We start from the raw sequence: 461,373 nt of genomic DNA, 5'->3' as shown, positions 1-461,373 counted from the left end.
GGTCGCATCCCAGATAGCCATATCCAGCGTGCCGACGGCCACAGAACGCTCACCATGGCCACCAGGCTTTTCATTCATCATCATCGCCTGCCAGACCCGTTGGGGATCGAAGTTATCGCCCTGCTCATTGAGCAAACTCTCTGGTTCTGCCTGCAGGATACGGTCGCGGAAGCGCTCACGGATCAGCCCGCCCTGCCCGTAACGCCCATTGGAGTTGAAGCCATAACCCACCACTCGGCGGCCATCCACCACCACATCGGTCACCACCGCCACCAGGCTGGTGGTCATTTTACTGAAATCGATATAGGCATTTCTGATCGGTGAGGCTATCGGCTTGGTAATTTCAACCACGTCTGTGATACGCATTTTCTCTCCAGAGATGTCAGTTGCCAGGATAAATCTGTCGTTTTAACCCATTTGGCATTTATGCCAGTTTTGCATGGCCTTACCGCTAAGAGGCTTGTGATAGCGATGTTATGCGCTTAAAATCCGGGCATCCAATGCGTAATAAGGATGTCTGTAATGCATAATCGGCATCACCTGGAGCTTTCCTGGCTTGAGGACTGCGTTGCCCTGGCTGAGACACTTAATTTTTCCAGGGCAGCGGCAGCACGCTACGTCACTCAACCCGCCTTTAGCCGCCGGATCCAGTCGCTCGAACAATGGGTAGGTACCGCGCTGTTTGAACGAAACAGAAGAGGCGTTCATCTGACCAAGGCCGGTGAGGTTTTCTGCAAACAGGCTCCTGAGCTTATCAGGGCGCTCTACGCCATCAGGGGGAAACTCTGGATGCTGGCGGGCAATACCAGCCTGACGTAGTGTTTGCCGCGACCCACGCCTTATCGTTCTCTTTCTTTCCGGCACTGTTGAGGAGTAATAAAAATATTACCCGGCTGGGCTCTTTTCGCCTGCTCTCCGATACGCTGAGAGCCTGCGAAAGGATGTTAATCCAGGGAGAGGCCCAATTTCTGCTGTGCCATTACCACCCGCATATGCAGATGGCTCTCGACCCAGAAAAATTCCTCAGCGTGCGTTTAGGGGAAGATAGGTTGGTTCCCTACAGCAAGGTGCAGCCAGATTCATCGGCACCGATGTGGCAAGTGGGGCAGAAACAGGCGTTCCCTTACCTGTCATTCAGCAATGACTCCGGTCTGGGCAGGATCCTTTCAAACAATGTGGCCATTAACCGCGCCAAAAAGGGTATGGCGTTAGCGTTCACCTCCGATCTGGCCGCCACGTTACTGGCGATGGTCAAAGCCGGTGATGGCGTCGCCTGGTTGCCACAAACGCTGGCTGAACCCGACGTTGAAAGCGGGAAAATCGCTGCTGCGGCCGGCAGCCACGACGACCTTTGCTTACCGATAGAAATACGGCTCTACCGGCCAGTGACCCAGATGGCGAAATCCGTTGAGGCGTTATGGCAGCTATTTGCCGAGGAGTGATCGCCATAAGGCGCTGGGGCAAACGGCTCAGACGTCGGTGATGAGGGCCGGCACCGGCTTAGGCTTTTAGCCGATAACGGCTGCTGCGTTTTCGTAACCGGCCAGCAAGATAAAGTTTTTCCAACGCTAAACGGGCTTGCTCCAACGGGTAATCAAGCTGGGCTGCCACTTCCCCTGCCGTCACCCCCGCGGTGCACCTTGGATCATCACCAGCAGTTGCCCAGGCTCAGGGCGGCTTAGACTACGGCCTTGCAGATGCATCACCAACCATTCCGTATCCTTATCCGGGCGGCCTATTATTTGGTGGCTAATCACCTTGCCAGTGCGGCTGGCCGCTGCCGCTCCGGCATCCAACGCGGCACGGCAAGCGGCCAGGTCCCCTTCAACCACCAGTGTGACCATGCCCGGCGTCATAATCTGATGATTCAATAGCCTGACCGACGCAGATTTCAACATGGCATCAACGGCATCAATCCCGGCCACCAACCCGGTAACTTCGAGCAATCCCAACGCATTGATCATGATATTTTCCCGTTACGCGTACTGGATCGGGCAGCATGCGATATTCAACACTGCCGCACGGAAAGCCTGGCAGGCCTCCTGACAAGCCGCCTGGCTGCCAGACATCAACGCCGAGGAGTAGTTGGTTTCCGAAGGTGGCGGCACATAGCTCATCAATTGGACACCCGCAGCTTTCAATGCAGCGTCAATGCCACAGGTGGCTTCCAAAGGCGGAGCGACCAGATAAGCCAGCGGCTCTCCCAATGCAACACCGGCCAAACCAGAGAGATAGGAGCCCGTTCGCGGCACCAGGTAGGCCAGAAAAGCCGTATCCTCACCGTCGTTGGCCCATTGGAAAGCAGGCCCCTGCTCGATGGTATTGCGCATGGCATCCAACCCGGCTCTCACCTGTGCCGGGTTAGGCCCGCCGAGCATAATCAGCACTTCACCCGCGCTGGGCGAGGGGCTATGAGCCACGCCAGCATACAGTGAGCGCCCATACACCACTTCAACCTGCGCCTGCTTGGTCGCTTCATCGGCGGCAATGTAAGCCACATCATCAGCGTCGGCGGTCAGCAACCCCAGGCTGCGGATAGACGCGGGCAGTTGAAGCTCACGGCGAAAATTCGCATGCAGTGAAGCAATTACCCGCATGGCTTTCACGCTGGGTTTAATCGGATCCAGTGCTGGCACTGTAACCTCCGTTTAACGGTTAAGGTGAATACCCGAGGCCTGCTGTTCCAGCATGCGCTGTACCAGATCGACAATCACCGCAGCCGCCTCTACCGGTGGCGTTCCCCCGCGATGGATATTGGAAATACAGGTGCGATCCGCCTCCACCGTGGTGGCAACCTTTGGAGAATACACCGCATAACATGACAGGCTCTCCGACTGCCCCAAGCCAGGCCGCTCCCCGATCAATAACACCACCACTTTGGCACCCAGCAGTTCACCGATCTGATCTTCAATCTTGACCCGGCCATAGCGTACAAAGAACGGCGTACCGACTTTCATGCCCGCCAGTTCCAGCCCCTGCAGCAAGATGGGCAAGATCTCTTCGTAGTTGGCCGTAATGGCATCGGTCGACAGCCCATCAGAGAGCACCACCTGAACGTCCGGGTTTAGCGTGCACTGCGCTTTCAATATATCCACCGCACCCGGGCTTAGGCAGCGGCCCAGATCCGGGCGGGTCAGATAAAGGCTTTTGTCCTCGATCTCCGACTGCACTTCCAGCAACCCTTGCTGTTGCACCCACTGCGCAGGCACGTCCTTGAGCACCGTATCCTTGGCGCGGGAATGGTCGGCCAGAAAACGCAGTAAAGCCAAGGTTCTTGGCCGTGGCCCGCTGCGCCCAATACAGACACGGGCCGCCGTGTTATTTCGCAGTTCCTGCAAGACTTCCGGGTGCTGGGGTTGCTCAACCCCGATCCATTGCCTGGCTTCGGCGGAACCGAGATCCAGAGAACAACCTGCCGTTTCCGGAATGTTGATAGCCGGGGCTGCGGTGGCAATCTCAACCGGCGGAGCCATCTGCAGCATGACGCTACGCACAATCTCTTCAATCTGTTCGTGATCCATGGGGCTTACCTCAGAAGAACAATGATGGATCGCCAGCACGGGCGGTCAGGCGGCCATTGGCCATCACGCCACGCACCTCAAGCCAGCGTTCAAACTCTGGCGCTGGCCGCAGGTTCAGCAATTGGCGTACGGTGGCGGTGTCGTGGAACGCGGTAGTCTGGTAATTGAGCATGATGTCGTCCCCCATCGCCATGCCGATAATAAAATTGCAGCCCGCCGTCGCCAGCAGCACCATCAGGTTTTCATTCTGGTTCTGATCGGCATCCGCATGATTGGTGTAGCAGCAATCGCAACCCATCGAGATACCGCTCAATTTCCCCATAAAGTGGTCTTCCAACCCGGCACGGATAATCTGGCGATCGTTATAGAGATATTCTGGCCCGATAAAGCCCACCACGGTGTTCACCATAAAGGGATCATAATGCCGCGCCAGGCCGTAGTTACGCGCCTCCATGGTGACCTGATCGGCACCAAAATGCGCGCCGGCAGACAGGGCCGCACCCTGCCCGGTTTCGAAGTAAAGGCAGTTATCACCGGCAATGCGATTAAACTCCGCTCCCACGGCTCGCGCCTCATCCAGCATCGCCAACTCGACCCCGAACTCCTTCAGGCCTTTCTCGCTGCCGCAGATGCTTTGGAAGATCAGGCCACCAGGCGCTCCGCGACGGATCGCTTCAATCTGTGTAGTGACATGGGACAACACACACCCCTGGGTCGGGATGGCAAACTTGTCGATCACGCTGTAAATGGTATCCAGCACCCGGCTCAGGTTATCCACGTCGTCGGTAACCGGGTTGACCCCGATCACCGCATCCCCCACGCCGTAGGAAAGCCCTTCGTAAATTTGCGCTTCGATGCTCTGCACGCCGTCGCGAGTATCGTTGGGTTGCAAACGGGCGCTGAATGTCCCCGGCAGGCCAATAGTGGTATTGGCCTTCTTGATCACCGGGATTTTTTTCCGCCGTAGATCAAATCGGCGTTGGAACAGATTTTGGCGACGGCGGCCACCACTTCGGCGCTGAGCCCCTTGCGCAACCAGGCAATATCATCAATGCTGCTCTCATCACGCAGGATATATTCCCGCAGTTCACCAATGGTCCAGTTTCTGACCTTGGCGTAGGCGGTCTCGTTGATATCATCCTGGATAATGCGCGTTACGCAGTCCTCTTCATAAGGGATCACCGGATTCATGCGGATATCCGCCACGCTCATCTCCGACAAAACCTGCTTGGCCGCCACACGCTCTTGCGCACTTTCTGCGGCAATCCCGGCCAGCAAATCTCCCGAACGCAGTTCGTTGGCTTTCGCCAATACCTGCTTAACATCCTTAAACTGATACGACTTACCAAACAGCTGGGTTTTCAGCTTCATAACCAGGTTCCCTCAGGAAGGAAATGCGAGTGATTTGATGGTGACCGGCACCACGGCGCCATTGAACAAGGGCAGGCCGATATCCAGGTAATCGCCGGTGCGGGTGCGCACTTCGTCGATCACCGCCAGCTTGCGTGGTGCCACAGTTGGCCGCAATAACATGCCGAGCGCCTTGCCAAAATCCTGGCTGGCGACCACCAATAGCGGGTGTGGGTTGGGATAACGCAGCGAAAAACCGTGCAATGCGCTTATGCAGAGCTGAACCGCTGCGGCATTCACCGGCAAGGACGCGGGTAACGCCAGGGCATAGAGATCTTCTCCCGCATCAAGATCCCGTTGCAGCAGCGCCTGTTGCCAGCAGGCCAGCAGCGGTAAATCGTGATTCTCCGACGGATGAACCACCGGGATATTGCGGATCGGCAACGCCACCTCATCCAGCCAGATAGTGCTGCCGGATAACGACAGCGTATGTGCCCCGGCACCGATCACCGTGGCACGCACCGTCTGACTGGGGGTTGCATCGGCAAGGCGGTAAACCCAACGTGGCGACGGATCGCCTGAGCCAACAGGGGCCCGATATCACCAAAGCGGAACAAATCATCATTTTGGCCGCTCCGCAGGCACTCACCCACGCCGCCAGATATTGTTAGCGCAAACAGATTGCCGCAGTCGGGCAAGGCCTCGGTCATCAGCAACCGCCTGGCCAGCTCAGAGGGCTGGCCCACCACGATTTCCCACAGCAACTGAGCCATGCAATCGGCCATCTGCCCCAACTGACCGAGGGTCAAACCTTGCAGGTGGGTCGCGTCGCCAAACAGCGCATCGGCAATCCACTGGCCCGGCGGATGTGCCCTTATTACGTGCCCCTGAAGGTCAGTTTCCAGTAAACGCCCCCCACGTTGAGGCAGGCAGAGGCGCGCACGTGACCGGCGTCAAACAGCGCGTAGTTGGCCGTTCCGCCACCAATATCAATGTTCAGTACCCGCGCCAACTTGCGCTCTGACAAAGCCCGCCCCCCAGACCCCAAACCGGCCAGAACCGACTCCAGATGTGGCCCGGCGGTAGCCACCACAAAATCGCCAAGCCGCTGGGATAACGCCATCACCGCCGGGCGGGCATTGCGGGTTTTGGCGGTTTCCCCGGTAATGATAATGGCACCGGAATCCACGCTTTCGGGCGCAATGTCCGCCGCCTGATACTGGGCCAAGATCAGCGCCAGCAACTCCTCCAGCCGCAGATCACCCGCAAAGTCGACTGGCGTGAACAACACCGGGCTTTGCCAGGTGATTTCTCGCTTGACGAACTCATAGCACGGCACCTGAGAAACAGCGGCACGGTTGATCAAAGACAGGCGTGAGAAGATCACCTGAGTCGTTGTCGTGCCAATGTCGATGCCCACACTCAGCAGCTCGCGCGTCTTCACGGCCCATTCTCCCTGTTGGATAATACTCGTCAGTTTGATGCCCCTTTCAGAAAGGGAGCCAATCGGTAAACGCAGTTGACCCAAGCGCCAGCGCTCTATCACGAAGTCTGATACAGCATCACAATCTGTTCTGCGCTTACGCTGCGTGGGTTGGTGCGAATACAGGCATCCTGCATGGCGGCCTCGGCGAACCCGGCAAAATCCGCCTCCTTCCCCCCATAGATGCTAAATCGAGGTTGAGTTCCACCACATAGATCAACTGCTCCACCGCCTGGATAGCATCAAGATCGCTCCCCATCACCCCGGTCAAGGCATAACCGATTTCGGCATAGGTCTGCTTGCAGACCAGACGGTTAAAATTCATCACCGCTGGCAGCATAATGGCGTTCGCCATCCCATGTGGAATGCCGTAGGCCGCGCCGATCTGGTGCGCGCAGGCATGGCAGACTCCCAAGCCGGCATTGGAAAACGCCATGCCCGCCATGTAAGAGGCCGTCATCAGCGATTCACGGGCGGCCACATCCTGCCCTCGCCCAACCGCTTGCGGCAACGCTTCACCAATCAGGCCAATGGCACGGTAAGCCAGGCTGCGGGTCAACGGCGTGGCATTGCTGGCCACATAAGCCTCTATCGCATGGGTCAGCGCATCAATGCCCGTTGCCGCAGTGATCTGTGCGGGAACACCCAGCGTCAGGCTGGCATCAATGATCGCCAGATCGGGCAGCAGCGCCCTATGCAGCAAGACCTGTTTATGATGGGATAGCGCAGAGATGATCACAGCAACGTTGGTGGCCTCCGAACCGGTTCCCGCCGTTGTGGGTATAGCGATCAGGGGCAGGCGCGGTGCCAATCGTGTCTCTGGGCATAAATCCGCTAAGGCCAGCGTTGGGTTGGCGGCCAGCACGGCAACGGCCTTGGCGGCATCCAGTATCGATCCGCCGCCCAATGCCAGAATGCCGTCACAATTTGACTGCTGTAATTGCTGTACCGCCGCGAATACATCACTGTCGATGGGCTCACCAGCAGGACAAGACCAGATTTCATAGGCCACGCCCCCTTGTTGCAGGCTGCGCAGCACTCCCTGCGTCATACCGGCGAGATACAGGTTGCCGTCAACCAGAACAAACACCCGCTGAATGCCGCGCTCTGCCAACGCTTGCCCACAGCACACTGCGGCCCCCGGCCCCATCAAGGTCCTGGGAGGGACGGCAAACTCTCTGACCTGGCGGGCATTTACCCTATCCAGGGCATGGTAGATTGCCGCCTGCACCCTTTCGGCTGATGTATGATCGACTGACATGGCAACCCCCTTTTAGACAATACGGAATGCATCTACCAGCACACAGCGGCGCAGGCGCACAAAAGTCCGTGCCGATGTCACGCCTTCCCCGGTTGGGGTGGTAATGGTCATGGACGTCCAGCCTTCACCGCCAAAACCCAACCCGGCGATACAAGGCCCGTTTTTAACAAAAATGCTGGTGTTGATGGCATTGGCCATCCGATCAAGATGTTCAATGTTGCGTGAATGCATTGCCGCCGTATGATGGCAGCCGCCTTCCAGCTTCACCGCCAGGTCGATGGCCTGTTGCACGTTAGCCGCCCGCACCACCGGCAGCACCGGCATCATCATTTCAGTGACGGCAAATGGATGGCGCGCGTCCGTCTGCGCCAACAAAAGGCGCGTCTCGCGGCTGACATTCAGCCCGATTGCGGTCGCGATCTTGGCGGCATCACGGCCAACCCAATCACGGCTAACCTGCCCTTTGCCGTTTTCATCAACCGTCTTCAGCAGGATGGGCATCAGTTGCCGCACCTGCTCATCGGTGAGCAGCACCGCCTGTTGGCGCTGCATTTCGGTCAGCAACGCCTCGGCGACGCTGTCCACCACGATCACCACCTTTTCATCGGCGCAGATCAGATTGTTGTCAAAGGACGCCCCTTGCACGATGGCACGCGCAGCGCGGGGAATATCAGCACTTTCATCCACTACCACTGGCGGGTTGCCCGCACCTGCGGCAATCAGCCGCTTATCGGTATGTTTGCGCGCAGCCTCCACCACCGCCTCGCCCCCAGTGACCACCAGCAGGCCGATACCGGGATACCTGAACAGGCGCTGTGCCGTCTCGATATCCGGGTTCACGACCGTAACCAGCAGATCCGCCGGGCCACCTGCGGCGACAATCGCCTCGTTCAACAGGCTGATCGCCTTCTGGGACACCTTTCTGGCCGCCGGATGCGGCGCAAATACCACGCTGTTTCCTGCCGCTATCATACTGATGGCGTTGTTGATCACCGTGGCAGCCGGGTTGGTCGAAGGTGTCACCGACGCCACCACGCCCCAGGCGGCATTCTCGATCAGGGTCAGGCCGTTATCGCCGGTGAGTACTTGAGGTTGCAGGCACTCCACGCCGGGGGTTCCCCTCGCCTGAGCGACGTTCTTGGCATATTTATCAGCCACCCGCCCCATGCCGGTTTCTTCAACCGCCAACTCCGCCAACAGTTGCGCATGTTGCTCACCGGCCTGGCGGATAGCCGCTATCGCCAGTTGCCGCATGGCGATCTGGTGCAGTTTTTTTGCGCCAGGGTTGCCGCGCGCACCGCATCATCCAGCGAGGTAAAAACGCCGCTGCCGTTGCCCGCTGATGGCGTCGTGACTGGCAGCGTTGCCCCCATGCCAGCCAACACCGCTTTCACCACCTGCTCTATCTCTTTCTGGTCAATGCTCACCATTTGCCCCCATCACTGCACTATTTGTGGAAAATGACCTGACTTTCCATTACGGCCTCATCCACAATGCCGATAACGCTCAGATCGACCGGCGAAGAGCCATGATGATTCGCACAGCGTGCGGAGCTGCCACTGACCAGCAGCACCCACTCACCGTTGCCTGCCCCGATGCTGTCAGTCGCAACGGCACATTCACCGCTCGGCGCTCCCTGGCGATTAATCGTTTCCACCAGGAGCAATCTGTCATGTTCCAGACCGGCATGCCTTACGGTGCACACGATCTGCCCAATCACTACGGCCAGTTTCATGTTCACTTCCTTCCGCTTTGCGATAAAAAACCGAACTGCATAGCAGGTAGCCAGACGTGACATTCCCCCGTAATGTCACGCAGGCCAAGCCACCGCTAGCGGATTAGTCGATTGGGTTGTCGCCGGACATTCTGATTGGAAAAATTTCTTCCAGATCGCCATGTGGACGTGGGATCACATGCACTGAAACCAGTTCGCCAATGCGCGCCGCCGCTGCCGCACCGGCATCGGTTGCGGCCTTGCAGGCTGCAACATCGCCACGAACCATGGCGGTAACCAGGCCACCGCCAATTTGCTTCACCCCAACCAGCTTGACCCTGGCTGCCTTGACCATGGCATCTGACGCTTCAATCAACGCCACCAGCCCTTTGGTTTCGATCAATCCCAATGCTTCCATGATGTATTCCTCGTTGTGAGGTCCCCGTTTGGGACCGGTTTGTATAACCTGTTATGTGGTTGATGCCCGCAGCGTCTGAACCGCTGGCTGGCACTGGGTTTGTGCGACCAGCACCAGTTCGATAATGTCTCTGGCGCTGCAGCCCCGTGACAAATCATGCATCTGGGCATTCAATCCCTGGATCAGTGGCCCCAAGGCCCGGTATCCTCCCAGCCGCTGGGCGATTTTGTAACCAATGTTACCCGCCTCGAGTGAGGGAAAGACCATGACGTTTGCCCGGCCAGCCAATAGGCTACCCGGAGCCTTCTGGTTGGCGACCTCTGGGGAGAATGCCGCATCAAACTGCAGTTCCCCCTCCACGCAGAGATCGGGGTTCCGGGCGCGGACCCGTTCGGTCGCCTGCTGGACAGAGGCGACATCGGGGTGTTTGGCGCTGCCCCAGGTAGAGAATGACAGCATCGCTACCCGGGCCGGTTCACCCGTAATGGCCTGATAGGTGGCGGCACTGCTCAGCGCAATATCGGCGAGCTGTGCCGCCGTTGGCTGAGGCACCACGCTGCAATCGGCAAAGCCCAAAATGGCTCCAGGGCCTGGCGGCAACATCAGGAACAGTGAAGAGAGGGTTTTTACCCCTGGTTGCAGGCCGATAACCTTCAGCCCGGCGCGTAGCACTGCGGCAGTGGAGGATAAATTACCGGCAATACACAGATCGGCCTTGCCCGCGGCCAGCATAGCGGCCGCAAACCACAAGGGTTGCTGCAGTTTTTCTGCGCTGTTTTCCGGTGCTTTGGCCCCCAAACGCTGATGCAGGCGATGTTCAAACTCCGCACACCAATCGCTGGAGCTTGCCGGATCAATCACCTGGAGGCCATCGATGGTCATGCGTTGGTTATGGGCAAAATGGCGTAAGGCAAACGGATTGGCGAGCAGGACTGGCAACGCCAACCCCTGATGCAACAGATAGCTCGCCGCCTCCAATACCCGCACGTCCAGGGCATCAGGGAAAACTACCCGGCGCGGTTGGCGTTGTGCCAAGCGTTGGCAACGTTCAATCAACATGCTGCCCTCCCTGAATTCATATCAGCACTCCTGCCAGTCAGCTGGCCAGGCGACATACAGAAAGCGCACCTGGCTTGGGGTGCCAAATTCAATACTCGAGCCTTTAGGGATGAAAACCACATCGCCCGCCTTGCCAATCAGCGTTTCGCCCTGATGGCGAATATGCAGTTCCCCTTCAAGCACCATGTCGATTTCGTCGTAGTTCAGCGTCCAGGGAAAGAAGCCTTTTTCCCAACGCATAAACCCAGCAGCCATGCTGCTGCCATCTCGCGCGGTGATCAGATCGCTCAGGCCAACCCGGTGGTCGGCGGCACCCTCAAAGCGGCCAAAACTCACCGAAGCGCCATCCACCACCTTGATCCCGCCTTTGCCGGTCACCGAGCGAAAACTGGCCGGGACAGCATCTGCGGTGGTCTGCTGCACCAGCGCACGCTGTTCCTGCTCGACCTTGTCGATCAATTGGGATAACAGCGTTTCCGTTACGCTACCTTCGGGCAAGTGCGACAGAACATGTTCGCGGATCCGCTGGCGTTCCGGCGTATGGCGAGACGCAGGCTCTGGCAGTGATTCGGCAGGCTGCGGCTGTTCGCTGATACTGATACCCAGTTGCTCCGCGACCAGGTGAGCCTCTGGAGTGATAATGCAATCACGCAATACCACAACAATCTGTTGCAGCCCCTGCGCCGATGCATCGCGAATATCATTGGCGGTGATCAGTTTCTTCATCGATATATTCCCCTTGCCTGGTCAGAAAAGCCTTGAATACCGTCAGGCTGCCTGCGTCAAAGCTGTTAACTACAAATATCAGTGGCCGGAAGCCATGTTCTGCCAGCATCGCCTTGACCTTTTCCACTTCTGCATCGGCGACATCCGCTTTGGTTATTACCGCAACACGTTTCACATGAGGATAAATATCCAATAACCCGCTAGGTATCCGACATTGCAGATCGTTAGCCGCATGGACATAAATCAATAATTCGCAATCCACCAGGTTACTGATCAGCGCATGATATAACCGAGGGTGGCTGAAATATTCGCCCGGCGTGTCTATATCACCCCAGTCATTAAATTCCACCGCCTGCGTTTTACGTGCCAGGGAATAATCCCCTTGCAGACGATTAAACAGTGTGGTTTTACCGGCACCCACCGCGCCGACAAAAATAGCGCGCCGCATTATTTAACTCCGGGTAATCGCACAAATAGAGTAATTCAACAGTTGGCTCAGGCCATTCACCGTTTGCTGCAACGCTTCCTCCACCGCCCCCACCGAACCATAAATCACCAGCGCGCCGGTAAAACGATCCAGAAACCCGATATTCACGTTGGCAGCTTTGGTGGCCAGATCGCCCGCGATCATTGAGGTTTCCCCCGGTGTCAGAGTCATAATCCCTATCGCCTCTGCTCCGGGAACACCTATTTTTTCGCCAGATCTTCACCCGGATGTGCAATAAAGTGTGCCAGCGTGACCTGCTTACCCGGCACAAACTCCTGAATAATCCGTTCCTTTTCCATTGCACCCTTCTCTGTCATCAAGGGGCTGCTCCAGCCTTGGCTTCGGCAGCTTTATTAAGCGCCAGCTTTTCTGCATGCGTGGCTTTGTTCATCCGTTGCAACACCAGGGCGGCAACCAGGCCCACCACGGCACATCCGAGCATAAACATAAACACATCGTGATAGCCGGCTACCCCGGGTTTGTTATCAACCATATTGCCAACCATGGTGTAGCAATAAATTTCCGGGAAATACGTCAGTAATGAAATAAACCCTGCTGCGGTGCCCGTTACCTTGGTTGGGATATTGACTTCATCTATAATCGAGAAGAACACCGCATTGGCCGAGTAAATAAATACCCCAAGCGCAATCATATTCGCCAAAGCCATGCCAATGAATTTCGCATCGCCCGGCAAGAAGACGTAAACCAGAGTGAAAACGATCATCCCCATAAAGGCATAAATCATAAAGCGAGTACGGGACTGGCAACGGTCGGCCAACTGCCCTCCAATTAACCCCCCAAGGCAAACAGCACATAGGCCCGGATAACGCTGGCGACCGCCACTTCGGCACCGCTCATGTGAAATACCTGCGTCAGATACGGCGTCACCATGCCGAAACCAATATAGATAGACCACATGCAGAAGGTCACCGTCCCGGCCAGCCACATCGTGGGCATTTTCAACACGAAGGCCATATCCGCCAGGCGGAAGTTGGATTTATCCCCCGACTTGGCTTCGTCTTCAAATACAAACCAGGCCAAAACGCCGGTCAGTATGGTGACGACAGAATAGAAAATGATCGTGGCGCGTAGCCCTTCAACCCCTGCGCCAAACTTGGCAAACAGCGGCACTGACAGAAAGCCCAATACAATAGAAGTGAGCCCTTTGCCCAGGAACCAGTAGCCATACAGTCGCCCTTGTTCGGCACTTTCACCCAGGGTGCGGATAATGCGCACGCAGACGGCCCAGAAGGTGAATACTGTGGTGATGGCCCAAAGCGCATGCAAAAGCACAATCATCATGTAGGAAGGGAACGTGGCGTAATAGAAGCCTGAAATACCCGTTGAAACCAGGGAGAAGGTCATCAGCTTACGCGCGGAAAAACGGTCCGCAGCCCATCCGCCCGGCAAATACAGCAGGAAGTTGACCAGCCCATAAGCGGTCATCAAGAAACCCAGTTGGGCATTACTCGCACCGGTGGCTTGCTGCATGGCTTCATAATAAGTCTCACGCAGATAGGGAAGCTTGTAGATTGCACTCCCTGCCACGCCGCACAAAATCAGCGTGACCCACTTTTTCCAGTTATTCTGCATTGCAATCTCCCAGCTATTTTTAACAATAAACTGATAGGCAGCCGCCCGTTAGCCAGGCGACGGCCGTAATTGAATTTTCAGTGCTTATTAATTTGTATTTAGCGAGCGCTAACATTTATTACGCTATATAAACGCCCCTATTGACCTGTTCAATAATATCCCTCACCAGGCGCGACAACTAATAGCGGTTAATTAACCTGATTGAAAATATGATGCTGAGCTAAAAAACAGGTTTCTCTGTTACGAATAAACGGCATTAATTTGCAGCTAATCACAAATCCCTCTCCGCAGATAAAAATATGTTCCATTTTGAACCTCTGAGCTGATCATTCATTTCAGGTTGAAACAGGCTCAATAGTGACGGCTACGTTTGCTTGCATAATATTGAGCCCGTCAGCGCCACGGCGATAGCGCTGACGGTTTTATATCAGGAGCCCAGGTGATGGGCGGTAATAATGGCGGCCAGCACATCCTTGGCCTGCACCGGGAACGGCATATTGTGAATGGTTTCCCCTTCTGCACAGGCCGCTTCTGCCACGGCCTGCAGTTTGGTCATGTTCAATTCTTTCACGCCCATCATATGCAGGTTGGTTGGCAGGCCAACGGAGCGGCAGAAATCGAGCACGGTAATGATCTCACTCATCGCCGCATTTTCCAGCACCAGCTGCACTAAAGTACCAAACGCCACTTTCTCGCCGTGATACAGATGGTGGCACTCTTCAAGCCTGGTCAGCCCGTTGTGAATGGCATGCGCCCCCGCCAGCCCACTGCTCTCAAAACCAATGCCACTGAGATAGGTATTGGCCTCAATGATGTTTTCTACCGCTTTTGAACAGCAGCCGTTTTCTGCCGCCACTTTGGCTTTCAGGCCATCTTCCAGCAGTGTTTCATAGCACAGCTTCGCCAATGCCTGGGCGGCGCGGGTGGGGGCGCCACCGGCCATGGTTTTTTTACCCGAGTTCATATTGGCACGCGCTTCAAAATAGGTAGAGAGTGCGTCACCCATACCAGAAACCAGCAAACGCACTGGCGCACCGGCAATAATCTTGGTGTCCATCATTACCATATCGGGGTTTTTCGGGAAGATAAGGTATTCGCTGAACTCACCTTCCGGGGTGTAGATCACCGAAAGTGCACTGGTCGGCGCATCCGTAGAGGCAATAGTCGGCACCACCACTACCGGGATTTTGCGGTAATAGCCGACCGCTTTGGCCGTATCCAGCGTTTTCCCACCGCCAATACCGATAATCACGTCAGTTTTCTGCTTAACGCAACTATCAATAATACGCTCTATCTCCGGGCGTGAACACTCGCCGTGGAAAGTATCCATCACCAACGGCAAATCATGCTGTTTAAAACTTTGCTTTACCTTATCGCCGACCAGACGAGTGACAAAGTCATCGGCAATGACCAGCGGTTGGCCTCCCATCGTTTTAACGTAATGAGCAATATTACTGATTAAATCCTCGCCCTGAACATATTTGCTTGGGCTAATAATGATTTTATCCATGGATACCGTCCATATAGATACCCGTCGCCTTTCAAGCTACAGCGTCGTTACCTGCACTCGCGGCAACTTGAAACTCACAGGGTAGCGGTTTATGACACATTTAAGGTTTGCGCCTGGCCCTCAGCTTGTATCAATACGGGGTTGTCTGGCGTGGAAACAGCATAAGCCTGAGGCGATTATTCAACAGCATTGCGCCAAAACCGGCTTCATGAAGCATGATAAGAGCGACATAACCTTCATCTTCAGGACAGTGTTTTAGCCAGATTATGGGAGAGATCACATCCTGCTGCGTACAATCCGCAAAAAGTTCCATTATGAAACCTTTACGCTGCGGTACCGTTTCATTTCGAAGCACTCCCCCGTTGATTGCACCCATTGGCTGCCAAAAATACTATCGCTGTTATCAACTAACTCCCTGCGATTTATTCAAGGCAGCAAAATGAAAAAGATGATTAATGAAATTGAGGATCTGGTTAAAGAGCAAATGGAAGGGTTGGTTATGGCCCACCCTGAGTTGAAGATCAGCTATCAGCCTCGTTACATGTGGCACGAGCAGACTACCGGGCAGGTCGCGTTGATCTCTGGCGGTGGCAGCGGCCACGAACCGCTGCATGCGGGCTTTATCGGCCGTGGGATGTTAACCGGTGCCTGCCCCGGCGAAGTGTTTACTTCACCTACGCCCGATCAGATGTACGAATGCGGCCACAAGCTGAACAGTAACGAAGGCGTGCTGTTCTTTATCAAAAACTACACCGGTGACGTACTCAACTTTGAAACCGCCGTGGAACTGCTGCATGCCGATGGTATCGCGGTGGGGGCCGTGCTGATTGATGATGACGTTGCCGTAAAAGACAGCCTGTATACCGCTGGGCGACGTGGCGTGGCGGGCACGGTGCTGGTTGAAAAGATTGTCGGTGCCGCGGCAGACAAAGGTTACAACCTGACAGAATGCGAAACCCTGGCCCGGCGGATCAACAATGCCACCCGTTCCTTTGGTGCCGCCCTCTCTGCCTGCATCGTCCCTGCGGCAGGCAAGCCGTCTTTTATGCTGGAAGAGAATGAGGTGGAATTCGGCGTCGGCATTCATGGCGAACCGGGTATTGAACTGAGCAAGTTCACCACTGCCGATGCGCTGGTAGACAACATGTTCGCTCAGATAGTCGATAACACACCTTATACCCGCTACCACCACCATTGGGATCGGGCCACCGGCCAATGGAATGACGTCGAAGTCACCAATACGCCTTATGAAGCCCAGCAGGACTACATTGTATTGGTGAACGGTCTTGGTGCGACACCGGAGTCCGAGCTGTACGGCGTCTACCGCCGGGTGGCGCAAAACTGTGAGAAGGCGGGTTTTAGAATTGCCCGTCGTCTGGTCGGTAACTATTGCACGGCACTGAATATGGAAGGGGTCTCGATTACGTTGTTAAAAGCCGATCGGGAAATGTTGATGTTATGGGACGCGCCAGTCAATACGCCGGCATTACGTTGGGGTTGTTGAGGAGAAAATGATGCTGATTGAAAAGACCGACATCCTGGCATGGCTGGCGCAATGTGCCGCTACCTATGCAGAACAGATGGACTTTCTGACCGAGCTGGATCGCGATATCGGTGATGCCGACCACGGTTTAAACATGAATCGGGGTTTCAAACACGTAGCAGAAATACTGCCAACCATTGAACGCCATGACATAGGCACGATCTTCAAAAACACCGGGATGACGCTACTGTCCAGCGTGGGCGGAGCCAGCGGCCCGCTGTATGGCACCTTCTTTATCCGTGCCGCCTCCGCCGTGGGCGCCCGCACCGCATTGAGCCTGAAAGATTTGCTCGAAGCCATGAGCGTGGGCGTTGAAGGCGTGGTGGTCCGTGGCAAAGCCAACCTGGGGGACAAGACCATGTGTGACGTGTGGATCCCGGTATTGGAAAAAGCCAAACAGGCGCTGGCAAACGGCATGGAACCCGAGCAGGTTCTGGCGTTGATCGATACCACCGCCGATGAGTGTGTTGTCAACACCATTATGATGCAGGCGAAAAAAGGCCGGGCCAGCTACCTGGGTGAGCGCAGTATCGGCCATCAGGATCCAGGCGCCACCTCGACCATGTTTATGCTTAAAGCGCTGCAACAAGCAATTAAGAGGAAGTAATACGATGGTCGGAATCGTTATCGTATCTCATAGCCGGCGATTGGCTGAAGGTGTGGCCGAGCTGGCCACACAAATGACGCAGGGCAAAGCAGCGCTGGCCGTTGCTGCTGGTGTCAATGATCCGGAGAACCCTATCGGTACCGATGCTATCGCCATCATGACGGCAATTGAGGAGGTCTATCACGATGATGGCGTCGTGGTGTTGATGGACCTGGGCAGCGCCCTGCTCAGCACCGAAATGGCACTCGAACTGCTGGATGACGAAATGCGCAGCCGGGTATTTATGTCGGCAGCGCCGTTGGTGGAAGGCACGATGGCCGCCGTGGTGGCCGCCGCCGCAGGGCTAAACGCACAGCAGGTTTTGCAGGAAGCCGAATCGGCCCTTGAGGCCAAGCAGGATCACCTTGGCGTAACCGCTCCTGTGCTGCCAATGGCAAGTAGCACACCCACTTTAGAGGCACTGCGTAGCGAATGGCGAATCGCCAATCCTCATGGGTTGCACGCCCGCCCCGCCGCCGCCATTGTCGGTACCCTGGCCGGTCTGGATGCCGAGGTTTGGCTGGAACGCGCCGGGCAGCGCGTTAACGCCCGCAGCCTGAACAGCATCGCCAAATTGGCCGTCAAGTTAGGCGACAGGATTGACTTTATCACCTCAGGCCCGCAAGCCAATGAAGCAGTAGCCGCCTTTAATACGTTGGCGCAAAACCACTTCGGCGAAGCTCATCTGCTCAATGAAACGCTACACGAACCTGAAACAGAAACTCTGCCAGAACAAAAGGTGACTGGCGCCATCAGCGGCATTGCCGTCAATGGCGGGATCGCCCGTGGCCCTGCGGTGATTTTCACCGCGGTTATGCCTGCCATTCCTGAGCGCCCATATCAGGGGGTCGCTAGCGAATCTCAAAACTTGGACCAGGCGATAGCCCAGGTGCAACAGCACCTGCAACAGCAGGCTAAAGGACCACAGGGGGATATTTTCAATGCCCATAGCCTGATGCTGGCCGATCCGGAGTTGCTGGTTCGCCTGCGGGCCGCGATCGGCCAAGGGCAAATAGCCCCGGCGGCATGGATAAACACCCTGCAGCAATTGGCGCAGGAATATGCCCAAGCCGACAGCCAGTATATGCGTGAACGGGAAGCCGACGTTTGGGACATTACCCGCCAGGTGATGTGTCAATTGACCGGTAACGCCCCGCAACGCTTACAGTTAGCCGAGCCAAGCATTCTGTTGGCAAGGGATCTGATGCCTTCGGATGTGGCCAATCTGGATAAAGATCGGGTGGTGGCGCTTTGCCTGAGCGAAGGGGCGAAAACCTCCCACAGCGCCATACTGGCCCGCGCTATGGGGATCCCGGCGATAGTGAAAGCCCAGGGATGTCTGGAGCAGGTACACAATGGCCAGGAAGTGATCCTGGATGGTTTCAGCGGCCTGCTTTGGCTCGCACCCGATGAACCTACCGCACAAGCGCTTGAGACTCAGCGCGTCGGTTGGCTGGAACAGCGCCACAACCAGCGCCTGGCCGCCAATCAGCCAGCGGTCACGCAGGACGGCCAGGCCATACAGATCCTGGCCAATATCGGGGGACCGGAAGACGTGGCGGCAGCGCTGGCCGCCGGGGCCGAAGGGGTCGGCCTGTTCCGTACCGAGTTCCTGTTCCAGGCGCACGATACGCTGCCAGACGAGGAGTTGCAGTATCAGATTTACCGCGATATCGCCGCGTCGTTTGGCGATAAACCGCTGACCATTCGTAGCCTGGATGTCGGCGGTGACAAGCCGTTAGCCGCCTTCCCTATGGCGCAAGAGGAGAACCCGTTCCTTGGCCTGCGCGGTGTGCGACTCTGTCTGGCCCATCCTGAGTTATTGATGACCCAGTTGCGTGCCGTATTACGGGCACATGCTGAACAAACCAATATTCAGTTGATGATCCCGATGATTGCCACCGTGGAAGAGTTCAGGGCAGTCAAAACACGGGTTGAACAGGCACGCCGGGCGCTGGCGCTACCGCCAGAACCCAAGCTGGCGTTGGGCATTATGGTGGAAGTCCCAGCTGCGGTATTAAACGCCGATGTGTTGGCACAAGAAGTCGATTTCTTCTCGATCGGCACTAACGATTTAACCCAATATGTGATGGCGGCAGATCGGGGCAATAGCGCCGTAGCGGCGCTGGTTAATTATCATGAACCTGCGGTTCTCAAGGCGATAGAACTGACCTGTCAGGCCGGGCGTTGCGCCGGGATCCCGGTCAGCATGTGCGGAGAAATGGCAGGCGATGCGGCAGCAACGGCGTTATTGCTGCATTTGGGCCTGACCAAGTTAAGTGCCAGCGCCTCCATGCTGCCTGCGTTGAAAGCCCAGGTTCGGGTAAGTCGTTTTAATCAGGAGGGATAATTTGGTCAGAATATTTTAATTAACCTTATTCTTTCCTGACCAAGAAAATAGAAACGCATTGTATTAACGGTAATACCAGGGAACGACTTAGAACAATAAAAATATCATCCAACATGATAGGGGCAGCGCTACGCCCAAAAGCACGACGGGGTTTAAAACTTTCAGTAAAGAATAACGCAATACACTTTTTATAAATTCATTCGGTTATTCAACAACGGTTTTTTATATTCTATGGAGTGCATGACTATGAAATTTTACACTGAACCCGCGAAACAGCTGCCGGTCCTTATTGAAACGCAAGTGCTGGTTGTCGGTGGCGGCCCATCGGGCATCGCTGCGGCACTAAGCGCTGCTCGCGAGGGCAGCAAAACCGTATTGATGGAAAGATTCGGCTGCTTTGGCGGCATGATGACCACCGCTGGCGTGGAATCCATTGCTTGGTGGCGTCATGAAAATACCGTGGAATCTGGCGGTCTGGCAAAAGAAATTGAAGAGACCGCCAAAGCCATGGGGGCAACCAGCCCTGAGCCCCAATCCATCAGCCAGGCGATCAACGCCGAGAAGTTTAAAAGCGTTGCCGATCAGATGCTGGAAAACGCTGGCGTTGAACGCCTGTTGCATATCACTGCGGTTGGCGTCATCAAGGAAGATAACCGGCTCACCGGCATCATTACCGAGAGTAAATCAGGCCGCCAGGTCATTCTGGCCAAGGTGATCATCGATTGTACCGGCGATGCAGATATCGCTGCGCTGGCGGGCGCGCCTTTCGTGCAGCCGGATAAAGACAATGTGATGAGCGTCACCACCGTCTTTAGCTGCTCCAATGTCAATAAAGCCCGCTTTATGGCCGACATTGAGCTCACCCAGCCTAAATACGGCGACTGGGGGGCTGACGAAGAAAACAAGAACTGGTCATATGAGGTGCATGAATCCTGCAAGGAGATGTTCAGCCCTTATCTGGGCAAGGTGTTTGCCAAAGGTAAAAAAGCCGGTCTGGTCCCTAAAGACGTTACCCTCGGTGGCAGTTGGAGTACGGTGACGGAATTTGGTGATGCCAACTACATGAACGTGGTGAGCATTCCCAAAGTAGACTGTACTGACGTTTTCGATTTGACCAGAGCCGAGATCGAAGGCCGCAAGCAAGCACTTTACGCTATCGAAACGCTGCGCCAGTTCCAGCCTGGCTTTGAGAATGCCACGCTCAAGAACTTCGGTATGACCGTCGGTACGCGTGAATCCCGCCATATCGTTGGCCGCACGCGCCTGACCGAGAATGACATCTGCAACCAGGGCCGCCACGTCGACAGCATCGGTATTTTCCCAGAGTTTATCGATGGCAACGGTCAGTTGAAATTACCGCTGCAGCCCCGCTACTTCCAGATCCCTTATGGCTGCATGGTGCCGCAGGGCGTAGAGAACTTATTGGTCTGTGGCCGCGCCATTGATGCCGACAACTTTGCCTACGCCACCATCAGAAATATGGGGTGCTGCATTGTCACCGGTGAAGGTGCGGGCGTTGCCGCGGCTATCGCCATTAAAAATAACCTCCCGGTTTCCGGTGTAGATATTCAAACAGTCCAGGCAAGTCTTGAAGGGAATGGAGTGAAGGTTTTCTAAATAGATATGGAATGACGATAACATTTTCATTATAGGACATAAAAAATGAAAGAAGAACGTCGATATAAACACCCAACATTTACCGAGTCTCTGCTACCTATATTATTTATGGTCTTTGTTTTATCCGTGGGCATTGGCGTACTTAGTTGGCCAGCCAGCGTCTGCCTGTTATTGTCCGCTGCGTTTACCGGCGCAATAGCCGTAATCAGACTGGGATATAATTGGGATAGCATCCAGCAATTTATTGTCGATAAGATTGCCGCGGTTATGCCGCCGGTGCTGATCGTCATCTTTGTTGGCTTTATGATCGCCACCTGGAGTTATGCAGGTACTCTGCCGATGATGGTGTATTACGGCATGCAACTGCTTGACCCCTCTTATCTGTTTGCCATTGCCTTTGTGCTTAATGCCATCCTGTCTTATGTTTCTGGCGCATCCTGGGGTTCCGTGGCCTCGATTGGCGTGGCGCTGATCGGTATCGGTACCGGCCTGGGCGCCAACCTGCCGATCCTGGCTGCGGCCATCGTTACCGGTGCCTATTTCGGTGATAAACTCTCGCCATTATCGGATACCACCAACCTGACCTCAGCAGTAACGCAAACCAAACTGTACGATCTGATCAAATATCTGTTGTGGACCACGCTGCCAGCAACTTTCATCAGTATCGTATTCTTCCTGTTCCTGGGCTTTAACCAACCAAGTCAAGGCGCCATCTCTGCCGATAGCCTGCAATTGCTGGTGCAACTGCACAGCCTGTTCAAGTTTGGCATCCTGCCGCTGTTGCCAATGCTGATCATCCTGGCCTTCACCTTTATGCGTCTGCCCACGGTGCCAGCACTTCTGAGCAGCGCATTGGTGGCGGTGCTGGTTGGTTGGCTGTATCAAGGTTTCCCGCTGATCGAAGGTGTCAGATCCACCATGGGTGGCTTCAAGATGCATATGATCGGTGCCGAGCCTGCTCAGGTGCTGGCATCGGTTAAGGAACTGCTGGAACAGGGCGGGCTGAATAATCAGGGTGGCTTTATCGCCTTTATTATCTGTGCCATGGGTTTTGCTGGCATCCTGACAGGTACTGGCATGATGGATGTCGCACTGCGCGGCATCACCAGCAAGATCACCAATGGCTTCAGCGCGATTATGTCGAGCGGTATTGTCGCCATCATCATCAACATCCTTACCGGTTCCGATGGTCTGAACAAGATCATTGTCTCCGAACTGATGTCGAAGACCTTCCTGCAACTGAGAATGCACCCATTGGTGCTGGCTCGTACTCTGGAAGACTTCGGCACCATGAGCGCGCCAATTATCCCTTGGTCAGCCGCCGGGCTTTACATGGCGACCACCCTCGGCGTACCGACCTTTAGCTATATGCCTTACTGTATCTTCTTCTATAGCTCAATGGTGTTTGCCGCCTTTTATGCCTTCACCGGCTTCAAAATCAAGAAAATTGATGATGAAGAGGCGAACGAACTGGCCAACGAACGCGGGATTGTCCTGGCGCAATAACGCGATGGAAATCCGCAGCGCTCTCTGAAAACAACGCATCCAGTGGTTTGCCCGCTGGATGCTTTTTAGTCTCTGCCCCCTCGATACGCCTTACCCATAAAGCCATAATGCAAAACCCCGCAGGCTTATTGGCCTGCGGGGTTTTTAATACACACAACAACCAGGATCAGTGAATACGTGCGCCCTGCCGGACCAACGTTTCCTGCAGCGCCTTGATATCAATCTCGCGCAGCTTGACGCCCTGTTTGATGGATTCTGCCGCCGCCGTGCCAGCCCCTGGCCAGTAACCGAGCAGCACATCATATTACGCATCGAGGTATGGGCTATCACCCCGGCGGATATACAGCGCCCGGCTACCAGCAGATTATCAACCACTTTAGGCAACAGACAACCGTAAGGGATCTGGAAATAATGTCCGGTGGTTGGCAGGATCAGATAGCCGCTGCCGTCGATAAACTCAGGGAAAATACCGATACTGTCTTCACAACGGCCTTGCTGCAGCACGTATTCGTCGGTGACATGCACCTCGCCATCAATCAGCCGTGATTCACGCGTCCCCAGGGTCATGCCAAAGTTACGCAGCTTGGCATTTTCAAAACCAGGAACGTAATGGCGCAAGGCATCGATTGCCCACAAGGCCTGCTGGCGCCCCGCAATCTCGGCCTTGGTCAGATCCCAAACGTCGGTACAGTCGTAGCCAAAGGCATACACCATATTAAGCTGCAGCGCTTCTCCGGCCTCGGTAAATGTAGACCAGGTTCCGGCAATGGCCGAGGCGTCACCGGGGATAATCCCCTCCTCCTGGGCACGGGTGAAGATCTCTTCCATGTACGGGCTGAACATAGCGTCTTCTTTGCCCGCGGTCTGGATAGTCCAGTTTTTACCCCAGTCGGCATAGGTAGGTTTCAGCTCTTCGCGCACAAACTTCTGGAACCTTGGTACATCCACTCCCGCGCAGTGGAACATCACGGTAACGCCCATCAGTTGATCTTTAGGCCGCTGGTGATAAGGCGCACCGGCCAGCGCCGCCACGTCGGCATCACCGGTACAGTCGACAATACGTTTGGCAAGAATGGCTCCACGCCCGGATTTTGACTCGACAATCACCCCGACCAGGGTATCGCCCTCTTTCACCACATCGACCACCCACGAATGGTAGAGCGGCGTAACGCCGGCTTCGGTGATCATTTTGTCCGCCACCACTTTGAAACCTTCCGAGTCAATCACCTGGCTGATGGATTGTGGCTCCGGGCGGGTAAAGCCCAACGCCTGAGCCCTGACCTCGTACTCGCGGCCAATACCTTCACAGTCCACCGTGCCTTGATGGCGATACCAGGCGAAGCTTTCAACGCCTACCTGAGTCAATACGCCCCCCAAGCAGCCATAGCGCTCAACGATCAGGGTCTTGGCTCCTGCACGTGCAGCGGCAATCGCCGCCGTCATACCTGAAGGACCGCCGCCAACCACCAGGACTTCGGTTTCAGCGATAATCGGGATCTCTTTTGTTGGTTCAATCAATGTCTTCATTATTCAATTCTCTTAGGAAGTAAAAAACTTGACCCTGCCAAGGCAAGGTCAAAATATTGAGGGTCAAACGAGAGAGGAAGACTGAGCTTGTATGGCCTCAGTATCAGGTTGGTGTTTCTGGTCAGCGGCAATGGGCGGACTATAGTCCAGATAAATCTTGCCGTTATCGCTCGGCGCAGGAAAACCATAGGGGAAATCCTGGTTAATCTGTTTAATAAAGCTGTGTGCGACGATATAGATAACGAAGCACAGCGGGAACGCGGTCAGGATCGAGACCGTTTGCAGCGGTTTAAGGCTTTGTGGATTAATAAAATAGAGCGAGAGCGAAACGACGCCAGCCAGAATTAACCAGAATGCGATATTCCAGTGAGCCGGGGATTCATCCGGCGCCAATCTTTTTGCGTGGTGGCGGCCAGGGAATACCCTACCGCGCAGTGCCCGGTAATATAAGAGATCAGGGTAATCAGGCCGAAGGAGAAAATAAACACCGTACTCAACGGCAGTTGTTCCAGCATGGTATATACCACCGCCCCACGCCCTTTCTCCGCCATAATGGCGATCAGATCAACCCCGCCTTTCATCTGCATTTCAATGCCGAAACTCGACAGCACCATATAAAATACCATGCAGCCCATTGAACCGGCGACCAGGCCGCCTAATACCAACTCGCGCACGGTTCGGCCTTGGGATATTTTGGCAATAAACAGCCCGAATGGCAGGGAATACACCACCCACCATGAGAAATAGAAAATAGTCCAGCTCTGTGGGAAACCCCTTCTCTGATGGCGTCGGTTTGCAGGCTCATATAGATAAAGTTCTGTAACATCAATCCCAGCCCGTCAACGGACTGGTTAAGAATAAAAGCCAACGGGCCGCAGATCGCAATACCTGCCAGCATGATCACATCGGCTTTGACGTTCCAGTCACTTAATACCGCTACCCCACGTTTTAAACCGAAAATCAGGGCCACCAGCGGAATAAAAGTCCAGAGGAAAATAACAAAGGTATCGATATAGGCGTTATTACTTTCCCAGCCCATCACATAAACGATCGCATTGGAAATCAGCGGCGTGCCCAGGGCCAGCGACGTCATCACTCCCCCAGCAGACCAAACATAAACAGGAAATTGACCAGATGCCCGGCGACCCCATCCGCACGTTTGCCAAGCACAGGGCGGGTAAACTCGCTGATTTTAAGCGCAGACTGTTTGCGAACGTGCAGGAAGTAGCCGATAGGAACGGCGCTGGCGATATACCAGGCCCAGGCAGAAGGCCCCCAGTGGAACATGCCATAGGCCGAAGCCCAACGCGCGGCATCGATTGAGCCCGGGGCCAGACCAAAAGGAGGTGACTGGATAATGTAGATCCACTCGACGGCCCCCAGATACAGCACGCTGCCACCGGTACCTGAGGTAAAAATCATACCCAGCCAGATTGGCGTCGAGAACGCTGGCTTCTCGCCTTTTTCCCCCAGCACCAGATTACCGTACCGGGAACCGGCCAGATAAATGCAGAACACCACTACCGCAAAGGTACACAACAAGAAAAACCAGCCCAGTTGCCCGGTGGTAAAGGCATGTATTTTCTCCAATGCCTGCCCGCTGGTTTCTGGTGTATAAATAAAGACGGCGATCATCAACAAAGTTAACATTGTCGCAGGCCAGAATACCGCCTTATCAATTTCGCTTCTGCGTTCGGGGGTGAAAAATTCATTTTTCATAAGCCCTCTCTTAATAAAGTCATTTTGCCGTGGCAACAATACATTTCTTTTTCCATATTAATGGCGTTGCGGCGGGCCAGGCAGCAACCTGCCCTTCCAGATACTGGAAAGTTGATGGCTTACACAACTTGGAGTCGGGTTCTAGTTTAGCGAAAATGACTTTGTGAGATACCAGGCACTTTAATGCTTTTATCGACGATAACGTTCCCTATTGGAACGCCAGAAGAAAAGTTCGATTCATTTTGGAACGACATTCCTGATAGCAAGAATGCCGTTCCCGCCAGCCGCCGTTTTAGGAGACTACCGCCTGTAAACCATATTTATTGATTTTACGCCATAAGGTGGTCCGCCCTATTTTTAACGCCTTGGCCATCTCATTCATCTTGCCGCCATACAATTCCCAGGCATGCTCAATGGTTTGTCTTTCCACCTCGTCCAGAGATAATAATGGCGGTAGTGAACCCCCACTGCTGTGATGCAGGTTATTTTTTATTTCGTCGGGTAACTCTTCAAAATAAATAACGTGACCTTTGCGATGCAGCAGTATTTTCTCTATTTTATTTTTCAGCTCAGAGTTATTGCCTTTCCAACTGTAATTCATCAGCGCCTCCATCGCCTTATCATCAAGCGAGATAAAGGTGTTATTCGCCTTGCCGTGCTCGTTGATTAATGTCTCTATAATATGCCGCACGTCCTCTTTACGGCTTCTTAACGGCGGGATATCTATTTCGTGGATGGAAATTTCATAATAGAGCTGCCGGCTAAAACGATTCTGCGATACGTACAGACCAAGATCGGATTGTGCGCTGGCAATAAACTGGAAGTTTACCGGGATCAGGCGCTGACTATCGCTGCGCATGACCAGGCCCGTTTTAAGCATTTTGAGCAAGGCACTCTGCAACGTAGGGGGCAGATATTCGATATTCTCCAGGTAAAGCGTGCCACCGTGTGCAAGCTCAAATTTGGAGGATTGCCCCTTGTCTTCATCGTAACCCAGGACTTCTTTATCCATATGATCCGGGTGCAGCATACCGCAGTTCAGGGTAATAAACGGGCCGGTTTTAAACTCACTTTCGTTATGGATTGCCATCGCCAGACCCAGTTTGCCGACGCCCTCCTCACCATACAGCAGGATCGGCACTCTGGATTTCACCGCCCGCTTGGCGACAGTGATGACATGGCGCATTTTTTTCGACGCCGCAGGCAGGTTTTCAAAGGTAATGTTGGCGCTGCGGCCAATTTGCCGTTGGGCCAATTCGCGGATTTTATCCAGCGGATGGGAAAGTAACAGGAAACTGTTGTCACTCAATGGGCGCAGAGTCACCAAGGCTTCAATAAACTCGCCAAGCACCTCCACGGTGATTTGCTTACGTACCAGCTTCACCCGTTGCTCGATCCCGGCCATGATCACCGGTGAGAAGCGAATGACGTGATGTACGTTTTTGCCGATGATGTCATTTACCGGCAAATTGAACGCTTTGGCCGCCTGGGGGTTAATCATGGTGATGATCATGTTTTCATCCCAGGCCAGCAGGCCGTCATCCATGCATTCCAATACCGCGTTGCGTTGGCACAGCACATTGTTGGTGCTGAGTTGTTCACTGGTGATATGCAGCCGTAACTCAACCTCTCTTGCGCAAGCATTGGCAATCATCAGGCTTTCTTTACTGTGCAATTCCGAACGTTTCAGCAGCAGGATCGCGCCACACTTTTTACCGTTCAGATCGAAGAAGGGGCGGCGGCACAGGCGTAGGGGTGTAAGTGCTTGTTGTAATGTTCTGCGGTGAGGATTTCTACCGGCGCGTTCTGGTCCAGGCACAGACTGACCGCATTGGTGCCAATGATGCCTTCATTCCAGAAACAGCCCTTTTTAAGACCTAACAGATTGAGTTCATTGATCAGATTCGGATGCCCTACCAACGATAACATGCAGCCGTTGTCGTCAGTGACCGCCAGGATCATCTCCTCGGGTTCACCCAAGGCATAGGTATCCTCAATCACGATGCCGGCCACCAGAATGGTGGTGCGGTGACGATGCAATAGTGAATTCAGGGTATAGCCAGAAACTATGTGTGGTTTCATCCACTTATAAGGGCTGGATTGTTTACAACAACGCTCCCAGGATTTAAGTACTGGGGAAGACAAAAATTCTGGTGCAACCCAATGATGCTTTTGAAAAAAATCCCACCGTTTTTTAAGTTCTATTTGAGCTTCCATTATTACCCTCGGTCCTGGCTTATGAGTTAGAAATGCTTATATTAAAGTCCTTTTAATTTTTATATTTTTGTGGGGTTATTTTTAATACTACATGACTTCATTGTGCAAATATTGATATTTCGCATAAAAAAGCTTTCTTCATATAGTTGGTTTATGGTTCTCGGGTGGCCGAAGTCTCGCTGCAATTATCTTATAATTCTTTTTTATGATTAGCATCAGTGAGTTTCAATGAAAATGTTCGCATTACCCGTCGCACTATTAACCGCTATTAGTTGAAGAACAGAACCGGGTGTAATGCAAATTCGAGATCTGACTCACATTTTAGTGAGGGGAAATTATTCCATTACGTCCTGAAACAGCCTGAAAAAAACCGCTGATAAGTGGCTCGTTCCCTCATCAATAATATATTCAATATCCTGTCATCAATTTAAGAATTCACCCTAAAATCACTCTGAACAGTTAGCCGGATTATTTCTATTATTGCCATTGCTGGAAACATTCCAGGAAAGTTACCTCTCCTGGAACCGGATTATGCAAGCTTAATCACGAATGCAGAAATTACTCATATGCTCAAGGGCGCGGATCATCGCCGAGTGATCCCACTGGCTGCCCCCTAAAGCCGCACAGGTGCTGAAAAGCTGCTGCGCCATCGCGGTGTTAGGCAGGTTCAGCTGCAATTCGCGCGCCCCTTCCAACGCCAGATTCAAATCTTTCTGGTGCAGTGCGATACGGAAACCCGGATCAAAAGTGCCTTTAACCATACGTTCGCCGTGTACTTCCAGGATTTTCGATGAGGCAAATCCGCCCATCAGGGCCTGGCGAACCCGGGCAGGATCGGCACCGGCTTTGGCCGCAAACAGTAAAGCCTCAGAAACAGCTTCAATATTCAGCGCCACAATGATCTGGTTCGCCACTTTGCAGGTTTGGCCATCGCCATGCCCCCCACCAGAGTGATATTTTTGCCAAGGATCTGGAACAACGGGTTGATGCACTCAAAAACATCGGGATCACCGCCCACCATAATAGAAAGCGTACCGGCTTTGGCCCCCACTTCTCCCCCTGAAACGGGTGCATCCATATATCGAGCCCCGCGGGTTTCCACCCGTGCGGCAAATTTCTTGGTCGCCATGGGTGAGATAGAGCTCATATCCACCACGGTTTTACCCGCACTCAGCCCCAGTTCCAAACCGTACACCTCATTGAACAGGACATCGCTCACCTGCGGCGTGTCTGGCACCATGACAAAGATAACGTCACAAGCCTCGGCAACCGCCGCGGGTGTCGGGCAGGCAATGCCCTTTTCACCCAATAACTCAGGCGGTGCTGGCTCAAAATGTTCGGCAAAATGCAATGTATAACCGGCATCCTGCAGGTTTTTTGCCATAGGCTTGCCCATAATGCCCGTACCGATAAAACCAATGTTTTTCATGATAATTCCTTGTTGTAACCCATGTCTTGGAGATGCAACCAACGGCGCCGTACCGCCAAGTAATAAAGGTATATCTCTAATTATTTAACCAGCCTAGCCCAGCCTCGGTTCCATTGGCTGGTACATATTCACAACCAATCCATCCGTCATAACCCAGGGCATCGATATGTTTGAACAGGAACGGATAGTTGATCTCACCCGTGCCTGGCTCATGGCGACCAGGGTTATCCGCTAACTGTATATGGCCAATAATCGGTAAATAGCGCTCGATGGTTTTGGCTAAATCACCTTCCATGATCTGCATATGGTAAATATCATACTGATAGCGCAGGTTGGTTCTGCCCGCCTGCGCGATCAGATCCGCGGCCTGTTTACTGTTGTTAACCAAGAAACCTGGGATATCGCGGGTATTGATCGCTTCAATGACCAGCTCAATGCCATGTTCTGCCAAGCGGTTGGCAGCAAAAGTCAGATTATTGACCAGCGTGGTATTCGCCAGTTCTGTACTGAGCCCGTCGGGTTTCTTGCCTGCCAGGCAGTTCACCCTGCGGCAACCCAGAGCCTTGGCATAAACGATGGCGTTCTCCACGCCGCTACGAAATTCGTCGATACGTTCGGGCAGGCAGGCAATACCACGTTCCCCTTGCGCCCAATCGCCCGCGGGTAAATTAAACAGCACCTGGGTCAATTGATGCGTAGCCAACTCCTGGGCAATGTCCTGTACCGGAAAGTCGTAAGGGAACAGATATTCGACGCCATCGAAGCCCGCTTTTCTGGCGGCGGCAAAACGTGCCATAAACGGGTATTCGGTAAACATCATCGTCAAGTTTGCAGCAAATTTAGGCATGATCTTTTTCCTTTGGATAAACCGCGTTTAGAGATTGATGATGTCTTCAAACTCGGTAACCTTATCGATATCCGGCCCCATGGCGATGTTGGTCACCCTTTCGGTGATTACTTCCACCACCACCGGCACCCGATAGCGATCGCGCAACTGTTTAGCCTCTTCCAATGCAGGCCCAATCATCTCGGGATCAAAAACGCGCAGCGCTTTACAACCCAAGCCCTCAACCACCTTAAGATGATCAACTCCGTAACCGTTCACCTCTGGCGCATTGATGTTTTCAAACGCCAACTGCACGCAGTAGTCGATATCAAATGCCCGCTGTGCCTGGCGGATCAGCCCCAAATAAGCGTTGTTAATCAGCACATGGATATAAGGCAGGTTAAACTGCGCCCCCACGGCCAATTCCTCGACCAAAAACTGGAAGTCATAGTCACCGGAGATGGCAACAACCTGAGCTTGCGGATCGGCTTTAACTACCCCCAGCGCCGCCGGTAGCGTCCAGCCCAATGGGCCAGCCTGGCAAGCGTTGATCCAATGACGAGGTTTGTAGACATGCAGGAACTGGTTGGCGGCAATCTGTGCCAGGCCGATAGTGGAGATATAACGGGTATCTTTGCCAAATGCCTTGTTCATCTCGTGATAGATACGCTGCGGTTTGATTGGCGTGCAATCAAAGTCGTCGCGGCGCAGCATCGAACGCTTGCGAACCAGGCAACTCTCGGCCCAGGCACGGCGATCTTTTAGCGTGCCTGCCGCCTTCATTTCTTTGGCGACCGCGACAAAATGCGCCAGCGCCACCCTGGCGTCGGAAACAATCCCCAAATCCGGGCTGAATACGCGGCCAATCTGTGTGGGTTCGATATCGACATGGATAAATTTCCGACCTTTGGTGTAAGTCTCCAGCGCCCCGGTATTGCGGTTTGCCCAGCGATTACCGATGCCAAAGACAAAATCGGACTCGAGGAAGTTGGCATTACCGTAGCGGTGGTTCGCCTGGCAACCCATCCGGCCAGCCATTAATGGGTGATCGTCAGGGATTGCCCCCCAACCCCGTAAGGTCTGAATTACCGGTACGCCAGTGATCTCTGCCAGTTGCTGCAACAAATCAGCGGCCTCCGCATTGATAATGCCACCACCGGCGATCAGCACCGGTTTTTCGGCTTCATTCATCATTGCCAAAGCGCGGACAGCCTGCGCACGGTTAGCCTCTGGACGGTGTGGCACCATTGGTTGGTAGAGTTCGATGTCAAATTCGATCTCGGCCATCTGCACGTCGAACGGCAGATCGATCAGCACTGGCCCTGGGCGGCCAGAACGCATTTCGAAAAAGGCCTTCTGGAAGGTGCCTGGCAATTGACCCGCTTCCAGAATAGTGACCGCCATTTTGGTGACGGGCTTGGCAATGGCCTCAATATCCACAGATTGAAAGTCTTCTTTGTGCAGTTTGGCTACCGGGGCCTGGCCGGTAAGGCACAAAATTGGAATGGAGTCAGCCGAGGCGGCATACAGCCCGGTGATCATATCGGTGCCTGCGGGCCCGGAGGTGCCAATACACACGCCAATATTGTCCGGCGCGGCGCGCGTATAGCCTTCAGCCATATGCGAAGCCCCTTCAACGTGGCGCGCCAGAATATGGTCAATGCCCCCAGTTTTTTCAGTGCGGCATACAGCGGGTTGATTGCTGCCCCTGGCACGCCAAACGCGACGCTAATACCTTCTTTTTCAGGATCTCTACTGCTGCTTCTATTGCTCTCATTCTTGCCATTTTCTGTCTCCAGGTCGTATTACCCGCCATAGCCCTGAACCTGGCCAGGATCACGCGTGGCATTACTTTAATTAAGATTTCATTTAGCAGTGATTATTCGATAATTTTGGCTTTCGGCAACTCACGTGGCTGGCGTTCAAAATGAAACGCTGTTGAGGTTTTTGATGTTTCAAACTGGAACGCGATCGATTGAATTCCGAGGAAAGTTTGATCTTCAAAGGTTATTAACCCGCAACCCGCCCGGCGATGATTTAATTGTTTTACCAGTCACAAAATACGCCCATTAGCCAAGCAGATATTGGCATACCGAAAAGTTATCTGGTTTTTATTATTCAGCCCGAACTATTCGTGTAAATGGCGGTTTTCCAATTCGAAACTTCTTTTCTTGAAATAGAGTTCGAGAGCATAAAAAGCACAGAGAGTAAATAAACTGCCATAGGAAAGCAGATAGGCCCATCCCCATGCCTGTAACAGAGAAAGCATAAATAGCCCCATAAAAATGCCACTTAACCCGGTCAATATCCAATAATTCGCCCGCAGATGAATATACTCGTCCATCGCCTTATCCGTTTTCATAAGCCCTCTCCAATTCCCCTTGAGCCAGCCTGCTGAGTTAACCAGAATACCCGTTTATGGTGATCGGCCGCACCTATCTTCACCAGCGAATGAAAGACCCCTGCCGGTTGCCGACATAGCACATACTGGCGTTGGCTCCGCTGCAGGAAATGCCGCTTTACCGAGGCCTGCTGAAAACAATCGTCAAATAAAATGCCATCACTATCAATGTGATCGACCTCCAGAATGCAGTAATCCACGCTTCTGGGAAGCCTTTTAGCCATCGACATCTGGATGCTGGCATCATCACCTCCCGGTGATAATTCCCTGCCAAGAAAGAAGATACTGATAAAGGGATTCTTTTGCGCTACGGCAATCAACTCCATATGCTGCGTGACAAGATAGCAGACCTCTTCAGGTAGCAACCCGACCAGTATCTCACCCATTGACGGGCTATCAACATACAGGCAGCTCCCTGCGCTAACGTCTGCCACAATCGCTTTGGCAATCGCTATTACCTGCTCGGCAATACCGGCATTCCTTCTGTCATCCTCTTTACTCAGTTCCCCCGCGCCACCGTGACAACGCCGCAGACGATGCTGGCTTTCCAATATGTTCAGGTCCCGGCGGATGGTATGTACCGAAACATCCAGTTCGCTGGCCAAATCACCGGTGCTGATATAGCCGTAATCTTTCAACCGGGCCAAAATGGCATTATGTCTACAGGCGACCTGAATTGAAGTCTGCATGGTGTTATTATCCGCTACAACCTCGGTTATTAGAGAAAATAATGTTCCGTCATTGCGTAATAACAATGAGCCAGTAAATAGAATAAATTACGCCGTAATAATTAAAGGGGTTAAGCGCTTTCTCTGATTAATAGCGTCTCTTGGTGAATAATCTAACCCTGCTGAGTTAAGCGATGTTGCATTTTCGCCAGTATGGGGAAGGAATAATTTATAGTCAAACGGCTGGCTACAAGGGGGATATTTGTTTCATTTAGAAACGCCGTTAAATAACTGCCTGATTAATCAATGGCAATGAAAATCCCACGCCCGAAGATCGGTACGTGGGAAGGGTATGGCGTTTAAAGCATGTTTACCGCAGGTTCGGTGTGGTGCCACAGGCCGTTCGCTGCTGTTTTTCCCGCTGCATTGCCTGCAGATCCGCAGGCCGGATCAGCGTTAACGCCGCGGTCGGGCATACTTCTACACAGGCCGGGCCTGCGCTGCGCCCATGGCACAGGTCGCATTTACTGGCCTGGGCCCGTTGCTGGCGGGTGCCATCGCTAGCGAAGCTGACCACCACTTCCATCGCGCCATAAGGGCATGCGACCATGCAGGATTTACAGCCGATGCAACGTGACTGGACCACCTGCACGCTGCCATCCCGGTTATGGATGGCGTCATTCGGGCAGGCATTCAGACAAGGCGCATTTTCGCACTGACGGCACAGCATTGGCGCACTGACGTTAAAGGTTTTCATCACCTTTAGGCGGGGCGAAAAATTCTCTGCCGAAATTGAGGGTGAAGCCTCATCGCTATGCGCCATCACACAGGCAATCTCACAGGTACGGCAGCCAATGCACAGTTTCATATCGGCAATAACAAATTGATTCATAACCGCTCTCCTGCGCTATAACACATTGAGGTAATAACCAATGCTCTCTGCGGCTTTACGCCCCTCAGCGATAGCAGTAACAATCAGGTCGGCACCGCGTACGATATCACCCCCGGCGAAAATTTTGCGGTTGCTGGTCTGATAGGGGTAACCGGCAACGGTAGGTGCGACCACTCGCCCTTGCCTGTCCAGAACCACGTTATGCTCCGCCAACCAGTTCATCCGGTGCGGGCTGAACCCAAAGGCCAGGATCACCGCATCGGTCGGCACGATGTGTTCAGAACCCGCTACCGCCACCGCCTGCCGCCGACCTTGGCTGTCTGCGGCCCCCATCTCGGTACGACGCATCTGAATGCCACTGACGTTGCCTTGTTCATCCACCACAATGCTTAATGGCTGCAGATTGAACATAAACTCGGCGCCTTCTTCACGCGCATTTTTCACTTCTTTCTTCGAGCCCGGCATGCTCTTTTCATCGCGTCGATAGGCGCAGATCACTTGCTCCGCACCATGACGCAATGAGGTGCGCACACAGTCCATCGCCGTATCTCCGCCCCCCAGCACCACCACCCGTTTGCCCGCCATATTAATGTAAGGACTTTTCGGGTTATCTTCATAACCCATCAAATGCTGGGTATTGGCAATCAGGAATGGCAGGGCGTCATACACCCCTGGCGCATCCTCATTTTCCAGACCGGAGCGCATCGATTTATAAGTTCCGACACCGAGGAATAACGCGTCGAAATCATTCAGCAAGGTTTCCATGGAGATATCTTTGCCGATTTCGGTGTTCAGCCGGAATTCCACGCCCATATCGCTGAAGATCTCGCGCCTTCTGGCCATCACGTCTTTTCTTAGCTTGAAGGCCGGAATACCGAAGGTCAGCAGGCCGCCAATTTCCGGATAACGATCAAACACCACCGGCTTGATACCCTGACGAACCAGGATATCTGCACAGCCCAATCCCGCCGGGCCCGCGCCGATAATGGCCACGCGCTTGCCGCTGTCTTTCACCGCCGACATATCTGGCCGCCACCCCATCTCAAAGGCGGTTTCAGTAATGTATCGCTCAATATTGCCGATTGTGACCGCCCCGCCATGTTCGTTCAGCGTGCAGGATTGTTCACATAACCGATCCTGTGGGCATACCCGGCCACACACCTCCGGCAGGCTGCTGGTCTGGTGCGAAAGCTCAGCGGCTTCCCAAATCCGCCCCTGGCTGGCCAGCTTGATCCATTGCGGGATCTGATTATGCAGCGGACAAGTCCAGGAGCAGATACTCTGCTTGCCGCAGCTCAGACAGCGCTCGGCCTGCTGTTGGATCTGCTGCTCATTAAACGGCTGGTAGATTTCTGTAAAAGTGGTTTTACGCAATTCGAGGGGATTTTGCTGGCCTCCAGCCGGGGTGCGCGAGGCTGTTGCAGCACATTGAGGATTGGCTTGGGCCGGGCAGGCGCTTTATTCCCCCCGCTCTGGCTGGCTGCGCTGCCAAACAGCTGGCTGTGGTGATCGCGCGCCGCCGCCCGCAAACGCTTTTCCTTCTGCTGTTCGGCCAATATCTGGCTATCCACCAGGCTGAGTGCATTGGTCGGGCAAGCACGAATGCAGGCCGGATCGTGGTTCAGGTCACTGCAGAGGTCACATTTCTGCGCCTCAACCTTCTGATAGCTCTCGGCCAGCCGGTGGTTGGCGGGTTGCACCGTTTCGGTCACCACCGTCATCATGCCGAACGGGCAAGCAACAGCGCAGGCTTTGCAGCCAATGCATTTCTCCTGGCTGACCTGAATGCTGGCATCACTTTGCAAGATCGCCCCGGTGGGGCAAACATTGGCGCACGGCGCATCTTCACAATGATGGCAGAACACCGCGGTATTGGCACTGGCGCCCTGAATGACTTTCACCCGCGGTGTAAAATACTCTCGCTGGCTGGGATATGCCCCTTGATGGTGCGCGGTTACGCAAGCCACTTCACAGCTCCGGCAGCCAATGCAGGCTTCAGATTCTGCAACGATAAATTGGTTCATAGGTTTCCTTTCCAAACAATCTGATTAATAAACAACATCATATGCTGGCGTTATGACACTTATCATGGCTGGCGTAGGCAGGTATCAGTAAGGTTATAACCATGTAAATATAGTGGTTTTATTTGATAAATTTCCATGACATACCGCATGGAAATGGCGTACTGCAGCAATATTGTGGTTTTTGATCAACAACTCTGGGCGTTTGCACAGCAAAGGCTCTCTCAGCGGCTGGCGCGGATGATGGATTGCCAGGCCGTGGGCCCAGGCACAGATAAACGTAGACTATAATTAAACCACGAGAATCTGCTGCCAAGGCGGCCACCATGCCCGGTCAGATTAAAAAATTCAGAAACCGCTATCCTTTGCATATTCAGATTGCTGCGCTTTTCACTTTGCTGATTGTTTCTATCGGTAGCGTGATCATTATTTTCAGCCACAGCCAGCTCACCAAACTGACCGAATCCAGCACCAACCTTCAGTTTAAGAAAACCGGTGAAGCCATTGCCGCAGAATTAAACTCCGTGACCCGTAGCATGATGATGTCGGTGAATATGCTGGCGAACATGCAAATCATGCAGGCTACGACCCTGGAACAAAGAATGGGTTTTATCGCCCCCTTAATTGAAATACTGAAGCAGAATGACTACGCAAACGCGATCTATAGTGCCTACCCCAATGGCGATTTTTTCATTCTGCGCCGCCTCTCCGCGACTAACCGTTCTTTGTTCCAAGCCCCGCAAGCCGCCGAATGGCTGGTGCAAAGCAACCGGTTTTTAGACACCGTGCCAGAGACAAAGGCAATCTTTCTTGACGGTAAGCAGCAGATTATGGCGCTAAAAATGATGCCATATAACAACTTCGATCCCCGTAACCGCCGTTGGTATCAGTTGGCCGCCAAAAACCAGGGCCTGGTGACTTCGCCTCTCTATACCTTTAAAGCTACTGGTGAGACCGGTTTCACCTACAGCATGCAGGCAAAAAATACGCAGGCCATTATCGGCCTGGATGTGTCGCTGGCCTCGCTTTCACAATTTCTTAAACAGAATCTGCCACCGGGCAGCCAGGCGGCGATTATCAACTTTGCCAATGAAACCATTGCCAGCCTGCCGCCGTTGGAACAAAGTGCCACCAATGACAACAGCGGGCTTAATCGAATCGTGCAAATACCGGTTTTGCAGCAGCTGCTGGATGCCCGCGCCGGCAATGCAGACAGCGAAAGCCATAACCCCATGTTTATCCGTCATGGCCAGAGCTGGTACGGCGCCGTTATCAACCTCATTAATCAAGATAATCATTACCAGTTGTTGATTGCCACACCTGCAGCCTATCTGACCGCCGATGCCAACTCCATTCGCAACCGCTCGACCCTGATCGCCTTTGCGCTGCTACTGATCAGCCTGCCGTTGGTCTGGTATTTCTCTTTACGCATTTCGCGGCCGCTGGTGCGCTTGCGTAAGGATGCCGAAGCCATCAGCAATCTGCACTTTGATGAGCAGGAAGAGGAACACTCGATAATCGAGGAGGTGGATGATTTACACAAAGCCATGTCAAAAATGAAGCTGACGCTTAAGCAGTTTATCTCGATGGGGAGTTTGTTATCCGCCAAAGATAACTTCCCTCAACAGATGCAGGGCTTGCTCAACGAGACGACCGAAATCGCCGCCATGAAGGGGGGATTATTTTCCTGTCCGACAAAGAACCGGGGAGTTTTTCACCTATCGCCTTCAATTGGGCTGGGGAGGATACCAGCAACTCGCCGATGGCCTCGATACGGTTTGATAGCGAGCGTCCGACAGAGTTCTGGCAGATCCTGACCGGCAAAACCACCGTCGGGATATTTAATCAGCAAACCTTGCCAACCCCATTACACCCTTTCTTTAATAGCCATTTACCGTTGCACTATGTCGCAGTGCCGATGCAAACCCATGATCAACATCTGATGGGATTTTTACTGCTGTTCAGCCCTAATGAATTAAGCACCGAACGTGGGCATGCCAAAATACAACTGATCAATGCGCTGGTGGGGAGTTTATCGGTAGCGATCGAAACCCAGTATCTGCTGCAAGAGCAAAAAGATCTGATGGGGGCCTTTATCAAACTGATCGCCGGGGCAATTGATGCCAAAAGCGCCTACACCGGTGGCCACTGCCAGCGCGTACCCGTGATTACCAAGATGCTGGCCAAAGCGGCGGTCGATGCCCAGGAAGGCCCGTTTGCCGATTTTACGCTTTCAGCCAATGAGTGGGAGGAGTTGCACACCGCCTGTTGGCTGCACGACTGCGGCAAAATCACCACGCCGGAAGCCATTGTGGATAAAGCCACCAAGCTGGAGCTGATCTATGACCGTATCCACGAAGTACGTATGCGTTTTGAAGTACTGAAACGCGAAAAAGAAATTAGCTACCTGCGTAAACACGCCACGTCTCCCGCCACCGCGCAGGAACAACAGCAGCTAAGCGAGGAATTGCGCCAGCTAGACGAAGATTTCTATTTTATCGCCCAATGCAATATCGGCAGTGAGTTTCTGTCTGACAGTGCCCTCACCCGTATTCAGCAGATCGCAAAATATCAATGGACGCGTACCCTGGATGATACCGCCGGTATTGCCTGGGAAGCGTTGGATCGCAAAAAACGTCGCCCTGCTGCCGCTCTCCCGGTTCAGGAGCCGATATTGGCGGATAAAGAAGAACATATTATCTATCGGGATGATAAAAGCAGGTTGCCGGAAAGCTATCATTTCAAACTCAAGGAACCCACCTTGCTGTATAACCATGGGGAGATTTACAACCTGGGTATCAGGAAAGGCACCCTGACCGAAGAAGAGCGCTATAAGATTAATGAACACATCATGCAGACCATCATCATGCTGGAAAAACTCCCCTTCCCACGCACGATGGCAAATGTCGCGGTGATTGCCGGTGGCCATCATGAGCGTATGGATGGCAAGGGCTACCCTTACCAACTGACTTACCGACAAATGAGCCTTCCCGTGCGCATGATGGCGATTGCCGACGTCTTTGAAGCACTGACGGCGGCCGATCGGCCTTATAAACCGGGCAAACTGTTATCAGAATCGCTCAATATCATGACCAGCATGGTGAATGAAAATCATCTGGATCGTGAACTGTTCGTTCTTTTTCTGGAATCCGGGATCTGGCACGATTACGCACAGGCTTACCTGCCAGCCGAGAAGATAGACACCATCGATATTGCGGCACTCTTACGCAAACTCGGCCCGCAGAATCTCCCTCTGGACGAAACATCAGTTTGCCACCCGGCAAACTGATGCCATCAGAGAACCTTTTGCTGCATTATTTTTTCTGGCGTTGAGCCTCAAACCAGACGCCACATTGTGACAAGATCAGCGTATCAGGATCTTTCACCAGAACGTTATCGCCCGGGATCCCTTCGCTACCCTGATCGGTGATGCCAGGCACGCTCACTTCCTGATGTTGAATAATCACTCGCTGCACCGACGGGGTGCTGATGCCCAACACCGGGAAATCGACATAAGAGTTTTCGCCAGAGTTGTCTTCCACAAACTCTTGCGCCTCCACTGTGCTGCTCGTCACACCCAGATTACGCAGTGTCTGATTGTTCCAGGTAAAGCTGCCTGCCTTATAGCTAATGTTGTTGCCGATCAGTTGCTGCGCCTGCTTCTCATCCCAGCAGCCCACGGTTTGGGTAGGGATAATCTGGGTAATGCTCCAGTTGCCAAGCAACTCTGACGGGATCGGGGCTGGGGCTGGAGCAGCCCAGGCGACAGGTAACGACAGCGCCAATAGCACTGTCAACGGTACGATTCGTTTACTCAGGACGGGGAATGACATGGAACGGCTCCTTAAGTGCTACAAAGCTAGCAATGACGTTAACCACTTTTCCAAGACTTTACTCAAGCCACCGGCCTTTGGGCAAGCGGTGTTGAGGTTAACGTGAAATTAAAACCCGCCAGCGTTGTCCACCATCCTGTTGGGACGACTTTACCAGCAGATTATCCGTTGCTGGTAACGTCATCCGCACCCGGTTTTTTCTCTGGGTGATAGCCATTAAAGTAGAGGTTCAGCAGCACTGCGGCCACCGATGAGAGCAAGATCCCGCTATGCAACAACGGTTGCAGGCTCGCTGGCATCTGGGTAAAGAAATCGGCTGCGACTATCGGGATCATGCCAAGCCCCAGGCTGATGGCGACAATATAAGCGTTATACCGGTTGCTGTTGAAATTGACCTTGGCCAGGATCTTGATCCCGGTCGCCAGCACCATGCCAAACATTACAATGCCTGCACCACCCAGGACAAATTGTGGAATAGATGCCACCAGAATAGACATTTTCGGGATCAGGCCAAACAGCACCAGGATAGCCCCCGCCATGACGCACACCCAGCGGCTGGAGACCTGGGTAATACTGACCAAGCCAATATTTTGTGAGAAGGACGTATGCGGGAAAGTATTAAAAATGCCCCCGATAATGGTGCCCATGCCATCAACCCGCAGCCCACGCACCACATCCTGTTTGGTTGCCGGGCGGCCAACAATCTCGCCCAGCGCCATAAACATGCCCATCGATTCAATAAAGACGATCAGCATGACGATGGTCAGCGTAATGATTGAGGGCAGGTCAAAGGTTGGCCAACCAAAGGCAAATGGGCGCACGATGGCGAACCAGGCGGCATCATCCAGGCCAGAAAAACTGACTTCCCCCATACATAACGCCACCATAAAACCAAAGCCAATCCCCAGCAGCACGGAAATATTAGAGATAAAACCTTTGCTGAACCGCGTGATTAACAGAATAAAAATCAGTACCAACAGCGATACCCCAATATAAGCCGGACTACCATAATCGGCATTTCCACGGCCACCGGCGGCCCAATCAATGCCTACGCGCACGATACTCAGGCCGATAGAGGTGATCACAATTCCCGTGACCAGGGTTGGGAACAAGGGCATCAAACGGCCAATGAGCGGCACCAGCGCCGTAGTGATAATACCAGCGGCAATGGTGGCACCAAAAATGCCGGTCAGACCGATCTCGGGGTTGGCACCGATAGCCAGCATCGGCGTGACGGCTGCGAAGGTCACCGACATGATGACGGGTAAACGAATGCCGGCAAAACGGCCTATCCCGACACACTGCAACAGCGTAACAACGCCACAGCAAAACAGGTCGGAACTGATCAGATAAGCAATCTGTGGCTTATCCAAACCCAGGCTGCCGCCAATCATCAGCGGAACGGCAACGGCCCCTGCGTACATCACCAACACATGCTGAAGCCCCAAGGTAAAAAGGTGGGCAATGGGTAACACTTCTTCAACTTTATCTATCGGCTTTTCAGTTTTCTGCGCTTTTTCGTTTGGCAAAACACCGTTCATGTTGGTCATGAAACATCACTCCTTTACGGCCTTATTCAGGTTGCACCACTTTAAGGCTACGATTTGAGGGCGGCTTCAAATGCGCATGCATATTCTGTGCAAGGGTTGGTCGCGAGCGGGTGATATTGGGGGGTGTGATGTGTAAATGAGAAAAAGGTCACAAATGGCAGACGATAAGTTTAGCTGTGCTTAACATTCTGTTTTGCTAAAAATAACATTCCCCCCAGCAAGGGAACTGCAGCCTTAAGCCTGGCTGATAAAATTACCAATATGATTTCCGTTACTCTCAATTTGATACTGCACAACGTCATTCTGAACGCATCGGTGAAGCCAGCAATAGTTTTCTGCTACCCACCATGTTGCAACTTTGCTTATCAAAACTCTGCGGCGGGAGCTAATCCTTTGATCGCTATTCATTAGCGCTATCTCAGCGCCAACTAACACCCTTTCATCAAAAACAACGCTCTGATAACAGGCATGATTGAGGTCAATAATTAGCCAGGTAACGATTTATTTTTAACCGCAACCTGTATAAATTGTCGCCACTCACAAGGAATGAGTCAGGCACTGCGGCCACTCCATCGCACGGATAGACGTTCAATTTTTTCTTTCAGATGTTATTTATGTTCAAACTTTTTACTTCTCTTATTGCTGTTTTGTCACTTTGCATGACTTTTTCTGCTTCGGCTTATTCCGGTTTCGGTCTGTTTCGCTCATCGTCATTGCAACACCAGGTAACTCATTATGAGTCCAACCATAATAATACTCAGGCACTTAAAAAAATCCTGACTCATTATGATCAATGGGAAGGCGTTCGTTACAAGTTTGGAGGGAATTCACGCAAAGGCATTGATTGCTCTGCTTATATGCAGCGCGTGTTTAAAGATGAGTTTGCCGTCAGCTTACCGAGAAGTACCGGTGAGCAAATGAAATTGGGTTCCCGGATCCGCAAAAATGATTTACACACTGGTGATTTAGTCTTCTTCAAAACGTCCAGGCATACCCGCCATGTCGGGATTTATATTGGCAAAGGCCAATTCATTCACGCGTCCAGCAGTATGGGGGTCACCGTTTCAAGATTGGATAATACATACTGGGGCGCGCATTACGAACTGGCACGGCGCATTAATGGTCAAGGTGTTTAAATTGGCCCAACCGCCGGTAAATAATACCGACGGCCAACAAAGCTTCACCGTTTCTTGCGGTTACGGCGCATGTCGATAGCCACGGCCGCCACGATAATAATGCCTTTGATAATGTCCTGAATATAGGAATCAACACCGATAAAGGTGAAGCCGCTTTTGATCAGGCCGAGGATCACCGCACCAATCAAGGTGCCGGTAATGCGCCCCACGCCCCCCATCAGGCTGCTGCCACCGATTACCGCAGCGGCAATGGCGTCCAGCTCATAAGATACCCCCATGCTTGACTGCCCACTACTGACACGCGCTGCCAATACCACGCCAGCCAAACCCGCCAGGCCACCGGCGAGGGTGTAGACCGTCACCAGATAGTGATTAACGTTAATACCGGAAACCTTGGCCGAGGTCATATTACCGCCAATGGCGTACACGTATTTACCGTAGCGCGTATGCTTCAGGGCGATATGAAAAACCACGGCCACCACCAGGAAGATGATCACCGGCATCGCGCCCTGCCCGATAGCCGTGAAACCGTCTGACAGAAAACTGACTGGATTGCCTTTGGTGTAATACTGCGCCAGGCCGCGTGCGGACACCATCATCCCCAACGTGGCAATAAACGGAGGAATACCGGTGCGGGTGATCAAAAAACCGTTGATAAACCCACACAGAATACCTACGCCAATCCCCGCCCCAATAGGGATCGCGGCAGGCAGATCCAGCAGGCCTGGATACATTGGCGAAATACTGTCGGCCGTTTGCGCCAGGCTGGCCGCTACAACTGCCGTCAGGGCAATGAGCGAGCCGGAAGAAAGGTCGATCCCCGTGGTGATAATAACCTGGGTGACGCCCACCGCGATGATGCCGATAATCGACACCTGTAAAACGATCAGCAACAGGCGGTTCGGGTTGAGCAGGAACGATTGATCGCGAACGAACCATCCTAGCATTTCAAATATCAGCGCGATGCCAATCATGACGATAAAAATACCGGTATCTTTTGGCATCTTGCCGCTCAAGCCGGCAAACAACGCGATTTTCCTCGGCTGTGTTTCTAATTTTACGTTACTCATTAACATCCACCTTTGCGTTATTCCGAAGCCAGCGCCATGATTTTCTCCTGGCTTGCCTGTGCTTTATCCAGGATCCCGGTGATACGCCCAGCGTGCATCACCATTACGCGATCGCTCATACCGAGTATTTCCGGCAGTTCGGAAGAAACTAAAATAATGGCGACGCCGCGATGGGCCAATTCGCTAATCAACCGATAAATCTCCGCCTTCGCCCCCACATCGATACCGCGCGTTGGCTCATCAAGGATCAATATTTTCGGTTGAGCGAGCAGCCAGCGAGCAATTAATACCTTTTGCTGATTACCGCCGCTGAGGTTATTAATAATCTGATCCATGGTCGGGGTTTTGATATTGAGCTTTTTAATCTGCTCCATGCAGTCTTTGGCCATTTGCGTATGGCTGACAAAACCGTTCTTGCTGGTATATTCGGACAAATTAACGATGCTCATATTCTCCACCACCGACAGCACCAGAAACAGCCCGGACTTTTTACGATCCTCGGTCAGGAATGCCAGCCCCAGCTCAATGGCTTTTGCCGGTGAATTGACCTTCACCGGTAAACCTTCAATAAAAACTTCGCCGCTCTCTGCCGGGTGCATACCGAAAAGGCTTTCCATCACCTCACTGCGCCCTGCGCCCACCAACCCGGCCACCCCTAAAATTTCGCCGCGTTTCACGGCAAAGGAGATATCGTGAAACCAGCCTGCGCGGCGTAGCCCGGTTACGCGCAACACTTCCTCGCCAATATTGTTATTGAACTTGGGGAACATCTGGGTCAGTTCACGCCCGACCATCATGGTAATCAGCGACTGTTTGGTCAGATTCTCGGTTTTATCACTGGCGATGGCTGCCCCATCGCGAAATATGCTCACCTCATCGGTAATGGCAAAGATCTCATCCATCTTGTGGCTGATATAGATGATGCCTTTCCCCTGCTGGCGCAGTTCACGAATAATAGCGAACAGATGCACCACTTCCCCTTCGGTTAACGCTGAGGTGGGTTCATCCATAATCAATACGTCGGCGTTATAGGACACCGCTTTGGCAATTTCCACCATCTGCTGGCTGGCAATACTCAGATCGCCTAATAACGTTTCCGGTTTTAACTTGATGTTTAGGCGCGCCAGCAACTCACGCGTCTGGCGGTTTAATTCATCGTGATTAACAAAGCCCAACCTGGCGGGTTCGCGGCCCAGCCAGATATTTTCTGCCACCGTCATATGCGGCACCAGGTTAAGCTCCTGGTGGATCATCGAGATCCCTGAATGCAACGCCTCCAGCGTATCGTTGAACGTTACCGGCTGCCCTTTGATTTTAATCGTTCCGGCATCTGGGCGATAAATGCCGATTAAACATTTCATCAACGTCGATTTACCCGCGCCATTCTCACCCATTAACGCATGCACGCTGCCCGGTTTGATTTTGATCGAAACATGGTCCAATGCTTTTACACCCGGGAACTGTTTGCTGATACCTTCAGCCTCAAGCACATAGGGATACATAATGATCTCCTCCGCCGTGATCTGTTCGCCCCTTTCACAAGGAAAGGGGACGAGTTAACGTCAATTACTTTTTATTCTTGTCGGCGAAATCTTGATAGTTGGCTTTGGTGATCAACTGATAGGGGATCATGACGCTGCTTTCGACCTTTTCACCCTTCACTAATTGGATCGCGGTTTGCACCGCGCCTTCCCCTGGCCTTGCGCATCCTGGAACACGCTGAGGCTCAGATCCCCCTTCTTGATAAACTCCAGTGCATCTGGCGTGCCATCGACCCCCGCCACCAGCACACCGGTTTTTTCGCCTGCTTCAGCGCCAGAATGGCACCAATGGCCATCTCATCATTATTGGAGGCAATAGCGTCAATCTCCTGGCCAGAGAGGATCCAGTCGGTTGTCACATCCACCGCTTCTTTGCGGAAAAACTTGGCGGTTTGCTTATCGACAATATGGATACCGGGATATTGCGCGGCCACCTCCTCCACGCCGCGAGTACGGTCTCGCGTAGCTTCACTGGAAAGCTCCCCCAACAGGATCATTACGTTACCCTTGCCATTCATCAGCTTGGCCAAGGCTTCCATTTGCAGCTTCCCGGCCAGTTTAGAGTCTGAACCCACATAGGCCATTCCAGCAGGAAGTGCGATTTCTGGCCGCCGATTGACGAACACCAGCGGTATTCTGGCGTTTTGTGCCAGCTTGATCATCGGCTTCACCCCTGGGTATCAACGGGATTGAGAATAATGGCATCCACGCCTTGGCTAACGAAGTTCTCTACCTGCTGGATCTGCTGCGCGATATCGCCCTTGGCATCCTCAAACTGGCCGTTGACGTTGCCTTCCTGCTTCATTTTGTTCTGCATGGACTGACGCAGGATTGTCAGGAAGTTGTCATCGAAATAGGCCATCGACACGCCGATCTTGATATCTTTGGCTAACACCGTGGCTGGCAACAGGCACATCAGTAGCGAGGTGACGAACAGTTTCTTCAGCTTCATGTTCTTTACCCTTTAATAGTTAGAGTGAAGAGACCTGTTGATTTGATGGAATATGAAAAATATTTTTTACATCAAAACAACAGATCGCTTGTGATTATCGCCTTAACACCCTGGCCTACGCCGTATTCCACCGTCATAAAGGCCGTTTAAAATGGTTTGCTATAAAAATTAAATAGATTAAAAACAGTTAGTTGATAATTTATGGTTTGCTTCCCGTTAAGATGACAATCCATTCGTTAAACGTTTGTTTCAAAATTTACATTATTGAAATTTTTAAACTCAAACAAGCGAAACATGTGTTTTGGAATAGCCAAATAACAAAAATATGACAGGGATCTAACAAATGACGACAAAATCACCACTGGCATTGGCCTTTACTGCCTCCTGAATGCCTTGGTTTTACGTACCCAATATGTGGCTGCGGGCGCAATTTACACATCCTTCCTGTCGTTATCGCAGCCGCTCGGTAATACTGAACTGAACTACAGTGCTCGGAGGAATTGGCATGTCATTAGGCAGCAAAGTACGGATGAATCGTTTGTTTAATCAGGGTAAATGTCTTGACGTCGCCATCGATCACGGCATTGCCAATGAACCTGATTTCCTGATTGGCCTGGAAGATATTGCGCAGGTGATGCAGCACCTGGTGGCAGCACAACCCGATGCCATTCAGGTTAACTTTGGCCAGGCGGATTTGTTACAAGGCCTGCAGCAACGCCAGAAACCGGCGTTAGTGATGCGCACCGATGTGGGTAATGCCTATAATGCCGCGCGCCACCGTGAAATGTGGGCGGTGTTGCATAACCCGGAAGAACCGATATTGGCCGCGTTACAGATGGATGCCGCAGCGGTGGTGGTAAATCTGTATCTGATCCCCGACGAACCCGGTATTTTTCGCCAATGCGTGGAAAACATCGGCCGTCTGCGCCATGTCTGCGATCGTTACTCTATGCCCTTGATGGTCGAACCCTTGGTGATGGCCCCCGCCGGTCAGGGCGCGGCCTATGGTTCACTGGGTGATGTAGAAAAAATGGTACCACTGGTCAGATTGGCTCGGGAATTGGGGGCAGATATCATCAAAGCCGATCCCACCGAGCGGGTGGAAGACTTCCACCGCATTGTAGAAGCGGCCCGCTGCCCCACGCTGGTACGCGGCGGGGGCAAAGGCGAATTGTCGGCGGTGCTGGATAAGTCTGCGGCATTGATGGCGCAAGGGGCCAGCGGCATGGTGTATGGCCGTAACGTCTATCAGCACAGCAATCCATCACGGGTGGTTTGTGCCTTGATGGCCATTATTCATCAAGGGGCCTCGGGGCAACAGGCGCTAGAGATTTATCAGCAAGGCTAATGCGGCTGGAGTATTCTTCTTGATACAAAAAACCCCGGGTGATTACCGGGGTTTATTTAAATTAAATGAGAAACCGATTTTTAGCCATCAACTTCCCCGGTATGTCGAATAACCATATTGGCTCAATAAAAGAGGTATATGCAATTTCTGGTTTTTGGTTTCCACTTTAAAAATAACCGGCACTTCCGGGAAAAAGGTCTGTTGTCCAATACCGGTAAAATAATCCCCGGTCTTGAAGGTCACTTTATATACTCCCACATCCATATCTTTTCCTGCCGGATAAAGTGAGCTGATGCGGCCGCCCTCGTCCGTCACTGCCTCCGCCAGACGTTGCCAACGGTGACCTTCCTGCTTATCCAGCTCAACGGCAACGCCCTTTGATGGCAGCCCGGTTTGCTGATTGAGAATATGTACGCTTAGTGGATTGTTGGGCTCAGCCGCCACCACCGAAAAACTCAACGACGCGAAGAGAATGGGCATTAATATTTTCACAGGCACCTCCATTTTGTATACAAGCCATGACAATACCAGCTAAAACCGCCAAAAAATTTATATAACAAAAAGTTTAACTTTCGGCATTTATGCCCGATTAACGACGCAGGAATATAGCGGTAAAATTGGTGTCAATCTTGAATTATTGCCCTTGATTTAATTAACACCTCATCTGAAAAAACCGCCGCGATTTCATTGGCTGCGCTGCTGCGGCTTAATTTTTCAGTTGGCAGCCTTCACATCATTGCCGCCGTACTTCCTTGGCCGTGCAGATACGCCAAAAGTGAGGGGCAACGCTCAATCCAGCACATTTTTTGACTAAATTTCAATAAGTTTGAACACCATCACTCATGCTATTTGAAAATAGGAGATACACTGAAATTGGACATAAAACAGACAGGAGTTTGTATGTACCATACTATTTTAGTACCTATCGACATCTCAGATGCTGATTTAACACTGCAGGTTATTCCACACGTAGCAGCACAGGTCAAAATCAATGATGCTATGGTCTATTTCATGACGGTGATCCCTTCGGTGCCTTATTATACGGCTTTGGGGCTTGCCTATTCGGGAGAGGTACCAGACAAAGATCAGTTCAGAAATGAAGCTTTGGCACAACTTTCTGAAATTGTAAATAAATTCAATATTCCGGAAGACAGAGTGAAAAAACACATCACTACTGGCTCCCCTAAAGATCAGATATTGAAATTTGCCGACTCGATTAGCTCAGACTTGATTATCATTGCCTCACATCGCCCCAGCATTACTACTTATCTGCTGGGTTCAAATGCTGCAGCCATCGTCCGCCATGCTCAATGTCCCGTACTTGTAGTGCGGTGATCCTGCCTTCACGTCAGGCCTGAAACCCGCAAGGATGCGGGTTCTGGTCACATTTTAAGCCCTCGGTAAAACCGGACCTCACCTGCCGGTTCAAGTCAGTAAACTATCGCCTTCGGCAGATCGCTGACCCGGGTGGTGTATGCAGGGGAAAGCAGTTCACGCTTCATGGCCCACACCTGATCGGTTCCCTGCCCGGCAAACCACAACTTTGCCCTGCCCGAGTGATTGATCTGGTCCATCACCTTCATCAGTTTTTCACTACCAAGCCGCGGCTGACATTCATCGAACAATTCAAGCTGCGCGATACCCTGGCTGCAAAAGTCCTGCAACATCACACCACCTTTATCAAAACGATGATCGGGCCGCCAAATCACCTCCAGACAGCGCATCGCCGCAGCGATAATATCGCGGGTATCTTGCGTCGGCGTATTCAGTGTTACATTGGCCGAATTGCCGTAGTAGGGTTCATTGGTCGCGAAGGGGCTGGTTTTGATCCATACGCTGACGTGTTGGCAATACTGCCGTTGTTGCCGAAGTTTTTCTGCCGCCCGAGTAGCATACAAGCAGATCGCCTGGTGCATATGCTCATATTGCGTTATGCGTTCACCAAAGCTCCGGCTGCTGATGATTTGCTGCTTTGTTGGTGCGAACTCTTCCAGCGCAAGGCAAGCTTCACCACGCAGTTCCCGCACCGTTCGTTCGATCACCACGCTAAAGCGTTTACGTATCATTGTGGTACTGGCGTTGGCCAGTTGCAGGGCGGTTTCGATGTTGATCATATTCAGCTTTTTTGACATCCGCCTGCCAATGCCCCAGACCTCTTCTACTTTCACTTTATTCATTAAATTACGTTGGCGTACCGCGTCAGAGAGATCGACAACGTTGCCGGTCTGAAGGCTCCATTTTTTGGCGGCAAAATTTGCCAGTTTGGCAAGCGTTTTGGTCTGCGCAATCCCGACCCCGATCATCAGCCCGGTATCTCGCCGTACTTTGGTCTGAATTTTCCGCCCGAACTGTTCCAGATCGGTGCAGTGGCCCACGGAGGTCAGATCGAGAAAACTTTCATCAATGGAGTAGTTCTCAGTGCGTGGAACCAACTCTTCCAGAGCGAACATCACCCTGGCAGACATATCGGCATACAGCTCGTAATTGCTGCTAAAAGCGACGCCACCGGCGCGTTCCAATTGCTGTTTTATCTTGAAATAAGGGCCACCCATCGCCAGCCCCAACGTCTTGGCCTCTTTGTTACAGGCGACAACACAACCATCGTTATTTGATAGCACCACCACCGGGCGGCCCCGCAGATCCGGGCGCCAGAGCATTTCGCAGCTCGCATAGAAGCTATTCACATCCGCCAGGGCATACATTATTTAAGCCTCGTGATAGTCGAAACCACGACCCCGACGATCGCAAGTTCATCACTATCTTCACGTAGCGGAATTGACTGGTATTTGGGGTTCATCGGCTCAAGCTGCGCGACTGGCCGCAGGCATAGCCGCTTCACGGTGAATTCCCCCGCGACGCTGGCAATCACTATGTCACCGTGTTCAGCACCGATGCTGCGATCGACAACCAGCATCGAGCCATCCGTAATGCCCGCCTCCAGCATGCTTTCACCGGAGGCGTATAGAAAGTAAGTCGCATTCGGGTGGCTGATGCAATACTCGTTGAGGTCGATCCTGGCGTGGATATAGTCCTGTGCCGGGCTTGGAAAACCCGCTGGCACCTGGTCAGAAAACAATGGAGTGAACAACTTTTCTGGTGTTGGGGTTGGAACAAAGTATTTCATGGGGCAGACCTCTATACTGTTTTTTTATACAGTATAGAGGTACAGAATGACGGGTGAAAGACCGATTTATACAGTGAATGGTATGGGTATGATCGCTAAGGAAAGAAAGTGAGTCGTTTGCCGTTCCAGACCTGGGCCTACCTTCCCTTCACATAACGAGCCCCGGGTTCACCCGAGGCTCGTCACCCACTAATCAAATACGCCATTGATAACAGAAGCAACAATCGCCGTGCTTAACGCTATCAGGACCAGATCATTACCTGCAATACGCCACTCGTAGCCAGGATAAACAGGTAGTTGCCCCAGCATTGAGGCCGGCACCATTTTCTTGGCGATCCCCGGAGGTAGTGGCTTGCCACGCGCCAGGTTTTTCGCTATGCCGGGCGGTAAAGACTGATACCCCGTGAGCCCGTAGTTTACGGCGAGAGAACGCACCCGGTCATAAGAGACATTTACGGACACCAAATCATCATGGCTTCCCTTGGATTTCTTGCTTTTATCTGAGTTCCCCTTTCCATGACCATTATCATGGTTAGCAGAGTTGCCATGCCCTGCTCCATTGCCATTGCCTGGATTAGCCATAACCGAAACAGAGGATAACGATATAGACAGGCTCAACGCGAGTGCGATGGCCGACCAACGGCGCTTGGACATTTTAAATTACCTTTACGATAGGCGACTCGTTGAATTTAGTCTCCACTCATCCTATAAACAACATGGATTCATCTTATATTCACTTTGATTATGACGAATGCCGAGCTATACCCAAGCTTTGGCTGGCGGTTGGAATGACCAGCCTGATAACAGGCGAACCCTGCGGGTTGCCGGAAGCTCAGGAAAATCACCCACTCAGGATTGTTGGTATGACGAAGGAGCCAGTCTCATCCCTATCAAAGTGAGGATGCAGATAATTGCGCCAGCATAGAAGGTGGATGCCGCCCCCCAGGTTTCCCATAAAACACCAGCGCCAAGGCTGGCCAGCAACAGTGCCACACCGCTCATCAGATTAAACATGCCGAATGCCGTACCGCGCAAATCTACTGGCGCGGTGTTGGCGACCATCGCGGCCAACAAACCCTGGGTCATGCCCATATGGACCCCCCACAATGCCACACCGCACAAAATCCCCATCCAATGGTGACTGATTGCCAACACCATATCCGCCGCAATCAGCACCAGCAGCCCTGCCTGCAGCATACCGCTGTGGCTCATTCGATCAGAGAGCTTACCGAAAGGGTATGCTGAGATAGCATAAAGCAGGTTCATCGCAACCATGACCAACGGGATCAAAGCCAAGGGGATATCCATTTGTTGCGCGCGCAGCACAAGAAAAGCCTCGCTGAAACGGGCTAGTGTGAATACGGCACCAAGCCCGACAACCCACCAATAGGTTCGCCCCAATCGTCCGAGGTTCTCCCGGCTGATAGGGTTACTGCGCTTATGCTCAATGGGGGTTTTAGGTTCCTGGAGCCCGAAGAACAGCAAAGCAATGGCCAATACTCCTGGTATCACCGCCACCCAGAAAATCGCCCTAAAGTCATCGTGCCACAGCAGCATCAGGCCAACAGCCAGCAGTGGTCCCAAAAATGCACCAACAGTATCAAGTGACTGGCGCAGACCAAAGGCCGCCCCGCGGATTTCTGGTGGAGTGACATCGGCCACAAGCGCGTCACGTGGAGCTCCTCGAATGCCTTTACCCACGCGGTCAATCATGCGTGCGCCAAACACCAGACCTGAACTGGACGCCATTGCAAACAGCGGTTTACTCAACGCCCCCAGCCCATACCCTAGCATGGCCAAGCCTTTACGCTTCCCCAGATAATCACTGAGGACGCCGGAAAAAACCTTGATGACTAACGCGGTAGCTTCGGCAAGCCCCTCAATTAAACCAATAATGATGACGCTCATCCCCAATGTGGTGACCATAAACAACGGCAACAAGCTGTGGATCATTTCGGAGGAAACATCCATCAGCAAACTGACACCACCAAGCACCCATACGCCTTTAGGGATAAGGCCGAGCGTTGAAAAACGTGAGAACATCGTGTCGACTCCAAGAGCAAAGGACGCCAATTTTACCCATCAGTCATTAAACCAGTGAGTGACATCTTTTATAAGTCGAAAATGAAAATAATTATCAATTACTCTGGAGTTTTAGGCACCGATAAAGCCGAGTTTATTACTATTCGATCCTATCGGAAGCAGTAGTTGGGTTCAGTTAATAGAAGTGGATAGAGCGATAAATGCCGTTGTATTGGCCCTTAAGCGCAGGATATTACCGCTACCGGGTTCAGACTGCGCATTAGCGGACACCTCGTAACACCGCTACCTGATATACACCAGAGAATCACCCTGTAAATGGCCAAGTTACTGAGGATACAGGACAATACTTATTTTTCAGCTTTTTCCTATTGACGGTATTGATTTAAAATTAACCGTAAGCTACGCTTATGTTTCGGGTTCAGCGGTAACTCAAAAAAGGATACTGTTGCCGGTGGTTGCACCAAACCCGAACTCTTCTATTGCCATATCCCCTTCGGCGGCCAGAAACGCCAGCGCCACCAGTGGTGCTGCCAATGACACTATGCGACATAACCGGTCGGAAAATGCCATCGTACGCATCAACAGCGGCGTCAGTCATGTTGAACAAATATCAGGAACCGCTAAAGCGGCCTCATCAGCGAGGCCACATGAGCGCCAGAGGCTGGGGTGATGTTTACGCTTGCGTAACTTCTCTTTCTTGCTGAGGCAATACATTTATAATCAGCCTGTTAGCAAACGAGAAACGATAAAAACAACTGCCTTCTCTTATATTGCCAGGGTTGTAATTGTTAGCATCGTAACCGTGCTTATGGCACCCAACCCAGAACATTGGGTGCCAGCATTCATAGGCAAAATCACTTCTCGACATCATTACTTTTGAAAAAATTTTCAGCAGATCGCCGAAGGAAAACGCTTAATTCCTGTCTTGCGTAGAATATTTGATTTGTGCGCACTGATCGTTTTCTGGCTGCGCGACAGCTTAAAGGAAATCTCTTTATTAGAGGCCCCTTCCAGGTACATTTTCAGGATCTCAATCTCACGCCGGGTTAGCCCCACCGACTCACAATAGGCATCGTCAAGCAGGTTGAGCTTATCGTATCTGAGCGTGCTGACATCCCACGAGTAACAATAGCCACCCGCAATGATGATGTTAATCGCATTAAGGAAAAAATCTATCCCGCTTTCATATTCGATGATGCCGCGGATATTAGTTAGCTGGCTGAAAAAACGGAATAGCGGCTGATCTTTTTTAGCCAGGATCAGTGCTGGCGCATTGGATAGTGATAACAACCGATTAAAGTTATTAGCGGGTATATCCACCAGTTTTTTACTGTCAACAATACAGATGTCAAAACTCAGCGATGTAGAAAACTTTTTGTAATCAGTGGGATTTCTTACCTCAACGGAGGCTTCAGGATAATTATTCTTAATGATGTGTAGAATGCCTAGGCTCTCTATGTTTTCTTCCCCAAAATACAATATATTCATATAGGTTCAACCTTGAAATTTATTTAAACAGAGTGAAAAAGTGCTTCGATCCCTTGTCTCTAGAACATTTCAGGGTGATACGAGTCCGGTACAGCACGCCCATTAAGATGATAAAAGTGCACCACAAACTCCAGACACACCAATATCGTTTTGAAGTAAACCCAATTCACGAACATTAACGTTGCATTCCGTTAAGAAAAATCCTAACCCAAAAAAAGCAAGAAAGAACCATTAACTGATAAAAGCATTGTATTTAGATTTAAATTCTAAATATAATGATTATTATGAAAAAATTAATGACAAAATTCCTGCTAACGGAGTTAATGGCAATGGTTCTTTTGTACTGTATTCAACTAATTGAATAACGTTCTTATAACAAATCATCCCCATGCGTTAATTCCATGAGGTGGGTCAGTCAGAAAGAGGATTAAGTAGAGAGAAGTTTCCACCCCACTGAAAAGCATTTAACACTATAGGCTGTTACGCTTTATCAGGGATATCCCCACAAGGATACCCAGGCAGGGGCTCTCTAGATGTTAAGAGGAAAGGAAAGAGCACAATAACGCAGTGAAAGGCCGAATATGAAAATTCGGGCCATCATAAATCAATGAGATAAAAAATACCGGGCACAATGCCTTTATATGCCAAATCATCAAAACCATGACCGAACACCATGATTATTCAAGTGAGCGATACCATGTCGCTCCAGGCACGCTCATGCTGTTACCCAATCAACGAGACGATGAACTCTACACGCCAGATGATCCAAAAGTGAAACAGCCATAGCTCTTTTATGCAGACAGCCCAGTATTCTTTGCGGCAATAAGGCGGGACTGCCTAAACTTTCGTTAGCAACGTGCAGGCCTCACCCCGGTTTTCCCACTGCCACATAGGGGACCTACACGGCATTATGAACGGGTAACGGTTACCGTGGTAGTTTTCCGTCATCGCCCTTGATGATAAAATGGCTGTACCGCCAAACGGCATGCTGACCGATTAATCGTATAACATGGTGAACGTCAGAACCCCATTCGCCGTGCCAGGCGTGATTTTGTCTCCGGTCTGGTAATAACGCGCTTTTAGCGGCACAGTGAATCCACCACCTGAAGATGAAGCCCCAACGGAGACATCGGAACCTAACGGCATCGGTTGGTCATTATAAAGCAATTGGATCCCTAAGCCTGAAGCAGCATCATTGCCGCCAACGGTATTGATCACGCCTCTGGTGGCATCATAAATATCGCCTTCCATCTTAACGCTGACTTTCGTTCCAGCATTACAGGTCATCGGTAAATTGAAAGAGCGAGTGTGTGCATCTCCCGGCGTGGAGCCTTTGCCATTAAAAGCTTTTTTCTACATTTTTCATATCGACAGGTATCGACCCATTTATCAGCCTACAGGCTGGCGTGGTGACTGTGAACGCATTGATATTGACGGCAACCTCGGGAGATTTCCAAAGCGCCAAGTTATTCAACAAGACCAATGAACCGACGTTTCTTGCCATTACCGTGCCGGACCCCGTTTCAGGAGCCGTTTTATAAAATGTCACGATGACGTTTCCGCTTAACGAGGGAGTGATCATTCCACTGGTGTTCTCACAGAGTTTTGCTGTGTCCACCAGGCCACGAATTGTATTGCTACCAGTCACGTTTGCCGAACCAGGGGCACAATTCGTTGTTGAGCCAGAGATTGCATACCCCACGCCATCGACATTGGTTTTATACACTCGACGTCCAGCAATCATGGAATCAAAATCCCCTACAGCTTTGACCCCAAAGGTCTGGTTTGTGAGAACCCCGTCAGAACTATTCCAGCAGTTAAATGCATTAATGGACGGCGTCATAACTTGTGTACCAATCACAGCCCCCACAGGGAGGTCACGTGGAATGGTGATATTCTGTGGAGAAATCGTGGTAGTGGGAGTAATGGTTGAACAATCCCAGGCCAGCGCTCCAGAAGACCATCCTCCCAGCGCCAGAAATATCATACAAGTTAAAATCCGATACATTTATTTTACTCTCAAGATTAATGATTCTGCGTAGAAACAGTTGGCTATTTGTCAGAAATTCGCGCTATGCGGATTTAATTTAGATCAAAGCGGGTCTGCCGTACCCACATCAACCGCGCAAGCCAAAAGGTGTTTTAAACAAAGGCGGGAAAATCCATAAAGCGTCTCTTTTCGATGTGTCATCTTCGGTTTTTTAGCGCCAACATCTCATGTTCCGCTGTGAAATTTACAGAAAATAATTCCAGATGGCACCGCAAAAGTAATGAATTTATAATCCCCCCATAAAAATGGTCGTTTTTATCGCTTCTTACAGCAACAAAAGGAAAAAACGCCAGATTGTGCATGAAAAACAATCATAAACACCACGCAGTGTGATAAAAATGAGCTTTAAAATCATAATAACTCATAGATATAAATTAATGATCTGAGTTTTCTTGTTGCTAAAATATTAAAAAATAGCAAGGAGGGATTTTTCTTAGGTAATATTCAAGCCCGTTTAACAAAGCATATTACTTTGAAGAGCTCTAATTTACCTGATTAGCAGTAAAGAAACATCGGCGATGCCTTATTTCTTTGTCATATGCTGCCTACACGCGTAGGAAAGAAGGTGATGGAATGGATTTTTCAATTGCTGACGTAATTGCTGTTGCTGCAACAGTTGGGTGCTCATCAGCGCACGATTCTGCGTATCCTGGGTTTGTAAAGTGCTAATCAACCCAGCCTGCTGCGCCAGCGATTTTTGTTGTTCACGCAGTTGCAGTTGCGCCGCCTCCAGCCGCTGATCCAATATCGAGCTATACCCCGCCAGGCAGATCATTGCCACCCACAGCAGCAACAATCCCCCTTGGGTCAGTTTCTGCAACCAGGCGCTCATGCGGGGTAATCCTTAAAAGTTAACTGGAAGATAGTGAGGGCCACACCACCACACATTAGCCCTTCGAAAATGGTTTCTTTCCAGCCACTGCCGGAATAAGCCATCCGTAATACAGCCATGACGATAGCCATGATGACGACGCCGATCGGAACGTCACCACGCCATCAGTTCGCAAGTACTTCGCTAAAATCTGCCCAATTATGGGGATTGCTTGGCATTCTCATTACCTCCCCCTGCCGGGGCTTTGCCCGGTCGCCGGGTGATAAAAAGGCCACGCGGTAGCGCAGCCTTGATTGGTGCCAGGTAGCTTCTGGCGATGTATTACCCTATCTGATATCGTTATTTACAGTGAAAAGTACAAGCCAAATAAGGAGACACCATCATGTTTGACGTCAACATCATGAAATTGGCATCGATGCGCATCATCGGTCTGCCTCACACTGGTTCCTACAGAGAAATCAATCAGACTTTCACTGAGCTATATCAACTGGTGACTAACCGTCAGCTTTTTCGCACCGGTACGCTGGTTGTGGCTATCTATTACGATGATCCGGATGTGACACCGGTCGAAAAACTGCATGCTTTTGCCGCCATTTCTGTCCCTGCGGATGTCCCAGCCGAAGCGCCACTCTTAGAGCGAGCCACTCCCGGCGGCGATCATGCTGTTTTGGTTTTCCAAGGACCTTATGCTGGACTGCATGATGCATATAAATGGTTGTTCGAGACATGGCTACCGGGATCTGGCCATACAATGGGAAATGCCCCTCCCTACGAGGTCTATCTCAATGATCCTTCCAAGACTTCACCGTCTGAGCTGCTAACTGAAATCCGTGTGCCGCTTACTGAGGTTTAAATGGTTGCCGGCGCCCCCGGATGAGTTGGCGTTTGTATGTAGCAGTAGTGGATCACTTCCGTTGGAAAACACCACCAGCGGCTAGAATCTCCATCAGAATGCAAAAACCCCGCACAAGGCGAGGCTTCAGATACGAAAAAAACCACGCGAGATCGGTTCTTCAGGATGGGAATTTGATTGTTGCTCTAACCAACCGGGCTAAATGGCCGATGGTTTTATCACTCAGTCGCCATGGGCCTGAAGTCCAGTGTGAAATTTTTAAAAGCACTATAAACAACTTGTGATGGAGGTTTGGGAAAAGTGGTATTCGCTACTGCCTTTATAGCTGCACGACAAAGTGCAGGATCGCCATCTACAGCTTGGACATCCAAAAGCATACCATCCGGAGCTAGCCTGATTCTCAAATCGCATTGCTTACCTGCATATGATTTGACATCGTAAAAATTGCGTTGAATAGCGTCTCGAATCTGCGCGGCATACTCCTTTTCAGCCCCAATCAAGGGTGAATTAGGCCTGCCGCCGCTGAGGGGAGTAAAAAGATCATCAACATCGTTGCCAGATGGAGTGGTTTTAACCACTGATTCTGTTTTCACGCACCCCGATAAAAACGATGTGGCAATTACTAGCAGCAATGTTGGTAAGCCAATTTTAAATCCTACCCAAACCCTCTTCATGCTTTGTTCCTTATAGACTACCCACACCGAAGAGTAATAAATTAACAAAAAAATTCAGAAAATTAGAGTCGTTTCTTTCGTTCATGCATAGAAATGTAAATGAAAAAATCCTCGCCATTTCTGGTAATGATTGGATATTTATTTAATTGATCGTGGTTAATGTGGCGTTGTGGCTCGCATCGCAGCAGCGCCGACCGCCATCCCGATACACCCATTACTTTTATGCTCGGTAACCACAATAATAAGTCCACCGTTTCACAACACGAGATTACTCCTGTCGATGGACTTACCATTGTGAATCCCTATAAACGCAAAAACCCGCATAAGCGGGTTAGGTTATCTATTGCCGTTTGTGCGGCCTATTCCGGCATACCATCATCACCAAACACAACGCCACGTTGTTCCAACTTTTCGCGCGCTGCGTGATGCACAACTCCCCGTTTGCGTACATCAGACTCTAACAGCCTAAGCAGAGTTGATTGGCTGACATTGGCGTTATTCACCACCTCTATGCGTACGCCCCAAAACTTGTCATTGGCAAACTGATCTAAAATCTCAGCATCTGCATCCGGATTCATGGCCGCCACAGCGCGTATGGACTGATTGGGGTCAGTGACAAATGATGCAAGCTCAGCAGCATTAGCCGCACCACTGGCAGCAATGTAGCGAAGTTCCTCTTCGGCTTTCTGTTCAGGTGTCTTTTTAGCCATTGTTTCCTCATCTAAATGTGAAGTTCTACAATCAGCAATGGGCGAGACAAGCTTTTTGTTTAAGTTTCGCCGTATGCCGCTTTGAATATATCACTGCACACAATGCCTGTCTTTTAGCCCTGCCTCATACCTTTGGTTGAAATGGGCTTTAAGTATTGGCATAAAAAAACCGCACGATGGCGGGTTCTTTTGATGATAGTTCTTGAGGATTCACCACCGACGTTCCATGAGATCCGGAGCTTGGCCGGGCGACTGTATGAGAAAGAAAAAGGGAAGGAATTTGCGATGAAATTACCGGGCATAAGTCGGTAAAAATGACCGATAAATACCCCGGCATCGGGGGAAAAGCATGCGTAATGCTGTAAAAGCCCGAGTATAGAAATTCGAGCAAACTTCGATAATTAGCAAATTAATGATTATAAATCAACAAGATAAAAAAAGACCGAGTACGATTCCTATACTCGGTCTAGGGAAATGGCTCTTGGGAGAGAGCCGTGCGCTAAAAGTTGGCATTTTGTGCAAGGCTTGTTCAGCCATGCACCTTAAGAGTAGCTTAAGCCGCTGGTTTTGCCAGCCAACCACACAGTAAGTGATAGTTACAAGATGAAATTAATTACACACATCACGCAACCAATTGTTAACCTTTGAATTACTCACTGAGTTAACAAGCCATTACTCTGCACACAACTTTTCTGCCCTTACACGGAACGGCTGCACACTCATCTTCTGACCAGGGTTATCAGCATCGTCCAGCAGGATCACGTCCAGAGGTTGAGCACGTTGTTGCCCCTCTTTGACCTGTTGCTGCGCCGCTTCATTAAGTGGGTATTGCATCAGAGTGCTGTTATTGAGCACGAACAAGGCAGCGCCTTTGCGGCATTGCAGCGTGACTTCCTCTTTGGTGAATGCCCACTGTTTGCCGTACTCCAGCTTGGTGACATTAACCAGTTTATCTGCCGCCAATGCGCCCGTCGTCGTTGCCAACAGCGCAATACCAAGAATTACAGATTTCATTGTCATGGCCTTAAGTTGCGATTTGATTTAATTTTCCCGCAATCAGGGGGCATCCGGCAAGGCGCAATGTCATACCGGCGCATAAGTTGCAAATAAGCTCACCAGCAACAGGGCTGCGGAACCTAATGCCACCTCCAGCCAGCAGGCGATTGTTAGCCCACGCTGTGCCAGTGTTGGTGTTGTACGCATTGCAGGCACGATCGCATAACGATTTACCAGCGCCACCACCACCATCAATGCCACCAACGCAATTTTGAATAGCAGCAAACGCTGGTAATCAGAATCAATATCCAGCGGCCAATGGCCAAGGATAATCAGGCTGTTGGCAATACCAGTCAAAATGACCAGCGCCACGGCACCATGGCCCCAGCGGGAAAATCGAATCAACGTCGTGACCGCGTCCCGGCGATATTGCGACTGCGGCAGGTAACGCAAACAAACCAGTAACGGCAATAAGCTGCCAAACCAATACCCCGCCGCCAGCAGATGCAGCGCGTGATTGGCCCGGTGCAAGATGCCCAGAATGCCTTCCTGCATCACGGCATGGCCGATAAACGCCATATTGACCAGCAACAACAGTGAGCACAGCGCCAACGCTTGTACCCGCTTGGGAGCCGGGAGATACAGCGCCAACAGAGCTAACAGGGAAAAACCCAGATGCCAACGCCAGGCCTCGCCAAAAGTTGTGCCCAGCACAGCCCACCAAATGCTCAACTGCCAGGTATCCGCCCAGCCATCACCCATCAGGCCGGCCTGAACGGCTAGCATTAGCACGGCGGTAAATGCGCAGAGCCAGGTAGAGGCGAGCAGCATCGGGTGCAAATCGCGGATCACTATCGGGGAGAGGCGCTGCGGCGACAATAAGGCGGTGAACAGGCTGATGCCAAACATCAGCATCACCGCCGCAAAGTGCACAAAGCGACACAGGACAAACAGGGTCGCCAGAGTCATCGGTCAGTTTACGGTAAAGCTGTATTGGCCTTTGGTTTTATGACCGTCGACGGAAACTACGTGCCAGTCGACATTATATTTGCCAGCTGTCAGCTCACTTTCGATGGGTACATTGACCTGCGTATTGTTATGCGGATCCAGCCCCAATTTGCCGGTTTTTACCACAGCGTTGTTCGGGCCGGTCACTTTTACGCCGCTGAAGTTGGGTTCAATGCCTTCAGAAAAATTCAGTGTCAGCACTTTCGGAGCGGCGCTGACGGTTGTGTCTGCCGCAGGAGTTTGTACTTTCAGATGAGCGTGTGCCAATGCCTGCTGGGAAGACAAACCGACAAACAGCACGAAAACGGTGGAAAGCAGGCGATAGGATGAGCGAATTTTAGCGATCACAGAAGTGTCCCTTTATCATTAATGAAGGTGATAAGGGCCAAGACTGGTAATCGGAGCGATGTTTCCGCAACCTCAACCCCCACAGTACTTACGCCACAGGTAATCAGAGGAAGAGATCTTGCTAACTCACTGTTTTAACTCTCTACCATCCTGTAGCGTATCGCGTTAAATCATAACGGCGGTGAACCCGCAAGTCGAGCACATCACTAATATTTTGCAAGCTGGCAGCACATATCGCTATATAACCGCTATATAAGCAAGGCATAAAAAAATCGCGCCCCACTAGGTTACGCGATCTCTTCACTGCTTGGTATCAAGCTTAGCCGTTGCTACCTTCGCTGGCTGCGCCCATGCTCTTCAGATCTTTATCGATGAAGAACAGGCCCTTGCCACTGTTACCCACCAGCGCCAATTTATCCAGCACCGATTTGAACAGCTTCTCTTCTTCATGCTGCTCGGCAACATACCATTGCAGGAAGTTGAAGGTAGAGTAATCTTGCGTGGTCATGGCCACATGTGCCAGTTCGTTAATCTGGCGGGTGATCAGTTGCTCATGCTCATAAGTTTGCTGGAACACTTCTGCCAGCGACCCAAACTCTACCGGTGGAGCTGCGATACTGCCCAGCAAGGGCAACGCGCCAGTGTCACTCAGGTAATCAAACAGACGCTGCATGTGCTGCATCTCTTCCCGAGAATGCTCTTTCAGGAACGCGGCGGCACCTTCAAAGCCTTTATCGCTGCACCAGGCGCTCATTTGCAAATACAGGTTTGCAGAATAGAACTCCAGATTCAGTTGTTCATTCAGCTTTTTTGTCATTTCTTGCGTCAGCATGATGATTCCTTTTATTTTTGCAGGTCATGAATTTAATTTTTCCGCATTATGCCTTGGTTCACACAAAATAAAAACACTTGATTCACATTCATTTATTAAATGCGTAATTTTATATATTTTTCATAAAGTTATGATTAATTCTAATTTTACTTTTAATTATTATGAGAATCATTTACATCTTTATATTTAACCCTAAGGCGAATCATTCTTATTTAAGATAATAAATAAATTGCATTGCGTTTACAGCCTAAATAACCCTACTTATTATAATGAAAAACCGAGGGTGATGATCGACGCTTGCCAAGCGTGCCGCGGTAGATTACCTTTTGCGCTGATTTGATGTTGTAGAAAGAAGGAAAATAACATGGGTTACAATCTGGCAGAACTTCCCAAAGAAGAGATGGACAAGGTGAACGTTGATCTGGCCGCATCAGGTGTGGCGTTCAAGGAACGCTACAATATGCCGGTGATCCCAGAAATGGTGGAGCGCGAACAGCCAGCACATCTGCGGGATTATTTCCGCGAGCGTGTAATGCACTATCGTGCCGAATCACACAAATTCTCCCGCCTCCCGTACGAACCCAAAATGAAGTCGTAAAGCCTGCCCTGCGGCAGGCCTGCAGATTATTTGCCAGCAAAACGATCGGTAGCCAACATGAGATGGTGCAGGATACCTGGCTCATCAGTTGAGTGCCCTGCCCCTTCGACGATATGCAGTTCAGCCTCCGGCCAGGCTTTCGCCAGATCCCAGGCGTTTTGCACCTGGCAGGCCATATCATAACGGCCATGAACAATTACCGCAGGAATATGGCGGATCAACGGGACGTTTTTCAACAGTTGGTCATCGCTTTCAAGAAAACCCAGGTGGGTAAAATAGTGGTTTTCAATCCGGGCAAAGGCCAAAGCGAAGTTATCCTCACCAAAGGACGCAGAGGCGCTGTTAGGTAGCAAAGTGACGGTTTCACCTTCCCAAACGCTCCATAATTTGGCCGCTTCAAGCTGTACCTGCAAATTTGACGAAGTCAGGCGCTGGCGGTATGCCGCGATCACATCCTTGCGTTCTTCTGGTGAAAGGATAGACAGCACCCGCTCCCATTTATCTGGGAAGAAACGTGATGCGCCATCCTGATAATACCAACTGAGTTCCTGCTTACGCAGGGTGAAAATGCCCCGCAACACCATCTCGCTGACGTGCTGCGGGTGCGTCTGCGCATAGGCCAAGGCCAGTGTGGAGCCCCAGGAACCGCCAAATACCAGCCACTGCTCTACACCTGCCATTTTGCGCAGGCTCTCAATATCGTCGACCAGATGCCAGGTCGTGTTGTTGTCCAGGCTGGCATGAGGTTTGGAGCGCCCACAGCCCCGCTGATCGAATAGCAAGACCTTATAGCACTGCGGATCAAACAGTTGGCGATGATAAGGCGCGATGCCACCACCTGGCCCTCCATGAATAAACACCGCCGGTTTACCATTTGGGTTGCCACTCAGTTCCCAGTAGATCCGGTGCCCATCCCCAGTATCCAGCCAACCGCTGTCATAGGCTGCTAACGGCGGGTACAAACCTCGTAATTGTTCCATGGCGCTGCGTCTCTCTGTGAGTGATGCTTTCATCAAAGCTGATGCAGCTCATCAGGTCAACGCTAATCCAGCCAATACCAACAAGTTAGTGTGCGTTTGCTTAAAATGAAGACGACTTACTCTTACGCAAATGCGGTTCGCGCATTTCTTGTGCCGTTTTGGCTTCAATACTCAGCTCTGCCGTTGGGCGTAATAACAACCGCGCTAACCCAATTGGCTCCCCGGTTTCCAGGCAGTAACCAAACTCGCCGTTCTCCACGCGCGCCAATGCCGCCTTCATCTTCGGCAACAGGCGGCTTTCCCGATCCAACTGACGGAACAGCAATCGCAGATCTTCTTCCCGGGCGGCCTTGTCCGCCTCGTCACCGCTAATATCACCATTATCGATATCCCGCTTCAGCACTTCAATGTGCTGCCAGAGTTTTTGCTGCTCTTCCAGCAAACGCTGGCGGAAAAACGCACGCTGCTCAGCGTTCATGTAATCGGATTCCGGCATCGCCAGCAATTGCTGCTCGCTTAACAACGTCATTACTGTCATAGGTCCCTCCAACAGATAAATTTGTTATATTGTAACATTTTTAATTCATAAAAGGTTAATAAAGAATAATATTCAAATTAACAATGGGTTGGGTTATTAGTGCCCTTTGTTACTTGCATACACCGGACGTTAGGTGGTTAATAGTACGGCACCCACCCAACCATAAGGTCACTGAGAGGTCATCATGAGTAAGGGAATGGATAGCAAGAAAAATGCGAAGAAGAAGCCGTTGAAAACCCCAGCCGAGAAGCGTGCAGATAAGCGCGCCAAAAAGGCCACGCGGCAGGTGAGTAACCCCACTTCCAACCGTAGTTAAACCCGCCAAGGCGGGTTTTTTGTTGCCCCTAAAAAGTCAGGTTGGCATCAGTTGTTCACCTCGTTAAGCTAGGGAGAGACACTTAGCCGAGAACATCATGACATTACGTGTAATAGATACCGAGACCTGCGGCCTGGACGGCGGCGTGGTGGAAGTGGCCTCCGTGGATGTTATCGCCGGGCAAATCACCAACCCGATGAGCGATTTGATCAGCCCTGACCGCCCAATCGGCCTTGATGCCATGGCCATTCACCATATCACCGAACAGATGGTTGAGGGTAAGCCGCGCATTGCCGTTGCTATTGGTCGTTATCAGGGTAGTGAGTATTATGTGGCGCACAATGCCGCTTTCGATCGCGGAGTGCTGCCTGAAATGAACGGAGCCTGGATCTGCACCGTAAAGCTGGCGCGCAAGCTGTACCCAGATATTAAATATGGTAATCAATACCTGCGCTATGCGCTGAACCTGGACGTGCAACTGCCGCAGGATACTCAGTTGTACCCCCATCGCGCGCTATATGATTGCTATGTTACCGCGGCGTTGCTAAAACGCATTATGCTGGATTCCGGCTGGACACCGGAACAGATGGTGCAAATAACCCACCAACCGGTTCTGCTAAAGACATTCAGGTTTGGCAAATACCGTGGGCAATTGATTGAGCGCATTGCCCAGGATGACCCCGGCTATCTGCGCTGGATGCTGAAATCCATCGACGATCTCAGCCCTGATATGAAGCACACGCTTAAATATTATTTGATCGGCTAAAAATGCGGGCACTCCTCTGCCCGCATTTGGCGATTACGTCAGAGATAAAATAAACGCGTATTCCAGCGCAATATCCTCATAAGCCTTAAAGCGGCCAGACTTGCCGCCATGGCCAGCATCCATATCGGTATACAGCAGCAGTTGGCGATCGTCGGTTTTCAGTTCACGCAGCTTCGCCACCCACTTGGCCGGTTCCCAATATTGCACCTGGGAATCATGCAGACCTGAGGTCACCAGCATATGGGGGTAATCCTGCGCCTTAACCTGATCGTAAGGGCTATACCGCAACATGTAGTCGTAATAAGCCTTGTCATTCGGATTGCCCCATTCATCATACTCACCGGTAGTCAGCGGAATGGACTCATCCAGCATGGTTGTCACAACATCCACAAACGGCACCTGAGCGACGATACCGTTAAATAGCTGCGGAGCCTGGTTAACGACCGCGCCCATCAGCAAACCTCCGGCACTTCCCCCCATGGCAAACACCCGCTTGGCATCGCCATAGCCTTGTTCAACCAACGTTTCGGTGACATCGATAAAGTCGTTGAAGGTATTTTGTTTATTGAACAGTTTGCCATCTTCATACCAAAGCTGGCCTAGTTCTGCACCGCCACGGATATGCGCCAGGGCGAAGACAAAACCGCGATCCAGCAGGCTGAGGCGGCTGGCACTGAATGCCGGATCCATACTGCTGCCATAAGAGCCGTAGGCATATACCAACAATGAGTTCGCCCCTCGGGCAAAGCTGTCGGTGCGGTAAACCAGAGACACCGGGACCTCGACACCATCACGCGCCTTCACCCAGACGCGCTCGCTACGGTAGTCTTGCGCCGTGAAGTTTTTCACCTCCTGCTGCTTGAGTAACTGGCGCTCACCGTTATCCAGGTTCAATTCATACAGCGTGGTTGGCATAGTCATAGAGGAATAACCATAACGCAGCAACGCGGTTTCCGGGCTCGGATTGTAGGCCAGCCAGGTCACATAGGTAGGGTCGTCGAAGGCAATACTTTTATCTTCACCGCTATGCCAGTGGATTTGGCGCAGTTGTGTCAGACCGGCAATACGCTCCTCAACCACCAGCCAGTCACGAAACAGGCTGAACCCTTCGAGCATCACTTCACTGCGCGGCGCGATCAACTCTTGCCATTGATCCTCTGCGGCTTGCTCGCTCTGGTACAGGCCAAAGTTCTTACCGTTTTTATTGGAGCGAATATAGAAGTGCTGATGATAATGATCGATGGCATATTCGTGATCTTTACGGCGCGGTACAAACATCTGGGGTTTGCTGTCTGTACTGTCGGCATCCAGTAACAAAATTTCCGACGTGGTAGTGCTGCTGAGGTGGATCAGGATAAAACGTTCGGAAGTGGTTTTCTCCAGACTGACGTAGAAGGTGTCATCCAACTCTTCATAGATAAGTACATCTTGCTGCGGGTCGCTTCCTACCACGTGCCGGTAAACCTGATACGGCAATAAGGTTTTGGCATGTTTACGTACGTAATAGACGGTCGCAGAATCATTTGCCCACTCAAAATTGCCAGAGGTGTTCTCCAGCACTTCGTCCGTCCAGTTGTCGCTGCCCAGATCCTTAAAGCGGATATCGTATTGGCGGCGCGAAAGGAAATCCTCCGCCACCGCCAACAGTTGATTGTTCGGGCTGACTTCCAACCCGCCAAGCGTATAAAACTCATGCTCTTCGGCACGCTGATTGCCATCCAGCAGGCTGTCCCAATGCTCAGTTACCGCTTCCGGTTGGCGCACATAAAGCGCATATTCATTACCTGGTTCGTAACGTGTCTGATAGCGGAAACCCCGCTTCACATAGGGTACTGAATGTTCCTGTTGCGGAATACGTGCCACCATCTCCTGATACAAGGTTTCTCGCAGCGCCTGCTGCGGCTTAAGCTGTGCATCGGTATAGGCGTTTTCGGCCTGCAGATAGTCCAGAACCTGGGGATCTGAGCGCTCGTCATCACGCAACCAATAATAGTCATCCACGCGAGTATCACCGTGGATGGTGATCGGATAAGGACGTTTTATTGCCTTGGGAGGTGTCATCATTGCTAAATCATCCGCTTACTTTGATTAAAGCAAGAGTGACACGATCCTCCCCAGCTTAACAAGTCGCGGGGTTAAACCAACTCGCGTTTTTTATCGTTAACGTCACTTTCAATCCCCTGTTTAACATCCACCGGGATCTTCAATGACTGCGCCAATGCATCCAGATAGCTACGCTCCATGAAATGATCGACGTCGATCACCATGCAGCTCAGGTAATAGACTTCCAGCGCCTCATCTTCATTCTTTACGCTTTGCGCGATCAGATCCGGGTTCAGTGGCTGTTCAATGGCTTGCTGCACCCAATTCTGCGCTTCTTCCCCCACCTGCAGCTGTTCCAGGCTATGGTCGATTGCACGCTTCTCGTCCGCATCGATATGGCCGTCACTCTTGGCGGCAAACACCAACGCTTGTACCAATCGCTTGGCACGTAAATCCGCTGGTGTACTCAGTTCACCAAATTGCGGTTCCTGCTGATGTTCTTCTTTGACTCGCTGCTTGTATTTATTCCACAGCACCGCCCCCACGGCAGCGCTACCACCAATGATCAGTGCATTTTTACCAAACTTGCCCACCAGCTTGCGGGAGGACTTATTAGCCAGCAGAACACCAACCAAACCGCCTAATGCGGTCGGCGCCAGCAATTTACCAAGCCCTTCGGTACCGCCCACGGCGCTAGCTTTATCACCCAGCATGGATTGAATCTGTTGCAACCAGTTATTTTTCATCATTACCTCTGAACAGGGGATATTGGGGCACAGGCATCTGTCAGCCAGGCTGCCGAGCAGGCTCCAGATTAGGGGATTATTTGTCAATTATTGTATGGGTGATGCAAAATTGTGTGGCTGAGAGTGGAAGGCACCGAGTCATGGGATCGTGAACAAATAAGGATTGGAGGAATACCTTGATGGAGGGGTGACGGTTAGCCTTGAGTTCGCCAAGGATTAACATTGGCGGGAGGTGAGTTGGCCTTGACTCAGACTGGCGATCAGGCCCATAGACAGATTCGTCAGTCGGCTTAAAATTCGTTATCATTCGCTGCCACTTTCCACCGGGTAGCCTGATGTCTAAGATTATCGATACCTTTATTGCCCCACCGTGCCATCATACAATCGAGCATCTCTACCAGGACGAATACTTGGTACTTATCAATAAACCCGCCGGGTTGCTGAGCCTCTCAGGGAAAAATCCGCAAAATCTCGATTCGGTGCATCATCGGTTGGTACAGATGTTCCCCGGCTGCACGCTGGTCCACCGCCTTGATTTCGGTACTTCCGGGCTGATGGTGATTGCACGCAATAAAGCGGTCAATGCTGCCCTGTGCCAGCAGTTCAGCCAGCGCACAGTGACCAAAGTATATAGCGCGCTGCTCTGCGGGCATCTGGACGACAACGAAGGGGTAATAGACGCAGCGATCGCCAAAGACCCGGCGCTGTTCCCGCTAATGTCGATTTGTGCCATCCACGGCAAGCCAGCCCGCTCCCGCTATCGGGTCGTTGAGCGCTTTTATCACACGTTGGAAAACGGGGCGTCACTGCCTTTGACACGAGTAGCGCTAACCCCGGAAACGGGGCGCACTCATCAACTCCGCATCCACTGCCAGCAGTTAGGCCACCCTATTTTGGGCTGTGACCTGTATGGTGGCCTTCTGCTACCAGGTACCGAACGGACACCGCGGTTGATGCTACACGCCAGTGAGTTGCATTTTGTTCATCCCATTAGCAAAGAGGGGATCAACGCCCATAATGCCAGCCCATTCTGAAGGCGAAAGAGCTCCATCCTCCTTGCTTAAACCTGCAGCGTTGTGGGTGGCAACTCCAATTACCTTGGGTAGATAACGATGCCTCTGCAAAGAGGCCAACAGTGGCACCCAGATTCATACGGAAATGCTTAATCCGATGACTTTTATCGCCAAGCCCGACATCTGCAAACGGTGATTACCACATCAAATCATCGGGTACTTTAAAGTCGGCATACGGATCTTCTTCGTCCTGCTCTTCCTGGCTAAGCGCACTATTTAATACAATGCTGTTCGCATCCCGCTGCGCAATTTTATCGGCCACGCTCGCGGGGATAATAGCGTATTGACTCTCACCACTGTTCTCGACAATCAAACGAGCAATGGCGAGGCGGCCACTAATCAACTGGGCTTGAGTCGTCTTATCAACAAATATTTTTTTAATTAAATTATTATCGGTGAAATTAAAACCAATATCGCCTTTGGCAATGACGATTTTGTTCATTTCAATCAGTTGCTTCACCTGAACTTTGTATTCTTTAGATAAAGTGGCTTGTTTTTGTTGTTCGCTTAGCTGTTTATCACGCTCAAGTTGTGCTTTTTTATTTTCTTCCACCGCTGCTCTTGCCTCACGAGTCTGAACTCGTGACTTTTTAGCCGTTCTTTGAACTTTAGCCATTTTTTTGCTGGTCACTAGCCCAGCTTTTAGCATCTGTTCTTGTAAGGTGAGTTTTGTCATCTTCGCCTCTAAAGCAATTGAATAATTTGGGGGGATTATACCTGTAATTGTTGAGGCTGTAACAGGTTGCAGGGCCTGAACGCGGTCAGGCTTGAATTTGGAGGAATTTGTCAGAGGCTGGCAGAGCCTGCTCTCAGAAGTAGACACCACGCTCAGTCAGTAATGTGCGCCTTCGGCAAAGGGCCGCTGAAGCAGCCCCTGACACACTCAGACTTCAATTGGCTCAGATATGACCATCAATAATGCATGAGCAGCAAGCTGCCAGATTAACTATGCGCTACCACCCGAAAAGCGATAACAAACAGTTCATCCAACCCCGGATAGATCTCCTGGATAACCTGCTTCAATTGGCTGAGCGTCATATTCTCTTGCTGTGCATGCTCTTCGGTTAACGCCTCCAGGCGAATGGGCGTGACCGATTTCACTTCGATGAAACAGAAAAACACGCCGTCTTCGTTACGGCTTACCCGTAACACTTCACCAGACTGAAAGTGGGACTCGCCGGCATCCCGAATGGTGATGGTTTTGCGCCCAGCCAGGATATCTTGTTCAAAACGGCTGAAGAAGGTTATCTCACGGGACATTTCAGATCCTTTTCTTAAATCTATGCTGCAATATTGCGGATTACGCTGCCTGCTGCTCGGACTCCGAGCCTTCTATCGGGGTGGCGGCTTTCTCTGCCTTGGCTTTAGCGGGCTTTTTTACCGTTTCTTGTGGCGCTGCGCCGCCACGCAGGATCTGCGTTAACGCGTCTTTATGTTCCGCCAGGAAGAAACTCAGCCCTTCACGCTGCTCTTCTTCCAGCGTTACTGGAGCTTGTTGCAACCACTCGCCGAGGCTATCAGCCAGATCCAACATTTTGTCGTAGGCATCGGCTTCTTTCTTGTTTGCGAAAGTCATTTTTTCCTCACCGTTTCTAACTACCACATATTTCACTTCAACAGCCATGAGCTTGTCCCTCAAAGGTTATGGTACTGTAATTTTATACAGTATAGTGTAATTTCAGACCGGGCCGCAAGCAGCCCGCCGTTGATTATTTCAACAGCCGCACTTTGCAGCTCTTGCCTTTGATTTTACCTTGCTGAAGCTGTTGCAACGCTTTGCGCGCGCTGGCTTTACGGATAGCCACATAGGCATGTACCGGGAACATATCGATTTTGCCCACTTCCGCGGCCGTCAGCCCGGCGTCACCCGTCAGCGCGCCCAGAATATCACCTGGGCGGATTTTTGCCTTGCGGCCACCGTCGATGCATAAAGTAACCATTTCAGCATCAAGCGGTGTGTTAGGTGCGCCGCTCAGTTCCGATACCGGAGCCCATTTTGCCTTCATCTGCAGGTAATCTTCGAGGGCATGTACACGAACCATTTCCTGTGGCGTACACAGGCTGATCGCCATCCCGCTCAGACCAGCACGGCCGGTGCGGCCAATGCGGTGAACGTGCACTTCGGGATCAAACGAAAGTTCGTAATTGACCACCAACTCCAATTCTTTGATATCCAGGCCACGGGCGGCAACGTCGGTCGCAACCAGCACGCGGCAACTGCGGTTGGCAAAGCGCACCAGCACCTGATCCCTATCGCGCTGTTCCAGATCACCATGCAGCGCCAACACGCTGATATCCCGAGCCTCGAGCGCTTCATACACGCTCTGGCAATCACGCTTGGTGTTACAGAATATTACGCAGGAAGAAGGTTGATAATGGCGGATTGCCGCCACCAGCAACGCAGGACGTTGATCGCGGGTGGTTTCATAGAACCGCTGCTCAATGCTGGCTTGCTCTTCGCCGTCGTCCACTTCCACATTCAGTGGCTCACGTTGCACTCGGGCGCTGATGCGTTCAATGCCCGCCGGATAAGTGGCAGAAAACAGCAGGGTCTGGCGCTGTGATGGCGTGTAACTGATCACATCATCGATGTCGTCGGCAAAACCCATGTCCAGCATACGGTCAGCTTCGTCCAGCACCAGGACTTGCAGGAGATCCAGCACCAGGGTTTTCTTGCGCAGATGCTCCTGCACGCGCCCTGGAGTACCCACCACAATGTGCGGCGCATGCACCAGTGAATCAAGCTGTGGCCCCACCGGTTGGCCACCGCACAGGGTCAGGATCTTAATGTTCTGCGTGAAACGAGCCAGGCGGCGCAGTTCTTTGCTTACCTGGTCGGCCAGTTCACGCGTTGGGCACAGGATCAGGGCCTGGGTCGCCACCTGGGCAACGTTGATTTTGTCCAGCAGGCCGATACCAAATGCCGCCGTCTTGCCGCTGCCGGTTTTTGCTTTGGCACGTACGTCCTGCCCTTTCAGGATGGCGGGCAGCGCTGCGGCCTGTACCGGCGTCATTTCGGCATACCCCAGTTCGTTGAGGTTGGCCAACTGTTCGGCTGGCAGCGGCAGGGAAGAAAAGGAAACTGTGCTCACGGCAATAACTCTTATAGCAAGTGGAAAGGCGGCGCAGCGGTTAGGTCGCACCGGATCAGGCGCAGATGATAACAGAGTTAGTGTGGATTCCGGATTTCAGGCGTTAAAAAAACCGTCGAAAACGGGTTTAGACAGCAGACAACTGCGCTTTGGGATCAATCAGGTTGCCCACAGCTGCGTACGCAATCGTTTTCGTATATACTGCGCGCTCGTTGTCAGACCGCGTTAATTATTACAAATCCAGGTACGAGACTATGTTAACTATTGGAACCGCCCTGCGCCCATCCGCTACCCGCGTTATGCTGCTCGGCTCAGGTGAGCTGGGTAAAGAAGTTGCCATTGAATGCCAGCGTTTAGGTTTGGAAGTGATTGCCGTCGATCGTTACGCCGATGCCCCAGCCATGCATGTGGCGCACCGCAGCCATGTGATTAATATGCTGGATGGTAATGCGCTGAAAACGTTGATCGAACAGGAACGTCCCGATTATATCGTGCCGGAAATTGAAGCCATTGCCACCAGCATGCTGGTTGAACTTGAACAACTCGGCCACCACGTAGTGCCCTGTGCCGAAGCCACACGCCTGACCATGAACCGTGAAGGGATCCGTCGCCTGGCTGCCGAAACGCTGGGTCTGCCGACATCCAGTTACCGTTTTGCCGATAGCGAAGCGAGTTTCCGCCAGGCGGTGGCAGAAATCGGTTATCCCTGCATCGTCAAGCCGGTCATGAGCTCTTCCGGCAAAGGGCAAAGCCTGATCCGCAGCGAACAGCAACTGAGCGCTGCCTGGAGTTACGCTCAGGAAGGCGGCCGCGCTGGCGGCGGACGAGTGATTGTGGAAGGCCTGGTACGCTTTGATTTCGAAATCACGCTGCTGACCATCAACGCCATCGACGGTATCCATTTCTGTGCTCCGATCGGCCATCGCCAGGAAGATGGCGACTACCGTGAATCCTGGCAGCCACAGCAGATGTCCGAATTGGCATTGAGCCGTGCGCAGGCGATTGCACAAGACGTGGTTAACGCGCTAGGCGGTTTTGGTCTATTTGGCGTTGAGCTGTTTGTCTGTGGTGATGACGTGATTTTCAGCGAGGTTTCCCCTCGCCCACACGATACTGGAATGGTAACCCTGATTTCGCAGGATATTTCGGAGTTTGCCCTGCACGTCCGTGCTTTTCTGGGGTTGCCGATTAACGCTATCCGCCAGTTCGGGCCGTCCGCTTCTGCGGTGATCCTGCCGGAACTTTGCAGTGACAACGTGCGCTTCAGTGGATTAGACGCGGCACTGACCGGCTACAATCAGGTGCGTTTATTTGGTAAACCGGACATCGGCGGTAAGCGCCGGATGGGTGTGGCACTGGCGACGGCGCCAGAGGTTGAGCAGGCCGTTGCCTTGGCGAAACAGGCCGCCGCTGCGGTGATCGTGCAGGGATAAAATCATCGGGGGTCGGTATGCCGGCCCCCGATAACCTCAGTAATTCTCGTCGTCTTCAGTATTGTCTTCCAGATACTCGGTTGGTGCTTCCTGCACGTCTTCCTCTTCATCATCGAACAGTACGCTAACCTGATCGCCCTGATGCTTTTCACGAATTTCCTGTGCGACGCGCGCGATGGCTTCTCCACTGCTCATGCCTTGTCCCATCATTTCATGGATACGGTCAGCAGCTTCTTGCTGCTCTTGATGGCTCAGTGACGGCATACCTGCAAGCATGTGTTTCTCTCCACGACAATAATGACCGTGGATTATACGCCCTAACGCCGTGGATCCCAACGCCTGTTATTTAATGGCTGCGCATCCTCTTTTCTCCACTGCTTCAGCCGGTGCAGCCACAACAACACATGCCAAGTCTGCTTGATCCCCCGCATATTGGTAAACATGGCACGATCAATACCGCGTTGGCGGAATTCTTCCGTCATTTGTAGCTGCGCCTGCCGTTCTGGCTCGCGGCGAATACTGTGGCAAATGCCTAACGCCTCGCGGGTGATTTGCCAATGAAAGCTTGGGCAGATAGGAATTTTTGAGCTGTAACGCTGATTCATCGCCATCAGCATTTCCACAATCTTCATATAATGGCGCTGATATTCAACGTTTGCCTGCCCGGTACGCAGCCTATTGCTGATAGAACGGTCGTGAACTCGCTGGCGATAAAGCGGTTTACTCAAATATTTTACCCGCTGGGCATTGAACATGACCTCGGTGGTCCAGGGAATATCCTGATGGTGCAGGCCCGGTTCAAAATAAAGTTCATGCTGCCTGAGGAAATCAAGCCGATAGACCGCCAACCAGACCACATGAATAAACCTTCTTGATTTCAGCGCGGTGGCTAACCATTGCGCCCCGGAAATAACTGCCGTGTCTTTCAAACGTTCAGGTGGAATTATGGGCTGTAGATCACTATCTGCGGCAAAATAACGTTCACCGTTACATTGCATAACATCTAACTGGTGCTTTTCCGCCTGCTCAAGCAAGGTGGAATACAACGCTGGAGCTAATAAATCATCCGCATCGGGGAAGGCGACATATTTGCCGCGTGCAATACTCAACCCTGCATTGCGGGCATTAGAAACGCCGGAATTAGCTTGATCAATAACGCTAATATGCGGGTGTTTTTCGGCATATTGGTGGGCAATATCCCCTGATCCATCGGTAGATCCATCATTGACGATGATCACCTCCAACTGCTGTTCGTGCTGCGCCAGCAAGGACTCCAGGAAAGGAACGAATAACTCTCCGGCATTATGCAGCGGGACGATAACACTCAATTTTAATGGCATAGGCGATTCTTGGTTAAAAGAAATGGAAAACTCATTATTGTTTTTAATTTAATGCGCCTGACGTTGAGAGGTAGCATCAAAATACTGGCTTAAGGATTTAAGCGGGTGTTTTAATGAGTTTAGCATCGATGGCGTATTTTTTGCACACTGCTCGCATTGGCATGAAGAATGAGCGGGGAAATGTGAAGCTTCATCCATCCACAACCCGCATTTCTGGCAAAATAACATATACCCTCCCACTAATTGATAAGATTTCAAAATGTAACCGGGCGATAATTATCACGGCTTAATAAGGCTGTTTTTATGTATTGAGATAATTGATGATGGAAAGCGAATAGCCATTGTTTTAAAGCTTTTTAACATTTTTGCCTGATAGCAAGCGTTGCAAAAAATGCTTCATTTACCTTTGTTTAGTTTTGACCAACCGAACGCTGTAAGCTGCACCCGGCCAAGGAATGTGGCAGAATACCGCCGTTTTCCGCCAGCCAGGTTGATTGAAGCCCATGAGTGCCACCACCCCAAATCTCAAATCCTTGCCCTATACCCGCACAGCCTTGTTGGAGCTGTTTACTCCATTGGCACAACAGCCCTGGGCAATGTTGCTGCACTCGGGATTTGCCGAGCATTCACATAACCGTTTTGATATTTTGGTGGCTGAACCACGCGTGACGTTGACCACATGCGGCACCAGTACCGAGATCCGGCAAGGCAACGCCACTTGTCACGCGTCAGACGATCCCTTCCTGCTACTGCAACAGCAGCTTGATACCATAAACCTCCATCCGCCCGTCAACGGCGACCTTCCCTTTCAAGGCGGCGCGTTGGGGTTATTCGGTTACGATCTGGGGCGGCGTATAGAAGCTCTGCCACAGTTGGCGCAGGCAGACATCGCGCTGCCGGATATGGCGGTAGGAATTTATGATTGGGCGTTAATTGCCGATCACCAAAAGCAAACACTGACGCTGCTCAGCCATGGCGATATTGAACAACGCTGGCAATGGCTTAGCCAGCAGCAGACTCCGCCAACACAACCCTTTGCTTTGAGCGGCCACTGGCAGACAAATATGACACGCCAGCAATACGGTGAAAAATTCCGCCGTATCCAGGCCTATCTGCGCAGCGGTGATTGTTATCAGATCAATCTGGCCCAGCGCTTTTCCGCTCCTTATCAAGGGGATGAATGGCAAGCATTTTGCCAGTTAAGCGCCAGTAACCGTGCCCCTTTCTCGGCTTTTCTGCGCCTGCCGCACAACGCCGTGTTGAGCGTGTCGCCAGAACGCTTTCTGTGGCTGGCAAACCAGCAGATCCAGACCCGGCCTATAAAAGGTACCTTGCCACGCCTTGCCGATGCCGCACTGGATGCACAACAGGCGCAAAAACTGGCCAGTTCGGCGAAAGACCGGGCGGAAAATCTGATGATTGTTGATCTGCTGCGTAACGACATTGGCCGCGTGGCGCAGCCCGGCACCGTGCGCGTTCCGGAACTGTTCGTGGTAGAGCCGTTCCCGGCGGTGCATCATCTGGTCAGTACCATCACCGCCACGCTGCCTGCGACAACGCCAGCCACCGAACTGTTGCGTGCCTGTTTCCCTGGCGGTTCAATCACCGGCGCCCCCAAAGTGCGGGCCATGGAGATCATCGAAGAACTTGAGCCACACCGCCGTAACGCCTATTGCGGCAGTATTGGCTATATTAGCCTGTGTGGCACTATGGACAGCAATATCACCATCCGCACTCTGCTTACGGAAAACGGGCGCATTAGCTGTTCTGCCGGTGGCGGCATCGTGGCCGACAGCCAGGAACAGGCGGAATATCAGGAAACTTTTGATAAAGTGGGCCGCATCTTGCCGCAACTTGGGGAGTTTACCGTTTCGTGAGTCATCAGGATTATCCGGCTTCACTGGCTGACTTTATCAGCCGTTTTCAACTGCAATTGCCACAGGCGGTGCGGATCTCTCAAAACGTGCGCCCCGCTGCCGTGCTGATCCCGATAATCTGCCGCCCAGAGCCCACCTTGCTGCTTACCCGCCGAGCCGATTCGTTGCGTAAACACGCAGGTCAAGTGGCCTTCCCTGGGGGAAAAACCGATGCCGAAGACGGCTCACCTATCATCACGGCATTGCGCGAAGCACAAGAAGAAGTGGCGCTCCCACCAGGAGCAGTGCATATCCTCGGGCAAATGGCCCCCTTGGATAGCAGCACCGGCTTTCAGGTAACGCCGGTGGTGGGCCTGATCCCACCAGATATTGAATTTCATGCCAATGAAGATGAAGTCGCAGAGCTATTTGAAATACCGCTGCAAGAAGCTCTGCGATTATCGCGTTATTTTCCGCTGGATATTCACCGACAGGGCCATGTCCACCGGGTCTATCTTTCCTGGTATCAGAGCCAATTTATCTGGGGGCTAACTGCGGCCATTATCCGCCGCCTGGCTCAGCAGGTGGCGATCTGATTGTGACCCCCTCACACTCCGGCAGGGATTGCCGGCCGTTTTACCGGTTAAGCGATCGCTATCACTTCACCAGGTTATTTTTTCTACTACCGTTTACGGCATCAGTCTTTTAAAAAAACTGTAAACTCTCTCTTCAACCTTACGAAATACCTGTAAAATACTCCCAGCCAAAATAAACCACTAATAGCATAAGGTTTAAACTGGCGATGTAATAAAAGTAACACCACGGATTATTTTATTTCATGCGAAAAAGGGTACCGAACCTGTACGGCCCTTTTAAACTATCGCAGTTCCCTGCGCGGTTTTTAGCCGTTGCAGCCATAACAATATGCCTCTTTAAGGAGTTTTAGCGTGATTAGCGTTTTCGACATGTTTAAGATCGGCATCGGCCCGTCCAGCTCTCATACGGTTGGACCGATGAAAGCCGGCAAACAGTTTGTCGACGATCTGGTAAATGAAGGCTTGATGTCTTCTGTCACGCGTGTTGCCGTTGACGTCTACGGCTCACTCTCATTGACCGGTAAAGGTCACCATACTGATATTGCCATCATTCTCGGCCTGGCAGGCAATATGCCGGCCACCGTGGATATCGATAGCATTCCGGGTTTTATACGCGATGTCGAGCAACGCCAACGCCTGATGCTGGCCAGCGGCCTGCATGAGGTCGATTTCCCACGCGATGGCGGCATGGTTTTCCGCAGCGACAATCTGCCGTTGCATGAAAATGCCATGCAGATCCATGCCTTCGCCGGTGACAAACCGATTTATAGCAAGACCTATTACTCCATCGGCGGTGGTTTTATCGTTGATGAAGAACACTTCGGCAAAACCGACAGCAATGAGGTCACGGTCCCCTATCCTTTCCATTCTGCGAGCGAAATGCTGGCACACTGCCACACTACCGGCCTTTCACTGTCCGGGATGGTCATGCAGAACGAACTGGCGTTGCACAGCAAGCAGGATATCGAAGCCTATTTCGGCGATGTCTGGCAAACCATGCGGGCCTGTATCGATCGGGGTTTGAATACCGAAGGTGTGCTGCCTGGGCCATTGCGTGTACCGCGCCGTGCTTCTGCTCTGCGCCGTATGCTGGTCTCTTCTGACAAACTTTCTAATGATCCGATGAATGTCATTGACTGGGTCAACATGTTTGCTCTGGCGGTGAACGAGGAGAACGCCGCCGGTGGGAGGGTGGTTACCGCGCCGACCAACGGCGCCTGCGGGATCGTACCGGCGGTACTGGCTTACTATGACCATTTCATCGAATCCGTCAGCCCAGACATCTATATTCGCTACTTTATGGCTTCGGGTGCCGTTGGCACATTATATAAAATGAACGCCTCTATCTCGGGTGCCGAAGTCGGTTGCCAGGGTGAAGTGGGCGTTGCCTGCTCCATGGCGGCTGCAGGGCTGGCCGAACTCCTGGGCGGCAGCCCGGAACAGGTTTGCATCGCAGCCGAGATCGGCATGGAGCATAACCTGGGCTTGACCTGTGACCCCGTTGCCGGCCAGGTACAGGTTCCTTGCATCGAGCGCAATGCGATTGCCTCGGTGAAAGCGATTAACTCAGCACGTATGGCTCTGCGTCGCACCAGCGAACCGCGGGTATCGCTGGATAAAGTGATCGAAACCATGTACGAAACCGGTAAAGATATGAACGCCAAATACCGCGAAACCTCCCGTGGTGGTCTGGCAATCAAAGTGCAATGTGACTGACTGACACCCCGCCTTCACCGGCGGGGTTTTCTTCCACCCGCCAAACGCTCCTGCTGATTTGCTGCGTAATCCTCCGGTTAAGCCACCATTTGACTCCCTGCTCCCGCCAACTGAAATAATTTATTGAGTTACCATCAATTATCTATGCTGACAGGCTAGAATTACCCAAGAATCTTATGACAGAATTTTAGCATGAGAATAACCTCAGGCTGGTTGACTGAACAAGGACTTACCGGATGTTGATGACCCAACTTGCCGCTTCGCAATACCGCTATTACCGCTGGCTACTGGCCGGTGCGGTTGGGTTGGCTATTTTGTTGATTTCCCTCTATACGCGCTATTATCAGGAAGTCCGCATTATTGAGCAGAATCAACGCACGCTGACTACCCGCGTGATCACCAAACTTAATGGCCTGCTGCTACCGGCACAGCAACAGGCTGAACGCACCATGTCAATGATCGGGCAACCTTGTGAATCGGTGATCCCTACGCTGCGTTTTCGTACCGCGCAAAACCAGGCCCTACGTTCAGTACTGTTAGTAGAAAAGGGGGCCATTTATTGTTCAAGCCTGTTTGGGCCGCGCAACTATGTGTTTTCTGCCATTTTCCCAACGATGACCGGCACCGGCGTACAGTTGGCTTTGCGCCCTGCGCTGTCGGTAGCGAAAGGTACCCCTACGCTGGCGCTGTGGACACCCGTGACACCCCAGGAAACCAGCGGCGTACTGAGCATCTTCAATATCGACCTGCTGTCCAATTTTCTGCTTGAACCCCAAGAGCCTTATGCTCATCACGTGGTGCTAAACGTGGGTCAGCAGACCCTTGAATATGGCCAAAGGGAAATAACGCTGCAGGGATCTCAGCCGCAAGGGCTGCAATACACGGCCAAATCCGCCAAGTATCCCTTCTCTATTTCATTGTTTGGTCCTAATGCCAGTACCCTGGCGCTGGCCGCCTTGCCACGGCATATTCCGTTGGCGCTGATGCTGAGCCTGCTGGCCGCCTACGTCGTGTATCTGATCACCGCCAACCGCATGAGCCTGTCGTATTACATCGGCCACGCTATTACACATCGCGAATTCCGTGTTTATTGTCAGCCGATTATCAACAGCGACAATGGCCGCTGCGTCGGCGTGGAAACCTTGCTGCGCTGGAAAAACAAGCGGCAGGGGTGGATTTCACCCGATGTGTTTATTCCGCTGGCCGAGCAACATGGTTTGATCATTCCCCTGACGCGTTATCTGATGACTACGGTGGTAGAAAACCTCAATCTGTTTCCACCACGCCCATCGTTTTATATCAGCATCAACGTCGCCGCGGAGCATTTCAATACGGTCAGTATTATTGATGATATCCGCCGCATCTGGCTCCCCGTTCATCCCATGCCGTCGCTAATGCTGGAACTGACCGAGCGCACTGCCCTGTCGGAAATTCAGTATGAACAGATTAAAACGCTAAAAGAGATGGGCATCATGCTGGCGATAGATGATTTCGGCACGGGCCACAGCTCCCTGAGTTACCTGAAAAAACTTAGCCCGGACGTGCTGAAAATCGATCGTGGCTTTACCGCCGCCATTGGCACCGATGCGGTGAATGCCACCGTGACCGACACAATAATTACGTTGGCGCAGCGCCTGAAGCTCAAACTGGTCGCCGAAGGGGTAGAAACTCTAGAGCAGGCAGATTACCTACGCTCGCGGGATGTGCATGGCTTGCAGGGATACTATTTTGCCAAACCGATGCCGATCAATGTTTTCCCTCTGTGGTTACAGCAGTATGAAACCCGGCAACGGGCCCTGGATAATCGTGGTGAAAAACCCTATCGACAGGAAGAAAAGCCAGGGAGATCCCCCGGCCTGAGTCATTATGCGTCTTGTTCGTGTGGCGGTATCACCTTGGTGATACTGACCAGTTCGATACGGTAATCTGAAATTTCGAGGATCTCAAAGCGCAGCTCATTTAGCTCAACCACGTCCCCTACCTCTGGCATCTGGCCAGAATGTGAGAGCAGGAATCCAGCCAGAGAGGCGTAATCCTCCGTAGGGCTGACCAGATCGTTACAATCCAGTGCCTGTTCCAGAGAGTGTAAGTCCGCCCCGCCTTTGACCAACCAACGGTCGCCGTCTGCGATAATATCCGGCGTCTCGTCCTCATCCGGGAACTCACCGGCAATGGCCTCCAGCACGTCTAACGGCGTCACCAGCCCCTGCACGACGCCAAATTCGTTGGTTACCACCACCAGACGCCCCTTGGCCCGGCGCAATACCGCCAGCAGTTTGATCACGTCCATGGTTTCTGGCACCACGATCGGTGGTGTACGGGCGGCAAATTCGGCAATATCCACGCCCTGATCCAGCGCGACCAACAGATCTTTGGCACGCACGACACCGACGATTTCGTCCAGTTCATCACGGCAAACCGGGAACAGGCTGTGGGGAGTATCCAACAGTTGTTCGCGCACCGCATCACGGGAACGTTCGCAATCAACCCAGGAAATCTCGGTGCGCGGTGTCATTACGCTGCGCAGCGTCCGGGAAGCCAGCGTCAGCACGCCGCTGATCATATAACGCTCTTCTTCGGCAAAGGTTTCTTTCACCTGCCGCGAATTATCCTCATCCACCTGCTGGGGGCGCTGTTGCCCCATCAGGCGCATGATGGCTTCTGCCGTACGCTCACGCATCGGGCGGCGCGCTTCATGTTTGATAAAGTTTCGCCGCGCGATCTGATTAAACAGCTCGATAATGATCGAGAAGCCAATCGCCGCATACAGATAACCCTTAGGTATATGCAGACCAAAACCTTCGGCAATCAAACTTAGGCCAATCATCAGCAGGAAGCTCAAACAGAGCACCACGATGGTCGGATGGGTATTCACGAAGTTGGTTAAAGGTTTCGATGCTAACAGCATGACCGCCATGGCAATCACCACCGCCGCCATCATGACAGGTAAATCATTCACCATCCCTACCGCCGTGATCACCGCATCAAGCGAGAACACCGCATCCAGGATGACAATCTGTACCACTACCGCCCAGAATTTGGCGTAGCCACGGTTGCTGCTTTCCTGGTGAGCATTGCCTTCCAGCCGTTCATGCAATTCCATGGTGCCTTTAAACAGCAGGAATATACCGCCAAATAGCAGGATCAGATCGCGGCCTGAGAAAGTGAATTCCGCCACACTAAACAGCGGCTTAGTCAGTTTAATCATCCATGAAATCACGGACAGCAGGCCCAGACGCATCACCAGCGCTAACGAAAGACCAATGATCCTGGCTTTGTCACGCTGTTTGGGGGGCAGTTTGTCAGCCAGAATGGCGATAAACACCAGGTTGTCGATACCCAGTACAATTTCCAAAACCACCAAAGTCAATAACCCAGCCCAAATCGAGGGGTCCATTAATAATTCCATATCAGACTCCGACAGAAAAACAGGTTATAAACGGTGCTCAAACGTAAAGAGGCCGACGCAAAGCAGGCGCTGGCGATGAGAATAAGGAAACGAGGTTGCAGTATCGGGAAACGGCCTTCAGGCCTGGTGAATTTTCTGGCGCCCACAGGTGGCGGGTGAAACCTTGAAAAACAGTAACTTCGGTGACAGTCCATAGGGTGGGCTGAGGCCCTTCACTCCTTGGTAATGATAGAGGAAAGCACTCTAGCAGGAAATTTTTCGACGGAAAAGTGGCTTTTTTAACTTTACCTCCTCTTTTGTAACACCTTTGCTGATTAATTCCTCAAACAATCCTTTAGTGTCCATCGATCCATCAATAACCGAGCAATGTCACAAAAATTATTTTTTCACGCACTAAAATAAATGCCGTTAACGGGAATTAGCTTCCACAGGTTTTTGAAACTGCGCGAAAAACGTTAAGTGTGAGTTTCTTATTTTCTACCATAATGTATCTGAACCGCGGAAGTGACTGCCAGGATGGTAATGAGGAAGACACAATACGTGCCTTAAGTTCAACGAGGAGGTAGCGAGTGGCAATAGCTATTATCATCGGCACACACGGGGCTGCAGCGGAACAATTGCTGAAAACAGCAGAAATGCTATTGGGCGAGCAGGATAACGTCGCCTATATAGATTTCGTCCCCGGTGAAAATGCTGAAACGTTAATTGAGAAATACAATGGGAAAATCAGCGGCCTCGATACCAGCAATGGCGTCCTGTTCCTGGTAGATACCTGGGGCGGAAGCCCATTTAATGCGGCCAGCCGTATCGCCGTTGATAAAGAGCATTACGAGGTGATCACCGGGGTTAACATTCCGATGCTGGTGGAAACCTTTATGGCTCGTGACGATAACCCCAGCTTTGAAGAATTGGTAGCCATTGCGCTGGAAACCGGGCGAGAAGGCGTGAAAGCGCTGAAAAAACCGGTTGCAGAACCAGCCAAACCGGCCCCTCCTCCGAAAAAGGCCGCTGCTGTGCAAGCGCCTCTCGGCCCAAATGACCATATGAAAATCGGCCTGGCACGTATCGACGACCGGTTGATCCACGGCCAGGTTGCCACCCGTTGGACCAAGGAGACAAACGTCAGCCGCATCATTGTTATCAGTGATGAAGTCGCTGCCGATCACGTCCGTAAAACCCTGTTGACCCAGGTTGCCCCACCGGGCGTTACCGCACACGTTGTTGACGTGGCGAAAGCGATCCGTGTCTGGAACAACCCGAAATACGCAGGCGATCGCGTTATGTTGCTTTTCACCAACCCTACCGACGTCTGGCGCCTGGTAGAGGGTGGGGTCGATATCAAATCGGTGAATATCGGTGGCATGGCATTCCGCCAGGGGAAAACCCAGGTGAATAACGCCGTCTCCGTCGATGAAAAAGACATCGAAGCGTTTAAGAAATTAAACGAACAGGGTATCGAGCTGGAAGTCCGTAAGGTCTCTTCCGACAGCAAGTTAAAAATGATGGACCTGATTAACAAACTCAATTAATGGCGTGCGTCGTTAATTATTTACTCAGAGCTCTTTTGGTCATAGGAGAAGTACAATGGAGATTACCACTCTTCAGATTGTGCTGATATTTATCGTTGCGTGTATTGCCGGGATGGGTTCCGTTCTGGATGAGTTCCAGTTCCACCGTCCATTGGTAGCCTGTACCCTGATTGGCCTTGTTCTTGGCGACATGAAAACCGGTATCATCATCGGCGGTACGCTGGAGATGATTGCCTTGGGTTGGATGAATATCGGGGCGGCAGTCGCACCGGATGCCGCGTTGGCTTCTATCATTTCCACCATTCTGGTTATTGCCGGTGGGCAAAATATCGGTGCCGGTATTGCACTGGCTATTCCGTTGGCGGCAGCCGGCCAGGTGCTGACCATTATCGTTCGTACCCTGACCGTGGCGTTCCAGCACGCCGCTGACAGCGCGGCAGAACGCGGCAGCCTGCGCGGTATTACCGTGCTACACATCTCGGCCCTGCTGTTGCAGGCAATGCGTATCGCTATTCCAGCGGTGATCGTAGCGATCTCTGTCGGGACCGCGGGTGTTCACGCTCTGCTCAACTCTATTCCGGAAGTCGTAACCAGCGGTCTGAACATCGCCGGTGGCATGATTGTGGTTGTCGGTTATGCGATGGTCATCAACATGATGCGTGCCGGTTATCTGATGCCATTCTTCTACCTGGGCTTCGTTACCGCCGCCTTCACCAACTTTAACCTGGTTGCATTGGGTGTGATTGGTGTGGTGATGGCCGTGCTCTATATCCAGCTCAGCCCGAAATACAACAAGTCTCAGGTGGTTCAGGCTGGCCCTGCCAATGCCAACGACCTTGATAACGAATTGGACTAGGAATAGGTGAAAGAAATGGTTGATACAACGACTCAAAAGAAACTGACACCTGCCGATATTCGGGGAGTATTTGTACGCTCCAACCTGTTCCAGGGTTCATGGAACTTCGAACGTATGCAGGCGCTGGGTTTTTGCTTCTCTATGGTTCCGGTGATCCGTCGCCTGTATCCGGAAAACAACGAAGATCGCAAGCAGGCAATCAAACGCCATCTTGAGTTCTTCAATACGCAACCCTTCGTCGCGGCACCGGTGCTTGGCGTTACGATGGCGATGGAAGAGCAGCGTGCCAATGGCGCACCGATCGACGATGCGGCTATCAACGGCATCAAAGTAGGCCTGATGGGGCCACTGGCTGGCGTGGGCGACCCAATCTTCTGGGGAACGGTCCGCCCGGTATTTGCCGCACTGGGTGCCGGTATTGCCATGAGTGGCAGCCTGCTCGGCCCGCTGCTGTTCTTTGTGCTGTTTAACCTGGTACGCCTGCTGACCCGTTACTACGGCGTGGCTTATGGCTATCGTAAAGGGGTCGATATCGTTAACGATATGGGCGGCGGCTTCCTGCAAAAACTGACGGAAGGGGCGTCCATCCTCGGCCTGTTTGTCATGGGGGCCCTGGTTAACAAGTGGACGCACGTGAATATCCCGCTGGTGGTGTCGAAAATCACCGACCAGACCGGGCATACCACGGTGACCACGGTACAAACCATCCTTGACCAACTGATGCCGGGTCTGGTTCCGTTGCTGTTGACCTTCGGCTGTATGTGGCTGCTGCGCAAGAAAGTCAACGCGCTGTGGATCATCATCGGCTTCTTCGTTATCGGTATCTTTGGTTATTGGATTGGCTTGCTGGGCCTGTAACCACAATGATTGACAACCGGGGGTAACCTCCGGTTTTTTATTTATGGAGTAGTGAGATGTCACTGACCGATGGCGTAATACTGGTTTTTATTGTGCTGATGCTTCTGTATGCGCTGTACGACGAGTTCGGCATGAACCTGCTGAAAGGCAAGACGCTGCTGAAGGTGACGCTAAAACGCAGTAACCGGATTGACTGCCTGATTTTTGTCGGCCTGATCGCCATTCTGATCTACCGCAACGTAGTCAGCCAGGGAGCGCCGATAACCACTTATCTGTTAATTTCTTTGGCTTTGATCGCCTTATATATTTCCTATATCCGCTGGCCCAAAATGTTGTTTAAAAAGCAGGGCTTCTTCTATGCCAATGCCTTTATTGACTATCAACGGATCAAAGCGATGAATTTATCCGAGGATGGTATTTTGGTTATCGATTTAGAACAGCGTCGATTGTTGATCCAAGTCACAAACTTGGATGACCTAGAGAGAATATATAACTTTTTCATTGAAAATCAGTAAGTAGCTGCCTACTCCTTTACAATATTCTGCTTTTAAGAATAATTAACCGGCAATAATTTGCTTATTATTTCCACAGTATTGATGCAACTATCAACGTTATTAATGCTTATTTCTCCGCTAATGAAAATAAGTCTCAATTTCACTCCATTCCCTGAGTTAATTAAAGGTTGTCTGTCGTAAAAGCATTATGGTAAGGTTGCGCCGTCATTGGGGAGTAGCCGGTTTCTGGGGCATTTTGGCCAGAAACGCCCGTATCAACATACTCGTTTTGTCTCTAAAACGTGGTGCGGGCAGCCGATGGGTTGGCGAGACCATGAGACACGTAACTCCGTCGTATGGTTGGGGGTGGGTTACGTGTATATGGAGCCGCCCGGCCGAGACTATTCAACATGAACCTTTCAGCAACGCTTATTCTGGCTTTCGGCATGTCTATGGACGCATTTGCAGCGTCGATCGGCAAAGGCGCCACCTTGCATCAACCACGTTTTCGCGAAGCTATCCGCACTGGTCTTATCTTTGGCGTAATCGAAGCCATTACTCCGCTTATCGGTTGGGGTATTGGGCTGTTTGCCAGCCAATACATCATGGAGTGGGATCACTGGGTTGCCTTCAGCCTGCTGTTTATACTGGGCATGCGCATGATCGTTGAAGGTGTGAAAAGCAAACCGGAAGAAAACCAGAAGGTGAAACGCCACGGTTTCTGGGTATTGGTGGCTACCGCCATCGCCACCAGCCTGGATGCCATGGCTATCGGCGTGGGGCTGGCCTTCCTGCAAGTCAATATCGTGCATACCGCCATGGCAATCGGCTGCGCCACCATGATTATGGCAACGCTGGGTATGATGATCGGCCGCTTTATCGGCCCGCTGCTGGGCAAACGCGCAGAAATCCTTGGCGGTGTGGTGCTGATCGGGATCGGGTTTAATATCTTGCTGGAGCATCTAGGCTATCTGGCTTAATCCTTGCCTTGATAAGCGAAAAAACCTGCCACCGCAGGTTTTTTTGTTTCTAGACGGCGCGACGATATAAGCGAATAGCGAAATCGGTTTCGCAGGCGAAAGTTGCGGTGCCCACCAAACGCTGCTGCACTTCTGGCGAAGCACGCCAGGCAAAGGGCGTCATCTGCAGTAAATTGGCCGCCTGCGCCCCAGGTAGCGCTAGCGGGTAAGCCAATTGCTCGGCCAGTTCACAGCTGAACCCCGGCAGTTGCTCATCATGCTCGCTGTGCAATTGCACCTCTTGATAAACCTGTTGTTTTAGCTGGTATAGATGCCTTGGCCCAGGTGACACCGTCACAACAACCCCGCCCGGCCTGATAACCCGCGCCAATTCTTCAGCTTTGCAGGGCGCATAGATACGTAATACGGCATCAAGAGAAGCCTCGGCAAACGGCAAACGGTGGCTGGAAGCCACGCAAAACGACACCGTAGGATAACGCTTTGCCGCCGAGCGGATAGCAAACTTGGCGACGTCCAGCCCATAAACCGCCACAGCCCGCTCCTGTGCCAACCGTGCAGCAACTGCCGCAGTGTAATACCCCTCGCCGCAGCCAATATCCAGCAACGCTTGCGCATCGGCAGGCATGGTCATCGCCAACAGCTCCGCCACCCGGTGCTGTAACGGCTGATAATAACCCCTTCGAGAAACGTACGGCGCGCTTGCATCATTTCAACACTGTCGCCCGGCTGCTTGGAGCGTTTATGCTGCACCGGCATTAAATTGACGTAACCTTCTTTGGCGCAGTCGAACTGGTGGTTGTTTTCGCAACGCCATTGGTGGCGGGTATTTTCGAGCGGTTGATGGCACAGAGGGCACTGATAAGACATGGATGGGATCTCAGATAGATACGGCGCAGTTAGTCTAAAGAAGGCGCATGTACGATGCAAGGCGGATACCGCCTTCCCCTATTGCACCTTATGAATTTCAAAGGCGGCGAGCTAAAAAGCTGGCTACACTGGTAGCCACTTTCAGTTGCCGATAAAAGACGTTTTATGACCGACTATTCATCGCTTCTCACCACTATTCCAGGTGTCAAACATGGCTTTGGCAATAAAAGTGCCCTGTTGCCGGCCCCCTTACAACCTTTCCGCAGTACGCTGCCCGAGAAAAAGCAGGTGCACGGCACGCGTATTGTTGACGTTCATCAACCCGCTCAGCCCTGCGGCGAAGCCGATGGCTTTTTTACTCGTGAGCCGGGGATCCTGATCAGCGTATTGACGGCAGACTGCCTGCCAGTGATTTTCAGCCGTCGGGACGGTAGCGCCATTGGTGCCGTACATGCAGGATGGCGCGGCTTGCTGGATGGCATCCTTGAACAGATGGCCAAGCGTATTCGCCTTGAGGACGAAACGGCAAACTGGGTGGCTTCTATCGGGCCGGCAGCCGGTGCCTGCTGTTATCAAGTCAATGAGGAATTGATCACGCGCTTTCAACAGGAGCTGCCTTTCTCACCAGAGCTGATCAGCCCCACTCACCGTCATCTGGATCTGGCAGCCATCGCACAAGCCAAGCTCAAAGCCTTGGGCTTTGCCGCCGTCGATCATGCAGGCTCTTGCACCATCTGCACGCTAAATCATGACCCAGAGCTGCCTCAGCACTTTAAATACACCAGCTACCGCCGTAACAGCCACCGGCGTGAACAAGATCCTTCTCACCCAGGGATCAAAGGCCGTAATCAATATTCCGGCATCATAATTACCGGCTGACGTTAACCGGGTCTAGAGACGAAAAAACCCGCACAAAGGCGGGTTTTTGTACAGCTGACGCTGATTAGATAGCAGTAACGTTTACTGCAGATGGGCCTTTCTGGCCATCTTGGATTTCGAACTCAACGTTCTGGCCTTCAGCCAGGGTTTTGAAGCCGTTACCCTGGATTGCAGAGAAGTGTACGAACACGTCTTTGCTGCCGTCAGCCGGGGTGATGAAACCGAAACCTTTAGACTCGTTGAACCACTTAACTTGACCTTTGATCTTTGCCATCTTGAGTATTTCCTTTGGATTGTTTAAACCGCCCGTAGGCGTTACATAGACAAACTAGAGTCGTTACTGCTTGAGGCACTAAGATAAGGATCGGCAGAGAAGCGGTATTCAACGCTAACGTCTTTACTCAGAACTTCTTTACTGAAAATGCCACACATATACAGAACTGTACCTCGTTTTACCCAAGTGCGTTATCACATACTCTGTAAAGTATGGCAAGCCATTTTTAATCACTGATGGACATGTCGCACATATTTGAAACGGTCGGCCGCAAGAATAGCTAAAATAGGTTGAAATAAGTTGATGCGTTGCCTATTTTCTGCTTTGTAAAGAAGCTGCTCTGTACTCCGCCTGGAGCCTCGGTTTTAACAATTCATTCAAGCTGGAGGTGAAGATTTTTGCCAGCATATAAGCCGCAACCCCCGGCATAATCTTAAAAAGTTTTGAATCTTTATGGAATTTTATATGCAACATTTGAATAACGATGAACGGGGGGCCGAATGCTCACTGATCAGACCTTTTAGGGGCCAGGCCTTGTCATAGCGGGATAGTTCCCCCAGCCACCGGTGGGAACGCGGGTCAGATTTTTCCAACAAGGCTCACATTTCTCTGTGCATAAACATGCAACGGTTGGAATTACGCACCAAAAAAGTGCAATGACGTTAAATACGCCCTGCACCGTCGCGCGTTATATCCGCAACTAACTTAGTAAGCATAAAATAAATAACCCAAAATACACGCCAATATCACTTGGGTTATTTTTATCCACGGGTTAACAACCTGAGATGGGCTATTCTTTTCAGTACACTCGGCGCTGTTTAACCCATTATTTGTTCAACTAACGGCATTGCACCAACAAAGCAACTTCCGCGCCAGGCCCCTTCCGGCGCGGGATACGCAGCCCCTCTCATCACCGGATGATTACTCACTAAGAGGTAGGACCGAGCTCTATCCGCTCACCAATTTTCAGCGGATGAAACCGATGCTGTTCAAGCCCTGCAGAGCTTAACGCGTGCTTTAATTGTAACGGGGGCTCATCCAGTGACTCATCGGCTAATTCAAAAACCCCCCAATGAATTGGAATAACACGGGGTTGGTTTAGCTGTTGGTACAACATGACCGACTGCTGGGGGTCCATGTGCTGCTCTTGCATAAACCACCTTGGCGCATAAGCGCCGATTGGCAACGCTGCAATATCAAACGGCCCAAGGTGGGTGCCTATCTCGGCCAACTGTTCACTGTAGCCACTGTCGCCAGAGAAATAAAAGCGCAGTGCCGGATGGTGAACAACCCAGCCACACCAGAGCGAGCGGTTGCGATCCCAAGGGGTGCGCATGCTCCAATGCCGTGCTGGTGTAGCATGAAACGTCATATCACCCAGCGTCAGGCTCTCCCACCAGTCCAGCTCTACCACCCGTTTAACCGGATAGTGGCTGAACCAGCGTTTAAGCCCCAGCGGCACGATAAAGGTCGCACTGCGAAAACGCCTGGTCAGAACCCGGATAGTCTGGCGATCCAGATGATCGTAGTGATTGTGTGAAATCAGCACTACATCCACCGCAGGCAACTGTTGCACGCTTAGTGGAGGTGGCGTCTTACGTTTCGGGCCATAAAAGCTCAGCGGCGATGCACGAGGTGACAATACCGGGTCAATCAGCACATGGCGCCCACCCAGGCGCAGCAACACTGAAGCATGGCCCAGCCACCAAACGCTATCCTGAGTGCCGCTCAGATCGGCCGCTTGCCACCATTGCTGGATAAATTGCTCATAGCCAGCCTGCGGGGGCTTGGGTAAACCCAGCTTCTTACGCTCATCCTGCCAGCGCTTCAGATCCCCCGGTTTATGCAGGGTTGGTTCAGGGTTGCAAAATCCCTGAGGGGTATGATGCGCCTTGCTGGCATCGTAGTATTTATTGGTTACCTTCATTCATACGTCTCCCCGCAATACCGCAATAAATACAAGATAGCTTGCCAATGCCTTGTATGACCAGCGGACCTTTTTGCCAGCATTGCTGTCATACCCTCTGTCAGAGAGCCAAGGTCAACAAGAACCTGTTAAGCATCTCTTAAGAACCTTGTGATTTACTTGCTGGGACATTCAGAAAAAGGAGGAGTTATGAACCGCACTGCATCACGCAGATCTCGCGTTCGTATGGGCCGGATACGCAACGCACTACATGCGCAGGGGCAATACTGGAAAATGTATCTGGCGATGAAGCTGCGCCGGATACGCGTGCCAACACCGCTGCTGTTACTGGCAGGTACGTTGGCAGGTTTTTTCATGCTGGGCTTGCTGATGTTGAGCGTGGTAGTGATTGATATCATCAGCACGCTGTTCCTGGTGTGCAGAAAGATGTTAGGGCTGCAACGCCAGCCGCAAGGTAATGCTTTTACACCACGCAGCTAGCAAAGGCTCCGGAGGCGCAGGGCGCGCCTCCGGAGTCACATTACTTTTTATTGCCAATGGCCCCTTTGCGGCGCGTCAGGGCAAACCCTACCCACAGCAGCAGGATCCACACCGGCATCAAAAGCACGGAAATCCGGATCCCTTCGCTGAAATACATGATAACCAGGATCGCGGCCAGAAATGCCAGGCACAGATAGTTACCAAAGGGATACCATAGCGCACGGAAACTGGTGATCACTCCCTGGCGATTCTTTGCCGCACGGAATTTCAGGTGCGCCATACAGATCATCACCCAGTTAATCACCAACGTAGAGACCACCAGCGCCATCAGCAATTCAAAGGCCTTGCCGGGCATCACGTAGTTAATCAGGACACCGACAGAGGTCGCCAGCGCCGACAGCGCAATCGACAATACCGGCACACCGCGTTGGTTAACCCTGGTCAGCGCTTTCGGCGCATTACCCTGCGTCGCCAGGCCAAACAGCATCCGGCTGTTGCAATACACGCCGCTATTGTAGACCGACAGCGCCGCCGTGAGCACCACGACGTTAAGGATGGTTGCCACCAGATTACTGTTGAGCGCGTGGAAGATCATCACAAACGGGCTACCGCCCTCCACCACGTTAACCCATGGGTAGAGCGACAGAAGCACCGTCAACGAACCGATATAAAAAATCAGAATACGGTAAACCACCTGGTTGGTCGCCTTGGGAATACTACGACGCGGGTCGGCCGCTTCTGCCGCAGTAATGCCAACCATTTCCAGGCCACCGAACGAGAACATGATCACCGCCATCGCCATCACCAAACCGCCGATGCCGTGAGGCATAAAGCCGCCCTGCTGCCACAGGTTGCTGATACTGGCTTGCGGGCCACCGTTGCCGCTGGCTAACAGATAAGCGCCAAACACGATCATGCCCAGGATCGCCACCACTTTGATGATGGCAAACCAGAACTCGGTTTCGCCGTACAGACGAACGTTCACCAGATTGACCAGATTGATGACCACAAAGAACAGCGCCGCCGACATCCAGGTAGGAATTTCGGGCCACCAGTATTGGATATAAATCCCAACGGCAGTCAGTTCCGCCATGCCTACCAGGATAAACATCGCCCAATAGTTCCAGCCAGAAAGAAAACCGGCAAAGTCCCCCCAGTATTTATAAGCGAAATGACTAAAGGAACCCGCCACGGGCTCCTCCACCACCATCTCCCCCAACTGGCGCATAATCAAAAAGGCGATAAATCCACCGATAGCGTACCCCAGCAATACCGAGGGCCCTGCCATTTTGATCGTTTGAGCAATACCAAGGAACAAGCCGGTACCAATGGCGCCACCCAGGGCGATAAGTTGTATATGTCTGTTTTTTAACCCGCGTTTCAGCGGGGTATCCTGAAGCTGACCGCCCATTTTATCCTCGTCTGGCTGAACATCCCGCACCAATGCGCAGAATATCGCCAATCTATAAATGACTCTGCGGGCGGCTTTTTAACACTTAACCCCGTCAGCATCAAGGATTAGCGCCCGGCAATGACCTGCCGGGCCAGATTTTCAAGGAGGATTGGAGGTTCAGACAAGCACTATTCAGGCAGGCATTCCACACAGTTTACTGAGGTTACGTGCGCCGATCATCAGCGTGGCGACATAGGACTGGCGGCGTGTGATCACCTCCACCGCCACACGGTCATTGTGGTATTCGATCAGGTAGGTTGAGGGCCAGCCCTGCCGGCGTAGCCCAAAGCTTTTTGCATGATGATCGATCGCCGCATGGGCAATCACTAAGTGGGAGAGATTGGTATCACCTTTAATAATGCGTTTCATAAACAGTCTCCGTCAGCGACAGTTCCGTTGTCAGAATAGAGGAAGCATTAACAGGCCATCAAAAGGTAAGGCATTAAAATTGTAGATGAACAAATGATTTATTGCGCTTGCTGACTTAACAAAAAACAGATCATCGCGGCGCGCAACGGGCTATGGCTTCCGGCCTGCCATTCCCCTTGCTGGGTAGTTATGCTGGCCTGCCATTGCGGGTTGTCGTCCTGGCGGATGGCGTTGAGGCTGATTTTATTAGCGCAGATTATCGGCCAGGCATCTGTTGGGTTTTTACAGTAATCTTTCCCCTTAACTCCGCCATAGGGATACCATTTATCCGGATTCTCTCCGGTGATCAGTGCAATACTGCGGTTTACTTCGGCGTCGCTTTCTTCATACCATTTGATCATGGGTTGTATCCATCTTGCGTAATGTTGGCGCTACATTACGACGCTAATACGACAGATTTATGACAGCCCAACGGGCTTTTCCCATTATCGGTATCGGCCTGATTACACTTTACTTTCCATTGAGAACGGAATGACCAACATGTTGCTTGGACTCAATCATCTGACGCTCGCCGTTAGTAACCTGGAGCTCAGTTTCAATTTCTATGTAAACGTGCTGGGCTTTTCTCCAAAAGCGCTCTGGCGGCAAGGGGCCTATCTGGTTCTGGGTGAGTTGTGGCTGTGTCTATCGCTGGACGATGCCCGGCAAGGGCAAACACGCCAGGATTACACGCATTACGCTTTCAGCGTGGCCCCGGAGAATTTTGCGGCTCTCGCGGTACGCCTGCGTGAATATGGTATCAGTGAGTGGAAAGATAACGGCAGTGAGGGGGAATCGCTCTATTTTACCGACCCCGATCAACATGCGCTGGAGATCCACTGTGGCAATCTGGCGAGCCGTTTGGCCGCATGTCGTGAAAAGCCCTATCAAGACATGGTGTTCTTCTGAGGGGAATGGTGAGAAGGTGATTCGATTAAAACTGAAACTGAGATAATCGACGTGTCCTTTACCTTCTCACCAAATGAGGTGAGCGGTTAACGCTCAGGGATAAAACCTTTATAACTCAATGCCGGACTGAGGTCATCATCAATCGGAGCCACTTCCCCACGGGCGTTTTGCAGCATCGCTTTCAGTAGCGCGGTCTGCTGACGCTGTTGCTCGGCAATCTCCTGCAAGAGTTGGATCTGTTCATTGGCACGCACGCTGGCACGGTTCACCAGAAACCAAATCCACAGGCCAAATAATGCGGCCAACACCACCACGGCAACCGAAATCAGGCCGGTCAGGCCATAAGTTAAATCAAACATGAACAACCCTATCTACTCAACTGCATAAACCGAAGCGCCATAGTAGCATTCTCGCCCAGACCAAGGGCAGGTTTGCGCAAAATTGTTATTTCGTCACCAGGGGACAAAACGTGTGATCGCGCAGATACCGAGCGCAAACCGGCCACCTTGATCGCAATAACTGTCAAGGGCAAGCAGATAGAAAATCAGGCAGGCCGCTAACGTTCCCACCAATGCCAGGATTTTATTTCGCCCCAAACCTTAGCAACCTTATCATTATCTTGTTAACATAATTCCGATGCTATCATAGCCAACCTAAACAGAGTTTAACCAGCCGTTTAGAATCCCGACATATTGGTGTGCCTTTAGGAGTGTTGCCCTTGCCCCCTGCGCTTTTCCGTGGCGAAATCACCCGAGATGATAACAAGGGGGATTTATGGGTAAATGGGTTAAATGGCTAGTGGTGTTGGCTGTTTTGTATGCTGCATGGCTGTTTTCTGGTTATGGGGTGCTGGTGGGCAGTGAGAAGAATGTGGGTGGGTTGGGATTACAGTGCCAATATCTGACGGCACGCAACGTGGTTACTGCGCAATATCTGCATGGTAATAACGGCGTGATTGGGGTGGCAGATTGCCCACTGCTGAAGAAGATTGAAACCACGGTAGACTAACGCTCTGACAGAGAAAACCGCCGCAAAGCGGCGGCGAGAGAGATCACTGGCGGTCAAACTTCATCTCAATCAGCGCGATCGCTTTTTCAATCGCCCGCCTGGTGATCGGATCGGCCCCTGCCGGGTGGCTGGAGAAATCGATACTCTTGAGTTGGTTGGCCATCTTGTCCCGTACTTCTGTCGGCGCAATGACGTCGATCACATCGAGGAGTTGCTTGATGACCAGTTGGCAGGCAACCAGATCGGACACCAGCTCCTGATCGTTGCTCAGTATGTCAGACATAATAATTTCCTTCTTGATTCATACGCGGCACAGAATACCATGCCGCACAGCACTTTGCGCAAGCGGCCAATAATGCGCATCGCTTGCAAAAAGCATCGCAAAAATTGGCCTATACTGAACCACTGGGTCAAACGCAACAGGAGAGAAGTTATGGCGAATCACAATGTGAAATCTTGGGCGACAGTACGTGAAACCTCCGTCGAAATTGCCGAAGCCATTTTTGAACTGGCGAAAAATGATGAGATTCTAGCGCAAAAAATCTGGGAAGAAGGCAGCGACGAAGCCCTGCAACTGGCGTTCAGTAAAACCGATGCGGACCAGTTATTCTGGGGCGAAGAAACCGTCGAGCGCAAAAACGTTTAGCGCTCAGAAGCCGCAGCTGCATACGCCATCACAGGGGCGTCAATTGAAAACGCCCCTCCAGACCCCGCCAATTACTGAGCAATAAAGCGCTCAAGACGATGACGTAACTGGCTGTTTTCCTTACGCAACTGATCAATCTCTTCCAGCAGCGTCAGCGCCACGGCGATACCGGGCCAATCCAGGGCCAGTTCGCGTTGCAGGCGCTGGGCGCGATTAAACGCTGCCAGAGCGCCGTCATCAAACAGCCAGCTATCCGCCTGCGGATCGCGGGGCTGAATAACCCCGAGCCCGACAACCTCGATCAGTTCAGCTTCGCTCACCCCGGTACTCAGGCAAAACTCGGTAATGGTAAGAGTTATCTGTAACTTAGCCATTATGCTTTACTCCATAAGGTGCGGGGATCAAAAGCCTTGTTCGCTTCGGCCAGTTGTTGCCACAGCGCAGCACTGCTGTCGTCGGGTTTTGGCGGCATGACCACCTTGATCACCGCATACAGATTGCCGGTTTCTTTCTTACTGACCAGCCCCTTTCCTTTGACTCGCAGCCGCTGCCCGGTCTGGCTACCTGCCGGAATGGTCAGCAGAATGCTGTCTGACAACGTTGGCAGCGAAACCTTGGTCCCCAGCGCCGCTTCCCAAGGAGCCAACGGCAGAACAATCTCCAGATCCTGACCAATCACTTCAAATAACGGGTGTGGGGCAAGCTGGATAATCAGGTACAGATCGCCATTGGCCCCACCACCAACGCCCGGGACGCCCTGGCCTTTAACCCGGATACGTTCGCCATCGGTTACCCCGGCCGGGATTTTCACGTTGAGGGTTTTGGGGATCTCGCTTTCAACCTGGCCAAAAACGTTGTACACCGGCACTTTATAGCTCAGGGTACGGGTCTGCTCACTGAGCGTTTCCTCCAGGAACATCGCCACCCCGATCTCTACATCCTGCCCGCGGGCAGCATGTTGCTGGCGGCCACGCCTGCCCTGGCCAAACATGGAGGAAAAGATATCGGAAAAATCCTCCGCATCGCCGCTTTGTTGGCGCTGAGCCCGGCGCCCGAAATTGGGATCATGGCGATGCTGCCGCAACTCGTCATATTCCGCCCGGCGTTCGCTGTCTTTCAGCACTTCATAGGCTTCGGCCACATCTTTAAACCGCGCTTCGGCATTGGCTTCGGTACTGACATCGGGGTGATACTTGCGCGCCAATCGGCGATAGGCCGTTTTGATGGCCTTGATATCATCAGAGGGTTTCACCTCTAGGATCGCGTAGTAATCCTTGAATTCCATAGTGTTATTCTCATTACCCTTAACGAAAGAAGAAAGCCAAGATTTAGCGAGTTGGCTTGAGCAGGTTAGCCACCTGGAACAGACTGAAAGCGCTAACCAGCATTTCGATGCCGACGATCGCCGTTACCAACGTTACAGTCCCCTCCGGACCCGCAACTATCAGTATCGCGGCAATGACCAGATCTAGCACGCCAATAATGCCCTGTAACCAACCGCCCCCTTGCCAGCGCCAGTTTAAGGCGACAACCAGGCGGGCAACGCCCCCAAGGCAAACAGCACCGCGAGATAAACGGCCAAGGCCAGAATACCCACTGTCGGGTTCGTGATAAACACATAACCGAGAATGAGATAGGCGATACCCAGCAGTACCCCACCGATCAGGGGCCAGGTATTTTGCACCCGGTGAATGAACATCTCGACGATCAGCGCCAGACCACTCAGCAGGAAAAAGGCACCAATGACTACGCTCAGGGCCACACCCGAGGCAAAAGGATTGATCAGGCAAAGGAGCCCCCCAACAACAATAAGGCAGCGGTTATTAACAGAGGCGTTCTTTGTTTTTTCAGGAAGTTATCTTGAAGGGATAAAAGTTGATGACGATTAATATTCAGCATAATGGGATTCCTTCAGCTAATTTTAATTCCTTCAGTTAGTTAGCTTAGTATGCGTTATCACTTCATGCGGTGATTTATCGTTTCGGGCGGATTTGTTGCAGACCGTTCAGAAATTTTCCTGGTCAGTGGAGTATGACGACGTGCCCTCTTGTCGGGCCCGTCATCATCAGTTGCGGTTATCTTGGGTTAACATGGTTATTCTCAACTTTCACGGCTCTTCACCTCCCACACCTTGTGTGTTATTCACCATCATCACTGGCATTGCCATAAAAGCAGCGACACCCACGATTACAAAAAGAGTAATAATCACTGTAATTAACATGCGATCACCCCATCAACATGACGTTGTTACGGTTGACTCTCTCTACCCGTCGCCTTTCAAGCTGCCGCGTGGCTACCTGTACCCCTCCCAGTCACTGACTCAAGTCAGTGGTGAGCTGGGCGCCCCTGGCTGCAACTCAAAATTCATAGGGTATATTCTGGCTCATTACATTTGGGCCCGAGATCACGTTGGATCTGCGGAAGCGGGCAATTTCAGATTAGCCGGTTTCTCCGAAAGCTGGCAAGTCATCCGTTAAAGCTTTTTCTGATATGCTGCCGGCCTGGCATTACAGCCAGGCCGTTCAACTTAATCAGAACCAGGGAAATTGGCTCATGACGTTGTGGTAAAACAGCATACGTCCCACCACTTCACCTGACACTAATGCCAGCCCGGCCAATACGGCCATTAAAGGAGCCAGCCGCGTGCGCAAGCTCAAAAGCGCAAACAACACGACCCCTACCAAAATGCTGCCAATCAGTTGCCACCAGAGCATAACGCCTTGGGCACTGGCCCCAACAATCTGGTAGCGCCCGGCCAGCGTTGCCATCAGCAACACGCAACCCGCCAGGATGCCATAACGCACCGTTGCCGTAATGGCTAAGCCGCAACAGCTCAAATAGATCCCCAAGGTACTGAAGCCCAACAGTAATGCAGTGCTCAGAAAAGCCAGTTGCGTCATTGGCGTATGCCAAAGCGGGTGGCTGACCATTTGGTAATAAATTTGTGCCGATACCAAAATTGCGGCGATCCCCAGGACCGATGTCACCATACTCAAGGTAGTGAGCCAGGATGCCTTCTGTGGCCGCAGCCAGCATACCGCCAGCAGCATAAACAGACTGGCATTCACCAGGATAAAGGCGATCACTTCACGGCTTAACCAGGAGTGTGGCAGCCCCTGAACGGCGCGATAAGCACCAAAAGGTTGGCCAAGGTGTAACATCGACAAAATGGATCCAACCACTTCCACCAGCCATAACCCCAGCACCAGGTATTTCAACTGATTGGCAGACATCCGCTGTTCATCTGCCCTGGCTGGCCGCAAGCGGTAAAGGGTCAGCGCGATAATGCCCCCAATCCCCCATTGACACAGCACGGTAAAAAATACCAACGGCAATTCATATTCATTCATCGCATCACCCCTGTTATTTATCCGCTGGAATAATGACCACGTTCGGGCCGCTGATACGGTGGTCTGGCATATGATAACGAGCCTCCAGCACCGCCCAGTCCGTGGTGTGAATTTTTCTTAACTCATTAATATCGCCAAATTTCAGCACCCCAGCCGGGCATGAAAGCACACAGCGCGGCAGCAACCCCTCATCCAGACGTTCAGCACACATATTGCATTTGCTGGTTTTGCCTTCATGGGGATCAAACACCGGGGCGTTATACGGGCAGGCCATGATGCACATACGGCAACCAATGCATTTCTCATGATCCTGCACCACGATGCCGTCGGGGCGCTTATGATAGGTGCCCGCCGGGCAAACCTTCATGCACTGCGGATCATCGCAGTGGTTGCAGGACATCGAAATAAAACCTTCGCTATTCGGACCATCGGTCTCATATTCCCGCACACGCCGCCATAAAACGCCGGGGGAGTTTGATTCTCTGACTTGCAGGCCATCGAGCAGGTTTTACACCCATAACAACGCTTGATATCGATTAGAAAACCATATTGTTTGGTCATACTTTATCCCCCCGCCGTACATCAACCAGGGTGCTGTTACAACAATGCCCGGTGCCCAGTTTTTCAACCGCGTCATTGGTAACATGGCTGCTGCTTCCCCCTTGCTGTTCCCACCAGCCATTATCCAGTGAAACCACCCCACGCTTGATATGTGTAGTCACCACGGCGATTGCCCGATGTTCCCCTCGTTCATTAAACACGCTGACCCATTCCCCGTGCCTGATTTGCCGTTGCCGCGCATCTTGCGGATGGATCATGACATTTGGCTTATTGCGTTGGACCTCGAGGATCCATTCATTCATCCCGTGGCTGGAGTGAATACTGCGCGCCAGCTTGCGCTGGACCGCCATCAGTGGGTATTTTTTTGCCAGCTCGGGTGAGCCTTTCGGTGATTCATTAACCCGCATATAGGACACCACCGGCGAGAAGTCTTTCTTTTGCCACTCTTCAATAAACAGATGCGCCTTACGGGTTGAAGTACGGAACACACCGTTTTCAAACGGGATCCAGTCACCGCTGACCGGCAGCACCGGCCCTTGCTTAAGCTGTTCCAAGGTAATACCGGAATCTTTCAGGCAGGCATTGATATAGTGCTCAATCGGTTGGTTGAATACCTCCCCAAAGCCAAAGCGCTCTGCCAGGCGCGCAAAGATCCAGTAGTCCGGCTTCGCTTCGCCAGGGGCTCGACCGCTTTTTCCATCAGTTGCACATAATGGCTGCGCACACCCGCCATCAGGCTGACATCTTCAAAAATCGTGGTCACTGGCAGCACTAAATCGGCGTAAAGCGCAGTGGAGCTCATTAAATTATCCGCCACCACCACAAAAGGAACCTTCTCCAGCGCTTTTCTGACCATATTGGTATTGGGCAGTTGTGTCATAACGCCCATGGTCATGATCCACCAAACCTTAATCGGGTAAGGCCGATCATTGGCCACCCACTCGCCCACCTTGGAAACCGGGATCGGGGTGATTTTTTCACCTTTTCCGGTGGCGGGATAATTGGCCCAAACTTCGCCATTTGACGTGCTCCGCCCGCGTCGCAAATCCCTGCCCCGCGTTTGCCGATATTACCGGTGAGCAATGCCAGATAGAATTGGCTGGCGGCAACATAGGTACCAAATTCAGTGCGTTGGGCACCAGACATGTTCTGAACGATCATCGCCGGTGCCGTTGTGCCATAGTCCCTGGCCAAACGTAGAATAGTGCCAGGCGGGATTTCGGTTTCCTCCGCAACCCGATCGAGCGTCCAAGAGGCCGCTTGCCGATAAACCGATTCAAAAACTGTATGATAAGCGCTATTTTCAGGGAGTTGATGCTGGAATAACGCTGGCGTTATCCCTGGTTTATCGTGGCGAGTCAGGCTCTGGCTGGTACAGTCATAAACTAGGTAGCTGTCGGCATCATTGGCATCAGCGCGCATCAACTGGTTATTACCATCGACCAGATACACGGCCCCGGTATGCTGGCGCAGGAAATCTGCATCAATCAGTTGCTCTTCGATAATGATCTTTATCATCCCGAGCGCCAAAGCCGTATCCGTACCCGGCACAATCGGGATCCACTCGTCCGCTTTGGCCGCCGTTTCATTAAAGCGTGGATCAATCACCACCAGGCGAGCACCGCGATCCTGCGCCTTAAGGTAGTTTTTGAAATACGCCTGCATGGTAACCGCCGGGTTATTTCCCCAGCAGATAATCAAACGACTGTCGGCAATGGTATCGCGCGTATCGGCATAACGCAGGCCAACCATTGGCATCATGGCCGCCGTGACCGCAGAGCAGCATAACGACCCAGCCTGTTTCACCGATCCGCCTAGGTAATCAAAGAACGCTTTACCCATGTCATTTTTGATCGAATCCATGTTACCGGCATGTGTTGACAACAGCAGGCCTTCATTCCCCTGCTCTTTAAGGGTGGTACGGATATTTTTTTCGATTAAATCCAGCGCCTGCTGCCAACTGATCGGTTCGAATTTACCCTCCCCTTTTTTACCAACACGCAACAACGGCGTGGTGACCCGCTGCTGGTGATAGACCCATTTGGTTCGGCTGATGCCCCGCAGGCAGCATTTCACGTTGAAGTCTTTACTGGCCTCGATCTTAATCAACTTTTTCTGATAGACGTAAGCGGTCAGGTTGCAATGCAGACACTCCATGGCACAGGTGGAACGGAAGGTTTGGTAATCCGTCAGCTTGAGGCGGATACGGCGTAGCGGTTCTGGTTGTTCTGGTGTTAGTGCAAAGGCGCAATGTGACAATGACGCCAAACCCACAACGCCAAGCCCTTTCAGCAAGGTACGCCGTTTAAGTTGCAGCGAAGTCAGTTCTTTCATAGTTTTTCTCTTGTTGGTTACACCCTATGGGTTAACTATAAATAAACCAGGTCAACTAATGGTGAATTGAAAAAGATCAAATTAACTCTAAATAGCTATAAAAAGATCATCGACGGCATCTGAACGTTTTGACTGAGGGAGGATAGGGAGGGCATCGGAAGCGCTAAGCTGGTAAAGTGATCGAATTGAAGTAATGGCCAGTAGGGTAAGGAAAATGTCTGAAGTTCAAGGGGTAAATTCGGTCGATATCGCCGTATCGGTGCTTGAGAGCGTCACTGCGCTAGGGGGAACGCCCGCGCTTCGGATATCGCCAAACACAGCGGGTTATCAAAAAGCCGGCTGCATAAATATCTGGTGTCACTGTGCCGCAGCCAGATGCTGTATCAGGAGCAAGAAACCAGCCGCTATTCCCTTGGCAGTAAACTATTGGCATTGGCGGCCGTGGCGGGTAAGCAACAGACATTGGCTACGATAATCAATAATGCCTTGTGCGAGCTACGCGATGAACTGAATTACTCCACCGGCTGGGTGATTCGGCAAGGCAACAGCATCTTGATGACGCGCTACAATCGCAGCCATAAAAATATCGATATCGACTACCTCGAAAACTCTCCGGTACCGATAAATGCCAGCGCGGCAGGCTACGCTTATCAGGCATTTGATACATCAATAACGCCACAGCTTGATGCCACAGAGCTCGAACGGATACGTCACCAGGGTTATGCCGTCCGCTACAGCGTCACCGAGGGGATCCCTGGAGCCAGGGCTATTGCCTGCCCCATTTTCAGCAAAGACCATATCCTGCTGGGGATGGCGATCACTATGGGGTTTATTCCTGACGACGAAACTGAAATTACCCGGCTGGCTAATCGCCTGATGGCGAAAGTCGAAACCATACCGCTTTGACCCGCTCTGGGGTGACAACCCGCGAGCTGTAAGGTAGGCTAAACAAGCTTGTCGAATTTTTGCGTTCCGGCTAAACAACAAAATCCATTGGGTAAATTTATTGATACAAGAACATCACCTCTCAATAGTCTGCGCCCTCAGTAAGTGGGTAGAAACTCATCTCGGACGAGTGATCCATCTCGAAGAGTTGGCCGAATACTCAGGCTACTCTTTGTGGCATATGCAGAAATTGTTCAAAGAAGCGACGGGGATCTCGCTGGGCAAATACATCCGCGAGCGTCGCCTCGCCGGAGCGGTGTACCAATTGCGCAGCAGTGATGCTTCCATCTTTGATATCGCCCTGGATTTCGGCTTTGGTTCCCAATCGCACTTTACTTACATGTTCAGAAAGCGTTTTAACATCACTCCCTATGATTTCCGCCAGGATCTCAGTGTCGACCTGCATATCGACCCTCCGCTGCATATCATTCACCAGAAAATGGCCTGAGCGGTTTTGCATAATCCTCAGGCGTAAAAAAACCCGCCTTAAGCGGGTTCTTTATTCATTATCAAGCGTTAACTGAAGACTATCACCAGCACTGCAGCAAGTGAAACCCAGAACACCGCCGTGGCGATCACAACGTGGGATAATCTTGCATGAGAGAGTAAGTGGCTCATAATCACCTCATTGGTTCGGGCGATGAACAGGCTAGCCCACCCGTTCAGATTAGTCTTATTTTAGCACGCGCTTTAATATTTTCGACAGTTCCCCATACGGGTTAAATAACACTATTTTATTAACGGTATAATTACGTTTATGTAATAATTCTTAATTATAATGAATGGTGTTTATTAAATAAAAATAATGAATACATAAAATCGACATTCACGGAGAGCCAAGAACGGCCTCAACGTATTTACCACGACCTCAGCCCTGCGGGGCTAAATCCTTAAGCGTTGGGGTTGTAGCAGCTTTTCAGTTCAATTTCTTTGTTAATATGTTGAAAATCAGAGAAATATGTAATGCTAAATAAGGTTGATACTACAAGCAACACAGAGATTAACAAACCGATCACCGCGATGAGCTTAGTTTCGTTGTGCGGATTGTGTTCCATATTTTCTCCTGAGGAAAGCTGCGTCAAGTCACCCACAGAGTGATCGACAAAATCAAAATAATCAATGTGCATGCTGTAATCACCAGCACCGTGACGGCAAAATGCGCATCACCCAGGGTTTCCCGGTATTTTCTGTCTTGTGTAGAGCCGCGCTGTTTTTTCACAACATCCATGTTCTCATCACGCACGAACGTTTTCGTGGGGAAGGAATAAACAAAGTCTGTCAGATTTTGCACACGCATACACTAAGATTTTTCTGCGAGGCAAGACGCTAACAACTTTCCGCAACAGGGTCAATACTCCTTGAGCCAGCGGAAGGAGCAAATGTACAAAGCATTCATAAAATTTATTAAATACTATTTTTCATCATGCCAATTTATTTCTTAGCAATAAAAAGCCCGAACGTTATCGGGCTAGGCATCAAGCCTTGTCATAATTATTGAGGTATACGCAGCACCTGTCCAGGATAGATTTTATCCGGGCTGCTCAGCATCGGCTTGTTGGCTTCAAAAATCTTGTTGTACTGATTGGCATTGCCATACATCTCTTTGGCAACGGCACTCAGGGTATCGCCCTTCTTGACGGTATAAAAGCGGCTTTCCGCTTCCGTCTGGGCAACCACAACGTTATCTTCCACGCCGCTGATACCAGCTACGTTGCCCACGGCCACCAGGATCTTCTCTTTCAATTCCTGGCTGATGCCATCCCCTGTTACCACCGCTTTGCCATCAACAACCTGCACATCAACCTTGTCCGTATCTGGTAAGCCACTTTTATCCAGGTGTCCCTTTAGTTTGGCACTTTGATCGGTGTTACCGGTGACCGTATCCCATAGTTTTTCACCAGCGTCTTTAACGAAGTTAAACAATCCCATATTCACTCCTATTGATGGTTGGTATGGCTAGAAAGTTAGAATGTTTTAAGACTTGATAATCTTAGCAGTACCAACGGATCTTCAACCCACCGGGACCGATAAAACAATGCCATAAATCTGAAAATGCTATTTCCGGCTACAAAACTAGCAACTCATTGCATGAATACGCTGAAATTGGCGCAGTTTTACCTACAATAGTCATGTTGGGCGTAAATGGAGGATGCGAAAAGTTATGTATGCTTTAGTGATGTTTGTTTGCTATCTGGACGGCGGATGTGCCGACATCGTCGTCGATGTGCTGCGTGATGAGCATCAATGCCTGGTAGTGATGAAGGAGCAACGGCTGCGTCATGCTGGCTGTTACCCCATAGAGCATTTTATCGACGGCTTCTGGATCCCTGCCAACGAGTATGCCCCCTTTTAAATCGAAAAGAAGGCAGAGCTTATGCCCTGCCTACCTTTGGATCACCTATCCCGACACAGGAGTGAGGTAATTGACTTGGCTTAGAAGCGATAGGTCAAGCTGGCGGCAACAACGTTATCGGTGTTAAGTTTCAACTTGTTATCGTCATTCAGTTGGTTGATTTTGTAATCAACGTAGGTGTACATGTTTTTGTTGAAATAATAAGTAGCACCGATATCGATATATTTCACCAGATCGACATCGCCAATGCCTTCAATGTCTTTACCCTTGGACTGCAGGTAAGCCAGAGAGGGGCGCAGGCCGTTTTCAAACTGGTATTGTGCGACTACTTCAAAGTTTTGCGTCTTGTTGGCGAAACCTGATGTGCCATTAACTTTAATTGGCGTCATATTGCGGGTTTCTGCGTACATTGTAGCCAGGTAAAGCTGGTTGGCGTCATACTTCAGGCCAACGGTCCAGCCCGTGGCGCTATCGCCTTTACCATAAGTGCCCTCTTTCTGGCCTCGAGTACGGTTAGAGTCAGAGAACGCTGCCGCAGCACCGATGCCGCTACCGCCGATGTCCTGATAATTCACAGACATGCCATAGCCATCACCGTTTTGCCGTTGCAAGTTACGGGAGCTGGCTTCGTTCTTACCCTGATACTGCAATGCCACATTCAGGCCATCGACCAGACCGAAGAAGTCGCGGTTACGGTAGGTAGCCAGGCCGGTAGCACGCTGAGTCATAAAGTTATCTGTGACGCTGTAAGTATCACCACCAAACTCCGGCAACATATCGGTAAACGACTCTACGTCGTAAAGCACACCATAGTTGCGACCATAGTCAAAGGAACCGTAGTTGGCGAATTTCAGACCGGCGAAGCCCAGACGGGTTTTAGTGCCGTCAGTGGCATCGGTGCCACCTTCAGTTTTATTGGCCTGAATGTTATATTCCCACTGACCATAACCGTTCAGTTGGTCGTTGATCTGCGTCTCGCCTTTAAAGCCAAACCGCACATAGCTCCCATCACCATCGGCGGATTTGTTGTCACTGAATAAGTGTTTACCATTAACACGGCCATACAGGTCGAGTTTATTGCCGTCTTTATTATAGATTTCGGCCGCACTGGCAAGCGAGGAGACGGCACCGAGAACAACCGCTAGGGCTAATACACTGCGTTTCATCATTTATTTCCTAGTTATATAATTAAAAAACGCGGGTCACGCCCAATTTATGATTTGGGCTATGATTTTTATCATTTAATATTTTATAAAGTCCCTAATAAGGAGCCATGCGACATTACCATTCAGAATAAAAACTTGAAATAGAAAAGTTCAAGAAACATAACGTAGAAATCATGTTTAATTGTAACAAAATAATTCAATAAGCTTTTTTCTTAATTTGCTGATTTTCTTGATAATTTAAGAAATTCCGCTAATCATTTCGGGTGAGACCCTTCCCAGGGGCGATGATTAGGTGCTTTTTTGTGATTTGCCGACAGATTAGGATTAGCACATAGTTAGCAGGCTTTGTAATAAAGTTACTTATTTCACATTTTTATCTAACCATGCGCCATCAGTCTCTATTTTTTTGTCCTAAACAGATTCCTCTTATATATAACCGCGTGGTGTTCCAATATTAACACCCCACGAATCCATAAAATAAATTGTCTATTTAATTCAAAAATAAAAATACCTGCCACGGGTTAAGGTACCCGTGGCATAGCGTGGTTGATTTAAAATAATGTTTAGAACAGGGTGCTGCGTGGCACTTCTGTCAACATCATGCCCGCTCGTAAACCAACAGCAACATGGGGGTTGGGGAACAGGATCCATTCACTTGTATGCTGCACCTGGTAACTTTCGTCCGGTTGCTCACACAATAGAGTGCCCTGCGGAAACGGAGTAAAATTGGCGGTGTCATCACTTAAAAAGAGTTTGAATGCTTCACTGCGTTTAATCAGTGATTTCTCAACGCGGAACAGACGAATCGGTAACTGCGGCTCACGTTCAGGTAACGGCTCCCCGCTGACCAGTGCCTGTAGCGCCCTGTTGATGCCGCTAAACTGTTGCAGATCGTTGTGGCCGAACGAGCGGGCCTTACCCAACTCAAGGGTGCAACTGGCCGCCTGCTGATATTCACTGGAGAAATGGCTGAATGTGCCACCCGGCGCCTGATGGATCACAATGGCATCCAATCCGGCGGCATCCAGTAACGCCAGCATTTCTGCGCTGTAGATTCGCGGTTGGAATGGCAGAAGCGCAAAACGCGATAAATGTGAACTGCGGATCGCGGTATGCAGGTCGTAATGAAAGCGGGCTGCCCGCTCCCCGGTAAAGAAAGCACTGACCACCTGTTCCAGTTGCTGCGCCCGAGCCGTTTCACCACTGGGCGAAAATTGACTATGGCGCCCACCGAACATACGGTTCATGTCGCTGGTCAGATAACGCTTATCAGCACGCATCGCCGGTGGATTGCCCAAAATTATCAGCAAACGTACTGCGAGGGGTCTTGTACCGGCGAGTATCTGCGCCACTAACTGGTTAAGCAGCTCGATTGGAGCCGTCTCATTACCGTGGATCCCGGCAGAAATGACTACAGCCTGCTGATATCCGTGCTGCGGGCAGATCTCCAGCAGCCCTTCCCCCAACCATTGCCAACGCAGCATGGCGTTTTCCCCGCTGGCCTGAGCCGGTGGGGTTCCTGCTAACGTCTGGGCTAATAAATCCATCATCGTTGCCCCCAATTACTGCTGGAACGGGTAGACAGAGCCCAGCCCGAGAATAGATGTCAACGCATCCAGCGCCTCCCGCCCTTCACGCAGTAACTGCGGATCAGCCAGATCGTCTTGCGTCAGGCAATCGCGATAATAGCGATCAACCCACTCATTGAGCGTGATAAACAGCGCATCGTTCATCATCACCCTTGGATTCACCGCCCTTAACTCAGGCTCGTTCATGGCTACCCGCAAACGCAGGCAAGCCGGGCCGCCACCGTTACGCATACTCTCGCGCAGGTCAAACACCTTGATTTCATCAATCGGGCCACCGCTGGCAACCATTTCCGACAGATACTGCCACACGCCCTGATGCTGACGAGACTCCTCCGGCACCACAATCATCATCTTGCTGTCAGGCTTGGTCAGGATCTGGCTGTTAAACAGGTAGGTTGCCACCGCATCCGCAACGCTGACACGCAAAGTCGGCACCTCTATCGCCACCAATTCCGCTTCCACCTGGGCCATCTTGCGGCGAAGCTGATCCAGCCCCTGCTGCGGATGCAGGAATGCCTGCTGATGATGGAACAACACCTGCTGGTTACTGACGGCAATCACGTCATTATGAAAGACCCCCTGATCGATAACTGCAGGGTTTTGTTGCAGAAATACCGTCTGCTGCTCGTTCAACTGATGCAGACGGGCGATTGCCTCACTGGCTTCGCGCGTTTGGCGAGCCGGGTAGCGTGCAGGAGCATTTTCCCCACCAAACTCCTGCTTGCCGTAGACAAACACCTGCACGCCGCGCTTGGCGTAATCCCCACCGAGGCGGTTGTGGTTCGCAGCCCCCTCATCACCAAACAGAGCCACCTGGGGCAAGGCATCATGATGGGTAAAATACTGTTGATGATTGAAAATGGCACGTAACACGGCAGAAGTGGTCTCAGCTTCTATCGCACGATGGAATTTGTTATTCAGGTTGGCGGCGGTGAAATGCACTTTGCCATCCTTGCTGTCTGCCGAAGGTGAAACCGTTGCGGCGTTGGCCGTCCACATTGAAGAAGCAGAACTCAACGCAGAAAGCAGGCGTGGTGAAGTCCGCATCGCCTGCGCCAGCACGTTCTCATCTGAGCCACTGAAGCCCAACTTGCGCAGCATAGGGATATGAGGGCGCTCCTGGGGCGGCAATACGCCCTGCTGAAACCCCATATCCGCCAGCGCTTTCATTTTCAGCAGCCCCTGTTTGGCCGCCAGTTTAGGGTTAGACTGGCGGTTACGGTGCTGAGTAGAAGCCTCATTACCAAAAGACAACCCGGCATAGTGATGCGTCAGGCCAACCAGCCCATCGAAATTGACTTCATATCCCGACATTTTTTTCTCCTGTAGATTGCCGAATGGCTAATGCCGCCGCGGGTGCGTTCTCCCGCCCCCTCTCCCAGGGAGAGGGAGCGACATGGCGATATCTCATCGGGGTCAGCCCAGAACGTTAATCCGTTCCCAAAGCTCAATTAAACGACAGGCCAGGCGATAGGTTAGCTGGCAATGTCAGGCTGGCGCTTTCCAGCGAAGCCATCGGCCATGCGCAATAATCCGCCGCATAGTAAGCGCTTGGCCGGTGGTTGCCAGAAGCCCCCACACCACCAAAGGTGCCGCGCTGGAAGCGCCGGTCAAGGGTTTGTTCCAGTTGACGATACCGGCGCGTGCTTCCAGCAACAGCTGTTCGAACTGCGTCCGGTGCGGGGAGACCAGCCCAACGGACAAGCCATAGCGCGTGTCATTGGCGATACGCAGCGCCTGAGCAAAATCGTCGTAGCGGATGATGGTAGTCAACGGGCCAAAATACTCTTCGTCCGGCACGTCTGCCACGCCGGTCACATCGAGAATGCCAGGGCTCAATAATGCGCTGCCACTCTCAAGCTGTTTCATGGTGAGCAGAGACTTAGCCCCTAATGCCAACAGATGGTGCTGAGCCGCCAACATTTTTTCCGCCGCCGCAGAGGAGATCACCCCGCCCATAAACGGCTGCGGCTCCGCATCCCAACGGCCAACACGCAGCCCATCAGCCACCTGGACCAGACGTTCAATAAACATGTCACCTTCTGCCCCGCGCTTCACCAGAATACGGCGTGAGCAGGTGCAACGCTGCCCGGCAGAGATAAACGCCGATTGGATTGCCAGATTCACCGCCGCATCCAGGTCCTCTATCTGTTCAACAATCAGGGCATTGTTACCGCCCATCTCCAGCGCCAGGATCTTTTCTGGCTGGCCAGCCAGTTGGCGGTGCAACTGATAGCCAGTCCCGGCGCTGCCGGTAAACAGCAGCCCATCAATATCAGCACTGGCCGCCAACGCCTCTCCGGTGTCACGCCCCCTTGAACCAGGTTGATGACCCCGTCAGGCAAACCGGCCTGCTGCCACAGCTTCAAGGTCATTTCCGCCGTTAAAGGTGTCAGTTCGCTAGGTTTGAATACCAGACAATTCCCCGCCAGTAACGCCGGCACGATATGGCCATTAGGCAGATGCCCGGGGAAGTTATAAGGGCCAAATACCGCCAGCACGCCATGTGGCCGGTGGCGCAGCACCGAAACACCGTCGGCCATCGCGGTTTCTGTCACCCCGGTACGCGCCTGATAGGCTTGCAGCGAAATACCCACTTTGCCGATCATCGCCTGCACTTCGGTCAAGGTTTCCCAGCGGGGTTTACTGGTTTCGCGGCTGATGGTCTCGGCCAGAGATTGTTTGTGCTCTTCCAATAACGCGGCAAAACGCTTTACCCGTTGTTCACGCTGTTCAAACGGCATACGTGCCCAGGCAGGGAAAGCCCCGCGCGCTGCCGCACAGGCCGCCGCCACGTCGATATGATTGGCCGCATTGGCCTGCCACAGCGGTTGGTTATCCACCGGATCGGTTTTGCTGAACTCTGCGCCCTGGCCTGCCAGCCAGACGCCGTTAATTAACAATGCAGGATGCGACATTACACTTTCTCCTGAGCAATAAGCTTGATTACCCGCACCGGGCAACCCTGTTCGACGCCCAGCGCCGCTGCCGTTTCGGCATTAATCCGCAGCCGGTCGTCATGCAGTTCGGCATGCACCAGCAGTGCGCGATAATGCTGATAGTTATCGTTAGCCACCAGGTAGGCTGGCCCAGTGGTGTTCACCATCGTATCGTCCAGCACCACCTTCACCAGTTTGCTGCGTTTGACCGCACGGATTTCGTCGATCTCCGCCTCCAGCGTCGGGCCACCGTCAAAGATGTCGACATAGCCCTGATAGCGCAGCCCTTCAGATTCCAGCACCTTACGCGCCGGTGCGGTCTGCGGGTGAACTTCGCCGATCACCTTCTGGGCATCTTCGGCAAGGAAATCGACATACAGCGGGTGCTTGGGCATCAGCTCAGCGATAAAGGCCTTTTGTCCGGTGCCGCTGAGATAGTCCGCCTTGGCGAACTCGATAGAAAAGAAGTGGCGGCCAACGCTTTCCCAGAAGGGGGAGCGCCCTTCCTCATCGGAAAATCCACGCATTTCTGCGATCACTTTGCGGGAGAAATGCTGGCGAAACGCCGCCATAAACAGAAAACGCACCTTCGACAACAATTTGCCGTTCTCGCCATAACGATAGTCAGGGTCAAGGAACAGCGTACACAGCTCCGAATGCCCGGTATGATCGTTGCTTAAAAACAGCGTTGGCACCGATTTGTAGACGTTAAGCTGCTTTGAAGCATGAACCTGGGTGCCAACCCGGAAGCTGTACCAGGGTTCGGTCAGTCCAACGGCGACTTCGATTGCGCTTACGCCAACCACCTGCTGGCGCTCGGTATCCTCCATGACAAATAAATAGCACTGATCGCTTTTCGGCAGTTCGCCTTGCCAGGTTTTTAACGCCCGCTCAATGCGTGCCGACAAGGTGTCTTCATTTTGCGGCAAGGAAGTGAGACCGATACCGGATTTACCGGCGAGCGTCAGCAAGTCAGCCAAGTCACGACGCTCTATAGGGCGGATAATAATCATAATGCGAACCTCGAAAGTCATCGGCTGCGCACCGGGCGCAGCCGCCTTGATTAGCTACAAATCCGCGCTACAGCACGCGCAAAACGCGCCAGCCCTTCTTTCACATCCTGTTCTGGGATGATCAATGAAGGCGTGAAGCGCACCACATCCGGGCCAGCGATCAGGGCAATCACCCCCTCCTCGTTGGCCAGTTGGGTAATTTGCTTGGCCTTACCCGCAAAATCCTTGTTCAAGACGCAACCAATCAACAGCCCCGCCCCGCGTATCTCACTGAATATCGGGTACTGCTGGTTGATTTTATTCAGCCCGTCGATAAACCACTGATGGCGCAGTTTCACGCCATCCAGCACCTCTGGGGTGTTGATCAGCGAGAACACCGCGGCGGCAACCGCCGTCGCCAGCGGGTTGCCGCCGTAGGTCGTGCCATGGGTGCCAACGCCCAGGGTTTTCGCCAGTTTGTCGGTGGTGATCATCGCGCCGATTGGGAAACCGCCACCCAGCGCTTTGGCCGTGGTCAACACGTCCGGCAATACGCCATAACTCATATAGGAATAAAGGTGGCCGGTGCGGCCCACACCGGTTTGCACTTCATCAAAGATCAGCAGCGCACCATGGCGATCGCACAGTTCACGCAGCCCTTGCAGGAACTGCCGGTCAGCAGGCAAGACGCCGCCTTCACCCTGGATGGGCTCAACGATCACCGCACAGGTGCGTTCGTTGATCGCTTCTGCCGCTGCCGCCAGATCGTTAAACGGTGAATGGGTTATGCCACCAGGCAGTGGGGCAAAATCTTGCGAATACTTTGGCTGGCCACCGGCCGAAACGGTAAACAGGGTGCGGCCATGGAAGGCGTTATTGAACGCCACGATCTGGTTCTTTTCGCTGCCGCTGTTATCCAGTGCGTACTTGCGTGCCAGTTTCAGTGCCGCTTCGTTGGCTTCCGCACCGGAGTTACAGAAAAAGACCTTGTCGGCAAAGGTGGCGTCAATCAGCTGTTTTGCCAGGCGTAACACCGGTTCGTTGGTGTAACCATTGCCCAAATGCCAGAGTTTGCCTGCCTGGTCGATCAAAGCGGCTTTCACCTGCGGGTGGGCATGGCCCAATGCATTGACGGCAATCCCCCCGGCGAAATCGATATAGGATTTGCCCTGCTGATCCCAGACCTGTGAACCTTCTCCCCGCACCAGAATAAAATCAGCAGGGGCGTAAACCGGGATCATCCAGTCATCGAAAGACTGGCGGGTAACTGCGATTGGCTGTTCCATATTGACCTCATAACGTCAGCAAAAGCTGAATTTTGGCTGTAAGGGCCGTTCTGGCGCCGCAAGTTATGCTCAAGGCAAAAAAACCGTCTTATATCGAGCGTTTCCTGACCGACGATAATTCTCCTTACCGCCGCTTATTCAGAAACAATCCTGTTACATAAAATCGGTATTTCGCTATATATGCCGCATTTGCAGCCCCTAAACGGGGAGTAAATGTTAATGAGTAGTTAAAATACATGCCATTTGATAATTAGTGTAGAGCAGTTAGCATGCCAGATCGGGGGATTTAGCGGATTTGGTGATTTTTTTCGTTAAAACAAGGAGTTATAATGCATAAATATTCAATAATTATGCATTGGTAATGAATAATTGAAAAAATAGGGCCTGAAATCATCATCAGCCTCGAAATCCTATTCAATCGCAAAATTCTTCTGATTTTCTGATCCCGCTCTCATAAATAATTTGCTCAGTTCTGCTGCGCAAGCCACTTTTGCACCACGATCGCGCATCCCATGCACCAAATTCAGGCATTGCCGAAGCGTTACGCGTTTTATCGCTCTGTGACGCACAAAGGCGCAGGCATTGACTACAATGTTTATGGCTTTCCCCTTCACCCCCGATTTTCCAACGCTAAGGATCTCCGTATGTCCAAAAAAACCTTTGATCCCACCAAGACGGCGGCGGAACAAGGCGTTGCCAGCTTTCTGCAAGCATTGAACGCCAGCGGTGGCAAACCCCTGGAGCAGATGAAACCGAAGGAGGCTCGCAAAGTACTGGAGTCGGCGCAGCGCAGCGTGGAAGTATTGCTGCATGACGTTGAGATTGAAGAGAAAACCATTCATGTCGCAGACCAGGATATCCTGCTGCACATCGTACGCCCGCCGCGAGTTAAAGGTAAATTACCGGCGTTTATGTTCTTCCACGGGGGAGGCTGGGTGTTAGGCGACTTCCCAACCCACGAAAGGTTGGTGCGCGATCTGGTCTACAGCTCCGGTGCCGCGGCGGTATTTGTCAATTACACCCCGTCGCCAGAGGCACATTACCCTGTGGCTATCCAGCAAGCCTATGCCGCAACAGAATGGGTGGCGGAATACGGTGAAAAGATCAACGTTGATGGTACGCGCCTGGCGGTGGTAGGCAACAGCGTTGGCGGAAATATGGCCGCGGTGGTCAGCCTGATGGCGAAAGAGAAAGTGATGCCCGCCCTGCGCTGCCAGATCCTGTTATGGCCGGTGACCCACGCCAGTTTTGATACCGAGTCATATCATCAGTTTGCCGAAGGCCATTTTCTGACGCGCAATATGATGAAATGGTTCTGGGATAACTACACCACCGATAAGGCCCAGCGCAAAGAGATCACGGCTTCCCCGCTCAATGCCACCTTGGAGCAGTTACGGGGATTACCCGCTGCGCTGATACAAACCGCCGAGCTGGACGTACTGCGCGACGAAGGCGAGGCCTACGCCCGGCTACTGAATGCAGCCGGGGTAGAGGTGACGGTAACGCGCTACAACGGCCTGATACACGATTATGGCCTGTTGAATCCACTCGCCAAAGTGCCGGCGGTGCATTCTGCCATTCATCAGGCCGGGCGGGCACTGAAACATTATCTTGCCTAGCCCGTAGTTCAATCTGCCGCTGGCAGGTCGCCGATCAACTTAGCCAAGGTCTGGATGGCGGCTTCAAACCTGTCGCTCCACTCAAAAGAAGCATTCAGGCGGAAACAGTGATTGAAATGGTTGCCGGTGGTAAACATCCGCCCCGGCGCAATACTGATGCCCTTTGCCAGCGCACGCTGGTAGAGCTCCATCGAAGACTGCCCCACCTCCAGCTCCAGCCACAGGAAATAACCGCCGTCCGGCTGGCTGACTTTTATCGTTGGCGGGAAGTGATGGGCGATCGCCTGGCGCATAGCGCTCTGCCGTTGGGCCAACAGACGCCGCAGGCGGCGCAAGTGTGTATCGTAACCGCCATGCAGCAGATAATCGGCAATCGCCATCTGGGTTGGCACACAGGTCGACACCGTACTCATTAACTGTAAACGCTGGATCTGTGGAGCATAGCGCCCGGCAGCCACCCAACCAACACGGAACCCCGGAGCCAGGCATTTTGAGAACGACGAGCAGTGCAGGATATCCCCCCTGGTCCAGGGCCTTGGCAGGCAGTGGCCGCTCGGCGCTGAAATAGAGCTCACCATAAACATCATCCTCAAGTAATGAGATCTGGCGCTCACGCAGCATGGTCACCAGCCGTTTTTTATTCTCGTCCGGCATGGTTGCCCCTTGCGGGTTCTGGAAATGGGTCATCAGCCAGCAAGCCTTGATCGGATACTGTTCCAAAGCCTGCTGTAATGAATCCAGATCGATCCCCTGCTGCGGATGAGTGGCAATCGCCACGGCTTTCAACCGCAACCGCTCCAACGCCTGCAATGCGCCATAAAATGCCGGGGATTCAATGGCCACATAATCCCCTGGCTGGGTCACCGCTTGCAGGCTGAGGCTCAGCGACTCCATCGCACCGGCGGTGATCACAATTTCATCCGGCGCTACCTGCATGCCGCTCAGGGCGTAACGCTGGGCAATATGGCGGCGCAAGGCGTCGTTGCCCGGCGGCAGGTTGGCGAGGGAACTGTGCGGGGTGAATTTACGTGCCACGCTGCTCAACGCCCGGGCCAACTTCGGCTGCATAAATAAAGTGGCGTCCGGAAAGGCCGATCCAAAAGGCACAATCGACGGATCCTTACAGGCTTGCAGCACATCAAAAATAAAGGCGTTGATGTCCACCTGTTCGCTCAGCAGCAGCTTTTCGCCCCGCATTGGCTGCGGCAGAGCCTGTGAGCGAGCCGCGACATAATAGCCAGACTGGGGGCGTGCCACGATCCATCCCTGGCTTTCCAGTAACTGGTAAGACTGTACCACCGTCATCAGGCTCAGCCCGGCGCGCTTACCGCTTTCCCGCAGCGAAGGCAGCTTGTCGCCGGCACGCCACACCCGGTTCTGGATCTGTTCGCGGATCTGCTGCGCGAGTTGTTCATATCTGGTCATACAAATCCAACTGTTATAGTTAAAAGTAAAATAACTGTCACTATTATAGTTAACGGACTTCGTGCTCTACTTACCACAACTTTTTAATAAGAAAGCCATTGCTATACTAAGAGGTCAATTTATGTACATCTCAAGGAGGCGTCATGTTGGGTCTTGATGCGTTGGAGCTCGCCCGGATTCAGTTTGCCTTCACCGTTTCCTTTCATATTATCTTTCCTGCCATCACCATCGGCCTGGCCAGTTATCTGGCGGTGCTTGAGGGGTTATGGCTGAAGACAGGCAACCAGGTCTACCGGGATCTGTACCACTTCTGGTCGAAAATCTTTGCCGTCAACTTCGGTATGGGCGTGGTTTCCGGCCTGGTGATGGCCTATCAGTTCGGCACCAACTGGAGTTTCTTCTCCGAGTTTGCCGGCAGTATCACCGGCCCATTGCTGACCTACGAGGTGTTGACCGCTTTCTTCCTGGAGGCGGGCTTCCTGGGCGTGATGCTGTTCGGTTGGAACCGTGTCGGCCCCGGCCTGCACTTCTTTGCCACCTGCATGGTAGCACTCGGCACGCTGATTTCCACCTTCTGGATCCTGGCTTCCAACAGTTGGATGCAGACCCCACAAGGCCATGAGATCATCAACGGCGTGGTGGTGCCAGTGGACTGGTTCAACGTCATTTTCAACCCGTCATTCCCTTACCGCCTGCTGCATATGACCACCGCCGCGTTCCTGTCATCGGCCTTCTTTGTCGGTGCTTCTGCCGCCTGGCACCTGCTGCGTGGCCGGGATACGCCAGCCATGCGCAAGATGCTGTCGATGGCCCTGTGGATGGCCCTGCTGGTGGCGCCGATCCAGGCGCTGATCGGCGACGCGCACGGCCTGAATACGCTCAGATACCAACCGGCAAAAATCGCCGCCATTGAGGGCCATTGGGAAAACCTACCGGGAGAAGCCACCCCGCTGATCCTGTTCGGCTGGCCGGATATGGAGCGTGAAGAGACCCGCTTCAAGCTGGAAATCCCTTATCTGGGTAGCCTGATCCTTACCCATAGCCTCACCGAGCAGGTTCCGGCACTTAAATCCTTCCCACCGGAAGACCGGCCCAACTCCACGGTGGTGTTCTGGTCGTTCCGCATTATGGTGGCGTTGGGGATGCTGATGATCCTGGCTGGCGTCTGGAGCCTGTGGCTGCGCTGGCGCGGTGGGCTCTATCAGTCCAGACCTTTCCTGCACTTCATTTTATGGATGGGGCCATCTGGGCTGATCGCCTTGCTGGCAGGTTGGTTTACCACCGAAATCGGCCGCCAGCCCTGGGTGGTTTACGGGCTACAGCGCACTAAAGATGCAGTTTCCGCCCATGGCGACATGCATATGAGCATCAGCCTGCTGGCCTTTATTGTCGTCTACTGCTCGGTGTTTGGCGTGGGTTACTCCTACATGATGCGGCTGATCCGCAAAGGCCCGCAGGCCCATGAAGGCGAACAGCCCAGCGGCCACGGCACCCCGGCCCGCCCGCTTTCCGCGGTTCACGAAACGTTGGATGACAGGAGCTGAACATGGGTATCGATCTTCCGTTGATCTGGTTTGTGATCATAGTGTTCAGCACCATGATGTACGTGGTGATGGACGGTTTTGATTTGGGTATCGGCATTCTGTTCCCTTGGGTGAAAGGCAGCCGCGACCGCGACGTAATGATGAATACCGTGGCACCGGTCTGGGACGGCAACGAAACCTGGCTGGTGCTGGGGGCGCAGCGCTGTTCGGCGCCTTCCCGCTGGCCTATGCCGTGATCCTGGATGCCCTGGCCATTCCGCTGACCCTGATGCTGTTTGGTCTGATTTTCCGTGGTGTGGCCTTTGAGTTCCGCTTCAAGGCCAAAGAAGAAAAACGCCATATCTGGGATAAAGCCTTTATCTGGGGCTCGGTTTTCGCCACTTTCTGCCAGGGCGTGGTGGTCGGGGCGATAATCAACGGTTTCCCGGTGGAAGGCAGAGCCTTTGTTGGCGGTGCACTGGATTGGCTGGCTCCTTTCCCACTGTTTTGTGGCTTGGGCCTGGTGGTGACCTATGCGCTGCTCGGCTGTACCTGGTTGGTAATGAAAACCGCCGGCGATCTGCAAGCCAGGATGTATCGCCTGACCTGCCCGTTGCTGGTCAGCCTGTTACTGATCCTGTTGGTGGTCAGCATCTGGACGCCAATCGCTCACCCAGAAATTGCCGCCCGCTGGTTCAGCCTGCCAAACCTGTTCTGGTTGCTGCCGGTGCCGGTACTGGTGCTGATTAGCGCCTGGGGGATCTGGCGAGGCGTGCGCCACAACGCCCATTACTCGCCTTTCCTGCTGACGCTGTTGCTGGTGTTCCTTGGCCTGAGCGGCCTGGGGATCAGTATCTGGCCGTTGTTGATACCGCCTGCCATTACCCTGTGGCAAGCAGCAGCGCCGTTACAGAGCCTGGGCTTTATGCTGGTGGGCGCACTGTTTATTATCCCGATTATTCTGGTCTACACCTTCTGGAGCTACTACGTATTCCGCGGCAAGGTGAGCCATGACGATGGGTATCACTGATGATGGAAAAGACGATGAATGAGAAAACTTCAACGATTCCCTGGTGGAAACGGGTCGGCTGGCTGGTGGTCATCTGGAGTGCCAGCGTGCTGGGGCTGTTTTTGGTCGCCTCGCTGTTCCGCCTGCTGATGGGGGCAGCGGGTATGAAACCTGAATAATCCAGCCTTGGGGCCTGGCAGAGTGCCTGGCCCTTATTGTTTGCCCATCGAACCGAGAAAACGCTGTTGCATGCTCAATAACGTTTTCAGACTCAGACACTGATAATCCAGACCATGCTCGGCGGCCACCTTGGCAATGATCTTCGCCAACGCGGGATAATGCCGATGGCTCCAATGAGGAAACAGATGGTGGGTCAGGTGCAGGTTAGCGCCCCCCAGCCAATAGCCCAGCCAGCGCGGCGTAGCCAGCCAGTCAAAGGTGGTGGCGAAAACGTGCTGATACCAACCGTGCGCCATCCTCCCCTGTTGCGGAACCTGGAAGAAATTGGCCTTCGCCCAATGAGTGCCGACAATCAGCATCACAAAAACCAGAGAGGACAACATCTGGCTTAGCAGATAGGTCAGTCCTATCGCCGTGGGGCTGACCGTGGGCGGCATGAGCCACAGCGGGATCGCCAGCGCCAGCGTAAAATGAGCCAGCTTGCTCGCCAGGAAAATTCCCCAGCCTTTCGCCCCGTGAAACTTCATCTTGGGCGTCATGCGCGTTTTTCCACTGCGATCCAACCAGTCAAACAGCCAGATGTAATACGGGAAGGTCAACGCCGCCACTATCGGCCAGTAATATTGCTGCAAGCGCATAAAGCCTTTGCGGTGCTGGAACGGAGTTTGGCGCAACACGCCGTTAGGTTCAATGTCCGGATCGTAACCTTCGATATTATTATATGCGTGGTGGAAAATGACATGGCGCACGCGCCAGCAGTCGGCATCCAGCCCTAAAGGTATACTGACGAAAAAGTTAAGCCCGTGGTTTAGCCGCGCACGCTTGAAGAAGGCATTGTGCGACGCATCGTGCACCACGTTTACCGTCAGCATCATGGCAGAAAAAATAAAGCCGACGTAACAGCCGAAATAGGCCCAGGGGTTTTGCTGCTGCAGGCTCAAACCATAGAAAACGGCACACAGCAGGAGCAGCGCTATCACCTTGGCAAACATCCCGCCGTCGGCAAAACGGTGGTCGCCACGCGCGGTCAGATAATCCTGACTGGCGCGCAGTAACGCCTGATGGATTTCCCCCTTCTCCCGCTGGAACACCAAGGGCCGCAGCGGCGTGGTATCTGGCATCTTCATTGCGGGGGCTGCCCCATAGTGCGTAAAAAACGCTGCTGTTGATTTAACAGTTCGCGATAACCAATACAGCGGTAATCCATCCCGTGGCGTGTAGCGATCTCTGCCAGCATGGTGGCCAACGCCGGGTAATGGCGGTGGTTCCAGCCGGGGAACAGATGATGAGTGAGATGGTAATTCAAACCGCCGGTCAGGTGTTGCAACCATTTCGGTGCGGTTTCCCAGTCGCAGGCGGTAGCAAAATTGTGCCGATACCAGCCCTGTGGCATCTTGCCGCCCTCCGGCACTGCGTAAAACTCGGCCTGCGCCCAATGCGTGCCCAGCAGTAAAAACACCACCAACAGCGAGGCCAGCATCTGGCTCAGCAGGTAGGCGATCAGCACCGTCGGCCAGCCAATACCGTTTTGCTGGCAGACGAACAGCGGGATCGCCAGCACGACCAGCAGGTGGCAGATCTTGCTGGCAACAAACACCGCCCAGCCCTTGCGCCCGGCCAGCACCGCTTCGGCAGCCAGCGGGGTTTTCCCCAGACGATCGGACCAATCGAACACCAGCGCAATATACGGCAGAGACAAGGCGGCGATCAGCGGCCAGTAAAGGTGTTGATAACGCATATGCTTGCGCCAGCGCTGGAAAGGGGTCTGGCGGAAAAAGCCGTTCTCTTCGGTATCCAGATCGTAATGCTCGACGTTGGCATACACATGGTGATAGCTCACATGCCGCGTACGCCAGTAATCCGGGTCAACCCCCAGCGGGATAGTCACCAGCCGCCCCGCCAGGCGGTTCACCCAAGGGGTACGGGCGAAAGCGTTATGCGACGCGTCGTGGTTGACATTCACGTTCAGCAACATGCCCATCATGACAAAGGCAAAATAGCACAGCATAAAAGCCAGGGCTTGTTGCTGTGCCAGGCTGAGCAGGTAAAAGCCCACGCACAGCAACAGCAGAACGATGGCTTTGGCCCAGCGGGCCGCATCGGCAAAGCGATGATCACCGCGGCCACTTAAATAAGCATGCGCCCGGCGTTTCAGTTCCAGATGAAATGCCTGCTCCCCATCTGCAGGGTAAGATAATGGCGGCAGCAGATTAGCCATGCACTGCTTCCTTCCGGCGGCCCCAACCGGCAGCAACGGCACAACCGTGCAGTGCAATCGCGCAGGCCATCAGCCACCAATAGGGCTGATGCCAACCCAGCGCAACCAGCAACAGCAAAGGAAACGCTAACGCCACCAGCAGCCAGACGCCCACGCCCCAGTTGCGCCCTTCGGCAATGCCCCCTAGCGCCATCGCCCCGGTTGCCAGCAGCATAAACAGCGCCGCCTGATCGCCTGTCAGGCCATTATAACCGTAGCCAAACCGGTAAACGTAGCCCAGGACCAGGGCAAACAGCAGCAACGCGCCGCTTACCAGGCATCCCGCAGAACAGCGGAAACCGGCGGCGTTGGCGGAAGGCCGGAAAGGCAGCTTGAAATAACGCAGAAACGGCAGGTTGCTGGCCCAGAATGGGTTAACCGAGGATTTATCGCCGCGCACGCCATAGGTGAAGGGCCCGCTCGGCAACGAGGGGCCGAATGTGCCAAACAGCTTGTCCCAAAAGATAAAGCTGCCGCCGAAATTACGGTTGGAATAGGCCAGATCGTTGACGTGATGCACCCGGTGATGGGCCGGTGTTACCAGGATAGACTCCAGAAAACCGAGTTTGGGCGTCAGCGCATTGTGGTTGAACAACTGAATGCTGTAATGCAGGATCGAAACGGTGATAAACACCGAGAGCGGCACACCGGCCAGCGCCAGCAGCATAAAGAACGGGATCGAGGTCAGCGAGGAATACCACGAGTTGCGTACCCCCAATGACAGGTTGAAATGCTCGCCCTGATGATGCACCACATGCACCGCCCACAGCAGGCGGAAACGGTGATGCAACCGGTGGAGCCAGTAAAAACCGAAATCCCACGCCAGCAGGGCAAACAGCCACACCAGCGCAACCGGCCAACTGTCCAGCCAGCCCTGGTTATAATGCGTGGCCACATAGCCATAACAGGCAATCTCCAGGCCACGGAACAACCACAGCATGATATGCCCGGAGTTGAGGTTGAAGACAACATCATGCCAGTCGATACTGCCCTTGTTACGCCGCTGGAGCCACAGCGCCTCCCCCAGCACCACGCACAGCATAAATACTATCGGTATCACGAGGTCTGTCATTGTCTCTCTCCCTGACGCACACCACTGGCAATCCATTGAATACGCTGGCAGGCATATCCTACCATCACTGCCAACGCCGCCCCACTGAGCAAATCCACCAAAAGATGACGACGCAATTGCAGGATAGAAAAGGCAATCCCCAGCCCCCAGGCTACCAGCAATACACTACGCAGTTTGTTTCGGCTATCCGCCGCAGCCCACACCGCCAGCACCGTTAAGGCTATATGCAATGAAGGCAGACAGTTTTGTTTTGAATCAACCTTGATCAACGCTGCCAGCAGGCTAGAGCTCAGCGAGTTGGCCTGATCGAGCGGATAAGCAATGGTCGTCGGCCACAGCAGATAAATCACCCCCGCCACCAGCGCAGCGAGCTGCATGGAACTTCGGAGCCACTTGATGCGGTTTAACGGACAAATCAGATAGCACAAAGGAATAATAAGAAAGAACGACAGATACAACCAGACCGCATGTGGGCTGAACGGGATCGCCCGATCGATCCAGCTAGGGGTCAGTTGATACCCCGCCCCCTGCCAGCGGTCGCTGCTGTTGTAAACCAGGCCGACAAACCCCCAGCCCAACAGCATCTGCCATAAACGGTACGTCACGGCCATCATGCCACCTCCGGCACGCGAACAATGCGCCTGCGCTTGGCATCAAACTGCGGCAAAATGGCCTGCACCTGTAGCTGCCATTCAAGCTGCTGCGTGGCGATACCCTGCTGTTCAAACAACGCAAGCAGTTGCTGCTGGCAGTTCACCAACGCCTCCAAGCGGCAATTGGCCAGCAGTTGCAGCCGCTGGCTCCCCTGCTGAGTCAGCCGATACTCCGCCACCGCTGGCAGCGCGTTGGCAATCACCCGGCGGCACGAATCGGCAAACACCCGCTGCGCCACGCCATTTAGCCCCGGCAAAAGCAGTTGATCGTCACTGCGCCCCTCGATGCGCTCCAGAGCCATGGTCGCCTGCCCGCAAGGGCAAGGTTGCGCACGCCGAACCAAAATGTCATCCAGGCGATAACGCACGATCGGCTGGGTACAGCGGGTAAAATCGGTGATCAGCGGGGTAAAGCGCTGCTGATCGATCCACTGCGGCTCGACATGAATAAACTCTTCGTTCAGATGCAGGGTGCCGTGGCTGCAGGTCGCGGCCAGGAAACCTTCGGTGGCCTGATAAACCTCCCCGACCTGGTTGAACACCCGCATCAACAATTGGCGATCCTGCGGCTCCAGCACTTCGGCTACCGAAATAACCTTCTTGACCCGCAATTGCAGATTGCCCCGTTCTATTTCGCTGGCCAAGGCACACAACACCTGGGCTGGTGCCACCACAATGCTGGGTTGGTCCCGCTCAATCTGCTGCAAATGCCCGGCAAAGGGCGCAAACAGATCGTAAAACGCCAGACTCAGCCAACGATTGTTGACGCTGTGGTAAAGATTGTTATCCGCCCGCAAAAACAGCGCCACTTTCTCACCGGCGAAGGCCCCTTGCGGCAGCATTTTCGCCAACATGCCGCCAGCCCAAATCTGCTGCTCCTGCGGACTGACCACAAATACGCCGCGCCGCCCGGAGGTGCCGGTCGACAAACCAACGCTATACTTGCCCACTTTAGGGGTGAAATCACGGTCGGTTTCACTGCGTTGCGCACAGGCCAGCAGTTCCTCCAGCCGTAATCCGGCCGTATTCATACGATCGAAATGGGTCATCATGACGGCTTTATCCATCTGCGGCCATTCGGCTATCGGCAGTGAATGGAAAGGCTGGAAGTATGGGCTTTTCACCAGCACCCGGCGGGCAAAGCGCTTCAGTTGACGGGCCTGGTAAGCCTCCAACTGCGTGCGTTGCGTAAAGCGTAGCCGCCGCGCACGCAGGTAGTGCCACAAGGTCATCAACGGGATCATAAATCCCCCTCATGGCACAGGAGGATTTCCGCCGCACCGCCAAGGTAGAGCTGATTAAGTGCTGCGAGGGTGTGATAATAACTGCGCGGGTTATCCATAATCAGGTTTGCCAACCGTGAAGGGCCACGCAGTTGCTGATAGTTCAGCGGTGACCAGGCAGCATCGCTTGCCAACAGCGTCCAGCCGCTCTCGGTGTGAACAAAGGCACCGAGATGCCCGGCAGCATGGCCTGGCAGTGGTACGATAACAATCTGCCCGGCGCTGCCCGGCAGCGCATAGCCCTGTTGGAAGGGGGCCAGCTCTGCGGGCAGGCTCTGGATCGGGAATGCCTCAGCAAACTGCAACGAGGATTCAAAATCCTCTGGAATCAACCCTGGCACGAACGCCCGTTTCAAGGCAGCCATTCCGCGCAGTTCGCGGGTCTGTTGCCAGCCCACGCCGGAACAAATCATCTTGAGACGGCTGAAATCACGCAGGCCAGCAATATGATCGGCATGAAAATGCGAAATTATCACCGCCTCAATTTCGCCAGGGCTGATGCCCAAACTGCGCAGTTGCTCAAACAGCGCCTGCTGCGGGCTGAAATAGACTGGCGTGACCTGGCGATATAAACGGAAAATCCCCTTGGCGGTGTAATGTTCGAAATGGCTGGCATAGCCGGTATCCCACAGCCAGCGGCGCTCACCCACTTCCAGCAGATAGGCCCTGGAGGGGAATTTGCAGTTGCGCATGGCCGAACCACGCAGCGCCATACAGCCTAAATGGGTGCAATAACCGATCTCAAACGTGGTGATGTTAGCCATCTGCCGCCATTCCCTGCTGTTTTAGCCATTCCGCCGTCAGTTCAATCCCCTGTTCCAGACTGTAACGCGGTCGGTAGCCCAACTGCTCAATGGCATGAGTGTTATCCAGGGTCATGTCAAAATAGGCCGTCGCCACGCTATAACGCGTCAGCATCGGCTCTTTGTTGGTGAATTGCGATAATAGTTCCATCGCGCCCGCCACGGTGAACAACAAGGGATAAGGTACCGACTTCACTCGATATTGCCAGCCAAGCTGCCGGTGAAGTAGCTGATGCAGCATATCAACCAGCCGTTGTGGCTGCTGATTAGTGATATTAAAGATAGCGCCGGAAGGCAAATGTGGCTTGCTGCTGGCCAGCTCCATCGCATGCACCACATTGAGCACAAACGTCAGATCCAGATAGGCTGAACCGCCACCAGGCAAGCGCAGCACGCCGTTATCCCGTTGTAGCTGTGCCAGGATCCTGGGGAGGATCACCCGATCGTGCGGACCGAACAGGCCACGAGGCCGTAGGATCAGGTAGGTGGTTTGCGGGTATCGGTGCAACAGCCCGGCGATACTCTGCTCGGCAGCAAATTTGCTGGCGGCATAATGGTTGGCAAACCGCAGAGAGAATTCACTCTCCGTCAGCCGGTGATGGTGCTTGAAATCGAAATAGATCGCTGGCGTCGAGATATGAATAAAACGCCTCACCCCGCAACGCCCTGCGGCTTTGGCCAGCTTTTCGGTGACATAAGCGTTGGTTTGATAAAATTCCTGACGATTGCCCCAAGGAGAGGATTTGGCAGCACAGTGCCAGACAATCTCATACCCCGCCATCAGGCGATCGCACTGTTCCGCACCGGCGCGGGTCAGATCCAGCGCGGTAAAGGTTGCCCCTTGCGCGGCCAGCAGACGCCCGACGGCCTCGTCGCGCCCGGTAGCATGCACCTGATGCCCGGCAGCCAGCAGCCATTCGGCAGCATTGCGCCCTAACCCACTGGTGGCTCCTGTTACCAGTACCTTCATGGCAGCAGCACCATGCCACCCAGGGTGAGCCCGGCGGCGGTGCCAATCAGCATCACCGGCCGTCCGGCATTCAGCCTGCCAGTGATGGCCGCTTCGTGCAGAGCCGAAGGGATCGACGCCGCGACCTGGTTACCCCGGTAACGATAGATATCAACCAAAGCCTCTGGCGTCACATGCAGCCGCTTGCGCATATGTTCCAAAGAGAGGTGGCTGGCTTGATGCGGCACCACGGTGGCGATCTGGGCCAACGTCAGCCCGGCGGCAGCCAGCAGGCGCTCAAGGTAGCGTTCTATCAATGCCGAAGCCTGACGGAACAGTTGCTTGCCCTTCATATGGAATAGAAAATCGCTGTCATTCATCCCGGCTCGCGGGTTGCAACGCGTGCCACCTGCACGGATTTCACACAGATCACTGCCCTCCGGGTAGGTTTCCATCAGGTAGGACAAAATGCCGCTGCGCCCGTCACCGCGTTCAACAATAGCGCAGGCGGCGCCATCACCAAAAATCAGCGATGACTCTTCGTCTTGCCAATCGATACCGCGCGAAGCAATATCGGCGGAAACAATGGCTATGCGCCGGTAAACGCCGGTATTAAGCAATCCTGCCGCCACTTGCAGGGCGGAGATAAAACTGACGCAACTGGTGTTGATATCAAAGCTGGCAATCCCCTGCCGCAGCCCCGCCTGCTTGAGTATATGCGCGCCGCTGAATGGCAGCGCCTGCACGGCAATCGCCGAGGCTGAGATAAGCAGATCGATGGAATCGCGAGGGATGGCATGGCGAGCCAGTGCATCATCCAGGGCGGCTACCGCCAGTTCGGCCTGGCTGGCATCATTGCTGGCGTGAAAACGATGGATAATGCCCGAGCGTTGCTCGACATAACCAGTCGGCTTATTCAACTGCCGATCCAGTCGCGAAGATTCGATGCACTGAGAGGGTAGCGCTGCGCCGGTGGCAATAATCTTAATTGGCACTACGCAGTAGGGGGCTTTCAATGGTCATTATCGTTGTTCAGTCTGCTTGTCCATAATTCAGTTAGCTGATAGTCACGCTTATACCCGTCGCCTTTCATGCTGCAGTCGGGTTACCGGCACCAGATGCAGCGTGAAATTCATAGGGTATAGTTAATGACATCAACTCCGCTATATTCAGCCAATCCCTTGTTTATAATCAGCTTTGACCCCATTCACCTAGCTAAACCGGTAAGCCATGCCAGTTACTGAGCACTACAGCGTAAATCAACGTCGAACAGAGATCCATCGTAACTAAACGAGAAGTTCTGAATTTATCGCAGAATAACCTGAAAGAGAGGAAAAGCGGCAACACCCTTAAGGCATTGCCGCGGGTTAACCCGGGGAATTAACGGCGGTTACGCACCAGTTGGTAGCGGCGGGTCAGGTATTCCACCGGCACGCTCCAGATATGCACCAGACGGCAGAACGGGAACAACACAAACAGTGTCATACCGAGCACGATATGAATTTTAAAGATGAGAGCGACACCTTCCAGATGCTGCGCCGCACCGGCATGGAAAGTCACCACCGCTTGCGCCCAGGCAACCAGTTTCATCATTTCACTGCCGTCCATATGCTGGGCAGAGAATGGAATGGTCAACAGCCCCAGACATACCTGGATCACCAGCAACGTCAGGATCAGGATATCACCTGCGCTACTGGTGGCGCGGATGCGCGGATTTGTCAAACGGCGTTTCAACAGCAGCACGCCACCGATCAGCATCATCACGCCACAGGCCCCCCGGCAAACATCGCCATTTTCTGTTTCACTTCAATCGGCAGGAAAGATTCATACATCCAGTGGGGGGTCAGCATGCCGAGGAAGTGCCCGGCAAAAATGCCCAGAATGCCGATATGGAACAGGTTGGACGCCAGACGCATGCCCTTTTTATCCAGCATCTGGCTGGAACCGGCACGCCAGGTGTATTGGCCGTAATCATAACGTATCCAACTGCCAATCAGGAAAATCGCCCCAGCGATATAGGGATAGATATCGAAGAAAAAAGCGTCAAAAATTGCATGATTAGCGTCCTTTAATTCCCATGGTGGCCTGCGCCACATCCAGATACTGTGGCGCTACCGCACCTGCGAAGCGCCGCTGGTGAGCGGCCTGCTGGGCCGAAGCGCAACCCTGCTCGCCCAGGAACTTGACCTGCTCTTCCTCCCAAACCGCATCCAGCGCCTGCGGCGTATCATCCCTGGCCTCGCCGGCTACCTGCTCCTCCAGGCTGGTGCTTTTGACCTCGGTGCCGGACAGCGCCAGCAACAGATCAAACAGTACGGCATACGGGCTTTGGCGCTGATGCAAACGGGCACCGAGCAACGCCAGGATAGGCGCAATATCCTGTAACCCACCGCGTGCGTCTTCTTTGTTACGGCTGGCCAGATACTCCAGATACAGCGGCAGAAAATCTGGCAGTTCACGGCTATCGATCTCCAATCCTGCCTGGCGGTATTGATCCATCAGATCAACCATCGCCTGACCACGATCGCGGGATTCCCCATGAACATGCTCAAACAGCAGCAATGAGGTAGCGCGGCCACGATCGAACAGTTCGCAATACTCGGCCTGCACGTCCAGCAGCGGACGAGCGCAGAAGCGGCGAATAAACAGGATCAGTTGCGCACTGTGATGCAAATCCAGTTCGCTGGCTGGCTCCATAGCCGCTACCAGCTCTTGCTGATGGTCAAACAGCGCCTGTTCCGGATAGTCCAGCAGGCGGGCAATCACTCGCAGGCTGATCATGAGGCATCCTCCTTACGGGGTGTTTTCTGCGTCACATCAATGGCATCGATACGGCGGCTATTAAACAGGTTGAATTTGCTGTCGCTGCCGTGGCAACCGTCACCGAAGCTGAAACCACAGCCTTTGCTTTCCGGGAAGGCTTCACGCGCCAGCTCACGGTGGCTGGAAGGCACCACGAAACGATCTTCGTAGTTGGCAATCGCCAGATAGCGATACATTTCCTGCGCCTGAGCCTCACTCAGCCCGACCTGCTCCAACGCGCTGGTGTCCAGCACGCCGTCAACGGTTTCCGCCCGTTTGTAGTGGCGCATCGCCAACATGCGTTTCAGCGCCAACAGCACCGGTGCGGTGTCGCCAGCAGTCAGCAGGTTTGCCAGATATTGCACCGGGATACGCAGGCTCTCGACATCCGGCAGGACGCCGCTATGAGCCAGTTCGCCTGCATCGGCGGCTGACTGGATCGGTGACAGCGGCGGCACATACCACACCATCGGCAAGGTGCGGTATTCCGGGTGCAGCGGCAGCGCCAGCTTCCAGTCCATCGCCATCTTGTAGACCGGCGATTGTTGCGCGGCCTCGATCACCCCTTGCAGGATGCCATCTTTCAATGCCTGCTCAATCACCGCCGGGTCGTGCGGGTCGAGGAAGATATCCATTTGGCTCTGATAGAGGTCTTTTTCGTTCTCGGTGGCGGCAGCCTGTTCAATGCGATCGGCGTCATACAGCAGCACCCCCAGATAACGGATACGGCCTACACAGGTTTCTGAGCAGACCGTTGGCTGACCGGCTTCAATCCTTGGGTAACAGAAGATGCACTTCTCGGATTTACCGCTCTTCCAGTTGAAGTAGATTTTCTTGTACGGGCAGCCGGTCAGGCACATGCGCCAGCCACGGCACTTATCCTGGTCGATCAGCACAATGCCGTCTTCGCCGCGTTTGTAGATCGCCCCGCTTGGGCAGGTGGCGACACAGGCCGGGTTCAGGCAGTGCTCACACAGGCGCGGCAGGTACATCATGAAGGTGTTTTCGAACTGGCCGTACATCGCCTTTTGCATGTTGTCGAAGTTTTTGTCCTTCGCACGCTTTTCGAACTCACCGCCGAGGATCTCTTCCCAGTTCGGGCCGTTTTCGATCTTCTTCATACGCTGGCCGGTGATCAGCGAACGCGGGCGAGCGATCGGCTGATGTTTGCCCTGCGGTGCCGTATGCAGATTCTGGTAGTCGTAATCGAAGGGTTCGTAGTAATCATCCAGCGCAGGTACGTCCGGGTTAGCAAAAATCTTCGACAGCAGGCCGACACGGTTGCCCATGCGTGGCTCCAGCTTGCCGCTGATTTTGCGTATCCAGCCGCCCTTCCATTTCTCCTGGTCTTCCCAGGCATGGGGATAACCCACCCCCGGCTTGCTTTCCACGTTATTAAACCAGGCGTATTCCATCCCTTCGCGGCTGGTCCAGACGTTCTTACAGGTCACCGAACAGGTATGGCAACCAATGCATTTGTCCAGGTTCAGCACCATGCCAACTTGTGAACGTATTTTCATTTGGCTTTCTCCTGCTGGCTGCCCTGTGCGTAGTCGTTACCTTCACCGTCTAACCAGTCGATATTGTTCATCTTGCGAACCACCACAAACTCATCGCGGTTGGAACCCACGGTGCCGTAATAGTTAAAGCCGTAAGCCAACTGTGCATAACCGCCGATCATATGGGTCGGTTTCGGGCAAACGCGAGTTACCGAGTTATGGATCCCGCCGCGCTGGCTGGTAATCTCCGAACCAGGGATGTTCACGATGCGTTCCTGAGCGTGGTACATCATGGTCATCCCCGCCGGGATACGCTGGCTGACCACCGCACGGGCCGTCAATGCGCCGTTGGCGTTGAAGGCCTCGATCCAGTCGTTGTCCTCAATCCCCAGCTCTTTGGCATCCTCTTCGCTCATCCAGACGATCGGCCCGCCGCGTGACAGGGTCAGCATTAGCAGGTTGTCGCTGTAAGTGGAGTGGATCCCCCACTTCTGATGCGGCGTCAGGAAGTTCAGCGCCTTTTCTTTATTGCCGTTCGGTTTCTGGTTCAGCAACGGCTGCGCGGCACGGGTGTCTATCGGCGGGCGATACACCAGCAGGCTTTCCCCGAAGGCACGCATCCACTCGTGATCCTGATACAGCTGTTGGCGGCCGCTCAGGGTGCGCCAGGGGATCAGCTCATGCACGTTGGTATAACAGGCGTTATAAGATACGTGTTCATCTTCCAGGCCAGACCAGGTCGGGCTGGAGATGATTTTGCGCGGCTGGGCCTGAATATCGCGAAAGCGGATTTTCTCATCTTCCTTGTTCAGCGCCAGATGGCGGTGATCGCGCCCGGTAATTTTGCCCAGCGCCTCCCAGGCCTTAACCGCTACCTGCCCGTTGGTTTCCGGTGCCAGCGACAGGATCACTTCCGCTGCATCAATCGCGCTTTCAATCTTCGGCCGCCCGGCTGCCGGGCCCTCTCCCTTGACGTAGTTCAGTTTCTTCAGGAAATCGACTTCGGTCTGGGTATTCCAGCTAATGCCTTTACCGCCGTTACCCAGCTTGTCCAGCAACGGACCAAGCGAGGTAAAGCGCTCGTAGGTTGCCGGGTAGTCACGTTCAACCACCATAATGTGCGGCGCGGTTTTACCTGGGATCAGCTCACATTCACCTTTCTTCCAGTCCTTCACGCCGTAAGGCTGTGCCAACTCGGCGGCCGAGTCGTGCTGGATCGGCAGCGTTACAACGTCGGTCTCTTGGCCCAGATGGCCCACGCACACTTTGGAGAACGCCTTGGCGATGCCTTTGTAGATCTCCCAGTCACTTTTGGAATCCCAGGCGGGATCGACGGCTGCAGACAGCGGGTGAATAAACGGATGCATATCCGAAGTATTCATATCGTCTTTTTCGTACCAGGTGGCGGTTGGCAACACGATATCGGAGTAAAGACAGGTGCTGGACATACGGAAGTCGAGCGTGACCACCAGATCCAATTTGCCTTCACCGCCGTGATCCTGCCATTCCACTTCCTGGGGTTTTACGCCGCCCTGTTGGCCAAGATCCTGACCTTGAATGCCGTTTTCGGTCCCCAGCAGGTATTTGAGCATGTATTCATGCCCCTTACCGGAGGAGCCCAGCAGGTTGGAACGCCAGACGAACAGGTTACGTGGAAAGTTCTGAGGATTGTCCGGTTGCTCGGCGGCAAACCGGACGTTGCCCTGTTTCAGGCTTTCTACGGTGAAGTCTACCGGCGTCTGACCGGCGGCTTTAGCCTGAGCGGCCAATTGCAGCGGGTTGGTATCCAACTGTGGGGCAGATGGCAGCCAGCCCATACGCTCGGCACGCACGTTCAGATCGATCAGGCTGCCATCAAATTGCTTTTTATCCGCCAGTGGCGACAGCAGCGCTTCGGTACCTACCGTTTCATAGCGCCATTGGCTGGAGTGGTTATAGAAGAACGAGGTGCTGTTCATATGGCGCGCCGGGCGCTGCCAGTCCAGGCCAAAGGCCAATGGCACCCAACCGGTTTGCGGACGCAGTTTTTCCTGGCCGACATAGTGAGCCCAACCGCCGCCACTTTGGCCGACGCAGCCGCAGAACACCAGCATATTGATCAGACCGCGATAGGTCATATCCATGTGATACCAGTGGTTGACACCGGCACCGACGATAATCATCGAACGGCCACGGGTTTTCTCGGCGTTCTCGGCAAACTCACGCGCAATGCGGATGATATTTTGCCGTGACACCCCAGTGATCTGCTCTGCCCAAGCTGGCGTATAGGCTTTGACTTCGTCATAGCTATCGGCGCAGTTGGCGTCATTCAGGCCACGATCCAGGCCATAGTTCGCCAGCGTCAGGTCGTACACGCTGGTTACCAGCGCCTGGCTGCCATCGGCCAATTGCAGGCGTTTTACCGGCAGTTTGTGCAGCAGGATCTCATCCAGTGCCACGCTGTTGAAATGCTCGCTTTCCGCGCCACCAAAGTACGGGAAACCAACCTCGACCACCTCATCATGGCTGCCTAGCAGGCTAAGTTGCAGCTCAACATCCTGCTGGGATTTCCCTTCGCGCTGCTCCAGGTTCCATTTGCCTTTCTCGCCCCAGCGAAAGCCAATAGATCCCTGTGGAGCGACCAGTTCACCGCGGGTCTGATCGAGCGCCACGGTTTTCCACTCAGGGTTGTTTTCCTGCCCGAGATTCTCTACCAGATCGGCAGCACGCAGCATGCGGCCCGCGGCGTAATAGCCCCCTCACGCGGCTCCAGCAATACCAGCATCGGCATATCGGTGTAGCGGCGAACATAATCGCGGAAATAACCCACTTCGCGTTCCAGGTGGAACTCTTTAAGCATCACATGGCCCATCGCCAACGCCATCGCGCTGTCGGTGCCCTGTTTCGGGTTCAGCCACTGATCGCACAGCTTGGCCACTTCCGCATAATCTGGCGTTACCGCCACGGTTTTGGTGCCTTTGTAGCGGACTTCGGTGAAGAAGTGGGCATCCGGGGTACGCGTCTGCGGTACGTTAGATCCCCAGGCAATGATGTAAGAGGAGTTGTACCAATCGGCGGACTCTGGCACATCGGTCTGCTCACCCCAGGTCATCGGCGATGCCGGGGGTAAATCGCAGTACCAGTCATAGAAGCTCAGACAGGTACCCCCGATCAACGACAGGTAACGCGCGCCGGCTGCGTAAGACACCATCGACATGGCCGGGATCGGCGAGAAACCAATAATACGGTCCGGGCCAAAGGTTTTGGCGGTGTAAACGTTGGAAGCGGCAATCAGTTCATTCACTTCCTGCCAGCTTGAGCGCACAAAGCCACCGCGACCACGGGCGACTTTATAGCTTTTTGATTTTTCCGGGTCGGAGATAATGGAGCCCCAGGCATCAACCGGATCGCTGTACAGGGCTTTCGCCTCGCGCCACAGTTTAATCAGGCGTTTACGCATCAGCGGGTATTTCAGGCGGTTGGCACTGTACAGATACCAGGAGTAGCTCGCACCACGCGGGCAGCCACGTGGCTCATGATTTGGCAAATCGGGGCGGGTGCGCGGGTAATCGGTCTGCTGGGTTTCCCAGGTTACCAGGCCGTTTTTCACATAAATCTTCCAGCTGCAGGAGCCGGTGCAGTTAACCCCGTGGGTGGAACGTACCACTTTGTCGTGTTGCCAACGGCTGCGGTAGCCGTCTTCCCAGTCGCGGTTGGTATTTAGCGTCTGACCATGACCGCCAGAGAAAGGTTCTGCCAACTGTTTGAAATAGCGGAACCGATCTAGAAATTTGCTCATCCGGAGTTCTCCTGAAGGCTCTTAGTAAATAGTTGCCAATACCCTATGGATTTCAAGCTGCAGCCAGGCACCCAGCTAGCTCATTCCCAGGCGCTGATTTAAGCCAGTGACTGGGGTGAGTAAGTGCAGGTCACAACGCTGTAGTTTGAAAGACGACGGGTATAGTGACATTGCTCAATCTGCCGCCAAGGCTACTTACACCCTGCTGGCCGTAACTTGATTGCGATCAAGGGAATCAGGGGGTTAAAGCGGGGAATGCGGCTGGAATACCACCAAAGGGTAACGGCAAAAAAATGCTCTATTTAATTGAAATAAAAACAAAAAAATCATAATTAAATCCAAAAATCAGCCCTGCCGGGAAACAGGGGATATTTGGGGGTAGGCCAAGGTATCACATCAGTTAACAGCCTCGCGGCGGGAGGGTATCAAGGGTGAAAGGGGTAATGCTTGTGTTCCCAGCGCTGGCAATGTCAGTGGTATCTGCTGGCTGCCCTTAAATTGCCAACCGTCAGGCAGCGTCAGCACGATAGCCTGCGGGTGATAAAACGGATTGGCTACCAGCAAGATTGCACGTTGCCGATCGATGAAAACCCGTGCGGTAATGGCATCAAAACGGGTTGGCAATATCACGCTTTGTCCAGAGAGCAGATAAGGCTCCAGGCTGGCAATCTCCTGCGCCACGTTAGCGATCCCACGCCAGATATCATCAAACTCATTTTGCGAAAACCGGCCTGATTTCTTTTTATAAAACAGGTCGGTATAGGAGTAAAACAGCAGTCCTTGCGCCCCACCGATCAACGCCAGCCAAGCTTGATTTCGAACCTCCTGTTCAGAAGGTTGATGCGGTGCCCGGCGGCTGTCATAAGCGGCATGATCCATAATCTGAATCACGATCCAGCTCCCCTTCGCCCCTCGCGCAGCCTGCTTTGTCAATCTGCTGTAGTGAAACGTGCGAGTCAGATCGCGGTCAGTTCCGACCGGATAAGGGTCGGTTGCCAAAATATCTGAACTGTTGAAATACGCATTTAGATAACCCGTTTTATTCAAAACCTGTAAGGTCGGGTGGTGGCGATCCAACCGTTTTATCTGCAAATCCCGCGCCTCAATAACAGGTAAAAATTCTGGCCCCAGCTCATCGTTGATATACCATGCCAACAGGTTGGGTTGATCCTTTAATCTTTCCACGGTCCATTGCGCCAGCCTGGAGTATGGCTGCCTGGTTGGTGGCGCAAACTGGGTTCCTGCATACAGATCCTTCAGCGAAAAGATCACCTGCAATCCATGCTTGCGCGCCTGAGAAAAGAAACTGTAGGGATCTTTACCGCTGCCATAGTGATAGTTCAACAGCGTATTGAACCCCGCCATCGCGATCCGTGATAAGTGCTCATCGCTGGTCATATTGGCATAGAGACCCAGGGGGAAGAACCGCTGCCTGCCGCGCAAGATAAAACCTTGTTCATCAATGGCCACTTTGGCCGCCTCTTGCCCGATACTTACCGGTATTTCCCTACTCAGAGCGCGCCGGGTCGTGAGTTCAATTACCTGCTGACGCAACCGATACTCCCCTTTGGGCAGCCTGGCTGGCATAGGGAAGGCTACCTGCCGCTGTTGTTCAACCCGGTAATACTGCCGCGTGGTTTTCACCACCACGCCCTGATGAGTAAGCAAAGTGCTATCCAGTTGTACCTGCTGCGGTTGAGCGACGGTGATCTGGGCCACGGCCCTGCCGTTCCGGGCATCTTCCCACAGAAGCAGCTCAGGTTGTGACGGACGCACACAGGCATAGATATCGTCAAACCAGGCAGCGCCAGTGGTCCCTCTGCGCAGATAAACGCCCAACGTGACACGTGCCGCTTGCTGCGGCACGGTGTAAACCGCGCTAATCGGTTGCCATTCGCTGTTACCAACCACACCTGGCGGGTAACTTCCTTCCAAAAACGCCCCTGGCGATCAAAACTTTGCAGATAGACGCTGGCCCCCCGATCTTTGGCAAATCCCTGCAAATTGCGACCTTTTACCCAAGCACCAAAATCTATCGTTTGCCCAGGTTGGGCCCGTAACACCTGGCTGAACGTTCGGTAATACTTCGGATCATTATTCTGGTAATACAGACTGGCAGATCCGCTACGGGCTTCTTTTACTGGCGGCGTCCCACTCAAAGCCCAAGCTTCACCCCCCAATTCAAAACCAGGATCCACCACCAGGTTTAAGGGGCAGGTCTGTGCCTGTAACACGCCCGCGATCAATAAGCCGGCAGCCACCGCCAATTTGATCCTGAACATGTTCATTGCCTTTTCATCACGGCATTAAATAAATAATTGAATAAAAAATAACAGGATTTTTGGTAGGACAGCCCCAGGTCATCGCGGTAGATGCGCCATTGCCAGTCTGCCGCCTGGAGCTTGTTGCCAGAAAGCGACTGACCGGAGATGCGATAGAAAGCCAGGGGTTCGGGAATACAGTATGCCAGGCTGTTACGCGCATTCTGCAAGATGGCCAGCCACATGACGTAATCTTCATGGCCAACTTTTTTCTGATATACCTTGCCGGTACGGCGCTGGTTATAGATCCCGGTCAGATTACCAATCCAGTTGCTTTTCAGCATATCCTGATAGCCGATAATCTCTTCACCGCCCCGGTAGTTTTTCACCTGACGCGGGTCGTTTTCAAAGGTGTAGTAATGGGAGCACACCACGTCGTAACGCCCCGACTGCAATATCCCCACCTGGCGCGCCAGCTTGTTTTCATGCCATACATCATCACTGTCGCAAAAAGCCAGATAGTCGCCGCCGGCCGCCTCAATGCCAATATTGCGGGTTTCCGCCACGCCTTGGTTCTGCGGATTGCGGATGTAGGTTAATCGGGAGTGAATATAAGGCTTCACAATCTCCGCCGTATTATCGGTAGAAGCGTCGTCAATCACGTACAGGTGATAATCGTGATAACGCTGGTTCACCACCCCCAGGATCGATTGTTCTATCGATGCCGCCGCGTTGTAGGCGGGCATAATCACTGATACTTTTTCCATGTGAACCTCACTGTATTAACTGTATCCATTGGGGGTAAATCCGTTCAGGAGCGAAACGCCCGGCCTGTTCCAGCGAAACCTGGGAAAACCGTTGCCGCAAGGCCGGGTTGCCGATCAGGGCCAGGGTGCTACGGCAGAACTGCTGCCGATCGCCATCGGCGACCAAAAAACCGTTGCAGCCATCGTCAATCAGTTCCGCCGGGCCGGTCCGGCAGTCATAAGCCACCAGCGGCAGGCCAAAACTCATCGCTTCTATCAACACCATCGGCAATCCTTCATAGCGTGACGTCATCAGAAACAGTCCGGCGCGCCGATACCACTCCGCCACATCGGCCGTGGCAGGCACCAGTTGCACGCTGTCTGTAAGCCCGGCCTGCACGATTTGCTGTTGCAGCGCCCGGCGTTCGGGGCCATCCCCGACGATCGCCAACTGCCAGCCTGTTGCCTGCGTGGCGATCTGCTGCCACGCGGTTATCAGCCGGTCAAAACCTTTCTGGTGGCTCAGCCGTCCCACCGCCAACGCCAGGCGGTATTGCTGCCCAGTCTGCATAACCTGTGGCGCGAAGGGAGAAACGTTCTCTATTACCAGGCATTGATCTGGCGCTAGCCAACGAGCTATCGCATCACGATCTTGCCGGGTCAGCAGGATCACTCGATCGCTGAGGCGATAAACCGCCAGTTTCAGCCACCTCATCCAGCGTGAATATTGGTGAAAGCTGACGTGTTCGCTAAGTAGTAACCGGCTGTTGCGGCATAGCAGGCGCAGGTAAGGCACCATAATCACCGAAAGGCGCCCCATAGAAATCGGGATGATGGCGTCAAAACCGCCCCTTCGCAGTGCAACCGCCAGACGCCACGGCCACCCCCAGCGCCGCCCCCTTTGAAAACGCAGTTGCACAGCCCTGTCGAGCGGAAAAAACGCCTCTTCACCAGCGATGGAAAACAGAGTCACCTCATAGCCGGGCCAGCGGGAAAGCGCGTTGGCCAACCCACTGGCAACACGCTCGGTGCCGCCTTTCCCCGCCATATTTTCAATCACTATCGCTACCTTGCGATGTTGCATGTCACCTCCGAAAACCGTTGCGTGCAGTACGTAATAACCTGCCACCCAAAGGGAATAACCCCAGCCGGGCCATAAAGTCGCCATAGCGTTTGATGGCTTTAAATTTGCTACTGAGGGTGTGACGCACAATGCGCGATGAGTAATAGATAAAAGCCGATTGATTCTCGCTGTAGAGCGAGACCAGCAGGTGCTTGCAGGCAAAACCGCTGATATGCCGATCGCTGGGGCGTAAAAAAGCCTCGATAAATTGCTCGCTAGCCTCCAGATTGAGCTTGGTCGTCATACGCCCGCCACGGCCAATATCGAGGAAAACGCCACTGCCCGTATCGTAGGCCACATTAGCCCCCTGATTGGTGGCATTGACCAGGAAACCCCAGTCTTGATGCTTATAAAGAAACTCAGGGAACAGAAAGCGTCGCCCCCTTTTTTTACGTATGCTGATGGTTGAAGAACGGATATCCCCCATTTCCAGAAACAGAAAATCCTCCCCAGCCGAACCGTTTTTATAATTGAAGGCAAAATCGCGTACCGAATCGCCATAGACCTCGGCATAGTTGCCAAAAATAATATCAATGCTCTGATCTTCGTGGCGTTGCAGGCGGCGCATAATATAGTGGGTAGTAAAATAGTCATCGGAATCCAGAAAGAAGACAATCTCCGCCTCTGCCAGCCGTACTCCGATATTGCGTGACACTGCGGCATTACTTTTTTGCGTCTTTTCATGCAAAGTCAGTTGCCGGCAAGCGGCCACCAGTTGCCTGATCCTGGCAATATCCTGTTCAGCAGAGCAGTCATCCACCAGAATAACCTGATAATCAAAACCGCTACAGACGTGGAATATTCGCGCCAGATTCTTTTCCAGATAAGAAGCGCTGTTATAGATTGGAATAACAATTGAGAAATCCATTTCTTACCTCATTGCTTTAGTTGAAAAAAACTTTTCCCTTGATATAGCAATAACAGCGAAACATTAAAAACCGGCACCAGGAAGTAGGTTTCGGTAAGCGTGGTTAATAGAAATATAGCCACCACCCAACGCATAAATCGGCTAAGAAACGCCAGATTGCGCAGTAATTGGCAATAACAGAACAACAGCAGTAGTGAAACCAGAACCCCAGCTGAGTAAAATAAAGCGAAGTAAAAAAATCAATCGGCTTGTAGGCTTCGATATTTTGACCGAACAGTAAATTTGGCAGCCCTTGAACCTGGTACAGTTGCCAGGCAAACCAGATGCGGCCGGTCAATAACTGGTTGAGCAATTCATCCACTAGCGGGTTGGCTCCCCAGCGAACCACGCTTATAAATTGCATCCCGAGGATCATACATAGCAGCAGGGTACAGAGTTTCCTGCCGGGTGTGGCACGCAATAGCGGTGCCAGCCAAAAAAGAGCCAACAGTAGCAAAGCCAGTACCAGATAAGTCCGCGAATACGAGAAAATCAGTACGGGTAACAGAAGTATGGCGTAAGCCAAAGCAAGCGTATTCTTCACGCCCACCCCAAACGTCGTGCGATCCAGCAAACATAGCAACATGGCAAATAACGAGAACACGTAATAGGCCAACGTATTGGGATTATCAAACCCTAAAGTGAGTCGGTTACCATAGCGTTCGTCAAGATAGACAAAGCTTTCGGTATAAACAAAAAAAGGGACTGCCACCAACATCACTGCCAGAAAATAGGCCACGACAAATAGCCTTCCTCCACGGGTAAACCCAATGCGCCTGAACAGGATCAGCAATGCAATGCTGTAAAGCACGCCGAAAAGGTAGTCACCGTGGCCACTGGCTAAATTAAGCATGAACAACAATACCACCACGGCCAATACCACTTTCTCGCGCCATTTGGCGATCGCCAGGGCATAGCCGATATACAGCAGCAATACCCCATTGAAAACCATGACACACTGACTGATTAGCGCATTGTGAAATGCCCCGGAAGTCAGGAAAGTTTTACAGAAAAACAGCAGTAAAAAGGTAAAGACGATGGTCGGCATGGCTTGATTTTCTGCCGCGGGGTAAAGTATCTGCTGGGGGAGGTTCTTTTGCATAAGTGATTACTCAGTAAAATAACTGCCCCATTCCTGTTCGACATTTTTCGGCAACAGTAGCGTCAGCCCGGCCCCAGGCGTAAATGTCAGTTCACCGAAATACACCCGCCCCGCTACCTGATAAAAATCTACCCGTACATAGGGAAACAGGTTCGCCACTTTGTTCGCCAGCAGGGTCATCTCTTCAAGCTGGCTTGGGCGCTCGGCGGGTATTTCGGCATTGGGCAGCCCCAGACGGATCTCGGTGCGGTTCCAATCAAGGTCGAAAATATCGCGCCGATGGGCGGCGAAACGCTGGTAGTCCACCTGAACAAACATGCGGATCTCACCGTCGCGGTTAAAACAGTGGAATTTGATGTCATTGGGCACCGTACCGTTATCCAGCAACATACGTTCTGCCATGATGCAGGGTTCAATCCCCTGATAGTGTTTTTCGCGGCTCTGTTCATAGAAATTGCTCTGCAGCCAACCACATGAAAGGTCATAAAGCTCGGCATAGCCGATCTGGCGCTTATCAAACACCAGTTTGTTGTAGCCACTGCCATGATTGGCTTTCAGCACGAAGGACTGGGGTAGCTCATTGAAAATGTCGTAACTGAGCTCCTTGCCATAGGCATATAGCTCCACCAGATATTCCTCTCCCCACAGACCGGCGATAAACGCCCGCACCTTGTACTTGTCGGACAGCGTGGTGTAAATGCTGCGTGGATAGACCTTACGGCGCATAATTTTTTCGCTGAAACCGCAAGGATGCGCCAAATGGGGAACCTTCTTGAAAAACAGGGCGTATTTCACCTGATGATGCAGTGCATCAGGCAAGCGTTTGTAAATCCCCTTAATCAGCCTGTTTAACATGCACTCTCCTTAGCTTGCTGATAACACGTGGCAAACAGCTGAAACAGGTCAGTTGCAGCCGGATAATGTGGCCGCCACGAAAGAAACTGTTCAGAACAAAAAATGACAGGAATTCGGCCAGCAGGGTTGAAAACGCCGCCCCTTTCAGGCCATAACGCGGGATCAGCACCAGATTCATCAGCACATTCGCCAAGGCGACCAACGGCATTTTGATGGCAATGAAACGGTAACCGGCCATCAATACGATGCTGCGGTACGAAACCGTACCCAACACCGAAAACAGCGAGGTCAGCGTGCAGACTGCCAGAATATCGGCCGCATTGTGAAAGGCTGCGCCATACAGTAAATCGATGATCGGCCAGGCAAACCAGAGCGCCGCCAGCAACATCGGTAAAGCCAGCACCAACACCAGCAGATACAGCACCCGAATCCGATATTCCTGTTCCAGAACGGCCCGGCAACCGGCAATCCCCGGCATCAGAGAGGTGATAAGAGCCATTGGGACAAACACCCAGCCCTGGCTGAGGGTAGTGGCAGCGCTATACCAGCCAACCGCCCGGTCGTCCAACAGATTGCCGAGCATAATCTGGTCAATACGGGTGTAAATAACGATAGACAGGCTGGAGACCGCCAGCGGCAAGCCGACGTTAAGCAGATAGCGGCCATAGCGGCCAGCCATTCGCAGGGAAACGGCTGGCAGTGCTGAGTGTTCCCGCCGAAACAACCAGCGCCGTACCAGATAAGGGATGGCACTGCTGATAAGGTATGGCACGGCAAACCACACCAGCGGCAAAGATGCACTGACCAAGCCTAACCGGCAGAGAATCGACAGCAGCAGCGCCAGGTTATTGATCAGCGTATTGCGTTTCGACTGTAGCCGGGCGTCATAGTAAATCTTGTACACATCCTGGATGGAGAAATACGCGCTGGCTAACAGCATCAGCGTCATAAGCTGCGCGACCAATGGCTGGCTATAGGCATTCCAAGCCAATAAGGGCAACCCTACCAGCAGGAACAATTGGCGGCGCAGGCGCGCCGAAGCCAGCATCAGCCGGACGCCGCTCTCCGGCCTGCGGGCAATGCGATTAAAGAGTACGCTGTCCGCCCCCAATTGGACCAATGGCACCACAATGGCCAGCATGGCCAGCAGGTAATTGAGCGTGCCAAACTGTGCCGGCCCCAGGTAACGAGCGACGTAGATTGAAACAAAGATCCCCGACAGGCTGAGGGAAACCCGTTCCAGCATCAGCCAAAGCGCATTGGCGACGATGATCCTCATACCGCTACTGATCCTGTCGCGGTTCATGGTGGCTAGGGTAAGCAAAAGGATAATAGCCAGTATCATTGGTTTTTTCATTACACCATTGAGGATCACCCCGTTCACGGCGACCCCAGTCTGTTCGAAGCGCCGCAAACTGGCCTCGATCTGGCTAAGCGTGTTTACCGTAAAACGCACCACCATCAGCACCGTTCCGGCATGGAGGCCGATTACCGCCGCATCAGTCACCGCCAGCACCGGCGGAGTATCAATCAGCACCAGGTCGTAATGTTGCCCTACTCCAGCCAAAAAAACGCCCAGACGCTCTTGCATCAACAGTTCTGAGGGATTTGGCGGGATCTGGCCACGCGGGATAAAATCGAGGTTGCTGATATACGTAGGCTTGATGGCCTGTTCCAGTGAGATCTGGCCAACCAACAGGTCGGATAATCCCTCTTTGCTACTGCTGGCAAACCAACGATGCAAAAAGCCTTTACGCAAATCTCCATCGATCAGCAGCACCCGCTGGCCAGCCTGTGCCAGTACCGTGGCCAGGTTAATGCTGGTAAAGCTCTTGCCACTGGCCGGGCTGGCACCTGAAACCAACAGAATATTATTCTTTGCCGTGAGCATGGCGAAATGCAGGCTGGTACGCAGGCTGCGCATGGCCTCTACCGCCAAATCGCCGGACTGCTCCAAGGCCAGAATCGGTAAGGGTTCACCACTGTTTTTAATCAGTTGCTGTTGCTGTACACGGTTGCGTTTTTGCTGCCATGCCGATAACGGGACGGTGGCATACACGTTGATGCCGTGCTTTTCCAGCACCTCACTGCCCTGGATACCACGATGGAATGCAGCGCGTAACAAGACTCCCGCCACCGAAAATACGCCCCCCATCAGCACGGCCAGGATCACGATCAATGCTTTCTGCGGCTTGACCGGCTTGAGCGTCGTTTCTGCCGGATCGATGATGCGGATATTGCCTACGGTGCCTGCCTTGATGATGCTCACTTCCTGCTGCTTGTTCATCAGTTGCAGATAAATCTGCTGGTTCACCTGCACGTCTCGCGTCAGACGCAGGATCTCCTGTTGGGTTTTTGGCAACATCTGCACCTGCCGCCCAAGGCGAATTTTCTCTGCTTCCAGCGTGCCGCGCTTTTCCAGTAACGCCCGGTAAGCCGGGTGTTCGCGGGTATAAAGCTTGGAGATCTCCGCCTCTTTAAAGGTCAGTTCATTAAGCTGTGCCTCTAACTGCACCAGAGTATCCAGCACCGATTTAGCCTCCAGCGACAGATCGACCGAATCATTCTGCTGGCGAAACCGGTTCAGTTGATCTTCGGCGCTGTTCAGCCGGTCCTGTGTCTGCGGCAGTTGCTGGTGCAGAAATGCCAACGTGCGTTCGGCCTCTTCGGTCTTGCGATCGATGTTTTGCTGAAGATAATTTTCAGTGAGGTTGTGTAGCACCGCTTGCGCCAATTGAGGATCCTCACTTTCCAGCCGGAAGGTCATCATGCCGCTGTCCTTGCTGCTGGCAGCAACCTCCAGACTTTTACGCAGATCGTCTACCGCCGTCTGACGCGGCACTTTGACAAGGGTAAAGGTCGTGCCCGGTTCAGCCTGCAACGCACTGACCTGTATCCCCCATGCTCCCTGCTGTTCTGGCTGCCCGACAGTGCCGGTCAGCAAAACCTTTTCCCCCTGGTTCAGGCTGTATCGCCGCTGGCCTAACGCCTTCAGCTTCAGCTTTTCCCCCAGCATGGCAGCAGGCACCGTTAACGTGGCAATCACCAATTCCGCTGGGTTTTCTCCCCGCAGGCGCGCAATCCCTTTACCCACCAAGGGGAAATAATCGGCCTCAACTCGTACCACCAACCCAAGCGCATCCACCGATTTACCAATCACGGAACGCGATGTCACCAATGCCGTTTCATCTTGGGTGAGTGAGGCCTGGCCTATCGTGGTTACCAGCGTTTCTTGCAGCAAAGAACCATTGCCACCGGGTTGTTCTACCTGCACCAATGCGGTCGCCTGATAGACCGGCGGAGCCAGCAAGGCATAGCCTATGCCGAAGAGCGCGGCCAGCCCGGTCACCAGCACAATCCGCCAGCGGCTATCCCACAGCGGCCCAATCAGCCGTTCCCAATCCAGTTTTTCATCCTGATCGGCCAGCACTATCGGCATCACCGCATTTTTCATGGTTTCGTTTCCTTGAAGAGTCATGAAAGCCTCGTAAAATTGCAGGCCATCGGGCAACCGGCGTCCTGGTTAACCATCAAAGGTTATTGCCCGGCATAAGCCGTACTCTGACGGGGTACTCGTAGCGAGAGGGAATAAGCGAAAAGCAAAACAGGAACGCCAGCAGCAGGCCTTCCTGCCCAGCACGTATTGCCAGCGCCAAAATAAAGATCACACTCGGTTGGTATAACAGGGCTTCCCCAGCAAAAAGCACCTCCTCCTGGATATACAGGCCAAACGTTTAACGCGGATCAAATTCGTACTTCACCGTTTTTTCAATAGCCAAATTGAGATCGACCGGTGCCACAAAATTATGTTGTACATTGGATTTGAATTGGGTTCTGGCACAGAACTTTTGTATCCTGACTCGGCTAATCGGAAATTTACGGCGGCTTAACTTACTGGCGAGATCAAAAACAGCCGCCCCGCACATGCCTAATAAATAAGGAATGCGAATCGTCTTATTTTCCCGCCCCAGTGAGGCGGAGATGACTCCGATTAACTGGTTCATGGTAAAGTCGGGTTTATCGACATAATTGCTGACCTGGTAGTCAGCTTGCTGATCGAGTGCATATTCCAGGCGGGCGGCGATATTTTCAACATAGGCCATTGATTTCATATTATTGCCATTCCCCACCATCACGAAACGACCACTGGCAATCTGGTTGAACAGATTATAAACATTGCCCCGATTTTCTTCGCCAAATACCACCGTTGGGCGAATGATCGTCAATTTATTGCCACTACCGGTATTGCGCCAGGCCTCATAAACATACTCCGCTTCTAATTTTGATTTGCCGTAATGATTAAAGGGATCAAAATGGCCCTCCTCACCGGTTTCCTGATCCACAAAGCCATAAACCGCCACCGACGAAGTGAAAATAATCTGTTTGATGGCCAGTTCGCTGGCCACCATGCAGAGGTGACGTGCCCCTTCCACATTCACCTGGTAATAACGTGAGACAGGCTCAACGTTGTCCTGATGCTCAGCCGCCAGATTTATCACTACATCGTAACCCACAAGCGCCTGCCGCAGGCTTTCCGGCTGAGTTACATCGCCATATTGATAACACTGAGCAAATTGCCGGCTTTCTCTGATGTCGACAATTTTCAGAGTCAAATCGCCACGGGCACTCAGGCGCTTCGCCAGACGTGTGCCGATAAAACCTGAGCCACCGATAATAGCTACTTTACGTTTATCCATAATTTATCACTCAGTCAGTTTTCTGATATTCCCTACTTCAACTTCCGACATAAAACATGAACGGCAGAAGAGTAAACAGACTGAGCACTCCACCTTCATCTTTCAAATAACAAATAATGAAATCATATTATTCAGCAATGATGAAATTATGGTTAAAAGTGAAATCGCTCGGTTAACTCCTTATCGCTATTATAGACCCATTGAGAATAGGAGGTGCTGTCTGACTTCAGGATTTTTCCTTTATCGCTCCCGACTGGAGTCTCGTATTTCACACGGCTTTTAGGTGAATTTACCTTGGGGGAAGCACACTCGATGTGCATCTCCTTCGCGCTGCCTTCCCGATAAAGGCAAATCAACGTCTGTGGATTGGCACCAGGTGGGCTATTCAAGGTTAATGAGAGTACTAAACGAGGGGCATTTGGCAATCCATGCAGTGTGGTTGACTGGGTTCGGCTACCCAATACGTAAGACAAATGTGAAATAGCCAATAACATAACAAAGGCCGCCAGATATTTAATTATTCTGGCTAACGGGAGGGCCATCACTTTCTGGGTGTCACTTAACTTTGAGTTAATAAGTACCGTTTCTTTCGCAGCTGTCTGCCCTGGCAGGATCTCATCCCCTGGCGTTTTTCCTTCAGTATTGCTGTCAACATAGGCTTCATCGTTATTACCCTCACTTTCTTTTTCAGATAATTCCTCTTGAATATTATCTTGAAAGGTATCGATGCTTAATAATGCTTCATCAGGAATAAACTCATCCTCTTCAGCAATAAAGTGAAAAAAATCTTTGTTCTCTATCTTATAACCTAGGCGAGGAATTGTTCTAATAAGCGTATGTTCGGCATCACCAATTTTTTGGCGAATAGATTTAATAGTCTGATTGATCGTGGAATCCGAGCAATAAGTCCCTTTCCAAATATTTTCTATAATTTCTGAACGACTCACCAGCTCAGGCGATCTGGCAACAAGCAATGAAAGGACCTGATACTCCTTCCAACGCAGTCGAGATTTTTTCCTGGAAGGTATCAGGACATCCAGGTTCCTGATCCGTATTCCTCTTTCAACACTCACCTTTCAATTCCTTTATGATACAAGCCCATCCAGCCCTCTTTGTATAGAAATATGAAAGAATGTTCAAGGTATTAAACATAAACTCCAGCAATAGTAATTAATTTAGATTTTGCTTTCTTTAAAAATATCAATTTCATCTTTTACTTTGTTTGTTTTTTGACTGCTCGACACTAAGTATTTTCCATAATAAAAATAGAAACCCTTTAAATCCGGCCAAATAAAACCGACCAATTATCGTCATAAGATTTTGATATAAAAGAAAAAATATTGATTTATTTCACTTTTCACCTTCAGGTGAAATTATAAAATCCACTCATCTAAATCTGTTTTCCGCTAAATCCTATTGCCTATAGAGAAATTTGCAGCCAATCCCATAATACAGATTTATCTCATTTAATTACCCAGAAATCCTCAGGGAGAACTACGCGTAAAATTCAAAAATCCAAAATAGGGAAATGGCAAAAAAGTTATACTTGAGTGGATTAAAAATCGAAGGCAGGATAATTCTAATCTTTTGTCTATTAAATATCAGGTAGGAATAATAGAGACATAAGATGGGTTAATATGCTGAAAGGAGGCACTCTCCGCCAACAAGAGTGCCAGATTAACCTAGCGTGAAACGTTTTTACGACCGTAAACTCCCCAGGTCACCACAATACATACGATATAGAACACCAGGAAGATTTTCATTGCACCGGCGGGTGAACCGGTTAATGCCAACGAGGTACCAAATGCTTTGGGGATAAAGAAACCTCCCGCCGCACCTATTGCCGAGATAAAGCCCAATGCTGCAGCCGAATCCGTAACCGCTTCGCGTTGCGCCAGTTCATCGCTTCCGCCTTCGGCTTTGACTCTTTCCACCGTTATTTTACGAAATATCACGGCGATCATCTGAAAGGTCGAACCACTTCCCAACCCAGCAGTGAGGAACAGCACCATAAACACACTGTAGAAGGCAATAAACGAGCCAGAGTGATCGCTGCCGGGTAACGTCAGGAACAGTAATGCGGCAAAGATGGCCATTACGATAAAGTTCAGCAAGGTCACGCGGATGCCACCAAAACGATCGGAAAGCGCCCCCCAACCGGACGAGCCAGTGCCCCGAGGAACGGCCCGAAGAAAGCGTAATGTAAAATCACCACGTCCGGGAACTGGGTTTTTGACAGCATGGCGAAACCGGCAGAAAAACCGATAAATGAACCGAAGGTTGCCAGGTACAGCAGGCTCAACACCCATAGATGGCCCCGTTTGAGTACCGGCAGTTGTTGGCGCAACGAAGCTTTGGATGCGGCCAGATCGTTCATACCAAACCAGGCAGCCAGCGTAGCTACCAGCAGGAAAGGCACCCAGACCCAGGCGGCGTTTTCCAGCCACAGCTGGCTGCCATCTGGCTGCACATGACCAGTACCGCCGAAGAAGCCAAACATGGCAAAGGCAATCGCCAATGGTGCCACCAGTTGCATAACGCTGACACCCAGATTACCCAGGCCACCGTTCAGCCCCAACGCCCCGCCCTGTTTTGCTTTCGGGAAGAAGAAGCTGATGTTCGCCATGCTGGAGGCAAAATTGGCCCCGGCAAAGCCACACAGCAGCGCAATGATGATAAAAACATTAAACGAGGTTGACGGGTCCTGCACCGCATAACCTAACCACAGGCAGGGTACCAGCAGGAAGCAGGTACTGATTGCCGTCCAGCGACGGCCACCGAACATTGGGATCACAAAGGAGTAAGGCACGCGCAGAATAGCACCGGAAACGGAAGGTAATGCAGTCAGCAGGAACAACTGGTCGGTAGTGAAATTAAAACCCACCTTATTCAGATTGACCGCCACGGCGCTGAACAACATCCAGACGCAGAAAGCGAGTAACAGACAGGGAATAGAGATCCACAGATTACGGCGGGCGATACGATGCCCCCGTTGCTGCCAGAATTCGGTATTCTCAGGTTGCCAGTCCTGAATAACCGCGCCGGTCTTTTGTGATATTGGCGTTGCAGATTGCGACATAAAAACCTCAGGAATACAGTGATAACTCCGCACACCCTAGATGATCCCCTTAAGCGGTAAAGTTGATGTAAATCAACGCGGCAGCAGGTAGCCCAGCGTGGGAAAAACCCTCTCATCCCTTAGTGAGTAGCAGAGGAAGCTTAATCAATCGGTTAATATTCAATGCATTGTGTCGGGTTGTTCGACAAGGTTCAGCGATTGGCTGTAATGGCGGAAACTAAGGGGTACTTCGTTAGGGGTATGGGGTTATGCCATAGGATGATGAAAAATAGCGCCCAAGCGGCAATTTTACCCGCTGCAACCCTCTCTGGTTGCCTGCTGACCTCTCGCCATATCGGGGATACGAGTTTTATGAAGCGCTTGCTGGCTCCGCTTTCCATCGTTAACCAGGTTTCCCTGCTGATGCTTCTGCTGGGGGTACTTGGCATCGCCGGTATGAGTATTTCTGCCTGGATGTCACAAAGTATTCAGGGCAATGCCCATGCCATCAACAAGGCGGGCTCACTACGGATGCAAAGCTATCGGCTACTTTCCCAGGTTCCGCTAGATACCCACAGTAAAACCCTGATGCAAGGGCTGGATCAGGATGAAACCAGTGATGACCTGCAACGCGCGCTGGAACGGGAAGGGCTGACTTCGCAGTTTCTGGTATTACGCAGCTATTGGCTCAACCAGTTGCAACCGCAACTGCGCCAGGCCCAACGCCCTGCAGATGCGGCCCCTCAGGTCGCTTACTTTGTCGGTCTGTTGGATAAACTGGTTTCTGACATCGATCACCGTACCGAACGGCGTTTATTGATGGTCACGGTGGTTCAGGGGGTTTATCGCCCTGACGCTGCTGCTGCTCTTGGGCACCATCTGCTATCTACGCCGCCGTTTGCTGCACCCGTGGCGCCAGTTGGTGGCCATGGCCCTGGCCGTAGGGCGTGGCGATTTCAGTACGCGTTTTGCGCAGCGCGGGCATCAGGATGAAATGTCTTCTCTGGGCGGCGCGTTGAATACCATGTCCGATGAGCTTTCCGCCACCTACCTCAGCCTGGAGCAGCGTGTCGCAGAGAAAACCGCCGATCTGCAACAGAAAAATCAGGTACTGAGTTTTCTGTACCGCACCAGTCGCCAACTGCATACCAGCGAACCCATCTGCAGCCGTCTGACACCGATCCTTAATCAGTTGCAGCTTCTGACGCCGTTACACAGCCTCCAGGTCCGGCTGTATGAGAACAACAGCCAGGAACAATTCCAGCAGTTAAGCGGCAATCAACCGCTGAGACCCGAATATTGTCATAACCTGGTCTGCAGCGCCTGCCTGAACCAGCAGCAAACACCAAATCAGGATCACCCTTCACTCAGTTGGAGCCTGAGCGACAAGCTTGGCAATTACGGCGTGATTGTCGCCCAGCATGCGCCGGAACAGGCGTTAAGTGACGAGCACCGTCAACTGGTTAATACCCTGGTAGAACAGTTGACCAGCGTGCTGGCGATAGAAAGGCAGGTAGACCACCAGCAACAGCTGATGCTGATGGAGGAGCGGGCTGCCATTGCTCGCGAACTGCACGATTCCATCGCCCAATCCCTTTCATGCCTTAAAATGCAGGCCAGTTGCCTGCAGATGCAAGGGGCAGAACTGACTCCTGCCAGCCAGTCATTGGTAAAGCAGATGCGTGATGAACTCAATACGGCCTATCGCCAACTGCGCGAACTGTTGACCACTTTCCGCCTGCGCTTGACAGAGCCTGGCCTGCTGGCGGCATTGCAATCGACGGTACAGGAATTCAACCAGCGGCTGGAGATGACCATAAAATTGGATTATCAACTGGCGCCGCGCACCGTACCCGCCTACCAGGCAATCCATCTTTTGCAGATAGCTCGCGAGGCGTTAAGCAATATCTATAAACATGCGCAGGCCAGCCAGGTCTGTATCCGGGTGGTTAACCAACAAGGTGAAGTCAGCCTGAGCGTCAGTGATAACGGGCGCGGTCTGCCGGATAGCAGTGAAATGCCTGATCACTATGGCCTGATTATCATGCGCGATCGTGCCAAAAGCCTGCATGGTCACTGCGAAATCACGCCACGCGAAGGCGGCGGCACCGTAGTTAGGGTGACGTTCCGCCCAGATAACCCTGCCATCGACTAAAGGAAACCTCATGACGATTGAAGAAGCTGCCACCATACTCCTGATTGACGATCATCCCATGCTGCGTAACGGCGTCAAACAGTTGATCAGCATGGATTCACGCCTGCAAGTGATTGCCGAAGCCAGCAATGGTGAGCAAGGCGTGGAACTGGCCGCTCACCACGATCCCGACCTGATCCTGCTGGATCTGAACATGCCGGGCATGAACGGGCTGGAGACGCTGGATCGCCTGCGCCAAACGTCCCTTTCTGGCCGCGTGGTGGTGTTCAGCGTCTCTAACCACGAAGACGATGTGGTGAGCGCATTAAAGCGTGGTGCCGATGGTTATCTATTGAAAGATATGGAGCCGGAAGAGTTGCTTAAGGCACTGCATCAGGCCGCTGCCGGGCAAATGGTGCTGAGTGAAACGCTAACGCCAATACTGGCAGCCAGCCTGCGGGAAAACCGCCCGGCAGCAGAACGGGATATTCAGCTGTTGACGCCCCGTGAGCGTGACATCCTGAAATTGATTGCCCAAGGGTTACCGAACAAGCTGATCGCCCGCAAGCTGATGATTACCGAAAGTACCGTCAAGGTGCACGTCAAGCACCTGCTGAAAAAGATGAAGCTGAAATCCCGCGTTGAAGCCGCCGTATGGGTGTTACAAGGCAATAAAAAAGATTAATTTCCCGATGAATTTAACGGCCCGGTGTCTGCCGGGATCGGCGGTGGCTGCAGAATTTGAACCGGCGGCAACTCAGGATCGTCTCCTGACGTCGAACTCAATGGCGCGGTTACCTGTAAAGTGATCCAGTTGGACGTCACTTTCTGCTGTTTTTCATCCTCAAGGATGGCGGAGAGTTGGTACTGGTTGCTGGCCCCCGGAGTATCATCCCAAGAAGGCACAATCAGGCTCCAACCCTGGGTTTCATCACCGCCTTGCGGCGGTACCAAACTCAGCGCCTGCGTATCGCCCTGCCAACTGACGGCAACGATCTTGTTAGCCGCCTTGATCTCCAGCACCAGCGGCAGCGTTTCCCCTCATTCAGGCTCCATGGCGGCGTCGCCAGGAAGACCTGCAACGTTTTCTGCTGGCGGAATTCCAGTACCGGCACGTTGTTCCGCTCGATGCTATCGTAACGGCTACCCCGCAAGGATTTTGCCTGGGCAACATATTGCGGCGAAACCTGTTTAACCAACGGCACACCAAGGCGGTAACTCAGCGCCAGCTCGACGGTATCCTGGCTTTGCCCCTCCTGATCCAGCTTGTGTTGCGCTTTTACCGTAACCAAAGGCACTGGCGTATAGTTGACCCCTAGCTGCATCGCCCGGGGATCTTTCTGCTTGTTACCCGTGCCGAACAGATCGACACTCTCGCCCTGGTATTGTTCAAAACTGAGTGAAGCGCCAAGCTGGTGATAAAAAGGCAGGTATCCCTGAGTGGTGATGTCGTAACCCCGCGCCGGGCGGCTGAGGAACACGGCGTCATTCGCCTGTTGCGACAAGGCAGATAAAGGGTAGTAATAATTGGCCGACAGGCGCAGATAGTTGCCCCAGGCTTCGGCCCCGACGCTGGCACGGTTACGTTGATTCTGGAAATCACTGTCTAGCACCGAGTTGTAACCCAGTAGCCAATCCCCCGTCACCCAACGCTGTCCCAGGCCGAAGTTACCTTGCGAACCGCCGGATTTTTGCAGGAAACCCAGTTGGCTGTAGGTCAACAGGCCGTCGAAATCATACAGCGGGCTGAACAGCTGGCCGCTACTGCCGGTAAAATCCCCTTGGTTTGAAACAACCAGCCCCAGTTTAGCCGTGCCCAAGGGTGAAAGCAGTTCTTCTGTTTGTTGCTGCACAGCAGAGCTTGCCTGATTTATCAGATAATTTTCTGTACCGGCACGCGCCTGTTCGCTGGTGACCTGGTTGAGATTGCGCTCCCCCAGTTTTTTAGCCATCGTGGCCCACTCTTTTTCCCGCTCGGCGTCGTTTACCCCGCCGCTGCCCAGATCCGGTAATTCTTGCTTTGGCGGTTCCTGCGCTTGCGCAACGCTCTCTTCAGGCGGCTGCGTCTCGGTCTCGGCACTCAATGCCATTGCCGGCAATACAAGCAACCCAAGGCAGCATGCGCTATGTAAGAAGAAGGAAACTGTTTTCTGGCTAACCGTTATCATTTGCCCGTTTGGCCCATCATGTTCTCTGCCTTAAGGCAAACTCATCATTTTTAACTGCCACCACGCTGGTTACAGATAAAACCAACATCACACGCTAGAGTGTAACGTTAATAAGAAGCCTAAGCGATCTGCAACGGGAAACCATCGGATAAACCTGTAAGATCAAATCTGATAATCGATTATCGGTTCCAACTGAGCCGAGAACACTTTCTCTTTGATCTCCGTCAGTGACAAGGTGGGATTGCATAGCTGGATAAACCGCCAGGTATAGTTACGTTGTAACTGGCTGCGTTTCAAGCCTAACCAGACGGTATTAGACTCAAACAGATGTTCGGCATTGAGGCAGACCAACCCCCGATCGCGCTCTTTTTCAAAAGACATATCCGCCAGAATGCCCACACCTAGCCCCAGCTCCACGTAGGTTTTTATCACATCAGAATCCTGGGCACTCAAAACAATATCCGGCGCTAACCCGGCGGCTCTGAACGTGGCATCAAGCCGTGGGCGGCCAGTGATCCCCTGGCGGTAGGTAATTAACGGCTGAGCACTGAGCATCTCCAGCGTCAGGGCAGGTTGACGCGTCAACTCGTGCCCTTCGGGCACCAGCACGGCGTGGTGCCAACGGAAATAAGGGAAAACCGCCAGTGAATCCTCACTCATCAAACGTTCACTGGCGATACCTATATCCGCCTCCCCCGATGCCAGCATTGCGGCAATCTCTTCCGGGCTGCCCTGATTAAGTACCACGCGCACAGCGGGGAATAAAGCCCGGAACTCCTTGATCACCCCAGGCAAGCTGTAGCGCGCTTGCGTATGGGTTGTGGCGATATGCAGTTGGCCCGCATCTTTGTTGCTAAATACATCGGCCAGACGGCGAATATTATTGGCATCATTGAGGATACGTTCGGCCACTACCAGCAGCTCTTTACCCGGTTCGGTCATGCCTAATAGGCGCTTGCCACGACGGATAAATATCTCAATACCCAGTTCCTCTTCCAGGTCACGAATATGACGACTGACCCCAGATTGTGAGGTAAATAAAGCATTAGCCACGTCAGTCAGATTGTAGTTGCAACGTGCCGACTCACGAATAATTTTTAATTGCTGAAAGTTCATTCCATCCCTTCTCTCACCCAATATTGTTAACAATATTGATACGGAGTCTGCGCAGGTGAAACAAATAAGAAATAGGATTTACTTATAGCTTTTAATGCTAAGTGCATTTTTTATCGATTGAATTAGCGCCAGTGGTTTAATGGGATTATAAATAACTTTTAAATTAACCAGATAGATAACCACTAACTCTTTAAGGTTAAAATAACTATGCAGTAAAAGTTATTAATTATAGGGATTAGATATATATCAAAATGCCGGTGGCGCAACCAGGTGCGCCACGCTTCATCTCTCAAGAACCGATTAACCGGCTGGACCAGAGCCTCGCCGCCAATCGGCCCCGAGGTGTTTTGCTGTAACCACTGGCGCACATAGCTGACCAGATCGCCGATGCAGTCATCTTTCATGCCGTGGTTTTTCAGTTCGTTATCCAACGCAAATAAATACTGGGCATTGGTGCCTAAAGGGCCGCTGGCGGCCGCAATCAAAGGAGCAATAACCTGATGACTGGTGTCGGCCTCAAACAACGGATGCTGCGGGTTCATAACAAATACCAGAGCCGTTACCACCTTGCCATTATCCAGCGTCAAATCACACCAGACGGGCAGATAACAGCCGGTGATCATCTCGCGCTTCCACAGCAGTTCCAGTTCCTCATGCAACTTTTCCTCCGGCAGGCGGAAAGCCAGGCCGGTGGTTTGCCCCCTTCCTGCAGGGCCAGCATCCGCCCTGGTTGATGCGCGGTTCCCCGCCCGGCGGTTAGTCGCAGGCAAAATGCCCGGTGCCAGCCTTGCAGCGTCGCCGGACACACTTCATCAGATTCAAATACCGGGTTCCACATCAGGGAACCATAGCCAAAAATCCATACAGGGCTGTTGTCTGGACGACGGGATAAGGTACAGGCCAAGGATGCCGAGCGCTGTTCTGGTGTCAGCAACAGCGACTCCTCAATAGTGCCGAATGCTGTTTTGCAATCTGCCTTTTGTAGAAAATCTCGAGTTAACACCTAATACAACCTCCCGGGAATAGGATTGCCCTAAACCCTGCGCCACTGTGTCTTTGCAATTTTATTGTTGGGTATATACCCGTCGTCTTTCAAACTGCAGCGTTGTTACCTGCACTAACACCCCCAGTGACTTAAGTCAGCGCCTGGGGATAAGTGAGCTGGGCGTCTAGCTGCAACTTGAAATTCATAGGATATAAAAATTTATTAATTCAATTTTCCACCTCGTTATAAATAACCATATTCGTTTCTTATGCAGCAAGCAAGTTTCCACCGGTAATTATTGTGAAAAAATATTTATACTCAGAAGCAATAATATTAAAGAGCGTAAATTTTTACCCTGCGCATTTGTTTTGTTAACAGAGAGCGGTTTTTTAACCCCCAAGAAATATTCCCGGCCTTTCCCTGGCCGGACAAATGTCACTTTTTGTGCCAGCGTTCATCATCCCCCTTGCGATAACTCTGTTTGACTGCCGCCCAGGCTACCTTGTGTGCCGTTTCCTCGCGCGTGTCATCACCCCGCCGCTCTTCCTGGTCTTTATATTGTTGCCAGGCACTGTTAAAGGCTTCTTTATAAATCTCTTGCGCATGTTCCGGCAGCACGTTCTTCACATTGTCTGGTAAAGCACTTTTAGTCTGATAAGGCATGGCCGTTCTCCATAATTGACTGGAGTAGTCAGTTTAGGAGAGAGGGCCCCCCACCTCAAATATCAAACAATTCTCATTATCAGATGGCATGATATACTGGCCGCAGAATGATAAAGGAGAATCCAGTGACCAGCGAAAACCCACGTAGCCGTGCCCCTTATTTGATAGAAGTTACCCGCCTGCGCGACATCACACCGCATCTGCGCTGCATCACCTTCAGCGCACCGGATCTAAGCTATTACCCGGCAGAAGCCGCCGCCGCTCATATAAAGGTATTCCTGCCACGCGAAGGTCAGTCACAGCCAAACCTGCCTACGCTTGGTGAAAATGGCCCGATATGGGACGCCGACGCCGTGCGCCCGATAGTCCGCACCTACTCCATCCGAGCCGTCCGGCCTCATCGGGCAGAAATTGATATTGAGTTTGCGCTGCATGACCACAGCGGCCCAGCGGTGAATTTCGCCCGCCAGGCTAAACCGGGCGATAAAATTGGCATCAGCAACCCAGGTGGCCCCAAGCCAATGTTGCCGGAGGCAGATTTTTATTGTCTGGCCGGCGACCCTTCTTCACTACCGGCGATTGCTGCCCTGCTGGAAAACTTGCCTGCACGTAGCGAAGGCCATGCGTTTATCCGTGTCGATACCCCGGCAGACGTGATTGACTTGCAAAAACCGGCTGGTTTTGAACTAAGCTGGATTATTGGCGGTACCGTAAAAACGGCAGAACTGATGACGCAATTCTGCTCGCTGCCATTGCCCCAAAGCGGCACTCATTTCTGGGTCGCGGGTGAAGATCGCCTGGTGGTTGAGCTGCGGCGTTACCTGCGCCGGGAGCTGCAATGCGATCGTAATCAGCTTTATGCTGTGCCTTACTGGCGGGAGGGGTTAAATGAGGAAGGTTATCACCAAAAACGGCACGAGATCATGGATAACATTGATTCTTGAGTATGATTATCTGCCTTATTTATCGTGAAAAACCTCGGTTTAATCGGTTTTATGGCAACTTAACGCAGAAGCAGCGCTTTATTACGTAAAAGTAAGTAAATAAAACCGCATAAACTGCGGTTTTTTTGTTACGCTTATCACATATTGGAAGCATAGCTTTCTCGGGTTAACAACATCACATCATTACTCGGCGCTACACGCAGAGTGTATCCTATTATTATTAACAACTTTCTGGATACGCTAAACCTCTTTACCAGAGAAGCAGCGATGACGGGCTAAGCAGTTTTAGAAGGAGATATACCGCAATGAAGTCGCACAACGATCCTGGCAAATCCAAATCCCGCCATACAGAATATTCCCTTATTTTGCCCATTGCGGCACTGGTTGTTCTTAACCTGTGGGGTGGCACCAGCAGTTTCTCACTGATTGTGGTCATCAACATTATTGCCCTGGTGGGTATTCTCAGCAGTGCCTTCAGCGTAGTACGCCACGCAGATGTACTGGCCCACCGGTTGGGTGAACCCTATGGTTCTTTGATCCTCAGCCTGTCAGTGGTGATACTGGAAGTGAGCCTGATCTCGGCATTGATGGCCACCGGCGACGCCGCCCCCGCCCTGATGCGCGATACGCTCTACTCGGTCATCATGATTGTTACCGCCGGTCTGGTCGGTTTTGCCTTGCTGTTAGGTGGGCGTAAATTTGCCACGCAATTTGTCAACCTCGGTGGTATCAAACAATACCTGATGGCGATTCTGCCGCTGGCGGTGATCGTCCTGGTACTGCCAAGTGCGTTGCCGGGTGGCAACTTTAGCGTTGCACAATCATTGCTGGTGGCGGCCATATCAGCGGCGATGTATGGCGTATTCCTGCTGATCCAGACCAAAACGCACCAAAGCCTGTTTGTGTATGAGCACGAAGATGACGATGGCGATCCACATCATGGCAAACCGTCTTCCCACAGCAACCTGTGGCACGCCGCCTGGCTGATCGTCCATCTGGTCGCGGTTATCGCTGTGACCAAGTTCAACGCCAATCCGCTTGAAGGCTTGCTCACCAAACTGAACGCTCCCTCACAGTTCACCGGTTTCCTGGTCGCGTTACTGATCTTGTCCCCTGAAGGGCTGGGTGCACTGCGGGCCGTGTTGAACAACCAGGTGCAGCGTGCCATGAACCTTTTCTTCGGTTCTGTGCTGGCGACCATTTCGCTTACGGTGCCGGCGGTAACGATTATCGCCACCCTAACCGGCCAGACGCTGATCTTCGGCCTGCAGGCTCCGCATATGGTTGTGATGCTGACGGTAATGGTACTGTGCCATATCTCCTTCTCTACCGGCAGAACCAATGTGCTGAATGGCACGGCTCACCTGGCATTATTTGCGGCTTATATGATGACGATTTTTGCCTGATCCGGTCAAAGTGGTTAGTAAAACGGGGTGCTGCTCAGTGGGCACCCCGTTCAATTTATAGCGAAAAGAAAATCAATGCCGCGAGACCCCCAAACAGTATCCACTTGATGATGTAGTAGCCCGTCTTGTTCCACCCCTTCAGCCGTTTGCCAACCTTGCGGATAGAGTAGATATATTTAAACAGCCGATTAACCCCGCCGGTACGATCGCCCTCTTCATTCGGTGCGGTAGCCGCGCTCATCAGGTGACGGCCTAACCAATGGTTTACCGTTTGTGCCCAGCGGTAACGCATTGGGCGTTCGATATCGCAAAACAGGATCAGACGGTTTTGCCCACTCTGGTTCTCGGCATAATGCAAATAGGTTTCATCGAACATCACCCCTTCACCATCCCGCCAACTGTAACGCTCGCCATCGACTTCGATAAAGCAGCGATCGTCGTTAGGCGTCATCAGCCCCAAATGGTAGCGCAGAGAGCCCGCATAAGGGTCACGGTGACGCGGCAGGCGGCTGCCATCGGGCAACTCGGCAAACATCGCCGCCTTCACCGAAGGCAACTCACGCAGCAATGCCGTCGTATGTGGGCAAAGTGCCATCGCCGAAGGGTGGCTATCTTCGTACCACTTCAGATAAAAACGCTTCCAACCGGTTTTGAAGAATGAGTTGAATCCGGCATCATTAAATTTATCCGACGCCTTGATTTGCTGGATTTCCATCAGCTTTCTGCCCTCTTCCCGAATAGCCTGCCAGTTATCGCGCAGCGTTATCAGCTCGGGGAATTGCTCTGGCTTCAGATAAGGCGTTGTGGCAACTCGGGAGAACAGATACATAAAAACGTTAATCGGTGCGGTAAAGGTGGAATGATCAGAAAGTTGCCGCCAGAAGGGATAGCGCACACGACCACGATAATGAACGTAAATAACGCATAAAATGAATAAAAACAATACGATATATTTCATAATTAATTCAGCGCCCAGGAACCCAACAATTATTGCGTATTGCGCGTAACACCACACAACCCAGATATTGCCGTCAAAGTCAGTTTCAACAGCTGGAGGACACCCATAGTTAAGTTTATGCGTGTGAAATTTCCATTAAATAAGGCACAAAAATTTATACCTGGCTTAAACGGGAATGAAATCCAGGAATGGAAGGGGCGGAATTGAAGTTTTGTTTTTAGCACCCAAAGCGGAGTAATGCGGACCAGGGGGTGACCCCGCCAAACATCACACCGCCATACGATTAAGATCCATCGCTTTAAGACTGAGGCCTGAGAACAATCGAGCAAGCATATCTGTCAGCGGGATGGATAGAGATTGTCGTTTCGAATGTCTCACCGTTACGATCAACATAGCGACGCACAATTTTCAGCGCTGGCGAACCGGGTTCAACACCCAGTATTTTGGCGATTTTGGGTGGCACACCCACGGCAGTGATGGTCTGCCGCACCTCTTCACTCTTTACCCCGTAATGAGCTTCAATCAGCACGCTGATCAATGCGTAAGGATCGCTACGCACCAGACGACGTATCTTGTCATAGATTGGGCTGGTGTAACTGTCTGTCCAGCAGATAGGGGCATCTTTCTTTTCGCTGTCTTCGCGGATACTGGCAATATGCAGCCAGCGGGAACCCGGTGCGCAGCCGATTATCTGAGCCAGTTCGTGATCAACCACCACTTCATCAATTTTTTTACCACCCGCAGGTTATTTTTAGCGAGAACAAACAAATCCTCCAGATAGGCCATAGGATGATTCAGCGCACTTTCGGGCTTTTTCTCCGCCACAATGGTGCCAATCCCCTTGCGCCTGACAATCAGCCCCTGTTCAGTGATATCACGCAGCGCTTCGCGAATGGTATGGCGGCTGACCTGAAACTGCTCGCACAGGTCCATTTCAGGGGGTAATAGTGCGCCTACCGGGTATTTACCCGTCGCCATGCTTTCGACGAGTTCGCGTGCGATACGTTTATAAAGAGATTCTTTCATAGCGACCTGCCCAATGCTCCCGGCAAAAATTTCCTGATCCCTATCACAAAACCAAAGCAAAATACCTTGATTAAATGTACGGACATTATACATTGTCCGGACATATGAGAATGTACGGACATTTAAGCTTATCTGAACAGCAACAGCAAACAGGCCTGTGATCCCCACCCGACGAGCTGTTTTACAAAATGACGACACATTGCATATGGGACCGTTCTTACCTTACCACCATTCTTCCATTGAGGGAGGCATTATGGCTTCTAATGTTCTTGATTCTATTCTGTTTCGTGATTCCTTCGGAACCCCGGAAATGCGTTCTATTTTTGATGATCGCGAGTTGGTTCGCAAGTACGTTGAGGTGGAGATCGCCTTGGCGAAAGCCGAAGCCTTCTGCGGTGTGATCCCGCAGGAAGCGGCAGTTGAAATTGCCACTTCCTGCAATGCGGATACGCTCGATTTTGAGCTGCTACGCCATGAAACCGAGATTGTGGGTTATCCCATTTTGCCGTTGGTGCATCAGATATCGAAGCAGGCAGGTAACTCTGGCGGATATGTCCATTGGGGGGCAACCACCCAGGACATCATGGATACCGCCGTCGTGCTGCAAATCCGCGATGCATTTGATCTGATCGAAACCGACATTGCCCAACTCCGTAAAATTCTTGCCGACATGGCACAACGCTACCGCGATACCCCCATGGCAGGACGCACCCATCTGCAACAAGCCCTGCCGGTAACTTTCGGTTATAAAGCGGCCATTTGGCTCAATATGTTTGATCGCCACGCCGAACGTCTGGCGCAGGCCCGCCCACGCGTATTAGTGGGTCAATTTGCCGGAGCTGCCGGTACGCTAGCCTCTCTGGGCGAAAAGGGTCTGGATGTACAGCAGGCAATGATGAAAGAACTCGGCCTGGGTACCCCCATCACTACCTGGCATGTGGCACGAGATGGTTTTGCCGAAGCGGTTAACCTATTAGGGCTAATTACCGGATCGCTGGGCAAAATCGCCTTTGATGTGATGTTGATGGCAGCAAACGAATATGGCGAGCTTTATGAGCCATTCGTCAAAGGCCGGGGTGCCAGCAGCACTATGCCGCAAAAACGCAACCCTATCTCCAGCGAACTGATGCTGGCCTGTGCCAAAGGCGTTCGCCAACAGGCTGGGTTGATGCTGGATGCGATGGTGCAGGATCTGGAGCGGGCTACAGGCCCGTGGCATGCCGAGTGGATAGCCATTCCAGAAAGCTTTGTGCTCACTGCAGGGGCGCTCAATCAGGCGAAATTTATGCTGGGCGGTCTGATCGTTGATGAAGCAGCAATGGCAAAAAATCTTGATATGACCAAAGGGTTGATCGTTGCAGAGGCGGTGATGATGGGGCTTGCCCCTATATTGGCCGCCAGGATGCCCATGACGTGGTTTACGACGCCTGCCGCATTGTCAATGAAAACGGGGGCGCCTCGCCGACGTCCTGAATGCAATGCCGAGTATCACCAGCCGTTTGAAACCGCAATTGATTGAGCAACTAACCGATCCGGCCAATTATCTGGGCATGGCACCACAAATGGTGGATCGGGCCGTGAAATATTCAGCCCAACAGGGCTAAAAACCAATCATTTCAATAAGGAGATGATTATGTCAGCCGAGTCCTCTAACCGAAATAAAAAGATTGTCGCTACCCTTATTCCTATACTGCTTGGTGTAATTATTTGGATTTGCCCAGTTCCTGAAGGATTGACACCGCAGGCCTGGCAGATGTTTGCCATCTTTGCTGCGACTATTGCCGCTATTCTGACACAGCCCTTACCTTCTGGTGCCGTGATGCTGGTCGCATTGTGTGTGGCGATATTTACCGGCACCTTAACCGAAGCCAAGGCCTTATCCGGCTTTGCCAGTGGGACGGTATGGTTAATCTTTTGTGCTTACATTCTTTCACTGGGATTTGTTACATCAGGCTTGGGTAAGCGTATTGCCTACAAAATGCTGTCAATGTTTGGCGGTAGCAGCCTAGGGATCGCCTACTCGCTCGGGGTTTCCGATTTGATTATGGCCCCCGCCATGCCGTCGGTCACCGCCAGATCGGGTGGCATTATCTTTCCCATCGCACGCTCCATCAATGAAGTATTAGGCTCCTCCCCCGGCGTAAGCGGCAAAAAAATCGGTGATTTTTTGATTATGGTCTGCTTTCAGTTTACCCCGATAACCGGTGCTATGTTCCTGACCGGAATGGCGGCAAACCCGCTGGTGGGTAGTCTCGCCAAAGACTCATTGGGCGTAGAAATTACCTGGGGTGGCTGGTTCGTTGCCGCAGTGGTGCCCGCGATGGTGTGTTTTGTCCTGATGCCATTGCTGGTTTATAAAATGCTCAACCCGGAGCTTAAAAAGACCCCAGAAGCCAAAGAGATGGGACGCCGGGCACTGAATGAACTGGGTGCCATGTCAAGCATTGAAAAAAGGTCGCGCTGGGTTTTGCACTGGCGCTGTTGGGCTGGGGAACCAGTTTATTGACCGGTTTATCCGCTACGGCGGTAGGCTTGGGCTTAGCCGCTTATCTGTTTGCCACTCAGGCCGTCAGTTGGAAAGACCTGCTTAAGGATCAAGCCGCCTGGGACACGGTTATCTGGTTCAGCGTGATCATCAGCCTTGCTGGTGGCCTATCCAGCCTCGGCTTTATCAGTTGGATGACCACCAAGCTGGAGACAACCATCAGCGGCTTTGGTGCCATGCAGACATTTGTCATTCTTGGCGTGCTGTATATTTATGTCCATTACCTGTTCGCCACCGCATCTGGCCATGTCGCCGCGTTGTATGCTCCCTTCGCCGCCACGGCCATTGCCGCCGGTGCGCCGCCAATGATGGTGGCAATCTGTTTTGGTATCTTCAGTAACCTGATGTGGGGAAATACCGAATATGGCGGTGGACCAGGCCCAATTTACTTTGCCCAGGGTTATTTTGAGCGGCCACGCTTCTATAAAATCAATTTCTGTGTTGTGACCTTCAATGTCATTCTGATCTTTGTCATCGGCCTCGCCTGGTGGAAATTGCTGGGATACTATTGACTCCCATAACCCAATCAGGCGGCGTAGATACACCGCCTGATTAATTCAGTGCAATAACTCACCAAGGGTGCCCATTGTGGATCTGGCAAGCATAACTTCAGGGGAAGAGGCATACCGTGCGCAGACCAGGCGCTATGTCTATTTGCTTTTTGCCCTTCAGGCTATTGGGGCATCCTCGCCACCGATTATCATCTCGCTCGGTGGATTGGTAGGCGAAGCGTTGAGCAACAATAAGACCTTATCAACTTTGCCAGTCAGCCTTTATAACATTGGCCTGGCATTGTCTGTTTTACCCTTGGGGATGCTGATCGCCCGTTTTGGGCGGGTTAACGCTTATAACCTTGGCGCAATCAGTGCATTGCTGGGGGAGTGATAGCCACATTGGGGGTGATTAGCGGCTCTTTCGGCCTGTTCTGTTTGGGCTGTCTGCTGGCTGGCTGCTACGCGGCCTGTGTACAAAGCTATCGTTTTGCGATAACAGATTATGTCGCCAAGCCTGATCAACCGATGGCGATTTCCCGTATTATGCTGGGCGGGCTGCTAGCGGCAATAATCGGCCCACAACTGGTTATTTGGACGCAAGATTTGTTACCCGTTCCGCTATCGGCAAGTTTCCTTGGCCAATCCGCCCTCGCGTTGATCGCACTGCTGTTTTTATGGCGTATGCGGCGCATGACGGCGCAGCTAAGCCTGCAGCAACAGCTGCTTCCCGAACAGTTGTCCCCGCATGAAACCGCGCTGTCCACCCCCCGCTCCCTGAGAGAAATTGCCAGCTCATTCCGGTTTATTTCCATCGCGGTGGCAGGCCTGGTCTCTTATGGCCTGATGACATTTATGATGACCGCAACCCCATTGGCCATGATGCATAGCGGGCACAGCCTTGCCACCGCAGCGCTGGGTATTCAGTGGCATATTCTGGCAATGTACGCGCCAGGGTTTTTCACTGGCAGGCTGATGACAAAATTCGGCGCGCGTAAAGTTTGTGTCACTGGACTATTGCTGACCGCCTGCGCCGCCGCAGTCTCCATGATCGGTAACCAAGTGATCTGGTTCTGGGGCGGGCTGATCCTGTTAGGCGTGGGCTGGAACTTTGGTTTTGTCAGTGCGACCGTGATGCTGACTTCCTGCTACCGCCACAATGAGCGGCTAAAAACTCAGTCACTGAATGACACCTTTGTGTTTGGCACCACCGCGTTAGCCTCACTGTTGTCTGGGCAGATGTTGCATACCCTGGGTTGGTTCTGGCTAAACCTTATGGTGTTTGTTCCGGTAGCGATCGCGTTGGGGTTACTCTTTATCCAGTATTTGTTAGAACAGAAATCCACCGCCGCCAGCCAAAGGGGTTAGTGTGATGGGCGCTTGGCAGCGCACAATAAAAAGCCCCCAAGGTTAATAAAGACACCCACTCGCTGATGGACGCGCACCGCATCCCCTATCCACTGATGGGCGGCAAGCCAGAGAACCTGGGATCAGTGGGTGGCATTGAGAATGCGGCCAAAATATCTGTACGTAACGAGTCAACGCCGCGGCAGGAGCACATGAAGGAGGTTAGCGGCTGGTTGCCCGGTTTAAAAATACAGTCTGGGTAATAATGATAACGGGTGACCTGATATGTATTTGCTCAGATTTAATCGTGCTCTATGTTAGAACACGATTAAATCTGGCCGTTGGCAACGAGGGAAATCAAACAGTTATATTCGAAAATGCCAAACGCCATTTGTCATCTTTCCTGATAGCGTAGCACTGCAATAACTTCAGCTAGCGCCGGGGCTATCTGGCGCCGACTGGCGTAGTAAAGATGATATCCTGAAAAATGCGGCCACCAATCTTTTAGAACGGGAGTGAGCTCTCCCATTGCAATATATGTTTGCGCCAACTCGAGAGGAATATAAGCAAATCCCAGGCCATCCAGTGCTGCCTGCAACATAAGATAGGTGTTGTTAAAGATAGCTTGCCCCTGCACACGTACCGATAATTTTTTCCCTTCTTTTTCGAAATCCCAGGCATAAAGCCCGCCGAGTGTCGGAAGCCGCAGGTTTATGCACTGATGTGTCGTCAAATCCCCAGGTATTACAGGTACACTTTTCCCGCTCAGGTATTCCGGTGAACACACCACAGCCATGTGAAAGTCAGGGCCGATTCTTACGGCTATCATGTCCTTATCAACGGTACTGCCTACCCTGACCCCGGCATCAAACTGCTGCGCAACAATATCGGTAAGCGCATAGTCAACGCTCAGTTCGACCTGAATGTCTGGATAACGTTTCAGCAAAGGCTGAAGCCGGGGCCAGAGTACGGATACTATGGCGTAATCATGCGCAGTGATACGTACAGTGCCTGCTGGCTTATCGCTCAGGGCGCGCAGGGAAGCCAGTTCACTGTCCAGCTCACTTAACATGGGGTGCAGAGTATTGTACAGGCGCAACCCAGCTTCTGTGAGTGAAACGCTGCGAGTGGTACGCGTCAGCAGTCTGACCCCCAACCGCGCTTCCAGTGCCGTTATGGCATGACTCAGCCCGGAGCGCGACATACCTAGCTGAGCGGCTGCACGGGTAAAGTTTTTTCTCGCGCTACGACCTGGAAAGCCCGCAGATCGTTCAGGTTTTCATATGCCATTGTTGCATCTCACACACATACACATTCAGATTTGCCTATCTTATCAACCAATCAAGCCGAGCTTACACTAGTAACAGCTCAGGACGAAAAATTGTCTTCCACCAATCCCTGCACTGTAAAACGGAGCCCGCATGAAAAGACTTGCCATCGTTGCTGTGTCCCTGCTGCTGTCTGTTTCAGTTGTTTATTCGAAGGAGAACTCACCTGTGATTACTGTAATGCAAAGTGGAACAACACCCTCTGTAAAAGGCCCGTCAGAATATTTTACTGGCACTGTGCGCATCGATTCCCCCTTTCAGGGTACAGATCCTGCACGCGTGGGCGGCGCGACCGTGACGTTTGAACCTTCTGCTCGCACTGCCTGGCATACACATCCGCTCGGTCAGACGTTGATTGTCACTGCCGGCCTCGGCCTGGTGCAGGAGTGGGGAGTTCCGGTACGAGAAATCCGTCCTGGAGACATTGTATGGATACCCGCCGGCGTGAAGCACTGGCATGGCGCTGCACCTGAAACTGCCATGTCGCATATCGCCATTGCCGAGGCGAAAGAAGGTAAAGTTGTTGACTGGATGGAGCAGGTCACCGACGAGCAGTATGCGCCTGCTAAAAAATTGTGAGGATAAGCCAGTTAAAGGTGCTTTGTTCGGGTTTGTACCCACTGCTTCGTAGCCCCTGCGTTCAAAATGGGCACCAACACCCCTTACAGGTGCCTACAGTGTGACTTAACCCTTTGTTTTTGATGATATGCCCTGTCATCTGGGGCATTAAAAAGGCCACCGAAGTGGCCTTTTAGCAGAGTCTGGCAGGTTAATCGTAAGCATTAAGCGTGCGCTGGCACAAGGCAGAGCGGACGCAGTCTTGTTTTTCAAAGCGGATAATGCCGATCATCTCGTCCTCTTCAAAGCGCTCCAGCGCATCGCTAAGGCCGGATTTCACGCCGCGTGGCAAATCGCACTGGGTAATATCCCCGTTAACGATGACCGTGACATTCTCGCCCAGGCGGGTCAGGAACATCTTCATCTGGCTTGCCGTCACGTTCTGGGCTTCGTCCAGGATCACCACCGCGTTTTCGAAGGTACGCCCGCGCATGTAGGCGAAAGGCGCGATTTCTACCTTGCCTATTTCCGGGCGCAGGCAGTATTGCAAGAATGACGATCCTAAACGGCGCAACAGAATGTCATACACCGGCCGGAAATAAGGGGCGAATTTCTCAGAGATATCCCCCGGCAAAAAGCCGAGATCTTCATCCGCCTGCAGAACCGGACGAGTAACGATAATCCGATCCACTTCTTTATGTATCAGGGCTTCCGCCGCTTTGGCGGTACTGATAAATGTTTTACCACAGCCAGCTTCACCGGTGGCAAATATCAACTGCTTGTTTTCTATGGCTGATAAGTAATGACCTTGAGCTTCGGTTCTCGCCTCGATGGTAGAAGTATCCCGGCTGTCACGAGCCATTCCGATAGATTCAACACCACCCATTTGTACCAGCGATGTAACGCTTTCTTCTTCACGCTGGCGATGACTACGTGCGTCACGACGAATAACGCGTTTGGCTTCACGACGTGCTTTGATCACTGCTTTCTGTCTTCCCATAGTGGCACCTTACAGTTTGTTTCACCTACCGCAACGGCATCAAATACCGAGCGATTATGTTTCACACACGTATTAGGTTTTTAGCCTCCGATGTTGATGAATGGCGTGAATACGCGCCCGCAGACAAACGCAGCGTTTCTTCACAGGGCAGCGCGGTATGCGCGAAAAAGAGGATAGTGTGAGCCGGATTAGAGCGAAAGTGGAGCCAGGAGTCGGTCAGAAATTGAGAGTCGGAGAGAGAACCCTCGTTATAACGAGAAATCAGGGGAAGTATGTTATTTGTTCTTTGTAGCCCAACCAAGGACTTTACCATTAGCGATCCCCGCAGTGATATTTACAGCATCAAGCTGTGCACCGTGTGAAAACTACCGCCAGATGATTACAGTATAATGACATTCAACTTTGTCGCGTTACTAAAATGTAAATAAATTTATTATTTATTGTTTTCAGACTGCGCAAGAACACTATATCACGCCGCTTACCTCATTCTATACAACTTTATTTATCTATAAATATCAATGCATTATGTTTAATTTCATTCCATGACATTTTGGTTTTCAGATTAAAAACTGACCAATCAAAAAGCGCAGGCCGCACGTTGTGCCTACGCTCAATCCATTCAAATCTTTCCCCTCAGGCCTGCAGCAAACCGCTGGCGAAATAATCGCCATTGGCTTTAACACCAGGCAATACAAAGAAATACCCCCGCCAATTGGCTTGACGTATTCTTCCAGCGCTTCGCCATTCAATCGTTTTTGTACCGCCAGGAAGCCCTGTTCCAAATCGGCTTGATAACAGACAAACAGCAAACCCATCTCCAGTTGGCCAGCGTTGGAAACACCCAGCGAATAACTGTAACCACGGCGCAGCATCAGGCTGCTCTGCGTCTGAGGTGTGCGCGGGTTGGCCAGACGGATATGCGCATCCATCGGGATCAGTTTGCCCTCGGGATCTTTGGCATAATCTGGCTCGTCGTGCTCATGCTTCATCCCCAGCGGCGCACCACTATGTTTTTCGCGCCCAAAGATGGTCTGTTGTTCCTGCAAAGGCGTGCGATCCCAAAACTCGACATGGAAGCGGATAATGCGCGTGGCCTGATAACTCCCCCAACCGCCCAGGCGGGCTCCCCGGCATTAGCACCAACCCACACCACCTGGTCCATCAGCGGCTTATCACTGGTTTTCGGGTTAGCGGTGCCATCCTTAAAGCCCAACAGATTGATCGGCGTTTCTTTCCCCCTGCTACGTGCCGCATGGGCAGAGATAAAACCTTCACGCTTCCAGCGCACGCTGAGCAAGTCAGGCGAATGCTTGATGATATCGCGTAAAGCGTGGATCACCGTTTCATTGGTATTGGCACAGATTTGCAGCAGCAGGTCACCGTGGCACAGGGAAGCATCCAGAGCATCATTTGGGAAACGCGTCATTTTTTGCAGACGCAACGGCTTATGCGCCTGTAAACCAAAACGCTCATCAAACAGTGAGCTCCCAACGGACAAGGTGATGGTCAGGTTATCGGGGTAAATTTCCGGCCCCATGATGCCTGAATCCAAGGGTGGCAACTTCGGGTCGACCTCTGGCGCCTTTCCTCCCTCGGTGAGAAAAGCGATCCGGCTGGTTAATAGCCGGAACAAGCGCTCAAGATCCGGCTTGTTGGTAGCCAATACGTCGAATGCCACCAGCATCATTGCCGCCTGCTGCGCAGTCAACACCCCTGATTGATGCTGACCATAGAATGGCTGTTTCTGCCAACGTTCATCATGTGCGGTTGCCAGCGGCTCTTCAGTTTTATCCGCTGACCGTGCCAGAGATGAGCTCCCCAGCGCCAAGGCACCGCCCATCATGCCTAGCCCTTGCAATAAACGACGGCGTGATGTCGATGGAACTTTCTCGTCCTGAGGAAACGGCCCGCTATCCGGGCCGATGTTGTGATTCATGGTGCTTTGCCCTTAATCCAGACCTAACACGCCACGCAACTGTGACAAATCTTCTGCCAGCGCTGTGATTGGCCCTTTCATCGCATTGCGATCCGCATCGGTCAGTTTCTCATAGGACTCATAACCTTCCTGGGTTTTGTATTTCGCCAGAACGGTATCTACGGTTTTAAAATTGGCGTCGATTTTTTCCAGCAGCGGCCGGTTAGCTTTTTCCAGCAATGGACGCAGCAGGTTAACAATCTTCTGCGCACCGTCTACGTTGGCCTGGAAGTCCCAGAGGTCGGTACGGCTATAACGATCTTCCTCACCGCTGATCTTGCTGGAGGCCACTTCCTCAATCAGACCGGCCGCACCGCCAACCACTTTACTCGGTGGGAAAGTCAACTCGCTGATGCGTTTTTGCAGTTCCAGGCTGTCGTGGTAAAGACGGTCGGCATATTGCCCCATGTCTTTGGTGGTATTGTCAGCAAACAGCGCCTTCTCCAGACGGTGGAAACCGGTAAAGTTCGGATCTTCGGCTTTTTTCTCATAATCATCTTCACGGGCATCGATACTGCCGTCCAGATCCGAGAACAGCTCGGCAATCGGCTCAATACGCTCGTAGTGTTGACGAGTCGGGGCATAGAGCTTGCGCGCCTGCGCTACGTCACCGGCTTTGATTGCATCGGTGAACAGTCTGGTCTGCTTGACCAGCCCTTCCACCTCTTTGGTCACATACACTTTGTATTCAGCGATGGGGCCAACCAGATCCATGGCATCTGGTTTGCCATTGGTCGCTGTGCCTGCCGCAGCTGTAACCACCAGTTTTCCCTTCGGGTTGCTCAACAGGCCGCAGGTCATGTCATACTCGCCCGGTTCTAGGTTCGCCGTCATTTTCTGGGTGAAACCAGGGGCGATATTTTCACGCTCTTCTACAACCATTACCCCTTTGAGGATTTCCCACTCCAGGTTTTTCTGACTGGTGTTATGCACCACAAACTGCGTTTTGCCGGCAGGGACGGTCAACTGCATTGGCTCGCACTGCTTATCATTGACGGTCACTTTCACCTGTGGAACCTCTGCCGCCAATGCATTGGCGCTAAACGCCAGCGCAGGGGCGGCCAAAAGTGCTGCATGCAGTGCCTTACGGCGCAATAACGGAATAGACATACCAGATCCCCTATTAAATTAGTGATGAGTTTTACGTTGCGCAGGAACCACTGCGGGTTCCGCACGTTGAGGCAGGAAAAAGAAAATCAGCGCCGGGATCAGATACAGGAAATAGACCGCCACTTCGCTGACCGATGGCGCTTCCTGATAGCCGAATATCCCCTCCAGCAGGGTACCCAGCAGCGAGTGAGTCGACAGATGATTGCTGAGATCGAAGGCAATGTCCTGAAAATGATTCCATAGCCCGGCCTCATGGAAAGCACGAATTGCCCCGGCAGCCAGGCCTGCGGCAACAAACAGAATAAACAGGCTGGTCCATTTGAAGAATTTGGCCAGATGCAGCCTGATGCCGCCCCAATAGATCAGCATACCGACCACAATGGCGCACGACAGGCCGAGCAGTGCGCCGATCGGTGCCGCGATCCCGACATCTTGCTGAAATGCAGCCAGCAGGAAAAATACCGATTCCAACCCTTCACGGGCAACGGCAAAAAACACCATCGCCACCAATGCCCAACCCTGGCTTTTGCCGGAGTTAAGCGCGTTATCAATCGCCCCTTCCAGATGAACCTTGACCGACTTGGAAACCTTGCGCATCCAGAACACCATGTAAGTCAGGATGCAAACCGCCACCACTGCCACCAGTCCTTCGAACAGCTCTTGCTGTTTTTGAGGGAATTCACCGGTAGTTTCATTGATGAAGATACCCAGCGCCAGGCACAGAGCGACGGCGATGAACACCCCAATCCACACCACGCCAAGCCATTGACCCCTTTGGGTCCGCTTCAGATAACTGGCGATCAGACTGACGATCAACGCAGCCTCCAGCCCCTCACGGAACATGATAAGGAAGGGAACAAACATAGATGATTAACCCCTGATAAGACGCTTTTAATGAGCTGCTGACACAGCAGCTGATGATGGCTGCAGCTATGTAAAGAAAAGTAAACCAGAACGATAGTGATTATCATTCTAACGAAAAGAAAAACAAGAGCTGGAGATGTGATTTTTCTTAATCAAATGTCGCTAGTTGTTACAGAGAGGTGAGGAAAGTTGATGAGGAGAACATTCTCTCCCTGGAGGCCAGGGAGAGATTAAGCAGGATTTATACCGTTTTAAACTCAGCTTCTGCCAGTTCAAAACGCTCTGTCATGGTCGCCGAAGGTTGGCGGCCCATCAGGCTCACTACCACGATGGCGAGGCAACCAAACAGGAAGCCAGGAATAATTTCATACAGATCCAGCCAGGCGTACTGTTTCCAGACGATCACGGTGATCGCCCCAACCAGCATACCGGCCAGCGCGCCGTTACGTGTCATGCGTGACCACATAACAGAGATCAGCACAACCGGGCCAAATGCCGCACCAAAACCAGCCCAGGCATAACTCACCAGGCCAAGTACCCGGTTTTCCGGGTTGGCAGCCAGAGCTATCGCCACCAGCGCAACGACCAGCACCATAACGCGGCCAACCCACACCAGCTCACGTTGGCTGGCCCCTTTGCGCAAGAAAGCCTTATACAAATCTTCGGTGATAGCGCTTGAACACACCAGCAGTTGGCAGCTCAAGGTACTCATCACCGCGGCCAAAATGGCAGAAAGCAGGATCCCGGCAATCCATGGGTTGAACAGCAGCATGGCCAGTTCAATAAATACCCGCTCGCCGTTTTGCGAAACATTACCCGCCTGCTCCGGGTTATTGGCAAAGTAAGCGATGCCGAAGAAGCCCACCGCGATCGTGCCAGCCAGACAGAGGATCATCCAGGTCATGCTGATGCGACGGGCGCTGCGGATGGTGCGGTGAGAGTCTGCCGCCATAAAACGCGCCAGAATATGCGGCTGACCAAAGTAACCCAGGCCCCAACCCAGCAGAGACAGGATCGCCACCAGATTCAGCCCTTTCATCATATCCAGATTCGCCGGGTTTTTAGCGGCAATCACCAGCAGCGAGGTGTCGATGCCGCCCACCGCGAGAATAACGATTACCGGCGTGAGGATCAGCGCGAAAATCATCAGGCTGGCCTGCACGGTATCGGTCCAGCTCACCGCCAGGAAACCACCGATAAAGGTATACAGGATGGTGGCCGCAGCACCTGCCCACAAGGCAGTGGCGTAGCTCATACCGAAAGTGCTTTCAAACAGACGGGCGCCAGCAACAATGCCGGAGGCACAATAGATGGTGAAAAACACCAGAATGACAATGGCGGAAATCACCCGCAGCAGTTTGCTGTTATCTTCAAAACGACCGGTGAAATAGTCCGGTAATGTCAACGCGTTATTGTTAGCTTCAGTATGTACACGCAGCCGCCCCGCCACCAGCTTCCAGTTCAGGTAGGCACCGATTGTCAGCCCGATAGCGATCCAGCTTTCCGAAATGCCGGAAAGGAAAATAGCCCCTGGCAAACCCATCAGCAGCCAGCCGCTCATGTCAGAAGCCCCTGCGGATAGCGCGGTAACCACGCTGCCCAGGCTGCGGCCACCCAGAATATAATCATCAAAGTTGTTGGTCGCCCGGTAGGCCAACAAGCCTATCAGTATCATCCCAAATATGTAGACCAGAAAGGTCACCAGCATTGGTGTGCTCATTGTCATGTAACTCTCCATTCTTTATTCCCTTCCGCTTTCAGGTTGCCGCGCAGTAGCTTGGCTCTTGAAAATCATTGGGTATTTTTATGTGGTGTATTTCACCCGCCAAAGCGCCGGAACGTAGCGCATTGCGATGGAAGGCGGGTGAAGATAATTTCTGCCCGTAATGCCCTATCCCCTATCTATGTCAAACTGCAGCCAGGTGCCAAGCCCACTCATCCCCTGGCGCTTACTTAAGGGTGAGTGCGTGCAGGTAACAACGCTGCTACTTGAAAGGCGACGGAGATAAACGCTGGCTATCCTAGATGACCTCCCCAACAACCAACAAGACATTTAACAACAAAGTTACACAAAGTTTACCCTGCGTCACATTTAACCGCTTTCAAGGTTGCACTTATCAGGCCTCTACCGAGTTGCACTTCCCTCTTAACCTTGATTAATACAGGGAATTATCTTTCACCGCCTATTTCCGGTCTGTGAGCGGCTAAAAATCCTGACTGATATTGATGTTAAAAAACCGATAGAAATCACAGTTCGATTACATGTTGATTTAACAAGGTTGCACAAAGTTGCAACATGCTGGATATTGTCTGCATTCTCGATATCACCTTTCCATGAACCTATCCCAGCAGGCTTATCTGGCCCTATTTTGTGTGCCTGATGGGATAGGTTCCAAACACAGGAGTTGGATTGGCATGGCCACGACCACCATGGGCGTTAAGCTCGATGAAGCGACACGCGATCGTATTAAGAGCGCCGCACAACGTATTGACCGCACTCCGCACTGGCTAATCAAGCAGGCAATTTTCAACTATCTGGAGCGCCTGGAGAGCGGTTCTGATATGCCAGAGATCCCGACGCTCGCTGCCAGCCAGGCCGAAGCGGACGACATTATGCCGCAACCGCTCAAAGAGTCCCACCAGCCTTTCCTTGAATTTGCAGAACAGATTCTGCCGCAGTCCGTCACCCGTGCGGCTATCACCGCCGCCTACCGCCGCCCGGAAACCGAAGCGGTACCGATGTTGCTTGAGCAAGCGCGCTTGCCAGCCGATCTGGCGCTATCCACCCATAAACTGGCCTATGGTATTGCCGAAAAGCTGCGTAACCAGAAAAGCGCCAATGGCCGCGCCGGAATAGTGCAGGGATTACTGCAAGAGTTCTCACTCTCTTCTCAGGAAGGGGTGGCACTGATGTGCCTGGCCGAAGCGTTGCTGCGCATTCCAGACAAACCCACGCGCGATGCATTAATCCGCGACAAAATCAGCAACGGTAATTGGCATTCTCACGTTGGCCGCAGCCCTTCGCTGTTTGTTAACGCCGCCACCTGGGGCCTGCTGTTTACCGGTAAGCTGGTTTCTACCCATAATGAAGCCAATCTTTCCCGCTCATTGAACCGCATTATCGGTAAAAGCGGTGAGCCGCTGATCCGCAAAGGCGTGGATATGGCGATGCGCCTGATGGGCGAACAGTTCGTTACCGGTGAAACCATCGCGGAAGCGCTGGCCAATGCACGCAAGCTGGAAGATAAAGGCTTCCGTTACTCTTATGACATGCTGGGCGAAGCTGCCCTGACCGAAGCCGATGCCCAGGCGTATCTGGTTTCCTATCAGCAAGCGATCCACGCCATCGGCAAAGCTTCCAATGGCCGGGGCATCTATGAAGGCCCAGGTATCTCGATCAAACTTTCTGCGCTGCATCCACGTTATAGCCGCGCACAGTATGATCGCGTGATGGAAGAGTTGTACCCACGATTGCTGTCGCTGACGCTGCAGGCCCGCCAATATGATATCGGCATCAACATCGATGCCGAAGAAGCCGATCGTCTGGAGATCTCCCTCGATCTGCTGGAAAAGCTATGCTTCGAACCGCAACTGGCCGGTTGGAACGGCATCGGCTTCGTTATTCAGGCATACCAGAAGCGTTGCCCGTTTGCCATTGATGCAGTGATCGACATGGCCAGCCGTAGCCGCCGCCGTCTGATGATCCGCCTGGTGAAAGGGGCTTACTGGGACAGCGAAATCAAGCGCGCCCAGATGGATGGCCTGGAAGGCTACCCGGTTTATACCCGCAAAGTGTACACCGACGTTTCCTATCTGGCCTGTGCCCGCAAGCTGCTGGCCGTGCCGAATCTGATTTACCCGCAGTTTGCGACCCATAATGCTCACACCCTGAGCGCCATCTATCATCTGGCGGGCAATAATTACTACCCTGGCCAGTACGAATTCCAGTGCCTGCATGGCATGGGCGAACCGCTGTACGAACAGGTGGTCGGCAAAGTGGCCGATGGCAAGCTGAACCGCCCTTGCCGCATTTATGCGCCGGTGGGAACGCACGAAACCCTGTTGGCCTACCTGGTACGCCGCCTGCTGGAAAACGGTGCCAATACCTCATTCGTCAACCGTATCGCCGATGCCACATTGCCGCTTGACGAACTGGTAGCAGACCCGGTAAGCGCGGTGGAGGCTATGGCCGCCAGCGAAGGCTGCATCGGTTTGCCCCATCCTCGCATTCCATTGCCACGCGAGCTGTACGGTGAAAAACGTGTCAACTCCAGCGGCCTGGACCTGGCTAACGAACAACGTTTGGCTTCACTTTCCAGTGCCCTGCTCAGCAGTGCGACGCAGGAATGGCGTGCAGAACCGATTATTGCCGCCCAGTTGGATCAGGGGTTGAGCAACCGGTGATCAACCCAGCAGAATCGGGTGATGTTGTTGGCTACGTGCGCGAAGCTACCGAAGGGGAAGTCAGCCGTGCGCTGGACGCAGCCGCAGCGGCTGGGCCAATCTGGTTTGCCACACCGCCGACCGAACGTGCCGCTATTCTGGAACGCGCGGCAGAACTGATGGAAAGCCAGTTGCAGAGCCTGCTGGGTATCCTGGTACGCGAAGCGGGTAAAACCTTCAGCAACGCCATCGCAGAGGTACGCGAAGCCGTCGATTTCCTGCATTACTATGCCGGCCAGGTCCGTGACGATTTTGCCAACGACAGCCATCGCCCATTAGGCCCGGTGGTCTGTATCAGTCCGTGGAATTTCCCATTGGCCATCTTTACCGGCCAGATTGCCGCCGCGCTTGCCGCTGGCAACAGCGTGCTGGCCAAACCGGCAGAGCAAACGCCGCTGGTCGCCGCCCAGGCGGTGCGCATTCTGCTGGAAGCCGGTATTCCTGCGGGCGTATTGCAACTGCTGCCAGGCCAGGGGGAAACCGTGGGCTCGGTTCTGGTCAATGATGCCCGCGTGCGTGGCGTCATGTTCACCGGCTCTACCGATGTTGCCGGGATCCTGCAACGCAGCATCGCTGGCCGCCTGGATCCTCAAGGCCGCCCGACGCCACTGATTGCCGAAACCGGTGGTTTGAACGCCATGATTGTCGATTCCTCCGCCCTTACCGAACAGGTGGTCACGGACGTGGTCGCTTCGGCCTTTGACAGTGCCGGGCAACGCTGCTCCGCCCTGCGCATTCTGTGCGTGCAGGAAGATGTGGCGGAGCATACTTTGCAGATGTTGCGTGGGGCCATGGCCGAGTGCCGTATGGGTAACCCGGAACGCCTGTCTACCGACATTGGCCCGGTGATTGACGCCGAAGCAAAAAGCGGCATTGAGCGCCATATCCAAGCCATGCGTGCCAAAGGCCGCAAGGTTTATCAGGCGGCGAAAAGCCTGGAGGATGATGAAAAAGCCTGTGCTCGCGGCACCTTTGTGAAGCCAACGCTGATCGAGCTGGAAAGCTTTGACGAACTGCAAAAAGAGATCTTTGGCCCGGTGTTGCACGTTGTCCGTTTCCAACGTGCCAATCTGGGGGCGTTAATTGAGCAGATCAACGCTTCAGGTTATGGCCTGACATTGGGGATCCATACGCGCATCGATGAAACCATTGCCAAAGTGACCGATCATGCAAAAGTCGGCAACCTGTACGTCAACCGCAATATGGTTGGCGCGGTAGTCGGGGTACAGCCGTTCGGTGGCGAAGGCCTGTCGGGGACCGGCCCAAAAGCCGGTGGCCCACTCTACCTGTACCGCTTGCTGGCTAACCGCCCAATGGATGCTGTGCAGCGTACCCTTAATCGTCAGGATAACCAGCGCCCACTGGAAGCCACCGTGCGCCCTACGCTGCTCGCCCCGCACCAAGCCCTGGAGAAATGGGCCGTCGCGGAAAACCTGCGCGAACTGGCCGTACTGGCACAGCTTTATGCCGAATTAGGCCAGGGTGGCACCGTGCGCCCACTGCCAGGCCCGACCGGTGAACGCAACACTTACGCCCTGCTGCCACGCGAACGTGTACTGTGTCTGACGGACAACGAAACCGACGCCCTGACCCAATTGGCAGCCGTGCTGGCGGTCGGCAGCCAGGTGCTGTGGCCAGAGGCTGAACTGCAACGCACCCTATACCGCCGCTTACCGGCAGCCGTGCAGGCACGTATCAGTTTCAGCAAGGATTGGGCGCAGGACAAGGTGGAGTTTGACGCGGCTATCTACCACGGTGATGCCGATCAGTTACGCACCCTTTGTGAGCAGATTGCCCAGCGCAGCGGTGCCATTGTCTCGGTACAGGGTTTCGCCCACGGGGAGACCAACATTATGCTCGAGCGCCTGTTGATCGAACGTTCGTTAAGCGTTAACACCGCCGCCGCCGGGGGCAATGCCAGCCTGATGACGATTGGCTAAGCTCTGAATAACCCTCTCCGCAAAGTAGAGGGTACCGTTCGGGGCCGCTAATTGCGCCTGATTTCCCCTCTCCCTGTGGGAGAGGGTCGGAATAAGATGAGAGTTTGATTACCCGCAGGTCATCAGGGAGCGGTCATCGCTTGCCACTGCCCCATAAAAATATCCACTAAGCCAGAGAGTTCTTCTCGAGTTGCCCCATTACGTGCTTGCACAGACATACCCTGAATCACATTGACAATGTACTTTCCCAGCAAGGCACAGTGGGTATTCTCCGGCAGCTCGCCTTGGCGGACACGCTGCTCAAGGCATTCAACAATCTTGTTCTCCGCCGAATTTCGTTGCTGGCTAAGTTGGCTGAACAAGTCATTATCTGCGGCAGACATACCAAAGGTTGCGACCACCATAAAGCAACCTGATGGGGTCTGCACATCAGTGAACCAATCAACGCAAGTACGCAACAGTTGTTCGATCACCTGCGACAACGGGAGATCGCCCTGATCTAGGATCACGTCTCTGGCATGGCCATAAGTGGCAAGATACCTCTCTACCGCCGCACAAAATAACCCTTCTTTGTTACCGAATTCAGCATACAAAGAAGAAGGCTTGGTGCCCGTCCCTTCAATCAGTTCGGACATTGAGGTTGGCTCATAGCCAAAGCGCCAAAACAGCTCCATAGCCTTTTCCAATACGCTGTCGCGGTCAAATTTTTTAGGCCTGCCCCGAACAGTCACCTCTTTGAGATTCTTCGTCATAGCTACCATTCCAGAGCCTTCACCAGGCTATTTAAGGAACGATCATTATAAAATAACCCTTTGCTTCGTCCAGCAGATAAACCTCCCATCAATTAAAATAACGATCGTTATAAAAAGTTATTGCCAAAAGCCCTTCCTGCGAGTACGCTCATTAAATAACGATCGTTACAGATATGACAGCGCTGACAGAGATTGGACAGGCTATTGCGAAACAAGCAAAGACCAATCAGGCCAGCCGTTACCAGATTATTGCCGTTTCCGGTAATAACAAACTGCATGCAAGTGCAGTGATTTACCGCTGATTAATTTTAACTTGAGGAAAGGAATCATGAGATTACAGGCTTTATTAGGTATCGATACGCCAGTTATACAGGCCTCTATGGTGTGGCTTAACTCCGCTGAACTGGCGGCAGCAGTATCAAATGCCGGGGGATTGGGGGTACTTGGCCCGAACGCCGGGCGCCAGGATGCTGGCGGTGGAGTCACCGGCACCGTGGACGCTTTCCGTGAGGAAATAAGGAAAACCAAAAGCCTGACGGATAAACCCTTTGCCGTGAATTATCTGCTGCCTATCGAAGGGGTCGATATCAGCTTTAAATACGCTGAGCCGCTACTGGAGGCCATCCTGCAGGAAAAAATCAGTATCGTTATTACCAGCGGTAAGGATATCTCCAAAGGAGAAGCCTACATTCGCAGGTTGAAAGACGCCGGTATTATCGTGATTCACCGGGAAATTTCACCCACGGTAGAAAACTCGATAATGGCGGAAAAAGCAGGTGTGGATGCCATTATTATCACCGGACACGAGGCGGGAGGACACCTCAGCGACCACCGGATCAGTACGCTGGTCTTACTGCCGCAGGTCACCGATGCAGTCAACATTCCGGTGATTGCCGCCGGGGGCATTTATAACCAGAAAACCGCAAAAGCGGCCATGGCTATGGGGGCTGCGGGCGTCTATGTTGGCACGCGTTTTATTGCCACGTTTGAATCCCCTGCCAGCCTCAATACCAAACAGGCTATTGTGAATGTTCTGTCTGAAGAACTGGTCGAAATTAATACCCCAGCAGGAGATATTCGCGTCATCGCCACCGAGAGTATCCTTGCCGGGCGCGGAGAAAGCGAAGTGGGTGTGATCAAGAAAGGCATGCTGGACGGGGATCACCAGCATGGCGTGATCACCGTCTCCGGGGCCGCTGGAGGTATTGCGAAGATCAGCAGCGCCAGGGAGGTAGTCTGCGAACTCTCAGAGGCTTTTAGTTAGGTATTACGCCAGGAGTCTGGGGGCCAAAGCCCCCATATCAGTGTTACTGGCTAAGAAACTTATCCAGGAACTGCTTGGTGCGTTGATGTTGAGGGTTGGCAAAAAGTTCTTTAGCTGGCCCCTGCTCCACAATACGACCGTGATCCATAAAAATGGCGCGGTCAGCCACATCCCGGGCAAAGCTCATTTCATGCGTTACGATCACCATGGTGCGTTTCTCTTCAGCCAGCGCACGGATGGTGCTGAGCACTTCGCCAACCAATTCGGGATCAAGCGCCGAGGTAGGCTCATCAAACAGAATAACCTCCGGCTGCATTGCCAAAGCGCGGGCAATCGCCACGCGCTGCTGCTGACCACCGGATAAACGTTTGGGGTAAGCCTGCTCTTTACCGCTCAACCCGACTTTCGCCAGCAAAGCTCGGGCGCGCTGTTCAGCGCTGGCCTTGGCCTCCCCTTTGACGATAACCGGCCCTTCAATAATATTTTCCAGCACCGAGCGGTGTGGAAACAGATTGAAGCTTTGAAACACAAAACCCACCTGCTGGCGCAAAGCCCGTACCTGATTTTTTTGTTTGCTCAGCGGGCGGGCGCTGTCGATCAGGATATCGCCCACGCGGATAGTGCCGGAATTAGGCACCTCCAACAGGTTGATACTGCGCAACAAGGTGGTCTTGCCGGAGCCACTCGGTCCGATAATTGCCACCACTTCCCCAGAGTTAACCTCAAGATCGATGCCGTGCAACACGGTTTGCCCTTTGAACTGCTTGACCAACTGTTTAACTTCGATGGCGCTCATCGGTTACTCCTGATCCTGACGGTTAACATGTGCTTCCAGGCGGTTTTGCAGCGCGGAAAGCAGGGTTGCCATCACCCAGTAGATCAGCGATGCCGCCAGATACATGGTGAACACCTCCAGCGTACGTGAGGTGATCAACTGAGCCTGCCGGAATAACTCTGGCACCTGAATGGTTGCCGCCAGCGAGGTATCCTTGACCAGACCGATAAAGCTGTTGCCCAGGGGTGGCAAAGCGGTACGCGCCGCCTGTGGCAGGATCACCCGGCGCATGGTCTGCCAAGGGGTCATACCGATGCTGGCTGCCGCTTCCCACTGCCCTTTATCGATCGAAGAAATTGCCGCACGCAAGGTCTCCGACGTGTAGGCCGCAGTATTAAGCGAAAGACCAATCAGCGCCGCCGGGAACGGATCCAGCTCAATGCCAAACTGCGGCAAACCGTAATAGATCATAAACAACTGCGCAATCAGTGGCGTACCACGGAACAGGGAAACGTAGAGGCGTGACAGCCAGGAGAGCGGCCATAACGGCGAAAGGCGCATCAGCGCCAACAGAAACCCGAGGATTAAACCGAGAGCCATGCCCCCAAGACTGAGCTGGAGGGTCAGAATGGCGCCTTTCAATAAAAATGGCGCTGAATCCAGCGCCAGTTGAATACTCTCATGCATTATTTAGTTACGTCCGCGCCAAACCATTTCTCAGAGATCTTCGCCAGCGTACCGTCTTTCTGCATTTCGGCAATCGCCTGATTGATGGCTGCCAACAGTTCCGGGTTGTTCTTGCGCACGGCGACACCCGCTTCCTGGCGGGAGAAAGCGTCACCCGCAACGGCCAGCGTATCCCCGGTCTTTTTCACCAGATCCAGCGCCGCCAGGCGGTCAACCAGAATGGCATCAATACGGCCTACACGCAGATCCTGGTATTTGGTCGGGTCATCATCATAGGTGCGCACATCAACACCCTGCACATTGTCACGCAACCATTGCTCATAGTTGGTGCCCAGGCCCACACCGACTTTTTTGCCCTTCAGATCTTCGGCCTTGGTGATCTGGCCTTCATTGCCTTTTTTCACCAGCGCCTGAATACCTGAAACGGTGTAAGGCGTTGAGAAATCATATTTCTTCTTACGTTCGTCAGAGATGGTGACCTGATTGATGACCACATCAATACGCTTGGATTCGAGCGAAGCCAGCATGCCATCCCACTTGGTGGGTTTCAGGTTGGCTTTCACGCCCAGATGTTCTGCCAATGCATTGGCAAAATCCACTTCGAAACCAGCAAGCTTGCCGTCTACATCCTGGAAGCTGAACGGAGGATAGGTTCCTTCCAGCCCAACAATCAGCGTGCCACGTTGCTTGACCTGCTCAAGCAGATTATCCGCAGCGTAGGTTTTCACGTTCAACCCGGTGGTAAGCGCAACGGCCATCACACCCAATAGCAGTTGACGACGAATTTTTGAAAAGACCATAGACACCCCATCTGTTGTTTATCTTTTTGATATCAGGACTTTAACAGCCCTACCGACTTCATAAAGGAATATAAAATAATAAATATAGTTCAAAATGGAATAATTGGTTTGCCTCTATACCTGCGGATGATAGGCAAACAGCGCCGGTGCCCCGCCGGTATGAATAAACAGAACCGGGCCTTCATCGCGGAAGCGTTTTTGAGTGATGCCATCAATCAACCCAGCCATGGCCTTGCCGGTATAGACCGGATCCAGCAATACGCCCTCCTGTTGAGCCAACAGTTCCACCGCCGCCATGCCTTCTTCGTTTGGCATACCATACTGCGGCGCAAAATAGTCATCCCACAGGGTGATCGGGGCCAGCGCATCGATATCCAGCGAGCAGGCCACCGCTTTTTGCAGTTGTTCCACCTTTGGCAGTTGATCGATCACTTTGCGTGAAACGGTTACGCCCACCAACTCGCTTTCTGGCAGCAGTTGCTGCAACCCTACCGCCAAACCGGCATGAGTTCCGGCACTACCGGAAGCCACGACGATCGAACTGAAAGTAACATCACGGCTTTGCGCAGCAATCTCCAGCGCACACTGCACATAGCCCAGTGAACCCAGCGCATTGGAACCCCCAACGGGGACGATATAAGGACGAAAACCCTGGGCTTCCAGACGGGTGGCGAGGTCCGCCAGCTGTGCCTGTGGATCGTACAGTGCCTCACACATCACGACGTCAACATTGAACAGATCGAGCAGCAGGCGGTTACCGTTGGAAAGATAGTTTTCTGCTTTGGTGTCGATGGGGTTTTCCAGCAGTGCGACACACTGCAGGCCGAGTCTGGCCGCCACGGCAGCGGTCTGACGAACGTGGTTGGACTGAATGGCACCGGCGGTGACCAGCGTATCCGCCCCTTGCCGCAGAGCGTCAGCGGCCAGAAACTCCAATTTTCTCAGTTTGTTACCGCCCATCGCTATCGGTGTGACATCGTCACGTTTGATATAAATTTCACGGCCGAGATAATCAGAAAGGCGAGATAACTTTTCGAGCGGCGTGGCCGAGCCAACCAAATCCAGGCGCGGGAATTGCGCCAGTTGCTGTTGCAGATCCACAACTTCCCCCAGGGAATAAAATAACGATATATAAAGAATAGGTTTATCAGATGTGCTCTGAATTATCACTCTTTATTCGAGGGGAAAGGCTGGGGCCATCTGCCGGATACGCGATACCCAAAGTAATTAGCGTCACCGCTGGACGGCCAGAGAGTTACCCCATGGGGTTTACTGAGGTAAAACACTGGGGTTCACTCTCGCCGCCAACAACGCTGCAACTTCACGTAAGAAGGGTATGAATCAGTAACTCTTCTGCCAGGCCAGATATTGATCGTATTTACGCAGCGCAATACGGTAGTTGTCATGCCCTGCCGTCGGCAGATCGTCAATAATGCGCTGGTGGTTAAAGCCACCGGCAAACTTGTCCGCGGGATAATTATGCGCCACCAGCATTTCATCCAACCGGCGCAGGCGCACGACATACTCGCGGATGGTGCTATGGCTCATTTCGGTCTGTTCAAACAGATACTGCTTAAATGCCATGATATCGAAGTAGCTGGGGTGGCTATTACATGAAATCTCGCTGCAAAACCGGCACAACGCGGTCAGTTCATTTTGTACGTTGAGCCACACATTATCATCAATCGGCTGATCCATACGGGCAATCGCTTCTTTGTTGATGATCTTCCCACGGAATACCAGCGCCATACGGTCGAGCTCTTTCCCGCATTGTGAACAGTGGCTCTGGCTATGTTTGTAATCTTTCAGGTAACGGCTGAGCGGCCGTTTCTTCAACGTTATTCCTGGCATATCTTGCAGTCCATTTTATTACAGCGGTAATAAGGTTGGCGTAAGCAGCGGGCTTGGTCCCCATCAGGTATCGTGAGCCAGTCGTGCCCGCAGCCGTTTAATTGCCTGACTGTGCAGTTGGCTGACTCGCGATTCCCCTACATCAAGCACTGCGCCTATCTCTTTGAGGTTCAACTCTTCCTGGTAATACAGCGTCAACACCAGCTTTTCGCGCTCCGGCAGTGCCTCGATGGCATCAATCACCCGCTGGCGCAGATTACCCTCCAGCAACTGATGCAACGGATTGGCCTCTTCATGCCCTTCCAGCATCGGTTCTGCGCTGTCGCCATGCTCTTCTTGCCATTCGTCGTAGGAAAACAGCTGGCTGTTATTGGTGTCCAACAGGATCTGGCGATACTCATCCAACGAGACATTCAGCGCTTGTGCCACTTCCACTTCACTGGCCGGGCGGCCAAGGCGCTGTTCCAGCTGCTGCATTATCTTCGACACTTCACGAGCATTGCGGCGCACGCTACGTGGCACCCAATCGCGGCTGCGTAATTCGTCGAGCATAGCTCCGCGAATACGCTGTACGGCATAGGTGGTGAAGGCCGTTCCCTGTAGGGCATCGAAACGCTCAACGGCGTTTAACAGCCCGATCCCCCGGCTTGCAGCAGATCGTCAAGCTCCACGCTGGCGGGTAACCTGACCTGCAGGCGTAACGCCTCGTGGCGCACTAACGGAACATAGCGCTGCCAGAGAGAATGTTTGTCCATGACGCCTTCGGCGGTATACAGATCGCTCACTATGTCTAAAACCTGCGGATAAGGGAGTCATGGCTATTATCCGTAGGGGGCAAGATGCCAATCGGCTGAACAGCCGTACAAAACAGGCTTTATTTGCGCCATGTAATAACCGTGGCAGCACATAGAAACAAAAAACCCTGCCGAAGCAGGGTTGAGAAGACCGCTTAATCGAAGGAAATCGATTAACGCAGCAGGGTCAATACGTTCTGGGTAGACTGGTTAGCCTGGGCCAGAACAGAGGTGCCAGCCTGTTGCAGGATGTTGGCACGGCTCATGTTGGAAACTTCGGTCGCGTAGTCGGCATCCTGAATACGGGACTGGGAAGCAGACAGGTTGTTTACGGTGCTGTTCAGGTTATTGATTACAGAATCGAAACGGTTCTGTACCGCACCCAGAGAAGAACGCAGGCCGTCAACTTGTGACAGGGCTTTGTCCAGAGTTGCCAGTGGATCAGCGGTTTTTGGATCGGCAGACTGTTGAGCGCCTTTGGTAATTTTACCCGTCGCGTCCAGAGTCGCTTTGAAGTAGGTATCATTGCCATCGGCATCAGCGCCTTTGATCATATAACCTGCTTTACCATTTGCGTCGGTGAAAGCATGCAATTTCTCACCTGCATCCAAACCACTCACTGGGGTAGTACCCGTCTTAGTGGAAGTGACTGCGGTCATATTTGCAGGCTCTGCAGTGACAACGGTCGCGGCAGCACTTGAGTCAAAAGTGAATTCACCGGTGTCCACATCCAAGGCGCCTTTTACCCATTCAGATGCACCAGTTTTGATGTAGTGATCTGAACCAGAAGCGTAAACTTTGCCATCTGTAGAAGTTTTAGCCGTGCCACTTGAACCATCTGCAGCGATAGTCGGTGCGCCCATCTGGTCAACAGTAGTGACTTCTGCACCTACTTTAGAGGTATCCAACGGGTCAGCAACGCTGAACTTATCCAGACCCAGAGTTTTTGCATTGATATTTTTCAGGTCGATATCGATAGTTTCACCATCGTTTGCACCAACCTGAATAGTCAGCTTCTGGTCACCGCTCAGCACTTTCACGCCGTTGAAATCGGTCTGCTCAGAGATACGGTTGATTTCATTCAGACGCTGGGAGATCTCATCCTGGATTGACTGCAGGTCGCTTGAAGAGTTAGAACCGTTTTGAGACTGAACGGTCAGACGGCGGATGTTCTGCAGGTTGTCGTTAACTTCGTTCAGTGCGCCTTCGGTGGTCTGCGCCAGAGAGATACCGTCGTTAGCGTTACGAGAAGCCTGAGTCAGGCCCTTGATGTTGGCGGTGAAACGGTTAGAGATCGCCTGACCCGCAGCGTCATCCTTCGCGCTGTTAATACGCAGACCAGAAGACAGACGCTCAATCGCAGTACCCAGAGAAGATTGAGATTTGTTCAGGTTGTTCTGCGCCATTAACGACAGGCTGTTGGTATTAATTACTTGTGCCATAAAATGCTTTCCTTACGAATCAGTTGCGAATTACCCGTCACCTTTCAAGCCGTAGCGTTGTTACCTGCGGGCGCTTCTCCCGGTTGCTTACTGAAGTAAGCTCTGGGAGTTCACACCCTGGTTGCCCGGCTACAACCCGAAACGCTCAGGGTCATCGTATGCGCTATTTAAAGGGTTCGGGCCTAAATGCCCACGGCTTCAATCACCGTCTCCTCAGGTATCGGCGTACCCTCAGTAACCTTTAGAAATTTTTTCTGTTTTTTTCGCTTTGCGCCAATGGCACGAATAACGCTGCTTTTCCCTCTTCTACTACGCCATCGTTTTTTCAATTTATCCGTAAACTTTTTTAATACTGAGCCGATAACGCATAGAGCGTAAATGTTATTGACCATAGGAGAATCATTGAATGGCATCGATTAGTTCATTAGGTATCGGCTCAGGATTGGACCTCAACGGCTTGCTGGATAAGCTGAGCAAGGCAGAGCAACAGCGTCTGACGCCCTATACCACTCAGCAAACCAGCTATAACGCCAAACTGACCGCCTACGGCACGTTAAAAAGCTCGTTGGAAAAATTTGATAACCTGAGCAAAGCGCTGGCCAAACCCGAATTCTTTAATAACACCACCGCCAGCGAGCACGATCAGTTTAAAGTCACCACCAATGCCAAATCCGTACCGGGTAACTACAGCATTGAAGTGCTGCACCTGGCACAGCCACAAACCCTGACAACTGAGGCGGAAATTAAAGACCAGACCGCCAAACTGGGGACCAGCGGCGCAACCGATCGCTCACTTTCCATTACCGCAGGCGATCCCCCCAAAGAGGTCAAAATCCCGCTTGGGGACGATCAAACCTCATTGGTGGAAATGCGTGATGCCATTAACGGTGCCAAGGCCGGGGTTAATGCCACCATTATGCGTGTCGGCGACAATGAATATAAGTTAGCGATCAGTTCCGCCACCACCGGTGCCAACAATACGGTCAAGGTGCAGGTCAATAATGATGACCAGTTAGGGGATATCTTAAATTACGACCCCGCCAGTTCCAGCAACGCCATGAAAGAGTCGGTGAAAGGCCAAGATGCCGAAATCACCATTAACGGTACGGCCATCAAACGCAGCACCAACTCGATCGCCGACGCATTACAAGGCGTAACGCTGGATCTGAAAACCGTCACCAAACCGGGCGAGCCACAGAATCTGGTGGTCACCGCCGATAAAAACGGGTCTGCTGACAAAATCAAAGAGTGGGTCGACAGCTATAACTCGCTGCTGGACACCTTCAACTCTCTGACCAAATACACACCGGTAAAAAGCGGTGAAGAACAGAACGCCAAAAACGGGGCTTTGTTGGGCGATAACACCCTGCGCGGCATCCAGTCATCAATAAAAAGCGCACTGAGTGCCGCTCAGGACAACCCGGAACTTAAAGGCCTTGGCAATATCGGTATTACTACCAATACCAAGACCGGCAAGCTGGAGTTGGACAGTGACAAGCTGAAAAAAGCCATTGATGAAAAACCGGATCAGGTTGCCAACTTCTTCGCCGGTAATGGCAAAGATACCGGTATGGCAACCGAGATCCACAACGAGATCCAGAACTATATAAAAGCTGGTGGTGTAATAGAAAACTCGACCAAGAGTATCAACACCAACCTCGATCGTCTGAATACCCAGATCACGCGTGTGACCGAGAGTATTCAGAACACTATCGATCGTTACAAACAGCAATTTGTCCAGCTGGATACCATGATGTCAAAACTCAATGGGACCAGTACGTATTTAAATCAACAGTTCCCTTCTAAGTAAGAACTTTTAACCAGGTAAAAATAGCATGTACAACCGCAGTGGAACTCAGGCTTACGCCCAGGTAAGTGTAGAAAGTGGTGTAATGAGTGCCAGTCCGCACCAATTAATCGTGATGCTATTTGATGGGGCGCTCAGCGCCCTGCTTCGCGCACGAATATTGATGAACCAGGGGAATATCGCTGGTAAGGGCCAGGCCATTTCAAAAGCAATCAATATTATTGATAACGGCCTGAAGAACGGGTTGGATCATGAACAGGGTGGCGAAATTGCTGATAACCTCGCCGCATTATATGACTATATGAAACGCCGTCTGATGCAGGCAAATCTGCATAACGATATCGCAGCCATCGAAGAGGTCGCCGGGCTGTTGGAGAACATTGCCGACGCCTGGCGCCAAATTGGTCCGAATTATCAACCTGCTCAGGACGCCGTCTAATGGAACAACAACAGAAACTGTTATCGGCCTGTCAGCAGATCCTCACGTTGAGCAACCAGATGATCGCTTTGGCACAATCCGGACAATGGGACGCGCTGGTGGAACTTGAATTGGATTACGTGCAGGCGGTTGAAAAAACCGCCGAATTCGCCAGCATCTCCGGATCGTCACCGGCACTACAGGAGATATTACGCAACAAACTGCAACAGATCCTGAGTAATGAAACCGAACTCAAGCGATTGTTGCAGCAGCGTATGGATGAATTGATGGTGTTGATTGGCCAATCCACACGCCAGAACGTCGTCAACAGTACCTACGGCCAGTTCCACGATCGGGCTCTGTTATTGGGAGAGCCTCAGATAAGATAAACTCGGGAATAATTGCCCGCACCGAGCAATAAATAGTATAAAACGCTAATATTGCCCTGATTTGCAATAACATAAACGCATCGCATTTGAATTATTCAGATGATGGGTAATGCATGAAAATGCAAATTTCTGGCATTATTTCTTATTTGATGGATAATTCTTCCCCGACACGGACGTTTTCTGTTCAACAGGAAATGGCTTCTTGACAAATAAATTACCGGATTGCGATCAACAACAGATGGAAAAAAGTTGCTCCATCCCCCAGCAAAGCGTAAAGATATTCACAGATAATAACTATGAAATGAATATTAATGGAACGCTCAATTAATTTTTGCCCCGGGGTCGGTACTGCAGCACAAATCATTCAGTATACTGAACTGCTCCTGCCGTCCCTCTATTTTGAACATCCGCATCTGTTTTTGATACAGCTTGGCCAAACCCGTATACGGCACAAACAGCAGGATGTCGTCGCCAGGGCCGGAGAGTTACTGATCGTCAACGGCGGGCAAACTGTCGATATTATTAACAGCCTTTCAGACAGCGGTACATTCAGTTGCCAGGTATTAATTTGCGATCCGGCGCTGTTTGAAACGGTATCCTCTGCGCCCATCCCAGCAGCAGCCCCTTTCACCGGCGTGGCAAAGATACCGAAACCGCCCTGTGCTTTTTTACACAGTTTCGAAACTACCACGTTGGCGATAACGCTCAACGAACGGTTCCCCCGGCGATTACCCGCCACAAAATGTGTGAGATCCTGCTCTGGTTGGCGCACCTCGGGATCCGTTTTACCCGTAATGAAATCAATAACCTGACACAAAGAGTGCGCCAGTGTCTGGCCGCCGATCCGTACAAGGTCTGGACAGCCGCCGAAGCAGCAGAAAGCCTGATGATGAGCGAAGTCATGTTGCGCCGTAAACTGTCCGCTGAAAATACCTCGTTGCGCAGTCTGATGATCGATGTCCGTATGAGTAGCGCCTTGGCGCTTTTGCAAGCCACCGACTGGCCTATTTCCGTCATTGCGCAATATATTGGCTATGAAAGTGCATCACGTTTTGCCGAACGTTTCCGTAAAAGATTTGGTTTTGCGCCAACGGCAATTCGTGGGCACCAACGCATTATGCCCCCTACCTCTGCCTTACCACCTTCATATCAAATATTTAATACGCAGGAAAAGTAATATCAGGATCAAACTATTAGCATTGAGGGAATCTCGTTGTTGCTATCAGCAAGGCCACCCAGGGTGGCCCGGAACATCAATTGTACTTCACTAAAACAAAAATCAGAAAAGCCAGTATTATCAGCATGATAATACTGAAAAAACGCCATTTCACTTCGCTTTTAGAACTCATCATTTTCCCTGCGTAAGAGCTAACTGACTGCCAGGCGAATTAACGCTGCCAATGCGCATTAAAACCCGCGTTAACGCTATTGTAAGTGAATAATTATACCCTTTATAACGACTAAAAAAATGAATTGAACCACAAAAATGTTATGGTTTCCGGCTTAGAAAAAATCTGCTCAAAAACAACCCCCAATATATTTCGCAGATAAATAAGTTGAATTAAAGTAAATATTCAGAATGACTTCCACCTAGCGCTAATGCGACTGAATTGATTATCAGTTACATTCTGCTCTTTCTGTACCCGACATAATTGGCGCTACCGCTAACAACACTGCAACGTCAAGCAATAAGGCTATATTTTAATAGGCATTATGTGAACTCCCTCCCCCTTTCTTTTGATTTCTGCCAAAGCCTGGCCAACCGTGTCATTAATACAAAGGTTTGGAAAGCTATTCTTTCTTAACCTGCAAGCTCGCTGATTATCAAAAGGAATAGTGCGTGAAAAAGAAAATAATATCTCTGGTCACTCTGTTTTTGGCGCTGATATGGATCCCCACCGCAGTTTTATCGCAAACTGCAAATCACACACCACAAAAACAGGCCGAAACAGAACAGGCCAAAACCTTGCGCTTTTATTTAGTCCGCCACGGGCAGACCTACTCCAATATCAAGGAAATGACCATCGGTGGCGGTGGTAACGCTCAATTGACGCCAAAAGGCCGTTATGACGCCAGCAGCTTAGGTCTGGGACTGGCAGAAATAGAGTTTATCGCCGGTTACAGCAGCACTTTGGGCAGAGCCTATGAAACCGCCAATCAAATTTTGCGTGGCCGCAACCTGGAGGTAAAACAGATAGAGGGCCTGAAAGATATCTCCTGGGGCGATGCTGAGGGGAGGCGTATTGACGACCTGACGGAAAATTTTGGCCATTCGGGTAATGACTTTGCGTTCTATTTCGGCACTTATAACGATCCTGGCTTCAAGTCTCCGGTGAATGCAGAGAACATGTTTCAATTCGCGGCCCGCTTTGAAGCAGCACTGCGGCAAATCGCCGCACAACACCCCGAAAACAGCGGCAATATACTGGTCACTGCCCACTCTTCCATGGCGTTCTATCTGCAAAAGTACCGGGCCAACCAACCGTTGGCCGGGTTGGCCAATACCAGCGTCTCGGTACTGGAATTGAAAAACGGCCAGTTCCACCTCATTGATTTTAATAACACCGACTATCTTAAGGCTGGTTTCGCCCGGGAAAAAGCTCTGCCACCGTTGGAAATTACGCTGGTGATCAACCCGCTTACCCGGCTGCAGCAGGCTGGTATTATGGAGGGGACTACGGATTCAGACCTCACCGCGGAAGGTGAAAAGGCCAATCAACAATTACGCAACGCTTTAAAATCCACCGAGTTTATCGCCGCATACAGTAGCCAATTGGGGCGTGGCTATAAAACAGCCCAGAGCGTGATGGCCAATCATCCGATCCTGGTGAGTCAGGAAAGCCAGTTGAATGAGATATTTCTTGGTCACTGGGAGGCAGAAAAAGTAGCAACAATTAAAAACAACCAGAGTGAGGCAGCGCGGAATTTATTTTCTACCACCAAGCTGATCCACTTTGTTTCACCTGACGAGGGTGAAAATGGCGAAATCGCCGCCTATCGCCTGGATAGTTTCCTGTCCAGCATCGGGAAAAAATATGAATTTAGCCACGGTAAGGTGATTGTTTTCACCCATCCTTTAATCGTGAACGCTTTCTTTAACAAGCGCTTGCCTGACCAGGTATGGCAACCAGGCAAAGGGATACAGGTTGTCACTTTGCTATACAAAAATGAAACTTTCCGCATTAAAGAATAAACCGTTGATTACCCGGGGATCTTCCCGGAACGGGACACGAAGGCTGGCTCTGCGCCAGCCTTTATACATTAGTTTATTAATCACCACCGATCTCTGCAACTGGGTATATTCACTCGAGGGGTTATACATTACCAATAAATATATTTTAATTATTACTAAATATAATTCTATTCAAAAACCGAATGGAAACATCAGGAAGTCATCAATTAAACGTTAAAAAATCTAGTATTTACGTCGAACATTTGCAAGAAAAATCTGTTTTTATGCCCCATCATTGACTTTTAAGATATTAGCCATAAATATTAGTTTTGTTTATTGATTTCAAGGAGGGTATGAAGATGGAATTTTTGGTGGCATCTCTGATGGCTTTGTGTATTTTTCCTTTAAAAAGCATTCAAAAATTATTGATGGTAAAAGGATCGGTGTCGCCCGGAAAAAACATCGGCGGCGTTCAAAACACCGGTTGGCTTTAATTTACTGATCGTAAATTTAACACCAGATAATTCTGACAACACCACTTCTTGATGAGTAATACCAACCACTATTAGACCGACGTTTTGTGCTGATGCAGGGCGCCTTAACTGTTATGACTCTACCCGTCATCTTTTAAGCTGCCCTGCTTTTTGGCTACACCGCCATATTCATAATATCCTGGTAGGCCGTGACCAACTTATTGCGCACCTGCACCCCCAGTTGCAATGAAACCGACGATTTCTGCAGATCGACCATCACATCGTTCAGACTGACCCCTGGCACACCCATTTCAAAATCCTGCGCCTGCTGGCGTGCGGCCTGCTGGGTGTCGCTGATCTTGCCGATAGCCGCTTTTAGTTCACTGGCAAAGCTGGCACCCGGCATCGGGTTGCTCTGTTTCAGGCCGCCTGCCTGAATTGCCGTAGCCTGCAACTGCTGCAAAACCCCTTCAATACCCTGAATCGCCATAATGACCTCAATTTAGCTTCGTCTTTCAAATTGCGGCGCTGTTACCCGCGCATTATTTCACCGACTCTTTTCTGATGTTGCACACCCTAACACAGCATTCTGAGACTAAAGCGGCTAATTAACTGCAAAAAGGTCGGCTTATCGGGCCATCAAAATTGGCCTTAGGGGCAAATAATGGCTTGCCCAAAAATGGGGGCACCTTTGTTAGGCCGTAAAGAACATGTGTATCAGGGAGTCTGTTTTGTCACTACACAACGCTAACCATACCGAAAATTTACCAGGCTGGGTGGCAGCATGAATGGTGAAAGCCGCGATAACGGCCTTATGGCCCTTTGGAACCGTCTGCGTGCCAACCCCAAGATCCCATTGCTGATCGCCGCTTCTGCGGCGATTGCCATTGTGGTAGCGCTGCTGTTGTGGGCTAAAAGCCCTGATTACCGCGTTCTGTACAGCAATCTTAACGATCGCGACGGTGGCGCTATTGTCACCCAGTTGACGCAGATGAATATCCCTTACCGCTTCGCCGAAAACGGCTCCGCGCTGATGATCCCGGCGGAGAAAGTGCACGAAACTCGCCTGCGTCTGGCCCAACAAGGGTTACCTAAAGGCGGTGCGGTCGGGTTTGAGTTGCTGGATCAGGAAAAATTCGGCATCAGCCAGTTCAGTGAACAAATCAACTATCAACGTGCCCTGGAAGGTGAGCTTTCGCGCACCATCGAATCGCTGGGGCCGGTGCAAAATGCCCGAGTCCACCTGGCGCTGCCAAAACCTTCGCTGTTTGTGCGCGAACAAAAATCCCCTTCTGCTTCTGTCACGCTGGCGTTGCAGCCTGGCCGCGCACTGGACGATGGTCAGATCAACGCGGTGGTGTATATGGTGTCCAGCAGCGTCGCCGGGTTACCACCAGGCAATGTGACGGTAGTCGATCAGGCTGGCCGTTTGCTGACCCAATCCGACGGCACCGGGCGCGATCTTAACGCCGCACAGTTGAAATATGCCAATGAAGTGGAAAACCGCTATCAGCGTCGTATCGAAGCCATTCTTGCTCCAATAGTGGGCAGCGCCAACGTGCGCGCTCAGGTCACAGCGCAGATTGATTTCGCCACGCGTGAACAGACCGACGAACAGTATCAGCCCAACCAGCAACCGGATAAATCCGCGATCCGCTCCAGGCAGCTAAGCCAGAGTGAACAGAATGGTGGGCAGCAGATAGGTGGCGTACCGGGTGCCCTCTCCAACCAGCCAAGCGCTCCACCTACCGCACCGATAGAAACACCAAAACCTGCCACTGCGGGCAATCCCCCCACCGCTCAGGCTGCTGACAGCAAGGCCAGTACCGAGGCCAACAGCCGCCAGCCACAAAACAGCCGTCGTGATGAAACCACCAACTATGAGTTGGATCGCACCATTCGCCATACCCAGCAAAAAGCGGGGGCCGTAGAACGCCTGTCGGTAGCCGTGGTGCTCAACACCCTGGGTAAGGATAAAGACGGCAAACCACAGCCAATGAGCAAAGAGCAGTTGGCTCAGGTGGAATCACTGGTGCGTGAGGCTATGGGTTACTCCAGCAGCCGTGGCGATACGTTGAACGTGGTGAACACCCCATTCAGCGACGTGGAACAGACCGGTGGCGAGTTGCCTTTCTGGCAGTCGCAGTCATTTATCGATCAGTTGTTCAACGCAGGCCGCTATCTGCTGGTGTTGCTGGTTGCCTGGATATTGTGGCGCAAGCTGGTACGCCCACAGTTGCAAAGCCGCCAGGTTGCGCAGCAGGCGATAGTGAGCGCCGCCAAAACGCCGGCCAGCAGCCCGGCCGAAGTGAACAAACCGAGTCATGAAGAACTGGTGCAGCGTAAGAAATCACAGCAACGCGTCAGTGCAGAAGTCCAAAGCCAGCGGATCCGCGAACTGGCCGATAAAGATCCACGCGTGGTCGCTCTGGTGATCCGCCAATGGATGAGTAACGAATTATGAGCCTGACAGGTACCGAAAAGAGCGCCATCCTGCTGATGACGCTGGGTGAAGATCGCGCGGCCGAGGTGTTCAAGCACCTCTCTTCACGCGAAGTGCAACAATTGAGCGGCACCATGGCCAGCATGCGCCAGGTGTCACACAAACAGTTGGGAGAGATCCTGACCGAGTTTGAAGATGATGCCGAACAGTATGCTGCGCTGAGCGTCAACGCCAGTGACTATCTGCGCACAGTGCTGGTCAAGGCCCTGGGTGAAGAGCGTGCTGCCAGCCTGCTGGAGGATATTCTCGAATCCCGCGAGACCACCACCGGCATGGAAACGCTCAACTTTATGGAGCCGCAGAGCGCGGCAGATCTGATCCGTGACGAGCATCCACAAATCATCGCGACCATTCTGGTGCACCTCAAGCGTGGCCAGGCGGCAGACATCCTGGCGCAGTTTGACGAACGCCTGCGCAACGACGTCATGCTGCGTATCGCCACCTTCGGCGGGGTGCAACCGACAGCCCTGGCAGAACTGACCGAAGTGCTGAACAACCTGCTGGATGGCCAGAACCTCAAGCGCAGCAAAATGGGCGGGGTACGCACTGCCGCCGAAATCATCAACCTGATGAAGACCCAGCAGGAAGAAGCGGTCATCGACGCGATGCGTGAGTACGACGGCGAGCTGGCGCAGAAGATCATCGACGAAATGTTCCTGTTCGAAAACCTGACCGAAGTGGACGATCGCAGTATCCAACGCCTGTTGCAGGAAGTGGAAGGCGAATCCCTGCTGATCGCTCTGAAAGGGGCCGAGCAACCGCTGCGCGAGAAGTTCCTCAAGAACATGTCACAACGCGCCGCCGATATCCTGCGCGACGATCTGGCCAACCGTGGCCCGGTACGCATGTCCCAGGTGGAAAACGAACAGAAAGCCATCCTGCTTATCGTCCGCCGCCTGGCGGAGAGCGGAGAAATGATTATCGGCGGTGGCGAGGACACCTATGTCTGATCGCATTAATACCCTGCCCTGGCAGCCCTGGTCACCTAACGATCTGGCCGATCCCAAGCCGCTATTGGAGCCAGAAAGCCTGCCGGTGGTGGAAATGGTTCCATTGGATGACAGCATCGATGAACAGCAACGTTTGGAGATGCTACGTCTGCAGGCGCAGCAGCAAGGCCAGCAGCTTGGCTATGCCGAGGGCCAACAGAAGGGTTATGAAGCCGGGTTACAGACCGGGCTGGAAGAAGGCCGCCAGCAAGGCATACAACAAGGCCTGCAACAGCAACAGCCACTGACCGAACACTGGAAGCAGTTGGTGAGCGAATTCCAGCATACGCTTGACGCGCTCGACAGCGTGATTGCTTCGAGGCTGATGCAGTTGGCATTGACGGCAGCGAAGCAGGTGATTGGTCAACCTCCGGTCTGCGACGGTACCGCCCTGCTCAGCCAGATCCAACAGTTGATCCAGCAGGAACCGATGTTCAGCGGCAAACCGCAACTGCGCGTTCACCCTGATGATTATGAACGGGTGGAACAGCAGCTTGGTGTCACCCTCAGCCTGCACGGCTGGCGGTTGCTGGCGGATGGCCAGTTGCACCCGGGTGGCTGCAAGGTCAGCGCCGAAGAAGGCGATCTCGATGCCAGCCTGGCGACACGCTGGCATGAATTGTGCCGCCTGGCCGCACCGGGAGAACTCTGATGACTGTACGCCTTGGCCGTTGGTTGAACACGTTGGATAGCCTGGAAAAGCGCATTTCACGCGCGCCGACGGTGCGGCGTTATGGCCGCCTGGTTCGCGCCACCGGGCTGGTGCTCGAAGCCACCGGGCTGCAACTGCCGCTGGGAGCAACCTGTCTGATCGAACGTCATGACGCCGGTGAAGTACAAGAGGTCGAAAGCGAAGTGGTCGGCTTTAATGGCCAACGGCTGTTCCTGATGCCACTGGAAGAAGTTGACGGCATTGTGCCCGGCGCACGCGTCTATGCCCGTGTGGCTCCCGAGGGGCAAAGCGCCAGCAAACAATTGCCACTTGGCCCGGCCCTGCTTGGGCGGGTGCTTGATGGCGGTGCCAAACCGCTGGATGGCCTGCCTGCTCCGGAAACCGGTTACCGGGCAGCGTTGATCACCGCGCCATTCAACCCCCTGCAGCGTACCCCGATCGAACACGTTCTGGATGTCGGAGTACGTACCATTAACGGGCTGCTGACCGTGGGTCGCGGCCAGCGAATGGGTCTGTTCGCCGGTTCTGGCGTCGGCAAAAGTGTGCTGCTTGGTATGATGGCGCGTTATACCCAGGCCGACGTGATTGTCGTCGGGTTGATCGGCGAGCGTGGCCGCGAAGTCAAAGACTTTATCGAAAACATCCTCGGGGCCGAAGGACGTGCCCGTTCCGTGGTGATCGCTGCCCCGGCCGACGTCTCCCCTCTGCTGCGTATGCAAGGGGCCGCTTACGCCACGCGTATCGCCGAAGATTTCCGCGATCGTGGCCAGCATGTGCTGCTGATTATGGATTCCCTTACCCGTTACGCCATGGCCCAGCGTGAAATAGCCCTGGCGATCGGCGAACCCCCGGCGACCAAAGGCTACCCACCTTCGGTATTCGCCAAACTGCCCGCACTGGTGGAACGTGCCGGTAACGGCATCAGCGGTGGTGGCTCCATTACCGCTTTCTATACCGTTTTGACCGAAGGCGACGATCAGCAGGACCCGATTGCCGATTCGGCACGCGCCATCCTCGACGGCCATGTGGTGCTATCGCGCCGCCTGGCAGAGGCGGGCCATTACCCGGCGATAGATATTGAAGCCTCGATCAGTCGCGCCATGACGGCATTGATTGATGAGGAACATTATCGGCGGGTACGCAACTTCAAACAGATGCTGGCCAGCTACCAACGCAATCGCGACCTGATTAGCGTGGGGGCTTATGCCGCAGGCAGCGATCCGCTGCTGGACAAGGCGATGAAGCTGTACCCTCAGATGGAGGCTTACCTGCAACAGGGCATCTTCGAACGTAGCGGTTACCAAGACGCCTGCCAGCAATTGCAGCAACTGATTGTTTAACCACGGGGCTTGAGCCAGATGAAACCACAATCACCGCTGATTATCCTGCGCGATCTGGCACAGGATGCTGTAGAACAGGCCGCACAGCAGCTCGGCCAGGTACGCCAGGCGCAACTGGCGGCGGAACAGCAACTTTCCATGCTGCTCAATTATCAGGATGAGTACCGGCAAAAGCTGACCTGTACCCTGAGTGAGGGCATGGGCTCGGCCAGTTGGCAAAACTACCAGCAATTTATCGGTACGCTGGAACAGGCTATCTCCCAGCACCGCCTGCAGTTGGTGCAATGGAGCGAAAAAGTCGAGCGGGCGGTAAAACAGTGGCAAGACAAACAGCAGCGGTTAAATGCCTTCGAAACACTCAATACCCGCGCCCTCAGCGCCGAACAGATGCTGGAAAACAAACGCGACCAGAAACTGATGGATGAGTTTGCTCAACGTAGTTCACAAAGGAACCTAATCCCATGAATCTCAATGTTCTCTCTGGCCTGCTGGTGGCCGGTGATGGCACCGCGACGGGCGTTACCGCACTGTCGCAGGACGATGCCGGGCTCTCTTCACAATTTGCTCAACTGCTCGGTGAGCGCTTTGCTCCCGATGGGCAACTGAGCGGTAAGCTGGCCGCAGCACAATTATCGGCCAACGATCCCGAAGCCCCGGCTCTCAGCCGCCAGCAGCTCAACCAATTGCTGGCCTCATTTAATCAATCTGGCCAGTTCCTGGCAAAGCCCCTGCCCGCAGACGCGTTGGCTGATGACCAGAACGTGCAGGCTGAGGGTGATGACCCACGGCTAATGCCGTTGAATGACACCCTGGATGCAGCCACCTTGCAGGCGCTGTTTGCCATGCTGCCCGCCCCGGTGGTGCAACCGCAGCAGGGGAATGCCCTGGCAACCACCGCCGAGCAAAGCGGTGAGGATGCCCCATTGGCCACAGCCTCTTCGTTGTTAACGGCTTTGAGTGACAAGCCAGAACTGCCCGCAAACGGCCTGACGGCACCCAAAAATCAGCCGACTATCATCGATAAACCGGCTAAGACGAACACGGCTGCGGTGTTAGCCTCTCAGGCCGATGGCAACCAGGATCCCGCTGCTGCCCCACTGAAACTGGCGGCCGAACCGCTGCAATCATCACCAGCGCTGCACCACGCGGCACCCGCTCCGGTTTCCAGCCCGGCCATCGCTACCCAGCCCGCCAGTGCAATGGTGAGTGCCCCGGCAACGCCACAGTTGAATGCGCAACTTGGCAGCCCGGAATGGCAGCAGGCGCTGGGGCAACAGGTGTTGATGTTCCACCGCAACGGCCAACAGAGCGCCGAATTGCGCCTGCATCCGCAAGAGTTGGGCGCCCTGCAAATCACGCTGAAGATTGACGATAACCAGGCACAACTGCATATCGCCTCGGCCCACGGGCAGGTTCGCTCGGCGGTAGAAGCCGCGCTGCCCCACCTGCGTCATGCATTGGCAGAAAGTGGGATCAACCTTGGGCAAAGCAGCGTTGGTGGTGAGTCTTTGCCGCAGCCCCAGCAATCACAGCAGCAGGCATCGCACAACGGCGGCCAACCTTCTTACCGTGAGCAGCACGGCAACGCCGAGAGCGGAACAGAAGCCCTCAATGTTCCGGCAGCACTGCAAGCCATGGCCCGGTCAGTTGACGGTGTCGATATTTTCGCCTGATGCGGGCAAACGCCCAAGCTGACACGCTTTTCCCCGCCTATTCTGGCTATTGTGCGCCTGAATAAGCGGGATAATGCTTTCACATCTAATGTGCACAATCCTAGCGTGCGCTAAGAACAGGAATTTGGTCCAGTAATGTCTCAAAACGCCCTTCCAACAGCAGCAAAGAAACGCCCGATATTGGTGATCCTGCTAGTACTGATCACCCTCGGCGCTTGCGGTGCTGCAGGCTACAGCTGGTGGCTGATGCAGCAGCATAAAGACGGCAAGTCTGCCGCCCCGGCTAAAGTGCAACCCCCGGCGGCGCCGGTGTTTATGCCGCTTGATACCTTTACCGTCAATCTGGTTACGCCGGATAACGATCCAGACCGCGTATTGTATATCGGTCTGACGCTGCGCCTGCCTGATGAAGGTACACGCCGCCAACTGAACGACTTTCTGCCAGAGGTGCGTAGCCGTTTGCTGATGCTGCTTTCACGGCAGGAAGCTGGCCAACTGGCCAGCGAGCAAGGGAAACAGCAACTGGTGGCAGAGATTAAAGACGTGCTCAGCCCGCCGCTGGTTAAGGGACAACCGAAGCAGGTGGTCAGCGATGTGCTGTTCACCGCCTTCATATTGCGGTAATTAACCATGGGCGACAGTATTCTTTCACAGGCCGAGATCGACGCATTGCTTAATGGTGACAGCGCGGGGGATGAACCCGCAGCCGTCATCGGTAATGAAAACGAAATCAAGCCTTACGACCCCACTACCCAGCGCCGCGTGGTGCGTGAACGCCTGCATGCGCTGGAAATCATTAACGAGCGCTTTGCTCGCCAGTTCCGTATGGGGCTGTTTAACCTGTTGCGCCGCAGCCCGGATATCACCGTCGGAGCGATCAAGATCCAGCCGTACCACGAGTTTGCCCGCAACCTGCCCGTGCCAACCAACCTCAACCTGGTGCACCTCAATCCCCTGCGGGGCACCGCGCTGTTTGTGTTTGCCCCCAGCCTGGTGTTTATCGCCGTGGATAACCTGTTCGGCGGCGATGGGCGTTTCCCGACCAAGGTGGAAGGCCGTGAGTTTACGCCAACCGAACAGCGGGTGATCAAACGCATGCTGCGCCTGGCGCTGGATGCCTACGGCGACGCCTGGAGCGCCATCTACAAGATTGACGTGGAATACGTGCGTGCGGAGATGCAGGTCAAATTTACCAATATCACCACCTCACCGAACGACATTGTGGTGACTACGCCATTCCAGGTAGAGATTGGGGCGTTAAGCGGCGAATTTAATATCTGTATCCCGTTTGCCATGATCGAACCCCTGCGCGAACTGCTGACCAACCCTCCGTTGGAAAACTCCCGGCAGGAGGACAGCCATTGGCGGGAAACCCTGGTCAAACAGGTACAGCATTCCGAGCTGGAACTGATTGCCAACTTTGTCGATATCCCGATGCGCCTGTCAAAAGTACTGAAGTTGCAACCGGGTGATGTTTTACCGATTGAGAAACCGGAACGCCTGATCGGCCACGTTGATGGCGTGCCGGTGCTGACCAGCCAATACGGCACGTTGAACGGGCAATATGCCCTGCGTGTTGAACATTTGATTAACCCTATTTTGAATGCTCTTAGTGAGGAACAGCCCAATGAGTGATCCTAAACAACCGTCTGGCGAAGAGAAGGGATCCGTCGACGATCTGTGGGCTGATGCGTTTAACGAGCAACAGGCGACAGAGAAATCTGCCACCACTGAAGGCGTCTTCAAGTCGCTGGAGGCCCAGGACACGCTGGGCAGTCTGCAGGATATCGATCTGATCCTGGACATCCCGGTCAAACTGACCGTGGAGCTGGGGCGCACCAAAATGACCATCAAAGAGTTGCTGCGCCTGTCACAAGGCTCCGTAGTGGCGCTGGATGGCCTGGCCGGTGAACCCTTGGATATCCTGATCAACGGTTATCTGATTGCTCAGGGTGAAGTGGTGGTGGTAGCCGACAAGTTTGGCGTACGTATCACCGATATCATCACCCCTTCCGAGCGCATGCGTCGCCTGAGCCGCTGATGAACCAGAACGCCGCCGTGCAGATGCAAAGCACTCAGACGCAGCCTGCCCCGGCGCTGCCCACCGGTTCGGTATTGATGCAGGTCAGCAGTGCGCTCGGCGGCATTCTGCTGTTGATCCTGCTCGCTGGCTGGTTGTTTCGCCGCCTTGGGTTGGCACCGCAGGCCCGTAGCAATAATAAAATGCTGAACCTGCGGGCCAGTTGCCAGGTAGGCCAACGCGAGCGAGTGGTGGTGGTTGAAGTGGATAACACCTGGCTGGTCTTGGGCGTAACCGCCCAGCAGATCACCCAACTGCATACCCTGCCAGCCCCACCAGCGCCGATACCCAGCGCAGAAAATACGCCACCGGCAGACTTCCGCCAACTGATGCAAAACGTGCTTAAGCGCCCAGGTAAATCGGCATGACTCCATTAACCCACCGCCGGATGACCCTGCCGCTATTTTGTGCTGCCCTGCTATTGCTTAGCCCAGCGGCACTGGCACAGCTCCCGGGGCTGATCAGCCAGCCATTGGCTAACGGTGCCCAGAGCTGGACACTGCCGGTACAGACGCTGGTGCTGTTAACGTCACTCAGCTTCCTGCCTGCCATGTTGCTGATGATGACCAGTTTCACCCGTATCATCATCGTATTAGGACTGCTGCGTAATGCCCTCGGCACCCCTTCTGCCCCGCCTAACCAGGTAATGCTGGGGTTGGCGCTGTTCCTGACCTTTTTCATCATGTCACCGGTGTTTGACAAGGTTTATCAGGATGCTTACCTGCCGTTCAGCGAAGATAAGATCAGTATGGAAGTGGCATTCGACAAAGGTTCACAGCCATTGCGCGAATTTATGCTGCGCCAGACGCGCGAGACCGATCTGGCGCTGTACGCCAGGCTGGCGAACTTGCCCGCGCTGGAAGGCCCGGAGGCGGTACCGATGCGCATTCTGCTGCCCGCCTATGTCACCAGTGAACTGAAAACCGCCTTCCAGATTGGTTTCACCGTATTTATTCCGTTCCTGATTATCGACCTGGTGGTGGCAAGCGTGCTGATGGCCCTGGGGATGATGATGGTGCCACCGGCCACCATCTCGTTGCCCTTCAAACTGATGCTGTTTGTGCTGGTGGACGGTTGGCAGTTGCTGTTGGGTTCGCTGGCGCAGAGTTTTTACAGTTAGGGTGAGGGGCATTCAGCCCATTGGAGCACAAAAATGACACCTGAATCAGTAATGGCACTGGGCACAGAAGCGATGAAAGTGGCGCTGGCGCTAGCCGCCCCCTGCTGCTGGCCGCCCTGTTCAGCGGCCTGATCGTCAGCCTGCTGCAGGCCGCGACACAGATTAACGAAATGACGCTGTCCTTTATCCCCAAAATTCTGTCGGTGGTGGCAACCATCATTGTTGCCGGGCCGTGGATGTTGAACCTGTTGCTGGACTATATGCGTATGCTGTTCAGCAACCTGCCAAACCTGATTGGCTAGCCGTGCTGACGTTCGACAGCGCACAGCTCAGCGTCTGGCTCAGCCAGTTTTTCTGGCCGTTACTGCGCGTACTGGCGCTGCTAAGCACCGCCCCGCTGTTCAGTGAAAAACAGGTTAGCAAACGGGTAAAGATCGGCCTGGGCGGTTTGATCGTGTTACTGATTGCCCCAACGCTGCCCACCAGCCATATCCCGATATTTTCCGTTACCGGCCTGTGGCTGGCTATCCAGCAGATCCTGATTGGCGTGGCGATCGGCCTGACCATGCAGTTCGCCTTTGCCGCAGTGCGCCTGGCGGGCGAAGTGATCGGCATGCAGATGGGGCTTTCGTTCGCCACCTTCTTCGACCCTTCCGGCGGCCCCAATACGCCGATTCTGGCGCGTTTGCTGAACCTGCTGGCCATGTTGCTGTTCCTCAGTTTTGACGGCCACCTGTGGCTGATTTCTCTGCTGGCAGACAGTTTCCACAGCTTGCCAATCCAGGCACAACCGCTTAACGGCAACGGGTTTCTGGCGCTGACTCAGGCGGGATCGCTGATCTTCATTAACGGCATGATGCTGGCACTGCCGTTGATCTGCCTGCTGCTGACGCTGAACCTGGCGCTAGGCCTGCTCAACCGCGTAACCCCTCAGCTTTCGGTATTTGTGATCGGTTTCCCGGTGACCATGACCATTGGCATTCTGACCATTGGCCTGATGATGCCGATGCTGGCCCCGTTCTGCGAGCACCTGTTCGGTGAATTCTTCGATAAGCTGGCGGCGGTGATCGGCGGCATGACCCCTTAAACCCCACCAATTCAGACAGGCTGGCACCTCCGCATCCAGGTTAAATCTCGGGCCAGGATTTATTTCTTTGTTAACCCGGGATTTCTTGTTACTGAGCAAAGAAAGTCTACCCACGTTTGCTATCCTCCCTACGCTGGCTACCATTGTTGTTGATAGAGGGTATGCGTATCCTTTATAAACTCTCTATCAATGAATTACCTGGCTCTATTTCTTTCTTGGCTGGAGGCTGAATGTCAATACGTCCGCTATTGCGCCACACCTTACTAACAACAGCACTTCTCAGTATCCTCGCTCTTCCGGCTTATGCTACGACTCGCACTCTGCAACTTGCTATTGGTAGTGAACCAACGGAAGGTTTTGATCCCATGCTGGGTTGGAGCCATGGCAGTTACCTGCTGCTGCACAGCCCATTGCTCAAACAAAATGAAGATTTGTCATGGCGCAGCCTGCTGCTCAGCCAGTATCAAACCAGTGATGACGGCAAGACCTGGTCACTGCAGTTAAAACCAGACCTGAAATTCTCTGACGGTTCACCGTTAACAGCCAAAGATGTGGTGTATACCTACAACCATGCAGCAGCCAGCGGCGGCAAAGTGGATATGGGTAATTTTATGCAGGCCGAGGAGCTCGACCCGCTGAACGTACGTATCCAGTTGAAGGCACCGCAAAGCACATTTATCAACGTATTGGGTTCGTTGGGTATCGTCTCTGCGGATAAATACGATGCGAAAACCTATGCGCAAAAACCGATAGGCGCCGGCCCTTATCGACTGGTCAGTTTCCAGCCTGGGCAGCAGATGATTGTGGAGGCCAATCCTTATTATGCCGGTCAGAAAAACGATTTTGACCGGCTGGTATTTGTCTTCCTGGACGAAGACAGCGCCTTCGCCGCGGCACAAAGCGGGCAGCTTGGTGTGGTTCGCATTCCGCCGTCTATGGCGACAGGACCGGTAAAAAACATGAAACTCTGGGTTCGCCCCAGCGTCGAGAATCGGGGGGTGGTCTTCCCGACTACGCCAGCGGGTAAAAAAGATGCCAAGGGTTATCCGATAGGCAACAACGTTACCGCCGATGTGGCCATCCGCCGCGCCATTAACGTTGCCATTAATCGTCAGTTGCTGGCCGATCAGATTATGGAAGGCCATGCCATACCCGCCTATTCCGCCGTACAGGGGTTACCGTGGGATAACCCGGATGTGGTGTTCAAAGATGGTGATATTGCGAAAGCAAAACAGATATTAACGGCCGCTGGCTGGGTAGAAAACAGCAGCGGCATCCGGGAAAAGCAAGGATTACCCGCCAGGATCACACTCTGGTATACCAGCGGTGACAGCACCCGGCGCGATCTGGCCCAGGCTCTGCGCGCCATGCTCAAACCCATTGGCATCGAGGTTGACTTGCAATCTGGTAGTTGGGAAACCGTTGAGCGCAACATGCATGCCAACCCAACGCTGTTTGGCTGGGGCAGCCTCGATCCGATGGAGCTCTATCACCACTACAGCAGCAAGGCCGCGGGGGTGGAATATTATAATCCGGGCTACTACCAGAATTCTGCGGTAGACCGGCACCTGCAACAGGCCCTTGATGCCCCGACCTGGCAGCAGGCCGTTCCTTACTGGCAGCAGGTTGAATGGGATGGCACTACGGGGGTAGGGATTAAAGGGGATGCGGCCTGGGCCTGGCTTTTGAATATACAGCACACCTATTTAACCAACTCCTGCATCGATCTGGGTAAAGGCGCCCCAGAAATTCATGGCTCGTGGTCATTGCTCAATAGCCTCGATAGCTGGAAGTGGACCTGTCATTAATGCGCAATCTGTGGCGCTTTGTTCTGCACCTGGTTTGCCTGCTGCTGGTGACCGCCGCGGGCACCTTTACCCTGCTGAGCTTTTCGCCGGTTGATCCTGTTCGTGCCTATATCGGCAATGACCTGCTGCATGTCCCGCCAGAACAGTATCCGCTGATCGCCGCCCGCTGGGGATTGGATTTACCGCTGTGGCAGCGCTTCCTGCACTGGTTCGGCCAAGTGCTGCAAGGCGACTTTGGCTACTCGATGTTGTATAACGCCCCGGTTTCCCAAGTGATCGGCGAGCGTTTTGCGACTTCTTTCGCTTTGCTGCTGTCTGCCTGGCTATTTTCCGGCATTTTGGGCATGTTAATGGGGCTCACTGCCGGGCGCTATCTTAACCGCTGGCCGGATCGCCTGATTTCCACCTTGTCTTATCTGCTGGCTTCGCTGCCGACCTTCTGGATTGGCCTGCTGCTGCTTTCGCTCTTTGCCGTCAAGCTTAACTGGGCGCCAGTTTGCTGCGCCTGGGAACCGGGCAGTAATGCCCAGAGCGCCAGCTTTGGCAATAAGCTGCACCACCTGATCCTGCCGATGCTGGCATTAGGCCTGTTGGGCGTCGGCAATATCACCCTGCATACCAGAGCCAAAGTCGCGGAAGTCATGAATAGCGAATTTATCCGTTATGCCAAGGCTCAAGGGGATAAGGGCTGGTCGCTAATCAATTTTCATATTCTGCGCCATGCCATTACCCCGGCCCTTTGCCTGCAATTTGCCTCGGTAGGAGAATTGCTCGGTGGTTCGCTATTGGCAGAAAAAGTCTTTGCCTATCCCGGGTTAGGTCAGGCAACGATTGATGCGGGGTTGCGCGGCGATATTCCGCTACTGATGGGGATTGTCATGTTCTGTTCTATTCTGGTGTTCTGTGGCAACAGCATTGCCAACCTGCTGGTAAAGCGGCTTAACCAGGGAGCAGCACGCCAGCCATGACCTACAATCCAAACCGGGCACTGTGCCAATTAGCGTTATCGCTGGCTTTACTCCTGATGCTGGTGGCTTACGGCTGGTGGATTTCTGGCACCGATATCGCGCTCGATCTGCTTGCCCGCCGTCAGCCCCCTTCAGCAGAATATTGGTTTGGTACCGACAGCCTGGGGCGCGATCTGTGGTTACGTTGTTTCCAAGGGATGACCACCAGCCTGCAAATCGGCCTGATCGCCGCCTTTGCCAGCGGCCTGCTTGCCATGCTGACGGCCAGCCTGAGCGCGCTCAACAGAACCTTGGATTACCTGATACGCGGCCTGATCGACTGTATGTTGGCCCTGCCACACCTGCTGTTGCTGGTATTGATCTGTTTTACCGTCGGTGGCGGGATTAAAGGCGTAATACTGGCGGTCGCATTGACTCACTGGCCCAAATTGGCACTGATTTTGCGCGCAGAGATCCTGCGGATTCGCGAAACCGATTACGTTATGCTGTCGCACCGCTTGGGTAACGGTAACTTTTATCGTTGGCGCCACCATCTGTTGCCGCTGTTGTTACCCCAATGGATCGTCGGTACGTTGCTGATGTTTCCCCATGCGGTGCTGCACAGTGCCGCCCTGAGTTTTCTTGGATTTGGGTTGGCACCACACGAAGCATCATTGGGATTATTGCTGGCCGATGCATTGCGTTATCTGAATACGGGAGCCTGGTGGTTGGCATTCTTCCCCGGGTTGATATTGGTAGGGTTGGTGCTGATCTTCGATCAGTTCGCCAGATCGCTGCAACGGTTGTGGCTGAGGATTGGCTGATGCTGAAATTTGAGCGGTTTTCTATCGATGTCGCCCATTACCGTTGGTTAGGGCGTAAGACATGGCACCCTTTGTTGAGCGACATATCTCTGGACGTAAAGCCTGGGGAACTGGTGGCACTGGTGGGCGGCAGCGGCGAAGGAAAGAGTCTGTTATTACAGAGTGTGCTGGGTTTATTACCGGACAATATGCGCTCCCGTGGTGAGATTATCCTTGACGGCTGCAGGCTGAGCGCCCAGACCCAAATCGAGCAACGCGGTAAAACCCTATGTTATGTTCCGCAGGGCGTGAGTGCGTTAAATCCACTGATCAAGGTGGGTTCACAGATGACGCGTGCCGCCCAGCTCAGCGGCGTCAAATTACAGTTGGAAGAGGTGGCGTTACAACTGCAAAGCTACAACCTGGCGCCCGGCCTGATGTATGACTTTCCCCGTAAGCTTTCCGGCGGCATGGCAAAACGCGTGCTGGCCAGCTGTGCCACGTTGACCAATGCCCGTTATATTCTGGCCGATGAGGTAACCGCCTGGTTAGATGAAGAGCACGCCTGCCAACTGTTGACCCACCTGAAGGCCAGTTGCCAGCAAGGCCGGGGGATCTTATGGGTAACGCACGATCTGGCCCTGGCAGCACGCTTTGCCGACAAAATTGCTGTACTGCACAAGGGAGAGCTGCATGAAACACTGACGGCTGAGGCGCTGAAAAATAACGGCGGCAGCCCGTGGCTACGCTCTCTCTGGGCCGCCCTACCCGAACAAGAGTTTTTTGCCCGCTCCACAGCATCCCCAGAGGGGAACCACCATGCTTGAAGTGCGGGAGCTGACCATCACTCAAGGGGGCAAGACATTATGGGATTCGGTATCCTTTAGCGTCGCCGCAGGTGAACGGCTGGGGATTTCGGCCCCTAGCGGCTTTGGCAAAACCACCCTTGGGCGTGTGCTGGCCCAATGGCAACCCGCCACCTCCGGCAGTATCACCCTGGCGGGAAAGCCACTGGCTAAAAAAGGCTATTGCCCGATCCAACTGGTTCCGCAACACCCGGAACAAAGTTTCAATCCTTACCGCTCCACCGGGCAGAGCCTGCGTGATGCCTGGAACCCGCAGGCCGCCTGGTTAGATCGCCTGGCCGTCAACCCGAGTTGGCTTGAACGGCGGCCAGATGAGCTATCGGGCGGCGAATTGGCACGTATCGCCCTGCTGCGTGCGCTGGATCCCCGCACTCAATTTCTGATTGCCGATGAGGTCACCGCCCAGTTGGATGCCCATATTCAGGCTCAGGTCTGGCAACTGCTGTTGGAAACGGCAGCTCAACGCCCACTCGGGTTAATCGTCTTCAGCCACAACCAGGCGCTATTGGAAAAGGTCTGTACCCGCCTCTGGCAACCCTGACGCACTCCCTGCCCCTGCTTTGTTTTTTCATTTTAGAGAGAGGACAAACTAGTAGTAATTCTCCTTTCCCGCTACAAAGTTCGGAAAAAAAACAATTTCCCACATTTACATTCAATTAATTTTATGGGCTTGAATAATAAAATACCCCCTTAGAATGGCCACATTAAATAAACCCAGCCAGTAGGAAACACGTTGGAACTATTAATTTAGTTGGGCGGTTTATTTAAATAAATTTAACCAGAAAATAAAATAACCGGGCCTTTTGGGCTGGGGATTTTATTTATTTTAACGTTGCCAGGAGCAAAGAATGAAAGCGAAAACCAACAGAAAAGCACGCAGAGCCTTGGGCATGAGCCACTGGGAAAGCAACCGGTTTAAAATTGCGTTAACCTCTTCTGCGGCAGGCCAAAGCTGGGCCGTAGTCAAAAAGAAAAATAACGTCGTTACGCCAAGCACTACGCCAAAAATATAATTTCAAATTTCCAGCCTGAATATCTTGACGTGTCCCCACGTTAAATCAGGCCCGCTATTGTCTACATAAAAAAGCCTGTTTAAAAAAAGGTACGGCGTTCCAAACCTTAGTGGGAGAAAGAACGCCGCACCAAACAAGTGTGCCCGGTTTAAAGAATCGGTGAGCAGTGTTACCACCCCCACCTCTCCTTGACACACCCAAAGCTACCCCGCTGCACACAGCAGCAGGCAAGAGGCGTTTAACGGTTGATCTGGAACAATGACATGCCCTGCATATCACTAAAGGTCTTATAAGACGCCTGCAATGCCGCCTGTTGCATGTAATAAGAAGAGATCGCTTCAACTATATCGGCATCAACCAGCGCGCTCATCTGGCTCTGGAGATTGGTGTTATTTTCCACGCCAATATTGTCCAGAACCTCCAGCTCCTGCAACTGGGTGCCCAACACGGCATTGGTTTTCAGCACATTGTTACGGTTGTTATCCAACCCACGAGCGGCCTTATCCAATGCGGCTGTCACCTGCTCGCGGGTAGCCTCATCGGCCCCTTGCAACGGGGTTCTCAACGCGTCTAATGCCATGTCGATACTTTTGAACACGTTAGTTTCTGAAGGGCTGCCATCCGGTTCCGGCTTCGAGTTGCTGGTCAATGACATAAACACCGAGCTGCCAGTGTGGCCGACCACCATGGTGCGGTTGGCATCCACCTTCTGCTCAATGGCAGAATCGCTGCCCTGATAGACCACGGTTCCGCCCTGCTCGACAAACGGCGGTTTATCATTGGCAAAACCGGCAAAAATATAACGACCATTGCCATCGGTTTTGTTGGCCTGGCTGAGCAGTTGATCTTTCAGACCCTGCAACTGCGTGGCCAGAGAGTCGCGGTCATTGTCACTGAGCGTGCCGTCACCGGCGTTGATGATCAGCGTTTTCATATCGCCGAGACCGTCTGCCACGCTACGCAGCACGGTTTCTTCCGCCGTAATATTCTGGCGGGCAAAGGTCCGGGCCAGTGCATACTGGCTATTTTGCGATATGGCCTGCGAAACCATCACCGCCTGTGACGCCGCCAACGGATCGTCAGAAGGATAAAGCACGCGCTTGCCGGTGGCGAGTTGCTGGGCGGACTGCATCCACAATGACTGATTTTGGGTGACCCCCGACAGATTCTGTTGGTAGATCATGCTGGTGCTCATGCGCATGGTGTAGGTTCCTCAATACGAGCAACCAGGGCATGCCTAGCGGCCCCGGTTAATAGATAAATCAACGAATGTTCAACAGGGCATCAAACATCGACGAAGCGGTCTGGATCACCTGCGCATTTGCCAGGTAATACTGTTGGAAACGCAACAGCTCGCCATATTCTTCGTCCAGGTTGACCCCGGAAATGGACTGTTGCTGGGCTTCCAGCTGTTTAACAATGTTGGTCTGCGAGTTGCTGTTCACTTTGGCCGTTGCGGTCTGATTACCCACACTGCTCACCAGCCCGGCATAGGCTCCGCTCAGGGTGGCTTTGCCGTCCACCACTTTTTGGGTTTGCAGGTCGATCAGTTTCTTGGCGTTGTCGTTATCGCCCGACTCGCCTTTATCCGCCCCTGCGGCAGCAAACTTGGCCGAATCGCTGATTGCCACTTTCAGGCTACCGGCAATGTCGCTCACCGGCTTGATGGTAAAGCTGTCGTTCTTTTGCGGGTTCCCCGCTACGCCGACTTGTAAACCATCGAAACTTAACGTCGGATTACCGTCCTCATCGGTTCCCGGCGTGGCCGGTACCTTGACGTTGTCGGAAAGCCGCGTGACCTGCCAGTTGGCACCGTCAAACTCCATGCGATAGTCGCTGGCTTTGACTTTGCTGGTGTCGGTAAAAGAAACCGACAAAGAAGCATCCCCGGTGTTGTTGTTATTATTAACTGCACGGCCCCCGGAGAAACTGAAGAAATCCTCCCCAGGATCGCCGTGGAGATCAAAACCTGCACGGTGCTGTTGGTTAAAGCTGTCCGCCAGCGCCAGCGCCAGTTGCCCCAACTGGTTACGCGCAGCGTCCAATGACTCACTACGGAATTTCAATATGCCGCTGATGCTACCGCTGGTGATCTGGCTTTCTGGAATTTCGCTGGTGCCATTGCCACGGTTATAACCCAGCGTCAGGCGCGAAGGGTCTTTGCTGGAAGGGACTGCCTCCACTTGATAGGAGGTGCTGCCTTGTACCAGCGTCAGTCCATTGGCGAAGCTCACCGTATAGGCATCTCCATCCTGCTGGGTAACCTGGACACCAACCACTTTATTCAGCTCGGTGACCAACTGGTCACGCTGGTCCAGCAGGGCATTCGGCTCACTGCCGCCACTGCTGGCACGCAACTGGGTGATTTCGTCATTCAGCCTGGCGATTTGCTGGCTGTAGTTATTGATTAGCGTTGCGCTTTCGCTCAACTGCTGATTGACGCCAACATCCATATCCCGCAGATATTTATCGGCATTGTTGAACTGATTAACCAGCCCATTGGCGCTGCCCAGCACGGTCTCAGCGGCAGAATCGTCCCCGGGATTGCTCACCACGTTCTGCAGATTTTTGAAAAAGTCCTCTATCCCCGTGGCCAGGCTATTGGTTTTGCTGGCCAGCAGGTTATCGATCTGGGAGACCTTTTCAAAATAGGTGTTCTGCGCCGCAGCCTGGCTTTGTGCCCCACGCAACTGCGTCATGATGAACTGGTTATATTCGCGGTTGACACTGGTGACCGTCGCACCGTTGCCGATAAAACCGTTCATGGTGCCAAGACCGCCGTTCTGCGCCAGGATCGCGGTCTGGCGGTTATAGCCAGCCACGTTATAGTTGGAAATGTTATTACCGACGGTGCTAAGCGCCACCTGTGCCGCATTCAGGCCACTCATCGCGGTATTGATTAAGCTGTTGGACATCGGGGTTCCTTATGCTGTGGTGCCGGAGGCCCACAGAGTTCGATTATTCTGCCGGGCGTTACCACCCTGCCTGTTTGGGTTATCGGTCATCTGGCGGAAAACTTTAGGAAAAAATGGGGCAGATCTGCCTGTTTCCTCTCACCCCGTGATCTCAAATACCCGGACTCTTGCGATTGAAGTAGTGTGAATATTTTCCCCTTTGCCATCGAGGCCCTGACGGTTCCCTCTCCCTGCAGGAGAGGGTTGGGGTGAGGAGCCACTCAGAACAGATCCTTCAGGTCATGGGTATAGGCTTTCGCCACCTGATCCCCAGCGTTTTTCATCTGCGTAATAACGCTGACCAGCTTTTTGGCATAGTGCGGATCGGTCGCGTAACCGGCCTGCTGCAGGGCATGTGCCGCCTGCTCGGGGCTACGGGCGGTGGCCACATTGGCATAGCGCGGGTTGTTGGTCAGCAGTTTGACGTAATCCCCAATCGCTTCCATGTACGAACCATAAACGCGGAAGCGGGCCTTAATCTTCCTGGCGGCCCCCTGCTCAAATTCGGTGGTGGTGATTTCTGTCACCGGGCCGGTCCAGCTCCCCCGGCCTTGATGCCGAACAGGTTGTAACTTGGCGAGCCGTCTGCCGCAGGGATCTCGCGTTGCCCCCAACCGGATTCCAGCGCGGCCTGCGCCACAATCAATTGGTGCGGAATACCGCTCTGCTGGCTGGCAACCCGTGCCGGGATAGACAGGCGCGCCACGAAGTTGCCATTGCTCAGCGGCATCGGTGCCACCGGCGGCGCTTTCGGCACCGCCTGGCGGACCATTTGTTCCAGCGCCTGCTTCGGTAAGGTCTGGAGAACTTCGTTGTCCAGCGCCAACGGCACCGTCCCTGCTGTTTCGCTTGGCCGAGCTGCGCCGCCGGAAAGCTGCTGGACCATCATATCCGCCAGCCCCAGGCCTTTTTGCGACATCTGCTGGGCAATCTGCTGGTCGTACATGGAGGTATACAGCCTGGTCTGATCGCTGCTCAACACGCCGTCCTGCGGCAAGGCCGCCCGCATGCTCTTGAGCATCATCTGCACGAACATCCCTTCAACCTGCTGGGCCACCTGCTTGAGATTGCCCTGCGGATCGGCGGCCGCGTCGCGTTTCAACCCGTTCAACGCCTGGGCATCGTAGGCCGCACCAGACATGGCCATCAGATCGCTGTTCATCAGATAATTTCCAACTTGGCCCGCAGGCAACCGGCACTCTGCATCGCCTGCAGAATCGACATCAGGTCGATCGGCGTAGCCCCCAACGCATTCAGGGCGCGAACCACGTTATTAAGGTTGGCGCTGGCGTTCACTTTTTGCAGTGAGCCACCCTGCTGCTGCACGGAAATCTGGGTATTAGGCGTCACCACGGTCTGGCCGCCGCCAAACGGCGTATCTGGCTGGCTGACGATATTCTGCCGGTCAACCACTACCGAAAGATTGCCCTGTGCCACCGCGCAGGAATCCAGTACCACATCCCGGTTCATCACTACCGAGCCGGTACGGGAATTGATGATCACCTTGGCGTCCATGGCACCAACGTTAATGCTGATATTCTGAATATCCGCCAGAAAACGCACCTGCGAGCTATTTCCACGCGGCACCAGCACCTGGACAGTGCGGGCATCCAGCGGTGACGCCGTTCCGCCGCCGCGCTGGCGGTTAATCGCATCGCTGATCTGCTGTGCCAGGGTGAAATCATCGTCATTAAGTTGCAGATTGATCACGCCTTCCTGGCCAAAAGTGGTCGGCAGTTCTCTCTCGATGATGGCCCCGTTGCTGATACGGCCACCGGCCAACTGGTTGACCTGCACACTGCTGCCACCGGCAGAAGCACCGGCACCGCCGACCAGCACGTTGCCCTGCGCCAGCGCATAAACCTGGTTATCAACGCCTTTCAGCGGCGTCATCAGCAGGGTGCCACCGCGCAAACTCTTGGCGTTGCCCATCGATGACACCACTACGTCAATGTTCTGCCCGGCGCGGGAGAACGGCGGCAGTTTGGCGGTGACCATCACCGCCGCCACATTTTTCAACTGCATGTTAGTGCCCGGTGGCACAGTGATGCCCAACTGCGAAAGCATGTTGCTCAGGCTCTGGGTAGTGAAAGGCGTCTGCATGGTCTGGTCACCGGAACCGTCCAGCCCCACCACCAGGCCATAGCCGATCAATGCGTTGTCACGCACACCCTGCACCGTCACCAGATCGCGGATGCGTTCCGCTCCCGCAGGTAAACAGACCAGGCCAACGAACAGCGCCAGAAGTATCTTTTTCAGCATCGATCAATCCTTAGAACGGTGAGACATTTAAGAAGAAGCGCTGCAGCCAGCCCATAGTCTGCGCTTCGTTGATATAGCCGTTGCCGACGTACTCAATACGCGCATCCGCCACCTGGGTGGAAGTGACCGAGTTATTACCGCTGATGGTGCGTGGATTAACCACGCCGGAGAAACGGATGAATTCGGTTCCCTGGTTAATGGCGATTTGCTTTTCCCCCACCACGTGCAGGTTGCCGTTGGCCAGGACCTGATTAACCGTGACGGTAATGGTGCCGTTAAAGGTGTTGTTGGCGTTGGCCCCGCCCTTGCCACCGAAGGTACTGTCACCGGAGATGTCCATATCGGCACGCGCATTGCCCAGCAGGCCGTCCAGATAACGCGGCGATGTGGCTACGCCGAATTTGCTGGCCCCATTGCGGCTGGCGTTGGCCGACGAACTTTTGCTGGCGCTGACATTTTCTTGCAGCACGATGGTCAGGGTGTCGCCGATATTGCGTGGGCGACGATCCTCAAACAGGGGTTGGTAACCATAATTCATCGGTTGCGCCGTCTGGAAAATTGAGCCGTTCGGCATGGGCGCGCTGGCCGGGGCAGGCTGTGCCGTGGTGGTGCCATCAACCAGGGGTTTATGGGGAATATAGGCACAGCCGCCGAGGGCCAGCATCACCATTGCGACCAAGGCTCGTTTTCCTTGCTGCGGCACAGCGGCCGTTAAAAATGTGGTTACCACGGGTATCGCCTTTGTTGCTCTTATAAAAGGTTACGGGCGCAACCAACTGCGCCCGTCAATTACAGCTGTGTCAGCTTTTGCAGCATCTGATCCGAAGTGGATACCGCTTTGCTGTTGATCTCATAGGCACGCTGAGTCTGGATCATATTGACCAGCTCTTCCGCCACGTTGACGTTAGAGGTTTCAACATAGCCCTGATACAACAGGCCAGCACCATTCAGGCCTGGGGTGCTCTCATTCGGCGCGCCGGAGCTTTCGGTTTCCTGATACAGGTTCTCACCCATACTCTCCAGGCCGCTGTCGTTGATAAACGTGGTCAAGGTCAGTTGCCCCACCTGCTGGGCCGCCGTCTGGCCCTGCTGGGTCACGCTGACGATGCCATCCCGGCCTACGGTGAGGCTCAGGGCGTTGGCAGGAATAGTGATCGCCGGTTGTACCTGGAAACCGCTGGCGGTCACCAACTGGCCATTCTGGTCAATCTGGAACGAGCCATCGCGGGTATAGGCCTGGCTGCCATCAGGCAGCATCACCTGGAAGAAGCCCTGCCCTTTGATCGCCACGTCTTTGCTGTTATTGGTCTGCGACAGGTTGCCCTGGCTGTGGATACGCTCGGTGGCTACCGGGCGCACGCCGGTACCAATCTGCAAGCCGGAAGGCAGCGTGGTCTGCTCGGAAGACTGAGCCCCCGGTTGGCGCATGGTCTGGTACAGCAAGTCTTCAAATACCGCACGCTGGCGTTTAAAACCATTGGTACTGACGTTCGCCAGGTTATTGGCGATCACGTCCATGTTGGTCTGCTGCGCATCCAGACCCGTCTTGGCAATCCATAAGGATGGGATCATGATTTATTCCTCTGCACTCAGCTCATCGACAGCAATGAGTTGGCACGCTGTTCGTTTTCATCCACGCTGTGGATGACCTTCATTTGCATTTCGAACCGGCGGGCGTTGGCGATCATATCGACCATGGTTTCCATCGGTTTGACATTGCTGCCTTCCAGCACCCCCGGCATGACCCGCACTTCTGGATCGTTCTGCAACTGGTTGCCACGCTGCTGCTGGGTTGCCGCCGTGAGATGAAACAGGCCATCATCGCCGCGCACCACTTCACGCGCGTCGGCCTTCACCAGCTTCAGGCGGCCAATCTGCGCGATAGTGTTGGGTGGATCACCCGGGTTAAGCGCCGAGATGGTGCCATCCGCCGCCAGAGTGATCTCCGCCTGTGGAGGGACTTCGATCGGCCCACCGTCGCCCAGCAATGGCATCCCCTGCACCGTCAGTTGCCCGGTTGAGGAGATCTGGATACTGCCGTTGCGGCTATAAGCTTCGCTGCCATCCGGCAACGCGATCGCCAGGAAACCGTCCTGCTGCAACGCCACATCCAGCGGCCGCCCGGTGTAGTTCAGCGGCCCCTGGCTCATATCTGCCCCCGGCGTTGAGGCGGCAACCAGAGTCCGTGTCTGCAAGCTTGGCCCATCGACCGGCACCGCACGCAGCGCCGAAAGTTGAGCGCGGAATCCCGGCGTCGAGGTGTTAGCCAGGTTGTTGGCCGTTACCGACTGCTGCTCCAGCGTTTGCCGGGCAGCGCCCATCGCGGTATAAATCGCGTGATCCATGAATCAATCCTATTAGCGCAGGCTAACCAACGTTTGCAGGATCGAGTCCTGAGTTTTGATGGTTTGCGCATTCGACTGGTAATTACGTTGTGCGACGATCATGTTCACCAACTCCTGGCTCAGATCGACGTTGGAAGACTCCAATGCACCGCTGGTCAGGGTGCCAAAACCGCCACCACCGGCCAGACCCACACGCGGCTGGCCTGAGGCCCCCGTTTCTTTCCACACGTTGTCACCCTGCGATTCCAAGCCTTCAGGGTTAGAGAAGTTGGTCAATACGATCTGCCCCAGCAATTGGGTCTGCTGGTTGGAGTACACCCCGACCACGGTGCCGTCTTTATTGATCTGGAAACCTTTGTATTCCCCGGTGGCATAGCCATCCTGGGTGATTTTGCTGGCGGAATCGCTGCCGACGTTCTGCTGCAGGCTGCCTGCAAAGCTCAGGCTAAAGGTTTGTGCTGGCGCCCCGTCTTTCGCCGACATTGGCACCACCAGGTTGAACGGCGTGGCACTCGGATCGCCATTAGCGTCCAGGGTATCCGTCAAAGCACCGCTGGTGTTGAAGTTCAAGCTACCGGCTTTATCGGCTGGGGCATCAGTCACGCTGCCGTCCTGGGTATAAACATCCCATTTGTTGTCTGCGGTTTTAACAAAGTAGGCATTGATGTTGTGGGCGTTACCCAGCGAGTCGTAGGTGGTGATGGTGTTGACGTAGTTGTATGACTCGGTCTTGCTGGGATCGAACGGCTGGACTTCCGGCACCTGATGGGTGGATTTCAGGTTGGTCACCATATTGCCGGAGGAGGTGGACTGGGCAGTCATCATACCTTCAGGGATGCTCAACGGCACCGGATCGGCACCTTGCTGAATGGTTGGCGGTGTGCCGCCCGCCGGGTAGCCGGTCAGGCTCAAGCCCTGCATATTGGTGATATTACGGTTTTCGTCCATTTTGAACTGGCCGTTACGGGTATAAAAGATCCCCCCATCGGCGTCCTGCATACGGAAGAAGCCGTTCTGGCTGATAGCGATGTCCAGTGAACGGTTGGTGTTGGTGGTGGTACCACCGTTGAAGTTCTGCGTGATGCCTGCCACTTTCACCCCAAGCCCAACCTGAGAACCGGCGAACATATCGGCAAAGGAAACGCTGCCGGACTTAAAGCCGTAGGTGGCAGAGTTGGCGATGTTGTTACCGATCACATCCAGGTTGGTGGCTGCGGCATTCAAGCCACTGACTGCCTGAGAAAAGGCCATGTTATTCTCCGAATAAGTACGTGTGAAATAGCGTCGTCAGGATCGCTTCCACGATCCATTGCCGACGGAGGTAATCATTTAGTTTCTTCTGGTTCTTCCGGCGTTTCTGGTTCTTCCGGCGTTTCTGGTTCTTCTGGCGTTTCCGGCGGCGCGGCTGATATGTTCGGTTTGGATAAGATCAGGCGAACATCATCCAGCGTCGCGGTGCCCGCAATCCCCAGATCCAGTTTTGCACCGTCGGCCCCACGCGTGACGCCGTTGACCATGGCAAAACGCAGCGGCTGCGCCACCAACTGTTCACTACCGTTCTTGGCGTTGATCGCCACGGTGTAGGAACCATCGGGGGCATTGGTGCCATCTTCCAGCGAACCGTCCCAGGAGAATGAATGCACACCGGCGGTCAGCCCACCAATCTCAATGGTGCGCACCACTTTGCCGGTGGCATCACTGATGGTGGCAGTTACCGTATCAGCGGTACGCTCCAGCTCAATACCGAATGGCGTGGTGCTGACCTTGCCCCCTTCGTTACCCACCAGGATCTCTTTACCCGGCACCATTACGCCGTGGCCGATCAGTGCGCTGGCCTGGATAGACTGATTGCCGCTGATCTGCCCGGAAATGGAACCGAGGGTGGTGTTGAGTTTTTCAATCCCGCTGACCGTGTTGATTTGTGCCAACTGGGTGGTCAACTCATTGTTCTGCATCGGGTTGGTCGGATCCTGGTTTTTCAACTGGGCCACCAGCAGCGTCAGGAAACTGTTGCTCAAATCCTGGCTGGTACTGTTGCCCTCTACGCCATTTCTGGCGTTGGCACCGGAAATACTGTTATCCAGCGATTCATTGGTTGTTGCGGCAATAGCCATAAAAAACTCCGGTTACTGACCCAGCGTCAGGGTTTTCATCATCATGGATTTGGTGGTGTTCAACACTTCGACGTTGGCCTGATAGCTACGCGAAGCCGAGATGGTATTCACCATTTCCCCCACCACATCGACGTTAGGCATGCGTACATAGCCTTTGGCATCTGCCAGCGGGTTACCTGGTTGGAACACCAGCCTTTCCGGTGCCGGGTCGTCAACCACTGCGGCGACACGTACCCCACCGGTTGACTGCCCAGGGGCAGCCGCCACCTGAAATACCACCTGTTTGGCCCGGTAAGGCTGTCCATCCGGGCCGGTAACGCTGTCGGCGTTGGCCATGTTACTGGCGCTGACGTTCAAACGTTGCGACTGCGCAGAGAGCGCAGAACCGGAAATATCAAAAATATTCAGTAGCGACATCGCGCTTATCCTCCTTGCAGCACGGACATCATGCCTTTGATCTGGCCGTTCAACAGCTGCAGGTCGGTCTGATATTTCAGGCTGTTATCGGCAAAATTGGTGCGCTCACGATCCATATCCACCGTGTTGCCATCCATCGATGGCTGATCCGGCACGCGGAACAGCAGATCCAGTGACGGGGGCTGCATATTCTGCGCCGGGATATGGCGTGCAGAAGTCAGGTTCAGCGCAATACCGCTGCCACTGGCACGCCCTTGCGCCATCACTTTGTTCAGTTGGCTGGAGAAATCGATATCACGAGCCTGATAGCCCGGCGTATCTGCGTTGGCAATGTTGGCAGCCAGAATTTCCTGCCGCTGGGCGCGCAGGTTCAGCGCCTCCTGGCCAAAACGCAGAGCAGCGTCCAATTTGTCGAGCATGCTCCCTCCGCGAGGTTAGAATTTGGAGCCGACAGCATAAACGCCCCCTTAGCCAGCCTATCGCGGGAATAAGGGCAAAATGCATCGCTATTTGTCTGCTTAGCCTGCGCACGTAACGGGTACACTGATTGCCTGTGGTAAATGCGTTTGATGGGGTAAAAATGAAAACAACCATGCTGCTGGCTGGCATGCTGCTCAGCCTGAATGTGCGGGCCGACGATCTGGCGTCACAGATCGATCGTTTTATCCAAACGCAATTTACTGGCCTGACCAACGTTACCGAGGTGAAGGTGCATGTGCGCACCCCTGCCAGCCTTTGGCCGCAGTGTGAAGTGCCACAGCTTTCCCTGGCGCAGAATGCCCGACGTGGCGGCAATATCAGTATTTCCGCTCGTTGCGGCCAGGAGCGGCGTTTTATCCAGACTCAAGTGCAGGTCTTTGGCCGCTATCTGGTCGCGGCCCGTGGGATCGACGCTGGGAGTAAACTGACCGTTGCCGATATCCAGCAAAAAACCGGTCGCCTGGATACCCTGCCGCCACGCACGTTAAGCGAAAACGGCAAAGCGATAGGCGCCGTCAGCCTGCGCAATATCAGCCCCGGCCAGCCGCTGGGTCTGGCGATGTTCAGGCGTGCCTGGGTGATCAAGGCCGGGCAACCGGTGCAGGTGATCGCGCAAGGGGAAGGGTTTAATATCAGCGGTGCCGGTAAGGCAATGAATAATGCTGCCGCCGAGGATAGCGTGCGTGTACGCATGGCCACCGGACAGATTGTCAGTGGGATTGCCGGTGATGATGGCACAATTCGTATTACTTTATAGGCCCTATGAATTTCAAGTTGCAGTCAGGTGCCGGGTTGCAGCTTGAAAGGCGACGGCTATAAAAAAATAAAGGTTTGCCTAACCTCGCCGATAACCAATGCATACGGCCACTACGGCCATCAACAGATTCAAGACCGTTGCCCCTGCGGCTGCGGTGTAGATGGAGATTGAACATGAGTATCGATCGTACCCAACGGTTACAGCCTGTTCCAACGGTGCATCCGCGTGAAACATCCGCAGAAAGCACCGCACAGGCGCGTAAGAAGTTGCCGTCTGAAACCGCCGTCAGCGGCACTCAGGTCAAACTGAGCGATGCGCAGGCTCGCCTGATGCAGCCAGGCACCCAGGATATTGATCTGGGGCGGGTGGAAGCCATCAAACAGGCGATCCGCAGCGGGGAGTTGAAAATGGATACCGGTAAAATAGCCGACGCCTTGCTACAAGACGTGCAAAGCGACGCCCAATGGCTGCAAAGTGACGATAAGGCTTGATCACTGATATGGAAAACCTGGTACAACGGCTGGATAAGCTACTGGAAACCTTGAATGCGCTAGGCGCGGTGCAGACGGAAGAACACAATCTGCTGTGTTCGAATACCTTGGCCGGTGTGGCTTTGCAGCGCGTCACCGACACCAAAAGTCAGTTGCTGGCCACGGTCAATTATCTGGAGCAGCAGCGGTTGGAATATGAGAGAGCACATCATTGCCAGGCTCCTTACGATAACCAGCCGCATCTGGCTGCGCGGTGGCAGCAAGTGCAGCTGTTGGGCCAGCAACTACGCGAACAGAATAACCATAACGGCATGCTGCTCAATCATCATATTGAGCATAACCAGCAGGCGCTGGCGGTATTGAACAAACAGAATAAATCGCTGTATGGCCCCGATGGCCAGTCTCGTGCCGGCAGTTTGCTGGGGCGCAAGATTGGGGTTTGATTTTTACCCTGCCTTGATCTTGTCCCCTCACCCTCTCTCACAGAGAGAGGGCACCTTCTCTATCAATAAAGTCCTCACTCGTAATTCACTATGATCTGATTAGAGATTGCTCTTAACGGTGGATTTAGCGCGCCGCGTGCCTGCACATAATAAATAAAGCGAAACTCGCTGTTGGCAGGGGTGCCGTTGAAGGCGTCGCTGCGGCCGCTGCCTGCAGCGAGGGGCAGACAGCGTACCGCGGTGCAAAGCTGCACCTGCAATCCGGCAGGTTCGCCAGACAGCAACTGATAGCGCCAGCTCACGCTGGTAATACGTGCATTATCACCGGGGGATGGGCGGCCCGCAGACCGGGAGACTCTTCGCGCATGCCGCCCCTTTCCAACGTAACGCCTTCGGAGTCTGCAACCCAGGAGCCAGAAGCGGCCTGCGCCAGCAACGGAGCCAGCGCCAATAATAGAGGAAAACAACGCTTCATCAGGCAGCTCCAATGGTTGAGGTCATGCGGATCTGCCGCTCATCGTTGATTTCCAGATTCGACAACACCACCAACTGAGGCAAAGTGCGGCGCAGGAATCGGGCCAGCAAGGCACGTAATGCATGATTAACCAGCAACACTGGCGGCGCGCTGAGCATTTCCTGGCGCTGTAAAGCCTGCCTGGCCTGCTCCAGCAATCGGTCCGCCAGGCCAGGTTCAAGGCCACCACCGCCTTGTAAAGCTTGCAACAGCAGACGCTCCAGCGGCGTATCCAGGCCAATCACCTGGATCTCACCATTACCGGGGAACCATTGCTGAGTGATGGCACGGCCAAGCGCAACACGCACCACGGTGGTCAGTTCGTAAGGATCGCTTTGTGTTGGTGCATGTTCCGCCAACGTTTCGATAATGGTGCGCATATCGCGGATAGAAACCCGCTCGGCCAGCAGATTCTGCAGTACCTTGTGCAAGATGGTCAGTGAGACCACGCCCGGCACAAAATCCTCTGTCAGTTTTGGCATTTCCTGAGAGACGCGATCCAGCAACTGCTGGGTTTCCTGGCGGCCAAAAAGCTCACTGGCGAACTGGCCAAGCAGATGGTTGAGATGAGTCGCCACCACGGTGCTGGCCTCCACCACCGTGAACCCCTGGATCTGCGCCTGCTCACGCAGCGCACTGTCGATCCACACCGCTTCCAGCCCAAACGCCGGATCGACGGTTTTATCGCCCACCAATTCCCCCACCGCATTGCCTGGGTTGATCGCCAACCAGCGGCCCGGATGCGCTTCGCCGCTGCCGATTTCTACCCCTTTCATCAGAATGCGGTAACTGGCCGGTGACAGTTCAAGGTTGTCGCGGATATGCACCACCGGCGGCAAATACCCCATGTCCTGGGCAAACTTTTTACGGATACCCCGGATACGCCCCAGCAGTTCGCCATTTTGCTGGAAGTCCACCATTGGGATCAGGCGATAACCCACCTCCATCCCCAAAGGATCTTCCAGTTGAACGTCCGACCAACTGGCCTCTACCGCTTGTGGGTTCTCTTGCGGTATCGGCTGTTCTTTGACTTTCGGCGGTTGCTGTTCTCGACCGCGCAGCCACCAGGCCAACCCCAGCAAAGCGGCGGTAAACAGCAGGAACACCAGATTTGGCATCCCTGGCACCAACCCCAACAGCCCCAGCACCCCGGCACTCAGCACCATAACGCGCGGATTGTTGAACAGTTGGCCCACCATCTGCTCACCCACGTCCTGATCGGTGGCCACGCGGGTGACTATCACACCGGCCGCGGTGGAAATGACCAGTGCCGGGATCTGAGCAACCAGACCGTCCCCGATGGTCAGCAACGTATAGGTTTCCGCCGCAGTCCCCAACTCCATTCCGTGCTGGATCACCCCAACCAGCAGGCCCCCCACTACGTTGAGCACCATAATCATCAACCCGGCTACGGCATCACCACGGACAAACTTGCTGGCACCGTCCATCGAACCGTAAAAGTCAGCTTCCTGTGTCACTTCAGAACGGCGCTTCTTGGCTTCGTCCTCGCCGATCAACCCGGCATTGAGGTCGGCATCTATCGCCATCTGTTTGCCAGGCATACCGTCCAGGACAAAACGTGCGCCCACTTCAGCAATACGCCCGGCCCCCTTGGTGATCACCATAAAGTTAATCAGCACCAGGATGATAAACACCACGATACCGATGGCAAAATTGCCACCAACCAGGAAATGGCCAAATGCCTCAACCACACGCCCCGCGGCTGCCGAACCGGTATGGCCTTCCAGCAGGATGATGCGCGTTGAGGCGACGTTGAGCGACAAACGCAGCAGGGTTGAGAACAGCAGGATGGTCGGGAAAGCGGCAAACTCCAGCGTACGCTGAGTGAACATCGCGACCAGCAATACCATGATCGACAAGGCAATGTTGAAGGTAAACAGCAGGTCGAGGATAAATGCCGGCAACGGCAATACCATCATCGACAGGATCATGATGATCAGCACCGGGCCAGCCAGCACCTGCCACTGCGTATCTTTAAAATTACCCGGCAAACGAAGCAGGGAGGCCAAATTAGCCATCTGAGTTATTCTCTCCAACAAAATCCAGTGCTTCAGGCACCGGTAAGCTTTCAGGTTTTTTCGGGATCACCCCCTTCGCGCTGCCAGCGACGTAGCTGGTAGACCCAGGCCAGAACCTCGGCCACGGCGGCATACAGGGTGGTAGGAATGTGTTGCCCAATCTCACTGTGGCGATACAGCGCACGGGCCAGCGGCGGTGCCTCCAGCATCGGGATACGATGCTGATCGCCCAGCTCACGAATACGCAGGGCAATCGCTCCAGCCCCTTTCGCCAGCACTCGTGGCGCACTCATGTTCTTGTCGTTGTATTGCAGGGCGACGGCGTAGTGAGTCGGGTTGGTGACTATCACATCGGCTTTCGGCACATCAGTCATCATGCGACGACGAGCCATGGCCCGCTGTTGCTGGCGGATGCGCCCTTTGACATGCGGATCGCCTTCCTGCTGTTTATGCTCATCGCGTATTTCCTGCTTGGTCATCTTCAGTTTCTTGAAGTGGCTCCAAAGTTGATAAAACACGTCGAAGGCGACCATCGGTATCAGCCCAAGCACGATCAGCATGCCGCAGAAAATCACCATCTGCAGCGCATTACCCAGCGCATCCAGCGGCTGCTGTGTCACCAGATGCAGCATCGCCGCCCAGTTGTGCCACAGATAAAGCCCGGCAACCCACCCTACCAGTACCGCCTTCAAGATGGCCTTCAGCAATTCCGCCAGAACCTGGGTGGAGAACATGCGTTTCAGACCAGAAATCGGGTTCATGCGTTTGGCATCAAACTTGAGGGTGAAGGCAACGCCCCCAATAACATCGGCGCAGCCAGCGCGACCAGGACCAGACCGGCCAGGATAGGCGTCAACGCCCAGATCGCCTGGCGCAATAACATGGCAAACTGACGCAGCATCTGTTTGTCGTTGCTGACCATGTTGTGATCGAAGTTCAACCCTGCGGTCAGCATGGTGGAAAGCTGTTGCGCGATATGGCTGCCGGACATCCACAGGATCGATAGCCCGGCGATCAGCATCAGCATCGAAGTCAGCTCGCGCGAACGCGCAATCTGCCCCTCCTCACGAGCCTTCTCAAGTTTGTGGGGAGTGGGGGCCTCGCTTTTTTCCAGATCGCTGTCTTCTGCCAAGGAAGCGGCTCCCGTTTAGCGTAAGCAATAAAATTGCGGCCAGCATGCCAAAAAATCCAGATTTCATTGCTGGAACAACGGGGAAAAAGACCGGCTATTTGGGGGATGAGGCGCTAGGGTTCAAGATGAGGAAGGGTTTTAGGGCGCAACAGGTGCGCCCATAAAGAGATTAGAAGCCCAGGCTGTCCAGCAGATCGTCTACCTGTGCCTGATTGGCGATCACGCCAACCCCGTTCTGATCCATCTGCGGGCCATTCAGCAGGCTGTCAGTCGGCTTTTTCTCTTTCACCGGCTGATCCGGGATGTTTTCCATCAGCACCATCAGCAACTGCTTTTCAATCTCCTGCACCACATCCATCATGCGTTTGATCACCTGGCCGGTAAGGTCCTGGAAATCCTGCGCCATCATGATTTCCAGCAACTGGGCATTGGTGAATGCAGTGTGTTCCGGTACCTGATCCAGATATTGCCGGGTATCCGTCACCAGTGAACGGGCGTCCGCCAGTTCGATCGGATTGGCAAACCACTCGTCCCAGCGCCCTTTCAGCGTTTTGGCTTGCGTCTCCAACTCCGCCTGCCGAGGCTGTGCCGCCTCCACACAGTTGAGTGCCCGTTCTGCCGCCTGGGCCGTCATGGTAACGACATAGTCAAGACGGTCGCGAGCATCCGGGATCGCTTCGGCCGCCTGAGCGATGGCCTGATCAAGCCCCAGTTCACGCATGCTATCACGCAGCATGCGGGTCAGTTGACCGATACGGGAGATGATCTCGCCCGCAGTCGCTGCATCGCTGGCAGGCATTGGAATATCTCTCATCGCCCTCTCCTTTTTACATACCCAGTTTTTCGAAAATCTTGTTAAGTTTTTCTTCCAGCGTTGCCGCCGTAAAAGGTTTCACTACGTAACCGCTGGCCCCTGCCTGAGCTGCCGCGATAATGTTCTCTTTCTTGGCTTCTGCCGTTACCATCAGCACCGGCATCGACGCCAATGCGCCATCAGCACGAATGGTTTGTAACAGCTCAAGGCCGTCCATGTTGGGCATATTCCAGTCCGACACCACGAAGTCGAAGCTCCCGGCACGCAGTTTGTTTAACGCATCAGCACCGTCTTCGGCCTCTTCCACATTGTTAAAACCCAACTCTTTCAGCAAATTTCTGACGATGCGACGCATGGTGGAAAAATCATCCACCACCAGAAACTTGAGGTTCTTATCTGCCATGCTTACTCCTAAGGTTTAACCGCTTATATCCGTCGTCTTGCAAGCTATCGGGTATAAGTTAATTGAAACAACAGCGGTCGGGTCATCACTACCAATACTCTATGGATTTCAAGTTGTAGCTTGAAAGACGACGAGTATTTAGATGCGTAGCGCCTGACCGCCTGCAATCTGCGCTAACATGCGTTGGCTCATTCGATCCAACTCCACCACTTCATTCACCCCGCCGGTAGCGATAGCCTCACGTGGCATGCCGAATACCACGCAACTGGCCTCGTTTTGCGCCAGGGTATAGGCTCCGGCGCGGTGCATTTCCAGCATTCCCGCCGCCCCGTCGTTGCCCATGCCGGTGAGGATCACCCCCACCGCATTGCGCCCGGCAAACTGAGCTACCGATCGGAACAGCACATCCACCGAAGGGCGGTGGCGGTTGACCGGTGGCCCGTCATGCAAGCGCACCTGATAGTTGGCGCCGCTGCGCGCCAGCTCCAGATGGCGATCTCCAGGCGCGATATAGGCATGGCCTGGCAGCACACGCTCACCGTCTTCGGCCTCTTTCACCGTGATCTGGCACAGCTTGTTTAACCGCTCGGCAAACGAACGGGTAAAACCCGGTGGCATATGCTGGGTGATCAATAACGCCGGGCTGGTGGCAGGTAATGGCTGCAATACCTGACGGATCGCTTCGGTACCGCCGGTAGATGCGCCAATCGCGATCAGCTTTTCACTGCTCAGTAACGGCGTATGGCTGAGGATCTCCGGAGCCGGGGCCGTCGAACGCTGCGGCAGACGCGCTTTGGCCGCCGTGCGGATCTTTTCGGCGATCAGTTCGCTGTAGGCCAGCATGCCTTCACGGATGCCCAACTGCGGTTTGGTTACAAAATCCACGGCCCCCAGTTCCAGCGCACGCAGGGTAATCTCTGAACCTTTACCGGTGAGCGATGACACCATCACCACCGGCATTGGCCGCAGGCGCATCAGTTTTTCCAGAAAATCCAGCCCATCCATGCGTGGCATTTCGACGTCAAGCGTCAGCACCTGCGGGTTGAACTTTTTGATCAGATCGCGCGCCACCAGCGGATCCGGCGCGGTCGCCACCATCTCCATATCGGGATGGCTGTTTACAATTTCGGTCATCAACTGCCGCATCAGGGCCGAGTCGTCTACGCTTAATACTCTGATTTTATTCATTACCTCTCCTTGGTCAGGCCATACACGGTCTGCCCACGCAAGTAGAAATCCCGACTGATCTGGCTGAAATTCTCGGAGTGCCCGGCAAACATCAGCCCTCCAGGTTTTAGCAACGGCACGAAGCGCCGCAAAATACGCTCCTGTGTTGCCTTATCGAAATAGATCATGACGTTGCGGCAAAATATCGCATCAAATGGCCCCGGTAGCGCCCATTCAGGCGCCAGCAGGTTAAGCGACTGGAACTGTACCTGTGCCGCCAACTCTGGCCGAACCCGCACCAACCCCTGGTGTGGCCCGGTGCCGCGCAGAAAGTAACGCTGCATTTGTGTGGGGGTGAGAGTGCGCAGATCTTCCTGGCGATACACCCCCGCCGCTGCCTTTTCCAGCACCTGGGTATCAATATCGCTGGCCCACACCTGCACACCTGTCGCCCGATGCCCTAACGCTTCGTTCAGAGTAATGGCGATGGAGTAAGGCTCTTCGCCAGTTGAAGCCGCAGTGCTCCACACGCAGTAGCCGTTTGGCCGCGAGCGCGCATGTTCCGCCAGGATCGGAAAGTGGTGCGCCTCACGGAAAAAGGCCGTCAGGTTTGTGGTCAGCGCATTGACAAAGGCCTGCCATTCGGCGCTGTTGGGATCGCTTTCCAGCAGCGCCAGATAACCGCCAAAATCATGCAACCCAAGCAGGCGCAGGCGGCGCACCAGACGGTTGTAGACCATCTCGCGTTTGTGCTCTGCCAGTACGATGCCAGCGCGCTGGTAAATCAACTGACTGATCCGCCGGAAATGCACGTCAGACAAAGGCAATCGTTGCACCATCTGCGCCAGTAAAGACGCAGGCTCCCGGTTCTCGGACGAAGGTGTGTTTCTCATCCCCTCTCACCCGAGCGGTTGATACGTCTTATACGGTTTGGCAATCTGTTGCTTCCTTTCCCATAGCTGAAACTCCATGATTGGGGTTTGCTGATAATGTGATGTTGTCATCCGCCAGACGGAATACCGAAACCGCATCCGCCAGCGTAATGGCCTGATCTTCCAAGGCCGCAGCCGCAGAGGCGGCTTCCTCAACCAGGGCTGCGTTTTGCTGTGTGACCTGATCCATCTGCGTCACCGCTTGAGTGACCTGCTCAATACCACGGCTTTGCTCATCGGAGGCCGAGGCAATTTCGCCCATGATGTCGGTGACTCGCGTAACCGAGCGCACGATGTCCTGCATGGTGGCACCCGAGTTTTCTACCAGCACCGATCCCTGCTTCACCCGGCTGACCGATTCATCAATCAGCACTTTGATCTCTTTGGCCGCCTGCGCGCTGCGGCTGGCCAGATTACGCACTTCCCCGGCCACCACGGCAAAACCCCGGCCTTGCTCACCGGCCCGCGCCGCTTCTACTGCGGCGTTCAGCGCCAGGATGTTGGTCTGGAAGGCAATGCCGTCAATCACGCTGGTAATAGCCCCGATTTTCTGCGAGCTATTGGCAATCTCTTGCATGGTAGTCACCACATCCCCCGCCATTTCGCCACCTTTGGCAGCCGTGGCCGAGGCTTCGAGCGCCAGCTTTGAGGCCTGGCGCGCATTGTCGGCGTTCTGTTTCACCGTTGCGGTCAGTTGTTCCATGCTGGCGGCACTCTCTTCTAACGAAGCGGCCTGCTGTTCGGTGCGTGAAGAGAGATCGTTATTACCTTCCGATATCTCCTGCAGCCCGATCAGGATGGATTCGGCCCCGTCACGCACGGCCCCCACGGTGCCAATCAACGCGACCTGCATGCGTTGCAAACTGCCAAACAGCTGGCTGATTTCATTGCGGCCAAATACGTGGATCGGCGTGGCCAGATTGCCATCGGCGATACGGTCGAAATGGCTGCGCATGATATTCAGCGGCTGAACCAGCATATTGCGTAGCCACCACATGGCGCTGCCGGTGACAGCGATCAGCATCAGTACCGCCCCAATCACCAGCCAGCCCGCCAAGGTGAAGGACCGTTGGTTGGCCGTATTGGCCTGGGTGATGCTTTCATTGACCAATTGCAGATACTGAACAAAGTCAGCTTCGAACAGGTCCTGCGTTTTTTGCGTCGGCTGGTCCATAAAGCCCTGCAGGTTGCCGCCCTCGAGGAACACGATCAGTTCACGCAGTGAACTGCGCAGCCGCTCATAGCTGGCTTGGGTGGTTTCCGTCAACCGTTGCTCCTGCTCGCTGGTGCGCGCCACAGCCAGGAACTGGTTAAAATAGAGATCGGCTTTCTGCAGAGAGCTGCGGGCGTTGCCCATCAAGGCATCGACCTGCGCTTGCGGAACGTTAAGCGCCGCACGGGTGCCAGCCCGGTTCAGGGTGTTGCGTGCCTGCAGCAGAGAAACCCAGCTCAGGCTTAATGCATCACGTTGCTGGCTGCCCAGGGTAATCAGATTGAGGTTGTGGTTATCAGAGCGGGAAGCGGTATACGACAAGCCGGTACTGACCAATTGCATTACGCAAAAAGTCAGTAGTAACAGAAACAGACTGGTAGAGATACGGATTCGGTTAAACACTGTGAACCTCCAGGTAGCCAAGGGTTAACACGGCTTACGACGGAAAAAGGGGCCACGACAACCCGTGAAAGCGCCGTGGCCCAATGCCGGTCAGAACGTTTCCCAGTTCTCTTGCAGATCGCTGGCGTTCATTTTCTTATGATTAATTACTGGGGTGACAACTTTACTGACGGGTGCTTTGAATTCGCCCTGGCCTTCCGCTTTCAGTCGGAATACCGCGACGGATTGGGTCAACCTGCTGGCCTGCTCTTCCAGAGCCGCCGCCGCAGTGGCAGACTCCTCAACCAACGAGGCATTCTGCTGGGTAACACGATCCATTTCGGCCACCGCCTGGCCAACCTGATCGATCCCACGGCTCTGTTCGTCAGAGGCCGAGGCAATTTCCCCCATGATGTCGGTAACGCGGGTCACCGCATTAACGATATCGCCCATGGTTTCACCGGCGCTTTCTACCAGCACCGACCCCATGTCGACGCGGCTGACGGAGTCTTCAATCAGGCCTTTGATCTCTTTGGCCGCCTGGGCGCTGCGGCTGGCCAGATTGCGCACTTCACCGGCCACTACGGCAAAACCACGGCCCTGCTCACCGGCTCGTGCCGCTTCTACCGCCGCATTCAGCGCCAGAATATTGGTCTGGAAGGCAATGCCGTCGATCACACTGGTGATATCGGCAATTTTCTGTGAGCTGCCGGCAATGTCATGCATGGTCTGCACTACGTTGGCCACCACTTTGCCGCCTTTCTGCGCAGTTTCAGAGGCGCTAAGCGCCAGTTGGCTGGCCTGGCGGGCGTTTTCGGCGTTCTGTTTCACCGTGGCGGTCAACTGTTCCATGCTGGCGGCAGTTTCTTCCAGCGAGGCAGCCTGCTGTTCGGTACGGGAAGAGAGATCGTTATTACCGGCGGCAATTTCGGAAGCGCCGCTATAAATAGCGTCCGCCCCCTGGCGTACACCGCTGACGGTTTCAATCAATTCACTTTGCATATGCCTGAGGCTGGCCGCCAGCACGCCCATTTCATTACGGCTTTTGACTTCGATCTGTTGGGTCAGATCGCCGGCGGCAATCTGTTTGATATGTTCAATCATGCGATTGAGCGGGCGAACCAGGATCTGGTGAATGCCAAGCCACACCAGCACGATCACTGCCAATACCACCAACAGCACGACGCCCAGCGTCCATAAGGCGAAGCTGAAGGAGTTGTTACCGCCTTCTACCGCGCTCTGATAGAGTTTGTCGTTTTGCAGTAAGTAGCTGTTATAAACCTGCTCAAACCCATCCTGATAACTCTGGGTTGGCTGGTCGAAAAATTCGTTAATCTTGCCGCTACCCAGCAGTTGGATCAGTTCTGCCATTGCGTCATGCAAAATGGTGTAATTCTGTTTTAGCTTCTCCGCAGCTGCGGCATCCTGGCGAGCGTCCAGAGGGATTTTTTCATAGGCGGCGTAATGCTGCTCTGCCAGGCTCAGCGCACTTCTCGCCGAGGTCAGCAGATCGTTAACGCTGGCACCGCTGCCGATTTTGTTGGCATCCATCATGTAGCGGATCCCGGCACGATTAAGGGTATTACGGGTTTGCAGCAGGTTAACCCAGCTTTCATTCAGTTCGGACTGTTGCTGTCGGATAGTCTGTAATACGGTAAAATTTTCTTTATTCTCTTTCAGTGACGAGAAAAACAACCCGCCGGATACCAACTGCAAGGCACCGAATAACACCAGCACCAGCAACAGGCTGGTGACCACCTTCATACGATTAAACATGTTTACCCTTCTTGGAAGCCCGCACAGACAAGCGCTGTGTACGTTAACTGGAAGAGTTATCGGCTTGGCCGAAAAGAACTTTATGGGAAATGAGTAACTATTTTTCAGTAGTGTGTCAGGGGGCGCGCTTTGAGTTCTCAAATAGCGTCCTCATCCATCCCCTCTCCGGCGGGGAGAGGGTCAGGGTGAGGGGAGACAGCGCCAACGGCTAACGACGATCAGGCGCTTTTCGCGACATTATCGACCAATGACATCTCTTCGCTACTCAACAGTTTTTCGATATCCACCAGGATCAGCATGCGTTCGCCCAACGAGCCCAGACCGGTGAGATATTCGGTAGCCAACGTAACCGCAAACTCCGGTGCCGGGCGGATCTGTTCGGTCGTCAACGACAGCACGTCGGACACACCGTCCACCACGATCCCCACCACGCGTTGGCCAAAGTTCAGCACGATCACCACGGTATTTTCATCGTAAGAGACGTCCTGCTGTGCAAACTTCACTCGCAGATCGATAATTGGCACAATCACGCCGCGCAGGTTGGTCACCCCTTTGATAAACGCCGGGGTATTGGCGATACGAGTCACCTGATCGTAACCGCGGATCTCCTGAACCTTGAGAATATCAATGCCGTACTCTTCGTTACCCAAGGTAAAAATCAGGAACTCCTGACCTACCGTTTCGCCAGCCAGTTTGCTGACGGTTGCAAGTCCTGCCATGTGGATCACCTTTAAATCAGTCGGTTAATAATTATGCGGCTACGTCCGTCAGACGCTTTTCACGGTTCAGCGTTTGCAGCGCCGAAACATCCACAATCAGCGCCACGCTGCCGTCCCCTAGAATGGTGGCGGCGGAAATACCAGGCACTTTGCGGTAATTGCTTTCGAGATTCTTCACCACCACCTGATGCTGGCCGATCAGTTGGTCCACCAGCAACGCGTAGCGGCGGCCAGCACTTTGCAGGATCACCACAATGCCTTGGGTGGCTTCGGTTTTCGCCCCGTCGACTTCAAATACCCGGTACAGCTCGACCAGTGGCAGATATTCACCGCGCACTTGCAGCACGCGTTCCCCCCGGCCAATGGATGTAAATCCTCCGCCTGCGGTTGTAATGACTCCATCACCGCATTGAGTGGCAGAATAAAGACTTCTTCGTTCACCTTGACCGACATGCCGTCGAGGATCGCCAGCGTCAAAGGTAAGAGGATGCGGATCGAGGTGCCCTTCCCGGCCTGAAAATGGATTTCAACATGGCCGCCCATTTCCTGAATATTTCTCTTCACCACGTCCATGCCTACCCCACGACCGGAAACGTCAGTCACCTGTTCTGCAGTGGAGAAACCCGGTGCGAAGATCAACATGCCGACATCTTCATCGCTCATGCTGTCGCTCACTGCCATGCCTTGCGAAGCGGCTTTGGCGAGGATCTTCTGGCGATTGAGACCAGCACCGTCATCGGTAACTTCAATGCAGATATTGCCGCCCTGATGTTCCGCCGACAGGATCAGATTACCCACTTCAGGCTTACCTGCCTCCAGGCGTGCGGCGGGTTCTTCAATGCCGTGGTCGAGGCTGTTACGTACCAGGTGCGTCAGTGGATCGATAATGCGTTCAATCAGGCTTTTATCCAGTTCGGTTGAGCTGCCCCGCAGCGTCAATTCCACCTGCTTATCCAATTTACTGGCCAGATCGCGAACCAGACGAGGGAAGCGGCTGAAGACATATTCCATCGGCATCATGCGGATCGACATCACCGACTCCTGCAGATCGCGGGCATTACGCTCCAACTGGCTCATGCTGTTCAGCAGATCGCCATGTTCGACCGGATCCAGCGTGCCGGAACGCTGGGCCAGCATTGACTGCGTGATCACCAGTTCCCCTACCAGGTTGATCAGTTGATCCACCTTTTCAACCGCCACGCGAATGCTGGTAGATTCGCTGGTTTTGGCCCGTGCCTTGGGGGCTTCCGCCGTTGGCAAAGCCACAACCGGTTGGGCAGGGGGTGCCACTGGCTCAGGCGTATCGTTCTTCACCACCGCCTGCGGCGGCGTTGAAAACGCAATCTGCTCCGGTTCCAAAACAAAGCACAGCACCGCGCTGATATCGTCTTCGCTGGCCGAAGTCAGCAAGGTGACTTCCAGGCTGTTCTCGGTTTGCTGCGGGTTTTTTACTTCCCCCAGGTTACCGAGTTCCTCCAGCATCAGTGGCACTTCGTTCGGCTTCAGACCACTCAGGCTGATACGCATTCCGCCTTCGATCGCCGCCGGAGCGGTGGCAGGCACCATCACAGGCGTTTCCCCTGCCGGTGCGGCATCTGAGGTATCCTGCTGTTGTGCTTCCAAAGCCAGTTGCCGCAGGGCCTGACAAATATATTCAAAGCTCTCGGCATCAGGTTGTTGCGACGTTTTATAAGCGTCCAGTTGCTCCTGCATAATGTCTTTGGTTTCCAGAAACAGGTTGATAATCTCGGTGCTCAGGCTCATTTCCTGACGCCGGGCACCGTCCAGCAAATTCTCCAGCAGGTGAGTCGTTTCCTGCAAAACGGTGAAGCCGAAGGTAGCAGCTCCCCCTTGATCGAGTGGGCAGCGCGAAATATCGCATTCAAGGGCTCAATATCCGGGGCCAATGGATCCAGCTCCAGCAGATGTTGTTCCATATCGGCCAGCAGCTCGTCGGCCTCATCAAAAAAGGTCTGATAAAAAGCGCTAATGTCCATGCTCACGGGGGTCACCTCTACTGTGAGTCGCTGTTTGTCGTTGGTGTAGCGGAAGGAGCCGCCGGCAAAGTCGTTGTCGGCCCGGTTATGTTGGCCGGCTCAGGAGCGGCAGGCGGCTCAGGTTTTTTCCTCGGCCGGTAATACCGCCTCCGGGACCAACGGTTCGTCGGTTGCCGGCGCCGTAAGTTCAGGTGCCACCTCTGCGGGTGCCGTTACCTGTGGCGTCAAAGACTTGAAGCTGTCCGCCTGGCCGATTTCCGTTGCGTTGCTCTCGGCATTTTCATGCTCGATGTCCTGCTGGGTTGCCTTATTCAGTACCAGGATGGTGATGCGCCGGTTAATCGCATCATCAGCGCCGTGCTGTTTCAGGCTCATGGTTGAAGCCATGCCCACCACGCGCAACACCTTCCCTTCCGCCAGCCCACCGCCAATCAGTTCACGGCGGGATGCGTTGGCACGGTCGGCAGAAAGCTCCCAGTTGCTGTAATAGCGCTCGCCGGTGGCGTACGGCAGATCGTCGGTATGCCCCGCCAGGCTGATTTTGTTTGGTAAGTCATTCAGAATGGGGGCGATGGCACGCAGAATATCGCGCATATAGCTTTCCACCTGCGCACTGCCGGTCTTGAACATGGGCCGATTCTGGCTGTCGATAATCTGAATGCGCAATCCCTCATCCATCATGTTGATCAGCAGATGCGGGCGTAGAGCCTTCAGGCGCGGGTCCGACTCAATCAATTCATCGAGCTTCTCGCGCAGCTTGTTCAAGCGCAGTTCTTCCGCGCGCTTTTCCGGTGAATCCACCTGTTTTTTAACCAAACCGTCCTGCTGAGTGGGATCGTCCCCACCGCCGGGGATCGGGCTACTCTCAGAACTGCTCTTGTCGCCACTGGTCAGCGCCACTTTCAACGGAGTACGAAAATATTCGGCAATCTGTGTCAGTTCTTGCGGGCTGGCAATCGCCAGCAGCCACATCACCAGAAAAAACGCCATCATCGCCGTCATAAAATCGGCGTAAGCAATTTTCCAGGAGCCGCCGTGATGAGCGGCATGATGGGCCTTGCGTTTTCTGACCAGAACAACCGGGTGATTCTGCTTCATGCGTCTTGTTCTTCCGCTGCCTGCTGGGCCGGGGCCTTAACCTTGCGCACATGCTCTTCCAGTTCAACGAAGGAAGGACGTTCTGTGGTGTAGAGAGTTTTGCGGCCAAACTCGACCGCAATCTGCGGTGCATATCCGTTCAGGCTCGACAGCAAGGTGACTTTGATGCACTGCATCATCTTGGTGGTTTCAGCACTCTTCTGGCGTAATAAAGTGGCCAACGGGGAGATAAACCCATAGGCCAGCAGAATACCGAGGAAGGTTCCCACCATCGCATTGGCAATCAAAGCCCCCAGTTCTGCGGCCGGTCGGTCAGCCGAAGCCAACGCATGCACTACCCCCATCACAGCGGCGACAATCCCGAAAGCAGGCAACGAATCACCGACCATAGCCAAGCTGCCCGCAGGCACTTCGCTCTCCTGCTCGAAAGTTTCGATCTCTTCATCCATCAACGCTTCAATTTCAAATGCGTTCATGTTGCCGCTCACCATTAACCGTAAATAGTCGGTAATAAATTCCACCAAATGGTTATCGGCAAGAATGCGCGGATAATTAGAGAAAATTTCGCTTTCCTGCGGATTATCGATATCAAACTCGAGTGATAACATGCCCTGTTGGCGGGATTTAGCCAGTAAGCGATACAGTAATGCCATCAAGTCCATATACAGATCTTTGCTGTATTTTGAGCGGCGCATCAGTTTGGGAAGGGCGCGTAATGTGGATTTGATCGCTTTACCGTTATTGCCGACAATAAATGCACCAACACCGGCCCCACCGATGATCAGGAATTCTGCCGGCTGATAGAGCGCACCAAGGTGCCCCCCGACAATCATATAGCCGCCAAAAACCGCACCCAATACCACGAGATAACCCAAAATAACTAGCACACGTATTCCTTAAATTCACAATGTGGATGGAAGGTGGGTAAGCGCGAATGAAGAGCACAGGTACAGCTTGGGCTGCACCGAAAGCACCCGCAATTCCGGGGCCTTGCATTTCACCAGTCGGTTGTTTCAGGAGCCTGCAACGCAGGCTCAGACCGCGCGTTTAACCTGCTCGTCCAGCAGTTGTGGAATAATATCGGCCAGATTCGGCGAAAGTTTACGTTTTTTTACTGCGCGGGAAGGAGGATGGCATAAACTGCAAACAAAGCTGTTGAGCGGTTGATGGGCGTGGGTGATAAAGGTTCCGCCACAGCAACTGCAGGCCGAGAGTTGCAACATGCCGCTGTCGACAAAACGCACCAGTGTCCAGGCTCGGGTCAGGGCTAATAGTGGCGGTTCGCCTGGCTGCTGGGGGCATTGCTCAAGGTATAATCGATAGGCTTTAACCACGGCTTCCACCCCGTGGCATTGGCCGCAATTCAACAAGAAACTGTAAGCATTGTAAAACATCGAAGAATGTATGTTCTGTTCCCAAGTCATAAACCAATCGGTAGAGAACGGTAACATCCCCTTGGGGGTGGACTGCCACGTAATTCCTTGTAGAGCTTTATCAGACGGCCCCGGCTAAGCTGCGTTTCACTTTCCAACATCTGCAAACGTGCACCTAGCGTGATCAACTCCATAGCGAGTTGAATATCTTTCGCTTCCTGAACAATACTTTTCTCACTCATCATCAGGCTCTTTTCTTGGTCACGCTGCTGTCTTTACTCGATAGTTGTTGCAGCAAATGACTTGATAACAAAATACCGGTGTGAATTTGTTGTAAATCGTCCACACGAGATTCTTTGGTCAGGCGCTCGATAGTATTGTGATCTTCAAAACGGAAATGGCAGACCAATTGGTTGGTTTCTGCCAATTTGACCATTTGCGGCAATGTAAGTTGTGACAAAGTATCCGCCATGGTGTCATCAATACCCAGACGAAACATTGCGGACGCTTTTTCATCGTTAATCAGACGCTGTGCTAGAAGCAAATATGACAAGTTAATGTCATAAATATGTTTAAGTAATTCAGACGTGCCCATATTCCCATCCTGACAGACTATCTTTAAAAACATACGCTGGGTGATAAAGTTATCGCCCGTGACTTGGTTTAACGCCTAAAATTGACAAACGAATCCTGAATGCCAACAGCCGTAACCTCGTGGCTATACTCAATTTGGGTTGCTACTAAGCATTTTGATACGGGTGTAAACTAACATGTATGAATATACAGCACCCTGATTCTGAGTGTGTTTTCTCCATGAAACTATTTTTACAATAATAATAAGATTAATCCTAATCGCACGGCAACTCTACCCCCGATCCCTTAGCCCACACAACGGAAGTGTCCGAACCTTTTAAAAAAAGTGTGACACAAGTCGCAATAATTAAAAATAATCACGCAAAATGCTCTATTTTCAGTACTTTTTTTAACCAACGAGAAGTTTAAAAAACAAACAAAAGTAAAAAAAGGTCTTAAAAACAATGTTTATCTGCTGAAAAACACCGATTATGAGATCAGTTCGAACAATGGCTTAACCAAAGCCAAATACCAGAACAAAAATCCGCTATAGCCCGCACCCTGCAGATTTATAATCTGAAAATCTCACAAAACCAGCATTTTTCAATACGTCAATACGGCTAACCCCCCACCCCCTGAGGTTTAGGATTTAACTTAAGCAGAGCGAATCCTGCTGTTTCAATTTTCTACAGGTCAATATTCAGTGAGGGAAGGGACAAGCTTACCCCACAACAAGTAAAAAATCGTAACTATATGTTTCAAAATTTAGGGGTCGATACTGTCTGATGAGATAATTCTCAAAAAAATAATCGTTAAAATATCTATCGGCCGTGAAAAAGGGATCTTTAATTTTGCTGACCTCATATATTATTATTCAAGCCCCCTTCCTATTAATAGATTCAATTTCCTATTACTCATATCAATTAACAAAAATCAAACCTGAGTGAGCAGAATTTATTATCCACTGCGTTCACGTGGCCGCCTGTTCCTTTGTTCAAGTTCTAGACATCTTCTGCAAAATTTTTGAACATCTGGTTCACTTAGCTATCAAACAGCGCTTCATTAACTTTGCGCGAGCAGGTAATACGCTATCTTTTACCTTCGATTCTCGCCAATCAAGAGGAAAAAATCATCGCTTGCCGGGAAATCACTTCTTGCTACGCAATAACCTCTTCCTCAAGAGCATGGACTGATAAGATTAACCCTAAATAGTACTTTATACGTGGGGAAATATTGCCGAGATGCGCGCCACATATTATCATTCATGCGCCGCTTTTGATCCCATCAGATTTATTCCGGCGCAACGTGATTCCTAATGTTCACTTTCTTTCTGTTTTTATCTAACGGCGCGTCCATGCCCACGCTTAACTCCGCCAGCATGTGATGTTTTTCTTTCAAACTTAGAACTGTTAACAGGCTACATTTCAACCATGACGAGCACCATCGATTATCTGATGACATTCCGCAAATGTTCCAGTTTAGACAGTGTGGAAAGAGTTTATGACAAGCTTAATTACTCACTGACGGATCCTAATGAATTGAGCAACATGTACCGCGCAGCCGATCACCGCCGCGCAGAATTGGTCTCAGGCAAACTGTTCGATTTAGGTAAAGTGCCAAAATCTCTATGGGCACAAGTTTTTTAAAACCCTCGCTTTTACGCGCGCATCTTTTTTATCTTTTATGGCGAAATGTCCTACTGCACCTAAGATTTACTGTTGCGCGTGACATAAAACACATTTATTCCGCAGGCAAAGTTCTACCCTTTTAGCAAATAAATCGGCAATAGGAGTAGAGCATGGCTTACCACAATGTGCTGGTTGCGGTGGCTGTTGCAGCAGATAGCCATCTGTTGGTACAAAAAGCCGTTTCCATCGTACGTCCGTACAATGGTCAGATAACTCTCGTCAGTATGATTGCCAACGCGGAAACCTTCGCCGGCACAATGCTGGGCGATTTGCGCGCCTTGATGGAAGAAGAAACCCTGTTGTTCATGGAAGAGCTTAGCCTGCGAGCCGACTACCCCATCGCCGCGACCAGGATCATCTATGGGGAATTGGGTGACTGCCTCACCTATGCCAACCAGAGCCAACCCTTTGACCTGGTGATTTGCGGCAACCATAGCAATAACATGATGAACAAAGTGGCCTGTTCCGCAGCCCGCTTTATTAATACCAGTTGCATTGATGTACTTATCGTTCCGCTGTAAGCCGTTGAGCATCACATTCGACGATCTCTTAGCGCCCTCAGCACTTAGTTTTTTCAATAAATTATGTTCGACAAAACGAGCACATAGCGACACCAGAACCTTCTTGCAAGAATAATCCTATCGCTGATGTTTTGATCGACACCAATAGCTTTCATCACCAAAGCTAATAATTTGAACCGAAGACATCGGCTTTCTTTCATCTGCACGGCTATTAATCATCACTGGAATCTATTGTTTATAGCAAAACAGATAACTCCTTATTTTTCTAAACAATAAAAGTTATTTGTCGGTGGCACACCTTATCTGCTATCAGCAATATTTTTCAACAAGCTATGACCTTATAAGGACATTATCTGCGTGAGCACATAACGCTATTTCCCTTTTTATCCCATTAGCTAGACTAGGAAGAGTCCTAAACCTCAAGGGACAACCGCTCGCAAATCAAGTTTGTCGCCAAGGAGAAACTGATGCCTCAACAGCAATATAGCCGCCGCTTTGTGTTAGCTTCACGCCCACATGGGGAGCCCAAAGCGGAGAACTTTCGCCTGGAAACCACGCCCCTCCCCCAACCCGCCACCGGACAGCTTTTGTTACGAACCGTTTATCTCTCGCTAGATCCCTATATGCGTGGCCGCATGAGCGATGCCCCCTCCTACGCCCCACCGGTACAGATCGGGCAAGTGATGGTGGGTGGCACGGTATCTAGAGTTCAATCTTCACTGCACCCTGATTTTAAACCCGGTGACTGGGTTTTAGGCTACGACGGCTGGCAGGATTATGCCTTGTCGGATGGCTCTGGGCTGCGAAATCTGGGCGCTAAACTGGAACACCCCTCCCGTCTGCTTGGCGTGCTGGGTATGCCAGGCTTCACCGCCTATATGGGCCTGTTGGATATTGGCCAGCCCAAGTCAGGGGAAACCCTGGTAGTTGCAGCAGCCAGCGGTGCCGTTGGTTCCGTGGTAGGTCAGATTGCCAAACTGAAAGGTTGCCGCGTGGTGGGAATCGCTGGCGGTAGCGAAAAATGCCGCTATGTGGTGGATGAACTGGGCTTTGACGACTGTATCGATCATCGTTCCGCCGATTTTGCCGCACAGTTGGCTGCTGCCTGCCCGCAAGGCATCGATATCTATTATGAAAACGTGGGTGGCGCGGTGTTCGATGCGGTGATCCCGCTGTTGAACACCAAAGCACGCATCCCGGTGTGCGGGATGATCGCCCATTACAACGCCACCGAATTACCTGATGGCCCAGACCGGTTACCGATGTTACAAAGCCTGATCCTGCGCAAGCGTATCAAGATGCAGGGCTTTATCATCTTTGACGATTATGCGGCCAGCTTCGGGGAGTTTTTACAACAGATGGGAGAATGGGTCAGCCAGGGCAAGATCAAATTCCGTGAGGACGTGGTCGACGGGTTAGAAAACGCCCCTGAGGCATTTTTCGGTCTGCTGCAAGGGAAAAACTTCGGCAAGCTGGTTATTCGCGTATCTGAAGAGTAACCCACGATCAGGGCGCATTCCGCGCCCTGAACCTGCGGCAGCCAGTCAGGCACCGATTTCGGTACGTACGTCCAGTAACTCCGGGAAAAAGGTCAATTCGAGCGCCTTTTTCAGGAAACTGACGCCACTGGAACCCCCGGTTCCCGCTTTAAAACCGATGATCCGCTCCACGGTTTTCATATGGCGGAAACGCCACAGATGGAAGCTTTCTTCGATATCCACCAGTTTCTCGGCCATTTCATAGGCTTCCCAATAAGTTTGCGGATTATCGTAAATCTGTTTGAAGGCAGGCAGCAGATCGGGGTTGCGTTGATAAGGTTGCGTCCAGTCACGTTCAATACAGGCCTGCGGGATCGGCAAACCATGACGGGAAAGATAAAGCAGGAATTCATCGTACAGGCTTGGGGCTTCCAAAATGGCTTTCAACGCAGCATGCTTTTGCGCATCCTCACTGAAAACCGCCAGCATGGCAGCATTCTTGTTACCCAATAAAAACTCGATCGAGCGGTACTGATGTGACTGAAAGCCCGAGGAGTTGCCCAACACGCCACGAAACTCCACGTATTCGGACGGCGTCAGTGTTTCCAGCACCGCCCATTGTTCAAACAGCAACCTCTGGATCTGCTTTACCCTGGCCAGGATCTTGAAACAGTGGCTGAGCTTATCCTGCTGAACCAGCACCCTGGCGGCCTGTAATTCATGCAGCATCAGCTTCATCCACAACTCTGACGTCTGATGCTGGATCACAAACAACATTTCATCATGATGCTGAGGCTCGGAAAGTGGGTTCTGACAAGTCAGCAACTGGTCCAGACACAGGTAATCGCCGTAGCTCATCCGTTTTGAAAAGTCGGTGACAATGGCGCTTTCTAATTCCCGTTGATTCATCTTCTCTCTCCGCGACGCTCACGCCCCATTGGGGGTCAAGCCTGCAGTTCGTTGGTTAAGCGAGAGAGAACAATAGCCCATTCCGGTAACATTTGCGCAACAATAAACGAGAGCTGACTCGCAGATCCTATGCCAGAAAATCTGGCATCAAAGACTTTCATAGCATGTCGAGCAACCATTTTTGTGCCGGGGTGATGCGGCTGGCGGTTTCCGGTTTTAACCAACGGCGCTGATCCTGCTGGGCCACATCTGCCCGATCAATATACAACGCGTGCAGTACCCGCCGACGGCACCCAGTCCTGTTCTGTGTGCCGCCATGCCAGGCGTGCGCGTTGTAGATCATGACGCTCCCTGCCGGGGCGGCAAAGACAATCTCATCGGGATGCGCCAGATCGGGATCGGCCAAGACCTCCTCGGGCAGTTCTGGCCGCAGATGCGTACTGGGGATAATCCTTGGCGCACCATTATCTGCGCTTAAGTCATCGATGGCCCATATCACGTTGACCAGATGAACTTTCGGGAAGTCTGAGCGCGGTTTTTTCCAATCGGCGTGCAGGGGTTGATGCCCGCCGCCGTGCAGAGCTTCCCGGGCATTCAGGCTAGAGACCTTGAATCCGCCACCAAAAACGTAACGACATGCCGAAAGGACCAGCGGATGGGACCACACCTTTTCCCAGACTACGCCCTTATTGACCAAATTGGCTATCCGGGTAGCCGTCGCTTCCTGGTGATGTTCAATGGCAAGGTTGTCCCCTTCCTGTTCCACCAGGCAATCAATACGCTGGCGCATGGCCTCAAGCCAATCTGCGTCTGCGACGCCAGGCACTACGGTGTAACCAAGCGTATCCAGCTCTTCCTTCATTTTGGCCGTTAGTTCGATATTGGCCCCGAGAGCATCCAGGTAAGTTTCAGGCTGATGTTGCATAATGAGCTCCTCATTAACTTTTTAATAACACACCGGCAAATTTACTGGACGCTCCACCTGAAAACATGATGCTATTACTACAAATTACTGGACATAACTGCGCGCTGCCAAGAAGTGTGATTGCTGTCATAAATCCAGAAATTCACCCTGTTTGCGCATAACCCTCTGCCATTAACCACCGGGAAACAGGAAAAGCCATGTCAGAAGACCTCGCGACTATCCTCACCCAGCTTATCGCTCGCCGGGAGGCAATACAGGTGAGATTCCCGGAGCCAATATTCTCTGCCCCGACGTTGGCGCTATGTGTTCCTTTTCCGCGCCTCGAGATAGTGATTGATGGGGAGCTGGAAGATCGGTGTTTACCGCTGCTGGATAACACCTTATGCCAGAATCAGGTGCTCTACGTTCCTGCGGGTAAATGGAGTTTCCCACAATGGACTCAGCCAGCCACTACGCTGAGCATTTTATTCAGCAAGCAAAAACTGGGTTTCAGCCTGCAACGATGGGATGGGCAGCGGTTGTGTGAGATACAAAAGCAACATGTTGCACGCCGAGGGCCAAGGGTAGGTTCCTACCTGTTGCTGGCGATGAATGAAATCGCCCTTCAGCCCGCCCCATTGACTTCGCAATCGGTCTTTATCGGGTTACTCAGCCACTGCCTGGAGCAACTTACCGGCAAAGGACTCACGGTAAGCAAAAGCCGGGAACTGCTGTTGGCGATCCAGGAATATCTAGACGACAATGCCGGGCTGCCGCTGACACGCGAAGCCGTGGCCAAACGGTTTCATATCACTCCCAATTACCTGTCCCATCTGTTTCAAAAGTCTGGATCCGTTGGTTTCAATGAGTATGTCACCGGCATACGCCTGGAGCGGGCAAAACACCTGCTGCGTGGCTACGACCTTAAAATCAAAGAAATCGCCCATAATTGCGGGTTTGTCGACAGTAACTATTTCTGCCGGATTTTCAAAAAATACACCGATCGCTCGCCCTCGCAATATCGTCTGCATTGCAGAAGCCTGTAGGTGCAATCCGCTACAACAGTAATGCCAGCTCCATCGCAGTGCGCTGCAACTGTGGCAAAACCCGTTCCCGCAGGTGCGCCGCAGGGATTTGCGAAGCATTGACGCCCACATTCATGGCGGCTACCACTCCGCCTCTGCGCGAATGCATGGGCACGGCAATAGAACGCAGCCCGACCTCCAGTTGCTGATCGTTAATCGCATACCCTTGGCGGCGGACCTGTTCCAGTTCTGCCCGCAACGCATCGGCATTGCTGACGGTGAATTCGGTCAATGGCTCAATCGCCACGCGTGAAAGATAATCTTCCAATTGGGCCTCATCCAGTGCACTCAGCAGCACCAGCCCCATAGAGGTGGCATAGGCTGGCAGACGACTGCCGCGCCCAAGATCGATGGTCATGATGCGTTTGACCGAAGCTCGCGCGATATACAGGATGTTGTCGCCATCCAGAGTGGCTACCGAGCAGGATTCATTCAACAACTTGCTGAGGTAGTCCAGCGAGTTTTGTGCCGCCCTTGCCAGCTCGGAAGAGGACAGATAGGCATGGCCGATAGTCAATACGCGAGGCAACAACCGATAGTGGCGGCCATCCGGGCAATGCACAAAGCCCAACGCCTTTAAGGTGTAAAGACAGCGGCGCACTGCCGCACGCGGGATTGCGGTAATCTGGCTGATTTCAGACACCGACATCTGTGAATACTGGGGTTTAAACGCTTGCAGCACCTCCAACCCTCTGGCTAACGAGGCCATAAAGTTCGGATCACCCTTATATTTATCATTGGTCAGGTCGCTGATTTCTTGCAACCGCTGCAACTCTTCGGTGCCCAGCTCGGGTATCTCGCGCATCAAAGCCTCCATTTATTGATATTTATCATAAGATTATATAGCCGTCGGCCAAACCTGGGGTGGCCTTTTGGAGCAAATATCCAATTAGCTACCTGCATCACAAAATTAACACAAAAATAACAAACAATCCGATAATCGCACAAACAACTGATATTCGCACTTGTCGGTGAAAATTTCATCCTCTAAGTTAACGGCAGGTTAATAAATATGACGTGAAAATGATCCGTGTCTCAGGAGAGGAAATGATCGATAAAAGCTGGTGTTCCACAGACGCTGCCGTAGCCGACATCCCGGACGGTGCAACAATCATGGTCGGTGGTTTTGGGCCTGCCGGCCAACCTTATGCCCTGCTGGATGCGCTGATCCGCCACCGCCCACGCGATCTGACGCTAATCAGCAACAACGCAGGTAATGGCGATTTTGGCCTGGCCGCGTTACTGAAAGCCGGTTGCGTGCGCAAAGTGGTCTGTTCCTTCCCTCGCCAGTCAGACTCCTGGGTATTTGACGACTTGTATCGTCGTGGCGAGCTGGAACTCGAACTCATTCCACAGGGTAACCTGGCGGCACGTATTCAGGCAGGGGGTCTGGAATTGGCGGCATTTATACCCCAACCGGCTACGGAACTTTGCTGGCGAAAGATAAAGAAACCCGTGAGATTGAAGGCCGCCAGTACGTTTTTGAATTGCCGTTAAAAGCCGATTTTGCACTGATCAAGGCCGAACGCGCCGACCGCTGGGGCAACCTGGTGTACAACAAAACCGGGCGCAATTTCGGGCCAATTATGGCGATGGCGGCTACCTGCACCATTGCCGAAGTGAATCATCAGGTTACTTTGGGTGAGCTGGATCCCGAGACGGTGATCACCCCAGGGATCTTCGTGCAGCGCATCGTTACTTCACCAGTCAGCCATCAGTCGCTTTCGGCTTAAGGAACTGTCATGTCAAAACTGACCCACCAGCAACTGGCCGCACGTATCGCTCGCGATATCCCGGAAGGTGCCTATGTGAATTTGGGGATTGGCATTCCCACCCAGATCGCCAACTACCTGCCGGCCGATAAAGAGATTTTCTTGCACAGTGAGAATGGCATCCTTGGCATGGGCCCGGCTCCGGCTGCTGGCGCAGAAGATCCTGAACTGATCAACGCCGGTAAACAGGCCGTTACCCTGCTCAAAGGCGGCTGCTTTTTCCATCATGGTGACTCCTTCGCCATGATGCGTGGCGGGCACCTGGATATCTGTGTGCTGGGAGCCTACCAGGTATCGGAACAAGGCGATTTAGCCAACTGGAGCACTGGCGCACCGGGTGCCATACCGGCCGTCGGCGGCGCGATGGACCTGGCGATTGGTGCGCGGCAGGTGTTTGTCATGACCGAACACCTGACCAAAAAAGGCGAATGCAAAATCGTCAAACATTGCACCTATCCACTGACCGGTGTCGGTTGCATTGATCGTATCTATAGCGACTTGGCCGTAATGGACGTGACACCACAAGGCCTGGTAGTACGCGAAATCTTTGCCGGGCTATCGCCACAACAATTACAGGATGTCACCCCAGTTGCATTGACCTTTGCTTTACAGCCAGGAGAGAAACAGCATGAATCCAGCCTATCTGTGTGATGCCGTTCGCACGCCTTTCGGCAAACTTAACGGTAGCCTGGCCAGCATACGCGCCGACGATCTGGCCGCTCTACCGCTGAAAGCCTTGCATCAACGCCACCCTGGGTTGGATTGGCAAGCGGTGGACGATGTGCTGTTTGGATGCGCCAATCAGGCCGGCGAAGATAACCGCAACGTAGCCCGCATGGCTCTGCTGTTGGCAGGGCTACCTGCCTCAGTGCCCGGTTGCACCATTAATCGCCTTTGCGGATCAAGCCTGGATGCCATCGCGATGGCCGCTCGAGCCATCAAAACCGGGGAAAGCGAGCTGATGATTGCTGGCGGTGTAGAAAGCATGTCACGCGCCCCCTTCGTGATGGGTAAAGCCGAAAGCGCCTTCAGCCGCTCCATGCAGCTTGAGGACACCACCATGGGTTGGCGCTTTATCAACCCGCAAATGAAAGCCCTGTACGGCGTGGACAGCATGCCGCAAACCGCCGAAAACGTGGCGGAGAAGTTTGGTATCAACCGCCAGGATCAAGATGCCTTCGCACTGCGCAGCCAACAACGTACCGCCGCAGCACAGGAGTGTGGCTTTTTTGCTGACCAACTGATAGAGGTAAGCATCGCACAGAAAAAAGGCGAGCCCCGGTTGTTTGTTCAAGATGAACACCCTCGCCCTACTTCACGCGAGGCGCTGGAGAAGCTGAAACCGGTAGTCAATCCGCAAGGCACCGTAACCGCCGGGAACGCATCCGGGCTTAACGATGGCGCCTGCGCCCTGTTGCTGGCTGGCGAACGTGGTATACAACGTCACAACTTGCAGCCCATGGCGCGGATCGTCGCCAGCGCGGTAACCGGTATTACCCCCAATATTATGGGATTCGGTCCGGCAGACGCCGTGCGCAAGGTGTTGCACCTAGCCGGGTTGACGCTGGCACAAATGGATGTCATTGAACTCAATGAAGCCTTCGCCGCTCAGGCGCTGGCCGTGACAAGAGAACTTGGTCTGGCAGATGATGCTGCGCGGGTAAACCCGAACGGCGGGGCCATCGCCCTTGGCCACCCACTCGGTGCTTCTGGTGGTCGGTTGGTGATGAACGCCGCCTGGCAGTTGCAGAAAACCGGTGGCCGTTATGGGTTATGCACCATGTGCATCGGCGTTGGGCAAGGTATTGCCCTGATTATCGAGAGGGTGTGAGATGAATATTGACTATCGTCTGGAAGGCCCGGCAGATGCACCACTACTGGTGCTTTCCAACTCCCTGGGGACGACGTTCAACCTGTGGCAACCGCAGATGGCGGAGATGACCAGACATTTCCGGGTGTTGCGCTATAACCAACGCGGTCATGGCCATACTCCGTTGCCAGATACCGCACTTACGTTAGAGATTCTAGGCCGGGATGTAATCGCACTGCTCGATTCGCTGGATGTTGAGCAGGCTCACTTCTGCGGTATCTCCATGGGTGGGTTGACCGGTCTGTGGCTCAATCGTTTCCAGCCACAGCGCCTGAAGCGCCTGGTGGTCGCCAATACCGCTGCCCGTATCGGCAATACGGAAGGTTGGCAGCAACGAGCCCAACTGGCCCGCAGCAGTGGCTTGGGCGCCATCGCCGCCGCCTCCGCAGCGCGTTGGTTCAGCGAGGATTTTCAACAACGCTTTCCACAACAGGTCAGTGAACTGGTCACCCGACTGGCCCAAAGTGACGCCGCAGGCTACGCCGCCTGTTGCGATGCTTTGGCACAGGCCAATCTGCTCGCAGAAATCCCGCAAATGAGCGTCCCGATGTTGGTGATCGCCGGTGAACTGGACCCGGTGACCACTGTAGAAGATGCGCAGACGCTGCTCAACGGTGCCCCCAACGCCCGGCTGGCGGTATTACCCGCATCACATATTTCCAATATTACCTGCCCGGAATTGTTTACTCGCTGCGTGGTCGATTTTCTTGACGTTTAGACATTGAATTACCCCAGGCAAGCTGCGTTTTTACCAGCCTACATAAGGAGCCGCACATGTTATTTAAAGTTGAAATGATCGTGAAACTACCGGTGGATATGCCCAAAGAAATTGCCGATGACATCAAACTGCGGGAGAAACAGTATTCCCAGGAACTGCAAACCCAGGGGAAATGGCGCCATATCTGGCGCGTTGCTGGCAGCTATGCCAACGTGAGCATTTTTGACGTCGCTGGCAATGCTGAGTTACACGATATTTTATCGGCTCTGCCACTTTATCCTTATATGGAAATTCGTGTCGATGCACTTTGTCGGCACCCGTCGTCCATCCGTGAGGATGACAAATAAACAGGGGATAATAACTTATATATAGCCGATAAATTTCAAGTGATAGCCAAGCGACTTGCTTGAAAAGCGTCGGTTATAAAGGTTTGCCGTTAATTCCTGATAATTAACCTACCCGTATCCTGTGGAATTCGAGTTGACGCTTGGAGGAAATCGGATAAATGAGGAATTCGCAATGTCTATTTCTTTTAATCAACGTTCCGATGTTATCAAGCTATTGCAAATCAGCAGTGGCTTAACCAGTGAAAGTGGCGATCCGCGCTTCAAACAGATCATGCACAAAATGCTGGAAAATATCTGCCAGGTGATCGATCAGTTTGATGTCACCCAGGAGGAATTCTGGCATGCGGTTAATTACCTGCACGCTCTCGGCGGGCGACAGGAAGCCGCGTTACTGGCCGCGGGCCTCGGCCTGGAACATTACCTGGATTTACGGGAGGATGCGCAGGAACGGGCTCAAGGGCTGGAAGGCGGTACGCCACGCACTATCGAAGGCCCGTTATATGTCGCCAATGCCCCGCTCAGCGATAGGTTTGCGCGAATGGATGATGGTAAAGACGCCGGTGAAATCATGTGGTTACATGGCCAGGTTAAAGGCGAAGATGGCCAGCCAATTGCCGGAGCCATTGTTGATATCTGGCACGCCAATACGCTGGGTAACTATTCATTCTTCGATAAATCCCAGAGCGAATTCAACCTGCGCCGCCGGGTGAAAACCGATGCCAATGGCCGTTATGCCGCACGTAGCATTGTGCCCTCAGGCTATGGCTGCCCGCCAGATGGCCCAACTCAAGCGCTGCTGAACCAGCTTGGCCGACATGGTAATCGCCCGGCACATATACACTTCTTTGTCTCTGCTCCTGGCCATAAACACTTAACCACCCAGATCAATCTTAATGGCGATAAATACCTGTGGGATGACTTCGCCTTCGCTACCCGCGATGGGCTGATTGCCGACCCGGTGAAAATTACCGACTCCGCGCTGGCTGCCCAACGCGATCTGCCTGGCACACATACCGAAGTCACATTCGATTTTAACCTGTATAACGCCAGCGCTAGCGCAGAGGAAAACCGCATCGAGCGCGCCCGTGCACTGCAAGATTAATTAACTCAGTGACAATTTGAATGAAATTACCTATTACGGGTAATGGCCTGCCATTGCCCGACGTCCCTTAACGAGCCTATTTCAAGCGAGGTTTCATGATGAATTCATCCTCCGCTACGCTATTTTCCACGCTGGAAGAAAAAGTAAATAACGCCCTGGTGATAGATAAAGAAAAAGGTATTTATCAGTGTAATCGCGCCATATTTACCGATGAGTCTTTATTTGAGTTGGAAATAAAAGCTATCTTTGAAGGTAATTGGGTTTATCTGGCACATGAAAGCCAAATTGCCGAGCCGGGCGATTATTATACTCTAACGCTTGGCCGCCAACCCATTATCATTACCCGCGATAAAGACATGCAGCTGCATGCCATGATCAATAGCTGCTCACACCGTGGCGCGATGCTCGCCAGTCGTAAATCCGGTAATAAAACCTCCTTTACCTGCCCTTTCCATGGCTGGACATTCAACAACAGCGGCAATTTGCTGAAAGCCAAAGATGAAAAGACCGGTGCTTATCCACCGTGCTTTAAGCAGGCTGGTTCTCACGATCTCAAGCATCTGCCCAGCTTTGCTTCTTATCGCGGTTTCCTGTTTGGTAGCCTGAATGCCGATGTGTTGCCACTGGAAGAATATCTGGGCGACACCTGCCAGATTATTGACCTGATAGTCGATCAGGCTGCGGAAGGGTTAGAAGTGCTGAAAGGCGCCTCAACTTATACCTATGATGGCAACTGGAAGCTGCAGATGGAAAACGGTGCCGATGGCTATCATGTGAGCGTGGTGCACTGGAACTACGCCTCCACCATGTCACGCCGTAATTATGAAGCCAACTGCACTCCAACCGTGGATGCCAACGGCTGGTCAAAAAGTATCGGTGGCGTCTATGGCTTTGAAAATGGACATATGCTGCTGTGGACCCGGGCGCTTAACCCGGAGGTTCGCCCGGTGTTTAAACATTTTGAACGCCTCAGCCAGCGCTTTGGCGCTACCCGTGCCGATCTGATGGTCAACGAAACCCGTAACCTGTGCCTTTATCCTAACGTCTATCTGATGGATCAATTTTCGACCCAGATCCGGGTGGTGCGCCCCCTTGCCGTCGACAAAACCGAAGTCACTATCTTCTGCTTCGCACCCAAAGGGGAGAGCGCGGAGGATCGCGCGTTACGTATTCGCCAGTACGAAGATTTCTTTAACGTCAGCGGTATGGGGACACCTGACGATCTCGAAGAATTCCGCGCCTGCCAACAGGGCTATAACGCCAGCAATCTACCGTGGAGTGATATGAGCCGGGGAGCCACCCGCTGGCTGGAAGGGCCAGACGATAACGCGCAAACGATGGAGATCAAGCCATTGTTAAGTGGGCCACGTTCTGAGGACGAGGCGCTGTATATCAGCCATCACCATCACTGGCAACAAACGTTGCTGCGCAGCCTGAAAAACCGCGAGGTGACGCCATGATCTTACTGCAATGGCAAATTGAACAGTTCCTATACCGGGAGGCCCGCCTGCTGGATGATCGCATCTGGGATGAGTGGCTGGCTTGCTACAGCCCGGCGGTGGAGTACTGGATGCCCGCCTGGGGTGACGACGATCGCTTGACCAGCGATCCGCAAAAAGAGATTTCGCTGATCTACTACCCGAACCGCGAAGGCCTTGAAGATCGCATCTATCGCATCAAAACCGAGCGCTCTGCGGCCAGCACGCCAGAACCCCGCACCAGCCACCAAATCAGTAACGTGGAGCTGCTGGAAGAAAACTCCAGCTACGTTGAAGTGCGTTACAACTGGGTGACCCACAGCCACCGTTATCAAAAAACCGATCTGTTCTTTGGCAGCACCCGCTGCCGCATCGCTCTTAACGATGGGCAACTGCTGATAGAACGCAAAACTGTTCAGCTCAACAACGACTACATCAGTCAGGTCATAGATATTTATCATATTTAATGCGAGGTGATTATGGCCTTTACCGTAGCTCTTAACTTTGAAGACGGCGTCAGCCGCTTTATTCAGTGCAATGCCAACGAAAAGGTACTGGATGCCGCTTACCGGCAAAAAATCAATCTGCCGATGGACTGTTCCGATGGCGTATGTGGCACCTGTAAATGCCACTGCGAACAGGGTGAGTACAACCTGGGGGACGAGTATCTGGAAGAGGCACTTTCACCACAGGAAGTTCAGCGGCGCTTGGTATTGACCTGCCAGATGGTGCCGGAATCCGATTGTGTTATCGACGTACCCATGGCATCAACCCTGTGTAAAACCGGTTGCCAAGAATTCTCGGCCAGCGTGGTGGCCGCAATCCCTCTTTCGGACAGCGCTATCGAGTTCAATCTGCAACTTGAGGGCAGTGATGGCATCGCCTTCCTGCCTGGGCAATACATTAATGTTGAAGTCCCCGGTACGGATGCCAGCCGGGCTTACTCCTTCAGTTCACTGCCCGGCAAGCAGGCGGTCTCTTTTTTACTGCGTAACGTTCCCGGTGGACTAATGAGCAGCTATCTGACCGGTCAGGCACAACCCGGCGATAAAGTGAGGTTACGCGGCCCACAAGGCAGTTTTTATCTGCGCACGGTATCGCGCCCGATATTGTTTCTGGCTGGCGGTACCGGGCTGGCGCCGTTCCTTTCCATGTTGGAACAGTTGGCGCAAAACGGCAGTTCACAACCGGTTCATCTGGTGTATGGCGTCACCCATGATCACGATCTGGTGAAACTGGAACAGTTGGATCAGTATTGCCAACGTCTGCCCAACTTCAGCTATCTCACCTGTGTTGCCAGTGAAGATTCGCAATCACCGCATAAAGGTTACGTTACGCAGCATCTTGATGCTGGCCGGTTAAACGAGGGCGACCTGGACGTCTACCTGTGTGGGCCACCTGCGATGGTGGAAGCCGTATTGAACGACTTCGAGCGCCGCGCTTTTACTCCGGCCAGTTTCCACTATGAAAAGTTCGCCGCCAGCCAAACGGCATAAGGAATTGTGATGCAAAGAATTCGATTTGAAAACAAGGTGATGGTAATCACTGGCGCGGCACAGGGCATCGGTAAAGCCGTCGCAGAGCAAGCCGCAGTTGAAGGCGCCAAGCTGGTACTGATCGACCGGGCCCCCTATCTGAATGAGCTGGCCGCGACATTAATCGAGCAAGGTAGCGAAGTATTAGCCATCAACGCCGATCTGGAGCGTTGGGAAGATACCCAGAGCGCAATGAACCAGGCACAACGACACTTTGGCCGCCTGGATATTCTGGTAAATAACGTCGGGGGTACCATCTGGGCTCGGCCTTTCGCCGACTATGCACCGGAACAGATCAGTGCCGAAATCCAGCGTTCACTCTTCCCGACCCTCTGGGGCTGCCGTGCGGTGTTGCCACATATGTTGCAGCAAGGGAGCGGAGTCATTGTCAACGTTTCGTCTGTGGCAACCCGCGGGGTTAACCGCGTGCCTTATTCTGCGGCCAAGGGCGGAATCAACGCCCTCACCCAATCCCTGGCTTTTGAATACGCTCAGGCAGGTATTCGCATCAATGCCACTGCGCCAGGCGGCACTGAAGCCGCACCACGCCTGACCCCACGCAATAACGAAACGCCAACCGCGCAGGAAAAGAACTGGTATCAGCAAGTCGTCAACCAAACCCTGAGCACCAGCCTGATGCAACGCTACGGCACGGTAAATGAGCAAGCCAATGCGATTTTGTTCCTTGCCAGCGAAGACGCCAGCTACATCAATGGCACCGTGCTACCGGTCGCAGGTGGCGATCTGGGCTGATGCTGGCCTGAGCCCCATCCCAAAAGCCCGCAGACTCCTGCGGGCCTCAGTGCGTTTTCTCAACATTGTCAAAGCCAGTACCCCTCTGGATTTCATTGCAATTATTCGCCTCTAGATACGAATAATCATGAAATTCGTATTCAGAGGCGAATAATTGACAAATTCGCCTCTTGGTGCGAACTTATCATCATGCTCACTCATTGCTGGCCAATAAAATGAACAAAAAAATCAGCGTCATCACTGGCGATCTGGTGAACTCACAGCGGGTAAATACCACTCACTATATTGCCCATCTGGATAGCCTGCTTGCTGAGCTGCAGCAAGGTGGCGCCATACGGCACTACGAGATCTTTCGTGGTGACAGTTTTCAGGCCGTGGCAAAACCAGACAAGGGCTTATTTCTGGCAGTGTATATCCGCATTGCACTCAGGGCATTAGAGGCGCCAGATTGGGATGCCAGGATTGCCGTGGGGCTCGGCAGCCAGCAAGCCACAGGTGCCGGTTATGGCAGTGCCTTCCTCAACTCGGGCAACGCTTTGGATAACTTGGCCAAAAACTGCTACCTGACTCTGAAAACCGACAATGAAAAAACCAATGCCATTGTCAGCGATCTGCTGCCGATGTTAGATCATGTGGTTAGCCGTTTGTCGCAGGCAGAAGCTAAAATTGTACAAACGCGGATGTTTGTCGGCACTAACAAAGAAGTGGCTATCGCGCTCAATAAAGCCACATCGACGGTTTCGGCCACTTTGAAACGGGCAGCTTATGAAGAGATCATGCGATTTCTCACAGCGATAAACAGGATAACCTAATGATGGATTTAACCTATGCCCCGCTATTAATCTGGATGCTGGTCATCCATCTCGTTGCGGATTTCCCGCTGCAACCGCTCAGTTGGGTAAAGGACAAAACCCTGCACCGCAGCCGCTCACGCTTTCTGATACTGCACGTTCTGTTACACGCAATGCTAGCTGCCTGGGCGGTCGCCGGTTTTGGCCTACTGCATGGTGGCCTCTCTTCGGCTGACGTGTTCACAACACTACTGACCATCGGCATCAGCCATTATCTGGTTGATTTAATGAAAGTCACCTGGCTCACGCACCTGAAGTCTGCCAAGAGTTTCATGATCGACCAGGGTTTACATCTGGCCACCATTCTTTGCCTGTGGCTATATCTGATACCTGATACCGGCGCGCTGATACTCGCAGTGTGGCGGCATATCGGCGGTATAACACCAAGCCTGGTGCTGCTGGCCTATCTGCTGATTTATATGCCCATGGGCATTTTGATCAGCCAGTTACTGGCTAGCTGGGCACCGCAAATGCCGCCCAGTGCCAAGGCAGATCACGATTCGCTGCTGCGTGCCGGTAAACAGATTGGTTATCTGGAAAGGACGCTGATCCTGACGTTCGTGTTGATCGGCCAGATACCGGCCATTGGTTTTCTGCTGGCAGCAAAATCCATTTTCCGTTTTGGCGATCTGCGACAGACAGATGACAAGATGCGCACCGAGTATGTGCTGCTCGGTACGCTGTTTTCTTTTACCCTGACCATTATGCTCGGCCTGCTGGTAAAAGCGTTGCTGTAAACGCCGGGCATTGCACCCGGCGAAAACACGCTTAGAACCAGGTTCCAAAGCGGCGGATATAGAAGCGCTTCATCAGTTGCGCTACCACACAGTAGCTAACCAACGTTGCAGCCAACCACGGGAAGTATTCCCACGGTAGCGGCTGCAGCCCAACCCACGAGCCAAGCGGCGAGAATGGGATATAGATACCAAGCGCCATAATAATACCGGTGGTCAACAGTACCGGCAGTGCGGCGGTACTCTGAATAAACGGGATCTTCTGGGTGCGCAACATATGTACCACCAATGTTTGCGATAGCAGCCCTTCAATAAACCAGCCTGACTGGAACAATGCCTGATGCTCCACACTGTTGGCAGCAAATACAAACCACATCAGCGCATAAGTGGTGATATCAAAAATAGAAGAGGTTGGCCCTATCCACAGCATAAAGCGGCCAATGTTCTTGGCATCCCACTTACGCGGCTTGCGCAGGAACTCTTTGTCCATTTTGTCCCACGGCAGTGAAAGCTGGGAGATATCGTACATCAAGTTCTGTAACAGCAAGTGGATCGCCAGCATCGGCAAGAAAGGAATGAACGCACTGGCTACCAGCACCGAGAACACGTTACCGAAGTTGGAGCTGGCAGTCATGTTCAGGTATTTGATGATATTGCCGAAGGTTTCACGCCCTTTGATCACCCCCTCTTCCAGCACCATCAGGTTCTTTTCCAACAAGATGATGTCGGCTGACTCCTTGGCGATATCAGTACCGGTATCGACAGAGATCCCTACGTCAGCATCGCGCAGCGCGGGTGCATCATTAATGCCATCCCCAAGGAAACCGACGGTGTGACCATTAGCCTGCAACATTTTCAGTACGCGTGATTTTTGTAGCGGCGTCAGTTTGGTGAATACCGTACGCTTTTCCACTTCACGCGCCAGATGGGTGTCATCCATCTGCTCGATCTCCAGGCCTGAGAGCGGTTCGCCGGGTTCCAAGCCCACATCACGGCAAATTTTGCAGGTGATCACCGGGTTATCTCCGGTCAGCACTTTTACCGCTACGCCATTTTCCTGCAATGCCGCAATTGCCTCCTGAGCACTCTCTTTCGGTGGATCGAGGAAGGTCAGCAACCCTTCAATCACCAGATCGCGCTCATCCGCGATGCCCAGGGGCAAAGTGCAGCCTTCCTGGCCTAAATCACGGGTGGCCAGCACCAATACGCGAAAACCATCTTCGTTATACTGGCAGGCCAAAGCGTGCAGAGTAGCCCGGCGCAGATCGTCAAGCTCCAGCATCTGCTGCCCAACACGTACGTGGGTAGCGATCTCCAGCATCTCCTCCACTGCGCCTTTGCATATCAGCAGTTGACGCTGCTCTTCATCCTGAACCACAATCGACAACCGGCGGCGCACAAAGTCAAACGGCAGTTCATCGACTTTGCTGTAGCGCCCGAGTGCCTCAATCCCCGGTTTGCCACGACCAAAGCGGATCACCGCCTGATCCATCAGGTTTTTCATGCCACTTTGATGGAAGCTGTTCAGCCAGGCCAAGTGCAGTACGTGATTATCCTTGCTGCCATTTACATCCAGGTGGTGTTCCAGAATGATACGATCCTGCGTCAGCGTGCCGGTTTTATCCGTACAGAGCACATCCATCGCACCAAAGTTCTGGATTGCATTCAGGCGCTTGACCACCACTTTGCGGCGCGCCATGGCTATCGCGCCTTTAGCCAGGTTCGAACTGACGATCATCGGCAGCATTTCGGGAGTCAGGCCAACGGCCACAGCCAGTGCAAACAGGGCCGCTTCTGTCCAGTCCCCCTTGGTGAAGCCGTTGATCAGCAGGACAATAGGCACCATCACTAACATAAAGCGGATCAGCAACCAACTGACGCTATTCACCCCTCGGTCAAACGCGGTCTGCGAGCGCGTGCCGACAATCGATTTGGCCAGAGAACCAAAATAGGTGTGCCCACCGGTGGCCACGACCACCGCTGTCGCCGTTCCGCTGGCAACATTGGTCCCCATCAGGCAGATATTCGACAACTCGAGCAGTTCGCTTTCGCTGGAGGCGTCAATCTCGGTCGATTTCTGGCTGACGCTACCCAAAGCGTCATATTTTTCAATCGGGATAGCTTCACCGGTCAAGATAGCCTGGCTGATAAACAGATCGCGGGAGCTAAGCAAGCGAATATCTGCCGGCACCATATCTCCGGCCGAAAGCTGAATGATATCCCCCGGCACCAGTTCACGGATCGGGATCTCCATCGCCTGAGCCTGGGTGCTGAAGCTGCTGCGGCGTACCACCGTTGCCGTAGTGCGTACCATTGATTTCAGCGACTCTGCTGCTCTATTGGTGCGATATTCCTGCCAGAAACGTAGCAGACCGCTCAACGTGACCATGATAAGAATAATGATGACACCGGTAAGATCGGTTTCTTCACCGTGCTGGGCCGGTAACCAGTAGTCGGTAAAGAAACTGATCCCCGCCAGCACCATCAGCACAAAAATAAACGGGTTATTGAATGCACTGATTAACTGCACCATCGCATGAGGAGCCTTCTCATGCGCCACCTGGTTGACGCCAAAATGTTGTAAACGCTCCTGAGCATCCTCCTGGGTTAATCCGATTCGATTACAGTTCAAATTTGCCAATGTCTGATCGAGGCTGTTCTTTGCTTCAAGAGCAATGGCAAAGGGTTCGCTAGCCTTATCCCGGCGGCGAGTATTTTCTTTAATATAGGTCATAACGCTATTCTCTTATTTTACTTTGCGCACAGGGTTACCCCGCCCATATAAATGGGTGAACATGAGCAAAGTGGAATTTATTGAATTATACCCGTCGTCTTTCAAGCCGCAGCGTCGTTACCTGCTATTACCTCACGGAGCCACTGTTAACAGCGTTCAAATGGGTGCCTGGCTACAACTTGAAATTCATAGGGCATAGCGTTGTAAACGTCATTATTATTGCGTTAACAACGCGGAATAATAAACACTATGGGGTGATCTTCCATAACACATCCTTATCACCTGACAGGTGAATGTTAATAATAATCAAACGGGTAATTCAGAAGCGACACGCCAATGAACAGCGCTGACACTGCGCTCTAAACTGACGCGGCAAACAATGCCTTCAATATCTTTCTGGGCTGCCGGATTGGCGATAATTTCGGCGCAAACCTCCAACTGACCAGGAATGGAAATATCCGCACTGCGCAATGATTGCAGGCGCAATGCTACGCCATTCAACGCCTGGAGAATTAACGTGCGAACCAGGATCTCATCCTGTTCACCGCAGGTTACCTGGATACGGTAACGCAGTTCCAGATCTACCGCCTGTTGCTGTGGTTGCAAATTGATACGCTGTGCCGCTTCACGCAACAGGATATTGGCGCAGAGGATAACCAGCGTAGCCAGCACCGCTTCCCAGTGTTGCCCCAGACCACACAACACACCGACGGCGGCCGAACACCAGAGGGTGGCAGCAGTATTCAGGCCGCGGATATTAAGCCCTTCCCGCATAATCACCCCGGCACCAAGAAAGCCGATACCAGAAACTATCTGAGCCGCAATACGCCCGGCACTGGAAGGTTCAGTGGTGACTGAACTCAGGATAAAAACGGCAGCTCCGGTCGCCACCAGGGAATTGGTACGCAGGCCTGCCATACGCTGGCGCCATTGTCGTTCGGCTCCAATAACCGCGCCCAGGCCCATCGCCAGTAATAAATTCAGAACAAAAGGAGTCATAGCCATGATCTTCCCCTAAATATAATGCAGGAGGTTGAATCATGTGCATTTATACCCGTAGCCTTTCAAGCTAAACGAGAAATTCATAGGATATCGCACACGCAAATTTGCGCTGATAATAAATCAGCGAGTTAGCGTATTCGTGCCCGGAGGGAAAAGGCTGTGACGGTTAAATACCATAAAAACATCCGAATCAATATACCCGATACAATAATGCTTCGGGTACCACAATATTCTTCGGGTTTGCACAGCTCAGAATAACTGAAGAGAGGGGTGCTGCCCGCCGTGTTCGGCAAGCAACAAATCAGAAAGAGATTAGTCAGCTTGCCTTGATTATTTCGCTACTACTGCAACTGTCCAATTGATTTTCTCCACTGAAATTTTGGCTGAAGTATAGTTACGCGAGGTTATGATGTAAAGACTAATTTATTAAACGAATACCAAACCGAATATTGTCCTTATTTAAACATCGATATATATCCGCCAGCCATCTAGGCCAACTGCTGTTGCAGCCAATGCAGTAATGTCTTGACCTCCGATGTCATGCCCGCCGTATTTGGCCATACCAGATAAGTATCGTTGTCACTCAGGCGCTTGGCTGGCGCCAGCGATACCAGCCTCCCTTGCGCTATCGCATCACTCGCCAGCATGGCCTTCACCAGAGCAATACCAAACCCCTGCTCTGCCGCACGGAGCAATAACCCCGCATCGTTGAAAAGCGCCAACTGTTGTCCTGCCCTGGTTTGCCCAAGGGCTTGGAACCAGCTATGCCAGGGAGTGACATCGTGCTCAAGCAACGGAATTTGCTCATCTCCGGCGTTGAACGCTGCCTGCCATTGCCTGGCCAGTGCTGGAGACGCAACGGGCAACACCTCACCAGTGGCAATACGCTGCGACTGCACTCCCGGCCATTGGCCATCACCAATCCGGATTGCGGCATCAAATCCTTTATGGTCAAGATCCTGTATTGCCAGAGAGGCATCAATATCCAACGTGATCCCAGGGTAGGCACGGTAAAAATCCGCTAACCTTGGCAGCAACCAGTGATGGGCAAATGAGGGTAAAACACTGATACGTAACCTCTGACTGGCCGCAATACGCCTGACACGATTGACACCTTGCTGCAACGCGAGCAGAGCCGGTTCCGCCACCGCCAACAATTCGCGCCCGGCAATATTGAGCCGTACGCCACGCCCACGGCGATCAAACAACGGGCAGCCGATAACCTGTTCCAACTGCTGTATTTGTTGGCTGACGGCACCATGAGTCAGATTGATTTGTTGCGCGGCCGCACGCAGATTCTCCAGCCGGGCGGCAATCACGAAGGTCGGCAGTATATGCAGGGGAATGCGTTCATTCATAGCTGGTTAACCTGGCTATCCGAAAGGGTTATCTTTCATCGATATTAGCACCAATCTAAATACCCTATAGTGTTTTCCTACCCTTCCCAATCAAAGGTTAAACCGATGCATCCACGCTTGCAGCAGGATCTTGACGATTTTCCCCGTATACTCGACCACACAAACCAGTTGGCTCAGACCTTCCTGGCCGGGCTGAAGCAGCGGCCAGTATGCCCGCCAGAAAAGGAGCAGCAGCTTAAAGCAGGAGATGGACAACTGGCCGAAGAAGGCTGCGGCGCACTGGCCGCACTGGAGAGTTTCTGGCAGCGCTATGCCACCGGGTTATCCGGCAGCGCGGGACCACGTTATTTTGGTTTTGTTACCGGTGGCAGCACGCCTGCATCACTGGCCGCCGACTGGCTGGTTAGCGTTACCGACCAGAATAGCCAACTGAGCCATGACACCGTAGCAGCGACAATCGAGCTCGCGACCATCGAACAACTAAAATCCTTGCTGCAGTTACCCGGGGACTTCAGCGGCAGCTTTGTCAGCGGTGCAACCATGGCCAACTTTGTCGGCCTGGCTATAGGCCGCCAATGGCTGGGGCAACAACGTGGGATCGATACAGCACAGCTTGGGGTGGCGGCATTAGGCCCTATCCAGATACTTTCCGCTAATGCGCATTCCAGCAGCGTCAAGGCGTTAAGCATGCTCGGCATTGGGCGTAATGCGCTTAAGACTATCGCTACACAGGCCGATTCTGAAGCGCTCGATACAACAGCCCTGGAGCGCCACCTTGCCGCCACTGCGGGTATACCAACGATGGTGCTCGCCAGCGCTGGGACGGTGAATACGGTGACCTTCGACAATTTGCCACGCCTGCTGGCACTGCGCGAACGCTATCCGTTCTGGCTGCATGTCGATGCCGCTTTTGGCGGTATCGCAGCCTGTTCGCCCAATCATGCAAATTTATTGGAAGGTTGGCAGCAGGCCGATTCGATAACCGTAGATGCTCATAAGTGGCTAAATGTACCTTACGACAGTGCGATCCAATTTACCCGCCATCTGGCTCTGCAGATGCAGGTGTTCCAAAACCACTCAACCTATCTGGAAGCTCCAACACTGCGCCCGGATAACTATCTGCACCTGACACCAGAAAATTCACGGCGTTTTCGTGCTCTGCCCGTATGGATGGCATTGAAGGCCTATGGCCGCAACGGTATACAAGAGATCGTGGAACGTAATGTGATGCTGGCCCGCCGTCTGGGTGAAGGTCTGGCGGCGAGTGACGGGTTCCGTTTACTCGCACCAGTGAATCTGAACGTGGTGTGCTTTGCACTAAGCGCTATTGCTGGTGACAAAATGACCGCTCGGGATCGCTTTATCGAGTGCCTGAACCAGCACGGCGTGGTGCGCTGCACTCCCACCAGCTATCGTGGCCAACCGGGTGTTAGAGCGGCTCTGGTCAACTGGATGACTGAAGAGCAGGACATTATCCTAACGCTGGCGTCAATGCAGCAATGCAGGGCTCAAATAGGCTAATCCCGACAGTTCAATTCTGCACGTAGTGGCATATTCGCACGCTCGCCTTGCCATTCATAACAGCAGAATATCAAATCGCCACGAAGCAGGCTTAAGCATCAGCCAAGGCGTCTCTTTATTCCCCTTCGGCCTACAGGCAGATGGGGAATGCCCCCAGCGCAATATGCTACATATCTCATGGAAAGGCAGCAGAAACCCCCAGACAATACCTGGTTGCCTGGCCACTTACAGGATGCCGATCCACTCGCATTTCACCCAATGAGCTCACTCTTCTTCAGCTGCTTTGCCGAAAAAACTCGTCACACTGCCTTCCAAAACCGCGTTGGTTACCGTTGCGGATACTTAAAAAAACCAATGTTTCGCATCAAGATACATTCATTATAAAAATGAATTTAAGAAACAAAATTCACTTAAGTAATTGTTTTTACTTGCAATGTGTGAATTTTAATGATGTTTTCCGTTTCTAAATTGTAGTAATTGGTGCGTTTTCTTAAGCCAAGAGTAAGAATAATCATTATCATTAATGTTAATGCATTGATACAATCAATTGAAAAAGTAGGTTAAATAGCATTCTATGATGCGTTAGGAGTGAAAAAAGCCGTTAAAAAGCGACCAAAATTTGTCAGTATGTTGAGATATGAGTTATTCTTAAGAATTATCCTATTTGATAGAAATAGGTGTATTGATGCGAAACATAAATTTAACCATCATTATTCTGCTAAGTAGGCACACATGATCGTATTACCAGCATCCGGCCTAGACCCCGGTAGAATAAACCAACTTAAGCCAAACTAATGCGTTGGTCAGATGAAAAAAATTAATTCGAAAAGACGTTGAGTCATGCTGCTTTTGTTGATAGAACTTTATGTCTATAAAATGCAATTTTTTTATATCTTTTAGCCTTTTCGCTTCGGGCTTTTCATATTATTACGACGGTAAAACGGACTTAAGTGGGGTGCCATATGCCAACAATCATAATGGATTCATGCAGTTATACAAGGTTAGGCCTTACAGACTACCTGATTTCAGGTGGGGTGAAAAAACGTCATATTACTGCTGTGACTCAAATCGACGCTCTGCATGAAAAATGTACCAAGACTAAGCCACAATTGGTATTTCTGAATGAGGATTGCTTCATTCATGAAGCAGATGCCACCGAACGAATAAAACGGGTGATCTCTCTTAACCCCGATACTTTATTCTTTATCTTCATGGCAATCACCAACGTACAATTCGACGATTATCTCTACGTACGTAAAAACGTCATTATTTCGTCAAAATCAATTAAGCCGCAAACCATGAGCCGGCTGCTAAGCCACTACCTTGAGAGCAAAACCACCCGGCCAGAAAAGGGCACCCTTGACCAGACACCGGTCACACTAAGCCAGACCGAATCAAACATGCTACGAATGTGGATGTCCGGCCAGGGAACCATTCAGATTTCCGACCAGATGCAAATCAAGGCAAAAACCGTCTCTTCTCATAAAGGGAATATCAAAAGAAAGATCAAGACGCACAACAAACAGATTATCTATCATGTTGTACGCCTGACAGACACCCTCACCAGTGGTATTTTTGTCAACAGTCGTTGATCCTGTTAAGGTCATCTGCCCCGCTCTGATAGCAACAGAAATACCTGTTCGCATTGGCTTTCTGCCGCACAGGTATTACCGCCCCCTCCAAATATCAATAATACAACGGCTTTTCCAGCCAACCCATAGCAACGCTGCCGTGCTGAAATAATGGGAGATAGGATTTACTTCTTAACTTCATCACGAAGCTCGACAAAAGTACCGTCATGGCTGTCAATTTCATTGAAGAACCATATGCCGGTGGGATAATCCTCCAATGCCACCAGATACATGGTACCTTCATTAAACACTTCTACAGCCAGCACCACCCCTTCTCGTCGTGGACCACCATCGGTTTTCACCGTAACCAGATCGTTAACTTTCATGGTTTACCTCATTGTTAATCATGGAATCAACCTATCCGTTGCCATCATGCTGTATAGCTTAGCAGAAGCTGTGCTGCCCTCAGATCCGCAACCTGCCAAATTGCAGACACAAAAAAACCCGCCTTGGCGGGTTTTTATTAATCAGCGAGTGGCCGATTAGATAGCGGTAACGTTAGCCGCTGACGGACCTTTAGCACCGTTCTCGATAGAGAACTGTACGTTCTGGCCTTCAGCCAGGGTCTTGAAGCCTTGATCCTGGATAGCAGAGAAGTGTACGAACACGTCTTTGCTGCCGTCTGCTGGAGTGATGAAACCAAAACCTTTAGACTCGTTGAACCACTTCACTTGACCTTTGATCATGTTAGACATGTCTAATTCCTTCAAAAATAAATTTAAGCCACCATGGGCATGTTATAGCCGGTCATCAGATACTTATGGAGGGCACTAGAAAGGAAATTCGTCAGAGAAGAGCTATCTAGGATAACGCTTTAAATTTGAACTACTTTACTCAAAATGTCGTGCATAAATAGGTCTGTACCACAGGCCGGGAAACATTAACGCATGCTGGGCGTTTAATAGCAACTATTTTTACCATCAGGAAGATGGAAACGCGGTTAACTGCACAGTATTTGCCCCGACATGCCTAAATTATCAACGTTATCTTACAGATTTTACTGGCAATGGTGCCAATAGCGCATCGCAATACCTACAAAATTATGCTGCTGTTTCATCCCCCACCACGCTGCCATTTAACAGTGGGTAACTACGCGGAGAGCCAACCTTAAGACTTTGGCGGTGGTAACCCAATGGCTGATAATAGATTTACGCTCCTACAGGCTCCGAGCCGGTCCGGTTCCAGATCCAGCAAGAGATGAATAAATCAATTTAAATGATAGTAATTCTCGTTATCATATTTTATAGTCACACCGCGTTACTATCTAGAGAAAATCATATGCTGCTACGACACACTTTGGCAGCCTGCTGCGGGGCAACACTGTTGTTAAGCTCCACATCGCAGGCGCTTAATTTTAATTATGCCGCCCCAGAACCCAGCGTAACCGCCCCCAGCAAGCCGCAACCGGCTCCCGGGCCGTTGGAAAAAACCGGTAACCCCCATAGTCTGGTCACAAACCGAAGAGACGACCGGCTGGCAGGCAGAATCAGAATGCGATCATCCAACCTGTACACGTAAAACCAACAAGATGCTTTATGGCCAGCCACGTCCGGTGAAAAAGACCGATCGTCTGCGCCAGTCGGATCCCTATTCTACTAATCAGGAACCCGAATCGCGCGTTAGCCTTGGTTATCATTGGTAGCGTTGCTTTCGGACTTATCCCTATATCCGCCCCGGCAACGACTTTCTACAATGATGACAGTTCACCACTCCTCCTGGTGCTGAACATGATTAGCTGTGTTGTATCCCTTTTATGCGCCTCCCTTATAGGCGCTTTTTTTATAGAAAAATATCAAACAGTTACCGTTTTACAGAATGATCTCATTGTGCCGATCCGTGATGAATGTCACAACTATTCAGGCGTTAATCACCAACTATCGGAGGTCACACCCGTGGCGACAGAATATATTTCATTATTGGCCGTTTTAGCCAGCATCGCAGGGTATGCTCTGTATCGGCATTTTCATTCCCAAAAGAAAAATGCATTGGTACGCCCACGCCAGCGTTAACCCCGGAGCCGGGGCCTCCCCGGCAGCCATACATCAACCCACAAAATGGCAGTCTGTCATTTATTCATCACAAAAATGTCACAATATAGCCATATGATGGTGGAGATTATCCGAACCGGGTTAACACCAAGGATTTCGATCATGACCACTGTTAAAGCTATGAATCATCAGCAGGCGGAAACCTTGATCCGCTCCGGCATCGCAAAAAAAGTTGAACTGGCCTACGACATTGACAGCGATGATTTCTTTCAACTTGCCAGCCTGTGGTGCGATCAGGGTGCCAAGATTTCCAAAGGGAAAGAGCATTTTATCGTCTCACTGAAAGGTTTTCGCATTCCCCCCAATGACTGACCCTGTGCCGCCCTCTGCGGTGGCCTCCTTTGTGTTTGTGTAAAACCGCTCTATCACTCACATGCCGAAACTGCTATCTGTATAAGATAAACAGTCAGCCGGGAACGCCCCGGCCACGCAGATAAGGAGAATGGCATGTCAGCCAATGCACAATTGCCTAATAGCATGAAAGTCATCGAAATCAGCCAACCGGGTGAACCAGACGTCCTGGTTGCAGCAGAACGGCCACTGCCGGAATTGGCACAGGGCGAGATACTGGTAAAAGTGGCTGCCGCGGGTGTTAATCGTCCAGACGTACTGCAACGGCGCGGAAAATATGCCCCGCCGCCGGGAGCCTCGGATATTCCAGGTTTGGAAATCGCGGGCGTGGTGATTGGCGTGGGTGTGGGTGTACAGCACTATCAGCTAGGGGATCAGGTTTGCGCACTGATTGCCGGTGGCGGCTACGCAGAATACTGCAAGGTGCATGAGAGCAATGCATTGCCGGTCCCCAAAGGATTCAGCATGGTAGAAGCCGCTGCCATTCCAGAAACCTTCTTTACCGTCTGGGTTAACGTGTTCCAGCGTGGTCATCTGCGAGCCGGAGAAACCGTACTGATCCATGGCGGCACCTCCGGGATTGGTACAGTGGCCACCATGCTGGCCAAGGCTTTTTGCGCCAATGTTATCACCACCGTTGGTTCCGAAGAGAAACGGCAGGCCAGCCTGGCGTTGGGTGCAGACGTCGCTATCAACTACCACAGTGAAGATTTTGTCGAGCAGACCAAACGCGCCACTAATGGTAAAGGGGCCGATGTTATTGTCGATCTGATTGCCGGAGATTACCTGGAGAAGAATTATCAGGCTGCCGCGATGGATGGGCGTATCGTACAAATCGGGACACAAAATGGCGTGGTCAAGGAACTGAACCTGATGCCACTGTTGCTTAAGCGCCTGACCCACACTGGCTCAACCTTGCGAGCGCGCAGCGTGGAAGATAAAGCACAAATTGCCGCCGAACTTGCACAGAAGGTATGGCCACTCTTGGAGCGCGGCACCCTGAAGCCACAAATTTTCAAAACTTTCCCGCTGGAACAGGCCTCACAGGCCCACGCCTTGATGGAGTCCAGCGCTCATATTGGCAAGATTGTCCTGACGCTGTGATCTGTTCCGTCCCCCTCTTCGGGGGGACGCCATTGGTGCCTGTTTATCATCATCACGGGATAATGCGAGATTGCCGGAACTGGTTGAACAGCGTGAAAAACATTTCCTCCGTTTCAATAAACTCACCAAAGCCAAACCGCCGCGCCTTACTGCCATCTGCAAACATGTCGTAATCCCAAGAGAATACAAAGTCAGCAAATTGCCAGCCCGATACGGCAGCATAATTAGGCTCAGCCAAATGGTGTTGCGCGACCAACTCAGCCCATAATGGCGTTTTATCCGCCATCACCTGCTCCAGGAGCATCGGTAAAGGTGGCGCAACCTCAAGCCCAAAGTATGCGCCAATTTTTGGCCACATTTCACTCCAGCGAAACAGGTCACCATTATTGATATTGAAAGCCTGATTTGCAGCCCGAGGCTCAGTTGCGGCCCAAAGCGTGGCTCTGGCCAATAATCCCGCATCGGTCATTTCAAGCAGGCTATGATAAGCCGCCATTTTGCCTGGGAAACGCAAAGGAAGCCCCAGCGCTTTAGACATCGTGGCGTACACGGCGATATTGAGCGCCAGATTCATCGGGTTCCCCAGGGCGTTCCCTCCGACGACACTTGGCCTGATCGCCGACCAATTCCAGGATTTGCCACGTTGGCGATGTTCAAGATACTCTTGCTGCGCGGTATTAAATTCTGGTGGCATATGCGGTGCATCCGTTTCACGTGCCGGGGTTTTAAATGGCCCCAGGTGCGCACCGTAAACCTTATAGCCCTGCATCAGGCTGACATGCCTTAAATCTGTCGCTACAGGTTCTATCGCCTCCAAGACATTGCTCAGCATGGCAAGATTAGGGGCAACTAATCCGGCCCAATCTGGTGCAGTTTGGTAGGCTGCATAAAAGACGTGAGTGACATGTTTCAGCGTTTTTAATGCCGCTCGTGTTGCTGATGCGTCCAGTAGGTTAACCTGAATAAAACGCACGGTGGGCCTATCCCTGCCACCCCGCCGTGACAATGCAATCACCTGCCAGTGCTGTTGTTCCAACTCCTCGATCAGTCTCCCGCCAATCACGCCATTCGCCCCAACGACTAATGCGACGTTTTGCTGTTGCATAATTTTTCTCCACCAGGTCAATGTTCAATGACTATGATTGATGAAGTTATTTTTCAGTAGTGGCCATAAATTATTATCACTTATAAGTAAAATCTATAAATGGAGGCTTTATGGATAAACTCGGTGCAATGGTAACTTTTGCCCGCGTCACAGAATTGGGTAGCCTCTCAGCCGCCGCTCGGGACCTGCAATTGACCCAACCGGCCGTGAGCCAGCAAATTGTCAATCTGGAGCAGCAGTTGGGCACTTTGCTGTTATATCGCACCACCCGTTCGGTGACGCTGACAGAGGCTGGCCAGCGCTACTATCAGCAGATAAAACCTATTCTGGAAGCGGTGGAAGAGGCTGAAGAAACCCTGCGAGGGTTAAATAGCCGTCTGCAAGGAAATCTACGTATTCACGCCCCCAGTGGTTTTGGACAACGGCATCTGACGCCACTGGTAATTGCATTCCAACAGCAGCACCCGGAACTGAATATCGAGTTGTTATTGGCTGACTCAATTGCTGATGTCGTTGGGGAGGGGATCGACGTCGCCATTCGCTTTGGGGAACTGCATGCCCCGGGTACCATCGCCCGCCGGCTGGGAGAAGTACAGCGCGTCCTGGTCGCATCACCGGATTATCTTGCTCGATATGGCACCCCCAACACGCTGGCAGAACTGAGTGAGCACCCGCATATCCGTTACAGCGGATTATCTGGCAACAGCCTGACTCTGTCAGGCCAAAAAGGTGTCGAGACAGTTAACGTACGCCCGGTTTTTCGAGCCAATAATACCTTTGCTCTGCTGGCAGCCATTGAGTCGGGGTTGGGGATTGGTGGCGCGCAATTGCCACTGATTGGCGAGGCGCTCAAGCAAGGGAGATTGACCATAGTGCTAGCCGATTACCATTATCCTCCTTTACAGGTACATGCCGTCTACCCGGCAACCCGCTTCATTCCGGCCAAAGTGCGAGCCTGGGTAGATTTTCTGGCACAAGCCTTGGTGACGATTGAAGGAATAATCCCCCCGGCTGAAACCGGAGGGTAAATATCAACCGAACAGTTTACCTTTCAGCAAATCCATACCGGCGCTCAACAGATCACCATTCTGCGGCTCTTGCCCGTTAGGTGAAAGTTTATCCGTGATCATCGGTAGATATTGGGCAATCAGGGCCGAGGCCTGTGCCGGGTCCATGCCCAGTTTACCGGCCAATTGTGCGATGGCGTCACTGCTCAACGCCTGTTCAACCTGTTCGCCATTGATTGACTGGTTTTCGCCAGTACCAATCCACGAGGCGACGACATCACTCAGGTTCCCCTGGCGAAATTTGTCCAGAATGGCCTGCAGCCCACCTTGCTGTTCGATCCACTGCAACACCGTGCTGTAATCAATCCCCTTGCCGCCGCTGAGGGCGCCCACCAATCCATCCAGTAGTCCCATTTTTATCCCCTTCTCCGAACGGCGCTCGCCGCCGCACGTTCATCACGATTAAAGAAAAGGGCCGCCGCAGCGACCCTGTCTGATCTGTATCTGATTAACTTCTGATCTTTCTGTAGACAAAAAGCACCACCAAGGCACCGATAACGGCAACAACAAAGCTCCCCAGGTTAAAGCCATCAACACGGCCCATACCAAAGAAAGTACTGATGTAACCGCCAACAACCGCACCCACTACGCCCAGAATGACGGTCATGATAAAGCCACCGCCGTCTTTGCCTGGCATGATCCACTTGGCCAGAATACCGGCGATTAACCCAAAGATGATCCAGGAAATGATGCCCATTTTTTACTCTCCCTTTTTACTTTTTGCCTAATAACAATCTGACAACCATTACGGTAGCAATTTCATGGTCTTATCTTCCCCACCAGAGACTGCTCTAGCGTGGAACTGTTGGCAATAAATCGTAGCTGCACGCTATTACTATAGTAAAAAATCAGCAGTTTACCCATATTGAAACGTCTGATTTTTGCCGTAGGAAATTTGTGTTATTATCACTCAATTGTCATATTTCATGGCTATAACAAGCTATACTCATTAAGGCTCTTTGCTTTAAGTTCTAACCGAGGATAACGCCATGAGTAACCCCCTTTCATGCTGTTCCTGGTTTTGGTTTATACTCTGGCCGCCATGTGGGATGGTTCTGCTGCGCAGCTGTTCATGTAATGTTTGCTTGCCAAAGCCCGAGCTCCTCCCCTCTATAGCCTCCCCTGGCTAGAACTCTTCGTCACTCTGTTTTTTGAGCCTCGCCGTTTCGCGTACTTCCATTCCCATAGCGTGATCTCGCGTGCTTCGGGCCGCGAAGATCAAATGAGGTGATTGTTATGCTGATCCATCCCTATCTGTTTTTCGCCGGTAACTGCGAACAAGCGGTCACTTTCTATGCCCAACAGCTCAAGGGCAATATCGAGTTGATGATGCGCTACAAGGATATCCCAGCCCAGGAGCAGCAAAACGGCCCGCCCGATGCCGATCCGGAAGCGATCATGCATGCCAGGCTGGTGATTGGCGATAACGTCATTTTGGCCTCGGATGGTTGCCCGCAGGACTCCGCTGAGCATTCGCACCGGGGCTACGCGTTATCAATCCATAGCGAGAATGTCGATACCGGGCGCGAGCTGTTTACCCGCCTGGCAGAAGGAGGAACCGTCAATATGCCTTTCCAGCCCACCTTTTGGGCCAAAGGCTTTGGCATGCTGACTGACAGGTTCGGCGTCAACTGGATGGTCAACGTTGAGTGACCCAGCCGCGGTTGCAGTGCCTTCCGCCCAGGATGGGCACTGCAAATTGTCACGTTCTACCTTAAATATCACCGCACAGAACACTGCCCTTTACGCCGGTCAAATATAACAAGGCATGCAAGATAGATGCAGAAGAGTTAAGATTGTTCCTAACTAAAAATATATACCCTATGAATTTCAAGTTGCAGCCAGACACCCAGTTCACTTATTCCCTGTGGATGACTTAAGTCATTGATTGGGGTAAGTGGCAAATCTGTCGGGACAAATCGGTCAGGAACCCATTTGAATGCCGCAAGCGGCAGCCCACGGAGGGGATTGTAATAGCTGGTAGCAACAGTGCAGCTTGAAAGACGACGGGTATAAAGCTGATTTTATTACAGGGACGCTACGATGCAGCCGCAACACCCACCTCAAAATATGCCACCGCCAGACAGTAAAAAAACTCTCCGTTATTATTACAGGCCGGTATTTTTGTCGTTATCGTGGCACTCACCCTGGTGATTTTTAACGCTTGGCAAATATGGAATACTCACCAGCGCAATCTGCAAAGTGCCGCTTATGAATCAGAGAATCTGGCCCGTTCACTGGCACAACATGCCGAAGATACCTTTGCGCAGGTTGATAATAACCTTATCGATCTTGGTGAGCGTATTGAAACCGACGGTTTAAACCCGCCGCAACTGGCGAGGCTGCAAAAAGTCATGCAGACTCAGGCAAGTAACTTCCCGCAACTACACGGCAGTTTTGTCTATGATGCGCAAGGCAACTGGCTCCTGACATCCAACGGCAAGCCTTTGAGTCATGCCAATAACGCCGACCGAGAATATTTTAAATATCATGCTACCCATAACAGCAATACCGCTTATATCGGAAAAGTTATCCGTAGCCGTTCTACCGGCGATTTGATTATCCCGGTATCCCGCCGCCTGAACCACCCGGATGGCAGCTTTGCTGGCATCGTGCTGGCAACGCTTTACGTAGAGTATTTCCGTCAGTTTTACAATAATTTTGCCCTTAACAATGACGCCTCGCTGAGTTTGTTATTAACCGACGGCACCATTTTGTATCGCCGCCCGTATATCGAAAGCGCCATTGGTAAAAATATCTCTCACGGCGTGTTATTCCGTGAAATATTACCCCATTCAGAGTTTGGCAACGCTATCCTGGTCTCGCAATACGACAATATCGAGAGGATTTACGGCTATTCAAGGGTTGAGCGCTACCCCTTGGTGATCACCGCCGGGCTATCGAAAAAAGATGTTCTGGCAGACTGGCGCAACGACGCATCGCTTTTTGTTATCGGTGGGGGCGTTTTGCTGGCGGTACTGATTGCGCTTGGTCTGGTGCTGATACGCCAAATCAACCACAGCGTACAAACCGAAGCTGAACTGATGCGTACACGCGATCAACTGACACTGATAAATCAGACGCTGGAGGAGCTGGCTCTGCTGGATGGATTAACCGGCCTGGCCAACCGCCGCCAATTTGACATCGCCCTGAAAAATGAGTTGACGCGTGCGGCACGCAATGAGCGCAGCGTTGCCTTGCTGATGCTCGATATTGATTACTTCAAGCAGTACAACGATATCTACGGCCATGTTGCTGGCGATCAGTGCTTACAGCAGTTGGGCCGCATGTTGCAAAATATGGCCAACCGCCCTGACGATCTGATGGCACGTTACGGTGGCGAAGAGCTGGCGATTATTTTACCGGATACCGATTTGCAGGGAGCCACGGTGTTTGCCGAACAGGTTCTGGAGGGCATCCGCCAGTTGAAAATCCCGCACAGCGGCAGCCCGTTGGGGATCGTCACCGCCAGCATCGGCGCCTGTGCCCAAATCCCACATCCGTATAGCGACACACCGCTGGGGCTGGTGAACATGGCAGATAACGCGCTGTACGCGGCAAAGAAAAACGGTAAAAACCGGGTCTGCAAAGGAGATCTGGCTGAGTAGCTTTGCGGATAAGGGGGCATCCTGACTGATGCCCCCTGGATTATTCCCCTATTGCGCGTGGGTGAAGTCCCCCTCCTGCCGCGCCACCAGTGTCAGAATGCTGTACAGCGCTACCGCCTGCTGATGCTGATTCAACACCTGAACATCCCAGACCACCACGCCCTGCGGGCGATCTTCGGCATTCTTTTGCGGTTTGCGGATTTTCTTTTTACAGGTCAACCGCACCTGAATGGTATCGCCTATCTTCACCGGTTCAATAAAGCGCAGGTTTTCCATGCCGTAGTTGGCAATCACCGGCCCAACGCCGGGATCAACAAACAGACCGGCCGCCGCGGAAACCACAAAGTAACCGTGTGCCACTCTCTCGCCAAACAGCGACTCCGCTGCGCCGATCTTGTCCATATGGGCATAAAAGTGATCGCCACTCAGGCAGGCAAAATTCACGATATCGGCTTCGGTAATGGTACGGCGGGCGGTCAGCAGGCTTTCGCCAATCTGCAACTGCTCGAAGTATTTACGGAACGGATGCACCGGTTCCTCTTTGACGCTGGCGCCGCGCACCCATTCGCGGCCAATGGCTGCCAGCATCGCCGGGCTCCCCTGGATCGCCGTACGCTGCATATAATGTTTTACTGCCCGCAACCCGCCCAGTTCTTCCCCACCGCCAGCCCGCCCTGGGCCACCATGCACCAGTAACGGCAGCGGAGAGCCATGCCCGGTTGACTCGCTTGCCGCGTGGCGATCCAGCACCAGCATACGTCCGTGGGCGCAGGCCGTGGCGCGAATAAAGCGGGTAGCCAAGGCTTCGTCCGCCGTAACCAGCGAACCGACCAGGCTGCCCTGCCCCAGCAGAGCCAGTTCGATGGCCTGTTCGCTGGTTTGATAAGGCATTAGCGTAGCAACCGGGCCAAACGCCTCGGTGCCATGCACGGCCTGATGGCTGAAAGGATCGGCGCAATACAATAGGGTTATCGGATAAAAAGCCCCAGACTGTGCGTTGTCACCATTGATGACCAGCTTATCCAACGCCGCACCGCACAACGGCTCACAGCCATGATGCAGCAGGAACTCCACCTTTTGCTGCACGTCATCGCGCTGTTCCTGGTTGACCAATGCCCCCATCCGCACCTGTTCCAGTTGCGGATCGCCGACGTTAACACCAGCGAGGCGCTCCAGCAGCGCTTGCTGTACGTCTGCAATACGGGTTGCAGGGACGATAATGCGCCGTATAGCGGTACATTTTTGCCCAGCCTTGCTGGTCATCTCACGGGTGACTTCTTTGATAAACAGCGCGAATTCCGGCATCTCTGGCGTGACGTCCTCCCCCAGCACGCAGCAGTTAAGCGAGTCGGCCTCCATGGTAAAAGCAATGGATTTTTCCAGCAGGCGTGGATGGGAACGCAGTTTTTGCCCGGTTTGGGCCGAGCCGGTAAAGGTCACCGCATCCTGATAATCAAGGTGATCAAACATGTCACCGACACCGCCGCAGATCAGTTGCAACGCCCCTTCCGGCACCAAACCGCTGTCGATAATCAGTTTCACCATCGCCTGGGTCAACTGTGCCGTGGCGGTGGCGGGTTTGATAATGGCGGGCATGCCAGCCAACCAGGTTGGAGCCAACTTCTCCAGCATCCCCCAGCAGGGGAAGTTAAACGCGTTGATATGTAGCGCAACACCAGGGCGCGAGGTCAGCACATGCCGTGCGGCAAACTGCGACTGCTTGGACAACGGGATAGGTTCATCTTCCGGCCACAGCGTATCATCCGGCAACTCACGCCCGGCCAGCCCGGCATAAGAGAACAACGTGGCAATTCCCCCTTCAATGTCCACCCAGCTATCGTTGCGCGTGGCACCGGTTTGATAAGAGATTTGATACAGCGCTTCTTTATTCGCCAAAAGGTACTTGGCTACCGCCTTCATCATTTGCGCACGTCGCTGGAACGTCATCTGCGCCAATGCTGTCCCCCAATATTGCGGGCGTAGTCCAGGCTGGCCGCCAACGGCAATCCTTCGGAGCACACCTGGTACAAGGGTTCGCCGGTAACAGCATGATGGATCTCGCGGGCCTTGCCCTGGCCATATACCCAGCCGCCGGAAAGGTAACTTGTTAACTGCTGCATTTGCTCCTCCAAAATTCATAAACAGGCACAACAAATCTTAATTACGTATCACATAAATTTCGAATTTCGCCAAGTTAAAAATTAACAAATTAAAAACAAAACCGCATACCCCCTCAATGGAATCCTGGAATTGCAATAAAACTCATTCTAAAAAATCATTTAAAATGAATAAATTAACCAATATCGTTGTGATGAGCCTCTCAAAACCACATATTTATTGTTTGATCTTATTGTTATCAACTTGTAACTTTAAAGTCAGTTAAAGTGATTCACATTTTTATGATCAATGTGAAAAACACGAATCACCAAGAGGCAAGCATGATAACTGACACACAACATCAGCAGCATTTTGACGAGAAGATTGCCGCAGATACCTCCATCGAAGCCAAAGACTGGATGCCGGATGCCTATCGCAAAAATCTGATCCGCCAGATTGGCCAGCACGCACATTCCGAGGTGATCGGCATGTTGCCGGAGGCCAATTGGCTAACCCGCGCGCCTACCCTGCGCCGTAAAGCGGTCTTGCTGGCAAAAGTACAGGATGAAGCCGGGCACGGCCTGTATCTCTACAGCGCAGCGGAAACTCTTGGCTGCTCGCGCCAGGACATCTACCAAAAGATGCTCGCAGGCCAGATGAAATATTCCTCGATCTTCAACTACCCAACGCTGAACTGGGCTGACATCGGCGTTATCGGCTGGCTGGTCGACGGTGCCGCTATCGTCAACCAGGTCGCTCTGTGCCGTGCTTCTTATGGCCCATATGCCCGGGCCATGGTGAAAATCTGCAAAGAAGAGAGCTTCCACCAACGCCAGGGTTATGAGGCCGTGATGGCCATGGCGCAGGGTAGCGAAGAGCAAAAAGCCATGTTACAGGACGCCATCAACCGTTTCTGGTGGCCCGCACTGATGATGTTTGGCCCCAGCGATACTGACTCACCACACAGTGCGCAAAGCATGGCCTGGAAGATCAAACGCCATGGCAATGACGAGCTGCGGCAGAAATTTGTCGATAACACCGTCCCACAGTTGGAAGCCTTGGGGATGACCGCGCCCGATGCCGATCTTGCCTGGGATGAAGCCAGCGGCCATTACCGCTTTGGTGAGATTGACTGGAACGAACTGCACGAAGTCATCCACGGCCGTGGGCAATGTAACCACGAGCGTTTGCAGGCCAAACGCAAAGCCTGGGACGAGGGCTGTTGGGTTCGGGATGGTGCCATGGCACATGCCAGCAAACGTGCGGCAAACGCTGCTTAATCAAGGAGAGAGAAATGACTCACGCCGAATGGCCACTGTACGAAGTTTTTATCCGCAGCAAGCAGGGTTTGGCTCACCGCCACGTTGGCAGCCTGCATGCCGCTGACGATCAGATGGCGTTGGAAAACGCCCGTGATGCCTATACCCGCCGCAATGAGGGGTGTTCAATCTGGGTGGTGCAATCCTGCCATCTGATTGCCTCACAGGCGCAGGACAAGCAAGCCTTCTTCGATCCTTCCGAAGACAAGATTTACCGTCACCCAACGTTCTACACCATTCCCGACGGCATCAAGAACATGTAGAGGCAGGCAATGACGACAATAAACGATGCAAAAATCAGCTATGCCCTGCGTTTGGGTGATACGCCACTGATCCTGGCGCAACGCCTGTGCGGCTGGTGCGGTCATGCCCCAGAGCTGGAAATCGACCTGGCGTTGGCCAATATCGGCCTCGACCTGTTAGGGCAGGCCCGCAACTTTCTGGCCTATGCCGCCGAGCTGTCCGGCCCACAATACAGCGAAGACCGCCTGGCCTTTGGCCGCGACGAGCGCGAATTCCACAACCTGCTGTTAGCCGAACAGCCTAACGGGGGCTTTAACGACACGCTGGTACGCCAGTTTCTGCTGGACAGTTACCACGTACTGCTGCACCGCGAACTTAGCCACAGCAGCGACAGCCAACTGGCCGCCATCGCCGCCAAATCGCTGAAAGAAGCCGATTATCACCTGCGCTTTAGCCGTGGCTGGATGATCCGTCTGGGCGATGGCAACGAAACCAGCCACCAGAAGATAACGCAGTCCCTGAACGATTTATGGCGCTTCACCGGCGAGCTGTTCCATGCCGACGAGATTGAGCTGCAACTTGCCGAACTTGGCGTTGCCGTCGATCCCCGCCAACTGCAAGCGCCGTGGTTAGCCATGGTGAACGACACATTACAACAGGCCACGCTGGCGTTACCGGCCGATCAGCCCTTCCGCCAAGGCGGCAAACAGGGGCAACACACCGAGCATCTGGGGCCAATGCTGGCAGAAATGCAATTTCTGCAGCGCGCTTACCCGAACTGCAACTGGTAGAGGCGAAGATGAAAATCACCCAGCTGGAATCAGCAGAAATTCCGCAGATCTGGCATTACCTGCAACAGATTAGCGATCCAGAGCTGCCGGTACTGTCGATTACCGATCTCGGCATGGTGCGCAGCGTAGCGCGCGAAGATAGAGGTTGGCGCATCACCTTTACCCCAACCTATTCCGGTTGTCCGGCTACCGAGTATCTGCTCAACGCCATTGAACAGACGCTGAGTGAAGCCGGTTTCAGCCCGGTGAAAATTACCATCAGCCTCAGCCCGGCCTGGACGACAGACTGGATGAATGCGGATGCCCGCCGCCGGTTACGTGAATACGGCGTTGCACCACCGCAAGGGCAAAGCTGTGAGAAACCCTTGGCGCTGGGCCCGGTTCAGTGCCCACGTTGCGCCAGCACCGCAACTGAAAAAATCAGCGAGTTCGGTTCCACCGCATGCAAAGCGCTTTATCGTTGCTGCGACTGCCGGGAACCGTTCGACTATTTCAAATGTATTTAGGAGTACTGAAAACCATGACGGTCTTTCATCGCCTGAATGTCGCAGCCATTGAGCGCGAAACCCCGGATGCCGTAGCCATCACTCTGCGCGTGCCGGAAAAACTGAAGTCTCATTATGGCTATACCCCCGGCCAGCACCTGACGCTGAAAGCACAGGTCAACGGTGAGGAATTACGCCGCTGCTACTCCATCTGCACCGCTCCGCAGGATGGCGTATTGCAAATCGGCGTCAAGGCTATTCACCAGGGGCGTTTTTCTTCCTTTATCAATCAGACGCTGCAAGTGGGCGATGAGCTTGAAGTGATGCTGCCACAGGGCAGTTTTGGTTATCAGCCGCAGGCGCAAACCCAGGGTAACTATCTGGCCATTGCCGCCGGTTCGGGCATTACGCCGATGCTGTCAATCATCAAAGCCACCCTGCAACTTGAGCCAAACAGCCAATTCACACTGATTTACGGCAACCGCACCAGTCGCTCGGTGATGTTTAAAGAAGCGCTGTCCGATCTGAAAAATCGTTACCCTCAGCGTTTCCAGTTACTGTACCTGTTCAGCCAGGAGAGCCTTGACAGCCCGCTGCTGAGTGGCCGTATCGATCGTGATCACCTCGCCGCCCTCGGCAAAACTCTGCTGGATTTCAGCGAGTTCGATCGCGCCTTTATCTGTGGCCCTGAAGCCATAATGGATGACGCGCAAACCGTGCTGGAACAAGCCGGTATGCCCGCCGAGCATATCCACAGCGAACGCTTCAATACCCGCTCAATAGCGGCTCGCCCAGTCAACAATGTCAACCGTAACGCGACCCAGGTGGAGATCCATTTGGATGGCCGCCACCTGAAGATTGAAGTCGGAGCCGAAGATGACAGCATTCTTGACGCCGCGTTGCGCCAGGGGGCTGACCTGCCCTATGCCTGCAAAGGCGGGGTCTGCGCCACCTGTAAATGCAAGCTGAAAGCCGGTGAAGTGGATATGGCCATCAACTACAGCCTGGAGCCAGACCAACTGGCGGCAGGTTACGTCCTGAGTTGCCAATCCTGGCCACGCGGTGAAGGCGTGGTGCTGGACTTTGACGTTTAGGAGCGAGCGATGGAAACTCCTTGGATCCTGCACCAACAACACCAACGCGTGGTGACATTAACGCTGCATCGCCCCGATGCCCGCAACGCGTTGAGCACCGCCTGCCTGGAACAGTTGGTTTATCAACTGGAGCAGGCCGATACCGATCCTGAAGTGGGCGCGGTGGTGATCACCGGCGCCACACGATTTTTTGCCGCCGGAGCCGATCTGCGTGAGTTACAGCAGCAGGATGTTGCCGCCACCCAGCTCGATCATCGCCCTGTGCTCTGGCAGCGTCTGGCGCAGTTCAGCAAACCACTGCTGGCGGCAGTGAACGGTTACGCCCTCGGCGCAGGTTGTGAGCTGGCATTGGCCTGCGATATCACCCTTTGTGGCGAAAGCGCCCGTTTTGGCCTGCCAGAAATCACCCTGGGTCTGATGCCCGGTGCCGGAGGAACACAGCGTCTGATCCGCTGCGTGGGCAAATCCCGCGCCTATCAAATGGTACTGACCGGTGAAGCCATCGACGCCCGCAGCGCACAGCAGGCCGGGCTGGTAAGCGAAGTCTGCGTGGATGCATTAACCCTGGAACGCACCCAACAAATCGCCCAGCGCATCAGCCAACAGGCACCACTGGCTCTGCGTGCCGCCAAGCAGGCTTTGAAACAGGCACAGGAAACCGGCCTTAGCCAGGGTTTACAAATGGAACGCCAGCACTTCGTCACGCTGGCTGCCACCGAAGATCGCCGGGAAGGCATTGCCGCCTTCTTCGAAAAACGTTCACCGCATTATCAAGGGCGCTGATTTATGGAAAACGCATTAATTCTCAGCCACATCGAAGCCGGGGTTTTGACCATCACCCTTAACCGCCCCGATCGGCTAAACAGCTTTAACGATGAGATGCACCACCAGCTCAGCGAAGCGCTGACTCTGGCCGAACGTGACGAAACGGTGCGCTGCGTGTTGATCACCGGTGCCGGGCGCGGCTTCTGTGCCGGGCAGGATCTGAACGATCGTAACGTCAGCGTGGAACAGGCCGCCCCAGACCTCGGTCTGTCAGTAGAACGCTTTTACAACCCGCTGATCCGCCGCCTGAGCGCGTTGCCAAAACCGATTGTTTGCGCGGTCAATGGCGTTGCTGCCGGGGCGGGTGCCGCACTGGCCATGGCCTGCGATATCGTGGTGGCCGCCGACAACGCCAGCTTTATTCAGTCATTCTGCAAGCTGGGGTTGGTGCCCGATTCCGGCGGCAGTTGGTATCTGCCACGCCTGGCCGGGCACGCTCGCGCCATGGGCATGGCACTGCTGGGGGAAAAATCAGCGCCCAACAGGCCCTGGAATGGGGAATGATCTGGCAGGTAGTTGCCGCTGCAGAACTGGCGGAACACGCCAACCACATGGCCAGGCATCTGGCCACCCAGCCGACCTACGGCCTGGGATTGATCAAAAAAGCCATGTACAACTCGGCCAGCAACACCCTGGATCAGCAGCTCGATTTAGAGCGTGATTTGCAGCGCCTGGGGGCCGCAGTGCCGACTATCGCGAAGGCGTCAGTGCTTTCTTTGCCAAACGCTCACCTCATTTCAGCGGGAAATAGCTATGAGCGAAATAACAGCCATCAGCGAGAAAATAGCCGTGGATCTGGCAAATACTTCCACACCAGTGGCGGTGATTGGCGCAGGAACCATGGGGATCGGCATTGCGCAGGTTGCGGCAACCGCGGGCCATCGGGTCAAACTGTTCGATATCGCCCTGCCCGCCGCCTCTCGTGCGCTTGAGCAACTTGGGCAACGGCTGCGCAAGCGGGTTGAAGCAGGTAAGGCTGACGCCCAGGCCACCGAAACCCTGCTGGGAAATATTCAGTTGGCCGACTCGTTGAGCGATCTGGCCGACTGTGTTCTGGTGATAGAAGCAGTGGCGGAAAAACTGGAGATCAAACAGAGCCTGTTTCGCGATCTGGAAGCGGCCTGCTCCCCCAGCACAGTGTTTGCCAGCAACACCTCGTCACTCTCGATTACCGCTATCGCCAGCGCGCTGCAACACCCGCAGCGTATGGCCGGGTTGCACTTCTTCAACCCGGCCCCACTGATGAAACTGGTAGAGATCGTCAGCGGGTTGGAAACCAGCCCAGCAACACTGAGCATCCTGCAAACCCTGGCCCAACGCTGGGGCAAACACAGCGTAACCTGCCGCTCTACGCCGGGGTTTATCGTTAACCGGGTAGCGCGTCCCTTCTACGGTGAAACCCTGCGTGCACTGGAAGAACGGGTTGCCACCCCGGCCACGTTAGATGCCGTACTGCGTGACGCCGGTGGGTTTGCCATGGGGCCACTGCAATTGACCGATCTTATCGGTCAGGATGTCAACTATGCCGTCACCGAGTCGGTGTATCACGCTTTCTATCAGGATGGGCGTTTTACCCCTTCGCTGGTGCAGCAGGAACTGGTTGCCGCCGGGCATCTGGGGCGCAAAAGTGGGCGTGGTTTTTACCGTTATGGCAGCGAACAGGCAACACCGCAGGCAGACTTTGCCATGGTGGGGCCGGGTGAACTGCCTCAGTCCGTTCAGCTACATGGCAACTGGAGCGCGCTGGAAGAGTTTGCGCAGTTACTGACAGAAAATGCGGCTACGCTCAAATATTCTGGCCAGACCAGTCCTTTTGCCTGTCTCGATGAAGTTACATTTATGTTAACAAATGGTAAAACAGCAAGCCAAGTCGCCGAAGAAATCGGAACACCCGTGGTACTGTTTGACCTGTCTGTCAACTATCAGCATGCTCCTGTTATCGTCATCAGCAGCGCCGAGCAAAATACGGTGCCGCAAACGGCAAAAGTCATTCGCCTGCTGCAATCGCTGGGTAAACAGGTCATCCATCTGCCAGACTACCCTGGCCTGCTGGTTATGCGCACCGTTGCCATGCTGTGCAATGAGGCAATCGACATTGTCAACAAAGGCGTAGCCAACGCCGCCGATACCGATGATGCCATGCGATATGGCGTCAGCTATCCGCAAGGGCCTCTCGCCTGGGGTCACAAACTCGGTTGGCAACATATCCTCACCACGCTGGAAAATCTGCAACGTCACTATGCAGAACCACGCTATCGCCCCATGCCGCTGCTGCGCCACTACGCCGCAAATTATTCTGGAGCCAAATGCTGATGAATGCCAATACCCCGCGCGCGCTGGCCCAGCGTTGCGCCGAACTGATGTTTAGCCAGGATACCTGCGCACAAGCGATGGGTATGCAGATCGAAGCCGTGGATGCCGGAATGGCCAATGTCAGCATGACCGTTGGGCCGCAGATGCTCAATGGCCACCAAACCTGCCACGGTGGCCAGTTATTCAGCCTGGCGGATACTGCCTTTGCCTATGCTTGCAACAGCCAGGGCCTGGCGGCGGTAGCGGCCGGATGCTCCATCGATTTCATCCGCCCGGCGCTGGCAGGCGATCGCCTCACCGCCTGCGCAGAGGTTCGCCATCAAGGTAAAACGACGGGCCTGTACGACGTTGAGATAGTCAATCAGGAAGGTAAAACCGTTGCCTGGTTCCGTGGCCGCGCACATCGCCTGGGCCATAGCATTTTGGGGGAACAGCCATGAATCAGGCCTTTATCTGCGACGGCCTTCGCACACCGATTGGCCGCTACGGTGGCGCCTTGGCCAACCTGCGGGCCGACGATCTGGCCGCCCTGCCGCTGCGCGCCTTACTGGCGCGTTACCCCAATGTGGACTGGTCGCTGGTGGATGACGTGATCCTCGGCTGCGCCAATCAGGCTGGCGAAGACAACCGCAATCTGGCCCGCATGGCGGCCCTGCTGGCCGGGTTACCACAGAACGTTTCCGGCACCACCATCAATCGCCTGTGCGGCTCGGGATTGGATGCCCTGGCTATGGCCGCCCGCAGTATTAAAGCCGGTGAAGCCAGCCTGGTGCTGGCCGGAGGTGCGGAATCCATGACCCGTGCCCCGATGGTGATGGGCAAAGCCGACAGCGCTTTCAGCCGTCAGGCGCAGATCTTCGATACCACTATCGGCTGGCGCTTTGTTAATCCGCAGATGCACGCGGCTTACGGCACCGACTCCATGCCGGAAACCGCCGAAAACGTAGCGGCACAGTTTGGCATCAGCCGTGCCGATCAGGACGCTTTTGCCTTGCGCAGCCAGCAGCGCACCGCGCTGGCGCAACAGCGGGGGATCCTGGCGCAGGAAATCACTGCAGTAAGCCTCAGCGGTAAAAAAGGGGTGATTACCCAATTCACCGAAGATGAGCACCCGCGTGCAGAAACCACGCTGGAGCAGTTACAAAAACTGAAAACCCCGTTCCGCCAGCCTGGGAGCGTTACCGCTGGCAACGCCTCCGGCGTTAACGACGGTGCTGCCGCGCTGATTGTCGCTTCCGAAGCCATGGCCCGTCAGCAAGGCCTGAGGCCACGGGCGCGGATTGTCGCCACGGCAACCTGCGGGGTAGAACCCCGATTGATGGGCATCGGCCCATTGCCTGCAACCCGTAAAGTATTGGAAATCGCCGGGTTGAGTCTGGCGCAAATGGATGTGATTGAACTTAACGAAGCATTCGCAGCACAGGCCTTGGCGGTTTTGCGCCAGCTTGGTCTGCCGGATGATGCCGAACAGGTAAACCCCAACGGTGGCGCCATCGCCCTCGGCCATCCATTGGGTATGAGCGGTGCGCGCCTGGCGCTGGCTGCCCTGTTTGAACTGGAACGGCGAACTGGCCGCTACGCCCTTTGCACCATGTGCATCGGCGTTGGCCAGGGTATTGCCATGATTATCGAGCGTGTGTAACACCTGCGAGGCTAAAAAGATGACTACAAATCCACGGCCACTGGACGCGATTGAATTTGCTTCGCGTGACGAAATAGAAGCATTACAACTGGAACGCCTGCAATGGACCCTGCACCATGCCTACAACAACGTGCCAATGTATCAACGCAAGTTCGATCAGGCAGGGGTTCACCCCAGCGATCTCAAGCAATTGAGCGATCTGGCGCTGTTTCCCTACACGACCAAGCAGGATCTGCGTGACAACTACCCTTTCGACACCTTTGCGGTGCCAATGGAACAGGTCGTGCGCATCCATGCTTCGTCGGGGACCACTGGCCGCCCTACGGTGGTGGGTTATACCCAGCGGGACATCGATAACTGGGCCGATATTGTCGCCCGCTGCCTGCGCGCTGGCGGGGCAACTGCCAAAGATAAAATCCACGTGTCTTACGGTTATGGCCTGTTTACCGGCGGCTTGGGCGCGCACTACGGTGCAGAACGTCTGGGTGCCTCGGTGATCCCGATGTCTGGCGGCCAGACGGAAAAACAGGTGCAATTGATCATGGATTTCAAACCCGACGTGATCATGGTAACGCCGTCTTATTGCCTGACGCTGATCGACGAACTGGAACGCAAAATGGGTGGCGATGCACGCAACTGCTCGTTACGCCTGGGCGTGTTTGGTGCCGAACCCTGGACAGACTCTTTACGCCATGAAATCGAAACCCGCATGGGGATCAGAGCGCTGGATATTTACGGCCTTTCCGAAGTGATGGGGCCGGGCGTGGCGATGGAGTGTCTGGAAAGCAGCAGCGGCCCGACCATCTGGGAAGATCATTTCCTGCCGGAAATCATCAACCCGGATACTGGCTGCTTACAGGCGGACGGTGAGCAGGGTGAGCTGGTTTTCACTACGCTGACCAAAGAAGCGTTGCCGGTGATCCGCTACCGCACCCGCGATCTCACCCGTCTGCTGCCGGGCGATGCCCGCAATATGCGCCGCATGGGTAAGATCACCGGCCGTTCTGATGACATGCTGATCATCCGTGGCGTCAACGTGTTCCCTTCGCAGGTTGAAGAACAGATTATGCAGTTCGAACATTTGTCACCCCACTATCAACTGCAGGTCAGCCGGGCCGGGCATCTGGATACGTTGGCGGTGCGTGTGGAGCTGAAAGAATCGGGTCTGGCACTCGATTACCAGCAGCGTTGCGATATCTGCCACCAGTTACGCCACCATATCAAATCGATTGTCGGCGTCAGTACCGATGTCAGTATTGCCAACTGCGGTGATATTCCACGCTCGGAAGGTAAAGCGCAAAGAGTGATCGACCTGCGCCCACGTTAAGTTTGTTACTCTGCCCCTAACCCCGGAGCCCGGGGTTACAACACATCATTGTACGGTTCCTCCTCCCTGTGGAAGAGGGTTGGGGTGAGGGCAACACCCCGTCGTTTATGTTAATGTTGTGCTTCAGTAAAAGCCAACCCATGGGAAAATATGGAACATAAACTGGACGAATTTATCCGTCATGCCTTAAGCACGCAGCCCATCAGCGGCACCTCGCTGATTATTTCGTTATACGGCGATGCCCTGAGCCACCGCGGTGGTGAAGTGTGGTTGGGCAGCTTAAGCGCATTGCTGGAAACCCTGGGGTTCGGCGATCGTTTTGTCCGCACCTCGGTGTTTCGTTTGCAAAAAGAGGGTTGGCTGGACGTAGAAAAATGGGGCGGCGCAGCTATTACCGCGTCGCCGAGCAAGGTATGCGCCAGTTCCGCCATGCCGAGTCCAAGATCTACCTCAGCGAGCAGCCGGAGTGGGATGGGAAGTGGGAGTTGCTGCTGTTGGAATACGCGGAAAAAACCGAGCGTGCGCGGTTGAAAAAGGAACTGGGCTGGCTAGGTTTCGGCCAGATCGCCAACAACCTGATGGCTGCCCCAACCCATGCCCAAACCGATGTGACAGCGCTATTGGGTGAGCTGAATGCCAGCGAGCAGGCGATCTATTTCCGGGCCGATTACCCTTACAACCGTTCGGAACAGACGCTGCGGCAAATGGTCGCCAGTTGCTGGTCATTGAATGAAGTTGCCGGTTACTACCACGAGTTTATCGTCACGTTTCGCCCATTGATGGCCCTGCTGCGCGAAGCCGACGACCAGGCTTTGACGCCTCAACGCTGTTTCCAGATTAAGCTATTATTGATTCACTTTTTCCGCCGTGTGGTGCTGAAAGATCCCCTGCTGCCGGATGCGCTGTTGCCAACCCAATGGGAAGGCCAGATTGCCCGCAACCTGTGCATCAATATTTACCAGCGCGTGGATCACGCCGCAACGGATTATGTCAGCGCATTGGCAGAAACCACCATCGGTGCCCTGCCCGCCCCTGGGGTGGGCTATTACCGGCGCTTTGGTGGCCTGCTGCGCGATCCAGTTACATTTTAAGGAACTTACGCCATGCCCGTGTATCAGATTGACGGCTTAACGCCGGTAGTCGATCCCAGTAGTTTTGTTCATCCGACGGCGGTACTGATTGGTGATGTGATCATCGGTAAAGGGGTCTACATCGGGCCAAATGCCAGCCTGCGCGGTGACTTTGGCCGCATCGTAATCGAAGACGGTGCCAACGTGCAGGATAACTGTGTGATGCATGGTTTCCCACAGCAGGATACGGTGGTGGAACAAGATGGGCATATCGGCCATAGCGCTATTCTGCACGGTTGTCGTGTGCGTCGTAACGCGATGATTGGCATGAACGCGGTGATCATGGATGGCGCAGATATCGGCGAGAACACCATCGTTGGCGCGGGCTCCTTTGTGAAAGCCACAGCAGAGATTGCCGCCAATAAACTGGTGATTGGCAGCCCGGCCCGCGTGATCCGCGATCTGACCGAACAGGAACTGAGTTGGAAACGCACCGGTACCGCGCAATATCAGGAATTGGTGATTCGATGCCAAAACAGCCTGAAAGAAGTAGCCCCGCTCAGTGCGGTAGAACCGGGCCGCCAACGCCTGAGCTTTAGCGACCAGGTTATCCCCAAAAGCCAGTGCTGAATCAATGCCGGGCTACCGCCCGGCTTGTACTTATTCCACCCCCGGAACCGTGGCTTTGCTGGCACGGGTTACCTGTGTCTGGCGGCTGTAGAAATAGATAACCACCAGCAGCAAGGTAAATGGGATGCCGAACAGCAAGGTCATCCGGAAGAAATCGGTAAACAGCGTAGTCACCATTAATGCCGCCATCAGTATCGCCCCCGCTAATGTGAAATAGGGGTAACCCCACATACGGAATTTAAGGTGCGTCTGCGCATGACGGCGGCGGAAGAACAGGTGAGTGATAAAAATCATCAGCCAGGTAAAGCAGGCGCCGTATACCGAAATTGACATCATCACCGCAAAGGATTTTTCCGGGGCTGCGATACTCAGCACGATAGATACAATAATGCCGACGCAGGATATCGCCAGCGCATTGACCGGGATCCCCCGCTTGCTCACCCGCCCCAGCGCCGCAGGAGCCTGCCCGGCGCGTGAAAGGGAAAACATCATTCGGGTAGTGATATACAGCTGGCTGTTCATGGCCGAAAGCGCGGCAATCAGCACCACAAAGTTAAAGATCCCAGCGGCAGCTGGCAGATGGATGACGTTCATCGCTACCAGGAATGGGCTTTCGCCAGTACCCGATTGCCGCCAAGGCACAATGGCCAGCATCAGCGCTATCGACATCATATAAAAGATAAACAGCCGCAGGATGGTGCCCTTGAAGGCCGATTTGACGGCAATAACCGGGTTTTTCGCTTCCCCCGCCGCCACCGCGATCATTTCGATACTCAGATAGCTGAAGATCGACACGATCACTGCAAACCACATGCCCTTGATACCAAACGGGAAGAAGCCTCCATTCTCGGTAAAATTGCGGATACCAAAGGTCGGGTTGGCGGAAAATGCCAGGATACCGATGCCGATAATAATAAACGCCGAAATGGCCACCACCTTAACGGTAGAGAGCGCATATTCCACCTGACCGAAGGATTTGACCCCAATCACGTTGATAACGATCACCGCCGCAGAGAACAGCAGCACCCACGGCCAGATTGGCGTGCCTGGGAACCAGAACTGCATATACATGCCGATGGCGGTGACTTCAGTGCCCACCGCCAATACCACGCAAGACCAATAGGAATAACGCACCAGAAAACCAAACAGCGGGCTAAGGTAAAATTCGGCGTAATCACCAAATGAACCCGGTGTAGGATGCTCGGACGTCATTTCTGCCAGGCAACCCATCAGCAGCAAAGCAATCACACCACCGATAAAATAGCTCAACAATACGCTTGGCCCAGCCATCTGGATGGCGTAAGCACTGCCCAGGAACAGGCCGGTGCCAATGGCACCGCCGATGGCCAACATCGACATCTGCCCGGCGGTCAGGTGCTTTTTCAAGCCACCCTGCCGTTGAGCTATCTCGTCAAAACCTTTTGCATCTTTCATGATGGGTCACCTTTTTCACGCAGGGCGGGTAACATCGAGAATGGCAGCAGTTACATAGTCAAGGTTGTGCTGGTTGAGGCCAGGCAAACACATCCTGCCGGGGGCGACCAGATAGATTGAATATTGTTGCCGTAGCTGGCTGACCTGCTGTCCATTCAGCCCGGTGTAACTGAACATACCTTTCTGATCGCGAATACGGGCGTAATCCAGCGTGGTGCCCCCTTGCTCCAGCCCGGCGGACAAACTGACTCGCATCTGCTTGATACGTTGGCGCATGGCGGCCAACTCGCTGGCCCATAATTGGCTCAGTTGCCGGTCAGCCAACAGGGTTTCGACAATCTGACTGCCGTGGGTCGGTGGGCAGGAATAACTGCGGCGGATCAGGGTTTTCAACGCGCCTTTCACATTATCGGCGGCTTCAGCGGTGCCACAGCACACCGATAATCCTCCCAGCCGTTGGCCGTACAGCGCCACGTTTTTGGAGAAAGAGTTACTAACCAGAAAATCCAGGCTGGTTTTCAGTACTTCACGCAGGGCAAAACAATCCTCTGCCAGCCCATCGCCAAAACCTTGATAGGCAATATCAAAAAAGGGCAGCAGACGGCGCTGTTGCAGTACATCAATCACTGCTCGCCATTGTGGATGGCTGAGATCGGTGCCGGTAGGGTTATGGCAGCAAGGGTGCAGTAACACCACCGCGCCCTCTGGCAAGGCAGACAGAGTATCAAGCATGGCTTCGAACCGCAGTTGCCCGGAGATATCATCAAAGTACGGGTAGGTGTTCACCTTCAGTCCCGCCCCTTCGAATATCGCCCAATGGTTAGCCCAGGTAGGGTCAGATACCCAGATTTCACGGCCTGACAGATAATGATAAATAAAATCCGCCCCCAGCTTCAGCGCACCGGAACCGCCGACGCTCTGCACCGTGGCAATACGGGGATTCTGCTCACCAAATAGCAGCGTCTGGATCTGGCCTGCGAACAGCTTACTGCCTTCAATCGGTGGATAGGTATGCGGGCGCTGTTGCTCCAGTAAGCGCTGCTCGGCAATATGCACGGCTTGCATCAGGGGAATGTTGCCCTGACCATCGTAATAGAGGCCAATTCCTAGATTGACTTTCTGCGGATGTGTGTCCTGAATATAGGCTTCCATCAGTGACATAATAGGATCGGGCGTGGAGGAAGTAATATGTGCGAACATAGAGCATCCTTAATTCATTTTTAATGAATTTACAGGTGAACATTGTTTTTATAAGAATAATTAAGCTATGGCGCTTACAGTAATTTCTATTTTCATTCCTGGAACAACCAGTTTGTCAACAATAACGGTTGAGCGATTAGGATAAGGGTGATTAAAATAATTTATATATATTTTATCTAGCAGTTTAACGTCATTAACATCGGTAAGATAAACAATAACCTGTAATACATTATCGCTGTGGCTATTGGCGGCCTCTAATGTAGCAGCCAGATTATCAAACGTTAATTTTATCTGTTGTTCCGGTGCCCCGGTTTCAATCGAACCATCTTTTCTTACTGGACCATGAGCGGTAAATAACATCCCCCCACCTTTGGTGGCCCAGGAAAAAGGCTGCCCAATATCTGGCAAACCGGTATCAATAATTGTGCGCATCAGATGTTTCCTCATAATTAAGCAGTTGGCGGCATAGCGCGCCATCGGCGGCAAACAGCCTTTCCAGAATGTTGAAATGATTAGCCTCTGGGACCGCATAACGGCTAACCGGCAAGCCAAGCTCTTGCAATGCGGCATAGTAATAAAGCGACTGGCCAATCAGCTCTGGCAATTCTGCCGTACCGTAAAATAGCCACATCGGTTTGAGGGAGAGTGGAGCATGGCGCGCCGGGCTTAAGGCTTCTATCTGCTGTGCGGTCAGTTGCAACTGCCGGTTTACATCCGTGGCGAGCAGCGGCGCCAACTCAAAAATGCCGCTGATAGGGAAAACGGCCTGAACGCACGGATGGTGTTGCCAAAACGCCGCCAGATGGCCTCCGGCAGAATGCCCGCTCAGATAAACCGGTTTGCTGCCGCGCAGTTTCACTCGCTGTTCAATGACATCCAATGCCACACCTACCTGCCGACAGATGTCTGCCAAAGTGGCAGCCGGTGCCAGAGTGTACTCCACCAGCACCACGTCAAAACCTAATGACAGGGGGCTTTGAGCAATAAATGCAAAGTCCTCTTTATTGCAAAACTGCCAATAGCCACCATGTAAAAATATTAACGTACCTTGAAATTCTTTGGCGGAATAAAACCAGTCAAAAACCTCCCGAGCTGAATCCCCATAAGGAATATTCAGCTCATGACGCTCTTGCTGATAAACGGCCCGGCTTTGTGATTGAAATGATAACAGGATCGCATTTTCATCATTTACCGTAGAACCGTTGTCGTAACTGCCGGTTAAAAGTTTCATATATTAAACTTTGTTTCTTATTTAAGATGTGGCTTAACTATTAGCAACCGGTTAAATTGTTGTCAAGACCATTGTGATCACAGTGTGTTCTTTGTGTTATAAATTTGTTTATTTGGCCAATAAGTTTCATAGGTAAAACTTTCGAGCCACATTTCGATACTTCAGCCATAAAACTCAAAATAAAAAATGGGATAAGTAGCAGGATATCCTTTTGCTAAGTAGGGCCATTCCAAAACAATGCACAGTGAGTTAAGGTAAAAGTGGAGAAGCCCTCCAGTGTACAGCTCGTCTCAAAGGAGCTTGAGTATGTTTCCAGAATACCGTGAATTAATATCGCAACTGAAATCAAGCCACCCCCGCTTCCAGTCATTGTTCGAAAAACACAATCAGCTCGATCATGAAATCTCCAGATTAGAGGGGCCATCCGGCACCGGCTACTCTGACGAAGTTGTTCGGCTGAAAAAGAAAAACTGCATATCAAGGATGAGATACACAAAATTCTGAAAACAGAGAATATGACAACCAAGTAACGCCCGCCGATCCCCGCCCGACTGCGGGGATCACTGTCCCCCTGCCGCTAAATCCAAATGCTGACCTTTTACTGCCTGCTACCGGCTGCCGATTACGTTCTTCGGGACGTTGGTCACAGACAAACTTAAGTGTAAGTGATTGAATAATGGTGCAGAGAGCGGGATTCGAACTCTCCAAAGGGTTTGCTAAAGAAAGCTTTCAAGAATAGTTTGAGCATCACTTTCGGCACCAATCCCGTTCAACCGCTCCGGTATCTCTGTGTGAAGTGCTTGCTATAGCGCCCCTTTTTGCGGCATGTTGACAATGTCAGTCCCAGCCGAATGTTCAAGTGACCTTTACGAGCAACGCGATGATTAAATGGCCGTGGAAAGCAAATCAAGCTCAGGCAGAAACGCTTGCCCAATGGCAGGAAGCCTTGGCTATTCCCCTACTCTCACCTTTGGATGAGCAAGAGCAGCGGCGTTTGGTGGCTGTCGCCAGCCAGATTTTGCAAAACAAACGTATCGTGCCTTTGCAGGGGCTGGAATTAACGCCTTTGATGCAATCGCGTATTGCCCTGCTGTTTGCGTTGCCCGTGCTGGAACTGGGTGCAGATTGTCTTGACGGTTTTAACGAAGTGCTGCTTTATCCTTCCCCATTCGTGGTGGAAGATGAGTGGCAGGACGATATCGGCCTGGTACATTCAGGGCCGGTGGTTCAGGCGGGTCAAAGCTGGGAACAGGGGCCGATCGTGCTCAACTGGCTGGATGTGCAAGACTCCTTCGATCTTTCCGGGTTCAATCTGGTCATACATGAAGCGGTGCATAAGCTGGATATGCGCAATGGCGGCACTGCCACCGGTGTACCCCCCATTCCCCTGCGTGACATTGCAACCTGGGAATATGATTTGCACGCGGCGATGGAAAACCTGCAAGATGAGATCGATATGGTGGGTGAAGAAGCTGCCAGTATGGATGCCTATGCCGCCAGCGATCCGGCCGAATGCTTTGCCGTGCTTTCCGAGTACTTTTTCAGTGCCCCAGAACTGCTGGCAAACCGTTTCCCGGCGTTGTATGACCACTTCTGCCGCTTCTATAAACAAAACCCGCTCGCCCGTTTGCAGCGCTGGCATACAGGCAGCGAACCACCGCACGAATGAGCCTGCTCAGATGATGAGCAGTCACACTGCCAGAGCTAATTTACCGTTGACACCGCCTGAGCGGCTGGATATGATGCGCCCCGTTCACACAATTCCTCTGTAGTTCAGTCGGTAGAACGGCGGACTGTTAATCCGTATGTCACTGGTTCGAGTCCAGTCAGAGGAGCCATTTTCAAGGAAGCAGACGTTCACTAACGTCTGCTTTCTGCATTTCTATCAGTTGGTTATCCCTGTTCAGTCGTTCACCCTCGTTCACTAAAAACCACTCGAAGCCATACCCATTTGCTGGTAAAAATGTTGGTAATGGTAGTTCGACTGCGCTTTTACCAACAAACGGGGGATGTCGTTATGCCACTTACTGATACTAAAGTAAAAAACGCCAAGCCCCTTGATAAGGAATACAAGCTGACTGATGGCTTCGGTATGTTCCTTCGCGTTACCCCTAAGGGTTCTAAATACTGGCAGATGGCTTACCGCTTCGAAGGGAAGCAAAAACTCTTCTCTATTGGTGTTTACCCTGCTGTTTCACTTGCTGATGCAAGACAACGCCGTGATGAGGCCAGAAAGTTTCTTGCTCAGGGTATTGACCCTAATGCAAATAAACAAGCAGAGGCTAAAGAGCTAAAAGCCAAGCGTGATAAGACGCGCACCTTCACTGTGGTGGCAAAAGCTTGGTTTGCCACGAAAACAAAATGGTCAAAAGATTATGGTGATTCCGTATGGAAGCGCCTTGAAACTTATGTCTTCCCGATAATCGGTAACAAAGATGTTGCCGAACTGGATACGGGTGATCTGCTGGTTCCAGTGAAAAAGGTTGAGGCACTTGGCTATCTTGAAGTTGCCATGCGCATTCAACAATACATTACGGCGATCCTCCGCCATGCTGTCCAGCAAAAACTGATACGCCATAACCCTGCCTATGATATGGAAGGTGCTGTTCAGAAACCACAAACTGAACACCGCCCTGCACTTGAGCTGGAAGAAATACCACAGCTACTGAAAAAAATTGCCGAATACAAAGGTCGCAGGTTAACCATACTGGCTATTCAGCTCAATCTGATGATTTTCATTCGTTCCAGTGAGCTTCGTTTCGCCCGTTGGTCTGAAATTGATTTCAAAAGTAAGTTATGGGTGATCCCCGAACAGCGTGAAGCGATTGAAAACGTCAAACATTCGACTCGTGGTGCAAAAATGAAGCGTAAGCACTTCGTTCCCCTTTGTAAGCAAGCCATGAGGATACTGAAAGAGATCCGACAACTGACTTATGAAGAAGGTCATGATGACGGATTAATTTTTACTGGCTGTTATGACTCGTTTAAGCCCATGAGCGAAAACACCATCAACAAAGCCCTGCGCAATATGGGCTATGACACGAAGCAGGACATCTGTGGACACGGTTTTCGCACACTGGCCTGTAGTGCCTTAATTGAGTCCGGTTTATGGTCAGAAGACGCTGTAGAGCTTCAAATGAGCCACAAGGAAAGCAACAGCGTCCGTGCAGCTTATACTCACAAAGCTAAACACCTTGACCAACGACGCCTAATGCTCCAGTGGTGGGCTGACTACCTTGATGCGAACAGTAGCTGTATGGTCAGGCCGTTCGAGTTTGCGCATGCTACATAATTTATCTTTTTACCAAGGCTGGTAGAAGCGCCAGATCATCCCATATACTATTTCCAACAAAATATATACGGGATAATAAAATGAAGAACATTGATGTCATCCTTGGGAAAGATCATTTAGAAGATATTTCTTCTGCGAAACCAATTCCAGCAATCAAAGAAATTATATGGAATGCTTTTGATTCTAATTCATTAATAGTTAAAGTCCTATTTCATAAATACTCGAATACAAATACCATCGAGAAACTTACTATTCAAGATCTAGGGGAGGGAATACCCCATCATAATGTATCATCATTGTTCGGTAGCCTTAGTGAATCTTGGAAGAAAGATGCAAAAAAATGGAGATCGTTCTTTACACGGTCAATATGGAAAAGGTCGTTTCAAAGCATTTTCTTTGGGTGAAATAGTCGTTTGGTCAAACCTGTGTAGAGGATAAAGGGAAATATTTTAGATATTCAATAAAAGGAAATGCCAATAATATCAAACGTTTTGAAATCAGTGAACCTACAGAATCAAGTGATAACATAAAAGGCACTCAGGTTGAGATATTTAATTTAGCAAAACAAGCATCATCACTGGCGACAGATTCATCAAAAGAATCAATTACAAAAGAGTATGCGTTATATTTAACAGAATATCCGCATAAAAAGTTATTTTATGATAACGCATACATTACACCTTCTGATGTATGGCTTGATAAAAAAGAATACAATCTCGGAGATATTGAGATAGAATCAGCTCAAGAAAATGTATCTGTTTCAATAATAGAGTGGAAATTTAAGACGCCACGGGAAATTCATTACTGTGATGAAAATGGGTTTTCACTTTTCAACGAAAGCGCAGGGAAACTTGTTAGATCATATGGTGTTGATTTCACAGTATATATAAAGTCCCCGTTCATCAAGAGAAAATTTGAAGAAAATGTTCTTTCGCTTGGTAGCTTAGAATCTGGTATTAAAGAGTTAAAAGATAAAGTCATTGATCTTTGTAAAAAACATTTCGTCAACAAGGAGTTCTTACAAAAAACAAAAATAGTGGATGAGTGGAAAGAGCAAAATATTTATCCATATGAACGCACACCGCAACCCGGAAGTATAGAGGAAGCAGAACAAAAAGTATTTAATATTTTAGCTGTAAATGTTGAAAGCTATTTAACGTCTTTTAGCAAGTCTAACAATAACGTTAAAAAATTTACATTTAAATTACTATCTCAGGCTTTAAAAGATAATCCAAATTCCGTTAGAAAAATTCTATCTGAAGTATTAGTCATGAGTTCAGACGATCAGGATTCAATGGCTAAGTTATTAGAAAAAACAACTCTCCCTAATATTATTAAAGCATCACAAGTTGTATCAGATAGATTAAATTTCTTAACTGGACTGGAACAACTTTTATTTGATGATAAAACAAAAAAGAAGCTGTTAGAAAGAGATCAACTTCATAAACTTCTAGAAAACGAAGCATGGCTATTTAGAGAGGATTTCAACTTATCTCGCAGCGAAAACACCCTTAATCAAGTGCTACAATATCATGCTGATAAAATGGGTATCATTTATGATCCAGAGCAACCTGTTGTAAGAGAAGATGGTACGACAGGTAGGGTTGATTTACTACTTAGTAAAGCACGTCAGCCAAGAGAAGGCGAACTTGAACACTTAGTTGTTGAATTAAAAAGACCAACAAAAAAAATAGATTTATCCGTTATAAACCAAGTGAAAAGTTATGCTTATGCTGTTAGTAATGATGGCAGATTTGATAAACAGAACACAAAATGGGTTTTTGTAGCCGTATCTAATGAGATAGATCCTTTGGTTCAGGATGAAATATCTCAAGATGATCGTCCTTATGGACTACTGTATTCCAAAGGGAACGTATCAATATGGATATATACTTGGGGTGAGTTGATAGGGCAAGCACGTTCCAGACTGATGTTTTTTAGTAACTTATTAGATATTGATATTAATCGCGATTCAGCCACAAATTACTTAAAAGAAACCTACGCCAAGTTCATTCCAACTGAAATTAACGAACTTGAAGTTTAGATTTAATAAAAATAAAAATTACTAAGTATAGTAGAAAAAATAAAAATCTTGTTAATCGCCCGGCAAAAAAAATAACTGAAATTGGGGGTGAGAAAAAATAGACAGATCTGAGCCTTACACTAAAGGAAATTACTTCGGCTCTGGGAAGCGGTAAAAATTTGGAAGACTTTGCCATCTAATCGTGTTCAAAGAATTATTTAAGCAGAGCTTGATGAATACTCTTATAAAGGAGACAATATGCCATCACCGAGAGAAGTGAATCCGCATAATTTCAAGGTATTGGAAATTATTTATGACTTAAACGGATTCTCCGTTGCATGGGGGATCTGGGAAGATGGGACTAAGCGCCTCGCTATGAGATGGAATGGAGAAGGCGAGGACAAAGGCTATCCAAAAACATTTGGTAATCCTGTATGGTTTATGCTTCCAAATGAGCTTAGTCTACCGATACTTCAATCACTGGATGCATATAACCCTTTACATCGTGGTATAGAAAAAAGTTAATCCTTCAGGACATCATTTAATGAAGCATGTTATGCATTATATGACATTAACTGTGAGACTGTAATTTAAATTGTGTAATTGCCTGTTTTTGATATGTTCTTCCTGACAATGGAGACAGGCAAATTATGGACGAAAAGAAACTTAAGGCACTGGCTGCCGAACTGGCTAAAGGCCTCAAAACCGAAGCCGATCTTAATGCGTTTTCTCGTATGCTGACCAAGCTCACCGTCGAAACGGCGTTGAATGCTGAGCTTACCGAACACCTTGGTCATGAAAAAAATGCCCCTAAAACAGGTTCGAATACCCGCAACGGTTACTCATCAAAGACGCTGCTCACTGATGATGGCGAGGTCGAACTGAATACACCCCGTGATCGCGAAAACACTTTCGAGCCTCAGTTAATCAAGAAAAATCAGACACGTATCACGCAGATGGACAGCCAGATTTTATCCTTGTATGCCAAAGGAATGACCACAAGGGAAATCGTTGCCACATTCAAGGAGATGTACGATGCCGATGTGTCACCCACGCTAATATCCAAAGTCACTGATGCCGTCAAAGAACAGGTCACCGAGTGGCAGAATCGCCCCCTCGACTCACTGTATCCCATTGTTTACCTTGACTGTATCGTGGTGAAAGTGCGTCAAAATGGTAGTGTCATCAACAAGGCCGTCTTCCTGGCTCTGGGGATTAATACCGAAGGTAAAAAAGAACTGCTGGGCATGTGGCTAGCCGAGAATGAGGGAGCAAAGTTCTGGCTCAACGTGTTGACCGAGTTGAAAAATCGGGGGCTTCAGGACATCCTGATTGCCTGCGTGGACGGCTTGAAGGGCTTCCCAGAGGCGATAAACAGCGTTTATCCGCAAACCCACATCCAGTTATGCATTATCCACATGGTGCGTAACAGCCTGAAATACGTTTCGTGGAAAGACTACAAAGCGGTGACTAGCGTGCTGAAAACGGTGTATCAGGCCCCGACAGAGGAAGCCGCCCTGATGGCATTGGATAAGTTTGCAGGTATCTGGGATGAGAAATACCCGCAAATCAGCAAAAGCTGGCGTACCCACTGGGAAAATCTCAACACGTTCTTCGGTTACCCTGCGGATATCCGCAAGGCCATTTACACGACCAACGCTATAGAATCGCTGAACAGCGTAATCCGGCAGGCGATAAAGAAACGTAAGGTGTTCCCAACAGACGACTCAGTGCGAAAAGTGATTTATCTGGCGATCCAGGCAGCATCGAAAAAATGGAGTATGCCAATCCAGAACTGGCGGTTGGCGATGAGCCGCTTTATTATCGAGTTTGGTGACCGTCTAAACGAGCACCTTTAATACGCTGGCAGTTACACAGAATTATGGACAGGCTCTTAACTGTAAAATTAACTATCGCGCCCTCTGGGGCTTGCTAAACAGTTCACCGACCTAAAAGCAAGTTTTAGGTCGGTTCACCGTTCGGACGTGAAATGATTTTATGGTCTGAATTTCTTGAGAACTCTTTCAATGTAGACTTGTCCATTTACTTTATACCGTTCAATATCGTGTGTATGTAAGGATGGAGCTTCTAACAACAAACCAAAGAGTAATTGCTTATCTACCTCACTTATATCACACTTTAAAACCTTGGCAACCTCTGCACCAAGAATTATTTTTTGTCGTGTGTTTTCTTTTTTGCTGTCTCTTTTTTCTTTTGCTTTAAGGTAATTTAACTTATTTTGTGCTCCAGCAATTTTCTGCTCAAGTGTTTTCTTAATTTCCGGCCTGCTTCTATCACTCTGAAAAACATTACCAGTTAGATAGGTGTTTTTTATTTCATCATCATTCATTCTTTTCTCCACTGATGCCTATGATTATAAGGAATATTACTTCTGAATTCATCATCTGAAAGTGCTCGTTTGATTGATTTGATCCGGGATCGGAATTGTTTTTTTCCTGTTTCTTTTTAAATTCAATTCTTATTTCGGTGATTATTTTTTCTGCTTCACTATACGCTTTTTCCAGATCGGTATAGATTCCATTATCAAGTAATCGTTTTGCTTCAAGATCGATGGCTTCATCGTTATTTTTATACATAAAACCTCCTTTTCTTTATTTCCTTAATATCAATTAGCATAATTAAAAAATTAATCAATAGTATACAAAAAAATTTTAATTATTTATCTTCAAGTCTTTTAATGGACTTTAAAATTATCTCTATAACTAACTACATTCAGAAGTGATCATGGTAAGCGCAGTAAATAGTAAGAAAGGGCCTATTGGCCCTTTCTTTGACACTTACGCGCACTCAGGAAGACTTAAAAGGTTATTAGGCTGTTCGCCATCATTTTGTGTTTTTAAGTATTTGTTACCAGAAGCGCTAACAGCAACAATCACCCACACTGAATGCCCTCCTGCATTAACATAAAACCTCCATTTCCCAGATTCTATTCCGCTTATAGCCTCTTGCTGTGTGAGCTTCCATCTGGTGCCATCAGCATTCTTACCACCTATATGAGTTATCCTTTCATGAGCACTCTGACGATTGCTTTTATTGATACATAATACTTGATGCTCGGACATTTCAGCCTCATTATAATTTCTGTATGTAATTAATAAACGTCTCATCATTCTCATTGCATCAAATTTCTTTAAGAAATGATGCACACTGAGTTTAGGTCATATCCTCACGATTTCCAGTCAACAAAAAAATAAATCACGCACTTTGTAATTTGTGCAACACAAGTGATAGCAACTACTAACTTAAAATATCTGATACTCTCCGCGTTACTTATTTTTGTTTATATGTGATTTCATTTCACCTTTCCGGTTTTCACCGTGTTTTTTGATCTTCACCTGTTAATTCTATAACGGAGAAATCATCACTAAATCTAACTGTTTTATTTATGTTTTAGTGTTTTCCGCCTTACGGCGGGATAAATTAACACTTTTTTGTCCTTCGGACGCTATCAAAACACAATCCGCGTAATATCGCGGAATACTTCGCCCGCCCATCTATATTGCGCCGCTTAATTCGGCGAATTGTTTTACAGCCATTCATATATTTAGTATTAATTAATAAAGGCAAGCCTTATACATTGCCGTTATTTTTGAGCCATTTATGGCGATAAAAAATAAAGCAATGCCCACTTACGCATTATCGCTTCGCTCTAATGCCGTGGGGTCTACCGACGGTTGCTGCCGCAGGCTAAAACCGTTTCCTTCGGAAACAAAATCAAGGTCAACGTCAACCCCGGCGTTTTCCTTACGTAAAACGAAAAGCAGCATTTAGCATTGAGGAATACTTGGATGGCGATATACAGTTTTAAAATGGAGAACATCAGAAGAGGCGAAGGTCAGTCTTCGGTTAACTCTGCTGCATATCGTCACCGTAAAGTTTTCTTCGATAACAGAACGGGTGAAGTTTGTGGCCGCAAAACAGCACATAAAAAGGACCTTGCCTTTGCGCAGATTTTTGCACCCGGACATACCCCTCCTGCCCTGATTGTTGACAGTGAAACACTCTGGAATGCTGTTGAAGCCTCAGATGCCCGTCTTGCCAAAGAGTTTAAGATTGCCCTCCCCGCTGAGCTAACACCCGAACAGAGCATTGAACTCACTGCAGCTTTTGTTCTTGAGCACTTTACCAAAAAAGGCATCATTGCAGATGTTGTTATCCACGATATCAATGGTCATAACCCGCATATCCATATCATGGGAACAACCCGTGAGATTCTTTCTACCGGCTTTGGTAAAAAGGTTCGTGAGTGGGACAAGCCTGAAGCCCTAGATAGCTGGCGTAAAGGCTGGCAGGACATCTGTAATGGGTTCCTTGACCTGTATGGTCATGATGAACGCATTGATCACCGCTCTATCAGGGTTCAGTATGAGGAAGCCCTCGAACAGGCTACGGCTGCTGCTACAAACGAGGAGAAAGCAATCTGGCTGGCTAAAGCTATTGAAACGAACCGCGATCCAATACTTCATATTCCTCGTGACCGCTGGGGAACTGTTGCAGCTCAGGAACAACGCGCTGCAGAGCAAGCCATACGTGATGAGCTGAAAAAGAAGCTGACGAAGCCTATTTTACCTTTAAAGATCTTCCATTGGACATTGTTGTTGATGTTGCCAGCTTTAGGGTTCATGCACTGGCTGAACCGGAAGAAATTGTTATCCCGGATAACACAGGCAGAGCTTCATCTACAGACTCGCAAAAACCTGTTCTGGTTGCTCCTGCGCCTCATACTCGCACTACACTGAAAACCCCATCCACTTCAACGGAAATAGCACTTAAACGCGCTCCTGTTAAAGCTAAGAAGGAGAAAGTTGAACCTCGCCAGACTGGACTCTTCAAACGCTTCACCTTACTTGTAGTAGATTATATAAGAGAGAAATTCGTCTGGTCCAAGAAGAAGCCAGCCCCTGTTTCAGTCGATGCTGAACACGATAAGCGTATAGCTGAAAACTATGTCTTCGATGAGGTTCAGGGCATCTATGTGCCACGCGCTGAGTATGAGAAACGAGCTAAGTTTAACCAAGATGACTACAAGCCAACACCGGATGACATCAGGCGTTTTCCAAGTCGTCCTGTTAAGCCAGAACTGCCAGATAGCAATCTTGACTACATACCAACACTCGCGGCAAACAGGAAAAAACCAGTGCCTAAATTAAAAATACTGGGACCTTGATTAGATTGAAAATAATTGCTATACAACATTGACCATTCTGTTTGTGCGATGGAGGACACTGACATAAACAGAAACTTGTAGTTGATGCAAGTTAACATGACTTATAGCAATATTTTTCATACTAGCGAGCGTACATAGTTGGCTCCGGAAAATAAAAAATCACAGTAGCACACGACAACCTTAATATATATTAACTCCCACATAGGCATAGAGGGATTATAATGGCCACAGCATTCTCTTCCGCACTTTATTATCCACACATTGATATAAAAAATGAGCGTTGGCTACGGAGTGCTATTTTATTTTGGGATTCAATACGAACAATTGTTCCAATCTCTCACAGAGAGCCTTATGCAAATGATTTTACTCGTTCTCTTAGTGATGAAGGAATACTACTGCCTGTTCGTGTCTCTCCAGACATGGAGGAAATAGAAGACGTAGCAGAGAAAGCTCTCAACTTTATCACGGATCCTGCTTCGGCCAATGTTATCTACGATATTGATAATTCCCCAAGAACCCTGATTCATAATGACAAGATACCAAGAGAACTACTTCGATTAGCAAGAATACACCCTGAAAAATTTGCATATAGTATTATGGATGACCTTCAGCAAGGGCTTGGCGATGATGGATGGCTTCACGTTGAACCCGTCTTTGCCAAATTTTATATGACGTTGCTTGCAACTCAGTTATCAGAACGATTAGGCCTAAGCTTAATAACTGAATCTTCTTCTGCAGATCAACTAGCGATCTCGGTACGCAAAGGTAAACCAACCAGTAATCCCACCAGACAGAGGGGACGCCACTTCGATGCATCTGGTCCAAGACGAGTATTACCACAAGAACTTACTCAAAGCTTGCTAGTTGATCTCATGCTTCAAGGTATATCTCTGCCTGAAAATTTAACAGTTCAGGAGATAATAAAGTTTAAAAATGACCATATTGAAGAATTAGCTATTTTTCGTCGTGAAGTTGCTAGTCTTACCTCTGATATTCCACATGACTTACCGATAGAAGCATTGCGGCAAGCGGTATCAGATCAATATCAATCTAATGTCTTACCTGCGATGAATAGCCTCAAACAATCGTTAAAAGCCCAATGTTGGGGTGATGGACTCAGTGGATTTCTGAAAGTGTCTTGCTTCACTGCAGCGCCAACTTCTGCAGCAGTTCTTGCTGGAATCCCAAGCACAATAGCATTAGTAGCTGGAGCCGGGATATCATTAACAGCAACTGCTATTCAGTCAATTCAGCAGCGAAGAAAAATCAAAGCCGAGAGTCCATATTCGTATCTATTATCAATTGATAGTCGTTGGTAAATTATTTCATACCAATAGACCGAAAAAGTTGTAACTCCTCCGGCCTATTGGTAAATATTAAAAGTCAATCATCATAGAGTTTATGATATAAAAAATACTTATAATAATATTTAAATTCCATTTTCATTATTTCTATCAATACTGTCTCGATAACGCTGCTGCTCAACAATACTCAGATTGGGATCAGACAGAACACTCCGCCCCTTTACCGCAATATCGTAGTCAATTTGAGATTGTGTTTCATATTCTTTGTTCGGCTTAAAATAATCTGATTGTGGTGCAGATGACGACTCAGAAGAACCAGAATACGTTTTACGTCCAGCACAACCGAGATAAGCCAGTAGACAGGCAAACAGGAAGAAGAATGTCCATACTGTGTTATAGCCGTTAATCGTATATCCACGTCCATTCAAATCTGAAAACACGCCATGAAATCTGACAGCATAGACAATCAGGAATGATGAGAGGATAACAGCCCGACTTTTCCCAACAGTCAAATGCTTACGCACTAATTTTACCGTTGGTACTAGCGTGACCGCAAACAGCACTATTGCAGCCAACACCAGCCATATTGGAAACAGCCCGTATTTTTGCGTAATGTTCTGCGATGGCGTCACAAGGGACAGCACCAAGAAAGCGTTAAGTAGAAACAGTCTGATCGAAATAGATATCTTCACGTTCTTTTGAGTCTTACGGAGAAACAGCACCGGAGCCAGTGATGGTATATTTATCAGCAGCCCAGTGAAAATCACCCAAGAGATAGAGTTCATAGCTTTTTCCTGTAATTACCGAGCAGTCCAGCCGTTATTGGTTTTCACCAGAACAATTTTGGCTTCTTCTGGTTCAGATATCCCTTTCACGCCAGAGAAGGCTTTCTTATCCACCCAGCCCGGCACGCCATCGAGTTTCCACGTATAGATCACTTGCGTCATTTTAACACCATTACCTTCGCTGGGTTCAGTCCAGCTTGTAATCTCAGCAACAGTACGATGACCGACACAGGCACCATTCTCACGGTCCCAAAACTCAACTTCTTGGCCTTTATCTGTTACATCCAGAGCATCAACACTACTAAAGCCATTTGCCTGTTGTGAAACAGTGAGCAGCCCTTGTTCAGCAAGTCCTTTAAGGATTTCATCACTGGCACTGTATCCGGCAGAACGGTAGCCGCGATTAACCTTAACCGGAAAACCTTTGTTGAATACAATGTCGTTGTCCTGCAGGGAGTAGCACACCTTCGATTTTGAAATTTTCGCGTTGATAGCTTTCTCAAAATCGCTTTTTTCACCACATCCCGCCAGAACAAGAGCTGTGCCAGCAACGAGTAAAATCTTCTTCATCTTCCTATCCATCCCGATAATCAAAAATGCTGTTATGTAGAGGTAGCCTGCTGCGCACCAGTAGCCGTTACAGCTTGCTTTGACAGACATAACGAAGCAAAACCACCTGATTAACCAATTGATAGGATTCAATTATTTTTGTAGTCCGTCATATCGTTTGTAACGATCAAAAACAAAATAACGATAGATACTACCTATCGTTAAATTTACATCGATCGATAAAATCAATTAAAACACCGATCGATAAATCATTTTCAATCGTTATAATCTATCAATAAATTATTATCGATCTGTAATATCGATCATTTTCTTGCTAGAGGAATCGTTAATGAGTAAAGTAAACCAGAGGACCACCAGACAGTTTACGAGCTGATTCAAGTGGATAGAGCGTTGAACCATGAGACAAGCGGTTAATGTCGATTTATAGCTTTTAGATAGCTTTGATTAATGCAACATCAGGGAAAACCACAATGAAAGATGCCATTAGCTGATTTGATAAAAAGGTCATAGGCTTCTTTCACTATCAATTGACACAACTTTTTTGATCTCCAGCGACAATACAGCGCTGGTTCTGAACTCTTTACGCCTATTTTTAAGTTTACTGTTTATATGGAGTTAACATGAGAAAACTGTTTATCGCTGCGTTGGTGATCCTGCCTCTTACCGCTTGCACTACTTATGGCAATAAATCCCTGAAAGACGAATCCCAACAAACCGTAAAAGCCAAAATCGTTAAAGGGAAAACTACTCAGCAAGATGTTATTAAAGCATTCGGGGAGCCACAAACACGAGCTACAAATGATGGTCAGGAAATGTGGTCCTACTCCAGCATGTCGGGCGAGACTCAGATCTCGAACTATATTCCCGGTCTTGCCCTGCTGAAGAACAGCAATACGGCTCACATGAACTCGCTTGATATCTGGTTCAAGGGGAGTGTTGTTGACCGATATAGTTTCAGTCAGACTGCGAGTAAAGTTTCGCGTGGGTTGCTAGATTAATTAATAAAACACCTGTTATTTATTTTTTAAATAACAGGTGTTAATGAGCATTAATAATCATCAACAAGATTCATAACGCAACTCTTGAAATTTCACCATCATATCATAAGATATATTTTTGCATAAAGTAAGTCTTTGTATGAATTGCTGCTTTTCTGAGAAGTTATTTGATTCAAAAATAAAACGGTACTTATCATTCCCATGTGCTAACTCGTTCCTTATTGTAGCCAATTCTATGAAATCATCCAGTTCAGGAGCAGGACCAGTAATATTTTCATTTGAATTAAATCGACAAGTATGATAATCCCACATAAACAGCATGATAGCTTTTTGAGTTATTGATTTCAGATGTTTAGCATACTTATTGGATTTACCAATGACTTCGGCGAAGTGTGAGAGATAAATATCTTCCTTAAAAGGATCTCTATGATTTTATAGTAATTCAGAAATGCATCATCATAAAAATGATTAGCTTCAAACTTCAGCGCTATATTGTAAATATTAAATAAATTTTTACATTTCTTATTAGAATCGTTGTTTATTTTACTAACTGCCTTAATTAGTTTTTCTACTTCACTTTTATTATCTAAAATCTTACTTCTATCGCAAGGGTGTCTATATATCCTACTCCCACTAAAGCCTACAAGCCTTTTTACATCCCCATCGAAACAAATGTATATATTTTCACTTGCAGGTTTTATTACTAAAAATGATTGTAGGATAGTTGCTATGAGATTAAGGTTACTTATTATTTGAGCGAAGCCATTTTTCGCCGCATCAATAAATTTAAGATATGGTTTTTCATCTTCAACAGGCATCGGAGTCATAGAATATTTAAAATATATGATACTATCATATTCATTGTCTACATAACTCCTTTCCTCCAAATAAAAATCATGAAGATACAATCCCTTATTCAATTTCAAACGCTCAAATTCTAATTTAATATAATTATTTTTTATATCACACACTGCTATATTTGTCAGATTCTCTTCTTTTATTCTCTTCAAAGCTTCATGACTTATAAAACTAAAATTACTGCTTATGCAAAGTTCAGCAACAAAATCATAACTTACATCTCCTGAAGAGAGTATATTTTCTAAATCTGCAAACTCATCCGAAAGTAAACTGTTCATTTATTACCTCATGAAGATTTTATCTAACCATTAATTTAAAAATTAAAAACATGCTCAAACCATACACTGTAAAAAACAAATAAATATACTGCAAATAAATTATACAATAGATTAGTATATTATTGTGCGTATACTAAATACTTCTCTTTGATAACACAACAACGATCTTAAGCCTATCGGCAGCCTGAAACAGTGCCTCATAGAGATCGCTCTCGATCTCATACTCAAACTAACCATCCCTGAACATGACCAATTAACCATTGGTCAGATCTCGCATGTGTGCAAGGTTTATTGATTCTATAGCCATTCTAATAGCTGCACGTTTGATTCAACTGCTGGATATCCCATATCAGTGTGAAACACGATACCGCCAGATGTTTCCAGTTCAGATAAGAAGATATCTTCGGCTTTGGCCTCAAGCAGCTCCTGCAGACTAAGCGCACTCATCAGTGTGGATTCATCCGGCGCTTTAGCTTTCACCCTGCAACAATAATAGTCATCATCCAGAACACTAACGGGGCGTGTTAGGATGGTTTTGGTTTACGGCATCAGCGCTCTTACTGTTTCTTCGCTGAGTTGGCTAAGTTCAGAAATCAATTTCCTATATACATTAACCATTCTTTCCTTGTCGCAATCATCCGCTGATTCAGACAGAAAAAAGAATCGTAATCTTTAACATCGATGTTATTGTCGTTTTCAAGGGTAAGCTTTATTCCGTGTTCATTCTCTTCAACATCTTCAACTATGCAGGTCAAAAATGGTATGTTTTCATTGGCGTTAAAGAGCGTAATGATTTTAGTATTATTCATTGTTTCATTTTCCTTTTTGTTTCATTTTTAATACCATGTGTATTTTAGGAAAATCAAATTTAACTTAGGCTGTATAAATAACATTCCATACGATATTTATATATTTAGCATTCTAGCTCATCTTATTTACTCAATCACGAAACATCATCTTTGTAAATATATTTAAATATTATCCCAATCTAACGGTTCTTCTGGTGGTAAAAGAGTTGCTGCCTCAACAGTGCTACATCTTCCCATGCTTTTACTCATCATCGCTCCTTGGTGCTTTTTAGCCTGTAATCTTGCGATTAACAAATCTATATCTTCTTGGCTATTTACGTCTTCTATGACTGCCTCAATAGTTATACCTTCTTCTTTAATATTTTTATTTCTTCGGTCAGTACTGGCAACGCTTTCGGGTTGTTCTTCCATTACTTCTTTCTTTTTTATAATCTCTGAAACAAAGCGAGCACGATCACCATTGAAGACAATAGCAGGGTTTATGAAATACCAGTTTTTCTCATTGGTTTTAGCAATAATACGTTTTTCGATGAGTTCTTTGATCCCTCTGTAAAAGATAGATTCAGACAAGACAAAGTGATCTAACTTTTCCGCAAGAGACATCGCCTTTTTACAGCTCAGGTAGAAATGATCTTTGCCTATCGCATCCTGATATATTCGCAAAAATATGAAAAACACTTTATATGCTGTTTTCGTGAGATCAAAATATGCTTTTATCTGAGAGGTATAGAGTTTAATGAACTCTTCTTTATCGACCTCTTGTGTATGTACTATATTGGCAAAATAAGATTTGCTGGTATCCTTCCTTTCAATAAGTTCTGTTCCTCTTGAAACAGTCAGATTTTTCTTTCTTGTTTCAATCTTTAGTTCTGTCTCAAAACAAAAAGGGTTTAAGCCTAAATCTAAATCAACTTCTATTTCATTTATCATGTTATTCCCTCTTATTATTTTATTTATAATGAATTAAATACCATGCACAAAATAGATATCAAGCTTTTTGCATGTTTTTTTGCAAAAATATTTTAAATATCGCAAATATTCCAGTGACGATAATTTAAAGTACTGTCATTTTTAACCAAAAAAATGACATAGAAACTGACTACAGAGTCAGGAAAGCTCACCGTACAGTCAGGAATACTGACCACAGAGTCAGGAACACTGACTGTACAGTCAGTCCCGGTTTTTTGTTCAATCCCTTATACAGCAAGGGCTACAAGCCGATTTTTTCTTAATTTAATTTTGCAAGAAGTAAGAGATAATACTTAAGAGGATAAACAGAAACCGGGCGATTTTTATGATCGCCACATGGGGTTTGAACCTTAAAATGATTAACCATTTTCGGGTTGCATTTTTTATTGCAGAGCTTTCCTTTTTGTTCCATTAAAATCCTTTTTTGAAAATCACCACCATCTATGAGCTGACGCTCATGTGCTAAAGCACGGCTACGCCCTGACACTGACATTAATATATTTTACTTTCATTAGGTAGTTTCCATACTGGCTAGGAAAGTAAAAAAGATCGTATTTAGATCATTTCCTCATCCTGTTTTAAAAAAGATCCCATAACCGTGTAAAGTGTTAACTCTGTAAAACGGGCTATTTACTCTTCACTGAATGAAAAATATGCACATAAGCAGCACTTCGTGATTGTTCAAGACAATCACATTGCTGGAACAGTTTTCATCCCTGTTGATGATGGATTTATCCATTAATAATAGCGGCGTAGCCGCCAGTAAATCATACGTGAAATTAAATTCCATGTCGCAATTAACCAGCAACGATGCGTGATTGTGCGAAACAATCACTACGATGATTCCACTAATTTGACTCTTGCTCCATATTTAATAAAATATATTTATGAATATTATTATAACAAGGAAATATATGAGAAAAGTACAATTAGACAATAGCGATTTATTGGCATATTTTAATACAATCGAAGAACTCAAAAATCATCCATCAATTGAGGAATATAGAACTGGATACCGTAAGCTACGTGATGATGATGCATTTGCATATGAAATAAACAAATATAGGTCTGCACATACCACACTATGCAGACTGGATAAGAAAAGACAATCTCTTTTGGCTAGCTTTATTAGTGAGCTTAATCCTATAAGTCACTCAGCCGCTAACACCGCTGTTAAATCATCAGGAAATTTTGATTTAATTAATGAAAGAATACTTTACAGGAAAACCATCGAAGAAAAAAGTGATGCCGAGACGTACAGAGGCCGCTCTTGAGTTCCAGCGCTCTGTTGAGCTGAGGCTTGAACAGCTTTCTTCTATCTCATCAGATTTTGGAACATCAAATACAAAACGTAGGAAAATGTTTGTTTAAATAAATCAGCTGTATTAGATCAGGTTTAATCTGGTATTTACTAATTTGTTTTAGCTCACGACACATCTTCGGCACAGAGCTGAATCTAATCTGACAGGCAGTTCTGTGTTAAGAGCAGACGTTCAAACCAAGGAGCTAGTACAATCTAAACTAACGACAATAGAGTCACTATATCATTTCAATTTGAAGAACATTAGCTGCGATAAATTTACAGTCAATATCCGATGCACTCGTCGATTTACAAGTTTTAAAGTGCAGATTCACCATTGAACTACTAACAAGATTCAACTGTACACCTCGTTCAAAAAGCACTTCCATCTCATGACTATGAGATCCTTCATCTAGTGAAAACACAAATGCTTTCTTATCTATATTTTTTATAGTGATTACCATAAGATCGATTCGGCCAGCATCATATGCCTTACCCCTCCAATCGCCATTATTTAAAGCAACTTTCGGGCAAAACGATGTTGATAACACGCGATTTGTCAGAAATGACTTCACCTGCCCCCCATCTCATCTAGAGGCCATATACCTCCATGAAATAGCGCCTGACCTTCTGGAATCAGTATGCCATGCTTTGAAATCAAAGAATTTATAACTTCCAAATCTTTCGGGGGTAGTTTTCTTGATAATCAATTAGTGGTTTAGGTGTTGGGTAAGGCATACAGTCACGCCATTTTTTATACTCCATGTTTTTTTCAAGAAAATTAATAACATGATGATTAATCCTATTATCATCTTTGTTACTTGCAATTAATTTTGCAGCATCATATGCAGAATTTAATATTGAATCTATTTTTACGTTTATTTGGCAACATGCTCTCCACTCTCCTCTCGATAATAACTCATCAGTTTCTTCTTCTGTTGGATCCCTTTTTTCCCAAACTTCCAATGGAGGTGTAAATGGGTCAATCCTATCAAAGAAATAATTGTCATATTCCAAAGGCATTACCATGCTTATCTCCCGATATTTTAATAATTCAAACAGTTGTGAGAAATAATAGCAGACTGTCAGATTTGGCGATGCTCTGCCTGCCAAACCTGTCAGCTCAAGTCTCAGTTAATGCATCCAAAAATTAACGTAATATATACCAGATAAAGACTAGAGTAACTTATTTACGCTTGTCTTTTAGATTTAATCTGGGAGAATGTTATTAAAGTTTGGCAAAATGCAACCACATCACCTATTGCCCTAAGCGAGTGTAAAGCAGGCCCCCAATCTTCAGGCTCTCCTTCATAGTGATGAACTTGAAGCCATCCTCCGTCTTGCGCTGATGAATGTGTTGAATGTCTAATTTGAAAAGCAATACCATGCCTCTCTCTAGCAAAATAGACATCAAAATCAGTATCTTCTAGCCTTCCTGAAACTTTATACCCATATTCTTTACCTATTGTTCTGATTAGATTTTTTGCTAATTTGCGATCCATTTTTAAAACTCCTCATAAAGGAAAAACATAAATTTATTTCATGAAAATATAAAAAATGCTCACTATGGATTTATATTAGTATTATTTGAACTAACCTCAGAGGAAGGGATAGGGCTGTTAAACATATTTTGAACCCTCCCCCAGAAACTACTGACGACACCAGATTTTGTCGCATCATCTGACGACCAGTATGCCACCGAATGAAGAACAAAAATTAAAATAAACACAGCTACTACACTTTGGAATCCATTACCTATCCATTTGAAAATTTTCATTGCAATAGAAGAATGGCTTAATGGATATTTTTGCATTTTATTTAAAAGTTCTTTTCTTAGAGCTGTTGTAGTATCATTTTTACATTTGGTCAGTTCTTTTTTATGTGCAATATCTTTTTGTTTTAAAGCTGCTTGATGCTGATCTTTTAATAAAAGAACCTCTTTATTATGTTTTTCTATTAGTTCTGCATCTAACACTTCAGTCAAGGCTGCCATAACTCCTAGCCCTTTTGTCTTAAACTTTTCTAGTTGTCCCGTAGTTACAGAAACATTATGAAATTGTTCTAACGCTCTTTCTACTTCATCGTCCGACTTATTAGCTTCGCGGAGATCTTGTGCTAGTTTATCTTTTTCAATTTTATAGCACGTATAAGCTAAAAGTCCTTGATAGTCATTTTCATTATCAATTAACTCACGGAAAACCCACTTCTTAGAGGTCACAACTAAGTTCTCCTTAACGAAAAAAGCCCCATTGGAGGGGCTTTACTAAAAATTAATTTTATTTATAAACTGCTTCGAATGCTTCTGCAAACATTCGATTTAAATCATCGGCAGAACGCTTCTCAGAACGCTCTTTCGCGATTCTTATGGAATCAGCACTAACCCCAGAAACCGGGCTAGAAGTTCTGGACGCAACAGTAAGGGCTACAGCATAAGCTCTGTTTTTAGATGCTTTATTAGTTTTTGCCATTGCCCCTCCTAAGATAAAACTTTATTCAGATTAAATGTAACACATAACCATGAGAATTTCAATTAGTTATAATAAATTTTATATACAATATACGATAGCCATTTCCGTTAATGTGAAAATATAGCTCATTACTGCTTCAGATAAATATATCATCCGGCGATACACGATCACGCACCATTTTATCAAGCAACTACTGTAATCTCTTGACCCTCAATTTCTGAACCTTTTTATCACCAATCTCCTGATAGTATTCTTCCCGGCGTTCTGCGACAACTTGGCGGAACTTCTTCAAAAGCTGTTCCAGTGTTTTCATATCTGTCGTCGCAGCTTCAGCTTGGATTTTTTTATACATATACATCACATGAAATTCATCAATCATTTTTGGCTCCTGTTTTTATTTACTGTTTTTTAGTTAGCCCCTTGCGGGGCAACTTTTAGAACTCATTTCCTGAATCGTTCTGAATGGCACACCAACACAACAGCAATCTGCTCGAAGTTAACTTCATTAATACTCCCACTATCACCTTCTTGGGTTGTAAATCTCTCAAAGTTATTCTGAATATGGTCAATGATGTTCATAATAAATGGACTCATGAAATCAGGATCATCAAGATAATCATTTGCGTCTCCATCTCCATTTATCTCCTGAAAGAGTTTCCAGTTTGCCTCGAATGATCTTATAGCAAGATCAAGGAATAGCCGTGTACACTTATTTATTAATATAGTTTCGTTAAACATAATCAATCCTCATTTTTACATGTTTGTTTGACTTATTTTATTTAGTCCCGGAATAGGGGTAAACAGATAACTACTTTTTATAAATCAGATTAATGATCACTGATCCGTATCTTAAATCCATTTCACTGACCAGTTCGTTATTAACATAACTGTTCAACGCATCTGTCAGGTTTTCGTCATCCATTACTTCCTCGGCTGAATACCCGCATAGCGCAATGAACGTACTGACGCTTGCTTGGATGGTGAAGAGTATTTCAGGTGTTTGCTCACATAGCATACTTACTGATATTGCCATATTATCATTCATTTAAATGTTCCTTTATTGAGTTGATTATTAGCCCCTTCCGGGGCCATATACTGATCACAAAATCATTAGTTCGAGTTAAAAATAACGTTGTGCATATGTCTCAGATTCACTTTGACCTCATCGAATAAAACATCTCTGAGAGAGCCAGAGCATTTACATTCTTTTAGAAACCTATTAAATCCCTCTTTACTGTTTTCTATTACTTTATCAAACACATCATCCATGTATTCTCTGTCTTCAACCCTTTTAAAAAACCTATCGCCCATGTATTCCTTCATATTACTGATGTAAAGCTCATAACAATAAAATGACTTCACAAGGAATAATCTGGTAGAGTCATTGTAGACTTTGATTTCGTGGACTTCTGTTATTGTATTACTCATATTTATTACCTTCTTTATTTTTTATTTGATAGTCCCCTTACAGGGAATCTGTTTTATTTCGGCAAGGGGTATTATTAACAACATTTTTATTTTCTTATGTTTACATAAAGCCTCCTTAGATCATTACATGGATGATATTTGTTAAACTGCTTGTTTTCGTGATGCCTGAATAGCTCGTTCAATCCACGCATCTACCTCACTTTCAATAAAGGCGATTGCTCTTACACCTGTTTTTATCTGTGCGGGAAAGCAACCAGTTTTAATAAGCTCATATATCCATGTTTTCCCGAATCCAGTTCTGTTCATTACCTCAGGTAAACGAATAAGCTTGGGATGTTTATCTGTTTTGATTTGAACCATATTTATCTCCTGTGTTGTTCGATGAGATAATTGTATGGATTTTTCTTGTGATTTAAGAGGGACGTTCGAGATGAAGTTTTTTACGCAGATTTTTGAAAGAGAAAAAACAGGGTATGTTCAGGTTGAGTGAATGTAGGCGATATCTGCATTGCGCAACACACCGCCTCCGGGAATGTCAGTCCTCGCCGAGTTCATCAGTGATGAGATCCTGAACCTTCCAGTGTCTTCTGTCATCGTATCTGTATGTAAAATCAACAAAAGACTGATAGTGACTAAGCTTTGTCAGATACTTGACTGCCAACGGATGGTCTGTAGACTTCATTTTCTCAGCGTCACGAATGCCATCTTTAAACTCGTCCGGGTAGATAAAACTGGTCAGTTGCGGCATACCAATCCTGACCTCTTCATCCTGCGCCCAGAACAGCAAATCCATGATGGGGATAATGTTGTAATCGAGTATTTTTTTGAGATTGCTGACCCCAAAACGAAAATCTCTGGCTGGAGGCTCAGGAGCCTGTAGCTGTTCTTTCCACTCTGGAACCATGACTTTCAGGTGATTAATGATTTCTTCGGATGACGTTTCCGCCAGATTAATTTGAACCAGCATCAGCCCTTCGTTGTTTACCCCGGCTTCCTTCATATAGTGCGATACTTCCATATGAGGTAGGGGTTTTCCTTCCGGGTTTACATATTTATCGTAAGCAGCAACATAACCCGCCATCTCCCATAGCCCTTGGTGTGTGACAGGCTTGACGGCATAGCTCGAAGACAGTCTTTTTTCTGGCCCCCGAAAACATCACCAAACACGACCTTGCCTTCAATCAGCTCTTCGTAATATTTCTGATGCCTGCGAAGATTTTCAGGAGACAGCTCAGCCCGGTTTTGTTCCATACGATAGACGACAATCCTGTTCTCTATCTCTTGGAAAAGCTGTTCTACTGTCAAATTTTGCAGGACGCTGTAGTTTTCAATGTTGAACCATTTATTAACAGCGCTGGCGATCTCCGCTTTGGTCATGAGGTATCTATCCTTCTGGCTTTACTTATCGCTTTGATATGTTATGAGTAAACATATCGGATTTGGTGGCGGTAATCTATTGAACAGAACAGAGAAAAGCAGCGGGATAATCAGCCCAGACATGAAGATCGTTCAGTGAGGTTCAGCAAAGCGTGTTGTCATAACCAATTGAATATAATTGACATTTTGACGATACAAGATTAAAAATGTTGGTAAATATGATGGTAAAAAATAACGCCATTATTTAAATACTACTAATAACAGGTGATACAGATGAAGTTCGAGTCCAGTCAGGGGAGCCAAATTTTAGTTTTTATGCGTCCCGGCGAATCCTTATAAACGATTGATTCAATGAGTTAGCGTAAAAATCTTTTCCGATACGTATCTGGTTTTCCCTGCGCATCCGGCAAAATGAGTGGTCTGATTTGGGTCATTTCAGTTCGATAATGAAGTGACCACCGCATGTGTCCCTGTCCGACGCGAAAATCTGTAGTCTCAAGCCTTCTGATAAACCTTTTAAACTGACCGATTCTCACGGTCTGTCTCTGTCCGTTAATTCAGGCGGTTCGCACTTCTGGTATCTCAACCAGTGATCAAACATATCCGTTGTTTTAATCGTCCACACGGCCCCCAAGCTATACAGGTATAAAGCTATAAAGGTGATTATGACGCGATGGAATGAGGGATTCGTGCGTCGTTACTGCAAAGCTGAAGACGCATTCAGGTATTTCAGTAAATAACCTGCATGGCATTCACTCTGTTACGGCCTGTAGCGAAAACCAGCATTAATCACCTCCTTTTTTAACTCTCCCTGTTTATAAAACACAAAAGCCCGCGTAGTGACCTAGGCGGGCTATTTGCTGTTTTGCGATAAACCATTAACGCAGCGATCTGCTAGTTTTGAGTCACACTTGCATTGTTAAAGCTGCCCGCCTGGTTAACGTAGGCGTTGGCCGCCACTGAACCGTTAACGATCCCGTAGTTTTGGGTAATGGATGCATTGTTAGCATAGCCTGCTTGAACCAAATCAGCGTGGCTGTAGCCATTAGCCGCATCGCTTGGTGAATTCTGCACGACAGATGCTGTGTTATAGCCACCATATTGATCGACTTCGGTTACACCGCCCCAGTCATCCTGTTTGGTGATCGCAGAGTTGGACAGCCCAATCTGAGTGACAGTCACCCCTCCGTCCGGGTTACCATTGCCACCGCTAGAACCGGTCTGGGTCACATTCACGTAGTTACCGACCCCGGCCTGCAAGGTGGTGGCGTCATTATCATTGCCACTGGCCCCGAAGGAGCCGCCGACCGGAGATTGCGTCACAATAGTGGTATTGAATGAGCCATATTGGGTGGTGGTTGCCTCATCATTATTCCCAGTCTGGGTCACCAGAGTTGAGTTAAATGCGCCAGAATTCTGGGTTGGCGTTGCATTGTTGTTGTTACCCGTTTGGTAAATCTCTAACTGATTATAGTTCCCGCCCTGCACGGCGGAAGCTGGGGCGGTGACCTTGTTAAAGTTACCGGTTTGCACAATTTCCGTATTGTTATGGCCACCAGTCTGGGTAAATGGTGAACCCGCGGCACCCACGGCGTTGTCATGGCCCATTTGCTGCGTGACGCTGATGGAGCTATTGGTCGCCAGCTGAGTCGTGTAAGCATCGTTGGCATTGGAATTGTTTATCTGATAAATCGAGGTTGTAGAATTAGTCGCGGGGCTTGTAAGCAACCCTTGTTGGGTTACGGCATTATTACCGACACCGCTCTGTTGCACGGTGGTGGTTTCGGTTGCGGCCAATGCGCCGGCAGAGATTACGAGGCTAGCTAATGCTGTCATTTTCCAGAGATTCATAATATTACCTGCCATCAAATTTACGTTTAGTTTAAATGCTACTAAGGTCTGGTGACCTTGATAGACATTCCCGTGCCATTCTGAACAACCTTGGTAGAAAGATTGTTACCTTGCTGGATAACCGTCGCCCGATTGTAATAACCATTTTGCACAATCGAAGCGAAGTCCCCAGAACCTGTTTGTTGGATGTCAGCTTCATTACCCCACCCAACCTGACTGATAAGCGCTAGGTCATTAGAACCATATTGCTGAATATTTGCCATATTACCGCTGCCAAGCTGGTTTATTGCCGCAGTTAAACCAGCACCGCCTGCCTGGGTAATTTCCGCAGTCATGGCAGAACCCTGTTGGTTTATATATGCATTCATCCCACTGGGCTGGTGATTTAGCTCACTTGCCGCGAAATTAAGTTCTGACGAGGCAAGATCCGCTTGAGCAAATAACGTTGTAGGCATAAATATAAATATGAAGAATATTAATAACCTCATACCACCCACCTCCAAGGCTTGAATAGGCTGTGGTTAGATTTGTTAAAAAATCAGAATTACGTGCAACAAATTGCGACTTCCAGTGAATTATGTCTGTTTTCCGTAAAAAAGACTCACCTCTAATACGTATTTTAAAAATAGCTAATTCATCATGAAGTATTAGTTCTATTCATAAGCATGTATTTTTAATGCAGCTAACAATCTAATGCGTAGAGAACCAGTGGAAAAACCGCATAAATGAGCTATTATCATTATGGGTAGAAAAAACAACCTGGGGGATTTTATGACTAGTACTAAAGTAGCAACCTTTTCATTCCTTATACTATTTTCTTCGTATTCCTGGAGTGGAAACCTGGTCTACCAATTTATTAATCCTAATTTTGGCGGTAACCCATTAAACGGTCCAACGCTATTAAATGCAGCTCAAGCACAGAATAGCTACAAAGCACCCAGCTCGAGTTTCGATGGATATCAACAACCTTCGGCCCTGGATACCTTCACACAGGCGATTCAATCTCAGCTCTTGGGTAGCCTTATGGGGAATGTGAGCCAAGGCAAACCTGGCAGGTTAGTCACCCCTGACTTTGTTATTAATGTGACGAATACCGATGGTCAGTTAATGATGAATATCCTTGACCGCAAAACCAACCAGACGTCGCAGGTTGAGATCAGCGGTCTCAGCAGCTATCAATAATTTAACATCACTCGAATATTAACCCATAGCCCGCACCAGCACCGGATTTGATAAAACAAGAATTGCCGATAATTAACCTGCACCCGATACATTGCGAGTTGCAACCCGTTAAACATCAACCCATAAAGCATGACCCAAGGACGGGTCATAAATTCAAAATCACATCACCCAGTCTTGACCTGATGATTAAAACCCGCGCTTACTCTATAACTTGAATTATATATTTCCTACTCTTCATTTTTATATGAGTTAAATAGAAAAACCAGGGTAATCGATGAATACCCTGGTTAGTAATTATGTTGCAATAACCCTAATCCATTTAGGTTTTATTCGCGTTCTTCATCATTGCAGGTGTTACTACGGAGTTGGTTGAAGCGGTAGCCGGAGGAACTGTACCATTGGCAGTATTGACCTTGTTAATCGGTGGATTATCTGCCAACGCCTCATCGGACAGGGTTGTTCCATCCCGAGCTTCTGCACGGTATCGGCTGAGCACTGACGAGTTCATATCGCCTGCGTTCTGTAATGCCCACAGCTTGCGATCGATACCATCATTAATCAAATGGATAACCCCAGATTCTATCGCCGCCATCAAGCAGGTCATCACCGGTTCATTGGTCGTAAACCCGATTTCACCTTCCAGCAGACGTTGGTAATCGATAAAGCGGAAGACACCGGCCTGCACTTCATAAGAAAGAATCGTTTTACTGGTATTTACTGAAGATAGAATCTCACCGGTTTTAACATCAACTACCCGTAGATTGACTGCAATCTGATCGAGTTGATATTGCGTGCTGGCACCAATGCCAAAATACCTGGCTCCTACCCCCCTGATTTCACATTGCTTGCATAACCAATAATCGAACCTTCGATCAAGACATTGGCAGCCATCAGTGAAGGTAATTGAGCTCGGTTATTATCCGCCACGGTCCCGTTTTCCTGGGCTGCGCGGATGATCTTTCTTTCATTCAATAAATTATTCAGCCCTTGGCGTTCAAGTGGAAAGAACCAATTAGATGCTTTTAATGAAGACACCAACATAGCAGTAGCACTTTGCGGTACTGCGGTAGAAAAGTTGCTGGCTGGATAAGGTTGGAACTGGCCTGTTTCATCCTGAATATTATAGACTGAAACATAAATTTTCCCCCTGGGTGAGGGTAATGAAACCAGATCATTATAAGTAGCATCTTTGGGTAATAATGTCGGTCTGGCCGCTTCTTTAGGTGGGCTAGTAATACATCCTGATAGCAGACCAGTTAATAGTAAAAGATAGAGAATTTTCATTCGACCACCGCCTCTCTCAATTATATATCTGTGATGACAATATTCTCGACAAGCCGGAAAACCCCAGGTAACAGTAAAATACACCCATCAAATTACAAGGCGCAGTGTTATTAATCTGCAACTTTTTATTTCAGGAGTATATTAATTCCATGTTATTGTGAAAAATAACATTCACAAACTAGAACTCATCACGGGAAAGATCACCCGTTTGTAATAATGCTCTATTAATCACACGTTTCTTTAATTCTGCACTGGCTATAGCCACCGCTTGATCAACGGTGGCATCATAGTTGCGCATTGTGGGGAAAATAATCGTCTGATATAAAATATCCTGCCCAGCCCTGATTGTCATAATACTTCCCCACCTGGCACTGGGTTTTTCAGTAATGGTTAAATTAGCGGTGGGATCGATCCAGCGATCGCTAAAATCCCGGCTAAACTTTTGACCGACAGAAGTCACCGTACGGCTGGCTATCAACCCAGGGACTTCCACTTCAGCTGCTGAGGAATAAAATGCAGAAAGGCTCAGCATGATAATTATCAAGAAATAAGATTTCTTCAATTTTACCACCTGCTACCTTAGATTTTGATTTGCCCAAAAAACGGCCTGCGTACGGTTTTTTACCGATATCTTACGGAATAGATTATAGATATGTGTCTTGACAGTATTTTCACTGATAAATAGCAAGTTGGCTATTTCTATATTAGAGGCACCGAGCATGAGCTTATTGAGGATCTCCTTCTCTCGGTGAGTGAGATCCGGTGATTTGTTCCATGTGGGGCGCATAAAACTGAGCTGCTGCATAACATAACTGGAGATCTCTTTTGGGAAACAGTTCCCCCACGGCAGACATTCCTGATCCCCTCAATAAGATACTCCTCCTCAACCTCACTGTAAAAAACAGCACTTATCATCGGCCATGAAACGATATCACTATAATGATAACTGGTCGGCGTGTTGAAGAGCAGCACTTTAAAATTTCGATCGCATCTTCGCAGGCTTAGGCACCAGCGGTTCAGCTGTTTTTCTTCTATTGCCATAATATCAAGCAGTAAGAGATCGCCGTCACTGATATTTATGTCATTTATACTGTCGACTTCTTTCAGGCAAACATCAGCGTAAAGCCTTCGTTTAAGTGACTGTAACAATATGGTTGTTTGTAACGATGGTCTTGTTATAAGGAAAAAATTACTACTGGATATTTTCTCGTTGGACATAATAAACTCCAAACATCACTCTATAAACTTAAGAAGTGATTTTTCTGTGAGTAATCATCATATTTATATTACCAGCATGGACTTACAAACCCTGATAGCAAAAAAATAAAAAACACTTCAATAAAATTGATATATTTATGGAGCTACGAAATACACCAACTCAATTTAGATAATAAAAATTCCTTACACAAGCATGCTTTTTGTGTCCAAATGTAACCAAAAATGTATCATGCTGTTTTAAATAAATAATAAAATAGATAATGCGCGCTTCCATAAAGATTATTCTTATTGATTTATCTTCATCTAAACATAACACCTTGAATTTAACTGGGATTATTGCAGTAAAATCGAACTCAGAACATTATACGTATAAAATATTAGAAAATTAACTCGATAATGACAAAATTAAAATAAAACCAAATCATAATATATTATTCACAATACAATCAACTAATTGATTTAATTAGAAATAAATGCAATATCTCTTTAAATGAGAGGTCATAAAACCATAAGACCAACTTACATTAAAACCATTATTACGACTTTATTATGAGTCAAGCATTAGAAAATAATGATATCAGATGAATCCATTTTTATACGTTGAGCCATATTTATTAAGCTATTTCATCCATACCGTCTTAAGTTTGTAACATTCATCACCGATAAACGAAGGTGCGGCAGTAGTAAAATACTTCCGCCGTTTTTTGGTTGTATGGATGGCCGCTTCCCCTAAAACCTAACGCGAATAATTATTCGTAGCAGAAGGAGTATTTATGCCAGGTGCCAGAGCATATCCACTGTTATCCTTGATGTTCTTTTGCCTTTTTGGGGGCTTTGGCAACGTTAAAGCGGTTTCATTTTCCGAACCCGGTAACCAGGGCGGCGACGCTATGAATAACTCACAAAATAATAGTTCGGTAAGCAGTGATGGCAGCAAGCTATGGATAGAAGCACTGCCGGAAGGAAACCTCTACAAAATTACGCCCATGGCCTTGGTGAAGCACGCTTGTACTTGTCAGGTTGATTTTAGCGTCACCCATCGTGGGGCCGCAGGGCAAAGTACGTCGCGCCAGCTTAACACTCTGGATCTGCTCCCAGATACCGCGCACTCCCTGGGATTGGTGAAACTTTCGATTAACGCGGATGACTGGACCCAGGTAGTCATTACACTGACAGACGGTGATAAATTGCACCTGGAAAAACAGTTTACGCTCCCAGCTAAAGCCTAACTTCAGGGCTCTAACCATAAATCGCGATCCTCTCTACGCAACGCAAACTTGCCTGTCAGCCAGAAACACAAAGAGCCCGCTTAGGTGCCTAAGCGGGCTCTTTTATCCTTTATCTAGCTTGTCTGTCGTGAAATGCTTAAAGCACGCTGACCGTGCCGTTTTTACCATCAACCCGCACCCGCATGCCGTTCTTCAGACGCGTCATCACACCCTTCACGCTCATTACGGCAGGCAATTGCAGTTCACGGGCTGTCACAGCACCATGAGATAACGGCCCTCCACTCTCGGTGATTACCCCGCTGGCACGATAAAACAGCGTAGTCCAGGCTGGGTTTGTCGTTCTCGCCACCAGAATGGCTCCTTTGGGGAATTGTGCAAAATCATCCGGGTTGTGGATCAGGAACACTTCACCTTCAATGGTTCCGGGGCTACCTGCCAGGCCTTTCAACTCATTGCCAGTCGGCGTGTCCTCAGCGCTGGCAAGTTCCCCATAATTCCACACTGGGCTCTGCTTCTTGGCCTGTTCCCAGCCCACCTTATTGTCTCGCACCACCTGTGCCAGATTTGCAAAATCATCCTGGTGAATTGCATCATTAATCACGTTAAACGGGGCAAAGTAGATGTCGCTCGCTTCCGCCAATACTCCACGCATCACTAACCTTTCACCGATCTCTTTGATCCCTTTGCGGAATGGCAACGTCAGGCGCGTAGTCTGGTAATGCTCCAGATCGTCCAGATAGGTGTAAACGCGAGCCAGGCGGATCACTTCCTCAATAAAGTAACGCATCCCTTCCGGTGCCTGGCTCAAATACTGGTGCTGGGCCGCCGAGGCTGCCAGCTTGGCGTTCAGCGCCTGCCCGGCCAAGTCTTCATCGCCAAGTTCAACCAGCATATTAAGCTGATCCAGCACAATATGAGGGGCCTCCAGCCAGGTCGGATAATAGGCGTCAAAATCCAGTTCACGGTGACCGTGGCGCTGTAAAAACTGCGCCAGCCGTGCCTCAAATGCCGGATAGGCCTGAAGCTTGCCAACCAATTCTCTGGAAGGTAACTGCTCGAACTCCTGCAGCAAAGCCGCGTCACGGCGGATTTGGCGGGAAAGCTCCCACAGTTCTGCATTCACCTGCCCGGTTTTGGTATCGGATACCGAAAGCAGCAGATCGAACATTGATTTCGCCTCCGCCGGAGCCATCGACATGTTCAGGATCTGGTAGAGCACGGCATACAAGGTGCGTTGGGTCAGCGAGATGGCGATATTGGGCAAGAAGTAGCGTTTACCGGCATCCCGCACGTTGAGTACATATTGCCAGCACTCATCGAGCCGATAGGCCGAAAGATCTTCACGCAGCAGCGCGCCAATCTCTAACAGGTAAGTATCCAGATCGCGCATCCAGCGGATAGGCAGTTCCTGCACCCAGGCATAGCGCCTGGCCAGTTCAGGCAACGCCTCCTGCAGTTGCTCAATAGAACTGATGCCCCCAGGCATGCCGCCCGCATAAAGCTCAACCGCATTTTGGTTGCCATAAATATAGAAGTCTTTGATGGCAAACCACTTGCCGCCAAAGTGCGGTAATCCCATCAGTTCAAACGAAAAGTTCAACGATTCGTGGAACCCTTCCTCCGCCAGATCCCAGGTAAGCGGCGTGACCGCATTAGGGAAGCGTTCCGCGGACTCATCACGCGTCCAGCGCTCCGGCACATAGGTTACCGGTCGTGACTGCAGCAGATAGCACTCGCCACCAGAAAATGCCCACTCGATATCCTGGGGGAAGCCAAAGAATGTCTGCGCCTGCCGGGCCAGCCTGGCCACCGTCTGGCACTGGGCATCGGTCAGCGAGGGTTGCCCCATCTGCTCGGCAGATAGCGGGATGGCTTGAATCCCTTGCGTATCCTTGAGGATAATTTCACGCTTCTGACCGATATTGCGCTCCACCACCGCGAAGTCCGGTAGCGCGACACGGAATTCATCGATTTCCTGCTCGCCCCCCACCACCGATTCACCCAGACCAAAGCAAGCGTTAATCAGCACCCGGTCAAGATCGCCCTGCACGGGATCGATGGAGAACGCTACGCCAGCGCTGTCTGCCACCGTCATCTCCACCATCTGCTGAACCACCACCGCCATGGATGCATCCAGGTGGGCAAGATTGAGGCGATTGCGATAACACATCGCATGCTCGTTCCACAACGAAGCATAGCAATCCCTCAGTGCTGCGAGTATTTCTACTGAACCGCGCATGTTCAAAAAGGTGTCATGCTGCCCGGCAAAAGCGGCCCCTGGCAGATCCTCGAAAGTCGAGGACGAACGTACGGCAACCGCCCAATGATCGGCTCCCAGCGCCTGTAAACGTTCAGTAACTGATTGCGACAGGAAATCGCCAATCGGCTGAGTGCGGATCATCTGCTGGATGTGCAGACTCTGCTGCGCAACATCGGCATTCTCCTGCAATATAGCGGCAATTTGCGCTGCCAGAGGAGCAATGAACTGACGATATGCTTCGCCAGTGACAATAAAACCTGGTGGCACCGGCAACCCACCCGCGGTGAGGCGTGCCAGGCTGGCCCCTTTGCCGCCGCTCAGTTGAAGTTCTGTGGCACTGACATCAGAAAACATCAGCGTAAAGTCTTTTGCTGCATGCATATGCTATATCCTTAGCGTGGCATCATGACGAAAATAACCGCAGTAACGCAACCATCCCAGCACCGCACAGGCAAGCAACGCCCCTGCAATAAGATCAATGCCATAGTGGTAGCGCAAATAGAGCGTGGCCAAAACCAGCCCGGCAACAACCGGGAGCATAAGTAAACTGGTCCCTATATGTCGTTGCAAGAGCAGATAGCCGAGAATATACAGGCTGATGCCGCAGTGCAGGCTGGGGAATACGTCCATGCCGGTCCCCCCTGAGCCACCAACCGGACCAGAAAAGCGGTGATCGCACCACCTGCTGGCGGGTAGGAAAACAAGTCAGGAAACTGCAGGTAAGGGCCAGCGGCAGGGACCAGCAAATAGCCGGTAAAGCCAAACAGGTACATCAGCATCAGGCCATAAAAGAAGCCACGGCTGGCCAGGCTGTTGCGTTTGCAGGCATAAACGATCACCGGCAGCAATATGATCAGGTAAAAGGCCAGATAACACAGGCTCATGACTTCCGAAAGCCAGGCATTCTCCAGTACACGGACGCGCTCAGTGGCACTAATGCCACCAAACAGGTGGCGATCCAGCGCCAGAAGTTCGCGATCAAAAGATCGCGGGCTCGCCAGGTGGATGGCTTTGAACAGCGTAAATACCAGCCAACTGCTGGCAAACTGGATCACCCCCAGCCAGCTTTTCCAACGTTGTGTCTGGGCGCAGGTGGCTCGCCACAACAGCAACACCGAAAGCAGGCTCAGCACGCCAGGGGCGATAAACTGCCGATCCTGCAGTTTGATAGCAGCAAGGATCCCAGAGGCTGCTATCAGGATGATCAATCCAAGGTAGCAGCGATGGCTGAATTTCCCTCCACGCTCTGCTGTCCCGATTCTGAAATCGTCGATCACGCTATTGCTCCTGCAAATTTACCACGCCGCCGCCATCCCAACACCGCAATGCCATAAAGCAGCAGCAACCAGGGGCAGAAAATCGCTGATATCACCAGACAAGGGATCCACAGCAGTGCCATGGCAAAACCGCTGGCAAGGCGTAAGAACGTGGTGGTGTTACGCCCATCAGCACGGCGTCCCCCCACCAACCACAGAGCCACACCGGCAACAGCGTGAGGATAAACAGCCGCCACGTCAGGTGATCCCACAGGGTGATGGCTGGCGGAGCCTCAGCCTGCGGGGCGGCAATATCCGGTTCGCTTAGCCGCTGTTGCTCCGCCTGTTTAAATGCTCGTGCATAGGAATCCGCCACACCACAATGGCTTCGGGCCTGCTGTTCCACCCGAGCCAGCATCGGTTCATCACGGCAGTTAACCGAAACGCTGTCCAATGCCTGGCTCAGGCATTGCTGAATATTCTGTTCCCATTGTGCAGCGTTGGTATCACCCTGCTCCGGCAAAACCACAGGTCCATCGACCAGTAACTCCACCGCCGAACCAAAACGATCAGGAGCCTGATAAAAACATCCTGCGACCACCACCTGAAAGCGACATTGCTCCTGTAACAAGCGCCGGATGATTTTTGCCGCGCCGGGATGATAAGGTTGCGGGCCAGGCCCCCATTCGCTGGTGCCTTCAGGGAAGACAACCACGCTGCCACCCTGCTTGAGATGGGCGATCGCATGCAGGATCGGCCCCCTGCTGTAGCCATAACGCTCCCGATCCTTGTCACGAACCACCGGGATCCCCGCAAACATCAGGCGTAAGAAACGCGAGCGCAGCAGTTGCACCGCCGCCAGAAACTGCCCGCCAGGCAACAGTTGGTTAAATACCCAGCCGTCTGTCGCACCATTGCGGTGGCTGGCCAAAATTAACGTTGGGATTGCGCCATCAAAAGGGGCTACAGGCAGCCCATTCGGCGTTACAAATTTCAGGGAAGAGTAGTAGAACTGCACCAGTAAACGAGCAACATACCGATGCCAGTGCGAAAGCGCACGCCCTGGCGTAAAACGCAAATAACCAGGCGTCTGGTTGGAAGGTTCCTGCTCCATATCCCTATATTTCCTTCAGTAAACGCATAGCGCAGGGCTATCAGCCGCTATGTTCACTTCTGAATCGGCCGTTGCAGATTCAGCGCTCCATCTTGGTTGGGCTAAAATAACAAATCGTTTTTTCTTCAACAATCGATTGCCGGGTCTGGTGCAAATATCAGGAAGAGCACGGCCCTTCCTTTTGGCGGGATAACGAGCGGAGAAGTGCTTATTGAGCGGGCGCGGTTAACAACGCATAACGGTTCAGCAGTTGCGTCAGGCGGCTGTCAATCTGGGTTTGCAAGGCAGGAGATACCTTGCCATTACGTTGCTGCTCCTCCAGTTGGCGCAGTAACTCCTCCAGCGGTGGCGTGCGGTTCATCGGTTGCTGTATGGCAAACACTATCGATTTGAGCTCCGAAACCGTGATGTAGCGGCCACGCTGTGTGTCCAGCGCATTCAGTTTATCCGCTAACTGCTGCAGGCTGGTTTGCGCTAAATGCCAGTCTTGCATGGCTGATTTAGACAAAGCCCGTGACTCACGCTGCTGCTGCCACTGCTCTGCCAACTGCTTGACCTGCGGGCTGGCAGGCCATAAAGCCCCCAATTGCTGCACCAGCAGGTTGCCGTAGTTCAGCGCCCATAGCGCTGGCAAAGCGTCCAGCCGGAGCAATTGCTCCCCACTGGCTTGCACCACCGCGTCTTCCAGGCGGGCCAGCTCAGCCCGATGGTCTGCTTGCTGCATATTTGCCAACTGTGCTGGCTCCATCAACTGTGGCAAAGGTCGGTTCATCTCCTGCAACACCTGCTCGGTGCCCGATAGCCGAAAAGTGGTGATCCCCCACCAGGTCCCTGCCCCCACCAGCAGACTGATCGCCACGCCAGCCACAAAACCATGCCATGATTTCCAGCGTGCTGGCTCTTCCGCCACCCTTTCAGGCTCCGGTTCCGGTGCGGGTAATGGCGGCGGCAAAGGCGCTGGCTCTTTGATGATGTAAACCAAAGGCGAGGAGGAGGTGATCTCCTGCTGGAATGCCCCTTCAGGCTCCATCTGGATCTCGGTCACCCTGGGCGCTGTTGCCCCAGACTCGAGGCTTTCCAGCCGTAAAGCGGCATGATGCATCTGGTTACGCAGGCCATCCAGTTTGCTGAGGTGTTTCAGATCCAGGCGTTGCAGCACGTAACACAGATGCTCGAGAACTTTTTCAATACGGTAAATCAGTGCCAGATCGCCATACTGGAACTCTTGAGTACGCAGCACCTGTTGCAGGCGGGCGACCAGCCAGGCCAGAATTTCTACCCTGGCGTGTGTCTGCTGCGGCCAAAACAGCGGCCACTGATGAGTGAGCAGGCCATCGATCAATTGCAGCCCTTCATGGATCCCGACAAGCCCGGCACGCTGTGTCCGGGCCAGCGTAAACCACGCCGCCGTTTGCAGCTCGACACCATTTTGCCGAAACAGCGTCAGGCTCAGTTGCTCAACCTTGCTCCAGTTGACGTCCGGGCGCGCCGGGTGGCTCAGCTTGGCGATTTCCTCTTTCAGCATGGAAAACTCTGCCTGAGTGCGCGGATCGCCGCCGGTTTTGACGCTGTTACCTGATGATAGTGCGCTCATTCAGTTCCCCTACTCCATACGCTGTTGTTTTTTCAGATGCCGAACCAATACCCGCCCTTCCGGCACAAACACGGTGCCATAGCGCACCAGCCCAACCCCTTTCAGTTCGGCATCAATGGCGTAATCCAGATGCCCAGGCAGCGTTTCAGGCAGCAGAACGATCCTGATGCTTTTCAGCCGTGGCTCATATTTCAGTAACGTGTGTGAAAGCGTAGTCATCAGTGAATGCGCGGTGCCAGGCATACCCTGTAATATCCTGCTCATGTCCGGCAGGCCATAATCCGGCAGGTGGGCGAGCGTGCCCGCCCGGCAATTGAGAATGCGCTGCATATTATCCAGCACCGAGAGGATCACCTGATCCTCTTCGCTGACCTGATGCAGATCCAGCTCATCGGCAAAGTTGCCGGTGAGCATTTCATATAACGATGGGTTCATGCTGCGTTATCACTTCTTGAGGGGTTTCAGTACCAGAGCATTGTTGTTCAGCTCAATTTGTCTCGGTTGGTCCGGTTCCAGATCTTCACGTTTAAGCACCACCCGCCAGGTATTATTCACTTCATCGGGCGACCAGAACATTGCCGCCACCGCCACATATTGCGTGGCCTCCTCCATCGGCATATCCAGGCTTACCGAGCCTTCCGGGGTGATGCGGAGATCCCGTTCCACCAACAGGTCGGCCTTGATGGCCTGGCTATCGGCAGCAAACAGAGAGTGGTAATCCGTGGAGTCAAATGCCTGACGATCCTTGAGCTGATAAACACGCACTATCGTCGCCAAAGGCGCACCGCTCTGGTTGTTATTCATCGCGCTGCGGGCGGTAAAATCGAGGTGCAATACTTTTATCTGCTTATAAAAAATCGATTTGGCGGCAGAGACCGTGCCGTCTTTAACGGTTTGAGTCAGTCCACAACCTGCCAGCGCCCCCCAGCAACATGACCGGCAGAGCCTTCATCCAGAATGTGCCGTTCCACCGCTGGCGCGGGTTAAAATTGATAATTGCCATTAACGGCCTCACGTGAATGTGGATTGGCAGTGACGCCTTGATAACGTCCCAGGCTGACAGTAACGACCTCCGGGCTTTGTAACGAGCCGGATGCCTGGCCTCCCTTAAGTGCTGCGGTGCGCCCCAGTTGCACTGCCCCCTTGGAGGCACAACGCAATTGAGCTGCAGGCAGCAGCGCACGCGGAATAACCAGTTGCAGCCTGACGTGACAACGAGCGCCCAGATACACCTGCAGCAACGCCATCAAATCCGTGTGCAATGGCCCGCCGGGTAGCCAGCTTTTCGCCTCTTCTGCCGCCTCGGTGTATAAGGTCAGTAATACCTGGCTGTTCACATCGCAGGCCTGTGAGCCCAGCACCGGGCGCTTGTTCAGCGCGCGTGGCTCCCGGCTGCTCAAGGCTATCGGGCGCGCCAGCGCCACCTGCAGCCTATCGTGAGGGGTGACCTTCGCCTGGGTGTCAGCAGCCAGCAGCTTCACCAGAGCCACCATCCCTTCCGCCGTGCGCGTTGGCAGGCGCAGGGTGCCCAGTAAAGCCAGAAAACGCGAAACTGGCGTGCCGACATGCTCCGCTGTGCCCGGTATCCCCAGGCCAACCAGGCCCAGAAGACACTGCGAAGTTTCATCGGTGCCACCGGGTTGGAAGGTGGCCGGATAAGAGTACTTGCGCCAGATGCGGTAAAACTGGGTAGTCAGGCGGTGGTTGAAAATATCCAGAAAGTCGGTAACCGCCTCCGTACCTTCCCGGCGCTGGGTAATATCATCCAGATAGCTGGTTGGCAGTGGGGATTCCACCCCGTACAGGCCCAAGAACGTGGTGCGCACCGTCGGTGGTCTTTCAGGATGTTCAGGGTTAATCTCGACCGATTTTAACTCACTGACCGGAAACCCCATTCCTGGGTGTGGCCGGAACCTGACGGGTTCATGGGACAGTTGGCTGTTGCTGCCCAGACCAGGGGAGTTTGGCGTTGCCTGCTCCAGCAACTGACAAAATCGATAAAAATTCGTCTTGTAGAGTTGCGGAGCAAGCTGTTCGATCAGCCGGGTATCCGTTGGCTGTGATTTTCGTTCCATCGCAGGCATTTTCCTGAAGGCTGTAACAGTAAGGTCAATTGATTAAACAGATGAATATCGGCGTAAAGCGCAAAGAAGCGGTTAAGCATTTCACCAAAAAGGTTGATATCCCCTTCACCGCTGAAGCCGTCACGGTTCAGAGTGACTTCGATGTCGATCCCCCGCAGTAAAAAACCCTTCTCAAAGCGCTGGATCAGATGGTGCTTCACATCGACGATCGCTTCCAGCTTGCGGCGGGTCATCTCATCGTCGTGCCAGTCATACAACGCCAGAGTGCCACGCAGCACTTCAGGGCTTGCCATCATGCTGAGAAAGTTCGAGCCCAGATGGCTCAACACCCGCCAATGGAAACGGTCTTCCGCCGGAGGGTAACAAGGCATGGTCGGCGGGCACAGATTTTGTACTTTTAATGGTACTTGCAGCGATTGTTCGCAACGGTTCAACAGGGTGCTGCGCAGCGCTTTGCGCGGTAGCTGGCCGTTGGTACCGGTGATCTGCAATGAGATGGTTTCGCGAGTCAGACGGCGATCGTCCTCCCATGCCTGCCCGCCCAAAATCAACCAGGTATCATGCAGCCCGGAAACACCCCGCTTTACCCGGGTGTGGTAATAACGCTCCGGTGCCGTGTGGCGCAGCATCCCGCCACGGTGACGGAAACTGGTAAAAGGCACATAGACCGACTCCCCGGTACGCTGGGAACCGTTCACGCCGTCAACGGAATAGATCTCGGTGTGACCATCCTGCAGGCGCCGTGGCCGTAGCAAATATTCGCTTTCCAGGCCGCTGATAATCAGCGGGTCCGCCTCGACCTTAAACAGGTTGATCACCGGCACACAGTGCAGCCGGATATGCTGGGCAGAAACCGGTAATTCGCGATCCCAGAGCGTATCCAGCACCACATCCAGTTCAAACCAAGGGGTTTGCGCCGGGAAGCTGACCTGCTCGAGCCCGTTGAGGTGCACAAACATAAACTTTTCGCGGAAGGTGAAATACTCCAGCAACAGCTGGTAACCGCTAAATGCGCTGTCACCTTTCGGCCATAAGCGATCTTCTTCGGCAAAACCACCGGGCGAGAAATAACCCGCCAAAGGCTGGCGATCTTCCCTGTTACCGTTCTGGCCAGGGAAGCGCAGATACATTGAGGCTTTTTGTTTGGTCAGGGCCAAATGAAGCGCAGAACTGACTGGCGTATCCGCATTGAGATACAGACTTAAGCGGCTTAGATCCACCTGCTGCCAGTCGGCCAACTCACTGCATTGAAAACGTATACGGATCACTGAGCGCCCATCCGGCTCCGCCGCCAGGGTAACGTTGGCGATCGTGAGCGGATTCAGGGGCATAGCCTGGGTGGTGCGGTAACGGCAGACCGTCTGCTTCGGCCCTATCGGCTGGGAGATCACTTCAAACTCGGCGGGCACCGCTTCGCTCATTTTCATACCGCGAATATCCGGGGCCAGTTCGACTACCGCTAATGAGGGAATAGTACGCAGGTAATGGGGCCATAACAGGCTGACCAACCCTTCGGTAAACTCTGGCAGGTCGTCATCCAGCTTTTCCCTCAGCCGCCCCATGGAGAAGGCAAAACCTTCGAACAAGCGTTCGACGTAAGGATCCAACGCGCCGACCCGATCTAGGTTCAACGCTGCGGCACGATCGGGGTGCGCCAGGGCAAACTCCTGCGCCGCCTCCTTGAGGTAGCGCATTTCTGACTCATAATAACGCAGGGTTAAATCATCCATAACTGCCTCAAAATATTACCACTGGTATCAGGCTTACTCTGCGGACAGGCAAGCAAATGAAATTGGCGCATGCCGCCAACCTCAAAATTCATCGTTGTTAAATTAATGACACAGCACGGCGGCCCGTGCCGGGTCGATGGCTACCAGCCCGGCAAGCAACTGCTCCATCTGGCTGGCCAGCTCCGCCTTATCACTTTCGCCGCGCTGAGCCTTCATACGCAGCAGCTTCAAGCGCCGGGCTTTCACTTCAAACATCAGCGCCGGTTCCCACTGGCTAAGCGTGAAGGCCACATGAGGGGTATCCAGTTCGGCCAGCAGGTGCAATGCCATTTCGTTTTTGCCGCACTGTTCACTGATACGCGACATCATCAAACGCAGTAACCAGCGCTGGCGGGCGCTATCCACTCCCGGCCGCCCGGCCAGCCAGTTCAGCGCCGCATCCAGGCTTTCGCTGTCGGCAATCGCCAACGCCTCGGGCTCCAGGGCCAGGATATCGTTGCTGTCGCCAGGCACCTGGCCGATCGGTTCCGCGTGCCAGCTTTCCTGATTACCACTGACCTGTTGGTCAATCCAGGCCAGGGTCACTTCATCCGCAAAAGGGGTGCCATCATTGAATGCCTGTAACTCCAGACCGGGCAGGCGTTCCAGAAACATCCCCAAATCCCGTTTGATGATCTCGCCCCAAGCGGGGAAAGGATATGAAGATTTAGCCAGTGCCTGGCAGGCGTACCATTGTATATCCAGCCAGAAGTGGTTGGTGCCTTCGGCAAAATCGCGTTCTACCTGTTCCAGCAATAGGTTCCAGCTCTGTTGCAAATACAGGCGCTTGAGAGTGGCGCGCAGCTCGCTGCGTGGTGGTGCCAGCCGCGTTCTGCCACTGGCATCCTGCGGCGGTATCTGGTGGACAGCATCCCAGCGCAGGCTGCGCATTACGCGGGCTGCGCTCAGCCAGCCCTGGGGTTGTTCACGCAGATACTGCGTCAATAGCTTGGCCTGATCGAGCAAGTCTCGCCCGGAACGGATAGCGCCCAACGAAGGCATCGCAGCCAACGGCGCCTCCTTGGCGACAGCCTCTGAGCTTTCATTACTGGTAGTAAATAACGCACCAGACTGCGCCAAGCGAGTGTCCAGCATGCCCGTCAGCCCTTGCATATTGGGCCGGTAGACTTCTTCCCACCCGGCCAATGCCTGTTCCAGCAGGCACAGCACCGCCACCATCAATTTACCCGCGTGGTCATCCACCTCTGGGTACAGCGACAGGGTGGTCTGGATTTTCATGCCACACAGCCACTCGATGGCGGCCTGGCGTGAAGCTGGGCGTTGCGGGTAAAGCGCCTCCCCAAACTGCGTAATCAGCCCGGCCAACAGTGCCAGCCCCTCAACCAGCCCGGCCTCACCATCCTGCTGCAAACGCGCCCAGGTATAATAGGTGGCGACACGCACATCCTTGCCCACCTCCAGCAACAGCGCTTCGGCATTTTGGCAAATCAGCGCCGTATCTGCGCCGGAGATCTTGTTCACCTCTTCACGCATACGCTCAAAACGGTCGTCATAGCTCAGATCGCTGCCTACCGGGTTCCCGGCAGAAATGGGCAGCAGCCACTTATTCCACAGCGCCGTCTGCTGTACAGCACTCGCGATCGCCGCCTCTTTATCACCTGCAAAACAGGCGGTTACCAGGTTATCCAGCACACTCATTGGTCAGTTCCTTCAGGGGGCATTTCATTGGCCATTGCGCCGCTGCCGGTAAGGAATATTTGCTCTGGCAGGACAAATCCTTTCAGTTTCAATAACGCCATTGGCCCGTCCCCCAGCTCGGTTCTCAGGGTGTAGTTCAGTGACAGGCCATCGGGTGCATTCCAGCTCAGATCGTAACTGCTGCGGTTACCGGCATAGGGGGAAATACGCGCCTTATCCAGCAGGCGGATCAGCCCCCAGGGGCCGGAGATATCCGCATACAGCCGCGTCCCCGCCTTGGTGCTGATCCAACTCAGCATCGCCCCAGGAGCCGGAGTATCCCCCGGCCAGCTAAAGCGCTTCCAGGTAGGGAGCTGGTTGTAATAGGACAGTTTCTGGCTGTCGATGGTCAAGTCGGTCTGCATGACATCCTTCGCCGTGCCGGGGCGCAATTCGAAATACAGGTTGGCTTCGCCGTTGGTAAACACCACATCCGCCAAATGGCTTAAGGCGTTTACCGCCTTTAAGAACTCGGGGTTAAACACCAGCCCCTGGGCATTCACGGTATCCGGCACCCATTTGCTGCCCTCTTTATGCAAAATGCCCCCAGTCGGCTTTCCAGAAAGCGCTGAATGCGCCCGCTGTCTGATCGCAGATACTGCGACAACAGCGGCAAAGAAGCATCGCTGGAAACATTGCGGAAGGGATAGCGCCCACCAAATGCGCTGTTCCAGTCATCAACTATTGCTCCTTTCCACTGGGCATTGAGGCTGGAGGCGGTCGGGGTCAGCACCTGCTGCCAGGCCTGTTCCATCGGCTGTACAAACAGCGTTTGGCCAAAGCCGCTCCACTCTTGCCCCAGGCTGGCGGCAACCAGGCTGCCGTAATCGCGGGTGTCGGTCAGGTCTACCGCCTTGCCCTGAAATACGGTTTGCGCCAGAGCCTGCGTCATGCCTTGTGGATCGTTGGCATTAGTGACCTGCTGCAGCTTCAACCGCACGCGCGTTACCCGAGTCAGGAAGGTCTGCAGGCTGAGGTTGGTGCTGCCCTGCCCACCGGCCTTGCCATCCATCAGTGCCAATAATGGGCCAAAGGTATCGTCCAGAGGGCCTTTCGGCCCGGCGTTCTGATCGATAACCGGCTGATTGGCGGCATTGAACAGTTTCTTGGTCGACTTCACCAACGAATCTGACAAGGCTTCCGCGGTTTGCCCGGTTCTGCCCTGATAGTCAACGGTGTTCATCAACGCAATCAGCGGTGACTGGCGTACATCCGCCATGAGGGTCAGTTGGTCGATCGAGTCGGAAAGGCTAGTGGCAGTATTCCACTGGATGCTATTGAGGAAATTCAGCCAACTGCTGGCAAAATCGGTGAAATAGCGCTGCGTCAGGCGCGCTTTTAACGCCTCCGGCGTGACATCCGAAGCCGGGTTATGCTGGTTATCGCTCAGCACCCAGTCGATCTCTTCACGGCGTTGGTTTACTACTTTGTCGATGGCTTTTGAAACGTTCTCTTCCCATGCCCTACGGGTAAACATGCCCGGCACCACTTCATCGGTGGTGAACAACAGATTGGCATCGGTATCGCCCACGATTTGGCTGAGGTTCATATCCGCGTAGTTTTTGGCAACTTGCTGCAACATGTTCTGATAGAGCGTGGCCTCGCCATTGCGGACACCAAACTGGCGCAGCAGAATTTGGCGAACATCGCTTATCAATGCCTCATCAGCGGTGATTTTCCATTCGGGGTGAAGGGGCAGATTCTGGGTATAAAACCCCAGCAGAGCCGGTGACACCGATTGCCACACCCCTTGCGTGACGCCGTTGCGTGGCGGCCAATTAGCCTGCAGCGCCCGGTTTAAAAATACCGGATCGGCCTTTTCCGGCCGGGACATCATCAAATAGGCCTTCAGTTGGTCATAGGCCAATTTGCCCTGCTGAATGCGCTGCGGAGTTTCTGGCGGCATCGCCACCAATGCCGTCAACTGCTGATGCAGATGCCTGGCAACGTCGTCCCGTACCAGCAGGTTATTGCTGCTCTGGTAGAACGGCCACAGGGATTGCAGCAACAGCGTATTCTGGCTCAGCCCCAAGCGGCTATACCAAGGCGCACCCGCCTGCTCACGGTATTGCAGCTTGGCAATGATCTGTTGCAACCCCTGCTGGCTGCGCAACCGATCGGGCAATGGTTGTTTAGGATCGTTAGCCAACCGGGCGTGCTCTGAACCATCGTTGATCAGATTACGGTTGGCATTAAATGACACCAGCATGCCTGCCCCCAAAGCAACAGCAGCACGGCCAGACACCAGCGAGCGGCTTTTTGCCAAGGGAAACCGGTGCGTTTAGGCAATAGCGCCACCGGCAGGTGCAACACCGAATCCAGCACCGCAGACCAGCTGTTATCGCCCCCCAGCTGTGCGGGGTGGTACGTTGCGCGGCGGATAACGGCAGGCTGAACATCACACCGGCTACCGGCAGAGGTTGATACGGGCTAAGCAGCACCGCCAAGCTTGCCTTCAGCTTTTCTGCCCCACCACGCAACAGGTTGTCTGCCAAGCTGAGTAAAAAATCGTGGCGGGTATCCTGCAACACCTGCTGGGTGCCCAAAGCAATAAGCTGCGGCGACAAGGTGCTCAACTGCTCAGCCAGCGCTTCCGGCTGGCACTGCGGTGGCAACAGGCAGCCAACCGGCTGGGTAAGGCGGGAGGATTGATCCCACGGGCTGCTCTGCAATGCCCAGACGTACAACGGCACCTGCCAGCCCAGGGACTGATAGCGTTTAACCAACGCGCGAGCCAGCGTATCCATGGTGTCGGCTTCAGGCACAATCTGGGAAAACGCAGGTGCCGCTTGGCCTATTGGTGCTGAATGCGCGTATTGATCTGTTACCCACACCAGGCCATCCAACGGGCGGTGGCGTAGCTTGCGCAATGCTTTGAGCTGCGCTGGTTCAGGCTCGCCAGTAGCGGCGCCGCCCCAGAGCAACAGCGTGCCTTCGCCTTCCAGCCACTGCTGGGCGACCAAACCAGGGGCTATTGCATTCACCTGCTGCTCTTGGCCTACCAGCATCAGGATGCGGACTTTTCTTTTCCAGAACAGGCCGTAGCGGTGGCGGAGGTGATTTTTAAGCTCAGTAAATGTCTCGTCGCCCTTCATCAAGGTGGGTGCTACCGATTCAGGAGCCGTTCTACCGATTTTCTGCAACGCCCGGGAACGGGCCAACCTATCCCACGCATGCATGATAAAAGGCGATAACCACATCAGCACCAGCCAGACAATGCCAGCGCTGATGATCAGCATCGGCAAGGTGATCGGCGGTAAGTTCAACGTATCCTGCAAAAACCAGTACAGCCCACCAATGATTAACAGCAAGAGCGTCACGACTATCGAATACCATATTATCTGGCGAAATACAGATCCCTTGTTTTCACTGTTCTTTATCAATTGTTATTACTCCGATAATACTTTTTCTCTGTGCATCCTGAGCCAGCCAACCACAAGGTTGCTGGTTTTCTCTGCTCTGGAACACAGCGATAGACATGGCGACAAAGGGGGAAATACCCTGCAACTCACCCCAAAAGACTTCAAGAATGTGATCAAGAGTTGGCCATCCGCTCTGCTGCAACTCTTCCGCCACGCTTTTTTGCAGAGCAAGACAATGTTCAGGCATGTCCTTCATTGCTGCAGATTTCATGACGTGCTCTGCCAGCCGCACTGGGGTTTCATCCGCCTTGTCTTGCCTTTCTGGGCGACCAGAGATCACTTTCCCGGCATGCCCTGCAATCCAGGCAAATCCGGCCTCACCGACTACGCCACTCTTGTCTGATGGCGGGGAGCAATGTACTCCCGCACACAACAGACGCGCGTTTTGCTGCTGGGGGTAATGATGAAAGCGGTCGATCACCTGGTCCAGGTCATCAATATTCTCAATGGCGGAAAAGGTCATCGGCAGTTGCCAACCTTGCTCGACCAGATACTGACGGAACAATTGGCCGCTCTCTAACGCTCCAAACCAGTACATTTCAACCACGCCGGGCCATACCCGCGTCTCGGCTTGGATAACATCGATTAAGGTTCGCGCTAAATGGCGGGCCAGCGCAGACTCGCGGCGTGTGGGATCGTTCTCTAATACCTGAGGACAGCGCAATAAGGCCCTGCCGCTGCCGTCATAAAAAGGTGCAGGGGTGGCACCACCTGCTGCAATACAGCCAGATGATGTGTAATGTTATCCCCAACAGGACCCACTAGGCATAAATGCTCAATGGGAAGCCCCTGACCACGTTGTGTCCACCATTGCGTTTGCGCCTGCTGAATCACTTCGCGATAACTTTTCTGGTTACTGAGTGCCACATGATAAATCAGACACCTAACGGCGAATAACAGAGCCACCAGCAGCAAGGGTAATCCAATCACCCAGAACCAGAATTGCCCTGTCTGTGTGGGCCTATTCTGGGGCCAGACCACTATCGTCACCAAGGCAAACAGCAGCCAAAACAGGCTACCCACCGTTGCCCAGCGTAGTTTACCCGGCGGAGTTACTTCGCGATAATCCGGGTAAATTGGCGGTAATTTCATAAAGCAATATCCACTTGCGAAAGTGAGCTGACCAGCGCACAACCACAGGCACAATGATGCCCTTCAAGGGCTACGGCCTTGCCATCAAACCTTGTGCCCGCTGCGCCTTCCACAATCACCGTTGAACCATGTTGATTACATCTGACGGCATCGCCCACGCAGGCAATAGGTTTGCCGAAAGCCATGTATCGCCCTTCCAGCACCTGACCACCATGTTCACGCAGCGTATCGCCACGGCGGATCATTTTTTTAATGTACTCATATCATGCGCCTTCTCGGCAATAGGCTCCGCATTCAAACTGGCCGCAAGATCGACCATGGGTTGATTGCTCCGTGCTCACTCATTTTTAGCAATATCAATGCGTTAAATTAATTATCGGAGTATAAGGCACGAGTAAAATCATTGGCCTGCAGCAAAAGTGGGTTATCAGGTAAATGCCCGCCAGCAGCAAACGCTGGGGGAGACACTGGCGCTTTAACCGCCCAGCACGAAGTCGTGACGCTGATCTGATTGCCCCCAAAAACACACCGCTAACCCGCCATGTTTTTCACGGCATTCAGGAATATCAACCGCCGTACGCAGCTGTTGATACTTAGGCTTACGGCTAGCCTTTTTTACTCCATCGCCGCAGTAAAAGGTATTTACTTTGCTATGGATAACAGAGAGTTATACCGTACTGGTCGCAACATCTTTCACCTGTTTTTCCAGCGAATCGAAACTCAGAAACGAACCCAGTTCATCCATCATCTGTTGGTATTGGCTGGCGACAGCCAGTTGCTTCTGACTCTCAATCAATCCCCCGATCTGCCTGGTGGATTGCCAGAGCTGTTCGGCTCCCGCAACCAACTCTACCGGGTGTTGATTAATGATATCCACGATAGAGCGCTCCATACCTAATGCTGCTACCGTGCCAGCCAATCCCATAACCATATTCTGCGCCTTCTTCTGACGGACGCTGTAAATTATGCCTCCGACCAAGGTGGCAACCCCTATCACCTTACCTGCAACGGAAACCAGCGAAAGCGATTTGCTGCACTCATCACCAAAGTAAATCATGCGGTAACGCAGGTAACCCGACCACAGTTCCCGCGATTTTAATGTGGCATACATAAACCAGGCCCGTGAGTCATGCACCTGATCGTCATACAGCGCGCAGACCAAGGCCATAGTCGGGTCTGAGCTGGTGGTCCCGAGATGATCGGCGAACAACCTTAACTCCAATGCCTGGCCTGCCTTCTTCATTCGGGCGTATTCCACATCTTCGTCATCACTGCTGAGCAACAAAATGGCATAACGTGGGATGGTATCTAAGGTAATCTGCTGCCAACTGTTTTGGTCACGCATACGGTTAAAATAGTCATTACGAAATTCGTGAGCCGCCTCGCTGAGTTCACGCTGATCCCAAGCCGGTTCAAACAACGGGTTACCAGGCTTGCTTAAATCTGCTTCGCTGTTGGGATCATCAGGATTCTTTTTCGCCGCTGCGCGCTTGGCTTCCGCTTCTTTCTGCAGATTTTCACTCTCTGCTTTACTCTTCTTATAAGTCTCAGGGTCTTCGTCTTTACTGGTTTCCTTCGCAGCCAGGAAGAACGGCTGGTGCTTATAGCTGTAGTTGGCATAGCGGCCAATGCGCCAGGCGGTTATCCAGGCGATTTGCTCATCAACAGCTACCTCCAGCGATTTGCCTAAACTTACGGGTTCATAACCATATGCGAGATTATCCTTGGCTTGGGATGAGGCGTCTCCTCCCACCAGGGTCTGCCGCCAGGCATTGAAGCGTTTGATAAGCTCCGAACTAAAGTCAAACTCGTACTCTATATTCCCCCCATCCCCCGGGACGGTTGCTCGTTCAATATGTCTTCTGGAATAGATTTTTTGGGTGAAGACAGTGGAGCGCCAGCAGTAAACGCAGCGGCATAGAGATCATGTAAGGGTATTTGCGATAACAGCATTTCAGGCGTTTGTGCTTTGCCCTGATCCCCCGCAGGATACCCCCACCAACATCAGAGTGCATACCTGGGTAAATGATTTCTTTCGAATTAGCAGGATAAACCCCGGAAGGACGACGAATAGAGTCCAGAGTAAAGCACAGCCGCTGTTCATGTGCCGAGATCAAATGGCGGCAACATTTAATCAGTGAGGGAAAACGCTCCTCGTCCGGCAACTGCTGAGTACCGTCTGCCCATCCCATATGCCCGGCAGCAAAGGGCGCTATATGGGCAACCCCAACCGAGGGCACCGTATCAAGCAGGCCTAGAAACTCAACGGTTAATGGCAGGCCAAGCAATATAGGTTGTGGGTCAAGCGCACCCGCAGGGGTTTCAAACAGCTCGGTCAACCAGTTAACAAAAGTACGAGCTTCTGCCGCGCCACGGGAAAAACCATAAATAAACAGCTTGATACCCAGCAAGTGCGGTTGGGTTGTTGCAACCTTTGCACGTAAAGGCTCCAGTAAACTGGTTATCGCCTCACGCCGCTGGATAACGCCAGATAAGGGCCAGCGGGCACGCATTTCCTTCGTCTTAGCTTTCATCGTAACCAATGTGAGCGGTTTTTTAGCGATTACAGAAGATAGCGCATCAGCAATTCTGAGCAGGCCCCAATTAATACGGTCTTCACCACCCGATGCAAACATCAACCCATTATTACTGTAATCCAGCTCTCCAACCTGGGGAAAAGGCGTTCCTACACCAGGCATATAATAAGAAAAAAACCACTTTGTTCCGCCTGAGGCCCTTTTATTGTTGCATGATACAACCGAGCAATATTCGTCGGGTGCGGTGGCTTAGCCGCCGTATCATTGTCATCATTATTATTAGTACCATCAAAGAAAAGGCTAATATGTAAACTTTGGCTACAAGGTAGTGGATTTTTCCTGCCCGTAGCCATATTCATTTGGCAACCGAAATCACGAACCTGTTTTTGCTGCTGCTCGTAGTTAGCTTGCACAATTGAAGGGTCGTCAGGCAAACGCCCCTTACTTGGGAATAAAGGTGGAGCCCAAGATGACTGAGTAATTATTTTGGACATGACTTAGGCTCCGGCATATTTAACGGTTCTTTTACGGGATAGTCAGGCTGACCATATATAGCGCAGGCATTCGTTACCTTAACCTTATTACAGGGTAAGAAATGCACCGTTAACGCGCAAGCTTGAACATATTTAGGGATATCTACAGTGGTGTTATGAAGTTGGTAGTTAGCCGCATGGCGTTGATACGCTTTTCTATACTCGTCGGTTCCTATCGCAGGTAAGCTCTCATCAGGATTAGGGTCGACTTCCCACTCAATGCGTGCTTTCATTCCCGGCTGCCATTTATCCGGGATCATAATACAGCAAGTATTACCTCCGATAACGCCACCATAACCATTTACCGAAAATTTGTTAATGCCTGATTGAGTATGATTAATCCCCCTCAAATCCCCCGCACTGGATTCATTATCACCAGCTAAAGCACCTGTTTGTGCACAAGAGCATAGGTATAGTATCAAACTGCATAATGTAAACTTTGAAAACCGATTAATTATTTGCACTTTATGATATCCTTATACAGGGCATTTATCTATATTATCACTTACTCTAATAATATAGATAAATACCCGAAGCAGACAACAAAAATATTCTGGCCATAACTGAAGCTCCGGTATATCTAACGGAATCCCCACCACCCGCAGCGCTATTGACAGAGAACCTGTTTATCTTATTCGAGGCGTGGTTATATCCATTAATATTTCCTGCGCTGTGTTTACTGTCAACAGCCAAAGAACCCGATGGTATGCAATAACAAACAGATAATTTAAAAACATTTGAGACAGGCTTTAAAAATGGTTTCTGGGCTTTCATGCTCTTACCGCCTGGTAGTATCGTTTTATGCATCCAACAGAAAACCCGAAAAACCGCACAATTAACCCACCATCATTTTTTATCTTGCAACAGGTACTGCATAAATACGTCATCAGTTTGTGCCAGCAAGGGTTGCTGCATAATTTCCGGTACTTTACGCCAAAGTAGCTGGAAAAACTCCTCATGGGTATATTGCGGAAAATCGAACCGGCGCGCCTTGTAGAACAATTCGATATCACTAATATACCCTAACAAATCAAACTGTCTGTCATCCAGAGTCAAGCGGCTATTTTGCGGCAACTCGCGCCCTTTAATATAAGAGCCTGGCAGCCAGACACTATCGCCATCACGGTTACGCCAACTCCATAACAAAGCAATATCTAACAGATAGTTACGTTGTTGGGCAGAAAGAATCGACTTTAAAAGCAATGGAAACATCCGCGTATCATAAAAACGCAGCACTCCTTTGCGCCCTTCCCATTCGCCGATGACCAACTGCTGTAATTGCTTGGCCAGATGCTCAAAACTATAGGGGGAGAAAAGCAATAACACTCTGGAGGGTTCACTGAATTGGCGCAAAAGCGCATGGAACCACTCTTTATGCTGCCAGATATTCATTTGGATCTGGATGAAAAGCGGCGCATCTTCAAGAAACGCATTCTCGGGTTCATTTTCCAACAATGAACACCAGGAAATAGCGGGCTGGAAACGTTTCAACTCCTGTATTATTGCGGGGGTATTTCCCGCTTGGTCAAGCACCAGATTAATGTTGCTGATGTGGGTTGTTGCACATGTGCGTTCAATCTGGTTGATCCAATGTTGGATCCCCGCCTTTGTTCTATTTTCCACGCTGATTTCCATTTCTTATCATCGGGCAACAAATCCCACGGCATTTGCCTGCGCTTTTTTCAAACACTCTTTACACACCGATTGCGGTAATTCAGGCAGCGGGAAGTCCTGGCTGGCTGGACCTTGCAACTCATGATTGCCTTTCAGGCTGAGCAGGTTCGGGCCATGGATTTCAATTTGCCCGTCTGGCGACATACGGATATAGGCACCACCACAAGCCAGGGTGATGCCGTTTTTTGCGGTCAATTGCAAATGGCCCTGCGTTGACTGGATAGTAATGTCTTTCAAGGCGGTGGCGGCAAGGACATCACCATGGGATTCCAATTCGAAAGGCCCTTTACCAGAAACCAGCCGAACACCTTCATTTTGCGCCAACATAGAGATGGTTTTGCTGGCATTGATGCCAATACGCTGGGTGCTGGCAATATGAATTTCCCCCATACTTTGCGCATACAGTGCCTTGCCACTCTGCAACATCACCACATCCGGGCTGACCACCCCCACGCCTTTTGGCGCATTAAGTAATATGGCCGGGGCCTGCAGCTTATCCGCACTGGTCAGGTAGTCTTTCAGGCTCTGGGCATCCGGCTGCAGATTATGATGGCTTTGAGTAATGGAACCCCACTCGGTCACCTGGTTTGTTGCGCCTTTCACCAGACTGATCGCACTGTCCATTTCCAACACTTGCCCATTAGCCGTCGCCTGTTGGTCAGCGCTGATAAAGATCCCTTTCCCCGCCCTTATCGCCCCCCAACTGTCGGTGCGAACTTCAAAACCTTCGCCACGCATTTTACGGCTGGCATTAACAATATGCCCCAAACTAAGCTGGCTCTTGCCCCCATACTCGGTGCTTAGCTTGATATGTTCCTCACCCCGCTTGTCCTCCATCCGCAGTTTGTTATTGGCGGGCGTGCGGATCACGTTGCGGGTGTTATTGCGCTCGGTCACGTGATCCGGATGGCGTGAATCATGCATCGCATGGGCGATATAAGGCCGGTCCGGGTCACCTTCGTGAAAGGCGATCGCGACTTCAGTGCCCTGTATCAGCGGGAAGTGAATACCGTAGGTATCGCCGCCGTAGGGTTTTGCCAACCGCACAGGCATGCTTTCATAACCCAGCGGTTTTTCATCCAGATCGGCGTCAAACTTCACCCAGTACAGGCCATCTTTGTCCTGATGGGCATAAATATCGTTATCTTTCGGGCTGCTGATGCGGGCCATCAAGCTGCCTGCTATTACCGGGCGCGCTTTTAGCGCCGGGCGGTAGCACAGCGTTTCGCTGTAAGGAATGGCGGTAAAGCGCACCTGCAAAGCGCTGCTGCGGCTGGCGCTGAAACGCACGGCGGTGATCAGCACCGGTTGTTGAAATACGGCAGGCAGCGAAGAAGCCAGCACCGCATCCTGAATGGTCAGCACCTGGCCCGGCGCCAGCGTGACATCGCTGCTATAGCCGCGCAGCCGGGTCTGCTGCAGCAGATAGCGCTCGTGTTCCAACCGGGCCCAAAAATTGGCAGTTTCGCTTGCAGGGGTGATCTTGTCGCCCGTACTCAGGTGGCGTGGCTGATAGTGGTATACATCCCCGTAGGTTGTTTCTTCCCCTTCGCCCCTGGTCATATCTGCGGTAGCGGAAAGCAGCGGGTTATGCGCTTCGCGATAGTTATAATCTTTGGCCAGCACCGACTTTTCTACCACCTGGTGGCGCAGGCTCAGCCCCCAAACCGCTTCGGCGGCGTTGTCGCTCATGCCCGAAGGGTTACGCAACGGCAGCGTTTTACCAAATTGGTAAAAGCTTTGCCGATCGCCAAACAGCAGGATTTCGGTTTGCGTATCTGGATGCAGCGTGAAGGTGTAGAAAATCCCGACTTCCGCCAACAGGCGTTCGATAAACGCCCGATCGCTTTCATTAGCCTGATTGACCTGCGCCCGTTTCGGATAGGTCTGTTTCAGGCGGAACTCAAACTCCCAGCCTTTGAAATTATGTTCACGCAGGATCTGCTCGACAATTTCCGGCACTGACAGATTGAGGAAGAAACGCCAGGAACGCTTCTGGTTACCCAACAGCGTGAAGAAAGGTTCCAGGGTTATCTGATAGAGCGCCTCATCCACCGAACCGGAAAGACGCTGAAAACCAGTGACGATGCCATGCACGACCTTTTGTACCTGCGGTGGCGTCGCCAGGCCGAACACATGCTCACCCAGCGTCTGCATAGTCAGTGTGGCACCCTTGCGCAACATCTGCTGCGGCGCAATATCCTTGGTAGCACTGGTGTACTTGATTTGGTACCGATAGACGTCGCTGAGCTGTTCACGGGCAGTAAAAGACTCAACATCCAGCGCCGCATCACAGCCCTGAACCTCCAACCGATAGCGATTGAGGCCGGACATCAGGTTTTCTGCCAGGTTATTCAGCGTCGTCAAATTGCTCATCAGCGTACCTCGTCATCCGTTGCCCGAAACTCCAGAGTGATCCCTTCTTCATTGCTGTAACCCAACAGCAGGTGCTTCATTTTCGGCTTTTGCTGTTCCTGCTGTTGCAACAGTTGCTGGCTCAGCACCGGCAGGATCTGTTGGTTCAGCAAGCTGTCGATATTGCGCGCACCGCTGTCTGGCAGCAGGCAAGCATCCACCAGCGTATCGTACAGGCTCTCTTCAATGGTGCATTCCAGCCCATAATGGCGCTGCAGGCGCTGAGCGACCTGCTCCAGTTTGATCTTCACAATGCTGCGCAGTGCCGGGGCCGCCAGCGGGCGATAAACCACCGTCTGGAAACGTGCCAGCAATGCCGGTTGGAAGTGATCGCGCAGGATTGGCCGCAACACTTCCTGCAGGCTTGCATCCGGGGCATCAGGTTGCTTTTCCAGCCGTTGCAACAGATGGTCGCTACCCAGATTGGCGGTCATCAGGATCACGGTATTACGAAAATCGATCTCGCGCCCTTCGCCGTCACGCATAAAGCCACGGTCAAACACCTGATAGAACATGCTCAGCACGTCGCGGTGAGCCTTTTCCACTTCATCGAGCAGCACCACGCTGTATGGGCGTTTGCGCACCGCTTCGGTGAGCACGCCACCCTGGCCGTATCCGACGTACCCCGGCGGTGAACCTTTCAGTTGAGAAACGGTATGTGCCTCCTGGTACTCAGACAAGTTGATGGTGAGCAGTGATTTTTCACCGCCAAACAGGCAGTCTGCCAGCGCCAGCGCGGTTTCGGTTTTCCCCACCCCGCTCGGCCCCACCAGCAGGAAGACGCCCAGTGGGCCAGTCTCCGCCGTTAATCCGGTTTTAGAGGCACGCAGCCGTTGGGCTAAACACTGTAAAGCCGTCTCTTGGCCGACAATGCGTTTGCCAAGGTTATTCTCCAACTGCAGCAAGCTGGTTTGCTCGTCCTTCAACAGGCTGCCCAGCGGCACGCCGGTCCAATCTGCGACGACCGTGGCCACGGTGCGGGCATCAACATCCAGCGAAAGCAGGCGGATGTTATTCTGCAGTTCATTGAGTTGCTGCTGCAGTTCGGCCCGCTCGTCCGCACGGCTGAGATCTTTACGCAATTCCAGCAACTGTTGGGTTAAGGCCTTTTCTTGCAGATACTGCTTTTCCAACTCATTTTGCTGTTTACGCAACACGTCGCGCCAGTCGGTAATATCTGCCAGGCGAGCGGGATCGATATCGGAACTCAGCACCATATCCTGTTCAATCGCCTGCTGTTCCATATCCAGCGCCAGCAGTTCAGAACTGACCTGCATCAGCTGTGCAGGCTTGGTATCCAGGCTCATACGCACCCGGGCGCTGGCAGTGTCGAGCAGGTCGATCGCCTTGTCGGGTAGCTGGCGGCCCGTCAGATAGCGGCGGGAAAGGATTACCGCCGCTTTCACCGCTTCATCGGTAATATGCACACCGTGATGTTTGGCATAGCGTTCTTTCAGACCCCGCAGCATCAGGAAGGCTTTCTCATCGTCGGGCTCTTCCACCTTCACCATCTGGAAGCGGCGTTCCAGGGCAGCGTCACGCTCAAAATACTGTTTATATTCCGACCAGCTGGTGGCGGCAATCGTGCGTAGCTCACCACGAGCCAATGCCGGTTTGAGCAGGTTGGCGGCATCGGTGCCACCGGCCTGATTACCGGCACCGATTATGGTGTGTGCTTCGTCAATGAACATCAGGACGGGTTCCGGGGATTGCTGCACCGCCGCGATCACGCTCTTGAGGCGCTGTTCGAACTCCCCTTAACACCGGCCCCCGCCTGCAGCAGCCCAAGATCCAGGGTGCGAACGCTGACCTTTTTCAGGCTGTCTGGCACATTACCTTCGGCGATGCGCAAGGCAAGCCCTTCCACCAGCGCAGTTTTACCCACGCCCGGCTCCCCCACCAGGATCGGGTTATTCTTGCGGCGACGGGAAAGAATATCCACGATCTGACGGATTTCATTATCCCTGCCAAAAACCGGATCGATAAGCTGCTCTCTCGCTTTGGCCGTCACGTCCTGAGTAAAGCGGTCTAACACCGCCAGCAGAGCTTCGTTTGGAGGTTGTGTTATCTGTAAAGGGCTGGTCACAGGGTCACTCTCAAACTCTTGTGAGGGCAATACTGCCGGATGACGGCCCAGTTCCGCCTGTTGCTGCAACTCAGGGCGTTCATCAGATTGTGCATCCAGCAAAGGACGCAGGCGCTGCAACTGTGCCGGGCTCAGGCTCAACAGCGGCCATAGGCCGTCGGTGGCCAACTGGGCCGGTTTGGCCATCAGCGAGGCGAGCAGATGTACGCTGCGGATCTGCTGGGCATCTTCATCCAGTGAAGCCTTCAACCATGCCTGCTTCATCAGGTTCATCAGTGCCACAGAAAGATGCGGGCGGCTACGAACCGAGCGTGGCAGGCTGTCCAGCGTCGCCAACAGCGATTGCCATACCCCATCCATATTCCAATCGTAACGCCGGGCCAGGACGGTGATGTCCCCTTCCCCAAGTTCCAGTAACTTTAACAGCCAATGCTCAATGGTAATTTCTGCGTGGGCACGGGTTTGGCACAACGTTGCCGCAGCCTCAAGAGCCTGCGCACAATAAGAGTTTAAGCGGCGTAATAGAATAGCTGACTGATTTTCCATAGTTCCTTTCCCCTTTATCTCAGAACGTTTGAGCACGCTACCGCCCATAGCCGTTAACCGAGGCCCATAAGGTTATCTGATAAAATTACGTTGTCTTTGCCTAATGCCTGCAACAGACGCTAGGGAAAAACAACGGAAAGACAGGCGACATGGCCGCCTGCCACATATTCACGCCGTGGCGCGTTCGTTCCAGCTGTCGGAATGAATGATATTGCCGTCTTTATAGGTCCACGTGATTTTTTCGTAGCGCAGTTCCACCAGTTCCAGATGATTGTGCTTCTCTTTACCCGGATCCTTGATGTCGTGCATCTTGGGAGCCACTTTCACTACCTTCACGTTGTCCAGTTTGGTATTGAAATACTCAACTTCCTGGCCTGCATCATCAATGCGATACCATTTGAACTCAGCCGTTTTCAACGTCTGACCGGTGGTAACCGCTTTGTACAGATAAGGGCTGGACGCATCGATTTCCTTGGTAAAGATGAAAGGAGTGTGAATACGCGTGCCGGTCAGCTTGCCAGTGTTATTGTCAGTCGGGATATACAGGCTATGATCCTGCGCCACCACTTCGATGCTCCCTTCGCGACTTTGCACGTCCACTGAACCTTTAATGTCCGCACCGCCGTCGTCCTTCAGCCACAAATAGACTGGAATTGCCATAATTACTCTCCTTGGTTTTCGAAGCCGCTTGGTCGTTCCGGCGGCATTACACTGCCTGGCCCTTGGCAGGCATTGGCCTGCGGTACCAGACTGATCTCTACTCTTCGGTTTGCTGCTCGCCCTTGTTCGCTATCATTGGAGGCGATTGGCCGGGTTGCCCCTAGCCCCTGCACCGCAAAGCAGGTGGGGGAAATATCGCTGGTCTGTAACATCCAGTCGCGAACTGCCTCCGCCCGTTTAAGGGACAAGCTTTGATTGGCCTGCTCGTCCCCGGTGATATCGGTATGCCCAGCCACCACGATCAGCCAGCCGGGCTTGGCTTTAATGTTCATCAACGCGTTCACCAGCACTTTGGTGGAGGTGGCTTTCAATTGATACTTGCCGGTATCAAACAGCGAAAGGCTGTCCAGCCGCACGGTTTCTGGTGCCGCCTGCACCACCACGTTGGGTAATGGCTGCGCTACCGGGGCCACTGCGGGAACCCAGTCACCTATTGCCGCCTGGACCACCGGGTAAAGCGCCATGCCCTGATACAGCCCCAATCCAAGCGCCAATGGCTCCCCCTGGCGTTGAAAGCGTGCCAGTCGCTGCTCATCCTCACGCAACCGCTGCTGAGCAAGCAATTTGGGCTCTGGTGGCGTGCCACTTAACGAGCGGTAGCGGGCCAGATCGTCTCCTACGTTGTCTATCAGCCGATGGTTATTGATAAAGCTCAACAACAGCGCCAGGGCAAAGAACCCGGCAAACACCAATCCCCCCGACACACAAAGCGCTGTAACGGTGTCAGCCCCTGACGATGTGGCAGCAAGGGTAAAAAGAGTCGGGAAAAGGCAATGGAGCTGGCTCGGTGATTAACGGTGCGCTGAGCGTCGTTTGTTCACGCAGATATTGCTGCCACAGGTTATTTTCCTTTCCCATCAACGCGGTAAAGTTCACCGCCCACAGGCTAACCGGTAAAACCGGCAGCGCCGTTTTGGAGCACTGCCATTCATCCATCACCACTGCCGCCAGCCAGTTCATAAAGCTTTCAACCGCGATGCCCTGCATAAACCGCTCGGACCGCGTTTTACCTGCAAACTCCTGCGCCCAACGCGGGTAAGGCATCACGCTGCTATCCACACCCCAGACCGAGACCCCGGCGGCATCACCCACCTCGGCAAACCAAAGCGGAGCCTGCGCGGCGCGGGTAGTAACCAACGGGCTCAAATAGCCGCACAGGATCACGAGCGGTTCACCCGGCAACCATGAACGGCACTGATTAACCGCCACCCGCCATTGATACAGATCGCCACGCAACTGAGCTTCATCGGTATGCCGTTCAGGCACCACGCTTAACATCACTACAATCTGTGGTAACCAGATGGGGTGATGAGCAGCAATCCATTGCACCGTGTGTAAAAACCGTTCTGGTGTCGGGGCCGCTAGATACCAACCCTGGCGGACCTCGCGCCGTTCACTGGCATCAAATAACAACGGCGCGCCATCACCACAAACCAGCACCAACACGCCATCAAACCCTTCTGGCGGTAGTACCGGCGTCGTCGCCAACTCAATCTTGGCATTGAGAGCATGTGCCGAACGGGTCAACCACCCGCAGACTGCGGCCACCAGCAGAATAACCAGTAGCGTTATTCCCCAACGGCCTGTGAGGCTCAGGGGTAAAAACCCCAGACAACCATCAGGCACAGCCCCCCACCCCAGCACCATAAGACCCGCTTCAATGCCACACTCATCCTGTATCCTTATGGCAGTCTCTGATGGACGAGTTGCTGCAAGGCGGTATCCAGTCCCCACCATAAACCTGCCAGCACCACGACCAGGGCCAGCCAGCGCCACCAAAGCGTGCGGCGGCCTGAACGGTAGCGGCGTGCTGGCGGGCGGATAACCAAGGCATCCTTCACCGGAAGAGTGAACGCGGGAACCTGGCGAGCCAAGGCCACCAGAACGTCTTCCCGCCGTTGATTCCCGTCCTCGCGGTAACGCCCGCTGAACCCAAGCAGTAATACGCGATGAAAACAGGTTAAAACCGCCCTATCGGGAGCCGGATCGTGCAGCACGGTGCGAATACGCTCCCACAGCAGTTCCCCGGCTGACAGCGTGTTGAAATATCGGGCCTGTAACGGTGACTTCAGCCATTCACTGTAGCCAGAATCTTGCGCCTGGCGCCCCATCACGGTTTCATCCAACAAAGCGCATTGGGCATAAAGCATATGTTCCACTGCTGATGCGGCAATGCCCGCAGCTTCCAGGGCCTGCCTTGCCGCATCTATCTGTGCACAAGCCTTCCGATACAGCGCCTGACCGTCCTGCGCTGGCACCCCGTTACGCAGTTGGCACACCATCAGCCAGGTGTCATGGAAAATATCGTCCACGGCAATTGATACGTCAGGTAGCGTTGGGGTCATGAGCGCAGCACCGCAAACAGTTCCAACTGGATGTCACCCAGGATCCCCGGCACATAGAACGCACAACTGCCCGCAGCCAACATGGCCACAGCGGCCGGGTGAGTCAGTTCCAACGCGAAATACTGGTTTTCCAACCGCATCGGAATGGCCGCTGGCACGTGGCTCAACGGCTTCAATGGCACACCGTTGAGCGCCACATTGACGATGTCGGCCACATCATCCGGGCTACCTGCTTTGCATAACAGTGGGAATTGCGACTGCAACTGATGGGCTGGCAACGTTGAACGCACCGAGAGGTAAAGATCGGCCTCTTCACGCAGACGGGCATCATGCAATGCGCCTTTCCAGAAGTTACCTTCACGCACCAGTTCGATCGCCAATACCCGTGAAGGCAGGCTGGCTTCCAGCAGTTCACTCAACAGAGCAAACAGTGGCGGAAACACCTGCTCGGGTGCTGCGTGTTGATACACCGGGATCGCGTCCGTATCATGCTCCAGTGAGAAGGTCAGCAAACTGCCTGCCAGACGGGCCAGTTCGCGATAGATCAGTTCTGGAGGCAACTGCGGTTGGGCCATCAGCGCATTGAGCACTGGCTCATGGCTGTTCAGCGCATTGAGCAGCCAGAACAACGAAACGTCCGCCACGGCGAAATCCGCCATGCGTTGATTGCTTTCGCGGCGCATCCCCATCAGACGCTGGCGTTTAGCCTTTAGCTGGCGGGTTAGCTGTAATAATTGTGCCTGGAGAGAAGGGCTGGCTGAGAAGGCCAGCAAAGGAGGAACAAAGGTCGCGTCCAGGCTCCACTGCCCTTGTCCGTTACGGATCAGGCGAGCAACCGGACAAGTCAGATATTCGTTATTTTCTTCATGTTCATAGCGCAGTGAGGCCGCATAGCGCATCACCGCCATATCCGTGCTGTCTTCCCCTAACAGATCCTGCACCGAAGCCCATTCCTGGCGATAACGCTGCGGACGTTCGCTGTGACCGTTGCTTGCCACATTGCCACCGTTAGCATGCAGCAATGGCAATGCCAGCAACACCGTCGCGGAGTCACGCTCACGGAGCAGTGACGTATCCAGTGCCGGGGGAAGATGGTCAGACACTTGTGAATCCATCAGCGTACCGTCAGGAAAACGAATCACCAGATGCTGCGCATTGAGGCGCGATACCGCCAGTGCCCCTTCATCAAACTCGGCTTTCAAAACCCCCCAAGGGTAAGCCAGGGCCAGACGTGCCACGCAGTCATTGAGATAAGCCTCCCAATTCGCTTGCTGCTGGAACTGTTGGGGGGCCAAAAAGGCCCCTTCAGTCCATAATGGACGGTAAATCTTCATCACAACCCCGGCGTATTACGCTTTCGCTTTTGGCATCTGGGAAACCAGAGACAGATTGACGTCCAACCCTTCCACCTGGAAGTGCGGCACGGCATACAGCTTCACGCGGAAGAAACCTGGGTTGTCTTCAATGTCTTCTACTTCAACTTTGGCATCACGCAGCGGGTGGGAGGCTTGCAGATCGTCACCCGGATCGGTCATCTCTGTCACCAATCCGCGCACCCAGTTGTTCAGCTCCAGCTCCAGCAGACGGCGATCTTTGGTGGTGCCGATATTTTCACGCTGGATAAGCTTCAGGTAATGGGCAATGCGCGACAGCAGGAAAATGTACGGCAGGCGCGAGTTGATACGGCTATTGGCCGTGGCATCTGCGGTATCGTACAACGCAGGTTTCTGCGTAGAGTTGGCGGAGAAGAAGCAGGCGTAATCACGGTTCTTGTAATACGACAACGGGATAAAGCCCAGGTTGGCAAACTCGAACTCGCGGGTTTCAGGGATCATCACTTCTGATGGGATCTTCACCTGATTCCCGGTGCCCAGGTCATACAGGTGGATCGGCAAATCGCTCACCGCGCCACCAGCCTGTGGCCCACGGATCTGGACACACCACCCGTTCTTGATAAAGCTTTTCACCATGTTGGTGGCAAAGGCAAATGAAGCATTGGTCCACAGGTATTTCTCGTGGTCCGGGCCTTTGACTTCTTCAACATAGTTGAAACTGCGCACTGGTACGGTGTCCGGGCCGTAAGGCAAACGCCCCAACACGCGCGGCATGGTCAGGCCGATGTAACGGGCATCGTCGGTATCGCGGAATGATTTCCACTTGATGTACTCGGCACGGTCGAAGTAATTGCCGATATCTTTGATGGCGGCCACTTCTTCCATGCTCGATTTGCCAAAGAAGGCTGGACCAACGGAGCCAATAAACGGCATATGTGCAGAAGCCGACACCTTGGAGATGTTACGCAGCAGAGCAATGTCCTGCGCCCCGGCGTCAAATTCATAGTTAGAGATCACCGCGCCGATCGGTTCGCCGCCTGGGGTGTCATACTCTTGAATATAGGCATGGCGGTACATACCGCTCTGAATGATTTCTGGTGAGTCTTCGAAATCCTGGCGCAGGTCGGCTTTGGAAATATCCAGCACTTCAATCTTCACGTTCTGGCGGAAATCGGTGCCGTCGACCAATTGCTTGAGACCACGCCAGGACGATTCCACTTTCTGAAACTCTGGATGGTGCATTACCACGTCAAGTTGGCGGCTGATCATCTGATCAAGATCGGCAATATGGTGATCCAGCAGGTTCTTGTCCAGGCGTTCTACTTTTTGGCCAGACTGCTTCAGACGCTCCAGAAACACCCGAACAGCAGCAGTAACGCGTTCATCAGCCGTGGTTTCAGACAGGGCGGTGTTATCCTTGTAAGCATCCAGATCGCCGAGCGCAACCACCGGCGTTAAATTGATTTTTTCAAACAGAGAGGCGTAAACACTGCCTTCCTGCGGCTGTTCCAGCACGGTCGTCTGGTTTTCCTGGGTGATTTCGTTATTTACAGACATCAGAATGTTCTCGCGTGTTAAGTCCAGCTCAGGGTTTACGCTTCTTTCGGGGCAAGCGCGGCCAGTTCAGTGCGCAGCTCGGCGCTTAAAGAGTCATCTTTGAGAATGGTTTCCAGCTCTTTGCGGAATGTCACGTTGTCGAGAAGGTTTGATTTGAGATCGCGCAGCAGATTGCGCATGGAAAGCAATGCTCGGAGTTGCGGGATATTGCGTGCTACCTGCTCTGGCTCAAAGTCCTTCATGTCTTTGAAGGTGAGCGCGATGTTTTCTTCGCTGTTATCTCCGGCCAGCGTGTTTTCCACTACCAACCTGACGGACGGACTGAATTCTGCGAGGACGCTGTTGAAGTTGTTTTTGTTGACGGATATTTTTTCGCGTTCTGACAGTGAGCGGTGCTCTTTCCCGTTACTGTAGTCATCCATCACCATTAATTTGAGAGGTAGTTCAACTTTTTCTGGGCGCCACCGGTGTGGAGGTCTAGTTTGATATTAACGCGCGCACGCGGTATCTCATTTTGGTAGCTGGAGGAGGCCATAACAATCCTTATTAACTGAGCGATTAAGAAAGGACTGCGGTTGTTCAGGTGTAGCACAACGGCAATCCTTGCCTGACAAAAACGTCAAACTGACGCTGTGATGTATTAGCAGCGTAAGCGCAGGGAAATTCATTCACTTAAGGAATGAATACACAAAGAAACATAAAATATATTTACGAATAAGGTTAGTAGGTGTGACTTTGTTCTAAGTCACTGCAATGCATAAGTTAATCTTAAGGGGATTCTTATGTCAATATCATTTTCTTTCCCAAATATTAACTAGGTGAATTCGTTACTTGTAAAGATAGATTATTTACTGAGAATATTCTGAATAAAACAACGGAAAAGTGCGATATATAAGCAAATAGCCGATGAACCTTCAACACCTATCCCCTCAACTGGGCACGATTTGACTGAGATATCCTTTTTACAATAAAGCGATCTGTATCAAGAAATTAGTGACTTATCGCGGGTTAAATCACCACAAACCATTCACCATGAAAGTGGTTTTCTTTTGAAAAATAATCAACATGAATGCATTGAATTAATTAACAATATATATTCGCGCTTATTTTAATCTCGAATACAGGTGATTCATTAATATTTCGCCAACGGTTATTGCCATTTACTAATCATTCATCCTTAGCCTTAATGCGTTCAATATTTCAGCACAACAGGATCTTTCTTAAATACCCCCGCCAGGGGAAACACCCGGCGTCGGGAGGTAAAGCTTACCTATGGATTTGAAATTGTACGCTGGTCGCCCAGTTGGAAAGGCAACGAGTATGTACATTCCCCCTTGGCTTTACGCTATGCTGAGGTATCGCAAGTACCAAGGAAAACCAATGACAACGCCGCTAACTGCCTTACAGGCCCTCGATAGACTTGAAGTATTGTATGACGCCTCAGTAGCCACATTGCGTGAAGCCATCAAGGAATTTATCACTCATGGCACGCTGCCTGAGGCGCAGGCCCGCGTGCAGGGGCTATTTTCCTACCCGGAACTGCGTGTCCGCTGGAAAGGCGACCAACCTAACCCCACTAAAGCTCGTGCTTATGGCCGCTTTACCAGGCCAGGTAATTACACAACAACCATTACCAGGCCACAGCTGTTCCGCCCTTATCTGGCAGAGCAATTAGCGCTGCTGGAAAACGAATATGACGCCGTTATTGAAGTGGTTCCCTCACAGCAGGAGATCCCGTTCCCCTACGTGATCGACGGTCTGGCATTGGACAGAACCATGAGTGCCGGGTTAACCAAACACTTCCCTACCACCGAATTGGCGCAGATTGGCGATGAAACCGCAGATGGCCTGTTCCCTTTTGCCAATCATTTCCCACTTTCCCATTTTGATGCGCTGCGTACAGACTTTTCGTTGGCCCGCCTGAGACACTACACCGGTACGCCAGTGGAGCATTTCCAGCATTTTGTACTCTTCACCAATTACACCCGCTACGTGGACGAATTCGTTCGTTGGGCCTGTAGCCAGATCGCCGATCCTGCCAGCCCCTATATTGCACTGTCCTGCGCGGGGGCCATTACGTCACCGCCGAAACGGCCAACCCAGAACAGACCGTGTCCGATCTGGCCTGGAAAAATCACCAGATGCCGGCTTATCACCTGATTGCCAACGATGGCCAGGGGATCACCTTGGTCAATATCGGTGTCGGTCCTTCAAACGCCAAAACCATCTGCGATCATCTGGCGGTGCTACGCCCTCATGCCTGGTTGATGATTGGCCATTGCGGTGGCCTGCGGGAAAGCCAGTCGATCGGGGATTATGTGCTGGCCCATGCGTATCTGCGTGATGACCACGTATTGGACTCGGTACTGCCGCCGGATATTCCAATCCCGAGCATCGCAGAAGTACAACGTGCGCTGTATGACGCCACCAAAATGGTCAGCGGTATGCCCGGTGAGGCGGTAAAGCAACGGTTACGCACCGGCACGGTAGTGACTACCGACGATCGTAACTGGGAATTACGCTATTCAGCCTCCGCGCTGCGTTTTAATCTTAGCCGGGCCGTAGCCGTTGATATGGAAAGCGCCACCATTGCCGCCCAGGGTTATCGCTTCCGTGTGCCTTATGGCACGCTGCTATGCGTATCGGATAAACCGCTGCATGGCGAGATAAAGCTGCCAGGCCAGGCAAACCGCTTCTACGAAGGGGCTATCTCCGAACATCTGCAGATCGGCATTTGCGCCATAGATTTACTGCGGGCCGAAGGCGAACATCTGCATTCACGCAAACTTCGTACCTTCAACGAACCGCCATTCCGCTGATTTAAAAAAGCAAAAACCCCGCCAAAATACTGGCGGGGTTGTTTCCACTCGCTGGCTTACTGACCGGAGGCCGGTATTACATCCAGGATCCGTACGTTATAGACCATAGTGGCACCCGGCGGGATATCCGGAACCATCCCTTTATCGCCATAGGCCAATTCTGGCGGAACCACTAATGTCATGCTGCCGTGGTTTTTCAACTTGCCAAGGGCTTCGCGGAACAGTGGCGGGTAAGCGCTCAGAGGTTGTGAAATCGAGGTGCCAGCCAGATCCATATCCTTGATCACTTTGCCATCCGTCAGGCTTTCTTTCACCACGACGGCCACAGTGTCGCCCTCGGCAATCGCACTGTCACCCGCATAATCGACACGGTAATAGAAACCCTGCGCAGACTTGACTACACGCGGCTGTTTTTTAAACTTGTCGATATACTGAGTGCCTTTCTTCTCGTTCTGTCCCTTAGCCTTTTTATGCTGGTTATTCAGCTCCAGCTCACTTTCATACAGCGCTTTGGCAATCTGCTCTTTGGCCATTTTAGTCTGGCCGTTGATCACATCAGCAACACCTGCCAACGCCAATTGGCGGTTCACATCCACACCCTGAGATTTTTTACTGTTAAGTAAACTCAGGATGTCATTGCCCAAGGAAGTACCAATCGCGTAATCGCGTTTTTCCTGTTCGGTTTTAGGATCTTTTATCGCCGCTACATTCGCAGTTTGTTGTTTCTCCGCATCCGTCAGTTTTTGCTGCAGTTGTTTGAGATCCAGCGTCTTCTGCTCGTTCTCTTTAGTCTGCGCAGTCAACAACTCTTGCAGTTTGGCACTCTCTTGCTGGGCCTGTTGCAACTGGGCAATCTGCTGCGCTTTCTGCTCACTGTCTTTGATCTGCGCCGCCAGTTGCTCCTGCAGTTTGGTGCTTTCCTGCTGGCCCGTCTGCTGGGTTTTCTGCAACTGAGCGATCAACTGCGCTTTCTGCTCACTGTCTTTGGCCTGCGCCGCCAGTTGCTCCTGCAGCTTGGCGCTTTCCTGCTGGCCCGTCTGCTGGGTTTTCTGCAACTGAGCGATCAACTGCGCTTTCTGCTCACTGTCTTTGGCCTGCGCCGCCAGTTGCTCTTGCAGCTTGGTGCTTTCCTGCTGGCCCGTCTGCTGGGTTTTCTGCAACTGGGCGATCAACTGCGCTTTCTGCTCACTGTCTTTGGCCTGCGCCGCCAGTTGCTCCTGCAGCTTGGTGCTTTCCTGCTGGCCCGTCTGCTGGGTTTTCTGCAACTGGGCGATCAACTGCGCTTTCTGCTCACTGTCTTTGGCCTGCGCCGCCAGTTGCTCCTGCAGCTTGGTGTTACCCTGCTGGCCAGCCTGTTGCGTTTGTTGCAATTGCGCGATCTGTTGCACTTTCTGTTCACTGGCTTTGGTCTGCGCCGCCAGTTGCTCTTGCAGTTTGGCGCTAGCTTGTTGCAGTTGCACCATCTGTAGCGCTTTCTGCTCGCTGTCCTTGGCCTGTACTGCCAACTGATCTTGCAGCTTGGCGACCGTCTGCTGGTTTTGCTGCAGTTGCTTCACCTGCTGAGATTGCTGGGCGTAATCTTTGCTATTAAGCGCCAATTGCTCCTGCAGTTGCTTGACCTGCTGGGCTTTCTGCTCGCTGTCTTTAGTCTGTGCCGTCAGTTGCTCTTGCAGTTTCGCCAGTGCCTGCTGGTTTTGCTGCACTTGTTGCAGATTCTGGTCGCTATTTTTGGTCTGAGCGGTCAACTGCTCCTGCAGTTGTTTAACCTGTTGGGCTTTCTGCTCGCTGTCTTTGGTCTGCGCCGTCAACTGTTCTTGCAGCTTGGCGACCGCCTGCTGATTTTGCTGCAGTTGCTTCACCTGCTGAGATTGCTGGGCGTAATCTTTGCTATTAAGCGCCAACTGTTCCTGCAACTGCTTAACCTGCTGGGCTTTCTGCTCGCTGTCTTTAGTCTGCGCCGTCAACTGTTCTTGCAGCTTGGCGACCGTCTGCTGGTTTTGCTGCAGTTGCTTCACCTGCTGAGATTGCTGGGCGTAATCTTTGCTATTAAGCGCCAATTGTTCCTGCAGTTGCTTAACCTGCTGGGCTTTCTGCTCGCTGTCTTTAGTCTGTGCCGTCAGTTGCTCTTGCAGCTTGGCGACCGTCTGCTGGTTTTGCTGCAGTTGCTTCACCTGCAGAGATTGCTGGGCGTAATCTTTGCTATTAAGCGCCAATTGTTCCTGCAGTTGCTTAACCTGCTGGGCTTTCTGCTCGCTGTCTTTAGTCTGTGCCGTCAGTTGCTCTTGCAGTTTCGCCAGTGCCTGCTGGTTTTGCTGCACTTGTTGCAGATTCTGGTCGCTATTTTTGGTCTGAGCGGCCAATTGTTCCTGCAGTTGTTTAACCTGCTGGGCTTTCTGCTCGCTGTCTTTAGTCTGTGCCGTCAGTTGCTCTTGCAGCTTGGCGACCGTCTGCTGGTTTTGCTGCAGTTGCTTCACCTGCAGAGATTGCTGGGCGTAATCTTTGCTATTAAGCGCCAATTGTTCCTGCAGTTGCTTAACCTGCTGGGCTTTCTGCTCGCTGTCTTTAGTCTGTGCCGTCAGTTGCTCTTGCAGTTTCGCCAGTGCCTGCTGGTTTTGCTGCACTTGTTGCAGATTCTGGTCGCTATTTTTGGTCTGAGCGGCCAATTGTTCCTGCAGTTGTTTAACCTGCTGGGCTTTCTGCTCGCTGTCTTTAGTCTGTGCCGTCAGTTGCTCTTGCAGCTTGGCGACCGTCTGCTGGTTTTGCTGCAGTTGCTTCACCTGCTGAGATTGCTGGGCGTAATCTTTGCTATTAAGCGCCAATTGTTCCTGCAGCTGTTTAACCTGCTGGGCTTTTTGCTCGCTGTCTTTAGTCTGTGCCGTCAGTTGCTCTTGCAGCTTGGCGACCGTCTGCTGGTTTTGCTGTAATTGTGCTACCTGCTGCGCTTTTTCTTCATTGTTCTTGGTTTGTGCCGTCAACTGTTCTTGCAGTTTGGTGCTAGCCTGCTGCAGCTGTTTAATCTGCTCGGCTTTCTGCTGGCTGTCTTGGGTCTGCGCTGCCAGCTGTTCTTGCAGCTTCGCCATTGCCTCCTGGCCCTGCTGCAGTTGTTTCACCTGCTGCGCTTTTTCTTCATTGTTCTTGGTTTGTGCCGTCAACTGCTCTTGCAGTTTGGTGCCAGTCTGCTGCAGCTGTTTAATCTGCTCGGCTTTCTGCTGGCTGTCTTGGGTCTGTGTTGCCAGCTGTTCTTGTAGTTTCGCCAGTGCCTCCTGGCCCTGCTGCAGTTGTTTCACCTGCTGCGCTTTTTCTTCATTGTTCTTGGTTTGTGCCGTCAACTGCCCTTGCAGTTTGGTGCCAGCCTGCTGTAGCTGTTTAATCTGCTCGGCTTTCTGCTGGCTGTCTTGGGTCTGTGCTGCCAGCTGTTCTTGCAGCTTCGCCAACGCTTGCTGGGTTTTCTGTGCGCTGTCTTTATTACTAGCATTCAACTGTTCTTGTAACTGTTTAACCAGTTTGGTTTTGTATTCGCTGTCTTTGGTCTGGGTGGCCAATTGCTCTTGCAGCTTGGCGACCGCCTGCTGATTTTGTTGCAGTTGCGCTACCTGCTGCACTTTCTCTTCATTGCTCTTGGCTTGCGCCGCCAACTGCTCTTGCAGTTTTGCACTGCTTTGCTGCAACTGTTTCACTTGCTCAGCTTTTTGTTCACTGTCTTTGGTCTGCGCCGCCAATTGCTCCTGCAATTTCGCCAATGCCTGTTGGCCTTGCTGCAGTTGCTTTACCTGCTGAGATTGCTGAGCATAATCTTTGCTGCTGAGCGCTAACTGCTCTTGCAACTGTTTAACCTGCTGGGCCTTTTGCTCGCTGTCTTGGGTCTGTGCCGCCAATTGCTCCTGCAATTTTGCCAGTGCCTGTTGGCCTTGCTGCAGTTGCTTTACCTGCTGCGCTTTTTCTTCATTGGTCTTGGTTTGCGCCGTCAACTGCTCCTGCAGTTTGGCACTGGCCTGTTGCAGTTGTTTTACCTGCGCGGCTTTCTGTTCGCTGTCTTTGGTCTGCGCCGCCAACTGCTCTTGCAACTTCGCCAGCGCCTGCTGGTTTTGCTGCAACTGCTTCATTTGTTGGGTTTTCTGTGCGTTATCATTGGTCTGGACCGCCAACTGGTCCTGCAATTTGGCAATAGCTTGCTGATTTTGTTGCAATGTTTGCTGTAATTGCTTGATCTGTTGCGCTTTCTGTTCGCTGTCTTTGGTCTGCACTGCCAACTGCTGTTGCAATTGCCCGTTGGTTCTTTGATCTTGCTGCAACAGTTTCATCTGCTGCATCTTTTGTTCGCTTTCCTTCGCTTGAGCCGCCAATTGCTGCTGCAACTGCGTGTTCTCCAACTGGCTTTGTTTAATAGCCTGCTGCAAGCGGGTAATTTCAGAGGACGACGTTTGCTGTTGGGGTTGCGCACGGCGTAATTGCTCGAGGGCAGCCTCCTGCCCACTGATTTTTGCCTTTAGCTGGTTGATGGTTGCCTGCAGTGCTTTCATTTCGCGAATGCGCCCGCTGGTGCCATCATCCGCCGACTTTGCCAACGCGTTAGGTTTGCTTGCCGGCTTTTTATTGTTTTTCGCAGGTTCTGCCGTATCTATTTGCGAAGGCGTTAAAAACAACAACGCAGGGGCTTCGTCCACCTGGCGAGTAATCGCCTCCAGTGAGCTCAACGTATTGGCCTCAGAAGCGCTGATCTCTTCAGCCTGTACCCCCAGCGGTAACGCCAACGTCAGCAAGGCACCGCAATATATCCTGCGTTTCATTTCACGCTTTCTCCTCTACGGATCAGGCCTTGCAGGACTTCACGTTCAATATCGGCACACAGTTGGTTGGTTTTAAATTTGTACAATGCGTCAAGAGTATCTTTGGTCGCCGCATTAACATCGCCACGTACGGCGCTATATACGGAGGCATTATTAACCAGACGGTTGAAGTAGGCTTGTTTGACTGCGTAGGCTTTTGGGTTGATCTGCTTTAATGAAGCCAATTCGCTCTGACACAGGCCGATCTTGTTGGTTTTTGGCTCTTCACGAACGGGGGCGGGATCCACACTGATCTGCTGAGGGGGAGCTTCTACGGTAGAAGTAACCTGAGGATTATTTTGCGATGTGGTCTTTGTTGTATTCTGGCAACCTGCCAGCAACAAACCACTGCATAATATTGCGCCTAAACAGAGGTTCTTTTGGTTGCTAATCATTGAAAGTTCCTTTCAAAAAAATTCCGTTACCGATGTGTCCAAAACAGACAGTATCGGGCATGACCCTGATAAATATGCTGTGCGTTTTTCAGCTATTAATAAAGGAAGAGGCACTCTGGCATTGGACCACTGGAAAACATTCACTAAAGTTATAATAAGACCGTTGAGTGCCTTCTGTCATCACATAATTCGCCATCTCATATTGATTTTACGAATAGATAACCCAACCCCAGCCAATATCAATACCTGAACGCCACAGTGCAATAGTGTCCGTGCGCCAAACACCGGCGTAACAGCATACAACGATTATGAAGTGCAAAATAATACTGATATTTTTTATATCCAGCAACCATCCTGGTCACCAACTTGCCGAAATGCCACATTAAAACAGCGCCATGTGACACCAACGATTAAAAGGCCCTTGCTGTAGCCACCTCGAACCTCTGCGCCAGTCTGTTCCCAATACAAAATAAAAATCATAACCTCGCCAATTAATAACATTAATAATATCAATAAGTAACATAAGTTTATTGCTTAATTTTTAACCAGGCATCCATTAAAGAGAATTACAGTCGAGAAGACTTCGCATTGGATATAAATTTTACGATAAAAGGTATTAACAGTGATTTATTCCGAAATAAACCGAGGGGAACGATATTAAAAGACCGCAACCTTATTAGATTTATCTTAGGATCCGGCATTAATTCCGAAGATATCCTCTTGCCAACTGGCTGATTAATCCCGGTCCGTTTAAAATAATTAGGATTAAGCTGGCAATTGATATAGAAAAATCCTAATTAAAAGCCGATTTAACGGCTTTATTAAAACTAATATGTTTCTGGATGGCACTAACGGCTTCTTGCCAATCAATGGGCAATGTCACATTCCTATCATAAAACCTGAGCGATTTAGGATGGGTTAACGTTTTCGCCTCCGTAGGATTTATCTTCCACTTAACCTGCTGGAAAACAAGACGATTTGCTCAATACATCAGCAAACAAAACATTTACGCATTTTCATGCTTTACAAGGCCAGGAGGCATCGCTATTATTCGCCCCGTTCACACGATTCCTCTGTAGTTCAGTCGGTAGAACGGCGGACTGTTAATCCGTATGTCACTGGTTCGAGTCCAGTCAGAGGAGCCAAATTCAACGCCATGGATTTCTGTCGAAGTCCGTGGCGTTTTCGTTTCTGCGGTACTCTCGACACCCCCTGAATTCCCGTCCCTCAAACTCTCACTTTTGGTTGTGTTCTCTGGTTGCCTTCAGGCCAGCAAGAGAAAACCGTTTAAAATGCTCCGTCAGCGTCTGCGTCTGCATCGCCGCAATCTCACGTATTGGGCCTGGGATTCGATCGCCCGCCACCATCAACATCATGCAAGGTGCAACTACGCTCAGCATGCAGGGCAGTAATGCAGGATGATCCGGGGATATGCCCGCCGCTTCGCTGACAATTTTGCGTACGGACTGAATTTTCCCTAAACCTTCAGTATTAACAAAATCGGCAAGTTGTACCGAAGGAGAGAGTAATTCCCGGGCAAAAACCCGGCCATGCCAACCGCTGCCTTCATTCAGTTTTGAAATAAACGTCTCAAGAAAAATCCCCAGTTTTTCCTCCGGCGGGCGGTCGCTTGCTGCCAACTCCGCCAGTGTGTCACCATCCAGATAATGCCTATGTGCCAGTGACAAGACGGCCAGATAGAGCCCTTCCCTGCCACCAAAGTGATAGTTGATCGCCGCCAAATCCACCTCTGCCGCACTGGCTATCGCTTTATTGGTTGTCTGGGCGTATCCCCGTTCAGCTATCAATTCACCGGCTGCCTCCAGAATTCTTTTTCGGGTGATATCACCATCACTGCGGCGTGCTCTACTCATAACGGTTCCAGATTAAGTAATTTTTCACGATTAGCTTTATTATCCCATATTTAAAGTTTAAATTTAATTTAAACTAAGAGAGATCGCATCTTCTGAAGGAAAGTGTCGCAATGAACAAAAAAGTCATCACCGGCGTGGTGATCGTTGCCCTGATCGCCGTTGCCATTGCGGTCTGGTGGTATGGTCGAGGCGACGAAGACAAAAACCAACTTATCCTGCACGGCAACGTTGATATCCGCCAGGTCTCGCTGGCTTTTGAGGAGAGCGGCAGGATCCAGAGCCTGATGGTGGAAGAAGGCGACCAGGTTCATGCGGGCCAGGTGCTTGCCAGGCTTGATACCCAAGCGCTGGAAATTCAGAAAAGCCAGGCGCAAGCTCGGTTGGATGCGCAAAAGCAAACCGTCCTTGAACAACAGGCAGGTGCCCGCCCTGAAGAAATAGCCCAGGCAAAGGCGCAGTTGGCATCCGCTCAGGCTCAATGGGTGAGAGCTCAGGAAGATATCAGCCGTGTACAGCGTATCGCTACCAGTACCGGGGGCAAAGGCATCAGTAGGCAGGAACTTGATGTTGCCCAAAGTAACCTGCGTATCGCACAAGCCAGCGTCAGAGAACGCCAGGCAAACCTTGCATTGATGGAAAAAGGCGTCCGTTCAGAACAGCGCGCAGCCACCACCGCTCAGGTTCGGGCCTTACAGGCAGATTTAGAACTGTTGCAATATCGGATTTCTCAGGCCGAACTCCGCGCCCCGGTTGATGCTGTCGTCAGATCGCGTCTTCAGGAGCCGGGCGATATGACCAGCGCTCAGAAAGCGGTTTACACCTTAGCGCTCAGCGAACCGAAATGGGTGCGCGTATGGGTCGCCGAAAGCGATTTGGGCCGCGTTAAATCAGGCATGCCCGCCAGTATCCTCACCGACGCCTTCCCAGACAAAGCGGTCACAGGCCAGGTGGGCTATATCTCATCGGTTGCCGAATTCACGCCAAAATCCGTCCAGACCGAAGAGCTCAGAACCCATCTGGTCTATGAGGTCCGGATAGTGGTAAGCGATGCGGAAAATGTCTTGCGCATGGGCCAGCCTGCCACCGTCAGAATACACACGGCGTCAGAAAATGGCGGCAACGACAATGCCCGCTAATCAGGACGTTGTCATCGCCCACGACCTTGTTCGGGTGTTTCCTGGCGCAACCCAATCCGCCCGGGAAGTCCGGGCACTGGATGGCTTGACGCTGAATATCCACGCGGGTGAACTGACTGCACTGGTTGGCCCGGATGGAGCCGGGAAAACCACTTTCCAGCGGCTGATTGCCGGGCTTTATGCCCCCTCATCCGGTAGCCTCAGCGTGCTGGGCACCGATGTCAGTGCCGACCCGCAATCGGTACAGAACCGTATCAGTTATATGCCGCAACGCTTTGGGCTGTATGAAGATTTGAGCGTTCAGGAGAATCTCGATCTCTATGCCGATCTGCATGGTGTATCACAGCAGGTGCGCCAAGAACGTTTTGACCGGCTCTTGACTATCACCGATCTCACCCGTTTCACCACCCGTCCGGCAGGTAAACTTTCTGGCGGGATGAAGCAGAAACTTGGCCTGGCCTGCACGCTCGTGCGCTCCCCTGAATTGCTTTTGCTTGATGAACCCAGCGTCGGCGTTGACCCGTTATCACGGCGCGATCTGTGGGAAATCATCGAGCAACTGGTGCAGGATGAAAAGCTGAGCGTCATTATCAGCACGGCCTATATGGATGAAGCCGCGCGTTGTGCGCAGGTTTATGTGATGTATCAAGGCCAGATTCTGGCGCAGGGAACACCGGATTCATTAAGGCAGAAAGCCGACGGGCTGACCTGGCAGGCAATGCCTCCCGAAGGGATCAAAGCCCGAAGCTTACAGGCCAGATTGCTGGAAAACCGCCGACAGATCACTGACGCAGTCCCCAAAGGGGATGCGGTGCGCTTTATCTGTCAGCCTGGTGCCGGCAACCCCTTCCCGGCGAAATTGGCGCCACGCCAAGGGAGGCGGAACTTGAAGATGGCTTTATGGTGTTACTGCATCAGGCTCAGCACCTGGATGAAAAGGCCACTTCGCAACCGGTAAAAGCGGAGATGGTCGCTAATCAGGAGCAAAATAGCCAGGACGATAATCCGGTGATTATTGTCCAGGATCTGGTGAGGAAGTTTGGCGATTTCACCGCCGTGGCCAACACCTCATTTGAGGTCAAACGGGGCGAAATCTTTGGACTGTTAGGCCCAAATGGCGCGGGGAAAACCACCACTTTTCGGATGCTCTGTGGTCTGCTACCCGCCACCAGCGGCCACCTTGAAGTTGCGGGGCTTAATCTGCGCACCGCGCGGGCCAAAGCCCGTGCGCGCATTGGTTACGTCTCACAGAAATTTGCCCTATACGGCAATCTTACCGTGCGGGAGAACCTGACGTTTTTTGGCGGTGCTTATGGGCTTTACGGTAAAAAACTGGCAACGCAGATAGAGGCATCTCTTGCCCAGTTTATGCTTGATGCCGACGCCATCAGCGGTGAGCTGCCTGGCGGGTTTAAACAACGATTGTCGATGGCCGCCGCCCTGATGCACGAACCGGAAATTGTCTTCCTGGATGAACCCACCAGCGGCATCGACCCACTGGCCCGCCGTGCTTTCTGGTACACCATCGGTGAACTGGCCAACAAAGGTATCACGGTTATCGTCACCACACATTTTATGGAGGAAGCCGAGTATTGCGATCGGATAGCCATTCAGGATGCCGGTAAAATGTTGGCGCTAGGCACACCGCGCGAAGTACGCCAATTAGCCGGCCTTGAACATGCGGCAGACATGAACACCGCGTTTATCGCCATCGTCGAGCAAGCCCGCGCCCAAGCGCAGCACAAAGAGGTGCGGTCATGAGCCACTCACCGTTTTTCAGTCGGCTGGCCTCACTGACCCGCAAGGAGACACGGCAGCTTATACGCGATAAAAGCAATCTCGCAGTTGGGCTGTTGCTGCCGATAGTGCTGATCCTGCTGTTTGGTTACGGGCTCTCTTTTGATCTGACAAACGCCCGGGTGGCAGTGGTTCAAGAGCAACATACGGCGCAAAGCCATCAGGTGATCACCGCCTTGCAGGGCAGCCGCTACCTGTCTGTACAGCAATACCCTACTCTGGCTGCCGCACAGGATGCGCTACGCCGTGCTCAGACAGATGCCATTTTGCGTATCCCTTCCGATTTTGCCCAGCGTCATGCCGCAGGTGATGGAAAATTACAATTGTTGGTAAATGGTGCATCGACCAGCGTGGCATCAGCCGCGTTAGGCTATGTCTCCGGTGCTCTGGCGACCCAGGCGGCCATCGTTGCCGATCGGGGTGGCGGTTCTGCCACGATGGGCACGGTCACCATTGAACAACGGATGTGGTTTAACGAATCTGGCAACAGCACCTGGTTTATTGTTCCCGGCTTGGTGGTGCTGATCCTGACGCTGATTGGCGCTTTCCTGACCGGGTTGCTGATAGCTCGCGAACGTGAACGTGGCACCCTTGAAGCGCTGTTTGTCACGCCGGTGCGCCCGCTTGAACTGGTGCTGGCTAAACTCGCGCCTTACATGGTGCTCGGTGCGGTGGATCTGGTTGTTTGCCTGCTGGCCGCGCACTTCCTGTTTGAAGTGCCGATACGCGGCTCGTTATCCGCCATCATTATCTCTTCCCTGCTTTACCTTCTGGTTTCTCTGGGGCTGGGGCTGACCATTTCCGGCTTTGCACCCAGCCAATTTCTGGCCAGCCAGATAGCGCTGATTGCCAGCTTTATGCCTGCGATGATGCTATCTGGCTTTGTCTTTGATATCCGCAATCTGCCGGTAGCCATTCAGGTCATCAGCCAGATATTGCCCGCCACGCACTTTATGTCACTGATCAAAACACTGTTCCTCGGCGGTGATGACTGGCCTCTGTTTTTGAAGGAGTGCGGGATTTTGGCACTTTACGCGCTGGTGTTGATTAATGCCTCGCGAATTTCCTTGCGTAAGCGACTGAGATAACCCCCGATGACAATCTTCACCCTCTGGCTGCGCCATATCCGCTTTCTTATTCATAAGGAAATACTGGCTATCCTGAAAGAGCCTGCCAACCGGGTTATTCTTTTTGCCCCGGCCTTTTTGCAGGCCGTGCTGTTTGGCTATGCTGCTACCTATGATGTCAACCATGTCGACTACGCCGTGCTGGACCAGAGCAGAAGCCAGGCGTCCACCGAACTGCTGGTGCATCTTGATGGCACTGGCGTTTTTAACCGCACGGCGACGCTCACCTCTGCTTCACAGATTAAAGACGTAGTGATGGCTGGCGATGCGTTGCTGGTACTGACGTTCCCTTCTGATTTCGAAAGCAAGCTCAACCAGGGCCTGCCTTCCCCGCTCCAAGTGATCCTGGATGGCCGCAACTCTTCCACCGCAGGCGCGGCGGCAAGCTATATCAGCGCGGTGGTCGGCGATTTTAATCAACGGAAAATGAATAACCGCTCGGTAATTTCTCTCGAAACCCGCGCCTGGTACAACCCGAATCTGGAATCCCGCTGGGGCCTGATGCCAACGCTTATTGCAGCGCTCAGTATGATGCAAACCCTGCTTCTTTCTGCCCTGTCCGTCGCCCGTGAAAGAGAACAAGGCACCTTTGATCAACTGCTGGTGACGCCGTTTACACCGATGCAGTTACTGATTGGCAAAGCGCTGCCTTCGGTGCTGGTTGGTCTGGTTCAATCCACCATCATTCTGCTGATCATTTTATTCTGGTTCCAGATCCCGATGAACGGCTCGATTGCCCTGCTCTACGTCGGCTTGTTCAGTTTTAACATTGCCGCCGTTGGGCTTGGGCTGTCTATCTCGGCGATTTCTATCAATATGCAGCAGGCCATGCTCTATACCTTTTTATTGATGATGCCGCTGATGCTGCTTTCCGGGATGCTGACGCCGGTACAAACCATGCCCGCCATCCTTGACGCCCTAACCTATGCCAACCCGCTGCGCTTTGCCATCGATCTGGTCAGGCGCGTTTATCTCGAAGGGGCCGGGATAGCAGACATTGCATTTAATTTCATTCCCATGTTGGTTATGGCGGTGATTACGCTCCCGCTGGCGGCATGGCTTTTTCGTAACCGGCTGTACTGACACAGGTATTCACATGAAGCGCCGTAACTCTTTTCTTGCAGACAAGACATTGCCTGGTCTGGTGACATTACTTGCAGTGGCCGTGCTGAGCGGCTGTACCCTCGGGCCCGATTATAAAAAAGCACCGGTCGATTCTCCTGCAGACTGGACAACCTGGCGCAGCGGTGATGCCGCCCTTCATACCCTCCAGGGGTCTGGTGCCATGCCGGATGCGCAGTGGTGGAAACGCTATAATGACCCGGTACTTGACGATCTTGTCGCACGGGCCTTGATCGCCAGCCCGGATATCAACACGGCGGCCCTGCGTTTTTCCAGCGCCAAAGCGCAATACCGCATTACCGCATCACAGCAAGCTCCGGAGATAAGTGCTACCGGCAAAGTCAACCGCGAGCAGCTCAGTGAAAACAGCCCTTCTACTCGCGCACTCAAGGAAGTTATCCCTGAGCCAGACCACCTGATAGATTTAATGACAGAACCTTATACCTGGTATCAGGCCGGGTTGAATTTTTCCTGGGAAATTGACCTCTGGGGCCACGTAAGACGTGCCGTTGAGGCCTCTGACGCCGACGTGTCCTCACAACAGGCGATGTTAGAGCTTGCCAGGCTCAGTATCGTCGGCGATGTGGTGAATAATTACTACAACCTGAGAGGCGTTCAGCAGCAAATCGCCCTGGCGAAAGAGGATGTACTGGCGATGGGTGAACGTCTGTCGCTGATTAAGGCCCGCACCGAAGGCGGTGCGCTGAATTATGCCGACCTTGAAAGGCAGCAAAGCGAGTTGGCGGCAACCAGAGCCAACCTGATTGAACTTCAGGCACAGGAAGGGGTGGCCATCAACCAGTTGCTGCTGTTGCTGGGTGAACATCCTGGTGCTTTATCGCAGGAGCTGCAATTTAAACCCGGCTCGTTAAATGAAAATGCCCTGCCACCTCTGCAATTGGGTATTCCTTCTGAAGTCGCTCTTTTACGCCCGGATATTCGTGCCGCTGAGGCCAGATTGCATGCCGCTACGGCAAGAATTGGCGTGGCGGAAGCAGAGCTTTATCCCAGCATAACTCTTGGCGCACGGATGGGTTTTGACTCCTACAGTGAAAGCAACTTTGCCGAATGGGGAAGCCGCAGTTGGTCAGTCGGACCGAGTTTAAATCTGCCATTGTTTGACCATGGCCGCCGCAAAGCCACGGTGGTCCTGCGTGAAACCGAACAACAGCAGGCGGCCGTAGATTTCCAAAAAACGGTGCTTAAGGCCTGGCAGGAGATCGATGATGCGCTCAGCCGATATAGCTCAGCGCAGCAGAAACTCAAGGAGCAGCAACAACGAGAAGCCAGTGCGAAACAGGCCTTGGCGCTGCTCCAAGCGCGTTATGACGGGGGATTGACCAGTTTTATTGATGTGCTCGACAGCCAGCGCAGCTATATCCAATCACGCCAGGCGTTGGCAATGAGCCAGCGAGATGTGCTGATAGCCTGGGCGGCGGTGAACCGCTCGGTGGGTAATTACCCGCGTTAAAGCGCCTTGCGCAGGGTGATGTTGATCCGCTTTGAACCCACGAGCGAATGATAACCCTCTTTCACCGGCATAATGCCGTGAAAACACAGGCGTGACGGGCCGCCCCAAACCACTACGTCGCCGTGGGCCAGCGGAATACGCCGCGTTCTGTCACTGCGTTGCAGGCCGCCAAACTGAAAGATGGCCGGCAGCCCCAGCGACACAGAAACGATCGGCGCAGAAAAGTCGTGCTCGTCTTTGTCCTGATGCAAGGAGAGTTTGCTACCGGGATCGTAGCGGTTGATCAGGCAAGAATCCGGCACGTAGTGGCCGAACCCGGCATGCATGGCGGCTTCGGCCGCCAGCGCCATCAGGATACCCGGAATGGCTGGCCAGCTCTTGCCACTGCCGGGATCACGCTGCGAATAGCGGTAGCCGTTGCTATCGCTGTTCCAGCCATTGCCGCACCAACTCATCGCCACCGACATGGTAAAACCGCCCGGTGTGGTCATATGCCGCCATGGCACCTGCGCCACCACGCCGTTGACCGCTGCCAGCAACTCCGGCCCGTGGTCGCGGACAAAACCATGTAACACTACCGCGCCCGGTGCAATTTCTTCACGCCACGGCGGCGGCAGCGCATCCTCAAACAGATCGATTGTCATCACTCAAGCCTGTATAAATACACAGTTATCATTCTAACCGCTTGGCGGCGCTTGTCCAGCTCGCCGCAGGCCATTGTTGTTACCGCTAAATTTCACTACAGTAGCCGCAGATAACCCATCTGTGACCAGGATCGTCTGTGTTCAAAGGCATCATACTTTCGATCATCGCCTCCTTTTTATTTGGCGCGATGTATTACTACACCTCTATGCTTAGCCCGCTCAATGGGGAAGAGATCTATGGTTGGCGCACCCTGCTAACGCTGCCATTCCTGACGCTGTTCATGTTGTTTTCTGGCGATTGGGCGCGGGTGAAGGAGATGCTGCACTGGCTCAGACAGCGCCCGCAGCGGGTGCTGTTTTTACTGCTGACCACCTCGATACTTGGCGTGCAGCTATGGCTGTTCCTGTGGGCACCGTTGCACGGCATGGCATTGGAAGTCTCGCTCGGCTATTTCCTGCTGCCGCTAACCCTGGTGCTGGCAGGTCGGGTGTTTTTTCGCGATCGTTTGTCCGTACTGCAAAAGCTGGCGGCGCTATGTGCGCTGGTTGGCGTTGCCAACGAGCTGTATCAGGTCGGCGGGGTTTCCTGGTCAACGCTGGTGGTCGCCATTGGCTATCCGATTTATTTTATTCTGCGTCGCCGTCTGGGAACCGACAATTTAGGCGGGTTGTGGTGTGAGTTGACCTTGATGCTGCCGGTCGCCGCACTGTTTGCCCTTGGTGGCGCTGAGCCCCTGGCTGCGCTGAGCGCCAAGCCGCTGCTCTATCTGCAAATCCCCCTGTTGGGCATTATCAGCGCGCTGGCGTTGGTGTGTTATATCCTTGCCAGCCGTTTGCTCCCCTTCAGCCTGTTTGGTCTGCTGAGCTATGTGGAACCGGTATTATTGGTGATCGTGGCGCTGCTGTTGGGGGAAACCATCAGCCAGCAGGAATGGCTGACCTATCTCCCCATTTGGCTGGCAGTGCTGCTGCTGATGCTGGAGGGAGCACGCCATCTGTTACGTAGAAAAAGGGTTTAAGCCATTAATTTAAAGATAGATTAATGTTGTGACGGCGTCACCTTGTTGCCAGAAGCGCCCACTAAAACGACGGCCTGCGTGGCAAAGTGGCGTCAACGTTTTCTGTAACTCCAACTCAAAAGTGCCCGCTTGGCTATCCAACGCTACTGTCCGCGCATCCAGGAAATCAAAATAGCAACGAACCTGCGGATACAGTGCCTTGAACAGGCTTTCCTTGGCGGAAAACACCCGTGTCAGCAGCAGATTAAAAGGTTGAGACTGTTGGCGTAACCAAAGGCATTCGGCCTCGCCGACGATACCGCTCCACAGTTCTTCCGCACGCTTGGGCGGCATAATGGTTTCCACATCAATACCCACGCCGCCTTCCCCGTGGCTGTTTTGGGCGGCACACAGCGCGGTGTCAATATTGTGGCTGATCGAACCCGTTATGGGCTGCGGCCAGATTGGCGCACGGTTCTCCCCTCGCTCCAGGGTGAAATTTGCATGTCCCAGTTGGGCCAGCACCTGCTGTGCCAGATAGCGTCCGGCCAGGTATTCGGCCCGGCGTTTTGCTACCGCATTGATTAAATATTCCGGAAAGTGGATACCGTTATCCGCGAACAGATCGTCGCGATAGCTTGCCAACGAAAAATGGCATCGGGCAATCAGACCAGGGAAGCCGCCTACCAGCAGAAATTCAACGTTGTTAATAAAAGCAGGGTGCACGTTTTGTCCAGAATAAAGAAACAGATAGCGCAGTATATAACTTTGGCGGGTGTAGAGGCACACATAGCGTGCCTCTACAGTTTTGCTGTTACAGAATATCTTTCATGGTTTTTTCAAAATCGCTCCAGGCACAGAAACCCTCTTTATCTACCGGGCAACCTTCCAGCGCCAGAGTGACACGCTGCGGCGGGTTCTGCAGCGTCAGCGGTTCTGCATTACGCAACTGGTCGGTAGATTGATAGACATACTCAATCTTCAGCAGATCGCGATCGCCCTTGCTGTCATGCCAGCGTTGGAACACCAGTTTGCCGCCGATTGGGGTTTTCTCGTACTGCTTGGGCAGCGCATAAGGTTTGAATTTCATCGCCGAAAGCAGTGAGGCAATGTTGGAATCATGGCCGACCAGCACGGTCAGTTTGCGTGTATCGGCCTTGTTGTCGCTAATCAGCGCCGAGTTGATGTAAGTCAGCAGCGGTTTGGCTACGTTTTGTGCCACGACCGATGAAGTGAACAGCGAATCCTGATAGCCATCTTTCAGCTTGGCCAACTGCTGCCACTGGTGCGGCGTCACAATCTTGCCCCAGGCCACGTCTTTCATCGGGAAGCCTTCGTAATATTGCAGCATGAAGGCATCCACCAGCGAGTTACCCACCTTCAGCGGGCCAGACACTCCTGGTTCTTTGCCCGGCACCGCGCTCATCTTGCTGGGTTCGGCGGTCAGATCGCACTGTTTATCTGTCTTGCAGGCGGCGGAGTCTTTGTAATCGATGATCTGGGCCAGCTGTTTGTAAGATGGGTCCAGCTTCAACGAGGCCAGTTCGGCATTCATCGCGCTCAAGGCCTGCTGATTAAAGGCTTCGCTGTTGTCGGTGATAATCGGGTTGAAGGTGGGGTCCATCTCGCCCATCTTCTCTTGATGATGAACGCTGATATCACAGCCAGGGAAAGCACCGTTGGTGAAGAACTGGGCGGTAGCCACGGTACGCTGCAAGCTGTTGGCATACACGTAGACACTGTCATTGGCCGGGCAACCTTCCTGCGGCAATATCCCCGCCTGCTTGAGCCACGCATTGAAATAATGGCCCATATACACTTCCAGCACGCCGCCCTTGGTGGTCAGCAGCCCGCCGGGTGTGTCCCACTGCGGCCAGGCCTGCGGCGTGGACTGTGCCAGCACGCTACCGTTGTTGGCCAATGGCGCACGCAGGTTATGGCGGCTCATGACCAGCACCTGCTCCAGTTGATAACCTTCGTTCTCGGCAAAAGCGGCACCGCTAAACAGCAGTGGCAAGCAAAGTAGTAATGTTTTTTTCTCATCCGCAGAGGCTCCGTGATTATATCCGTCGTCTTGCAAGCTGCAGCGCTGTTGCCAGCGCTATAACGTGAAATCCATCGGGTATATGATAATTTTGAACAGCTTAACGTTGGTTAAGTATGATGGCGGCGTTAGACATGAAAGTATGTGAGGAATGTCACGCAGAGGGAGTGCAACAGCGGCCATCCGAAAATGGCCGCCGGTTAAATCAATACCACAGGCTGAGAATTGGCCAACCGATCAACAGCAGCGCGGCGATATACACCACGCCGAGGATCCCGCCAAGCCGCCAGTAGTCTTTGGACTTCACATAACCGCAGCCATAAATGATCACGCCAGGGCCGGTCGCATACGGTGTCAGAACCCCCATGATACCGATAGACAGCACCAGCAGGATGGAGAGGTGCTCCATCGGTACGCCCGGCAAACCTTTGCCTACCGCCAGGATCATCGGCAGCATGGTGGCGGTATGTGCCGACAGGCTGGCAAACAGATAGTGCGCATAATAGAACACCAACACCAGCATGATCACCGTCATTTTCGGTGAAAAACCGTCCAGATGGGTGCTCATTGTGGTGGCGAACCAATCGATAAAGCCGGAACGGGTCAGGCCGCTGGCCATCACCACCAGCGTTGCCAGGTTGACCAGAGTGTTCCAGGCGCTGGAATATTTGGTGATATCTTTCCAACTGACTACGTGTAACGCCAGCATCAGGGATACCGCCAGCAGACACACCGCCGTTGCATCCAGCAGATGACCACCAAATACCCATAACCCCAGGCTGAGCAGCACCAGGCCAATCAGGGTATATTCTTTACGGGTCAGGCTGCCCATTTCATCCAGAGCCGTATTCGCCCAACTAGCCACTTCATTGCTGTGGGTCACGCCCGGTTTATACAGATAGTAGGAGATCAAAGGCGCAACGATTAACAGCAGCAGACCTACCGGCAGGAAGGCCAGGAACCATTGCATCCAACTGATATTTATCCCGGCAATTTTGTTGACGAACTCAATGCCTAATACGTTCGGCGCAGCGCCGGTTACAAACATTGAGGAGCTGATACTGGTGCCGACCACCATCATCCACATCAGATAACCGCCAATGCGGCGCGAAGACGGATCGTTGGGGAAAGAGTCAAACAGCGGCGGCAGGTTCCTCACCACAGGGAATACCGTGCCCCCGGTACGTGCGGTATTGGACGGAGTAAACGGCGCCAGCAGAATATCGATGATCACGACCGCATAGCCGAGCGTCAGGGTACGTTTGCCCATAAACTTCACCAGGAACAGCGCGATGCGCCGCCCCAAGCCGGTGGCTTCATAACCCAGCGCAAAGATAAAGGCACCGAATACCAGCCAGACGGTGGTACTGGAGAACCCGGCCAGCCCCCATTTAAGTGCCTCTTTACCGGCCTTGAAGCCCGGTTCGGCCAACTCCTGGGCGCCAAACAATACCCAGTTGGAACTGAGCACGCTGACGGTAACGGCGATAAAACTGATCGCCGTCGCCGGGATCGGCTCCAGGATCATACCGACGATCATCGCCACGAAAATGGCAAAGTAACGCCAGGCTTGCGGCGGCATGCCCTCCGGCGTGGGAATCATTAACAGGACGGCAAGCACCACTAGCGGCGCGATCGCTTTCCAGATTTTCTCTTTGGTTTCAGACATTGGCACTACTCCTGAAGGCTTCGTTAATTTTTTAATGACCCAACTGCGCCAGCAGCCAGGTGACTATCAATAGATCGGCACTGCCGCCGGGGCTCAGGTTGCGGGCGATGCAGGCGACATCAAACTGCCGCAGACGCGCCAACCCTTGTGGCACTCCCGCACCGCCCAGCACCAACAGTTGCCGGGCATAGTGCTGCAGCCAGCGCAGGCCACTGATGCCGCCGCGCGAGGCGACGTTGGTATCGTCGTTATGCGCCATAAGCCACAGCAGGCTGTCCATCAGCGCGACTTGTTCCCCCTCTCCACTGGCAATCCTTTGGCGATAGAGCGGTAACGCCCCGTTAATCACCCGCTGGAAGCCCGATTCGGCCTCGCCACGAGCGCCACTGAGACCAAATTCAGCGAACAGCCGTTGCCCGGCGGTCTGCCCTGCATTGTTCTGTTGCAGTTCACGGCTGACTAACCCGCTGCACATCCGGGCCACTTCCCGGCACATGCCTGGCGCATCAATTGGCCGCTGCTGTTGCTGTAAGCGGCCAAAAGCGCTGCACAGCAACCCCAGGGAAAACACGCTGCCTTTATGGGTGTTGATGCCGCCGGTAGCGCGGAACATCTGTTGCTCGCAGGCAATACCGAGCGGGCGCAGACGGGAAAGCTGCTGCTCCGCAGGCATCGCGGCATCAGCCTCGCCCTGGCGGATAAAATGCGGCAACCACAGGCCAATGGCCCGGGAGCTGCGGTAGAAATGGCTGAGATTCATATCGCGGTGTGCGCCGTTGTTATCGCGATCGACCAGGCCCGGTTTCGGGGTCAGGTTGACCTCCACCAGCAACGCCCGGAAGGCATTGCGGGCAAAACGCTGGCTGGCCGAAGGGGCAGTGGCTGCCGGTGGCCGTTCAGGATGGGAGCGCATCATCGAGCATCCTTGCCATAACGTTGAGTAACTGTTCCGTACTGTGGCTACGCTGGCGGGCGCAGACTTTGGCTGGCTGGCCGCACAGCAGACAACTGCGCTCCGGCAAACCCAGCTCCCGCCGCGTCAGGATTTGCCCTTGCGGAGTCAGTACGTCGATATCCCACAGGCGGCCAATCGGCTGCTGCAATTCCAACTGGATGGCCGCGTCTTTCACCCACCGGGCATCGGCCTGCAACGCCAGATAGCCTTCGCAACCGGTGGGTAACGCCAGCGCTTCGCTCTGCAGACAGGGCCAGCCTCGCTGGCGATACATCTGCTGCAAGGCCTGCCATCCCAGGTTGAAAATCTGCCGCGTCATCGGGCTGTCTTTCACCGCTCCCGGTACCACCAGCGTCAACACCAGCAGCGTTGTGGAATGGCGAACCAGCCACGCCTGTTGCCGTGCCTGCCGGCATTCACGGCTGGAAAGCAGTTCCGGCAAACTGATGGCGCGGCTGGCAGCCAATTCGGGGGCAATGTGTGGCATGGCGTTACTCCGCGACCTGATGCACGACGTCAATCACCGAGCCGTCGCGATAGCGCACCACGGCCACCACGTTGTCGGTAAAGGCGATCGGCTGGGGCTCACCGGTCAACAACAGGGCACGCTCACGCAACCATTGAATGCTGACCACCTCCAGCCCGGCATCCCGCAGGCGCTGCGCCAGCTCTGGGCGCGCAGGGTTGACGGCGATGCCGTGGTCGGTAACCAGAATGTCGATGCTGGATCCTGGCGTAACACAAGTGGTGACCTGCCCCACCAGCGTAGGTATGCGCCCACGCACCAACGGAGCAACGATAATCGCCAGCCGCGCCGCCGCCGCGGTATCGCAGTGGCCGCCAGAAGCGCCACGGATCACCCCGTCGGAGCCGGTCAGCACGTTGACGTTAAAGCCGGTGTCAATTTCCAGAGCGCTCAATACCACTACGTCCAGGCGATCGACCGAAGCCCCTTTGGAGCTGAAGTTGGCATATTGGTTGGCGCTGATTTCAATATGATTGGGGTTGCGCGCCAACGACATCGCCGCAGCACGGTCAAAGCTCTGCACGTCCAACAGCTTGCCGATCAGCCCTTTCTCATGCAGTTCCACCATAGTTGAGGTGATCCCACCAAGGGCAAAACCGGCGCGCACGCCACGGGCCCGCATTTTGTCCTCCAGGAAGCGGGTGACCGCCAGAGAAGCGCCGCCGGTGCCGGTTTGAAGAGAAAACCCCTCGACAAAGTAGCCAGAGTCAACAATCACTTCGGCGGCACGGCGGGCAATCAGTAATTCACGTGGGTTTGAGGTCATGCGCGTGGCATCGGCACCGATCTTGTCTGCATCCCCTACCCGCTCCAGCTGTACGATCAGATCAACCTGATCCTGTGCCAGGCTGGCAGGATGATGGGGATAAGGCACCACGGCTTCGGTCAGCAGCACCACGCTGCGGGCCGCTGCGGCATCCACCTTGGCATAGCCGAGCGATCCACAGCAGGCATCCCCCATATAGCCATTGGCATTACCGAACTCGTCGCAGGTAGGCACCCCAAGAAAGGCAACGTCGATCTGCAGTTCACCAGATTCGATCAGATTAACGCGCCCACCGTGTGAATGAACCTGCACCGGCTCTTTCAACAAGCCACGAGAAATGGCATCAGCCAGTGGCCCACGCAAGCCAGAGGTATAAATGCGGCTTACCACGCCGTGGCGGATATGACCGACAAGCGGCGCATGGCAATCGGTCAACGAACTTGAGGCCAGCGTCAGGTTACGGAACCCCATTGAGGCCAGCACGTCCATCACCTGATTGAGTGTCAGATCGCCGCCACGGAAAGCATGGTGGAAAGAAATGGTCATCCCGTCCTGCAGGCCACTGCGGCGGATCGCCTCTTCCAGCGAGTCACAGCGTTTGATATCGCGCGGCTTACGCGCCTGCTGATTGGCCTTGGAGGCTTCCTGATAAAGCCGCACATCGGCGTGATTGTTCAAGGTCATCAGGCGTTGTTGGCGTTTCATTATGCTTCCTCGCTGTGGTGTGGTTCTTCGCGCACGCCGGAAAGCGCGGCACGTTGCAGTACCAGACGAGCCCGCTCGATCACCGGGCTGTCTACCATCTTGCCGTTCAGCGAGACCACGCCACGCCCCTCTTTTTCTGCCGCTTCTGCGGCATCCACCACCCGCTGCGCATGCGCCACTTCTTTCGCCGTTGGCGCATACAGGTTGTGTAGCAATTCAATCTGGCGCGGATTAATCAGGGATTTACCGTCGAAGCCCAGTTGCTTGATCAGCGCCGCTTCCTGCAGGAAACCGGCTTCGTTATTGGCGTCGGAATAGACGGTATCAAACGCCTGGATCCCAGCGGCGCGGGCCGCCTGCAGCAACGAACAACGGGCAAACAGCAGTTCGATGCCTTCCGGCGAGCGCTCGGTACGCAGGTTGCGCACATAGTCTTCTGCCCCCAGGGCGATGCCAATTAAACGTGGTGAAGCATGGGCAATCGCTACCGCGTTGGTGATGCCCTGTGCTGATTCGATCGCTGCCAGCAGGCCTGTGGTGCCTACCGGGCGGCCACAGGCACGTTCGATGGCGGTGATTTCGGTTTCCATATCCACCACGTCCTGCGCGCTGTCGGTTTTCGGCAAACGGACGATATCCGCGCCGCCGCGCACCACCGCCTGCAAATCCGCCAGACCATATGCAGAATCCAGCGCGTTGACGCGCACAATGGTTTCCACTTCCTGATACAGCGGGTGCTGCAGCGCATGGAATACCAAGCGGCGGGCGGCGTCTTTCTCACGCAGGATCACCGAGTCTTCCAAATCGAACATCAAGGCATCCGCCCGGTAGATAAAGGCGTTGCTGACCATGGCAGCATTGGCTCCGGGCACGAACAGCATGCTGCGGCGCATACGGTATTTATTCAGCGTTTTCACGACGATCCTCCCATGGCAGCGTGGCGGTTTCACTGGCACGCATCAGCGCGGTTTCCAGCCGGGCACGCAAGACACAATCCAACGCGCCTTTATCGTCGACAATCACTTGCACTGGCGGCACCTGGTAGTGCTGCAATACCTGCAACAGGGTGTGGCGGATGGCTTCGCCGAACTGTTTTTCCACGCTGCTGGCAATCAGCAGATCGTGTTCCGGGCCTTCTGCTGGCGCGATACGCACCATGACATCGCTGGATTCCAGCGTGCCGGCCATTACTTCTCGGAGTATTTTCATCATTCACCTGACTGTGCGGACTCAAATTCTTGCGTTGCCAACTTAGGCCGACGCTGTGCCTGCAGATCCTGCAGGTAGTACAAAGTATCTTTGGGTACCAAAGGGGCGGCGGCGTGGAAGTCACCTGCCGCCAGCAGCTTGCGGACCCAGGAGGCGGAAATCGCCGTGCCCTGATACTGCAGGCGTTCAATCTCCACCAGTTCGATCGCTGGGCTTGGCAGCGCAGGGGTTTCCAGCCAATAACGCATATCGCGGTTATATTTCGCCGTTACGGCACAGAAGGGTTCGTTGCCGACAAATCTGTGGGTGATCCCCAGTGCGGGTGCCAGATACTGGCGGAAGATTTTCAGATCGATTTCGGTGTAGCAATCGTCGGCAATGCCTTGTTCTTTAATGAAATAGCAAGGGAAAGTGGCGCGGGAGATCACGTATTGCGACCCTTCATGCACCGTCAGATTGGCGATCCCCTCCGTTCCCTTCACCACCAGATTGCGGCGATCTTCATACGGGAAGCGGGACGTGTTTTCTTTCACCAGGAACAGATGCAGCCAGTCGCAGCGGGCAGCGGCTTCGCGTACCAGATACTGATGGCCACGGGTAAACGGGTTGGCGTTCATCACGATGCTGCCAATGGCGTGGCCGGGCTGGCGTAAATCCGCCAACTGCGCGGCATAGCGCTTCAGGCGGCACGGGCTGTTTTCCATCAGCACCACAATGCCCGGCACGCTGGCAATGGGGTAAAAACCACATTGGCGGAACAGTGCCTCGTTCTGCACTTTGGTATAAATAAACAGCTCGGTATGATGGCGCTCATAGGCCAGATTCACCAATTCCGTCGCTAACGACAGAGCCAGCCCTTCACCTCTCATTTGTGGGCTGATTGCCACACATTTGATAATATTTTCAGCAATACCTCCGCAGGCAACTAATTGTTCGCCTTGCGTAACAGTAATAAAAACCTCGACCGTGGTGTCAATATTCAAATCATTACTTCGTAAGAAAGCATTAATTGCCGCTATATTTTTATGATCCGATCTTTTCACCCGGTTAAATACGGTATCGCCAAACATGTCAGTCTCTCTGAAATAACCTGTTAATAACAATTAAAATACAAACACCCAATAAAATTAACATCAGAACGAGTAGATAAAATCTTAAAAACCATAGCGTTGAGATGGCAAATAACAATAAAGGAGTATTTAATGGCGCCATGGTAGACAGAAAGAAAGCGTGGATTATTGACCTATTTCACAAACTGTCCGCAGTAAATAAGTTGTTTAATGGTTTTTATTTACTTAATTATTTTTATAGTTTTTATTGCCGTCATAGGGTTTAATTAAATACACAGCTCGACTACATTTAATTAGCATCATAATTAATTAAGCAGCAGGGAGTGAGAATGGAATGGCTAAATATCCTGGTGGTTGAAGATGAAACCCCACTGGCAGAAATGCATGCAGAATTTATTAAACAGAATGGCGGCTGCCGACAGATTTGGCTGGCGGGTACCCTGGCGCAGGCGCGCATGATGACCGAACGCTTCAAGCCCGATCTGATCCTGCTGGATAATTTCTTGCCGGACGGCCAGGGCATTGAACTGCTGCGCGAACTGACGCTCCAGGGTTTTGGCGGTGGCATCGTGTTTATTACCGCCGCCAGCGATATGGAAACCGTGGCCGAGGCGCTGCGCTATGGAGTCTTCGACTATTTGATCAAACCCCTGGCCTACGATCGGCTGGCGCAAACCCTGCTGCGCTTCAGCCAGCGGCGCGAAGCGCTGAAAGACAAAGCCCGGGTCAACCAGCGCCGCATCGACGAAATGTTCAATACTTATGCCCGCGGTGGCGATCAAACCGCCCTGCCCACCGGGATTGATGAACTGACGCTGATGAAGATCCTAGCCCTGTTTGAAGACGTAGAGATTCGCCATACGGCAGAGAGCGTGGCGAAGGAAATTGGCCTTAGCCGCACCACCGCCCGGCGCTACCTGGAGTTTTTTGCCGCCAACGATCGGCTGATTGCGGAAATCATCTACGGCAAGGTCGGCAGGCCACAGCGCACCTATCGCTCTGCTGGCAGCGGCTGATGTTAGCGCTTTAGGGCCCGCTTTGTCCCTTCACTTTCCCCAACCCTCTCCCCGAAAGAGAGGGCGCGAGGAAAGTGTTGCGGCCAGGCTTGGCGTTCCACTCCCTGCGGGACAGGGTGAGAACAGCCACCACCGCAGACCATTTTCATGCCAATCTGTTAACTCTCTTCCATTTTGCAGCGCAACAGTTGCCCGTAAGCCTTTTCCTGCGCATGATGCGCAAAACCTACCAGAATTGTTACAGGCTTATGATTAACGTTGCGCTGATAGATGACCACGTGGTGGTCCGTTCCGGGTTTGCCCAATTACTTTCACTGGAAAGCGATATCCGTATTACCTGTCAGTTCGACTCGGCAGCACAGGCATGGCCGCATCTGCTGCGCGATCCAATCGACGTGGCGGTGCTGGATATCGCCATGCCGGATGAAAGCGGTCTGAGCCTGTTAAAGCGTTTACGCCAGCAGCGCCCGACGTTCCGCGCCATAATCCTCAGTATTTATGACACCAACGCCTTTGTGCAGAGCGCCATTGATGCCGGGGCTGGCGGCTACCTCACCAAACGCTGCGGCCCGCATGAACTGGTTCAGGCGGTGCGTGCCGTCAGCAGTGGTGGGCTCTACCTGTGTGCCGATGCGCTGCGCGCCCTGCGCCATACGCAACAAACACCAAAAGAGCTGCAGGTGCTCACCCCGCGCGAGAAAGAGATTTTCGATCTGCTGGTCAACGGCCTGAGTGTAAAAACAATTGCCCAGCAACTGACCCTGAGCCACAAAACGGTGCAGGTCCACCGCGCCAATATCCTCGGCAAGCTGCAATGTGCCACGACCATTGAGCTGGTGCATTTCGCTCTGCAACATCAGTTGCTTGCCGGGAGTTAACCGGTGCAACTGATACTGCGCCGGCTGGCGCTTTCTTTATTCCTGGCCCTGTTCTTCAGCCTTAGCTGGCTGGCACTGTGGACCATCAGCCTTTTCCTCAGCCACGACGGCCAGCAGGCGGTGTTATTGTTACCGCAAGGGCTACGCCTGGCGTTATTGATCCTGCTACCCCGGCGCTATTGGCTCACGCTATTGGTGGCGGAAGGCGCGATGCTGCTGTGGCTGCATAGCCAGCAATTGTTGAGCGAACGCCTCTTATTGCTTTTGCCTTGGTTAAGCCTGATACCGGCCTGGTGCATTCAACGGCTCTGGTATCGTTATCACCTGTATTGGCAGCGGCTGTCGCTATTATTGGCCGCCATTACCGCTAATGCTCTGCTGTGCGGGCTGCTGGCCGGGCCGTGGCTGGCGGCCCCTGTCAGCCAGACGTTGCTGGCCGCCTTTACCGGTGGCCTGTTGCTGGTGCCTTTTATCTATCTGATTTATGCCTACCTCCAGCAACAACTGGTTGCCACTATGCCCGTACCCCGGCCTCCCACCCCGCAACTGCGTACTTCCTTGCTGCTGTGGTGCTCACTGTTTTTCACTATCGGGATTTGCGTGCAGTTGGCTATCGCGCCCGAGATGGAACGCCTGCTGCTGATTTTTATCTTTCTGCCTAATGTTTTTATGGCCTATCGGTTTGGTTGGCAAGGTGGCGTGCTGGCAGCCCTGTTTGGCAGCGTACTGATCACTCTAACCCGCCAGGTTGGCGGCGCTTTTCAGGATCTGCGCGAACTGGAGCTGTTCCTCTCCACCCAGGCACTGCTGGGGATCGGGCTGGGGATTGCCATTAGCCGCCAGCAGCAGTTGGCGCAAAAGCTGCAACGCTACCAGCAACAGTTGGAACAGGAGCTTTCGGCCAAGCGGCACCTGATGGAAAGGCTGGTGGGTACTGAGGAAGAGGTGCGCAAGGCCATCGCCCGCGAATTGCATGATGAGATTGGCCAGAACATCACCGCGATCCAGATCCAGGCCATGCTGGTTAACCGCAGTGCCACCGCGCCGGCCACCCGCCTGGCCGCCGAGCAGATTGACTCGCTTTCACAGCGCATCCACCACACCACCCGCACGTTGTTACGCCAATTACGCCCGCCGGTGTTGGAAGAAATGTCGCTGGACAAAGCATTGAGCCATCTGGCCGATGAGTTCTCTTTTATCGAACAGGGGATCGATTTTCGCCTGGATTACCGGCTACCGACCACCCCGGACGACGAAACGCTGGTTGTCACGCTGTATCGCGTGGCGCAGGAACTGCTCAATAACATCAGCAAGCACGCCTGCGCCAGCCACATCCGCCTGAGCCTGACACAGAGTAACCAGACCATCACGCTGGAAGTGCGTGATGATGGCCAGGGTATACCGCAACACCCCACCAGCGGATTTGGCCTGCGCGGTATTGAAGAGCGGGTTCGCGCGCTAGGGGGCGATTGGCTGCTTCAACGACGCAATGGCACCCGCATAATTGTTAACCTGCCCACAAAATTGAACAAAACCCCTCCTGACTAGGAATAAGTCTTAGGTGTCTAAAACCTAGTCTCATCCGTTCCTGTCATCAACTTCTTACACTGCTCTTACTAACCAGAGGAACCCATGACCGCAGCCACGTTAACTGCAGAACAAATCAGCGCTCGTTACCGCTACTGGCGGCCACGCCTGATGTTTTCCATGATCGTCGGCTATGGCGCATTTTACCTGACACGCAAAAGCGTCAGTTACGCCATGCCGGTGATGCAGTTCGAACTTGGGCTGGACAAAGGGGATATCGGCCTGTTGGGCACGCTGTTTTACCTGGCTTACGGCAGCTCGAAGTTTGTTTCCGGCATCGTCAGCGATCGCAGCCAGGTGCGTTGGTTTATGGGTGTTGGGCTGTTTATGACCGGCGTGCTGAACATTCTGTTCGCCTTTTGCCACTCGCTGACCGCGCTGCTGGTGGTGTGGACGTTGAACGGATTCTTTCAGGGCTGGGGATGGCCGCCCTGCGCCAAAATGCTTACCAGTTGGTATTCGCGCAACGAGCGTGGCTTCTGGTGGGGCAGTTGGAATACGTCGATCAGTCTGGGCGGCGCTGCGGTGCCGTTGCTGTCCGGCTTTATGGCCTCACACTACGGTTGGCAATCTGCCCTGTTGCTGCCTGGGGCCATCGGCATGTTGATTGGGCTGTGGCTGTGCTGGCAACTGTGCGGCAAGCCGCAACAGCAGGGTTTGCCCAGCGTTGGCCGCTGGCGGCGCGATCCGCTGGAGCTGTGGCAGGAAGAGCAAAGCCCGCCAATGCCGATGCGGCGGATTTTGTACAACACCATTTTGCGTAATCCGACCATCTGGTTGCTCGGCGTTTCCTACATCCTGGTGTACCTGATACGGATTGCGCTTAACGATTGGGGCAACATCTGGCTGGCGGAGAGCCACGGCGTGAACCTGATGAAGGCGAATGCCACGCTATCGCTGTTTGAATTGGGTGGGCTGTTTGGCGCGCTGTTTGCTGGTTGGGGTTCGGATTTACTGTTCCGTGGCCTGCGGGCACCGATGATCCTGCTGTTCGCCCTCGGGCTGTTTATGGCAATGACCGCCCTGTGGCTGGCCCCGCTGCACCACTATGGGCTGCTTTCGGCCTGTTTTTTCAGCCTGGGCTTTTTTGTGTTTGGGCCACAGATGCTGATCGGTCTGGCCGCCACGGAACACTGCCATAAAGATGCGGCAGGCACCGTTACCGGGTTTCTCGGATTGTTCGCCTACCTGGGTGCCGCGCTGGCCGGTTGGCCGCTGGCTCAGGTGTTACAGCTTTATGGCTGGTACGGTTTTTTTGCCGTGCTGGCGCTGGCCGCCACCTGCGTCGGTCTGCTGTTGATGCCCCTGCTGATGGCCGGGCAGATGCGGCAATGACCCAGGGTGGGGGGTTATCAATAAGTTTGTTTACCCTACAAAGACAACAACAAAAAGGACATCACCATGAAATTGACACCTCTGAATACACTGCTGGCTACCACCCTGGCACTGGCAACCTTAGCCGGTACCGCACAGGCCAAAGGACGCCTGGTGATCTATTGCAGTGCCACCAACACCATGTGTGAAGAAGAAGCCAAAGCCTTCGGGGAAAAATACGACGTCAAGACCAGCTTTATCCGCAACGGCTCCGGCAGCACACTGGCCAAACTGGAAGCGGAGAAGAAAAACCCGCAGGCGGATGTCTGGTACGGCGGCACGCTGGATCCACAATCCCAGGCGGGTGAAATGGACCTGCTGGAGCCCTACGTTTCACCCAACCTGGCGCAAATCATGCCGCAGTTCCGCGATCCGGCCAAACGCAAAGGTAACTACTCCTCTGCGGTCTATATCGGTATTCTCGGTTTTGGCGTCAATACCGATCGCCTGAAAGAGAAAACCTGCCGGAGCCGAAGTGCTGGAAAGATTTGACCAACCCGATCTACAAAGGGGAGATCCAGATCGCCGATCCGCAAAGCTCCGGCACCGCCTACACCGCACTGGCCACTTTTGCCCAATTGTGGGGTGAGGATGCCGCCTTCGAATACCTTAAGCAGCTTAACGGCAATATCTCGCAGTACACCAAATCCGGCATAGCCCCGGCTCGCAACGCTGCACGCGGTGAAACCACCATCGGTATTGGCTTCCTGCACGACTATTCGCTGGAAAAAGAAAAAGGCGCTCCTCTGACGCTGGTTTCGCCATGCGAAGGCTCCGGCTATGAAATTGGCGGCATCAGCGTCATCAAGAATGCCCGCAATATGGAGAACGCCAAGCTGTTCGTTGACTGGGCGCTGTCCAAAGAGGCTCAGGAACTGTCCTGGAAAAAAGGCGAGTCTTACCAGATCCTGACCAACACCACGGCAGAAACCTCCCCGAACTCACTGAAGCTGGACCAATTGAAACTGATTGATTACGACATGGATACCTACGGTGCGTCCGACATGCGTAAGAAGCTGATTTCCAAGTGGGTTAATGATGTGAAAATGGGCAACTGATCCTGCTATGAATCTATACCCGCTGGATTTCACGTTAGAGCGCGGTAACCACGCTGCGGCTTGAAAGACGACGGGTATATGAGGGCGTAGCTTACACGCCCTCCTCATTTTAGTTAATTCCGGGGAACATCATGTCTGAAACCATCACCTTGCGCACCACGCAAGGGCGGGATCCTATTTTCTACTGGCTGCTGCTGGCGCTGGCCGGTTTCGCCCTGCTGCCTTCTTACAGCCTGGACTACGGGTTGTTGGAAGCCACCCGCGAAGAACTATTGGCGGCCTACGGATGGTCACATGCGGGTCTGGCACTGATTTGGTTTGCCGCCCCGCTGTTACTGGTCTTGCGCCCGGCGGTTGCCGCTGGCCGCAAGCAGCGCATCCGCCACCTGTTTGACGCCGGTTATGCCCTGGCCTGCGGGCTGTTGGTGTTTATCAGCGCCGCCATAGCCGAAACCGGAATGGGGTTCGCCACCCTGCCATTGCTGGTAGCAATGGGTGCGGTGATCACCCTGGCGCTGTCCAGGTTGGAATGGCTGGGGGGCGATCGTTTCGTCCTGGGATCGCTGGTAGCGGTGATCGCGCTGATCGCGCTATTTATCATCTTCCCCAGCATCGCCATTTTTATTCCGATGTTTACCGATGAAAGCGGTGCCTTCGCCCCGCTGGCGTTTATGCAGATCCTGGAGCAGGCGCATATCCTGCAGGTGATCTGGAACTCCTTCCTGCTGTCGGTGGCGGTGGGGATCGGCTGCACCTTTTTCGGTATGGTACTGGCGATTTATACCACGCGTATTGCCCGCCGCTCGGCGCTGATTGGCCGCATTTTCTCGATCCTGCCTATCGTTACCCCGCCGTTTGTTGTCGGCTTGGGGGTGACGTTGATGATGGGGCGTTCCGGCTACATTACCGAGTTTATGGCCACCTGGTTCGGCCTGACCAACACCAACTGGCTCTACGGCTTTACCGGTATCTGGCTGGCCCAGGTGCTGGCCTTTACCCCAATGTCATTTATGATCCTTGACGGTGCCATCAAGACCATCCACCCCTCGCTGGAGGAAGCGTCCTACACGCTGCGGGCCAATCGCTTCCAGACCTTCACCCAGGTTTTCCTGCCGCTGCTGAAACCGGCACTGGCCAACTCGTTTTTGATCGTGATCGTTCAGTCGCTGGCCGACTTCAGCAACCCGTTGGTGCTGGGCGGCAACTTCGACGTGCTGGCCACACAGATCTACTTCTACATTACCGGCGCACAGCTTGATTATCAGGCCGCCAGCACTTTGGGCGTGATCCTGCTGCTGTTCTCGCTGTTGGTGTTCTGCGTGCAATACATGTGGATCGGTAAACGTTCCTACGTGACCATTTCCGGCAAATCCAACCATGGGGACGTGCAACCCCTGCCGGATGCCCTGGTGTGGGGCGTTTCGCTGATGCTGTATGTGTGGATCGCCTTCAACGTCTTGCTGTACGGCAGCATTTTCTACGGCAGCTTTACCGTCAACTGGGGCGTGGACTACACGCTGACGCTGGACAACTTCACCAAGCTGTTTGGCCAGGGCTTCAGCGACGGCGCATGGCCTTCTCTGATCGATACCCTGCTGTACGCCGGGATTGCCGCACCGATCACCGCCATCTTCGGGCTGTTGATTGCTTACATCGTGGTGCGCCAGCAGTTCCGCGGCAAGAAGGTGATCGAATTCAGCACCATGCTGTGCTTCGCTGTACCGGGCACCGTGGCTGGGGTTTCCTACATCCTGGCGTTCAACAGCGCGCCGGTTTACCTGACCGGTACGGCGGCCATCGTGATTATCTCGATGGTGATGCGCAACGTGCCGGTGGGGATCCGGGCAGGAATTGCCGGTTTGGGACAACTGGACAAGTCGTTGGATGAGGCATCGCTCAGCCTGCGCGCCGGTTCGCTGCGTACCGTGCTGTATATCCTGCTGCCACTGCTGCGCCCGGCGATCCTTTCGGCATTGGTCTACAGCTTTGTGCGTGCCATGACCACCGTCAGTGCCATTATTTTCCTGGTAACGCCAGATACGCGCGTCGCGACTTCCTACATCCTTAACCGGGTAGAGGATGGCGAATATGGCGTGGCTATCGCCTACGGCTCAATACTGATCGTGGTCATGCTGGCGATTATTTTCCTGTTTGATGCCCTGGTTGGGGAAGCGCGGGTAGCGCGTTCCAAAGCCCGTAATGCTGCCTGAACCCCGGCGGATAAGGATAAACAACATGTCTGAACTTCAAGATAAAAAGCACTTTGTTGAGCTGAAAAATGTCGCCAAACGTTTTGGCAATAACACCGTGATTGGCGACCTGAGCCTGGCCATCCCACGCGGGGATATGGTGACGCTGCTTGGCCCTTCCGGCTGCGGCAAAACCACAGTACTGCGTCTGGTCGCCGGGTTGGAAAAACCCAGCAGCGGGCAGATCTTTATCGATGGCGAGGACGTGACCGACCGCTCCATTCAGCAGCGTGATATCTGTATGGTGTTCCAGTCTTACGCTTTATTCCCGCATATGTCGCTGGGGGATAACATCGGCTATGGCCTGAAAATGTTGGGGCGCCCCAAGGCCGAGATCCGTGACCGGGTGCGCGAAGCCCTGATGCTGGTCGATCTGGAAGGTTTCGAGGAACGCTATGTCGATCAGATCTCCGGCGGCCAACAGCAGCGTGTCGCTCTGGCACGGGCGCTGATCCTGAAACCCAAGGTGCTGCTGTTCGATGAGCCTTTAAGTAACCTGGATGCCAACCTGCGCCGCAGCATGCGCGAGAAAATCCGCGAGTTGCAGCAACAGTTCAACATCACTTCGCTGTACGTGACCCACGATCAGAGTGAAGCCTTTGCCGTTTCGGACAGCGTGCTGGTGATGAACAAAGGGGAAATCATGCAACTCGGTGCCCCGCAGGCGCTGTATCGCTACCCGGCCTCACGCTTTATGGCCGGTTTTATGGGCGATGCCAACATCTTCCCGGCCAAGGTCACCGGCAATGGCGTAGAGATCTTTGGCTACCCGGTGCCGCGCCCGCAAGGGTTCGCCCCTGGCCTGCAACAATGCACGGTGGGTGTGCGCCCAGAAGCCATTACCCTCAGCCAGCATGGGGAGCCAAGCCAACGTTGTACCATCAGCAAAGTGGCTTATATGGGCCCGCAGTATGAGGTGTTGGTGGATTGGCATGACCAGTCGTTGCTGCTGCAGGTTAACGCTACCCAACTGCAGCCTGAGCCGGGGGACAGCTATTATCTGCAAATCCATCCGTTCGGCATGTTTGTGCTCGCCGACGAATAACCTTCTTCCCCGCTCTTTGGGCGGGGATTTTCCAGTGGCGGCCCTGAGATATTTCACGCAGATGTGATCGCGCTCAGCTTCCTTTTCACTGTCACTTTGCAAATGCCACGCGCCGGGTAATGCTGTCAGCCTTGTGATGCCTCATCATTTTGCTGCAACCAGCCCAGGAAACGCCGACCATGCACGTTAGCCCACGTTTCACACTGGCGGAAGTTCTCGCCCGCCGCGACTGGCAAAATCCTGCCTGCACCCATTACCAGCGCCTGCCCGCACATCCTTCGTTTGCCAGTTGGCGTGATGCCAAGGCAGCCCTGGCTGACGCCGCCAGCCCGAGCCAACAATCGCTTAATGGCTTATGGCACTTCAGCTATTTCACCCGCCCACAAGCGGTACCCGAAAGCTGGCTGGAACAGGATTTACCCGATGGCGACCAGCTTGCCGTCCCCGCCAACTGGCAGTTGGCGGGCTATGACGCCCCCATCTACACCAACGTCAAATACCCGATCCCGGTAAACCCACCGCAGGTGCCGGAAGATAACCCGACCGGCTGCTATTCCCGCAGCTTTAACCTCGACGCCACCTGGCTGGAGAGCGGGCAAACCCGGATTATTTTTGATGGCGTCAACTCGGCATTTTATCTGTGGTGCAACGGTCACTGGGTCGGCTATTCGCAAGACAGCCGCCTGCCTGCGGAGTTTGACCTGAGCGCGGTGTTGCAGCCCGGGGAAAACCGGCTGGCGGTGATGGTCTTGCGCTGGTGCGACGGCAGCTATCTGGAAGATCAGGACATGTGGCGGATGAGCGGTATTTTCCGCGACGTCAGCCTGCTGCATAAGCCAACCAGCCACCTGAGCGATATCCATATCACCACCCCATTACGCGACAGTTTCCGCCGTGGCGAACTGGTGGTGGAAGTGCAGACCAATCAACCGCAACAGCATCGGGTGCAGGTGCAACTGTGGCGGCAGGATACGCTGATTGCCGAGCAGACTCAGGCCTTCGGCAGTGAGATCATCGATGAGCGCGGCGCTTATGACGATCGCACCACGCTGCGTTTGCCGGTTGAACAACCGGCGCTGTGGAGTGCCGAAACGCCGGAGCTGTATCGTGCGCTGGTGCAGCTACTTTCCCTCAACGGGGAACTGGTGGAAGCCGAAGCCTATGACGTCGGTTTCCGCCAGGTGGAAATCAGCAACGGGTTGCTGAAGCTCAACGGCCAACCTTTGCTGATCCGCGGAGCCAACCGCCATGAGCACCACCCCGAGCACGGCCAGGTGATGGATGAAGCCACCCTGCGGCAAGATATCTTGCTGATGAAACAGCATAACTTCAACGCGGTCCGCTGCTCCCATTACCCAAACCACCCGCTGTGGTACAAACTGTGCGATCGCTTCGGCCTGTATGTGGTAGACGAAGCCAATATTGAAACCCACGGTATGCAGCCGATGAACCGGCTTGCGAACGACCCGGCATGGTTGCCCGCCATGAGCGAACGCGTCACCCGCATGGTGCAGCGCGATCGCAACCATGCCTGCATTATTATCTGGTCGTTGGGGAATGAATCTGGCCACGGCAGCAACCATGACGCGCTGTATCGCTGGGTGAAAAGCCAGGATCCCACCCGCCCGGTGCAGTATGAAGGCGGCGGAGCCAACTCGGCGGCTACGGATATTCTGTGCCCGATGTATGCCCGCGTCGATCAGGATCAGCCTTTCCCGGCGGTGCCGAAATGGTCGATCAAAAAGTGGATCGGCATGCCGGATGAAACCAGGCCGCTGATCCTGTGTGAATATGCCCACGCCATGGGCAACAGCTTTGGCGGGTTCGACCGCTATTGGCAGGCTTTCCGCAAGCATCCGTGCCTGCAAGGGGGCTTTGTTTGGGATTGGGTCGATCAGGCGCTGACCCGCCTTGATGAAAAGGGGCAACCTTATTGGGCCTACGGTGGGGATTTTGGCGATACGCCTAACGATCGCCAATTCTGCCTGAACGGGTTGGTGTTCCCCGATCGCACTCCCCACCCTGCACTATTCGAAGCCCAGCGGGCGCAGCAGTTTTTCCAGCTCAGCTTTGATGCCCAACAACTGGCGCTAACCATCACCAGCGAGTATCTGTTCCGCACCACCGATAATGAGCAGCTTAACTGGCGGCTGGAACTGGACGGTGTAGAACGTGCCAGCGGCAGTCTGGCGCTCAACCTGCCGCCGCAGGGCAGCGTCACCGTGATCCTGCTGGACAAGTTACCGGTGCTGCATCGCCCGGGCGAGCTATGGCTGAACGTGGAAATCGTGCAACCACAGGCTACCGATTGGTCGGAGGCAAAGCACCGTTGCGCGTGGGATCAATGGCGTTTACCCCGCTCGCTGCACGTGATGCCTTCAGCTCGCCACGGATTATCCCCAGCGTTAACGCAGGATGAGCAACAAATTGAGATCACCCACGGTAACCAGCGCTGGCAGTTCGAACGCTCCAGCGGTTGGCTGAGCCAGTGGTGGCAGGATGAAACGCCGACCTTGCTGGCACCGCTACGCGATAATTTCGCCCGTGCTCCGCTGGATAACGATATTGGCATCAGCGAGGTGGAGCGCATCGATCCTAACGCCTGGGTCGAGCGCTGGAAGCTGGCAGGTATGTATCAACTGGAAGATCACTGCACACAAATCTACGCCGATACGCAGAGCGATGGCGTGCGGGTAGTGACCGAGCATACGTTCAGTTATCAGCAGCAAACGCTGCTGCGCAGCCGCAAACAGTGGCTGTTTGATGACCACGGCAGCGTTCATATTGAGGTTAACGTTACGGTTGCCGACGCCCTGCCGCCGCCTGCCCGTATCGGCCTGAGCTGCCAACTGGCGGATGTCCACGCGCAGGCACAATGGCTGGGGCTTGGCCCACACGAGAACTACCCGGACCGCAAACTTTCCGCCCAACATGGGTTGTGGACCAAACCGCTTGAGCAATTGCATACGCCGTATATCTTCCCCGGGGAAAACGGGCTGCGTTGCGATACCCAGCGGCTGAGTTATGGCGACCTGCAAGTGGCGGGACGCTTCCACTTTTCCTTAAGCCGTTATGGCATGCAGCAGTTAATGCATTGCAGCCATGAGCATTTGCTGGAGGAAGAGCCAGGCACCTGGCTGAACCTGGATGCCCAACACATGGGTGTAGGCGGTGACGACTCCTGGAGCCCAAGCGTGAATCAAGACTTCTTGCTGACTGCCGGGCAGTATCAGTATCAACTGAGTTTAAAACGTGGTTCGGCGAGCTAAATCTGCCAAAACCTCAACGGGTTGCGCATTCTGTAAGCAAACAGTCACAGAATGCGTAATCCTCCTTTGACTTCCCCCGGCACCCCGTTATGATTCTGCCCGTTCACACGATTCCTCTGTAGTTCAGTCGGTAGAACGGCGGACTGTTAATCCGTATGTCACTGGTTCGAGTCCAGTCAGAGGAGCCAAATTCAGAGAAGCCCGCTTAAGGAAACTTAAGCGGGCTTTTTGTTTTGGGTTATCCGCTACCAAAACGTTCTTACTCAGTCTTTACTGGGTGCGCCGGACCGAATAACCGGCACAGGAAGACTGTTCAATGATATTTATGCACCATCACACTCTGCCGCCGCATTCGTTGAAGAAGCAGAAATTGCACACTCAAAGCAGCGATAATAGCGCAAGCATAAGCTGCGGCTAGACTGAACGAGAGCAGCATCAGATTCAGCACCCAGAAGAAGATGGCAAAACCCAGCAGCCCGCCAACCAGCCCACGCATCACGCGCTGAGCCGCCTCAAAACCTGCCATCACGTGCGAAAACACGGCCAGAATGACCGCCATAAGCGGAAAAGAGGCGATCACACCGCTGACGCCGGCCCCAAGAAAAGGCGCTGCCACAGTCACCCCCATCACCACCAGGACGATGATCAGTATTCTGAGCGGCATATCCCAGTGCGGATACGCCAGGGTGGATTTCAATACCAACTGACGCGGTATCAGCCTTAGCGCTGCCGCCATCACCGGCAGTGTCAGCAGGAACAACCCTGTCTGCTTTATCCCGCTCAGTTGAAGCAGGGCAGCCGCTATCGCAAATGTTGCCGTCGCAGCGAGCAGCGCGGGCAACCAGCCCCGGCGGGCAAACCGGCAGTAGGCGACAGCAAAGCAAGCCTGAGCAACCGTCGCTGCCAGGGAACCGGTGGTGGCACTGGCCGCAAAATCTTTGCCATGCTCAAGTGCCAGAAAAAGGAGATCGGCCCTGACGTCAACGGCAGACCGACAAGTAACCCACCCACTGACTCGCCCCACTTTCTGCTGGCAAGCGTCGAGAACAGCATCAGAACAGGGGCGAAGACCAGCTTAACCAGGAGCAGCGCCATGTTATCCCCTGATCTGCATCGCAGCACCCACCGCCATGAACACGCCACCGCAGACACGATTAAAGCGTCGACCGGTACGCGCGAGCCACGGACGGATTCTGTTAGCGGCAGTCGCACAGACATACTCGGCACAGAACTCGGTAAAAGCATATGTCAGCGCAACTGCAGCGAACTGGATCAGCAAGCTTCGATCTGGCGCGATGAACTGAGGAATAACCGCCGAGAAAAAAGTAACGCCTTCGGGTTGGTGGCTGCAGAAAAAAGCCCTGCCTGAACATCTGCTGTAGATTTGCCACAATGGCATGCGACCCTGCCTCGTTAGTGATTGGCGGTGAACGCCATAGCTTATAACCCAGAAATACAAGGTAAAGACCGCCGACGATACGCAGCACAATGAGCCATTTCTCGGAGGCCTGCAAAAGTGCGCCAATGCCAAACATACACAACCCAATTAGAAGCACAAACCCTATCAGGCCGCCAGTGATGGTCACCAAAGTCTTGCGGGTGCCGTGCATCGCGCCGTGTGTCAGAACCAGAAGACTGTTTGGCCCTGGAACAAATGATATGCCAGCAGAGGTGATGAGAAACAAAAGCCAGGTATTGAACAGCATCAGGTATCCCTCAATGACTGTGGAAAGGTTATTTGCATCGATAGTGATTTCCATACACAGCGCTGACAAATCATTTGTTTTCACAACATACGTGAATTATTCTCACACGTATGATATTCGACCGACTACCTCCCCTGCAGACCCTGCGTGCTTTTGAAGCAGCAGGCAGACTCTCCAGCATGACGCTGGCGGCAGCCGAACTGCATGTCACACACGGCGCGATAAGCCGGCAAATCCGGATGCTCGAAGAGCATCTGGGAATCCGACTTTTTCTCAGACTGACCCGGCAGATTATCCTGACGGAGGAAGGGGCAGAATTTCACCATGCCGTTACCCGCATTCTGGGAGAACTGACGGGTGAATCCGAGCGGCTGCGAGGCAGAAATCCAGCCATGAGTCTGCGGATAAGCACTGGCGTATCATTTGCCAGTAAGTGGCTGGCGCCCCGCCTTAGCCGGTTAAAGTTGCGCTATCCGGAATTTGACGTTCATCTGGATGTCACTGACATTCATGCCGATCTCAATAACGGACAGGTCGATGCGGCCATTCGCTACGGTAATGGCCACTACCGGAATGCTTCAGCTGAACGTATCCTCGAAGAAACCGTCACCCCAGTCTGCAGTACAGGCTACCTTTGCGCACATAATGGCTTGACTGACATTAAGGAACTTTCGGGTTGCGTTCTTCTTCATGAAGACAGAATGCTAGCAAACTGGGAGGCCTGGTTTGCAATGACTGGAGAAAAAACATCCGCTGCTATCAGGGGCCATTATGGAGCCATGGCAGCATGGTGGCTGAAGCAGCTATCCGTGGCGAAGGCGTGGCGCTGGGACGCAGCGTTCTGATTGCCGATGATATAGCGGCTGGCAGGCTGGTTGTCCCATTCCCGCAGTACAAACTGAAGGCTGAGCGAGGATACGATTTGGTTTACCGTACTGGCTCTCAGGATACACCTAAAGTTCGGGCGCTAAGGGAGTGGCTCTCTGAAGAAATGCGCATGCTGGAAGAATAAATTCCCCCTGAAGTAACGCTCCGCTGCTGGCGCTTAACAATCAGGAGTCGGGTCTGCTATGGGTGAGGAGCGAGCTTAACTGAAACATTTTCTGCGGCCGAGTAACTGCAATGAGTCATTTATTCAGTGTACTTCCTATGTTGATTGTTAGGATCGAGCAAGAGAAAACACTGCGTGTTTTGATAAAAAAGTAACTATATAAGTGTGTTTATTACAGTTATCGACACCACCACATAGTTCATATAAAAATGAGTTATCTTTAGGTTTATCAAGATGTTCTCCTTGACGAGATGGGTATTTAAAGACTAACTTAGAAGGAATAAATTTGAAGCGAAAAAATTAAATCATCAAAAGAGGTTATGATGAATGTGACATTAATTTCGAGTATCCTTGGTGGTGTTTTTGCTATAGCTTCCGTTGTGATTTCCGTTGGAATTACCACATACAATCAGAATAGAGTCAATAAAATAAATAATACTTTGGAAACAAAGAAGAAACATCAATATTACCTTGAGCCATTGATTAGGTCGGCCGCTGACTTGCAAAGCCGAATTTATAACATATTAGAAGGCGGGTTCATTGAGAGGTATTATCATAATGGAAATGACCGAAATCGAAAATATGTTATAGACAATACTATTTTTCTTGTGGCTCAATTTTTTGCATGGACCGAAGCAGCTCGTATTGACGTTCAGTTTCTTAATCTTGAAAATGATTTAAAGACTCGTAAGTTATCCGAGTTGCAGAGTAAAATATATTCATTGATACAAACAGATAGTCTTGGGCCTCATTTTATGTTCTTTGCAGGAGAACAAAGAGCTATTGGTGAGCAGATGTTAACTAAAACGGATAAGGGATACAACTGTATAGGATACGGTGAATTTTTAAAAAAGACGCATTCTGCAACGAGTTTTTATTTGAAGAACTAAAAAAGAAGTTATTAAAATGACGACAAACATACGTGGCTATCGTGGTCGATTACAGAAATTGCAACATGCACTCATTGATTTACTAGATTATCTTGATCCCAATGAAGTCAGAATCAATAACAATAAACGTTCTAAAATACAAAGATAACTCCTGACATTGAAGGAGGAATTACATAGAAAGAGATTGCTAAAGAACGTGTGAGCATTTTAACTCACTAAAAATAAGCCCTCAATGAAATTCGGGGCTATTCTCGTTGGTGGTAGAGACGTCCGCTCCTGGCAATGAGCGTTGTCAGACCCTGTAAATAATTCTGTGTAACTGCCCACTCGTTAAAGGTGATCGCTCAGGCGATCACCGAACTCAATAATAAAACGACTCATCGCCAGCCGCCAGTTCTGGATCGGCATACTCCATTTTTTGAAGCATCCTTGATCGCCAGATAAATAACTTTTCGCACCGAGTCATCTGTCGGGAACACCTTTCGCTTTTTGATCGCTGCACGGATAACGCTGTTCAGCGACTCGATGGCATTCGTCGTGTAGATCGCCTTGCGGATATCAGGTGGATAGCCGAAGAACGTATTGAGATTTTCCCAGTGTGCACGCCGGCTTTTGCTGATTTGCGGATATTTATCGTCCCAGGCTCCCGCGAACGTATCCAGTGCCATCAGCGCGGCTTCTTCCGTCGAAGCCTGATACACCGTTTTCAACCCACTGGTGACTGCTTTATAGTCTCTCCACGACACGTATTTCAGGCTGTTGCGCACCCTATGGATAATACACAGCTGGATATGTGTCTGGGGATAAACGCTGTTTATCGCATCCGGGAAGCCCTTCAGTCCGTCCACGCAGGCAATCAGGATATCCTGAAGCCCCCGGTTTTTAAGCTCTGTCAGCACATTGAGCCAGAACTTCGCCCCTTCATTTTCGGCAAGCCACATGCCCAGGAGCTCTTTCTGGCCTTCAGTATTAATGCCCAGAGCGAGGAATACGGCTTTGTTAATCACGCTGCCAGCTTGACGAACCTTCACCACGATACAGTCAAGATAAACAATGGGATAAAACCTCGGTCATAGCTATAGATTGTCTCGGCATTGCAGCAGTAGCAATTCTTACTATAAGGATAGGGCTTCGAGCCATGCATACCGATGAGTATTAAGTTATATCATTTGCATCGAATAAACTACCGGGAGGCATCAAATAGAGTCCTCCCATTTTTTTATTAACTAAATTTCGGGTTAAATATTCTCTGCCCCTTACAAGGAATCAAGTCATTTATTTCTATTTTAGTATTATCCTTAATAAACTCAAGAGCATTCTCAACAGCATCAAATGACACTATATCTTCCCTTAAATATTCTTCCGCAAGCATTTTTTACTCTAATATTTCATCAATAAAAACTTTATACATCCCCTCCCATTTTTGCAGTCCAACAGAGGACCAACAAACTTCGTTATCGACTAAAAAAGAATAACGCACTCCGACTTGAGTACCTCGTTCTATTATGTCAATCAAGTTAGCATTTAAATTCATTTTCCACCTACTATGTTAATTACTACTTTAATCCCATCTTCACGCTTTATATTTATATGCGGGAAGTTTCCGTGATCATCTGTCGGAGCGTGCCCCCTTACTCGACCTGTTGCAGGATCGATAGCGTAATCTTTATGGTATGCCCCCTTCTTTGAAGTGGTCCATTTTTGTTTTCTTTCTCACACCAACGGCATCCTGTGGCCCAACGCCTCTAACTTTATGATAATTATGGAATGTTGCATGAAGCAATTCGTCAGCTTCTGTCTTGATTCTAATTTCAACAGTAGTATTCTTACCCCCGTTCTTAATGCTTCGACTTTTTTAGGGCACGCAGCCAGCCCCAGCGGGTCTATCCATATGAGAGGATTCGGTGCGAGTTCACCCTGATCCTTCCAGCTTTTTTCAAATCACTTCAATAATAAAATAATCGAAGGTTCCTGACCTTTTTCTTTACATTTTAAGCTTACGTTTTCAATAGTAACTATTAGCGTTTCTTTTATTTCGCTAGTTGCCAAAGAGAAATTACATAACTCTATCAATAAACACTCTGAATCAGCTACATGTATTTTTGTCATTTCATCTTGCGGATAGCGCAAGCTGAATAAACAATCAATCAGAGCATTAATATTCCTACCAAAAAAACCAGGAAATCCAAATATATTTGAAAGCTCAGTGTAAAAATCATCTAATGTTTTTATTTTGGAAAAATTTATTTTAACTTTATTTCCTATCTTCATTACTTCCACCCTCCAAGATTTATCTCTATAAATGAATCATAATGATCATGACTGTAATAGGCTTTTCCTGTCTTGGTGTCGACAACTACACGCCTCGCTCCATTACCGCCAAGATCCGGTGTCTTAACAGTCCATTCTTTATATGGGCCACTTCCTGTATCAAGCCGTTGACTATTCGGATTGCCTATAGAGTGTGTATTACCAAAGGTTGTCCCATCATTTGAGTAATGGGGATTATTTGATTTAATCCTATCAACAGTATTTTGAAGTTCACGCATGTCTCTTTTCGACATTGGATGACCCCATTTATCTTTAATAGCCGAGTGAGCCTGCTTCGGATTACTTGCTGAATGGGTACATTTAAGACCCAATGGATCGACCCATATAAGGGGATTCGGTGCATAAGCATATAAATTTAGCCCTCCCATTAGCCCGATCGGATCCGGTGTGATAAACCGCCCAACCTCTGGCGCATAATACCGGTAGGTATTGTAGTGCAGCCCGGTCTCTTCATCCAGATATTGCCCGGCATAACGCAGTGGTTGGCGGAATCGCCCCAGCGGCTGGCTGAAATTGCGCCACATCGCATCGGTCTGGCGTGTCACCTGACCAAACACCCCATACTGGCCCGACCATAACATATCCCCCTGCGCATCGGTTACTTCTTGCGGCGAACCGTTCAGGTCGGTGTGATACCAGTAAAGCTTGTCCCCACTGTAATGCCGTTCAATGCAGGCCAGCGGTGTGTAGGCTTCGTTCGGGTCATAACAGTAGGTTTGCTGGTGATCGTCAGTACGACTTTGCAGCAACCGCAATCCTTGCCACAAGAAATGGGTCTCACGCCGTTCTTGACGGAGGGTGACCACCTTGCTTGACCGGCGGCCCAGTGGGTACTGCGCTTCAAACAGTCCCTTTGGCCCGTCACCTTTCGCCCTCACCAAGCGGTTATCCGCGTCATAGCGATAGTGCTGGCTGCCGGGACCTTTCTGCCTGACCGACATATTACCGAAGGCATCATACTGGTACTGCCATTCCTCCCAGCGAGTCAATCGGTTATCACTGTAAGGCTGGCAACCACGGACATACGGTGAACTTTCCGGCGTCTGTAATGGCAGTATCAAGGCATTATCAGCCTGATCATAATGCACAGAAGTCTGATCGCCATGTGTCGAATAGACGTTGCGCAGCCGACCTTCAACATCATAACCATAACTCAGCATGCCCCGATTACTGTCCTCCACAGCAGCCAGTTCATGCAAATCATCGTAATGGTAGGCTCGCCACAGAACCCCTTGCTCTGGGGATGTGAGTGCGTCGGTGAGGCGATGGTTGATACTGCTCTGCCACTGGCGACGCCCCAGGCGGTCATATCGCCGGTACTGCGTCAAAGCCCCTGGGTACGGCTGGTCTCACGGTGCAGTGCATCGCGCTCAAACTCGCTGATTATCTGGTCATTGAAACGGATAGCAGTGACGTGCCCAGAACCGTAATGCAGCCACTGGAACAGGTCATCGTTCGGCAGGCCGAGTGTGGTCAGGTTGCCCAACGCATCATACTGGTAGCTCAGTGCTTCCACACCGTTATGCTCTCGAGTCACCCGACCCAACGCATCCCGTTCAAAGCTCACGGTATTGGGCTGGATACCCAGCTTCTGCCCCTGTTCCGTCGGTGTACGGCTGGCGCTGAGTAAACTGCCCATCGTATCCCACCGGTACGTTACCCATTCAGTCTGCGTCTGACGTGCAATCACCTGGCCTACCGCATCGTAGGTCAGTTGACTGACTTTCTCTGGGCAGTGTCCTTCGGCGTCTGTAGTACCGCGCTGCACGACCTCTGCAACCTGCCCATCGGCATTAAAACGGTAACCGTAGCGGGTATCGTCCGGGCGCTGCTCTTCCTGTAAACGACCTTCCGCATCCCTGATAAAGCGATACTCGCCACCGTTGGCATTATCCAGGCTGAGCAGGTGGCCTTCTACATCATAGTCATAACGGATAACCCGGTTCAGCCGGTCTGTCGCGCTCAGGGTTTGCCCACGTGCGTTATACTGCCAATGGCGGGGTAGATTGTTCCCTTGCTGATGACTGAGCAGTAACCCGGCGTCAGACCAGTCAAACTGTTCCGTTGAACCGTCTGGCAGGGTCAGCAGGATCAGTTGCCCTGCATCGTTATACTGGTAGCGGGTTTCCTGTTGCAATGCATCACGGCGGGAGACCATCTGCCCCAACGAATCATAGCGCCAGGCCGTGGGTTGGCCGGAGCAATCGATATAACCTGTCAGCAGTCCCTGGCTATTCCAGCTTAACTGGCTCTCGCCACCCCGCGCATCAGCGACGAGGTCTGGTAGCAGCGTATGGGTGTGTGGATAGTGATAGTGCGTTGATTGCAACAGCCGGTCTGTTTCCTGCACAACCCGGCCCTGTTCATCCCACGCGGTGCTCCCCGAGGTGCCATCCGGCCAGAATACAAAGGTCTGCCGATCTGTAGTGGTTCGGTCATTCAGGACATCTCTAAAACCTGTTAATGTTAAAACAGTGAAATACCCTCTTAAATTCGATCTTTTTAGTTAAAAACATCACTCATCTCGATATTGTCGCAAATCACAAAAAATCTTATTAACAAGCTAATGATTGTTTTTGTGACTGGTATCTCCGTTTGTTTAATGACATACAAAAGCAAATCGTTTACATATTAACGAAAGCAAACTGCCATCAGGATATTTTTGGGGCCACTGTCCAAGAGCGCCGATAAGGAAATCCCTATGCGACAACATGACCTTTGCATTCTGTTCCCCCTTCCCCATTCCAAACCGGGCCGTGTGGCGGTGTTAAACAGAAATCATCTAGATATGCCTTTAACTAAGCTCCTGCAGATAATACCTTTGCCTATGGTGCGATTTGTCTGCGCCGACATCTTACGTAGCCGACAACAAGATTTCTTCTCCATCATTGGCTTGAGGCAGGGTTATGCGCGGGCATAAAGCGTCAGTCACGTCTTCGACCTGGCAGAGTACGCTGGTATTCGGCGCGGGGGTCAGTGCTGCATTACACCTCTGGAAACTTGTCCCCGCGTTGCCTCAGTTGCAGAACACCCTTTCGCTGACAATTATGCAGGCCGGTTGGATGATTTCTGTTTTCCAATTAGCGGGAATGCTGTTGGGGATGCCTCTGGGGCTATTAATCCCACGCTTTGGCCTGAAACGCAGCATTTTAACCGGATTATATATTCTATCCGCCACTTCCTTTGTCGGCGCATTTTGCCAGCATGCTACTGCGCTGTTACTGCTGCGCATTGTGGAAGGGATGGCATTATTGCTGGTGACAATGGCCGCCCCAGGAGTGATGCGCGAGGTAGCCCCCAAGGAAAAAATCCACTTCTTTATGTCGTTATGGAGCGCTTATATCCCCACAGCGACGATGCTTGCCCTCTTTGTTGGGGCAGTCATGTTAATGGTAACCAACTGGAACATCCTGTGGATTGCTTGTGGCATCTTGTCGCTTGTTTTCGCCACGCTGGTTCATCGGCATATCACCTTTGTACATCCTTGCGCTGAAACAGACGGGTTAACATTGAGCCGAATATGGCAACGTCTAAAAGGGGTGCTCAGCGTTAAAATCTGCTGGCTATTGGCACTGACTTTCTCCATGTACACCAGCCAGTGGGTTGCGATCATCAGTTTCCTTCCCCTCATTTACCAGCAAGCGGGGATCTCTGGAGTGTTGATGGGCTTTTGCACTGCACTAGCTGCCGGCGTAAATATCATTGGTAATCTACTGGCCGGAAAACTATTGCAACGGGGCATAGCCCCTCACCGGCTACTGTTCATCGCTTTTGCCACCATGATCGTTACCGCCTATATCGCTTTTGCCCTCGACGCTACCCTCAGCATTCAACTTCTGGCGATATCACTCTTTTCTGCTGCGGGAGGCCTGGCACCTGCGACCTTATTTAACCTGGCGGTAAAAATCCCCGCATCAGCCTATGACACCGCACCGGTGGTGGGTTGGTTACAGCAATGGATTAGTGCGGGCCAGTTCTTTGGACCGATTATGGTCGCAGGGTGGGTTGACTATACTCATGGCTGGCAAAATGTGTGGCTATTAACGGGGGCGTGGGGAGCGATGGGGATTGTGTTCACCTTGATGCTACGGCGATCGTCCGTTTAAGGATTTTGCACCTATCCCGGCAAGCGTTACTTTAGATAGCAACATGGGCAAATATAAAATAGCCAACCACGGGAACCGCATCGATGACCTTTTCTTTGCCCATTTTGCACCTCACCCCCACCAATCAGATAGCATTCAACCTGGCAAGCACATCATCAGAAAGCTTAAGGTCGGCGACAGCAAGGTTCTCTTTCAGGTGTGCCAAAGACGAAGTACCCGGGATCAGCAGAATATTGGGCGAACGGTGCAGTAACCACGCGAGCGCCAGTTGCATCGGTGTTACCCCCAGTTGCTGCGCCACCTCTGATAGCGTTGAAGACTGCAACGGCGTAAAACCACCCAGCGGGAAGAACGGCACATAGGCAATGCCCTCTGCGGCCAGCTCATCAACCAAGGCGTCGTCGTGTCGGTGCACCAGGTTATAATTGTTCTGCACGCAGACAATGTCACAAATCCCGCGCCCTTGCGCGACCTGTCTGGATGTCACATGACTCAAGCCGATATGGCGCACCAGCCCCTGTTGCTGCAGTTCTGCCAGAACGTTGAGCGGTTCTTCGATCGAACCTTCTGCCGGGTGATGGGGATCAAACATGCAGCGCAAATTGACCACATCAAGCACATCCAGCCCCAGGTTGCGAAGGTTGTCGTGAACAGCCTGGGTCAACTCTTGCGCTGAGAAAGCCGGGATCCACTCCCCGTTTTCGCCGCGCCGTGCGCCGATCTTGGTGACAATAACCAGATCGTCAGCATAAGGATGCAGCGCCTGGCAGATAATCTGGTTGGTGTGGTGCGGGCCATAAAAATCGCTGGTATCAATGTGGTTGACCCCACACGCAACAGCTTCACGCAGCACCGCAATGGCCGTTTGCGGATCTTTAGGCGGGCCGAAAACCCCAGGACCTGCAAGCTGCATGGCACCGTAACCGAGGCGTTTGACGGTATGCGTACCGAGTGCAAACGTTCCTGACGAGTGAAGACTGGACATATTCAAACTCCTCTTATAATGCATTGTCTGTTCAATAGGATCGGCTCTCAAAGGCCCAGCATATTCCTTATGCTCGTCACCTGACAAGCCGCAACGTTGTCAGCGTTTTAGCACGCTGGCGAGGCGCTGCACCGCCGTTTCGATTTCATAATCTGTCAGGGACGCGTAGCCCAATATCCAACCGGCTCGCTTTTGCTCCCCGGCATATAACCGGCTAAGCCCGGCTAACTGCACGCCCGCGGCTTCTGCCTGGCGGATCGTTTTCTCTTCCGACCATCCCTCGGCCAGCAAACAAGGGATCTGTAGCCCGCCTTCTGGCCGCAACGCGGTAACAACATCCCCCAGATGCTGGCCGAGGGCTCGCAGCAACACCGCCCTGCGCCCGGCATACAGCTTGCGCATCGCCCGAACATGCGAGTTGTAATGCCCATCTTCCATAAAACGCGCCAAGGTTAGCTGCAGGATCTGCGGTGTGTGGCCATCCATGATACTGCGTGCATAGGTGAATGCCTTGACCAGTTCATGTGGTAACGCCATGTAGCCGATCCGCAGGCCTGGATACAGCGTTTTGCTGAAGGTGCCCAGATAGAGGGTTCGTTGATATTTATCCAAACCCTGCACACAGGCCGTTGGCAGCCCTTCGTAGTGAAACTCGCTGTCATAATCATCTTCGATAATCCATTTGCCGTTTTCAGCAGCCCAGTTAATCAACTCCAGCCTGCGCTCCAGCGGTAAGGTCGCCCCGGTGGGATATTGGTGAGAAGGTGTTACGTAGAGGCAATTGGCACCGCTGCGATCGGCCCGCAGAAGCGCCATGCGGATACCTTGCTCGTCGACATCAATCGGTACAATCCTGGCCTCTGCTGATTCAAAGGCCTTTCTGGCACCGAAATAACCTGGGTTCTCCAGCAGGATCGGTTTGCCCGCGTCCACCAGCAGTTGTGCGCACAGAAATAAAGATTGCCTGGTACTGCTCAGCACCAGGATCTGCTCAGGGTAAACCTTGGCCCCGCGCTCCAGATTCAGATAGGCCGCGATCGCCTTTCGCAAGGGTTCCGCCCCTTGAGGATCGCCATGCAGCAGCACATTGGTGCGATGTTCTTTCAACACCTGGCGTTGCAGGCGCTCCCAGACATCGAGGGGAAGTTACGGGTTTCCGGCAGCCCGGTAGCAAACGCCCGGATCTCCTGCTGATCGGCTACCCCATTACTGGCAAAGATAGCTCTGCCACGCTGGCTCAGGCTCGCCCCAGGTTCCCTGGCTTTACGTTTGTCATCCTGCAGCTTTACCCGTCGGCGGGCGGCTCCTCTTAACTCAGAACCTACCCTCTCCGAGACATAACTCCCAGATCCTTTGCGCCTGACGATAAAACCGTCGCGGTGCAGTTGCCCATAGGCGTTCTCAACGGTATCGCGGGCAACGGCGAGTGATGTCGCCAATGAACGGGTCGCCGGTAGTTTGACATTTGAAGCCAATACTCCTTCGAGGATCAGAGCGCGTAAGGCACGCTGAATGCGCTGGTGCAGATCCAGGCACTGAAAATCGGCGTCATTAAGCCGTATTCTTAGCGTCTCAAGCTCGAAGGATTTAGACATCATTTTGCCTTAACAAGATAAAGTTGCCGCCATTATAGGAGGGGTTAAAAATGAAAACAGGCACTTTGTCCCCCGAAGGCGCGGGAACTGTATCAAGTTATCATCACTATAATGGCTATCAGCCGTACACCGGATATCGGCGGCACAACGCCACCACTTGCTCCTGCACCTGATGCGTTATTTGCTCGTCACCGCCGGAGGCTAATGCATCCAACACATCACAGAGCCAACCGGCCAGTAGCTCACATTCCGTAATGCCAAATCCCCGAGTGGTAACCGCCGGGGTGCCAATCCGCACGCCAGAAGTGACAAAGGGTGAGCGAGGGTCATTAGGCACCGAATTTTTGTTGGTGGTGATATAAGCCCGGCTCAGGGCCGCATCGGCATCTTTGCCGGTGTAGGGTTTATCCGACAGGTCAATCAGCATCATATGGTTGTCTGTTCCCCCAGAAACCACCTGGTAACCCCGCTTTTGCAGCACCGCCGCCATGGCTCGGGCGTTAGCAACAACCCGCTGCTGATAAACGCGGAATTCCGGTGATAGCGCTTCTTTAAAGGCCACGGCCTTGGCCGCAATGATGTGCATCAACGGCCCGCCCTGCACGCCAGGGAACACGGCAGAATCGAGCTTTTTATTGAATTCCTCACTCTGCCCCTGGGAGAGGATGATGCCGCCACGCGGGCCACGCAGGGTTTTGTGGGTGGTACTGGTAACAACATGGGCATAAGGCAGCGGGTTGGGATATTCGCCTGCCGCCACCAGGCCAGCCACGTGGGCCATATCCACCCAGAAGATGGCGCCAACCTTATCGGCAATGGCGCGCATACGGGCCCAATCTTTATGACGGGAATAGGCAGAGAAGCCGCCAATAAGCAGTTTGGGCCGAGTCTCCAGCGCAATGCGCTCCATCTCTTCGTAGTCAATCAGCCCGGTCTGCGGATCAAGGCCGTAGGGCACAATCTTGTAGAGCCGCCCAGAAAAGTTGGACGGGTTACCGTGGGTCAGGTGCCCTCCCTGCGCCAGGTTCATCCCCATCACCGTGTCACCGGGGTTGGTCAGTGCCAAGAAAACGGCGGCGTTGGCCTGGGCTCCGGCATGGGGCTGAACGTTGGCATAGTCGCAGTCAAACAGCGCTTTTACCCGCTCGATGGCCAGGCGCTCGGCCACATCAACATATTCGCAGCCGCTGTAATAGCGTTTGCCTGGGTAGCCTTCGGCATATTTGTTGGTGAAAACCGAGTTCTGAATTGCCATCACCGTCGGGCTGGCATAGTTTTCAGAAGCAATAAGTTCGACGTGGTCTTCCTGGCGGCGTGCTTCGTTATCGATCGCCGCGGCGAGCTCGGCGTCAAATTCCTTCAAGGTCACAGATGATAGGTACATGTTGGGATCCTCAAGTTTGAAAAGGCCCTTTTATACCGCAACTATGGACTGTTTTATCCTGACACTTTTCACGATATCAGCAGACCACTTTAAATCCACGACACGGCTCCTCCTTGCCCTGTGAATACCTGCTCTCAGATCACACTCTCGCGTTTTAACATGAAAAGTACAATTTTTTACCTGAATGTTACATTCCATTAAAATAACCTTCACGCATACTTGTTGAGCAACCATCCTATGGGACTTAATACCTGACTCCGCTTCCTGAACTCATTGCAGGGCGGTTGATAAAGGATTAATTGCCGTAAAGCCACCATCTCCAAGGGAGCTCAATGATGAAAACCAATAACCCGATGTTGGAAAAGTTACTGCCTATTCTGCCACTTATCGCCGCTAATGCCGCAGAAGCAGAAAAAGAGAGAAAAGTACCAGACGAAAATATCCGCTTGTTGAAAGGCATCGGTATGCACCGGGTTTTCCAACCGAAAAATTCGGCGGTCTGGAAATCTCGTTACCGGAATTCACCGACTGTGTGGCTGCCCTGGCCGGTGCCTGTGGCGGGACTTCCTGGGCTTTCAGCCTGCTTTGTACCCACAGCCACCAATTGGCGATGTTCTCCGCCAAGTTGCAACAGGAGATCTGGGGTGAAAACCCGGACGCAACCGCCAGCAGCAGTATTGCCCCATTTGGCCGGATTGAAGAGGCCGAAGGTGGCGTTTACCTGAGCGGCGAAATGGGTTGGAGCAGCGGTTGCGATCACGCTGAATGGGCGATTGTCGGTTTTCGCCGCAACAACGCCGCTGGTGAACCCATCTACAGCTTTGGCGTGATCCCACGCAGCGATTATGAAATACGTGATGATTGGTATGCCGTTGGCATGCGCGGCAGCGGCTCCAAGACGCTGATCATCAACCAGGCCTTTATTCCCAACCACCGCATTGAAGCCGCTCAGGACATGATGCAGGGGCGTTCTTCTGGTTATGATCTCTACCCGGACAGCGATATTTATTACACCCCTTACCGCCCTTATTTTGCCTGTGGCTTTGCCTCTATCAGCCTGGGGGTAGCAGAGCGGATGTTGGTGGCATTTAAAGAAAAAACCAAAAACCGTGTCCGCGCCTATACCGGGGCCAGCGTGGGTACCGCAACCCCGGCGCTGATGCGCCTGGCAGAATCCACTCATCAGGTCGCGGCTGCCCGGGCCTTTTTGGAAAAAACCTGGGAAGAACATGCCGAGCATGGCCGACGCCACCAATATCCGTCCCACGAGACGTTAACCTACTGGCGTACCAATCAGGCTTATGCGGTGAAAATGTGTATCGCAGCGGTGGACCGCCTGTTTGCCGCCGCCGGGGCCACCAGTTGGATGGAAAACAATGAAATACAACGCCTGTTCCGCGACTCTCACATGACCGGAGCACATGCTTATACCGATTACGATGTCTGCGCGCAGATCCTTGGGCGTGAGTTGATGGGGTTAGAACCCGATCCGACCATGGTGTAACCAGCAGGAGAATATTTAATGACGCATCATACAGACAATGCCCTGGATCCCCGCGCGTTCCGGCGTGCGCTGGGTAACTTTGCTACCGGTGTAACGGTAGTTACCGCAGCAACCACAGAGGGAGCCAGGGTCGGGGTGACCGCTAACAGCTTTAACTCGGTGTCGCTGGATCCACCGTTGATATTGTGGAGCATTGATAAACGCTCCGGCAGTTATTCAGTCTTTGAGCAAGCCAGCCACTTTGCGATTAATGTCCTGGCCGCCGATCAGATAGATGTGTCCAATCGATTTGCCCGCCCCAGTGAGGATAAATTTGCCGGGATTGAGGTTGATATCGGTGCGGGTGGCGCCCCTCTGCTGGCCGACTGTGCTGCACGTTTTCAGTGCGAGAAATACCAGCAGGTTGATGGCGGTGACCACTGGATCATGATCGGTAAAGTTGTGGCGTTTGACGATCTTGGCCGTGCTCCGCTGGTCTATCACCAGGGGGCCTATTCTATGGTGCTGCCTTATCCGCAAACGTCGGAACGGGTGGTACAAAGTCCTGTGATCAGCGCCAGGCAAGAGCGCCTCAACCATAATATCTACTACCTGCTGACTCAGGCGCTGCGTAGCTATCAAAGCAGCTACCAGCCCAAGCAACTCTCCACCGGGTTGCGGGTCAGTGAGGCTAGAATGTTACTGGTGTTAGATAGCGATGCCTGTATTGACCAGGCCTGCCTGCTGGCCGAAATGGCTATGCCCGTCAGGGAGATTGAAGCGGCGCAGGAGGCATTGTGCCGTAAAGGTTTCATATCAAATACCGATGATGGCCACCACCTGACGGCCGCCGGTGAACGCCAGGCCAATGTGTTAAGAGATATTGCCGCCAAACAGCAGGAACAGGTGTTGGCTGCCTTCCCGGCAGAGGAGGTGCAAATTTTGCAAAAGCTGTTGCGCGGTATTATCGCTAGCGGTCATTAAGAACAAATGGCTGATAGCTAGCCCCCAGGGCCGGGTGAGGGAGGTTAACCACGGTGGTATTCCCCTCACCCTAGCCCTAGCCCGCTCCCCGAAGGAACGAAACTGTCCGCGTCACTATTAGGCATCACGCTCAAGCATGGGCGTATTGCCCTACTCTTTGTTGTGCTCTTCAGACCCCAGCTTATGCAATTGCGAAGGGATGCGCGCCACCGACATCCGCTGCCCTAGCCAACCCAGTGCCGCGCAAACCGCCATCACCAATGTCATGGCAAACGGGGTGTCATCCTGCAGCCAGGAAACCGCCAGGCTTGCCAGCGCACCCATACCAAACTGCAACGAGATCGCCAGTGCGCTGGCGCTTCCGGCCTGCTGGCCACGCTGTTGCAGCAGCAATGACAGGCTGTTGGTGCCAATGGCATTCACCAAAGATATAAACAGCACGATCAGCAGCACCAGCACAGACAAGCTCTGCTGATGGAAAACCAACAACAGCACGCCAAACAGCACCTGGGCACTGCTCTGAATCATCAATAATCTGGGCAAGCTGTAGACTTTCAGCATCCGGACGTTAAGCAACAGCACCGCGATCATGCCGATGACATTGCAACCAAACAGCAGGCCATAATACTGTGCGGGGATCTGGAAGTAGCTGATATAGACGAAAGGTGAACCGCTGATAAAAGCAAACATACCCGCGAAGGAAAACGCCAGGGTGGCGATAATCCCCATCGCCTGCCGATCTCTCACCAACACGCAGTAACTGTGAAACGCCTTGAGGATGTTGCCGGAATGCTCTGGCCGAGCCGTTAAGGTTTCTGGCAATACCCAAAACACCAGTAATCCACTGATACAGCCAACCACCGCCAGCAACATAAAAATCGCCTGCCAGTCGAATACCGTCAGCAATACGCCCCCCAACAACGGGGCCAACAGCGGTGCCACCATGGTCACCAGCGTCATTAACGACAGGACTCGGGGTAACTCGTCTGAAGGGTAGACATCCCTGGCAATAGCCCGCGCCATCACCACCGCCGCGCCACTGCCAAATGCCTGCAGCGCCCTTAAGGCCACCAGTTGCTCAATTTGCGTCACTTGCGTGCACAGCACGCTGGCCACCACAAACAGCAACATGCCGCTCAACAGCAGCTTGCGCCGCCCCAGCCAATCACTAAGCGGCCCATACAGCAGCATCCCGATACAGAAACCGGCGAAGAATGCCCCCAAGGTATGTTGCATCTGCCCTTGCGTCGCCTGGAGCTGTTGCCCCATCGCGGGTAAAGCAGGCAAGTACATATCGATCGACAGCGGGCCAAAAGCCACCAACGATCCCAGCAACGGGATCAACCAGCGCGGTGGCCGCTGAGTAAAAGCAGACGGCATAGATGGGTTCCTAAAGATTATCGGCGTCAGTCTGAAATCATTATCGTTAACATATTAACAAATATCATCAGCCAATAAAAACGCTTAAATCAAGCGGTCCCCTCAAAGCAATAGAGAATTAATTGAGCTTAAGACTTTTTTGCCTTCAACACCGTTGCCATCATCATTAATCAGGACGTAACTGATGCTGTCTGGTTGCCAGGTGGCATCACCACCAATATCCAATGTTCTCTGGCTGAAAGGCGCCAGCATACCGACAGTCAGCGCCTTTGATTTTCCGCCACCGGTTAGCCTGGCTGCGCTGTAGGTAGCGTAATAAGGGGAAGCGTTGTCAACTTTCAGCTTCAACGTACCCGGTTGGCGGATCAGGCTGAATTGCTGATGCTCAACCAGTTTGTCAACTGCCGGCTTCAGGTTCTGGGGCCGATAAAACATTTTCAATTGCAGGCGAACCGCCACTTTGACCGCCGAAACGCCCGGCGGCAAATTGGCATCGGTGGGCGGGATCTCATAAATATTCAGCCAGTACAATGATTCACGATCTTTCGGCTGTGGTATCTGGGTCGCCAGCAGGCGCAGGTTTTTCTGTTCACCAGGCTCCAGCCGGAATATCCCCGGCAGCGGCAATACCGGAACCTCCCCGGCCGTTTCCGGCGTTCCCTCGGGGGCACCATCATCAATCCAGGTCTGCACAATCACCGGATAGCTGTTACCGTTCGACATCAGCAGCGATCGCTCACGATCGGCAGCCGAAAAGACCACTCGTGACGATTCGACAATCACTCCGGCATGCCCTGAACCGCACAACAGCAGCCAGGCCGCAACGGACCACCCCATGATTTTTCGCATTATTGCACCTGAATAATCACCTGCGCCGTAGCGCTGACTTTGCCCGCTGTCACCGTTTTACCCGGTAAAGCCTTCAGCGTAGCGTTAAGGGTTTTGGTATAGCTGGTCATTCCATTGACCACCGTGCCTGGGCTTGCATCATCCAGCACCGGATACCAACCTGCCGCATTGCCCCCCAACACTGAACCACTTAGCGTACTGAGCAGGTTCATTACCGTACCGTTAGTCCGCGAAATCTGGATCCCCACACCGGTAGCGATCGTCGGATCGGTACCGTAACCGTCCGAAAGCAGGTAACTGACTCCCGAACCGGTCGTGCCAAACCCGGCAGACACCGCCGCCGCCGCATTGGCCGGGTTAACCAGAATCCCCATTGCGGTCTGATTGGCGCCAACGCCACTGGCCAGCGCGGTTACCCCGGTATTAGCCGGAGTGCCAGTCTGGCAATTGAATTGGATAGTAATCGGCATCTGGCGTGAAACCCCGGCTTGCAGCTCCGCAACGGTAATAATGGGGAAGCGCACCGTTGGCGTCACGTTATTGACCGAACAGGTAGCCGAGCGGCGAATATACAGGCGGTTATACAAGTTAACCGCCCCCGGCCAAGCATTATACCAACCGCTGTACTGCGTAGCAGAATCCGCTCCCACGCTCAAGCCAGAGGATAATGAGCCCCCTTGAAGGCAATATATGTGGCTGGCTGTGACTGGGGATAAATGCCTGAGCCTTTCATCGAGCCAGATGAAGCACTCAAGCGGAATAACTCCACTTTGGTGTCACTGAAATCCTTGGCCTTAACCAGGATCCACCCCAAGGAGTCGGTTTCCAGATTGGTCAGAGGGCGGGCTTTCCAGTAGCGGGAATAATACTCCCCGGTCACCATATTGGTTGCCCGCAGCGCCATCCCGTCGGCGTAGGTTTGGTAAGACTCTGGCAGGCCGTAAGCAGAACCCACCTCTTTATTGCCTGCATAAGTTGCATCGCCGTTGGTGGCATAGTACTCATACAGGTTCCCAGCCTCACTGGCCGTGCAGCGGAACAGGATTTGATCCGCGCTATAGGTTTGCGCACCTGCCTGCAAGATGCTGACCGTGCCGCTGGCCAACAGCGTGGTATCCGGCTGGAAAGTGCTGTTATTAATGTTGACCACCGTGGGTAAGGTACCGATAGATCCTGAAGTATCGGTAGCCCCACTCCAACTGGCTCCAACCCCTTTACCTGGCTCAGTATAATAATTCGAGCTGGGGTTGGTGTTAGTCGCGGTAATACGGTAGCAAGCCGCCCAGCCTGGGGTCGCTAATGTTATGCCGGTCAGCAGCATTAACGCCGCCGTAAGCCGGTTACGCATGTTGAACCCTCGCTTTAAGTTGCAGATCATTTGCATGGCAACTCCAGACGGTAGAGTGACTGTTTCATATCCTGTCCCCGTAAATCATAGTTCAAGGTACATTGTTCACCGGCGCTCTCACCCCATTTCACCTGCAATTTCCCTTGCTTACCTGAGGCGCGCGCATAAATTTGGTTACCCTGGCCGACCAGGCCAACAACGGTATTCTTGCTGTCATAAACGTTGCTGCCCAGCGGCAGGTTGCCAGCGGATGAACCGGTCAGTTTGATCAATAACGCATAGCCTTCCAGCGTTTTGAAGCTCACTTTCACCGCGGACCCGGCATAAGGCGCGACGCGCTGCTGGTTCTCGCTGAGTTCTGCGCTGGGGTTTTCGATGCCCTTGGCATCCAGGCCGATTTCGTTATAACGGTATGGCACCAGCGATGGCACTATGGCGTAGCCGAAATCGTTAATTTTCGCCCCCATGCCGTTCATCACCTCAGCCCCGGCAACGCCATCGGCTTCCACCAGCGCAAAGGTATCGCCAAGATAAGGCCCCAGCGTCACGCCACCGCTATGAACCACGGCCGCACCGCGAGCGCTTGCCCCGCCCTGGGTATAATTTTTACCCTGTGAGAAGCTGCCCCCACGGTGACTACCGGCAGTTGTTTGGTCAGATTGGCCCCCATGCTGCCCCCTTCGCCACCGGAGTTGAACGCACTGTTAACCGAATAGCTCAAGGTTTGATCTTCACCGAGCGTGCCTGCCATCGCGGCCTGGTAATTGTTATTGCCGTTGCTGCCGGTTTGATGGGTGACGCCAGTCGAAATTATTGGCGCACGCGGGCTACTCCCCCACGGGACTGACACCGATAACATGATCGTGTTCTGCGTTATGCCTTGGTTTACATCACCTTGCGATACCAACCCGGTTGGGGTTCGCCCGGTTTGCTGACGGCTGAGCGACAGGTTGTAGCTGACGCTGTTGTAATTATGCGAATACGCCATCTGGTATTGAGTGTCTCGCCCTCGCCCCCCACGATAAGTGCTGGTAGAACCTGAGAAATAGAGTTGGCCATATTCCCCCAGACTCTGGCTGACGGTGGCGACAAACTGGTTACTTTGCTGATAAGTGTTGGAAAGCCAGACCTCATTGCTCCCCTTAGCCTCGCGCACCCCCAGCACGTCCGCCAGATCGCGATAACCTTCGGTTGAGTAGCGATATCCGGCCAACGCCAGCGTGGTTGATGTTGGGGCAAATGTCCGGCTGTAGGTCGCCCCGACCCGCCAGCCATCAACCGTGGTGTCCCACATATCAGCCCGCGAATAGGTGGCGTTAATACCTAGAGCGCCTAGCTGGCTGGCAAAGACTGCGCCCCCCAGCAGTGCCTGGTAACCATCCGAAATACGTACGCCCGAGTTAGCCGTGATGGCGTTGGTCAGGCCGGTTTGGTAGGTCAGATCGGTAAAGGCCGCATTGCTGTCGGCGATATTACGCACCTGTCCGGCGGAGAAGCTGGTCCGTGATTGTCCAGGACGCATTGAATCGGATACCGCAGAAAACGGTATGGTAAATGAAGAAACGCGGCCATCCGCCTCCAGCACTTCCACCACCAGGTCACCCTGGTAACTGGTCGGATACAGATCGTCAATCACGAACGCCCCTGGCGCCACCGTGGTTTGATAAATCTGCACGCCAGACTGGCTGACACTGACTTTGGCGGTGGTCGCCGCCACGCCGCGGATGGTGGGGGCATAGCCACGTTGTGATTCTGGCAACATACGGTCATCGGTTTCCAGCTGTATGCCGCGGAAACCCAGGCTGCTGAAAAGGCGGCCTGAGGTAAAACTGTCACCCAGCGTCAATTGGCTGCCGATCGACGGCAGTGGCCGCTGCACGTAATTTCGCACCGAATTCCACTGGCTATTGCTTGGGCTGTTATCGCTGGTAAAGCGGGTAAAGGTCGACTGTTGGCGGAATTGCCACAGGCCGAGGTTAAGGCCAGAATTCAGCCCCAGATAGGTCGACTCCGTGGTATTGCCGGAAGCCTGCGTGCGGTAGTAATTGGTATCATAATTGGCAAAGGCGACCGTCTCCCCAGCGGATAAATCGCTGGTGGATACCGCCCCACGAGCCATACGCTGCATTAATGCCTGCGGCACGAACATATCGAGACGTAAACGGGCAAAGTCGAAACGGCTGGAGGCCCCATCAACCTGCTGCTCAAGGTTCAGGCACTGCGCATCATCATGGTTTTTTCCTTGATGCTGTCTGCCAGAATACCAACACCCAGCAGCATCTCGCGGGTAAAACACGCGGACACGTCTCCACGCTCCCCGGCAGCAAACACCAGCGATTGCCGTGACAGGAACGTGCCATTAACAAATAAATCTACCTGATAGGTTCCGGGTTCAACGGTGTTGGCCTGATTAAAACGCGCAATGCTGTTTTGCTCTTTGGCGGTGCCGACCAACATGCTGTCGTCAAACTCAAACGCGTTGTTGTTCTCGGCAGCAAAAGCCTGTGGAAGCAGCAGCCACAGTAATAATGTCAGTGGTTTTAATCGATTAACCTGCGGAGGAACGTGCGAAAGGGTCACTGCCTGGCAGGTATCAGAGTAACGTCGAATTGTATTTTTTATTGCGTCCATGACTCGCTTCCATGACTATCTAGTCTCTTTACTACAGGGGCTGTCCAAAAAGCAGGTATACCAAATCAGTTCAACGTCGCTTGCGCGCGGCTGTGGGCACCGTAATCATTAACCAGGGTAAAACTTACTTTTTTAGCCCCAGCCGGGGATATCGTGCCTTTCTCCAGCTTCCAGCTGGCCTGTGATTTTGGCGCAACCATATCCACTTTAAATGGCACTTCTTTATCACCCACCATCACCGCAGCCTTGATAAATGACGCGTAATAACCGGAGTCGTTATTCGCCGTCAGCACCCATTGCCCCCCTGCTGTTTAAGCGAGAAGCGGATTTGCTCAGTGACTTTTTCAGGTCCGCCCACAATGCCTTTCGGGCGATAAAACACTTTGACTCTATTACGCAGCACCACCGTCATCTGGTTCTCTGCGGCACCGGCGATATTTTTGGGTGGGATTTGTACGCTATTAAGGTAAAAAACAGATTCGCGATCCTGCGGCAGATCTTTACCGGTAAACATCAGGCGAACTGACTGGCCGGTTTTTGGCTCAATTCGAAACAGGGCTGGCACCACGACAAAGGGACCATCGGCATTATCCGGAGTAGAAGATGGGTTGTTAATGTCGGTCCACATCTGCACGACATAGGGAATACTGTCATTATTGGTCAGTTGCACCGTCTGCGACTGTGCCCCCCAGGGAAAATCACCCGGGTATTGAGCATCACTACGCTGGCCATCACGGGTTCAGCCAGTAATAAAAACATGACAGCTAAGGCACCAATGAAAGAATTGGAACTCTTGGTTTTCATGCTGAATATCCTCACTTATTGCTATCAAAGCCTCTCCAAACCACTTAATTAATAAGCCGCCTGTGGGACATACAAAAAATATTGATAAGTTTCGATGGGCTTTGTTTGCAGATTTACGAGCAGGTCAGAATATATTCCACTGCTAGAAAAATCCGATTAAACCGGGTGAAAACAAGCTGGCCAATAAAGTGTCCTTAGCCAGCTTTAAAATAAGGCTGCTTAACCAATACTCAAATTAATTAGAGTTACAGCCAGACGGCAAGAAAGTTAATCCCCTGGCGCTTACTGAGGTAAGTGACCGGGTTTACTCCCACCGCCGACAACACTGTAACTGCAAATTAAGAAGGTTATATTACTGGTAAGAAACGGAGTACTGTACGCTGCCCAATACTGAACCTGGGGTAGCGGTGCCTTCGGAGTAATATTCCACAGCAAAGTCATAAGCCGCAGACGTCGCGCCGGAAGCCAGTGAAAGCCCTGCGGAACCGGTTTGGCCGGTCAGATCCAGTGGCGTGCTTGGCGAAGCTGGGTCAACCAATTGCAGAGACACATTAGACGCGCTGCCGGTGTTACCCATGCGGCCATCAGCGGTCAGGTTGTTCCCCACAAACACGGTTTTAATTGCGGTGACACTGGCAGACGCGGTGCAACCGGTCAGGCCAATGGTGAATGGCGTTTGCCCGGCGGTACTGCCACTGGTTGCCAGTGAGGTGGTTGGTACCGTTGGCAGCAGGATCAGTGGCGTGGAGGCATTGCCGTTGATGCTGATATCGCAAGTTTGATCGGCTACTTCACCCTGGAATTTAATGGTGTTATCAGCCAGCACAGCGCTAGACAAAATCAGGCCAGATACCATAATCGCAATATTTTTCATTTTCATACTCTTTATAACCCTTCCATGTTCTGTTAATGGCGAGTGAGAAAGCTCTGCATTTTCACGCACCAATAACCTGGTTGTTACTACGGTTTTTCTCTCTTTCCATAAGTGTGGGGAATGGCTTCCCGGACACCAGAAAAATCCGATCAATCTGATCGTGCTTCAGCCAACCAAATCCTTACTACTGCACTAAATGCACTTACGAATTTGACTACGCTTCGACCAGAATTATCTTACACAACAAAAACACAAATAGAATCATTAACTGACCAAATCAATATAAATAGCTTTTAGTTCTGACTTTAATGTTTTTAATGTCAGTTTTAATTTAAAAATGTTTATTATTTTTTTTGTACAGAACAGAAAACCAAGACAATTCCTAAAAAATAATGTTAAGAATTAACTCATTCATGAAAAGAATAGTCCGATAAAAATTTACAAACAGATAAAGATGTCCAAACGCACGCCAGCATGAACAGCAACAATGCAGGAGGAAGATGCAGAGGGGGAAGGTATTTACCCCTTCCCCGAGGCCAAGCGTTGCGCTTGTCAGACTTGATGTTGTTGTAAACGTTCGCTGCGATAGAAGTTCAGCACGCACCAACCGAGAGCGATCAGCGCTAATGGCGCACCAACGAAACCGATGTTTGCCATTCCAAGGTGCAGGCTGACCTGATTACCCAGCAGCGCCCCGCCCCCGATACCAAAGTTATACAGTCCAGAGAAGATCGCCATTGCGACGTCCGTCGCGTCCGGTGCCAGGCTTAACACTTTAGCCTGCATGGAGAGGCCAATCGCCATGATTGCCATCCCCCATACCACGCAAAGCAACGTCAGGGAAATTTCATTGCCGGAAGCTGGCAACAGCAATAACAGGCTGGCGGCCAACAGGCCAATGGCACCAATAAAGAAGCCTGAAGGGAAGCATTCACTGTAGCGGCTAAACAGCAGGCTACCGATAATCCCCGCAGCACCAAACAGTAACAACATCAGCGTGGTAAAATTGGCAGACAACCCCACCACGGTCTGAATAAAGGGTTCGATATAGCTGTAGGCGGTAAAGTGAGCCGTAACCACCACAATAGTCAACATATACAGGCTAACCAATGCCGGGCGTTTAAATAACACCGGCACGCTGGCCAACGAGCCGGAATGTTCACTTTTGAGCACCGGCAGCAAGCGCCACAGCATCACCAGCGCCAACGTGGCACAAACCGCGATACCAATAAAAGTCATGCGCCAACCCAGCAGTTGCCCCACCACTCGGCCTAACGGCAAGCCCAGTACCATCGCCAACGCGGTTCCCCCCGCCAGCATGCTCAACGCCTGCGCCTTCTTGCCCGCCGGCGCCATGCGGATAGCCAATGACGCAGTAATTGACCAGAACACCGAGTGTGCCAGCGCTACACCAATCCGCGAAATCACCAGGGTAGTAAAGTCCCATGCCACCGCCGTGAGCACATGGCTGGCAATAAATAGCACAAACACCCCGATCAACAGCTTGCGCCGTTCAATCTTGCTGGTCAGCAACATACAGATTAACGAAGCCGTGGCGACAATCCAGGCATAGATAGTGATGATCAGGCCAACCTGCTCGGTCTGCATCTCAAAGCTTTGGGCAATATCGCTCAATAACCCGACAGGGATAAATTCGGTGGTATTAAAGATAAATGCCGAAACGGCAAGGACGACGACACGCAACCAGGCGGTTGAGCGAGAAGTGCTGACTTCTTCCATATTGAGATGTTCCAGTACAGGGCGGGCAATAGCGATATTTTATCCAACCCGTAACAAAAATGCGATTCACATCACATTTTTTATAGTGCTGAATTGTTCAGCAGCAACCCCAAGGGCAGAAATATCGGCTTTCAGGCCCCATCGGCTCCCGATGAAAAGTGGCCCTTCCATCGGGAGCGATAATCGTTAACCTCCTCCCAGATAGGCTTTTCTCACCTCCTGGTTACTTAGCAGTTCTGCCCCTGTGCCGCTCAGACGGATCTGGCCGTTGACCATCACATACCCCCGGTCGGAAAGTTTCAACGCGTGGTTGGCATTCTGCTCCACCAGGAAAATGGTCATCCCGCTGTTGGCCAGCTCACGCAGAATGCTGAATATCTGTTTGACGATGATCGGCGCCAGCCCCAGGCTGGGCTCATCCAGCAAAAGCAGTTTTGGCCGGCTCATCAACGCACGGGCTATCGCCAGCATTTGCTGTTCCCCACCCGACATGGTCATTGCCCGCTGGTTACGCCGCTCTTTCAGGCGTGGGAACAGCTCGAACATACGCTGCATATCTTCGGCAACATAGCGGTTACCCAGCGTGATGGTGCCCATCAACAGGTTTTCCTCCACGCTCATATCCGGGAAAATCCGCCGCCCTTCCGGAGCCTGTGCAATGCCACTGCTGGCGACAAAATGTGTCGAGCGCTGGCTGATATCCTCACCGTGAAACAGAATTTGCCCACCGCTGATACGGGGTTGACCGAAAATCGACATCAGCAACGTGGACTTCCCTGCACCGTTGGCGCCGATCAGCGCAACGGTTTCCCCTTGCCTCACCTGCAATGACACCTGCTGCAGCGCCTGGATCGGGCCGTAATGCACATCCACATTGCGAAATTCCAGCATCACGTCGTTCATCCCGCCAACTCCTCTTCGTCCGCACCCAGATAAGCGGCAATCACACTGTCATTATGTTGGATCTCCTGCGGTGAACCCTGCGCGATCACATCCCCATGATCCAGCACGATCACCCGATCGGAGATTTCCATCACCATCCCCATATCATGCTCGATCAACAGCACCGTGATGCCATGATGCTGACGCAGGAAACGGATAATCCGGCTTAAGGTGGCGGTTTCTACCGGATTCAGCCCGGCGGCAGGTTCATCCAGGCAGATCATCTCCGGGGTGGTGCACATGGCTCGGGCAATTTCCAGCCGCCGCTGCTGGCCGTATGACATCTCCCCCGCCAGTCGGTTGGCGCAATCTACCAGTTCGACCACCTCCAGCCAGTAAAATGCGCGATCGAGGGCCTCGCTCTCTGCCCGGCGATAGGCGACCGTATTCAGCACACCAGCCACCAGGTTACGATTGCTCAGGCGGTGTTGCGCCACCAGCAGGTTTTCTACCACCGACATTTCACGGAACAGGCGGATATTCTGGAAAGTCCGGGCCAGTCCGGCACGGTTCACCAAATGAGTACCGCCAAACATTTTGTAGTAAAGACGCGATCCCAGTTGCGCGGGGTTAATCCAGTCGCTGGCCTGGAATTTCTGCCCGAGAACGCGGATCACATCGGTGGGTTTCTTGCGGGTGTTGAGCACAATAGCGCCGCCGCTGGCGCGATAAAAACCCGTCAGACAGTTGAACACCGTGGTTTTCCCTGCGCCATTCGGGCCAATCAATGCGGTAATCGACCCCCGTTCAACCTGCAGATTCACATCGTTCAACGCCTTGATGCCACCAAAGCGCATCATCAGGTGTTCGACTCGCAAAATGGCATCGTTCATGGCGCCACCCCTTGCGTGTTGCAAAGCTGCTGCGACTGATACGTACCAGGCCACGTGGGCGCCAGATCATCATCAACACCATCAGCACACCGAACAATAACACCCGATATTCAGCAAAACTGCGCAGCAGCTCAGGTGCCACCGTTAGCACAAAGGCCGCCAGCACCACGCCGATGGTCGAGCCCATGCCGCCGAGCACCACAATCGCCAGGATCAGCGCCGACTCAAAGAAGGTGAATGAAGTCGGGTTGACGAAGCCTTGATAAGTGGCAAAGAACACCCCGGCGATCCCGGCGGTGGAAGCCCCCATCATAAACGCCGAGAGTTTGACCAATACATGGTTCAGCCCAAGCGAGCGGCAGGCAATTTCATCCTCACGCAGTGCCTCCCACGCGCGTCCAATCGGCATCCGCGTCAGGCGATGTTTTACGAACAGCACCAGCAATACCACCATGCATAACACCGCGTAAATAAAGATAAACTTCAGGTTGGGGTTATAAGGGATAGCCAGGAATTCATGAATAGGTATCCCCCTTCTTTGGCACGGCGGCCAAACTCCAGGCCGAACAAGGTGGGTGCAGGTACCGAAACACCGTTAGGTCCGCCGGTGAGCGACATCCAGTTATTCAGCACCAGACGGATGATCTCACCAAAACCCAAGGTCACGATCGCCAGATAGTCGCCATGCATACGCAGCACCGGGAACCCCAGCAGCGCCCCCGCCAAAGCCGCCATCAGAGCCCCCAGCGGCAGCATTGCCCAAAAACCCAGGCCAAGATACTGATAACCAAGCGCAAGACCATAGGCTCCGATGGCGTAAAACGCCACGTATCCCAGATCGAGTAACCCGGCCAGCCCGACAACAATGTTCAGCCCCAGCCCCAACAGCACGTAGATCAGGCCAAGGATCGCCACCGTCAGCAGGTATTTGGTCGCTATAAACGGGAACAACAGCGCCAGCACGGCCAACAGTGGCATGATCCAGCGAAGACTGGTTTTAGCACCGATTGACCGCACATAGACGCCGTCGTTTCCTCCCTCAAAGCGCCTTAAAACCCTGCGCCCAGGGGGAGTCTGCAAGAACAGGCTGAGCACCAGACGCCCAACCATCACCACCGCAATAATCAACACCAGCCGCTGCGGTTCGAAGTTAAAGCTGTAGCCGTCCAGCACGATGCCAACGATCGGGCCAAAAACAATCAGCGCAATCAGGCCCGCCAGTACAGCATCCAACAGGCTGCGTTTAATATTCAGCCCTTGATGACCTACGGATTGAGACATAGTTTCCCTCACACCTTAGCGACCATTGGTCGCCCCAGCAGGCCCTGAGGGCGGAAAATCAAAATCACCACCAGCAGTGCAAACGAAAACACGTCCTTGTAATCCGAGTTCACCATACCGGCGAACTGTGCCTCAGCCACCCCCAACAGCAAGCCACCGAGCATGGCGCCGGGCAGTGAGCCAATGCCGCCTAATACCGCAGCGGTAAAAGCTTTGATGCCAATGATAAAGCCAACGTAAAAATCGAAGGTGCCGTAGTTCATGGTGATCAATACCCCGGCCAGCCCGGCCATAGCGGCGCCGATCACGAACACCAGAGAGATCACCCGATCGGTATTAATACCGAGTATCGACGCCATTTTGCGATCCTGTTGGGTCGCGCGGCAGATACGCCCGAGCCGCGTATGCTGGATCACATAGGTGAGTACCGCCATGCCCAGTAATGAGGCCACCAGAATAAATACCTTGGTGTAAGTGATCTGGATGACCCCCGTCGAAATCGAGGCGGAACACACCATCCAGCAGCGTAGGTATCCCCTGCTGGCGCGGCCCCTGGCTGATTTGCACGTAGTTTTGCAGGATCAAAGACATACCGATGGCAGAGATAAGCGGGGCCAGACGCGTGGAGTTACGCAATGGTTTATAGGCGATGCGTTCAATTACCCAGCCGTAAACCCCGGTGACCATAATGGTAAACACCAGAGTGCCCAGGATCAGCAGCGGGAAAGATTGCAAGCCAAAGAAAGAGAGCAGCGCCAGACCAATCGCGCATAGATAGGCGGAAATCATATATACCTCGCCGTGGGCGAAGTTGATCATGCCGATGATGCCGTAAACCATGGTGTAGCCGATGGCGATCAGGCCATACACCGCGCCAAGGGTCAGGCCGTTAATCATCTGTTGCAGGAAGAAAACATCCATAGTAAGCAATCTCACCTGATGGGCGGGCCGCAAGTTCTATACCCATCGCCTTTCAAGCTGCAGCGTTGTGACCTGCACTTTCTCACCCCCGTCACTGACTTGAGTCAGCTCCAGAGGATGAAATAGCTTGGTGCCTGGCTGCGCTGTACAGGGAGGTACAAATGGCGCGGACGCAGGGATGCGCTTGAGCGGCCAACTTGAAATCCATAGGGTATACACCAGACGGCCCAAATAAAGTTAAAGCGGGCCCGCGCCAATGCGCAGACCCGTTATTCTTGTCATTTAAGCTGGTGATATTTGCCCTGATCGTCCCATTGATAGACCACGTAGTCGGATACCTTCAGATCGCCCTTGTTATCCCAGGCCTTTTTCCCCATCACGGTATCCACATTGTTAGCCTTCAACCATTCGCTGGCTTTGGCACTGTCTTTACCCCCGGTAGCATTGAAAGCCGCAGCAATCGCCTGGATTGAAGCGTAGGAATACAGGGTGTAACCTTCCGGTTCAAACCCGCTGGCGCGGAATTTGGCAATCACCTCTTTCCCTTCCGGGATTTGGCGTGGATCGTTACCGAAGGTCATCAGGACGCCCGAGGTATACTGCGGCCCACCGGCTGCCGTCACCAGTTCCTCGGTAACGATACAGTCGCCGGAGAAGAACTTGGCCTTCACCCCTTGTTCGCGCATTTGACGCACCAGCGGCCCGGCTTCTGGGTGGCAGCCCCCAAAGTAGACTACGTCTGGTTTAAGTGCGGCGATCTTGGTCACCAGGGCGTTGAAGTCTTTTTCACCACGGGATAACCCCTCGTACAACACCTCTTTCACACCGCGTTTATTCATCTCGGCTCTGGCGGCATCGGCCAGCCCCTGCCCATAGGTGTCTTTGTCATGGATAACGGCAATTTTCTTCGCCTTCAGGGTGTTCAACATGTAATTGGTAGCGATAACGCCTTGCTGATCGTCGCGGCCACACATGCGGAACATATTATTCATGCCACGTTCGGTAATTTGCGGATTGGTTGATCCGGGGGTGATGGCAATAATACCGGCTTCGTCATACACCTCCGAGGCAGGCATGGTGGATGATGAACAGAAATGCCCCACTACGGCGGCAACGTGGTCCTGATCGACCAACCTGTTGGCTACCGCCACCGCTTGCTTGGGTTCACAAGCATCGTCACCTTGCACCAGCTTGATCTTTTCCCCTTTAATCCCCCCGGCAGCATTGATATCCGCTGCCGCCTGCGAAGCGCCACGCCAATATTGATCCCCATAAGTTGCATTCGGACCGGAGAACGGCCCTGCAACACCAATGACGATATCTGCATGGGCAGAAAAAGCCGTACTAAAACAACCAATAAGCAGAGCAGCAATCGGGGTTTTAATCATGTTCAATGACATTTTGCATTCCTCAGCACTGTTTTAGCGAATTACCCTAGACCCGGTGGATTCAAGTTGCAGCCAACAACGCTGCAGCTTTAAGGACTGACAAGAGCAGTCACTTTATGTGTAGTCGGGGAAAATAATTTGCGCGAGAGCGCAGCCGATTTACCCGCATTTAAATAAGCAAAAATCCAGCCATTGTGACGGCCCATACAAAAATTCTGCTGATTTGCCGGAAATCTCAGGCTGAAAAATGAGAATGCTCACTGGGAAATGGGATAAACAAGGTGGGAAAACGATCGGCGGGATCATTGGAGCACCATGCTGGTGCAGTGGGTGTTTATGCTAAGCAAGGGAAAAACAAAAATGCCCCCCGAAGAGAGCATTTCTAGCGCAAAACCTGGTATTCCCGGAAAGCCTGAATACGGTTTATGACCTTACAACCAAAGCAATGCTGCGTTATGCGCCAACGACACGCTCAACCAAGGCATTGGTCAGATCGTTACGGATCTGGTTGCAGGTTTTTGAGATACGGAACTGATAGGCCGCATCCATAATTTGCTGAATATCGACGCTGACGTTTTCACGAACGCGCATATACAATTTGGCTTGCGTGACAATATGGTTCATTTCCACGCTACGGGTTTGATACAGACCGGCATTAACCTGCTGCAAAGCGTTCAGCTCTTTCATGCAGGTATACATGATGGCTTCAGTACCGGTAGATGCCATTGGCTGAGCCGGTTGAGCAACTGCAGGCTTAGGCGTAGCCACTGGAGTTGCGGCCGCAGGCTTGGTTTTGGCGCGGTTATCCGCACTCTGGCACCCTGCCAGCAACACACACAATGCGGCTATTGCGATTGTTTTTTTCATTACTAAAAAACTCCGGGAAACAAAGGAACGGTGTAGTTAACCGCTAAAAAGATGGCTAAGCGTAGCATAGAGTAATAAATGCAACATTGACAAGGCCTGCAACCGCCAATTGGCCCTATCAGCAAAAAAACGCATCTCAGAGTAACATGGATTAGTCTTAAAAAAAACCATTACAAAATGGAATGAAATATAGTATATATTTGATAAATAAAAACTTTAATAAAAAACCGGCGACAAAAAATGATTTATAAAAAAACAAATATCGCTCACAGTTCTAGGGAAAAATAGGTAATTAGCCCAGATCTTCACCAAGAGTGAACGGCGAATGTAAGTATCAGATGGTTTTGTTACCTGATTGGCCGCAGTTAAATTCACCGCCCGAAATTTGTTTTGTTAATCAATGGTTATAAAAGGGAAGCGTTAAAGGTTACAGCCATTAATCCAAGGGAGTATTGCTGGCTTCGGCTTCCCTTTATCCTTGGTAAGCTTTATATAAGAGAGCCCTACTTGCCGGGAAAGTGCCGAAAAACAAGCCAACATGTTCAATCTGGCAGCAAATGCACTTTTCTATCACTTTAGTGCTTTGACAAACCCAATCCACCTCGCTATGATTCGCGCTGTTCACACGATTCCTCTGTAGTTCAGTCGGTAGAACGGCGGACTGTTAATCCGTATGTCACTGGTTCGAGTCCAGTCAGAGGAGCCACTTTCTATTCCAGGGATGTTTACTGATGTCCATGGATGCAGTAAAATCAATAAGTTATACGTGAATGTGGTTGCACTGAATTCCACATTGTGACGTTGACTGCCACAACTTTTGGGGGCTTTATTGAGGGCCTGTTCGGTTCGATATAGTCGAGACCCCCAAATGTCAATTTCTGATGTTGTAATCCGAAACACCAAGCCCCAAAACAAACCCTTCAAGCTGAATGATAGCGCCGGCTTATACCTTGTGGTCAAACCCAAAGGTTCAATACTCTGATATCTCAAGTACTGCTATGGCGGAAAGGAAGCTGGCCTTTGGTGCCTACCCTGCTGTTTCTTTAATGTTAGCCAGAAAATTACGCGACAACTCACGCACCGAATAGGCTCAGGATAAAGACCCAGGACAAACTCGGCGTCATGAAAAACAGGCCAGAAAGGGAGGTAATACTCTGGAAGAAGTCGCTCGCACCTGGCACAAGAACAACCGCACCTGATCTGAAAATCACTCAACCCGTCTATTACGAAGCCTTGAAATGTATCTGTTCCCGCCTCTGGGAAAACAAACTATTTCCGATATCAACACGGCTGATTTGCTGTATGTCATCAAGGCTATCGAAGACAAAGAATTTCTGGTGGTTGCCATGCGGCTGCAGCAGCACATCGCCAGTCTCATGCGCTATGCCATTCAGAATCAGATGAACAAATATTACCGAGTCAGGTCACGCTGGGTAATGACTTATCGGTTGTGCTGTTTTTTTATATGCATTAGTATTTCTTATGTATTTATACATTTTTATTTTAATAAAAACGAAAATATATTCACGCCATAAATAAGGAAGGTGTATGGCGAGTATTAGCAGGGAAGCCAGTGGGCTTCGGTTTACGCTGAACGTGGGCAGCCTGGAACCAGAAACTTTCGTGGTATCGGGCTTTACGTTGCATGAACAGTTTTCTACACCATTTATGCTTGAACTTGAGGCGGCCAGTGCCAATCCCAGCATCGAGTTCGGTGCCATTTTGGATAGAACCGCCACGCTGACTATCTGGCGCGATACCGAGGTACAGCGGATCGTCAATGGCATTGTGATTGAAGTGGAACAGGGGGACACTGGACTCCATCAGACACATTACCGCCTGAATATACGCCCCGCACTCTGGCGCGCTGGATTAGTCAGAAATTCACGCATCTTTCAACAGCGGAATGTTCAGGAGATCCTGAAAACCTTGCTGAAAGAACACCACATCAGTGATTATGCCTTTGCATTGCGTGAAACCCATGCCATCCGGGAGTTTTGTGTCCAGTATCAGGAAAACGATGCTGAGTTTATGGCGCGACTGGCCGCTGAGGAAGGGATATTCTATTTCTTTGAGCATGAGAAGGGTAAACACACGCTGGTGTTTGCCGATGATTGTGCCGCACTGAATTCTGGCCCCACACTTCCCTATCATCCCGCCCAACGAACTGACTCGGACGACCTGTGTATCAGTACCTTTCGTCGTAAAGAAAGTTTGCGTCCGTCGAAAGTCTTGCTGAAAGATTACACCTTTAAAAACCCGGATTGGCAGGCCGAATCCAGTGAGCTTGCCGGTGACCTTGATCATCAGGCTTTCGATTATCACCATTATGATTATCCTGGCCGCTTTAAAGCTGGCCCAACAGGCGATCAATTTGCCCGCTGGCGTGTCCAGGCGTTGCGTAACGACGCGCATCAGGGAGAAGGCGCGACCAATAGCCCGGCACTGCAACCCGGTGTGTGGTTCACACTGGACAATCATCCGCTGGAAACCCATAACGCCCGTTGGCAAATCACCGGGGCGACTCACACCGGCAGACAACCGCAAGCGCTGGAAGAGGCCACCGAGGAACAAGGCACCACGTTGGGCTGCCAGTTTACCTTTATTCCCCACAACCAGACTTGGCGTCCCCTTTCATTACCAAAGCCGCGCATTGATGGCGCGCAGGTGGCTATCGTCACGGGAGCAGGGTCTGAGGAAATTTATTGCGATGAGTACGGCCGGGTCAGGGTGCGTTTTCCCTGGGATCTCTCTGGTATAACGGATGACCGCAGCTCTTGCTGGGTACGGGTGTCGCATCCATGGGCAGGCGCTGGCTGGGGCATGTTAGCCATTCCGCGTGTCGGGCATGAGGTCATTGTGGAGTTTCTCAATGGTGACCCCGATCAGCCGGTGATTATTGGCCGTACCTATCACGCCAGCAATCTGCCACCCGGTGACTTACCGGCGACCAAAACCCAGATGACCCTCCGCTCAAAAACCCATAAAGGCGACGGCTTCAATGAGCTGCGGTTTGAGGATCTCAGGGGCGGCGAAGAAATTTATATTCATGCGCAACAAGACATGAATACCGACGTACTGCGGGATCAGGCGACCACCATCGACCGGGATATGAAACTGACAGTCGCTAATAACCGAACTTCGGTGATCAAAGTTGATGATGATGAGTCCATCGGTGGATATCAGTCGATCGCGGTGACGAAGGATCAAACCATCACCATCGATGGCCAGCAGACCACTGTCGTGAAGAAAAGCCGCTTTCTTGAGGTCACCGACAATGACTCCCTGAAGGTCGGCAAACATATCTCGATCCACTCTGCCAGCGGCCAGATTGAGATCGGCAATGCCGGGGGCCGCATTGTTATTGATCCCATGGGCCATATCCGCATTGAAGGGGTGAGTATAACGCTGGCGGAACATGCTGCCGGTGTCATGCCCACAACCCCGCTGTTTAATTACTCTGCCCGTTATACGCTGCTGCATGAAGACACTGGTGCCCCATTGATCAATACGCCCTACACCATCAAGGGAGCCAACGGTCAGGTGGTTTCAGGCAAGACCGATGCGCTGGGCAGAACCCTGATGGTGCGTACCGACAAAGAAGACAGCCTGGAACTTAGTCTACCGGAAACCAAAAAACCGGCGAAAGAAAACTATTACCAGGCCAGCGACAATGCACTGGTAGAACGTGTCATGGAATTCAAGGAATAAAATGATGAGCAATCCAGGCAATGTTTGTCCGGCAGTCACCTCCATTACCTGCACCATGGAACATGGCAGATTCCCTGGCGATGAAGACCCCTGTTACCTGGCACAGAAAGCCGAAGTTGCCATGCGCCTGCCACGGCGTATTGTCACTAAAGGCGGCGTGGTGCGTTTTTTAAACCAGTTGATCATGAGCGGTCTTATTCAGAAGGAAGAAGAAAAGGAAGAGTATCGCTGGGCTTATAAAGCCGAAGTCGTCTTTGCTATAGCGCAGCCTGTCCCCCTGCCTATGCTGGCCACCAGTGACGCCTCGAAAGAAAAATACAAAGACGACTTGCCGCAATCCACCAACCCGTTTGCCCGGCCTTCACGCGAAGATTGGATAAAGCATAACGTAGAAGGGATACGCCGCCCGGACATTATCCTGGTTAAAGAAAAGACTAAACGCTGGCCCGGGCGTGCAGCCACCTATTTTGATGGCAAGGTTCATAATGATAACTTGAAGATGTTAATTGAAGTGAAATTTCCAGGCGATACTTTATCAGAGGATCAACGAGTAGATTATATCGCTATAGCGACAAACGCCCGTTTTGGCGTTTTGCGTGTTGAGGATAACCGTACTGAGAAACAAAAGCATTACGACAAACAATACAACGCCGCTTTTCGCCCCAGTGCGGAACGCTATACCTTACCGCCGTTACAAAAGGGAGAACTGCCGCTCCCAGTACCTGTAGCTCCCCCAGAAGGGGCCCCAGGAACTATCCCGCAACCACTACATAAAAATCTGCCGTTATTAAGCACGTCACGCTGGGATTTTATGCCCTCGGTAGAAGACTGGGTAATGTTAGGCCATGAAGTTTCCAGTCTGGCAGAAGAAGGCTGGGAATATGTCAGCGAGAGTACCCGACAGATGTTTCACCAATTCGGTGCCTGGGTCTCCGAGAAAGGGGATTGGTTCTGCCAGCAAGTGCTCGACCCTCTCACCCGGCAAACCCATTACGTGTTCTCCTGGATGAGCAAACAAACCGGTGAAATCATCACCTGGAGCGTTGAGCAGAGCCAGGAATTATGGCGAACGGTGTTGCTAGGGACGGATATTACCCTGGAGTATTTAAAACAGATCGACTGGGTACAGGTACTGAATGATTTTGGCAATGGTACGGTGCAGTTGGTTATCCAGGCCGCAGAGGCGGTAGCCGTCGTTATCGTGACGATCGCCGTGGCCGCCGCACTGGTGGCTCTGGTAGCCATCGTCGCAGCGGCCATCGCGGCAGGCGGAGCCGCAGCCGCCGGGCTGTTCGCCGCACTGGCGGCGGTGGGTGGTGGAACTCTGGTCGTAGCGCAATAATTTATCAGGAGTCACTATGCAACACCCTGAATACACAGCATTACTGGAACAGCGGGTGCCTGAATTTACCTTTACCGACAACAACGATGTGGTCGTTAGTCGGTTGGGGCTGTCGATTACCCTGTTTTTTAAACGAGGCTATACCCTGGAAAAGCGGGAAAAGATATTGGCCTGTTTTAGCCGCTTCCGTGAAGAATTCGGTACACATTTGCGCTTTCATACCCATTCTTTTAAAGGAATGAAAAAATACAGTCCTGAAAACATTGCCAAGGTGGAAGACAGCATCCGCAATAAAGGCATTTATGACTACGGCGGCTGGACTATCAGCGATGCGAAAAATATATCTGAAGCCCCCAACTGCCTGATGCGTTATCTGGACTCTCGCGAAGCGGGCGGAGATAAAAAAATTCCTATTTGAGCCTGGTTTTACCCTGGTTTTACCTTAAAGAAACACAGGGGATGGCGCGTTTTAATGACTGGTTGACTTACCTGTGTCAGCAATTGGAACCCGACAGCGGGGACTGTGGGTATTGTCTGAACATACCATTTGATTTTGATGACTACTGTCCTCTTGAATATGAACTGGCTAAACGCTATCCCTCATTACAGGTGAATGCAAACGTCTTTGCCGACTCCATGCAGTATATAGATAGCAGTCGTGGCGTTAACTGGATCACCGTTTTAGACAATCGCTATATCAAACGCTTAGGCGGCGAGGACTGGGTACGTCAGGTACTCTCCCGCGACCCGGAGATCAGCATTGAACCTTATCCCGGCGGGCTGTTAATTCGCGCCGGGCAATACCCGGATTTGACCCCGCTGACGGCAGGCTTATCCCCGCAGTATCTGGCCGTCAACCAGTTGATCCGCCCGATACGTGTTAAACACCAAGAAGGTCATTCCCTGCACTTCTACGGGGTCAATCATTTCGATGAGCTATCTACCCAGGCCTGGTACGCCCGTTATGATCAGGGGCCATTATCACTCTCGCCACTAAAATCGGGCACCCCGGCGCGGGTGAGCGGTAACTGGACGACCCCCTCATTCCCTCACACCATGCGAATTATCAAGCAAGGTGAAATGGCCCCGACGGGGAAACAAGGGGAAGTCATTTGGTGGGATCTGGCTAGTGAAATTGAAGATGATGGTCAGGCTTCACAGCCATGAGAACGATCATCCAGGGGAAAAAGTGATTCTGGTAGGGGATACCACCACTACCGGCGGTAAAGTGCTCAGTGGCTCGCCCATGGCCAATCAAACTCAGGCGCTCGCCCGCAAGGGCGATCCGGTTTTCTGCCCAGCCTGTAAGGTAACCGGCGTGATCAGTGAAGGCAGCACGCTGGCCAATATTGCCGGTGTCGAGATTGCGCTTGAAGGACACAAAGTCACTTGTAGTTGTCCTGGCGGCTGCAAATTGGTTGCATCAGCATAGTGTGTGAGGGCGGTAGCGATTTTACTGAACGGCTTAAATTGCCGTGCCTTCCATCTGAAGGCGGGTCAGTTGAACTGCTGCTGTTTTGCTTTTACCACTGTAGACGTAGCTCTGGTTTATTCCGGCAACTGTCTGGTGGTAATCACTGTTACTGACAGTGGCGCCGAGGAGCCAATATTCACAAAAACCCACTGTATCGTTCTAATAGCTTAAATTTTTAAGCGGTGCCCGAATCACTGCGGACGCCCTTAAATCTCAGACGCCATTTCTAGATTGGGTATAAATTTGGCGTCTTTGTCCAATATTCCAACCGTCACATGAGAACAGGGCAATTTTAAACATGATTTCAGGCCAAAAAATCGTGCAAGAAACCCCGTTTAGGGTTTCAGTTACATTCAATGGCTGATAACTATTTTCCCCACATGCTGGCGTGAATCGAAGTGCTGCCAGGCCTGCCTGGCTTCGGCAAACGGGAAAACGCTATCAATAACAGGCATGATTTTATGCTGTACCAACGCCCGGTTCATTTGTTCAAAATCCTCACGCGAGCCCACGCTGATCACCCTAAAACGTGCGGCACTTTTAAACAGGCTGAAGAAATCTATGGCTAGCGCATCACTGGCGACAAACCCGATCAGCGCCAGCTCACCGCCAATACAGATTGAGTTAATGGACTGATTCAGCGTGCCCGGTCCGCCGACTTCAATCACTCTGTTAACCCCCTGCCCGGCGGTTAAACGCTGAACTTCCTGGCTCCATTGTGGATGTTGAACATAGTTGATCACCTCGTCGGCCCCCAGCACTTTCAACTGTGCGGCTTTGGTTGCACTGGAGGTGGTGGCAATCACCCTTGCGCCCATGGCTTTTGCTAGCTGAATAGCAAACAGGGAAACACCACCGGACCCCAAGGTTAAAACCGTCTCACCGGCTTTAACCGGCCTGTCGCCATTAAGTGCCGCCCAGGCGGTCACTGCGGCACAGGGAAGAGTGGCCCCTTGCTCAAAGCTGAGATAATCCGGTAGCGATAACAGCGATTCTTCGCTGACCACTTTATATTCCACCAGCCAACCGTCGCGATCGCTGCCGTAAAGTTCATCGCGGGATGACGCCTGGAAAGCACCGCCGGCCCAGCGTGGCATAAAGGTATTCACTACCCGATCGCCAACCTTAAAACGTTCAACCCGCTTGCCAATTTGAACCACTTCACCGGCGGCGTCGGAAAGCGGAATATGCCCTGGACTCGCCGGTAGTGTGTATTGGCCATGCAAAATTGCCAGGTCCCGATAGTTAAGCGATGTGGCGCGAACCTTGACCAGCACTTCCCTGGCCTGAGGTACCGGCATATCTTCCTGATGCAGTTCCAGGTGATCGAGATTTCCAAACTGTTTGAAACGGTAACTTTGCATAATGATGCTTCCTGTTGCGATAAACGATTGCGCAGATTGGCTACAAATCTCCGTCACATGCTGTTTCTCGGTGCATAACGAGTACCGCAAATGACATCGGATGGCTTGAGAACTGTCGCGCTGTAACTGCAGATTTGTTGAGGCGATAGAGAAAGTCTAGACAATGCCGATTAATGAAAATAGATTGATAAATTGAATCTTAAATTACGAATATGAAATCATGTTGGATGAATTAGCCTTATTTGTCAGCATTGTCGAAATGGGAAGTTTGCGGCTGGCAGCGGAAAAAGCCTCAATCCCTGCCCCTACGCTTACGCGGCGCTTGCAGAAGTTAGAACGCCATCTCGGTTGTCGCCTGTTGCACCGGAGCGCCCGGCGGATGACGCCCACCCGGGAAGGTTGGCAATACTACGAGCAGTGCCGCCCACTGGTACATGCCCTACAGCAAGCAACAGCAAAGCTCGACGTTACCCTGCATCAGGTCAGTGGCCTGATCCGGGTGCTGGCCCCGGCTGATTTAGCCAATGATAATCTGGCTCCAGCCTGGATGTCGTTTTTAGCGCGGTACCCGGAAATCCAGCTTGAGCTGGAGCTGAACAATTACACGCAGGATTTGATCGGGAGTGGCGCAGATGTGGCGATCCGCGTAGGTGCTCAGCCGGACTCATTACTCAATATGCGCAGGCTCGGGCAAAGCAAGGAAGTGCTGTTGGTAGCTTCTCCTGATTATCTGGCAAAGCACGGCATACCTGAATCTATTGAAGAGCTGAAGTTACGCGATTTGGTGATCAGCAAGCCGCTATCCACCTGGGCGTTGCGACACCGTCAGAGTGGGGAAACCTTGAGTTGGCAACCCCAAGGGAAATTTTGTGTTAACGGCATTTATCTGGCGCTACAGGCGACGCTGGCGGGGTTGGGGATCCTGTTTTGCCCGGCTAGTTTGTGTCATAAACAGCTACAAAGAGGCGAACTGACCCCGGTATTGCCTGCATGGCATGGCAGCTCCCGAGAAATTTATGCGGTATGGTCGCAGCAAAGGTATGTACCAGCCAGGGTCCGGGCGCTGATCGACCATCTGGCAGAATTTTGCCAACACAACCCTCATTTGATGATGTAAATCCCTGGCTGTGCATACATTCACAATCTGAGTCATTGACTCCCCCAGAAGTAGGCTAAGCTTTCTCTATGAACAGGTTAACGCTGCATTTAAAAGACAAGACCGCATCGTTTTCCACATTCAAAAATCCAATCTGAAATATTGATCTCTCTATTTTTATCAAGGAGATACGCTATGCGAATTTTTCTTGCGCTGGTCTGGTCCGGGCTGTTGTTACTTGCAACGCCTGCGGGTGCAGCGGAACCAGTCTACGGTAAAGAGCAGGTCTCTGGTTGGTGGAATGCCTTTACTACTGATGTAGCCAAGACCTGGAATGAGCCGCAAAATTACGATCTTTATGTTCCCTTTCTCAGTTGGCATAACCGCTTGATGTACGACAAGGAAAAAACGGATGAATACAATGAGATGCCGTGGGGCGGTGGCTTTGGGATCTCACGTTATAACGAGGAAGGCAACTGGAGTTCGCTGTATGCCATGATGTTTAAAGACTCCCATAATGAATTGCAACCTATCGTCGGATATGGCTGGGAAAAGGGATGGTATCTGGACCAGCAGCAAGACTTTCGCCTGGGGCTTGGGGTCACTGCCGGGATCACCGCACGCAAAGACTTCGGCAACTACATCCCGCTGCCGATCGTTTTACCGCTTTTCTCGGCAAGCTATAAGCAGTTGAACTTACAATTCACTTATATTCCGGGCACATATAACAACGGCAACGTGCTCTTTGCTTGGCTGCGTTTTGGCTTTTAACTACCTGCCAGTATTTTTCGAACTGTGCATGATCGCGCTACAGGGAGCATCAGCTCCCTCCCTAGCCGACGTAAATTATCGTTCCCACGGCGGGATCGGAGAAAGCCAGTCATCCAGAAAGTCTATAAAACTGCGTATATTAATATTACTGCGTTGGCGGGTGGTATAGATAGCATAGAGGTAATGCTGTTTCTGGGCATGGAAACCTTTAAGTATTTCAACCAAATGCCCTTTTTTTAAATGATCGCCTGATAAATAGGTGGGTAAATAGACGATCCCCAATGAGAGCAATGCGGCTTCCAGCAGTGCCAGGCTACTATTTGCCTGTAATATAATATGGTTATTTTTTAGAAGATTAGCGCTATTTAATTCAGCGGCAAACTCCCACGCAGACTCTAACCCAGGATAAATCAGGCAGTCATGATTTATCATCTCCGATGGCGTCAATGGCTTCCCTTTTTTCTCAAAGTAGGCCGGAGTGGCGCAATACTTCCAGTTTATTGGGGCTAATCTCTTGATCGCAAAATTTTCTGGCGGCTTATTAACTATACGCAATGCAATATCATAATGACCTTCGTTAAGATTCTCAATATTATCACTGAGGTTCACTGTCAAGTTAACCTCTGGGTAGAGTGCTTTATACTTTGAGAATATACTCATTAATTGTGATGTACCCAGTGCCAAAGAGCAAGTTACCCGGAGAACACCGGCAGGAATATTTTTCTTGCTGCTTACTGCAGAAAATGCGGCCTCAATATCATCAAGAATAAGCTCAATCTTCTTATGAAAAATAACCCCTTCTTCCGTAGGTGAAAAACTACGGGTAGTCCGGTTTATTAACGGTGTATTTAGGCTTTCCTCCAATGCCTGGATACTTTTACTCACCGCAGAAGGGGATAGGTTAACCATTTTTGCCACCTGAGAGACGGAGCCGTAGTTAACGACTTTTGAAAAAATAATAAGCTGTTTGATAGATATATTTGTGTTCATAGTTTTCCTAAAACGCAAAACTGAATTGAATAAAATTCCACCTAAAGCAATTACCGATCACACTCTCGTAAAAGGCTTTTCCGTTACTATCGATTAACCCGTTAACCATACCGGCCCTATTCAATCAGCGCAATAGCCGCACACAGGTCAGAATTATTAATTGATAAGGAGTAAAGATGTTTGATTTTGATGAGGAAATTAATCGTAAAAATACTGCGTCTGCGAAGTGGATGTTTCCTAATGTAATATTACCCAAATATGTCACAACCGCACCACTGCCACTTTGGGTTGCAGACATGGATTTCAGAAGTCCTCCTTGTGTTATTGATGCCCTGAAATCCGCGATAGATCACGGTATCTTTGGTTATGGAAACGTGACTGACAGCATGCTTGAGGCAATTGTTAACTGGCAGTTGAATGAATTTCAATGGAAAATCAAACCTGAATGGATAGTACAGACGCCAGGCGTAGTCACTGCCATTAACTTTATTATTCAGGCATTTACCAAACCAGGTGATTCTATTGCCATCCAGACGCCTGTCTATGCGCCGTTTCACAGCTCCCCCAAAAACAATGGGCGTTATATCACTGATGCGCCACTGAAACTTGAAAACGGCCGCTATATTTTCGACGCTGATATTTTTGAAAGCCGCCTTCAGAAAAACACCAGAATGCTCATTCTCTGCAATCCTCACAACCCGTTCGGTAAAGTTTGGAGCCGGGAGGAACTGACAGCCATTGGAGATATCTGCCTCCGGCATAATATTTTAGTCATTGCCGACGAGATACATCAGGACCTTATTTTTAACGCTGATATCAAGCATATTCCTTTTGCCAGTATCTCAGAAGATTTTGCAAAGATAACCATCACCTGTACAGCGCCCAGCAAGACTTTCAACGTCGCTGGATTACAAACTTCAAACCTAATAATTTCAAACCCCTGGTTAAGACTGGAGTTACAAAACTCGCTTTCACGATCGGGAGTTCCAGCGCCAAATATTTTAGGTCAGGTAGCCTGTGAAGCAGCCTATCGCAACGGAAAACCCTGGCTTGATGAATTAAAAAAATATCTTAAAGATAACTTCTTATTAATAAAAAAGAGTTTTTCAGATAACTCGAACATCTCCGTAATTGATACCGAGGCCCTTTATCTGGCGTGGATAGATTTTCGTGGCACCGGTCTGCAGGGGGATGAATTACATCAACACCTGCTAATCAATGCTGGCGTCTGGCTTGATGCAGGATTGAAATTTGGCAACAACGGCAGTGGTTTTGCCAGAATAAACTTTGGATGTACCAGGGCAACGTTAAAAGAAGCGCTAGACAGAATAGAACGTTCTTTTAACTAATAAACATCTAACACAACCAATCTCTCTGCTACCTGAATGATGAGGGTAGATCCCTTTTGCTTTTATCGAGGTGAAATATGGATCAGTCCGTAAGAAACGTAGATAAACTAAAACGTTCGTTAACTACCCCGCAGGTTTTTTTGCCGCACTGAAACAAATCATCGGCGGAGGCGTAATTGCATTAACCGGTATTGTTATTGGTATGACCGGCGGCGGAACCCCGCTGGCTTATATTTGTGCCGCAGCCATCTCCACCATGGTCGCCATCCCCTATGCCGTCATGGGAGCGGCGATGCCCGTTACAGGAGGGATCTATGCCTGGCCATCACGCATCTTTGGCCCTAGAACCGGCTTTTTGGTGTTTTGGTGTTTTTCTCTGACCCACGTAGCCTTGTCGCTCTATGCTTTAACCGCCGCAGACTACATCGTCAATTTTTACCCCGAGTTATCAAAAAACCTGGTAGCGTTGGTTATCCTGACGGCGATTTATGGCGCTAACCTGCTTGGGGCAGTCGTTAGCGCACGTCTTGGGGTAATACTTACCTGTATTATGCTTTCCGGCATGATCCTCTTTATGGGATATGGGATCACCCGAGTCGATCTCACCCATTTCACACCGCTGTTCCCCAATGGCCCCTTTATGTTTGCCTCTTCAGTTGCGCTGCTGCTGTTTGTCACGGGCGGGGCTTCTTGCGTAGCAGAACTTGCGGGCGAGATGAAAACACCCGGTAAAACCATTCCCATAGCCATTATTGGTTCAACCCTGCTGGCGGCGGTGTTTTATGCCATTATCGCCTCCGTTGCGATCGGTGTATTGCCTCTTGAGCAGGTTGCCGGGCAGCCGCTGACGGTTCAGGCCAAACATGTTATGTCTTCCCCCGCTTATTTGTACTTCGCTATCGGGGCGGGAATTATCAGCATGCTGGGTATCTTGAACGTACAGATGCTTTGGGGCAGCAAAAGCTTTATGAGCGCCTGTGACGACGGTTGGTTACCGCGGCGATTAGGGAATGTAAATCAGAAATTCAGCACCCCGCACTGGTTGATCACGCTGTTATATCTGGTGGGCGTTGTCCCGGTCATCTGTGGCATTCCGGTTGGTGAAATAGCCGGTGCCAGCGGATTGACGGGGTTAATTGCCCAGGCAAGCAGTGTTATCTGCTCCTGGAAGATCCGCAGTGATGATGAAGTCTACGGAAAATCGGCATTTAAAATTCCCCGCTGGCTACACCTCAGTGCAGTGGTTATCAGCTTCATCCTGATCCTCTGCATGATGGTGATGCTTTTCAATAATGCCAGTATCAAGTCAATGATTATTATGGTGGTTTGGTTTGGCATGGGCTTGCTGTTCATCAAACTTAAATCACATAAAAAACCAGACAACGCGACACAACCCATAAGCGAAAACATGTAACCCAGGAGGAATCGATGATGTGGAACGAGTTATTGAACGAGGTTAATCAGTCGGTAATGCAGTTAATGTCTGAGGATAAAAATGTCACGGCGCTGATCTCAAAGACCACTAACGCCATCTCTGCTGGTGAGCATCTTGACCCCAAAACAAAGGAGCTTATTGCTATTGCCGTCGCTGTCACCACTCGCTGCGAAGGTTGTATTGCCGCGCATGCAAAAAAGGCTTCTGAACTGGGCGTTACAAAAGCAGAACTCATTGACGCCATAACCGTGGCCATTGCGCTAAATGCAGGAGCAGCCATTGTCTACTCCTCAAAAGCTTTCGACGCCTGGAACAATCTATAACCTCCTCTCACCGGGCTATTCCTTGTGGATAGCCCAATCCCCTGATCTTTTTAGCTGATATGAAAGGCAGACGTTCTTTTTTTGACTCACCTCACGGAACAATAAAACATAGTTATATTTTTAATAAAACATGATTTTGATTATTTAACAGATAGCCGTTAGCAGGTAGCATCCCATGACTTCTCTCCAATAATAGGGATTATAAGAATGCCACCTCCGATTTGCTCCAAGGCGATGCTGGTAGTTATGACCACCAGTTTGATGGCGATAACGGCCCCGGTTTGTGCATCTACCCCGCTGAAGCAGGCTCCTCAGCAACTTCAGGTTCCTACCTTGTCAGCGGACGACAGCAGTTTGATGTTGGTGTGGAAATCACCGGAAAATACCCACGATATTGTTGATTATCTCGTTTATGCCGACGGGAAAATGCTGGGGAAAGCCAGTGAGAATAACGATCGGTTTTCAGCCGCCAAACCTTATATCAATCATTTCTATGCCAATGACAAAGATAATTTTTCGCAGCGGATTCTGATCCAGAATTTTAAAGTTACCGGTTTAAAACCTGACAGCCCCTATTCGTTTACCGTCAAATCGCTGTATTCCAACGGGTCAGTTTCGGATGCCAGTAATCGCATTACGGCAAAAACCGCCCCGCTACCGACCATTATCGCTATTACCGACTTTGGTGCCAAAGGTGACGGCGTTACGTTAAATACCCAAGCGATCCAGCAGGCGATAGACGCTTGCCCGCCCGGCTGCCGGGTTGATGTTCCCAGCGGAGTCTACAAAACCGGCGCATTGTGGCTGAAAAGTAACATGACGCTCAATCTGCAGGCCGGATCCACCTTACTCGGTTCAGAAGATCCGGCAGACTACCCACCCGCCTACCGGCTGTACAGCTATTCTAGCGAAATGCGCCCAGCCTCACTGATCAATGCTATCGACCCAAAACATATGGAGCCTGGCACCTTCCGTAATATCCGTATCGTCGGGCCGGGCAGCATCGACGGCAACGGCTGGCTGCGCCAGGAAACGCCAGAGATTGTGGATGAGATGGGCAATCACCTGCCGCAATATATTTCCAGCAGAAACAGCAAGGTCCATGAGGACGGGATCCTGGCTAAGCATCAGGTTGCCAAGGCGGTGGCTGAAGGTGTGCCCTTACAGATCGCCTATGGGCAGCGCCGCTCCAGCCTGATAACGCTGCGCGGGGCAGAGAATGTGTATCTGGCAGATTTTACGGTCCGCAACCCGGCATTCCACGGCATTATGCTGCTGGAGAGCCACAACGTGGTGGCTAATAATCTGACTCACCAAACCTTTGATGCCAACAACGGCGACGGCATTGAGTTCGGCAACAGCCAGAACGTGATGGTGATGAATAACTTTTTTGATACCGGAGATGACTGCATCAACTTTGCGGCAGGAACCGGAGAAAAAGCGCTGGAGCAGCCTTCAATGAAAGGAGCCTGGCTGTTCAATAACTATCTGCGCAGAGGGCATGGCGCTGTCGTTACCGGTAGCCACACTGGCGCCTGGATAGAGGATATTCTGGCAGAGAACAATGTGATTTATCTTACCGATGTGGGCCTGCGCGCCAAGAGCACCACCGACATTGGTGGGGGAGCCCGTAATATAATCTTCCGCAATAATGCCATGAAGGATATTGTCCGCCAGCCGGTGATCCTGACGCTTAATTATTCTGATCCTAACGCCAAGATTGATTACCCGGCAGCCAAGAAACCGGCGCAGTTTTATCACTTCCTGGTACAAAACGTGACTGTGCAGGGCACCTTGGGGAATAGCCCGGCGATTGAGATCAAAGGGAACAGTGATAAAAATGCCTGGCACCGGCAGGTCCATTTTGACAATGTTCACTTTAATAACGTGCCACCCACCGCCATCAGCGATCTGGAAGACAGCCGGTTTGATCGAGTGGTTTTCAGCCAGTTACGCGGTGATACCCCTTGGCATTTTAACACCGTCAGGAATGTGACTATTGACAGCAAACCCGTAACACCTTAATCCAGTTACCCTTGAGCTCAGGGCGGGGTTTTTCCTGCCCTGAACCGATCGCGCTCATATCCTCATCAACCCAGTTTGTTTAAAGAGACCTTGAACAGGCGACATAGGTCGCACCGTCTAACGGGAAACTGAATAAATTGCCGTTGCCCAAATAAACATAATGCTGTTCGTTACCGCTGGCGGTCAGTTCCCTGCTCCAATAATTACCGGCAAACCAGCCATTTGAGAATCGGCTCATCGCGCCCCACTCATTCCATAATCTGCCGTTGGTATCCCGGTGGCCTCCTATCTGGACTGTCGGGGTTCGGTCAGTCATTTCGCTATAACCGGGTATCACGTAGCTGCCCCCTTGGGAGCCGCACCAGGCGGCAGCATCACCGGTTCCCATAAAGTTGTGGCTATTATTTCTGAACCAGCGGTTGACGGTAAATTGGTAGCTTAAAGATGAGCCATTGGCAAGATGTTCAGCGGTGATGGTTACCCGATTATTGGCCGAGGTGGGTTCCTGATTAAAACTTACGTTGCCACTGCCATCCACGCTGGCCCAGCTCTGGTCGCTACTCCAGCCATAGGCACTGTTCTGTGCAGGTTCTTCACCCACCACCAATTGAAATGCCGCCCCGATAAACCCGGTTTTAGGGAAACCCTCATCAGCCGAGAATGAAGCGCCGTTAACCAGGACATGCGTCATCTGGGCGGTATCAAAGAACTCGACGGTGGCGGTGGCAGAAATCCCGTTTGAGGTGGTGGCGGTGATGTCACTCGTCACGGGCGTGTTGCTGGTCAGACTTATTTTCACCTCACCGTTGCTGTCCGTTTGGCCATTGGTAGCCAGCAAGGCTACGTCGTTGGTCGCGGTGAAGTTTACCGTTTCACCCTCAACACTATTGCCATGGCGATCCTCCACATGAACCAGCACATAATTATGATCAATGCCGTTGGCCAAGGCATTGTCCTGGGTGACCTTGGCCTGCACCACCTCTGGCGGGCCAGCAACAAACAGCGTATTTACAGACTGCACATCATCATCAATACTGGCCGTGACCTGAGTGGGGCCTGCAATCACATTCGTCACGTAAACCGTTGCCACACCATCAATACCGCTGGGTGCGCTGGTCGAAACTTCCCCCAAATTATCGGCATCGAAAAGCACGCTTGCACCCACGACAGGAGTGCCATCCAGATACTGAACGGTAGCACGGACGGTATTCACCGCTTGCCCATCGGCAACTACCCCTGACGGAGATTCGGCCCAGACCAGGCTGGAAATTATCCTCTGCCACTTGATATTGATCGGGCTCGGCAGCTCCACCGGCGACCCCACACTTGGAACAGTAATCTCTGGATTGGTTTGCGGGGTTACGATCACGTTCAACTCGCTGCCTGCCAGAATATCGCTTAATTCCAATTGATAGCTTGGGCTGGTTGCGCCATTAATTGGCGTTCCATCCAGCAACCACTGGTAAGTGGTTCCCTGCTCAGCATCGCCATCCAGATCATTGAAAACCGATGTCACGGTAATCAACTCCCCGGCACGCGGCCTGGCATTGTCCACCGAGAGAGTGGCTGTGGGTGCCCGCCCATTTACCGGCTGGGTGGATTGCTGGGCAGCCATCGCCACCTGGCTAATGATGACGGTCAGAGCCAGTAATATCCTGAAGACCAAAACCTCGAAGAGACAATAACGATGCAGCATCCAGCGTTTCCAACAGACTGATTGATCAAATCATTTGGCCCAGGCAAGCCTGACTCAGCTTGCCTGGGTGGCGCTTTATTACGGCGTCGCTGGGTTGCTGACAATCACCTGAACTCTCAGACGCTGGTCGGTCCGTACAGGAGTGTAGGTGCTGCTGGTTGCTCCGCTGATGTCGCTATAAGTATTGGTTCCCTGGCCAGTCTCAAGCTGCCACTGGTAGGTCACACCATTACAGGTGCCCCCGGCACAGGTTGCTGTCGCAGTCAGAGTAGAATCAACCTGTGGATAGCCCCCTACGTCACCGGTAACCGTTACGCCAGTTACGGTGCCACCCGCGATAACCGTCAGGGTATTGGAAGGGACAACCAGACCGAACGCCGGATCGGTAATGGCCGGATCGGTATGAGGCGTGACTAACACGGTAATGGCTTTGCCCAAGTCGCCAGCAACAATGGTGTAGCTATTGTTGGTCGCCCCGGCAATATCCACCCCGTCGGCCTGCCATTGGTAGGTTTCCGGTATCGCCGTATCCCCATCCGCATCACTGAAGGTCCCGGGGGTACTGATACTCAACGTATCGCCGATATCAATCAAACCGTTGCCACTGGCATTGTCAGAAACAATGGTACTCTGCGTCACTACCGGGGCGCGGCCCCTTACGGTGGAGGTCGGGCTGGAGGTCACCGCCGACCAGGCAGAGCCGACGACCAGCAGGCTCAGTAGCATCCCCGAAAGCAGAGGCAGCAGCCTTCTTTGTGAATCAATCTTGATCTTCATTGTTTTCTTTCCCCTTCTGTACTCAAAATCAATGTTTGAATCACATTCCAAAGCTGCCTGGAATGATGATAAAACCCCGGTCTTAATGCGATACCACACGAATAGCCCGTTTCTGTAAGTCTCTGGTCACCGTCAAGGTTTCTGACGTTGCCCCAGGGATCGCGATAAATACGCCAGAGCCCGCAGATGACTCGGCTTCCCACTGATAATTCACCGGCATGCCACTACACATGGCAATGGAACACATGGCAACGGCCAGCAGGTTATCCCCCACCACAGGGTGCTCGCTCAACTCTGCACCGTTTTTGTAAATCAATAATTTGATCGGCGTTTCTGCGACAAAATAGATCTCTGCCCGCTCAAGGTGAGAGCCGATAATAGCGGTCAACGTGGTTACCCCGGCATTAACATTGGCCAGTTTTACCCTTACCAACCCCTCACTGTCTGTTCTGTCATCCGGGGTCAGGACCGTCGCGCCGTTATCTACCTCAAATTCAACTGCCTGTGTATCAATGGGGTTGCCATGACCATCCGTTATCCTGGCTTCAACCTTGTTAACATCGACACCATTGGCGTAGGCATGATCGCTTATCACCACCAGTTCAATCTCTGCTGTGGCCAGATCGGCAGTCAGTACTACCTCATGTGGCTGCATGTCTACCGCAGAACCATTTACCGCAGGCACCACGGTTACCGTGCCTGCAGCCGTGCCCGTCAGCTTCGCGCTATACACACCGTTATTTTCCGTTACTGCGCTGATGGCAACGTCAGGGATCCCCGTGGCCTCAAAGGTCACCGTTAATCCATGAATGGGATGGTGGTTAATATCCAGGGCCGTAAAACTCAGCGTGCTGGCATGTAGACCATCAGCAATAATTTCTGCCGGTTCTACGGTAAAAGTAGAATATGCCGGATCCAGTACCTGGCTGCTCTCTATTAAATTAACTTTAGCTGAAGCCAGAGAGATATCATTAATGGTTAGCTTAATAACCGCTTCGCCACTGGTGAAACCCGCCGTTAACTGATAGGTATAAACACCCGGAGCAGTTTCCGTCACGCGACTTAACTGCGGATTAATAGCAGGTTTGGTATCCGCCGGATCAGGCGTAAAGTCCAGTTCGGCCTGCAGTTGGTCGCCTACCCCCTGAATAGGGAAATTGTTGGCATCTTTTAAATCCACGGTGATCAGGCTTTTAGTAACGCCATCGGCAAGTATTTCTACTGGGGATGCCTGCACGGTGGAATTGATTTTGCTGACATTTTGCTGCGTCACGACAATCTGTGTGGTGCTGCGGTTGGACGCATTCCCCTGGCTATCAAAGGCTACCGCGGCTAAGGTGTAATGATTATTGCCTGCGTTGTAAGGGGGTAATTTTATTGAAATGCTTTGTGCGGAAATTTGCGTCACTACCCCACCCGCAGCCACTAACGCAGCGCTATCCCAATCAATTCGTTTAAGCCCATATTTCGCCGTTACCTGTGCATCCACTTTGAGGATTTCAAAAGCGCTGCCGGTCATCTGGTCCGGCAATGCCAGTTGGATTAATGCCTGTTTCTGGTATTCCAGCACAATGTCATTATTACGCTCCACCAGATCATAGCGGCTACCGGCCAAGGTACGGGTTGCGGCCACGGCAGAGGGATCGATTTGAGTCTGCCAGGGTTCGCCCAAACGGTAATTCATCTGCACACTGATGTTGGTATCGTTGCGGCTACCTTTACCGGCGCGGTGCTCAGCCCCGATGGTGAGCAGGGGGATCGGCGTGTAATTGATCCCCGCCGTGATCGCATAGGGATCTTTTTGCCTGTCATCCTTGCCAAACAGTGCCACCTCATCACCCTGATATTTCTCATAAATCAACTTTCCCCCCAATTGAGGGTAAGCAGGTAGATAAGCCTCTACCCGCAGGTCATAACCGTTGGCGGGGCGTTCATTGTAATCGGCAAAATCACGGGATTGATGCCAGTCAGTCATGGCCAGATAACTGTTAGCCGATAATTTCAGGTAATCTGTCCAGGCCTCGATCCCAAAACCAACCCGGTCGTTCTTGCCCGTCATATCACGATCAAAAAAGGCATTAACGCCATACATCCAGTTATCCTGCACCCTGCGAGCACCTGCGCCCATATTGACAGTACTGCGGCCGTCTTTATTACGCAGCCCTAGCTGGCTAAATAACAGAGATTTCTGGTCATCATAAATCGGTACCAGGAGATCGACTGAACTCCCCTCCAGACGAAAGTCATCGCTAAGATTAAGTTGCACGCGTGCGGTGCCATATGAACTCAGCCAATGCTGCGCCGCGTCATTGACTTCACCAACGACCATGGAGCGAGCCATGCCAGCAGCTGCCAGCGGGGTATTATCGTCGGCCAGCAGTGTGGCGCCTTTTAGCAGGCCATGTGACAGCCTTTCATCATGTTGGGGAACCGGTGCAGAAGGAGGGGTAGGAGCGAGCATTTTTGCTATTACCGGGGCAAAGGAAAGGCCCAACGGCAGCAACAGTTGAAAGGTAATATTAATCCACACGACAATGGGTTTAAATGCCATGGAGAAAACTCCAACTGGATATCAGTTAGAGTAGTCGCGCTTTATTCCTTTCACAAATAGCGCAAACGCTGCTCAACATGAGTGTTGATGAAACGCCAGGGTCAAGGCGCTGGTCACTTCTGCAAGGTCACTATATATGCCGACAGGGCAGTAATATCTTCATCGCTTAAACGTGCCTTGGCTTTATTCCCTGCCCCCACAATTTCGCCAGCTCGGCGGGCCTTAAGGCCTTGGCTAATATCTTGCTGAGATACGTTTTTTAGTGGGCGGGCTTTGCCCAACGCCGTTTTTTCCCGTGGCGGCCATGGCAAGAAGCGCAGTTATTTTTATAAAGCACATCGGGAGCCTGAGCTGATACCGGGCTGCTGGCTAACAGGAGCACCAAAAAGAGTGCTGGATTTTGCTTACCCATCCTGCGGTTACCCTTTCTGCCTGGACTTTTCAAAGATAGCCTTCAGCTCTGGTTCATGCAGCATGCCGATATACTGGCCGGTCAGTTTCCCCTGCGGGTCGATCAGAAACGCGGTTGGCGTGCCGATAACCTGGTAGCGCTCTTGGGTGATCGCCAACTGATCGCGTACGTTTGGGAACGACACCTGGCGTTCATCCAGCAGCGCCTGGATATTCATTTCCTCTTTATCGGTATTAATGCCAACCACCACGATACTGTCGCCAAACTCTTTGCTTAACTTCTCCAGCACCGGCATTTCAACCAGGCAACCTCCGCAATTCGAGGCCCAAAAGTTCAGATAAACGTGCTTACCCTGCCACTTTTCAAGAGAAGCCGGGTTACCTTGTAAATCATAGGCAGCCAACGCCGGGGCGGCAGCACCGACTTCAGCCTTCTCTTCTTTACACCCATTCAGTAACAACGCAGCAGCCAGTAAGAGAAACCCGCCGACTTTTTTAGTATCAGCTAGCATGTTCAACCTCCTGAGATTTGCCCTCAGCCGCATTAAGTTCTTCGCCCTGGTATTTACCGTGCTGCAAACGAACGATCCGATCGGCAAATTTGCCCAGTTCCGGGTTATGGGTAACCATCACGATAGTGCGCCCCAGTTTGTGCAGCTCGGTTAACAGGCCAAGCACCATCTGTTCATTTTGCTCATCCAGATTACCCGTCGGTTCGTCGGCGAAGATCACCGGGGGTTCATTGACCAAAGCCCTGGCGATGCACACTCGCTGCTGTTCACCGCCAGAAAGCTGGCTTGGCAGGTGATCGAAACGGTGAGCCAAGCCAACCTGATCCAAAACGCTACGGGCGGCGGCTTCATCCACCACGCTATGATAATGCTGCGCCAGCATCACGTTTTCTAGCGCGGTCAGGAACGGGATCAGATGGAACTGCTGAAATACCAGACCAATCTTGTCTGAACGGAAAGCTCTGCGCCCTTCTTCATCCAGCCCGGCGGCATCTACCCCATCCAGTAAAACCTGGCCGTCGCTGACGGTGTCCAGGCAGGTCAGAATATTCATCAGCGTGGTTTTACCAGAGCCAGAAGCCCCCATAATGGCGACAAATTCGCCGCGTTTGATCTTGAGATTAATATCCTCAAGGGCCACCACCTGACCGAAACGCTTGTAAAGATGGCGGGTTTCAATCACCCAGGGTGAGAGCTGTTGGTCTTTAATGGCTTGTTGTGGTGTCACCGTTACTCTCCTTTTAGTACTTTAGCCGGTTCAATATTCACGGCCCGATAAGTTGGCAAAACAGCTGCAATCAGGGCAACCAGCAATGAAAGAATTAATGTCAGTGGGATCACCTGCGCACGTAATCCGATGGAGGCGGAGAACACGGTATGCCCCAGAACCTGCGCCAGAATGTAACCGGCCACAATGCCGACAATGACGGCGAAGAGTGCGATGATCATGGTTTCCGCCATAATCTGGCGTACGATATCGCGGCCTTTGGCGCCCAAGGCTTTTTGCAGGGCAAACTCCCGGGAGCGTTCACTGACAATCGCCATCAGCGTGGTATTCACGCACAGGGTGGAGAGCACCAGGATCACCAGTGAAACCAGCCCCATCAATCCTTTGATTTTATCGAGCACCTGGCCTTCGGAAGCGGAGACTTTGCGGATCGGGCGGATTTCCAGTTCGGGGTAGCTTTTTTGCAGTTTTTCGGCAAAGCGATCGACCTGCCCACCTTGGTTGTTAACGCTAAATAAGGCATGGCTGATCAAATCCGGCTGATGCAGCCAACTCTGGGCCAGTGGCAAATTGATGATCAGCACGTTGTCCGTTGCGTCCCCGGCTTCGACAATGCCTTTGATCTGCAATTTCTTCTTCTGGTCCCCTTCCACCAGCACCACCGAGTCACCCACTTTCAGCTCAAGGCGGTTTGCCAGCTTGTAGCCAATCATGGCATTGCGATCGTCAAAGCTGACGCCGATCCAGTTGCCGGTCACCTGCCAGTAAGGAACGATCTGTTTTAATGACTCAAACCAGACGCCCATCACTACCACTTTTTCCAGCTCGGTACGCGCCATGCCATATAAATAAGGGCTGCTGGCGTTAACCAGCCCCGGCGGTGCGTTATCGACAATTTGCTGATAATTCTCCTGCGCCATGGTGCTACCAGAGCCAGGACCAATATAAAAGTTGGCACCAAAGGTCCGCAGTTCCTGGCTCATCTTGGCGTTGATATCAAAATAAACCGCAGACATGGCGGTGACGATCGCGGCACCGACCGCCAGGGCGGCAAATACCACTGCCACCCGCTGCATCCGCAGGCGTAGCGCACGGAACACCAGGCGCCAGAACATACTTTGAGATTGATTAGCGGCCATACAGCACCTCGACCGGATACAGATGAGCAATGCGCCGCGCCGGGAACCAGGTTCCTGCCAACGCAATCAGTACCGATAGCACCAGCACGCAGGGAACAACAATCCAGGCGAAACTGAGTGGTGCGCCAAACAGCATCATGCCGATCCCCTTGGCCAATCCCCACCCGGCAAGGCAGCCTAATATCCCGCCAATCACCCCACTCATTGCCGCTTCCAGATAAAACAGCATCATAATCTGCCACTGCCTGGCCCCTAGCGCTTTCATCAGGCCAATCTCTTTGGTGCGCTCCATGATATTGCTGGTCATCAGCGAGGCAATGCCCATAGCCGAAGCCAGCAACGCCGCCAGTGTGACCACCGCCAGCAGCAGTTGGATCTTCTCAATCACAATGCCCTCAGAGGCGGCAACCTGCCAGATAGGACGAACGCCGGAACCGGATATCGCCTCTTCCAACTGATGGGCAATAGACGAAACGTAGGCGGTGCAATACCACAGGTCGTACTCTTCCGCATTCAGCGATTCAAGGTCGGCCCTGGCCTTACGCGATAGTTCATTTTCCGGCACCGTCAGGGCAGAGACCCTAATCGCCTGCACCTTGCCTTGCAGCCCCAGCAAGGTCTGGGCCTGGGCTAGCGGCATAACCAACTGCTGCTCTTCATCGCCGCCGCTGGCCAAAATGCCGCTGATGGTGATATCCAGCACCGCATTCGGGCCTTTGACGCTAATTTTATCGCCAACTTTCCAACCGCTTTGCTGGGCCAGTTGCTGGCCTGCCAGCGCCTGATTGGCCGTGCCGGTTTCATCCGGCCATTGGCCGCTTACCTGCCAGTAAGGGCTGATAATTTTTTGGCCGGTGTGGTAATTGTCTTCATCGGGAACATCAACCGGCTGTTCGAAGAAGGTGCCTAAAACCGGTATTGACCGCTGTTGTACGCTGACATCACCGCTCAGCAACGGCGCAAAACCGATAATGTTATTGCGCCAGAAGATATCTTTGATATTGGGCAGTTCCGCCTCATCAAGGAAATCCTGGCCAGCCAGCGGGTTGTTTTTCTCGCCAAACAGCGAGGGCAACGTAGCCTGCCCAGCCGGTTCGATGAGGATGTTAGCCCCGTAAGATTTCATCTCCCGGGCCATCTTGTCGCCAATATCAATCGAAACTGCCAGCAACGCAGAAACCAGCCCAGCAGCCAAGAAGATGGTGATCACCGCCAGCGATTTCTTGCGGATATTGCGGTACCACGACTGTCGCAGCATGCGCCACAGCATAATTATTCTCCTTCCTTGACGAATTTCTCTGGCGTGTCCCTAAAGGCCTCATAGTTGGCAACGTTGGAGAAGAAGTAGGTTTTACCGGCGAAGTTGTAACGGTGTTCGGCTTTGGTGTTGGTCAGCTTGCTGCCATCAACCGGATCGGTGACTTCCAGCGTAATAATTGTGCTGAAATAGCTAAGGCCGGATTCCAGCGCTTTTTTACCGATCACCAGATCCGTGGAGGTCATGTCCCACTCTTCAATCGGCACCGGATTGCAGCCGCCCGGTTTACCGATAGAAGGAATAAAGATCCGCACGTCACAGGCAACGCAAATCACCTGATTGCCTTCCATCACATAGCCCTGATCGCCGCACAGCAGGCAGGCATCAAACACGACGCCCAGGCGCAGCTTGTCGGGATAACGGTTGATAACAAAGAAGCGCACCGCCTTGCCATCGTCGGCCACCCAGACGAAACGATGCAGTTTGCCGTCCTTGACCTGTTCCAAAGGAATGTGAACCAAACCATCGGCATTGAGCGTCACGGGCAATGCTTCTGACAAACGCGGGGGTTGGGAGGCTATTTTATCCCAGTAAAGCTGGGCACCTGCGGCAACCATCGCCAGCAACAGGGTCATCACCAGCACGCGGCGGGAATGTTGAAAATGAGCAACGGCCTTACGGTGCTCTATTGGCCGCTCTTCTGCCTGGGCAAGGCGGCGCGGCAATACCACGTTCAGCAGATAAATCAGCGCAGTGATCAACAGCAAACCAGCGCAGAAATAGTTAATCAGACCATTGGCATTGGTGACTTTTGCCACATAGCTCAGCAAGGATTTGGTCAGTTCAACCACCTGGAGCTTCATCAGGACCAACATCAGTTCGCCGGAAAGTGGCGCCAGCAGCAACAGCGCCAGCAATAACAACAGAGGCCAACGCAGGCCGCGCACCTGGCGTACACCGGCTGCCAGCAACGCTGCGGCAAACGCGACGATAATAATACCGGCAATCACCGCGCTGATATTCAGTAACAGATCAGTATTGATCACATCGGTGGCGGTAATCGCCCTCAGATTGGGCGTTTTCCCCCAACGCAGCGCCGCCACCAGGATCAGGATAAATTGCCAGACATAGCCGGAACGAGTGCCAGAGATAAACTGGCTAAGCAGGAATAACAGGATCAGGGCTATTTGCAGAGCGGTAAAAAACAGGCCCCATTGCTGTGAGTCCGGCAGATGTACGGCAGTCAGGGTGCCGCCAAAAAAACCGATCAGGCTTAATAGCACCAGCGGGCGCAGGTGGGGAGTTTTGCGTAACGTCCAGCTTAGCCCCAGTAGCAGAGCAACGGGCAGGAAAGATTGCAGTACCGATACAAGAAAATAGCTCATGGTTGCTGTACACCCCGCTCACTGACAAGCTCTGCCTGAGCGGTATTTTTTTATTAACCGTTATCCGCTAATGATGAGCTTGTCCAATCATAAACCCCACGGAGAACGTAGCCTGGCTGTTTCATTTAAAAAGCAATGGCCGGGGGAACATGAATGCTCACCCGGCCTGACTACCCTGGCGAACGGGTATATCAGTTCAGACCGACATATTTGAAATCGAAGCTGACATCAAAAGGCTTCCACCAGCGGCCAACGCCAGTTTCGCTGTCGGTGTGGCGGTGCAGGCCAGCTTTTGATGGCGGATCAATATGATAGGTCACTTTATAGTTACCTACGCCCATCATTTTGATGTTGGCGCCGTAGTGCGGGCCATCGCCTGCCACCATTGGCATAAAGGTGCCTTCCTGCTTCTCACCGGTATCGGTGTTGGTCAGGGTATAGGCGATGGTCAGGTACGGCATCCATTCACCAGCGCCAAAACCGTTCTTGTTACCTTCCACCGAATGGATGTCAGCCTCTAAATGGATATCCGCTTTAGCCGCAGGCAGGCCCATACCGCGGGGATCCATATCGATGGGTTGCAGATAGACCGCTGCGATCTCCATCTCATTCATTTTTACCGGTTCACCGGCAGGGTATTCTTTAAAAGCGAATGCGGCTGGTGCAGTGAAAATCCCGGTAATCAATGCCCCAGAGATCAATGCTTTGTTCATTCCCATGTTGTTATCATCCTCTGTAAGTAATCAATCCACGTTTAAATGTGTTGCGGCGGTTCCTCTGCGCATGACCCACAGGGCGAACACGGCAGCTATCAGCAAGGCGGCCTGCGGTATCAGCGTTTCGACATAGGGGTAAATACCTAGCCAGGAAATTTCAGGTACGCCGGTCAGAAGCGTAGGCTCAAACAATTTGCCTTCGATCAGTTCCAGCACGCCTTTACCGGCAAAGACGAAGGCCATCAGGTACATAAAGCTGCCGGTAAACATAAAGAAGGGCTTGAGCGGTAACTTGACCACGGTAAAGCGCATGAGCAGGTAGGCAATCAGCAGAATAACGCAGCCAATCAGGAACCCGCCCAGGATCGACAGATGCCCTTCCATCGACGTGGAATCCCCTATCAGGGCAAAATAGAACAGCACGGTTTCCGCACCTTCACGGTAGACCGCCAGGAAACAGGTCAGCCACAGACCCACCAGGGAGCCGGTACTCAATGACTGGGAAAGTTTGCCTTCCAGATAGGATTTCCACTGCCTGGCTTCTACTTTTGACAGCAGCCAGTAACTCATGGAGAACAGCATCACCACGGCAATCAGCATGGTGATCCCTTCCAGCAGTTCGCGGCTGGCACCGGAATTGGCAAATAGCCACTGGAAGATGACTGCGGTAACCACGCTGGCAAGTAGCGCGACATACACCGACTGGCGGATCAGTGGCAACTTGTCGTGATGGTTGTTTTTCACCAGATAGGCCACGATGGCTGCAACAATCAGCAAGGCCTCCAGCCCTTCACGCACAATGATTAGCAGGCTGTAAATCAGCAGGCTCCAGTTGGTCTGGCCGCCGGTACCCAGCATTTCCACCGCGGTTGCCAAATCGGCTTGTAATGATTGTGCCTGCTCCTTCACGGTTGCTGCCGGCTGCCCCGCTTTGATCTGGCTAACCATGCGGGTGAAGTAACCTTCGATTCGGGTTTTAAATGCCGAATCACGGGAGCCAATCTTGTTCTCCATCCCGCTGGCTTCAAACAGGTCAAAATAAGCGTCCTGAATAGCCATCATGGCACCCTTGCCATCACCGGCGGCATATTGGGCAATGGCGGCATTGATGGCGGTATCAATATCGTCGACCACTTTCTGCCAGTCGGTGTCCTGCGCAGCGTCATCGCCATCCGTGGTCACGGCCACGACCTGATTGTCGCGGGTGGTTGGCAGGCCGGGCAGCAGGTCTTCAATATCCTGCAATAAGCTGGTGACGCGGTAACCGACCTCATTGATCTGGCCCGGCTCGGCGCTAAGTTTGATCAATTCAGAGAACTGGCGGTTAATGTCGCCAGCCTGCTGAGAAGAGCGGTTCTGGCGAACCGACATTTCCATCTCGGAGTTTTTAAACCCATCATATTGGGCCAACTGCACTTTTTTACTGGCTTCAGCGTAATTGTTGCTTTGATACAGACTGATGGCCTCGGCCAGCAGATCATCAATGGTTTTAAAGCTCTGCTGCCAGTAAGGCGCTATCTGCTCGTTGTCGTAAGCACCATGCTGCTGTTCCGCCGTCAGTTTATGCCCACCGCTCAGCACGGGTAACACGCCGTTTAACTCGCCTTTCAGCCAGTCAATTTTTGCATCTACCTCTGCCTGAGGTTTGCCGTCGCCGATCATCTTGCGGATCTCACCGAAGGCGGCTTCCATCTGATAGCTTTTTTGCGCGGAGATATTGATACGGATAGGGCCTTCGAGGTTTTCAAACACCTCAAAATAGGCCATCTGCACTTCGGTGCGGGCTTCTGCAATCTGCTGTTGCTGGTAGAACTGCGAGGTTTTATCCAGGCGTGACTGAATATCGTCACTCAACTGTTGGTAGTCAGTTGCCGCCATGGCAAACGAGCTGAAAAATAGCCATCCGGCAAACAAGAAAAGGATCCGTCCAGTAATACGCATGGTCATGAGATGCATTCTTATAATGGGAGTAATTCTCATTATACTCTGGTGTTTCCAGCGCATACTCTGATCATGGTCAAACTATGGACACGATTGTAAGGATTTGTAGATAAGCGTTTCCGAGGGGGATGAGTATGTTTGTCAGTCAACTCAATGAAGAGGAGATAGGGTCTCTGGCAAACTCAGTATTGTCCTCATACGCTTTATAGAGGCCCTTCCAGGCCGGAGTGATGGGCTCTCGCCCGCGATGCTGCCCCCTATTCCCTCTCCCCGAAGGAAAGGGGATGGTCCGAGTTGGGGTGTTCAGACCATCCAGTAGACAAAAACTCTAGTTTTTTGCTGCCCCGAGATATTTAGCCATCTCTTCTGCCGGCACCATTCCGCCGCCGGTTGCCCACACCAAATGTGTCGCATGACTCATCTTTTGTGCATCAAGCTGGTGGCTGTCCAGGTACTGTTGATGCGCACACACTCGTGCAGGCCCAGGCATGCCAGCCAGCGCAGAAGGTTCCAACTGAATATTTTCCTCACGGGCGAGCAACCCGAGCAAGTCATACATTTCCTGATCGCTCAGGGTGTAAAAACCCTCCAGCAACCGTTCCATCGCCCGCCCAACAAAGCCGGAGGCCCTGCCGACGGCCAAACCGTCTGCCGCAGTCACGTTATCAATGCCGAGATCCTGCACTGCAATCTGATCGTGTAACCCGGTGTAGATGCCTAACAGCATGCAAGGGGAATGCGTCGGCTCGGCAAAAATACAGTGTACGTTATCGCCAAAGGCCAGCTTCAGGCCAAAAGCCACGCCGCCAGGCCCACCGCCGACGCCACAGGGCAGATAGACGAATAAGGGATGTTGCCGATCCACCTGGATATTCATCTGTTCGAACTGCTGTCTGAGGCGGCCACCGGCCACCGCGTAACCCAGGAAAAGGGTTGCGGAATTTTCGTCGTCGATAAAGAAACAGCGCGGATCGGACTCCGCCTGTTTGCGCCCCTGGGCCACGGCCACGCCGTAATCCTGTTCGTACTCGACTACATTTACGCCGTGCTCACGCAGTTTGCGTTTTTTCCATTCACGCGCATCGGCAGACATATGTACGCTTACGCTGAACCCCAGTTTAGCGCTCATAATGCCAATCGACATCCCCAGATTGCCGGTAGACCCTACGGCGATGCTGTATTGGCGGAAGAACTGGCGGAATTTGTCGCTGAACAGAATGGCGTAGTCGTCATCCACGGAAAGCATGCCCGCCTCGATGGCCAGCTTTTCTGCGTGCGTCAACACTTCATAGATACCGCCACGGGCTTTAATGGAACCAGATATCGGCAGATGGCTGTCTTTTTTCAACCACAAACTGCCGCTAATGGTCTGGCCATAACGCTGTTGCAACGCATCCTGCATGGCCGGTATTGCCACCACTTCAGACTCGATAATCCCCTGGGTCGTTTGCGTTTCCGGGAAAGCCAGACACAGGTAAGGGGCAAAACGCTTCAGCCGCGCCTCTGCCTGTGCGACATCCTTTTGGGTCAACCCGACGTAAGGCAACCCTTCTGCCAAGGTCGTCGTATTAGGGTTAAACCATGTCACCGCTTGCAAGTCGATCAGTTGCTGTACCAGAGGGAATTTCGCCACCAGGTTTTCAATTTCTAACGTATTCATAAAAAGTCTCTTCAATCAAATGACATAGGAAAGCAGGAATGTGGCACCCAGAGCGACCAGCGAAGCAATAAAGGTTGCCGAGGTATAATACTTAAACATCTCGCTTAACGTGGCACCGCAATACTGCTTCACCAACCAGAACAGTGAGTCGGTGACGATGGTGAAACCAATCGCACCAGAGCCGATGGCCAGCGCGATAATCTCTGGGCTGACGCCGGGGTAATGCGGCAGCACCGGGGCAACAATCGCCGTCGCCCCCATCATCGCCACGGTGGCCGACCCCACCGCCGCATGCAGGCAGATAGCCACTAACCAGGCCAGCAAGATCGGGTGCATATGCATATTCGATAAAATCACCGCCAGCGAATCAGCCAGGCCGCTGGCTTTTAAAATGCCATTGAAGGCACCACCCGCCCCGATGATCAACAGAATGTTGGCAATTGAAGAGAAGCCATTTTCCGTTCTGGTCAGTAAGGCACCCATAGACATATTGCGTCGAATGCCCAGCACGTAATAGGCAACAAAGGCGGCAATAAACATGGCAGTAATCGGGTTGCCGATAAACTCCAGGAAGTTATACAGCGCGGTATCCTTTGCCATATAAAGTTCCGCTGCGGTTTTAACCAGCATCAGAATGATCGGCAATAATACGGTAAACAGCGTAGCACCCAGCGAAGGCAGATCCTGCTCGTTACGGACCTGCACGCTGGAAAACGCCTCTGGGACCGGTTTGAATGGCAGCCGCTTACCGACCAGTTTCAGGAACAGCGGCCCGCCAATCAAGGAAGCGGCCAGCCCGACCATCAACCCATAAACAATCACCGACCCCACATCCGCCCCCAGCTTATTGGTGACGAACAATGCGGCAGGATGAGGTGGAACCACACAGTGCACGGCCATTAACGCGGTGCACAGCGGAATAGCCAGTTTCAGCAAGGAGGTATTGGTTTTTTTGGCAATCGAGAATGCCAGCGGGATCAGCAGCACCACGCCGACTTCAACAAACAGCGTAATACCACACACCAAACCCACCAGCACCATGATCACGTCCGCCGAGAGCCAGCGGCACTTTTGCAAGGTGATGCCAATGCGTTCAGCGGCCCCGGACACCTCCATCATATTGCCCAAAATAGTGCCCAGGCCAATCACCGCCGCCAGAAAGCCCAAGGTGCCACCAATCCCACCCTCAATGGCATTCACCATCTCCAGCGGGTTCATGCCCATCAGTGCACCAACGTAAAAACTGGCCAGCAACAGCGCCAGAAACGGGTGAACCTTAAATTTTACGATAGTTAAAATGATGATGATGATGCTGGTTAACAGCGTGCCAACTACCCAGATCTGCGAGTCCATATTCAGCGTCCTTCCAGGATAAATTTCACTGTTATTGGAAACCAACGACCCGGGACTGACAAACGATCAAAATGGCACTTCGCATGAGCCAGATTTAATCAACTGGGTGATTCAGGTCAAAAATATTCCTCATTCTGTCTTTTGAATCACATTAATTCATCTCTGGAGCCTGCCAAGATGAGTTTTCCAATTTGTCCCGTATGAATTTCAAGTTGCAGCCAGGCACCCAGTTATCTCCCCCACGGTAAGTGACTGGGGTTAGAGAGTGCAGGTAACAACGCTGCAATTTGAAAGGCGCCGGGTATACTCTTTTTTATTTCACCCGGTTATCACCATGTACGACGAAAAAAACCAGCTCGCCCGCAACCGATATCTGAATGGCTACCAGCTTGCCAAACTTCATACTTTTGAGGTGGCAGCGCGGCAAGGATCTTTCGTTCTGGCCGCCGAAGAGCTGGCGATCACCCCCAGCGCGGTAAGCCACCGGATCAACAATCTTGAAGCCGAACTTGGCTTTAAGCTGTTCCAACGCTTCCATCGCCGGATCGAACTGACGCCCGAAGGCGAGCGGGTATTTTGGGTATTGAAATCTTCACTCAGCTACCTCAACCAGGAAATACTGGAAATCAAAAGCCAGGAGCTGTCTGGTACCCTGACCATTTACTCGCGCCCGTCGATTGCACAATGTTGGCTGGTGCCGAAACTGGCCGATTTTGACCGCCGATACCCGGCCATCAGCCTGAATATCCTGACCGGTAACGAGATGGTGAATTTTCATGGTGCGGGAATCGATCTGGCGATCTACTTCGACGATCACCCGCCAGAGAAGCTCGCTTACCAGCATCTGATGGATGAGTCGATTGTCCCGGTATGCAGCCCGGAATATGCTGAACGTTATGACCTGTTGGGTAAACCGGCCAATCTGCAGCGTTGCACCTTACTGCACGACCGCCAGGCATGGAGTTATGACTCGGATATTGGGGAATGGAATACCTGGGGAAAACACTTTGCGATAGCGTTTGCCGAAGGCCAGCGGGGCATGGGCTTTGACCGTTCAGATCTGGCGGTGATCGCAGCGATAAATCACGTTGGCATCGCCATGGGGCGTAAAAAACTGGTGCGTAAGCGCATTGAGAATAAAGAACTGATTGTTCCGTTCCCAGGCATGGAAATGCAATGCGCACAGCGCTACTACATTTCCACGCTCTCGGAACGGCAATGGCCGAAGATCAATGCCTTTATCCAGTGGCTGAAAGCGATGGCCGAGGATTCCTGACTCAGTTGGCCGCCTGTTGCCTGGTCCAGGCCAGGATTTGCGCTGCAAGTTGATCGCTGGCCTGGCCAAACGCCTTCACCACGTCATCCATTGATCTGCCGTTGATCGGTTGGCGCGCCACAAAGCTGCGGTTGGCCATCACCCGCCGATCGGAAGTTTGCACCAGGCGAGCATCAAAGCGGATCACCACTTCGCCCTGCTCGCCGTTATAAACCCCCTGGAATGAGGATAAGTCCCCACCCAGTTCCCAATCGGCCTGTAGATTATCATCGTCAGTGCTCACCGAACTGAAACGACCATCGGAGCGGAACTCCTGGGTCAGGCGATTGCGCAGCAGTATCGGCGCTGGATCGCTCCAACGGGAACCGCTATACGCCGTTATCTCGGAACCCTGTGGCTGAACGGCAATGCGTGAACCATTTATAAACTGGCTGGCATTGGGCTGCACGATGCGTAAAGAGCGTTCAATCGTCGGCCCCCCGGCAGAAGCAGCCGGTTGTGCAGGCAGCAAATACACCTGCGAGATCGGGGTTTGCGGCAAAATAGTGCAGGCTGCCAGCGGCAGGCACAATATCACTGCCCACAACAGCCTTGAAAACGGGTTACGTAAGCCGGTAAACATCAGTTTCAGATCAGTCATTATGGGGTAAACTCCTTGGTGCGTTCGGGGCCCCTGAGCAAGGCTGCCGGGTTTTCTTCCAGGCGGCCGATGGCTCCGCGTAATGTCACTAAGGTTCTGCGCAATTCATCCACCGCCGGACCTAGATCGTTGAACCCCTGGATACCACTGCTCAGTGATTTTTGATTCTCGCTGATCAGCTTGTTCATCAGCACGCTGGTCTTCTCAAGCGATGCCATAGTGTTGGCCGCATTGATCACCAACTGCTTGCCCTGCCCATCCAACAGCAGGTTGGCGTTGCGCATCAGCCGGTTGGTTTGCGCCAGCGTGTCGTTGCTTTGCTTGGTTACCAAGGCCAACTGCTGCAATATGGTGCGGATATCTTCACGCTGCCCGGCCACGGTATCGGTAATTTTCTCCAGATTGTCCAAGGTATTAACCAACCGCTGCTGATTATCCGGCGTCAGTACCTGATTCAGGCGCATCAGGACCTCATTGACGTTGGTCATCACATCCTCACCGTTGGTAAGCAGTTGGCTCAGTGGCGAAGGCGTGGCAATAATCACCGGGATCTCCCCGTCCGCCGTTTGCAGCAACGGGCTGGCTTCACTCCCGCCGCTGAGCTGAATATTCGAAGTACCGGTAATGCCCGCCATCGCCAGACGGGCTTGAGTATCCTGGCGGACTGGCGTTGAAGCCGCTACCCGAATACGCGCCCAGACCCTGCTGGGAACGTCTTTATCCAACCGCAGTTGGACCACTTCCCCTACGCGGATCCCGCTGTAATTCACCGTGCTGCCTTGCGAAAGGCCACTGACGGCCTCGTTGAACACGATATCGTACAGCTTGAACTGGCGATCGCTGCCGGATTTGGTCAGCCACAGGCTGAACAACAGCACGGCCGTAAAGATAATGAGAGTAAATAGACCAATGAGGACATGGTGAGCACGGGTTTCCATTTTTTATTTCCTCTCTGCTATGTTCGTTACGGCCTGCTGCGCCGCTCGCCCGCGAGGGCCATGGAAATACGCCTGGATCCAGGGATCGTCGGTATCCGCCACCACGTCCA

The 461,373-nt window shown here is 52.2% G+C and carries 381 protein-coding genes, 4 tRNA genes, 70 pseudogenes and 1 riboswitch (2 of these 456 only partly in view); of the genes and pseudogenes, 166 read left to right on the top strand and 289 right to left on the bottom strand.

Annotated elements, in window-relative coordinates:
• Nucleotides 1–366, bottom strand: partial view of a mandelate racemase/muconate lactonizing enzyme family protein gene (locus ACQ86O_RS17200; protein ID WP_431222113.1) — the 5' end (the start) only. It extends 798 nt beyond the left edge of the window; the window shows 366 of its 1,164 coding nt (coding positions 1–366); it begins with the start codon at nucleotides 364–366; its stop codon lies beyond the left edge, outside the window.
• Nucleotides 367–522: 156 nt separating this feature from the next.
• Between ACQ86O_RS17200 and ACQ86O_RS17195 the strand changes: the two are divergent.
• Nucleotides 523–1,442 (top strand): annotated as a pseudogene (locus ACQ86O_RS17195) (LysR family transcriptional regulator).
• A 58-nt stretch (nucleotides 1,443–1,500) separates the two neighbouring features.
• Here the strand turns inward: ACQ86O_RS17195 and ACQ86O_RS17190 are convergent.
• The 17 genes and pseudogenes from ACQ86O_RS17190 to ACQ86O_RS17110 form a co-directional block, all read right to left on the bottom strand.
• A pseudogene (locus ACQ86O_RS17190) lies at nucleotides 1,501–1,964 on the bottom strand (BMC domain-containing protein).
• Between the two features lie 12 nt (nucleotides 1,965–1,976).
• Complete coding sequence (gene eutL, locus ACQ86O_RS17185) at nucleotides 1,977–2,636, bottom strand: ethanolamine utilization microcompartment protein EutL (RefSeq protein WP_431222112.1); 660 nt, start codon at nucleotides 2,634–2,636, stop codon at nucleotides 1,977–1,979.
• A gap of 12 nt (nucleotides 2,637–2,648) precedes the next feature.
• Nucleotides 2,649–3,521, bottom strand: coding sequence for an ethanolamine ammonia-lyase subunit EutC (gene eutC, locus ACQ86O_RS17180; protein ID WP_431222111.1), 873 nt, complete (start codon nucleotides 3,519–3,521; stop codon nucleotides 2,649–2,651).
• 10 nt (nucleotides 3,522–3,531) lie between these two features.
• Nucleotides 3,532–4,892 (bottom strand): annotated as a pseudogene (locus tag ACQ86O_RS17175) (ethanolamine ammonia-lyase subunit EutB).
• A gap of 12 nt (nucleotides 4,893–4,904) precedes the next feature.
• Nucleotides 4,905–6,315 (bottom strand): annotated as a pseudogene (gene eutA / locus ACQ86O_RS17170) (ethanolamine ammonia-lyase reactivating factor EutA).
• 98 nt (nucleotides 6,316–6,413) lie between these two features.
• A pseudogene (locus ACQ86O_RS17165) lies at nucleotides 6,414–7,615 on the bottom strand (iron-containing alcohol dehydrogenase).
• 12 nt (nucleotides 7,616–7,627) lie between these two features.
• A pseudogene (locus ACQ86O_RS17160) lies at nucleotides 7,628–9,036 on the bottom strand (aldehyde dehydrogenase family protein).
• Between the two features lie 26 nt (nucleotides 9,037–9,062).
• Nucleotides 9,063–9,350, bottom strand: coding sequence for an ethanolamine utilization microcompartment protein EutN (gene eutN / locus ACQ86O_RS17155; RefSeq protein ID WP_431222110.1), 288 nt, complete (start codon nucleotides 9,348–9,350; stop codon nucleotides 9,063–9,065).
• 103 nt (nucleotides 9,351–9,453) lie between these two features.
• The gene (eutM, locus tag ACQ86O_RS17150) at nucleotides 9,454–9,747 is read right to left on the bottom strand and encodes an ethanolamine utilization microcompartment protein EutM (RefSeq protein WP_431222109.1); all 294 of its coding nucleotides are present in this window, start codon (nucleotides 9,745–9,747) and stop codon (nucleotides 9,454–9,456) included.
• A 51-nt stretch (nucleotides 9,748–9,798) separates the two neighbouring features.
• Nucleotides 9,799–10,806, bottom strand: coding sequence for a phosphate acetyltransferase (locus ACQ86O_RS17145; RefSeq protein ID WP_431222108.1), 1,008 nt, complete (start codon nucleotides 10,804–10,806; stop codon nucleotides 9,799–9,801).
• 21 nt (nucleotides 10,807–10,827) lie between these two features.
• A complete protein-coding gene (eutQ, locus tag ACQ86O_RS17140) occupies nucleotides 10,828–11,532 on the bottom strand; it encodes an ethanolamine utilization acetate kinase EutQ (RefSeq protein WP_431222107.1) in 705 nt (234 codons plus the stop codon).
• A complete protein-coding gene (eutP, locus tag ACQ86O_RS17135; RefSeq protein ID WP_431222106.1) occupies nucleotides 11,507–11,980 on the bottom strand; it encodes a EutP/PduV family microcompartment system protein in 474 nt (157 codons plus the stop codon). The genes eutQ and eutP overlap by 26 nt, the downstream gene beginning before the upstream one ends.
• A 3-nt stretch (nucleotides 11,981–11,983) precedes the next feature.
• A pseudogene (eutS, locus tag ACQ86O_RS17130) lies at nucleotides 11,984–12,318 on the bottom strand (ethanolamine utilization microcompartment protein EutS).
• A 17-nt stretch (nucleotides 12,319–12,335) separates the two neighbouring features.
• Entirely contained in the window at nucleotides 12,336–12,797 is a 462-nt protein-coding gene (locus ACQ86O_RS17125; protein ID WP_431222105.1) for a hypothetical protein, read from the bottom strand.
• A gap of 11 nt (nucleotides 12,798–12,808) precedes the next feature.
• Complete coding sequence (locus ACQ86O_RS17120; RefSeq protein ID WP_431222104.1) at nucleotides 12,809–13,612, bottom strand: MFS transporter; 804 nt, start codon at nucleotides 13,610–13,612, stop codon at nucleotides 12,809–12,811.
• Between the two features lie 427 nt (nucleotides 13,613–14,039).
• A complete protein-coding gene (locus tag ACQ86O_RS17115) occupies nucleotides 14,040–15,122 on the bottom strand; it encodes a glycerol dehydrogenase (protein WP_431222103.1) in 1,083 nt (360 codons plus the stop codon).
• Nucleotides 15,123–15,252: 130 nt separating this feature from the next.
• Nucleotides 15,253–15,435, bottom strand: a complete 183-nt coding sequence (locus ACQ86O_RS17110) for a hypothetical protein (RefSeq protein WP_431222102.1) — start codon at nucleotides 15,433–15,435, stop codon at nucleotides 15,253–15,255.
• 126 nt (nucleotides 15,436–15,561) lie between these two features.
• Here ACQ86O_RS17110 and dhaK point away from each other — a divergent pair, with 126 nt between their 5' ends.
• The 5 genes from dhaK to nhaC all read left to right on the top strand — a co-directional run bounded on the left by dhaK (nucleotide 15,562) and on the right by nhaC (nucleotide 22,784).
• Complete coding sequence (gene dhaK, locus ACQ86O_RS17105; RefSeq protein WP_431222101.1) at nucleotides 15,562–16,626, top strand: dihydroxyacetone kinase subunit DhaK; 1,065 nt, start codon at nucleotides 15,562–15,564, stop codon at nucleotides 16,624–16,626.
• A 10-nt stretch (nucleotides 16,627–16,636) separates the two neighbouring features.
• A complete protein-coding gene (gene dhaL, locus ACQ86O_RS17100; RefSeq protein ID WP_431225758.1) occupies nucleotides 16,637–17,272 on the top strand; it encodes a dihydroxyacetone kinase subunit DhaL in 636 nt (211 codons plus the stop codon).
• A gap of 4 nt (nucleotides 17,273–17,276) precedes the next feature.
• Complete coding sequence (gene ptsP, locus ACQ86O_RS17095; protein WP_431222100.1) at nucleotides 17,277–19,661, top strand: phosphoenolpyruvate--protein phosphotransferase; 2,385 nt, start codon at nucleotides 17,277–17,279, stop codon at nucleotides 19,659–19,661.
• A 246-nt stretch (nucleotides 19,662–19,907) separates the two neighbouring features.
• Nucleotides 19,908–21,278, top strand: coding sequence for an FAD-dependent oxidoreductase (locus ACQ86O_RS17090; RefSeq protein ID WP_431222099.1), 1,371 nt, complete (start codon nucleotides 19,908–19,910; stop codon nucleotides 21,276–21,278).
• Between the two features lie 45 nt (nucleotides 21,279–21,323).
• The gene (gene nhaC / locus ACQ86O_RS17085) at nucleotides 21,324–22,784 is read left to right on the top strand and encodes a Na+/H+ antiporter NhaC (protein WP_431222098.1); all 1,461 of its coding nucleotides are present in this window, start codon (nucleotides 21,324–21,326) and stop codon (nucleotides 22,782–22,784) included.
• A gap of 166 nt (nucleotides 22,785–22,950) precedes the next feature.
• Here nhaC and ACQ86O_RS17080 read toward each other — a convergent pair.
• The 13 genes and pseudogenes from ACQ86O_RS17080 to ACQ86O_RS17020 form a co-directional block, all read right to left on the bottom strand.
• Nucleotides 22,951–24,311, bottom strand: a pseudogene (locus tag ACQ86O_RS17080) (FAD-dependent oxidoreductase).
• Nucleotides 24,312–24,374: 63 nt separating this feature from the next.
• Nucleotides 24,375–24,704, bottom strand: a complete 330-nt coding sequence (locus ACQ86O_RS17075) for a BCCT family transporter (RefSeq protein WP_431222097.1) — start codon at nucleotides 24,702–24,704, stop codon at nucleotides 24,375–24,377.
• Nucleotides 24,656–25,946, bottom strand: a pseudogene (locus ACQ86O_RS17070) (BCCT family transporter). Before ACQ86O_RS17070 ends, ACQ86O_RS17075 begins: the two are co-directional and overlap by 49 nt.
• Before the next feature lie 376 nt (nucleotides 25,947–26,322).
• The gene (gene dhaR, locus ACQ86O_RS17065) at nucleotides 26,323–27,849 is read right to left on the bottom strand and encodes a dihydroxyacetone kinase operon transcriptional regulator DhaR (protein ID WP_431222096.1); all 1,527 of its coding nucleotides are present in this window, start codon (nucleotides 27,847–27,849) and stop codon (nucleotides 26,323–26,325) included.
• Entirely contained in the window at nucleotides 27,750–28,112 is a 363-nt protein-coding gene (locus tag ACQ86O_RS17060; protein WP_431222095.1) for a hypothetical protein, read from the bottom strand. Before ACQ86O_RS17060 ends, dhaR begins: the two co-directional genes overlap by 100 nt.
• A 674-nt stretch (nucleotides 28,113–28,786) precedes the next feature.
• A pseudogene (locus tag ACQ86O_RS17055) lies at nucleotides 28,787–29,676 on the bottom strand (2-hydroxy-3-oxopropionate reductase).
• Between the two features lie 76 nt (nucleotides 29,677–29,752).
• Nucleotides 29,753–30,523, bottom strand: a complete 771-nt coding sequence (hyi, locus tag ACQ86O_RS17050; RefSeq protein ID WP_431222094.1) for a hydroxypyruvate isomerase — start codon at nucleotides 30,521–30,523, stop codon at nucleotides 29,753–29,755.
• A gap of 27 nt (nucleotides 30,524–30,550) precedes the next feature.
• Nucleotides 30,551–32,288: pseudogene (gene gcl, locus ACQ86O_RS17045) on the bottom strand (glyoxylate carboligase).
• 342 nt (nucleotides 32,289–32,630) lie between these two features.
• Complete coding sequence (locus ACQ86O_RS17040; protein ID WP_431222093.1) at nucleotides 32,631–32,864, bottom strand: hypothetical protein; 234 nt, start codon at nucleotides 32,862–32,864, stop codon at nucleotides 32,631–32,633.
• On the bottom strand, nucleotides 32,861–33,592 hold the full coding sequence (locus ACQ86O_RS17035) for a DeoR family transcriptional regulator (RefSeq protein WP_431222092.1): 732 nt from the start codon (nucleotides 33,590–33,592) through the stop codon (nucleotides 32,861–32,863). Before ACQ86O_RS17035 ends, ACQ86O_RS17040 begins: the two co-directional genes overlap by 4 nt.
• Nucleotides 33,593–33,941: 349 nt before the next feature.
• Entirely contained in the window at nucleotides 33,942–34,463 is a 522-nt protein-coding gene (locus tag ACQ86O_RS17030) for a 4Fe-4S dicluster domain-containing protein (protein ID WP_431222091.1), read from the bottom strand.
• Nucleotides 34,464–34,478: 15 nt separating this feature from the next.
• Nucleotides 34,479–35,852 (bottom strand): annotated as a pseudogene (locus ACQ86O_RS17025) (FAD-dependent oxidoreductase); the annotation flags it as partial.
• A gap of 139 nt (nucleotides 35,853–35,991) precedes the next feature.
• Nucleotides 35,992–36,487 (bottom strand): annotated as a pseudogene (locus tag ACQ86O_RS17020) (4Fe-4S dicluster domain-containing protein); the annotation flags it as partial.
• Nucleotides 36,488–36,810: 323 nt separating this feature from the next.
• On the opposite strand from ACQ86O_RS17020, the pseudogene ACQ86O_RS17015 reads away from it, so the two are divergent.
• Nucleotides 36,811–39,773, top strand: a pseudogene (locus ACQ86O_RS17015) (HD domain-containing phosphohydrolase).
• 25 nt (nucleotides 39,774–39,798) lie between these two features.
• Here ACQ86O_RS17015 and ACQ86O_RS17010 read toward each other — a convergent pair.
• On the bottom strand, nucleotides 39,799–40,317 hold the full coding sequence (locus ACQ86O_RS17010) for a hypothetical protein (RefSeq protein WP_431222090.1): 519 nt from the start codon (nucleotides 40,315–40,317) through the stop codon (nucleotides 39,799–39,801).
• Nucleotides 40,318–40,478: 161 nt separating this feature from the next.
• Nucleotides 40,479–41,858, bottom strand: a complete 1,380-nt coding sequence (locus tag ACQ86O_RS17005; protein ID WP_431225757.1) for a nucleobase:cation symporter-2 family protein — start codon at nucleotides 41,856–41,858, stop codon at nucleotides 40,479–40,481.
• A 623-nt stretch (nucleotides 41,859–42,481) separates the two neighbouring features.
• On the opposite strand from ACQ86O_RS17005, the gene ACQ86O_RS17000 reads away from it, so the two are divergent.
• Nucleotides 42,482–43,003 carry an NlpC/P60 family protein gene (locus ACQ86O_RS17000; RefSeq protein ID WP_431222089.1) on the top strand — a complete coding sequence of 174 codons (522 nt, stop codon included), beginning with the start codon at nucleotides 42,482–42,484 and terminating at the stop codon, nucleotides 43,001–43,003.
• A gap of 44 nt (nucleotides 43,004–43,047) precedes the next feature.
• On the opposite strand, the gene ACQ86O_RS16995 is transcribed toward ACQ86O_RS17000, so the two are convergent.
• From ACQ86O_RS16995 to ACQ86O_RS16985, 3 genes and pseudogenes are all read right to left on the bottom strand, one after another.
• Nucleotides 43,048–44,073 (bottom strand): ABC transporter permease, encoded by a 1,026-nt coding sequence (locus tag ACQ86O_RS16995; RefSeq protein ID WP_431222088.1) that lies wholly within the window; start codon nucleotides 44,071–44,073, stop codon nucleotides 43,048–43,050.
• Between the two features lie 17 nt (nucleotides 44,074–44,090).
• Nucleotides 44,091–45,575 (bottom strand): sugar ABC transporter ATP-binding protein, encoded by a 1,485-nt coding sequence (locus tag ACQ86O_RS16990; protein ID WP_431222087.1) that lies wholly within the window; start codon nucleotides 45,573–45,575, stop codon nucleotides 44,091–44,093.
• A 64-nt stretch (nucleotides 45,576–45,639) separates the two neighbouring features.
• Nucleotides 45,640–46,566 (bottom strand): annotated as a pseudogene (locus tag ACQ86O_RS16985) (sugar ABC transporter substrate-binding protein).
• Between the two features lie 505 nt (nucleotides 46,567–47,071).
• On the opposite strand from ACQ86O_RS16985, the gene ACQ86O_RS16980 reads away from it, so the two are divergent.
• Nucleotides 47,072–47,914 carry a class I fructose-bisphosphate aldolase gene (locus tag ACQ86O_RS16980; protein WP_431222086.1) on the top strand — a complete coding sequence of 281 codons (843 nt, stop codon included), beginning with the start codon at nucleotides 47,072–47,074 and terminating at the stop codon, nucleotides 47,912–47,914.
• An 87-nt stretch (nucleotides 47,915–48,001) separates the two neighbouring features.
• Here the strand turns inward: ACQ86O_RS16980 and uraH are convergent, their stop codons facing one another.
• The gene (gene uraH, locus ACQ86O_RS16975; RefSeq protein ID WP_431222085.1) at nucleotides 48,002–48,406 is read right to left on the bottom strand and encodes a hydroxyisourate hydrolase; all 405 of its coding nucleotides are present in this window, start codon (nucleotides 48,404–48,406) and stop codon (nucleotides 48,002–48,004) included.
• 408 nt (nucleotides 48,407–48,814) lie between these two features.
• Between uraH and uspF the strand changes: the two genes are divergently transcribed.
• Nucleotides 48,815–49,249 (top strand): universal stress protein UspF, encoded by a 435-nt coding sequence (gene uspF, locus ACQ86O_RS16970; protein WP_431222084.1) that lies wholly within the window; start codon nucleotides 48,815–48,817, stop codon nucleotides 49,247–49,249.
• 95 nt (nucleotides 49,250–49,344) lie between these two features.
• Here the strand turns inward: uspF and umuC are convergent, their stop codons facing one another.
• The 10 genes and pseudogenes from umuC to ACQ86O_RS16920 all read right to left on the bottom strand — a co-directional run bounded on the left by umuC (nucleotide 49,345) and on the right by ACQ86O_RS16920 (nucleotide 57,582).
• Nucleotides 49,345–50,616, bottom strand: a complete 1,272-nt coding sequence (gene umuC, locus ACQ86O_RS16965; RefSeq protein WP_431222083.1) for a translesion error-prone DNA polymerase V subunit UmuC — start codon at nucleotides 50,614–50,616, stop codon at nucleotides 49,345–49,347.
• Nucleotides 50,616–51,038, bottom strand: coding sequence for a translesion error-prone DNA polymerase V autoproteolytic subunit (umuD, locus tag ACQ86O_RS16960; RefSeq protein WP_431222082.1), 423 nt, complete (start codon nucleotides 51,036–51,038; stop codon nucleotides 50,616–50,618). The genes umuC and umuD overlap by 1 nt, the downstream gene beginning before the upstream one ends.
• 189 nt (nucleotides 51,039–51,227) lie before the next feature.
• Complete coding sequence (locus ACQ86O_RS16955) at nucleotides 51,228–51,692, bottom strand: anti-virulence regulator CigR family protein (protein ID WP_431222081.1); 465 nt, start codon at nucleotides 51,690–51,692, stop codon at nucleotides 51,228–51,230.
• Nucleotides 51,693–51,887: 195 nt separating this feature from the next.
• Nucleotides 51,888–53,081 (bottom strand): MFS transporter, encoded by a 1,194-nt coding sequence (locus ACQ86O_RS16950; RefSeq protein WP_431222080.1) that lies wholly within the window; start codon nucleotides 53,079–53,081, stop codon nucleotides 51,888–51,890.
• A 429-nt stretch (nucleotides 53,082–53,510) separates the two neighbouring features.
• Nucleotides 53,511–53,660: a hypothetical protein gene (locus tag ACQ86O_RS16945; RefSeq protein ID WP_431222079.1), complete on the bottom strand. Its 150-nt coding sequence runs from the start codon at nucleotides 53,658–53,660 to the stop codon at nucleotides 53,511–53,513.
• A gap of 309 nt (nucleotides 53,661–53,969) precedes the next feature.
• The gene (locus ACQ86O_RS16940) at nucleotides 53,970–54,569 is read right to left on the bottom strand and encodes a LuxR C-terminal-related transcriptional regulator (protein ID WP_431222078.1); all 600 of its coding nucleotides are present in this window, start codon (nucleotides 54,567–54,569) and stop codon (nucleotides 53,970–53,972) included.
• A 996-nt stretch (nucleotides 54,570–55,565) separates the two neighbouring features.
• Nucleotides 55,566–55,856 (bottom strand): fimbrial protein, encoded by a 291-nt coding sequence (locus ACQ86O_RS16935; protein ID WP_431222077.1) that lies wholly within the window; start codon nucleotides 55,854–55,856, stop codon nucleotides 55,566–55,568.
• 52 nt (nucleotides 55,857–55,908) lie between these two features.
• Nucleotides 55,909–56,556: a hypothetical protein gene (locus ACQ86O_RS16930; RefSeq protein WP_431222076.1), complete on the bottom strand. Its 648-nt coding sequence runs from the start codon at nucleotides 56,554–56,556 to the stop codon at nucleotides 55,909–55,911.
• Between the two features lie 649 nt (nucleotides 56,557–57,205).
• Nucleotides 57,206–57,451: pseudogene (locus tag ACQ86O_RS16925) on the bottom strand (hypothetical protein); the annotation flags it as partial.
• Nucleotides 57,448–57,582, bottom strand: coding sequence for a phage holin family protein (locus ACQ86O_RS16920; protein WP_431222075.1), 135 nt, complete (start codon nucleotides 57,580–57,582; stop codon nucleotides 57,448–57,450). The pseudogene ACQ86O_RS16925 and the gene ACQ86O_RS16920, both read right to left, overlap by 4 nt.
• A gap of 251 nt (nucleotides 57,583–57,833) precedes the next feature.
• Here ACQ86O_RS16920 and ACQ86O_RS16915 point away from each other — a divergent pair, with 251 nt between their 5' ends.
• Nucleotides 57,834–58,304 carry an AraC family transcriptional regulator gene (locus ACQ86O_RS16915; protein WP_431222074.1) on the top strand — a complete coding sequence of 157 codons (471 nt, stop codon included), beginning with the start codon at nucleotides 57,834–57,836 and terminating at the stop codon, nucleotides 58,302–58,304.
• A gap of 218 nt (nucleotides 58,305–58,522) precedes the next feature.
• Here ACQ86O_RS16915 and tolA read toward each other — a convergent pair whose 3' ends face one another.
• The 6 genes from tolA to ftnA form a co-directional block, all read right to left on the bottom strand.
• Nucleotides 58,523–58,978 carry a cell envelope integrity protein TolA gene (tolA, locus tag ACQ86O_RS16910; protein ID WP_431222073.1) on the bottom strand — a complete coding sequence of 152 codons (456 nt, stop codon included), beginning with the start codon at nucleotides 58,976–58,978 and terminating at the stop codon, nucleotides 58,523–58,525.
• Nucleotides 58,979–59,337: 359 nt separating this feature from the next.
• On the bottom strand, nucleotides 59,338–59,688 hold the full coding sequence (locus ACQ86O_RS16905; protein WP_431222072.1) for a hypothetical protein: 351 nt from the start codon (nucleotides 59,686–59,688) through the stop codon (nucleotides 59,338–59,340).
• 672 nt (nucleotides 59,689–60,360) lie between these two features.
• Nucleotides 60,361–60,702: a YebY family protein gene (locus ACQ86O_RS16900; RefSeq protein WP_431222071.1), complete on the bottom strand. Its 342-nt coding sequence runs from the start codon at nucleotides 60,700–60,702 to the stop codon at nucleotides 60,361–60,363.
• Nucleotides 60,703–60,771: 69 nt separating this feature from the next.
• Nucleotides 60,772–61,653: a copper homeostasis membrane protein CopD gene (copD, locus tag ACQ86O_RS16895; protein WP_431222070.1), complete on the bottom strand. Its 882-nt coding sequence runs from the start codon at nucleotides 61,651–61,653 to the stop codon at nucleotides 60,772–60,774.
• Between the two features lie 3 nt (nucleotides 61,654–61,656).
• Entirely contained in the window at nucleotides 61,657–62,040 is a 384-nt protein-coding gene (yobA, locus tag ACQ86O_RS16890; protein ID WP_431222069.1) for a CopC domain-containing protein YobA, read from the bottom strand.
• 319 nt (nucleotides 62,041–62,359) lie between these two features.
• On the bottom strand, nucleotides 62,360–62,872 hold the full coding sequence (ftnA, locus tag ACQ86O_RS16885; RefSeq protein WP_431222068.1) for a non-heme ferritin: 513 nt from the start codon (nucleotides 62,870–62,872) through the stop codon (nucleotides 62,360–62,362).
• Between the two features lie 364 nt (nucleotides 62,873–63,236).
• Between ftnA and ACQ86O_RS16880 the strand changes: the two genes are divergently transcribed.
• Complete coding sequence (locus tag ACQ86O_RS16880; RefSeq protein WP_431222067.1) at nucleotides 63,237–63,470, top strand: DNA polymerase III subunit theta; 234 nt, start codon at nucleotides 63,237–63,239, stop codon at nucleotides 63,468–63,470.
• A 26-nt stretch (nucleotides 63,471–63,496) separates the two neighbouring features.
• Here the strand turns inward: ACQ86O_RS16880 and pip are convergent, their stop codons facing one another.
• Nucleotides 63,497–64,450, bottom strand: a complete 954-nt coding sequence (gene pip, locus ACQ86O_RS16875) for a prolyl aminopeptidase (protein WP_431222066.1) — start codon at nucleotides 64,448–64,450, stop codon at nucleotides 63,497–63,499.
• A 100-nt stretch (nucleotides 64,451–64,550) separates the two neighbouring features.
• Nucleotides 64,551–64,988, bottom strand: a complete 438-nt coding sequence (locus ACQ86O_RS16870; protein ID WP_431222065.1) for a TraR/DksA C4-type zinc finger protein — start codon at nucleotides 64,986–64,988, stop codon at nucleotides 64,551–64,553.
• 184 nt (nucleotides 64,989–65,172) lie between these two features.
• Here ACQ86O_RS16870 and ACQ86O_RS16865 point away from each other — a divergent pair, with 184 nt between their 5' ends.
• Nucleotides 65,173–65,304, top strand: a complete 132-nt coding sequence (locus ACQ86O_RS16865) for a hypothetical protein (protein ID WP_431222064.1) — start codon at nucleotides 65,173–65,175, stop codon at nucleotides 65,302–65,304.
• Nucleotides 65,305–65,401: 97 nt separating this feature from the next.
• On the top strand, nucleotides 65,402–66,070 hold the full coding sequence (exoX, locus tag ACQ86O_RS16860) for an exodeoxyribonuclease X (protein WP_431222063.1): 669 nt from the start codon (nucleotides 65,402–65,404) through the stop codon (nucleotides 66,068–66,070).
• Nucleotides 66,071–66,103: 33 nt separating this feature from the next.
• Here the strand turns inward: exoX and ACQ86O_RS16855 are convergent, their stop codons facing one another.
• The gene (locus tag ACQ86O_RS16855) at nucleotides 66,104–68,134 is read right to left on the bottom strand and encodes a S9 family peptidase (protein ID WP_431222062.1); all 2,031 of its coding nucleotides are present in this window, start codon (nucleotides 68,132–68,134) and stop codon (nucleotides 66,104–66,106) included.
• Nucleotides 68,135–68,205: 71 nt separating this feature from the next.
• A complete protein-coding gene (locus tag ACQ86O_RS16850) occupies nucleotides 68,206–68,859 on the bottom strand; it encodes a tellurite resistance TerB family protein (protein WP_431225756.1) in 654 nt (217 codons plus the stop codon).
• A 335-nt stretch (nucleotides 68,860–69,194) separates the two neighbouring features.
• Here ACQ86O_RS16850 and ACQ86O_RS16845 point away from each other — a divergent pair, with 335 nt between their 5' ends.
• Nucleotides 69,195–69,893, top strand: coding sequence for an RluA family pseudouridine synthase (locus ACQ86O_RS16845; protein WP_431222061.1), 699 nt, complete (start codon nucleotides 69,195–69,197; stop codon nucleotides 69,891–69,893).
• 175 nt (nucleotides 69,894–70,068) lie between these two features.
• Here the strand turns inward: ACQ86O_RS16845 and ACQ86O_RS16840 are convergent, their stop codons facing one another.
• The 4 genes from ACQ86O_RS16840 to dbpA form a co-directional block, all read right to left on the bottom strand.
• Nucleotides 70,069–70,608, bottom strand: coding sequence for a DUF2058 domain-containing protein (locus ACQ86O_RS16840; protein ID WP_431225755.1), 540 nt, complete (start codon nucleotides 70,606–70,608; stop codon nucleotides 70,069–70,071).
• Nucleotides 70,609–70,874: 266 nt separating this feature from the next.
• Entirely contained in the window at nucleotides 70,875–71,192 is a 318-nt protein-coding gene (gene yqfB, locus ACQ86O_RS16835) for a N(4)-acetylcytidine aminohydrolase (RefSeq protein ID WP_431222060.1), read from the bottom strand.
• A gap of 40 nt (nucleotides 71,193–71,232) precedes the next feature.
• Nucleotides 71,233–71,556, bottom strand: coding sequence for a YebG family protein (locus ACQ86O_RS16830; RefSeq protein ID WP_431222059.1), 324 nt, complete (start codon nucleotides 71,554–71,556; stop codon nucleotides 71,233–71,235).
• A gap of 85 nt (nucleotides 71,557–71,641) precedes the next feature.
• Entirely contained in the window at nucleotides 71,642–73,024 is a 1,383-nt protein-coding gene (gene dbpA / locus ACQ86O_RS16825; protein ID WP_431222058.1) for an ATP-dependent RNA helicase DbpA, read from the bottom strand.
• 254 nt (nucleotides 73,025–73,278) lie between these two features.
• Between dbpA and purT the strand changes: the two genes are divergently transcribed.
• Nucleotides 73,279–74,457, top strand: a complete 1,179-nt coding sequence (gene purT, locus ACQ86O_RS16820; protein WP_431222057.1) for a formate-dependent phosphoribosylglycinamide formyltransferase — start codon at nucleotides 73,279–73,281, stop codon at nucleotides 74,455–74,457.
• Nucleotides 74,458–74,493: 36 nt separating this feature from the next.
• Here purT and ACQ86O_RS16815 read toward each other — a convergent pair whose 3' ends face one another.
• Both ACQ86O_RS16815 and ACQ86O_RS16810 read right to left on the bottom strand, forming a co-directional pair.
• Nucleotides 74,494–74,733 (bottom strand): YoaH family protein, encoded by a 240-nt coding sequence (locus tag ACQ86O_RS16815; RefSeq protein WP_431222056.1) that lies wholly within the window; start codon nucleotides 74,731–74,733, stop codon nucleotides 74,494–74,496.
• A gap of 41 nt (nucleotides 74,734–74,774) precedes the next feature.
• Nucleotides 74,775–75,797 carry a glycosyltransferase gene (locus tag ACQ86O_RS16810; protein WP_431222055.1) on the bottom strand — a complete coding sequence of 341 codons (1,023 nt, stop codon included), beginning with the start codon at nucleotides 75,795–75,797 and terminating at the stop codon, nucleotides 74,775–74,777.
• Nucleotides 75,798–76,300: 503 nt separating this feature from the next.
• On the opposite strand from ACQ86O_RS16810, the gene pabB reads away from it, so the two are divergent.
• From pabB to ACQ86O_RS16790, 4 genes are all read left to right on the top strand, one after another.
• A complete protein-coding gene (gene pabB / locus ACQ86O_RS16805; protein WP_431222054.1) occupies nucleotides 76,301–77,674 on the top strand; it encodes an aminodeoxychorismate synthase component 1 in 1,374 nt (457 codons plus the stop codon).
• On the top strand, nucleotides 77,671–78,249 hold the full coding sequence (locus ACQ86O_RS16800) for a CoA pyrophosphatase (protein WP_431222053.1): 579 nt from the start codon (nucleotides 77,671–77,673) through the stop codon (nucleotides 78,247–78,249). The genes pabB and ACQ86O_RS16800 overlap by 4 nt, the downstream gene beginning before the upstream one ends.
• 351 nt (nucleotides 78,250–78,600) lie before the next feature.
• The gene (gene sdaA / locus ACQ86O_RS16795; RefSeq protein ID WP_431222052.1) at nucleotides 78,601–79,965 is read left to right on the top strand and encodes an L-serine ammonia-lyase; all 1,365 of its coding nucleotides are present in this window, start codon (nucleotides 78,601–78,603) and stop codon (nucleotides 79,963–79,965) included.
• 236 nt (nucleotides 79,966–80,201) lie between these two features.
• Nucleotides 80,202–81,890, top strand: coding sequence for an EAL domain-containing protein (locus tag ACQ86O_RS16790; RefSeq protein ID WP_431222051.1), 1,689 nt, complete (start codon nucleotides 80,202–80,204; stop codon nucleotides 81,888–81,890).
• On the opposite strand, the gene ACQ86O_RS16785 is transcribed toward ACQ86O_RS16790, so the two are convergent.
• Nucleotides 81,830–83,374, bottom strand: coding sequence for a TerC family protein (locus ACQ86O_RS16785; protein WP_431222050.1), 1,545 nt, complete (start codon nucleotides 83,372–83,374; stop codon nucleotides 81,830–81,832). The two genes, ACQ86O_RS16790 and ACQ86O_RS16785, sit on opposite strands and share 61 nt — an antisense overlap.
• Nucleotides 83,375–83,943: 569 nt before the next feature.
• On the opposite strand from ACQ86O_RS16785, the gene manX reads away from it, so the two are divergent.
• The 5 genes from manX to mntP all read left to right on the top strand — a co-directional run bounded on the left by manX (nucleotide 83,944) and on the right by mntP (nucleotide 88,091).
• Nucleotides 83,944–84,903: a PTS mannose transporter subunit IIAB gene (gene manX, locus ACQ86O_RS16780; RefSeq protein WP_431222049.1), complete on the top strand. Its 960-nt coding sequence runs from the start codon at nucleotides 83,944–83,946 to the stop codon at nucleotides 84,901–84,903.
• A gap of 55 nt (nucleotides 84,904–84,958) precedes the next feature.
• Nucleotides 84,959–85,759, top strand: coding sequence for a PTS mannose/fructose/sorbose transporter subunit IIC (locus ACQ86O_RS16775; RefSeq protein ID WP_431222048.1), 801 nt, complete (start codon nucleotides 84,959–84,961; stop codon nucleotides 85,757–85,759).
• A gap of 15 nt (nucleotides 85,760–85,774) precedes the next feature.
• Complete coding sequence (locus tag ACQ86O_RS16770) at nucleotides 85,775–86,617, top strand: PTS mannose transporter subunit IID (protein WP_431222047.1); 843 nt, start codon at nucleotides 85,775–85,777, stop codon at nucleotides 86,615–86,617.
• 56 nt (nucleotides 86,618–86,673) lie between these two features.
• Nucleotides 86,674–87,132, top strand: coding sequence for a DUF986 family protein (locus ACQ86O_RS16765; RefSeq protein ID WP_431222046.1), 459 nt, complete (start codon nucleotides 86,674–86,676; stop codon nucleotides 87,130–87,132).
• A gap of 197 nt (nucleotides 87,133–87,329) precedes the next feature.
• Nucleotides 87,330–87,510, top strand: a riboswitch (yybP-ykoY riboswitch).
• 11 nt (nucleotides 87,511–87,521) lie between these two features.
• On the top strand, nucleotides 87,522–88,091 hold the full coding sequence (gene mntP / locus ACQ86O_RS16760) for a manganese efflux pump MntP (RefSeq protein WP_431222045.1): 570 nt from the start codon (nucleotides 87,522–87,524) through the stop codon (nucleotides 88,089–88,091).
• Between the two features lie 49 nt (nucleotides 88,092–88,140).
• On the opposite strand, the pseudogene rlmA reads toward mntP, so the two are convergent.
• Nucleotides 88,141–88,958: pseudogene (gene rlmA / locus ACQ86O_RS16755) on the bottom strand (23S rRNA (guanine(745)-N(1))-methyltransferase).
• Nucleotides 88,959–89,123: 165 nt separating this feature from the next.
• Between rlmA and pgeF the strand changes: the two are divergent.
• Nucleotides 89,124–89,837 (top strand): peptidoglycan editing factor PgeF, encoded by a 714-nt coding sequence (gene pgeF, locus ACQ86O_RS16750; protein ID WP_431222044.1) that lies wholly within the window; start codon nucleotides 89,124–89,126, stop codon nucleotides 89,835–89,837.
• 64 nt (nucleotides 89,838–89,901) lie between these two features.
• Here the strand turns inward: pgeF and cspE (ACQ86O_RS16745) are convergent, their stop codons facing one another.
• The 3 genes from cspE (ACQ86O_RS16745) to ACQ86O_RS16735 all read right to left on the bottom strand — a co-directional run bounded on the left by cspE (ACQ86O_RS16745) (nucleotide 89,902) and on the right by ACQ86O_RS16735 (nucleotide 92,038).
• Nucleotides 89,902–90,111, bottom strand: coding sequence for a transcription antiterminator/RNA stability regulator CspE (gene cspE, locus ACQ86O_RS16745; RefSeq protein ID WP_002221949.1), 210 nt, complete (start codon nucleotides 90,109–90,111; stop codon nucleotides 89,902–89,904).
• A gap of 41 nt (nucleotides 90,112–90,152) precedes the next feature.
• Complete coding sequence (locus ACQ86O_RS16740) at nucleotides 90,153–90,269, bottom strand: DUF2627 domain-containing protein (protein ID WP_002211058.1); 117 nt, start codon at nucleotides 90,267–90,269, stop codon at nucleotides 90,153–90,155.
• A 770-nt stretch (nucleotides 90,270–91,039) separates the two neighbouring features.
• Nucleotides 91,040–92,038 carry an MBL fold metallo-hydrolase gene (locus ACQ86O_RS16735; protein WP_431222043.1) on the bottom strand — a complete coding sequence of 333 codons (999 nt, stop codon included), beginning with the start codon at nucleotides 92,036–92,038 and terminating at the stop codon, nucleotides 91,040–91,042.
• Nucleotides 92,039–92,227: 189 nt separating this feature from the next.
• Between ACQ86O_RS16735 and ACQ86O_RS16730 the strand changes: the two genes are divergently transcribed.
• Nucleotides 92,228–92,518, top strand: coding sequence for a hypothetical protein (locus ACQ86O_RS16730; RefSeq protein ID WP_431222042.1), 291 nt, complete (start codon nucleotides 92,228–92,230; stop codon nucleotides 92,516–92,518).
• Nucleotides 92,519–92,558: 40 nt separating this feature from the next.
• Here the strand turns inward: ACQ86O_RS16730 and ACQ86O_RS16725 are convergent, their stop codons facing one another.
• The 3 genes from ACQ86O_RS16725 to ACQ86O_RS16715 form a co-directional block, all read right to left on the bottom strand.
• Entirely contained in the window at nucleotides 92,559–93,929 is a 1,371-nt protein-coding gene (locus ACQ86O_RS16725) for an amino acid permease (RefSeq protein WP_431222041.1), read from the bottom strand.
• Between the two features lie 174 nt (nucleotides 93,930–94,103).
• On the bottom strand, nucleotides 94,104–94,340 hold the full coding sequence (locus tag ACQ86O_RS16720; RefSeq protein WP_431222040.1) for a DUF4060 family protein: 237 nt from the start codon (nucleotides 94,338–94,340) through the stop codon (nucleotides 94,104–94,106).
• A gap of 98 nt (nucleotides 94,341–94,438) precedes the next feature.
• The gene (locus ACQ86O_RS16715) at nucleotides 94,439–94,741 is read right to left on the bottom strand and encodes a phage protein NinX family protein (RefSeq protein WP_431222039.1); all 303 of its coding nucleotides are present in this window, start codon (nucleotides 94,739–94,741) and stop codon (nucleotides 94,439–94,441) included.
• Between the two features lie 139 nt (nucleotides 94,742–94,880).
• Here ACQ86O_RS16715 and ACQ86O_RS16710 point away from each other — a divergent pair, with 139 nt between their 5' ends.
• On the top strand, nucleotides 94,881–95,288 hold the full coding sequence (locus ACQ86O_RS16710; protein ID WP_431225754.1) for a VOC family protein: 408 nt from the start codon (nucleotides 94,881–94,883) through the stop codon (nucleotides 95,286–95,288).
• 86 nt (nucleotides 95,289–95,374) lie between these two features.
• Here ACQ86O_RS16710 and ACQ86O_RS16705 read toward each other — a convergent pair whose 3' ends face one another.
• Together ACQ86O_RS16705 and ACQ86O_RS16700 are read right to left on the bottom strand one after the other, a co-directional pair.
• The gene (locus ACQ86O_RS16705; RefSeq protein WP_431222038.1) at nucleotides 95,375–95,647 is read right to left on the bottom strand and encodes a YebO family protein; all 273 of its coding nucleotides are present in this window, start codon (nucleotides 95,645–95,647) and stop codon (nucleotides 95,375–95,377) included.
• 93 nt (nucleotides 95,648–95,740) lie between these two features.
• Nucleotides 95,741–95,884, bottom strand: a complete 144-nt coding sequence (locus ACQ86O_RS16700) for a PhoP/PhoQ regulator MgrB (protein WP_431222037.1) — start codon at nucleotides 95,882–95,884, stop codon at nucleotides 95,741–95,743.
• A 178-nt stretch (nucleotides 95,885–96,062) separates the two neighbouring features.
• Between ACQ86O_RS16700 and ACQ86O_RS16695 the strand changes: the two genes are divergently transcribed.
• Nucleotides 96,063–96,296: a YobH family protein gene (locus ACQ86O_RS16695; RefSeq protein WP_431222036.1), complete on the top strand. Its 234-nt coding sequence runs from the start codon at nucleotides 96,063–96,065 to the stop codon at nucleotides 96,294–96,296.
• Between the two features lie 43 nt (nucleotides 96,297–96,339).
• Here the strand turns inward: ACQ86O_RS16695 and ACQ86O_RS16690 are convergent, their stop codons facing one another.
• Nucleotides 96,340–96,579, bottom strand: coding sequence for a DUF2766 family protein (locus ACQ86O_RS16690; RefSeq protein WP_431222035.1), 240 nt, complete (start codon nucleotides 96,577–96,579; stop codon nucleotides 96,340–96,342).
• 150 nt (nucleotides 96,580–96,729) lie between these two features.
• On the opposite strand from ACQ86O_RS16690, the gene ACQ86O_RS16685 reads away from it, so the two are divergent.
• Nucleotides 96,730–96,942, top strand: a complete 213-nt coding sequence (locus ACQ86O_RS16685) for a YccJ family protein (protein ID WP_431222034.1) — start codon at nucleotides 96,730–96,732, stop codon at nucleotides 96,940–96,942.
• A 71-nt stretch (nucleotides 96,943–97,013) separates the two neighbouring features.
• On the opposite strand, the gene cbpM is transcribed toward ACQ86O_RS16685, so the two are convergent.
• The 6 genes and pseudogenes from cbpM to ACQ86O_RS16655 all read right to left on the bottom strand — a co-directional run bounded on the left by cbpM (nucleotide 97,014) and on the right by ACQ86O_RS16655 (nucleotide 103,187).
• Complete coding sequence (cbpM, locus tag ACQ86O_RS16680) at nucleotides 97,014–97,316, bottom strand: chaperone modulator CbpM (RefSeq protein ID WP_431222033.1); 303 nt, start codon at nucleotides 97,314–97,316, stop codon at nucleotides 97,014–97,016.
• Entirely contained in the window at nucleotides 97,316–98,227 is a 912-nt protein-coding gene (gene cbpA / locus ACQ86O_RS16675; protein WP_431222032.1) for a curved DNA-binding protein, read from the bottom strand. The genes cbpM and cbpA overlap by 1 nt, the downstream gene beginning before the upstream one ends.
• A 43-nt stretch (nucleotides 98,228–98,270) precedes the next feature.
• Nucleotides 98,271–98,841: pseudogene (locus tag ACQ86O_RS16670) on the bottom strand (HdeD family acid-resistance protein).
• A 632-nt stretch (nucleotides 98,842–99,473) separates the two neighbouring features.
• A complete protein-coding gene (locus ACQ86O_RS16665; RefSeq protein ID WP_431222031.1) occupies nucleotides 99,474–100,292 on the bottom strand; it encodes a dimethyl sulfoxide reductase anchor subunit family protein in 819 nt (272 codons plus the stop codon).
• A 13-nt stretch (nucleotides 100,293–100,305) separates the two neighbouring features.
• Nucleotides 100,306–100,853: pseudogene (locus ACQ86O_RS16660) on the bottom strand (4Fe-4S dicluster domain-containing protein).
• Nucleotides 100,850–103,187, bottom strand: a pseudogene (locus ACQ86O_RS16655) (molybdopterin-containing oxidoreductase family protein). The pseudogenes ACQ86O_RS16660 and ACQ86O_RS16655 overlap by 4 nt, the downstream one beginning before the upstream one ends.
• A 354-nt stretch (nucleotides 103,188–103,541) precedes the next feature.
• Here ACQ86O_RS16655 and ACQ86O_RS16650 point away from each other — a divergent pair.
• Together ACQ86O_RS16650 and ACQ86O_RS16645 are read left to right on the top strand one after the other, a co-directional pair.
• Nucleotides 103,542–104,093 carry an IclR family transcriptional regulator gene (locus tag ACQ86O_RS16650; protein ID WP_431222030.1) on the top strand — a complete coding sequence of 184 codons (552 nt, stop codon included), beginning with the start codon at nucleotides 103,542–103,544 and terminating at the stop codon, nucleotides 104,091–104,093.
• A gap of 100 nt (nucleotides 104,094–104,193) precedes the next feature.
• Entirely contained in the window at nucleotides 104,194–104,580 is a 387-nt protein-coding gene (locus ACQ86O_RS16645) for a helix-turn-helix domain-containing protein (RefSeq protein WP_431222029.1), read from the top strand.
• Between the two features lie 630 nt (nucleotides 104,581–105,210).
• Here ACQ86O_RS16645 and ACQ86O_RS16640 read toward each other — a convergent pair.
• On the bottom strand, nucleotides 105,211–105,429 hold the full coding sequence (locus tag ACQ86O_RS16640; protein ID WP_431222028.1) for a hypothetical protein: 219 nt from the start codon (nucleotides 105,427–105,429) through the stop codon (nucleotides 105,211–105,213).
• A gap of 194 nt (nucleotides 105,430–105,623) precedes the next feature.
• Nucleotides 105,624–106,061, bottom strand: coding sequence for a peptidoglycan-binding protein LysM (gene lysM / locus ACQ86O_RS16635; RefSeq protein ID WP_431222027.1), 438 nt, complete (start codon nucleotides 106,059–106,061; stop codon nucleotides 105,624–105,626).
• Between the two features lie 232 nt (nucleotides 106,062–106,293).
• On the opposite strand from lysM, the gene ACQ86O_RS16630 reads away from it, so the two are divergent.
• Nucleotides 106,294–106,485, top strand: coding sequence for a YebW family protein (locus ACQ86O_RS16630; RefSeq protein ID WP_431222026.1), 192 nt, complete (start codon nucleotides 106,294–106,296; stop codon nucleotides 106,483–106,485).
• A gap of 80 nt (nucleotides 106,486–106,565) precedes the next feature.
• On the opposite strand, the gene ompC is transcribed toward ACQ86O_RS16630, so the two are convergent.
• The 6 genes and pseudogenes from ompC to ACQ86O_RS16600 all read right to left on the bottom strand — a co-directional run bounded on the left by ompC (nucleotide 106,566) and on the right by ACQ86O_RS16600 (nucleotide 114,457).
• Nucleotides 106,566–107,654 carry a porin OmpC gene (gene ompC, locus ACQ86O_RS16625; RefSeq protein WP_431222025.1) on the bottom strand — a complete coding sequence of 363 codons (1,089 nt, stop codon included), beginning with the start codon at nucleotides 107,652–107,654 and terminating at the stop codon, nucleotides 106,566–106,568.
• A gap of 560 nt (nucleotides 107,655–108,214) precedes the next feature.
• Nucleotides 108,215–109,201, bottom strand: a complete 987-nt coding sequence (astE, locus tag ACQ86O_RS16620; RefSeq protein WP_431222024.1) for a succinylglutamate desuccinylase — start codon at nucleotides 109,199–109,201, stop codon at nucleotides 108,215–108,217.
• A 12-nt stretch (nucleotides 109,202–109,213) separates the two neighbouring features.
• Nucleotides 109,214–110,554, bottom strand: coding sequence for an N-succinylarginine dihydrolase (astB, locus tag ACQ86O_RS16615; protein WP_431222023.1), 1,341 nt, complete (start codon nucleotides 110,552–110,554; stop codon nucleotides 109,214–109,216).
• A 133-nt stretch (nucleotides 110,555–110,687) separates the two neighbouring features.
• A pseudogene (gene astD / locus ACQ86O_RS16610) lies at nucleotides 110,688–112,158 on the bottom strand (succinylglutamate-semialdehyde dehydrogenase).
• Entirely contained in the window at nucleotides 112,158–113,192 is a 1,035-nt protein-coding gene (gene astA / locus ACQ86O_RS16605) for an arginine N-succinyltransferase (protein WP_431225753.1), read from the bottom strand. Before astA ends, astD begins: the two are co-directional and overlap by 1 nt.
• Nucleotides 113,193–113,242: 50 nt before the next feature.
• Nucleotides 113,243–114,457: an aspartate aminotransferase family protein gene (locus tag ACQ86O_RS16600; protein ID WP_431222022.1), complete on the bottom strand. Its 1,215-nt coding sequence runs from the start codon at nucleotides 114,455–114,457 to the stop codon at nucleotides 113,243–113,245.
• Between the two features lie 644 nt (nucleotides 114,458–115,101).
• Here ACQ86O_RS16600 and ACQ86O_RS16595 point away from each other — a divergent pair.
• Nucleotides 115,102–116,076, top strand: coding sequence for an alpha/beta hydrolase (locus ACQ86O_RS16595; RefSeq protein WP_431222021.1), 975 nt, complete (start codon nucleotides 115,102–115,104; stop codon nucleotides 116,074–116,076).
• A gap of 8 nt (nucleotides 116,077–116,084) precedes the next feature.
• On the opposite strand, the pseudogene ACQ86O_RS16590 reads toward ACQ86O_RS16595, so the two are convergent.
• Nucleotides 116,085–117,501 (bottom strand): annotated as a pseudogene (locus tag ACQ86O_RS16590) (PLP-dependent aminotransferase family protein).
• A 143-nt stretch (nucleotides 117,502–117,644) separates the two neighbouring features.
• Here ACQ86O_RS16590 and ACQ86O_RS16585 point away from each other — a divergent pair.
• The 3 genes and pseudogenes from ACQ86O_RS16585 (at nucleotide 117,645) to ACQ86O_RS16575 (ending at nucleotide 120,212) form a co-directional block, all read left to right on the top strand.
• The gene (locus ACQ86O_RS16585) at nucleotides 117,645–119,045 is read left to right on the top strand and encodes a cytochrome ubiquinol oxidase subunit I (RefSeq protein WP_431222020.1); all 1,401 of its coding nucleotides are present in this window, start codon (nucleotides 117,645–117,647) and stop codon (nucleotides 119,043–119,045) included.
• A gap of 2 nt (nucleotides 119,046–119,047) precedes the next feature.
• Nucleotides 119,048–120,054, top strand: a pseudogene (cydB, locus tag ACQ86O_RS16580) (cytochrome d ubiquinol oxidase subunit II).
• A gap of 14 nt (nucleotides 120,055–120,068) precedes the next feature.
• Nucleotides 120,069–120,212, top strand: coding sequence for a DUF2474 domain-containing protein (locus ACQ86O_RS16575; protein ID WP_431222019.1), 144 nt, complete (start codon nucleotides 120,069–120,071; stop codon nucleotides 120,210–120,212).
• A 33-nt stretch (nucleotides 120,213–120,245) separates the two neighbouring features.
• Here ACQ86O_RS16575 and ACQ86O_RS16570 read toward each other — a convergent pair whose 3' ends face one another.
• The 23 genes and pseudogenes from ACQ86O_RS16570 to ACQ86O_RS16460 all read right to left on the bottom strand — a co-directional run bounded on the left by ACQ86O_RS16570 (nucleotide 120,246) and on the right by ACQ86O_RS16460 (nucleotide 150,079).
• Nucleotides 120,246–121,334, bottom strand: coding sequence for a fatty acid desaturase family protein (locus ACQ86O_RS16570; RefSeq protein ID WP_431225752.1), 1,089 nt, complete (start codon nucleotides 121,332–121,334; stop codon nucleotides 120,246–120,248).
• 2 nt (nucleotides 121,335–121,336) lie between these two features.
• Entirely contained in the window at nucleotides 121,337–122,431 is a 1,095-nt protein-coding gene (locus tag ACQ86O_RS16565) for a fatty acid desaturase family protein (RefSeq protein ID WP_431222018.1), read from the bottom strand.
• Nucleotides 122,424–123,542 carry a sterol desaturase family protein gene (locus ACQ86O_RS16560; RefSeq protein WP_431222017.1) on the bottom strand — a complete coding sequence of 373 codons (1,119 nt, stop codon included), beginning with the start codon at nucleotides 123,540–123,542 and terminating at the stop codon, nucleotides 122,424–122,426. Before ACQ86O_RS16560 ends, ACQ86O_RS16565 begins: the two co-directional genes overlap by 8 nt.
• Nucleotides 123,539–124,156 carry a phosphatase PAP2 family protein gene (locus ACQ86O_RS16555; protein ID WP_431222016.1) on the bottom strand — a complete coding sequence of 206 codons (618 nt, stop codon included), beginning with the start codon at nucleotides 124,154–124,156 and terminating at the stop codon, nucleotides 123,539–123,541. The genes ACQ86O_RS16560 and ACQ86O_RS16555 overlap by 4 nt, the downstream gene beginning before the upstream one ends.
• On the bottom strand, nucleotides 124,153–125,439 hold the full coding sequence (locus tag ACQ86O_RS16550; RefSeq protein WP_431222015.1) for a F390 synthetase-related protein: 1,287 nt from the start codon (nucleotides 125,437–125,439) through the stop codon (nucleotides 124,153–124,155). The genes ACQ86O_RS16555 and ACQ86O_RS16550 overlap by 4 nt, the downstream gene beginning before the upstream one ends.
• Entirely contained in the window at nucleotides 125,436–126,242 is an 807-nt protein-coding gene (locus ACQ86O_RS16545) for an MBL fold metallo-hydrolase (protein ID WP_431222014.1), read from the bottom strand. The genes ACQ86O_RS16550 and ACQ86O_RS16545 overlap by 4 nt, the downstream gene beginning before the upstream one ends.
• Entirely contained in the window at nucleotides 126,235–127,251 is a 1,017-nt protein-coding gene (locus tag ACQ86O_RS16540) for an NAD-dependent epimerase/dehydratase family protein (protein WP_431222013.1), read from the bottom strand. The genes ACQ86O_RS16545 and ACQ86O_RS16540 overlap by 8 nt, the downstream gene beginning before the upstream one ends.
• Nucleotides 127,248–128,246, bottom strand: a complete 999-nt coding sequence (locus ACQ86O_RS16535) for a 3-oxoacyl-[acyl-carrier-protein] synthase III C-terminal domain-containing protein (protein ID WP_431222012.1) — start codon at nucleotides 128,244–128,246, stop codon at nucleotides 127,248–127,250. The genes ACQ86O_RS16540 and ACQ86O_RS16535 overlap by 4 nt, the downstream gene beginning before the upstream one ends.
• A gap of 364 nt (nucleotides 128,247–128,610) precedes the next feature.
• Nucleotides 128,611–129,286, bottom strand: a pseudogene (gene narI / locus ACQ86O_RS16530) (respiratory nitrate reductase subunit gamma).
• Between the two features lie 2 nt (nucleotides 129,287–129,288).
• The gene (narJ, locus tag ACQ86O_RS16525; RefSeq protein WP_431222011.1) at nucleotides 129,289–130,011 is read right to left on the bottom strand and encodes a nitrate reductase molybdenum cofactor assembly chaperone; all 723 of its coding nucleotides are present in this window, start codon (nucleotides 130,009–130,011) and stop codon (nucleotides 129,289–129,291) included.
• Nucleotides 130,008–131,552, bottom strand: a complete 1,545-nt coding sequence (gene narH, locus ACQ86O_RS16520) for a nitrate reductase subunit beta (RefSeq protein WP_431222010.1) — start codon at nucleotides 131,550–131,552, stop codon at nucleotides 130,008–130,010. The genes narJ and narH overlap by 4 nt, the downstream gene beginning before the upstream one ends.
• Nucleotides 131,549–135,309, bottom strand: a pseudogene (locus tag ACQ86O_RS16515) (nitrate reductase subunit alpha). Before ACQ86O_RS16515 ends, narH begins: the two are co-directional and overlap by 4 nt.
• 396 nt (nucleotides 135,310–135,705) lie before the next feature.
• A complete protein-coding gene (locus ACQ86O_RS16510; RefSeq protein ID WP_431222009.1) occupies nucleotides 135,706–137,244 on the bottom strand; it encodes a carbohydrate-binding protein CenC in 1,539 nt (512 codons plus the stop codon).
• 349 nt (nucleotides 137,245–137,593) lie between these two features.
• Nucleotides 137,594–138,337, bottom strand: coding sequence for a glycosyltransferase family 2 protein (locus ACQ86O_RS16505; protein ID WP_431222008.1), 744 nt, complete (start codon nucleotides 138,335–138,337; stop codon nucleotides 137,594–137,596).
• 7 nt (nucleotides 138,338–138,344) lie between these two features.
• Nucleotides 138,345–139,400 (bottom strand): glycosyltransferase family 4 protein, encoded by a 1,056-nt coding sequence (locus ACQ86O_RS16500; RefSeq protein WP_431222007.1) that lies wholly within the window; start codon nucleotides 139,398–139,400, stop codon nucleotides 138,345–138,347.
• 1 nt (nucleotide 139,401) lies between these two features.
• Complete coding sequence (locus ACQ86O_RS16495; RefSeq protein WP_431222006.1) at nucleotides 139,402–140,307, bottom strand: glycosyltransferase family 2 protein; 906 nt, start codon at nucleotides 140,305–140,307, stop codon at nucleotides 139,402–139,404.
• A 103-nt stretch (nucleotides 140,308–140,410) separates the two neighbouring features.
• Nucleotides 140,411–141,448 carry a hypothetical protein gene (locus ACQ86O_RS16490; RefSeq protein WP_431222005.1) on the bottom strand — a complete coding sequence of 346 codons (1,038 nt, stop codon included), beginning with the start codon at nucleotides 141,446–141,448 and terminating at the stop codon, nucleotides 140,411–140,413.
• Nucleotides 141,449–141,454: 6 nt separating this feature from the next.
• Nucleotides 141,455–142,303: an ATP-grasp fold amidoligase family protein gene (locus ACQ86O_RS16485; RefSeq protein ID WP_431222004.1), complete on the bottom strand. Its 849-nt coding sequence runs from the start codon at nucleotides 142,301–142,303 to the stop codon at nucleotides 141,455–141,457.
• Nucleotides 142,284–143,558, bottom strand: a pseudogene (locus tag ACQ86O_RS16480) (flippase); the annotation flags it as partial. The gene ACQ86O_RS16485 and the pseudogene ACQ86O_RS16480, both read right to left, overlap by 20 nt.
• 28 nt (nucleotides 143,559–143,586) lie before the next feature.
• Nucleotides 143,587–145,757, bottom strand: a pseudogene (locus ACQ86O_RS16475) (polysaccharide biosynthesis tyrosine autokinase).
• A 280-nt stretch (nucleotides 145,758–146,037) separates the two neighbouring features.
• A complete protein-coding gene (locus tag ACQ86O_RS16470; RefSeq protein WP_431222003.1) occupies nucleotides 146,038–147,000 on the bottom strand; it encodes an NAD-dependent epimerase/dehydratase family protein in 963 nt (320 codons plus the stop codon).
• Between the two features lie 152 nt (nucleotides 147,001–147,152).
• Nucleotides 147,153–148,073, bottom strand: coding sequence for a winged helix-turn-helix domain-containing protein (locus ACQ86O_RS16465; protein WP_431222002.1), 921 nt, complete (start codon nucleotides 148,071–148,073; stop codon nucleotides 147,153–147,155).
• 609 nt (nucleotides 148,074–148,682) lie between these two features.
• Nucleotides 148,683–150,079 (bottom strand): annotated as a pseudogene (locus tag ACQ86O_RS16460) (NarK family nitrate/nitrite MFS transporter).
• Nucleotides 150,080–150,430: 351 nt separating this feature from the next.
• On the opposite strand from ACQ86O_RS16460, the pseudogene narX reads away from it, so the two are divergent.
• Both narX and narL read left to right on the top strand, forming a co-directional pair.
• A pseudogene (gene narX / locus ACQ86O_RS16455) lies at nucleotides 150,431–152,213 on the top strand (nitrate/nitrite two-component system sensor histidine kinase NarX).
• A 10-nt stretch (nucleotides 152,214–152,223) separates the two neighbouring features.
• Nucleotides 152,224–152,877: a two-component system response regulator NarL gene (gene narL / locus ACQ86O_RS16450; protein WP_431222001.1), complete on the top strand. Its 654-nt coding sequence runs from the start codon at nucleotides 152,224–152,226 to the stop codon at nucleotides 152,875–152,877.
• On the opposite strand, the pseudogene ACQ86O_RS16445 reads toward narL, so the two are convergent.
• The 4 genes and pseudogenes from ACQ86O_RS16445 to chaB form a co-directional block, all read right to left on the bottom strand.
• Nucleotides 152,874–154,360 (bottom strand): annotated as a pseudogene (locus ACQ86O_RS16445) (YchO/YchP family invasin). The gene narL and the pseudogene ACQ86O_RS16445 overlap by 4 nt on opposite strands.
• Nucleotides 154,361–154,522: 162 nt before the next feature.
• Entirely contained in the window at nucleotides 154,523–155,476 is a 954-nt protein-coding gene (cbl, locus tag ACQ86O_RS16440) for an HTH-type transcriptional regulator Cbl (RefSeq protein ID WP_431222000.1), read from the bottom strand.
• A 344-nt stretch (nucleotides 155,477–155,820) separates the two neighbouring features.
• Nucleotides 155,821–156,479 (bottom strand): annotated as a pseudogene (locus tag ACQ86O_RS16435) (gamma-glutamylcyclotransferase); the annotation flags it as partial.
• Nucleotides 156,480–156,896: 417 nt separating this feature from the next.
• On the bottom strand, nucleotides 156,897–157,124 hold the full coding sequence (chaB, locus tag ACQ86O_RS16430; RefSeq protein WP_431221999.1) for a putative cation transport regulator ChaB: 228 nt from the start codon (nucleotides 157,122–157,124) through the stop codon (nucleotides 156,897–156,899).
• Between the two features lie 125 nt (nucleotides 157,125–157,249).
• Here chaB and ACQ86O_RS16425 point away from each other — a divergent pair, with 125 nt between their 5' ends.
• Both ACQ86O_RS16425 and chaA read left to right on the top strand, forming a co-directional pair.
• On the top strand, nucleotides 157,250–158,068 hold the full coding sequence (locus tag ACQ86O_RS16425) for a siderophore-interacting protein (RefSeq protein WP_431221998.1): 819 nt from the start codon (nucleotides 157,250–157,252) through the stop codon (nucleotides 158,066–158,068).
• Nucleotides 158,069–158,373: 305 nt separating this feature from the next.
• On the top strand, nucleotides 158,374–159,474 hold the full coding sequence (chaA, locus tag ACQ86O_RS16420) for a sodium-potassium/proton antiporter ChaA (RefSeq protein WP_431221997.1): 1,101 nt from the start codon (nucleotides 158,374–158,376) through the stop codon (nucleotides 159,472–159,474).
• A gap of 55 nt (nucleotides 159,475–159,529) precedes the next feature.
• On the opposite strand, the gene lpxO is transcribed toward chaA, so the two are convergent.
• Together lpxO and ACQ86O_RS16410 are read right to left on the bottom strand one after the other, a co-directional pair.
• On the bottom strand, nucleotides 159,530–160,432 hold the full coding sequence (lpxO, locus tag ACQ86O_RS16415; protein ID WP_431221996.1) for a lipid A hydroxylase LpxO: 903 nt from the start codon (nucleotides 160,430–160,432) through the stop codon (nucleotides 159,530–159,532).
• 298 nt (nucleotides 160,433–160,730) lie between these two features.
• Nucleotides 160,731–161,458, bottom strand: a pseudogene (locus tag ACQ86O_RS16410) (GntR family transcriptional regulator).
• 253 nt (nucleotides 161,459–161,711) lie between these two features.
• Between ACQ86O_RS16410 and pcaB the strand changes: the two are divergent.
• The 5 genes and pseudogenes from pcaB to ACQ86O_RS16385 form a co-directional block, all read left to right on the top strand.
• Nucleotides 161,712–163,062, top strand: a pseudogene (gene pcaB, locus ACQ86O_RS16405) (3-carboxy-cis,cis-muconate cycloisomerase).
• 29 nt (nucleotides 163,063–163,091) lie between these two features.
• Nucleotides 163,092–164,515, top strand: a pseudogene (locus ACQ86O_RS16400) (DASS family sodium-coupled anion symporter).
• Nucleotides 164,516–164,591: 76 nt separating this feature from the next.
• Nucleotides 164,592–164,888: a hypothetical protein gene (locus tag ACQ86O_RS16395; RefSeq protein ID WP_431221995.1), complete on the top strand. Its 297-nt coding sequence runs from the start codon at nucleotides 164,592–164,594 to the stop codon at nucleotides 164,886–164,888.
• Nucleotides 164,885–165,862 (top strand): MFS transporter, encoded by a 978-nt coding sequence (locus ACQ86O_RS16390; protein ID WP_431221994.1) that lies wholly within the window; start codon nucleotides 164,885–164,887, stop codon nucleotides 165,860–165,862. The genes ACQ86O_RS16395 and ACQ86O_RS16390 overlap by 4 nt, the downstream gene beginning before the upstream one ends.
• Nucleotides 165,863–165,924: 62 nt before the next feature.
• Nucleotides 165,925–166,104 (top strand): annotated as a pseudogene (locus ACQ86O_RS16385) (phage portal protein); the annotation flags it as partial.
• Between the two features lie 131 nt (nucleotides 166,105–166,235).
• On the opposite strand, the gene ACQ86O_RS16380 reads toward ACQ86O_RS16385, so the two are convergent.
• The gene (locus ACQ86O_RS16380) at nucleotides 166,236–166,997 is read right to left on the bottom strand and encodes a LysR family transcriptional regulator (RefSeq protein ID WP_431225751.1); all 762 of its coding nucleotides are present in this window, start codon (nucleotides 166,995–166,997) and stop codon (nucleotides 166,236–166,238) included.
• A gap of 3 nt (nucleotides 166,998–167,000) precedes the next feature.
• Nucleotides 167,001–167,045, bottom strand: a pseudogene (locus tag ACQ86O_RS16375) (hypothetical protein); the annotation flags it as partial.
• A 217-nt stretch (nucleotides 167,046–167,262) separates the two neighbouring features.
• Here ACQ86O_RS16375 and ACQ86O_RS16370 point away from each other — a divergent pair.
• A complete protein-coding gene (locus ACQ86O_RS16370) occupies nucleotides 167,263–167,748 on the top strand; it encodes a (R)-mandelonitrile lyase (RefSeq protein ID WP_431221993.1) in 486 nt (161 codons plus the stop codon).
• Between the two features lie 190 nt (nucleotides 167,749–167,938).
• On the opposite strand, the gene phoH is transcribed toward ACQ86O_RS16370, so the two are convergent.
• The 5 genes and pseudogenes from phoH to putP all read right to left on the bottom strand — a co-directional run bounded on the left by phoH (nucleotide 167,939) and on the right by putP (nucleotide 174,402).
• The gene (gene phoH / locus ACQ86O_RS16365; RefSeq protein WP_431221992.1) at nucleotides 167,939–168,727 is read right to left on the bottom strand and encodes a phosphate starvation-inducible protein PhoH; all 789 of its coding nucleotides are present in this window, start codon (nucleotides 168,725–168,727) and stop codon (nucleotides 167,939–167,941) included.
• A gap of 633 nt (nucleotides 168,728–169,360) precedes the next feature.
• Nucleotides 169,361–170,663: pseudogene (gene efeB, locus ACQ86O_RS16360) on the bottom strand (iron uptake transporter deferrochelatase/peroxidase subunit).
• Between the two features lie 12 nt (nucleotides 170,664–170,675).
• Complete coding sequence (efeO, locus tag ACQ86O_RS16355; RefSeq protein WP_431221991.1) at nucleotides 170,676–171,812, bottom strand: iron uptake system protein EfeO; 1,137 nt, start codon at nucleotides 171,810–171,812, stop codon at nucleotides 170,676–170,678.
• Between the two features lie 18 nt (nucleotides 171,813–171,830).
• Nucleotides 171,831–172,676: an iron uptake transporter permease EfeU gene (efeU, locus tag ACQ86O_RS16350; protein ID WP_431221990.1), complete on the bottom strand. Its 846-nt coding sequence runs from the start codon at nucleotides 172,674–172,676 to the stop codon at nucleotides 171,831–171,833.
• 241 nt (nucleotides 172,677–172,917) lie between these two features.
• Nucleotides 172,918–174,402 carry a sodium/proline symporter PutP gene (gene putP, locus ACQ86O_RS16345; protein WP_431221989.1) on the bottom strand — a complete coding sequence of 495 codons (1,485 nt, stop codon included), beginning with the start codon at nucleotides 174,400–174,402 and terminating at the stop codon, nucleotides 172,918–172,920.
• Nucleotides 174,403–175,091: 689 nt separating this feature from the next.
• Between putP and putA the strand changes: the two are divergent.
• Nucleotides 175,092–179,059, top strand: a pseudogene (gene putA / locus ACQ86O_RS16340) (trifunctional transcriptional regulator/proline dehydrogenase/L-glutamate gamma-semialdehyde dehydrogenase).
• A gap of 122 nt (nucleotides 179,060–179,181) precedes the next feature.
• On the opposite strand, the gene ACQ86O_RS16335 reads toward putA, so the two are convergent.
• Nucleotides 179,182–179,811, bottom strand: a complete 630-nt coding sequence (locus ACQ86O_RS16335; RefSeq protein WP_431221988.1) for a TetR/AcrR family transcriptional regulator — start codon at nucleotides 179,809–179,811, stop codon at nucleotides 179,182–179,184.
• 173 nt (nucleotides 179,812–179,984) lie between these two features.
• On the opposite strand from ACQ86O_RS16335, the gene ACQ86O_RS16330 reads away from it, so the two are divergent.
• Together ACQ86O_RS16330 and ACQ86O_RS16325 are read left to right on the top strand one after the other, a co-directional pair.
• Nucleotides 179,985–180,113: a DUF1471 domain-containing protein gene (locus tag ACQ86O_RS16330; protein WP_431221987.1), complete on the top strand. Its 129-nt coding sequence runs from the start codon at nucleotides 179,985–179,987 to the stop codon at nucleotides 180,111–180,113.
• 26 nt (nucleotides 180,114–180,139) lie between these two features.
• Nucleotides 180,140–181,075, top strand: coding sequence for an NAD(P)H-dependent flavin oxidoreductase (locus ACQ86O_RS16325; protein ID WP_431221986.1), 936 nt, complete (start codon nucleotides 180,140–180,142; stop codon nucleotides 181,073–181,075).
• A gap of 43 nt (nucleotides 181,076–181,118) precedes the next feature.
• On the opposite strand, the gene tcyN is transcribed toward ACQ86O_RS16325, so the two are convergent.
• The 8 genes and pseudogenes from tcyN to ACQ86O_RS16285 form a co-directional block, all read right to left on the bottom strand.
• On the bottom strand, nucleotides 181,119–181,871 hold the full coding sequence (gene tcyN, locus ACQ86O_RS16320) for an L-cystine ABC transporter ATP-binding protein TcyN (RefSeq protein ID WP_431221985.1): 753 nt from the start codon (nucleotides 181,869–181,871) through the stop codon (nucleotides 181,119–181,121).
• 3 nt (nucleotides 181,872–181,874) lie between these two features.
• A complete protein-coding gene (tcyL, locus tag ACQ86O_RS16315) occupies nucleotides 181,875–182,537 on the bottom strand; it encodes a cystine ABC transporter permease (protein ID WP_431221984.1) in 663 nt (220 codons plus the stop codon).
• Nucleotides 182,537–183,337, bottom strand: a complete 801-nt coding sequence (gene tcyJ, locus ACQ86O_RS16310; RefSeq protein WP_431221983.1) for a cystine ABC transporter substrate-binding protein — start codon at nucleotides 183,335–183,337, stop codon at nucleotides 182,537–182,539. The genes tcyL and tcyJ overlap by 1 nt, the downstream gene beginning before the upstream one ends.
• A 114-nt stretch (nucleotides 183,338–183,451) precedes the next feature.
• The gene (locus ACQ86O_RS16305; protein WP_431221982.1) at nucleotides 183,452–184,438 is read right to left on the bottom strand and encodes a D-cysteine desulfhydrase; all 987 of its coding nucleotides are present in this window, start codon (nucleotides 184,436–184,438) and stop codon (nucleotides 183,452–183,454) included.
• Between the two features lie 240 nt (nucleotides 184,439–184,678).
• Nucleotides 184,679–185,188 carry a flagella biosynthesis regulatory protein FliZ gene (gene fliZ, locus ACQ86O_RS16300; RefSeq protein WP_431221981.1) on the bottom strand — a complete coding sequence of 170 codons (510 nt, stop codon included), beginning with the start codon at nucleotides 185,186–185,188 and terminating at the stop codon, nucleotides 184,679–184,681.
• Nucleotides 185,189–185,251: 63 nt separating this feature from the next.
• Nucleotides 185,252–185,973: pseudogene (locus ACQ86O_RS16295) on the bottom strand (RNA polymerase sigma factor FliA).
• 182 nt (nucleotides 185,974–186,155) lie between these two features.
• Nucleotides 186,156–187,424: a FliC/FljB family flagellin gene (locus tag ACQ86O_RS16290; RefSeq protein ID WP_431221980.1), complete on the bottom strand. Its 1,269-nt coding sequence runs from the start codon at nucleotides 187,422–187,424 to the stop codon at nucleotides 186,156–186,158.
• Between the two features lie 182 nt (nucleotides 187,425–187,606).
• Entirely contained in the window at nucleotides 187,607–187,837 is a 231-nt protein-coding gene (locus ACQ86O_RS16285) for a hypothetical protein (protein WP_431221979.1), read from the bottom strand.
• Between ACQ86O_RS16285 and fliD the strand changes: the two genes are divergently transcribed.
• The 6 genes and pseudogenes from fliD (at nucleotide 187,831) to ACQ86O_RS16255 (ending at nucleotide 193,704) form a co-directional block, all read left to right on the top strand.
• Nucleotides 187,831–189,234 (top strand): flagellar filament capping protein FliD, encoded by a 1,404-nt coding sequence (gene fliD / locus ACQ86O_RS16280; RefSeq protein ID WP_431221978.1) that lies wholly within the window; start codon nucleotides 187,831–187,833, stop codon nucleotides 189,232–189,234. The genes ACQ86O_RS16285 and fliD overlap by 7 nt on opposite strands.
• Nucleotides 189,235–189,259: 25 nt before the next feature.
• On the top strand, nucleotides 189,260–189,670 hold the full coding sequence (gene fliS / locus ACQ86O_RS16275) for a flagellar export chaperone FliS (protein ID WP_431221977.1): 411 nt from the start codon (nucleotides 189,260–189,262) through the stop codon (nucleotides 189,668–189,670).
• On the top strand, nucleotides 189,670–190,038 hold the full coding sequence (gene fliT, locus ACQ86O_RS16270) for a flagella biosynthesis regulatory protein FliT (RefSeq protein WP_431221976.1): 369 nt from the start codon (nucleotides 189,670–189,672) through the stop codon (nucleotides 190,036–190,038). The genes fliS and fliT overlap by 1 nt, the downstream gene beginning before the upstream one ends.
• A 311-nt stretch (nucleotides 190,039–190,349) precedes the next feature.
• Nucleotides 190,350–191,215: pseudogene (locus tag ACQ86O_RS16265) on the top strand (helix-turn-helix transcriptional regulator).
• Nucleotides 191,216–191,878: 663 nt separating this feature from the next.
• Nucleotides 191,879–193,231 carry a histidine phosphatase family protein gene (locus ACQ86O_RS16260; protein WP_431221975.1) on the top strand — a complete coding sequence of 451 codons (1,353 nt, stop codon included), beginning with the start codon at nucleotides 191,879–191,881 and terminating at the stop codon, nucleotides 193,229–193,231.
• Between the two features lie 332 nt (nucleotides 193,232–193,563).
• Nucleotides 193,564–193,704, top strand: coding sequence for a hypothetical protein (locus ACQ86O_RS16255; protein WP_431221974.1), 141 nt, complete (start codon nucleotides 193,564–193,566; stop codon nucleotides 193,702–193,704).
• A 154-nt stretch (nucleotides 193,705–193,858) separates the two neighbouring features.
• Here the strand turns inward: ACQ86O_RS16255 and fliE are convergent, their stop codons facing one another.
• The gene (gene fliE / locus ACQ86O_RS16250; RefSeq protein ID WP_431221973.1) at nucleotides 193,859–194,173 is read right to left on the bottom strand and encodes a flagellar hook-basal body complex protein FliE; all 315 of its coding nucleotides are present in this window, start codon (nucleotides 194,171–194,173) and stop codon (nucleotides 193,859–193,861) included.
• A gap of 294 nt (nucleotides 194,174–194,467) precedes the next feature.
• On the opposite strand from fliE, the gene fliF reads away from it, so the two are divergent.
• The 19 genes and pseudogenes from fliF to sra all read left to right on the top strand — a co-directional run bounded on the left by fliF (nucleotide 194,468) and on the right by sra (nucleotide 210,585).
• Complete coding sequence (gene fliF / locus ACQ86O_RS16245) at nucleotides 194,468–196,147, top strand: flagellar basal-body MS-ring/collar protein FliF (protein ID WP_431221972.1); 1,680 nt, start codon at nucleotides 194,468–194,470, stop codon at nucleotides 196,145–196,147.
• Nucleotides 196,144–197,136, top strand: coding sequence for a flagellar motor switch protein FliG (gene fliG / locus ACQ86O_RS16240; RefSeq protein ID WP_431221971.1), 993 nt, complete (start codon nucleotides 196,144–196,146; stop codon nucleotides 197,134–197,136). Before fliF ends, fliG begins: the two co-directional genes overlap by 4 nt.
• Nucleotides 197,129–197,827 carry a flagellar assembly protein FliH gene (gene fliH / locus ACQ86O_RS16235; RefSeq protein ID WP_431221970.1) on the top strand — a complete coding sequence of 233 codons (699 nt, stop codon included), beginning with the start codon at nucleotides 197,129–197,131 and terminating at the stop codon, nucleotides 197,825–197,827. Before fliG ends, fliH begins: the two co-directional genes overlap by 8 nt.
• Complete coding sequence (fliI, locus tag ACQ86O_RS16230) at nucleotides 197,827–199,188, top strand: flagellar protein export ATPase FliI (RefSeq protein ID WP_431221969.1); 1,362 nt, start codon at nucleotides 197,827–197,829, stop codon at nucleotides 199,186–199,188. Before fliH ends, fliI begins: the two co-directional genes overlap by 1 nt.
• Before the next feature lie 18 nt (nucleotides 199,189–199,206).
• The gene (fliJ, locus tag ACQ86O_RS16225; protein WP_431221968.1) at nucleotides 199,207–199,653 is read left to right on the top strand and encodes a flagellar export protein FliJ; all 447 of its coding nucleotides are present in this window, start codon (nucleotides 199,207–199,209) and stop codon (nucleotides 199,651–199,653) included.
• Nucleotides 199,650–200,861 carry a flagellar hook-length control protein FliK gene (locus ACQ86O_RS16220; protein WP_431221967.1) on the top strand — a complete coding sequence of 404 codons (1,212 nt, stop codon included), beginning with the start codon at nucleotides 199,650–199,652 and terminating at the stop codon, nucleotides 200,859–200,861. The genes fliJ and ACQ86O_RS16220 overlap by 4 nt, the downstream gene beginning before the upstream one ends.
• Nucleotides 200,862–200,996: 135 nt before the next feature.
• A complete protein-coding gene (gene fliL, locus ACQ86O_RS16215; RefSeq protein WP_431221966.1) occupies nucleotides 200,997–201,485 on the top strand; it encodes a flagellar basal body-associated protein FliL in 489 nt (162 codons plus the stop codon).
• Between the two features lie 6 nt (nucleotides 201,486–201,491).
• Nucleotides 201,492–202,496 (top strand): flagellar motor switch protein FliM, encoded by a 1,005-nt coding sequence (gene fliM / locus ACQ86O_RS16210; protein ID WP_431221965.1) that lies wholly within the window; start codon nucleotides 201,492–201,494, stop codon nucleotides 202,494–202,496.
• Nucleotides 202,489–202,902 (top strand): flagellar motor switch protein FliN, encoded by a 414-nt coding sequence (fliN, locus tag ACQ86O_RS16205; protein WP_431221964.1) that lies wholly within the window; start codon nucleotides 202,489–202,491, stop codon nucleotides 202,900–202,902. Before fliM ends, fliN begins: the two co-directional genes overlap by 8 nt.
• A complete protein-coding gene (fliO, locus tag ACQ86O_RS16200) occupies nucleotides 202,902–203,309 on the top strand; it encodes a flagellar biosynthetic protein FliO (RefSeq protein WP_431221963.1) in 408 nt (135 codons plus the stop codon). The genes fliN and fliO overlap by 1 nt, the downstream gene beginning before the upstream one ends.
• 20 nt (nucleotides 203,310–203,329) lie before the next feature.
• Nucleotides 203,330–204,061, top strand: a complete 732-nt coding sequence (gene fliP, locus ACQ86O_RS16195) for a flagellar type III secretion system pore protein FliP (RefSeq protein WP_431225750.1) — start codon at nucleotides 203,330–203,332, stop codon at nucleotides 204,059–204,061.
• Nucleotides 204,062–204,094: 33 nt separating this feature from the next.
• Nucleotides 204,095–204,363 (top strand): annotated as a pseudogene (gene fliQ, locus ACQ86O_RS16190) (flagellar biosynthesis protein FliQ).
• 2 nt (nucleotides 204,364–204,365) lie between these two features.
• Nucleotides 204,366–205,148 carry a flagellar biosynthetic protein FliR gene (gene fliR, locus ACQ86O_RS16185; RefSeq protein WP_431221962.1) on the top strand — a complete coding sequence of 261 codons (783 nt, stop codon included), beginning with the start codon at nucleotides 204,366–204,368 and terminating at the stop codon, nucleotides 205,146–205,148.
• Between the two features lie 230 nt (nucleotides 205,149–205,378).
• Nucleotides 205,379–206,956, top strand: a complete 1,578-nt coding sequence (locus tag ACQ86O_RS16180; protein ID WP_431221961.1) for an ABC transporter substrate-binding protein — start codon at nucleotides 205,379–205,381, stop codon at nucleotides 206,954–206,956.
• On the top strand, nucleotides 206,956–207,924 hold the full coding sequence (locus ACQ86O_RS16175) for an ABC transporter permease (RefSeq protein WP_431221960.1): 969 nt from the start codon (nucleotides 206,956–206,958) through the stop codon (nucleotides 207,922–207,924). Before ACQ86O_RS16180 ends, ACQ86O_RS16175 begins: the two co-directional genes overlap by 1 nt.
• Nucleotides 207,921–208,727, top strand: coding sequence for an ABC transporter permease (locus tag ACQ86O_RS16170; RefSeq protein WP_431221959.1), 807 nt, complete (start codon nucleotides 207,921–207,923; stop codon nucleotides 208,725–208,727). The genes ACQ86O_RS16175 and ACQ86O_RS16170 overlap by 4 nt, the downstream gene beginning before the upstream one ends.
• Nucleotides 208,727–209,533, top strand: a complete 807-nt coding sequence (locus ACQ86O_RS16165) for an ATP-binding cassette domain-containing protein (protein ID WP_431221958.1) — start codon at nucleotides 208,727–208,729, stop codon at nucleotides 209,531–209,533. Before ACQ86O_RS16170 ends, ACQ86O_RS16165 begins: the two co-directional genes overlap by 1 nt.
• Nucleotides 209,526–210,113 (top strand): ATP-binding cassette domain-containing protein, encoded by a 588-nt coding sequence (locus ACQ86O_RS16160; RefSeq protein ID WP_431221957.1) that lies wholly within the window; start codon nucleotides 209,526–209,528, stop codon nucleotides 210,111–210,113. Before ACQ86O_RS16165 ends, ACQ86O_RS16160 begins: the two co-directional genes overlap by 8 nt.
• A 307-nt stretch (nucleotides 210,114–210,420) precedes the next feature.
• Nucleotides 210,421–210,585, top strand: a complete 165-nt coding sequence (gene sra / locus ACQ86O_RS16155; RefSeq protein ID WP_431221956.1) for a stationary-phase-induced ribosome-associated protein — start codon at nucleotides 210,421–210,423, stop codon at nucleotides 210,583–210,585.
• Nucleotides 210,586–210,823: 238 nt separating this feature from the next.
• Here the strand turns inward: sra and flgL are convergent, their stop codons facing one another.
• From flgL to flgB, 11 genes and pseudogenes are all read right to left on the bottom strand, one after another.
• Complete coding sequence (gene flgL / locus ACQ86O_RS16150; protein ID WP_431221955.1) at nucleotides 210,824–211,786, bottom strand: flagellar hook-associated protein FlgL; 963 nt, start codon at nucleotides 211,784–211,786, stop codon at nucleotides 210,824–210,826.
• 61 nt (nucleotides 211,787–211,847) lie between these two features.
• Nucleotides 211,848–213,500 carry a flagellar hook-associated protein FlgK gene (gene flgK / locus ACQ86O_RS16145; RefSeq protein WP_431221954.1) on the bottom strand — a complete coding sequence of 551 codons (1,653 nt, stop codon included), beginning with the start codon at nucleotides 213,498–213,500 and terminating at the stop codon, nucleotides 211,848–211,850.
• Nucleotides 213,501–213,760: 260 nt separating this feature from the next.
• Nucleotides 213,761–214,701 (bottom strand): annotated as a pseudogene (gene flgJ, locus ACQ86O_RS16140) (flagellar assembly peptidoglycan hydrolase FlgJ).
• Nucleotides 214,701–215,801, bottom strand: coding sequence for a flagellar basal body P-ring protein FlgI (locus ACQ86O_RS16135; RefSeq protein ID WP_431221953.1), 1,101 nt, complete (start codon nucleotides 215,799–215,801; stop codon nucleotides 214,701–214,703). The pseudogene flgJ and the gene ACQ86O_RS16135 overlap by 1 nt, the downstream one beginning before the upstream one ends.
• 10 nt (nucleotides 215,802–215,811) lie before the next feature.
• Nucleotides 215,812–216,471, bottom strand: coding sequence for a flagellar basal body L-ring protein FlgH (gene flgH / locus ACQ86O_RS16130; RefSeq protein WP_431225749.1), 660 nt, complete (start codon nucleotides 216,469–216,471; stop codon nucleotides 215,812–215,814).
• A gap of 119 nt (nucleotides 216,472–216,590) precedes the next feature.
• A complete protein-coding gene (flgG, locus tag ACQ86O_RS16125; RefSeq protein ID WP_431221952.1) occupies nucleotides 216,591–217,373 on the bottom strand; it encodes a flagellar basal-body rod protein FlgG in 783 nt (260 codons plus the stop codon).
• 17 nt (nucleotides 217,374–217,390) lie between these two features.
• Entirely contained in the window at nucleotides 217,391–218,146 is a 756-nt protein-coding gene (locus ACQ86O_RS16120; protein ID WP_431221951.1) for a flagellar basal body rod protein FlgF, read from the bottom strand.
• A gap of 12 nt (nucleotides 218,147–218,158) precedes the next feature.
• Complete coding sequence (gene flgE, locus ACQ86O_RS16115; RefSeq protein WP_431221950.1) at nucleotides 218,159–219,397, bottom strand: flagellar hook protein FlgE; 1,239 nt, start codon at nucleotides 219,395–219,397, stop codon at nucleotides 218,159–218,161.
• A 173-nt stretch (nucleotides 219,398–219,570) separates the two neighbouring features.
• A pseudogene (gene flgD, locus ACQ86O_RS16110) lies at nucleotides 219,571–220,260 on the bottom strand (flagellar hook assembly protein FlgD); the annotation flags it as partial.
• Nucleotides 220,261–220,272: 12 nt separating this feature from the next.
• The gene (gene flgC, locus ACQ86O_RS16105; protein ID WP_431221949.1) at nucleotides 220,273–220,677 is read right to left on the bottom strand and encodes a flagellar basal body rod protein FlgC; all 405 of its coding nucleotides are present in this window, start codon (nucleotides 220,675–220,677) and stop codon (nucleotides 220,273–220,275) included.
• 5 nt (nucleotides 220,678–220,682) lie between these two features.
• Nucleotides 220,683–221,096, bottom strand: coding sequence for a flagellar basal body rod protein FlgB (gene flgB, locus ACQ86O_RS16100; protein WP_431221948.1), 414 nt, complete (start codon nucleotides 221,094–221,096; stop codon nucleotides 220,683–220,685).
• Nucleotides 221,097–221,257: 161 nt separating this feature from the next.
• Here flgB and flgA point away from each other — a divergent pair, with 161 nt between their 5' ends.
• The 3 genes from flgA to ACQ86O_RS16085 all read left to right on the top strand — a co-directional run bounded on the left by flgA (nucleotide 221,258) and on the right by ACQ86O_RS16085 (nucleotide 222,848).
• On the top strand, nucleotides 221,258–221,914 hold the full coding sequence (flgA, locus tag ACQ86O_RS16095; RefSeq protein WP_431221947.1) for a flagellar basal body P-ring formation chaperone FlgA: 657 nt from the start codon (nucleotides 221,258–221,260) through the stop codon (nucleotides 221,912–221,914).
• A 173-nt stretch (nucleotides 221,915–222,087) separates the two neighbouring features.
• Complete coding sequence (gene flgM / locus ACQ86O_RS16090; RefSeq protein ID WP_431221946.1) at nucleotides 222,088–222,405, top strand: flagellar biosynthesis anti-sigma factor FlgM; 318 nt, start codon at nucleotides 222,088–222,090, stop codon at nucleotides 222,403–222,405.
• An 8-nt stretch (nucleotides 222,406–222,413) separates the two neighbouring features.
• Nucleotides 222,414–222,848, top strand: a complete 435-nt coding sequence (locus ACQ86O_RS16085; RefSeq protein ID WP_431221945.1) for a flagella synthesis protein FlgN — start codon at nucleotides 222,414–222,416, stop codon at nucleotides 222,846–222,848.
• A 74-nt stretch (nucleotides 222,849–222,922) separates the two neighbouring features.
• On the opposite strand, the pseudogene ACQ86O_RS16080 reads toward ACQ86O_RS16085, so the two are convergent.
• The 15 genes and pseudogenes from ACQ86O_RS16080 to flhD all read right to left on the bottom strand — a co-directional run bounded on the left by ACQ86O_RS16080 (nucleotide 222,923) and on the right by flhD (nucleotide 239,001).
• Nucleotides 222,923–223,323, bottom strand: a pseudogene (locus ACQ86O_RS16080) (flagellar protein FlhE).
• Nucleotides 223,323–225,401 carry a flagellar biosynthesis protein FlhA gene (gene flhA / locus ACQ86O_RS16075; protein WP_431221944.1) on the bottom strand — a complete coding sequence of 693 codons (2,079 nt, stop codon included), beginning with the start codon at nucleotides 225,399–225,401 and terminating at the stop codon, nucleotides 223,323–223,325. Before flhA ends, ACQ86O_RS16080 begins: the two are co-directional and overlap by 1 nt.
• Nucleotides 225,394–226,533: pseudogene (flhB, locus tag ACQ86O_RS16070) on the bottom strand (flagellar biosynthesis protein FlhB). Before flhB ends, flhA begins: the two are co-directional and overlap by 8 nt.
• Nucleotides 226,534–226,702: 169 nt before the next feature.
• Nucleotides 226,703–227,347 carry a protein phosphatase CheZ gene (cheZ, locus tag ACQ86O_RS16065; protein ID WP_431221943.1) on the bottom strand — a complete coding sequence of 215 codons (645 nt, stop codon included), beginning with the start codon at nucleotides 227,345–227,347 and terminating at the stop codon, nucleotides 226,703–226,705.
• Between the two features lie 13 nt (nucleotides 227,348–227,360).
• The gene (cheY, locus tag ACQ86O_RS16060) at nucleotides 227,361–227,750 is read right to left on the bottom strand and encodes a chemotaxis response regulator CheY (protein WP_021180929.1); all 390 of its coding nucleotides are present in this window, start codon (nucleotides 227,748–227,750) and stop codon (nucleotides 227,361–227,363) included.
• A gap of 138 nt (nucleotides 227,751–227,888) precedes the next feature.
• Nucleotides 227,889–228,938 (bottom strand): protein-glutamate methylesterase/protein-glutamine glutaminase, encoded by a 1,050-nt coding sequence (locus ACQ86O_RS16055; protein WP_431221942.1) that lies wholly within the window; start codon nucleotides 228,936–228,938, stop codon nucleotides 227,889–227,891.
• Nucleotides 228,938–229,810, bottom strand: coding sequence for a protein-glutamate O-methyltransferase CheR (gene cheR, locus ACQ86O_RS16050; RefSeq protein ID WP_431221941.1), 873 nt, complete (start codon nucleotides 229,808–229,810; stop codon nucleotides 228,938–228,940). Before cheR ends, ACQ86O_RS16055 begins: the two co-directional genes overlap by 1 nt.
• 28 nt (nucleotides 229,811–229,838) lie before the next feature.
• Nucleotides 229,839–231,464 (bottom strand): methyl-accepting chemotaxis protein, encoded by a 1,626-nt coding sequence (locus ACQ86O_RS16045; RefSeq protein WP_431221940.1) that lies wholly within the window; start codon nucleotides 231,462–231,464, stop codon nucleotides 229,839–229,841.
• A gap of 90 nt (nucleotides 231,465–231,554) precedes the next feature.
• Entirely contained in the window at nucleotides 231,555–233,219 is a 1,665-nt protein-coding gene (gene tsr, locus ACQ86O_RS16040; RefSeq protein ID WP_431221939.1) for a methyl-accepting chemotaxis protein, read from the bottom strand.
• 218 nt (nucleotides 233,220–233,437) lie between these two features.
• A complete protein-coding gene (cheW, locus tag ACQ86O_RS16035; protein WP_431221938.1) occupies nucleotides 233,438–233,938 on the bottom strand; it encodes a chemotaxis protein CheW in 501 nt (166 codons plus the stop codon).
• Between the two features lie 31 nt (nucleotides 233,939–233,969).
• Nucleotides 233,970–235,941: pseudogene (gene cheA, locus ACQ86O_RS16030) on the bottom strand (chemotaxis protein CheA).
• Between the two features lie 111 nt (nucleotides 235,942–236,052).
• Complete coding sequence (gene motB, locus ACQ86O_RS16025; protein ID WP_431221937.1) at nucleotides 236,053–237,033, bottom strand: flagellar motor protein MotB; 981 nt, start codon at nucleotides 237,031–237,033, stop codon at nucleotides 236,053–236,055.
• Entirely contained in the window at nucleotides 237,030–237,920 is an 891-nt protein-coding gene (motA, locus tag ACQ86O_RS16020) for a flagellar motor stator protein MotA (protein ID WP_431221936.1), read from the bottom strand. The genes motB and motA overlap by 4 nt, the downstream gene beginning before the upstream one ends.
• Before the next feature lie 147 nt (nucleotides 237,921–238,067).
• A pseudogene (gene flhC, locus ACQ86O_RS16015) lies at nucleotides 238,068–238,600 on the bottom strand (flagellar transcriptional regulator FlhC).
• 50 nt (nucleotides 238,601–238,650) lie between these two features.
• A complete protein-coding gene (gene flhD, locus ACQ86O_RS16010) occupies nucleotides 238,651–239,001 on the bottom strand; it encodes a flagellar transcriptional regulator FlhD (RefSeq protein WP_431221935.1) in 351 nt (116 codons plus the stop codon).
• A gap of 1,408 nt (nucleotides 239,002–240,409) precedes the next feature.
• Here flhD and ydgT point away from each other — a divergent pair.
• The 3 genes from ydgT (at nucleotide 240,410) to ACQ86O_RS15995 (ending at nucleotide 242,687) form a co-directional block, all read left to right on the top strand.
• Nucleotides 240,410–240,625 carry a transcription modulator YdgT gene (gene ydgT, locus ACQ86O_RS16005; RefSeq protein WP_431221934.1) on the top strand — a complete coding sequence of 72 codons (216 nt, stop codon included), beginning with the start codon at nucleotides 240,410–240,412 and terminating at the stop codon, nucleotides 240,623–240,625.
• A gap of 152 nt (nucleotides 240,626–240,777) precedes the next feature.
• Complete coding sequence (gene uspC / locus ACQ86O_RS16000; RefSeq protein WP_431221933.1) at nucleotides 240,778–241,188, top strand: universal stress protein UspC; 411 nt, start codon at nucleotides 240,778–240,780, stop codon at nucleotides 241,186–241,188.
• 467 nt (nucleotides 241,189–241,655) lie between these two features.
• Complete coding sequence (locus ACQ86O_RS15995) at nucleotides 241,656–242,687, top strand: NADP-dependent oxidoreductase (protein WP_431221932.1); 1,032 nt, start codon at nucleotides 241,656–241,658, stop codon at nucleotides 242,685–242,687.
• A gap of 45 nt (nucleotides 242,688–242,732) precedes the next feature.
• Here the strand turns inward: ACQ86O_RS15995 and kynA are convergent, their stop codons facing one another.
• Both kynA and ACQ86O_RS15985 read right to left on the bottom strand, forming a co-directional pair.
• Nucleotides 242,733–243,575 (bottom strand): tryptophan 2,3-dioxygenase, encoded by an 843-nt coding sequence (gene kynA / locus ACQ86O_RS15990; protein ID WP_431221931.1) that lies wholly within the window; start codon nucleotides 243,573–243,575, stop codon nucleotides 242,733–242,735.
• A gap of 157 nt (nucleotides 243,576–243,732) precedes the next feature.
• Entirely contained in the window at nucleotides 243,733–244,500 is a 768-nt protein-coding gene (locus ACQ86O_RS15985) for a phytanoyl-CoA dioxygenase family protein (protein ID WP_431221930.1), read from the bottom strand.
• Nucleotides 244,501–244,697: 197 nt separating this feature from the next.
• Here ACQ86O_RS15985 and ACQ86O_RS15980 point away from each other — a divergent pair, with 197 nt between their 5' ends.
• Nucleotides 244,698–245,525 (top strand): helix-turn-helix transcriptional regulator, encoded by an 828-nt coding sequence (locus ACQ86O_RS15980; RefSeq protein WP_431221929.1) that lies wholly within the window; start codon nucleotides 244,698–244,700, stop codon nucleotides 245,523–245,525.
• Between the two features lie 10 nt (nucleotides 245,526–245,535).
• Here ACQ86O_RS15980 and ACQ86O_RS15975 read toward each other — a convergent pair whose 3' ends face one another.
• Nucleotides 245,536–246,369, bottom strand: coding sequence for an IclR family transcriptional regulator domain-containing protein (locus ACQ86O_RS15975; protein ID WP_431221928.1), 834 nt, complete (start codon nucleotides 246,367–246,369; stop codon nucleotides 245,536–245,538).
• 218 nt (nucleotides 246,370–246,587) lie between these two features.
• Here ACQ86O_RS15975 and ACQ86O_RS15970 point away from each other — a divergent pair.
• The 12 genes and pseudogenes from ACQ86O_RS15970 (at nucleotide 246,588) to ACQ86O_RS15915 (ending at nucleotide 256,727) form a co-directional block, all read left to right on the top strand.
• A pseudogene (locus ACQ86O_RS15970) lies at nucleotides 246,588–247,297 on the top strand (3-oxoacid CoA-transferase subunit A).
• Nucleotides 247,298–247,306: 9 nt separating this feature from the next.
• Nucleotides 247,307–247,987: a 3-oxoacid CoA-transferase subunit B gene (locus ACQ86O_RS15965; RefSeq protein WP_431221927.1), complete on the top strand. Its 681-nt coding sequence runs from the start codon at nucleotides 247,307–247,309 to the stop codon at nucleotides 247,985–247,987.
• Nucleotides 247,965–249,167: a 3-oxoadipyl-CoA thiolase gene (gene pcaF / locus ACQ86O_RS15960; RefSeq protein ID WP_431221926.1), complete on the top strand. Its 1,203-nt coding sequence runs from the start codon at nucleotides 247,965–247,967 to the stop codon at nucleotides 249,165–249,167. The genes ACQ86O_RS15965 and pcaF (ACQ86O_RS15960) overlap by 23 nt, the downstream gene beginning before the upstream one ends.
• Nucleotide 249,168: 1 nt before the next feature.
• Nucleotides 249,169–249,924, top strand: a complete 756-nt coding sequence (pcaD, locus tag ACQ86O_RS15955) for a 3-oxoadipate enol-lactonase (RefSeq protein WP_431221925.1) — start codon at nucleotides 249,169–249,171, stop codon at nucleotides 249,922–249,924.
• Between the two features lie 56 nt (nucleotides 249,925–249,980).
• A complete protein-coding gene (catC, locus tag ACQ86O_RS15950; protein WP_431221924.1) occupies nucleotides 249,981–250,271 on the top strand; it encodes a muconolactone Delta-isomerase in 291 nt (96 codons plus the stop codon).
• Nucleotides 250,272–250,443: 172 nt separating this feature from the next.
• Nucleotides 250,444–251,373: a catechol 1,2-dioxygenase gene (catA, locus tag ACQ86O_RS15945; RefSeq protein WP_431221923.1), complete on the top strand. Its 930-nt coding sequence runs from the start codon at nucleotides 250,444–250,446 to the stop codon at nucleotides 251,371–251,373.
• A 98-nt stretch (nucleotides 251,374–251,471) separates the two neighbouring features.
• A complete protein-coding gene (locus ACQ86O_RS15940) occupies nucleotides 251,472–252,833 on the top strand; it encodes a Rieske 2Fe-2S domain-containing protein (protein ID WP_431225748.1) in 1,362 nt (453 codons plus the stop codon).
• Complete coding sequence (gene benB, locus ACQ86O_RS15935) at nucleotides 252,830–253,318, top strand: benzoate 1,2-dioxygenase small subunit (protein WP_431221922.1); 489 nt, start codon at nucleotides 252,830–252,832, stop codon at nucleotides 253,316–253,318. The genes ACQ86O_RS15940 and benB overlap by 4 nt, the downstream gene beginning before the upstream one ends.
• Before the next feature lie 12 nt (nucleotides 253,319–253,330).
• On the top strand, nucleotides 253,331–254,347 hold the full coding sequence (gene benC / locus ACQ86O_RS15930) for a benzoate 1,2-dioxygenase electron transfer component BenC (RefSeq protein WP_431221921.1): 1,017 nt from the start codon (nucleotides 253,331–253,333) through the stop codon (nucleotides 254,345–254,347).
• An 18-nt stretch (nucleotides 254,348–254,365) separates the two neighbouring features.
• A complete protein-coding gene (gene benD / locus ACQ86O_RS15925) occupies nucleotides 254,366–255,139 on the top strand; it encodes a benzoate diol dehydrogenase BenD (protein ID WP_431225747.1) in 774 nt (257 codons plus the stop codon).
• Between the two features lie 215 nt (nucleotides 255,140–255,354).
• Complete coding sequence (locus ACQ86O_RS15920) at nucleotides 255,355–255,951, top strand: hypothetical protein (RefSeq protein ID WP_431221920.1); 597 nt, start codon at nucleotides 255,355–255,357, stop codon at nucleotides 255,949–255,951.
• Nucleotides 255,952–255,953: 2 nt separating this feature from the next.
• Nucleotides 255,954–256,727, top strand: coding sequence for a DUF3307 domain-containing protein (locus ACQ86O_RS15915; RefSeq protein ID WP_431225746.1), 774 nt, complete (start codon nucleotides 255,954–255,956; stop codon nucleotides 256,725–256,727).
• Nucleotides 256,728–256,758: 31 nt separating this feature from the next.
• On the opposite strand, the gene mgtA is transcribed toward ACQ86O_RS15915, so the two are convergent.
• The 3 genes from mgtA to ACQ86O_RS15900 all read right to left on the bottom strand — a co-directional run bounded on the left by mgtA (nucleotide 256,759) and on the right by ACQ86O_RS15900 (nucleotide 261,818).
• Nucleotides 256,759–259,458: a magnesium-translocating P-type ATPase gene (gene mgtA / locus ACQ86O_RS15910; protein ID WP_431221919.1), complete on the bottom strand. Its 2,700-nt coding sequence runs from the start codon at nucleotides 259,456–259,458 to the stop codon at nucleotides 256,759–256,761.
• Between the two features lie 306 nt (nucleotides 259,459–259,764).
• Nucleotides 259,765–260,463, bottom strand: coding sequence for an MgtC family protein (locus ACQ86O_RS15905; protein WP_431221918.1), 699 nt, complete (start codon nucleotides 260,461–260,463; stop codon nucleotides 259,765–259,767).
• Between the two features lie 485 nt (nucleotides 260,464–260,948).
• Nucleotides 260,949–261,818, bottom strand: coding sequence for a LysR substrate-binding domain-containing protein (locus ACQ86O_RS15900; RefSeq protein ID WP_431221917.1), 870 nt, complete (start codon nucleotides 261,816–261,818; stop codon nucleotides 260,949–260,951).
• A 105-nt stretch (nucleotides 261,819–261,923) separates the two neighbouring features.
• Here ACQ86O_RS15900 and ACQ86O_RS15895 point away from each other — a divergent pair, with 105 nt between their 5' ends.
• The gene (locus ACQ86O_RS15895; protein WP_431221916.1) at nucleotides 261,924–263,339 is read left to right on the top strand and encodes a pyridoxal phosphate-dependent decarboxylase family protein; all 1,416 of its coding nucleotides are present in this window, start codon (nucleotides 261,924–261,926) and stop codon (nucleotides 263,337–263,339) included.
• Between the two features lie 962 nt (nucleotides 263,340–264,301).
• Nucleotides 264,302–264,931 (top strand): transcriptional regulator RcsA, encoded by a 630-nt coding sequence (gene rcsA, locus ACQ86O_RS15890; RefSeq protein ID WP_431221915.1) that lies wholly within the window; start codon nucleotides 264,302–264,304, stop codon nucleotides 264,929–264,931.
• Between the two features lie 164 nt (nucleotides 264,932–265,095).
• Here rcsA and dsrB read toward each other — a convergent pair whose 3' ends face one another.
• Together dsrB and cspE (ACQ86O_RS15880) are read right to left on the bottom strand one after the other, a co-directional pair.
• Complete coding sequence (dsrB, locus tag ACQ86O_RS15885; RefSeq protein WP_431221914.1) at nucleotides 265,096–265,296, bottom strand: protein DsrB; 201 nt, start codon at nucleotides 265,294–265,296, stop codon at nucleotides 265,096–265,098.
• 156 nt (nucleotides 265,297–265,452) lie between these two features.
• Nucleotides 265,453–265,665, bottom strand: coding sequence for a transcription antiterminator/RNA stability regulator CspE (cspE, locus tag ACQ86O_RS15880; RefSeq protein WP_004946278.1), 213 nt, complete (start codon nucleotides 265,663–265,665; stop codon nucleotides 265,453–265,455).
• A gap of 1,455 nt (nucleotides 265,666–267,120) precedes the next feature.
• Between cspE (ACQ86O_RS15880) and ACQ86O_RS15875 the strand changes: the two genes are divergently transcribed.
• Both ACQ86O_RS15875 and ACQ86O_RS15870 read left to right on the top strand, forming a co-directional pair.
• A complete protein-coding gene (locus tag ACQ86O_RS15875) occupies nucleotides 267,121–267,330 on the top strand; it encodes a hypothetical protein (RefSeq protein WP_431221913.1) in 210 nt (69 codons plus the stop codon).
• Nucleotides 267,331–267,465: 135 nt separating this feature from the next.
• Nucleotides 267,466–268,473 carry an NAD(P)H-quinone oxidoreductase gene (locus ACQ86O_RS15870; protein WP_431221912.1) on the top strand — a complete coding sequence of 336 codons (1,008 nt, stop codon included), beginning with the start codon at nucleotides 267,466–267,468 and terminating at the stop codon, nucleotides 268,471–268,473.
• Between the two features lie 52 nt (nucleotides 268,474–268,525).
• Here ACQ86O_RS15870 and ACQ86O_RS15865 read toward each other — a convergent pair whose 3' ends face one another.
• Complete coding sequence (locus ACQ86O_RS15865; protein WP_431221911.1) at nucleotides 268,526–269,578, bottom strand: SDR family oxidoreductase; 1,053 nt, start codon at nucleotides 269,576–269,578, stop codon at nucleotides 268,526–268,528.
• Between the two features lie 110 nt (nucleotides 269,579–269,688).
• Here ACQ86O_RS15865 and ACQ86O_RS15860 point away from each other — a divergent pair, with 110 nt between their 5' ends.
• Nucleotides 269,689–270,606: a LysR substrate-binding domain-containing protein gene (locus tag ACQ86O_RS15860; protein WP_431221910.1), complete on the top strand. Its 918-nt coding sequence runs from the start codon at nucleotides 269,689–269,691 to the stop codon at nucleotides 270,604–270,606.
• A gap of 3 nt (nucleotides 270,607–270,609) precedes the next feature.
• Here ACQ86O_RS15860 and ACQ86O_RS15855 read toward each other — a convergent pair whose 3' ends face one another.
• Both ACQ86O_RS15855 and ACQ86O_RS15850 read right to left on the bottom strand, forming a co-directional pair.
• A complete protein-coding gene (locus ACQ86O_RS15855; protein ID WP_431221909.1) occupies nucleotides 270,610–270,999 on the bottom strand; it encodes a YidB family protein in 390 nt (129 codons plus the stop codon).
• 94 nt (nucleotides 271,000–271,093) lie between these two features.
• Nucleotides 271,094–271,342, bottom strand: coding sequence for a GlsB/YeaQ/YmgE family stress response membrane protein (locus ACQ86O_RS15850; RefSeq protein WP_431221908.1), 249 nt, complete (start codon nucleotides 271,340–271,342; stop codon nucleotides 271,094–271,096).
• Between the two features lie 539 nt (nucleotides 271,343–271,881).
• Between ACQ86O_RS15850 and ACQ86O_RS15845 the strand changes: the two genes are divergently transcribed.
• Both ACQ86O_RS15845 and ACQ86O_RS15840 read left to right on the top strand, forming a co-directional pair.
• Nucleotides 271,882–272,298: a VOC family protein gene (locus ACQ86O_RS15845; RefSeq protein WP_431221907.1), complete on the top strand. Its 417-nt coding sequence runs from the start codon at nucleotides 271,882–271,884 to the stop codon at nucleotides 272,296–272,298.
• Between the two features lie 497 nt (nucleotides 272,299–272,795).
• Nucleotides 272,796–274,253: a sensor domain-containing diguanylate cyclase gene (locus ACQ86O_RS15840; RefSeq protein WP_431221906.1), complete on the top strand. Its 1,458-nt coding sequence runs from the start codon at nucleotides 272,796–272,798 to the stop codon at nucleotides 274,251–274,253.
• Between the two features lie 48 nt (nucleotides 274,254–274,301).
• Here the strand turns inward: ACQ86O_RS15840 and paaZ are convergent.
• Nucleotides 274,302–276,373 (bottom strand): annotated as a pseudogene (gene paaZ / locus ACQ86O_RS15835) (phenylacetic acid degradation bifunctional protein PaaZ).
• Nucleotides 276,374–276,691: 318 nt separating this feature from the next.
• On the opposite strand from paaZ, the gene paaA reads away from it, so the two are divergent.
• The 13 genes and pseudogenes from paaA (at nucleotide 276,692) to paaY (ending at nucleotide 288,089) form a co-directional block, all read left to right on the top strand.
• On the top strand, nucleotides 276,692–277,630 hold the full coding sequence (paaA, locus tag ACQ86O_RS15830) for a 1,2-phenylacetyl-CoA epoxidase subunit PaaA (protein WP_431221905.1): 939 nt from the start codon (nucleotides 276,692–276,694) through the stop codon (nucleotides 277,628–277,630).
• Between the two features lie 14 nt (nucleotides 277,631–277,644).
• Entirely contained in the window at nucleotides 277,645–277,932 is a 288-nt protein-coding gene (gene paaB, locus ACQ86O_RS15825) for a 1,2-phenylacetyl-CoA epoxidase subunit PaaB (protein WP_431221904.1), read from the top strand.
• Between the two features lie 9 nt (nucleotides 277,933–277,941).
• Nucleotides 277,942–278,703, top strand: coding sequence for a 1,2-phenylacetyl-CoA epoxidase subunit PaaC (gene paaC, locus ACQ86O_RS15820; protein ID WP_431221903.1), 762 nt, complete (start codon nucleotides 277,942–277,944; stop codon nucleotides 278,701–278,703).
• 8 nt (nucleotides 278,704–278,711) lie between these two features.
• Nucleotides 278,712–279,209, top strand: a complete 498-nt coding sequence (gene paaD / locus ACQ86O_RS15815; protein ID WP_431221902.1) for a 1,2-phenylacetyl-CoA epoxidase subunit PaaD — start codon at nucleotides 278,712–278,714, stop codon at nucleotides 279,207–279,209.
• A 14-nt stretch (nucleotides 279,210–279,223) separates the two neighbouring features.
• Nucleotides 279,224–280,282 carry a 1,2-phenylacetyl-CoA epoxidase subunit PaaE gene (gene paaE, locus ACQ86O_RS15810; RefSeq protein WP_431221901.1) on the top strand — a complete coding sequence of 353 codons (1,059 nt, stop codon included), beginning with the start codon at nucleotides 279,224–279,226 and terminating at the stop codon, nucleotides 280,280–280,282.
• Between the two features lie 9 nt (nucleotides 280,283–280,291).
• Nucleotides 280,292–281,065: a 2,3-dehydroadipyl-CoA hydratase PaaF gene (gene paaF / locus ACQ86O_RS15805; RefSeq protein WP_431221900.1), complete on the top strand. Its 774-nt coding sequence runs from the start codon at nucleotides 280,292–280,294 to the stop codon at nucleotides 281,063–281,065.
• A 3-nt stretch (nucleotides 281,066–281,068) separates the two neighbouring features.
• A pseudogene (gene paaG / locus ACQ86O_RS15800) lies at nucleotides 281,069–281,858 on the top strand (2-(1,2-epoxy-1,2-dihydrophenyl)acetyl-CoA isomerase PaaG).
• A gap of 2 nt (nucleotides 281,859–281,860) precedes the next feature.
• Nucleotides 281,861–283,420 carry a 3-hydroxyacyl-CoA dehydrogenase gene (locus tag ACQ86O_RS15795; RefSeq protein WP_431221899.1) on the top strand — a complete coding sequence of 520 codons (1,560 nt, stop codon included), beginning with the start codon at nucleotides 281,861–281,863 and terminating at the stop codon, nucleotides 283,418–283,420.
• Entirely contained in the window at nucleotides 283,420–283,860 is a 441-nt protein-coding gene (gene paaI, locus ACQ86O_RS15790) for a hydroxyphenylacetyl-CoA thioesterase PaaI (protein ID WP_431221898.1), read from the top strand. Before ACQ86O_RS15795 ends, paaI begins: the two co-directional genes overlap by 1 nt.
• Entirely contained in the window at nucleotides 283,857–285,062 is a 1,206-nt protein-coding gene (gene pcaF / locus ACQ86O_RS15785) for a 3-oxoadipyl-CoA thiolase (RefSeq protein WP_431221897.1), read from the top strand. The genes paaI and pcaF (ACQ86O_RS15785) overlap by 4 nt, the downstream gene beginning before the upstream one ends.
• 19 nt (nucleotides 285,063–285,081) lie before the next feature.
• A complete protein-coding gene (gene paaK / locus ACQ86O_RS15780; RefSeq protein ID WP_431221896.1) occupies nucleotides 285,082–286,389 on the top strand; it encodes a phenylacetate--CoA ligase PaaK in 1,308 nt (435 codons plus the stop codon).
• 150 nt (nucleotides 286,390–286,539) lie between these two features.
• Nucleotides 286,540–287,480 (top strand): annotated as a pseudogene (gene paaX, locus ACQ86O_RS15775) (phenylacetic acid degradation operon negative regulatory protein PaaX).
• A 12-nt stretch (nucleotides 287,481–287,492) separates the two neighbouring features.
• Nucleotides 287,493–288,089, top strand: coding sequence for a phenylacetic acid degradation protein PaaY (gene paaY, locus ACQ86O_RS15770; RefSeq protein ID WP_431221895.1), 597 nt, complete (start codon nucleotides 287,493–287,495; stop codon nucleotides 288,087–288,089).
• Between the two features lie 30 nt (nucleotides 288,090–288,119).
• Here paaY and ACQ86O_RS15765 read toward each other — a convergent pair whose 3' ends face one another.
• From ACQ86O_RS15765 to ACQ86O_RS15750, 4 genes are read right to left on the bottom strand one after another with little or no spacing between them, the layout of a single operon-like run.
• Entirely contained in the window at nucleotides 288,120–289,523 is a 1,404-nt protein-coding gene (locus ACQ86O_RS15765) for an amino acid permease (RefSeq protein WP_431221894.1), read from the bottom strand.
• A 15-nt stretch (nucleotides 289,524–289,538) separates the two neighbouring features.
• Nucleotides 289,539–290,723 carry an aromatic amino acid transaminase gene (locus ACQ86O_RS15760; protein ID WP_431221893.1) on the bottom strand — a complete coding sequence of 395 codons (1,185 nt, stop codon included), beginning with the start codon at nucleotides 290,721–290,723 and terminating at the stop codon, nucleotides 289,539–289,541.
• 60 nt (nucleotides 290,724–290,783) lie between these two features.
• Nucleotides 290,784–291,155 (bottom strand): RidA family protein, encoded by a 372-nt coding sequence (locus tag ACQ86O_RS15755; RefSeq protein WP_431221892.1) that lies wholly within the window; start codon nucleotides 291,153–291,155, stop codon nucleotides 290,784–290,786.
• Nucleotides 291,139–291,954, bottom strand: coding sequence for an alpha/beta hydrolase (locus ACQ86O_RS15750; protein WP_431221891.1), 816 nt, complete (start codon nucleotides 291,952–291,954; stop codon nucleotides 291,139–291,141). Before ACQ86O_RS15750 ends, ACQ86O_RS15755 begins: the two co-directional genes overlap by 17 nt.
• Before the next feature lie 306 nt (nucleotides 291,955–292,260).
• Here ACQ86O_RS15750 and ACQ86O_RS15745 point away from each other — a divergent pair.
• From ACQ86O_RS15745 to ACQ86O_RS15710, 8 genes and pseudogenes are all read left to right on the top strand, one after another.
• Nucleotides 292,261–292,484, top strand: a pseudogene (locus ACQ86O_RS15745) (YdcH family protein).
• Nucleotides 292,485–292,834: 350 nt separating this feature from the next.
• Nucleotides 292,835–293,623 carry a DgsA anti-repressor MtfA gene (gene mtfA, locus ACQ86O_RS15740; protein WP_431221890.1) on the top strand — a complete coding sequence of 263 codons (789 nt, stop codon included), beginning with the start codon at nucleotides 292,835–292,837 and terminating at the stop codon, nucleotides 293,621–293,623.
• Nucleotides 293,624–293,716: 93 nt separating this feature from the next.
• Nucleotides 293,717–293,792 (top strand) — tRNA-Asn (locus ACQ86O_RS15735).
• Nucleotides 293,793–293,971: 179 nt separating this feature from the next.
• Nucleotides 293,972–295,246 (top strand): tyrosine-type recombinase/integrase, encoded by a 1,275-nt coding sequence (locus tag ACQ86O_RS15730; protein WP_431221889.1) that lies wholly within the window; start codon nucleotides 293,972–293,974, stop codon nucleotides 295,244–295,246.
• An 80-nt stretch (nucleotides 295,247–295,326) separates the two neighbouring features.
• Nucleotides 295,327–295,650: an ATP-binding protein gene (locus ACQ86O_RS15725; RefSeq protein WP_431221888.1), complete on the top strand. Its 324-nt coding sequence runs from the start codon at nucleotides 295,327–295,329 to the stop codon at nucleotides 295,648–295,650.
• Nucleotides 295,651–296,282: 632 nt separating this feature from the next.
• A complete protein-coding gene (locus ACQ86O_RS15720) occupies nucleotides 296,283–297,290 on the top strand; it encodes a hypothetical protein (RefSeq protein ID WP_431221887.1) in 1,008 nt (335 codons plus the stop codon).
• A gap of 237 nt (nucleotides 297,291–297,527) precedes the next feature.
• Complete coding sequence (locus ACQ86O_RS15715) at nucleotides 297,528–297,794, top strand: hypothetical protein (RefSeq protein WP_427259459.1); 267 nt, start codon at nucleotides 297,528–297,530, stop codon at nucleotides 297,792–297,794.
• Nucleotides 297,795–297,919: 125 nt separating this feature from the next.
• A complete protein-coding gene (locus ACQ86O_RS15710) occupies nucleotides 297,920–299,128 on the top strand; it encodes an IS256 family transposase (RefSeq protein ID WP_431221886.1) in 1,209 nt (402 codons plus the stop codon).
• Between the two features lie 137 nt (nucleotides 299,129–299,265).
• Here the strand turns inward: ACQ86O_RS15710 and ACQ86O_RS15705 are convergent, their stop codons facing one another.
• The 3 genes and pseudogenes from ACQ86O_RS15705 to ACQ86O_RS15695 form a co-directional block, all read right to left on the bottom strand.
• Nucleotides 299,266–299,619 (bottom strand): conjugal transfer protein TraD, encoded by a 354-nt coding sequence (locus ACQ86O_RS15705; protein ID WP_431221885.1) that lies wholly within the window; start codon nucleotides 299,617–299,619, stop codon nucleotides 299,266–299,268.
• Nucleotides 299,616–299,866: pseudogene (locus ACQ86O_RS15700) on the bottom strand (hypothetical protein). The gene ACQ86O_RS15705 and the pseudogene ACQ86O_RS15700 overlap by 4 nt, the downstream one beginning before the upstream one ends.
• 201 nt (nucleotides 299,867–300,067) lie before the next feature.
• Complete coding sequence (locus tag ACQ86O_RS15695) at nucleotides 300,068–300,352, bottom strand: DUF3892 domain-containing protein (RefSeq protein WP_032667201.1); 285 nt, start codon at nucleotides 300,350–300,352, stop codon at nucleotides 300,068–300,070.
• Between the two features lie 726 nt (nucleotides 300,353–301,078).
• Here ACQ86O_RS15695 and ACQ86O_RS15690 point away from each other — a divergent pair.
• A pseudogene (locus ACQ86O_RS15690) lies at nucleotides 301,079–302,457 on the top strand (MobA/MobL family protein).
• Between the two features lie 221 nt (nucleotides 302,458–302,678).
• Complete coding sequence (locus ACQ86O_RS15685) at nucleotides 302,679–303,776, top strand: hypothetical protein (protein ID WP_071889551.1); 1,098 nt, start codon at nucleotides 302,679–302,681, stop codon at nucleotides 303,774–303,776.
• 110 nt (nucleotides 303,777–303,886) lie between these two features.
• On the opposite strand, the gene ACQ86O_RS15680 is transcribed toward ACQ86O_RS15685, so the two are convergent.
• Together ACQ86O_RS15680 and ACQ86O_RS15675 are read right to left on the bottom strand one after the other, a co-directional pair.
• On the bottom strand, nucleotides 303,887–304,546 hold the full coding sequence (locus ACQ86O_RS15680; protein ID WP_431221884.1) for a hypothetical protein: 660 nt from the start codon (nucleotides 304,544–304,546) through the stop codon (nucleotides 303,887–303,889).
• Between the two features lie 15 nt (nucleotides 304,547–304,561).
• The gene (locus ACQ86O_RS15675) at nucleotides 304,562–305,116 is read right to left on the bottom strand and encodes a membrane lipoprotein lipid attachment site-containing protein (RefSeq protein WP_431221883.1); all 555 of its coding nucleotides are present in this window, start codon (nucleotides 305,114–305,116) and stop codon (nucleotides 304,562–304,564) included.
• Between the two features lie 620 nt (nucleotides 305,117–305,736).
• Here ACQ86O_RS15675 and ACQ86O_RS15670 point away from each other — a divergent pair.
• Nucleotides 305,737–306,114 (top strand): hypothetical protein, encoded by a 378-nt coding sequence (locus ACQ86O_RS15670; protein ID WP_431221882.1) that lies wholly within the window; start codon nucleotides 305,737–305,739, stop codon nucleotides 306,112–306,114.
• Nucleotides 306,115–306,174: 60 nt separating this feature from the next.
• On the opposite strand, the gene ACQ86O_RS15665 is transcribed toward ACQ86O_RS15670, so the two are convergent.
• From ACQ86O_RS15665 to ACQ86O_RS15640, 6 genes are all read right to left on the bottom strand, one after another.
• On the bottom strand, nucleotides 306,175–306,435 hold the full coding sequence (locus tag ACQ86O_RS15665; RefSeq protein ID WP_431221881.1) for a hypothetical protein: 261 nt from the start codon (nucleotides 306,433–306,435) through the stop codon (nucleotides 306,175–306,177).
• Nucleotides 306,436–306,458: 23 nt separating this feature from the next.
• Nucleotides 306,459–307,250: a hypothetical protein gene (locus ACQ86O_RS15660; RefSeq protein WP_431221880.1), complete on the bottom strand. Its 792-nt coding sequence runs from the start codon at nucleotides 307,248–307,250 to the stop codon at nucleotides 306,459–306,461.
• Between the two features lie 297 nt (nucleotides 307,251–307,547).
• Nucleotides 307,548–307,730, bottom strand: coding sequence for a hypothetical protein (locus ACQ86O_RS15655; RefSeq protein WP_431221879.1), 183 nt, complete (start codon nucleotides 307,728–307,730; stop codon nucleotides 307,548–307,550).
• Nucleotides 307,731–307,843: 113 nt separating this feature from the next.
• On the bottom strand, nucleotides 307,844–308,059 hold the full coding sequence (locus ACQ86O_RS15650) for a hypothetical protein (protein WP_431221878.1): 216 nt from the start codon (nucleotides 308,057–308,059) through the stop codon (nucleotides 307,844–307,846).
• 162 nt (nucleotides 308,060–308,221) lie between these two features.
• Complete coding sequence (locus ACQ86O_RS15645; RefSeq protein WP_431225745.1) at nucleotides 308,222–308,986, bottom strand: hypothetical protein; 765 nt, start codon at nucleotides 308,984–308,986, stop codon at nucleotides 308,222–308,224.
• A 301-nt stretch (nucleotides 308,987–309,287) separates the two neighbouring features.
• Complete coding sequence (locus tag ACQ86O_RS15640; RefSeq protein ID WP_431221877.1) at nucleotides 309,288–309,521, bottom strand: hypothetical protein; 234 nt, start codon at nucleotides 309,519–309,521, stop codon at nucleotides 309,288–309,290.
• 421 nt (nucleotides 309,522–309,942) lie between these two features.
• Here ACQ86O_RS15640 and ACQ86O_RS15635 point away from each other — a divergent pair.
• A pseudogene (locus ACQ86O_RS15635) lies at nucleotides 309,943–310,399 on the top strand (DUF4756 family protein).
• Nucleotides 310,400–310,567: 168 nt separating this feature from the next.
• Here ACQ86O_RS15635 and ACQ86O_RS15630 read toward each other — a convergent pair.
• The 10 genes and pseudogenes from ACQ86O_RS15630 to ACQ86O_RS15585 all read right to left on the bottom strand — a co-directional run bounded on the left by ACQ86O_RS15630 (nucleotide 310,568) and on the right by ACQ86O_RS15585 (nucleotide 315,601).
• Nucleotides 310,568–310,903 carry a hypothetical protein gene (locus ACQ86O_RS15630; RefSeq protein WP_431221876.1) on the bottom strand — a complete coding sequence of 112 codons (336 nt, stop codon included), beginning with the start codon at nucleotides 310,901–310,903 and terminating at the stop codon, nucleotides 310,568–310,570.
• 91 nt (nucleotides 310,904–310,994) lie between these two features.
• The gene (locus ACQ86O_RS15625; RefSeq protein WP_431221875.1) at nucleotides 310,995–311,357 is read right to left on the bottom strand and encodes a hypothetical protein; all 363 of its coding nucleotides are present in this window, start codon (nucleotides 311,355–311,357) and stop codon (nucleotides 310,995–310,997) included.
• A 161-nt stretch (nucleotides 311,358–311,518) separates the two neighbouring features.
• Nucleotides 311,519–311,830: a hypothetical protein gene (locus ACQ86O_RS15620; RefSeq protein WP_431221874.1), complete on the bottom strand. Its 312-nt coding sequence runs from the start codon at nucleotides 311,828–311,830 to the stop codon at nucleotides 311,519–311,521.
• Nucleotides 311,831–311,892: 62 nt separating this feature from the next.
• Nucleotides 311,893–312,546 (bottom strand): hypothetical protein, encoded by a 654-nt coding sequence (locus tag ACQ86O_RS15615; protein ID WP_431221873.1) that lies wholly within the window; start codon nucleotides 312,544–312,546, stop codon nucleotides 311,893–311,895.
• A gap of 58 nt (nucleotides 312,547–312,604) precedes the next feature.
• Nucleotides 312,605–312,796 carry a hypothetical protein gene (locus ACQ86O_RS15610; RefSeq protein ID WP_127353480.1) on the bottom strand — a complete coding sequence of 64 codons (192 nt, stop codon included), beginning with the start codon at nucleotides 312,794–312,796 and terminating at the stop codon, nucleotides 312,605–312,607.
• 190 nt (nucleotides 312,797–312,986) lie between these two features.
• Entirely contained in the window at nucleotides 312,987–313,175 is a 189-nt protein-coding gene (locus tag ACQ86O_RS15605; RefSeq protein WP_431221872.1) for a DNA-binding protein, read from the bottom strand.
• A 62-nt stretch (nucleotides 313,176–313,237) separates the two neighbouring features.
• Complete coding sequence (locus ACQ86O_RS15600; RefSeq protein ID WP_431221871.1) at nucleotides 313,238–313,534, bottom strand: hypothetical protein; 297 nt, start codon at nucleotides 313,532–313,534, stop codon at nucleotides 313,238–313,240.
• Between the two features lie 70 nt (nucleotides 313,535–313,604).
• On the bottom strand, nucleotides 313,605–313,841 hold the full coding sequence (locus ACQ86O_RS15595; RefSeq protein ID WP_431221870.1) for a hypothetical protein: 237 nt from the start codon (nucleotides 313,839–313,841) through the stop codon (nucleotides 313,605–313,607).
• Between the two features lie 524 nt (nucleotides 313,842–314,365).
• Nucleotides 314,366–314,584 carry a helix-turn-helix transcriptional regulator gene (locus ACQ86O_RS15590; protein WP_032737122.1) on the bottom strand — a complete coding sequence of 73 codons (219 nt, stop codon included), beginning with the start codon at nucleotides 314,582–314,584 and terminating at the stop codon, nucleotides 314,366–314,368.
• A gap of 175 nt (nucleotides 314,585–314,759) precedes the next feature.
• Nucleotides 314,760–315,601, bottom strand: a pseudogene (locus tag ACQ86O_RS15585) (DUF6387 family protein).
• Nucleotides 315,602–316,065: 464 nt separating this feature from the next.
• On the opposite strand from ACQ86O_RS15585, the pseudogene ACQ86O_RS15580 reads away from it, so the two are divergent.
• A pseudogene (locus ACQ86O_RS15580) lies at nucleotides 316,066–316,185 on the top strand (Arm DNA-binding domain-containing protein); the annotation flags it as partial.
• A gap of 310 nt (nucleotides 316,186–316,495) precedes the next feature.
• On the opposite strand, the gene ACQ86O_RS15575 reads toward ACQ86O_RS15580, so the two are convergent.
• Both ACQ86O_RS15575 and csgB read right to left on the bottom strand, forming a co-directional pair.
• Nucleotides 316,496–317,437 carry a hypothetical protein gene (locus tag ACQ86O_RS15575; RefSeq protein ID WP_431221869.1) on the bottom strand — a complete coding sequence of 314 codons (942 nt, stop codon included), beginning with the start codon at nucleotides 317,435–317,437 and terminating at the stop codon, nucleotides 316,496–316,498.
• Between the two features lie 56 nt (nucleotides 317,438–317,493).
• Nucleotides 317,494–317,940 (bottom strand): curli minor subunit CsgB, encoded by a 447-nt coding sequence (gene csgB / locus ACQ86O_RS15570; RefSeq protein WP_431221868.1) that lies wholly within the window; start codon nucleotides 317,938–317,940, stop codon nucleotides 317,494–317,496.
• 283 nt (nucleotides 317,941–318,223) lie between these two features.
• Here csgB and csgF point away from each other — a divergent pair, with 283 nt between their 5' ends.
• Nucleotides 318,224–318,634: a curli production assembly/transport protein CsgF gene (gene csgF, locus ACQ86O_RS15565; protein ID WP_431221867.1), complete on the top strand. Its 411-nt coding sequence runs from the start codon at nucleotides 318,224–318,226 to the stop codon at nucleotides 318,632–318,634.
• A 478-nt stretch (nucleotides 318,635–319,112) separates the two neighbouring features.
• Here the strand turns inward: csgF and ACQ86O_RS15560 are convergent.
• From ACQ86O_RS15560 to csgD, 3 genes and pseudogenes are all read right to left on the bottom strand, one after another.
• Nucleotides 319,113–319,918 (bottom strand): annotated as a pseudogene (locus ACQ86O_RS15560) (CsgG/HfaB family protein); the annotation flags it as partial.
• A gap of 178 nt (nucleotides 319,919–320,096) precedes the next feature.
• Nucleotides 320,097–320,489 (bottom strand): CsgE family curli-type amyloid fiber assembly protein, encoded by a 393-nt coding sequence (locus ACQ86O_RS15555; RefSeq protein WP_431221866.1) that lies wholly within the window; start codon nucleotides 320,487–320,489, stop codon nucleotides 320,097–320,099.
• Nucleotides 320,490–320,492: 3 nt separating this feature from the next.
• Nucleotides 320,493–321,136, bottom strand: a pseudogene (gene csgD, locus ACQ86O_RS15550) (biofilm master transcriptional regulator CsgD).
• A gap of 890 nt (nucleotides 321,137–322,026) precedes the next feature.
• Between csgD and csgC the strand changes: the two are divergent.
• A complete protein-coding gene (gene csgC, locus ACQ86O_RS15545) occupies nucleotides 322,027–322,365 on the top strand; it encodes a curli assembly chaperone CsgC (RefSeq protein ID WP_431221865.1) in 339 nt (112 codons plus the stop codon).
• A 136-nt stretch (nucleotides 322,366–322,501) separates the two neighbouring features.
• On the opposite strand, the gene ACQ86O_RS15540 is transcribed toward csgC, so the two are convergent.
• The 29 genes and pseudogenes from ACQ86O_RS15540 to tssB form a co-directional block, all read right to left on the bottom strand.
• Complete coding sequence (locus ACQ86O_RS15540) at nucleotides 322,502–325,006, bottom strand: PEP/pyruvate-binding domain-containing protein (RefSeq protein WP_431221864.1); 2,505 nt, start codon at nucleotides 325,004–325,006, stop codon at nucleotides 322,502–322,504.
• 3 nt (nucleotides 325,007–325,009) lie between these two features.
• Nucleotides 325,010–325,255: a phosphatase PAP2 family protein gene (locus tag ACQ86O_RS15535; RefSeq protein WP_431221863.1), complete on the bottom strand. Its 246-nt coding sequence runs from the start codon at nucleotides 325,253–325,255 to the stop codon at nucleotides 325,010–325,012.
• Entirely contained in the window at nucleotides 325,180–325,902 is a 723-nt protein-coding gene (locus ACQ86O_RS15530) for a phosphatase PAP2 family protein (RefSeq protein ID WP_431221862.1), read from the bottom strand. Before ACQ86O_RS15530 ends, ACQ86O_RS15535 begins: the two co-directional genes overlap by 76 nt.
• A 91-nt stretch (nucleotides 325,903–325,993) precedes the next feature.
• Entirely contained in the window at nucleotides 325,994–326,995 is a 1,002-nt protein-coding gene (locus ACQ86O_RS15525; RefSeq protein ID WP_431221861.1) for a 1-acyl-sn-glycerol-3-phosphate acyltransferase, read from the bottom strand.
• Nucleotides 326,996–327,203: 208 nt separating this feature from the next.
• On the bottom strand, nucleotides 327,204–328,589 hold the full coding sequence (locus ACQ86O_RS15520) for a VasL domain-containing protein (RefSeq protein ID WP_431221860.1): 1,386 nt from the start codon (nucleotides 328,587–328,589) through the stop codon (nucleotides 327,204–327,206).
• Nucleotides 328,590–328,598: 9 nt separating this feature from the next.
• A complete protein-coding gene (gene tssE / locus ACQ86O_RS15515; protein ID WP_431221859.1) occupies nucleotides 328,599–329,024 on the bottom strand; it encodes a type VI secretion system baseplate subunit TssE in 426 nt (141 codons plus the stop codon).
• Nucleotides 329,025–329,033: 9 nt separating this feature from the next.
• The gene (gene tssJ / locus ACQ86O_RS15510; RefSeq protein ID WP_431225744.1) at nucleotides 329,034–329,507 is read right to left on the bottom strand and encodes a type VI secretion system lipoprotein TssJ; all 474 of its coding nucleotides are present in this window, start codon (nucleotides 329,505–329,507) and stop codon (nucleotides 329,034–329,036) included.
• 65 nt (nucleotides 329,508–329,572) lie between these two features.
• Nucleotides 329,573–330,664, bottom strand: coding sequence for a type VI secretion system baseplate subunit TssG (gene tssG, locus ACQ86O_RS15505; protein WP_431221858.1), 1,092 nt, complete (start codon nucleotides 330,662–330,664; stop codon nucleotides 329,573–329,575).
• Nucleotides 330,628–332,403, bottom strand: coding sequence for a type VI secretion system baseplate subunit TssF (gene tssF, locus ACQ86O_RS15500; protein WP_431221857.1), 1,776 nt, complete (start codon nucleotides 332,401–332,403; stop codon nucleotides 330,628–330,630). Before tssF ends, tssG begins: the two co-directional genes overlap by 37 nt.
• Before the next feature lie 102 nt (nucleotides 332,404–332,505).
• The gene (gene tssA / locus ACQ86O_RS15495) at nucleotides 332,506–334,101 is read right to left on the bottom strand and encodes a type VI secretion system protein TssA (RefSeq protein WP_431221856.1); all 1,596 of its coding nucleotides are present in this window, start codon (nucleotides 334,099–334,101) and stop codon (nucleotides 332,506–332,508) included.
• Nucleotides 334,098–336,301 (bottom strand): annotated as a pseudogene (locus ACQ86O_RS15490) (ImcF-related family protein); the annotation flags it as partial. The gene tssA and the pseudogene ACQ86O_RS15490, both read right to left, overlap by 4 nt.
• A gap of 31 nt (nucleotides 336,302–336,332) precedes the next feature.
• The gene (locus tag ACQ86O_RS15485) at nucleotides 336,333–337,460 is read right to left on the bottom strand and encodes a hypothetical protein (protein ID WP_431221855.1); all 1,128 of its coding nucleotides are present in this window, start codon (nucleotides 337,458–337,460) and stop codon (nucleotides 336,333–336,335) included.
• 46 nt (nucleotides 337,461–337,506) lie between these two features.
• A complete protein-coding gene (locus tag ACQ86O_RS15480) occupies nucleotides 337,507–338,100 on the bottom strand; it encodes a hypothetical protein (RefSeq protein ID WP_431221854.1) in 594 nt (197 codons plus the stop codon).
• 104 nt (nucleotides 338,101–338,204) lie between these two features.
• A complete protein-coding gene (locus ACQ86O_RS15475) occupies nucleotides 338,205–338,654 on the bottom strand; it encodes a hypothetical protein (RefSeq protein WP_431221853.1) in 450 nt (149 codons plus the stop codon).
• The gene (locus tag ACQ86O_RS15470) at nucleotides 338,651–338,908 is read right to left on the bottom strand and encodes a PAAR domain-containing protein (protein WP_431225743.1); all 258 of its coding nucleotides are present in this window, start codon (nucleotides 338,906–338,908) and stop codon (nucleotides 338,651–338,653) included. Before ACQ86O_RS15470 ends, ACQ86O_RS15475 begins: the two co-directional genes overlap by 4 nt.
• 413 nt (nucleotides 338,909–339,321) lie before the next feature.
• The gene (locus tag ACQ86O_RS15465; RefSeq protein WP_431225742.1) at nucleotides 339,322–340,440 is read right to left on the bottom strand and encodes a hypothetical protein; all 1,119 of its coding nucleotides are present in this window, start codon (nucleotides 340,438–340,440) and stop codon (nucleotides 339,322–339,324) included.
• A gap of 64 nt (nucleotides 340,441–340,504) precedes the next feature.
• Complete coding sequence (locus ACQ86O_RS15460; RefSeq protein ID WP_431221852.1) at nucleotides 340,505–341,167, bottom strand: phospholipase effector Tle1 domain-containing protein; 663 nt, start codon at nucleotides 341,165–341,167, stop codon at nucleotides 340,505–340,507.
• Nucleotides 341,168–341,340: 173 nt separating this feature from the next.
• Nucleotides 341,341–341,685, bottom strand: a complete 345-nt coding sequence (locus ACQ86O_RS15455) for a hypothetical protein (RefSeq protein ID WP_431221851.1) — start codon at nucleotides 341,683–341,685, stop codon at nucleotides 341,341–341,343.
• Nucleotides 341,673–342,188 (bottom strand): DUF3304 domain-containing protein, encoded by a 516-nt coding sequence (locus tag ACQ86O_RS15450; RefSeq protein ID WP_431221850.1) that lies wholly within the window; start codon nucleotides 342,186–342,188, stop codon nucleotides 341,673–341,675. The genes ACQ86O_RS15455 and ACQ86O_RS15450 overlap by 13 nt, the downstream gene beginning before the upstream one ends.
• A 382-nt stretch (nucleotides 342,189–342,570) precedes the next feature.
• Nucleotides 342,571–343,359: a DUF4123 domain-containing protein gene (locus tag ACQ86O_RS15445; RefSeq protein WP_431221849.1), complete on the bottom strand. Its 789-nt coding sequence runs from the start codon at nucleotides 343,357–343,359 to the stop codon at nucleotides 342,571–342,573.
• A gap of 6 nt (nucleotides 343,360–343,365) precedes the next feature.
• Nucleotides 343,366–345,774 (bottom strand): type VI secretion system Vgr family protein, encoded by a 2,409-nt coding sequence (locus tag ACQ86O_RS15440; RefSeq protein ID WP_431221848.1) that lies wholly within the window; start codon nucleotides 345,772–345,774, stop codon nucleotides 343,366–343,368.
• Nucleotides 345,774–348,445 (bottom strand): annotated as a pseudogene (gene tssH / locus ACQ86O_RS15435) (type VI secretion system ATPase TssH). The gene ACQ86O_RS15440 and the pseudogene tssH overlap by 1 nt, the downstream one beginning before the upstream one ends.
• Nucleotides 348,446–348,613: 168 nt before the next feature.
• Complete coding sequence (locus ACQ86O_RS15430) at nucleotides 348,614–349,105, bottom strand: Hcp family type VI secretion system effector (protein ID WP_142013637.1); 492 nt, start codon at nucleotides 349,103–349,105, stop codon at nucleotides 348,614–348,616.
• Nucleotides 349,106–349,107: 2 nt separating this feature from the next.
• On the bottom strand, nucleotides 349,108–349,869 hold the full coding sequence (locus tag ACQ86O_RS15425) for an OmpA family protein (protein ID WP_431221847.1): 762 nt from the start codon (nucleotides 349,867–349,869) through the stop codon (nucleotides 349,108–349,110).
• A 19-nt stretch (nucleotides 349,870–349,888) separates the two neighbouring features.
• A complete protein-coding gene (locus tag ACQ86O_RS15420) occupies nucleotides 349,889–350,812 on the bottom strand; it encodes a hypothetical protein (RefSeq protein ID WP_431221846.1) in 924 nt (307 codons plus the stop codon).
• Between the two features lie 35 nt (nucleotides 350,813–350,847).
• Nucleotides 350,848–351,510, bottom strand: a complete 663-nt coding sequence (gene tssL, locus ACQ86O_RS15415; RefSeq protein ID WP_431221845.1) for a type VI secretion system protein TssL, short form — start codon at nucleotides 351,508–351,510, stop codon at nucleotides 350,848–350,850.
• The gene (tssK, locus tag ACQ86O_RS15410) at nucleotides 351,507–352,844 is read right to left on the bottom strand and encodes a type VI secretion system baseplate subunit TssK (protein WP_431221844.1); all 1,338 of its coding nucleotides are present in this window, start codon (nucleotides 352,842–352,844) and stop codon (nucleotides 351,507–351,509) included. Before tssK ends, tssL begins: the two co-directional genes overlap by 4 nt.
• 15 nt (nucleotides 352,845–352,859) lie before the next feature.
• Nucleotides 352,860–354,401, bottom strand: coding sequence for a type VI secretion system contractile sheath large subunit (gene tssC, locus ACQ86O_RS15405; RefSeq protein ID WP_431221843.1), 1,542 nt, complete (start codon nucleotides 354,399–354,401; stop codon nucleotides 352,860–352,862).
• 35 nt (nucleotides 354,402–354,436) lie between these two features.
• Nucleotides 354,437–354,936 (bottom strand): annotated as a pseudogene (gene tssB / locus ACQ86O_RS15400) (type VI secretion system contractile sheath small subunit).
• An 845-nt stretch (nucleotides 354,937–355,781) separates the two neighbouring features.
• Between tssB and ACQ86O_RS15395 the strand changes: the two are divergent.
• Nucleotides 355,782–357,220 (top strand): annotated as a pseudogene (locus ACQ86O_RS15395) (AMP nucleosidase).
• Nucleotides 357,221–357,276: 56 nt separating this feature from the next.
• Here the strand turns inward: ACQ86O_RS15395 and ACQ86O_RS15390 are convergent.
• Together ACQ86O_RS15390 and ACQ86O_RS15385 are read right to left on the bottom strand one after the other, a co-directional pair.
• Nucleotides 357,277–362,007 carry an FKBP-type peptidyl-prolyl cis-trans isomerase gene (locus ACQ86O_RS15390; RefSeq protein WP_431221842.1) on the bottom strand — a complete coding sequence of 1,577 codons (4,731 nt, stop codon included), beginning with the start codon at nucleotides 362,005–362,007 and terminating at the stop codon, nucleotides 357,277–357,279.
• Nucleotides 362,004–362,441, bottom strand: coding sequence for a hypothetical protein (locus tag ACQ86O_RS15385; protein WP_431221841.1), 438 nt, complete (start codon nucleotides 362,439–362,441; stop codon nucleotides 362,004–362,006). Before ACQ86O_RS15385 ends, ACQ86O_RS15390 begins: the two co-directional genes overlap by 4 nt.
• 1,069 nt (nucleotides 362,442–363,510) lie before the next feature.
• Between ACQ86O_RS15385 and ACQ86O_RS15380 the strand changes: the two genes are divergently transcribed.
• Nucleotides 363,511–363,586 (top strand) — tRNA-Asn (locus ACQ86O_RS15380).
• A gap of 90 nt (nucleotides 363,587–363,676) precedes the next feature.
• Here the strand turns inward: ACQ86O_RS15380 and ACQ86O_RS15375 are convergent.
• A complete protein-coding gene (locus ACQ86O_RS15375) occupies nucleotides 363,677–364,315 on the bottom strand; it encodes a TetR/AcrR family transcriptional regulator (protein ID WP_431221840.1) in 639 nt (212 codons plus the stop codon).
• A gap of 110 nt (nucleotides 364,316–364,425) precedes the next feature.
• Here ACQ86O_RS15375 and ACQ86O_RS15370 point away from each other — a divergent pair, with 110 nt between their 5' ends.
• The 6 genes from ACQ86O_RS15370 to ACQ86O_RS15345 are packed head-to-tail and all read left to right on the top strand — an operon-like array spanning nucleotide 364,426 to nucleotide 370,968.
• Nucleotides 364,426–365,451, top strand: coding sequence for an HlyD family efflux transporter periplasmic adaptor subunit (locus ACQ86O_RS15370; protein ID WP_431221839.1), 1,026 nt, complete (start codon nucleotides 364,426–364,428; stop codon nucleotides 365,449–365,451).
• Nucleotides 365,426–366,409 carry an ABC transporter ATP-binding protein gene (locus ACQ86O_RS15365; RefSeq protein ID WP_431221838.1) on the top strand — a complete coding sequence of 328 codons (984 nt, stop codon included), beginning with the start codon at nucleotides 365,426–365,428 and terminating at the stop codon, nucleotides 366,407–366,409. The genes ACQ86O_RS15370 and ACQ86O_RS15365 overlap by 26 nt, the downstream gene beginning before the upstream one ends.
• A complete protein-coding gene (locus ACQ86O_RS15360; protein ID WP_431221837.1) occupies nucleotides 366,352–367,212 on the top strand; it encodes an ABC transporter ATP-binding protein in 861 nt (286 codons plus the stop codon). Before ACQ86O_RS15365 ends, ACQ86O_RS15360 begins: the two co-directional genes overlap by 58 nt.
• Nucleotides 367,209–368,336 carry an ABC transporter permease gene (locus ACQ86O_RS15355; RefSeq protein ID WP_431221836.1) on the top strand — a complete coding sequence of 376 codons (1,128 nt, stop codon included), beginning with the start codon at nucleotides 367,209–367,211 and terminating at the stop codon, nucleotides 368,334–368,336. The genes ACQ86O_RS15360 and ACQ86O_RS15355 overlap by 4 nt, the downstream gene beginning before the upstream one ends.
• A 6-nt stretch (nucleotides 368,337–368,342) precedes the next feature.
• Nucleotides 368,343–369,458, top strand: coding sequence for an ABC transporter permease (locus ACQ86O_RS15350; RefSeq protein WP_431221835.1), 1,116 nt, complete (start codon nucleotides 368,343–368,345; stop codon nucleotides 369,456–369,458).
• A 13-nt stretch (nucleotides 369,459–369,471) separates the two neighbouring features.
• A complete protein-coding gene (locus ACQ86O_RS15345) occupies nucleotides 369,472–370,968 on the top strand; it encodes an efflux transporter outer membrane subunit (RefSeq protein WP_431221834.1) in 1,497 nt (498 codons plus the stop codon).
• Here ACQ86O_RS15345 and alkB read toward each other — a convergent pair.
• Complete coding sequence (alkB, locus tag ACQ86O_RS15340; RefSeq protein ID WP_431221833.1) at nucleotides 370,965–371,612, bottom strand: DNA oxidative demethylase AlkB; 648 nt, start codon at nucleotides 371,610–371,612, stop codon at nucleotides 370,965–370,967. The genes ACQ86O_RS15345 and alkB overlap by 4 nt on opposite strands.
• A 137-nt stretch (nucleotides 371,613–371,749) precedes the next feature.
• On the opposite strand from alkB, the gene rarD reads away from it, so the two are divergent.
• Nucleotides 371,750–372,631 (top strand): EamA family transporter RarD, encoded by an 882-nt coding sequence (gene rarD, locus ACQ86O_RS15335; protein ID WP_431221832.1) that lies wholly within the window; start codon nucleotides 371,750–371,752, stop codon nucleotides 372,629–372,631.
• A gap of 9 nt (nucleotides 372,632–372,640) precedes the next feature.
• On the opposite strand, the gene ACQ86O_RS15330 is transcribed toward rarD, so the two are convergent.
• The 9 genes from ACQ86O_RS15330 to citC form a co-directional block, all read right to left on the bottom strand.
• Nucleotides 372,641–373,336, bottom strand: a complete 696-nt coding sequence (locus ACQ86O_RS15330) for a 4'-phosphopantetheinyl transferase family protein (RefSeq protein ID WP_431221831.1) — start codon at nucleotides 373,334–373,336, stop codon at nucleotides 372,641–372,643.
• 88 nt (nucleotides 373,337–373,424) lie between these two features.
• Nucleotides 373,425–374,627: a bifunctional glucose-1-phosphatase/inositol phosphatase gene (agp, locus tag ACQ86O_RS15325; RefSeq protein WP_431221830.1), complete on the bottom strand. Its 1,203-nt coding sequence runs from the start codon at nucleotides 374,625–374,627 to the stop codon at nucleotides 373,425–373,427.
• 232 nt (nucleotides 374,628–374,859) lie between these two features.
• Complete coding sequence (locus tag ACQ86O_RS15320) at nucleotides 374,860–376,323, bottom strand: anion permease (protein ID WP_431221829.1); 1,464 nt, start codon at nucleotides 376,321–376,323, stop codon at nucleotides 374,860–374,862.
• A gap of 31 nt (nucleotides 376,324–376,354) precedes the next feature.
• Nucleotides 376,355–377,236 carry a triphosphoribosyl-dephospho-CoA synthase CitG gene (citG, locus tag ACQ86O_RS15315; RefSeq protein WP_431225741.1) on the bottom strand — a complete coding sequence of 294 codons (882 nt, stop codon included), beginning with the start codon at nucleotides 377,234–377,236 and terminating at the stop codon, nucleotides 376,355–376,357.
• Nucleotides 377,220–377,765 carry a citrate lyase holo-[acyl-carrier protein] synthase gene (citX, locus tag ACQ86O_RS15310; RefSeq protein ID WP_431221828.1) on the bottom strand — a complete coding sequence of 182 codons (546 nt, stop codon included), beginning with the start codon at nucleotides 377,763–377,765 and terminating at the stop codon, nucleotides 377,220–377,222. Before citX ends, citG begins: the two co-directional genes overlap by 17 nt.
• A 4-nt stretch (nucleotides 377,766–377,769) precedes the next feature.
• Nucleotides 377,770–379,275 carry a citrate lyase subunit alpha gene (gene citF, locus ACQ86O_RS15305; RefSeq protein WP_431221827.1) on the bottom strand — a complete coding sequence of 502 codons (1,506 nt, stop codon included), beginning with the start codon at nucleotides 379,273–379,275 and terminating at the stop codon, nucleotides 377,770–377,772.
• Entirely contained in the window at nucleotides 379,275–380,168 is an 894-nt protein-coding gene (gene citE / locus ACQ86O_RS15300) for a citrate (pro-3S)-lyase subunit beta (protein WP_431225740.1), read from the bottom strand. Before citE ends, citF begins: the two co-directional genes overlap by 1 nt.
• 7 nt (nucleotides 380,169–380,175) lie before the next feature.
• Nucleotides 380,176–380,484, bottom strand: a complete 309-nt coding sequence (gene citD, locus ACQ86O_RS15295; protein WP_431225739.1) for a citrate lyase acyl carrier protein — start codon at nucleotides 380,482–380,484, stop codon at nucleotides 380,176–380,178.
• Nucleotides 380,484–381,554, bottom strand: a complete 1,071-nt coding sequence (citC, locus tag ACQ86O_RS15290; RefSeq protein WP_431221826.1) for a [citrate (pro-3S)-lyase] ligase — start codon at nucleotides 381,552–381,554, stop codon at nucleotides 380,484–380,486. Before citC ends, citD begins: the two co-directional genes overlap by 1 nt.
• 329 nt (nucleotides 381,555–381,883) lie before the next feature.
• Here citC and dpiA point away from each other — a divergent pair, with 329 nt between their 5' ends.
• The 9 genes and pseudogenes from dpiA to ACQ86O_RS15245 all read left to right on the top strand — a co-directional run bounded on the left by dpiA (nucleotide 381,884) and on the right by ACQ86O_RS15245 (nucleotide 394,218).
• A complete protein-coding gene (dpiA, locus tag ACQ86O_RS15285) occupies nucleotides 381,884–382,570 on the top strand; it encodes a two-component response regulator DpiA (RefSeq protein WP_431221825.1) in 687 nt (228 codons plus the stop codon).
• A gap of 248 nt (nucleotides 382,571–382,818) precedes the next feature.
• Nucleotides 382,819–383,448 carry a response regulator gene (locus ACQ86O_RS15280; protein WP_431221824.1) on the top strand — a complete coding sequence of 210 codons (630 nt, stop codon included), beginning with the start codon at nucleotides 382,819–382,821 and terminating at the stop codon, nucleotides 383,446–383,448.
• A gap of 15 nt (nucleotides 383,449–383,463) precedes the next feature.
• On the top strand, nucleotides 383,464–384,996 hold the full coding sequence (locus tag ACQ86O_RS15275) for an MASE1 domain-containing sensor histidine kinase (RefSeq protein ID WP_431225738.1): 1,533 nt from the start codon (nucleotides 383,464–383,466) through the stop codon (nucleotides 384,994–384,996).
• 84 nt (nucleotides 384,997–385,080) lie between these two features.
• Nucleotides 385,081–386,370: an MFS transporter family glucose-6-phosphate receptor UhpC gene (gene uhpC / locus ACQ86O_RS15270; protein ID WP_431221823.1), complete on the top strand. Its 1,290-nt coding sequence runs from the start codon at nucleotides 385,081–385,083 to the stop codon at nucleotides 386,368–386,370.
• Between the two features lie 66 nt (nucleotides 386,371–386,436).
• Nucleotides 386,437–387,467 (top strand): annotated as a pseudogene (locus tag ACQ86O_RS15265) (ABC transporter substrate-binding protein).
• A 131-nt stretch (nucleotides 387,468–387,598) separates the two neighbouring features.
• Nucleotides 387,599–389,677: an ABC transporter permease gene (locus ACQ86O_RS15260; RefSeq protein WP_431221822.1), complete on the top strand. Its 2,079-nt coding sequence runs from the start codon at nucleotides 387,599–387,601 to the stop codon at nucleotides 389,675–389,677.
• A 25-nt stretch (nucleotides 389,678–389,702) separates the two neighbouring features.
• The gene (fbpC, locus tag ACQ86O_RS15255; RefSeq protein WP_431221821.1) at nucleotides 389,703–390,761 is read left to right on the top strand and encodes a ferric ABC transporter ATP-binding protein; all 1,059 of its coding nucleotides are present in this window, start codon (nucleotides 389,703–389,705) and stop codon (nucleotides 390,759–390,761) included.
• Between the two features lie 179 nt (nucleotides 390,762–390,940).
• Nucleotides 390,941–394,030: a beta-galactosidase gene (locus ACQ86O_RS15250; RefSeq protein ID WP_431221820.1), complete on the top strand. Its 3,090-nt coding sequence runs from the start codon at nucleotides 390,941–390,943 to the stop codon at nucleotides 394,028–394,030.
• A 112-nt stretch (nucleotides 394,031–394,142) separates the two neighbouring features.
• Nucleotides 394,143–394,218, top strand: a tRNA-Asn gene (locus tag ACQ86O_RS15245).
• A 125-nt stretch (nucleotides 394,219–394,343) separates the two neighbouring features.
• Here the strand turns inward: ACQ86O_RS15245 and ACQ86O_RS15240 are convergent.
• Nucleotides 394,344–395,054 carry a hypothetical protein gene (locus ACQ86O_RS15240; RefSeq protein WP_431221819.1) on the bottom strand — a complete coding sequence of 237 codons (711 nt, stop codon included), beginning with the start codon at nucleotides 395,052–395,054 and terminating at the stop codon, nucleotides 394,344–394,346.
• Nucleotides 395,055–395,226: 172 nt separating this feature from the next.
• A complete protein-coding gene (locus ACQ86O_RS15235; protein ID WP_431221818.1) occupies nucleotides 395,227–395,790 on the bottom strand; it encodes a LysE family translocator in 564 nt (187 codons plus the stop codon).
• A gap of 125 nt (nucleotides 395,791–395,915) precedes the next feature.
• Between ACQ86O_RS15235 and ACQ86O_RS15230 the strand changes: the two genes are divergently transcribed.
• The 3 genes from ACQ86O_RS15230 (at nucleotide 395,916) to ACQ86O_RS15220 (ending at nucleotide 397,677) form a co-directional block, all read left to right on the top strand.
• Nucleotides 395,916–396,581: a LysR substrate-binding domain-containing protein gene (locus ACQ86O_RS15230; RefSeq protein WP_431221817.1), complete on the top strand. Its 666-nt coding sequence runs from the start codon at nucleotides 395,916–395,918 to the stop codon at nucleotides 396,579–396,581.
• Nucleotides 396,524–396,748: a LysR substrate-binding domain-containing protein gene (locus tag ACQ86O_RS15225; RefSeq protein WP_431221816.1), complete on the top strand. Its 225-nt coding sequence runs from the start codon at nucleotides 396,524–396,526 to the stop codon at nucleotides 396,746–396,748. The genes ACQ86O_RS15230 and ACQ86O_RS15225 overlap by 58 nt, the downstream gene beginning before the upstream one ends.
• 359 nt (nucleotides 396,749–397,107) lie before the next feature.
• Nucleotides 397,108–397,677 carry a lysogenic protein gene (locus tag ACQ86O_RS15220; RefSeq protein ID WP_431221815.1) on the top strand — a complete coding sequence of 190 codons (570 nt, stop codon included), beginning with the start codon at nucleotides 397,108–397,110 and terminating at the stop codon, nucleotides 397,675–397,677.
• 330 nt (nucleotides 397,678–398,007) lie between these two features.
• Here the strand turns inward: ACQ86O_RS15220 and ACQ86O_RS15215 are convergent.
• The 4 genes and pseudogenes from ACQ86O_RS15215 to ACQ86O_RS15200 form a co-directional block, all read right to left on the bottom strand.
• A pseudogene (locus ACQ86O_RS15215) lies at nucleotides 398,008–398,738 on the bottom strand (IS256 family transposase); the annotation flags it as partial.
• A gap of 880 nt (nucleotides 398,739–399,618) precedes the next feature.
• Entirely contained in the window at nucleotides 399,619–399,948 is a 330-nt protein-coding gene (locus ACQ86O_RS15210; RefSeq protein WP_431221814.1) for a barstar family protein, read from the bottom strand.
• Nucleotides 399,948–401,336: an RHS repeat-associated core domain-containing protein gene (locus ACQ86O_RS15205; protein WP_431221813.1), complete on the bottom strand. Its 1,389-nt coding sequence runs from the start codon at nucleotides 401,334–401,336 to the stop codon at nucleotides 399,948–399,950. The genes ACQ86O_RS15210 and ACQ86O_RS15205 overlap by 1 nt, the downstream gene beginning before the upstream one ends.
• The gene (locus ACQ86O_RS15200; RefSeq protein WP_431221812.1) at nucleotides 401,333–402,358 is read right to left on the bottom strand and encodes a hypothetical protein; all 1,026 of its coding nucleotides are present in this window, start codon (nucleotides 402,356–402,358) and stop codon (nucleotides 401,333–401,335) included. The genes ACQ86O_RS15205 and ACQ86O_RS15200 overlap by 4 nt, the downstream gene beginning before the upstream one ends.
• Before the next feature lie 556 nt (nucleotides 402,359–402,914).
• On the opposite strand from ACQ86O_RS15200, the gene ACQ86O_RS15195 reads away from it, so the two are divergent.
• Nucleotides 402,915–404,114 carry a CynX/NimT family MFS transporter gene (locus ACQ86O_RS15195; protein ID WP_431221811.1) on the top strand — a complete coding sequence of 400 codons (1,200 nt, stop codon included), beginning with the start codon at nucleotides 402,915–402,917 and terminating at the stop codon, nucleotides 404,112–404,114.
• 124 nt (nucleotides 404,115–404,238) lie between these two features.
• Here ACQ86O_RS15195 and ACQ86O_RS15190 read toward each other — a convergent pair whose 3' ends face one another.
• From ACQ86O_RS15190 to glyA, 4 genes are all read right to left on the bottom strand, one after another.
• The gene (locus ACQ86O_RS15190; RefSeq protein ID WP_431221810.1) at nucleotides 404,239–405,099 is read right to left on the bottom strand and encodes an aldo/keto reductase family oxidoreductase; all 861 of its coding nucleotides are present in this window, start codon (nucleotides 405,097–405,099) and stop codon (nucleotides 404,239–404,241) included.
• A 99-nt stretch (nucleotides 405,100–405,198) separates the two neighbouring features.
• Nucleotides 405,199–406,209, bottom strand: coding sequence for a PLP-dependent aminotransferase family protein (locus ACQ86O_RS15185; protein ID WP_431221809.1), 1,011 nt, complete (start codon nucleotides 406,207–406,209; stop codon nucleotides 405,199–405,201).
• Nucleotides 406,203–406,697, bottom strand: a complete 495-nt coding sequence (locus ACQ86O_RS15180) for a GntR family transcriptional regulator (RefSeq protein WP_431221808.1) — start codon at nucleotides 406,695–406,697, stop codon at nucleotides 406,203–406,205. Before ACQ86O_RS15180 ends, ACQ86O_RS15185 begins: the two co-directional genes overlap by 7 nt.
• 115 nt (nucleotides 406,698–406,812) lie before the next feature.
• Nucleotides 406,813–408,078, bottom strand: a complete 1,266-nt coding sequence (gene glyA, locus ACQ86O_RS15175; RefSeq protein WP_431221807.1) for a serine hydroxymethyltransferase — start codon at nucleotides 408,076–408,078, stop codon at nucleotides 406,813–406,815.
• A 499-nt stretch (nucleotides 408,079–408,577) separates the two neighbouring features.
• Between glyA and ACQ86O_RS15170 the strand changes: the two genes are divergently transcribed.
• Complete coding sequence (locus ACQ86O_RS15170) at nucleotides 408,578–409,582, top strand: p-hydroxyphenylacetate 3-hydroxylase oxygenase component (protein ID WP_431225737.1); 1,005 nt, start codon at nucleotides 408,578–408,580, stop codon at nucleotides 409,580–409,582.
• Nucleotides 409,583–409,600: 18 nt separating this feature from the next.
• A complete protein-coding gene (locus tag ACQ86O_RS15165; protein ID WP_431221806.1) occupies nucleotides 409,601–410,545 on the top strand; it encodes a p-hydroxyphenylacetate 3-hydroxylase reductase component in 945 nt (314 codons plus the stop codon).
• A gap of 150 nt (nucleotides 410,546–410,695) precedes the next feature.
• Here ACQ86O_RS15165 and ACQ86O_RS15160 read toward each other — a convergent pair whose 3' ends face one another.
• The 16 genes and pseudogenes from ACQ86O_RS15160 to ACQ86O_RS15085 form a co-directional block, all read right to left on the bottom strand.
• Complete coding sequence (locus tag ACQ86O_RS15160) at nucleotides 410,696–411,925, bottom strand: Bcr/CflA family multidrug efflux MFS transporter (protein WP_431221805.1); 1,230 nt, start codon at nucleotides 411,923–411,925, stop codon at nucleotides 410,696–410,698.
• A gap of 102 nt (nucleotides 411,926–412,027) precedes the next feature.
• Complete coding sequence (locus ACQ86O_RS15155) at nucleotides 412,028–412,774, bottom strand: fimbrial biogenesis chaperone (protein WP_431221804.1); 747 nt, start codon at nucleotides 412,772–412,774, stop codon at nucleotides 412,028–412,030.
• A complete protein-coding gene (locus ACQ86O_RS15150) occupies nucleotides 412,774–413,361 on the bottom strand; it encodes a fimbrial protein (protein WP_431221803.1) in 588 nt (195 codons plus the stop codon). Before ACQ86O_RS15150 ends, ACQ86O_RS15155 begins: the two co-directional genes overlap by 1 nt.
• Nucleotides 413,362–413,426: 65 nt before the next feature.
• The gene (locus tag ACQ86O_RS15145; RefSeq protein WP_431221802.1) at nucleotides 413,427–414,122 is read right to left on the bottom strand and encodes a hypothetical protein; all 696 of its coding nucleotides are present in this window, start codon (nucleotides 414,120–414,122) and stop codon (nucleotides 413,427–413,429) included.
• A gap of 26 nt (nucleotides 414,123–414,148) precedes the next feature.
• Nucleotides 414,149–414,427 carry a FimD/PapC C-terminal domain-containing protein gene (locus ACQ86O_RS15140; protein ID WP_431225736.1) on the bottom strand — a complete coding sequence of 93 codons (279 nt, stop codon included), beginning with the start codon at nucleotides 414,425–414,427 and terminating at the stop codon, nucleotides 414,149–414,151.
• A gap of 51 nt (nucleotides 414,428–414,478) precedes the next feature.
• Nucleotides 414,479–416,579: pseudogene (locus ACQ86O_RS15135) on the bottom strand (fimbria/pilus outer membrane usher protein); the annotation flags it as partial.
• 239 nt (nucleotides 416,580–416,818) lie between these two features.
• The gene (locus ACQ86O_RS15130; protein WP_431221801.1) at nucleotides 416,819–417,046 is read right to left on the bottom strand and encodes a hypothetical protein; all 228 of its coding nucleotides are present in this window, start codon (nucleotides 417,044–417,046) and stop codon (nucleotides 416,819–416,821) included.
• Complete coding sequence (locus ACQ86O_RS15125) at nucleotides 417,040–417,423, bottom strand: fimbrial biogenesis chaperone (protein ID WP_431221800.1); 384 nt, start codon at nucleotides 417,421–417,423, stop codon at nucleotides 417,040–417,042. Before ACQ86O_RS15125 ends, ACQ86O_RS15130 begins: the two co-directional genes overlap by 7 nt.
• Before the next feature lie 486 nt (nucleotides 417,424–417,909).
• Nucleotides 417,910–418,437 carry a fimbrial protein gene (locus ACQ86O_RS15120; RefSeq protein ID WP_431221799.1) on the bottom strand — a complete coding sequence of 176 codons (528 nt, stop codon included), beginning with the start codon at nucleotides 418,435–418,437 and terminating at the stop codon, nucleotides 417,910–417,912.
• 546 nt (nucleotides 418,438–418,983) lie between these two features.
• Nucleotides 418,984–420,171 (bottom strand): sugar transporter, encoded by a 1,188-nt coding sequence (locus tag ACQ86O_RS15115; RefSeq protein ID WP_431221798.1) that lies wholly within the window; start codon nucleotides 420,169–420,171, stop codon nucleotides 418,984–418,986.
• 186 nt (nucleotides 420,172–420,357) lie between these two features.
• Nucleotides 420,358–421,074 (bottom strand): ABC transporter ATP-binding protein, encoded by a 717-nt coding sequence (locus ACQ86O_RS15110; protein WP_431221797.1) that lies wholly within the window; start codon nucleotides 421,072–421,074, stop codon nucleotides 420,358–420,360.
• Nucleotides 421,071–421,946 carry an ABC transporter ATP-binding protein gene (locus ACQ86O_RS15105; protein WP_431221796.1) on the bottom strand — a complete coding sequence of 292 codons (876 nt, stop codon included), beginning with the start codon at nucleotides 421,944–421,946 and terminating at the stop codon, nucleotides 421,071–421,073. Before ACQ86O_RS15105 ends, ACQ86O_RS15110 begins: the two co-directional genes overlap by 4 nt.
• Nucleotides 421,947–421,953: 7 nt before the next feature.
• A pseudogene (gene livM, locus ACQ86O_RS15100) lies at nucleotides 421,954–423,227 on the bottom strand (high-affinity branched-chain amino acid ABC transporter permease LivM); the annotation flags it as partial.
• 8 nt (nucleotides 423,228–423,235) lie between these two features.
• A pseudogene (locus ACQ86O_RS15095) lies at nucleotides 423,236–424,148 on the bottom strand (ABC transporter permease subunit).
• 278 nt (nucleotides 424,149–424,426) lie between these two features.
• Entirely contained in the window at nucleotides 424,427–425,548 is a 1,122-nt protein-coding gene (locus ACQ86O_RS15090) for a branched-chain amino acid ABC transporter substrate-binding protein (protein ID WP_431221795.1), read from the bottom strand.
• Between the two features lie 441 nt (nucleotides 425,549–425,989).
• Nucleotides 425,990–426,403: a hypothetical protein gene (locus ACQ86O_RS15085; protein WP_431221794.1), complete on the bottom strand. Its 414-nt coding sequence runs from the start codon at nucleotides 426,401–426,403 to the stop codon at nucleotides 425,990–425,992.
• A 630-nt stretch (nucleotides 426,404–427,033) separates the two neighbouring features.
• On the opposite strand from ACQ86O_RS15085, the gene ACQ86O_RS15080 reads away from it, so the two are divergent.
• From ACQ86O_RS15080 to ACQ86O_RS15055, 6 genes and pseudogenes are all read left to right on the top strand, one after another.
• A tRNA-Asn gene (locus tag ACQ86O_RS15080) sits at nucleotides 427,034–427,109 on the top strand.
• 532 nt (nucleotides 427,110–427,641) lie between these two features.
• Nucleotides 427,642–427,938 carry a phage integrase central domain-containing protein gene (locus ACQ86O_RS15075; RefSeq protein WP_431221793.1) on the top strand — a complete coding sequence of 99 codons (297 nt, stop codon included), beginning with the start codon at nucleotides 427,642–427,644 and terminating at the stop codon, nucleotides 427,936–427,938.
• 13 nt (nucleotides 427,939–427,951) lie between these two features.
• A complete protein-coding gene (tssI, locus tag ACQ86O_RS15070) occupies nucleotides 427,952–430,114 on the top strand; it encodes a type VI secretion system tip protein TssI/VgrG (RefSeq protein WP_431221792.1) in 2,163 nt (720 codons plus the stop codon).
• A 1-nt stretch (nucleotide 430,115) separates the two neighbouring features.
• Nucleotides 430,116–431,456, top strand: coding sequence for a VRR-NUC domain-containing protein (locus tag ACQ86O_RS15065; protein ID WP_431221791.1), 1,341 nt, complete (start codon nucleotides 430,116–430,118; stop codon nucleotides 431,454–431,456).
• Between the two features lie 16 nt (nucleotides 431,457–431,472).
• A pseudogene (locus ACQ86O_RS15060) lies at nucleotides 431,473–432,623 on the top strand (type VI immunity family protein).
• Nucleotides 432,598–432,888, top strand: coding sequence for a PAAR domain-containing protein (locus ACQ86O_RS15055; RefSeq protein WP_431221790.1), 291 nt, complete (start codon nucleotides 432,598–432,600; stop codon nucleotides 432,886–432,888). The pseudogene ACQ86O_RS15060 and the gene ACQ86O_RS15055 overlap by 26 nt, the downstream one beginning before the upstream one ends.
• 33 nt (nucleotides 432,889–432,921) lie before the next feature.
• On the opposite strand, the gene ACQ86O_RS15050 is transcribed toward ACQ86O_RS15055, so the two are convergent.
• Both ACQ86O_RS15050 and ACQ86O_RS15045 read right to left on the bottom strand, forming a co-directional pair.
• Nucleotides 432,922–433,080: a ShlB/FhaC/HecB family hemolysin secretion/activation protein gene (locus ACQ86O_RS15050; RefSeq protein WP_431221789.1), complete on the bottom strand. Its 159-nt coding sequence runs from the start codon at nucleotides 433,078–433,080 to the stop codon at nucleotides 432,922–432,924.
• A gap of 203 nt (nucleotides 433,081–433,283) precedes the next feature.
• The gene (locus ACQ86O_RS15045) at nucleotides 433,284–434,294 is read right to left on the bottom strand and encodes a zinc-dependent alcohol dehydrogenase family protein (RefSeq protein ID WP_431221788.1); all 1,011 of its coding nucleotides are present in this window, start codon (nucleotides 434,292–434,294) and stop codon (nucleotides 433,284–433,286) included.
• A gap of 220 nt (nucleotides 434,295–434,514) precedes the next feature.
• Between ACQ86O_RS15045 and ACQ86O_RS15040 the strand changes: the two genes are divergently transcribed.
• On the top strand, nucleotides 434,515–435,411 hold the full coding sequence (locus ACQ86O_RS15040; RefSeq protein ID WP_431221787.1) for a LysR family transcriptional regulator: 897 nt from the start codon (nucleotides 434,515–434,517) through the stop codon (nucleotides 435,409–435,411).
• 174 nt (nucleotides 435,412–435,585) lie between these two features.
• Nucleotides 435,586–436,161, top strand: a complete 576-nt coding sequence (pagP, locus tag ACQ86O_RS15035; protein ID WP_431221786.1) for a lipid IV(A) palmitoyltransferase PagP — start codon at nucleotides 435,586–435,588, stop codon at nucleotides 436,159–436,161.
• Nucleotides 436,162–436,236: 75 nt separating this feature from the next.
• Here pagP and ACQ86O_RS15030 read toward each other — a convergent pair whose 3' ends face one another.
• A complete protein-coding gene (locus ACQ86O_RS15030; protein ID WP_431221785.1) occupies nucleotides 436,237–437,151 on the bottom strand; it encodes a LysR family transcriptional regulator in 915 nt (304 codons plus the stop codon).
• A gap of 176 nt (nucleotides 437,152–437,327) precedes the next feature.
• Here ACQ86O_RS15030 and ACQ86O_RS15025 point away from each other — a divergent pair, with 176 nt between their 5' ends.
• From ACQ86O_RS15025 to ACQ86O_RS15010, 4 genes are all read left to right on the top strand, one after another.
• Nucleotides 437,328–438,500 (top strand): MalY/PatB family protein, encoded by a 1,173-nt coding sequence (locus ACQ86O_RS15025; RefSeq protein WP_431221784.1) that lies wholly within the window; start codon nucleotides 437,328–437,330, stop codon nucleotides 438,498–438,500.
• Nucleotides 438,501–438,648: 148 nt separating this feature from the next.
• Complete coding sequence (locus tag ACQ86O_RS15020; protein ID WP_431225735.1) at nucleotides 438,649–439,914, top strand: APC family permease; 1,266 nt, start codon at nucleotides 438,649–438,651, stop codon at nucleotides 439,912–439,914.
• A gap of 14 nt (nucleotides 439,915–439,928) precedes the next feature.
• Nucleotides 439,929–440,258, top strand: coding sequence for a carboxymuconolactone decarboxylase family protein (locus ACQ86O_RS15015; RefSeq protein ID WP_431221783.1), 330 nt, complete (start codon nucleotides 439,929–439,931; stop codon nucleotides 440,256–440,258).
• Nucleotides 440,259–440,465: 207 nt separating this feature from the next.
• Nucleotides 440,466–442,283, top strand: coding sequence for a glycosyl hydrolase family 28 protein (locus ACQ86O_RS15010; protein WP_431221782.1), 1,818 nt, complete (start codon nucleotides 440,466–440,468; stop codon nucleotides 442,281–442,283).
• 79 nt (nucleotides 442,284–442,362) lie between these two features.
• Here the strand turns inward: ACQ86O_RS15010 and ACQ86O_RS15005 are convergent, their stop codons facing one another.
• From ACQ86O_RS15005 to dsdX, 12 genes are all read right to left on the bottom strand, one after another.
• Complete coding sequence (locus ACQ86O_RS15005) at nucleotides 442,363–443,979, bottom strand: Ig-like domain-containing protein (protein ID WP_431221781.1); 1,617 nt, start codon at nucleotides 443,977–443,979, stop codon at nucleotides 442,363–442,365.
• A 78-nt stretch (nucleotides 443,980–444,057) separates the two neighbouring features.
• Entirely contained in the window at nucleotides 444,058–444,756 is a 699-nt protein-coding gene (locus tag ACQ86O_RS15000) for a ZirU family protein (RefSeq protein WP_431221780.1), read from the bottom strand.
• Nucleotides 444,757–444,838: 82 nt separating this feature from the next.
• A complete protein-coding gene (locus ACQ86O_RS14995) occupies nucleotides 444,839–447,307 on the bottom strand; it encodes a ZirU family protein (RefSeq protein WP_431221779.1) in 2,469 nt (822 codons plus the stop codon).
• A 419-nt stretch (nucleotides 447,308–447,726) separates the two neighbouring features.
• Entirely contained in the window at nucleotides 447,727–448,230 is a 504-nt protein-coding gene (locus tag ACQ86O_RS14990; protein WP_431221778.1) for a TlpA family protein disulfide reductase, read from the bottom strand.
• A complete protein-coding gene (locus ACQ86O_RS14985; protein ID WP_431221777.1) occupies nucleotides 448,220–448,957 on the bottom strand; it encodes an ABC transporter ATP-binding protein in 738 nt (245 codons plus the stop codon). The genes ACQ86O_RS14990 and ACQ86O_RS14985 overlap by 11 nt, the downstream gene beginning before the upstream one ends.
• A 2-nt stretch (nucleotides 448,958–448,959) precedes the next feature.
• Entirely contained in the window at nucleotides 448,960–450,072 is a 1,113-nt protein-coding gene (locus tag ACQ86O_RS14980) for an ABC transporter permease (protein ID WP_431225734.1), read from the bottom strand.
• A 13-nt stretch (nucleotides 450,073–450,085) separates the two neighbouring features.
• Nucleotides 450,086–451,366: an ABC transporter permease gene (locus ACQ86O_RS14975; protein WP_431221776.1), complete on the bottom strand. Its 1,281-nt coding sequence runs from the start codon at nucleotides 451,364–451,366 to the stop codon at nucleotides 450,086–450,088.
• A 2-nt stretch (nucleotides 451,367–451,368) separates the two neighbouring features.
• Complete coding sequence (locus ACQ86O_RS14970; RefSeq protein WP_431221775.1) at nucleotides 451,369–452,739, bottom strand: Fe-S-containing protein; 1,371 nt, start codon at nucleotides 452,737–452,739, stop codon at nucleotides 451,369–451,371.
• A 191-nt stretch (nucleotides 452,740–452,930) separates the two neighbouring features.
• Nucleotides 452,931–453,458: an iron transporter gene (locus tag ACQ86O_RS14965; protein WP_431221774.1), complete on the bottom strand. Its 528-nt coding sequence runs from the start codon at nucleotides 453,456–453,458 to the stop codon at nucleotides 452,931–452,933.
• Between the two features lie 24 nt (nucleotides 453,459–453,482).
• The gene (locus tag ACQ86O_RS14960; protein ID WP_431225733.1) at nucleotides 453,483–455,396 is read right to left on the bottom strand and encodes an FTR1 family iron permease; all 1,914 of its coding nucleotides are present in this window, start codon (nucleotides 455,394–455,396) and stop codon (nucleotides 453,483–453,485) included.
• A gap of 328 nt (nucleotides 455,397–455,724) precedes the next feature.
• Nucleotides 455,725–457,056 (bottom strand): D-serine ammonia-lyase, encoded by a 1,332-nt coding sequence (locus ACQ86O_RS14955; RefSeq protein WP_431221773.1) that lies wholly within the window; start codon nucleotides 457,054–457,056, stop codon nucleotides 455,725–455,727.
• Between the two features lie 15 nt (nucleotides 457,057–457,071).
• On the bottom strand, nucleotides 457,072–458,409 hold the full coding sequence (gene dsdX / locus ACQ86O_RS14950) for a D-serine transporter DsdX (protein ID WP_431221772.1): 1,338 nt from the start codon (nucleotides 458,407–458,409) through the stop codon (nucleotides 457,072–457,074).
• Between the two features lie 334 nt (nucleotides 458,410–458,743).
• On the opposite strand from dsdX, the gene dsdC reads away from it, so the two are divergent.
• A complete protein-coding gene (dsdC, locus tag ACQ86O_RS14945) occupies nucleotides 458,744–459,685 on the top strand; it encodes a DNA-binding transcriptional regulator DsdC (RefSeq protein WP_431221771.1) in 942 nt (313 codons plus the stop codon).
• 1 nt (nucleotide 459,686) lies between these two features.
• Here dsdC and ACQ86O_RS14940 read toward each other — a convergent pair whose 3' ends face one another.
• From ACQ86O_RS14940 to ACQ86O_RS14930, 3 genes and pseudogenes are all read right to left on the bottom strand, one after another.
• The gene (locus ACQ86O_RS14940; protein ID WP_431221770.1) at nucleotides 459,687–460,325 is read right to left on the bottom strand and encodes an ABC-type transport auxiliary lipoprotein family protein; all 639 of its coding nucleotides are present in this window, start codon (nucleotides 460,323–460,325) and stop codon (nucleotides 459,687–459,689) included.
• A complete protein-coding gene (locus ACQ86O_RS14935) occupies nucleotides 460,325–461,263 on the bottom strand; it encodes an MlaD family protein (protein WP_431221769.1) in 939 nt (312 codons plus the stop codon). Before ACQ86O_RS14935 ends, ACQ86O_RS14940 begins: the two co-directional genes overlap by 1 nt.
• Before the next feature lie 3 nt (nucleotides 461,264–461,266).
• Nucleotides 461,267–461,373: pseudogene (locus ACQ86O_RS14930) on the bottom strand (ABC transporter ATP-binding protein) (it continues 693 nt past the right edge of the window).

The sequence above is a fragment of the Serratia sp. L9 genome, assembly GCF_050632285.1.
GTDB lineage: Bacteria > Pseudomonadota > Gammaproteobacteria > Enterobacterales > Enterobacteriaceae > Chania.
This window is presented reverse-complemented; position numbering and strand designations above follow the sequence as displayed.

What these genes read in the sequence shown, in the direction of transcription:
- eutC (WP_431222111.1), bottom strand. Translation starts at nt 3,521, where the DNA reads ATGGATCACGAACAGATTGAAGAGATTGTGCGTAGCGTCATGCTGCAG.
- eutN (WP_431222110.1), bottom strand. Translation starts at nt 9,350, where the DNA reads ATGAAACTGGCCGTAGTGATTGGGCAGATCGTGTGCACCGTAAGGCAT.
- eutM (WP_431222109.1), bottom strand. Translation starts at nt 9,747, where the DNA reads ATGGAAGCATTGGGATTGATCGAAACCAAAGGGCTGGTGGCGTTGATT.
- ACQ86O_RS17145 (WP_431222108.1), bottom strand. Translation starts at nt 10,806, where the DNA reads ATGTTGATTGAACGTTGCCAACGCTTGGCACAACGCCAACCGCGCCGG.
- eutQ (WP_431222107.1), bottom strand. Translation starts at nt 11,532, where the DNA reads ATGAAGAAACTGATCACCGCCAATGATATTCGCGATGCATCGGCGCAG.
- eutP (WP_431222106.1), bottom strand. Translation starts at nt 11,980, where the DNA reads ATGCGGCGCGCTATTTTTGTCGGCGCGGTGGGTGCCGGTAAAACCACA.
- ACQ86O_RS17120 (WP_431222104.1), bottom strand. Translation starts at nt 13,612, where the DNA reads ATGCAGAATAACTGGAAAAAGTGGGTCACGCTGATTTTGTGCGGCGTG.
- ACQ86O_RS17115 (WP_431222103.1), bottom strand. Translation starts at nt 15,122, where the DNA reads ATGGATAAAATCATTATTAGCCCAAGCAAATATGTTCAGGGCGAGGAT.
- ACQ86O_RS17110 (WP_431222102.1), bottom strand. Translation starts at nt 15,435, where the DNA reads ATGGAACTTTTTGCGGATTGTACGCAGCAGGATGTGATCTCTCCCATA.
- dhaK (WP_431222101.1), top strand. Translation starts at nt 15,562, where the DNA reads ATGAAAAAGATGATTAATGAAATTGAGGATCTGGTTAAAGAGCAAATG.
- dhaL (WP_431225758.1), top strand. Translation starts at nt 16,637, where the DNA reads ATGCTGATTGAAAAGACCGACATCCTGGCATGGCTGGCGCAATGTGCC.
- ptsP (WP_431222100.1), top strand. Translation starts at nt 17,277, where the DNA reads ATGGTCGGAATCGTTATCGTATCTCATAGCCGGCGATTGGCTGAAGGT.
- ACQ86O_RS17090 (WP_431222099.1), top strand. Translation starts at nt 19,908, where the DNA reads ATGAAATTTTACACTGAACCCGCGAAACAGCTGCCGGTCCTTATTGAA.
- nhaC (WP_431222098.1), top strand. Translation starts at nt 21,324, where the DNA reads ATGAAAGAAGAACGTCGATATAAACACCCAACATTTACCGAGTCTCTG.
- ACQ86O_RS17060 (WP_431222095.1), bottom strand. Translation starts at nt 28,112, where the DNA reads ATGAAACCACACATAGTTTCTGGCTATACCCTGAATTCACTATTGCAT.
- hyi (WP_431222094.1), bottom strand. Translation starts at nt 30,523, where the DNA reads ATGCCTAAATTTGCTGCAAACTTGACGATGATGTTTACCGAATACCCG.
- ACQ86O_RS17040 (WP_431222093.1), bottom strand. Translation starts at nt 32,864, where the DNA reads ATGAAAACGGATAAGGCGATGGACGAGTATATTCATCTGCGGGCGAAT.
- ACQ86O_RS17035 (WP_431222092.1), bottom strand. Translation starts at nt 33,592, where the DNA reads ATGCAGACTTCAATTCAGGTCGCCTGTAGACATAATGCCATTTTGGCC.
- ACQ86O_RS17030 (WP_431222091.1), bottom strand. Translation starts at nt 34,463, where the DNA reads ATGAATCAATTTGTTATTGCCGATATGAAACTGTGCATTGGCTGCCGT.
- ACQ86O_RS17010 (WP_431222090.1), bottom strand. Translation starts at nt 40,317, where the DNA reads ATGTCATTCCCCGTCCTGAGTAAACGAATCGTACCGTTGACAGTGCTA.
- ACQ86O_RS17005 (WP_431225757.1), bottom strand. Translation starts at nt 41,858, where the DNA reads ATGAACGGTGTTTTGCCAAACGAAAAAGCGCAGAAAACTGAAAAGCCG.
- ACQ86O_RS17000 (WP_431222089.1), top strand. Translation starts at nt 42,482, where the DNA reads ATGTTCAAACTTTTTACTTCTCTTATTGCTGTTTTGTCACTTTGCATG.
- ACQ86O_RS16995 (WP_431222088.1), bottom strand. Translation starts at nt 44,073, where the DNA reads ATGAGTAACGTAAAATTAGAAACACAGCCGAGGAAAATCGCGTTGTTT.
- ACQ86O_RS16990 (WP_431222087.1), bottom strand. Translation starts at nt 45,575, where the DNA reads ATGTATCCCTATGTGCTTGAGGCTGAAGGTATCAGCAAACAGTTCCCG.
- ACQ86O_RS16980 (WP_431222086.1), top strand. Translation starts at nt 47,072, where the DNA reads ATGTCATTAGGCAGCAAAGTACGGATGAATCGTTTGTTTAATCAGGGT.
- uspF (WP_431222084.1), top strand. Translation starts at nt 48,815, where the DNA reads ATGTACCATACTATTTTAGTACCTATCGACATCTCAGATGCTGATTTA.
- umuC (WP_431222083.1), bottom strand. Translation starts at nt 50,616, where the DNA reads ATGTATGCCCTGGCGGATGTGAATAGCTTCTATGCGAGCTGCGAAATG.
- umuD (WP_431222082.1), bottom strand. Translation starts at nt 51,038, where the DNA reads ATGAAATACTTTGTTCCAACCCCAACACCAGAAAAGTTGTTCACTCCA.
- ACQ86O_RS16955 (WP_431222081.1), bottom strand. Translation starts at nt 51,692, where the DNA reads ATGTCCAAGCGCCGTTGGTCGGCCATCGCACTCGCGTTGAGCCTGTCT.
- ACQ86O_RS16950 (WP_431222080.1), bottom strand. Translation starts at nt 53,081, where the DNA reads ATGTTCTCACGTTTTTCAACGCTCGGCCTTATCCCTAAAGGCGTATGG.
- ACQ86O_RS16945 (WP_431222079.1), bottom strand. Translation starts at nt 53,660, where the DNA reads ATGCGTACGATGGCATTTTCCGACCGGTTATGTCGCATAGTGTCATTG.
- ACQ86O_RS16940 (WP_431222078.1), bottom strand. Translation starts at nt 54,569, where the DNA reads ATGAATATATTGTATTTTGGGGAAGAAAACATAGAGAGCCTAGGCATT.
- ACQ86O_RS16935 (WP_431222077.1), bottom strand. Translation starts at nt 55,856, where the DNA reads ATGACCTGTAATGCTGGAACGAAAGTCAGCGTTAAGATGGAAGGCGAT.
- ACQ86O_RS16930 (WP_431222076.1), bottom strand. Translation starts at nt 56,556, where the DNA reads ATGATATTTCTGGCGCTGGGAGGATGGTCTTCTGGAGCGCTGGCCTGG.
- ACQ86O_RS16920 (WP_431222075.1), bottom strand. Translation starts at nt 57,582, where the DNA reads ATGGCTATCGTCATGGCTGTATTACGGATGGCTTATTCCGGCAGTGGC.
- ACQ86O_RS16915 (WP_431222074.1), top strand. Translation starts at nt 57,834, where the DNA reads ATGTTTGACGTCAACATCATGAAATTGGCATCGATGCGCATCATCGGT.
- tolA (WP_431222073.1), bottom strand. Translation starts at nt 58,978, where the DNA reads ATGAAGAGGGTTTGGGTAGGATTTAAAATTGGCTTACCAACATTGCTG.
- ACQ86O_RS16905 (WP_431222072.1), bottom strand. Translation starts at nt 59,688, where the DNA reads ATGGCTAAAAAGACACCTGAACAGAAAGCCGAAGAGGAACTTCGCTAC.
- ACQ86O_RS16900 (WP_431222071.1), bottom strand. Translation starts at nt 60,702, where the DNA reads ATGAAATCTGTAATTCTTGGTATTGCGCTGTTGGCAACGACGACGGGC.
- copD (WP_431222070.1), bottom strand. Translation starts at nt 61,653, where the DNA reads ATGACTCTGGCGACCCTGTTTGTCCTGTGTCGCTTTGTGCACTTTGCG.
- ftnA (WP_431222068.1), bottom strand. Translation starts at nt 62,872, where the DNA reads ATGCTGACGCAAGAAATGACAAAAAAGCTGAATGAACAACTGAATCTG.
- ACQ86O_RS16880 (WP_431222067.1), top strand. Translation starts at nt 63,237, where the DNA reads ATGGGTTACAATCTGGCAGAACTTCCCAAAGAAGAGATGGACAAGGTG.
- pip (WP_431222066.1), bottom strand. Translation starts at nt 64,450, where the DNA reads ATGGAACAATTACGAGGTTTGTACCCGCCGTTAGCAGCCTATGACAGC.
- ACQ86O_RS16870 (WP_431222065.1), bottom strand. Translation starts at nt 64,988, where the DNA reads ATGACAGTAATGACGTTGTTAAGCGAGCAGCAATTGCTGGCGATGCCG.
- ACQ86O_RS16865 (WP_431222064.1), top strand. Translation starts at nt 65,173, where the DNA reads ATGAGTAAGGGAATGGATAGCAAGAAAAATGCGAAGAAGAAGCCGTTG.
- exoX (WP_431222063.1), top strand. Translation starts at nt 65,402, where the DNA reads ATGACATTACGTGTAATAGATACCGAGACCTGCGGCCTGGACGGCGGC.
- ACQ86O_RS16855 (WP_431222062.1), bottom strand. Translation starts at nt 68,134, where the DNA reads ATGATGACACCTCCCAAGGCAATAAAACGTCCTTATCCGATCACCATC.
- ACQ86O_RS16850 (WP_431225756.1), bottom strand. Translation starts at nt 68,859, where the DNA reads ATGAAAAATAACTGGTTGCAACAGATTCAATCCATGCTGGGTGATAAA.
- ACQ86O_RS16845 (WP_431222061.1), top strand. Translation starts at nt 69,195, where the DNA reads ATGTCTAAGATTATCGATACCTTTATTGCCCCACCGTGCCATCATACA.
- ACQ86O_RS16840 (WP_431225755.1), bottom strand. Translation starts at nt 70,608, where the DNA reads ATGACAAAACTCACCTTACAAGAACAGATGCTAAAAGCTGGGCTAGTG.
- yqfB (WP_431222060.1), bottom strand. Translation starts at nt 71,192, where the DNA reads ATGTCCCGTGAGATAACCTTCTTCAGCCGTTTTGAACAAGATATCCTG.
- ACQ86O_RS16830 (WP_431222059.1), bottom strand. Translation starts at nt 71,556, where the DNA reads ATGGCTGTTGAAGTGAAATATGTGGTAGTTAGAAACGGTGAGGAAAAA.
- purT (WP_431222057.1), top strand. Translation starts at nt 73,279, where the DNA reads ATGTTAACTATTGGAACCGCCCTGCGCCCATCCGCTACCCGCGTTATG.
- ACQ86O_RS16815 (WP_431222056.1), bottom strand. Translation starts at nt 74,733, where the DNA reads ATGCTTGCAGGTATGCCGTCACTGAGCCATCAAGAGCAGCAAGAAGCT.
- ACQ86O_RS16810 (WP_431222055.1), bottom strand. Translation starts at nt 75,797, where the DNA reads ATGCCATTAAAATTGAGTGTTATCGTCCCGCTGCATAATGCCGGAGAG.
- pabB (WP_431222054.1), top strand. Translation starts at nt 76,301, where the DNA reads ATGAGTGCCACCACCCCAAATCTCAAATCCTTGCCCTATACCCGCACA.
- ACQ86O_RS16790 (WP_431222051.1), top strand. Translation starts at nt 80,202, where the DNA reads ATGTTGATGACCCAACTTGCCGCTTCGCAATACCGCTATTACCGCTGG.
- ACQ86O_RS16785 (WP_431222050.1), bottom strand. Translation starts at nt 83,374, where the DNA reads ATGGAATTATTAATGGACCCCTCGATTTGGGCTGGGTTATTGACTTTG.
- ACQ86O_RS16775 (WP_431222048.1), top strand. Translation starts at nt 84,959, where the DNA reads ATGGAGATTACCACTCTTCAGATTGTGCTGATATTTATCGTTGCGTGT.
- ACQ86O_RS16770 (WP_431222047.1), top strand. Translation starts at nt 85,775, where the DNA reads ATGGTTGATACAACGACTCAAAAGAAACTGACACCTGCCGATATTCGG.
- ACQ86O_RS16765 (WP_431222046.1), top strand. Translation starts at nt 86,674, where the DNA reads ATGTCACTGACCGATGGCGTAATACTGGTTTTTATTGTGCTGATGCTT.
- mntP (WP_431222045.1), top strand. Translation starts at nt 87,522, where the DNA reads ATGAACCTTTCAGCAACGCTTATTCTGGCTTTCGGCATGTCTATGGAC.
- pgeF (WP_431222044.1), top strand. Translation starts at nt 89,124, where the DNA reads ATGACCGACTATTCATCGCTTCTCACCACTATTCCAGGTGTCAAACAT.
- cspE (WP_002221949.1), bottom strand. Translation starts at nt 90,111, where the DNA reads ATGGCAAAGATCAAAGGTCAAGTTAAGTGGTTCAACGAGTCTAAAGGT.
- ACQ86O_RS16740 (WP_002211058.1), bottom strand. Translation starts at nt 90,269, where the DNA reads ATGTGTGGCATTTTCAGTAAAGAAGTTCTGAGTAAAGACGTTAGCGTT.
- ACQ86O_RS16735 (WP_431222043.1), bottom strand. Translation starts at nt 92,038, where the DNA reads ATGAAGGTAACCAATAAATACTACGATGCCAGCAAGGCGCATCATACC.
- ACQ86O_RS16730 (WP_431222042.1), top strand. Translation starts at nt 92,228, where the DNA reads ATGAACCGCACTGCATCACGCAGATCTCGCGTTCGTATGGGCCGGATA.
- ACQ86O_RS16725 (WP_431222041.1), bottom strand. Translation starts at nt 93,929, where the DNA reads ATGGGCGGTCAGCTTCAGGATACCCCGCTGAAACGCGGGTTAAAAAAC.
- ACQ86O_RS16720 (WP_431222040.1), bottom strand. Translation starts at nt 94,340, where the DNA reads ATGAAACGCATTATTAAAGGTGATACCAATCTCTCCCACTTAGTGATT.
- ACQ86O_RS16715 (WP_431222039.1), bottom strand. Translation starts at nt 94,741, where the DNA reads ATGATCAAATGGTATGAAGAAAGCGACGCCGAAGTAAACCGCAGTATT.
- ACQ86O_RS16710 (WP_431225754.1), top strand. Translation starts at nt 94,881, where the DNA reads ATGTTGCTTGGACTCAATCATCTGACGCTCGCCGTTAGTAACCTGGAG.
- ACQ86O_RS16705 (WP_431222038.1), bottom strand. Translation starts at nt 95,647, where the DNA reads ATGTTTGATTTAACTTATGGCCTGACCGGCCTGATTTCGGTTGCCGTG.
- ACQ86O_RS16695 (WP_431222036.1), top strand. Translation starts at nt 96,063, where the DNA reads ATGGGTAAATGGGTTAAATGGCTAGTGGTGTTGGCTGTTTTGTATGCT.
- ACQ86O_RS16690 (WP_431222035.1), bottom strand. Translation starts at nt 96,579, where the DNA reads ATGTCTGACATACTGAGCAACGATCAGGAGCTGGTGTCCGATCTGGTT.
- ACQ86O_RS16685 (WP_431222034.1), top strand. Translation starts at nt 96,730, where the DNA reads ATGGCGAATCACAATGTGAAATCTTGGGCGACAGTACGTGAAACCTCC.
- cbpM (WP_431222033.1), bottom strand. Translation starts at nt 97,316, where the DNA reads ATGGCTAAGTTACAGATAACTCTTACCATTACCGAGTTTTGCCTGAGT.
- cbpA (WP_431222032.1), bottom strand. Translation starts at nt 98,227, where the DNA reads ATGGAATTCAAGGATTACTACGCGATCCTAGAGGTGAAACCCTCTGAT.
- ACQ86O_RS16665 (WP_431222031.1), bottom strand. Translation starts at nt 100,292, where the DNA reads ATGAATGAATATGAATTGCCGTTGGTATTTTTTACCGTGCTGTGTCAA.
- ACQ86O_RS16640 (WP_431222028.1), bottom strand. Translation starts at nt 105,429, where the DNA reads ATGCGTGTGCAAAATCTGACAGACTTTGTTTATTCCTTCCCCACGAAA.
- lysM (WP_431222027.1), bottom strand. Translation starts at nt 106,061, where the DNA reads ATGGGATTGTTTAACTTCGTTAAAGACGCTGGTGAAAAACTATGGGAT.
- ACQ86O_RS16630 (WP_431222026.1), top strand. Translation starts at nt 106,294, where the DNA reads ATGTATGCTTTAGTGATGTTTGTTTGCTATCTGGACGGCGGATGTGCC.
- ompC (WP_431222025.1), bottom strand. Translation starts at nt 107,654, where the DNA reads ATGATGAAACGCAGTGTATTAGCCCTAGCGGTTGTTCTCGGTGCCGTC.
- astE (WP_431222024.1), bottom strand. Translation starts at nt 109,201, where the DNA reads ATGATGGATTTATTAGCCCAGACGTTAGCAGGAACCCCACCGGCTCAG.
- astB (WP_431222023.1), bottom strand. Translation starts at nt 110,554, where the DNA reads ATGTCGGGATATGAAGTCAATTTCGATGGGCTGGTTGGCCTGACGCAT.
- astA (WP_431225753.1), bottom strand. Translation starts at nt 113,192, where the DNA reads ATGATTATTATCCGCCCTATAGAGCGTCGTGACTTGGCTGACTTGCTG.
- ACQ86O_RS16600 (WP_431222022.1), bottom strand. Translation starts at nt 114,457, where the DNA reads ATGGAACAGCCAATCGCAGTTACCCGCCAGTCTTTCGATGACTGGATG.
- ACQ86O_RS16595 (WP_431222021.1), top strand. Translation starts at nt 115,102, where the DNA reads ATGTCCAAAAAAACCTTTGATCCCACCAAGACGGCGGCGGAACAAGGC.
- ACQ86O_RS16585 (WP_431222020.1), top strand. Translation starts at nt 117,645, where the DNA reads ATGTTGGGTCTTGATGCGTTGGAGCTCGCCCGGATTCAGTTTGCCTTC.
- ACQ86O_RS16575 (WP_431222019.1), top strand. Translation starts at nt 120,069, where the DNA reads ATGAATGAGAAAACTTCAACGATTCCCTGGTGGAAACGGGTCGGCTGG.
- ACQ86O_RS16570 (WP_431225752.1), bottom strand. Translation starts at nt 121,334, where the DNA reads ATGCCAGATACCACGCCGCTGCGGCCCTTGGTGTTCCAGCGGGAGAAG.
- ACQ86O_RS16565 (WP_431222018.1), bottom strand. Translation starts at nt 122,431, where the DNA reads ATGGCTAATCTGCTGCCGCCATTATCTTACCCTGCAGATGGGGAGCAG.
- ACQ86O_RS16560 (WP_431222017.1), bottom strand. Translation starts at nt 123,542, where the DNA reads ATGACAGACCTCGTGATACCGATAGTATTTATGCTGTGCGTGGTGCTG.
- ACQ86O_RS16555 (WP_431222016.1), bottom strand. Translation starts at nt 124,156, where the DNA reads ATGATGGCCGTGACGTACCGTTTATGGCAGATGCTGTTGGGCTGGGGG.
- ACQ86O_RS16550 (WP_431222015.1), bottom strand. Translation starts at nt 125,439, where the DNA reads ATGATCCCGTTGATGACCTTGTGGCACTACCTGCGTGCGCGGCGGCTA.
- ACQ86O_RS16545 (WP_431222014.1), bottom strand. Translation starts at nt 126,242, where the DNA reads ATGGCTAACATCACCACGTTTGAGATCGGTTATTGCACCCATTTAGGC.
- ACQ86O_RS16540 (WP_431222013.1), bottom strand. Translation starts at nt 127,251, where the DNA reads ATGAAGGTACTGGTAACAGGAGCCACCAGTGGGTTAGGGCGCAATGCT.
- narJ (WP_431222011.1), bottom strand. Translation starts at nt 130,011, where the DNA reads ATGATCAGCCTGCGAGTGATTGCCCGCCTGCTGGACTATCCGGAACAG.
- narH (WP_431222010.1), bottom strand. Translation starts at nt 131,552, where the DNA reads ATGAAAATACGTTCACAAGTTGGCATGGTGCTGAACCTGGACAAATGC.
- ACQ86O_RS16505 (WP_431222008.1), bottom strand. Translation starts at nt 138,337, where the DNA reads ATGGAAAAAGTATCAGTGATTATGCCCGCCTACAACGCGGCGGCATCG.
- ACQ86O_RS16500 (WP_431222007.1), bottom strand. Translation starts at nt 139,400, where the DNA reads ATGCAACATCGCAAGGTAGCGATAGTGATTGAAAATATGGCGGGGAAA.
- ACQ86O_RS16495 (WP_431222006.1), bottom strand. Translation starts at nt 140,307, where the DNA reads ATGGATTTCTCAATTGTTATTCCAATCTATAACAGCGCTTCTTATCTG.
- ACQ86O_RS16490 (WP_431222005.1), bottom strand. Translation starts at nt 141,448, where the DNA reads ATGCAAAAGAACCTCCCCCAGCAGATACTTTACCCCGCGGCAGAAAAT.
- ACQ86O_RS16485 (WP_431222004.1), bottom strand. Translation starts at nt 142,303, where the DNA reads ATGTTAAACAGGCTGATTAAGGGGATTTACAAACGCTTGCCTGATGCA.
- ACQ86O_RS16470 (WP_431222003.1), bottom strand. Translation starts at nt 147,000, where the DNA reads ATGGATAAACGTAAAGTAGCTATTATCGGTGGCTCAGGTTTTATCGGC.
- narL (WP_431222001.1), top strand. Translation starts at nt 152,224, where the DNA reads ATGACGATTGAAGAAGCTGCCACCATACTCCTGATTGACGATCATCCC.
- cbl (WP_431222000.1), bottom strand. Translation starts at nt 155,476, where the DNA reads ATGAACTTTCAGCAATTAAAAATTATTCGTGAGTCGGCACGTTGCAAC.
- chaB (WP_431221999.1), bottom strand. Translation starts at nt 157,124, where the DNA reads ATGCCTTATCAGACTAAAAGTGCTTTACCAGACAATGTGAAGAACGTG.
- chaA (WP_431221997.1), top strand. Translation starts at nt 158,374, where the DNA reads ATGAAGTCGCACAACGATCCTGGCAAATCCAAATCCCGCCATACAGAA.
- lpxO (WP_431221996.1), bottom strand. Translation starts at nt 160,432, where the DNA reads ATGAAATATATCGTATTGTTTTTATTCATTTTATGCGTTATTTACGTT.
- ACQ86O_RS16370 (WP_431221993.1), top strand. Translation starts at nt 167,263, where the DNA reads ATGAAAAGACTTGCCATCGTTGCTGTGTCCCTGCTGCTGTCTGTTTCA.
- phoH (WP_431221992.1), bottom strand. Translation starts at nt 168,727, where the DNA reads ATGGGAAGACAGAAAGCAGTGATCAAAGCACGTCGTGAAGCCAAACGC.
- efeO (WP_431221991.1), bottom strand. Translation starts at nt 171,812, where the DNA reads ATGTCTATTCCGTTATTGCGCCGTAAGGCACTGCATGCAGCACTTTTG.
- efeU (WP_431221990.1), bottom strand. Translation starts at nt 172,676, where the DNA reads ATGTTTGTTCCCTTCCTTATCATGTTCCGTGAGGGGCTGGAGGCTGCG.
- putP (WP_431221989.1), bottom strand. Translation starts at nt 174,402, where the DNA reads ATGACAATGAGCACACCAATGCTGGTGACCTTTCTGGTCTACATATTT.
- ACQ86O_RS16335 (WP_431221988.1), bottom strand. Translation starts at nt 179,811, where the DNA reads ATGACGAAGAATCTCAAAGAGGTGACTGTTCGGGGCAGGCCTAAAAAA.
- ACQ86O_RS16330 (WP_431221987.1), top strand. Translation starts at nt 179,985, where the DNA reads ATGACAGCGCTGACAGAGATTGGACAGGCTATTGCGAAACAAGCAAAG.
- ACQ86O_RS16325 (WP_431221986.1), top strand. Translation starts at nt 180,140, where the DNA reads ATGAGATTACAGGCTTTATTAGGTATCGATACGCCAGTTATACAGGCC.
- tcyN (WP_431221985.1), bottom strand. Translation starts at nt 181,871, where the DNA reads ATGAGCGCCATCGAAGTTAAACAGTTGGTCAAGCAGTTCAAAGGGCAA.
- tcyL (WP_431221984.1), bottom strand. Translation starts at nt 182,537, where the DNA reads ATGCATGAGAGTATTCAACTGGCGCTGGATTCAGCGCCATTTTTATTG.
- tcyJ (WP_431221983.1), bottom strand. Translation starts at nt 183,337, where the DNA reads ATGGTCTTTTCAAAAATTCGTCGTCAACTGCTATTGGGTGTGATGGCC.
- fliZ (WP_431221981.1), bottom strand. Translation starts at nt 185,188, where the DNA reads ATGCCAGGAATAACGTTGAAGAAACGGCCGCTCAGCCGTTACCTGAAA.
- ACQ86O_RS16290 (WP_431221980.1), bottom strand. Translation starts at nt 187,424, where the DNA reads ATGGCACAAGTAATTAATACCAACAGCCTGTCGTTAATGGCGCAGAAC.
- fliD (WP_431221978.1), top strand. Translation starts at nt 187,831, where the DNA reads ATGGCATCGATTAGTTCATTAGGTATCGGCTCAGGATTGGACCTCAAC.
- ACQ86O_RS16285 (WP_431221979.1), bottom strand. Translation starts at nt 187,837, where the DNA reads ATGCCATTCAATGATTCTCCTATGGTCAATAACATTTACGCTCTATGC.
- fliS (WP_431221977.1), top strand. Translation starts at nt 189,260, where the DNA reads ATGTACAACCGCAGTGGAACTCAGGCTTACGCCCAGGTAAGTGTAGAA.
- fliT (WP_431221976.1), top strand. Translation starts at nt 189,670, where the DNA reads ATGGAACAACAACAGAAACTGTTATCGGCCTGTCAGCAGATCCTCACG.
- ACQ86O_RS16255 (WP_431221974.1), top strand. Translation starts at nt 193,564, where the DNA reads ATGAAGATGGAATTTTTGGTGGCATCTCTGATGGCTTTGTGTATTTTT.
- fliE (WP_431221973.1), bottom strand. Translation starts at nt 194,173, where the DNA reads ATGGCGATTCAGGGTATTGAAGGGGTTTTGCAGCAGTTGCAGGCTACG.
- fliF (WP_431221972.1), top strand. Translation starts at nt 194,468, where the DNA reads ATGAATGGTGAAAGCCGCGATAACGGCCTTATGGCCCTTTGGAACCGT.
- fliG (WP_431221971.1), top strand. Translation starts at nt 196,144, where the DNA reads ATGAGCCTGACAGGTACCGAAAAGAGCGCCATCCTGCTGATGACGCTG.
- fliH (WP_431221970.1), top strand. Translation starts at nt 197,129, where the DNA reads ATGTCTGATCGCATTAATACCCTGCCCTGGCAGCCCTGGTCACCTAAC.
- fliI (WP_431221969.1), top strand. Translation starts at nt 197,827, where the DNA reads ATGACTGTACGCCTTGGCCGTTGGTTGAACACGTTGGATAGCCTGGAA.
- fliJ (WP_431221968.1), top strand. Translation starts at nt 199,207, where the DNA reads ATGAAACCACAATCACCGCTGATTATCCTGCGCGATCTGGCACAGGAT.
- ACQ86O_RS16220 (WP_431221967.1), top strand. Translation starts at nt 199,650, where the DNA reads ATGAATCTCAATGTTCTCTCTGGCCTGCTGGTGGCCGGTGATGGCACC.
- fliL (WP_431221966.1), top strand. Translation starts at nt 200,997, where the DNA reads ATGTCTCAAAACGCCCTTCCAACAGCAGCAAAGAAACGCCCGATATTG.
- fliM (WP_431221965.1), top strand. Translation starts at nt 201,492, where the DNA reads ATGGGCGACAGTATTCTTTCACAGGCCGAGATCGACGCATTGCTTAAT.
- fliN (WP_431221964.1), top strand. Translation starts at nt 202,489, where the DNA reads ATGAGTGATCCTAAACAACCGTCTGGCGAAGAGAAGGGATCCGTCGAC.
- fliO (WP_431221963.1), top strand. Translation starts at nt 202,902, where the DNA reads ATGAACCAGAACGCCGCCGTGCAGATGCAAAGCACTCAGACGCAGCCT.
- fliP (WP_431225750.1), top strand. Translation starts at nt 203,330, where the DNA reads ATGACCCTGCCGCTATTTTGTGCTGCCCTGCTATTGCTTAGCCCAGCG.
- ACQ86O_RS16180 (WP_431221961.1), top strand. Translation starts at nt 205,379, where the DNA reads ATGTCAATACGTCCGCTATTGCGCCACACCTTACTAACAACAGCACTT.
- ACQ86O_RS16175 (WP_431221960.1), top strand. Translation starts at nt 206,956, where the DNA reads ATGCGCAATCTGTGGCGCTTTGTTCTGCACCTGGTTTGCCTGCTGCTG.
- ACQ86O_RS16170 (WP_431221959.1), top strand. Translation starts at nt 207,921, where the DNA reads ATGACCTACAATCCAAACCGGGCACTGTGCCAATTAGCGTTATCGCTG.
- ACQ86O_RS16165 (WP_431221958.1), top strand. Translation starts at nt 208,727, where the DNA reads ATGCTGAAATTTGAGCGGTTTTCTATCGATGTCGCCCATTACCGTTGG.
- ACQ86O_RS16160 (WP_431221957.1), top strand. Translation starts at nt 209,526, where the DNA reads ATGCTTGAAGTGCGGGAGCTGACCATCACTCAAGGGGGCAAGACATTA.
- sra (WP_431221956.1), top strand. Translation starts at nt 210,421, where the DNA reads ATGAAAGCGAAAACCAACAGAAAAGCACGCAGAGCCTTGGGCATGAGC.
- flgL (WP_431221955.1), bottom strand. Translation starts at nt 211,786, where the DNA reads ATGCGCATGAGCACCAGCATGATCTACCAACAGAATCTGTCGGGGGTC.
- flgK (WP_431221954.1), bottom strand. Translation starts at nt 213,500, where the DNA reads ATGTCCAACAGCTTAATCAATACCGCGATGAGTGGCCTGAATGCGGCA.
- ACQ86O_RS16135 (WP_431221953.1), bottom strand. Translation starts at nt 215,801, where the DNA reads ATGCTGAAAAAGATACTTCTGGCGCTGTTCGTTGGCCTGGTCTGTTTA.
- flgH (WP_431225749.1), bottom strand. Translation starts at nt 216,471, where the DNA reads ATGGTGATGCTGGCCCTCGGCGGCTGTGCCTATATTCCCCATAAACCC.
- flgG (WP_431221952.1), bottom strand. Translation starts at nt 217,373, where the DNA reads ATGATCCCATCCTTATGGATTGCCAAGACGGGTCTGGATGCGCAGCAG.
- ACQ86O_RS16120 (WP_431221951.1), bottom strand. Translation starts at nt 218,146, where the DNA reads ATGGATCACGCGATTTATACCGCGATGGGCGCTGCCCGGCAAACGCTG.
- flgE (WP_431221950.1), bottom strand. Translation starts at nt 219,397, where the DNA reads ATGGCCTTTTCTCAGGCAGTCAGTGGCTTGAATGCCGCAGCCACCAAC.
- flgC (WP_431221949.1), bottom strand. Translation starts at nt 220,677, where the DNA reads ATGTCGCTACTGAATATTTTTGATATTTCCGGTTCTGCGCTCTCTGCG.
- flgB (WP_431221948.1), bottom strand. Translation starts at nt 221,096, where the DNA reads ATGCTCGACAAATTGGACGCTGCTCTGCGTTTTGGCCAGGAGGCGCTG.
- flgA (WP_431221947.1), top strand. Translation starts at nt 221,258, where the DNA reads ATGAAAACAACCATGCTGCTGGCTGGCATGCTGCTCAGCCTGAATGTG.
- flgM (WP_431221946.1), top strand. Translation starts at nt 222,088, where the DNA reads ATGAGTATCGATCGTACCCAACGGTTACAGCCTGTTCCAACGGTGCAT.
- ACQ86O_RS16085 (WP_431221945.1), top strand. Translation starts at nt 222,414, where the DNA reads ATGGAAAACCTGGTACAACGGCTGGATAAGCTACTGGAAACCTTGAAT.
- flhA (WP_431221944.1), bottom strand. Translation starts at nt 225,401, where the DNA reads ATGGCTAATTTGGCCTCCCTGCTTCGTTTGCCGGGTAATTTTAAAGAT.
- cheZ (WP_431221943.1), bottom strand. Translation starts at nt 227,347, where the DNA reads ATGAGAGATATTCCAATGCCTGCCAGCGATGCAGCGACTGCGGGCGAG.
- cheY (WP_021180929.1), bottom strand. Translation starts at nt 227,750, where the DNA reads ATGGCAGATAAGAACCTCAAGTTTCTGGTGGTGGATGATTTTTCCACC.
- ACQ86O_RS16055 (WP_431221942.1), bottom strand. Translation starts at nt 228,938, where the DNA reads ATGAATAAAATCAGAGTATTAAGCGTAGACGACTCGGCCCTGATGCGG.
- cheR (WP_431221941.1), bottom strand. Translation starts at nt 229,810, where the DNA reads ATGAGAAACACACCTTCGTCCGAGAACCGGGAGCCTGCGTCTTTACTG.
- tsr (WP_431221939.1), bottom strand. Translation starts at nt 233,219, where the DNA reads ATGTTTAATCGTATGAAGGTGGTCACCAGCCTGTTGCTGGTGCTGGTG.
- cheW (WP_431221938.1), bottom strand. Translation starts at nt 233,938, where the DNA reads ATGGCAGGACTTGCAACCGTCAGCAAACTGGCTGGCGAAACGGTAGGT.
- motB (WP_431221937.1), bottom strand. Translation starts at nt 237,033, where the DNA reads ATGAAGCAGAATCACCCGGTTGTTCTGGTCAGAAAACGCAAGGCCCAT.
- flhD (WP_431221935.1), bottom strand. Translation starts at nt 239,001, where the DNA reads ATGGGCACGTCTGAATTACTTAAACATATTTATGACATTAACTTGTCA.
- ydgT (WP_431221934.1), top strand. Translation starts at nt 240,410, where the DNA reads ATGACGAGCACCATCGATTATCTGATGACATTCCGCAAATGTTCCAGT.
- uspC (WP_431221933.1), top strand. Translation starts at nt 240,778, where the DNA reads ATGGCTTACCACAATGTGCTGGTTGCGGTGGCTGTTGCAGCAGATAGC.
- ACQ86O_RS15995 (WP_431221932.1), top strand. Translation starts at nt 241,656, where the DNA reads ATGCCTCAACAGCAATATAGCCGCCGCTTTGTGTTAGCTTCACGCCCA.
- kynA (WP_431221931.1), bottom strand. Translation starts at nt 243,575, where the DNA reads ATGAATCAACGGGAATTAGAAAGCGCCATTGTCACCGACTTTTCAAAA.
- ACQ86O_RS15985 (WP_431221930.1), bottom strand. Translation starts at nt 244,500, where the DNA reads ATGCAACATCAGCCTGAAACTTACCTGGATGCTCTCGGGGCCAATATC.
- ACQ86O_RS15980 (WP_431221929.1), top strand. Translation starts at nt 244,698, where the DNA reads ATGTCAGAAGACCTCGCGACTATCCTCACCCAGCTTATCGCTCGCCGG.
- ACQ86O_RS15975 (WP_431221928.1), bottom strand. Translation starts at nt 246,369, where the DNA reads ATGCGCGAGATACCCGAGCTGGGCACCGAAGAGTTGCAGCGGTTGCAA.
- ACQ86O_RS15965 (WP_431221927.1), top strand. Translation starts at nt 247,307, where the DNA reads ATGTCAAAACTGACCCACCAGCAACTGGCCGCACGTATCGCTCGCGAT.
- pcaF (WP_431221926.1), top strand. Translation starts at nt 247,965, where the DNA reads ATGAATCCAGCCTATCTGTGTGATGCCGTTCGCACGCCTTTCGGCAAA.
- pcaD (WP_431221925.1), top strand. Translation starts at nt 249,169, where the DNA reads ATGAATATTGACTATCGTCTGGAAGGCCCGGCAGATGCACCACTACTG.
- catC (WP_431221924.1), top strand. Translation starts at nt 249,981, where the DNA reads ATGTTATTTAAAGTTGAAATGATCGTGAAACTACCGGTGGATATGCCC.
- catA (WP_431221923.1), top strand. Translation starts at nt 250,444, where the DNA reads ATGTCTATTTCTTTTAATCAACGTTCCGATGTTATCAAGCTATTGCAA.
- ACQ86O_RS15940 (WP_431225748.1), top strand. Translation starts at nt 251,472, where the DNA reads ATGAATTCATCCTCCGCTACGCTATTTTCCACGCTGGAAGAAAAAGTA.
- benB (WP_431221922.1), top strand. Translation starts at nt 252,830, where the DNA reads ATGATCTTACTGCAATGGCAAATTGAACAGTTCCTATACCGGGAGGCC.
- benC (WP_431221921.1), top strand. Translation starts at nt 253,331, where the DNA reads ATGGCCTTTACCGTAGCTCTTAACTTTGAAGACGGCGTCAGCCGCTTT.
- ACQ86O_RS15920 (WP_431221920.1), top strand. Translation starts at nt 255,355, where the DNA reads ATGAACAAAAAAATCAGCGTCATCACTGGCGATCTGGTGAACTCACAG.
- ACQ86O_RS15915 (WP_431225746.1), top strand. Translation starts at nt 255,954, where the DNA reads ATGGATTTAACCTATGCCCCGCTATTAATCTGGATGCTGGTCATCCAT.
- mgtA (WP_431221919.1), bottom strand. Translation starts at nt 259,458, where the DNA reads ATGACCTATATTAAAGAAAATACTCGCCGCCGGGATAAGGCTAGCGAA.
- ACQ86O_RS15905 (WP_431221918.1), bottom strand. Translation starts at nt 260,463, where the DNA reads ATGGCTATGACTCCTTTTGTTCTGAATTTATTACTGGCGATGGGCCTG.
- ACQ86O_RS15900 (WP_431221917.1), bottom strand. Translation starts at nt 261,818, where the DNA reads ATGAATGAACGCATTCCCCTGCATATACTGCCGACCTTCGTGATTGCC.
- ACQ86O_RS15895 (WP_431221916.1), top strand. Translation starts at nt 261,924, where the DNA reads ATGCATCCACGCTTGCAGCAGGATCTTGACGATTTTCCCCGTATACTC.
- rcsA (WP_431221915.1), top strand. Translation starts at nt 264,302, where the DNA reads ATGCCAACAATCATAATGGATTCATGCAGTTATACAAGGTTAGGCCTT.
- dsrB (WP_431221914.1), bottom strand. Translation starts at nt 265,296, where the DNA reads ATGAAAGTTAACGATCTGGTTACGGTGAAAACCGATGGTGGTCCACGA.
- cspE (WP_004946278.1), bottom strand. Translation starts at nt 265,665, where the DNA reads ATGTCTAACATGATCAAAGGTCAAGTGAAGTGGTTCAACGAGTCTAAA.
- ACQ86O_RS15875 (WP_431221913.1), top strand. Translation starts at nt 267,121, where the DNA reads ATGACCACTGTTAAAGCTATGAATCATCAGCAGGCGGAAACCTTGATC.
- ACQ86O_RS15870 (WP_431221912.1), top strand. Translation starts at nt 267,466, where the DNA reads ATGTCAGCCAATGCACAATTGCCTAATAGCATGAAAGTCATCGAAATC.
- ACQ86O_RS15865 (WP_431221911.1), bottom strand. Translation starts at nt 269,578, where the DNA reads ATGCAACAGCAAAACGTCGCATTAGTCGTTGGGGCGAATGGCGTGATT.
- ACQ86O_RS15860 (WP_431221910.1), top strand. Translation starts at nt 269,689, where the DNA reads ATGGATAAACTCGGTGCAATGGTAACTTTTGCCCGCGTCACAGAATTG.
- ACQ86O_RS15855 (WP_431221909.1), bottom strand. Translation starts at nt 270,999, where the DNA reads ATGGGACTACTGGATGGATTGGTGGGCGCCCTCAGCGGCGGCAAGGGG.
- ACQ86O_RS15850 (WP_431221908.1), bottom strand. Translation starts at nt 271,342, where the DNA reads ATGGGCATCATTTCCTGGATCATCTTTGGGTTAATCGCCGGTATTCTG.
- ACQ86O_RS15845 (WP_431221907.1), top strand. Translation starts at nt 271,882, where the DNA reads ATGCTGATCCATCCCTATCTGTTTTTCGCCGGTAACTGCGAACAAGCG.
- paaA (WP_431221905.1), top strand. Translation starts at nt 276,692, where the DNA reads ATGATAACTGACACACAACATCAGCAGCATTTTGACGAGAAGATTGCC.
- paaB (WP_431221904.1), top strand. Translation starts at nt 277,645, where the DNA reads ATGACTCACGCCGAATGGCCACTGTACGAAGTTTTTATCCGCAGCAAG.
- paaC (WP_431221903.1), top strand. Translation starts at nt 277,942, where the DNA reads ATGACGACAATAAACGATGCAAAAATCAGCTATGCCCTGCGTTTGGGT.
- paaD (WP_431221902.1), top strand. Translation starts at nt 278,712, where the DNA reads ATGAAAATCACCCAGCTGGAATCAGCAGAAATTCCGCAGATCTGGCAT.
- paaE (WP_431221901.1), top strand. Translation starts at nt 279,224, where the DNA reads ATGACGGTCTTTCATCGCCTGAATGTCGCAGCCATTGAGCGCGAAACC.
- paaF (WP_431221900.1), top strand. Translation starts at nt 280,292, where the DNA reads ATGGAAACTCCTTGGATCCTGCACCAACAACACCAACGCGTGGTGACA.
- ACQ86O_RS15795 (WP_431221899.1), top strand. Translation starts at nt 281,861, where the DNA reads ATGAGCGAAATAACAGCCATCAGCGAGAAAATAGCCGTGGATCTGGCA.
- paaI (WP_431221898.1), top strand. Translation starts at nt 283,420, where the DNA reads ATGAATGCCAATACCCCGCGCGCGCTGGCCCAGCGTTGCGCCGAACTG.
- pcaF (WP_431221897.1), top strand. Translation starts at nt 283,857, where the DNA reads ATGAATCAGGCCTTTATCTGCGACGGCCTTCGCACACCGATTGGCCGC.
- paaK (WP_431221896.1), top strand. Translation starts at nt 285,082, where the DNA reads ATGACTACAAATCCACGGCCACTGGACGCGATTGAATTTGCTTCGCGT.
- paaY (WP_431221895.1), top strand. Translation starts at nt 287,493, where the DNA reads ATGCCCGTGTATCAGATTGACGGCTTAACGCCGGTAGTCGATCCCAGT.
- ACQ86O_RS15765 (WP_431221894.1), bottom strand. Translation starts at nt 289,523, where the DNA reads ATGAAAGATGCAAAAGGTTTTGACGAGATAGCTCAACGGCAGGGTGGC.
- ACQ86O_RS15760 (WP_431221893.1), bottom strand. Translation starts at nt 290,723, where the DNA reads ATGTTCGCACATATTACTTCCTCCACGCCCGATCCTATTATGTCACTG.
- ACQ86O_RS15755 (WP_431221892.1), bottom strand. Translation starts at nt 291,155, where the DNA reads ATGCGCACAATTATTGATACCGGTTTGCCAGATATTGGGCAGCCTTTT.
- ACQ86O_RS15750 (WP_431221891.1), bottom strand. Translation starts at nt 291,954, where the DNA reads ATGAAACTTTTAACCGGCAGTTACGACAACGGTTCTACGGTAAATGAT.
- mtfA (WP_431221890.1), top strand. Translation starts at nt 292,835, where the DNA reads ATGATTAAATGGCCGTGGAAAGCAAATCAAGCTCAGGCAGAAACGCTT.
- ACQ86O_RS15730 (WP_431221889.1), top strand. Translation starts at nt 293,972, where the DNA reads ATGCCACTTACTGATACTAAAGTAAAAAACGCCAAGCCCCTTGATAAG.
- ACQ86O_RS15725 (WP_431221888.1), top strand. Translation starts at nt 295,327, where the DNA reads ATGAAGAACATTGATGTCATCCTTGGGAAAGATCATTTAGAAGATATT.
- ACQ86O_RS15715 (WP_427259459.1), top strand. Translation starts at nt 297,528, where the DNA reads ATGCCATCACCGAGAGAAGTGAATCCGCATAATTTCAAGGTATTGGAA.
- ACQ86O_RS15710 (WP_431221886.1), top strand. Translation starts at nt 297,920, where the DNA reads ATGGACGAAAAGAAACTTAAGGCACTGGCTGCCGAACTGGCTAAAGGC.
- ACQ86O_RS15705 (WP_431221885.1), bottom strand. Translation starts at nt 299,619, where the DNA reads ATGAATGATGATGAAATAAAAAACACCTATCTAACTGGTAATGTTTTT.
- ACQ86O_RS15695 (WP_032667201.1), bottom strand. Translation starts at nt 300,352, where the DNA reads ATGTCCGAGCATCAAGTATTATGTATCAATAAAAGCAATCGTCAGAGT.
- ACQ86O_RS15685 (WP_071889551.1), top strand. Translation starts at nt 302,679, where the DNA reads ATGGCCACAGCATTCTCTTCCGCACTTTATTATCCACACATTGATATA.
- ACQ86O_RS15680 (WP_431221884.1), bottom strand. Translation starts at nt 304,546, where the DNA reads ATGAACTCTATCTCTTGGGTGATTTTCACTGGGCTGCTGATAAATATA.
- ACQ86O_RS15675 (WP_431221883.1), bottom strand. Translation starts at nt 305,116, where the DNA reads ATGAAGAAGATTTTACTCGTTGCTGGCACAGCTCTTGTTCTGGCGGGA.
- ACQ86O_RS15670 (WP_431221882.1), top strand. Translation starts at nt 305,737, where the DNA reads ATGAGAAAACTGTTTATCGCTGCGTTGGTGATCCTGCCTCTTACCGCT.
- ACQ86O_RS15665 (WP_431221881.1), bottom strand. Translation starts at nt 306,435, where the DNA reads ATGCTGTTTATGTGGGATTATCATACTTGTCGATTTAATTCAAATGAA.
- ACQ86O_RS15660 (WP_431221880.1), bottom strand. Translation starts at nt 307,250, where the DNA reads ATGAACAGTTTACTTTCGGATGAGTTTGCAGATTTAGAAAATATACTC.
- ACQ86O_RS15650 (WP_431221878.1), bottom strand. Translation starts at nt 308,059, where the DNA reads ATGAATAATACTAAAATCATTACGCTCTTTAACGCCAATGAAAACATA.
- ACQ86O_RS15640 (WP_431221877.1), bottom strand. Translation starts at nt 309,521, where the DNA reads ATGTCAGTGTCAGGGCGTAGCCGTGCTTTAGCACATGAGCGTCAGCTC.
- ACQ86O_RS15625 (WP_431221875.1), bottom strand. Translation starts at nt 311,357, where the DNA reads ATGGTAATGCCTTTGGAATATGACAATTATTTCTTTGATAGGATTGAC.
- ACQ86O_RS15620 (WP_431221874.1), bottom strand. Translation starts at nt 311,830, where the DNA reads ATGGATCGCAAATTAGCAAAAAATCTAATCAGAACAATAGGTAAAGAA.
- ACQ86O_RS15610 (WP_127353480.1), bottom strand. Translation starts at nt 312,796, where the DNA reads ATGGCAAAAACTAATAAAGCATCTAAAAACAGAGCTTATGCTGTAGCC.
- ACQ86O_RS15605 (WP_431221872.1), bottom strand. Translation starts at nt 313,175, where the DNA reads ATGATTGATGAATTTCATGTGATGTATATGTATAAAAAAATCCAAGCT.
- ACQ86O_RS15600 (WP_431221871.1), bottom strand. Translation starts at nt 313,534, where the DNA reads ATGTTTAACGAAACTATATTAATAAATAAGTGTACACGGCTATTCCTT.
- ACQ86O_RS15595 (WP_431221870.1), bottom strand. Translation starts at nt 313,841, where the DNA reads ATGAATGATAATATGGCAATATCAGTAAGTATGCTATGTGAGCAAACA.
- ACQ86O_RS15590 (WP_032737122.1), bottom strand. Translation starts at nt 314,584, where the DNA reads ATGGTTCAAATCAAAACAGATAAACATCCCAAGCTTATTCGTTTACCT.
- ACQ86O_RS15575 (WP_431221869.1), bottom strand. Translation starts at nt 317,437, where the DNA reads ATGACAGCATTAGCTAGCCTCGTAATCTCTGCCGGCGCATTGGCCGCA.
- csgB (WP_431221868.1), bottom strand. Translation starts at nt 317,940, where the DNA reads ATGAGGTTATTAATATTCTTCATATTTATATTTATGCCTACAACGTTA.
- csgF (WP_431221867.1), top strand. Translation starts at nt 318,224, where the DNA reads ATGACTAGTACTAAAGTAGCAACCTTTTCATTCCTTATACTATTTTCT.
- csgC (WP_431221865.1), top strand. Translation starts at nt 322,027, where the DNA reads ATGAATAACTCACAAAATAATAGTTCGGTAAGCAGTGATGGCAGCAAG.
- ACQ86O_RS15540 (WP_431221864.1), bottom strand. Translation starts at nt 325,006, where the DNA reads ATGCATGCAGCAAAAGACTTTACGCTGATGTTTTCTGATGTCAGTGCC.
- ACQ86O_RS15535 (WP_431221863.1), bottom strand. Translation starts at nt 325,255, where the DNA reads ATGGACGTATTCCCCAGCCTGCACTGCGGCATCAGCCTGTATATTCTC.
- ACQ86O_RS15525 (WP_431221861.1), bottom strand. Translation starts at nt 326,995, where the DNA reads ATGGAGCAGGAACCTTCCAACCAGACGCCTGGTTATTTGCGTTTTACG.
- ACQ86O_RS15520 (WP_431221860.1), bottom strand. Translation starts at nt 328,589, where the DNA reads ATGAGCGCACTATCATCAGGTAACAGCGTCAAAACCGGCGGCGATCCG.
- tssE (WP_431221859.1), bottom strand. Translation starts at nt 329,024, where the DNA reads ATGAACCCATCGTTATATGAAATGCTCACCGGCAACTTTGCCGATGAG.
- tssG (WP_431221858.1), bottom strand. Translation starts at nt 330,664, where the DNA reads ATGGAACGAAAATCACAGCCAACGGATACCCGGCTGATCGAACAGCTT.
- tssF (WP_431221857.1), bottom strand. Translation starts at nt 332,403, where the DNA reads ATGGATGATTTAACCCTGCGTTATTATGAGTCAGAAATGCGCTACCTC.
- tssA (WP_431221856.1), bottom strand. Translation starts at nt 334,101, where the DNA reads ATGAGTGTGCTGGATAACCTGGTAACCGCCTGTTTTGCAGGTGATAAA.
- ACQ86O_RS15480 (WP_431221854.1), bottom strand. Translation starts at nt 338,100, where the DNA reads ATGTACTGGTTTGGAGCGTTAGAGAGCGGCCAATTGTTCCGTCAGTAT.
- ACQ86O_RS15475 (WP_431221853.1), bottom strand. Translation starts at nt 338,654, where the DNA reads ATGAAATTACCGCCAATTTACCCGGATTATCGCGAAGTAACTCCGCCG.
- ACQ86O_RS15460 (WP_431221852.1), bottom strand. Translation starts at nt 341,167, where the DNA reads ATGCGTGCCCGCTGGCCCTTATCTGGCGTTATCCAGCGGCGTGAGGCG.
- ACQ86O_RS15455 (WP_431221851.1), bottom strand. Translation starts at nt 341,685, where the DNA reads ATGTCCAAAATAATTACTCAGTCATCTTGGGCTCCACCTTTATTCCCA.
- ACQ86O_RS15445 (WP_431221849.1), bottom strand. Translation starts at nt 343,359, where the DNA reads ATGGAAATCAGCGTGGAAAATAGAACAAAGGCGGGGATCCAACATTGG.
- ACQ86O_RS15440 (WP_431221848.1), bottom strand. Translation starts at nt 345,774, where the DNA reads ATGAGCAATTTGACGACGCTGAATAACCTGGCAGAAAACCTGATGTCC.
- ACQ86O_RS15430 (WP_142013637.1), bottom strand. Translation starts at nt 349,105, where the DNA reads ATGGCAATTCCAGTCTATTTGTGGCTGAAGGACGACGGCGGTGCGGAC.
- ACQ86O_RS15420 (WP_431221846.1), bottom strand. Translation starts at nt 350,812, where the DNA reads ATGGTGCTGGGGTGGGGGGCTGTGCCTGATGGTTGTCTGGGGTTTTTA.
- tssL (WP_431221845.1), bottom strand. Translation starts at nt 351,510, where the DNA reads ATGACCCCAACGCTACCTGACGTATCAATTGCCGTGGACGATATTTTC.
- tssK (WP_431221844.1), bottom strand. Translation starts at nt 352,844, where the DNA reads ATGAAGATTTACCGTCCATTATGGACTGAAGGGGCCTTTTTGGCCCCC.
- tssC (WP_431221843.1), bottom strand. Translation starts at nt 354,401, where the DNA reads ATGTCTGTAAATAACGAAATCACCCAGGAAAACCAGACGACCGTGCTG.
- ACQ86O_RS15390 (WP_431221842.1), bottom strand. Translation starts at nt 362,007, where the DNA reads ATGAAACGCAGGATATATTGCGGTGCCTTGCTGACGTTGGCGTTACCG.
- ACQ86O_RS15385 (WP_431221841.1), bottom strand. Translation starts at nt 362,441, where the DNA reads ATGATTAGCAACCAAAAGAACCTCTGTTTAGGCGCAATATTATGCAGT.
- ACQ86O_RS15375 (WP_431221840.1), bottom strand. Translation starts at nt 364,315, where the DNA reads ATGAGTAGAGCACGCCGCAGTGATGGTGATATCACCCGAAAAAGAATT.
- ACQ86O_RS15370 (WP_431221839.1), top strand. Translation starts at nt 364,426, where the DNA reads ATGAACAAAAAAGTCATCACCGGCGTGGTGATCGTTGCCCTGATCGCC.
- ACQ86O_RS15365 (WP_431221838.1), top strand. Translation starts at nt 365,426, where the DNA reads ATGGCGGCAACGACAATGCCCGCTAATCAGGACGTTGTCATCGCCCAC.
- ACQ86O_RS15360 (WP_431221837.1), top strand. Translation starts at nt 366,352, where the DNA reads ATGGTGTTACTGCATCAGGCTCAGCACCTGGATGAAAAGGCCACTTCG.
- ACQ86O_RS15355 (WP_431221836.1), top strand. Translation starts at nt 367,209, where the DNA reads ATGAGCCACTCACCGTTTTTCAGTCGGCTGGCCTCACTGACCCGCAAG.
- ACQ86O_RS15350 (WP_431221835.1), top strand. Translation starts at nt 368,343, where the DNA reads ATGACAATCTTCACCCTCTGGCTGCGCCATATCCGCTTTCTTATTCAT.
- ACQ86O_RS15345 (WP_431221834.1), top strand. Translation starts at nt 369,472, where the DNA reads ATGAAGCGCCGTAACTCTTTTCTTGCAGACAAGACATTGCCTGGTCTG.
- alkB (WP_431221833.1), bottom strand. Translation starts at nt 371,612, where the DNA reads ATGACAATCGATCTGTTTGAGGATGCGCTGCCGCCGCCGTGGCGTGAA.
- ACQ86O_RS15320 (WP_431221829.1), bottom strand. Translation starts at nt 376,323, where the DNA reads ATGTCTGAAACCAAAGAGAAAATCTGGAAAGCGATCGCGCCGCTAGTG.
- citG (WP_431225741.1), bottom strand. Translation starts at nt 377,236, where the DNA reads ATGCGCTCCCATCCTGAACGGCCACCGGCAGCCACTGCCCCTTCGGCC.
- citX (WP_431221828.1), bottom strand. Translation starts at nt 377,765, where the DNA reads ATGCCACACATTGCCCCCGAATTGGCTGCCAGCCGCGCCATCAGTTTG.
- citF (WP_431221827.1), bottom strand. Translation starts at nt 379,275, where the DNA reads ATGAAACGCCAACAACGCCTGATGACCTTGAACAATCACGCCGATGTG.
- citE (WP_431225740.1), bottom strand. Translation starts at nt 380,168, where the DNA reads ATGCGCCGCAGCATGCTGTTCGTGCCCGGAGCCAATGCTGCCATGGTC.
- citD (WP_431225739.1), bottom strand. Translation starts at nt 380,484, where the DNA reads ATGAAAATACTCCGAGAAGTAATGGCCGGCACGCTGGAATCCAGCGAT.
- citC (WP_431221826.1), bottom strand. Translation starts at nt 381,554, where the DNA reads ATGTTTGGCGATACCGTATTTAACCGGGTGAAAAGATCGGATCATAAA.
- dpiA (WP_431221825.1), top strand. Translation starts at nt 381,884, where the DNA reads ATGGAATGGCTAAATATCCTGGTGGTTGAAGATGAAACCCCACTGGCA.
- ACQ86O_RS15280 (WP_431221824.1), top strand. Translation starts at nt 382,819, where the DNA reads ATGATTAACGTTGCGCTGATAGATGACCACGTGGTGGTCCGTTCCGGG.
- uhpC (WP_431221823.1), top strand. Translation starts at nt 385,081, where the DNA reads ATGACCGCAGCCACGTTAACTGCAGAACAAATCAGCGCTCGTTACCGC.
- ACQ86O_RS15260 (WP_431221822.1), top strand. Translation starts at nt 387,599, where the DNA reads ATGTCTGAAACCATCACCTTGCGCACCACGCAAGGGCGGGATCCTATT.
- fbpC (WP_431221821.1), top strand. Translation starts at nt 389,703, where the DNA reads ATGTCTGAACTTCAAGATAAAAAGCACTTTGTTGAGCTGAAAAATGTC.
- ACQ86O_RS15250 (WP_431221820.1), top strand. Translation starts at nt 390,941, where the DNA reads ATGCACGTTAGCCCACGTTTCACACTGGCGGAAGTTCTCGCCCGCCGC.
- ACQ86O_RS15235 (WP_431221818.1), bottom strand. Translation starts at nt 395,790, where the DNA reads ATGGAAATCACTATCGATGCAAATAACCTTTCCACAGTCATTGAGGGA.
- ACQ86O_RS15230 (WP_431221817.1), top strand. Translation starts at nt 395,916, where the DNA reads ATGACGCTGGCGGCAGCCGAACTGCATGTCACACACGGCGCGATAAGC.
- ACQ86O_RS15225 (WP_431221816.1), top strand. Translation starts at nt 396,524, where the DNA reads ATGGTGGCTGAAGCAGCTATCCGTGGCGAAGGCGTGGCGCTGGGACGC.
- ACQ86O_RS15220 (WP_431221815.1), top strand. Translation starts at nt 397,108, where the DNA reads ATGATGAATGTGACATTAATTTCGAGTATCCTTGGTGGTGTTTTTGCT.
- ACQ86O_RS15210 (WP_431221814.1), bottom strand. Translation starts at nt 399,948, where the DNA reads ATGAAGATAGGAAATAAAGTTAAAATAAATTTTTCCAAAATAAAAACA.
- ACQ86O_RS15195 (WP_431221811.1), top strand. Translation starts at nt 402,915, where the DNA reads ATGCGCGGGCATAAAGCGTCAGTCACGTCTTCGACCTGGCAGAGTACG.
- ACQ86O_RS15190 (WP_431221810.1), bottom strand. Translation starts at nt 405,099, where the DNA reads ATGTCCAGTCTTCACTCGTCAGGAACGTTTGCACTCGGTACGCATACC.
- ACQ86O_RS15180 (WP_431221808.1), bottom strand. Translation starts at nt 406,697, where the DNA reads ATGATGTCTAAATCCTTCGAGCTTGAGACGCTAAGAATACGGCTTAAT.
- glyA (WP_431221807.1), bottom strand. Translation starts at nt 408,078, where the DNA reads ATGTACCTATCATCTGTGACCTTGAAGGAATTTGACGCCGAGCTCGCC.
- ACQ86O_RS15165 (WP_431221806.1), top strand. Translation starts at nt 409,601, where the DNA reads ATGACGCATCATACAGACAATGCCCTGGATCCCCGCGCGTTCCGGCGT.
- ACQ86O_RS15160 (WP_431221805.1), bottom strand. Translation starts at nt 411,925, where the DNA reads ATGCCGTCTGCTTTTACTCAGCGGCCACCGCGCTGGTTGATCCCGTTG.
- ACQ86O_RS15155 (WP_431221804.1), bottom strand. Translation starts at nt 412,774, where the DNA reads ATGCGAAAAATCATGGGGTGGTCCGTTGCGGCCTGGCTGCTGTTGTGC.
- ACQ86O_RS15145 (WP_431221802.1), bottom strand. Translation starts at nt 414,122, where the DNA reads ATGCGTAACCGGCTTACGGCGGCGTTAATGCTGCTGACCGGCATAACA.
- ACQ86O_RS15120 (WP_431221799.1), bottom strand. Translation starts at nt 418,437, where the DNA reads ATGAAAATGAAAAATATTGCGATTATGGTATCTGGCCTGATTTTGTCT.
- ACQ86O_RS15115 (WP_431221798.1), bottom strand. Translation starts at nt 420,171, where the DNA reads ATGGAAGAAGTCAGCACTTCTCGCTCAACCGCCTGGTTGCGTGTCGTC.
- ACQ86O_RS15110 (WP_431221797.1), bottom strand. Translation starts at nt 421,074, where the DNA reads ATGAACGACGTGATGCTGGAATTTCGCAATGTGGATGTGCATTACGGC.
- ACQ86O_RS15105 (WP_431221796.1), bottom strand. Translation starts at nt 421,946, where the DNA reads ATGAACGATGCCATTTTGCGAGTCGAACACCTGATGATGCGCTTTGGT.
- ACQ86O_RS15090 (WP_431221795.1), bottom strand. Translation starts at nt 425,548, where the DNA reads ATGTCATTGAACATGATTAAAACCCCGATTGCTGCTCTGCTTATTGGT.
- ACQ86O_RS15085 (WP_431221794.1), bottom strand. Translation starts at nt 426,403, where the DNA reads ATGAAAAAAACAATCGCAATAGCCGCATTGTGTGTGTTGCTGGCAGGG.
- ACQ86O_RS15075 (WP_431221793.1), top strand. Translation starts at nt 427,642, where the DNA reads ATGTATCTGTTCCCGCCTCTGGGAAAACAAACTATTTCCGATATCAAC.
- tssI (WP_431221792.1), top strand. Translation starts at nt 427,952, where the DNA reads ATGGCGAGTATTAGCAGGGAAGCCAGTGGGCTTCGGTTTACGCTGAAC.
- ACQ86O_RS15065 (WP_431221791.1), top strand. Translation starts at nt 430,116, where the DNA reads ATGATGAGCAATCCAGGCAATGTTTGTCCGGCAGTCACCTCCATTACC.
- ACQ86O_RS15055 (WP_431221790.1), top strand. Translation starts at nt 432,598, where the DNA reads ATGATGGTCAGGCTTCACAGCCATGAGAACGATCATCCAGGGGAAAAA.
- ACQ86O_RS15045 (WP_431221788.1), bottom strand. Translation starts at nt 434,294, where the DNA reads ATGCAAAGTTACCGTTTCAAACAGTTTGGAAATCTCGATCACCTGGAA.
- ACQ86O_RS15040 (WP_431221787.1), top strand. Translation starts at nt 434,515, where the DNA reads ATGTTGGATGAATTAGCCTTATTTGTCAGCATTGTCGAAATGGGAAGT.
- pagP (WP_431221786.1), top strand. Translation starts at nt 435,586, where the DNA reads ATGCGAATTTTTCTTGCGCTGGTCTGGTCCGGGCTGTTGTTACTTGCA.
- ACQ86O_RS15030 (WP_431221785.1), bottom strand. Translation starts at nt 437,151, where the DNA reads ATGAACACAAATATATCTATCAAACAGCTTATTATTTTTTCAAAAGTC.
- ACQ86O_RS15025 (WP_431221784.1), top strand. Translation starts at nt 437,328, where the DNA reads ATGTTTGATTTTGATGAGGAAATTAATCGTAAAAATACTGCGTCTGCG.
- ACQ86O_RS15015 (WP_431221783.1), top strand. Translation starts at nt 439,929, where the DNA reads ATGATGTGGAACGAGTTATTGAACGAGGTTAATCAGTCGGTAATGCAG.
- ACQ86O_RS15010 (WP_431221782.1), top strand. Translation starts at nt 440,466, where the DNA reads ATGCCACCTCCGATTTGCTCCAAGGCGATGCTGGTAGTTATGACCACC.
- ACQ86O_RS15005 (WP_431221781.1), bottom strand. Translation starts at nt 443,979, where the DNA reads ATGCTGCATCGTTATTGTCTCTTCGAGGTTTTGGTCTTCAGGATATTA.
- ACQ86O_RS15000 (WP_431221780.1), bottom strand. Translation starts at nt 444,756, where the DNA reads ATGAAGATCAAGATTGATTCACAAAGAAGGCTGCTGCCTCTGCTTTCG.
- ACQ86O_RS14995 (WP_431221779.1), bottom strand. Translation starts at nt 447,307, where the DNA reads ATGGCATTTAAACCCATTGTCGTGTGGATTAATATTACCTTTCAACTG.
- ACQ86O_RS14990 (WP_431221778.1), bottom strand. Translation starts at nt 448,230, where the DNA reads ATGCTAGCTGATACTAAAAAAGTCGGCGGGTTTCTCTTACTGGCTGCT.
- ACQ86O_RS14980 (WP_431225734.1), bottom strand. Translation starts at nt 450,072, where the DNA reads ATGTTCTGGCGCCTGGTGTTCCGTGCGCTACGCCTGCGGATGCAGCGG.
- ACQ86O_RS14975 (WP_431221776.1), bottom strand. Translation starts at nt 451,366, where the DNA reads ATGCTGTGGCGCATGCTGCGACAGTCGTGGTACCGCAATATCCGCAAG.
- ACQ86O_RS14970 (WP_431221775.1), bottom strand. Translation starts at nt 452,739, where the DNA reads ATGAGCTATTTTCTTGTATCGGTACTGCAATCTTTCCTGCCCGTTGCT.
- ACQ86O_RS14965 (WP_431221774.1), bottom strand. Translation starts at nt 453,458, where the DNA reads ATGGGAATGAACAAAGCATTGATCTCTGGGGCATTGATTACCGGGATT.
- ACQ86O_RS14960 (WP_431225733.1), bottom strand. Translation starts at nt 455,396, where the DNA reads ATGCGTATTACTGGACGGATCCTTTTCTTGTTTGCCGGATGGCTATTT.
- ACQ86O_RS14955 (WP_431221773.1), bottom strand. Translation starts at nt 457,056, where the DNA reads ATGAATACGTTAGAAATTGAAAACCTGGTGGCGAAATTCCCTCTGGTA.
- dsdX (WP_431221772.1), bottom strand. Translation starts at nt 458,409, where the DNA reads ATGGACTCGCAGATCTGGGTAGTTGGCACGCTGTTAACCAGCATCATC.
- dsdC (WP_431221771.1), top strand. Translation starts at nt 458,744, where the DNA reads ATGTACGACGAAAAAAACCAGCTCGCCCGCAACCGATATCTGAATGGC.
- ACQ86O_RS14940 (WP_431221770.1), bottom strand. Translation starts at nt 460,325, where the DNA reads ATGACTGATCTGAAACTGATGTTTACCGGCTTACGTAACCCGTTTTCA.
- ACQ86O_RS14935 (WP_431221769.1), bottom strand. Translation starts at nt 461,263, where the DNA reads ATGGAAACCCGTGCTCACCATGTCCTCATTGGTCTATTTACTCTCATT.